The organism is Cupriavidus basilensis (genome assembly GCF_000832305.1).
GTDB lineage: Bacteria > Pseudomonadota > Gammaproteobacteria > Burkholderiales > Burkholderiaceae > Cupriavidus > Cupriavidus basilensis_F.
In genome coordinates this window covers 2382027-2843399 of the sequence record NZ_CP010536.1, presented here as the reverse complement: position 1 = coordinate 2843399, position 461373 = coordinate 2382027, and the positions used below count along the sequence as shown (strand labels likewise).

The 461373-nt window shown below is 65.2% G+C and carries 405 protein-coding genes, 4 tRNA genes, 3 rRNA genes and 14 pseudogenes (2 of these 426 running past the window's edge); 290 read left to right on the top strand and 136 right to left on the bottom strand.

From position 1 onward, the window contains the following. The 4 genes in view from RR42_RS13195 to RR42_RS13180 are tightly spaced (at most 8 nt apart) and all read left to right on the top strand, a layout consistent with a single transcriptional unit that may run on beyond the window. Positions 1-662, top strand: partial view of a protein-L-isoaspartate(D-aspartate) O-methyltransferase gene (locus RR42_RS13195; protein ID WP_043347478.1) — the 3' portion only. 235 nt of this gene lie to the left of the window's left edge; the window shows 662 of its 897 coding nt (coding positions 236-897); its start codon lies off the left edge, out of view; the stop codon is at positions 660-662. A gap of 8 nt (positions 663-670) precedes the next feature. Continuing rightward, the gene (locus RR42_RS13190; RefSeq protein WP_043347476.1) at positions 671-1525 is read left to right on the top strand and encodes a peptidoglycan DD-metalloendopeptidase family protein; all 855 of its coding nucleotides are present in this window, start codon (positions 671-673) and stop codon (positions 1523-1525) included. 6 nt (positions 1526-1531) lie between these two features. Continuing rightward, positions 1532-2710: an RNA polymerase sigma factor RpoS gene (gene rpoS / locus RR42_RS13185; RefSeq protein WP_043347474.1), complete on the top strand. Its 1179-nt coding sequence runs from the start codon at positions 1532-1534 to the stop codon at positions 2708-2710. Then, entirely contained in the window at positions 2707-3555 is an 849-nt protein-coding gene (locus RR42_RS13180) for a 3'-5' exonuclease (protein ID WP_043347472.1), read from the top strand. The genes rpoS and RR42_RS13180 overlap by 4 nt, the downstream gene beginning before the upstream one ends. Before the next feature lie 21 nt (positions 3556-3576). Here the strand turns inward: RR42_RS13180 and RR42_RS13175 are convergent, their stop codons facing one another. Continuing rightward, complete coding sequence (locus RR42_RS13175) at positions 3577-4446, bottom strand: endonuclease/exonuclease/phosphatase family protein (protein ID WP_043347470.1); 870 nt, start codon at positions 4444-4446, stop codon at positions 3577-3579. Positions 4447-4751: 305 nt separating this feature from the next. Here RR42_RS13175 and rlmD point away from each other — a divergent pair, with 305 nt between their 5' ends. Continuing rightward, a complete protein-coding gene (gene rlmD / locus RR42_RS13170) occupies positions 4752-6080 on the top strand; it encodes a 23S rRNA (uracil(1939)-C(5))-methyltransferase RlmD (protein ID WP_043352054.1) in 1329 nt (442 codons plus the stop codon). Between the two features lie 91 nt (positions 6081-6171). Here the strand turns inward: rlmD and RR42_RS13165 are convergent, their stop codons facing one another. Beyond that, a complete protein-coding gene (locus tag RR42_RS13165; RefSeq protein WP_006157746.1) occupies positions 6172-6873 on the bottom strand; it encodes a Bax inhibitor-1/YccA family protein in 702 nt (233 codons plus the stop codon). 339 nt (positions 6874-7212) lie between these two features. Between RR42_RS13165 and ndk the strand changes: the two genes are divergently transcribed. The 16 genes from ndk (at position 7213) to RR42_RS13085 (ending at position 24965) form a co-directional block, all read left to right on the top strand. Then, positions 7213-7638: a nucleoside-diphosphate kinase gene (ndk, locus tag RR42_RS13160; RefSeq protein ID WP_006157747.1), complete on the top strand. Its 426-nt coding sequence runs from the start codon at positions 7213-7215 to the stop codon at positions 7636-7638. Between the two features lie 53 nt (positions 7639-7691). Beyond that, entirely contained in the window at positions 7692-8846 is a 1155-nt protein-coding gene (rlmN, locus tag RR42_RS13155; protein ID WP_006157748.1) for a 23S rRNA (adenine(2503)-C(2))-methyltransferase RlmN, read from the top strand. Further along, a complete protein-coding gene (pilW, locus tag RR42_RS13150; RefSeq protein WP_043347467.1) occupies positions 8843-9622 on the top strand; it encodes a type IV pilus biogenesis/stability protein PilW in 780 nt (259 codons plus the stop codon). The genes rlmN and pilW overlap by 4 nt, the downstream gene beginning before the upstream one ends. Further along, complete coding sequence (locus tag RR42_RS13145; RefSeq protein ID WP_043347465.1) at positions 9615-10628, top strand: RodZ domain-containing protein; 1014 nt, start codon at positions 9615-9617, stop codon at positions 10626-10628. The genes pilW and RR42_RS13145 overlap by 8 nt, the downstream gene beginning before the upstream one ends. A 50-nt stretch (positions 10629-10678) precedes the next feature. Beyond that, positions 10679-11971 (top strand): flavodoxin-dependent (E)-4-hydroxy-3-methylbut-2-enyl-diphosphate synthase, encoded by a 1293-nt coding sequence (gene ispG, locus RR42_RS13140; RefSeq protein WP_043347462.1) that lies wholly within the window; start codon positions 10679-10681, stop codon positions 11969-11971. 147 nt (positions 11972-12118) lie between these two features. After that, complete coding sequence (gene hisS, locus RR42_RS13135) at positions 12119-13399, top strand: histidine--tRNA ligase (protein WP_236702048.1); 1281 nt, start codon at positions 12119-12121, stop codon at positions 13397-13399. An 85-nt stretch (positions 13400-13484) separates the two neighbouring features. Further along, on the top strand, positions 13485-14117 hold the full coding sequence (locus RR42_RS13130) for a YfgM family protein (protein ID WP_043347453.1): 633 nt from the start codon (positions 13485-13487) through the stop codon (positions 14115-14117). A gap of 106 nt (positions 14118-14223) precedes the next feature. Further along, a complete protein-coding gene (bamB, locus tag RR42_RS13125; protein ID WP_052494621.1) occupies positions 14224-15411 on the top strand; it encodes an outer membrane protein assembly factor BamB in 1188 nt (395 codons plus the stop codon). A 224-nt stretch (positions 15412-15635) separates the two neighbouring features. Beyond that, positions 15636-16979, top strand: coding sequence for a ribosome biogenesis GTPase Der (der, locus tag RR42_RS13120; protein WP_043347450.1), 1344 nt, complete (start codon positions 15636-15638; stop codon positions 16977-16979). Positions 16980-17187: 208 nt separating this feature from the next. Next, positions 17188-17427 (top strand): RNA chaperone Hfq, encoded by a 240-nt coding sequence (gene hfq / locus RR42_RS13115; RefSeq protein WP_006157757.1) that lies wholly within the window; start codon positions 17188-17190, stop codon positions 17425-17427. A gap of 294 nt (positions 17428-17721) precedes the next feature. Next, positions 17722-18969: a GTPase HflX gene (gene hflX, locus RR42_RS13110; RefSeq protein WP_043347447.1), complete on the top strand. Its 1248-nt coding sequence runs from the start codon at positions 17722-17724 to the stop codon at positions 18967-18969. Positions 18970-19073: 104 nt separating this feature from the next. Then, the gene (gene hflK, locus RR42_RS13105) at positions 19074-20480 is read left to right on the top strand and encodes an FtsH protease activity modulator HflK (protein ID WP_043347443.1); all 1407 of its coding nucleotides are present in this window, start codon (positions 19074-19076) and stop codon (positions 20478-20480) included. 11 nt (positions 20481-20491) lie between these two features. Further along, positions 20492-21400: a protease modulator HflC gene (gene hflC / locus RR42_RS13100; RefSeq protein WP_043347440.1), complete on the top strand. Its 909-nt coding sequence runs from the start codon at positions 20492-20494 to the stop codon at positions 21398-21400. Positions 21401-21635: 235 nt separating this feature from the next. Further along, the gene (locus tag RR42_RS13095; protein ID WP_043347438.1) at positions 21636-22799 is read left to right on the top strand and encodes an ATP phosphoribosyltransferase regulatory subunit; all 1164 of its coding nucleotides are present in this window, start codon (positions 21636-21638) and stop codon (positions 22797-22799) included. 114 nt (positions 22800-22913) lie between these two features. Beyond that, the gene (locus tag RR42_RS13090) at positions 22914-24254 is read left to right on the top strand and encodes an adenylosuccinate synthase (protein WP_043347433.1); all 1341 of its coding nucleotides are present in this window, start codon (positions 22914-22916) and stop codon (positions 24252-24254) included. A 150-nt stretch (positions 24255-24404) separates the two neighbouring features. Beyond that, complete coding sequence (locus RR42_RS13085) at positions 24405-24965, top strand: phosphoribosyltransferase (protein WP_043347431.1); 561 nt, start codon at positions 24405-24407, stop codon at positions 24963-24965. A 105-nt stretch (positions 24966-25070) separates the two neighbouring features. On the opposite strand, the gene RR42_RS13080 is transcribed toward RR42_RS13085, so the two are convergent. The 3 genes from RR42_RS13080 to RR42_RS13070 form a co-directional block, all read right to left on the bottom strand. Next, positions 25071-25682, bottom strand: a complete 612-nt coding sequence (locus tag RR42_RS13080; RefSeq protein ID WP_043347428.1) for an NAD(P)-dependent oxidoreductase — start codon at positions 25680-25682, stop codon at positions 25071-25073. A 71-nt stretch (positions 25683-25753) separates the two neighbouring features. Continuing rightward, a complete protein-coding gene (locus tag RR42_RS13075; RefSeq protein ID WP_043347423.1) occupies positions 25754-26188 on the bottom strand; it encodes an Rrf2 family transcriptional regulator in 435 nt (144 codons plus the stop codon). A gap of 458 nt (positions 26189-26646) precedes the next feature. Beyond that, positions 26647-26733, bottom strand: a tRNA-Leu gene (locus tag RR42_RS13070). Between the two features lie 69 nt (positions 26734-26802). Between RR42_RS13070 and rnr the strand changes: the two genes are divergently transcribed. From rnr to RR42_RS13055, 3 genes are all read left to right on the top strand, one after another. Beyond that, positions 26803-29394, top strand: coding sequence for a ribonuclease R (rnr, locus tag RR42_RS13065; protein ID WP_043347419.1), 2592 nt, complete (start codon positions 26803-26805; stop codon positions 29392-29394). Positions 29395-29482: 88 nt separating this feature from the next. Next, positions 29483-30226: a 23S rRNA (guanosine(2251)-2'-O)-methyltransferase RlmB gene (gene rlmB, locus RR42_RS13060; RefSeq protein ID WP_043352050.1), complete on the top strand. Its 744-nt coding sequence runs from the start codon at positions 29483-29485 to the stop codon at positions 30224-30226. An 86-nt stretch (positions 30227-30312) separates the two neighbouring features. Further along, entirely contained in the window at positions 30313-31002 is a 690-nt protein-coding gene (locus RR42_RS13055; RefSeq protein ID WP_236702047.1) for an SIR2 family NAD-dependent protein deacylase, read from the top strand. A 58-nt stretch (positions 31003-31060) separates the two neighbouring features. Here RR42_RS13055 and tal read toward each other — a convergent pair whose 3' ends face one another. Beyond that, positions 31061-31999, bottom strand: a complete 939-nt coding sequence (gene tal / locus RR42_RS13050) for a transaldolase (RefSeq protein ID WP_043347416.1) — start codon at positions 31997-31999, stop codon at positions 31061-31063. Between the two features lie 174 nt (positions 32000-32173). On the opposite strand from tal, the gene rpiA reads away from it, so the two are divergent. Continuing rightward, positions 32174-32860 carry a ribose-5-phosphate isomerase RpiA gene (rpiA, locus tag RR42_RS13045; protein ID WP_043347413.1) on the top strand — a complete coding sequence of 229 codons (687 nt, stop codon included), beginning with the start codon at positions 32174-32176 and terminating at the stop codon, positions 32858-32860. A 99-nt stretch (positions 32861-32959) separates the two neighbouring features. Here the strand turns inward: rpiA and RR42_RS13040 are convergent, their stop codons facing one another. Both RR42_RS13040 and argA read right to left on the bottom strand, forming a co-directional pair. Beyond that, complete coding sequence (locus RR42_RS13040; RefSeq protein ID WP_043347409.1) at positions 32960-33235, bottom strand: oxidative damage protection protein; 276 nt, start codon at positions 33233-33235, stop codon at positions 32960-32962. Positions 33236-33345: 110 nt separating this feature from the next. Then, positions 33346-34782, bottom strand: a complete 1437-nt coding sequence (gene argA, locus RR42_RS13035) for an amino-acid N-acetyltransferase (RefSeq protein ID WP_043347406.1) — start codon at positions 34780-34782, stop codon at positions 33346-33348. A 23-nt stretch (positions 34783-34805) separates the two neighbouring features. Between argA and hrpA the strand changes: the two genes are divergently transcribed. The 6 genes from hrpA to RR42_RS13005 all read left to right on the top strand — a co-directional run bounded on the left by hrpA (position 34806) and on the right by RR42_RS13005 (position 43873). Next, positions 34806-38909, top strand: coding sequence for an ATP-dependent RNA helicase HrpA (hrpA, locus tag RR42_RS13030; RefSeq protein WP_043347405.1), 4104 nt, complete (start codon positions 34806-34808; stop codon positions 38907-38909). Between the two features lie 197 nt (positions 38910-39106). Then, a complete protein-coding gene (locus RR42_RS13025) occupies positions 39107-40033 on the top strand; it encodes a cytochrome D1 domain-containing protein (protein ID WP_419188886.1) in 927 nt (308 codons plus the stop codon). A 98-nt stretch (positions 40034-40131) separates the two neighbouring features. Then, on the top strand, positions 40132-41013 hold the full coding sequence (locus RR42_RS13020; RefSeq protein ID WP_043347400.1) for a polysaccharide deacetylase family protein: 882 nt from the start codon (positions 40132-40134) through the stop codon (positions 41011-41013). After that, the gene (locus tag RR42_RS13015; protein WP_043347397.1) at positions 41013-41987 is read left to right on the top strand and encodes a sterol desaturase family protein; all 975 of its coding nucleotides are present in this window, start codon (positions 41013-41015) and stop codon (positions 41985-41987) included. Before RR42_RS13020 ends, RR42_RS13015 begins: the two co-directional genes overlap by 1 nt. A gap of 164 nt (positions 41988-42151) precedes the next feature. Further along, the gene (locus RR42_RS13010) at positions 42152-43027 is read left to right on the top strand and encodes an EI24 domain-containing protein (protein WP_043347396.1); all 876 of its coding nucleotides are present in this window, start codon (positions 42152-42154) and stop codon (positions 43025-43027) included. A 12-nt stretch (positions 43028-43039) separates the two neighbouring features. Next, positions 43040-43873, top strand: a complete 834-nt coding sequence (locus RR42_RS13005; protein ID WP_043347392.1) for a competence/damage-inducible protein A — start codon at positions 43040-43042, stop codon at positions 43871-43873. Positions 43874-43988: 115 nt separating this feature from the next. On the opposite strand, the gene RR42_RS13000 is transcribed toward RR42_RS13005, so the two are convergent. Then, entirely contained in the window at positions 43989-44453 is a 465-nt protein-coding gene (locus RR42_RS13000; protein WP_043347389.1) for a rhodanese-like domain-containing protein, read from the bottom strand. Positions 44454-45025: 572 nt separating this feature from the next. Here RR42_RS13000 and RR42_RS12995 point away from each other — a divergent pair. From RR42_RS12995 to ntrC, 4 genes are all read left to right on the top strand, one after another. Then, the gene (locus RR42_RS12995; protein ID WP_043347388.1) at positions 45026-46441 is read left to right on the top strand and encodes a 3-hydroxylaminophenol mutase; all 1416 of its coding nucleotides are present in this window, start codon (positions 45026-45028) and stop codon (positions 46439-46441) included. 133 nt (positions 46442-46574) lie between these two features. Further along, positions 46575-47138: a hypothetical protein gene (locus RR42_RS12990; RefSeq protein WP_043347387.1), complete on the top strand. Its 564-nt coding sequence runs from the start codon at positions 46575-46577 to the stop codon at positions 47136-47138. 4 nt (positions 47139-47142) lie between these two features. After that, positions 47143-48294 (top strand): nitrogen regulation protein NR(II), encoded by a 1152-nt coding sequence (glnL, locus tag RR42_RS12985; protein WP_043347386.1) that lies wholly within the window; start codon positions 47143-47145, stop codon positions 48292-48294. A gap of 115 nt (positions 48295-48409) precedes the next feature. Continuing rightward, positions 48410-49954: a nitrogen regulation protein NR(I) gene (ntrC, locus tag RR42_RS12980; protein ID WP_043347382.1), complete on the top strand. Its 1545-nt coding sequence runs from the start codon at positions 48410-48412 to the stop codon at positions 49952-49954. Between the two features lie 86 nt (positions 49955-50040). On the opposite strand, the gene RR42_RS12975 is transcribed toward ntrC, so the two are convergent. Beyond that, on the bottom strand, positions 50041-50832 hold the full coding sequence (locus RR42_RS12975) for an HAD-IIB family hydrolase (protein ID WP_043347380.1): 792 nt from the start codon (positions 50830-50832) through the stop codon (positions 50041-50043). A gap of 176 nt (positions 50833-51008) precedes the next feature. On the opposite strand from RR42_RS12975, the gene ugpB reads away from it, so the two are divergent. The 5 genes from ugpB to ugpQ all read left to right on the top strand — a co-directional run bounded on the left by ugpB (position 51009) and on the right by ugpQ (position 56112). Next, positions 51009-52325, top strand: a complete 1317-nt coding sequence (gene ugpB, locus RR42_RS12970) for a sn-glycerol-3-phosphate ABC transporter substrate-binding protein UgpB (RefSeq protein ID WP_043347376.1) — start codon at positions 51009-51011, stop codon at positions 52323-52325. Positions 52326-52449: 124 nt separating this feature from the next. After that, a complete protein-coding gene (gene ugpA, locus RR42_RS12965; RefSeq protein ID WP_043347372.1) occupies positions 52450-53331 on the top strand; it encodes a sn-glycerol-3-phosphate ABC transporter permease UgpA in 882 nt (293 codons plus the stop codon). A gap of 12 nt (positions 53332-53343) precedes the next feature. Beyond that, positions 53344-54192, top strand: a complete 849-nt coding sequence (gene ugpE, locus RR42_RS12960; protein WP_043347369.1) for a sn-glycerol-3-phosphate ABC transporter permease UgpE — start codon at positions 53344-53346, stop codon at positions 54190-54192. 68 nt (positions 54193-54260) lie between these two features. Continuing rightward, positions 54261-55364 (top strand): sn-glycerol-3-phosphate import ATP-binding protein UgpC, encoded by a 1104-nt coding sequence (locus tag RR42_RS12955; protein ID WP_043347366.1) that lies wholly within the window; start codon positions 54261-54263, stop codon positions 55362-55364. A gap of 1 nt (position 55365) precedes the next feature. Next, complete coding sequence (ugpQ, locus tag RR42_RS12950) at positions 55366-56112, top strand: glycerophosphodiester phosphodiesterase (RefSeq protein ID WP_043347365.1); 747 nt, start codon at positions 55366-55368, stop codon at positions 56110-56112. A 28-nt stretch (positions 56113-56140) separates the two neighbouring features. Here the strand turns inward: ugpQ and RR42_RS12945 are convergent, their stop codons facing one another. Beyond that, positions 56141-57802: a SulP family inorganic anion transporter gene (locus RR42_RS12945; protein ID WP_173430682.1), complete on the bottom strand. Its 1662-nt coding sequence runs from the start codon at positions 57800-57802 to the stop codon at positions 56141-56143. A 423-nt stretch (positions 57803-58225) separates the two neighbouring features. Here RR42_RS12945 and RR42_RS12940 point away from each other — a divergent pair, with 423 nt between their 5' ends. The 13 genes and pseudogenes from RR42_RS12940 (at position 58226) to RR42_RS12880 (ending at position 73667) form a co-directional block, all read left to right on the top strand. Next, positions 58226-61081 carry a 2-oxoglutarate dehydrogenase E1 component gene (locus tag RR42_RS12940; protein WP_043347362.1) on the top strand — a complete coding sequence of 952 codons (2856 nt, stop codon included), beginning with the start codon at positions 58226-58228 and terminating at the stop codon, positions 61079-61081. Positions 61082-61178: 97 nt separating this feature from the next. Further along, positions 61179-62426, top strand: a complete 1248-nt coding sequence (gene odhB, locus RR42_RS12935) for a 2-oxoglutarate dehydrogenase complex dihydrolipoyllysine-residue succinyltransferase (protein ID WP_043347359.1) — start codon at positions 61179-61181, stop codon at positions 62424-62426. Between the two features lie 143 nt (positions 62427-62569). Continuing rightward, positions 62570-64006, top strand: coding sequence for a dihydrolipoyl dehydrogenase (gene lpdA, locus RR42_RS12930; protein ID WP_043347355.1), 1437 nt, complete (start codon positions 62570-62572; stop codon positions 64004-64006). 149 nt (positions 64007-64155) lie between these two features. Continuing rightward, positions 64156-65253 (top strand): cell division protein ZapE, encoded by a 1098-nt coding sequence (zapE, locus tag RR42_RS12925; RefSeq protein WP_043347352.1) that lies wholly within the window; start codon positions 64156-64158, stop codon positions 65251-65253. 108 nt (positions 65254-65361) lie between these two features. Next, complete coding sequence (locus RR42_RS12920) at positions 65362-67932, top strand: heavy metal translocating P-type ATPase (RefSeq protein WP_043347349.1); 2571 nt, start codon at positions 65362-65364, stop codon at positions 67930-67932. Between the two features lie 4 nt (positions 67933-67936). Next, positions 67937-68083, top strand: coding sequence for a cbb3-type cytochrome oxidase assembly protein CcoS (gene ccoS, locus RR42_RS12915; protein WP_006162067.1), 147 nt, complete (start codon positions 67937-67939; stop codon positions 68081-68083). Between the two features lie 188 nt (positions 68084-68271). Further along, positions 68272-69720 carry a cytochrome-c oxidase, cbb3-type subunit I gene (gene ccoN / locus RR42_RS12910; protein WP_043347346.1) on the top strand — a complete coding sequence of 483 codons (1449 nt, stop codon included), beginning with the start codon at positions 68272-68274 and terminating at the stop codon, positions 69718-69720. Positions 69721-69739: 19 nt separating this feature from the next. Next, complete coding sequence (ccoO, locus tag RR42_RS12905) at positions 69740-70417, top strand: cytochrome-c oxidase, cbb3-type subunit II (protein WP_043347343.1); 678 nt, start codon at positions 69740-69742, stop codon at positions 70415-70417. Positions 70418-70420: 3 nt separating this feature from the next. Continuing rightward, positions 70421-70555 (top strand): annotated as a pseudogene (locus tag RR42_RS41745) (cbb3-type cytochrome oxidase subunit 3); the annotation flags it as partial. A gap of 96 nt (positions 70556-70651) precedes the next feature. Continuing rightward, positions 70652-71578: a cytochrome-c oxidase, cbb3-type subunit III gene (ccoP, locus tag RR42_RS12895; protein ID WP_043347338.1), complete on the top strand. Its 927-nt coding sequence runs from the start codon at positions 70652-70654 to the stop codon at positions 71576-71578. A 55-nt stretch (positions 71579-71633) separates the two neighbouring features. Then, on the top strand, positions 71634-73133 hold the full coding sequence (ccoG, locus tag RR42_RS12890) for a cytochrome c oxidase accessory protein CcoG (RefSeq protein ID WP_043347334.1): 1500 nt from the start codon (positions 71634-71636) through the stop codon (positions 73131-73133). Positions 73134-73200: 67 nt separating this feature from the next. Further along, positions 73201-73419, top strand: coding sequence for a membrane protein (locus RR42_RS12885; protein ID WP_043347331.1), 219 nt, complete (start codon positions 73201-73203; stop codon positions 73417-73419). A 2-nt stretch (positions 73420-73421) separates the two neighbouring features. Then, the gene (locus RR42_RS12880) at positions 73422-73667 is read left to right on the top strand and encodes a hypothetical protein (protein WP_043347328.1); all 246 of its coding nucleotides are present in this window, start codon (positions 73422-73424) and stop codon (positions 73665-73667) included. An 86-nt stretch (positions 73668-73753) separates the two neighbouring features. Here the strand turns inward: RR42_RS12880 and fnr are convergent, their stop codons facing one another. Further along, positions 73754-74479, bottom strand: a complete 726-nt coding sequence (fnr, locus tag RR42_RS12875) for a fumarate/nitrate reduction transcriptional regulator Fnr (protein ID WP_043347326.1) — start codon at positions 74477-74479, stop codon at positions 73754-73756. A gap of 298 nt (positions 74480-74777) precedes the next feature. On the opposite strand from fnr, the gene RR42_RS12870 reads away from it, so the two are divergent. Further along, a complete protein-coding gene (locus tag RR42_RS12870; RefSeq protein WP_043347324.1) occupies positions 74778-75542 on the top strand; it encodes a sulfite exporter TauE/SafE family protein in 765 nt (254 codons plus the stop codon). Between the two features lie 130 nt (positions 75543-75672). Here RR42_RS12870 and RR42_RS39670 read toward each other — a convergent pair whose 3' ends face one another. Then, positions 75673-76011: a hypothetical protein gene (locus tag RR42_RS39670; protein ID WP_144409821.1), complete on the bottom strand. Its 339-nt coding sequence runs from the start codon at positions 76009-76011 to the stop codon at positions 75673-75675. A 122-nt stretch (positions 76012-76133) separates the two neighbouring features. On the opposite strand from RR42_RS39670, the gene scpB reads away from it, so the two are divergent. The 7 genes from scpB to truB all read left to right on the top strand — a co-directional run bounded on the left by scpB (position 76134) and on the right by truB (position 85914). After that, the gene (gene scpB, locus RR42_RS12865) at positions 76134-77210 is read left to right on the top strand and encodes an SMC-Scp complex subunit ScpB (RefSeq protein ID WP_043347322.1); all 1077 of its coding nucleotides are present in this window, start codon (positions 76134-76136) and stop codon (positions 77208-77210) included. Positions 77211-77215: 5 nt separating this feature from the next. Continuing rightward, positions 77216-79132 (top strand): 23S rRNA pseudouridine(2605) synthase RluB, encoded by a 1917-nt coding sequence (rluB, locus tag RR42_RS12860; RefSeq protein WP_043347320.1) that lies wholly within the window; start codon positions 77216-77218, stop codon positions 79130-79132. Positions 79133-79462: 330 nt separating this feature from the next. Continuing rightward, on the top strand, positions 79463-79951 hold the full coding sequence (rimP, locus tag RR42_RS12855) for a ribosome maturation factor RimP (RefSeq protein WP_043347318.1): 489 nt from the start codon (positions 79463-79465) through the stop codon (positions 79949-79951). After that, the gene (gene nusA, locus RR42_RS12850; RefSeq protein WP_043347317.1) at positions 79948-81423 is read left to right on the top strand and encodes a transcription termination factor NusA; all 1476 of its coding nucleotides are present in this window, start codon (positions 79948-79950) and stop codon (positions 81421-81423) included. Before rimP ends, nusA begins: the two co-directional genes overlap by 4 nt. Positions 81424-81516: 93 nt before the next feature. Further along, a complete protein-coding gene (infB, locus tag RR42_RS12845; RefSeq protein ID WP_043347316.1) occupies positions 81517-84417 on the top strand; it encodes a translation initiation factor IF-2 in 2901 nt (966 codons plus the stop codon). Between the two features lie 63 nt (positions 84418-84480). After that, positions 84481-84849 carry a 30S ribosome-binding factor RbfA gene (rbfA, locus tag RR42_RS12840; RefSeq protein ID WP_006162086.1) on the top strand — a complete coding sequence of 123 codons (369 nt, stop codon included), beginning with the start codon at positions 84481-84483 and terminating at the stop codon, positions 84847-84849. A 117-nt stretch (positions 84850-84966) separates the two neighbouring features. Further along, on the top strand, positions 84967-85914 hold the full coding sequence (gene truB, locus RR42_RS12835; protein WP_043347314.1) for a tRNA pseudouridine(55) synthase TruB: 948 nt from the start codon (positions 84967-84969) through the stop codon (positions 85912-85914). Between the two features lie 149 nt (positions 85915-86063). Here truB and RR42_RS12830 read toward each other — a convergent pair whose 3' ends face one another. The 4 genes from RR42_RS12830 to RR42_RS12815 form a co-directional block, all read right to left on the bottom strand. Continuing rightward, positions 86064-87668 carry a DHA2 family efflux MFS transporter permease subunit gene (locus RR42_RS12830; RefSeq protein WP_043347313.1) on the bottom strand — a complete coding sequence of 535 codons (1605 nt, stop codon included), beginning with the start codon at positions 87666-87668 and terminating at the stop codon, positions 86064-86066. Positions 87669-87670: 2 nt separating this feature from the next. Beyond that, on the bottom strand, positions 87671-88924 hold the full coding sequence (locus tag RR42_RS12825) for an HlyD family efflux transporter periplasmic adaptor subunit (RefSeq protein ID WP_043347311.1): 1254 nt from the start codon (positions 88922-88924) through the stop codon (positions 87671-87673). Positions 88925-88996: 72 nt separating this feature from the next. After that, entirely contained in the window at positions 88997-90517 is a 1521-nt protein-coding gene (locus RR42_RS12820; protein ID WP_043347307.1) for an AdeC/AdeK/OprM family multidrug efflux complex outer membrane factor, read from the bottom strand. Between the two features lie 96 nt (positions 90518-90613). Next, on the bottom strand, positions 90614-91093 hold the full coding sequence (locus RR42_RS12815; protein WP_052494620.1) for a MarR family winged helix-turn-helix transcriptional regulator: 480 nt from the start codon (positions 91091-91093) through the stop codon (positions 90614-90616). Positions 91094-91316: 223 nt separating this feature from the next. Here RR42_RS12815 and typA point away from each other — a divergent pair, with 223 nt between their 5' ends. Continuing rightward, positions 91317-93137: a translational GTPase TypA gene (gene typA / locus RR42_RS12810; RefSeq protein ID WP_043347306.1), complete on the top strand. Its 1821-nt coding sequence runs from the start codon at positions 91317-91319 to the stop codon at positions 93135-93137. Positions 93138-93236: 99 nt separating this feature from the next. Here the strand turns inward: typA and RR42_RS12805 are convergent, their stop codons facing one another. Then, positions 93237-94133: a sterol desaturase family protein gene (locus tag RR42_RS12805; protein WP_043347305.1), complete on the bottom strand. Its 897-nt coding sequence runs from the start codon at positions 94131-94133 to the stop codon at positions 93237-93239. Between the two features lie 242 nt (positions 94134-94375). Here RR42_RS12805 and RR42_RS41630 point away from each other — a divergent pair, with 242 nt between their 5' ends. The 3 genes from RR42_RS41630 (at position 94376) to RR42_RS12790 (ending at position 97804) form a co-directional block, all read left to right on the top strand. Then, a complete protein-coding gene (locus RR42_RS41630; protein WP_043347304.1) occupies positions 94376-95938 on the top strand; it encodes a methyl-accepting chemotaxis protein in 1563 nt (520 codons plus the stop codon). An 86-nt stretch (positions 95939-96024) separates the two neighbouring features. Beyond that, positions 96025-97113 (top strand): enoyl-CoA hydratase/isomerase family protein, encoded by a 1089-nt coding sequence (locus RR42_RS12795; RefSeq protein WP_043347303.1) that lies wholly within the window; start codon positions 96025-96027, stop codon positions 97111-97113. Positions 97114-97243: 130 nt separating this feature from the next. After that, a complete protein-coding gene (locus RR42_RS12790; RefSeq protein ID WP_043352043.1) occupies positions 97244-97804 on the top strand; it encodes an NADPH-dependent FMN reductase in 561 nt (186 codons plus the stop codon). A gap of 130 nt (positions 97805-97934) precedes the next feature. Here the strand turns inward: RR42_RS12790 and RR42_RS12785 are convergent, their stop codons facing one another. From RR42_RS12785 to RR42_RS12770, 4 genes are all read right to left on the bottom strand, one after another. After that, positions 97935-98153 (bottom strand): hypothetical protein, encoded by a 219-nt coding sequence (locus RR42_RS12785; protein ID WP_043352041.1) that lies wholly within the window; start codon positions 98151-98153, stop codon positions 97935-97937. Between the two features lie 179 nt (positions 98154-98332). Further along, positions 98333-98596: a hypothetical protein gene (locus RR42_RS12780; RefSeq protein WP_043347301.1), complete on the bottom strand. Its 264-nt coding sequence runs from the start codon at positions 98594-98596 to the stop codon at positions 98333-98335. 100 nt (positions 98597-98696) lie between these two features. Beyond that, positions 98697-98954, bottom strand: coding sequence for a hypothetical protein (locus tag RR42_RS12775; RefSeq protein WP_043347300.1), 258 nt, complete (start codon positions 98952-98954; stop codon positions 98697-98699). A 58-nt stretch (positions 98955-99012) separates the two neighbouring features. After that, positions 99013-99270, bottom strand: a complete 258-nt coding sequence (locus tag RR42_RS12770; RefSeq protein ID WP_043347289.1) for a hypothetical protein — start codon at positions 99268-99270, stop codon at positions 99013-99015. A 433-nt stretch (positions 99271-99703) separates the two neighbouring features. Between RR42_RS12770 and RR42_RS12765 the strand changes: the two genes are divergently transcribed. Next, the gene (locus tag RR42_RS12765; protein WP_043347299.1) at positions 99704-101785 is read left to right on the top strand and encodes a serine/threonine-protein kinase; all 2082 of its coding nucleotides are present in this window, start codon (positions 99704-99706) and stop codon (positions 101783-101785) included. 18 nt (positions 101786-101803) lie between these two features. Here the strand turns inward: RR42_RS12765 and RR42_RS12760 are convergent, their stop codons facing one another. Then, complete coding sequence (locus RR42_RS12760; protein WP_052494619.1) at positions 101804-103804, bottom strand: SUMF1/EgtB/PvdO family nonheme iron enzyme; 2001 nt, start codon at positions 103802-103804, stop codon at positions 101804-101806. 422 nt (positions 103805-104226) lie between these two features. On the opposite strand from RR42_RS12760, the gene RR42_RS12755 reads away from it, so the two are divergent. From RR42_RS12755 to RR42_RS12705, 11 genes are all read left to right on the top strand, one after another. Continuing rightward, positions 104227-104652 (top strand): DUF4399 domain-containing protein, encoded by a 426-nt coding sequence (locus RR42_RS12755; protein ID WP_043347295.1) that lies wholly within the window; start codon positions 104227-104229, stop codon positions 104650-104652. A gap of 44 nt (positions 104653-104696) precedes the next feature. Next, positions 104697-105137 (top strand): DUF4399 domain-containing protein, encoded by a 441-nt coding sequence (locus tag RR42_RS12750; protein ID WP_043347291.1) that lies wholly within the window; start codon positions 104697-104699, stop codon positions 105135-105137. Positions 105138-105555: 418 nt separating this feature from the next. After that, positions 105556-105813 (top strand): hypothetical protein, encoded by a 258-nt coding sequence (locus tag RR42_RS12745; protein WP_043347289.1) that lies wholly within the window; start codon positions 105556-105558, stop codon positions 105811-105813. A gap of 58 nt (positions 105814-105871) precedes the next feature. Beyond that, positions 105872-106129, top strand: a complete 258-nt coding sequence (locus RR42_RS12740; RefSeq protein ID WP_043347286.1) for a hypothetical protein — start codon at positions 105872-105874, stop codon at positions 106127-106129. 58 nt (positions 106130-106187) lie between these two features. Next, complete coding sequence (locus tag RR42_RS12735; protein WP_043347283.1) at positions 106188-106448, top strand: hypothetical protein; 261 nt, start codon at positions 106188-106190, stop codon at positions 106446-106448. Positions 106449-106715: 267 nt separating this feature from the next. Beyond that, the gene (locus RR42_RS12730) at positions 106716-108155 is read left to right on the top strand and encodes an efflux transporter outer membrane subunit (protein WP_236702045.1); all 1440 of its coding nucleotides are present in this window, start codon (positions 106716-106718) and stop codon (positions 108153-108155) included. Between the two features lie 216 nt (positions 108156-108371). Beyond that, positions 108372-110969, top strand: coding sequence for an FHA domain-containing protein (locus tag RR42_RS12725; RefSeq protein WP_043347281.1), 2598 nt, complete (start codon positions 108372-108374; stop codon positions 110967-110969). Continuing rightward, complete coding sequence (locus RR42_RS12720; RefSeq protein WP_043347278.1) at positions 110938-112320, top strand: HlyD family efflux transporter periplasmic adaptor subunit; 1383 nt, start codon at positions 110938-110940, stop codon at positions 112318-112320. The genes RR42_RS12725 and RR42_RS12720 overlap by 32 nt, the downstream gene beginning before the upstream one ends. A gap of 109 nt (positions 112321-112429) precedes the next feature. After that, positions 112430-113182: a peptidylprolyl isomerase gene (locus tag RR42_RS12715; protein WP_043347277.1), complete on the top strand. Its 753-nt coding sequence runs from the start codon at positions 112430-112432 to the stop codon at positions 113180-113182. Positions 113183-113202: 20 nt separating this feature from the next. After that, positions 113203-116262: a peptidase domain-containing ABC transporter gene (locus tag RR42_RS12710; RefSeq protein WP_043347274.1), complete on the top strand. Its 3060-nt coding sequence runs from the start codon at positions 113203-113205 to the stop codon at positions 116260-116262. A gap of 94 nt (positions 116263-116356) precedes the next feature. Continuing rightward, positions 116357-117664 carry a sigma-54 interaction domain-containing protein gene (locus tag RR42_RS12705; protein WP_043352035.1) on the top strand — a complete coding sequence of 436 codons (1308 nt, stop codon included), beginning with the start codon at positions 116357-116359 and terminating at the stop codon, positions 117662-117664. Between the two features lie 28 nt (positions 117665-117692). Here RR42_RS12705 and RR42_RS12700 read toward each other — a convergent pair whose 3' ends face one another. Both RR42_RS12700 and RR42_RS12695 read right to left on the bottom strand, forming a co-directional pair. Beyond that, on the bottom strand, positions 117693-118463 hold the full coding sequence (locus RR42_RS12700; RefSeq protein WP_043352032.1) for a PP2C family protein-serine/threonine phosphatase: 771 nt from the start codon (positions 118461-118463) through the stop codon (positions 117693-117695). A 115-nt stretch (positions 118464-118578) separates the two neighbouring features. After that, the gene (locus RR42_RS12695) at positions 118579-118866 is read right to left on the bottom strand and encodes a hypothetical protein (RefSeq protein WP_043347272.1); all 288 of its coding nucleotides are present in this window, start codon (positions 118864-118866) and stop codon (positions 118579-118581) included. Positions 118867-119423: 557 nt separating this feature from the next. Between RR42_RS12695 and RR42_RS12690 the strand changes: the two genes are divergently transcribed. From RR42_RS12690 to RR42_RS12675, 4 genes are all read left to right on the top strand, one after another. Next, a complete protein-coding gene (locus tag RR42_RS12690) occupies positions 119424-119900 on the top strand; it encodes a lecithin retinol acyltransferase family protein (RefSeq protein WP_043347270.1) in 477 nt (158 codons plus the stop codon). Positions 119901-119945: 45 nt separating this feature from the next. Next, positions 119946-120176, top strand: coding sequence for a hypothetical protein (locus tag RR42_RS12685; RefSeq protein ID WP_043347268.1), 231 nt, complete (start codon positions 119946-119948; stop codon positions 120174-120176). Between the two features lie 98 nt (positions 120177-120274). Beyond that, a complete protein-coding gene (locus tag RR42_RS12680; protein ID WP_043347265.1) occupies positions 120275-120496 on the top strand; it encodes a hypothetical protein in 222 nt (73 codons plus the stop codon). A 143-nt stretch (positions 120497-120639) separates the two neighbouring features. After that, positions 120640-122088 (top strand): sensor histidine kinase, encoded by a 1449-nt coding sequence (locus tag RR42_RS12675; RefSeq protein ID WP_043347263.1) that lies wholly within the window; start codon positions 120640-120642, stop codon positions 122086-122088. On the opposite strand, the gene RR42_RS12670 is transcribed toward RR42_RS12675, so the two are convergent. After that, a complete protein-coding gene (locus RR42_RS12670; RefSeq protein ID WP_043347261.1) occupies positions 122085-122582 on the bottom strand; it encodes an acyl-CoA thioesterase in 498 nt (165 codons plus the stop codon). The two genes, RR42_RS12675 and RR42_RS12670, sit on opposite strands and share 4 nt — an antisense overlap. A gap of 349 nt (positions 122583-122931) precedes the next feature. Between RR42_RS12670 and dusA the strand changes: the two genes are divergently transcribed. After that, positions 122932-123945 carry a tRNA dihydrouridine(20/20a) synthase DusA gene (dusA, locus tag RR42_RS12665; RefSeq protein WP_043347258.1) on the top strand — a complete coding sequence of 338 codons (1014 nt, stop codon included), beginning with the start codon at positions 122932-122934 and terminating at the stop codon, positions 123943-123945. A gap of 887 nt (positions 123946-124832) precedes the next feature. Here dusA and RR42_RS12660 read toward each other — a convergent pair. After that, positions 124833-125132, bottom strand: a complete 300-nt coding sequence (locus RR42_RS12660; protein WP_043347255.1) for a hypothetical protein — start codon at positions 125130-125132, stop codon at positions 124833-124835. Positions 125133-125998: 866 nt separating this feature from the next. Here RR42_RS12660 and RR42_RS12655 point away from each other — a divergent pair. From RR42_RS12655 to RR42_RS12625, 7 genes are all read left to right on the top strand, one after another. Further along, positions 125999-126472, top strand: coding sequence for a VOC family protein (locus tag RR42_RS12655; protein WP_043347253.1), 474 nt, complete (start codon positions 125999-126001; stop codon positions 126470-126472). A gap of 481 nt (positions 126473-126953) precedes the next feature. Then, a 16S ribosomal RNA gene (locus RR42_RS12650) occupies positions 126954-128485 on the top strand. 61 nt (positions 128486-128546) lie between these two features. Next, positions 128547-128623, top strand: a tRNA-Ile gene (locus RR42_RS12645). Positions 128624-128671: 48 nt separating this feature from the next. Further along, positions 128672-128747, top strand: a tRNA-Ala gene (locus RR42_RS12640). Between the two features lie 304 nt (positions 128748-129051). Beyond that, positions 129052-131930: ribosomal RNA gene (locus RR42_RS12635) — 23S ribosomal RNA — on the top strand. A gap of 130 nt (positions 131931-132060) precedes the next feature. After that, a 5S ribosomal RNA gene (rrf, locus tag RR42_RS12630) occupies positions 132061-132173 on the top strand. The 16S, 23S and 5S rRNA genes sit together here with 2 tRNA genes alongside, the layout of an rRNA operon. A 224-nt stretch (positions 132174-132397) precedes the next feature. Next, positions 132398-132922, top strand: a complete 525-nt coding sequence (locus RR42_RS12625; RefSeq protein ID WP_043347252.1) for a hypothetical protein — start codon at positions 132398-132400, stop codon at positions 132920-132922. Positions 132923-133241: 319 nt separating this feature from the next. On the opposite strand, the gene RR42_RS12620 is transcribed toward RR42_RS12625, so the two are convergent. From RR42_RS12620 to lexA, 3 genes are all read right to left on the bottom strand, one after another. Further along, positions 133242-133317 (bottom strand) — tRNA-His (locus RR42_RS12620). 103 nt (positions 133318-133420) lie between these two features. Further along, positions 133421-133591, bottom strand: a complete 171-nt coding sequence (locus tag RR42_RS40720) for a hypothetical protein (protein WP_170301734.1) — start codon at positions 133589-133591, stop codon at positions 133421-133423. Between the two features lie 108 nt (positions 133592-133699). Next, a complete protein-coding gene (lexA, locus tag RR42_RS12615) occupies positions 133700-134356 on the bottom strand; it encodes a transcriptional repressor LexA (protein WP_043347250.1) in 657 nt (218 codons plus the stop codon). A 227-nt stretch (positions 134357-134583) separates the two neighbouring features. On the opposite strand from lexA, the gene RR42_RS12610 reads away from it, so the two are divergent. The 8 genes from RR42_RS12610 to RR42_RS12575 all read left to right on the top strand — a co-directional run bounded on the left by RR42_RS12610 (position 134584) and on the right by RR42_RS12575 (position 140708). Then, positions 134584-135582 carry an asparaginase gene (locus RR42_RS12610; protein ID WP_043347249.1) on the top strand — a complete coding sequence of 333 codons (999 nt, stop codon included), beginning with the start codon at positions 134584-134586 and terminating at the stop codon, positions 135580-135582. 101 nt (positions 135583-135683) lie between these two features. Next, positions 135684-136058, top strand: a complete 375-nt coding sequence (gene rpsF / locus RR42_RS12605; RefSeq protein ID WP_043347248.1) for a 30S ribosomal protein S6 — start codon at positions 135684-135686, stop codon at positions 136056-136058. Positions 136059-136132: 74 nt separating this feature from the next. Continuing rightward, positions 136133-136432 (top strand): primosomal replication protein N, encoded by a 300-nt coding sequence (gene priB, locus RR42_RS12600; protein ID WP_043352030.1) that lies wholly within the window; start codon positions 136133-136135, stop codon positions 136430-136432. Positions 136433-136435: 3 nt separating this feature from the next. Further along, positions 136436-136714 (top strand): 30S ribosomal protein S18, encoded by a 279-nt coding sequence (rpsR, locus tag RR42_RS12595; protein ID WP_006163606.1) that lies wholly within the window; start codon positions 136436-136438, stop codon positions 136712-136714. A gap of 31 nt (positions 136715-136745) precedes the next feature. Continuing rightward, entirely contained in the window at positions 136746-137198 is a 453-nt protein-coding gene (gene rplI / locus RR42_RS12590) for a 50S ribosomal protein L9 (RefSeq protein ID WP_043347244.1), read from the top strand. Positions 137199-137454: 256 nt separating this feature from the next. Next, complete coding sequence (locus RR42_RS12585) at positions 137455-138846, top strand: replicative DNA helicase (RefSeq protein WP_043347242.1); 1392 nt, start codon at positions 137455-137457, stop codon at positions 138844-138846. A gap of 211 nt (positions 138847-139057) precedes the next feature. Next, on the top strand, positions 139058-139684 hold the full coding sequence (locus tag RR42_RS12580) for a DUF47 domain-containing protein (protein WP_043347240.1): 627 nt from the start codon (positions 139058-139060) through the stop codon (positions 139682-139684). Between the two features lie 13 nt (positions 139685-139697). Further along, entirely contained in the window at positions 139698-140708 is a 1011-nt protein-coding gene (locus tag RR42_RS12575; protein WP_043347237.1) for an inorganic phosphate transporter, read from the top strand. Positions 140709-140805: 97 nt separating this feature from the next. On the opposite strand, the gene RR42_RS12570 is transcribed toward RR42_RS12575, so the two are convergent. From RR42_RS12570 to RR42_RS12550, 5 genes are all read right to left on the bottom strand, one after another. Continuing rightward, positions 140806-141483 carry a C40 family peptidase gene (locus RR42_RS12570; protein ID WP_043347234.1) on the bottom strand — a complete coding sequence of 226 codons (678 nt, stop codon included), beginning with the start codon at positions 141481-141483 and terminating at the stop codon, positions 140806-140808. A gap of 75 nt (positions 141484-141558) precedes the next feature. Then, the gene (locus RR42_RS12565; RefSeq protein WP_043347231.1) at positions 141559-141981 is read right to left on the bottom strand and encodes a hypothetical protein; all 423 of its coding nucleotides are present in this window, start codon (positions 141979-141981) and stop codon (positions 141559-141561) included. 209 nt (positions 141982-142190) lie between these two features. Further along, the gene (locus tag RR42_RS12560; protein WP_043347227.1) at positions 142191-143912 is read right to left on the bottom strand and encodes a PhoH family protein; all 1722 of its coding nucleotides are present in this window, start codon (positions 143910-143912) and stop codon (positions 142191-142193) included. A gap of 369 nt (positions 143913-144281) precedes the next feature. Next, positions 144282-144746, bottom strand: coding sequence for a peroxiredoxin (locus tag RR42_RS12555; RefSeq protein ID WP_043347224.1), 465 nt, complete (start codon positions 144744-144746; stop codon positions 144282-144284). Positions 144747-144891: 145 nt separating this feature from the next. Further along, positions 144892-145272, bottom strand: coding sequence for an Mth938-like domain-containing protein (locus RR42_RS12550; protein ID WP_043347222.1), 381 nt, complete (start codon positions 145270-145272; stop codon positions 144892-144894). A gap of 318 nt (positions 145273-145590) precedes the next feature. Between RR42_RS12550 and RR42_RS12545 the strand changes: the two genes are divergently transcribed. The 7 genes from RR42_RS12545 to crcB all read left to right on the top strand — a co-directional run bounded on the left by RR42_RS12545 (position 145591) and on the right by crcB (position 152275). After that, entirely contained in the window at positions 145591-146823 is a 1233-nt protein-coding gene (locus RR42_RS12545; protein ID WP_043352029.1) for a pyridoxal phosphate-dependent aminotransferase, read from the top strand. 54 nt (positions 146824-146877) lie between these two features. Continuing rightward, positions 146878-148188, top strand: coding sequence for a homoserine dehydrogenase (locus RR42_RS12540; protein ID WP_043347219.1), 1311 nt, complete (start codon positions 146878-146880; stop codon positions 148186-148188). 8 nt (positions 148189-148196) lie between these two features. Next, positions 148197-149645, top strand: a complete 1449-nt coding sequence (thrC, locus tag RR42_RS12535; protein WP_043347216.1) for a threonine synthase — start codon at positions 148197-148199, stop codon at positions 149643-149645. Positions 149646-149852: 207 nt separating this feature from the next. Further along, positions 149853-151094 carry a gephyrin-like molybdotransferase Glp gene (glp, locus tag RR42_RS12530; protein WP_043347214.1) on the top strand — a complete coding sequence of 414 codons (1242 nt, stop codon included), beginning with the start codon at positions 149853-149855 and terminating at the stop codon, positions 151092-151094. A gap of 14 nt (positions 151095-151108) precedes the next feature. Next, entirely contained in the window at positions 151109-151366 is a 258-nt protein-coding gene (gene moaD / locus RR42_RS12525) for a molybdopterin converting factor subunit 1 (RefSeq protein ID WP_043347211.1), read from the top strand. 1 nt (position 151367) lies between these two features. Next, positions 151368-151895: a molybdopterin synthase catalytic subunit MoaE gene (gene moaE, locus RR42_RS12520; RefSeq protein ID WP_052494618.1), complete on the top strand. Its 528-nt coding sequence runs from the start codon at positions 151368-151370 to the stop codon at positions 151893-151895. Continuing rightward, positions 151895-152275, top strand: coding sequence for a fluoride efflux transporter CrcB (crcB, locus tag RR42_RS12515; RefSeq protein WP_043347207.1), 381 nt, complete (start codon positions 151895-151897; stop codon positions 152273-152275). The genes moaE and crcB overlap by 1 nt, the downstream gene beginning before the upstream one ends. Here the strand turns inward: crcB and RR42_RS12510 are convergent. After that, positions 152257-153162, bottom strand: coding sequence for an alpha/beta fold hydrolase (locus RR42_RS12510; protein ID WP_052494617.1), 906 nt, complete (start codon positions 153160-153162; stop codon positions 152257-152259). The genes crcB and RR42_RS12510 overlap by 19 nt on opposite strands. Before the next feature lie 232 nt (positions 153163-153394). Here RR42_RS12510 and RR42_RS12505 point away from each other — a divergent pair, with 232 nt between their 5' ends. From RR42_RS12505 to clpB, 11 genes are all read left to right on the top strand, one after another. Further along, complete coding sequence (locus RR42_RS12505) at positions 153395-154000, top strand: TetR/AcrR family transcriptional regulator (RefSeq protein ID WP_006161576.1); 606 nt, start codon at positions 153395-153397, stop codon at positions 153998-154000. Continuing rightward, positions 153997-154776 (top strand): enoyl-CoA hydratase/isomerase family protein, encoded by a 780-nt coding sequence (locus RR42_RS12500; RefSeq protein WP_043347204.1) that lies wholly within the window; start codon positions 153997-153999, stop codon positions 154774-154776. Before RR42_RS12505 ends, RR42_RS12500 begins: the two co-directional genes overlap by 4 nt. 112 nt (positions 154777-154888) lie before the next feature. Continuing rightward, positions 154889-156073 (top strand): substrate-binding domain-containing protein, encoded by a 1185-nt coding sequence (locus RR42_RS12495; RefSeq protein ID WP_043347201.1) that lies wholly within the window; start codon positions 154889-154891, stop codon positions 156071-156073. Continuing rightward, entirely contained in the window at positions 156073-156918 is an 846-nt protein-coding gene (locus RR42_RS12490; RefSeq protein ID WP_082054893.1) for an ABC transporter ATP-binding protein, read from the top strand. Before RR42_RS12495 ends, RR42_RS12490 begins: the two co-directional genes overlap by 1 nt. Beyond that, positions 156911-157657 carry an ABC transporter ATP-binding protein gene (locus RR42_RS12485; RefSeq protein ID WP_043347198.1) on the top strand — a complete coding sequence of 249 codons (747 nt, stop codon included), beginning with the start codon at positions 156911-156913 and terminating at the stop codon, positions 157655-157657. Before RR42_RS12490 ends, RR42_RS12485 begins: the two co-directional genes overlap by 8 nt. 71 nt (positions 157658-157728) lie before the next feature. Then, positions 157729-158760: a branched-chain amino acid ABC transporter permease gene (locus RR42_RS12480; protein WP_043347195.1), complete on the top strand. Its 1032-nt coding sequence runs from the start codon at positions 157729-157731 to the stop codon at positions 158758-158760. A gap of 17 nt (positions 158761-158777) precedes the next feature. Next, positions 158778-159854: a branched-chain amino acid ABC transporter permease gene (locus RR42_RS12475; RefSeq protein ID WP_043347191.1), complete on the top strand. Its 1077-nt coding sequence runs from the start codon at positions 158778-158780 to the stop codon at positions 159852-159854. Positions 159855-159916: 62 nt separating this feature from the next. Next, positions 159917-161464 carry an acyl-CoA synthetase gene (locus tag RR42_RS12470; protein WP_043347189.1) on the top strand — a complete coding sequence of 516 codons (1548 nt, stop codon included), beginning with the start codon at positions 159917-159919 and terminating at the stop codon, positions 161462-161464. A gap of 130 nt (positions 161465-161594) precedes the next feature. Then, positions 161595-163760, top strand: a complete 2166-nt coding sequence (locus tag RR42_RS12465; RefSeq protein ID WP_144409819.1) for a 3-hydroxybutyrate oligomer hydrolase family protein — start codon at positions 161595-161597, stop codon at positions 163758-163760. Continuing rightward, positions 163760-164689: a MaoC/PaaZ C-terminal domain-containing protein gene (locus RR42_RS12460; RefSeq protein ID WP_043347185.1), complete on the top strand. Its 930-nt coding sequence runs from the start codon at positions 163760-163762 to the stop codon at positions 164687-164689. The genes RR42_RS12465 and RR42_RS12460 overlap by 1 nt, the downstream gene beginning before the upstream one ends. Before the next feature lie 196 nt (positions 164690-164885). Further along, positions 164886-167474 (top strand): ATP-dependent chaperone ClpB, encoded by a 2589-nt coding sequence (gene clpB, locus RR42_RS12455; protein WP_043347184.1) that lies wholly within the window; start codon positions 164886-164888, stop codon positions 167472-167474. A 209-nt stretch (positions 167475-167683) separates the two neighbouring features. Here clpB and RR42_RS12450 read toward each other — a convergent pair whose 3' ends face one another. Together RR42_RS12450 and RR42_RS12445 are read right to left on the bottom strand one after the other, a co-directional pair. Beyond that, positions 167684-168052, bottom strand: a complete 369-nt coding sequence (locus tag RR42_RS12450; RefSeq protein WP_043352021.1) for a hypothetical protein — start codon at positions 168050-168052, stop codon at positions 167684-167686. A gap of 109 nt (positions 168053-168161) precedes the next feature. Further along, positions 168162-168677 carry a hypothetical protein gene (locus RR42_RS12445; RefSeq protein ID WP_043347181.1) on the bottom strand — a complete coding sequence of 172 codons (516 nt, stop codon included), beginning with the start codon at positions 168675-168677 and terminating at the stop codon, positions 168162-168164. Between the two features lie 183 nt (positions 168678-168860). Here RR42_RS12445 and RR42_RS39665 point away from each other — a divergent pair, with 183 nt between their 5' ends. Beyond that, entirely contained in the window at positions 168861-169082 is a 222-nt protein-coding gene (locus RR42_RS39665) for a hypothetical protein (protein WP_144409818.1), read from the top strand. Between the two features lie 99 nt (positions 169083-169181). On the opposite strand, the gene RR42_RS12440 is transcribed toward RR42_RS39665, so the two are convergent. The 3 genes from RR42_RS12440 to RR42_RS12430 form a co-directional block, all read right to left on the bottom strand. Beyond that, on the bottom strand, positions 169182-170057 hold the full coding sequence (locus RR42_RS12440; RefSeq protein ID WP_043347179.1) for a cytochrome c: 876 nt from the start codon (positions 170055-170057) through the stop codon (positions 169182-169184). 124 nt (positions 170058-170181) lie between these two features. Next, complete coding sequence (locus RR42_RS12435; protein WP_043347178.1) at positions 170182-172911, bottom strand: UPF0182 family protein; 2730 nt, start codon at positions 172909-172911, stop codon at positions 170182-170184. Between the two features lie 381 nt (positions 172912-173292). Further along, a complete protein-coding gene (locus tag RR42_RS12430) occupies positions 173293-174195 on the bottom strand; it encodes a LysR family transcriptional regulator (RefSeq protein ID WP_043347175.1) in 903 nt (300 codons plus the stop codon). Positions 174196-174481: 286 nt separating this feature from the next. On the opposite strand from RR42_RS12430, the gene RR42_RS12425 reads away from it, so the two are divergent. The 4 genes from RR42_RS12425 (at position 174482) to RR42_RS12410 (ending at position 179174) form a co-directional block, all read left to right on the top strand. Then, on the top strand, positions 174482-175462 hold the full coding sequence (locus RR42_RS12425) for a hydroxymethylglutaryl-CoA lyase (RefSeq protein ID WP_043347172.1): 981 nt from the start codon (positions 174482-174484) through the stop codon (positions 175460-175462). Continuing rightward, positions 175452-176606, top strand: coding sequence for a CaiB/BaiF CoA transferase family protein (locus tag RR42_RS12420; RefSeq protein ID WP_043347170.1), 1155 nt, complete (start codon positions 175452-175454; stop codon positions 176604-176606). Before RR42_RS12425 ends, RR42_RS12420 begins: the two co-directional genes overlap by 11 nt. 69 nt (positions 176607-176675) lie before the next feature. Next, entirely contained in the window at positions 176676-177665 is a 990-nt protein-coding gene (locus tag RR42_RS12415; protein WP_043347167.1) for a Bug family tripartite tricarboxylate transporter substrate binding protein, read from the top strand. A 252-nt stretch (positions 177666-177917) separates the two neighbouring features. After that, positions 177918-179174 carry a serine hydrolase domain-containing protein gene (locus tag RR42_RS12410; protein ID WP_043347164.1) on the top strand — a complete coding sequence of 419 codons (1257 nt, stop codon included), beginning with the start codon at positions 177918-177920 and terminating at the stop codon, positions 179172-179174. Here the strand turns inward: RR42_RS12410 and RR42_RS12405 are convergent. Next, positions 179171-180460: an EAL domain-containing protein gene (locus RR42_RS12405; RefSeq protein ID WP_082054892.1), complete on the bottom strand. Its 1290-nt coding sequence runs from the start codon at positions 180458-180460 to the stop codon at positions 179171-179173. The two genes, RR42_RS12410 and RR42_RS12405, sit on opposite strands and share 4 nt — an antisense overlap. After that, on the bottom strand, positions 180457-183207 hold the full coding sequence (locus RR42_RS12400) for an ATP-binding protein (RefSeq protein WP_052494615.1): 2751 nt from the start codon (positions 183205-183207) through the stop codon (positions 180457-180459). The genes RR42_RS12405 and RR42_RS12400 overlap by 4 nt, the downstream gene beginning before the upstream one ends. A 208-nt stretch (positions 183208-183415) precedes the next feature. Between RR42_RS12400 and RR42_RS12395 the strand changes: the two genes are divergently transcribed. The 4 genes from RR42_RS12395 to RR42_RS12380 all read left to right on the top strand — a co-directional run bounded on the left by RR42_RS12395 (position 183416) and on the right by RR42_RS12380 (position 187327). Beyond that, positions 183416-184744, top strand: a complete 1329-nt coding sequence (locus RR42_RS12395; RefSeq protein ID WP_052494614.1) for a LuxR C-terminal-related transcriptional regulator — start codon at positions 183416-183418, stop codon at positions 184742-184744. A gap of 231 nt (positions 184745-184975) precedes the next feature. Then, positions 184976-185488, top strand: coding sequence for an AmiS/UreI family transporter (locus RR42_RS12390; RefSeq protein ID WP_043347161.1), 513 nt, complete (start codon positions 184976-184978; stop codon positions 185486-185488). A 164-nt stretch (positions 185489-185652) separates the two neighbouring features. Further along, complete coding sequence (gene fmdA / locus RR42_RS12385) at positions 185653-186885, top strand: formamidase (RefSeq protein ID WP_043347157.1); 1233 nt, start codon at positions 185653-185655, stop codon at positions 186883-186885. A gap of 118 nt (positions 186886-187003) precedes the next feature. Continuing rightward, positions 187004-187327 carry an FmdB family zinc ribbon protein gene (locus RR42_RS12380; RefSeq protein WP_043347153.1) on the top strand — a complete coding sequence of 108 codons (324 nt, stop codon included), beginning with the start codon at positions 187004-187006 and terminating at the stop codon, positions 187325-187327. Between the two features lie 36 nt (positions 187328-187363). Here RR42_RS12380 and RR42_RS12375 read toward each other — a convergent pair whose 3' ends face one another. Next, positions 187364-188296, bottom strand: a complete 933-nt coding sequence (locus tag RR42_RS12375; protein ID WP_043347150.1) for a LysR family transcriptional regulator — start codon at positions 188294-188296, stop codon at positions 187364-187366. Positions 188297-188400: 104 nt separating this feature from the next. On the opposite strand from RR42_RS12375, the gene RR42_RS40440 reads away from it, so the two are divergent. Beyond that, complete coding sequence (locus RR42_RS40440; RefSeq protein WP_158408284.1) at positions 188401-188574, top strand: hypothetical protein; 174 nt, start codon at positions 188401-188403, stop codon at positions 188572-188574. Continuing rightward, complete coding sequence (gene tam / locus RR42_RS12370) at positions 188571-189341, top strand: trans-aconitate 2-methyltransferase (RefSeq protein ID WP_043347147.1); 771 nt, start codon at positions 188571-188573, stop codon at positions 189339-189341. Before RR42_RS40440 ends, tam begins: the two co-directional genes overlap by 4 nt. Positions 189342-189361: 20 nt before the next feature. Here tam and RR42_RS12365 read toward each other — a convergent pair whose 3' ends face one another. Beyond that, complete coding sequence (locus RR42_RS12365; RefSeq protein WP_043347145.1) at positions 189362-190648, bottom strand: hypothetical protein; 1287 nt, start codon at positions 190646-190648, stop codon at positions 189362-189364. Between the two features lie 80 nt (positions 190649-190728). Then, positions 190729-191721: a Bug family tripartite tricarboxylate transporter substrate binding protein gene (locus tag RR42_RS12360; RefSeq protein ID WP_043347141.1), complete on the bottom strand. Its 993-nt coding sequence runs from the start codon at positions 191719-191721 to the stop codon at positions 190729-190731. A 170-nt stretch (positions 191722-191891) separates the two neighbouring features. Here RR42_RS12360 and RR42_RS12355 point away from each other — a divergent pair, with 170 nt between their 5' ends. Further along, positions 191892-192794 carry a LysR family transcriptional regulator gene (locus RR42_RS12355; protein ID WP_043352012.1) on the top strand — a complete coding sequence of 301 codons (903 nt, stop codon included), beginning with the start codon at positions 191892-191894 and terminating at the stop codon, positions 192792-192794. An 11-nt stretch (positions 192795-192805) separates the two neighbouring features. Here the strand turns inward: RR42_RS12355 and RR42_RS12350 are convergent, their stop codons facing one another. Together RR42_RS12350 and RR42_RS12345 are read right to left on the bottom strand one after the other, a co-directional pair. Beyond that, on the bottom strand, positions 192806-193147 hold the full coding sequence (locus tag RR42_RS12350) for a zinc ribbon domain-containing protein YjdM (RefSeq protein ID WP_043347137.1): 342 nt from the start codon (positions 193145-193147) through the stop codon (positions 192806-192808). Between the two features lie 146 nt (positions 193148-193293). Next, positions 193294-193869, bottom strand: a complete 576-nt coding sequence (locus tag RR42_RS12345; RefSeq protein WP_052494613.1) for a MarR family winged helix-turn-helix transcriptional regulator — start codon at positions 193867-193869, stop codon at positions 193294-193296. 368 nt (positions 193870-194237) lie between these two features. Here RR42_RS12345 and RR42_RS12340 point away from each other — a divergent pair, with 368 nt between their 5' ends. From RR42_RS12340 to RR42_RS38605, 5 genes and pseudogenes are all read left to right on the top strand, one after another. Continuing rightward, positions 194238-195215: a Bug family tripartite tricarboxylate transporter substrate binding protein gene (locus RR42_RS12340; RefSeq protein WP_043347136.1), complete on the top strand. Its 978-nt coding sequence runs from the start codon at positions 194238-194240 to the stop codon at positions 195213-195215. Then, on the top strand, positions 195212-196513 hold the full coding sequence (locus RR42_RS12335; protein WP_043347133.1) for a sulfatase: 1302 nt from the start codon (positions 195212-195214) through the stop codon (positions 196511-196513). Before RR42_RS12340 ends, RR42_RS12335 begins: the two co-directional genes overlap by 4 nt. Positions 196514-196598: 85 nt before the next feature. Then, entirely contained in the window at positions 196599-197228 is a 630-nt protein-coding gene (locus RR42_RS12330; RefSeq protein WP_043347130.1) for a glutathione S-transferase family protein, read from the top strand. Between the two features lie 31 nt (positions 197229-197259). Next, complete coding sequence (locus RR42_RS12325) at positions 197260-197895, top strand: glutathione S-transferase family protein (RefSeq protein ID WP_043347127.1); 636 nt, start codon at positions 197260-197262, stop codon at positions 197893-197895. 162 nt (positions 197896-198057) lie between these two features. Continuing rightward, positions 198058-198393 (top strand): annotated as a pseudogene (locus RR42_RS38605) (hypothetical protein); the annotation flags it as partial. A 4-nt stretch (positions 198394-198397) separates the two neighbouring features. Here RR42_RS38605 and RR42_RS12315 read toward each other — a convergent pair. Then, positions 198398-199291, bottom strand: a complete 894-nt coding sequence (locus tag RR42_RS12315; protein WP_043347121.1) for a LysR family transcriptional regulator — start codon at positions 199289-199291, stop codon at positions 198398-198400. A 162-nt stretch (positions 199292-199453) separates the two neighbouring features. On the opposite strand from RR42_RS12315, the gene RR42_RS12310 reads away from it, so the two are divergent. Continuing rightward, positions 199454-200125, top strand: a complete 672-nt coding sequence (locus tag RR42_RS12310; protein ID WP_043347119.1) for a peroxiredoxin-like family protein — start codon at positions 199454-199456, stop codon at positions 200123-200125. 62 nt (positions 200126-200187) lie between these two features. Here RR42_RS12310 and RR42_RS41115 read toward each other — a convergent pair. From RR42_RS41115 to RR42_RS12300, 3 genes and pseudogenes are all read right to left on the bottom strand, one after another. Continuing rightward, a pseudogene (locus RR42_RS41115) lies at positions 200188-200406 on the bottom strand (MaoC family dehydratase); the annotation flags it as partial. After that, complete coding sequence (locus RR42_RS41480; protein WP_269083339.1) at positions 200393-200524, bottom strand: hypothetical protein; 132 nt, start codon at positions 200522-200524, stop codon at positions 200393-200395. The pseudogene RR42_RS41115 and the gene RR42_RS41480, both read right to left, overlap by 14 nt. Positions 200525-200733: 209 nt before the next feature. Continuing rightward, entirely contained in the window at positions 200734-201108 is a 375-nt protein-coding gene (locus tag RR42_RS12300) for a cupin domain-containing protein (RefSeq protein ID WP_419188885.1), read from the bottom strand. 465 nt (positions 201109-201573) lie between these two features. On the opposite strand from RR42_RS12300, the gene RR42_RS12295 reads away from it, so the two are divergent. From RR42_RS12295 to RR42_RS12195, 21 genes are all read left to right on the top strand, one after another. Then, the gene (locus RR42_RS12295) at positions 201574-202581 is read left to right on the top strand and encodes a sulfate ABC transporter substrate-binding protein (protein WP_043347114.1); all 1008 of its coding nucleotides are present in this window, start codon (positions 201574-201576) and stop codon (positions 202579-202581) included. Between the two features lie 67 nt (positions 202582-202648). Further along, positions 202649-203812 carry an FMNH2-dependent alkanesulfonate monooxygenase gene (gene ssuD, locus RR42_RS12290; protein ID WP_043347112.1) on the top strand — a complete coding sequence of 388 codons (1164 nt, stop codon included), beginning with the start codon at positions 202649-202651 and terminating at the stop codon, positions 203810-203812. 9 nt (positions 203813-203821) lie between these two features. Further along, positions 203822-204631 carry an aliphatic sulfonate ABC transporter permease SsuC gene (gene ssuC, locus RR42_RS12285; RefSeq protein WP_043347110.1) on the top strand — a complete coding sequence of 270 codons (810 nt, stop codon included), beginning with the start codon at positions 203822-203824 and terminating at the stop codon, positions 204629-204631. 26 nt (positions 204632-204657) lie between these two features. Further along, complete coding sequence (locus RR42_RS12280; protein WP_043347107.1) at positions 204658-205533, top strand: ATP-binding cassette domain-containing protein; 876 nt, start codon at positions 204658-204660, stop codon at positions 205531-205533. Between the two features lie 223 nt (positions 205534-205756). Further along, positions 205757-205972, top strand: coding sequence for a TOBE domain-containing protein (locus tag RR42_RS12275; protein WP_017224957.1), 216 nt, complete (start codon positions 205757-205759; stop codon positions 205970-205972). A gap of 41 nt (positions 205973-206013) precedes the next feature. Beyond that, a complete protein-coding gene (locus tag RR42_RS12270; RefSeq protein ID WP_043347103.1) occupies positions 206014-206898 on the top strand; it encodes an EAL domain-containing protein in 885 nt (294 codons plus the stop codon). Positions 206899-206911: 13 nt separating this feature from the next. Beyond that, the gene (locus tag RR42_RS12265) at positions 206912-207622 is read left to right on the top strand and encodes an RBBP9/YdeN family alpha/beta hydrolase (protein ID WP_236701910.1); all 711 of its coding nucleotides are present in this window, start codon (positions 206912-206914) and stop codon (positions 207620-207622) included. A gap of 190 nt (positions 207623-207812) precedes the next feature. After that, a complete protein-coding gene (gene cysT / locus RR42_RS12260) occupies positions 207813-208757 on the top strand; it encodes a sulfate ABC transporter permease subunit CysT (protein ID WP_043347100.1) in 945 nt (314 codons plus the stop codon). Between the two features lies 1 nt (position 208758). Continuing rightward, positions 208759-209700 (top strand): sulfate ABC transporter permease subunit CysW, encoded by a 942-nt coding sequence (gene cysW, locus RR42_RS12255; RefSeq protein ID WP_043347097.1) that lies wholly within the window; start codon positions 208759-208761, stop codon positions 209698-209700. Next, positions 209697-210821, top strand: a complete 1125-nt coding sequence (locus RR42_RS12250) for a sulfate/molybdate ABC transporter ATP-binding protein (RefSeq protein ID WP_043347095.1) — start codon at positions 209697-209699, stop codon at positions 210819-210821. Before cysW ends, RR42_RS12250 begins: the two co-directional genes overlap by 4 nt. After that, entirely contained in the window at positions 210818-211765 is a 948-nt protein-coding gene (locus RR42_RS12245) for a CysB family HTH-type transcriptional regulator (protein WP_043347093.1), read from the top strand. Before RR42_RS12250 ends, RR42_RS12245 begins: the two co-directional genes overlap by 4 nt. A 215-nt stretch (positions 211766-211980) precedes the next feature. Then, positions 211981-212187, top strand: coding sequence for a LiaI-LiaF-like domain-containing protein (locus RR42_RS12240; protein WP_043347092.1), 207 nt, complete (start codon positions 211981-211983; stop codon positions 212185-212187). Then, a complete protein-coding gene (locus tag RR42_RS12235; protein WP_052494611.1) occupies positions 212184-212612 on the top strand; it encodes a hypothetical protein in 429 nt (142 codons plus the stop codon). The genes RR42_RS12240 and RR42_RS12235 overlap by 4 nt, the downstream gene beginning before the upstream one ends. Before the next feature lie 54 nt (positions 212613-212666). Next, complete coding sequence (locus tag RR42_RS12230) at positions 212667-213857, top strand: sensor histidine kinase (protein WP_043347089.1); 1191 nt, start codon at positions 212667-212669, stop codon at positions 213855-213857. Positions 213858-213936: 79 nt separating this feature from the next. Then, the gene (locus RR42_RS12225; RefSeq protein WP_043347088.1) at positions 213937-214767 is read left to right on the top strand and encodes a LytR/AlgR family response regulator transcription factor; all 831 of its coding nucleotides are present in this window, start codon (positions 213937-213939) and stop codon (positions 214765-214767) included. Positions 214768-214885: 118 nt separating this feature from the next. Next, complete coding sequence (locus RR42_RS12220) at positions 214886-216163, top strand: MFS transporter (RefSeq protein WP_043347087.1); 1278 nt, start codon at positions 214886-214888, stop codon at positions 216161-216163. 63 nt (positions 216164-216226) lie between these two features. Continuing rightward, positions 216227-216724, top strand: coding sequence for a ribonuclease E activity regulator RraA (gene rraA / locus RR42_RS12215; protein WP_043347086.1), 498 nt, complete (start codon positions 216227-216229; stop codon positions 216722-216724). Positions 216725-216726: 2 nt separating this feature from the next. After that, a complete protein-coding gene (locus RR42_RS12210; RefSeq protein WP_043347084.1) occupies positions 216727-217128 on the top strand; it encodes a gamma-glutamylcyclotransferase family protein in 402 nt (133 codons plus the stop codon). Positions 217129-217225: 97 nt separating this feature from the next. Continuing rightward, positions 217226-218173: an alpha/beta fold hydrolase gene (locus RR42_RS12205; RefSeq protein WP_236701909.1), complete on the top strand. Its 948-nt coding sequence runs from the start codon at positions 217226-217228 to the stop codon at positions 218171-218173. Between the two features lie 352 nt (positions 218174-218525). Next, positions 218526-219818: an isocitrate lyase gene (gene aceA, locus RR42_RS12200; RefSeq protein WP_043347080.1), complete on the top strand. Its 1293-nt coding sequence runs from the start codon at positions 218526-218528 to the stop codon at positions 219816-219818. A gap of 342 nt (positions 219819-220160) precedes the next feature. Further along, complete coding sequence (locus RR42_RS12195) at positions 220161-220910, top strand: M48 family metalloprotease (protein WP_082054888.1); 750 nt, start codon at positions 220161-220163, stop codon at positions 220908-220910. A gap of 100 nt (positions 220911-221010) precedes the next feature. Here the strand turns inward: RR42_RS12195 and RR42_RS12190 are convergent, their stop codons facing one another. Continuing rightward, entirely contained in the window at positions 221011-221445 is a 435-nt protein-coding gene (locus RR42_RS12190; RefSeq protein WP_006161942.1) for a universal stress protein, read from the bottom strand. Positions 221446-221568: 123 nt separating this feature from the next. Further along, positions 221569-222522 carry a LysR family transcriptional regulator gene (locus RR42_RS12185; RefSeq protein WP_043347077.1) on the bottom strand — a complete coding sequence of 318 codons (954 nt, stop codon included), beginning with the start codon at positions 222520-222522 and terminating at the stop codon, positions 221569-221571. 271 nt (positions 222523-222793) lie between these two features. Between RR42_RS12185 and RR42_RS12180 the strand changes: the two genes are divergently transcribed. The 6 genes from RR42_RS12180 (at position 222794) to RR42_RS12155 (ending at position 231208) form a co-directional block, all read left to right on the top strand. Then, a complete protein-coding gene (locus RR42_RS12180) occupies positions 222794-223495 on the top strand; it encodes a haloacid dehalogenase type II (protein ID WP_043347073.1) in 702 nt (233 codons plus the stop codon). Positions 223496-223538: 43 nt separating this feature from the next. Further along, a complete protein-coding gene (aceB, locus tag RR42_RS12175) occupies positions 223539-225125 on the top strand; it encodes a malate synthase A (protein ID WP_043347070.1) in 1587 nt (528 codons plus the stop codon). Positions 225126-225872: 747 nt separating this feature from the next. Then, positions 225873-226460 (top strand): fimbrial protein, encoded by a 588-nt coding sequence (locus RR42_RS12170; protein ID WP_043347068.1) that lies wholly within the window; start codon positions 225873-225875, stop codon positions 226458-226460. A gap of 30 nt (positions 226461-226490) precedes the next feature. Next, positions 226491-227258 (top strand): molecular chaperone, encoded by a 768-nt coding sequence (locus tag RR42_RS12165; protein ID WP_043347067.1) that lies wholly within the window; start codon positions 226491-226493, stop codon positions 227256-227258. Between the two features lie 204 nt (positions 227259-227462). Then, positions 227463-230321: a fimbria/pilus outer membrane usher protein gene (locus RR42_RS12160; protein WP_330218478.1), complete on the top strand. Its 2859-nt coding sequence runs from the start codon at positions 227463-227465 to the stop codon at positions 230319-230321. A gap of 176 nt (positions 230322-230497) precedes the next feature. Then, entirely contained in the window at positions 230498-231208 is a 711-nt protein-coding gene (locus RR42_RS12155) for a fimbria/pilus periplasmic chaperone (RefSeq protein ID WP_043347065.1), read from the top strand. On the opposite strand, the gene RR42_RS40660 is transcribed toward RR42_RS12155, so the two are convergent. Continuing rightward, positions 231198-231479 carry a hypothetical protein gene (locus tag RR42_RS40660; protein WP_162484920.1) on the bottom strand — a complete coding sequence of 94 codons (282 nt, stop codon included), beginning with the start codon at positions 231477-231479 and terminating at the stop codon, positions 231198-231200. The genes RR42_RS12155 and RR42_RS40660 overlap by 11 nt on opposite strands. A gap of 75 nt (positions 231480-231554) precedes the next feature. Between RR42_RS40660 and RR42_RS12150 the strand changes: the two genes are divergently transcribed. The 3 genes from RR42_RS12150 (at position 231555) to RR42_RS12140 (ending at position 237697) form a co-directional block, all read left to right on the top strand. Next, positions 231555-233141, top strand: coding sequence for a ShlB/FhaC/HecB family hemolysin secretion/activation protein (locus tag RR42_RS12150; protein ID WP_236701908.1), 1587 nt, complete (start codon positions 231555-231557; stop codon positions 233139-233141). A 79-nt stretch (positions 233142-233220) separates the two neighbouring features. Beyond that, positions 233221-236262, top strand: a complete 3042-nt coding sequence (locus RR42_RS12145) for a filamentous hemagglutinin N-terminal domain-containing protein (RefSeq protein ID WP_043347063.1) — start codon at positions 233221-233223, stop codon at positions 236260-236262. A gap of 193 nt (positions 236263-236455) precedes the next feature. Beyond that, positions 236456-237697 carry a fimbrial protein gene (locus RR42_RS12140; RefSeq protein ID WP_236701907.1) on the top strand — a complete coding sequence of 414 codons (1242 nt, stop codon included), beginning with the start codon at positions 236456-236458 and terminating at the stop codon, positions 237695-237697. Between the two features lie 68 nt (positions 237698-237765). On the opposite strand, the gene RR42_RS12135 is transcribed toward RR42_RS12140, so the two are convergent. From RR42_RS12135 to RR42_RS12120, 4 genes are all read right to left on the bottom strand, one after another. Further along, entirely contained in the window at positions 237766-240114 is a 2349-nt protein-coding gene (locus RR42_RS12135; protein ID WP_052494610.1) for an ATP-binding protein, read from the bottom strand. A gap of 185 nt (positions 240115-240299) precedes the next feature. Beyond that, positions 240300-240950, bottom strand: coding sequence for a response regulator transcription factor (locus RR42_RS12130; RefSeq protein ID WP_052494609.1), 651 nt, complete (start codon positions 240948-240950; stop codon positions 240300-240302). An 869-nt stretch (positions 240951-241819) separates the two neighbouring features. After that, the gene (locus RR42_RS12125; RefSeq protein WP_043347061.1) at positions 241820-242470 is read right to left on the bottom strand and encodes a response regulator transcription factor; all 651 of its coding nucleotides are present in this window, start codon (positions 242468-242470) and stop codon (positions 241820-241822) included. Between the two features lie 45 nt (positions 242471-242515). Next, positions 242516-245767, bottom strand: coding sequence for a hybrid sensor histidine kinase/response regulator (locus RR42_RS12120; protein WP_052494608.1), 3252 nt, complete (start codon positions 245765-245767; stop codon positions 242516-242518). A gap of 473 nt (positions 245768-246240) precedes the next feature. On the opposite strand from RR42_RS12120, the gene RR42_RS12115 reads away from it, so the two are divergent. Further along, positions 246241-246609 carry a hypothetical protein gene (locus RR42_RS12115; RefSeq protein WP_043347057.1) on the top strand — a complete coding sequence of 123 codons (369 nt, stop codon included), beginning with the start codon at positions 246241-246243 and terminating at the stop codon, positions 246607-246609. Between the two features lie 59 nt (positions 246610-246668). Here the strand turns inward: RR42_RS12115 and RR42_RS12110 are convergent, their stop codons facing one another. The 7 genes from RR42_RS12110 to RR42_RS12080 all read right to left on the bottom strand — a co-directional run bounded on the left by RR42_RS12110 (position 246669) and on the right by RR42_RS12080 (position 254815). Next, the gene (locus RR42_RS12110; protein WP_043347055.1) at positions 246669-248141 is read right to left on the bottom strand and encodes a SidA/IucD/PvdA family monooxygenase; all 1473 of its coding nucleotides are present in this window, start codon (positions 248139-248141) and stop codon (positions 246669-246671) included. Next, a complete protein-coding gene (locus tag RR42_RS12105; RefSeq protein WP_043347052.1) occupies positions 248138-249514 on the bottom strand; it encodes an LLM class flavin-dependent oxidoreductase in 1377 nt (458 codons plus the stop codon). The genes RR42_RS12110 and RR42_RS12105 overlap by 4 nt, the downstream gene beginning before the upstream one ends. Before the next feature lie 26 nt (positions 249515-249540). Further along, positions 249541-250893, bottom strand: coding sequence for an LLM class flavin-dependent oxidoreductase (locus RR42_RS12100; protein ID WP_043347050.1), 1353 nt, complete (start codon positions 250891-250893; stop codon positions 249541-249543). Then, entirely contained in the window at positions 250890-252137 is a 1248-nt protein-coding gene (locus RR42_RS12095; protein ID WP_043347047.1) for an acyl-CoA dehydrogenase family protein, read from the bottom strand. The genes RR42_RS12100 and RR42_RS12095 overlap by 4 nt, the downstream gene beginning before the upstream one ends. Positions 252138-252149: 12 nt before the next feature. Further along, positions 252150-253337: an acyl-CoA dehydrogenase family protein gene (locus RR42_RS12090; protein WP_043347044.1), complete on the bottom strand. Its 1188-nt coding sequence runs from the start codon at positions 253335-253337 to the stop codon at positions 252150-252152. A 165-nt stretch (positions 253338-253502) separates the two neighbouring features. After that, on the bottom strand, positions 253503-253946 hold the full coding sequence (locus RR42_RS12085) for a VOC family protein (protein ID WP_043347041.1): 444 nt from the start codon (positions 253944-253946) through the stop codon (positions 253503-253505). A 152-nt stretch (positions 253947-254098) separates the two neighbouring features. After that, positions 254099-254815, bottom strand: a complete 717-nt coding sequence (locus tag RR42_RS12080) for an SGNH/GDSL hydrolase family protein (RefSeq protein WP_043347039.1) — start codon at positions 254813-254815, stop codon at positions 254099-254101. Positions 254816-254896: 81 nt separating this feature from the next. On the opposite strand from RR42_RS12080, the gene RR42_RS12075 reads away from it, so the two are divergent. Both RR42_RS12075 and RR42_RS12070 read left to right on the top strand, forming a co-directional pair. After that, positions 254897-255367, top strand: coding sequence for an SRPBCC family protein (locus RR42_RS12075; protein WP_043347037.1), 471 nt, complete (start codon positions 254897-254899; stop codon positions 255365-255367). Beyond that, positions 255364-256833, top strand: coding sequence for a DHA2 family efflux MFS transporter permease subunit (locus tag RR42_RS12070; protein ID WP_043347032.1), 1470 nt, complete (start codon positions 255364-255366; stop codon positions 256831-256833). Before RR42_RS12075 ends, RR42_RS12070 begins: the two co-directional genes overlap by 4 nt. Positions 256834-256880: 47 nt before the next feature. On the opposite strand, the gene RR42_RS12065 is transcribed toward RR42_RS12070, so the two are convergent. Next, on the bottom strand, positions 256881-257150 hold the full coding sequence (locus RR42_RS12065; protein WP_043347030.1) for an acyl-CoA-binding protein: 270 nt from the start codon (positions 257148-257150) through the stop codon (positions 256881-256883). Between the two features lie 195 nt (positions 257151-257345). On the opposite strand from RR42_RS12065, the gene tsaB reads away from it, so the two are divergent. From tsaB to RR42_RS12045, 4 genes are all read left to right on the top strand, one after another. Continuing rightward, positions 257346-258113, top strand: a complete 768-nt coding sequence (gene tsaB, locus RR42_RS12060) for a tRNA (adenosine(37)-N6)-threonylcarbamoyltransferase complex dimerization subunit type 1 TsaB (RefSeq protein WP_043347026.1) — start codon at positions 257346-257348, stop codon at positions 258111-258113. Positions 258114-258214: 101 nt separating this feature from the next. Next, positions 258215-258700: a ribosomal protein S18-alanine N-acetyltransferase gene (gene rimI / locus RR42_RS12055; RefSeq protein ID WP_052494794.1), complete on the top strand. Its 486-nt coding sequence runs from the start codon at positions 258215-258217 to the stop codon at positions 258698-258700. After that, complete coding sequence (locus RR42_RS12050) at positions 258697-259650, top strand: uracil-DNA glycosylase (protein WP_043347022.1); 954 nt, start codon at positions 258697-258699, stop codon at positions 259648-259650. Before rimI ends, RR42_RS12050 begins: the two co-directional genes overlap by 4 nt. Beyond that, positions 259625-260791, top strand: coding sequence for a DUF1853 family protein (locus tag RR42_RS12045; protein WP_043347020.1), 1167 nt, complete (start codon positions 259625-259627; stop codon positions 260789-260791). Before RR42_RS12050 ends, RR42_RS12045 begins: the two co-directional genes overlap by 26 nt. 24 nt (positions 260792-260815) lie before the next feature. Here the strand turns inward: RR42_RS12045 and lplT are convergent, their stop codons facing one another. Further along, a complete protein-coding gene (gene lplT, locus RR42_RS12040; protein WP_043347018.1) occupies positions 260816-262135 on the bottom strand; it encodes a lysophospholipid transporter LplT in 1320 nt (439 codons plus the stop codon). Positions 262136-262609: 474 nt separating this feature from the next. On the opposite strand from lplT, the gene alr reads away from it, so the two are divergent. The 5 genes from alr to RR42_RS12015 all read left to right on the top strand — a co-directional run bounded on the left by alr (position 262610) and on the right by RR42_RS12015 (position 267076). Continuing rightward, on the top strand, positions 262610-263725 hold the full coding sequence (alr, locus tag RR42_RS12035) for an alanine racemase (protein ID WP_043347015.1): 1116 nt from the start codon (positions 262610-262612) through the stop codon (positions 263723-263725). A 107-nt stretch (positions 263726-263832) separates the two neighbouring features. Further along, the gene (gene radA, locus RR42_RS12030) at positions 263833-265194 is read left to right on the top strand and encodes a DNA repair protein RadA (RefSeq protein WP_006161974.1); all 1362 of its coding nucleotides are present in this window, start codon (positions 263833-263835) and stop codon (positions 265192-265194) included. A 76-nt stretch (positions 265195-265270) separates the two neighbouring features. Next, entirely contained in the window at positions 265271-265852 is a 582-nt protein-coding gene (locus tag RR42_RS12025) for a hypothetical protein (protein ID WP_063778414.1), read from the top strand. Positions 265853-265877: 25 nt separating this feature from the next. Continuing rightward, on the top strand, positions 265878-266531 hold the full coding sequence (locus RR42_RS12020; RefSeq protein WP_052494607.1) for a GNAT family N-acetyltransferase: 654 nt from the start codon (positions 265878-265880) through the stop codon (positions 266529-266531). A gap of 59 nt (positions 266532-266590) precedes the next feature. Further along, positions 266591-267076, top strand: a complete 486-nt coding sequence (locus tag RR42_RS12015; RefSeq protein ID WP_006161979.1) for a disulfide bond formation protein B — start codon at positions 266591-266593, stop codon at positions 267074-267076. A 74-nt stretch (positions 267077-267150) separates the two neighbouring features. On the opposite strand, the gene RR42_RS12010 is transcribed toward RR42_RS12015, so the two are convergent. After that, positions 267151-269091 (bottom strand): ATP-binding cassette domain-containing protein, encoded by a 1941-nt coding sequence (locus tag RR42_RS12010; RefSeq protein WP_043347007.1) that lies wholly within the window; start codon positions 269089-269091, stop codon positions 267151-267153. A 303-nt stretch (positions 269092-269394) separates the two neighbouring features. On the opposite strand from RR42_RS12010, the gene RR42_RS12005 reads away from it, so the two are divergent. The 10 genes from RR42_RS12005 (at position 269395) to RR42_RS11960 (ending at position 281006) form a co-directional block, all read left to right on the top strand. Continuing rightward, positions 269395-270417 carry a MurR/RpiR family transcriptional regulator gene (locus tag RR42_RS12005; protein ID WP_052494793.1) on the top strand — a complete coding sequence of 341 codons (1023 nt, stop codon included), beginning with the start codon at positions 269395-269397 and terminating at the stop codon, positions 270415-270417. Positions 270418-270422: 5 nt separating this feature from the next. Next, the gene (locus RR42_RS12000; protein WP_043347006.1) at positions 270423-271376 is read left to right on the top strand and encodes an isoaspartyl peptidase/L-asparaginase family protein; all 954 of its coding nucleotides are present in this window, start codon (positions 270423-270425) and stop codon (positions 271374-271376) included. Between the two features lie 105 nt (positions 271377-271481). Beyond that, entirely contained in the window at positions 271482-273371 is a 1890-nt protein-coding gene (locus tag RR42_RS11995; RefSeq protein ID WP_043347005.1) for a dipeptide ABC transporter ATP-binding protein, read from the top strand. 23 nt (positions 273372-273394) lie between these two features. After that, positions 273395-274942: a glutathione ABC transporter substrate-binding protein GsiB gene (gsiB, locus tag RR42_RS11990; protein WP_043347003.1), complete on the top strand. Its 1548-nt coding sequence runs from the start codon at positions 273395-273397 to the stop codon at positions 274940-274942. 155 nt (positions 274943-275097) lie between these two features. Then, a complete protein-coding gene (gene gsiC / locus RR42_RS11985) occupies positions 275098-276018 on the top strand; it encodes a glutathione ABC transporter permease GsiC (protein ID WP_043347001.1) in 921 nt (306 codons plus the stop codon). A gap of 11 nt (positions 276019-276029) precedes the next feature. Further along, positions 276030-276947, top strand: coding sequence for a glutathione ABC transporter permease GsiD (gsiD, locus tag RR42_RS11980; RefSeq protein WP_043346999.1), 918 nt, complete (start codon positions 276030-276032; stop codon positions 276945-276947). A 13-nt stretch (positions 276948-276960) separates the two neighbouring features. Beyond that, a complete protein-coding gene (locus RR42_RS11975) occupies positions 276961-278028 on the top strand; it encodes a P1 family peptidase (protein ID WP_144409817.1) in 1068 nt (355 codons plus the stop codon). A gap of 13 nt (positions 278029-278041) precedes the next feature. Continuing rightward, a complete protein-coding gene (locus RR42_RS11970) occupies positions 278042-278854 on the top strand; it encodes a M55 family metallopeptidase (RefSeq protein ID WP_043346995.1) in 813 nt (270 codons plus the stop codon). A 149-nt stretch (positions 278855-279003) separates the two neighbouring features. Continuing rightward, positions 279004-279831 (top strand): hypothetical protein, encoded by an 828-nt coding sequence (locus RR42_RS11965; protein ID WP_043346991.1) that lies wholly within the window; start codon positions 279004-279006, stop codon positions 279829-279831. Between the two features lie 95 nt (positions 279832-279926). Beyond that, positions 279927-281006 carry a M14 family metallopeptidase gene (locus tag RR42_RS11960; protein ID WP_043346989.1) on the top strand — a complete coding sequence of 360 codons (1080 nt, stop codon included), beginning with the start codon at positions 279927-279929 and terminating at the stop codon, positions 281004-281006. A 100-nt stretch (positions 281007-281106) separates the two neighbouring features. On the opposite strand, the gene prmB is transcribed toward RR42_RS11960, so the two are convergent. The 6 genes from prmB to dapC form a co-directional block, all read right to left on the bottom strand. Continuing rightward, positions 281107-282000: a 50S ribosomal protein L3 N(5)-glutamine methyltransferase gene (gene prmB, locus RR42_RS11955; RefSeq protein ID WP_043346987.1), complete on the bottom strand. Its 894-nt coding sequence runs from the start codon at positions 281998-282000 to the stop codon at positions 281107-281109. A 25-nt stretch (positions 282001-282025) separates the two neighbouring features. Beyond that, complete coding sequence (gene dapE, locus RR42_RS11950; protein WP_043346984.1) at positions 282026-283177, bottom strand: succinyl-diaminopimelate desuccinylase; 1152 nt, start codon at positions 283175-283177, stop codon at positions 282026-282028. 99 nt (positions 283178-283276) lie between these two features. Further along, positions 283277-283624: an ArsC family reductase gene (locus RR42_RS11945; RefSeq protein ID WP_043346981.1), complete on the bottom strand. Its 348-nt coding sequence runs from the start codon at positions 283622-283624 to the stop codon at positions 283277-283279. Positions 283625-283674: 50 nt separating this feature from the next. Next, on the bottom strand, positions 283675-284034 hold the full coding sequence (locus RR42_RS11940; protein ID WP_173430681.1) for a hypothetical protein: 360 nt from the start codon (positions 284032-284034) through the stop codon (positions 283675-283677). 190 nt (positions 284035-284224) lie between these two features. Continuing rightward, positions 284225-285052, bottom strand: a complete 828-nt coding sequence (dapD, locus tag RR42_RS11935; protein WP_043346976.1) for a 2,3,4,5-tetrahydropyridine-2,6-dicarboxylate N-succinyltransferase — start codon at positions 285050-285052, stop codon at positions 284225-284227. Between the two features lie 94 nt (positions 285053-285146). Further along, on the bottom strand, positions 285147-286364 hold the full coding sequence (gene dapC / locus RR42_RS11930; protein ID WP_043351981.1) for a succinyldiaminopimelate transaminase: 1218 nt from the start codon (positions 286362-286364) through the stop codon (positions 285147-285149). 210 nt (positions 286365-286574) lie between these two features. Here dapC and RR42_RS11925 point away from each other — a divergent pair, with 210 nt between their 5' ends. Next, complete coding sequence (locus RR42_RS11925; protein WP_043346972.1) at positions 286575-287555, top strand: DMT family transporter; 981 nt, start codon at positions 286575-286577, stop codon at positions 287553-287555. A 13-nt stretch (positions 287556-287568) separates the two neighbouring features. Here the strand turns inward: RR42_RS11925 and RR42_RS11920 are convergent, their stop codons facing one another. Further along, positions 287569-288444: a ferritin-like domain-containing protein gene (locus RR42_RS11920; protein WP_330218477.1), complete on the bottom strand. Its 876-nt coding sequence runs from the start codon at positions 288442-288444 to the stop codon at positions 287569-287571. A 450-nt stretch (positions 288445-288894) separates the two neighbouring features. On the opposite strand from RR42_RS11920, the gene smc reads away from it, so the two are divergent. The 5 genes from smc to RR42_RS11895 all read left to right on the top strand — a co-directional run bounded on the left by smc (position 288895) and on the right by RR42_RS11895 (position 297794). Next, complete coding sequence (gene smc, locus RR42_RS11915; RefSeq protein ID WP_043346970.1) at positions 288895-292410, top strand: chromosome segregation protein SMC; 3516 nt, start codon at positions 288895-288897, stop codon at positions 292408-292410. Next, a complete protein-coding gene (locus RR42_RS11910) occupies positions 292407-293792 on the top strand; it encodes a cell division protein ZipA C-terminal FtsZ-binding domain-containing protein (protein WP_043346966.1) in 1386 nt (461 codons plus the stop codon). The genes smc and RR42_RS11910 overlap by 4 nt, the downstream gene beginning before the upstream one ends. A 68-nt stretch (positions 293793-293860) precedes the next feature. Then, positions 293861-295987, top strand: a complete 2127-nt coding sequence (gene ligA / locus RR42_RS11905; RefSeq protein ID WP_043346964.1) for an NAD-dependent DNA ligase LigA — start codon at positions 293861-293863, stop codon at positions 295985-295987. Continuing rightward, entirely contained in the window at positions 295984-296517 is a 534-nt protein-coding gene (def, locus tag RR42_RS11900) for a peptide deformylase (RefSeq protein WP_043346961.1), read from the top strand. The genes ligA and def overlap by 4 nt, the downstream gene beginning before the upstream one ends. A gap of 122 nt (positions 296518-296639) precedes the next feature. Further along, on the top strand, positions 296640-297794 hold the full coding sequence (locus RR42_RS11895) for a hypothetical protein (protein WP_043346958.1): 1155 nt from the start codon (positions 296640-296642) through the stop codon (positions 297792-297794). 180 nt (positions 297795-297974) lie between these two features. Here the strand turns inward: RR42_RS11895 and RR42_RS11890 are convergent, their stop codons facing one another. The 3 genes and pseudogenes from RR42_RS11890 to map all read right to left on the bottom strand — a co-directional run. After that, on the bottom strand, positions 297975-299870 hold the full coding sequence (locus tag RR42_RS11890; RefSeq protein ID WP_043346955.1) for a pseudouridine synthase: 1896 nt from the start codon (positions 299868-299870) through the stop codon (positions 297975-297977). Between the two features lie 23 nt (positions 299871-299893). Then, on the bottom strand, positions 299894-302479 hold the full coding sequence (locus tag RR42_RS11885; RefSeq protein ID WP_043346954.1) for a [protein-PII] uridylyltransferase: 2586 nt from the start codon (positions 302477-302479) through the stop codon (positions 299894-299896). 67 nt (positions 302480-302546) lie between these two features. Further along, positions 302547-303368: pseudogene (gene map / locus RR42_RS11880) on the bottom strand (type I methionyl aminopeptidase); the annotation flags it as partial. Between the two features lie 385 nt (positions 303369-303753). On the opposite strand from map, the gene rpsB reads away from it, so the two are divergent. From rpsB to RR42_RS11800, 16 genes are all read left to right on the top strand, one after another. Beyond that, positions 303754-304497 (top strand): 30S ribosomal protein S2, encoded by a 744-nt coding sequence (gene rpsB / locus RR42_RS11875; RefSeq protein WP_043346950.1) that lies wholly within the window; start codon positions 303754-303756, stop codon positions 304495-304497. A gap of 265 nt (positions 304498-304762) precedes the next feature. Further along, positions 304763-305641, top strand: coding sequence for a translation elongation factor Ts (tsf, locus tag RR42_RS11870; RefSeq protein WP_043346949.1), 879 nt, complete (start codon positions 304763-304765; stop codon positions 305639-305641). 326 nt (positions 305642-305967) lie between these two features. Then, positions 305968-306678: a UMP kinase gene (gene pyrH / locus RR42_RS11865; RefSeq protein WP_043346948.1), complete on the top strand. Its 711-nt coding sequence runs from the start codon at positions 305968-305970 to the stop codon at positions 306676-306678. A gap of 120 nt (positions 306679-306798) precedes the next feature. Beyond that, positions 306799-307359 carry a ribosome recycling factor gene (frr, locus tag RR42_RS11860; protein ID WP_043346946.1) on the top strand — a complete coding sequence of 187 codons (561 nt, stop codon included), beginning with the start codon at positions 306799-306801 and terminating at the stop codon, positions 307357-307359. Between the two features lie 53 nt (positions 307360-307412). Next, positions 307413-308186, top strand: coding sequence for an isoprenyl transferase (locus RR42_RS11855; protein WP_043351978.1), 774 nt, complete (start codon positions 307413-307415; stop codon positions 308184-308186). A 37-nt stretch (positions 308187-308223) separates the two neighbouring features. Beyond that, on the top strand, positions 308224-309045 hold the full coding sequence (locus RR42_RS11850; protein WP_043346944.1) for a phosphatidate cytidylyltransferase: 822 nt from the start codon (positions 308224-308226) through the stop codon (positions 309043-309045). An 11-nt stretch (positions 309046-309056) separates the two neighbouring features. Next, positions 309057-310235 (top strand): 1-deoxy-D-xylulose-5-phosphate reductoisomerase, encoded by a 1179-nt coding sequence (gene ispC, locus RR42_RS11845; protein ID WP_043346942.1) that lies wholly within the window; start codon positions 309057-309059, stop codon positions 310233-310235. 138 nt (positions 310236-310373) lie between these two features. Further along, positions 310374-311765: an RIP metalloprotease RseP gene (gene rseP, locus RR42_RS11840; protein ID WP_043346941.1), complete on the top strand. Its 1392-nt coding sequence runs from the start codon at positions 310374-310376 to the stop codon at positions 311763-311765. A gap of 99 nt (positions 311766-311864) precedes the next feature. Next, a complete protein-coding gene (gene bamA / locus RR42_RS11835) occupies positions 311865-314198 on the top strand; it encodes an outer membrane protein assembly factor BamA (protein ID WP_419188857.1) in 2334 nt (777 codons plus the stop codon). A 36-nt stretch (positions 314199-314234) separates the two neighbouring features. After that, positions 314235-314762: an OmpH family outer membrane protein gene (locus tag RR42_RS11830; RefSeq protein WP_043346939.1), complete on the top strand. Its 528-nt coding sequence runs from the start codon at positions 314235-314237 to the stop codon at positions 314760-314762. Between the two features lie 34 nt (positions 314763-314796). Next, entirely contained in the window at positions 314797-315903 is a 1107-nt protein-coding gene (gene lpxD, locus RR42_RS11825; protein WP_043346936.1) for a UDP-3-O-(3-hydroxymyristoyl)glucosamine N-acyltransferase, read from the top strand. Then, positions 315900-316349: a 3-hydroxyacyl-ACP dehydratase FabZ gene (gene fabZ / locus RR42_RS11820; protein WP_043346934.1), complete on the top strand. Its 450-nt coding sequence runs from the start codon at positions 315900-315902 to the stop codon at positions 316347-316349. Before lpxD ends, fabZ begins: the two co-directional genes overlap by 4 nt. Before the next feature lie 101 nt (positions 316350-316450). Next, the gene (lpxA, locus tag RR42_RS11815; RefSeq protein ID WP_043346932.1) at positions 316451-317254 is read left to right on the top strand and encodes an acyl-ACP--UDP-N-acetylglucosamine O-acyltransferase; all 804 of its coding nucleotides are present in this window, start codon (positions 316451-316453) and stop codon (positions 317252-317254) included. Positions 317255-317268: 14 nt separating this feature from the next. Then, positions 317269-318474, top strand: a complete 1206-nt coding sequence (gene lpxB, locus RR42_RS11810; RefSeq protein ID WP_043346931.1) for a lipid-A-disaccharide synthase — start codon at positions 317269-317271, stop codon at positions 318472-318474. Next, on the top strand, positions 318474-319184 hold the full coding sequence (rnhB, locus tag RR42_RS11805; protein WP_043346928.1) for a ribonuclease HII: 711 nt from the start codon (positions 318474-318476) through the stop codon (positions 319182-319184). The genes lpxB and rnhB overlap by 1 nt, the downstream gene beginning before the upstream one ends. Next, positions 319181-319963: a TrmH family RNA methyltransferase gene (locus RR42_RS11800; protein ID WP_043346926.1), complete on the top strand. Its 783-nt coding sequence runs from the start codon at positions 319181-319183 to the stop codon at positions 319961-319963. Before rnhB ends, RR42_RS11800 begins: the two co-directional genes overlap by 4 nt. Before the next feature lie 85 nt (positions 319964-320048). On the opposite strand, the gene RR42_RS11795 is transcribed toward RR42_RS11800, so the two are convergent. Beyond that, positions 320049-320960 carry a pyruvate, water dikinase regulatory protein gene (locus RR42_RS11795; protein ID WP_419188856.1) on the bottom strand — a complete coding sequence of 304 codons (912 nt, stop codon included), beginning with the start codon at positions 320958-320960 and terminating at the stop codon, positions 320049-320051. Between the two features lie 268 nt (positions 320961-321228). On the opposite strand from RR42_RS11795, the gene ppsA reads away from it, so the two are divergent. From ppsA to RR42_RS11780, 3 genes are all read left to right on the top strand, one after another. Next, positions 321229-323613 (top strand): phosphoenolpyruvate synthase, encoded by a 2385-nt coding sequence (ppsA, locus tag RR42_RS11790; protein WP_043346923.1) that lies wholly within the window; start codon positions 321229-321231, stop codon positions 323611-323613. 154 nt (positions 323614-323767) lie between these two features. Then, positions 323768-324193 (top strand): NfeD family protein, encoded by a 426-nt coding sequence (locus RR42_RS11785; RefSeq protein ID WP_043346920.1) that lies wholly within the window; start codon positions 323768-323770, stop codon positions 324191-324193. 73 nt (positions 324194-324266) lie between these two features. Further along, positions 324267-325199, top strand: a complete 933-nt coding sequence (locus RR42_RS11780; protein ID WP_043346917.1) for an SPFH domain-containing protein — start codon at positions 324267-324269, stop codon at positions 325197-325199. 74 nt (positions 325200-325273) lie between these two features. Here the strand turns inward: RR42_RS11780 and smpB are convergent, their stop codons facing one another. Then, on the bottom strand, positions 325274-325726 hold the full coding sequence (smpB, locus tag RR42_RS11775) for an SsrA-binding protein SmpB (RefSeq protein ID WP_043346914.1): 453 nt from the start codon (positions 325724-325726) through the stop codon (positions 325274-325276). A gap of 238 nt (positions 325727-325964) precedes the next feature. On the opposite strand from smpB, the gene RR42_RS11770 reads away from it, so the two are divergent. Together RR42_RS11770 and RR42_RS11765 are read left to right on the top strand one after the other, a co-directional pair. Then, the gene (locus tag RR42_RS11770; RefSeq protein ID WP_043351973.1) at positions 325965-326402 is read left to right on the top strand and encodes a type II toxin-antitoxin system RatA family toxin; all 438 of its coding nucleotides are present in this window, start codon (positions 325965-325967) and stop codon (positions 326400-326402) included. Beyond that, on the top strand, positions 326395-326742 hold the full coding sequence (locus RR42_RS11765) for an RnfH family protein (RefSeq protein WP_043346912.1): 348 nt from the start codon (positions 326395-326397) through the stop codon (positions 326740-326742). The genes RR42_RS11770 and RR42_RS11765 overlap by 8 nt, the downstream gene beginning before the upstream one ends. Positions 326743-326771: 29 nt before the next feature. Here the strand turns inward: RR42_RS11765 and RR42_RS11760 are convergent, their stop codons facing one another. Both RR42_RS11760 and RR42_RS11755 read right to left on the bottom strand, forming a co-directional pair. Next, positions 326772-327353 (bottom strand): DUF4124 domain-containing protein, encoded by a 582-nt coding sequence (locus RR42_RS11760; RefSeq protein WP_043346910.1) that lies wholly within the window; start codon positions 327351-327353, stop codon positions 326772-326774. 118 nt (positions 327354-327471) lie between these two features. Continuing rightward, positions 327472-328440, bottom strand: coding sequence for a DMT family transporter (locus RR42_RS11755; RefSeq protein WP_043346909.1), 969 nt, complete (start codon positions 328438-328440; stop codon positions 327472-327474). Positions 328441-328563: 123 nt separating this feature from the next. Between RR42_RS11755 and guaB the strand changes: the two genes are divergently transcribed. Beyond that, complete coding sequence (guaB, locus tag RR42_RS11750) at positions 328564-330027, top strand: IMP dehydrogenase (RefSeq protein ID WP_043346907.1); 1464 nt, start codon at positions 328564-328566, stop codon at positions 330025-330027. On the opposite strand, the gene RR42_RS40435 is transcribed toward guaB, so the two are convergent. Then, complete coding sequence (locus RR42_RS40435) at positions 330015-330170, bottom strand: hypothetical protein (protein ID WP_158408283.1); 156 nt, start codon at positions 330168-330170, stop codon at positions 330015-330017. The two genes, guaB and RR42_RS40435, sit on opposite strands and share 13 nt — an antisense overlap. Between RR42_RS40435 and RR42_RS11745 the strand changes: the two genes are divergently transcribed. The 10 genes and pseudogenes from RR42_RS11745 to RR42_RS39660 form a co-directional block, all read left to right on the top strand. Beyond that, positions 330169-330771 carry a hypothetical protein gene (locus tag RR42_RS11745; protein ID WP_043346905.1) on the top strand — a complete coding sequence of 201 codons (603 nt, stop codon included), beginning with the start codon at positions 330169-330171 and terminating at the stop codon, positions 330769-330771. The genes RR42_RS40435 and RR42_RS11745 overlap by 2 nt on opposite strands. Beyond that, positions 330746-332365, top strand: a complete 1620-nt coding sequence (gene guaA, locus RR42_RS11740; protein ID WP_043346901.1) for a glutamine-hydrolyzing GMP synthase — start codon at positions 330746-330748, stop codon at positions 332363-332365. The genes RR42_RS11745 and guaA overlap by 26 nt, the downstream gene beginning before the upstream one ends. An 83-nt stretch (positions 332366-332448) precedes the next feature. Then, positions 332449-333074: pseudogene (locus RR42_RS11735) on the top strand (tyrosine-type recombinase/integrase); the annotation flags it as partial. Positions 333075-333157: 83 nt separating this feature from the next. Continuing rightward, positions 333158-333628: a helix-turn-helix domain-containing protein gene (locus RR42_RS11730; RefSeq protein ID WP_082055013.1), complete on the top strand. Its 471-nt coding sequence runs from the start codon at positions 333158-333160 to the stop codon at positions 333626-333628. Beyond that, entirely contained in the window at positions 333625-334200 is a 576-nt protein-coding gene (locus tag RR42_RS11725; RefSeq protein WP_043346896.1) for a PIN domain-containing protein, read from the top strand. Before RR42_RS11730 ends, RR42_RS11725 begins: the two co-directional genes overlap by 4 nt. An 88-nt stretch (positions 334201-334288) precedes the next feature. Next, positions 334289-334432 (top strand): hypothetical protein, encoded by a 144-nt coding sequence (locus tag RR42_RS40430; RefSeq protein WP_158408282.1) that lies wholly within the window; start codon positions 334289-334291, stop codon positions 334430-334432. A gap of 32 nt (positions 334433-334464) precedes the next feature. After that, positions 334465-335323 (top strand): annotated as a pseudogene (locus RR42_RS11720) (tyrosine-type recombinase/integrase); the annotation flags it as partial. A 61-nt stretch (positions 335324-335384) separates the two neighbouring features. After that, entirely contained in the window at positions 335385-335660 is a 276-nt protein-coding gene (locus RR42_RS41110; RefSeq protein WP_082054885.1) for a hypothetical protein, read from the top strand. 4 nt (positions 335661-335664) lie between these two features. After that, the gene (locus RR42_RS11715; RefSeq protein WP_043346893.1) at positions 335665-336186 is read left to right on the top strand and encodes a helix-turn-helix transcriptional regulator; all 522 of its coding nucleotides are present in this window, start codon (positions 335665-335667) and stop codon (positions 336184-336186) included. Between the two features lie 246 nt (positions 336187-336432). Then, positions 336433-336792 (top strand): annotated as a pseudogene (locus tag RR42_RS39660) (phage integrase central domain-containing protein); the annotation flags it as partial. A 179-nt stretch (positions 336793-336971) separates the two neighbouring features. Here RR42_RS39660 and RR42_RS38580 read toward each other — a convergent pair. Beyond that, positions 336972-337169 (bottom strand): annotated as a pseudogene (locus RR42_RS38580) (alcohol dehydrogenase catalytic domain-containing protein); the annotation flags it as partial. A gap of 430 nt (positions 337170-337599) precedes the next feature. Between RR42_RS38580 and RR42_RS41740 the strand changes: the two are divergent. Continuing rightward, a pseudogene (locus RR42_RS41740) lies at positions 337600-337767 on the top strand (universal stress protein); the annotation flags it as partial. 52 nt (positions 337768-337819) lie between these two features. Beyond that, positions 337820-338473, top strand: coding sequence for a BON domain-containing protein (locus RR42_RS11700; protein WP_043346888.1), 654 nt, complete (start codon positions 337820-337822; stop codon positions 338471-338473). A 107-nt stretch (positions 338474-338580) separates the two neighbouring features. On the opposite strand, the gene RR42_RS11695 is transcribed toward RR42_RS11700, so the two are convergent. Both RR42_RS11695 and RR42_RS11690 read right to left on the bottom strand, forming a co-directional pair. Then, positions 338581-339237 carry a SagB/ThcOx family dehydrogenase gene (locus tag RR42_RS11695; protein ID WP_043346885.1) on the bottom strand — a complete coding sequence of 219 codons (657 nt, stop codon included), beginning with the start codon at positions 339235-339237 and terminating at the stop codon, positions 338581-338583. Between the two features lie 292 nt (positions 339238-339529). Then, positions 339530-340846 carry an erythromycin esterase family protein gene (locus RR42_RS11690; protein WP_043346883.1) on the bottom strand — a complete coding sequence of 439 codons (1317 nt, stop codon included), beginning with the start codon at positions 340844-340846 and terminating at the stop codon, positions 339530-339532. Positions 340847-340961: 115 nt separating this feature from the next. On the opposite strand from RR42_RS11690, the gene RR42_RS41475 reads away from it, so the two are divergent. Beyond that, positions 340962-341096, top strand: coding sequence for a hypothetical protein (locus tag RR42_RS41475; protein WP_269083335.1), 135 nt, complete (start codon positions 340962-340964; stop codon positions 341094-341096). Positions 341097-341561: 465 nt separating this feature from the next. Here RR42_RS41475 and RR42_RS41735 read toward each other — a convergent pair. From RR42_RS41735 to RR42_RS11670, 5 genes and pseudogenes are all read right to left on the bottom strand, one after another. Continuing rightward, positions 341562-341657: pseudogene (locus tag RR42_RS41735) on the bottom strand (1-phosphofructokinase family hexose kinase); the annotation flags it as partial. Further along, positions 341650-341751 (bottom strand): annotated as a pseudogene (locus tag RR42_RS41730) (1-phosphofructokinase family hexose kinase); the annotation flags it as partial. The pseudogenes RR42_RS41730 and RR42_RS41735, both read right to left, overlap by 8 nt. 30 nt (positions 341752-341781) lie before the next feature. After that, positions 341782-342066: a DUF1488 domain-containing protein gene (locus tag RR42_RS11680; RefSeq protein WP_082054884.1), complete on the bottom strand. Its 285-nt coding sequence runs from the start codon at positions 342064-342066 to the stop codon at positions 341782-341784. A gap of 183 nt (positions 342067-342249) precedes the next feature. Beyond that, positions 342250-343146, bottom strand: a complete 897-nt coding sequence (locus RR42_RS11675; protein ID WP_043346876.1) for a ribose-phosphate pyrophosphokinase — start codon at positions 343144-343146, stop codon at positions 342250-342252. After that, positions 343143-344675 carry a thymidine phosphorylase family protein gene (locus RR42_RS11670; RefSeq protein WP_043346874.1) on the bottom strand — a complete coding sequence of 511 codons (1533 nt, stop codon included), beginning with the start codon at positions 344673-344675 and terminating at the stop codon, positions 343143-343145. The genes RR42_RS11675 and RR42_RS11670 overlap by 4 nt, the downstream gene beginning before the upstream one ends. Before the next feature lie 153 nt (positions 344676-344828). Here RR42_RS11670 and RR42_RS11665 point away from each other — a divergent pair, with 153 nt between their 5' ends. From RR42_RS11665 to RR42_RS11655, 3 genes are all read left to right on the top strand, one after another. After that, entirely contained in the window at positions 344829-345020 is a 192-nt protein-coding gene (locus RR42_RS11665; protein ID WP_043346871.1) for a hypothetical protein, read from the top strand. Between the two features lie 110 nt (positions 345021-345130). Continuing rightward, positions 345131-345313 carry a hypothetical protein gene (locus tag RR42_RS11660; protein ID WP_043346870.1) on the top strand — a complete coding sequence of 61 codons (183 nt, stop codon included), beginning with the start codon at positions 345131-345133 and terminating at the stop codon, positions 345311-345313. Positions 345314-345512: 199 nt separating this feature from the next. Beyond that, complete coding sequence (locus RR42_RS11655) at positions 345513-345935, top strand: Hsp20/alpha crystallin family protein (protein ID WP_043346868.1); 423 nt, start codon at positions 345513-345515, stop codon at positions 345933-345935. Positions 345936-346090: 155 nt separating this feature from the next. On the opposite strand, the gene RR42_RS11650 is transcribed toward RR42_RS11655, so the two are convergent. From RR42_RS11650 to RR42_RS11640, 4 genes and pseudogenes are all read right to left on the bottom strand, one after another. Next, positions 346091-347866 (bottom strand): PHA/PHB synthase family protein, encoded by a 1776-nt coding sequence (locus RR42_RS11650; protein ID WP_236701906.1) that lies wholly within the window; start codon positions 347864-347866, stop codon positions 346091-346093. Positions 347867-347874: 8 nt separating this feature from the next. Then, a pseudogene (locus RR42_RS38575) lies at positions 347875-348006 on the bottom strand (SDR family oxidoreductase); the annotation flags it as partial. Between the two features lie 48 nt (positions 348007-348054). Continuing rightward, positions 348055-348225, bottom strand: coding sequence for a YgaP family membrane protein (locus RR42_RS38570; RefSeq protein ID WP_043346861.1), 171 nt, complete (start codon positions 348223-348225; stop codon positions 348055-348057). A gap of 174 nt (positions 348226-348399) precedes the next feature. Next, a complete protein-coding gene (locus RR42_RS11640) occupies positions 348400-348894 on the bottom strand; it encodes a hypothetical protein (protein WP_144409816.1) in 495 nt (164 codons plus the stop codon). A gap of 367 nt (positions 348895-349261) precedes the next feature. On the opposite strand from RR42_RS11640, the gene RR42_RS11635 reads away from it, so the two are divergent. The 12 genes from RR42_RS11635 to RR42_RS11580 all read left to right on the top strand — a co-directional run bounded on the left by RR42_RS11635 (position 349262) and on the right by RR42_RS11580 (position 364153). Further along, positions 349262-349729: a CBS domain-containing protein gene (locus RR42_RS11635; RefSeq protein ID WP_330218476.1), complete on the top strand. Its 468-nt coding sequence runs from the start codon at positions 349262-349264 to the stop codon at positions 349727-349729. Positions 349730-349974: 245 nt separating this feature from the next. Next, on the top strand, positions 349975-352653 hold the full coding sequence (mgtA, locus tag RR42_RS11630; protein WP_419188884.1) for a magnesium-translocating P-type ATPase: 2679 nt from the start codon (positions 349975-349977) through the stop codon (positions 352651-352653). 133 nt (positions 352654-352786) lie between these two features. Further along, entirely contained in the window at positions 352787-354136 is a 1350-nt protein-coding gene (locus RR42_RS11625) for a phosphoribosyltransferase family protein (RefSeq protein WP_043346857.1), read from the top strand. Positions 354137-354372: 236 nt separating this feature from the next. Beyond that, positions 354373-355158, top strand: a complete 786-nt coding sequence (locus RR42_RS11620) for a polysaccharide deacetylase family protein (protein ID WP_236701904.1) — start codon at positions 354373-354375, stop codon at positions 355156-355158. Next, a complete protein-coding gene (locus RR42_RS11615; RefSeq protein WP_043346854.1) occupies positions 355155-356429 on the top strand; it encodes a putative glycoside hydrolase in 1275 nt (424 codons plus the stop codon). The genes RR42_RS11620 and RR42_RS11615 overlap by 4 nt, the downstream gene beginning before the upstream one ends. After that, positions 356426-358807 (top strand): exo-beta-N-acetylmuramidase NamZ domain-containing protein, encoded by a 2382-nt coding sequence (locus tag RR42_RS11610; protein WP_082054880.1) that lies wholly within the window; start codon positions 356426-356428, stop codon positions 358805-358807. The genes RR42_RS11615 and RR42_RS11610 overlap by 4 nt, the downstream gene beginning before the upstream one ends. 149 nt (positions 358808-358956) lie before the next feature. Next, the gene (locus tag RR42_RS11605; protein WP_043346852.1) at positions 358957-359601 is read left to right on the top strand and encodes a BON domain-containing protein; all 645 of its coding nucleotides are present in this window, start codon (positions 358957-358959) and stop codon (positions 359599-359601) included. Between the two features lie 171 nt (positions 359602-359772). Beyond that, positions 359773-360315, top strand: a complete 543-nt coding sequence (locus RR42_RS11600; protein ID WP_043346850.1) for a flavin reductase family protein — start codon at positions 359773-359775, stop codon at positions 360313-360315. Positions 360316-360940: 625 nt separating this feature from the next. After that, complete coding sequence (locus tag RR42_RS11595) at positions 360941-361243, top strand: hypothetical protein (RefSeq protein ID WP_236701903.1); 303 nt, start codon at positions 360941-360943, stop codon at positions 361241-361243. Between the two features lie 482 nt (positions 361244-361725). Beyond that, positions 361726-362331 (top strand): nitroreductase family protein, encoded by a 606-nt coding sequence (locus RR42_RS11590; RefSeq protein WP_052494605.1) that lies wholly within the window; start codon positions 361726-361728, stop codon positions 362329-362331. A 32-nt stretch (positions 362332-362363) separates the two neighbouring features. Continuing rightward, positions 362364-362990 (top strand): phosphoribosyltransferase, encoded by a 627-nt coding sequence (locus RR42_RS11585; protein WP_043346845.1) that lies wholly within the window; start codon positions 362364-362366, stop codon positions 362988-362990. A 323-nt stretch (positions 362991-363313) separates the two neighbouring features. Further along, positions 363314-364153, top strand: a complete 840-nt coding sequence (locus tag RR42_RS11580) for a universal stress protein (protein WP_043346843.1) — start codon at positions 363314-363316, stop codon at positions 364151-364153. Between the two features lie 197 nt (positions 364154-364350). On the opposite strand, the gene RR42_RS38565 is transcribed toward RR42_RS11580, so the two are convergent. Further along, entirely contained in the window at positions 364351-364734 is a 384-nt protein-coding gene (locus RR42_RS38565; RefSeq protein WP_082054879.1) for a winged helix-turn-helix transcriptional regulator, read from the bottom strand. A 53-nt stretch (positions 364735-364787) separates the two neighbouring features. Here RR42_RS38565 and RR42_RS11570 point away from each other — a divergent pair, with 53 nt between their 5' ends. The 3 genes from RR42_RS11570 (at position 364788) to RR42_RS11560 (ending at position 371043) form a co-directional block, all read left to right on the top strand. Beyond that, complete coding sequence (locus RR42_RS11570) at positions 364788-365087, top strand: hypothetical protein (RefSeq protein WP_236701902.1); 300 nt, start codon at positions 364788-364790, stop codon at positions 365085-365087. 601 nt (positions 365088-365688) lie between these two features. Further along, positions 365689-368262, top strand: coding sequence for an EAL domain-containing protein (locus tag RR42_RS11565; protein WP_082055011.1), 2574 nt, complete (start codon positions 365689-365691; stop codon positions 368260-368262). Positions 368263-368838: 576 nt separating this feature from the next. Beyond that, positions 368839-371043: an OsmC domain/YcaO domain-containing protein gene (locus RR42_RS11560; RefSeq protein WP_043346835.1), complete on the top strand. Its 2205-nt coding sequence runs from the start codon at positions 368839-368841 to the stop codon at positions 371041-371043. A 109-nt stretch (positions 371044-371152) separates the two neighbouring features. Here RR42_RS11560 and RR42_RS11555 read toward each other — a convergent pair whose 3' ends face one another. Then, complete coding sequence (locus RR42_RS11555) at positions 371153-372076, bottom strand: LysR family transcriptional regulator (protein ID WP_043346831.1); 924 nt, start codon at positions 372074-372076, stop codon at positions 371153-371155. A gap of 151 nt (positions 372077-372227) precedes the next feature. Between RR42_RS11555 and RR42_RS11550 the strand changes: the two genes are divergently transcribed. Beyond that, a complete protein-coding gene (locus RR42_RS11550) occupies positions 372228-372962 on the top strand; it encodes an SDR family NAD(P)-dependent oxidoreductase (protein ID WP_043346828.1) in 735 nt (244 codons plus the stop codon). An 89-nt stretch (positions 372963-373051) separates the two neighbouring features. Further along, the gene (locus tag RR42_RS11545; RefSeq protein WP_043351952.1) at positions 373052-373288 is read left to right on the top strand and encodes a tautomerase family protein; all 237 of its coding nucleotides are present in this window, start codon (positions 373052-373054) and stop codon (positions 373286-373288) included. A 194-nt stretch (positions 373289-373482) separates the two neighbouring features. Here RR42_RS11545 and RR42_RS11540 read toward each other — a convergent pair whose 3' ends face one another. Then, positions 373483-375924 carry a TonB-dependent receptor gene (locus tag RR42_RS11540; protein WP_082054878.1) on the bottom strand — a complete coding sequence of 814 codons (2442 nt, stop codon included), beginning with the start codon at positions 375922-375924 and terminating at the stop codon, positions 373483-373485. A 168-nt stretch (positions 375925-376092) separates the two neighbouring features. Between RR42_RS11540 and RR42_RS11535 the strand changes: the two genes are divergently transcribed. The 12 genes from RR42_RS11535 (at position 376093) to RR42_RS11480 (ending at position 387583) form a co-directional block, all read left to right on the top strand. Beyond that, positions 376093-377508, top strand: coding sequence for a histidine kinase (locus RR42_RS11535; RefSeq protein WP_052494604.1), 1416 nt, complete (start codon positions 376093-376095; stop codon positions 377506-377508). After that, positions 377505-378128 carry a response regulator transcription factor gene (locus RR42_RS11530; protein WP_043346826.1) on the top strand — a complete coding sequence of 208 codons (624 nt, stop codon included), beginning with the start codon at positions 377505-377507 and terminating at the stop codon, positions 378126-378128. The genes RR42_RS11535 and RR42_RS11530 overlap by 4 nt, the downstream gene beginning before the upstream one ends. A 228-nt stretch (positions 378129-378356) precedes the next feature. Further along, a complete protein-coding gene (locus RR42_RS11525; protein WP_043351945.1) occupies positions 378357-379352 on the top strand; it encodes a tripartite tricarboxylate transporter substrate binding protein in 996 nt (331 codons plus the stop codon). Next, positions 379352-380140: an ABC transporter ATP-binding protein gene (locus RR42_RS11520; protein ID WP_043346822.1), complete on the top strand. Its 789-nt coding sequence runs from the start codon at positions 379352-379354 to the stop codon at positions 380138-380140. The genes RR42_RS11525 and RR42_RS11520 overlap by 1 nt, the downstream gene beginning before the upstream one ends. Beyond that, complete coding sequence (locus RR42_RS11515; RefSeq protein WP_043346820.1) at positions 380137-381147, top strand: PQQ-dependent catabolism-associated beta-propeller protein; 1011 nt, start codon at positions 380137-380139, stop codon at positions 381145-381147. Before RR42_RS11520 ends, RR42_RS11515 begins: the two co-directional genes overlap by 4 nt. Continuing rightward, positions 381140-382321: an ABC transporter substrate-binding protein gene (locus tag RR42_RS11510; protein WP_043346818.1), complete on the top strand. Its 1182-nt coding sequence runs from the start codon at positions 381140-381142 to the stop codon at positions 382319-382321. Before RR42_RS11515 ends, RR42_RS11510 begins: the two co-directional genes overlap by 8 nt. An 18-nt stretch (positions 382322-382339) precedes the next feature. Continuing rightward, the gene (locus RR42_RS11505) at positions 382340-383164 is read left to right on the top strand and encodes an ABC transporter permease (RefSeq protein WP_043346817.1); all 825 of its coding nucleotides are present in this window, start codon (positions 382340-382342) and stop codon (positions 383162-383164) included. An 8-nt stretch (positions 383165-383172) separates the two neighbouring features. Continuing rightward, complete coding sequence (locus tag RR42_RS41725; RefSeq protein ID WP_043346814.1) at positions 383173-383481, top strand: hypothetical protein; 309 nt, start codon at positions 383173-383175, stop codon at positions 383479-383481. A gap of 8 nt (positions 383482-383489) precedes the next feature. After that, positions 383490-384242 carry a quinoprotein dehydrogenase-associated SoxYZ-like carrier gene (locus RR42_RS11495; RefSeq protein ID WP_236701900.1) on the top strand — a complete coding sequence of 251 codons (753 nt, stop codon included), beginning with the start codon at positions 383490-383492 and terminating at the stop codon, positions 384240-384242. Then, positions 384239-385180 (top strand): quinoprotein relay system zinc metallohydrolase 1, encoded by a 942-nt coding sequence (locus RR42_RS11490; RefSeq protein WP_043346809.1) that lies wholly within the window; start codon positions 384239-384241, stop codon positions 385178-385180. The genes RR42_RS11495 and RR42_RS11490 overlap by 4 nt, the downstream gene beginning before the upstream one ends. Before the next feature lie 214 nt (positions 385181-385394). Beyond that, a complete protein-coding gene (locus RR42_RS11485) occupies positions 385395-387137 on the top strand; it encodes a PQQ-dependent methanol/ethanol family dehydrogenase (protein ID WP_043346807.1) in 1743 nt (580 codons plus the stop codon). A gap of 161 nt (positions 387138-387298) precedes the next feature. Further along, entirely contained in the window at positions 387299-387583 is a 285-nt protein-coding gene (locus RR42_RS11480) for a c-type cytochrome (protein ID WP_144409892.1), read from the top strand. Positions 387584-387764: 181 nt separating this feature from the next. Here the strand turns inward: RR42_RS11480 and pqqE are convergent, their stop codons facing one another. From pqqE to pqqA, 5 genes are all read right to left on the bottom strand, one after another. Then, positions 387765-388961, bottom strand: a complete 1197-nt coding sequence (gene pqqE / locus RR42_RS11475; RefSeq protein ID WP_052494602.1) for a pyrroloquinoline quinone biosynthesis protein PqqE — start codon at positions 388959-388961, stop codon at positions 387765-387767. Next, positions 388933-389205, bottom strand: a complete 273-nt coding sequence (pqqD, locus tag RR42_RS11470; protein WP_035862268.1) for a pyrroloquinoline quinone biosynthesis peptide chaperone PqqD — start codon at positions 389203-389205, stop codon at positions 388933-388935. The genes pqqE and pqqD overlap by 29 nt, the downstream gene beginning before the upstream one ends. Continuing rightward, positions 389202-389894, bottom strand: coding sequence for a pyrroloquinoline-quinone synthase PqqC (gene pqqC, locus RR42_RS11465; protein ID WP_043346802.1), 693 nt, complete (start codon positions 389892-389894; stop codon positions 389202-389204). The genes pqqD and pqqC overlap by 4 nt, the downstream gene beginning before the upstream one ends. Beyond that, positions 389891-390808, bottom strand: coding sequence for a pyrroloquinoline quinone biosynthesis protein PqqB (pqqB, locus tag RR42_RS11460; RefSeq protein ID WP_043346801.1), 918 nt, complete (start codon positions 390806-390808; stop codon positions 389891-389893). Before pqqB ends, pqqC begins: the two co-directional genes overlap by 4 nt. Before the next feature lie 112 nt (positions 390809-390920). Then, positions 390921-390995, bottom strand: a complete 75-nt coding sequence (gene pqqA, locus RR42_RS38560) for a pyrroloquinoline quinone precursor peptide PqqA (protein WP_006161450.1) — start codon at positions 390993-390995, stop codon at positions 390921-390923. 85 nt (positions 390996-391080) lie between these two features. Here pqqA and RR42_RS11455 point away from each other — a divergent pair, with 85 nt between their 5' ends. Continuing rightward, positions 391081-392010 (top strand): alpha/beta fold hydrolase, encoded by a 930-nt coding sequence (locus tag RR42_RS11455; protein ID WP_043346799.1) that lies wholly within the window; start codon positions 391081-391083, stop codon positions 392008-392010. A gap of 23 nt (positions 392011-392033) precedes the next feature. Next, on the top strand, positions 392034-392969 hold the full coding sequence (locus RR42_RS11450) for an MBL fold metallo-hydrolase (RefSeq protein ID WP_052494601.1): 936 nt from the start codon (positions 392034-392036) through the stop codon (positions 392967-392969). Positions 392970-392997: 28 nt separating this feature from the next. Here the strand turns inward: RR42_RS11450 and RR42_RS11445 are convergent, their stop codons facing one another. Further along, on the bottom strand, positions 392998-395037 hold the full coding sequence (locus tag RR42_RS11445; RefSeq protein ID WP_043346796.1) for a sigma-54-dependent Fis family transcriptional regulator: 2040 nt from the start codon (positions 395035-395037) through the stop codon (positions 392998-393000). A gap of 261 nt (positions 395038-395298) precedes the next feature. Here RR42_RS11445 and pedF point away from each other — a divergent pair, with 261 nt between their 5' ends. Both pedF and RR42_RS11435 read left to right on the top strand, forming a co-directional pair. Beyond that, positions 395299-395778 carry a cytochrome c-550 PedF gene (pedF, locus tag RR42_RS11440; protein ID WP_043346793.1) on the top strand — a complete coding sequence of 160 codons (480 nt, stop codon included), beginning with the start codon at positions 395299-395301 and terminating at the stop codon, positions 395776-395778. An 89-nt stretch (positions 395779-395867) separates the two neighbouring features. After that, positions 395868-396761, top strand: a complete 894-nt coding sequence (locus RR42_RS11435; RefSeq protein ID WP_043346789.1) for a substrate-binding periplasmic protein — start codon at positions 395868-395870, stop codon at positions 396759-396761. A gap of 146 nt (positions 396762-396907) precedes the next feature. Here the strand turns inward: RR42_RS11435 and RR42_RS11430 are convergent, their stop codons facing one another. Continuing rightward, the gene (locus RR42_RS11430; protein ID WP_043346787.1) at positions 396908-397114 is read right to left on the bottom strand and encodes a DUF6494 family protein; all 207 of its coding nucleotides are present in this window, start codon (positions 397112-397114) and stop codon (positions 396908-396910) included. Positions 397115-397202: 88 nt separating this feature from the next. Here RR42_RS11430 and RR42_RS38555 point away from each other — a divergent pair. From RR42_RS38555 to RR42_RS11415, 4 genes and pseudogenes are all read left to right on the top strand, one after another. Next, a pseudogene (locus RR42_RS38555) lies at positions 397203-397417 on the top strand (c-type cytochrome); the annotation flags it as partial. A gap of 104 nt (positions 397418-397521) precedes the next feature. Beyond that, positions 397522-398004, top strand: a pseudogene (locus RR42_RS11425) (MFS transporter); the annotation flags it as partial. 450 nt (positions 398005-398454) lie between these two features. Beyond that, on the top strand, positions 398455-399465 hold the full coding sequence (locus RR42_RS11420) for a CBASS cGAMP-activated phospholipase (RefSeq protein WP_043346784.1): 1011 nt from the start codon (positions 398455-398457) through the stop codon (positions 399463-399465). Positions 399466-399743: 278 nt separating this feature from the next. Continuing rightward, positions 399744-399983 carry a hypothetical protein gene (locus tag RR42_RS11415; protein ID WP_043346781.1) on the top strand — a complete coding sequence of 80 codons (240 nt, stop codon included), beginning with the start codon at positions 399744-399746 and terminating at the stop codon, positions 399981-399983. 165 nt (positions 399984-400148) lie between these two features. Here the strand turns inward: RR42_RS11415 and RR42_RS11410 are convergent, their stop codons facing one another. Together RR42_RS11410 and RR42_RS40425 are read right to left on the bottom strand one after the other, a co-directional pair. Next, the gene (locus tag RR42_RS11410; protein WP_043346777.1) at positions 400149-400550 is read right to left on the bottom strand and encodes a hypothetical protein; all 402 of its coding nucleotides are present in this window, start codon (positions 400548-400550) and stop codon (positions 400149-400151) included. A gap of 44 nt (positions 400551-400594) precedes the next feature. Continuing rightward, the gene (locus RR42_RS40425; protein WP_158408281.1) at positions 400595-400762 is read right to left on the bottom strand and encodes a hypothetical protein; all 168 of its coding nucleotides are present in this window, start codon (positions 400760-400762) and stop codon (positions 400595-400597) included. Between RR42_RS40425 and RR42_RS11405 the strand changes: the two genes are divergently transcribed. Further along, positions 400761-401267: a DUF1993 domain-containing protein gene (locus RR42_RS11405; RefSeq protein ID WP_043346774.1), complete on the top strand. Its 507-nt coding sequence runs from the start codon at positions 400761-400763 to the stop codon at positions 401265-401267. The two genes, RR42_RS40425 and RR42_RS11405, sit on opposite strands and share 2 nt — an antisense overlap. A 94-nt stretch (positions 401268-401361) precedes the next feature. Here the strand turns inward: RR42_RS11405 and RR42_RS11400 are convergent, their stop codons facing one another. Then, positions 401362-402564, bottom strand: coding sequence for an MFS transporter (locus tag RR42_RS11400; RefSeq protein ID WP_043346771.1), 1203 nt, complete (start codon positions 402562-402564; stop codon positions 401362-401364). 214 nt (positions 402565-402778) lie between these two features. Between RR42_RS11400 and RR42_RS11395 the strand changes: the two genes are divergently transcribed. The 6 genes from RR42_RS11395 to RR42_RS11370 all read left to right on the top strand — a co-directional run bounded on the left by RR42_RS11395 (position 402779) and on the right by RR42_RS11370 (position 408655). After that, positions 402779-403684: a LysR substrate-binding domain-containing protein gene (locus RR42_RS11395; RefSeq protein ID WP_043346769.1), complete on the top strand. Its 906-nt coding sequence runs from the start codon at positions 402779-402781 to the stop codon at positions 403682-403684. A gap of 250 nt (positions 403685-403934) precedes the next feature. Then, positions 403935-404582: a 7-carboxy-7-deazaguanine synthase gene (queE, locus tag RR42_RS11390; RefSeq protein WP_043346766.1), complete on the top strand. Its 648-nt coding sequence runs from the start codon at positions 403935-403937 to the stop codon at positions 404580-404582. 67 nt (positions 404583-404649) lie between these two features. Further along, positions 404650-405126, top strand: a complete 477-nt coding sequence (gene queD, locus RR42_RS11385; protein ID WP_006159634.1) for a 6-carboxytetrahydropterin synthase QueD — start codon at positions 404650-404652, stop codon at positions 405124-405126. A 22-nt stretch (positions 405127-405148) separates the two neighbouring features. Next, positions 405149-405829 carry a tRNA adenosine(34) deaminase TadA gene (tadA, locus tag RR42_RS11380; RefSeq protein WP_082054877.1) on the top strand — a complete coding sequence of 227 codons (681 nt, stop codon included), beginning with the start codon at positions 405149-405151 and terminating at the stop codon, positions 405827-405829. Continuing rightward, the gene (ldcA, locus tag RR42_RS11375) at positions 405826-406800 is read left to right on the top strand and encodes a muramoyltetrapeptide carboxypeptidase (protein ID WP_043346760.1); all 975 of its coding nucleotides are present in this window, start codon (positions 405826-405828) and stop codon (positions 406798-406800) included. The genes tadA and ldcA overlap by 4 nt, the downstream gene beginning before the upstream one ends. Positions 406801-407044: 244 nt before the next feature. Further along, positions 407045-408655, top strand: a complete 1611-nt coding sequence (locus RR42_RS11370; protein WP_043346757.1) for an ABC-F family ATPase — start codon at positions 407045-407047, stop codon at positions 408653-408655. Positions 408656-408803: 148 nt separating this feature from the next. Here RR42_RS11370 and RR42_RS11365 read toward each other — a convergent pair whose 3' ends face one another. After that, entirely contained in the window at positions 408804-409724 is a 921-nt protein-coding gene (locus tag RR42_RS11365; protein WP_043346755.1) for a LysR family transcriptional regulator, read from the bottom strand. A 153-nt stretch (positions 409725-409877) separates the two neighbouring features. On the opposite strand from RR42_RS11365, the gene RR42_RS11360 reads away from it, so the two are divergent. From RR42_RS11360 to RR42_RS11340, 5 genes are all read left to right on the top strand, one after another. Further along, positions 409878-411302, top strand: a complete 1425-nt coding sequence (locus tag RR42_RS11360) for an aldehyde dehydrogenase family protein (RefSeq protein WP_043346750.1) — start codon at positions 409878-409880, stop codon at positions 411300-411302. A 121-nt stretch (positions 411303-411423) separates the two neighbouring features. Further along, complete coding sequence (locus RR42_RS11355; RefSeq protein ID WP_043346748.1) at positions 411424-412725, top strand: MFS transporter; 1302 nt, start codon at positions 411424-411426, stop codon at positions 412723-412725. A 113-nt stretch (positions 412726-412838) separates the two neighbouring features. Continuing rightward, entirely contained in the window at positions 412839-413762 is a 924-nt protein-coding gene (locus tag RR42_RS11350) for a TauD/TfdA dioxygenase family protein (RefSeq protein WP_082054876.1), read from the top strand. A gap of 165 nt (positions 413763-413927) precedes the next feature. After that, on the top strand, positions 413928-415064 hold the full coding sequence (locus RR42_RS11345; protein ID WP_043346746.1) for an acyl-CoA dehydrogenase family protein: 1137 nt from the start codon (positions 413928-413930) through the stop codon (positions 415062-415064). Positions 415065-415198: 134 nt separating this feature from the next. Then, the gene (locus tag RR42_RS11340; protein WP_043346744.1) at positions 415199-416842 is read left to right on the top strand and encodes a long-chain-fatty-acid--CoA ligase; all 1644 of its coding nucleotides are present in this window, start codon (positions 415199-415201) and stop codon (positions 416840-416842) included. A 182-nt stretch (positions 416843-417024) separates the two neighbouring features. Here RR42_RS11340 and RR42_RS11335 read toward each other — a convergent pair whose 3' ends face one another. Further along, complete coding sequence (locus RR42_RS11335; protein WP_043346741.1) at positions 417025-417639, bottom strand: hypothetical protein; 615 nt, start codon at positions 417637-417639, stop codon at positions 417025-417027. 205 nt (positions 417640-417844) lie between these two features. Here RR42_RS11335 and RR42_RS11330 point away from each other — a divergent pair, with 205 nt between their 5' ends. The 3 genes from RR42_RS11330 (at position 417845) to RR42_RS11320 (ending at position 422688) form a co-directional block, all read left to right on the top strand. Then, positions 417845-419278 carry an aldehyde dehydrogenase family protein gene (locus RR42_RS11330; RefSeq protein WP_043346739.1) on the top strand — a complete coding sequence of 478 codons (1434 nt, stop codon included), beginning with the start codon at positions 417845-417847 and terminating at the stop codon, positions 419276-419278. A gap of 237 nt (positions 419279-419515) precedes the next feature. Beyond that, entirely contained in the window at positions 419516-421978 is a 2463-nt protein-coding gene (locus RR42_RS11325; RefSeq protein ID WP_043346733.1) for a penicillin acylase family protein, read from the top strand. A 2-nt stretch (positions 421979-421980) separates the two neighbouring features. Then, on the top strand, positions 421981-422688 hold the full coding sequence (locus RR42_RS11320; RefSeq protein WP_082054875.1) for an MOSC domain-containing protein: 708 nt from the start codon (positions 421981-421983) through the stop codon (positions 422686-422688). Between the two features lie 46 nt (positions 422689-422734). Here RR42_RS11320 and RR42_RS11315 read toward each other — a convergent pair whose 3' ends face one another. From RR42_RS11315 to RR42_RS11300, 4 genes are all read right to left on the bottom strand, one after another. Next, on the bottom strand, positions 422735-422920 hold the full coding sequence (locus RR42_RS11315) for a DUF1289 domain-containing protein (RefSeq protein WP_043351928.1): 186 nt from the start codon (positions 422918-422920) through the stop codon (positions 422735-422737). A 200-nt stretch (positions 422921-423120) separates the two neighbouring features. After that, positions 423121-424209 carry a porin gene (locus RR42_RS11310; protein WP_043346725.1) on the bottom strand — a complete coding sequence of 363 codons (1089 nt, stop codon included), beginning with the start codon at positions 424207-424209 and terminating at the stop codon, positions 423121-423123. A 201-nt stretch (positions 424210-424410) separates the two neighbouring features. Beyond that, positions 424411-425709, bottom strand: coding sequence for an MFS transporter (locus RR42_RS11305; RefSeq protein WP_043346722.1), 1299 nt, complete (start codon positions 425707-425709; stop codon positions 424411-424413). A gap of 169 nt (positions 425710-425878) precedes the next feature. Next, complete coding sequence (locus RR42_RS11300) at positions 425879-426697, bottom strand: NAD-dependent epimerase/dehydratase family protein (RefSeq protein WP_043346720.1); 819 nt, start codon at positions 426695-426697, stop codon at positions 425879-425881. Positions 426698-427009: 312 nt separating this feature from the next. Between RR42_RS11300 and RR42_RS11295 the strand changes: the two genes are divergently transcribed. Further along, positions 427010-427768, top strand: coding sequence for a FadR/GntR family transcriptional regulator (locus RR42_RS11295; protein ID WP_330218475.1), 759 nt, complete (start codon positions 427010-427012; stop codon positions 427766-427768). Positions 427769-428036: 268 nt separating this feature from the next. Here the strand turns inward: RR42_RS11295 and RR42_RS11290 are convergent, their stop codons facing one another. Then, the gene (locus RR42_RS11290; protein WP_043346717.1) at positions 428037-428639 is read right to left on the bottom strand and encodes a TetR/AcrR family transcriptional regulator; all 603 of its coding nucleotides are present in this window, start codon (positions 428637-428639) and stop codon (positions 428037-428039) included. Positions 428640-428759: 120 nt separating this feature from the next. On the opposite strand from RR42_RS11290, the gene RR42_RS11285 reads away from it, so the two are divergent. After that, positions 428760-429197 (top strand): PaaI family thioesterase, encoded by a 438-nt coding sequence (locus tag RR42_RS11285; protein ID WP_043346715.1) that lies wholly within the window; start codon positions 428760-428762, stop codon positions 429195-429197. 37 nt (positions 429198-429234) lie between these two features. Beyond that, a complete protein-coding gene (locus tag RR42_RS11280) occupies positions 429235-429738 on the top strand; it encodes a PaaI family thioesterase (protein ID WP_082054873.1) in 504 nt (167 codons plus the stop codon). A gap of 382 nt (positions 429739-430120) precedes the next feature. On the opposite strand, the gene prpF is transcribed toward RR42_RS11280, so the two are convergent. The 4 genes from prpF to prpB form a co-directional block, all read right to left on the bottom strand. Continuing rightward, on the bottom strand, positions 430121-431311 hold the full coding sequence (gene prpF / locus RR42_RS11275) for a 2-methylaconitate cis-trans isomerase PrpF (RefSeq protein ID WP_043346713.1): 1191 nt from the start codon (positions 431309-431311) through the stop codon (positions 430121-430123). An 80-nt stretch (positions 431312-431391) separates the two neighbouring features. Then, complete coding sequence (gene acnD / locus RR42_RS11270; RefSeq protein ID WP_043346710.1) at positions 431392-433989, bottom strand: Fe/S-dependent 2-methylisocitrate dehydratase AcnD; 2598 nt, start codon at positions 433987-433989, stop codon at positions 431392-431394. A gap of 110 nt (positions 433990-434099) precedes the next feature. Then, the gene (gene prpC / locus RR42_RS11265) at positions 434100-435257 is read right to left on the bottom strand and encodes a bifunctional 2-methylcitrate synthase/citrate synthase (protein ID WP_043346707.1); all 1158 of its coding nucleotides are present in this window, start codon (positions 435255-435257) and stop codon (positions 434100-434102) included. 73 nt (positions 435258-435330) lie between these two features. Beyond that, on the bottom strand, positions 435331-436239 hold the full coding sequence (gene prpB, locus RR42_RS11260; RefSeq protein WP_043351920.1) for a methylisocitrate lyase: 909 nt from the start codon (positions 436237-436239) through the stop codon (positions 435331-435333). 287 nt (positions 436240-436526) lie between these two features. Between prpB and prpR the strand changes: the two genes are divergently transcribed. Continuing rightward, entirely contained in the window at positions 436527-438560 is a 2034-nt protein-coding gene (prpR, locus tag RR42_RS11255; RefSeq protein ID WP_173430680.1) for a propionate catabolism operon regulatory protein PrpR, read from the top strand. A 5-nt stretch (positions 438561-438565) separates the two neighbouring features. On the opposite strand, the gene RR42_RS11250 is transcribed toward prpR, so the two are convergent. The 10 genes from RR42_RS11250 to RR42_RS11205 all read right to left on the bottom strand — a co-directional run bounded on the left by RR42_RS11250 (position 438566) and on the right by RR42_RS11205 (position 450046). Next, positions 438566-439576 (bottom strand): cysteine synthase A, encoded by a 1011-nt coding sequence (locus tag RR42_RS11250; protein WP_043346704.1) that lies wholly within the window; start codon positions 439574-439576, stop codon positions 438566-438568. Positions 439577-439746: 170 nt separating this feature from the next. After that, on the bottom strand, positions 439747-440040 hold the full coding sequence (locus RR42_RS11245; RefSeq protein WP_006160712.1) for a putative quinol monooxygenase: 294 nt from the start codon (positions 440038-440040) through the stop codon (positions 439747-439749). A 170-nt stretch (positions 440041-440210) separates the two neighbouring features. Continuing rightward, positions 440211-441674: an N-acyl-D-amino-acid deacylase family protein gene (locus RR42_RS11240; protein ID WP_043346701.1), complete on the bottom strand. Its 1464-nt coding sequence runs from the start codon at positions 441672-441674 to the stop codon at positions 440211-440213. A gap of 56 nt (positions 441675-441730) precedes the next feature. Next, positions 441731-442723 (bottom strand): ABC transporter ATP-binding protein, encoded by a 993-nt coding sequence (locus RR42_RS11235; RefSeq protein ID WP_043346697.1) that lies wholly within the window; start codon positions 442721-442723, stop codon positions 441731-441733. Continuing rightward, positions 442720-443763: an ABC transporter ATP-binding protein gene (locus RR42_RS11230; protein WP_043346694.1), complete on the bottom strand. Its 1044-nt coding sequence runs from the start codon at positions 443761-443763 to the stop codon at positions 442720-442722. The genes RR42_RS11235 and RR42_RS11230 overlap by 4 nt, the downstream gene beginning before the upstream one ends. Positions 443764-443777: 14 nt before the next feature. Further along, positions 443778-444680, bottom strand: coding sequence for an ABC transporter permease (locus RR42_RS11225; RefSeq protein WP_043346691.1), 903 nt, complete (start codon positions 444678-444680; stop codon positions 443778-443780). A 41-nt stretch (positions 444681-444721) separates the two neighbouring features. After that, positions 444722-445657: an ABC transporter permease gene (locus RR42_RS11220; RefSeq protein WP_043346689.1), complete on the bottom strand. Its 936-nt coding sequence runs from the start codon at positions 445655-445657 to the stop codon at positions 444722-444724. A gap of 54 nt (positions 445658-445711) precedes the next feature. Continuing rightward, on the bottom strand, positions 445712-447295 hold the full coding sequence (locus RR42_RS11215; RefSeq protein WP_043351913.1) for an ABC transporter substrate-binding protein: 1584 nt from the start codon (positions 447293-447295) through the stop codon (positions 445712-445714). A gap of 67 nt (positions 447296-447362) precedes the next feature. After that, the gene (locus RR42_RS11210; RefSeq protein ID WP_043346687.1) at positions 447363-448817 is read right to left on the bottom strand and encodes a M81 family metallopeptidase; all 1455 of its coding nucleotides are present in this window, start codon (positions 448815-448817) and stop codon (positions 447363-447365) included. 62 nt (positions 448818-448879) lie between these two features. Next, a complete protein-coding gene (locus RR42_RS11205) occupies positions 448880-450046 on the bottom strand; it encodes an NAD(P)/FAD-dependent oxidoreductase (protein ID WP_043346684.1) in 1167 nt (388 codons plus the stop codon). 182 nt (positions 450047-450228) lie between these two features. Here RR42_RS11205 and RR42_RS11200 point away from each other — a divergent pair, with 182 nt between their 5' ends. Then, positions 450229-450930, top strand: a complete 702-nt coding sequence (locus tag RR42_RS11200) for a helix-turn-helix domain-containing protein (protein WP_043351910.1) — start codon at positions 450229-450231, stop codon at positions 450928-450930. 158 nt (positions 450931-451088) lie between these two features. Next, complete coding sequence (locus tag RR42_RS11195; RefSeq protein ID WP_043346682.1) at positions 451089-452300, top strand: HD-GYP domain-containing protein; 1212 nt, start codon at positions 451089-451091, stop codon at positions 452298-452300. A gap of 33 nt (positions 452301-452333) precedes the next feature. Here RR42_RS11195 and RR42_RS11190 read toward each other — a convergent pair whose 3' ends face one another. Beyond that, on the bottom strand, positions 452334-453992 hold the full coding sequence (locus tag RR42_RS11190; RefSeq protein ID WP_052494600.1) for an acyl-CoA dehydrogenase family protein: 1659 nt from the start codon (positions 453990-453992) through the stop codon (positions 452334-452336). 108 nt (positions 453993-454100) lie between these two features. Between RR42_RS11190 and RR42_RS11185 the strand changes: the two genes are divergently transcribed. Next, positions 454101-454748: a TetR/AcrR family transcriptional regulator gene (locus RR42_RS11185; RefSeq protein ID WP_043346680.1), complete on the top strand. Its 648-nt coding sequence runs from the start codon at positions 454101-454103 to the stop codon at positions 454746-454748. Between the two features lie 62 nt (positions 454749-454810). Here the strand turns inward: RR42_RS11185 and RR42_RS11180 are convergent, their stop codons facing one another. The 5 genes from RR42_RS11180 to RR42_RS11160 all read right to left on the bottom strand — a co-directional run bounded on the left by RR42_RS11180 (position 454811) and on the right by RR42_RS11160 (position 458843). Continuing rightward, positions 454811-455605: a peptidylprolyl isomerase gene (locus RR42_RS11180; RefSeq protein WP_043346678.1), complete on the bottom strand. Its 795-nt coding sequence runs from the start codon at positions 455603-455605 to the stop codon at positions 454811-454813. A gap of 4 nt (positions 455606-455609) precedes the next feature. Then, on the bottom strand, positions 455610-455924 hold the full coding sequence (locus RR42_RS11175; protein WP_043346676.1) for a BolA family protein: 315 nt from the start codon (positions 455922-455924) through the stop codon (positions 455610-455612). 84 nt (positions 455925-456008) lie between these two features. Further along, a complete protein-coding gene (locus RR42_RS11170) occupies positions 456009-456548 on the bottom strand; it encodes a septation protein A (protein ID WP_043346674.1) in 540 nt (179 codons plus the stop codon). 70 nt (positions 456549-456618) lie between these two features. After that, the gene (gene msrB, locus RR42_RS11165; RefSeq protein WP_043346672.1) at positions 456619-457065 is read right to left on the bottom strand and encodes a peptide-methionine (R)-S-oxide reductase MsrB; all 447 of its coding nucleotides are present in this window, start codon (positions 457063-457065) and stop codon (positions 456619-456621) included. A 137-nt stretch (positions 457066-457202) separates the two neighbouring features. Further along, positions 457203-458843 (bottom strand): protein adenylyltransferase SelO, encoded by a 1641-nt coding sequence (locus RR42_RS11160; RefSeq protein ID WP_082055007.1) that lies wholly within the window; start codon positions 458841-458843, stop codon positions 457203-457205. A gap of 316 nt (positions 458844-459159) precedes the next feature. On the opposite strand from RR42_RS11160, the gene RR42_RS11155 reads away from it, so the two are divergent. Together RR42_RS11155 and RR42_RS11150 are read left to right on the top strand one after the other, a co-directional pair. Continuing rightward, on the top strand, positions 459160-460785 hold the full coding sequence (locus RR42_RS11155; RefSeq protein WP_043346667.1) for a 3-(methylthio)propionyl-CoA ligase: 1626 nt from the start codon (positions 459160-459162) through the stop codon (positions 460783-460785). 148 nt (positions 460786-460933) lie between these two features. Further along, positions 460934-461373 carry the 5' end (the start) of a branched-chain amino acid ABC transporter substrate-binding protein gene (locus RR42_RS11150; protein ID WP_043346665.1) on the top strand. The gene runs 799 nt beyond the window's last position, so 440 of the gene's 1239 nt are visible here — the first part of the coding sequence; the start codon lies at positions 460934-460936; its stop codon lies beyond the right edge, outside the window.

Genomic DNA, 461373 nt, shown 5'->3' with positions numbered 1-461373 from the left:
GCGCGCGTGGCGCGCTGGCGGCGCGGCTGCGCGCGGCCGGCATCCGCGACGACCGCGTGCTCGACGCGATTGCCACCATCCCGCGCCACCTGTTTGTCGAGCCCGGCCTGTCGTCGCAGGCGTATGAAGATGCGGCGTTGCCGATCGGCCACCAGCAGACCATCTCCAAACCGTCGGTGGTGGCTCGCATGATCGAGCTGCTGCGCGATGGGCTCGGCGCGGATGAGCCGCTGGAGCGTGTGCTGGAAATCGGCACCGGCTGCGGCTATCAGGCGGCCGTGCTGAGCCTGGTGGCGCGGGAAGTGTTCTCCATCGAGCGGATTCGTCCGCTGCACGAACAAGCCAAGGCGAACTTGCGGCCGCTGCGGGTGCCAAACCTGCGCCTGCATTATGGCGATGGCATGCTGGGTTTACCCCAGGCTGCGCCGTTTTCGTCGATTATCCTGGCGGCAGCCGGCATGGAGGTGCCTCAGGCATTGCTGGAGCAGCTTGCCATCGGCGGGCGGCTGATCGCGCCAGTGGCGGTGCCTCCCTCCGCCGGCGGGCCAGGGCAGACCGTCACGCAGCAATTATTGTTGATCGAGCGGCGTAACCGGCATCGATTTCACCGGACCGCGCTTGAAGCCGTTTTCTTTGTGCCATTAAAATCGGGCACTATCTGAGTCGAACTATGCACAATATCGTGAACACGGAACGTTTCGCCCGCGCCGGGCAGTTCGCTACCGCCTCCTTGCTGCTGGCCTTGCTGGCCGCCTGCGCCTCCTCGCCCATGCCGGCGCCCGTGGTGGATCGCACCTCCGGAGCCGGCGTCGCCGGTGTCGTCCCGCTGGAGCCCGCGCCGCCTGGGTACTATCGCGTCAAGCGAGGCGATACGCTTTATCGAATCGCGCTCGAGAACGGCCAGTCCTATCGCGATGTCGCGGCCTGGAATTCGCTGGCCAACGCCAACCAGATCGAAGTGGGTCAATTGTTGCGTGTGGCGCCTCCTGGTGCCGACGTCAACGCGGGCACCGGCGTAGCCACCATGCCGGTGACGCCGGGCGGCGTGCAGGGTCAGCCGATCGACCAGGCGCGTCCTGTGCCCACGCCGGTTCCGCCGACAGCCACGGCTGGCGGGGCTTCCACGCCCGTGGCGGCGGCCTCCGCGCCGGCCGCCGACGGCTCGGTCAAGCTGGCTTGGCCGGTCACCGGCCAGTTGATCGGGCGTTTCGACGAAAAAGGCAACAAGGGCATCGATATTGCCGGCAAAAAGGGCGATCCGGTGCAAGCAGCCGACGATGGCCGCGTGATTCACGTTGGCCCCTTGCGCGGCTACGGGAATCTTGTCATCATCAAACACAACGATACATATCTCACTGCGTACGGCCACAACGACAAGGTGCTGGTGACGGAGCAGGCAACGGTCCGCAAGGGACAAAAGATTGCAGAGATGGGTAACAGTGACACCGATCGTGTGAAGCTGCATTTCGAGGTACGCAAGAACGGGAAACCAGTCGATCCGATGCGGTATCTGCCGCCACAGTGAGGGTTCATGCCACGCCAGAAAACTGTCTCCACCGGAAGCACCAGCCGCGCTCGGCATCCCAAGCAGCCGGAGTTGCCGCAGTCCACTGGCGTGGCGCAAGCCGATGCCGATGCAGATTCCGAGGCCTACGGCCAGGACCCGGCCGCCGATCTGGTGCCGCTTACCGATGAGCCCATCACCACGGGTACGGCGGTCGGCCTGCGCGAGGCCGACCTGATGGTCGAGGAAGTCGAGCGCCAGGCCCGCGACGAGGACGAAGAAGAGTCCGAGGACGAAGAAGAGGGCGAGGCCGCAGCCGAGCCCGCCGCGCCCGATCACGACGACTTCCGCACCGTGCTGCACACCGAACTGGCAGCCGACACCGTCCAGCACTACCTGAATCGCATCAGCATCAAGCCGCTGCTGTCCGCGCCGGAGGAACTGCATTTTTCCACCCTGGCCAAGGGCGGCGATTTCTCGGCGCGGCAGGTCATGATCGAGCGCAACCTGCGGCTGGTGGTCAGCATCGCCAAGGGCTATCTCAATCGCGGCGTGCCGCTGCTGGACCTGATCGAGGAAGGCAATCTCGGCCTGATGCACGCCATCGAGAAATTCGACCCCTCCCGCGGATTCCGTTTCTCGACCTACGCCACATGGTGGATCCGCCAGAGCATCGAGCGCGCCATCATGAACCAGGCGCGCACCGTGCGCCTGCCGGTCCACGTCATCCGCGAACTCAACCAGGTGCTGCGCGCCAAGCGTCATCTGGAGAAGGGCGGCACCGACGGCCGCGATGCCAGCCTGGAAGACATTGCCCACCTGCTGGGCAAGACCCCTGACGAAATACAAGACGTGCTCGCGCTCAACGAGCACACCACCTCGCTCGACACGCCATTCGATCTCGATCCCGGATCCAGCCTGCTTGATTTCCTCTCGGACGAGCACAACGCCGCGCCCGACCAGGAAGTCGCTCATCGCGAGCTGGAAAACCTGATGAAACAATGGTTGGCGCGTTTGTCCGAAAAGCACCGCTATGTTGTCGAGCGCCGCTTCGGGCTTAATCACATCGAGCCGGCCACGCTGGAAGAACTTGCCGAGGAAATGGGGCTGACGCGCGAGCGTGTGCGCCAGATCCAGCAAGAGGCGCTGGTCAAGCTCAAACGCCATTTTGCTTCGCAAGGCGTGCGCAAGGACGCTGTTCTATGACACCTGTGCTGGTATTCGACATCGAGACGATTCCCGATGTCGATGGTTTGCGTCGTCTGCACGACCATCCCGATTCCATGACCGATGCCGAGGTCGCCGAACATGCTTTCGCGGCCCGCCGCGAGAAAAACGGCACCGATTTCCTGCCACACTACCTGCAGCGCATCGCGGCCATTTCCTGCGTGCTGCGCCGCAACCAGCGCGACGGCACTCCGGTTTTTCACGTGGGCTCGCTTGGCACGCTGGAAGATGGCGAGGCGGTGCTGATCCAGAAGTTCTATGACCTGGTGGCGCGCTATTCGCCCCAGATGGTGTCGTGGAACGGTGGCGGCTTCGACCTGCCCGTGCTGCATTACCGCGGGCTGGTGCATGGCATCGTGGCGCCGCGCTACTGGGAAATGGGCGAGGGCAGCGAGTCCGACAGCCGCGAATTCAAGTGGAACAACTACATCAGTCGTTACCACATGCGGCACCTGGACCTGATGGACCTGCTGGCGATGTACCAGCCGCGTGCCAGTGCACCGCTGGACGATCTCGCCAAGCTGTGCGGCTTTCCCGGCAAGATGGGCATGGACGGCAGCAAGGTCTGGCGGGCCTACCAGGATGGCCAGCTGCCCGCGATCCGCGATTACTGCGAGACCGACGTCGTCAATACTTACCTGGTGTACTGCCGCTTTCAGTTGATGCGCGGCGGCCTGACGCCGAAGCAGTTCGATACCGAAATCGAATTCGTGCAGGAGTCGCTCGCCGAGTTGCCGGGCTCCCAGTGGATCCCGTACCTCCAGGCTTTCCGCGTCAAGCCGGTGTATGCCGGCGGCGATGACGACGAAGAACCGGAAATCTAAGCGCCCCTGCGTTACAGGCCCTTATTCGTCCGCCAGCGACAGGTAGATCGGCTGGTGGTCGGATGCCCGAGTTTCGCCATCCACCTCGCAGCACAGCACGCGCGGCAGCAGGTCCTCCGTCAGGAATGCGAAGTCACAGGCAAACGGCGCCTGCGGCCATTGCTCCCTGTCATACAAGGCGCAAGTTGGCGCGTGGGGCTTGCCGGGGTGGGTATGCGTCCAGGCGTCGTGCCAGCCGATGATGCCGGTTTCGTGGCAACCGTCGTATGGCGCCAACATGCGCAGGTAAGCAATATCGTCCGGCGCGCCGTTGAAATCGCCACACAGCACGGCGGAAGCGGGCCGCGCTTCGGGCGTGAAGGGGCCGGGGCCGCTCTCGCGCAGGCCGGGTTGGCTGGCGTGCTCGCATGCCTCGCGGTGCCAGGCGCGCAGCGCGTCGGTCTGGGCAGCGCGCTGATGCGTCGAGTAATACTCCAGGTGGGTGCAGATCACACGCAGGCGACGCTCTCCCGCCATTACCGTCGCTTCCAGCGCCACGCGCGGCATCGACGGGACGGTCGGATCGGCGGGCCAGGGCAGGGCGTGGCGAAACACTTCGAGCAAGGGCAGGCGGGTGGCCATGAGATTGCCGAACTGGCGTGGCGCGCCGTCCATGGTGAAACGGTCCACCGCTGGCGCGTAGAGGATCCGGTAGCCGGGCAACAGCGCCGTCAGCTCGGCCACCTGGTCGGACCCAGGCTCGCCTGCGAGCTCGGAGTAGCCGCGCGTTACCTCCTGCAGGCAGATGACATCGGCGTCGGCGATCGCGTGCAGCGTCCTGACGGTGCGGGCCAGGTCGACGCGCCCGTCGGCGCCACGACCCCACTGGATGTTCCAGGAAATCAGTTCCATGTCGCCCCCTGCTCGGTTGCCGCGGCGCGCGGTGCCGGTGTTCTGTGCCGGGAGTGCCACGCGCGTGCTGCACCCATGTTGCGCCTATCTCGCGCGCTTGTCCTGGTCTTCATGCCGCCGGACTTGCCACAGGGCCGCCCGGCTGTGCGTCTGGACTACAATCGCGCTTTTACAAAACAATACGTCAGGTTCCCCAGGTGTCTCAAGCCGTGACTCTTTCGCAAGCCCATTCTGCGCCGGAAGGTGGCGCTTTCGCCTCTCCGGGCGTACCCGCACCGGTCAAGCCTGTGCCCGTGCAGTTGCCCATCGTGCAGATCCACAGCCTCGATATGGAGGCGCGCGGCGTTGGCCGGCTGGTCAATGAGGACGGCAGCCCGGGCAAGGTGATTTTTGTCGAGGGCGCACTGCCGGGCGAGACCGTCAGTTACAGCAGCTTCAAGCGCAAGGCCAGCTTCGAGCAGGCCAACCTGGGCATGATCAAGAAGGCCTCGCCGATGCGTGTGAAGCCGGGTTGCGAGTATTTTGGCGTTTGCGGCGGTTGTTCGATGCAACACCTGGACGCACGCGCGCAGGTGGCCATCAAGCAACGCGTGCTGGAAGACGATCTCTGGCACTTGTCGAAGCTGCACCCGGATGTGGTGTTCCGCCCGATCGCCGGCCCTGACTGGGGCTACCGGTATCGGGCGCGCCTGACAGTGCGCTACGTGGCAAAGAAGGGTGTGGCGCTGGTCGGCTTCCATGAGCGCAAAAGCAGCTATGTGGCCGATATGACGAGCTGCAAAGTCCTGCCGCCGCACGTATCGGACCTGCTGGTGCCGCTGCGGGAATTGATCACGGGTTTGTCGATCCGCGACCGCCTGCCGCAGGTCGAGCTGGCGGTGGGGCAGGATGTGACGGTGCTGGTGCTGCGCATCCTGATGCCGCTGACCGAGCACGACGAGGCCTTGCTGCGCGCCTTTGCGGACCAGCACGGCGTGCAGTTCTGGCTTCAGCCCAAGGGCCCGGACACCGTGGTGCCGTTCTACCCGCTGGACCGCGAACTGGCCTACACGCTGCCGGAATTCAGTATCCGGATGCCGTTCAAGCCGACCGACTTTACCCAGGTCAACCACCAGATCAACCGCGCGCTGATCGGCCGGGCGCTGCGCCTGCTGGACGTCCAGCCGGATGACCGGCTGCTCGACCTGTTCTGCGGCATTGGCAATTTCACGCTGCCGCTGGCCACGCGCGGCCGCTCGGTGATGGGCATCGAAGGCAGCGAGGTCCTGACCACCCGGGCACTGGCCAATGCGGCCATCAACGGGTTGGACCACAAAACCGAATTCGCCTGCAGGAACCTCTTCGAGGTGGGGGCGCAAGACATCGCCGCGCTGGGCCGTTTCGACCGCTGGCTGATTGACCCGCCGCGCGAAGGTGCGCTGGCCGTCAGCAAGGCGCTCGGTGAACTGGCCCAGGCTGGCAGCGACGTGCTGCCCAAACGCATCGTCTACGTCTCGTGCAATCCGGCCACGCTGGCGCGCGACGCCGGCGTGCTGGTGCACGAGGCCGGCTACCGGCTTTCCGGTGCTGGCGTGGTCAACATGTTCCCGCACACCTCGCACGTGGAATCGATCGCGGTGTTCGACCGCGGTTGAGTGGCTGAGGAAGGCGGCCACGGCAAAAAAAAAGGCCAGCGCGGATGCGCTGGCCTTTTTAGTCCGGGGCAGGGCGGCCGCGCCGCCCGCCTTAGTCGCGGTTGCCGCCGAAAATGCCCAGCAGCGCCAGCAGGTTGGCGAAGACGTTGTACACGTCCAGGTAGATCGCCAGCGTTGCCGTGATGTAGTTGGTCTCGCCGCCGTTCAGCACGCGCTGCACGTCAAAGAGGATGTAAGCGGAGAAGATGCCGATGGCGATCACCGAAACCGTGATCATCAGCGACGGCAGTTGCAGCCAGATGTTGGCGACGCTGGCCAGGATCAGCAGGATCACGCCGACGAACAGGAATTTGCTCAGCCCGGAGAAATCGCGCTTGCTGACGGTAGCGATGGTGGCCATGGCGCCGAACACCGCCGCTGTGCCGCCAAAGGCATACATGATCAGTGCCGGGCCATTGGAAAACTGCAGCACCGACCCGATCAGGCGGGACAGCATCAGCCCCATGAAGAAGGTGAAGGCCAGCAGCAGGACCACGCCCATGCTGCTGTTCTTGGTTTTCTCGATGGCGTAGAAGAAGCCGAACGCGATGCCCAGGAACAGGATCATCGACAGGCCGGGGCTGCCTTTCATCAGGCTGAAGCCCGTGGTGACGCCGATCCACGCACCGATGACGGTGGGAATCATCGAAATGGCAAGCAACCAGTAGGTGTTGCGCATGACCCGATTGCGCACCACGACGTCGCTCGTCGCGGTGCCGCTGCCGAAACTGTATGTGTTCAGCTTGTTATCCATGGTGACTCCTGTCTCAAAACGGTGAGGCGCCGGGGTAACCCAGGCGGGCACAACGCCAATGTGGCATCGCAGTAACGGAATTGCAAGGGTTGGGGAAACGCATCAGCCACATTTTTGCAAAATCCGCGCTGCCAGCGATGATTGGATCGCAACCGGCCTCCTGCGTTCCCTGTATGTGGTGCGTCACTTTAAGTGATCTTTGGGTTGCTTCTTTGTGCGTGTCGTGCCTTGGCTGACTCCCGGGAACCTGCAGCCAGGGGCCTTCTCGAAACCATAACCGTCTCGTGCTAGAATTGCACGTTTACTTGAATTGTAACCCCTTCATTTTTTGGAGTTTTTATGGCGATCGAACGCACCCTGTCGATTATCAAGCCGGATGCCGTGGCAAAGAATGTCATCGGCCAGATTTACGCTCGTTTCGAGGCCGCAGGCCTGAAGATCGTGGCAGCCAAGATGGTTCACCTGTCGCGCGGTGAAGCCGAGCAATTCTACGCAGTGCACGCTGCGCGCCCGTTCTTCAAGGACCTGGTGGACTTCATGGTTTCCGGCCCGGTCATCATCCAGGCACTGGAAGGCGAAAACGCCATCGCCAAGCATCGCGACCTGATGGGCGCAACCGACCCGAAGAAGGCAGAAGCCGGCACGATCCGCGCTGACTTCGCTGACAGCATCGACGCCAACGCCGTTCACGGCTCGGACGCAGCGGAAACCGCTGCCGTCGAAATTGCTTTCTTCTTCCCCGGCATGAACGTTTACAGCCGCTGATTGTCTGGTCTATTCCACCAGACTAGACTGCCATAGAAGTTGATACTGTCGTCATGAACACTCTCGTCAACCTGCTCGATCTGGATGCGGACGCGCTTACCGCCTATTGCGGAGAGCTCGGCGAGAAGCCGTTTCGTGCGCGGCAGTTGCAGCGCTGGATTCACCAGTTCGGCGCCAGCCGTTTCGATGCCATGTCGGATCTCGCCAAGTCGCTGCGCGAAAAGCTCGCCACGCGCGCCGAGATCCGCTCGCCTGCCGTCATCACCGACAACCTGTCGGCCGACGGCACGCGCAAGTGGTTGCTGGACGTTGGCGCCGGCGATGCGGTGGAGACGGTGTACATCCCTGAGGAGACGCGCGGCACGCTGTGCGTGTCTTCGCAGGCGGGGTGCGCCGTCAATTGCCGGTTCTGCTCGACCGGCAAGCAAGGCTTCTCGCGCAACCTGTCCACTGGCGAGATCATCGGCCAGCTGTGGATGGCCGAGTTTGCCATGCGTGCCCAACTGGGCCGTGGTGCCAAGGACGACCGCGTCATCTCCAACGTGGTGATGATGGGCATGGGCGAGCCGCTGCTCAACTATGACCAGGTTGTGCCGGCCATGCGCCTGATGCTGGACGACCATGCCTACGGGCTGTCGCGCCGGCGCGTGACGCTGTCCACCTCCGGCGTGGTGCCGATGATGGACCGGCTGGCCAAGGATTTGCCCGTGGCGCTGGCGGTATCGCTGCACGCGTCCAACGATCCGTTGCGCGACATGCTGGTGCCGCTCAACAAGAAGTACCCGCTCGCCGAGCTGATGGCGGCTTGCCGCCGCTACCTGGAATTCGCCCCGCGCGATTTCATCACCTTCGAATACTGCATGCTGGATGGCGTCAATGACGGTGTCGAGCATGCCCGGGAACTGCTGAAGCTTGTGGCCGACGTGCCCTGCAAGTTCAACCTGATCCCGTTCAACCCGTTCCCAGAGTCGGGCCTCAAGCGCTCGAACAACGAGCAGATCCGCCGCTTCGCCCAGGTCCTGATGGATGCCGGCATCGTCACCACCATCCGCAAGACGCGCGGCGACGATATCGATGCGGCCTGCGGCCAGCTCGCGGGCGAGGTCAAGGACCGTACCCGCCTGGCCCAGCGCGGCAAGTTCGGCAAGATCACGCCGATCGTGGCGGCGCCCGCGGCCGGCCAGCCGCAAGAGGCCCGGCCTGCATGACCCGTCTGATAGTTGCGGTCCTGATGGGGCTGGCGCTGCTGTCCGCGTGCCAGTTGCCGCCGCCGGTCAAGCCCGAGTTGCAGACCGCATCCGACCAGACCGAGCTGAGCCGGCGTGCCACCATCCGTCTCCAGTTGGCTACCAGCTACCTTGAAGCCGGACAGTACACCGTCGCGCTGGACGAGGCCAAGCAGGCCATTGCCATCGACCCCACGCTGGTCGACGCGTACCATATCCGCGCGTTGATCTACATGAACATGAACGAGCGCGTGCTGGCGGAAGAGAGCTTCCGTAGCGCGCTTGCCATGCGCACCGATGATGGCGACGTGCTGAACAACTATGGCTGGTTCCTGTGCGTGAACGGGCGCTACGCCGAGGCCGTGCCTTACCTGGAGCGCGCGGTCAATGCGCCCTCGGCAAGCGGGCCCGGCAAGGCACTGACCAGCCTTGGCGCCTGCCAGCTGCGCAATGGCAACGGCGAGGCAGCCGAGAAGAGCTTGTTCGGCGCCTTGCGCTACGATCGCAACAACCCGGTAGCCAACAACAATCTGGCGCTGCTGTATTACCAGCGCGGGGACTACCAGCGTGCCCAGCAGTATGTCGGCCGCATCAACAGCAGCAATTTCGTCAGCGCGCAATCCCTCTGGCTGGGTGCGCGCATTGCCCGCCGTCAGGGAGATGTCGCGGCGCAGAATGCCCTGGTGGCACAGTTGCGCAGCCGTTTCCCCGATTCGCGTGAGTTGACCGCATACGAACAAGGAGTATGGGATGAGTGAGCACGAGCGCGCCGAAGGCCAGACTGCAGCGACGGGTCATGCGGGGGGTGCCCTTGCGGATGCCGGGCGCGAGGTGGTGGCGCGCGAGATTGGCGAGCGCCTGGCGCAAGCGCGCAATGATCAGCGTTTCTCGCTGGAGGATGTCAGCGCGCGGCTGAAGGTCGCCTCGCACAAGCTGGCCGCCATCGAGCAGGGCGACGTCGCGGCGCTGCCCGACGTGACCTTCGTCAAGGGCGTGATGCGCGCCTACGCGCGCATGCTCCAGATCGACATCGACGCCTTGCTGGCGCGTTTCCACGCGCAGGCTGTGCCGGTGGTGGAAATCGGCATGCGTCGCGAAGGTGGCCTGAACGAGAGCTTCGACGACCGCAATCGCTTTGGCTCCAGTGGCTCGGGCGGCCGGTGGATCTGGCTGGCCCTGGTGGTCGCCGTGATCGGTGGCGGGGTGCTGTTCGGGCTGGACCACTTCAAGCAATGGATCGAGGCGCGCAAGGAAACCCTCACGGCACCCCCGGCGGCGGAAGCCACGGTGCAAGGCAGCGAGCCCGGTACCGTCACGGCCGCACTGCCGCCTGTGATGGCCGCTTCCGATGCCCCCGCGCCGTCCGAGTCGCTGCCCGCTAGCGGCCCGGTGGCGGTGGCGGTGGCGCCTTCGGCAGCGCCCGCATCTTCGGCAGCACCCGCACCTTCGGCAGCGCCGGCTCCGGCCGCCGTGGCCGCGGTAGCGGCTTCAGCGGCAGTGCCTGCCCCCGCGGTGGCGGATGGCGCGGCCGAGCTGCGCATCCGTTTCGCATCGGATACCTGGTACGAGATCCGCGACCGTAGCGGCAAGGTCGTGCTCGGCGGTACTGCGCGCGCGGGCCAGGATCTCAGCGGCGGCGGTACGCCACCGTACAAAATCGTGATCGGCAACGTCAAGGGCGTCGAGTCGCTGACGCGCAACGGCACGCCGGTCGACCTGCAGGCGGCCAACCGCAATAACGTGGCGCGCCTGACGCTGCCCTGAACATCGTCTCTCCAGCCATGCGCAACGCCGCATCGCAAGGTGGTAATGCTATGAATCAACAGGCTTGTATGCCGGTGCTGCCCGGCCCGCTGCCCCGCCGCAAAACGCGCCAGGCGCGCGTGGTGTGGGGCGACAACGTGGTCACGATCGGTGGCGACGCTCCTGTGCGCGTGCAATCGATGACGAACACCGACACGGTGGACGCCATCGGCACCGCGATCCAGGTCAAGGAGCTGGCGCGTGCCGGTTCCGAAATCGTGCGCATCACGGTCAACACGCCGGAAGCCGCGGCTGCGGTGCCCGCCCTGCGCGAGCAACTGGACCGCATGGGCGTGAACGTGCCGCTGGTGGGCGACTTCCACTACAACGGCCACACGCTGCTGCGCGATTATCCCGACTGCGCCCAGGCGTTGTCGAAGTACCGCATCAACCCCGGCAACGTGGGGCAGGGCGCCAAGCGCGACACGCAATTCGCGCAGATGATCGAAATGGCCTGCCGCTACGACAAGCCGGTGCGCATCGGCGTGAACTGGGGTAGCCTGGACCAGTCGCTGCTGGCGCGCATCATGGACGAGAACGCCTTGCGCGCCGAGCCGTGGCCGGCGCAGAACGTGATGGTCGAAGCGTTGATCACCTCCGCGATCGAGTCGGCGAAGAAGGCCGAGGAAATCGGGCTTTCGGGTGACCAGATCATCCTGTCGTGCAAGGTCTCGCAAGTGCAGGAGCTGATCGCTGTGTATCGCGAGCTGACCAAGCGCTGCGACTACGCATTGCACCTCGGGCTGACCGAGGCGGGCATGGGCAGCAAGGGTATCGTGGCCTCCACCGCCGCGCTGTCGGTGCTGCTGCAGGAAGGCATCGGCGACACCATCCGCATTTCGCTGACACCGGAACCCGGCGCTGCGCGCGAGAAGGAAGTCTACGTGGGGCAGGAGATCCTGCAGACCATGGGCCTGCGCAACTTCACCCCGATGGTGATTGCCTGCCCGGGCTGTGGCCGTACCACCAGCACCACTTTCCAGGAACTGGCGTCCAGCATCCAGAGCTACCTGCGCGAGCAGATGCCGACCTGGAAGACCGCCTACCCTGGCGTGGAAGAAATGGATGTGGCCGTGATGGGCTGCATCGTGAACGGGCCGGGCGAAAGCAAGCATGCCAATATCGGCATCTCGCTGCCCGGCTCGGGCGAATCGCCGGCGGCGCCGGTGTTTGTCGACGGCGTGAAGGTTAAAACGCTGCGCGGCGATCGCATCGCCGAGGAATTCCAGGCGATCGTGGACGATTATGTGCGCACCCACTACGGCAACAAGGCCGGGAGCGCCGGCAATGAGGTGGCAGCCTGAGCCGTTGCGGCCAGGCGCTACAGGGAAAGACAAGACACAATGAACCAACCCGTGAATCCGGCGGCCGCCAGCGATGGCGCCAAGGCTGCTGACAGCAAGGCAGAGAGCAAGAGCAAGGCAGTGAAAGCACTGCAGGGCGTTAAGGGCATGAACGACATGCTGCCCGCCGACGCGCCGCTGTGGGAGCATTTCGAGAACGCCTCGCGTGCGATGCTGCGTGCCTACGGCTACCAGCAGGTCCGCACCCCCATCGTTGAGCACACGCAGCTGTTCGTGCGCGGCATCGGCGAGGTGACCGACATCGTCGAGAAGGAAATGTATTCCTTCACCGATGCGCTCAACGGCGAGCAACTGACGCTGCGCCCCGAGGGCACGGCAGCTGCGGTGCGGGCCACCATCGAGCACAACCTGCTGTACGACGGCCCAAAGCGCCTGTGGTACACCGGCCCGATGTTCCGCCACGAGCGTCCCCAGCGCGGGCGCTATCGCCAGTTTCACCAGCTCGGCGCAGAGGCCCTCGGCTTTGCCGGCCCGGATGTGGACGCCGAGATCATCATGATGTGCCAGCGCCTGTGGGATGACCTGGGCCTGGTCGGTGTGCGCCTCGAGCTCAATTCGCTGGGCCAGGCTGAAGAGCGCGCCGCGCACCGCGAAGAACTGATCAAGTACCTGGAAGGCTTCCAGGACATTCTTGACGAAGACAGCAAGCGCCGCCTGTACACCAACCCGCTGCGCGTACTGGATACCAAGAATCCCGCGCTGCAGGAAATGGCGAGCAACGCGCCCAAGCTGATCGATTTCCTGGGCGAGGAGTCGCTTGCCCACTTCGACGGCGTGCAGCGCCTGCTCAAGGCCAACAACATCCCGTTCAAGATCAATCCGCGCCTGGTGCGCGGGCTGGACTACTACAACCTGACGGTGTTCGAGTGGATCACCGACAAACTCGGCGCGCAGGGTACCATCGCCGGCGGCGGGCGCTACGATCCGCTGATCGCGCAGATGGGCGGCAAGGCGGCACCGGCTTGTGGCTGGGCGATGGGCATCGAGCGCATCATCGAACTGCTGCGCGAGGAAAAGCTCGTGCCGCAGGCGGAAGGCGCCGACGTGTACCTTGTCCACCAGGGCGAAGCGGCTGGACAGCAGGCCATGATCATCGCCGAGCGCCTGCGTGATGCCGGCCTCGACGTGCTGCTGCATGCCACGCCCGACGGCAAGAGCGGCAGCTTCAAGTCGCAGATGAAGCGCGCCGACGGTAGCGGTGCGGCCTATGCCGTTATCATTGGCGAGGATGAGGTGGTGGCGGGTACGGCACAGGTCAAGGACCTGCGCCAGGGCGCTCAGGCCGAAGGCGGCGGCGCGCAGGTGACGGTTGCGGCTGAAAAGCTGGTCGACCACATCATCGACGCCATGGTTGGCGCCAGCGAGTAAGCCTGCGGGTCAGCAGGCAGCATCGGAACCACGGATCGCAAGAGCGCGGTCCTTCATACAAACAAACGCGGGTGGATCCCTCGACATGGCTTACGATCTAGAAGAACAGGAACAGCTTGAGAGCCTCAAGGCCTGGTGGCGCCAGTACGGCAATACCGTGACCTGGGCCTTGATCGCCGGCTTGCTGGCCTTCGCTGCCTGGAGTGGCTGGAACTACTGGCAACGCAAGCAGGCCGGAGAAGCGGCGCTGCTGTATGAGCAGGTGGTCAAGGCTGCCGAGGGCCGCGATGTCGAGCGGATCAAGCGCGCCGCCGGCGACCTCGAGGAAAAGTTCGGCAAGACCGCCTATGGCCCCATGACCGCGCTGGTATCGGCCAAGGTGCTGTACGATGCAGGCGACCTGGCTGGTACGAAGGCCCAGTTGCAATGGGCGATCGACCACGGCGATGGCGAGTATGCTCACCTGGCGCGCGTGCGCCTGGCTGGCGTGTTGCTTGACGAGAAGGCCTACGACCAGGGCCTGGCACTGCTCAAGGACGAGCCGCCGGCACCGTTCGTTGCGCTTTATGCGGACCGCCGGGGCGATCTGCTGGCTGCCCAGGACAAGCGCCCGGAAGCCCGCTCGGCCTACCAGAAGGCGCTCGACAAGCTGAGCGCCAACGATGCTGCCATGCGCCAGATCATTCAGTTCAAGCTTGACGCGCTGGGCACCGCCTGAAGGCGGTTTTAGCCCGGCTCGCCGACAGGCCCGCGGGATTCGCATGCCACGCATGCCCCGCTTGCCCGCACCCTTGCGCCTCAACTTAAATCAGGATCGGAACCTCATGAAGTCATTGTTTTCCGGCACGGCCCAGAACCAGCAACACGGCAATTTTGTCCGCGGCCTGGTGGTGGCCGCCGCTTGTGCGGCCAGCGTCGCCAGCCTGGGCGGCTGCTCGCTGTTCAGCAAGGCTGACAAGCGCACGCCGGTCGAACTCAAGCCGATCACCCAGACGTTGTCGGTGCGCCAGGCATGGAAGGCCAGCGTCGGCAAGAGCGGCCCGTACTCGCTGCAACCCTCCGTCTCCGGCGGCACCGTCTATGCATCTTCCAATGGCGGCAAGGTGCTGGCGCTCGATGGCGTCACGGGACGCACCTTGTGGGAGGCCAAGACCGATATCGACCTGACCTCCGGCCCCGGCAGCGACGGCACCGTCACGGCGGTGGCGGGCGAGAAGGGCGCGGTCTTTGCCTTCGACGCCAGCGGCAAGCAGATCTGGAAGAAGCAGGTCAATGGGGAGGTTCTCTCCGCGCCGCTGGTCGGCAACGGCCTGGTGGTCGTGCGCACAACCGATACCCGGGTGCTTGGCCTGGATGCGCAGACCGGCGAGCGGCGCTGGATCTACCAGCGCTCGCAGACCCCGCTCAACCTGCGCGCCTCGATGGGCATGGTGTTTGCCGGCGACGGCATCGTGATGGGCTTCCCCGGCGGCAAGCTGGGTGTGCTGGCTCCGGGCAACGGCGTGCTGCGCTGGGAGAGCACGGTTTCCTATCCGAAGGGCGTGTCGGAAATTGAACGGCTCAACGACGTGACCGGCCAGCCCATGGTCAATGGCCGCCAGGTCTGCGCGACCACGTTCCAGGGCCGGATCGCCTGTCTTGAGCTGGCCAATGGCCAGCCGCAGTGGGGCAAGGATTTCTCTTCGCCGACCGGCCCCGCGCAGGATGACACTTCGCTGTACGCCGGCGACGAGCGCTCCGTGGTCCATGCATTTGACCGCCAGAACGGCACGGAACGCTGGAAGAACGATCAACTGCTATACCGCCGTCTCGGTACGCCGCTGGCGGTGGGGCGTTCGGTGGTGGCGGGCGATTACGAAGGCTATGTACACTTCCTGTCGCGCGAGGACGGCCAGTTCGTGGCACGCCTGAAGACCGACGGCAGCGAGATTACCGCTGCGCCGGTGGTGGCGGGCCCGTCGCTGGTGGTGCAGACACGCGACGGCAATCTCTATGGCTTCGTGCCGGACTGAGGCGGTCGACATTCATGGCGACTGTCCGTGCACCTGTCGGCACGGGCGGCGCCAATCCGGTAGCGCGGCCCTTCTGGCCGTGCACGTGAACGAGGTCGGGTTGCAATGCAAACCTGGCCACCCGACAGGAAAAGTGGCCAGGCGCGTGACGCCTGGCCGTCGGTCCCATATCACTCCGGAGTTCCTGGGGGCGGCATCTGCCGGCCCCCATTTCCGTTTATTGCATGAAACCAGTTATCGCTCTGGTCGGCCGTCCCAATGTGGGCAAGTCGACGCTATTCAACCGCATGACCCGTTCGCGCGACGCGCTTGTCGCCGATCTGCCTGGGCTCACGCGCGATCGCCACTATGGCGAAGGCCGCATCGGTGAACGTCCGTTCATCGCCATCGACACCGGCGGCTTCGAGCCGGTGGCCAAGGAAGGCATCGTTGCCGAAATGGCCAAGCAGACCCGCCAGGCGGTGGTCGAGGCCGACGTGGTGATCTTCCTCGTCGACGGCCGCCTCGGGCTGGCGCCCCAGGACCGCGTGATCGCCGATTACCTGCGCAAGACCGGGCGCCGCGTCATGCTGGCCGTGAACAAGGCCGAGGGCATGAAGTACACGACCGTGGTGTCGGAGTTCTACGAGCTTGGCATGGGCGACCCCTATGCCATTTCGTCGACCCACGGCGACGGCGTGCGCGAACTGGTCGACGAGGCGCTGGAACTGGCGGTGAAAGAGCGCCCGGAACTCGCCGAGGAAGACGAGGGCGCCCAGCGCGGCGTCAAGATCGCTATCGTGGGCCGGCCGAACGTGGGCAAGTCCACGCTGGTCAACACCCTGATCGGCGAAGAACGCGTGATCGCGTTCGACATGCCTGGCACCACGCGGGATGCCATCTATGTGGAGTTCGAGCGTGGCGGCAAGCCCTATACGCTGATCGACACAGCTGGCCTGCGCAAGCGCGGCAAGGTGTTCGAGGCCATCGAGAAGTTCTCGGTGGTCAAGACGCTGCAATCGATCGCAGATGCGAACGTCGTGGTGCTGCTGCTCGACGCGCAGCAGGACGTGTCGGAGCAGGATGCACACATCGCCGGTTTCATCGTGGAGTCCGGGCGGGCGCTGGTGGTTGGCGTCAATAAGTGGGACGGCCTCGACGGCCACAGCCGCGACCGCATCAAGCATGATCTGGAGCGCAAGCTGCAGTTCCTGGACTTCGCCAACTTCCACTTTGTGTCCGCGCAGCAGCGCACGGGCATCAGCGCGCTGCTGCGCTCGGTGGATGACGCGTATGCCGCGGCGATGGTCAAGCTGCCCACGCCGCAGCTCACGCGGATCCTGCAGGAGGCGGTCGAGTTTCAGCAGCCGCGGCGTGTCGGCGCAACCCGGCCCAAGCTGCGCTACGCTCACCAGGGCGGGTCCAATCCGCCCATTATCATCGTGCACGGCAATTCGCTTTCCGGCATCGCCGACACCTATCGGCGCTATCTCGAAAACCGTTTCCGCTCGGCTTTCAAACTGAAGGGCACACCGCTTCGCATCGAATTTAGAACGAACAAAAACCCATATGCCGACTCGAAGGATTGAGTCAGTCGACGGGAGTCCGGGCGGGCAAGTTTCGTTTGCGTTCGTTTGGAACTGAGGCTAAATTCACGGTAGCAGGGGGTTCCCTGCGAGGCGATGCTAGCTTGGTACCGTTTTGATCTTTTTTTTGGCGCGGTTTGCGCCGTTTGACTTGAATCGGGGATTACCGTCCCCATCATCTATCACTAAATCTATAAATTTGGAGTGTGCCATGAGCAACAAAGGGCAATTGCTACAAGACCCGTTCCTGAACGCGCTGCGCAAAGAGCACGTACCGGTTTCCATCTACCTCGTGAATGGCATCAAGCTGCAAGGCAATATCGAGTCGTTCGACCAGTACGTCGTCCTGTTGCGCAACACCGTGACGCAGATGGTCTACAAGCATGCGATTTCCACCGTCGTGCCGGCCCGCGCCGTGAATTTCCGCGTGGACGAAACGGCTGAAGGCTGATCATTCGCGGATAGCACCGCAGTTTTCCGGCGGGCCTGTCGTACCACGACACGGCCGCCAGTGCCGGTGTCGCGCAGGGGCCAGATGCTCCGGCGCGACACCAAAAGACGCCAGCCCATCCTGGCTGCAAAGTGGCCACGGGCACGGACATGCTTCACCCTGGTGCATTCCGCCACGGACAGCGCCCCCGCCTCAAGGTCTCCCCAGGCCAGGGCTCCTGCCTAACGGCGCCAGCCGCTGCCTCCCGGTAGCCCCCAACCCGTTTTCCTTTCTCGCGTTTCGCGATCCTCCCGTTTGCAATCTAGAGCCACTTCCAATTCCGAGTCTTCCCGCGCCATCCTCGTTGGTGTCGATTTCGGCAAGCATGATTTCCAGGAAAGCCTGAGCGAGCTGGCGTTGCTGACGTCGACCGCGGGTTCCACGCCGGTGCACACGCTGACCGGACGCAGGTCCCGTCCCGACCCGGCGTTGTTCATCGGTTCCGGCAAGGCGGAGGAACTGAAGGAGGCCGCCGATGCACTCGATGCCGACGTGGTGGTATTCAACCACTCGCTCAGCCCCGCCCAGCAACGCAATCTCGAGCGCTTTCTGCAGCGCCATGTCATCGACCGTACCGGGCTGATCCTGGACATCTTCGGCCAGCGGGCGCAGAGCCACGTCGGCAAGGTGCAGGTCGAACTCGCCCAGGTCCAGTACCAGGCCTCGCGGCTGGTCCGCGCCTGGAGCCACCTGGAGCGGCAGAAGGGGGGCATTGGCATGCGTGGAGGCCCGGGCGAGCGCCAGCTCGAGCTCGATCGCCGCCTGCTGGACGAGCGCGCCAAGCGGCTGAAAGCTGACCTGACGCGACTGCAGCGTCAGCACAGCACCCAGCGGCGCGCGCGCGCGCGCAACGACACCTTGAGCATCTCGCTGGTCGGCTATACCAATGCTGGCAAGTCGACGCTGTTCAACGCCCTCACCAAGGCTCGGGCCTACGCTGCCGACCAGTTGTTTGCCACGCTGGATACCACTTCGCGCCGGCTGTATCTGGAAGGCGTGGGCAACGTGGTGCTGTCGGATACCGTGGGCTTCATCCGCGACCTGCCGACCCAGCTGGTGGCCGCGTTCCGCGCCACGCTGGAGGAGACCGTGCACGCGGACCTGCTGCTACATGTGGTCGATGCTTCCAGCCCGGTACGCCATGAGCAGATCGAGCAGGTCAACCGTGTGCTGGCCGAAATCAATGCCGACGACATCCCGCAGATCGTGGTGATGAACAAGATCGACGCCTCGCCGGAACTGCTCGAGCAGGGCCCCCGCGTGGAGCGCAACGAGGAGGGTGTGCCGACCCGCGTGTTTGTCAGTGCGCGCGACGGCATTGGCCTGGATGCCTTGCGCGAGGCGCTGGTGGAAGTGGCGCGCTGGCTGGCCGAGCGCCCGCCGGAGCGCCCCCCGCTGGATCCGCGCCTTGCAGACGCGCAGCCTTACCCGGATGACGATCTCGACAACGATCTTGACGGCGATGACACCCGGGCGGATCCGGAAGAACCCGACACGCAGTGAGTCAGTTCGACGGAAATCGCAGCCAGATTGCCCCAAATGGGTAAAAGTGGCGTCGATGACTGTTAGAATCCCCTTGTTCCAACTATCCCGGACCCGTGCACTTCATGCCCCTGTTTCCCCGGAATTCTGAATCGAGCCATGCCTTTGGCAGCCGTGCAGGTGGCCGCAACGGCGGCCATGCACCGTCGCGAACGGCCTGGCAGCGTTTGCGCGCGATCCTGTCTTTGAACGATCCCCGTTGGGGCAGGGGCGGCCCGGATGACGAAGACAAAGACAAGGACAAGGATAGCCGCGACAACAATCGCCAGCAAAACCAACGTCCGCCTCAGGAAGGTCCGCCCGACCTCGACGAGCTCTGGCGCGATTTCAACCGTCGCCTGAACGGCCTGCTTGGCCGCAAGGAAAATGGCGGTGGCGGCAACCAGGGCTTTGGCGGCGGCGCGCGCACGCCGGGCAAAGGCTCGGGGATCGGCGCGGGCGTGGTGGTGATCGCCGCGGTCGGCATCTGGCTGGCCAGCGGTTTCTTCATGGTGCAGGAAGGCCAGACCGCCGTTATCCTCCAGTTCGGCAAGTTCAAGTACACGAAGGGCCCGGGTATCAACTGGCGCCTGCCGTACCCGATCCAGTCCGCCGAAATCGTCAACCTGTCGGGCGTGCGCTCGGTTGAAGTGGGCCGTTCCACCTCGATCAAGGACAGCAACCTGAAGGACGCGTCGATGCTGACGCAGGACGAGAACATCATCGACGTCCGCTTCACGGTGCAGTACGACATCCAGGACGCGAGCGAATTCCTGTTCTACAACAAGACCGACCGTGGTGGCGACGAAGAACTGGTGACCCAGGCTGCCGAGACCTCGGTGCGCGAGATCGTCGGGCGCAACAAGATGGACGCGGTGCTCTATGAGAACCGTGAACAGATTGCCCAGAACCTGGCCAAGTCGATCCAGTCGATCCTGACCGCGTACAAGACCGGCATCCGCGTGATTTCCGTCAACGTGCAGAGCGTGCAGCCGCCCGAGCAGGTCCAGGCAGCCTTTGACGATGTCAACAAGGCCAGCCAGGACCGCGAACGCGCCATCAGCGAAGGCCAGGCCTACGCCAATGACGTGATTCCACGCGCCAAGGGTACCGCCGCGCGCCTGAACGAAGAAGCCGAAGCCTACAAGGCGCGAGTGACCGCCCAGGCTGAAGGCGATGCCTCGCGTTTCCGCCAGGTCCAGGCCGAGTATGCCAAGGCTCCGCAGGTGACGCGTGATCGCATCTATATCGAGACCATGCAGCAGATCTATACCAATTCGACCAAGGTGCTGGTGGATTCACGCCAGGGCAACAATCTCCTCTACCTGCCGCTGGACAAGCTGATGTCGCAATCGGCGGTGGATGCGCGCGCGCCGGCTTCCGGCACCGCGCAGGCCCCCGCCGCGGGCAGCGGCACGTCTCCCGCGCCCGATGCCAGCGGCGATAACCGGTCGCGCGAGCTATTGCGCAACCGTGACCGCGATTCGCGCTGAGGAGACCCGACATGAACCGACTGATTTCCGTAGTAATCGGCCTCTTCGTCGTGCTGGCGATCGGCTCCTCGATGGTGTTCGTGGTGGACCAGCGTCAGTACGCCGTGGTGTTCGCCTTTGGCCAGATCAAGCAGGTAGTGAACGAGCCGGGCCTGCACTTCAAGTTGCCGCCGCCGCTGCAGAACGTGATTTTCATGGATCGACGCCTGCTGACGATCGACGTGGCCGCTTCGGAGCGCTTTCTCACGGCCGAGAAGAAGAGCATGGTGGTGGACTGGTTCGTCAAATGGCGCATCACTGATCCGCGCAAGTTCTACGTGGCCTTCAATGGCAACATCCGCGGCGCGCAGGACCGCATGACCCAGCGTATCGACTCCGTTGCCCGCGAGGAATTCGGCAAACGCACGGTGGCGGAGCTTGTGGCTGGCGAGCGCGAGAAGGTGATGCAGAATATCCGCTCCGCGATGGCTGACTACGCGCAGTCCGTTGGCGTCGAGATCATCGACGTGCGCCTCAAGCGTGTCGACCTGCTGCCCGCAATCAGCGAATCGGTGTATCGCCGCATGGAAGCCGAGCGCAAGCGCGTGGCCAACGAGCTGCGCTCCACCGGCGCGGCCGAGGGCGAGAAGATTCGCGCCGATGCCGATCGTCAGCGTGAAGTCGTGCTGGCGGAGGCTTACCGCGATGCGCAGAAGATCAAGGGCGAGGGCGATGCCCGCGCATCGCAGATCTATGCCGAATCGTTTGGCCGGGATCCCCAGTTTGCGCAGTTCTGGCGCAGCATGGAGGCTTACCGCAATACGTTCCGCGACAAGCGCGACGTGCTGGTGCTGGAGCCCAATTCCGACTTCTTCCGCTATATGCGGTCGTCGGGCGGCGCAGCGGCGCCGGCGGCAGCGCCACCGGCGAGCCGTCGCTAAGCTAGGCGGCTCCATCCGCCAGGCGCTTCGACAAAACCCCGGCTTGCCGGGGTTTTGTCCGGCTGGAGGGGCGGCAAGAGAGGCGCCTGAGGGGCGTCGCTGCCGTCTCATCCGCCATGCCAGGTGACTGGCTCCCCGCTTGCGGCTGGCGCTCCCGGCACAGCGCGCGGCGGGACCGAATTTCAACGGGTGGCTCAAGGCCCCCCGGCAACTGTGTGAAGTGAAGAGATTTACCATGTCCAATCACTGGCTCCTGCCTGAAAACATCGCCGACGTGCTGCCGTCGGAGGCCCGCAAGATCGAAGAACTGCGCCGCCGCATGCTGGACTTGTTCCGCACCTACGGCTACGAGCTGGTCATGCCGCCGATGCTGGAATACCTGGAATCGCTGCTCACCGGGACCGGGCACGACCTCGACCTGCGCACGCTCAAGCTGGTCGACCAGCTCTCCGGCCGCACCATGGGCCTGCGCGCCGACATTACCCCGCAAGTCGCCCGCATCGATGCCCACTTGCTGAACCGCTCCGGCGTGACCCGGCTGTGCTACGCCGGCAATGTCCTGCACGCTCGCCCGGCCGGCTTTCGCGCAACCCGCGAGCCGATCCAGGTTGGCGCGGAGATCTACGGCCATGCCGGCCTGGAAGCGGATGTGGAAATCCAGGCCTTGATGCTGGCCGCGCTGCAGGTTGCCGGCCTGACCGAGATCCGGCTCGATCTTTGCCACGCGGGCATCCTGGAGGCCTTGCTGGACGGCTTGCCGTCCAGCCGCAAGATCGAGGACGTGCTGTTTGCGGCCCTGGAAACCAAGGATGTGTCGGCGCTGCGCGAGCTGACTGAAGGCATGCCGCAGGCCGAGCGCGATGCGCTGCTGGCGCTGCCGACGTTGTACGGCGGCGTGGAGGTGATCGAGCGCGCCCGCGCGACGCTGCCGGCGAGCCCGGCGATTGGCCGTGCGCTGGACGAGCTGGCGGCACTGGCCGCGGAAGTGAGCGGGGCGAGCGTCAATATCGACTTGTCCGACCTGCGCGGATACCACTATCACAGCGGCGTGATGTTTACTGCCTATGTGGCGGGCTTGCCCAACTACGTGGCGCGCGGTGGCCGCTATGACAAGGTCGGCGAGGCCTTTGGCCGCGCGCGGCCGGCAACCGGTTTTTCGCTGGATTTGCGCGAAGTAGCCTCGCTTTCTCCGCTGGAAGTGCGCGCTTTTGCCATTTTCGCGCCGTGGGATGCGGATCCTGCCTTGCGTGCCGCGATCAACGCGCTGCGCGCTGCAGGCGAGATCGTCATCCAGTCGCTGCCGGGGCACACGCACCAGCTCGACGAGTTCAACTGCGACCGCCAACTGGTCCGTCAGGATGGCGGCTGGACGGTGATTCCGCGCAGCGCCGGGGCCTGAGCGCAAGCGCCAGGCCGCGGAATTCCCCCGCGTTGCAGGCCGATCTCCCCAAAATCGGGGAGTTGACCTGCAACGAGAGTAAAATACGTTTTTAACCCACTGACCAAAATCAACATGTCCGCTTCTGCAGTAAGCCAGGGACGCAATGTCGTCGTGATCGGCACCCAATGGGGTGACGAAGGCAAGGGAAAAATCGTCGATTGGCTTACCGATCATGCAAAGGGCGTGGTGCGGTTCCAGGGCGGCCACAATGCGGGCCACACGCTCATCATCGGCGGCAAGAAGACCATCCTGCGCCTGATCCCCTCGGGCATCATGCGTGAAGGCACGATCTGCTACATCGGCAACGGCGTCGTGCTGTCGCCTGAGGCGCTGTTCCGTGAGATCGAGGAACTGGAAACCGCCGGCCTGCAGGTGCAGAACCGCCTGCGCATTTCCGAAGCGACCACGCTGATCCTGCCGTACCACGTGGCCATCGACAAGGCCCGTGAAGTGCGCCGTGGCGCCGACAAGATCGGCACCACCGGCCGCGGCATCGGCCCTGCCTACGAAGACAAGGTGGCCCGCCGCGCGCTGCGCGTGCAGGACCTGTTCGATCCCAAGTGCTTCGCCGAGAAGCTGCGCGAGAACCTCGACCTGCATAACTTCATGCTGACCCAGTACCTGGGCGCGCAAGCGGTCGACTTCCAGCAGACCCTGGACGAAATGCTGGCCTACGCGCCGCGCCTGGCCCCGATGGTGGCCGATGTGTCGGCCGAGCTTTACGCAGTCAATGCTGCCGGCGGCAACCTGATGTTCGAAGGCGCGCAAGGCACGCTGCTCGACGTCGACCACGGCACCTATCCGTTCGTCACCTCCAGCAACTGCGTGGCCGGTGCGGCCGCCGCCGGCGCTGGTGTTGGCCCGGGCCGCCTGAACTACATCCTGGGCATCACCAAGGCCTACTGCACCCGCGTAGGCGCAGGCCCGTTCCCCAGCGAACTGTACGACAACGACAACCCCAAGCGCCAGGACCCGGTGGGCGTGCGGCTGGCCAACGTTGGCAAGGAATTCGGCTCGGTGACCGGGCGACCGCGTCGTACCGGCTGGCTCGATGCCGCCGCGCTCAAGCGCTCGGTGCAGATCAACGGCGTGTCGGGTCTTTGCATGACCAAGCTCGACGTGCTGGATGGCCTTGAAACCCTCAAGCTGTGCGTGGGCTATGAGCTGGATGGCAAGACCGTCGATATCCTACCGCGTGGCTCGGATGCCGTGGCGCGCTGCGTGCCGGTGTACGAGGAATTCCCTGGCTGGAACGAATCCACCTTCGGCGTGAAGGCCTGGGATGCGCTGCCGGAACAGGCTCGCACCTACCTGAAGCGCGTCGAGGAAGTGGTCGGCATCCCGATCGACATGATCTCGACCGGCCCGGACCGTGACGAAACCATCCTGCTGCGTCACCCGTACGTGGCCTGATGCTGTCTTGCCAGTAATGGCGCCGCGCGGCTGAACGAAGCTGCGCCGGCTAAAAGACGGCAGCTGCACAAGAGCAAATCGGCCCGCGCAAGCGGGCCGAAATTTTATCGGTCGACAGACCTTATGCCTAAAGCCGAAGAGCTAGAAATCATGACCCTGCCATCGAACGACGAAGAGAACCTGTGGATCTCGTGGGACGACTACCACAGCCTGATCGCGCGCCTGGCGCTTAACGTCCACGAGTCGGGCTGGAAGTTCGACAAGATCCTGTGCCTGGCCCGTGGCGGCCTGCGCGTTGGTGACCAGATGTCCCGTATCTTCGATGTGCCTCTCGCCATCCTCGCCACCAGCAGCTACCGCGAGGCAGCGGGCACGCAGCAGGGCGACCTCGATATCGCGCAGTACATCACGATGACCAAGGGCGACCTCTCCGGCAAGATCCTGCTGGTCGATGACCTGGTGGATTCCGGTGTCACGCTGGAGCGCGTGGGCCGCCATCTGCAGGAACGCTATCCCGCCGTGACGGAAGTGCGTTCGTCCGTGCTGTGGTACAAGGCCTGCTCCAAGGTCAAGCCGGACTACCACGTGACTTTCCTGCCGACGAATCCCTGGATTCACCAGCCGTTCGAAGAGTACGACACGCTGCGTCCTCACAACCTGGCGGCCTGGCTCAAGCGCGGCAAGCACGCCGCCGGCAGCTCGCAGGCCTGATTCCCGATGCGGTGACGCGGCTGTGCCAGCAGCCCCCTGCCGCACGGCTGAAGAACAGGCGAGGGCGGCTTGCCGCTACCCCCGCCGTTGCGGCGCGTTTCCTGCTCAGTAAGCAACCGTGTAGCGCTGGCGCGAGTGCGCCGGTTTTTCCACTTCGTCGATCATGGCGATGGCATAGTCCTCCATCGAGATCCAGCTCTTGCCGCTGGCGTCGGAGAGCAGCGTCTCCTCGCCAACGCGGAATTTGCCTGTGCGCGTGCCCGGCTCGAACAGGGCTGCGGGGGACAGGAAGGTCCAGTCGATCGCTGTCTCGTTGCGCAGGGCGTTGAGGAAGTCGCGTCCGGCCAGGGCCTCCGCCTTGTAGGCTTCCGGGAACTGCGGCATATCGACCAGTTGCGCGCCCGGTGCCACATAGAGGCTGCCCGCGCCGCCCACCACCAGCAGGCGGGGCACGCCGGCGGCCTTGACCGCGGCGGTGATCTGTTTCGCCGTGGTCTGCAGGAAACGTACTGTGCTGATTGCCACGTCGTGGCCGGCGATGGCGGCCGCCAGGGCCTCGGTGTCCGCGACATCTGCATTGATCGTGGCGAGGCCCGGCCGCGCGGCCAGCTTGTCAGCCTGGCGCGCGATGGCGGTGACCGTGTGGCCGCGGCTCAGGGCTTCGTCGATGAGGCGGGTGCCGACACGGCCGGTGGCGCCGATGATTGCGATCTTCATATTGACTCCTTTGTTGCGCTGTTGAATATCGATATGAAACTATTCCAGTTACATATCGGGATAAAAATTTTTTACGGCTTGCGTTGCCGCGCTGCACGCTCCACGTCGGCGAGCATGCCGGCAATCGTGATCTCGGCCAGCGCACCATCCATCGCGGCCTGGGCGCGGTCCGCGGCGTGCTTCAGCGCGCCGGTAATTTCCCGTCCCACCATGCACGCCGGATTGGGCACGCTGTGGTGCGGCGCGATCAGCGTGGCCGACTCCACCGCACGGAACACATCGAGCAACGTGATCGATGCCGCCGCGCGCGCCAGCGAGGCGCCGCCGTTGCTCCCCATCACCGTGCTCACCAGCCCCGCCTCGGCCAACTGGCTGACCAGGCGGCGGATCAGGACCGGGTTCGTGCCCACGCTGCCCGCGATCAGCGACGACGGCAAGGGCTCCGCGGCGCTGGCCAGCAAGGTGAGGATATGGACGGCGACGGCGAATCGGCTGCTGGTGGTCATGGTGGGTGAGGCGATATGAAACCATGTTAGTTACAGATGGCCATCGCTGTCAAGCGACTGGCGGGCCACGCAGGCATGCCGGTGTGGCATACGCCCGCAGCAATAGGGGGTTTGCGCCCGAAAACATCGGAAAACGCGACATTCCAGCGTGCGAATGGCGGAAGAATGCCGGGAGCGCCACTGAAACTGATACACTCACCCGCAGCGCAGCAGTCGACTGCTGCTCCGGCCGCGCCCTGGCAGTTCGTGTGAGCGCCAGGCCGTGTGGATGCCTCTGCCTCTATCGGCAAGAACGGATTCCACGCCCCGGAGCGGTCGTTGCTGCGACTGGTATTTAGTCAATTGTTAAGTCGCGCAGTCGCGCCAATATCGAATCGGGAGTGCCAAGTTGCAAGATCAGACGCCGGAAAACAAAAAACCCGCAGGGCTCGAAAGCGCTGCGGGTTTTCCGTTTGATCTGGTGCCCAGGAGAGGACTCGAACCTCCACAGTGTTGCCACCGCTAGGACCTGAACCTAGTGCGTCTACCAATTTCGCCACCTGGGCGGGCGTCGAAACAACCGAAGCGCTCATTATAGCGACCGCAAATTGTTTGTCAAATAATTCTAGAAAAAATTGAATCAGAATAACTATCCGATCCCTAGTCGGGAAGAAATCCTTGGTGTCCTGCGGACGTCGGGGTCGCCCTTGTCGGGCGGCGATATCGCCAAGGCGCTCGCTGTCACGCGCAAAGAACACGACGGCTTCCAGAAACGCCTCGCCGCCATGGAGCGCGACGGCCAGATCGAACTCAACCGCAAGGGCCGCTACGAGCTGGCCAACCAGCCTAACTTTGTGGTCGGCCGTGTGCAGGGCCACCGCGATGGCTTCGGCTTCCTGATCCGCGACGATGGCGATGACGACATCTTCCTGCCGGAGCGCGAGCTGCAGAAGGCCATGCACAACGACCGCGCCCAGGTGCGCGTGATCGGCTACGACCGGCGCGGCCGGCCCGAAGGCCAGATCGTCGAGATCCTCGAGCGCGCCAACCGCTACGTGATCGGCCGCCTGCTGAGCGAAGGCGGCGTGCTGGTGGTGGCGCCCGAAGACAAGCGCATCAGCCAGGACATCCTGATCCCGCCGAAATCGCAAGGCAAGGCGCAAGTCGGGCAGGTGGTCAGCGTCGAGATCATCGACTACCCGGATCGTTACGTGCAGCCCGTGGGCCGTGTGGTGGAAGTGCTGGGCGACTTCGACGATCCCGGCATGGAAATCGAAATCGCCGTGCGCAAGTACGGCGTGCCGCATGAATTCTCGGATGCCTGCGCCAAGGAAGCCGCCGGCCTGCCCGACGAGGTGCGCGAGTCCGACCTGGAGCACCGCATCGACCTGCGCGACGTGCCGCTGGTGACGATCGACGGCGAAGACGCGCGCGACTTCGACGACGCTGTCTACTGCGAACCGGTCAAGATCGGCCGCTCGAAGGGCTGGCGCCTGGTGGTGGCAATCGCCGATGTGTCGCACTACGTGCGCCCAGGCACGGCGCTCGACGCCGATGCGCTGGATCGTGCCACCTCGGTGTACTTCCCGCGCCGCGTCATCCCGATGCTGCCGGAAAAGCTCTCCAACGGCCTGTGCTCGCTGAACCCGCAAGTCGACCGCCTGTGCATGGTGTGCGATGCTGTGATCACCGCCAAGGGCGAGCTCAAGGGCTATCAGTTCTATCCCGCCGTGATGCATTCGGCGGCGCGCCTGACCTATAACGAGGTCTGGTCGGTGTTGTCCAACACCAAGGGCCCGGAGGCGCACAAGCGTGCCGACCTGGTGCCGCACCTGCAGAACCTGTACGAGTTGTTCCAGGTCCTGCTCAAGGCGCGGCGCGAGCGTGGCGCGATCGACTTCGATACCACCGAAACCTATATCGTCTGCAATGCGCAGGGCAAGATCGAGCAGATCCTGCCGCGCACCCGCAACGATGCCCACCGCCTGATCGAGGAATGCATGCTGGCCGCCAACGTGTGCGCCGCCGACTTTCTCGAACGCTTCAAGCATCCCACGCTGTACCGGATCCACGCCGGCCCGGGCGAGGAAAAGCTGAAGAACCTGCGCGAGTTCCTGCGCACCGTCGGGCTTTCGCTGGCTGGTGGCGACAAGCCGCAGGCGGGCGACTACGCGGACGTGATGGACAAGATCAAGAGCCGTCCCGACGCGCCTATGCTGCAGACCATGCTGCTGCGCTCGATGCAGCAGGCGGTCTACAGCCCGGACAACATCGGCCACTTCGGCTTGTCGTACGAGGCTTACGCCCACTTCACCAGCCCGATCCGCCGTTACCCGGACTTGCTCACGCACCGCGCGATCAAGGCCGTGCTGGCCCATACCAAGTACCGGCCCGCATTCGCCCCGGGCACCGCGCTGAACACCGCGATCGCGCCCAAGGCGCGCCGCATGCAGGCCAAGGATGCTGCCGAGAAGGCAGAGCGCAGCGCCGCGCGCGCCCAGCGCAACGAAGCCATCTGGGACGAGCTCGGCCTGCACTGCTCGGCCAACGAGCGTCGCGCCGATGAGGCCTCGCGCGATGTGGAAGCCTGGCTCAAGTGCTACTTCATGCGCGACAAGCTTGGCAGCGAGTATTCGGGCACCATCAGCTCGGTCACCTCGTTCGGCATCTTCGTGCAGCTCGACGAGCTCTACGTCGAAGGCCTGGTCCATGTCACCGAGCTGGGCAGCGATTACTTCCAGTACGACGAAGCGCGCAATGAGCTGCGCGGCGAGCGTACCGGCATCCGCTACCGTCTCACCGACCGCGTTCGCGTGCAGGTTTCGCGCGTGGACCTCGATGCGCGCAAGATCGACTTCCGCCTGGTGCAGGAGCCCTCAGCCAAGAACCTGCGTGGCCGTGCCCCGACCGTCGATGCCGCGCCGCGCGTGCCCGCCGCGCACGCCGTGCCCGCGCGCAAGAAGGGCCGTCAGCTGGCCGCGCTGCTGGGTGGCAGCTCGAAGCCGGAAGAGTCGTTCGACGAAACGCTGGACCGCGTGATCGAAGAGCAGCCGGTGTTCGAAGCTGTCATGACGCCGGTCAAGCCGCACGTGGGCCATGGCGCCAAGGCCGGCGGCAAGCCGGCCAAGCGCGCCGCCAAGCCCAAGCCGCAGCATCTGGGCTCGACGCACAAGGGCGGCGCCAAGCCGGCCGGCAAGAGCAGCCGCGCTTCGCGCAAGCGCACCTGACGGCCATGGCGCCGGCGCCGGCTTGCCCGGTTCTGGCGCCATGGCTGCGGACACGGGGCAAGCCCTGGCGGGAATGTACAATCTCGCCATGGCTAAACAAAAACTCCTGATCGGCTTTCACGCCGTCACCGCGCGCCTGCGCCAGGACGCCGCTGGCGTCACCGATGTCTATGTAGAATCCGCGCGGCGTGACCGCCGCATGCAGGACTTCATCCGCCTTGCCGAAAGCCTCAAAGTCCGCCTGCACCCGGTGGATGCCGAGCGCCTGCGCGGCATGGCCGGCACCGACCGCCACCAGGGCGTGGTCGCCCGCGCCGAAGATGTGGCGCTGGCACTCAATCTTGACGAACTGCTCGACGGCATTGAGGGCACGCCCTTGCTGCTGGTGCTCGATGGCGTCACCGATCCGCACAATCTGGGCGCTTGCCTGCGCGTGGCCGATGGCGCCGGCGCGCACGCCGTGATCGCTCCGAAGGACCGCAGCGTGGGTTTGAACACCACGGTGGCCAAGGTGGCCAGCGGCGCAGCGGAGACCGTCCCCTACATCACTGTCACCAACCTGGCGCGCACGTTGCGCGAGTTGCAGGAACGCGGCATCTGGGTGATCGGCACGGACGACGGCACGGAAAAGACGCTCTATGATGTCGATTTCAAGGGGCCGGTTGCCCTGGTGATGGGCGCCGAAGGCGAGGGCATGCGCCGCCTCACCCGCGAGACCTGCGACGAACTCGTCAGCATCCCGATGGCCGGCGGCGTGGAAAGCCTGAACGTTTCCGTGGCCAGCGGCGTGTGCCTGTATGAGGCGGTGCGCCAGCGCCGCCTGAAGCGCTGAGCGCTGGGACGGCATCCGTGACGGCGTACATCGACGCACAGGCGCTCGCGGCATCGCGCCGCCTGATCGGCGAAGCCACCAATATCATGGTGCTTACCGGCGCGGGCGTATCCGCCGAGTCCGGCGTGCCCACGTTCCGCGATGCCATGACCGGCTTGTGGTCGCGCTTCAATCCCGAGGAGCTGGCCCAGGAAGACGCCTACCGGCGCCAGCCCGCGCTGGTCTGGGAGTGGTACCTGCACCGGCGCGAGCTGGTGGCGGCCACCGATCCCAACCCGGCGCATATCGCCCTGGTGGCGCTCGCCGCGCAGAAGGCCGTGACCCTGGCCACGCAAAACGTCGATGGCCTGCATCAGCGCGCCGGCAGCCGCGACGTGATCGAGCTGCACGGCAACCTGTTCGCCAACAAGTGGCTTGACGGCTGCGGCCGTTGCGACCCGGCGGCCGCCGTGCCGGGCATGCCGCCGCGCTGCTCCCTTTGCAATGCCATGATGCGCCCCGGTGTGGTGTGGTTCGGCGAGGAACTGCCGCGCGTGGCCCGCTATCGCGCCGAGCATGCGGCCGAGCAGTGCGATCTGTGCATCGTGGTGGGCACGTCCGGCCTGGTCTATCCGGCAGCCGGCTTGCCCGGCGCAGCCAAGGACCATGGCGCGCATGTCATCGTGGTCAATCCTGAGCCATCGGCGCTGGATCAGACCGCCGACATCGTGTTGCGCGGCCCGGCCGGCGTGGTCTTGCCCTTGCTGTGGGACGGTGTGAGCGCGGCGTCAGCTTGAGCCGGCTCGCCGCCTGGATTCCCGGGCGGCTTCTGTTTTCGCCTTCTCAATTCCCCTCTCAAGCCGTAATCATCGCCTCCAGCTTGACCGCATCCGCCGCAAATGCGCGGATCCCCTCAGCCAGCTTTTCCGTCGCCATTGCGTCTTCATTGAGCTGCCAGCGGAAAGCCGCCTCACCGCACTCGATGCGCGCGATATTGCCAGCCTGTGCCTGGTCGACCGACAGCTTGCGCTCCACGGTGCTTTCGCTGGCGGCCAGCTTCTCCAGCAGGTCCGGGCTGATGGTGAGCAGGTCGCAGCCGGCCAGTGCCAGGATCTGCTCGGTGCTGCGGAAGCTGGCACCCATCACTTCGGTGGGGTGGCCGAACTTCTTGTAGTAGTCGTAGATCTGGCGCACGGAACGCACGCCGGGATCGTTGTCGCCCGCGTTGGCGGCGGCGTCCCATTTGTCGCCGGCTTGCCTCTTGTGCCAGTCCAGGATGCGGCCAACGAAGGGTGAGATCAGTTGCGCGCCGGCCTCGGCGCAGGCAACGGCCTGGGCCAGCGAGAACAGCAGCGTCATATTGCAGTTGATGCCTTCTCGCTGCAGCACCTCAGCTGCGCGGATGCCTTCCCAGGTCGAGGCGATCTTGATCAGCACGCGTTCGCGGGCCACGCCGCGCTGCTCATACAGCGAGATCAGGTGGCGGGCCTTGGCCAGTGTGGCTTCCGTGTTGAAGGACAGGCGGGCGTCGACTTCGGTCGACACACGGCCCGGCACGATGGCCAGGATCTCGCAGCCAAAGGCGATCAGCAGGGCGTCCATCACGGCGTCGGTGCCTTCATTGCCGCGCACGGCCTTTTCCAGCAGGGGACGGTACTCGGCCTTCTGGACGGCCTTCAGAATCAGGGAAGGATTGGTGGTGGCGTCCTGCGGCGTGTACTGTTTCATCACCTGGAAATCGCCGGTGTCCGCCACCACGGTGGTGAACTGCTTGAGCTGATCGAGCTGGTTCATGGTCAGTGAGTTGCTTTTAAGGGTTGGTGATGGCGCAGGACCAAAACGGCAGGCCCCGGGCGCCAAGCTGATGCATGCCTCGGGTCATTGTACCGTCGGCTCGCGCCCATGCCGGGGATGTCACGGCATTCCGGTACACTATGCGGTTTCCCCCAAAGCAGATGGGCTGTTGTCATGACACAGGATGAACTCAAGGCGCTGGTGGCGCAAGCCGCGGCCGACTATGTCAAAGAGGTAGTGCCGGCGGGTGCGGTGCTAGGCGTGGGCACGGGCTCCACGGCCAACCTCTTTATCGATGCGGTGGCGGCGTTCAAGGAACGCTTTTCCGGTGCGGTCTCCAGCTCGGAGGCGTCCACGCGCCGCCTGCAGCAGCACGGCTTCCAGGTCTTGGACCTGAATGAGGTCGACGAGATCCCCGTGTACGTCGACGGCGCGGACGAGATCGACGCCAGCGGCGCCATGATCAAGGGCGGCGGCGGCGCGCTGACGCGCGAGAAGATCGTGGCCTCGGTGGCCAAGCGCTTTGTCTGCATCGCCGACGGCAGCAAGCTGGTGGATGTGATGGGCGCGTTCCCCCTGCCGGTGGAAGTGATTCCGATGGCACGAGCCGCGGTGGCCCGCCAGCTGGCCGCATTCGGTGGCCAGCCGCGCCTGCGCATGACCAAGGAAGGCGGCATCTTCAAGACCGACAACGGCAATGTGATCCTGGATGTGGCCGGCCTGAAGATCAGCAATCCGAAGTCGATGGAAGAAGCCATCAATCACATGCCGGGCGTGGTCACGGTGGGGCTGTTTGCCCTGCGCGGCGCGGACGTACTGCTGCTGGGCACGCCGGAGGGCGTGAAGCGCAGCGACTATTGAATCTGCCGGTCCCGTTGGGGATCGTTGAATGAGAAAGGGTGCCGTAACAGGCACCCTTTTTGTTTTCCAGCGCGCGGCGCAAAGCCGCGCCCAGCCAGATCAGGCGGCCGGCGGCGGCACGTAGCCCTGTGCCTGGTCCGCGCCTTCGCCGAAGAAGTACTTCTCGGTCTGCTTGAGCAGGTACTGGCGAGCGCGGGCGTCGGCCATGTTCAGGCGGTTTTCGTTGATCAGCATGGTCTGGTGCTTGAGCCAGCCAGCCCAGGCTTCCTTCGACACGGTTTGCCAGATCTTCTTGCCAAGTTCGCCTGGCAGCGGCGGCAGGTCGAGCCCTTCGGCTTCTTTGTTGAGCTTGACGCATTGAACCATGCGGGCCATGGGGAACTCCTTGTTGTCGTGTGATGTAGCCGGCGCGGCGAGAGGCCGGCCGTTGCGGTGCCGCTATTGTAACGAAGCGGGGGCCGGCCTTCAGGCTACCCCCACCGCCGTCACAGCTTCTTCATCAGCACCATCGACTTGCGCTGCCAGTTGTAGAGCTTGCGCTTGTCTTCCGGCAGGTCGTCCACGTTGGCGTGGACAAAGCCGCGTTTCAGGAACCAGTGCTCCGTGCGGGTGGTGAGCACGAACAGGCGGTCAAGGCCGAGGCTGCGGGCGCGGCGCTCGATGCGCTTGAGCAGGCGCTCGCCGTCGCCGGTGCCCTGGGCTTCGGACGACACAGTCAGGCAGGCCATCTCGGCCATGCCTTCGCGCGGGTAGGCGTAGAGCGCGGCGCAGCCAAACAGCACGCCATCGTGCTCGATCACCGAGAAGTTGGCGATGTCGCGCTCGATCAGGTGGCGCCCGCGTGGCACCAGCGTGCCGTCCTGCTCCAGCGGGGCGATCAGCTGCAGGATGCCGCCGACATCGTCCAGCGTGGCTTCGCGCAGGCTTTCCAGGTCGGTGTCGGAGATCATGGTGCCGACGCCGTCGTGCAGGAACAGCTCCAGCAGCACCGAGCCGTCCAGCTGGAAGGGGATCAGGTGGGCGCGCGGCACGCCGCCCTTGAGCGCCTTGACCAGGTGTTCCAGGTAATAGGAGACATCGGGCGGCAGGTGGTTGTTCTGCAGCCGCTCGATGGCGGTGCGCAGCGACATTTCCGGCATCAGCTTGCCGACCGGGTCCTGCACGCCGGGGACTTCGGTGATGAAGACCAGCTTGTCGGCCTTCAGTGCGATGGCGGTGGCGCTGGCCACGTCTTCCATCGACAGGTTGAAGGCCTGGCCGGTGGGCGAGAAGCCAAGCGGCGAGAGCAGCACGATCTTGCCGTGCGACAGCGACATGCGAACCGACTCGCCGTCGATCTTGCGCACCAGCCCGGTGTGCTGGTAATCCACGCCGTCGACGATGCCGAGTGGGCGGGCGGTGACGAAGTTGCCGGAGATCACCGACAGCTGGGCGCCAGCCATGGGCGTGTTAGGCAAGCCCTGGCTGAAGGCGGCCTCGATATCCAGGCGCAGTTCGCCGGCGGCTTCCTTGGCGCACTCCAGCGCCGCGTTGTCGGTCACGCGCACGCCGTCGGCGAATTGCGACTCGACGTGGCGCAGCGCCAACTGCTCTTCCACCTGCGGGCGCGAGCCATGCACCAGCACGATCTGCATGCCCATGGCGTGCAGCAGGGCCACGTCATTGACCAGGGCGTCGAGGATGTTGGCCTTGACCAGCTCACCGCCGAAGGCGATCACGAAGGTCTTGCCGCGGAAGGCGTGGATATAGGGCGCAACCGCTCGCAGCCAGTCGACAAACTGCTGGTGGTCGGGGCCGCCACGCTCGACGGGGTCGGCGCCGGTGGCAGGCGCGGGCAGCGTGGAAGGGGCGGTGACGGGCAGGGGCTCGTCCATTTCGGACGGCGCGGGCGCGTCGGCTGGCGTGTCGGTTCTTGCATTCATGCCGCGGATTATAATCCCGGCCAATGTCAGCACAACGCCCCGCCAAACCTTTGTCGCCGGATCGGAAAACCGATGCCGGCCTCCCCGCGCCCAAGGCCGCCCCCTCGCCAGCCCAGCCCGCTGTCCAGCCTGTCGCCAGGCCGGCGCGTGCGCCGGCCGTGGCCGCCACGCCGGTCGCCGGCCCGCCGGTCGAACGCCAGCCCCGGCAGCCGGGCCAGGCCCGGCAAGCCAGGCCGCAGCCGGCAAACGGCACGCCCCGGCCGCCGCGCCCGGAGCGCACCGAGCGCACCGAGCGAGCGCCCCGTGAGGCCCGCCGCCCGGTGCGCCAGGCCAACCCGCTCCCGCCCATCACCTTCCCCGAGGCGTTGCCGGTATCCGGCCGCCGCGAGGAGATCGCGCAGGCGCTGCTGGCCAACCAGGTGGTGATCGTCTCCGGCGAGACCGGCTCCGGCAAAACCACTCAGTTGCCCAAGATCTGCCTGTCGATCGGGCGAGGCCCGGGTGCCGACGGCAGCGGCGGCCTGATCGGCCACACGCAGCCACGCCGGATTGCGGCCACCTCCACGGCCAAGCGCATCGCGCAGGAGATCGGCACGCCGCTCGGCGAGCACGTGGGCTACCAGGTGCGTTTCAACGACACCATGTCGGCGGGCGCGTCGGTCAAGCTGATGACCGACGGCATCTTGCTGGCCGAGACGCAGAACGACCCGCTGCTGCGCGCCTACGACACCATCATCATCGACGAGGCGCACGAACGCAGCCTAAATATCGATTTCCTGATCGGCTACCTGAAGGAGATCTTGCCCAAGCGGCCAGACCTCAAGCTGGTCATCACCTCGGCCACCATCGACGCCAGCCGCTTCGCCGAGCACTTTGCGCAGGGTGGCAAGCCTGCGCCGGTGATTGAGGTCAGCGGGCGTCTGTATCCCGTGGAGATCCGTTACCGGCCGATCGAGAAGGACAAGGTGGGGCCTGGCGAGGGCGCGCCCAAGTCCGCGCAATCGAAAGATCGCGACCTGTTCGACGGCATCGTCGAGGCCGTGGACGAATTGTGCCGGCTCGGCCCGGGCGATGTGCTGGTGTTCCTGCCCGGCGAGCGTGAAATTCGCGAGGCTGCCGAGGCGCTGCGCAAGCACCATCCGCCGCATACCGAGATCCTGCCCCTGTTCGCGCGCTTGTCGGTGCAGGAGCAGGAACGGGTGTTCCGGCCTTCCAACGCGCGGCGCATCGTGCTGGCCACCAACGTGGCCGAAACCTCGCTCACCGTGCCCGGCATCCGCTATGTGGTGGATACCGGGATGGCGCGGGTCAAGCGCTATTCCTATCGCAACAAGGTCGAGCAACTGCAGATCGAGGCGATCTCGCAGGCCGCCGCCAACCAGCGCGCCGGGCGTTGCGGCCGGGTGGCCGACGGCGTGTGCATCCGGTTGTACGAGGAGGCCGATTTCGTCAGCCGGGCGCGCTTTACCGATCCGGAGATCCTGCGCTCGTCGCTGGCTGCGGTGATCTTGCGCATGAAGGCGCTGAAGCTGACGGCGATCGAGGAATTCCCCTTTATCGAGCCGCCGCTGGGCCGCGCCATTGCCGACGGCTACCAGCTGTTGCAGGAGCTGGGCGCGGTGGAAAGCGTGGGTGATGACGCCAACGCGCTGACCCAGGTCGGCCGCCAGCTGGCCCGCCTGCCGCTGGACCCCCGCGTGGCCCGCATGACGCTGGCCGCGCGCGAGCACCATTGCTTGCGCGAGGTGCTGATCATCGCCAGCGCGCTGTCGGTGCAGGATCCGCGCGATCGTCCGCAGGAGGCGCAGGAAGCGGCCGACCAGGCCCACCGCAAGTTCATGGACGAGCGCTCCGAGTTCCTGGGCTGGGTCAAGATGTGGAAGTGGTTCGAGGACGCGGTGGCGCACAAGAAGACCAACCGCCAGCTGCAGGACCAGTGCCGCGCCAGTTTCCTGTCGCATGTGCGCCTGCGCGAATGGCGCGACGTGCATTCGCAGCTGCTGACTACCGTCACCGAGCAGGGCTGGAAGCTCAACGAGAGCGAGCCCACCTATGAGCAGGTGCACAAGGCGCTGCTCACGGGATTGCTCGGCAACGTAGGTTGCAGGATTGAAGACGCCGACGGCCGCGGGCGCGAGTACCTGGGCGCGCGCGGCATCAAGTTCCACCTGTGGCCGGGCTCGCTGATCGCGCGCAAGGTCGGCCGTTGGATCATCGGCGCCGAGCTGATCGAAACCAGCCGGTTGTTTGCACGCACGCTGGCCAAGATCGAGCCGGAATGGCTGGAGCAGGTCGGCCGCCATTTGCTCCGCATCAGCTGGAGCGATCCGCACTGGGAGAAGAAATCCGGCCAGGTGATGGCGATGGAGCGCGCCACGCTGTACGGGCTGGTGGTCTACCAGCACCGGCGCGTGCACTACGGGCCGATGAACCCGGCCGAGGCACGCGAGCTGTTTATCCGCCGCGGGCTGGTGGAAGGCGAGTTCGATACCAAGCTGCCGTTCTTCGCCCATAACCAGCGCCTGACGCGCGAGATCGAAAACCTGGAGCACAAGGCGCGCCGCCAGGACGTGCTGGTTGACGATGAGCTGATCTTCGCGTTCTACGATCGCCTGATCCCTGCCGAGATTCACCAGCAGGCCACCTTCGAGCAGTGGTACCAGGCTGAGAGCGCGCGCGAGCGCAAGCTGCTTTACCTGAATCGCGAGGAGCTGATGCGGCACGAGGCGGCTGGTATCACCACCGACCTGTTTCCCAAGCTGATGCCGGTGGCGGGCGTGGATATGTCGCTGACGTACCACTTCGAGCCCGGCAGCCATCGCGATGGCGTGACGCTGACGGTGCCGCTGTACGCGCTTAACCAGGTGCGCCAGGAGCGCGCGGACTGGCTGGTGCCGGGCATGGTCAAGGAGAAGGTGCACCTGCTGCTCAAGTCGCTGCCGCAGAAGCTGCGCCGCCATTGCGTGCCGCTGCCGGATTACGCGGCGGGCTTCGTCGATCGCAATGCCTTTGGCGAGGGCGAGTTGCTGGATGTGCTGATTGCCGACATCCGCGAGCAAACCGGCACCATGGTCAAGCGCGCCGACTTCAAGCTGGAGACCTTGCCCGCCCATCACGCCATGAACTTCAAGGTGGTGGACGAGCACGGCCGGCAATTAGACATGGGCCGCAACCTGGCGCAGTTGCGCGCCGAGTTTGGCGGGCAGGCGCAGCAGTCGTTCCAGAACATCGCCGCGCGCGATGTGCCGGCGGCCGAGGCGGGGCAATACGAGAACCTGACCAGCTGGTCCTTCGGCGAATTGCCCGAGCTGCTGGAGGTGCGCAAGGGCAACCAGACGCTGTACGGCTATCCTGCGCTGGTCGATCACGCCACGCATTGCGACGTGGAGGTGTTCGACGATCCGCAGGAAGCCGCGCGCATCCATCAAGCCGGGCTACGCCGCCTGTTTGCGCTGCAGTTGCGCGAGCAGGTGAAGTTCCTGGAGAAGAACATCCCCGGCATGCAGCAGATGGCGATGCAGTACATGACGCTGGGCACGCAGGAGATGTTGCGCGACCAGATCGTGATGCTGGCGCTGGAGCGGGCCTGCCTGCAGGCGCCGCTGCCGCGCAACGAGGCTGAGTTCGCCGCCCGCAAGGAAGAAGGGCGCTCGCGCCTGAGCCTGCTGGCGCAGGAGATCGCCCGGCTGGTGGGGGCAGTGCTGGCCGAGTATGCGACGCTGCCGCGCAAGCTGATCCAGGCCAAGCCGTTCGCCGCGGCGCATGCCGACATGCAGGCGCAGCTCACACGGCTGATGGGCAAGCATTTTGTGGTCGATACGCCTTACCTGCAGTTGGTGCATTTCCCGCGCTACCTGAAGGGCATCGCCATGCGCGTCGACAAGATCAAGGGCGACCCGGCGCGCGACACCCAGCGGCTGCAGGAAATCACGCCGCTGCTGCAGCAATGGCAGCGCGCCGAGACGCAGTTGCGGCAGCAGGGGCGGGGCGTGGAAGACGCGCGCCTGGATGAGTTCCGCTGGATGCTGGAAGAGCTCCGCGTGGCGCTGTTCGCGCAGGAGTTGCGCACGCCCGTGCCGATGTCGGTCAAGCGTCTGCAAAAGGTGTGGGAAGCCATGCAGCGCTGAAGCCAGGGTTGCCGGCCTTTCGCGCGAACGCTCCCCCGCGCGGAGATTGTGACCAAATGTTAGTTTGTTGCGCCAGGTCATCGGATCGCAGTCCGAAAACGTTAGAATGGTCGATTAAGTCATTGTTTAACAGTCTTATGCTCGCATTGCGTCGTGTAGTTTCCGGGTTTGCCGCCATCGGCACCCTGGCCCTGGGGATGGTAGCGGCGCCGGCGTTGGCGGAAGTGGTGGTGGTGCTCAATTCGGGTGATGCTACCGTCACCTTGATCGACAAGGACACCCAGAAGGTGCTGGAGACGTTCCCGATCGGGAAGGAGCCGCACCACCTGATCGCCACGCCCGACGACAAATCGCTGATCGTTGCCAATGCGGTCGGCAACGACCTCGTGTTCCTCGACCCGGTCACCGGCAAGGTCCAGCAGCGCCTGCCCAATATCGACGATCCCTACCAGATCGGCTTCTCGCCCGACCAGAAGTGGTTCCTGACCACGGGCAACCGCCTCGATCGCGTCGACGTGTATCGCTGGGACGGCAAGGCGCTCAAGATCGCCAAGCAACTGCCGCTGGCCAAGACACCGAGCCATATCGCCTTTACCGCCGACAGCCGTGTTGCCTTTGTCACGCTGCAGGACTCCAACGAGGTGGTCGCCATCGACCTGCCCACGCAGACCGTGATGTGGCGCATGAACGCCGGTTCGGCGCCGGCGGGCGTGTGGGTTACGCCGGACCAGAAATACCTGCTGGTGGGCATGACCGGTGCCGACTACGTCGCCGTGATCGACTGGCATACCCGCACCGTGGTCAAGCAGATCCAGACCGGCAAGGGCGCGCACAATTTCCGCGCGGTGGGCGACAAGCGCCATCTGTTCTTGTCCAACCGGGTCTCCGGCACCATCAGCATCATCGACCAGCAGACCCTGGCCAAGGTTGGCGACATCACCGGCCTGCCGGCTGGCCCCGATGACATGGAGCTGACCGCCGACGGCAAGACCTTGTGGGTGAGCTTCCGCTGGGCGCGTTCGGTGGGCCTGATCGACGTGGCCAGCCGCAAGCTGGTCAAGACCATTCGCGTGGGCCGCTCGCCGCACGGCATTTATTTCCGTACCCGCGCGCCGCTTTATTGAGAGAGGGCGCCCGTCCGGGAACGCCATGGCGGGCGCGGCATCGAACTAGTATGGCCGCCGCCACTCCAATGCAGTCACAGGAAATCAGGACAGGCATCATGAGCAAGCATTCGCAGCCCCGGTTGCCCCGCGCCTTGGTCCGCGCGGTGGCTGCCGGGCTTGCAGCCACCGGACTGGCGCTGGCCGCCGGGCCGGCCAGTTCGGCGGGTCCGGTGCCTGCCGCCGCGCCCCAGGCCTGCCGCGCCGGCACGCTCTACCTGACCTTCGATACCGGCAGCATGAGCCAGGCGGCGCTGATCGCCGATACGCTGCGCCGGCACCATATCAAGGCCACGTTCTTCCTCGCCAACGAACCCACCATCAACAAGGACAGCTCGCTCGACCCGGGCTGGGCCGCGTACTGGAAGACGCTGGCAGCCGATGGCCATGTTTTTGGCAGCCACACGTTCGATCACGTCTACCTGCGCGGCGTACGCGACGGCAAGGTCACCATGCGCGCGCAGTTCGGCGCGCATGCGGGGCAGGACGTGGCGATGGACCAGCAGAGCTTTTGTAGTGAGCTGAACCGCAGCGCGCAGGCGCTCAAGCGCCTCAGCGGCGCGACCATGTCGCCGCTGTGGCGGGCACCGGGCGGCCATACCGCGCCGCAGACGCTGCAATGGGCCGAGCAGTGCGGGTTCAAGCACGTGGCCTGGGCGCCGGCCGGCTTCCTGGGTGACGAGCTTTCGTCCGAGCGTTTCCCGAACAAGGCGCTGCTGGAGCGCGCGTTGCGCGACCTGCGCGATGGCGACATCGCCATGGCGCACCTCGGCATCTGGTCGCGCAAGGATCCCTGGGCGCCCGGCGTGCTCGAGCCGCTGATCAGCGGCCTGGAGCACAAGGGCTTCTGCTTTGCCACGCTGCGTGAGCATCCCGCCTATCGTGACTGGCTGCGCGGGCAGTCCGCCACGGTGGCCGGGCAAGCAGCCGGGAGCCGCTGATGCTCGACCTGCTCAACGGCTGGATCGGCCAGATTGAAGCCACGCTGTTCCAGGACGTGATCCTGCCGGTGGTCTACCAGCTTGGGCTGGGCGGCTATGCCGAGGACGCCTTCACCGGCACCGAATGGCTGCTGGTCGGGCTGGTGCAGATCGTGGTGATGGTGCTGATCCTCGGGCCGCTGGAAAAGCTGCGCCCGGTCGAAGCCGTGACCGACCGCGCCGCCATTCGCACCGACATCCTTTACACCGTCGTGCATCGCCTCGGCCTGTTCCGGCTGGCCATGTTCTTCCTGCTCGGTCCGCTGATGGACGGGCTGGAAGGGCATCTGCGCCTGCTCGGCTGGCAGCGGGTCAATGTGGAAGACTGGTGGCCGGCGGTAACGTCGAGCCCGCTGGTCAGCTTCTTTATCTACCTGCTGCTGTTCGACCTGCTCGACTACTGGTACCACCGCCTCTCGCATACCTACCGCTGGTGGTGGAGCCTGCATTCGCTGCATCACAGCCAGCGCCAGATGACGCTATGGAGCGATAACCGCAACCACCTGCTCGACGACATGCTGCGCGACGTGGTGTTTGCGGTGGCGGCGCTGGCGGTGGGCGTGGAGCCTTCCCAGTACGTGATGCTGGTGGCCCTGTCGCAACTGCTGCAGAGCTTGCAACATGCCAACCTGCGCCTGCACTTTGGCACGTGGGGCGAGCGGTTGCTGGTCTCGCCGCGCTTTCACCGCACCCATCATGCGGTTGGCGTTGGCCACGAAGCCATCGGCCGGCCCACCAAGCTGGGCGGATGCAACTATGGCGTGATCTTTCCCTGGTGGGACATGTTGTTCCGCACCGCCGTGTTCACCGACGCTTACTACCCCACCGGTGTGCGGGACCAGATGCCGCCACCGGCAGGCAAGGGGCGCGACTACGGCGCTGGGTTCCTGTCCCAGCAGTGGTACGGGATCAAGCGCCTGTTGCGGCTCGGCTGAAGCGGCGGGGCGCCTGCCGTGGCAGCCCCGCGAGCGCGCTTTCCCCCGCAAGGCGCGCGCGCCGCGCCCTGCCGTCTTGCGCGAGCGGTGCACGCGTCCCCCGCGGCACTTATGACGTGTGCTAGTCTAGTTGTCCCCGCCTTTGTGGAACCCCAATTCACTGCATGAACGATATTTTTCGCGCGCTAGGCCGTGCCCTGATCAGCCAGCTGCATCCGCGCATGCTGATGCTTACCGTCATTCCTTTCCTGCTCGCCACCGGGCTGTGGGGTGGCCTGCTGCTGTGGGGGTGGGAGCCGATCATGACGGCCGCGCGCGGCGTGCTTGAGACGTCGGTGCTGACCAGCTGGATCTACGGCGCGCTCGACTGGTTCGGCTTGCAGTCCCTGCGCACGGTGGTGGCGCCGTTGTTTGTGATCGCGTTGATGATCCCGCTGGTGATTGCTTCCATGCTGGTGTTTATCAGTTTGTTCTCGGTGCCAGCCGCGGTGCGGCACCTGGAGCGCAGCTATCCGGACCTGGTCAAGGCCAAGGGCGGCAGCATGGTGGGCAGCGTGTTCCAGGCGCTGGGCAGCACCTTGGTGTTCCTGTTGCTGGCGCTGGTGACGCTGCCGCTGTGGCTGATCCCGCCTTTCTTTGCCTTGATCCCACCCTTGCTGTGGGGCTGGCTGACCTATCGCGTGATGACCTACGACGCGCTCGCGCAGCATGCCACGCCAGAGGAGCGCAAGACGCTGATGAAGCGCCATCGCATGTCGTTGCTCTCCATTGGCGTGGCGGTGGGCCTGCTGGGCTCGGCGCCGACGCTGATCTGGGTGGCTTCGGCGGCGCTGATTTTCCTGTTTCCGTTCGTGCTCGCGGGCACGCTGTGGCTGTATGTGCTGATCTTTATTTTCTCGGCACTGTGGTTTGGCCATTTCTGCCTGCGCGCGCTGGAGCAATTGCGCGCCGAGCGCGCTGCCGCGGCCGCCGCGGCAGCGCCGGTGGTGGACGTTATCGACCTGGCGCCGTCCGATGTACGGCGCATTGAACAATCCTGAAGCGAGGGCATCATGGGTTTCGGCCTGATCGTCATTGGTGACGAGATTCTGTCGGGGCGGCGCGAAGACAAGCATATGCGCCGTGCCATCGAACTGCTGGCGGCGCGCGGGCTGGCGCTGGACTGGGCGGAGTACGTGGGCGATGAGCGCGCGCGCATCACCGCCACACTGCGCCGCACGTTCGCGGGCAACGATGTGGTGTTTTGCACCGGCGGCATTGGCGCCACACCCGATGACCACACCCGGCAGTGCGCCGCGGCGGCGCTCGGCGTGCCGCTGGAACTGCATCCGGATGCCCGCGAGCAGATCGCCTTGCGGATCGCGGAGACCGCGGCGGGCGATCCCGCCAAGGCCGACCTGAACGTGCCGGAGAACCAGCATCGCTTCAAGATGGGCGAATTCCCCGCTGGCGCGCGCATCATCCCGAACAGCTACAACCGCATCCCCGGTTTTTCCGTGGCCGACCATCATTTCATGCCTGGCTTCCCGGTCATGGCGTGGCCGATGATGGAGTGGGTGCTGGATACCTGCTATTCCCACCTGTTTCATCAGGCGGTGCAAGTGGAGCGGTCGTTCCTGGTGTTCGAGGCGCCGGAATCCACGCTGACGCCGCTGATGGAGCGGGTCGAGGCCGCCTTCGAAGGCGTCCGCGTGTTCAGCCTGCCGTCGGTGGGCGACGCGAAGCGCGGCGAGCTCTATGCGCGCCGCCACATCGACCTGGGTGTGAAGGGCCTGGCTGACCTGGTCGAACCTGCCTATGCCATGCTGCGCGAAGGCGTGCGGGCGATGGGCTTCGAGCTGGTGGAGGTTGCGGCGCGGCGCCCGGGAGATCCGGCAGGGGACTGAGCCCTTGGCGGCGGAGACGTGGTCGGTGCAATGAAAAAACGGGACAGCCATGCTGTCCCGTTTTGCTTTTTTTGCGCAATGTACGTGATTTGCGCGATTTACGCGCTTCCGAGCTTCAGGCGCCGTGCCAGGGCAGGCCGCGGAAGCACCAGCCTTCCACCGTCTTGCGGTGGTGCTGTTCATCGCGAGCGCCTTCGAAGCCTTCCAGCACGTCCATGGCGAACTGATAGCCGGCTTGCGTGGCGACGCTGGCAGCGTGCTTGGAGCGTGCCGCACTGCGGCACAGGAACAGCACGGGCACATCGGTGCGCACGCGGGCCTTGAGTTGCGCGATAAAGGCGGCGTTCTGCGCACCGCCCGGATAGCTGCTCCATTCCACATGTGCCGATTGGGCTTCCGGCAGGTCCGGCGCGCCGATCCAGTCGAGCTCAGCTTGCGTGCGCACGTCCACCATCACGGCGGTCGGATCGCCCTGCAGCAGTGCAAAAGCTTCCTGCGGGGAGAGGGCGCCGAAGTACGGCAGTTGGTTTTGCTGCTGGCGCTCGCGCGCCGCTTGGAGTAGGTCGTCTCGGGTGGTCATCTGGGTGACAAAATCGGTGGGTGAAATGGCATCTGGCGGAGGCTGCCGGCTATTCTAGCGTGCCGGACGTGCTCGCCGGCGGCTGTTGGCCGCGAACGGCGGCTAGCGGCATCGGTTACGCCAGCTTGGTCGCGCACCGCCGGCATGTTGGTAGCAGGATCTTGCACCGCAAGCAGGCAACGGCGCTCGGTTTGCACCAAATTGTTCCAATCTGGTGCTTAGGCACCAAAATAGAGCAATGTGACGCGCTCATGCACAAAGTTGGTGATTTTCGCGCAGGCCGGGGAGGGTTGCTGGCGTTCCCGGAATGAGGCGGATGCCGAACGGATTTATGCGTATGCCATATGCGGCACCCGAAACGCGCCTGGGCCCCCGTATCGCGTCGTCTGGCTGCACTTTTTTCGGGAACGCAGGGGTAACTAGGGGGTTGCCTTGGCATGCTTTCTGCTAACATTCCTCGTCCCTTTCGTGGCCGATCTTTGTATTGATGCAAACGTCTTTGATGCGTTGCACAGCGCAGATCGACGCAAGAATGGCTTTTCTAGATTCAGCCGAATTTCCAGGAGATAGGCATGGCCCACAGCGTTGCAGATGTGATGAAGCTGGTGAAGGAAAACGACGTCAAGTTCGTCGACTTCCGTTTCACCGATACCAAAGGCAAAGAGCAGCACGTGTCGGTACCCGTGTCGCACTTCGATGAAGACAAGTTTGAGAGCGGCCACGCTTTCGACGGCTCGTCGATCGCCGGCTGGAAGGGTATCGAGGCTTCGGACATGCTGCTGATGCCGGATCCGAATACCGCTAACGTCGATCCGTTTTACGAAGAACCGACCCTGATCCTGACCTGCGACGTGGTTGAGCCGTCGGATGGCAAGGGCTACGACCGCGATCCGCGTTCCATCGCCAAGCGCGCCGAGGCTTACCTGAAGAGCACCGGTCTGGGCGACACCGCCTTCTTCGGCCCGGAACCCGAGTTCTTCATCTTCGACGGCGTGACCTGGAACATTGACATGCAGGGTTGCTCCGTCAAGATCCACTCGGAAGAAGCACCGTGGTCGTCGGGCAAGGAGTTCGAACACGGCAACAGCGGCCACCGTCCGGGCAAGAAGGGCGGCTACTTCCCGGTTGCCCCGATCGACACCTTCCAGGACATCCGTTCGGAAATGTGCCTGATCCTGGAATCGCTGGGCATCCCCGTGGAAGTTCACCACCACGAAGTGGCTGGCCAGGGCCAGAACGAAATCGGCACCAAGTTCAGCACGCTGGTGCAGCGCGCCGACTGGACGCAGCTGCAAAAGTACGTGATCCAGAACGTTGCCCACACCTACGGCAAGACCGCTACCTTCATGCCGAAGCCGGTCGTTGGCGACAACGGTTCGGGCATGCACGTGCACCAGTCCGTGTGGAAGGATGGCCAGAACCTGTTCGCAGGCAACGGCTACGCTGGCCTGTCGGAATTCGCGCTGTACTACATCGGCGGCATCATCAAGCACGCTCGCGCGCTGAACGCCCTGACCAACCCGGGCACGAACTCGTACAAGCGTCTGGTGCCGGGCTTCGAAGCACCGGTCAAGCTGGCTTACTCGGCTCGCAACCGTTCGGCATCGATCCGTATTCCGTACGTTGCCAACCCGAAGGGCCGTCGTATCGAGACCCGCTTCCCGGATCCGCTGATGAACCCGTACCTGGGCTTCTCGGCGCTGCTGATGGCTGGCCTGGACGGCGTGCAAAACAAGATCCACCCGGGCGAAGCCGCCGACAAGAACCTGTACGACTTGCCGCCGGAAGAGGATGCAAAGATCCCGACCGTGTGCTCCAGCCTCGACCAGGCCCTGGAATACCTCGACAACGACCGCGAGTTCCTGACGCGCGGCGGCGTCTTCTCCAACTCCATGATCGATGCCTACATCGAGCTGAAGATGGAAGAAGTGACCCGCTTCCGCATGACCACGCACCCGATCGAGTTCGATATGTACTACTCGCTGTAAGGCGGGGCGTTGCCAGGTTGTGACCGGGCAACAGTTGCACCAGGAAGGGGCGGCCTCGGCTGTCCCTTTTTGTTTTGTTCGCCGGTTTGATCGCTAGAATGGGACTCCTTTCCCACCATCCCTGCTGATGTCAATGGACGCGCTCGAATTCCCGCTTTCCTCGCTTGGACCGATGCACCGGTTCGGTGCCCCCGTGCACGTATCGGCGGCTGCCTGCGCCATGCTGGCGCTTGTGCTGGTGTGCTGGAGCCGGCCGGCCCCGGCGCAGTCGGATATCTACGTCTGCGCTGGCCCCAACGGCGTGCCTGAATACCGCAATGGCAACGGCGGCAAGGGCTGCAAGCGGCTCAGCCTGCCGGAAGTCACGACGGTGCCGGGCGGGCGCGTGAGCACCCCTTCGGCAGGCAAGGGTGCCGGGCCCACGACTGCGCCCACCGCGTTTCCGCGCGTCGACAGTGCTACCCAGAAAAGCCGCGATGGCGAGCGCCGCGCGGTGCTTGAGCAGGAGCTGCAAAGCGAGGAGGCCAAGCTGGCCGCGCTGCGCGCCGAGTTCAACAACGGCCAGCCCGAGCGCCAGGGCAATGAACGTAACTACCAGAAGTACCTCGACCGCACCGCCACGTTGCGCGACGACATCGCGCGTGGCGAGGCCAATGCCGCTTCGCTGCGGCGCGAACTCTCCAATTTGAAGGACTAGCATTATGCGTCGCCTGATTCGCAGCGTCTCGCGCAAGGTGGCTTCGGCCGGGGCTGGCACGTCGGCCGAGGCTGAAGCCATGGTGCTGCCATTGGGCGATGTGTCCTACCACCAGGGGCTGGACGTGGTCGCCAACCCGGTGTTGCTGGTGCGCCAGCCCGGCCTGCGCATCGTCTACGCCAATCCCGCCGCCGAGGCCAGCTTCGCGGTGTCGCGCAAAGCCATGGTGGAGCTGTCGCTGGCAGACCTGTTCGGCGCTTCGGAAGAGCTCGGCAGCATGATCGAGACCGTGATTTCGCGGCAGTTCGACGCGCGCCGGCAGGATGTGGTACTGCATCCGCCCCTGCAGGAGCCGATGCACGCGCACGTGGTGATCGGCGCGCTGGATGCCACGGCCGACACGGTACTGGTGGAAGTGCTGCCCAACGAGCAAAAGGTCCGCAGCGATCGCGAGGAGCGCATCCTCGACCTGACCTCGGCCAACAAGGAGCTCATCCGCAATCTGGCGCATGAGATCAAGAACCCGCTGGGCGGCATCCGAGGCGCGGCGCAATTGCTCGAGTTCGAGTTGCCTGACCGTTCGCTGCGGGAGTACACCCAGGTCATCATCAAGGAGTCGGACCGCCTGCAGACGCTGGTGGACCGCCTGCTGGAGCCGCATCGCCATCCGCACATCGTGTCCGACCTCAATATCCACGAGGTGCTGGAGCGCGTGCGCTCGGTGGTGCTGGCCGAATTCCCCTCCGGGCTGGATATCGTGCGCGACTACGACGCGAGCCTGCCCGACCTGCGCGGCGACATGGAGCAGTTGATCCAGGCCGTGCTCAACATCGTCCACAACGCTGCCCAGGCACTCGCGGAGCGCGTCGCACGGGGCGATGCGCAGATCATCCTGCGCACCCGTGTGGCCCGCCAGGTAACCATAGCGAAGCGATTATTCAAGCTGGCATTGGACTTGCATGTCATTGATAACGGTCCGGGCATCCCCGAGGATATCCGCGAACGCATCTTCTACCCGCTGGTGTCGGGCAGGGATGGCGGTAGCGGCCTCGGTCTCACACTCGCTCAAACCTTCGTGCAGCAGCACGAGGGCTTGATCGAATGCGAGAGCCGGCCGGGCTGTACCGACTTCCGTATCCTGCTGCCCCTGCATTGATCGCATCGGCGACAGCAATTGGAACTGCCCCAATGATTGCTGCCGACCGGCTTGCCGGCAGTGTGCGGCCAGGTTCGCGGAAGACCAAATGACACCGAGCAGACAAGCGACGCACATGAAGCCGATCTGGATAGTCGACGACGATCAATCAATCCGCTGGGTTCTTGAGAAGGCCCTCGCCCGCGAAAGCCTGCTCTCACGCAGCTTCACCAACGTGCGTGACGTACTGGCCGCGCTGGAAGACGACGAACCACAGGTCCTGATCTCCGATATCCGCATGCCGGGTGGCTCGGGCCTGGACCTGCTGCAAGCGCTCAAGGCGCGGCATCCGGGGCTGCCAGTCATCGTGATGACGGCATACTCCGACCTGGATAGCGCGGTAGCGGCCTTCCAGGGTGGTGCCTTCGAGTACTTGGCCAAGCCCTTCGATGTGGATAAGGCGGTCGAACTGATTCGCCGCGCGCTGCAGGAAAGCCTGCGCGAGGAGGAGCTCGAAGACCGCCTGGTCGACGCGCCCGAAATCCTCGGCCAGGCGCCGGCCATGCAGGACGTGTTCCGCGCCATCGGCCGCCTGTCGCAATCGAACGTGACAGTGCTGATCACCGGCGAGTCCGGTACCGGCAAGGAACTGGTGGCGCAGGCGCTGCACAAGCATAGCCCGCGCGCCAACGGGCCCTTTATCGCTCTCAATACCGCAGCCATTCCGAAGGACCTGCTGGAGTCGGAACTGTTCGGCCATGAGCGCGGGGCGTTTACCGGCGCGCAGACCATGCGCCGCGGCCGCTTCGAGCAGGCCGAGGGCGGTACGCTGTTCCTCGACGAAATCGGCGACATGCCGTTCGACCTGCAAACGCGCCTGCTGCGTGTGCTGTCGGATGGCAACTTCTACCGCGTGGGTGGCCACAACCCGTTGCGCGCCAACGTGCGCGTGATTGCAGCCACCCACCAGAACCTGGAAACGCGTGTCAAGGAAGGGCTGTTCCGCGAGGACTTGTTCCACCGCCTCAACGTGATCCGCCTGCGCTTGCCGCCGCTGCGCGAACGGCCGGAAGACATCACGCTGCTGGCGCGTCATTTCCTGCAGAAGAGTGCCAAGGAACTGGGCGTGGAGCCCAAGCGCATGTCGGACGAGGCCCTGGCCTATGTCAGCACACTGCCGTTCCCTGGCAACGTGCGTCAGCTGGAGAACCTGTGTAACTGGCTGACCGTGATGGCGCCTGCGCAGACCATCGAGGTCAAGGACATGCCAGCCGAGATGATCGGCACCGGTACGGCGCCGGGCGGCGGTGCCGGTGCGGCGCGCCAGGCGGAGTTCCGGGCAGAGGGCAGGACGGACGAAGCCGACGGCCATGACGCCGTCGACTACGGCGCCGCGCCTACCACCCTGGGCGGGGAGCCCGATACCGCGCTGGCTTACGCTGGCCGCTCGGCTGCGGCCAGCGTGCTGGCGGGCTGGGAGCACCTGCTGGCGGGGGAAGCTCGCGCCATGCTGGAGTCCGGCCAGCCGGAAGTCATGGACGCACTGACGCGGCGTTTCGAGAAGGCGGTGCTGGAGGCTGCGCTGGGCGTTACCCGCGGGCGCCGCGTCGAGGCGGCCACGCGCCTGGGCATTGGCCGCAATACCATCACGCGCAAGCTGCAGGAGCTGGGCTTCGATTGAATCGGGTCATGGCCGTAATTGCAGCGCATAAAAAAACAGCCGGGCTTGCCCGGCTGTTTTTTTATGCGCTGCACGCCGTTGCCAGTTCAGCCGCGCGCGGCCAGCAGAAGTTCAGCCATTTCCGCAAAGCCCTCGCCGCAGGCCGCCTCGGTGATATAGGCCGGCTTGGCCGGCAGCTGCGGCAGGATGTCGCGGATGTTGGCGACCCCGACCGACAGCGGGAAATGCGCAAACATGCTGGCGTCGTTCGCTGAGTCGCCGATAAACAGCCATTCCTCCCGCTCGGCATCCAGGTCGGCGCCCAGTAATTCCGCGGCGCACAAACGGCTCATGCTGAGTTTGTCGTGATCACCGAACCAGCCATTGACGTGAATGGACGAGACCGTGGCGGTCATGCCGGCTTGCCGCATCAGCCCGGCGATGCGCTCGACCGCTGTGGGCGGCAGGGGGGCGACGTCCTCGGCGTGGTCGACGGCCAGGTCGGCGGCGTGCCAGGCCTGGTCCGAGGCCAGCGCGCAGCCTGGCACCTCTTGCACGATGCGTTTGCCAAGCGCGTGGATGCGAGCCAGGTTGTCGGCCCGGGTGGCAGCGTCGTCCAGGTAACGGGTCACCAGCTTGCCCGCGCGCAGGTGGGAGTAGAAGGCGCCGTTTTCGCCGATGATGGCGTCCACCGGCCATAGCCGCGTCAGGATCTCGGCCCAGGCGATGCAGCGTCCCGTGACCGGGATCACGTGCAGCCCGGCTGCCTTGAGGCGGTCGAGCGCCATGTAGGTGGCCGCCGGCAGCCTGCCGTCGGTGGTGATGGTGCCGTCGATATCGGTCAGTACGCCGCGAATCCGGCGCAGCGCCGGGGCGGGAAGGCTTTGAATGGCTTGCATGGCGCGAGATTCTACCCTGTCAAGCTGCCGATAAATCGTTGTCATATTATTGTAATTTAGTAGAAATGCCCGGTTTTCCAATCCAACAAGGCGGAGTAACATCCGCTTGTCACAAAAAGTGCATACAGTCGGACGATTTTTGTCCAATGCCACAAGATAGAACAGGAGAAATTTCCATGACCGTAAAACGTACCGCGTTGACCCTGGCCGCCTTCGCCATGCTGACCGGCGCAGGATCGGCCAATGCCGCCGTCGAGATCCAGTGGTGGCATTCGATGGAAGGTGCGCTCAACGAGAAGGTGAACGCCATCGCCACGCAGTTCAATGCCAGCCAGTCCGACTACAAGATCGTACCGATCTACAAGGGCCAGTACGACGAGTCGCTGGCCGCGGGCATCGCTGCCTTCCGCTCGGGCAACGCGCCGGCGATCCTGCAGGTATTCGAGGTGGGCACGGCTACCATGATGAGCGCCAAGGGTGCCATCAAGCCGGTGGCGACGGTCATGAAGGACGCTGGCGAGAAGTTCGACGCCAAGATGTACATCCCGGCGGTGGCTGGCTACTACACCTCGAACAAGGGTGAGATGCTGTCGTTCCCGTTCAATAGCTCCACCACGGTGATGTACTACAACAAGGACGCCTTCAAGAAGGCCGGCCTGGATCCGAACAAGCCGCCCGTGACCTGGCAAGAGGTGGCCACCGATTCCGCCAAGCTCAAGGCTGCCGGCATCTCTTGCGGTTACACCACCGACTGGCAGTCGTGGGTGCAGCTGGAGAGCTTCTCGGCCTGGCACAACGTCCTGTTCGCCACCGAGAACAATGGCTTCGGTGGCACGGGCGCGCGCCTGGTGTTCAATTCGCCGCTGCACGTCAAGCATATTGCCAACCTGCTCGACATGCAGCAGAAGGGCTACTTTGTCTATGGCGGCCGCAAGGACGAGCCGAAGGCGAAGTTTATTGCCGGCCAGTGCGCGATGCTGACCGGTTCCTCGGCGGCGCTGGCGAATATCCGCAAGAACGCCAAGTTCGACTTCACCGTGGCGCAGCTGCCCTACGAGCAAGGCGTGCCGGGCGCTCCGCAAAACACCATCATCGGCGGCGCTTCGTTGTGGGTGATGGGCGGCAAGAAGGCCGAGGAGTACAAGGGCGTAGCCAAGTTCTTCACCTACCTGTCACGCCCCGAGGTGCAGGCCGACTGGCACCAGTCGACCGGCTACCTGCCGGTGACGACGGCAGCCTACGAACTCACCAAGAAATCGGGCTTCTATGAGAAGAACCCCGGCGCGGACGTGGCGGTCAAGCAGATGATCGTCAAGACCACCGACAAGTCGCGAGGCATTCGCCTGGGCAACTTCCCGCAGATCCGTACGGTGATCGACGAAGAGCTCGAAGCGGTGTGGACCGGCAAGAAGCAGCCTAAGGAGGCACTGGATTCGGCGGTTGCGCGCGGCAATGAATTGCTGGAGCGTTTCCAGAAGACGGTCCGCGAATAAGCGCTGCGGCTTCTTGTGTGTTTGGGAGGCGGAGGCTTTGCCTCCGTCTTTGGTTTGTGCGGCAACTTCGCCGCACTAGCTATGATTGATGACGCGCCGCGCATAGCGGTGGCTTGGATGCGTGATGGAAAAACGGGTCGTATTCCGATCTTCATGGTTGCCTTATCTGCTGGTGCTACCGCAGATGGCGGTGACGCTGATCTTCTTTTTTTGGCCGGCCGGACAGGCGCTGTACCAGTCTGTGCTGCGGCAGGATGCCTTCGGTATTGATCTCCAGTTCGTCGGCCTGGAGAACTTTCGCGATCTGTTCAGTGATGCGCAGTACCTGAATGCGTTTCGCGTCACGGGCGTGTTCGCCGTCGGGGTGACGCTGGTCGGGCTGACGGTCTCGCTGATGCTTGCCTACTTCGCCGATCGCGTGGTGCGGGGCGCCAGTGGCTACAAGATGCTGCTGATCTGGCCGTATGCCGTGGCGCCGGCGGTGGCGGGCGTGCTGTGGATGTTCATGTTCAACCCGACGCTGGGCGTGGTGTCCTACGCGCTGCATCGGTTCGGTGTGGACTGGAACTTCTTGCTCAATAGCAACCAGGCCATGCTGCTCGTGGTGCTGATTGCCGCGTGGAAGCAGATCAGCTACAACTTCCTGTTCTTCCTGGCCGGCTTGCAGAGCATCCCTAAATCGCTGATCGAGGCCGCCGCCATCGATGGCGCGGGGCCTTGGCGCCGGTTCTGGTCGATCATATTCCCGTTACTGTCGCCGACCACGTTCTTCCTGATGGTGATCAATGTGGTGTACGCCTTCTTCGACACCTTTGCCATTATCGACGCGGTGACCCATGGCGGCCCCGTCAACGCGACCAATACGCTGGTCTACAAGGTCTACCAGGATGGCTTCCGGGGACTCGATATCGGCGGCTCGGCCGCGCAGTCGGTTGTGCTGATGGGGATCGTGATTGTTCTCACGGTGGTGCAGTTCCGCTACGTGGAACGCAAGGTGCAGTACTGAAGGATTGGCAAAATGGTAGAACGACGACCCTTTCTGGATTTTCTCTCGCACCTGATGCTGGTGCTGGGCGTAGTGGTAGTGGCTTTCCCTGTCTATGTCACGTTTGTTGCCTCGACGCTGACCGCCGACGAGGTGCTGCAGGCACCGATGACGCTGCTGCCGGGCAGCCATTTTCTTGAGAACTATCGCACCGTGCTGGTAGCCGGCGTGGGCAATGCCGCCTCGCCGGTCTCCACCATGATGTTGAACAGCTTGATCATGGCGCTGGGCATCGCGCTGGGCAAGATCACGATCTCGATCATCTCGGCCTTTGCGGTGGTGTACTTCAAGTTCCCGCTGCGCAAGACCTTCTTCTGGATGATCTTCATCACGCTGATGCTGCCGGTGGAAGTGCGGATCCTGCCGACCTACAAGGTGGTGTCCGATCTCGGCATGCTGGACAGCTACTTCGGCCTGACCATCCCGATCATCGCCTCGGCGACCGCGACCTTCCTGTTCCGCCAGTTCTTCCTGACCATTCCGGATGAGCTGGCCGAGGCCGCGCGCATCGACGGCGCCGGGCCGATGCGCTTTTTCAAGGACGTGGTGCTGCCGCTGTCCAAGACCAGCATCGCGGCACTCTTTGTGATCCAGTTCATCTACGGCTGGAACCAGTACCTGTGGCCGCTCCTGATCACCACGCAGAAGTCGATGACGCCGGTGGTGGTGGGGGTCACGCAGATGATCTCCCGCTCCGGGGATGCCGCGACCGACTGGAACCTGGTGATGGCCACCGTGATGCTGGCCATGGTGCCGCCCGCGATCGTGGTGGTGCTGATGCAGAAGTGGTTCGTCAAGGGCCTGGTCGAAACCGAAAAATAAGCGGGTGGGGCGGGGCGTGCCCATGTGATGGCGCGCCCGCCACGCTTGCCCAGCGAGAAAGAATAGCAATGGCAAAACTGTCGCTTCGCAACGTACAGAAGACTTACGCCGGCAACGTCAAGGTTGTGCACGGCATCGATATGGAAATCAACGATGGCGAGTTCATCGTCATCGTCGGCCCCTCGGGCTGCGGCAAATCCACGCTGCTGCGCATGGTGGCCGGGCTGGAAGCCATCAGCGGTGGCGAGGTGCATATTGGCGACAAGGTCGTCAATCACCTCGAGCCCGCCGAGCGGGACATCGCCATGGTGTTCCAGAACTACGCGCTCTACCCGCATATGAGCGTGTACGACAATATGGCCTACGGGCTGAAGATCCGCGGCATGGACAAGAGCGAGATCGAGCAGCGGGTCAAGCACGCCGCCGGCATCCTGGAGCTGGCGCCGCTGCTCGAGCGCAAGCCGCGCGCGTTGTCGGGCGGCCAGCGCCAGCGTGTGGCCATGGGCCGCGCGATCGTACGTGAGCCTGCCGTGTTCCTGTTTGACGAGCCGCTGTCCAACCTCGACGCCAAGCTGCGCGTGCAGATGCGCCTGGAGTTGAAGGAGTTGCACCGCCGCCTGCGTACCACCAGCATGTATGTGACCCACGATCAGGTCGAAGCCATGACGCTGGCGGACCGCATGATGGTGCTCAATGGCGGGAGCGTGGAGCAGATCGGCACGCCGCTGGAAGTCTATGCGCGTCCGGCCAGCACCTTCGTGGCCAGCTTTATCGGCTCGCCGCCGATGAATCTGGTTCCGGTGACGCGGACCAATGGCGGGCAGGGCGAAGCGCAGATGCGGGTGGAGCAGAAGCCGGGTGCGCAAGGTGCGCCCGCCACCCTCGGCCACCTGCCGATGGGCCTGCACCTGCCCGAGCGCGCGCTGCTTGGCCTGCGTCCGGAGCATATCGAGCCGTGCGCGGCACATGAGGCGATCGCCGAGATCGAGGTCCGCCTGGTCGAGGCGCTTGGCGCCGATTCCTATGCGTATGGCACGCTTGGCGGCCAGCCGGTGGTGGTGCGGCTGGACAGCAATATGCCTGTGAGCAGCGGCGATCGCCTGCCGATCACGGCTGCGGCCGAGCACCTGCATTTCTTCGACGCCGATTCCGGCAAGCGCATCGAGGCCTGACATGACCCTGGCCGCCTGGCCCTATCCGCGCCATGTCGCCCATCGTGGCGCGGGCAAGCTTGCACCCGAGAACACCCTGGCGGCGTTCCGCCACGGGGCATCGTTTGGCTATCGCATGTTCGAGTTCGACGTGAAGCTGTCGGGCGATGGACGCCCGGTGCTGCTGCACGACGCCACGCTGGACCGCACCACCAACGGGCAGGGGCGGGTCGATGCGCTGACGCTGGGCGAGATCGCCATGCTGGACGCTGGCAGCTGGCACAGCCCCGCCTATGCCGGCGAGCCGGTGCCCACGCTGGCGGCGATTGCTCGCTATACCCGTGCCAACGGCTTGTTCGTCAATATCGAGATCAAGCCCGTGCCCGGCGCGGAATGGCGCACCGGCGCAGCGGTAGCCCTCGACGCCCAGGCACTGTGGGCTGGCAGCGATGTGCTACCGCTACTGTCGTCATTCTCGGAAGAGTCGCTGGAGGCGGCCCGCAAGGCCGCGCCTGGCCTGCCGCGCGCGCTGTTGCTGGACGAGCTGCCGCCCGACTGGCTGGAGCGGCTGCGCCGGCTGGACTGCGTGGCGCTCGATGCCAACCATCCCGTGCTTACCGCCGAGGTCATCCGGGCGGCCCATGCGGCCGGTTTCCGGGTGGCCTGCTATACCGTCAATGACCCGGCGCGCGCGACGGAGCTGCTGAGCTGGGGGCTGGACACACTGATTACCGACGCGGTCGATCTGATCGCGCCGTGTCAAGGCTAGTCCACCCGGCGGTGTTGGCGCGGCCAGTTCATGCAGGCTGCGCCAACGCGTCACGCACCGCATCGTCCACGCTCCAGCCGCGCCATATCTCCTCGGGCAGGGCGGGGTTGCGCGCATGCGCCAGCAGGTCGCGCACCTCGTCCTTGACCCGCGCGAGCCGCAGCGGTATGCCGTGGGCCTTCGCGAACACTGCCAGTTCGCCCAGGGCTTCAATGACAGTGCCGTCGAGGTCCGATGATTCTTCCAGGCTGAGTATCAGGCCGTACTGGGGATGCTCGCGCGCCAGCGCCTGGCGCACGGTGCCCAGCACGCTATCGACGTTGCCGAAGAACAGCGGTACCTCCGGGCGCGCGATCAGCAGTCCCTTGGGCGCAGTGGCCTCGGGGTGGCGTGCCGTGTCTACGAAGTCGTGGCTATCGGCCCAACGCCCCAGCCAGCTGACCTGCGGGCGCGACAAGCGCTGCAGCAGCATCGCCAGGCTGACCCCGATCGCCAGCAGCAGCCCATGCAGCACGCCCAGCAACAGCACGCCGGCAAAGGCGGTCACCGCGACCAGGCGGTCGCGCCGCCAGTCGAAGTAAGGCTTGAGGCTGCCCGGGTTCAGGCTGTGCCCGACCGCGCGGATCACGATGGCCGCGAGTACCGGTTCTGGCGTGTGCGAGATCCAGGGGAGCAGGGTGCATACCGCGGCAAGGACCACGGCACCCGCAATCAAGCCGGCACGGCGGCTTTGCGCGCCGGCTGCTTCATTAGCCGAGGTGCCGGAAAAGCCCGCGCCCACCGGCATGCCCTGGAACAGCCCCGAAGCGAGGTTGGCCAGCCCCAGTGCCGCCAGGTCCCGGTTAGGCGAGACGATGTCGCCGTGGCGCATGGCAAAGGTGCGGATCGAGCCGTAGCTCTCGGCGTACAGGATCAGGGCCAGCGCGGCGGCCAGTTCGCTCACCCGCATCCAGTCGGCCGTGGTCAGGTCCGGCACCCGGGGCGCCGAGAACTGCAGGGCGATGTTGCCGACGGCTGCCACGCCGTGAGCCTGGGTCCAGCCGCTGAGGTCGAGCATGATGCCGGCGGCGATGACCAGCAGCGCGCCCGGCATGGCGCGCCAGCGGGCAAACACGTGCAGCAGCGCCAGCGCAACCAATGCCACCGCCGCGCCTGCCAGGTTCCAGTGGCGCCAGCTGGCCAGCAGTTCCCAAGCCAGGTGCAGGAAGTCGCCGTGTGCCGGATGCACGTCCAGGACCTTCGGGCATTGCTTGAGCACGATGGTCAGCGCCAGTCCCAGCGCGAAGCCGCGCAGCACGGGCTTGGCGATCAGGTTGGAGATCGCCCCCAGGTGCGCCAGCGACGCCAGCAGGAACAGCACCCCCGCGAGCAGGATCACGGCGGCGCCGAGCGCGATGCGCAGTCCGGCGTCGCCCTCGGCGGCGGCCGTGGTAGCGGCCAGCAGCACCGCGGCAGACGACGAGGTGGCTGAAACGATGGCAAAGCGGCTGCTGCCAAGCAGGCCGTAGACCAGCAGGCCCGCTAACAGCGCGATCACGCCGGCTTGCGGCGGTAGCCCGGCAATCCCGGAATAGGCCACGGCCTCGGGCAGCAGCAGTCCGGCGATGGCCAGGCCGGCCACCAGGTCTGCGCGCCATGTGGCGAAAGCGGCGCTCGGCGCGGAGGCGTCGGCGGTGGGGGCGGGCATCATTGGCGGGGCCGGGCGCTGGCCCGCGGCGGGTGTGGCAAGAGATGCACGGATCGCTCCTTTGGTTTACGGCTCCATGCTATCGAACGCATGGGTTTCGTCATCTCCCCCGGGAGGCGGTCTTGGCCGCTTCGCAACACTGCGAATCGGCCCGCGCGCGTTACGGCAAAATTCCCTCGGCTCACGCGGCAAACGTGCTATTCTTATGCGAGTGAAGACTTAGGTCCTTCCACGCACAACTGACCCTTTCAGGGCAACTGAACAGATCGGCACCCGTTGCGGTGCCGTTTGCATAATGATGCATTTAATGTGTTTCAGTTGCTGCCCAGAAAGAGTTGTTTGCAATCCGCTAACCGGTCAAGCCGTGTCGCGGAAGGTTGATGAACCCGCTTTATTCCGGCATTCCCGGATAATAGTGAGCGCCCCATGATGCAGCAGTATCAGAGCAATTCGTACCTCTTCGGCGGCAATGCCCCCTATGTAGAAGAGCTGTACGAGGCCTACCTCGAAAATCCCTCCTCGGTTCCCGATAACTGGCGCGCGTACTTCGACGCGATGCAGAACGTGCCGGCTGTCGATGGCTCCAACGCCCGCGATATTGCCCACGCTCCCATCGTCGCCTCGTTCGCTGAACGCGCCAAGTCGGGTCCGATCAAGACTATTGTTGCCTCGGCCGACTCCGATATGGGGCGCAAGCGCGTCGCTGCCACGCAGCTGATCGCCGCTTACCGCAACATCGGTTCGCACTGGGCAGACCTGGATCCGCTCAAGCGCCAGGAACGTCCGCCCCTGCCGGACCTCGACCCCGCGTTCTACGGCTTCTCCGAAAGCGATCTCGACATCGTCTTCAACGCCAGCAATACGTATTTCGGCAAGGAATCGATGAGCCTGCGCGAGCTGCTCAACAACCTGCGCGAAACATACTGCAGCAGCATTGGCGCCGAGTTCATGTACATCAGCGACCAGGCGCAAAAGCGCTGGTGGCAAGAGCGCCTGGAGACCACGCGTTCCAAGCCGGTGTTCACCCTCGAAAAGAAGAAGCACGTGCTCGACCGCCTGACCGCGGCCGAAGGCCTGGAGCGCTTCCTCCACACCAAGTACGTTGGCCAGAAGCGCTTCTCGCTGGAAGGCGGCGAAAGCTTCATCGCTGCCATGGACGAACTGATCCAGCACAGCGGCAGCAAGGGCGTGCAGGAAATCGTGATCGGCATGGCCCACCGCGGCCGCCTGAACGTGCTGGTCAATACGCTGGGCAAGATGCCGGCTGACCTGTTCGCCGAGTTCGAGGGCAAGCACGTCGATGACCTGCCGGCCGGCGACGTGAAGTACCACAAGGGCTTCTCCAGCGACGTCTCCACCGAAGGCGGCCCGGTCCACCTGTCGCTCGCCTTCAACCCGTCCCACCTGGAAATCGTCAACCCGGTCGTCGAAGGCTCGGTCAAGGCCCGCCAGGAACGCCGCGGCGAGCCCGCAGGCCATGCGGAAGTGCTGCCGGTGCAAGTGCACGGCGACGCGGCATTCGCAGGCCAGGGCGTAGTGATGGAAACGCTGAACCTGGCGCAGACCCGCGGCTACGGCACGGGCGGCACGATGCACATCGTGATCAACAACCAGATCGGCTTCACCACCTCGGATCCGCGCGACTCGCGTTCCACGCTGTATTGCACCGACGTCGTCAAGATGATCGAGGCACCGGTGCTGCACGTCAACGGCGACGATCCCGAAGCCGTGGTGTTCGCCATGCAGCTGGCCGTGGACTTCCGCATGGAGTTCAAGAAGGATGTCGTGGTCGACATCATCTGCTTCCGTAAGCTGGGCCACAACGAGCAGGACACGCCGGCCGTTACCCAGCCGCTGATGTACAAGAAGATCGCCCAGCACCCGGGCACGCGCAAGCTGTACGCTGACAAGCTGACCGCGCAGAACCTGGTGTCTGCCGACTTCGGCGACCAGCTGGTCAAGGAATACCGTGCCGCGATGGACGCAGGCAAGCACACGGTCGACCCCGTCCTGTCGAACTTCAAGAACAAGTTCGCCGTGGACTGGATGCCGTTTCTGAACCGCAAGTGGACCGACGCCGCCGACACCGCCGTGCCGGTGACCGAGCTCAAGCGCCTGGCCGAACGCATCACCACCATTCCCGAACACCTCAAGCTGCACCCGCTGGTCGAGAAGGTGGTGAAGGATCGCGCCAACATGGGTCGCGGCGACCAGCCGCTGGACTGGGGCATGGGCGAGCATCTGGCCTTCGCCTCGCTGGTGGCTTCGGGCTACCCGGTGCGCATCACCGGCCAGGACGCCGGCCGTGGCACTTTTACCCACCGCCACTCGGTGCTGCACGACCAGAACCGCGAGCGCTGGGATGCAGGCAGCTACGTGCCCCTGCAGAACGTGTCGGAAAACCAGGCACCGTTCACGGTGATCGACTCGGTGCTGTCGGAAGAGGCTGTGCTCGGCTTTGAGTACGGCTTCTCCACCGCTGAGCCGAACGCACTCGTGATCTGGGAAGCCCAGTTCGGCGACTTCGTCAACGGCGCCCAGGTGGTGATCGACCAGTTCATCTCCTCCGGCGAAGTGAAGTGGGGCCGCGCCTCGGGCCTGACCCTGATGCTGCCGCACGGCTACGAAGGCCAAGGCCCGGAACACAGCTCGGCGCGCATCGAGCGCTTCCTGCAGCTGTGCGCGGACCACAATATGCAAGTCTGCCAGCCGACCACTCCGGCCCAGATCTTCCACCTGCTGCGCCGCCAGATGATCCGTCTGTTCCGCAAGCCGCTGGTGATCATGACGCCGAAGTCGCTGCTGCGTAACAAGGAAGCGGTCTCGCCGCTGTCCGACCTGGCCAAGGGTCACTTCGAGACGGTCATCCCCGATCACGAAGAGCTGAACGCCAGCAAGGTCAAGCGCGTGATCATGTGCTCGGGCAAGGTCTACTACGACCTGGTCAACACCCGCAAGGAACGCGGCGCAACCGACACGGCCGTCATCCGCATGGAACAGCTGTATCCGTTCCCGCACAAGGCAGTGGCAGCCGAGCTGAAGAAGTACCCGAACGCCAACGAAATCGTGTGGTGCCAGGACGAGCCGCAGAACCAGGGTGCCTGGTTCTTCGTCCAGCACTTCATCATGGAAAACATGGCGGAAGGCCAGAAGCTCGGTTACGCAGGTCGTCCCGCCTCGGCATCGCCGGCGGTGGGCTACTACGCCAAGCACAACGAGCAACAGAAGGCGCTGCTGGATGCGGCGTTCTCCAAGCTCAAGGGCTTTGTCTTGACCAAATGATCGTGGCCAGCATGGCGGCGCGCGCGAAGAGCGCGCACCGCCATGTTTTTTGCCACCTGCCTTAAGCAAAAACGAATACATCAAGGAAATTCCAACCATGGCTATTGTTGACGTCAAGGTTCCGCAACTCTCTGAATCGGTTGCAGAAGCAACCATGCTGAACTGGAAGAAGAAGCCGGGCGAAGCTGTTGCCCAAGACGAAATCCTGATCGAAATCGAGACCGACAAAGTCGTGCTCGAAGTGCCCGCCCCGTCGGCTGGCGTGCTGTCGCAGATCATCCGCAACGACGGCGACACCGTGGTTGCCGACGAAGTGATCGCCAAGATCGACACCGAAGCCACCGCTGGCGCCGTCGCTCCCGCCGCTGCCGCACCGGCACCCGCTGCCCCGGCCGCAGCAGCCGCTCCGGCAGCAGCCGGCGCCGTGGCCATGCCTTCGGCAGCCAAGCTGATGGCCGAAGGCGGACTGTCCGCCGGCCAGGTTGCAGGCACGGGCAAGGATGGCCGCATCACCAAGGGTGACGTGCTGGCCGCGACCGCTGCTCCCGCTCCCGCACCGGCCGCCAAGGCAGCACCGGCTCCGGCCGCTGCCAAGCCGGCGCTGCAGCAGGTTGCCGCCCCGATGGACTTCGCCGCACTGGGCGACCGCCCGGAAGAACGCGTGCCGATGAGCCGCCTGCGTGCCCGTATCGCCGAGCGCCTGCTGCAATCGCAAAGCACCAACGCCATCCTCACCACGTTCAATGAAGTGAACATGAAGCCGGTGATGGACCTGCGTAACAAGTACAAGGACCGCTTCGAGAAGGAACACGGTGTGAAGCTGGGCTTCATGTCCTTCTTCGTCAAGGCCGCGGTTCACGCGCTGAAGAAATTCCCGCTGATCAACGCATCGATCGACGGCAACGACATCGTCTATCACGGCTACTTCGACATCGGTATCGCGGTGGGCTCGCCCCGTGGCCTGGTGGTGCCTATCCTGCGCAACGCCGACCAGATGAGCCTGGCCGACATCGAGAAGAAGATTGCTGAATTCGGCGCCAAGGCCCGCGACGGCAAGTTGTCGCTGGAAGAGCTGACCGGTGGCACGTTCTCGATCTCCAACGGTGGCACCTTCGGCTCGATGCTGTCGACGCCGATCATCAACCCGCCGCAATCCGCGATCCTGGGCGTGCACGCCACCAAGGACCGCCCGGTGGTGGAAGACGGCCAGATCGTGATTCGTCCGATGAACTACCTCGCCATGTCCTACGACCACCGCATCATCGACGGCCGCGAAGCCGTCCTGGGCCTGGTCGCCATGAAGGACGCGCTGGAAGATCCGGCACGCCTGCTGCTGGACCTGTAATCATCTGCAAAGCCTGAGGTCTTGCCCGCGTTTTTCCCGCCACGTCCCTCATCGGGCGCGGCGCTGGCGGGCATGACGGACCGAAGAGTTGAAAGCAGCCTGGCGGGCGACGTTGCCCCGCCGTGGCTGCAAAAGGAATCTCCATGAGCAAACAATTCGACGTGCTGGTGATCGGTGCCGGCCCCGGCGGCTACATCGCCGCTATTCGTGCCGGCCAGCTGGGCCTGAATGTGGCCTGCTGCGAAGGCAATGCCTACGACGATCCCAAGGACGAACCGCGCCTGGGTGGCACCTGCCTGAACGTGGGGTGCATCCCCTCCAAGGCACTGCTGGCATCCTCGGAAGAATTCGAGAACGTGCAGCATCACCTGGGCGACCACGGCATCACCGTTGGCGATGTCAAGGTCGACGTGGCCAAGATGCTCAAGCGCAAGGACGATATCGTCGGCAAGATGACCAAGGGTATCGAGTTCCTGTTCCGCAAGAACAAGGTCACGCTGCTCAAGGGCTACGGCAAGTTCGTCGGCAAGACCGCCGAGGGCTTCCAGGTCGAGATCGCCGGCAAGGCAGGTACCGAAGTCGTGACGGCCAAGCAGGTCATCGTCGCTACGGGCTCCAAGGCGCGTCACCTGCCGGGAATCGCGGTGGACAACGTGCTGGTCAGCGATAACGAAGGCGCGCTCAAGTTCGCTGGCGTGCCGAAGAAGCTGGGCGTGATCGGCGCTGGCGTGATCGGCCTCGAGCTGGGTTCCGTGTGGCGCCGCCTGGGCGCCGAAGTGACCGTGCTGGAAGCACTGCCGTCGTTCCTGGGCGCCGCCGACGAAGGCGTGGCCAAGGAAGCGCAGAAGCTGCTGACCAAGCAAGGCCTGAAGTTCAGCCTGGGCGTGAAGGTCAATGAAGTCAAGACCGGCAAGGACAACGTCACCGTCAGCTACACGGACAAGGACGGCGCAGCCCAGACCCTGGAAGTCGATCGCCTGATCGTGTCGGTTGGCCGCGTGCCCAACACCGACAACCTTGGCCTCGACGCCATCGGCCTGGCGGCCGACCAGCGCGGCTTCATCGAGGTGGACGACCACTGCGCGACCAGCGTGCCGGGCCTGTGGGCCATCGGCGACGTGGTGCGCGGCCCGATGCTGGCCCACAAGGCAGAGGACGAAGGCGTGGCTGTTGCCGAGCGCATCGCCGGCCAGAAGCCGCACATCGACTACAACTGCATTCCGTGGGTGATCTACACCTTCCCGGAAATCGCATGGGTGGGCAAGACCGAGCAGCAGCTCAAGGCCGAAGGCCGCGAGTACAAGTCCGGCCAGTTCCCGTTCATGGCCAACGGCCGTGCACTGGGCATGGGTCACTCGGAAGGCTTCGTCAAGATGCTGGCCGATGCCAAGACCGATGAGATCCTGGGCGTGCACGTGGTTGCCGCGAATGCGTCGGACCTGATCGCCGAAGCCGTGGTGGCGATGGAGTTCAAGGCCGCCAGCGAAGACATCGGCCGCACCTGCCATCCGCATCCGTCGATGTCGGAAGTCATGCGCGAAGCCGCACTCGCTGTCGACAAGCGCCAGCTCAATATGTAAGGCATAGGCCTTCGTATTGTTGAGTACCGGCGCGCCGCTCCAGCGGCGCGCCGTTTTCGCTTTCGGGCCGGCAGGGGCAGATTGCCCTGTCATGCGCCCCGATCCTCATCCAAGCCGGCGCCTCCCGGCATCCAGCGCAAGCAGTCAGCATGAACGTCCGTGAGTACTACGAGCAGGAACTGAAGCAACGCGGCTACACCACCGACCCTGCGCAGTTGCGCGCCGTCGAGCGCCTGCAGCAATGCTATGACGAGTGGGTGGCCTACAAGAGCCGGCGCAACAGCACGCTGAAAAAGCTGCTGGTGCACCCGGACGTGCCCAAGGGCGTGTACCTGTGGGGCGGGGTAGGGCGCGGCAAGTCCTTCCTGATGGACAGCTTCTATACCTGCGTGCCGGTGGTGCGCAAGACTCGGCTGCATTTCCACGAATTCATGCGCGAGGTGCATCGCCAGCTCGAAGAGCTGCGCGGGCGCCCGGATCCGCTGGACGAACTGGCCAAGCGCATCGCGCGGCGGTTCCGCCTGATCTGCTTCGATGAGTTCCATGTCAGCGACGTGGCCGATGCGATGATCCTGCACCGCCTGCTGCAGCAGATGTTCGAGAATGGCGTGCAGTTCGTGATGACGTCGAATTACCGGCCGGACCTGCTGTACCCGGACGGCTTGCACCGGGATCGCGTGCTGCCGGCCATCGCGCTGTTGCAGCACAAGCTTGACGTGCTCAATGTCGATGCTGGCATCGACTACCGCAAGCGCGCGCTGGAGCAGGTCGAGGCGTATCACACGCCGCTGGGACCCGAGGCCAGCTCGGCCCTGCGCCATGCCTTTACCGGCATTGCCGGCGTGGCCGACGAATCCCCCATCCTGCATATCGAGCACCGCGAACTGCGCGCGCTGCGCAAGGCGGGCGGGGTGGTCTGGTTCGATTTCAATACACTGTGCGGCGGCCCGCGCTCGCAGAACGACTACCTGGAGCTGGCCACCGAGTTCCATACGGTGATCCTGTCCGACGTGCCCAGGATGACGCCGCGCATGTCGTCGGAGGCACGCCGTTTCACCTGGCTGATCGACGTGTTCTACGACCACAAGGTCAAGCTGCTGATTTCGGCGGAAGTGCCGGCGGATGAACTCTACACCGAAGGCCAGATGGCCAACGAGTTCAGCCGCACGGTGTCGCGCATCATCGAGATGCAGTCGCGCGAATACCTGGAAGCGCCACGCCGCACGGTCGACACCTCGCTGACCTGACGTACTGCGCAAGCGGCGCGTCGTGTGCCGTCTGGCCACCCGCTTGATCTGTATCAAGGCGGCTTGCCACCGGGACTCTTACCATGCAGATGGTAAAAAAGAGTCCCGATGCCGACCTCCCCAGCCCCAGTTTTTTCCGCCCGGTCCCTGCCCAATCCGCCGCTTGCACGCGCAAGCAGCGCGTCGGCGGCCGCCGGGCGTGCGGGCTGCTTCCACTGCGGACAGCCGCTCGTGGCCGGCGAGCCGCCCTTGCATGCCAGCATCGACGGCGAGGAGCAGGCGTTTTGCTGCGGTGGTTGCCAAGCCCTGGCGCAAACACTGCACGCAGCCGGGTTCGGCCATCTCTATGGCGACCAGGCCCGCTTTGCCCGGCCGATCGACGACGCGGCGCGGCGCGAGGCCGAGCCCGTGTGGGCCGCCTACGACACCGAGGAGTTACGGGCCCAGTTCGTGCGTGCGCTGGACGAACGCCGGGCCGAGATCACGCTGGCGCCGGAGAATATCCGCTGCGCCGCCTGCGCCTGGCTGATCGAGCAGCACCTGGGCAGCCTGCCCGGCGTGGAATCGGTGATCGCCAACGTGGCCACGCGCCGCGTGGTGGTGCGCTGGCGCGCGGCCGAGCAGCCGGTCTCCGCCTTGCTCGCCGCGCTGGCGGGGATCGGCTACCTGGCGTGGCCGTTCGAGGTTTCGCGCTCGGACCGGCAGGACCGCCACGCGCGCCGTGGCCTGTTGATGCGCATGGCGGTGGCCATGCTCGGCATGATGCAGGTGATGATGTACGCATGGCCCATCTATACCCATGAAGCCACCATCGATCCCGGCCAGTTGCAGCTGATGCGCTGGGCCAGCCTGGTGCTGACCTTGCCTGTGGTGCTGTACTCGGCCTCGCCGATCTTCGCCGGGGCGTGGCGCGGGCTGCGGCAGCGCCACCTGGGCATGGATGTGCCGGTGGCGCTGGGCGTGGGCGCGGGCTTTGTCGCCAGCACCGTGGCGACGCTGCGCGGCACCGGCGAGGTGTACTTCGATTCCGTCACCATGTTTGTGGCGTTCTTGCTGCTGGCGCGCTACCTGGAGCTGCGCGTGCGCCAGGCATCGCGCAGTGGTGCCGAGATGCTGGCGCGGCAATTGCCCGCCACCTGCGAGCGCCTGCGTGCCGAGGGCGGAGCGGGCGAGCGGGTGCCGGTGGCACGCCTGCGCGCCGGCGACCTGATCCGCGTCAAGGCGGGCGAGGTGGTACCCGCCGATGCCACGGTGATCGCCGGCGCTAGCGAGCTCGATGAATCCATGCTGACCGGCGAGAGCCGGCCGGTGCCGCGCGGCATCGGGGATCCCGTGCTGGCAGGTTGCTTCAATACCGCGAGCCCGCTTGAGTTGCGCGTGGCCAAGGTAGGGGCGGGCACCCGGCTGGCGGAGATCGTCGCCGTGCTGGACCGCGCGCTGGCCGAGAAGCCGCGCCTGGCCACCGTGGCCGACCGCGTGGCGGGCTGGTTCGTCGCCATCCTGCTGGTGCTGGCGGCCGTCACCGGCGCCGTCTGGTGGGCCTGGATCGATCCCGCGCGCGCGTTGCTTGTGACGGTGGCGGTGCTGGTGGTGAGTTGCCCGTGCGCGCTCTCGCTGGCCACGCCGGCAGCGCTGGCCGCGGCCGGGGCCGCATTGTCGCGCCGCGGCTTGCTGCTCACGCGCGGCCACGCGCTGGAGACCCTGGCCAGTGTCACGGACGTGATGCTCGACAAAACCGGCACGCTCACGCAGGGGCGTTTCGCACTGGTGCGCACGCAGTCAAACGGCGATGCCGATGCCGATGCCGATGCCGCCACCTGCCTGCGCCTGGCCGCGGCCATGGAACGCTCCGGCGAGCACCCGATCGCGCGCGGCATCGTCGAAGCCGCACAGGCGCAAGGCCTTGGGCACGAGACGCTCGCCATCGACGCCATGCGTAATGTGCCGGGGCAGGGCCTCGAAGCCGATTTGGATGGGCGGCGTTACCGCCTTGGCCGGCGCGAGTTCGTAGAGGCGCTGTGCGAGCACGGCAGCGCCGCCAACTGGCATGCCGAACTCGCCGGCAGTGAGCGCCGCGGCGCCACGCTGGTATGGCTGGGCAGCGCCGCCGGCACGCTGGCGGTGTTTGAGCTGGCCGATGTCGCGCGCGAGCAATCCGCGCGCTTGCTCAGCGAGTTGCGCGCGCTCGGCGTGACCTGCCATCTCGTCTCGGGCGATACGCCGGCGACCGTCGGCTGGTGGGCCGATCATTTCCAGATTTCGCGCCGCGAGGGCGGTGTCACGCCCGAAGGCAAGCGCGAGTACGTGGCGCGCCTGCAGCGCGGCGGCGCCGTGGTGCTGGCGGTGGGCGACGGCATCAACGACGCGCCGGTGCTGGCGCAGGCGCAAGTTTCGATCGCCATCGGCAGCGGCGCGCCGCTGGCGCAGGCCGGCGCCGACGCGGTGCTGACCCATGGCCGCGTGGCGGAGATCGCGAACGCGCTCAAGATGGCCCGCCGTGCGCGCAGTGTGGTGCGCCAGAACCTCGCCTGGGCGTTTGCCTATAACGTGATCGCCATTCCGCTGGCGGCAACCGGCTATGTCACCGCCTGGATGGCGGGCATCGGCATGTCGGTGTCGTCGCTGCTGGTGGTGGCCAACGCCTGGCGCCTGCTGCGCGCCGGCAAGCCCGGAGACTGACGCCATGGACATGCTCTACCTGCTGGTGCCGATGAGCCTGGTGCTGGTCGCGGTCATCGCCGGCGCGCTCTGGTGGGCGCTGCACGCCGGGCAATACGACGACCTCGACCGGCCCGGCGAGGCCATTCTGCTCGACAACGACAAGCCCTGAGTGATCGCGGCAATGCGGCAATGCGGCCGTGCCCGCGCGCGGCTGCGTTGCCGTGTGTGCGGATGTGAGACGCCGTTGCACCTGAGTTCCCATGCTTTCCGGTGCGCTTGATACAGATCAAGACAGCTTGCGCGCGCTTTTCCTACAGTCACAACATCAATTCATGTTTATCCAATCTGGGGGTCTGAATGGCTGTCACCGCCGCGTATTCTCGCGCCGACACCTTCAATTACGGCGTTGTGCGGCAGTTTGCCGTCATGACGGTAGTCTGGGGGATTGTCGGTATGGCCGTAGGCGTTCTGCTCGCGGCACAGTTGATCTGGCCGGAGCTTAATTTCAACACGCCCTGGCTGTCGTTCGGGCGCTTGCGCCCGCTGCACACCAATGCGGTCATCTTCGCCTTCGGCGGCAGCGCGCTTTTCGCTACTTCGTACTACATCGTGCAGCGCACCTGTCAGGCGCGGCTGTTCTGCGGCCCGCTGGCGGCCTTCACGTTCTGGGGCTGGCAACTGGTGATCGTGGCCGCGGTCATCACGCTGCCGCTGGGCATCACCAGCTCGAAGGAATACGCCGAGCTCGAATGGCCGATCGACATCCTGATCACGCTGGTCTGGGTGGCTTATGCCATCGTGTTCTTCGGCACCATCATGAAGCGCAAGACCCGCCATATCTACGTGGCCAACTGGTTCTTCGGCGCTTACATCCTGACCATCGCCATCCTGCATCTCGTCAACAACGCGGAGATGCCGGTGGGCATGTGGAAGTCCTACTCGGCGTACGCCGGCGTGCAGGACGCCATGGTGCAGTGGTGGTACGGCCATAACGCGGTGGGCTTCTTCCTGACCACCAGCTTCCTGGGCATGATGTATTACTTCATCCCCAAGCAGGCCGGCCGCCCGATCTATTCCTATCGCCTGTCGATCGTTCACTTCTGGGCGCTCAACTTCACCTATATGTGGGCTGGTCCCCACCACTTGCAGTTCACCTCGCTGCCGGATTGGGCGCAATCGCTCGGCATGGTGTTCTCGCTGATCCTGCTGGCGCCTTCGTGGGGCGGCATGATCAACGGCATCATGACCTTGTCAGGTGCCTGGCACAAGCTGCGCACCGATCCCATCCTCAAGTTCCTGGTGGTGGCGCTGTCGTTCTACGGCATGGCGACCTTCGAGGGCTCGATGATGTCGATCAAGACCGTCAACGCGCTGTCGCACTACACGGACTGGACCATTGGCCACGTGCATTCCGGCGCGCTGGGCTGGGTCGCGATGATCTCGATCGGTTCGCTCTACTACCTGATCCCGCGGCTCTTTGGCGAGAAGGAGATGTACAGCGTGCGCCTGATCGAGTTGCATTTCTGGATCGCCACCATCGGCGTGGTGCTGTACATCGCCTCGATGTGGATCGCCGGTGTGATGGAGGGCCTGATGTGGCGCGCCACCCAGCCCGACGGCACGCTGACCTACGCTTTCGTGGAAGCGGTCAAGGCCAAGTACCCGTTCTACCTGATCCGCTTGCTGGGTGGCTTGTGCTTCCTCTCCGGCATGCTGCTGATGGCATACAACGTGGCCAGGACCATCATCGGCAAGCCTGCCGTGGATGCACTGATCCCGACCAGCGTTTCCGCCTCCGCCCATTGATCATTCCAGGATAGAAACGATGTCCGAAAAACGAAGCTTCTTTACGCACGAGACCCTGGAGAAGAATATCGGGTGGCTGATCATCTGCACCATCCTGGTGGTCAGCATCGCCGGGCTGGTCCAGATCGTGCCGCTGTTCTTCCAGCACTCCACCACCGAGCCCGACGCGGGCATCAAGCCGTACTCCGCGCTGCGCCTGATGGGCCGCGATATCTATATCCGCGAGGGCTGCGTGGGCTGCCATTCGCAGCAGGTACGCACTTTGCAGGGTGACGTCGAGCGCTATGGCCACTACTCCACGGCTGGCGAGTCGGTCTACGACCATCCCTTCCTGTGGGGTTCCAAGCGTACCGGTCCCGATCTGGCGCGCGTGGGCGGACGCTACTCCGATGACTGGCAGCGCATCCACTTGCGCAATCCGCGCGATGTGGTGCCCGAATCGGTGATGCCGTCCTACGCGTGGCTGGAGAAAACGCCGTTGCAGACCAACGATGTCCGCGACCGCATGCGTGCGCTGCGCCGTCTCGGCGTGCCGTACACCGACGCCGAGATTGAGCAGGCGCCTGCCACGCTGGCCGGTAAGACCGAGGAAGACGCGATGGTCGCCTACCTGCAGGAGCTTGGCATCGCCAAGCGCAATGTGCGGGTCGATACCGCGGCCGCCGCGCAGCCCGCGGCCACGCCGGCCAAGGAGTAAGCCATGGCAATGATCACCGCGTTTTCCACCGTGATCTCGATGGCTGCCTTCATCGCCATCTGCTGGTGGGCCTGGTCGTCCGGGCGCAAGGCCGCCAACCAGGAGTCGGCCATGCTGCCGTTCGCCTTGCCCGACGAGCCGCTGGCCGCACGCCAAGACGCCAGGCCCGACGCCGGCCGCCGTGTCGCGCGTCATGCCGGCGGCGCAAACAACACCACGCAGGAACACTGAGTCATGAGCGACTTCTTCACGGATTTCTGGAGCTACTACATTGCCGCCATCGCACTGGTCGGCATCGTCTGGTGCGTGTGGCTGCTGTTCTCCCAGCGCAAGGTCACCAAGGTTGTGGGCGCCCCTGAGGACACCGGCCACGTGTGGGACGGCGACCTGCGCGAGTTGAACAACCCGCTGCCACGCTGGTGGATGTGGATGTTCCTGCTGGCATGCATCTTTGGCCTGGGTTACCTGGTGCTGTACCCCGGCCTGGGTTCCTACGCCGGCGTGCTCAAGACCTCCAGCCGGGTTGAGCTGGAGGCGCACCGCCAGGCGGCCGAACAACTGCAGCGCGAGGTCTATGGCAAGTACATGCAGATGGACGTCAAGCAGGTGGCGGCCGAACCGGCGGCGCGCGAGATCGGGCAACGCCTGTTTCTCAACTACTGCGCGCAATGCCACGGCTCCGATGCGCGCGGCAGCCGCGGCTTTCCCAACCTGACCGACAACGACTGGCTGTACGGCGGGGATCCCGAGACCATCACGCAGACCATTACCAAGGGCCGCAATGGCGTGATGCCGTCGTTCGCCTCGACCATCGACGGCAAGCTCGCTGGTGACGTGGCGCAATACGTGCGTTCGCTGTCCGGCCTGTCTTCCGACCCGATCCGCGCCTCGCGCGGCGAGAGCACGTTCAAGTCCACCTGCGCGGCCTGCCATGGCTCCACCGGCAAGGGCAACCAGGCGCTTGGCGCGCCTAACCTGTCGGACCGCGTGTGGCTGTACGGCAGTTCGGAGGCGAACATCGTCGACGCCATCCTGAAGGGCCATAACAACCATATGCCGGCGCACGAGGAAATCCTCACGCCGGAGCGCATCCGCATGTTGACGGCCTATGTCTGGGGCCTGTCCAACATCGGCGGCGCAGGCGAAGGGGGGAAGCAATGAGCCGCTGCGCTTATGCTTGTCAGCCCGACCCGCACCGCGGCGGGGGCGTTCGCCCATGAACGCCCCCGGACCGGAGCCGCTTGAAAGGAACGGGGCCGCGTGGGCGCCGCTGCGAGCACCTACACCTGATTCGGCGGACGCGGAAACGTCGGACGAGACCCTGTATGAAGTCCGCCGCAAGATCTATCCGCGCTCGGTGTCGGGTGCGTTCTCGAGCTGGCGGGTCTGGATGGTGGTCCTGACCCAGCTGTTCTTCTATGGCATGCCCTGGCTGCAGTGGAACGGCCGCCAGGCCATGTTGTTCGATCTCGGCGCGCGCAAGTTCTATATTTTCGGCCTGGTGCTGTGGCCGCAGGATGTGATCTACCTTGCCGTGCTGCTGGTGATCTCCGCAGTGTCGCTGTTTCTCTTCACGGCGATCGCGGGGCGGCTGTTTTGCGGCTACGCGTGTCCGCAGACGGTGTACACCGAGATATTCATGTGGATTGAGCGGCATGTGGAAGGCGACCGCTTTGCCCGTATCCGCCTGGACGGCGATCCTTGGAGCGCGCGCAAACTGCGCCTGAAGGCCACCAAGCACACGCTCTGGATCGTGATCGCGCTATGGACCGGCTTTACCTTCGTCGGCTATTTCTCGCCCATCCGCACGCTCGGCGCGCAGGTGCTGAGCCTCTCGCTCGGTCCGTGGCAGACGTTCTGGATGCTGTTTTACTCGTTTGCCACCTGGGGCAACGCCGGCTTCATGCGCGAGCAGGTCTGCAAGTACATGTGCCCGTATGCGCGCTTCCAGAGCGTGATGGTGGATCGCGACACCTATGTAGTCACCTATGACGTGGGCCGCGGCGAGCCGCGCGGCAGCCGCTCGCGCAAGGCGGACCACAAGGCTGCCGGGCTGGGCTCGTGCGTGAATTGCAGCATCTGCGTGCAGGTCTGTCCTACTGGCATCGATATTCGCGATGGACTGCAGTACGACTGCATTGGCTGCGGCGCCTGTATTGACGCCTGCAACCAGGTCATGGACAAGATGGCTTACCCGCGCGGGCTGATTCGCTATACCTCTGAGAACGCCATGCGCAGCGCGCTCTCCGAGACCGTGGCGCGCAAGCGCCTGGTGCGGCCGCGCACGGTGATCTACTCGTTGATCTGGCTGGCGCTGGTCGCCGGCTTCATGGTCTCGCTGGCCATGCGCACGCCGCTCAAGGTCGATATCATCCGCGACCGCGGCGCGCTGGGGCGGGAAGTGGAAGGGCGCTGGATCGAAAACGTGTACCGGCTGCAGCTGATCAACACGACAGAGGCGCCGATGCGCGTCGCCGTCAGCGCGGGCAGCGATGAGCTCAAGGGCCTGGTCGTGGAATATGACCACGCTGCGGGCAACCTGGAGCCCACGTCCAATCGCCTGATTCCCGTGCGGGTGCGCGTGCCGATCGAGTCCGCGGCGCAGGGCACGCACAAGATCGAGGTCACAGTGACCGCGGTGCCCGACGAGGGCGCGGGGAGTCATGGCGCGGAGATTCGACAGAGCACCAGCTTTATCGTGCCGCGCAATCTATGAGGCGGCTGAGACGCTGGATGCACCAATCCGCACGCAACATACGCGATCTAGATCTAGAGGAGGCCAGATGACGCAGCAAAGCAATCCCTGGTGGAAGGAGCCATGGCCGTGGCTGCTGATGAGTGGGCCATTCGTGGCCATGGTGGCCTGCGGGGTCACGATCTGGCTGGCCATGACCCATCCGGATCCGCCCATTGAGGAGGGGGTGGCTCGCCACGGCCTGGTGGTCGAGAAGGCGGGCAGCGCGGCACGCCAGGCAGCGCCGGTCGCGGCGCAAGCGAGGTGATCATGAGACTACGCTGGCTGATGTGGGTGCTGTGGCCCGCTTTCCTGGTCGCCGGGCTGGCGACCGCGCTGGTATTCTCCATGGTCGATCCCGGCGACCTGCGCTTCTTCGGCCAGCCGGTCGAGGCATCGCGGGAGGCGGTCTACACCGTGGGCTTCCTGATCGCGTGGGTGCTGTGCTCGCTGTCGAGCGGCTTGACGCTGTACACCATGCCCACGCGGCTGGCGGACACGGACGAGCTGGAGTGAATGCGATGCGCGCCTTGCCGGTTCAGGCCAGCAGGCGCGGTATCGCGGCGAGCCGCCGCGGGCGAGGGTGGCCCGCGACGAGCACGTCAGCAGGACTTGTTGACGATCTGCTTGATCCCCGCCATGTCGACCAGCTTGACGTGGCGCTGGCGAATCTGGATCAGGCCGGCTTCCGCAAAGCGCGAGAACAGGCGGCTGACGGTTTCGAGCTTGAGTCCCAGGTAGCTGCCGATTTCCTCGCGGCTCATGCGCAGCACAAACTCGGAGGCCGAATAGCCGCGCGCGGACAAGCGCTCGGACAGGTTGATCAGGAAAGCGGCAAGCCGCTCCTCGGCACGCATCGATCCGAGCGTGATCAACATGACCTGGTCCTGCGAGATCTCCTTGCTCATCAGGCGCATGAACTGATGCTGCAGGGAAGGCAGGACGTTGGACAGCGTCTGGAGATCGCCAAAGCGCACCATGCAGACTTCGGTATCCTCCAGTGCGGTGGCGTCCGAAGCGTGCTGCATCTCGCCAAGGCCGTCGAGGCCGACGACTTCGCCGGGAAGGTGGAAGCCCGTGATCTGCGAGCGGCCGTCTTCCATTGTCAGGTGGGTCTTGAGCGTGCCGAAGCGGATCGCGTAGACGGCGGTGAGAGGATCTCCGAGGCGGTACAGGGTTTCGCCCTTGCGTACGCGCACCCGGTCCTGGACCAGCGTATCCATCTTTTCGAGGTCCTGCTGCGACATGCCGACGGGCAGGCAGAGCTGGCCGAGCGAGCAAGTGGAGCAGCGGGGCGACATCTCGGTAATGGGAATGGTGGTGAGCAATTGGGGCCTGTCGGTTTAGCGCAGTCAATCAAGCGCGATGTGGCAGGCGCATTGAGTTGAGAGCTTGACGTTGAGAGTCGTCGATTGGAAGCGCTATCCACATCGGCCTGGCGCGCGGGTCTTGCGGCAGTGCGCTATCTGTGCAGCGCGGCTTGCCGTGCCCGTCGTCATGTTGCGCGAGCGCACTGGTGTGCGCGGGCGCCAAGCTTCATGTTGATAGCGCCTCTTGGAACTGCGGGGGCGCGTTCGCCGCATTTTACCGCGTCGGACGTTGCGATTGTGTGATTGGGAGGAGAAGTTGACCATAGGCGTGCTTATCAGCGTATTTACCCTGGCTTTGCTGGGCGGCGTGCACTGCGCCGCCATGTGCGGCGGGATCGCGCTGGCGGCGGAGCAGGGCGGCGTTGCGCGCGTGCCCGCCACGGTGCTCCGGCGTCCCGGCCATTGGTTGCTGGAACTGCTTGTCATGCATGCCGGGCGGCTGAGCATGTATGCGGTGCTGGGGGCCTTGCTGGGCGCCCTTGGCGCTGGTGTCTGGAAGGCACAGTACCTGCCGCTGCAGCGTTGGCTGTTCGGGATCGGCAGCGTGATGTTGGTGCTGTCGGGCTTGTGGATGTTGCGCGGGCGCACCATGGGTACGGGTTGGCTGGAGCGGCTCGCCGCCCGTGGCGCGGGCGGTTTGCTGCGCGGCCTTGGCGCCGTCGGGGCGCGCTTGCCGGCTGTGGCCCGGGCGCAGGGGCAGGGCCGGTTGCTGCGGCGCTACGGCATGGGGCTAGCCTGGGGGCTGGTCCCGTGCGGCATGGTGTACGGCGCCCTTGCCATGGCGTTGCTGGCCGGCAATGCGCCGTCGGGCGCGCTGGTGATGGCCGTGTTTGGCCTTGGCACCCTGCCAAACCTGCTGGTGATCTCGGGCCTGTCCGGCTATCTCAGGCAACTTTCGCGGCGCCCGGCGTTGCGGGCTGGCGCTGGCCTTGCGGTGGTGGCCTTTGGCTTGGCCGGGGTGGCGCGTGCACTGCTTTTGCCAGAGACGCTTGCCGCGCATGGATTCTGCCTTGTCTTCTGAAGCGCCGTTTCGTGGTGTATTTGTCACTTCTGCGCTGAGCTAGCTGCGCGAATCGGTTGCAGGTTTGCCAGGGAATGCCATACAATCGCAAGAACAGCGATATCGCGCAGCGTGTTTCATCGTGGCATCGTCAGGTAGCATCCGCTGCATCAGGGATGCATGCCAGGAACACCCAGGCAGGCATCAGCGCCAGGGACCGTTCCCCATCCGCCGTCCGGTTAAAAAGATTCGGTTCAAAAGACCAGTCACGGCAGGGCGGGGTGAAATAGGTCAGCAGGCCCAATATCCGTATTTTCTTGCAACCGGTGCGTTCGACGATAAACGCCGTGCCGGACAGGTCCGCCACATCAGGGGGAAGGCGCGACGCAAGGGCTCCGTCGACCGGCAGATAAAGCCGGTGGCCGGGCGATCTCCTGCCGGTCAGGTCCGGCACCCGATGCAATAAAGAAGGCGCACGGCTGGCATGCATCGAGCATGCGGTTGGCTGCGCGGCCAGATGGCGGTGGCAATCCCTACCGCTGAACCCGCAATCTCCAGTGCGCCCGGGATCAACCGGGGCGCAGGTGCAAAGACAGGCTGCACGCAATCAACATGAATACCCAAGAGGCGAAGATCGTCCTCGAGACCGCGCTGATCTGCGCGCAGGAACCCTTGCGCGTCAATGACTTGCGCCGGCTGTTTGCCGACGACGTCGGTGCCGACACCATTCGCGTGCTGCTGGAAGAGCTGCGCCGCGACTGGGAGCAACGCGGCGTGGAACTCGTGGCACTGGCCAGTGGCTGGCGTTTCCAGAGCCGCCCTGTCATGCGTGAGTACCTGGATCGGCTGAATCCTGAAAAGCCGCCCAAGTACTCCCGCGCCGTGATGGAGACGCTGGCGATCATTGCCTACCGGCAACCCGTCACACGGGGCGATATCGAGGAAATCCGCGGTGTCGCGGTCAGCACCGAAGTCGTGAAGAAGCTCGAGGATCGCAGCTGGATCGAGGTGATCGGCCACCGTGACGTGCCCGGACGGCCTGCGCTCTATGCCACCACCAAGAATTTCCTTGATGACCTTGGCCTGCGCACGCTCGATGAATTGCCGCCGCTGGAAGACATCCAGGCCCAGGCGCAGGTCGCGCTGCTGAATCAGGAGCCGATTGATTTCGAGGCGCTGGGCACGGTGCCGGCGGATAGCGACGAAGAGGCATTCGCGGAACCTGGCCATGATCAGGCCAGCGCTGCCGCGCTGGTTGTGGCGGATGCCGGAGAGGGGGAGCCGATCCCTTCCGGCGTGGTTGCCCTCGATGGTCTTGCGGCCGGCGCCACAGACGGCATCGCCGATTTGGTGGATGCGTTTGAAAGGAAGGAGGCCTTGGCGCAAGTAGAGGTCGGGTTTACACCCACCACCGAAGCCGTGGTGAACGTGCCGGCGACGCCCGGGCCAGGCAGTGAGCCGGCGAGCGAGCCGGTGGCCGGCGAGTCCCCCGGTGCGCAATCCGGCGGCACAGCCGAGGAGCAAGCCGTCGAAGACGGTGAAACAAATGAGCAAACGGACACGCCCGCCAACGGTTACCACGTACAAGTGGCCTCCGGCGAGCAGGCGTCCGAAGTCCCGGGGGCGTCCACGACGAATCCGGCGCACCCCAGCGAGCACGACGAGCACGACCAGCGCGTGTCCAACTGAACACCATGCAACATCCGAATGTGAATACCTTGTCCGATTCTGATCAAGACGTCCGCCAGGCGGATACGCCGGCCGGTGATGCCGGCAATGGCACCGATGGCGCGCCGCGCCGCAAGGGCCTGCGCCGTGGCTTGCGCAATCTGGTGGCCACGCGCCGCCAGGCCGCGCAGGACCGCGATGGCGACCGTGTCGCGGACGGCGGGGCGGCAATCCCTGCGGGCAGCCCCGATGCGGGCGCCGCGCAAGACGCGCGTGGCGACAGCGCAAGGAAGGGACGCACGCGTGGCAAGCGCAAGCCCGCAGAAGGCGAGTCAGCGCAGGCCGGCGAGCAGCAGGGCGAGCGCCCGGCGCCGCGAGGCCGCCGCAACTTCGGCGGTGACGCTGCCGAAGGCGTAAGCGAAGCCGTGGGCGAGCGCCAGCGCGATGGCGCTCGCGCCAACCCGAACGGGAATGGCGCCCGCAAGCGCAAGCCGCAGCAAGGCCAGCAGCCGCAAGGCGCGGCCCGCCGCGGTAGCGCCGAAGGGCAGCAAGGCGGCCCGCGTCAGCAAGGCAAGGGCAACAAGGGCAAGGGCGGCATGCAGCGCCCGGGCGCTGGTGTGCCTGAGAAGGCGCCTGCCGCCGCTGCTGCGAGCGGTGAGGACCTGTTCCGCTTTGTCATTTCCGGTCAGTATGACCAGGAAGAGTCGAGCGGTCCGCAGGCCCGGGTCAAGCCGGTGCGCGAGCTGTCCGCAGACGACGATGCGCCCAAGCTGCACAAGGTGCTCGCTGAAGGTGGACTGGGCTCGCGCCGGGAAATGGAAGAGTTGATCCTTCAGGGCCGGGTTTCGGTCAATGGCCTGCCTGCCCACATCGGCCAGCGTATCCTGCCGGCCGACCAGGTCCGGGTCAACGGCAAGCTGATCCATCGCCGTGTGTCGTCCAAGCCGCCGCGCGTGCTGCTGTATCACAAGCCGTCTGGCGAGATCGTCAGCCAGTCGGATCCGGAAGGCCGCCCGACCGTGTTCGACAGCCTGCCGCGCATCAAGGCAGGGAAGTGGGTGGCCGTGGGCCGCCTCGACTTCAACACCGAGGGCTTGCTGATCTTTACCTCCTCCGGCGACATCGCCAACAAGTTCATGCATCCGCGCTACGGCGTGGAGCGCGAATATGCGGTGCGCACACTGGGCGAGCTGGCCGAGGCCGATCGCCAGCGCCTGCTGCATGGCATCAAGCTCGAGGATGGCGAGGCTAATTTTCTGCGCATCGCGGACGGTGGTGGCGAAGGCATCAACCACTGGTACCACGTGGCGCTGACCGAAGGCCGCAACCGCGAAGTGCGCCGCATGTTCGAGGCTGTCGGCCTGACCGTGTCACGCCTGATTCGTACCCGTTACGGCCAGTTCCTGCTGCCGCGCGGCCTGAAGCGCGGCCGCTGGCAGGAGCTCGCGGCGGATGACGTGCGCGCGCTGATGGCATCCATCGGCCTGAAGGCGCCGTCCAAGGGGGATAGCGGTCCCCGCGGAGGCAGCAAGGTGGGTGGCCGCCAGCAGCGCACGGAGGCAGCCATTGCCGGCATGCCGATGCCGACCGGCATGGACGGCCTGCCGCGCGTCAACCGCGGCAACGGCCCGCGCGGCAGCGGCGCTGGCCGCGGCCAGCCGGATCCGATGCAAACGTCGATGGGCTACATCGGTGGCCCGACCCTGCTGACGTCCCATACCACCAAGCTGGGCGGTGGCGCGGCGGGTTCCCCCCGCGGCCCGGGCCGTGGCGGCCGTGGCGCTGGCATGGGTGGCATGGGTGGCATGGGTGGCATGGGCGGCGGTCAGAATCGTTCCCAGCGCCGCGGCGGTGGCGAAGCCAACGGGAATGTGATGCCGCAGGCTGGCAAGCCCAATGGCAACCGCCGTCCTCGTGGTGGTGGTCGCGACGGCAATCGTTGAGCGATGCGAGGCAGGGCGCCTTGGGCGGGCCTGGCAGGGAAAAGAGCGGCACGGCCCGCATCCCTGTCGCGCCAAAGCCGGCTGCCTTTGCCTTTTGCACCGCGACAGCGTATAATCCAAGTCTATTCAAAAGTCATCCTGCAAAAGGGTGGGCGAATGATGGGCATTGCGCCCATTTTTTTTTGCTTCGCCCGTTTCGTGTGCTTGCCGTGTTTCGCGGCGCGCCGGTCGGGGTGACTGGCAGGCAAGCTGGCTGAGGCCGTCAACCAAGACGGCCGTGCCGATGGGCTGGGTCTGCCACGGTATTGATGGCCATTATTCGGGAATACAGTGCATCTGGCAGATTTGATCGAAACCACCCTGAACGGCATGGGGTACGAGCTGGTTGAGCTCGAGCGCGCTCCAGGCGGACTCATGCGCGTCTATATCGATCAGCCTGAAACCGGCATCGTCATTGAGGATTGCGAGAAGGTAAGCCGTCAGCTTACCCACGTGCTCACCGTCGAGAACATCGACTACGAGCGCCTCGAAGTGTCCTCGCCGGGGCTGGACCGGCCGCTCAAGAAACTGGCTGACTTCGTCCGCTTCGCGGGCCAGGAAGCCAGGGTTACCTTGCGCCTTCCGGTCAACGGGCAGAAGAACTTCGTCGGCATCCTGCAGACGCCCACCGGTGAGCCGGGGGCAGAGCAGATTGGCCTCGAGTTCGAAGGCCAGAACGGCACGGCGCTGCTGGAATTCACCATATCCGATGTTGATCGCGCACGCCTGGTGCCGGTGATCGACTTCAAAGGAAATCAGAAAAAAGGGAACAAGCAATGAGCCGCGAAGTTCTGTTGCTCGTCGATGCGCTTGCGCGTGAGAAGAACGTCGACAAGGATGTGGTATTCGGTGCGCTGGAAGCGGCACTCGCTTCGGCAACCAAGAAGCGTTTCGAGGAAGACGTGGATATTCGCGTCGCCATCGATCGTGAGTCCGGTGAGCACGAGACGTTCCGCCGCTGGCTTGTAGTCCCGGATGAACAGGGTCTGCAGGAGCCGGACAAGCAAATCCTCATGTTCGAGGCCCGTGAGCAGGATCCGGACATCCAGCTGGATGAATTTGTCGAAGAGCAGATCGAGTCGGTCGAGTTCGGTCGTATCGGTGCGCAAGCCGCCAAGCAGGTGATCCTGCAGAAGATCCGTGACGCCGAGCGCGAGCAGATCCTCAACGATTACCTGGATCGTGGCGAGAAGGTCATGACCGGCACGGTCAAGCGTGCCGACAAGAAGGGCTTGATCGTCGAGTCTGGCCGCGTGGAAGCGCTGCTGGCCCGCGACCAGATCATCCCCAAGGAAAACCTGCGCACCGGCGACCGTGTTCGTGCATATATCCTGAATGTGGATCGCACCGCACGCGGCCCGCAGATCGAGCTCTCGCGCACCGCGCCCGAGTTCCTGATCAAGCTGTTCGAGAACGAAGTGCCGGAGATGGAGCAGGGCCTGCTGGAAATCAAGGCAGCTGCCCGCGACCCCGGCGTACGCGCCAAGATTGCCGTTGTGGCGCATGACAAGCGTATCGATCCGATCGGTACCTGCGTCGGCGTGCGCGGCACGCGGGTGACCGCGGTCCGTAACGAGATTGGCGGCGAAGCGGTCGACATCGTGCTGTGGTCGGAAGACCCGGCGCAGTTCGTGATTGGCGCCCTGGCGCCGGCACAGGTACAGTCGATCGTGGTAGACGAGGAAAAGCACAGCATGGACGTGGTGGTCGACGAGGAAAACCTCGCCGTCGCCATCGGCCGCAGTGGTCAGAACGTGCGCCTGGCGTCCGAGCTGACCGGCTGGCAGATCAACATCATGACGCAGGAAGAATCGGCACAGAAGCAAGCCGAGGAAAGCGACGTGGTGCGCAAGTTGTTCATGGCCAAGCTGGACGTGGACGAAGAAGTGGCTGACATCTTGATCGACGAAGGTTTCTCCACGCTGGAAGAAGTGGCCTATGTGCCCATCAGCGAGATGTTGGAAATCGACGCCTTCGATGAAGATACCGTCAACGAGCTGCGCAACCGCGCCCGCGATGCGCTCTTGACGATGGAACTGGCCCGGGAAGAAAAGGTGGAAGAGGTGTCGCAGGATCTGCGCTCGCTCGACGGCCTGACCCCGGAACTGATCGGCAAGCTGGCCGAAGGCAATATCCACACGCGTGACGAACTGGCCGAATTGGCCGTCGACGAACTCGTCGACATGGTTGGTCTCGGCGAGGATGATGCCCGCGCGCTGATCATGAAAGCACGGGAACATTGGTTTAACTGAGGGACACGCCCACGTAGTGCTTTTCCAGGCTGCTTGAGCGCGCATTCCACACACAATTGTCCCGACGTATAACCAAGCATTGAAAGGGTTTGAATGGCAAGCACAACAGTTGCCCAACTGGCCGCAGAACTGAGCCGCAGCGCAGCTGCCCTGCTGGAACAATTGCAGGCAGCTGGGGTGGGCAAGGTGACGCCTGACGACATCATCACCGAATCCGACAAGACCAAGTTGCTGGATTACCTCAAGCGTTCCCATGGGGCGGCCGATGACAGCGCGCGCAAGAAGATCACGTTGACCAAGCGTGAGACCTCCGAGATCCGCCAGGCTGATTCCACCGGCAAGACTCGCACGGTGCAGGTCGAGGTGCGCAAGAAGCGCGTCCTGATCAAGCGCGATGAGGCTTCCGCCGATGGCGCCGATGGCCACGAAGTGGTCGAGCTGCCGGTCGATGCGGCCGAGCAGGCGCGCCAGGATGAGGAAGATCGTCAGCAGGCCGAGTTGCTGGCACGCCAGGAAGCCGAGTCGAAGGCACGCCAGGAGGCGGCCGAACGCGAGGAGGCCGAGCGTCGCGCCAAGCAGGAAGCGTTGGAGGCTGAAGAGCGCCGCCAGGCTGAACTCGCCGCCCGCAAGGCGGAAGAGGAAGCTGCCGCCCTGCGCGCCGCCGCTACGGCCAAGGCGCCGGAAGACGACGATTCGCGCAAGAAGGCCGAAGACGAAAAGGCTCGCCTGGCCGCCGAACGCGCTGCCGCGCAGAAGGCCGCCGACGACGCCAAGCAGGCCGCCGACAAGGCGCGTGCCGAACAGGACGCAGCGCGCAAGCGCCGCGAGGCCGCCGAAGCCGAAGCCCGCGCCATTCAGCAGATGCTGAATGCGCCGGCGCGCGTGCTCAAGGCGCCGTCGGAACGCAAGGCTGAAGAAAAGAAGGCCGAGCAGACCGGCACGCTGCACAAGCCGGTCAAGCCGCCTGGCACCGAAGTCAAGAAAGACGAGAAGAAGCCCGCAACGACCACGGCCACCGCTACCACCACCGTCGACAAGAAGACCGGCAAGGTAGTGAAGGCAGGGACTTCCTCGACCTGGCAGGACGAAGGCTCGAAGAAGAAGGGCAGCGGCCTGAAGACCCGCGGCGATTCGTCGGGTGGCGTTGGCGGCTGGCGCGGCGGTCCGCGCGGCCGTGGCAACCGTCACCAGCAAGACGATCGCGGCACGAATTTCCAGGCGCCGACGGAACCGGTGGTGCGCGAAGTGCACATCCCCGAGACCATTTCGGTGGCCGACCTGGCGCACAAGATGGCCGTCAAGGCTTCCGAGGTCATCAAGCAGATGATGAAGCTCGGCCAGATGGTGACCATCAACCAGGTGCTGGACCAGGAAACCGCCATGATCGTGGTGGAAGAAATGGGCCACAAGGCATTTGCCGCCAAGCTGGACGATCCGGAAGCGCTGCTGGTCGTGGGTGGTGAAGACCACACCGACGCCGAGCAGCTGCCGCGTCCGCCGGTGGTGACCGTGATGGGTCACGTCGACCACGGCAAGACCTCGCTGCTGGACTACATCCGTCGTGCCAAGGTTGCGGCGGGCGAAGCCGGTGGTATTACGCAGCACATCGGTGCCTACCATGTGGAAACCGAGCGCGGCGTGATCACCTTCCTGGACACCCCGGGTCACGAGGCCTTCACGGCCATGCGTGCTCGCGGTGCCAAGGCGACCGACATCGTGATCCTGGTGGTCGCGGCCGACGACGGCGTGATGCCGCAGACGAAGGAAGCCATTGCCCACGCCAAGGCGGCGGGTGTGCCCATCGTGGTCGCGATCAACAAGATCGACAAGCCCGAAGCGAACCCGGACCGCGTCAAGCAGGAACTGGTGGCCGAGCAGGTGCTGCCGGAAGAGTACGGCGGTGATTCGCCGTTCGTTCCGGTGTCCGCCAAGACCGGCGCCGGCATCGACGATCTGCTCGAGCAAGTGCTGCTGCAGGCTGAAGTGCTGGAACTGAAGGCACCGGTGGACGCCCCGGCCAAGGGCCTGGTGGTGGAGGCCCAGCTGGACAAGGGCAAGGGCCCGATCGCGACCATCCTGGTCACCAGCGGCACGCTCAAGCGTGGCGATGTGGTGCTGGCTGGCAGCGCTTATGGCCGCGTTCGCGCCATGCTGGACGAAACCGGCAAGCCGACCAAGGAAGCCGGTCCCTCGATTCCGGTCGAGATCCAGGGTCTGTCCGAAGTGCCTGCGGCTGGTGAAGAAGTGCTGGTGCTGCCGGACGAGCGCAAGGCGCGCGAAATTGCGCTGTTCCGTCAAGGCAAGTACCGTGACGTCAAGCTGGCCAAGCAGCAGGCGGCCAAGCTGGAAACGATGCTGGAACAGATGAGCGAAGGCGAAGTGCAGACGCTGCCGCTGATCGTCAAGGCCGACGTCCAGGGTTCGCAGGAAGCACTGGTGCAATCGCTGCAGAAGCTCTCCACCGAAGAAGTGCGCGTACAGATCGTGCACGGCGGCGTGGGCGGTATCTCGGAGTCGGACGTCAACCTGGCTACGGCTTCGAAGGCGGTCATCATCGGTTTCAACGTGCGTGCCGATGCTGGCGCGCGCAAGCTGGCCGAGAACAACGGCATCGATATTCGCTACTACAACATCATTTACGATGCGGTAGACGAGATCAAGGCGGCAATGTCGGGCATGCTGGCACCGGAAAAGCGCGAAGTCACGCTGGGTACGGTCGAAGTGCGCCAGGTCTTCCGCGTGCCGAAGATTGGCGCGGTGGCTGGTTGTATGGTCACCGACGGGCTGGTCAAGCGTACCGCCCTGGTGCGGGTGCTGCGCAACAACGTGGTCATCCATACCGGCGAGCTTGATTCGCTCAAGCGCTTCAAGGATGACGTCAAGGAAGTCAAGCAAGGCTTCGAGTGCGGTTTGTCGATCAAGAACTTCAACGACGTTCAGGAAGGCGACCAGCTCGAAGTGTATGAAATCACCGAGGTGGCGCGCACGCTGTAAGGCGTGTTGCGGGCGGCGGGCCAACTGGCCCGCCGCTGCCCTTCTCGACAGCAAGCGTATTGAATGGCCAAGAAAGGCAATATCTCCTCTCGTAATCTCCGGATTTCCGACCAGATCCAGCGCGACCTGGCCGAGATGATCCAGCGTGAGCTGCGCGATCCCCGCCTGGGGCTCGTCACACTGCAGTCGGTCACGCTGACCCCCGACTACGCGCACGCCAAGGTGTACTTCACCGTCCTGGCGGCTGATGCCGCGGAAGTGGAGGGCATCCTCAACGAAAAGTCCGGTTACCTGCATTCGCTGCTCTACAAGCGGTTGCATATCCATACCGTGCCGACGCTGCGCTTCTTCCACGATACCTCGGTGGAACAAGCGATCGAGATGTCCAAGCTGATCAAAGAAGCTAACTCCACACGCGCAAAAGAAGACTGAAAGACGGCCCGTAACCACGGGCCGTTTTCTTGTTCGCGCCGGTTGCTTCGCGTCTCCTTTGTCCCTGTCTGTCGCGCCCGGCCCTGAAGCTTTGCCGGCGTCACATAGCTCCCCGCCATGACTCATCCCAATACCAATCGCCCGCCCCGGCAGCCGCGCCGCGAGGTGCATGGCGTGCTGCTGCTCGACAAGCCGCTCGGCCTTTCGTCCAACGATGCGCTGGTGCGTGCCAAGCGCATGCTGCGCGCGCTAAAGGCCGGACACACCGGCACGCTCGATCCGCTTGCCACCGGCTTGCTGCCGCTGTGCTTTGGCGAGGCGACGAAGTTCTCGCAGGACCTGCTCGAGGCCGACAAGACATACGAAGCCACCGTGCGGCTGGGCCTCAAGACCGCGACCGGCGACGCCGAGGGCGAGGTGATCGCCGAGCGTCCGGTAACCTGCGATGTCGAAGCGCTGCGCGCCGCAATGCTGCGCTTCGCGGGCGAAATCGAGCAGGTGCCGCCGATGCATTCCGCACTGAAGAAGGACGGACGTCCGCTGTACGAATACGCACGTGCCGGCCAGACCGTGGAGCGCGCCGCGCGCCGCGTCACCATCCATGAAATCACGCTGCTCGATTGCGGGCTGCCGCAGGTACCCACCTTCAGCATGCGCGTGACCTGCAGCAAGGGCACTTATATCCGCACCCTGGCCGAGGACATTGGCGAGGCGCTCGGGTGCGGCGCGCACCTGACCGGCTTGCGCCGTACAGCGGTGGGTGACCTGAGCCTCGAAGGTGCGGTCACGCTGGAGCAGATCGAGCAGCGCTCCGACGAGGAGCGCCCCGGAATGCTTGCGCCGGTCGATGCGCTGTTGCAGCGCTGCGTAGCGGTAACGCTAGACGAGGCCGCGATGGCGCGCTTCCTGCAGGGCCAGCGCATCGCGCAGCGCGACCTGCCGGCGGGCGTGGCGCTGGCGGAAGATGAACTCGCCAGTGTCTATGGCGGCGAGCCGCGCCGCTTGCTTGGCGTGGCGCGCATGCGTGAAGGCGCCTTGCGGCCCGAGCGGCTGGTCAAGCTCTAACGCGGCCAATGCGGCCAATGCGGCTGCATCGGGCAGGAAATCCCGAAGGCTTGAGCCTGGGCGAGGGAAGGGGCCAGAAAGCACGAGGCCGATGCCTGTGACGGCATCGGCCTCGCGTGCGGCGCGTGTGCTCGGTGCAGCTACTGCAGCTAGTGCGCCCCGGCCGCGGAGGCGTCCAGATCCCCCCCTTTCTTAGGCTTGGTCAGCCAGACAAAGACGATCAGCACGAAGAACAGCACGCCCGAGATCCAGAAGATATCGTTGGCGCCCAGCATGGCCGCCTGCTGCGAAATGTTGCGCTCGATCTGGCCGTTGGCCTGGGCCTGGCTCATGCCCAGCTGCATCAGGTGGTTGAGCTGGTCGATATAGGTCGGGTTGTACGGATTGACCTGTTCCACCAGTTGCGCGTGATGCAGCGCCGTGCGGTTTTCCCAGATGGTGGTCGAGATCGACGCACCGATCGCACCGAACGTGATCCGCACGAAGTTGGATACCCCGGAGGCCGACGGGATCCTCTCCGGCGGCTGGCCCGACAGGATGATCGACGTCAGCGGGATGAAGAACATCGCCATCGCCGCACCCTGGATCAGCGTCGGGATCATCAGCGTGCGGGTATCGACCTGCAAGGTGAATCCCGAGCGCATCAGGCTGACCACGCCAAAGGTGACGAAGGCCAGGGTCGCGACCCAGCGCGCATCCATCTTGGGCAGGTTCTTGCCGATCAGCGGCGACAGCAGGATGGCGAAGATCCCGACCGGCGCCATCACGATGCCGGCATCCGTTGCGGTATAGCCGACGATGGTTTGCAGCCACAGCGGGAGGATCACCAGGTTGCCGAAGAACAGGCCGTAGGCCACCGAGATGGCCACCACTCCCGCGCTGAAGTTACGTCCCTTGAACAAGGTGATATCGACGATCGGATGCTTCTCGTAGCTCTCCCAGATCAGGAAAAACAGGAAACCCACAATGGCCACTACTGTCAACACGACGATCGAGGTCGAGTGGAACCAGTCGAGCTCCTTGCCCTTGTCGAGCATGAGCTGCATCGAGCCTACCCAGATCACCAGCAGCGCCAGCCCGATCCGGTCGATCGGCAGGATCTTGATCGGCGTCTCGCGGTCGCGGTAAATCGCCCAGGTTGCATAGGCGGCGCCCAGGCCCACCGGGATGTTGATGTAGAAGATCCACGGCCAGGTCATGTTGTCCGAGATCCAGCCGCCCAGCAGCGGCCCCATGATGGGCGCCACCAGCGTGGTCATGCCCCATAGGGCGAGCGCCATGGTGCTTTTCTGCGGCGGATAGCTCGACAGCAGTAGCGATTGCGACAGCGGAATCATCGGTCCTGCCACTGCGCCTTGCAGCACGCGCGCGGCCAGCAGCACTTCGAGGTTGGGCGCGACACCGCACAGCCACGACGAGATCACGAACAGCAGGATCGACGTGACGAACAGCCGCACCGCCCCGAAGCGCGTGGTCATCCATCCGGTCAGCGGCACCGAGATGGCATTGGCCACAGCGAACGAGGTGATGACCCACGTGCCTTGGTTGGGGGCCACGCCAAGGTCGCCCGAGATGGCCGGGATCGATACGTTGGCGATCGATGAGTCGAGCACGTTCATGAACGTGGCCAGCGACAGCGCGATCGTGCCGACGATCAGCTTTGCGCCCGACAACGGCACTGGCGCGGCGCGGCGCGCCGCTGGCGCCGCCGGGCCGGGCGAGGCGCCGTCGCGCGCGGGGAGGGAGGTAGCCATGTTCAGGTGTTGGCGGGCTTGGCGGCGGCCGGCGTCGACGACACCGGCGCTGCCATGGGCTCGGTCGCCTGGCGGCCGCCGTTGTTCAGCGAGATGATGCGGGCGATCAGTGCGTCGGCGTCCTGCGCGACCTTCTCATAGACGTCGGTCTGCATCGGGCGCGCAACCGTGGCGTTGGTCATGGCCGCGCCTTCTTCCTTGCGCACATCGACCGTCACGTTCATCGACAGGCCAACCCGCAGCGGGTGGTCCTTGAGCTGCTGCGGGTCCAGTGCGATGCGCACCGGCAGGCGTTGCACAACCTTGATCCAGTTGCCGGTGGCGTTCTGCGCCGGCAGCAGGGAGAAGGCCGAGCCGGTGCCGGCCGAGAAACCTTCCACCTTGCCGTTATAGGTCACCTTGGAGCCGTACAGGTCGGCCTCCAGCGTGACCGGTTGGCCCACGCGCATATGCGTGATCTGCACTTCCTTGAAGTTGGCGTCGATCCACACCTGGTCCAGCGGCACCACGGCCATCAGTGGCGCGCCGGGGGCTACGCGCTGGCCGACCTGCACCGAGCGCTTGGCCACGTAGCCGGTTACCGGCGCGGGCAGCGTCGAGCGTGCGAACGCGAGATAGGCGGCACGCAGGTTGGCGGCGGCGCGCTGCACGTTGGGGTGCTTCTCCACCGTGGTCTGGTCGGTCAGCACCTTGTTGGATGCCAGTTGCTCGCGCGTGGCCAACAGTGCCGATTGCGCGGCCGTGAGGGCGGTCTGCGCGTGGGAGATTTCTTCGCCCGAAACCGCGCCGGAGCCAGCGATGGCCTCGCGGCGCTTCAGGTCCTCACGCGCCTTGGCCACATCGGCTTCGCGCATGGTCACGTTGGCCGCCAGCGAGCCGTTGTTGACGTAGAGCGTGCGCACTTCACGCACGGCTTGCGCCAGTTGCGCCTCAGCCTGCTCCATGGCGACCTGCGAGTCGGCGCGGTCGAGCTGGATCAGGGGCTGGCCCGCAGTGACAAGCTGCGTATCGTCGGCCGAGATCGAAATCACGGTGCCGCCGACCAGTGGGGTGACCTGCACCACGTTGCCCGCAACATACGCGTCGTCGGTGCTCTCGAAGTGGCGCGCGTACATGCCCCAGTAGATGCCATAGGCCACGCCGGCCACCACTACCGCGGCGGTCAGCGAGAGCAGCAGGCGCTTGCGCTTGCCGTTGTTGTTGACGGGAGCCGCCGGGGAGGCGGGAGTCTGGGCCGCTTGCTTGTTATCGCTCATGATCGTCTTCTAAGAATGCTGTCGGTACTGCTCGTTGTTTTTCCGGCTGCTTGGCCGTAGCCACCTAACCGTTTAGCCACGTGCCTCGGCTGGCTTCTGCGCATCCGTCCCGGCGCCTTCGGCTTGTTCCTGGTAACCCCCGCCGAGCGCCTTTATCAGGCCCATCTGCAGGTCCAGGCGGCGCGCCTGCAGGTCGGTCGCAAGGCGGCGTTGCTGCAGCACGTTGCTTTCGGCATTGAGCACCGTGAGCTGGGTGCCTAGCCCGGCCTTGTAGCGGATGGTGGATAGTGAGTAGGCGCGCTCGGCGAGAGCCAGCGCCTCGCGCTGGGCCGTGATCTGCGTATCCACGCTGCGGATGCTGGCCACCGTGTCGGCGGTTTCGCGCAGCGCATCGACCAGCGTCTGGTTGTAGTTGGCCACGGCGAGGTCGTATTGCGCGTACTTGCCCTTCAGGTTGGCGCGCAGCTTGCCGCCCTCGAAGATCGGCAGGCGGATCGCCGGACCGATGCCAAAGGTCCGGCTGATGCCCATCAGCAGGTTGGATGGGTCCAGCGACGCCACGCCGGCAAAAGCGGACAACGTGACGGCCGGCAGGAATTGCGTGCGTGCCACCTCGATATCCTTGCTGGTGGCCTCCACGCGCCAGCGTGCGGCAACCAGGTCCGGGCGGCGGCCCAGCAGGTCAATGGTGAGGTTGTCCGGCAGCAGCGGCGTGCTTTGCGCCAGGATGGTCGGGCGCTGGATCGCCAGGCCGCGGTCCGGGCCCTTGCCCAGCAGCGCGGCGAGCTGGTTGCGCGCCAGCAGGATGTCTTCATCCACGCGAAGCAGGTCGGTCTGTGCCGATGCCACCGTGCCGCGCGCCTGCGTGGTTTCGACCTGCGTGTCCAGGCCGGCGTTGAGCCGGTCGCGTGACAGGTCGCTCAGGCCGCGGCGCTGGGCGATGGCGCGCTCGGCCACGTCGCGTTGCGCGTACAAGGCGGCCAGGCGGGCATAGGTGCGAGCGACCGACGTGGTCAGGATCAGGCGCGAAGCCTGGCTTTCGGCCTCGGCAGCGCGGTCGTCGGACAGAGCGGCTTCGAGCGCCTTGCGGTTCTTGCCCCAGAAGTCGAAATCATAGGAGAGCCCGGCTTGCAGGCGTGACTGGTTCTGCCACGAACCGGCCAGCGGCGTGCCTTCGAACAGGTCCGTTTGCGAGAAGCGCTGGCGTACCAGGCTGCCGTCAAAGTCGACGTGCGGGTACAGCGCGCTGCGCGTGGCGTCCGCCATCGCGCGGGAGGCTTCCACACGCGCGAAAGCGGCTTGCAGGTTGGGGCTGTCCTTTACCGCCTCGTCGACCAGGGCGCGCAGTTGCGGGTCCTTGAACTGGTCGACCCAGTCAAGCGAAGGCCACTGGCCATGCTGCGAGGGCAGGGCCTGGGCGCTGGCGAGCGAGGCCGGCGCGGTAACGGTCTGCGTGCTGTGCGAGTTGCCGAACGCGGCGCAGCCCGCCAGCACCGCGGCCGCCAGCGCGGTCAGCGCCAGCGTACCGGCGCGGCGGCACGCCGCGCGCGTACGCGGCGACAAAGCGGAAAAAGAAGAGAGAGCTTGGTTCATCTGGGTGCCCTGCGATAGAGCGTTAGTGTTTGTTCTTGTTTCTTGTATTTGAGAGATCGTGGCGCCGCTGGCGTCACTGGCCGCCATGCCTGGCCGCTACCCGCTGTTGTTGCCGATGATCCGGTGCAGCATCGAGCGGAAGGTCTGTAGTTCGGCTTCGGAGAAGCCGCGGAAATGCCGGTTCAGCACGCGGCAATAGATCTGGGGCAGCTGGTTCACGAGGATCTGGCCGGCGGGGGTGATCGACAGGTCGACCACGCGCCGGTCGGCATCGCTGCGCTGGCGCTCGATCAGGCCGCGCTTTTCCAGGCGGCTGAGCAGGCGCGTGACCGAGCCCATATCGCAATTGAGCTCCCGGCCAAGATCCGTCACCGTGCTGCCACGGCCGGCGGCCAGCATCATCAGGCAGGTGGCCTGGGCGTGCGTGATGTCCAGGCCATCGACCTCCTGCTCCACGCCGTGCGACAGCACGTTCTTGGCGCGTGCCATCAGATAGCCGATGCTCTCGCCCATGCGGTACTCGGCCGGGTCGAACGGAAAGGCTTCGTCGGAAATGGGCTGGCTCTGCTCGGACATCTCGGCTCGGTGCTTGTCGGTGCAATGTTTGCCGTGGCAACTATATGTTCACGTTCGCTGATCCGCAAGGACGTCAATTTGCTATTGCGGATATCGCAATAATCGGATTTGTGACGGGGTGACGGCTTAGGAAGCTCTCCAACGTCGTCCTCGGGTTTTGCGCCGCAGCATGCTATAATTTCGGGTTATCTTTTGATGCTCAGCCCCAAAGCGAGACGCTGCAATGACCCGCGCCATCCGCAATATCGCCATCATCGCTCACGTCGATCATGGCAAGACCACTCTGGTCGACCAACTCCTGCGCCAGGCAGGCACCTTCCGCGACAACCAGCAAATGGTCGAGCGCGTGATGGACTCGAACGACATTGAAAAGGAACGCGGGATCACCATCCTCGCGAAGAACTGTGCTGTTGAATACAACGGCACCCACATCAATATCGTCGATACCCCTGGCCACGCCGATTTCGGCGGTGAAGTGGAGCGCGTGCTGTCGATGGTTGACGGCGTGCTGCTGCTGGTTGACGCTGTCGAAGGCCCGATGCCGCAGACCCGTTTCGTCACGCGCAAGGCGCTGGCGCTGGGCCTGAAGCCGATCGTGGTGATCAACAAGGTCGACCGCCCGGGCGCGCGTCCGGAATGGGTGATCAACCAGACGTTCGACCTGTTCGACAAGCTGGGCGCCACCGATGAGCAGCTCGATTTCCCGGTGATCTACGCATCCGGCCTGAACGGCTATGCCGGGCTGACCGACGACGTGCGCGAAGGCGACATGAAGCCGCTGTTCGAGACCGTGCTGGCCAAGGTGCCGGTCCGTGACGACAACCCGGACGGTCCGCTGCAGCTGCAGATCATCTCGCTCGATTACAACAGCTATGTCGGCAAGATCGGCGTAGGCCGCATTTCGCGTGGCCGTGCCCGTTCGCTGCAAGACGTGGTGGTCAAGTTCGGCCCGGAAGGCAACCCCATCAAGGGTCGTATCAACCAGGTGCTGAAGTTCCAGGGCCTGGAGCGCGAAATCGTGGCGGAAGCCGAAGCCGGCGACATCGTGCTGATCAACGGCATCGAAGAGCTGGGCATCGGTTGCACCGTGTGCGCACCGGATGCGCAAGACGCGCTGCCGATGCTGAAGGTGGACGAGCCCACGCTGACCATGAACTTCTGTGTCAACACGTCGCCGCTGGCCGGCCGTGAAGGCAAGTTCGTGACCAGCCGCCAGCTGCGCGAACGCCTGGACCGCGAACTGAAGTCGAACGTGGCGCTGCGCGTGGCCGAGACCGGCGACGACACCATCTTCGAAGTGTCGGGCCGCGGCGAGCTGCACCTGACCATCCTGCTGGAAAACATGCGCCGCGAAGGCTACGAGCTGGCCGTGTCGCGCCCGCGCGTGGTGTTCAAGGAAATCGACGGCGTCAAGCACGAGCCGTACGAACTGCTGACCGTGGACGTTGAAGACGGCCACCAGGGCAGCGTGATGGAAGAGCTGGGCCGCCGCAAGGGCGAACTGCTCGACATGGCGTCCGACGGCAAGGGCCGCACCCGCCTCGAGTACCGCGTTCCGGCCCGTGGCCTGATCGGCTTCCAGGGCGAGTTCCTGACGCTGACCCGCGGCACCGGCCTGATCAGCCACATCTTCGACGACTACGCGCCTCTGCGCGAAGGCGGCCTGGGTGAGCGCCACAACGGCGTGCTGATCTCGCAGGACGACGGCGATGCCGTGGCCTACGCGCTGTGGAAGCTGCAGGATCGCGGCCGCATGTTCGTCAAGCCGGGCGATGCACTGTACGAAGGCATGATCATCGGCATCCACAGCCGCGACAACGACCTGGTTGTGAACCCGATCAAGGGCAAGCAGCTGACCAACGTGCGCGCCTCGGGTACCGACGAAGCAGTGCGCCTGGTCACGCCGATCCAGATGTCGCTGGAATACGCCGTGGAGTTCATCGCCGACGACGAACTGGTGGAAATCACGCCGAAGAGCATCCGCCTGCGCAAGCGTCACCTGAAGGAGCACGAGCGTAAGCGTGCTTCGCGCGAATCCGTGTAAGCGTTTTCGTCCCAGGCTACTTTGCCAGCAACAAAAAACCGCGCACGAGGCGCGGTTTTTTGTTGTCTGCTTTCCGTGGCGCCTTTGGCTATCCAGCCATCATGCATCCTGGCTGCGGTCCGTCCCAGATGCGGTGCCGGCCAGCGGCACGTCCCTGGCCGCCAGGTCGCGCGGATGACGCCACTCGGGCGGTTTCCAGAGGTGCCGCAGGTCGCGATGGCGCCACGCGTCGGCGAACATGTCGCCCCACTCATGGAAGGTGAGAGTGATCGGGTTATGGCTGGCGATGCGACGCGTAATGCCGTATTCGGGCGGCGCCTCTTCGGGCACGAAGGAGCCGAACATGCGGTCCCACGCGGTCAGCACGCCCGCATAGTTGCGGTCGATGTACTGCGGGTTACGCGCATGGTGTACGCGGTGTACTGAGGGCGTATTGAACAGCCATTCAAGCCGGTGCCAGCGGCCGCCCAGCCGGGTGTGCACGAAAAACTGGAAGGCCAGGTTCAACCCCACCGCCAGGATCACCCAGTCGGGCGTGAAGCCGATCAGCGCCAGCGGAATCCAGAACAACCACATGCCCGAAAGCGGATATGTCAGGCTCTGGCGGAACGCCGTCGAGAAATTCATGCCCTCCGAGGAATGATGGGTGACGTGTGAAGCCCACATCCAGCGCACCCGATGGCTGGCGCGATGAAACCAGTAGTAAAGGAAATCCTGCAGCAGCAGCAAGAGCAGGAACGACCAGACCGTCTGCGGCATCGCCTTCAGGCCATGCTGGTAGCTCCACGTGTAGACCGTGCGCACCATCAGCCACAGGAAGAACGCGTCCGACGCCTGGTGCATCAGCGCCAGCGCGGCGTTGGACGCGGTATCGCGCAGGCTGTAGATGGCGGGGTCGCGGCGCGCCCAGTACCAGGCCTCCGCGCCGATGGTCAGCAGGAAGACTGGTGCGAAAGCCAGCAGGATCAGGCCGGGATCGATTGTTGACGGTGTCATGCGCAAAGTGTTGCCCGATTCTGTCGGTTTTGCCTGGAGGCGATCCTCTATACGGTCGTGCGGTGTTGCCAAATGCGTACGCTAGCGCACTCAAAAATCCTTCCTGCGCACATTCGCATTCCTGACTATTTTGCACGACTGAATATCCGCATGCGCGGTGTCAAGGAGCGGTGAGGGGCGCCGTTATAGCGGGGCGGCCAAAAACGGAGCCGCATCAGCGCTAAAACCAACGGGGAGCCCTCATGTTTCGCAACACTACGATCGGTACTAGATTGTGGATTCTGACTATCGTCACCAATGCACTGTTGATGATTGTCGGTGCCGTAGGCTGGTTTGGCATGTCGCGCAGCAACGACGCCACGCGGCAGATCTACCAGCATCAGCTCTCCGCCGCGGTCAACCTGGCCGAGGCGCGTTCCAACCAGTTGCTCGTACGGGTCTTGCTCGACCAGGCCACCTTCGCCGCCGATCCCGCCGACGCCCGTGCGCGCGCCGATACAGCCGAGGGGTTTGCGCGCCAGTCCGATGCGGCCTGGCAGGCCTATCTGGCGCTGCCGCGTTCGGCGCAAGAAGCCCGCGCGGCTGCGGACGTTGCCGCCAAGCGTGAGGCGTTGTTCACGCAAGGTGTGTCGCCGATGATCGCCGCGCTCAAGCAAGGCGACCGCGAGGCGGTGATGCGCGCCGTGCTGGAGACCATTCCCAAGCTCGATATCGCTTTCACGGCCGTCAATACCGAGTTGGGCAAGCTGCAGCTCGCCGGCGCGCTGGAGGTCTATCACGGGTCGCAGGAGCGCTACACCACGCTGCGCTCGCTTTCGATCGGCGTGTTGGTATTTGGCTTGTGCTTCAGCACGGTGGTGGCCTGGCGCCTGCGGCGTTCCATCGTGGGTCCGCTCGATACGGCCATCGCCCGCTTCGAGCGCATCGCCGCCGGCGATCTTGGCGCGAAGGCGGATGGCGCCGGCTGCGGCGCCGAGGCGGGGCGCAGCGAGACTGGCCGCATGCTCGCCATGCTCGGGCGCATGCAAGAGAGCCTGGCCGCGATGGTGAGCGACGTGCGCGGCGGGGCCGATTCCATTGCCGCCGCCAGCAAGCAGATTGCCAGCGGCAACAGCGACTTGTCGCAACGCACGGAGCAGCAGGCCGCGTCGCTCGAGGAAACGGCGTCCAGCATGGAGGAGCTCACGGGCACGGTGCGCCAGAACGCGGATAGCGCGCGCGAGGCCAATGACCTCGCCAGCAGCGCCACTGGCCTGGCGGAGCGCGGCAGCGACGCGGTGGCGCGCGTAGCCAGCACCATGCAGGCGATCGACGCCAGTGCCAACAAGATCGTCGACATCATCGATGTCATCGAGAAGATCGCATTCCAGACCAATATCCTTGCCCTCAACGCGGCGGTGGAAGCCGCGCGGGCCGGCGAGCACGGACGAGGCTTCGCGGTGGTCGCGGGCGACGTGCGCGATCTCTCGCAGCGCTGCGCGGGCGCGTCAAAGGAGATCCGCACGCTGATCAGCGACTCTGTGTCGCGCGTGCGCGCCGGCGGCGAGATGGTCGAGCAAGCGGGGCAAGTGATGCAGGAAATGGTTGGTGCGGTGCGCCGCGTGAGCGGCATCATGAGCGGCATTAGTTCGGCATCCGACGAGCAGTCGCGCGGCATCGAGCAGGTCAACCAGGCGGTGGCGCAGATGGACGGCATGACCCAGCAGAACGCCGCGCTGGTCGAGCAGGCCGCTGCGGCAGCGGCTTCGCTGGAGGACCAGGCGCAGCGGCTTACCGGGCTGATGTCGGCATTTCGGGTGGCCTGAACGCGGTGTCTCGGACGCCGCTCAGGGGTGCGGCGCGCAGCTTGGCTGGTGTAAAGTTGCGGGTTGCATTCGCGGAGAAGAGAGACATGACTGACTTGGTCACAAGCGAGATACAGGGTCGCATCGAGGGTGGCATCGGCTACCTGACGCTGAACCGGCCCCAGGCGCTCAACGCACTGTCGCTCGAGATGATTCGCGCCATCACCCAGGCGCTCAACGCATGGGCGGTGGCGCCCGAAGTGGCGGCCGTAGTCATCGCCGGCGCGGGCGGCAAGGCTTTTTGCGCCGGAGGCGACATCCGCTTCTTCCACAAGGCCGCGCTCGCCGGCGATCCGGCGCTCGATCAGTTCTTCGTCGAGGAATACGCGCTCAATCACTTGATCCATACCTACGCCAAGCCTTACATCGCGCTGATGGACGGCGTGGTGATGGGCGGCGGCATGGGTATCTCGCAAGGCGCACGCCGCCGTCTGGTGACCGAGCGGACCAAGATGGCAATGCCGGAGACCAATATCGGCTTGTTCCCGGACGTGGGCGGCGGCTGGTTCCTGTCGCGCACGCCCGGTCGCCTGGGTGAATACCTGGGCCTGACCGGCGCCATGATTCATGCTGCTGACGCGCTGTACGCAGGCCTGGCGGATGCCTATCTGCCGGGCAATGCCATGGCGGAGCTGGTGGAGGTGCTGCGCGCACGTCAGTTTGCCGATGGCGACGCCGTGCTCGCTTGCGTCGACGAGGCCACCGCGGCGCACCGCGCCGCCTGCCCGCCGGGCGAAAGCCAGCTGGCCAAGCTGCAGGAAGAGATCGATGGCCTGTTTGCCGGCGCCTCGGTGACCGGGATCGTGGCAGCGGTGAGCGATGCCGGCTCCGACTGGGCCGCGCAGACGGCGGCCATGCTGCGCACGCGCTCGCCGCTGATGCTCAACGTCACGCTGGAGCAGATCCGCCGCGCCCGCACCATGGCGCTGAACGACGAGCTGCGTATGGAGCTGGACATGATGTACCACGTGTTCCGCCACGGCGACGGCGTCGAAGGCATTCGCGCGCTGGCGGTCGACAAGGACCACGCGCCGAAGTGGCAGCCCGCGCGTCTCGATGAGGTCACCCGCGAGCGCGTGCACGCGTTTTTCGACAGCCCCTGGGCGCACGGCGAGCATCCGCTGGCGGCGCTGTAGGCTGGCGACTGGCGGTTCCTTTCGCGCAAATGGATTAGAGTGACGCTTGGACCGGCCGCCGCTGCGCAGCAATGCGGCGCGCGAGCCGGCTCCGTCCACCCATGGTGCCGTGAACGAAAAAGGAATCGCGATGAGTACTCCACGTGATGTAGCCGTATTGGTAGGCAGCCTGCGCAAGGACTCCTTCAACCGCAAGCTGGCACTCGCGCTCGCCGCGATGGCGCCGGCCGGGCTCAAGCTCGACATCGTCGAAATCGGCCAGTTGCCGCTGTACAACCAGGACGAGGACGCCAGCCCGCCCGCGCCATGGGTCGCCTTTCGCGACCGCATCCGGTGCGCCGACGCGGTGCTCTTCGTGACACCCGAGTACAACCGCTCGGTGCCGGCCGCGCTCAAGAACGCCATCGACGTCGGCTCGCGCCCCTACGGCCAGAGCGCCTGGGACGGCAAGCCCGGCGGCGTCATCAGCGCCTCGCCCGGCGCCGTCGGCGGCTTCGGCGCCAATCACCACCTGCGTCAGTCGCTCGTCTTCCTCAATATCCCGGTCCTCCAGCAACCGGAAGCCTATATCAGCGGCGTTGACAAGCTCTTCGACGAGCAGGGCGGCATCGCCAACGAGTCCACCCGTGGATTCCTGGGCAAGTACCTGGCGACCTATGCCGCCTGGATCGAGCGCAACGCGGCTCGTTGATCGGCAATGCAACCGCCGAAGTAACCGCCAAAGTTCTCAAAACCCACCTCCCAAAAGCACTGACGCCCGTTGCCGACAGGGCAACGGGCGCGGAGGGCAGAGTATCGCTGCCTTGCGCTTCTGATTCGACTTACTTGCGCTTGATGTCCCCGGCCGGCCGCGACTGCGTGCCTGCCAGCGGTTGGCCTGGAAAGCCCTCCGGATAGCTGATGACGCGCAAGGCTCCCCCGAGCTTGCGCTGCGTCCATGCATGACCGGCGCGCGTTCTCGCGCCGCCTGTGATTGCCACCATGGCTTCTCTGTCGAGATCCACGCTGTCCGGCAAATCCTTGATGACGATGACGGCCATGACTTCCTCCTGCAGGGTGGCGAAGGCCGGCTCGGCCGGGGTTCGCCGGGTGGGTGCGCGCGATGCGGCAGGCCCGGCCAGATCAGTATAGGCCACGGGTTTTACCTCCGGGGCGGTGCCAGTTCGTGCGCAACAGCCGTGGAAACCCTTGGGTTTCCACGGAGCGGGGCGCATCTCGCTCAGACCGCGGCGTGGGTAGCGGCCCACTGCGACGGGTTGACGTCGATGCTCAGCGGGCCGAAGCCGGAGCCGATCACGCCGACGTTGTTGAGCGTGTTCACGTTGATGCTCTGCAACTGGGCGATGTTCTGGTTGACGTTGACATTGACGTTGGCCACCGGGCCCAGTCCTTGCAACCAGGAATTGCCGCCGCGCACCGCGGCCAGGGACTTGCTGTCGAGGTCTTGGGTCAGGGCGAGGTCGCGCACGATGATGGATGACATGATGGTTCTCCTAGACTTCACTTGACTTGATTGCTGGAAATGGCGGGTACTGGCTGGCAGCGGAGGCGGCGGGGCCGCCTCTTGCCGGTGCCGGGACCATTCAATAAATGTTGTTGGTGGCGTTCTGGGTCGACGTCACGTGGGACTTGATGTCGGCGGCAAAGGCCGTGTTGTTGCCGTTCATGTTCACGACGTTCTGGGTCTGGCCGATCAGCTGCGAAGCATTGAAGGTCGAGTCGATCTTGGTCAGGCTGAAGACAGGCATGAAGGGCACGAAGCCGCCGCGCACGGCGCGCATGGCGCGGGTGTCGAGTTCTTCGGTGACGGACAGGTCCTTGATGGCGAGGGTGGTAGTCATGGCAGTTCTCCGGGGTATTCAGTGGATTGCGAATTCGGCTTGGGGCGTGGCCCGCGGCTTAGTAGATGTTGTTGGTGGCGTTCTGGGTCGACGTCACGTGGGACTTGATGTCGGCCACGAAGGCGGCGTTGTTGCCGTTCATGTTCACGACGTTCTGGGTCTGGCCAATGAGCTGCGAGGCGTTGAAGGTCGAGTCGAGCTTGACCGAGCTGAAGACGGGCATGAAGGGCACGAAGCCGCCGCGCACGGCGCGCATGGCGCGGGTGTCGAGTTCTTCGGTGACCGGCAGGTCCTTGATGGCGAGGGTGGTAGTCATGGCAGTTCTCCTTGGGAGCGATTGGGACTTTGGTTCATTTGGGTTGAGCATCTGTGCTGCGCTCGGGAGGTACAAACGCATGGAGTGTGCCAAGGCGGGCCATGTCATCGCAGATTGCCCGCAAACGCAGGCTGGGCCTGGGGAGAGAATTTATCGGACCGGAAAAGACGTGCCAGCGGGCGGTTCGGGGTGGCCTGGATCTGATGGGTGGCGGCCAACACAACAACACAGGGTGTTCGCGCATGTGCGACAGGTAGTGGCTCTTGCGGCGCCATCGTGCCGCTGGCGTGGCTTGCCGGCGTTGATGCAAAGCACGAGGGGTTTGCGATTGGCGTGAGTGCGCACTAGTATCCATCGTGGGCAGGTACTCGCTGTAGACGGGCGAGTGGGCGCTCAATGCGCAACTTCGCGCAATCACGTCGTGGCTGCATCGATGCCTAGCATTCCAGACCTGATACGTACCTTCCAAAGCGGTGGTCTGTCGCACGACGAACTGTTGGCCCGCATCGACAGCACCTTGGCCGTGGACCAGGCAAGCGCCACGCAGCTAGCGGACATGCTCAGCGAGGAGAACACCCGCTTCCCGCTGCCGCCTGGCGTTTATGAAGAGGTGTTGCGGCGCATCGAGCGCCGCGGGGCAACCCAGTTCGAGGATGGCGGCGAGGAAACCCGCGTGCAGACTGGCCGCGCCGGCATGGCGTCCGCGCCTTCCTTGCCATCGCAAGCGCCCGCGAGCGATCAGGCGATTGGCGGGGCGGAGCAGACCAAAGGGGTGGGCGATACCTTGAATGGCCGCTTCGTGCTGGAGGAGTGCCTGGGCGTGGGCGGCATGGGGACGGTCTACAAGGCGCTCGACCTGCGCAAGCTCGAGGCCTCGGACCGCAAGCCGTACATCGCCATCAAGGTCCTCAATGTGCAGTTCCGCGGTCATCCGAAATCGCTGATCGCGCTGCAGCGCGAGGCGCGCAAGGCGCAGACGCTGGCGCACCGCAACATCGTGACGGTCTATGACTTCGACCGCGATGGCTCGGTGGTTTACCTGACCATGGAGTACCTGTCGGGCAAGTCGCTCAATCGTGTCTTGCGCGCGCCAGACTTCGCCGGCATGCCTTACGCCAAGGCGCTGCCGATCATCACCGGCATGGGCCGGGCCTTGTCCTATGCGCACGAGCGCGGCTTTGTCCACTGCGACTTCAAGCCCGCCAATGTCTTCCTCACCGATAGCGGCGAAGTGAAGGTGATCGATTTCGGCATCGCGCGCGTTTTCCAGCAACCGGCGGACGACGCGGACCCGACCGTGTTCGACCCCGGCACGCTCGGCGGCATGACCCCCGCCTATGCCAGCCCCGAGATGTTCGAGCATCGCGAGCCGGATCCGCGCGACGACATCTACGCGCTGGCCTGCGTGACCTATGAACTGCTGACTGGAAGGCACCCCTATGAGCGGCTGTCGGCCAACCAGGCGCGCGGCGCCGGCCTCAAGCCACAGCGCCCCAAGGTGCTCAGCCGCGGGCAGTGGCGCGCACTGCGCGCGGCGCTGTCTTTCGATCGCGCGACACGCACGCCTACCGTGGCGCGTTTCCTGGCCGACATGGGCACCGAGCGCCACGGTGGCATGCCAATGGCCAAGCTGGGCGCCGCGTCCGTGGCCGGCGTGCTGCTGGCCGGCGGGCTGGGTTACTACGTGTGGCGCGCGCGCACCACGCAGGAGGGGCAGCAGCCTGCGGCGCAATCCGCGTCAAGCGCGGTGGTATCGGCCCCCCCCCAAGCCGCAGTGACGCCATCCGCCACGCCGGGGGCGCCGCCGTCGGCGCAACCGAGCGAGGAAGCCCGGCGCGAGCGCGCGCTCTCCATGCAGGCCGTGACGCCGGTGCTGGCACGCGCGCCTTGCTCGCTGCTGTCGGCCACCGGGCAGGACCACGCACTTCAGGTGCGTGGCTACGTGGCGGAGCGCTTTGGCATCAAGCGCCTGAAAGAGGAGCTGAGCGCGGTGCCCGGCGTGCAGACGCTGAACCTGGACGTGCAGGCGCTGGGTGATGACAAGTGCGACGTGGTCAAGCTGATCTCGCCTTACTGGTCGGGGCGCCGCAGCGCAACCGCGCTGACCACGATCCGCACCCGGGCGCCCGGCGCGCAACTCACGGAGGGAACGCCACTGATCGTGGATATCACCACGCCGCCTTACGACACCTATGTCTACGTCGACTACTACATGGCCGATGGCAAGGTCGTGCATATGGTGCCAAGCCAGCGCGCCAAGGCCAACCAGGCACCCGCCAGCTACACCGCTGCCGTGGGCAGCCTCGGGGACTGGGTGATCTCGAAGCCGTTCGGCACGGAGCTGATCGTGCTGATCACTACGCCTGCGGCCCTGTTCGACGCGTTGCGCCCCGAGTCGGAGTCCAGGCAGGACTACCTGCGCGCGCTCGACAGGCAGCTGGGCCCGATGGCGGCGAAGCACGGAGAAAGCCACATCGGTGCCGACATGGTGCAGATATCCACCAACCCGCGCTAGCCAGGCAAGGCGCAGCGGCTACTTCAGGTCCCGCACGACGCGAAAGCCGTTTTGCGACTGGCGTACGCTCGCGCTGTACTTGAAGCGGGTGGAGGAGAGCATGTAGCTCGCGCCTTCACGCCATGAGCCGCCACGGATCACGCGCACGCCGCAGCCGGGCTCGTCCCAGGCGCGTCCGTCGGCAGGCGCGTTCTTGTAGGAGATGTGCCAGCAGTCGGCGACCCATTCCCACACGCTGCCGTTCATGTCGTGGAGGCCGTAGCCATTGGCGGCAAAGGAGCCGACGTTGGCGGGCGCGTCGGCATTCCACGGTTCGCCGCAGTCCTTGCAGTTGGCCGTGCCTTTGCGCATCTGGTCGCCCCACCAGTAGAGTGTCGCGGTGCCGCCCCGGGCGGCGTACTCCCACTCGGCTTCGGTTGGCAGGCGGTAGTGCTTGCCGCTGACCTTGCTCAGCCAGGCGACGTACTGCTGGGCATCGTCCCAGCTCACATCGCGCACGGGGGCGTTCCTCGGCGCGTTGGCGACGGTGGCGATGCGCTGGCATGCCCCCGCATCAGCGCAGGCCCCCCATTGTTCCACCGTGACTTCGTACTTGCCGATCGCGAAGGGCTGGCCGATGGTGACGTGATGCGGCGGCTTCTCGGTCGGGTCACCGCCGTTGCTGCCCATGATGAAGCTGCCCGCCGGCAGGCTGTGCAGCACGGGACAGCCCGGGCAGTCCTTGACCTCGACTGGCTTGATCTCGACTATCACGGCGCCGGCCGCGGCAGTTCGTTGCGTGGTGGGTACGCTCGCGGTCGGGGCGGGCGGCGCGGATGCGGCAGGCGCGGTTGGTGACGGCGCGGCGGGCGGCGCCTGCACCTTGCCGGACTGCGCGCGCGCGGGCGGCGGCGTGACGGCGCCTTGCGCGGTGGCTTGCCCGGCTGAGGCGCCTGGCGTGCGAGCACGCTCCGCAGGCGCCCCGGCCTGCGGCCCGGCCGCGCGCAGCCGCTCGATCCTGGCGCGCGCCAGCGGCGCGAAGCGGCCGTTCGGATAGGCCTTAAGGTAGGCCTCGTAGTCACTTGCGAAATTGCTGTTCTTGATGGAGTCCCAGAAGCTGAGCTCGTACTGCTCGTCGCTGTCCTTGGGAAGGATGCCGCGATGCTGCGCAAGGATCGGCGGATCGGCTTGACTTCGTGCGGGCGTGAAGGCTGCGTTGTCGTTGTCCTTTTCGCTGGAGGCCGCAGTGTTTGCCGCGAACCGGAGCGGGGCGGGTAAAGACGATGATATCCACGGTTGCTGCCGCCGCCCGGTATTCTGGCTCACGATTTCACCAGCCCGGAGCAGGGCGGCCTCGGCATCAAGGCCGGGCATGCGCATCGTACGCAGTAAGGCGGCGGTGAACGCACCGTGCCGCGCCCCCTCGGCCGCCACGGCGCCGGGGGCCGTGGCATAGGCGATCAGCGTGTTGGCGGGGGCGGAGGGTGGCTTGACGGCACTGCCGCGATAGGGGTTGTCCAGGCAGCTATCGAGGATTACCACGTTAAGCATGTCCGGCCTTGGCGCCGACATGCTGGCCAGTACGGCGTCAAGCGCGGTGCCCGCGGTGAGCAAGCGGCCAGGTGCACGGCTGCCGGCATCGACGGGAATCATCACCGGGGTGTCCGCGACCTCGATGCCGTGCCCCGCGAAATAGAACAACCCCGTGCCGCCCGCCTGCAGGCGCTGCTGGAATTCGGCAAGCGCGCGCGCCATGCCTTCCCGGTCCAGGTTCTCGCGGAGCGTGACGTCGAAGCCGAGCGCGGCCAAGGTGCGGCGCATTGCCCGGGCGTCATTGGCGGCGTTGGGCAGTGGCTCGTCCACATAGGCGCCGTTGCCGATGACCAGGGCGAGGCGCCTGCCCGGAGCGCTCGCGGGGGCGGCGGCCGGGTGCTTTGTTGCTTGGAGGGGGAGGGGGAGGGTTGGCGTGTCGATGCCGGCTTCGGCGCGCACGGCCGCAGCCAACCCGAGCAGGCACACGACAAGGAATTTTCGCCACATATGCAGGCCTTGTTCGTACGGCGCCGAAGTGCATCGGCGGTCCACGTGCCAACGGCGTGACGCGGCACGCGAGAGCGATGATGCCCGGCCATCACCTGGCCGGCCCGCCTTGTCCTTTGCGCTCACAGGATGCAGCGCTAGCGGCACTGGGCTGGCTCAATCAACCATAGCACAGCGATTGTGAATCCGGAGGTGCTTCGCAACACCGGGTGGCGTAGCAAGCTCACAGCCGCGCGGCGCCTACGCGGCGCAGGGTCTCGCCAAGTATCTTTTTGCCGTTTTCCGTTCTAAGCTGAATGACGAAATTGGATGACGAAATGCAGCGCGCCGGCCTGAAGCCAATCAACGAATCGGCCAAAAGCCGAGTACCAATAGCAAGAATTCACCGCGTTTCGAGACAAGCTGTTCGGGAGGGCTAACGTATGCACAGACGAACCGTGCTAGGCACATTGGCAGCGTCGCTGCTGGCTCCGTTGCCTTCGATCTCGTTGTCCACGACATCCCCACCCAATGCCGAGGTCTACATCATCTGGCCGCCCGACGGCGCCGTGATCGATGGCGGCAAATTCTGGGTGCGCATGGGCCTGCGCAATATGGGGATCGCCCCCAAGGGCGTCGACATGGCCAACGTCGGCCACCACCACCTGTTGATCGACACGGACCTGCCGCCCATGGACAAGGAGATTCCGAATGACCGGAACCACCTGCACTTCGGCGCTGGCGAGACCGAGGCGCGGATCGAGTTGCCGCCGGGCAAGCACACCTTGCAGTTGCTGCTCGGCGACAAGGATCACAAGCCCCACGATCCGCCGATCTACTCCAGGAAGATCACCATCACCGTTCGATAAGGCCCCGGGCCGCCTTGCCGGCGGCACGATACGGGAGACAGTCCATGCGTAAGCTCATTCCGGCTGCTGCGCTCGCCGCCAGCCTGCTTCTGATCGGTGGCATGCCGAGCAGCGCAATCGCGGACGCCACGCCCGCGCCCGCCCATGCCTACCTGTACATCGGCTTTCCCAACAACAACCAGGTCCTGCCGGCGGGCAAGCCGATCAAGGTGTGGTTCGGGCTGCGCGGCATGGGTGTCGCGCCGCGCGGCGTGAAATTTCCAAACAGCGGCCATCATCATCTGCTGATCGATACCGATCTGCCGCCCATGGACAAGGAAATCCCAAACGACCGCAACCATCTGCATTTCGGCGCCGGCGAGACGGAGACCACGATCGAGCTGCCGCCGGGCAAACATACCTTGCAACTGCTGATGGCCGACGACAAGCACATTCCGCACAACCCGCCGATCTACTCCAAGAAGATCACGATCTACGTGAAGTAACGCCGATCGTTCATTCAGGTTCGCGCTTTTTTCGCGGTGCCGCATCACGAGCGCCGTGCGCGCATCGCTGCTGATCTTATTGCGCGCACGGCCAGGCGGCGCTCGCTGCACAACTCCCCCGTGACTTCATTGCAGCGGCCGCGCGCGTCGCACGGGGCGATCGTTTGTCGTCAGCGAGCAAACACATGGTGTCTGTTGTGTTGGCCGCCACCCATCAGATCCAGGCCACCCCGAACCGCCCGCTGGCACGTCTTTTCCGGTCCGATAAATTCTCTCCCCAGGCCCAGCCTGCGTTTGCGGGCGATCTGCGATGACATGGCCCGCCTTGGCACACTCCATGCGTTTGTACCTCCCGAGCGCAGCACAGATGCTCAACCCAAATGAACCAAAGTCCCAATCGCTCCCAAGGAGAACTGCCATGACTACCACCCTCGCCATCAAGGACCTGCCGGTCACCGAAGAACTCGACACCCGCGCCATGCGCGCCGTGCGCGGCGGCTTCGTGCCCTTCATGCCCGTCTTCAGCTCGGTCAAGCTCGACTCGACCTTCAACGCCTCGCAGCTCATTGGCCAGACCCAGAACGTCGTGAACATGAACGGCAACAACGCCGCCTTCGTGGCCGACATCAAGTCCCACGTGACGTCGACCCAGAACGCCACCAACAACATCTACTAAGCCGCGGGCCACGCCCCAAGCCGAATTCGCAATCCACTGAATACCCCGGAGAACTGCCATGACTACCACCCTCGCCATCAAGGACCTGTCCGTCACCGAAGAACTCGACACCCGCGCCATGCGCGCCGTGCGCGGCGGCTTCGTGCCCTTCATGCCCGTCTTCAGCCTGACCAAGATCGACTCGACCTTCAATGCTTCGCAGCTGATCGGCCAGACCCAGAACGTCGTGAACATGAACGGCAACAACACGGCCTTTGCCGACGATATCAAGTCCCACGTGACGTCGACCCAGAACGCCACCAACAACATCTACTAAGCCGCGGGCCACGCCCCAAGCCGAATTCGCAATCCACTGAATACCCCGGAGAACTGCCATGACTACCACCCTCGCCATCAAGGACCTGTCCGTCAACGAAGAACTCGACACCCGCGCCATGCGCGCCGTGCGCGGCGGTTTCGTGCCCTTCATGCCCGTCTTCAGCGCGGTCAAGATCGACTCGACCTTCAATGCCCAGCAGCTGATCGGGCAGACGCAAAACGTCGTCAACATGAACGGCAACAACACGGCCTTTGCCGACGACATCAAGTCCCACGTGAGCTCAACGCAGAACGCAGAGAACAACATCTATCGTTGAAGCCACCGCCGCCCTCCCGGCGTGCCGGGCAGGGCGGCCCTTTTCTTGCCGCAGGGCCTCTATTTACAGGTTGGATCGCGCCGCTAGCGGATACACAATGCATGCATGGCGTGTTGATGGCGCGGCTCCTTTGCATCCGGGCCGTGACTGACCCGGCGCAACTGGCGCTGGCGATGTGGTTGACGGGGGCCGGTGCCCGCCGTGGCCTCTTCTCCCCGCCGGCGCTCGCAGGAGGCGATCGTGCCAGACCATTCCACCCCGTTCATCGTGCATGGTGCGCGCGCCGCGTTGCGGCGATGCCTGGTGGCAGGCGCCTGCCTGCTGGTACTGGCCGCTTGCGCCGACTTTCGTCCGCCGGTGTACCAGCGGCCCGAAACGCCGGCCAAGCCGGACTGGGCGCGCCAGGGATCGATCACGGTTTCGCCGGCGGAAACGATCGTGCCGAACTGGTGGCAGGCGTTCCGGGATCCGTACCTCGACGGACTGGTCGACAAGGCGATTGCGGGGAACTACGACATCAAGGTGCTGGCCGCACGCATCAAGGTAGCGGGCGCGCAGATTGCCGAGGTCAAGGCCGGCGCGCTGCCGGTCTTTGACGTGGGGGCAGGGGCAAGCTTCGAGAAGAGCACAGGCACGTCGCTCGTCAAGACCTACAACCTCGGCACCCAGGTCAACTGGGACATCGATATCTGGGGCAAGGTGGAGAAGGGTGTGCAGGCCCAGACCGCCGAGTTCAACGCGACCGAAGCGGATTGGCGTGCCGGCTACCTCACCCTGGTCTCGGATGTGTCCACCACCTACTTCCAGATACTGCAGTTCGACGAACAGATCGATCAGCAGAGCAAGACGCTAGCGAGGAACAAGCAGATCCTCGCCACCTACCAGGCCATGTTCCAGAACGGCCTGATTCCGAAAATCCGCGTGATGCAGCAGCAAGCCGAGATCAACAGGCTCACCAAGGACCTGCTGGAGCTTCGCCGCTCGCGCGATATTTCCGAGAATGCGCTGGCCACGCTGGTGGGTGTGCCGGCTGGCGTGTTCAAGGTGCCGGCCGGGCGACTGCAGGAGCGCGTTCAACTGCCGACGGTGCCGGCGGGGCTGCCGTCGCAATTGCTCTCGCGGCGCCCTGACATTGTGGCGGCGGAGTATCGCGTGCTTGAGTCCGTCAACCTGGTCGGCCAGGCGCGCCTGGCGCAGCTGCCCAGCGTCAGCCTGACGGGCCGCGGCGGCACTGCGAGTTTCGCGCTGAGCGACCTGCTGAAGTCCTTCACCTTCGGCTTCATGCCGAGCATCAATCTGCCCATGCTGGACCCGGGCGTTCGTGCCCGGGTGAAGACCAGCGAGGCCCAGACCAAGGTCGCCGAGAGCGAATACGGCCGCACCGTGATTACAGCATTCGAGGAAGTGGAGAACGCGCTGGTCAACGTCGACGCGCACAAGAAGCAGCGCGTGGAACTGCAGCAGCAGGTTGCGCAATTGCGCGTGGTGTCGGCGCAGATCGAGGCCCAGCTGAAGGAAGGCGTGGTGTCCCAGCTCGATGTATTCGAGACCGAGCGATCGCTGCTGAGCGCGCAACAGGAATTGTTGGCCAACCACCAACAGATCCTGGCCGACACTGTCACCCTCTACAAGGCACTTGGGGGCGGTTGGCCAAGCACCGAGGTGAGCAATGCACCGAAAGAGACGTCGCAGCAGGTCTCGAAGTAGGGGGCTGCAACCCGTTGCGCACGAGAAGCCGGGTACGCCCGGCAAGGCGCGAAGTACGCCACCGGCGGACGTTTGACTACGGGCAAGCGTGGCCTACTATGTCCTTAGTCAACACGTTCACGACGCAGCGGGCCGCACCGGCTCGCGCCGTCGCCATGAAACATGGCTTGCCGCTGGCGCACGCGTCGTGGCACGCGCTGTTGGTGGTATCGAAACATGGCTCCAGACGAAGCTCTGATTGTCGAGATGCGGGCGAAGGTGGGGCAGGCGTTCGATATCGTGCTCGAGCCCATCTCCGACCCTGAGCTCGGCGAGATCCGCATCGACGAGAGCCTGTTCGCCGTAGGCCGCGCGGAAGCGCCTTTCGCTGCATACCCGCCCGATACGGCCGCAGTGCTCTCGCGCCGTCATGCGCGCATCTTCTCCGAGCATGGCGCGGTCTATATCGCTGACCTGGGCAGCAAGAACGGCACCACCGTCAATGGCGCGGCCGTGGCACAGCAGCCGGCCAGGCTGCGCGATGGCGATGAACTGCGCTTCGGCACGGCGCTGTCCTACCTGGTGCGGCTACGCGCTCGCGCGCCGGTCCAGGCGGCAAGCCGGGCGCCGATAGTGCTGACGCTCGTGCCCGAGCGCGACGATCTTGGGCTGCAGCCGATTGAGGTGGCTGGCTTCCCCTTCCTGATCAGCAAGGCGGATGCGTCTTTCTCCCGTTACAAGGAGAAGTATCCGCACCAGGTCAACTATGTCTCGCGCCGCCATGCGCACATCTTCCTGAGAGGGAACGATCCATTTGTCGAAGACCTTGGCAGTACCAACGGGACCTTCGTCAACGGCAAGCGGGTAGATGAGCATGCGGTCGCACTCGGCGAGAGCGACCTTCTTGCGTTTGGTGGCAATCATTTTGTCTATCGGGTTGGCATATGCAACGGGGCCGCCGCCGAGGCAACCCTCACCAGCGCGATCCTGCCGCCGTGCGATGCCGCCGAATTGCCTGCCCGGGACCAGGCGGCTCCTCTCTCTGCCCCGTCGGCCCCGTCGGCTCCGGCACCCGCCGCAGCGCCAACACCCGGCACGCCGGCGCACGATCCCGATAAGACCACGTTTGTCGCCGCGGCTGGCTCCTTCCTGGATATTTTCTGCGTCGACTATGCCGCCCAGCAGGAGGATGAGGTCAATCAGGAGGCATTGCCCCAGCCGGAAGGCGACGGCGGCGCGACGGACAAGCCGCGCGCGCAGGGCAAGTTCGCGCTGGTCATGGGCAGGCTAGGCAGCAGCTTTGGCGCTTCGGAGCGCGCTGGCCTGAAGCGCGCGGCGCGCTGGGGCGGTGCCGTTGCCGTGGCGGTCGTGGCGTTGCTGCTCTTCCTGTACTTGCGCGGCGCGCCCGAGCGCGAGATGCGGTCCTTGATGGCCGGCGGCGACTATGCCCGCGCCGCTGCCGTGGCCGGCGCGTATCTGGAGCGCCACCCGGATCATGCGCAGTTCCGCGCGATGGGTACCGAGGCGCTGCTGCGCGACCAGGTGCCGGGATGGATCGGCAAGCTGCAGGCGCGCGACTTCAATGGCGCCGAAACGGCGCTTGCGCATATGAAGACGCTCGGTGCGCACAATGCCGACGCGCGCGGCGTGCTGGATGAACTCGACTGGATCGGCCGGCTGAACCGCTTCGTGGCCGGCCGGGGCGGCGTGGATGCGCCGATCCGCATCTTCACCGATGAAGCGGGCATGCGTGCGCTGCTCAAGCACTGGAATGACGACACGCCCGCGCACCAGCGCGCGCTGGACCGCATTGCCGCCTATGTGCCGCAATTCAGGGAGCCCTATGCCGATGCGCTCAGCTATGTGCGCAAGCTGCAGAGCGACGACTCGGTCTATCTGGCAGCCATCGACCGCTTGAATGCGTCGCTGGCCACCGGGTTGGCGAGCGAGCATCCTGAAGCGCTGCAGGCCGTGCTGGCGGACTACGCGGAGAAGTATCCAAGGCTCGCCGGCATGGATCGCATCAAGGAAGACCTGCAGCAGTACATTGCGCTGGACGGCGCGGCGCGCGCAGCCACGCTAGGCCCGCTGATGGCCCAGATGGCCAAGGTCAGCTTTTCCACGCCGCCCTTCCAGGCGCGCTTTCGCGAATTGGCAGCCAGCCGCTTGCCGACGCCGGAACTGGTGCGGCAGTACGCCGAGGTGGACAAGGCCTGGCGCGCAGGGGACAGCGCCAAGGCGTTCGCCGGGCTGCAAGCGATAAAGACGGGGCCGTGGGCCGAGGCCGCGGCCAAGGACCTTGCGCGCAAGCAGGCCGTCGCCGCGCAGTTTGCCGAGTTGCAGAAGGCGCACGGCGGCAAGGGCTATGAGGACGACTTGCTGTCGTTCTACGCCATGCTCGATCCCGTCGAGGATGTCTATTTCCTACATGCTGTCGAGCCTGATGTGGCGGCGATACACGATGCGGCGATCCGGCGTGCGCAGGAACTGATGAACGCCGCGCTTGCGTCGTGGCGCCAGTATCGCCGCGATGGCGCCATCGGCGGCGAGCAGCGGCTGGAGTCCGATATCTCCGCCAAGTTCCGCGCGCAGGCACGCCTGCTGTCCAACGCCAGCGCGCAGGCGCGCCAGGGCATGCGCATCTACGCGCAGTTGAAGGTAGGCGATACGGCGCAATGGAGCCAGGTCCGGGAGGATATCGATTCGGAGACGGAGCTGCAGCGGCGTTCCCTGCAGGAATTGCGCATGGTGCTGAGCCCTGCGCTGCTCAAGTCCAAGCTGGCATTGATTGGAGGGGAGGGTGATGAAGGACGACAGCCGAGACAATCGCCTTAAGCCGCTGTCCGAGGCGCTTGAGGACCACAGTGCTGAGGGCATCGCCATTCTCAGCGCGGAGCCCTGGAAACTGATGCAGATCTCCGTGCTGGTCATGGTGTCGCTGGTCGTCTGTGCACTGGTCTGGTCGTTCGTGGGCCATGCGGATGTGATCGTGTCCGCGGACGGCACCCTTGCCCCGGAGTCCGAAGTGCGGCGGTTCTATGCGCCGGTGGACGGGGAGCTGGCGGATCTCTATGTGGCCGAGGGCCAGCCGGTGAACAAGGACGACGTGCTGGCGCGCCTGAATGCGCGTGGTGCGATCGAGGCCGCCACCAATGCGCTGGAGGCGCAGCTCAAGCTGCAGGATTCCGAGCGGGAGTGGAAGCAGTTTCCCGACAAGAAGCTGTTGATGGAGCGCAAGGCGGCAGCGTTGAAGCAGCAGATCGATGTGGCGGAACGCCTGCACGAGAATCGCACGGCGGAGGGCACGACCCGGCTCGCGGAACAACAGCGGGCACAATTGCAGCAGGCGCGCAGCAACCTGGACAGCGCACGTCGGACGCGTGAATTCGCGCGCCAGGAGCAGGACCGCTATGCCCGCTTGTTTGCGCTGCCGGGCGGCGGCGGGGTCTCGCAGTCACAGGTGGAGGGCAAGCGGATTGCGGCTGTCGAGGCGGAGAACGCGCTGCAGATTGCCCAGTCGCGGCTGGCCGAACTGGATTCCAAGCTGAGCCAGGAATTCAACCAGGCTACCGTGCAGCTCGAAGGCAGCAGCCAGGAGTTGACCAACCTGCGCATCCAGTACGACGCCGCGCTGCGCGAGATGGCCAATACGGAAGACAAGCTGCGCCTGCAGGTGCAGACCGCGCGGCTGGTTGCCGAGGCGGCGGCGCGCATCCGTTTCGAGAATATCGACAAGGACAACTTCCTGCTGATCCTGGCGCCCGTGGCGGGCGTGATCACCGATGTCAGCTCCACGCAGCGCGGTGACAAGGTCCTGGCCAATGCGCCATTGGGCGGCATCGCGCCAAAGAATGCACGCCCCGTGCTCAAGATCGAGATTGCCGAGCGTGATCGCGCCTTCCTGCGCGAGGGCTTGCCCGTCAAGCTGAAATTCAACGCTTTTCCCTACCAGCGCTATGGCTTGATTGCCGGCACGCTCGAGTACATCTCGCCAGCGACCAAGCTGGCGGGGCCGAACAAGCAGCCGGTGTACGAGGGGCGCGTCCGGCTGGCGCAAGACTACTACACGGTGGCGGACAACAAATACCCGCTGCGCTACGGCATGACCGCGACGGCGGAAATCGTGGTGCGCGAGCGGCGCCTGATTGACCTGGGGCTGGATCCGTTCCGGCAGGTGGCGGGCTGAAGCCAGCGGATGGCGGCGACGCTTGGAAGGTAGTTGGAGACGCATCGGCGGCCCGCACCTGTGTGCGGGTGGATTTTGGCGAATGGGAAACAATCAAGGAGCTGACGAGATGACAGCGATTGTGCGGGTCGACGATGAAGTCATCGGGGTCGAGGAGTTCATCCGGGTCTTGAAGCTCACGGGCCAATTCGAAGGGCTGGTCGAGCAGATTGTCAGGGACAAGCTCACGGTGCACGCGGCGAAGAAGCATGGCATCACCGTGTCGCCCGAGGATATCCAGGAACGCGCCGATCAGTTCCGGCGCGTGCAGGGCTTGCACCGGGCGACGCAGATGAACCATTACCTCGATGTGCTCGGTGTGAGCCTGGACGAGTTCGAGTCGTTCGTAACCGATAGTCTCTACCAGGAAAAGATGCTTGCCGAGGTGGCCAGCGACAAGGCGGTCGAGGCCTACTTCAAGCTGCACTCGCCGAAGTTCGACAGCATCGAGGTGAGCCATATCGTGGTAGACGCCGAGGGCAAGGCAAAGGAGCTGATCTCCTACCTGCGGGACGATCCCGACAGCTTTGCCGAGATGGCGCGCGAGCACTCCATCGCGGACACGAAGGAGCAGGGCGGCGCGATCGGCAAGGTCTTGCGCGGCTCGCTGAAGACGGATATCGAAGCCAAGGTGTTCAACGCCGCCACCGGCGACCTGCTTGGTCCGTTCCCGTCCCAGGACCGCTCCTTCTTCGAGATCTTCATGGTGAGCGCCAAGCATCCCGCCACGCTCGATGCCGATGTGGCGGCGGAGGTGCGCCGGCTCCTGCGTGAAGACTGGCTGATGGCCAGGGCGCAGGAACACGTCATCGAAGCGCGCTAGCCGCTAGCGCCCAGACGCATATGCAAGCCAGTCCCGAACTGCATCCGCTCGCCGACTTCCTGGCTGGCGTGGAAATACTCTCGCCGTTCTCGCGCGAGGAAATGGAGCGGCTGGCGGAGCATGCGCAAGCGCTTTCGTACGGCTTTGGCGAGACTATCTGCAATGCGGGCGAGGCGGCAGACGGGCTCTTCATCATCAAGTCGGGGTCCGTGCGCATCTTCAACGAGGACAATGGCAAGGAAGTCAGCCTTGGCGTGCGCAAGGCGCGCGAGGTGTTTGCCGACATCGCCATGCTGCGCGAGTACCGGCATGAATCCTCGGTGCGTTCGTCCGCCAAGACTGAGCTGCTCTTTATTCCGCGCAGTGCGACCGAACCCATGATTGCGCAAAATCCGGCGGCGATGGCTTTTGTTGCCAGCTATGTGGCGATCGGGTCGGCCGGCGGCTTTGTCGCCCGCTTGTTCGACCTGCGTGGCAAGCTCGACAAGAGTGAGCTGGAGGAGGCCGTGCGCAGCGTGGGGGTAAAGCGCGTGTCCGCCGGCAAGGAAATCCTGAAGCAGGATGCACGGGAGGATCGCCGCCTGTACGTGGTGCGCCAGGGCGAAGTGCGCATTGTGCGCACCGAGGAGGGAGTCGAGTATCCGTTGGCGACCTTGCGCCAGGGCGATATCTTTGGCGAGCGCGCCTGCGTGATGCGACAGGAGCAGATTGCGTCGGCCATCGCCGGCACGGATGCGCGGCTGCTGGTGATTCCGGAGAAGACCGTGCAGCTGATCCTGGAGCGCAATCCCAAGCTGCGCGAGGTGCTGGAGGAGCGCATACGTTTTATCGACAGGGAACTGCATCGGCAAAAGCGGATGGCCGAGCGGCGCAAGCATCCGGTGATGCTCGATCTGCGCTCGAAGCCGGAGTTCGGCGAACGCGTTATCCGCCGCTTCGCTCTGGTCGAGCAGGCCGAGGAGATGGATTGCGGCGCTGCCTGCCTGGCGATGATCTGCCGCCATCACGGCATCTCCATGACGCTCGGCAAGCTGCGCGAGCTGGCCAACGTGACCACGCAGGGCGCCACGCTGGACAGCCTGGCGCGCGCCGGCGAGTCGCTCGGCTTTACCACGCGCGGCGTGCAGTGCACGCATGATTCCCTGCTGGGTTTCGAGCTGCCGTTCATCGTGCACTGGGAGGGCTACCACTACGTGGTGGTCTACGGTGTATCGAAGCGCTGGGTGTGGGTGGCCGACCCGGCCCTGGGCTTTCGCAAGATGGGCGTGGAGGAGTTCGAGCGCGGGTGGAGCGGCACCTGCCTGCTTTTCACCTCCGGCGAAAGCATGGCGCAACTGGCGGTGGCACGCTCGCCCTGGCTGCGCTTCATCGGCTACCTGGCACCGTACAAACGGATCCTTGCGCACCTGTTCATGGCGACCTTCGTGATCCAGGTGCTGGGCGTGGTGCCGCCCCTGATCATCCAGAACATCCTTGACGGGGTGGTCGTGCACCAGAACATGGGCCTGCTGAACCTGCTGATACTTGGGTTGATCGTTTCCAGTGTGTTTTCGCAACTGATGAGTTCGGTGCGGGCGTATCTCGCCAATTTCATGGTGCGCAATATGGACTTCGCCATGATGTCGCACTTCTTCAAGCACACCTTGTCGCTGCCATTTTCCTTCTTTGCCAAGCGCAAGACGGGCGACATCTTTGCGCGTTTCCAGGAGAACCAGACTATCCGCGCCTTCCTGACCGAGTCCACGGTGACGACGGCGCTCAACCTGCTGATGGTGTTTATCTACTTCACCATCATGTTCCTTTACAACGTCAAGATGACGCTGGTGCTGATCGCCTTCGTGATCCCGATCGCGATCCTGACGATCGTGGCAACGCCAAAGGTCAAGGCTTTCGCGCGCGAGGTGTTCACCACCACGACCGATGCGCGGTCCTACCTGATGGAGGCGCTGGGCGGGGTGGAAACGGTCAAGGGCATGGGAATCGAGCGTCCGGTGCGCCTGAAGTGGGAGAAGAAATACGCCAAGGCGCTGGAGGTCCAGTACCGGGCGCAGGCGTTCCATATCCTGGTTGGGCTGGCCAGCCAGTTGCTCAATGCCGCGACCACCATCGCGGTGCTATGGGTCGGTGCGAACCTGGTGCTGCAGCGCGAGCTGACCGTTGGCCAGCTCATTGCGTTCAACGCTTTCATGGGCAGCGTGCTAGCGCCTTTGATGGGGCTGGTGGCATTGTGGGGCCAGCTCAACGATGCCGGCGTGGCGATGGAGCGCCTGGGCGACGTGCTGGACCTCGATCCGGAGCAAAAGCCGCAGGATCTGGCATCGCGCGTGATGCTGCCGGACCTGCAAGGCGAGATCAACCTGGACGGCGTCTATTTCCGCTACGGCGGCGCCGAAACGCCCTACGTGCTGGAGAACATCAGCTTCAGCATCAAGCCCGGCGAATTGCTGGCCATCGTGGGACGCAGCGGATCGGGCAAGACCACGCTGGCCAAGATGCTGGTGGGGTTCTACGTGCCCACGGAGGGCAAGATCACCGTGGACGGCTACGACCTCGGCGTGATCGATAAGGAGTATTACCGCGCGCAGATCGGCTACGTGATGCAGAGCAACCTGCTGTTCTCGGGCACCATCGCCGAGAACATTGCCTGCGGCGACGACAGCCCGGATCGCCGCCATATCGAGGAAGTCGCCAAGATGGCCGACGCCCACGCGTTCATCAGCAAGCTGCCCCTGGGTTACGAGCAGGTGGTGGGCGAGCGCGGCGTGGGTTTGTCCGGCGGGCAGATCCAGCGCCTGTGCATTGCCCGCGCGCTTTATCACGATCCGCGCCTGCTGGTTTTCGATGAGGCAACCTCGGCGCTGGACACGCAATCGGAGAGCAATATCCTTGGCAACATGCAGGAGATCTTGCAGGGCCGCACGGCCGTGATCATCGCGCACCGCCTGAGCACCATCATGCGCGCGGACAAGATCCTGGTGCTGTACGAAGGGGCCATCGTCGAGCAAGGGCGGCATGAGGAGCTGCTGGAGCGCAAGGGCATGTACTACCAGCTGGTGCAGAAGCAGCTGAGCTCGGAGTGAGCGCTTTCGCACAGCCCGGGTGCCGCTGGGCGGCAACGGCGCATCTGGCGCTTCTGGCATATCTGCCGTATCGCGACGCATGGGGGAGCGCGACATGAAGCTGTTCAACCAGGGTGGCTCCGTCGGGTCGGCCATCTCCTATGCCGGGCTGATCGAGAAGATCGAAATCCTGCGCTCGACGTTGCGCTGGGCCTCCAAGCTCGAGCGCACGGAGATCGAGAAGCTGCTCAAGCAGGCCACTACGCTGCGCGACGAGGTGATGCAGCTATCGCACAAGGAGCGCTTTGTGCAGGCGGCCGTGGCGGAGCCTGTTCCGGCCGACCTGGCACCGCGCGAGCGCCGGCAGGCGTTGCTGGAACGCAGCTTTATTTTTGAGGGCACCTTCGGCGACAATCCCAAGCTGCTGGAGGCGCTGGAGATCGCCGAGAAAGCGGCGCCCACTGATCTGCCGGTGTTGATCGATGGCGAGAGCGGCACGGGCAAGGAGCTGATGGCCAAGGTGATCCATGCCAACGGCTCCAGGACGGACAAGCCCTATATCTCGGTGAACTGCGGGGCCATCCCTGAGAATCTGCTGGAGTCGGAGTTGTTCGGCCACAAGAAGGGCGCCTTCACGGGCGCCGCCAATGATCGCCGCGGCAAGTTCGAGAGCGCGCACACGGGCACCATCTTCCTTGATGAGATTGGCGAGTTGCCTCTCACCGGGCAGGTCAAGCTGCTGCGCGTGCTGGAGTCGCACGAGATCCAGCGGGTCGGCTCCGACGAGACGATTTCGGTCGACACGCGCATCGTGGCGGCCACCAACCGGGACCTGCGGCGCCTGAGTGAGGAGGGCAAGTTTCGCGAAGACTTGTTCTACCGCCTCAGCGTGATCCACGTCACGCTGCCGCCGCTGCGCGAGCGGCGCGACGAAATCGCCTTGCTGGTAGCGTACTTCGGCGACGAGGCGGCCGGCGCGCTAAAGCGCCGGCCCGTCAAGCTGACCCCGCGCCTGCGCGACTTCCTGATGAATTACGCCTACCCGGGCAATATCCGCGAATTGCGTAACCTGATGTACCGTACCTCGTGCCTGGCTGGCGATACGGCTGATCTCGAGCATCTTCCACAGGACCTGCGGCCCAAGCCATCAGCTCCGGCGCCAGTCACCAGCGGCGCCGCGGCACCGCTCGTGGTGGATGCGTCCACGGCCACCTCGCTCAGCGAAGCCAAGCGCGCCGCCAGCGATGAAGCCGAACGCGCTTTTCTCGAGCGGGGATTGCAGGAGGTCGGCGGCACGGTGGCGGAGCTGGCCAGGCGCTTCGACATGAATCGCTCGCACCTGCAGATGCTCCTGAAGAAACACGGCATCCATTCCAAGGATTTTCGCAATCAGGGCGCCGCGCAGGGCGGCAAGGCGCGGTAGGAGGGCAGGCGGTGAGCCGCACGCCAGGCTACAGCGCGGGATTCACCATGGTCTTGTCCGAGGCGTAGAGATCCTCCGCGCGCACCACCACCGCCGAGATGTTGTCGTGGCCGCCGCGGCCCAGCGCCGCGGTCACCAGCGCCTGCGCCGCCAGTTCGCAATCGCCGCAGGCCAGCACGCTGGCGATCTCCGGGTCCCGCAGTTCATTGCTCAGGCCGTCGCTGCAGAGCAGGAACATGTCGGCGTCCGCGACTTCCACCCAGGTCTGGTCCAGTTCCAGCGCCGTGTTCGCGCCGACCGCCCGGGTGATGGTGTTGTGCGCTGGGTGATGCACGGCTTCTTCCGCGGTGATCAGACCGCGCGCCTTGAGTTCTTCCACGCGGCTGTGGTCCCTCGTCAACTGGGTCAGGTGCGCATCCCGGTACAAGTAGATGCGGCTGTCGCCTGCCCACAGGCAGCCACAGAAGCGTTCGCAGGCCATCAGCACTACCACCGTGCTGCCAATGCGCCGGACCTGCCGGCGTGCCGCTTCCTCCAGCAGTTCGCGATTGACTTCCTGCAAGGCGATGCGGGCCCCGTCGAGCAAGCTATCGAGGCTGTGCGGCAAGGCCAGCCGGGACAGCGTCTCCACGACCATATTGCTGGCATAGTCGCCAACCGCGTGGCCGCCCATGCCATCCGCCACCACCCAGAGCCCTCGCTCCGGCTGGGCGAGGCAGGCATCCTCATTGCGCTCCCGTACCAGGCCGACATCGGTGCGAGCGGCTGAAGTCCAGCGGAATTGCGATGCACAGGTCACGATCATCTCCGGTGTTCGGGCAAGCTTGGACGCCGCAATGCCACGCCAGCGCCTGGGTGGCGTTGGCGTGGCGGGCGGCGCATGGCCGGGCCGTTCGGGCTGTGCGCGAACCGGGCTACATCCGGCCGTCGTTCCTTGCCCCTTGTCCCGCTTGCACATTGATGTTCGCGCCGGGCGCCGTATTGCGAACGTCGATGTTCTGGAACTGGTTAACCATCTGATCAGCATAGAAGCTGTTGTTGATCTCGTAAAAGTTGACGACGGGCCCAACGCTCTGCCGGGGCGGGGAATAGGGCTGGATCCAGCCGAATACCCAGGGCGCGCCGCCGCCGCGGATGGCCGCCATGGCCTGGCCGTCCAGCGTGCGGTTGGTGTAGAGGTCTTTGATGGTGAGCGCCGCCATGATGGTCTCCGGTGCGTGGGATGAGTAGGGGCTGTGTTGCGGTCCGTGGCTACTTGCCATGCTTCTATAGAGCAAAGCGCATGCCAGTGATGCGGCTGGCCCGATGCGGTGCCGTAAGTGCTTGAATTTTCTGTGTTTCCCCTCCTCGTTGGCGACGCCAGGCTGATCTCGGACTTCGCGGCGGGGCCGTGAGCGTTGGCGCAACGCCAACATCCTCTGCCGGCATGGTGGGGGAAACCCACCGATTTGACTCGGGCTCGCCGCCCGGCAGCTGTCTCGCGCGAAGTCGCGCCATAGAGCACTGCCGCGGCCATCGCATCCACTTCGCCATGGCTTCCACGGCATCGGGGCCTCTCTGATGGCATGGCACCAACACTATTGGCATCAGGCTGTTGGCTGGCCGCAGACGCTTATCCCCTGCCTGTCCGGTTGAAAGCTCCGCAATCCCCTGATCTGCCTGGGATGGCGCCGGGTGGCACGGTTGATGCGGACGGTATGGCAACCAGCAGGCAATGCCTGCAGCCAGCAAACAGATAGCAAACAGATCAGAGGCAGCCATGAACCACCAACACCAACAACAAGACAAGGCTATCGATGCCGACCTTCCCCTGGGCGCGCACCTGGTCACGGAACGCCGCGGCTATGCCCATCACGGCATTTACATTGGCGACGGCAAGGTCGTCCACTACGCCGGCTTTGCCGGCTCGCTCCATCGCGGCCCTGTGGAGGAAACCACGGTGGGCGCTTTCGCGGCAGGCCACACAGTCACCGTGAAGGCCAATCCTTGCGCCAGGTATGTCGGCCTGGAAGCCGTGGCGCGCGCCCGCTCCCGCCTCGGTGAGGACAACTACCGGCTCCTGACCAACAATTGCGAGCATTTCTGCACTTGGTGCCTGCTTGGCGAAGGCCGCAGCGAGCAAGTGGAAGCCTGCCTGCACCACCCCTCCATGGCTGTGCAGGCCGTCGCCAACCTGCTCAGGGCATTTCTCGAAACCGAGTTCAAGGGCGCGCACTTCGGTGCCCGTGCCGCCTAGCGCCTGACGTGGGGCGTATCAACAAGGCAAGTCCAGGAGACTGACATGCAAACCGCCAAGATATCCCTGCGTGGGCTGATCGACAAATGGCTTGGCGCCAACCTGGCGGCACCCGCGCGGATCACCCGCGTGCGCAGTTCGCGGGCTTGCCGCAGCGGCTGTATCCGAGTGGATGTGGCCCGCCCGTCGGGGCAGTTGTCGATGTTCTTCTTCCGCCATGCCGATGGGTGCTGGTGCGTATTCCCGCCAGCGCTCAGGGTGGGCTGGGGTGCTTGACCTGCGCCACGCCGCATGCGTGCTCGATGCCTTCTTCTGGCCACGCAGCGACGTGTCCATCTATCATGGCTTCATCCCCAGCGACGAGGAGCCGCACGATGGAACGACGATTCGAGTACGGCGGTTATGCCGTGGTGGCACGCGCGGCTGCGCTGGCTGGTGGCGGCTATATGGCGACGGTTGTCATTTCCGACGCCTTCGGCGACGCGCCGCAGCCTTCATTCGAGGAAGAGGCTGGCGTGGCTGGCACGGCGGAAGCCGCGATTGCCCTGGCGGAAGCCTCGGCCATGCGGACCATCGACGCCGGGCAGGTGAACTAGCCGGGCAGGCCCCGGCACTTCAATGTCGTGCAGGGCCGTCATTAGCCGGACTTTGCGCAGGTGCGCTTGCCGCGACTTAGAATGGCGGTTGCCGGTCAGCCTGACGCCCGTCCGGGCGCGCCGCCCGGCCCCTCCGGAACCCCATGTACGCCATCCTGCCAGCCTTCGTGTCCGCCATTTTTCTGGGATTCGGCTTGTACGTGCTGGTCACCAAGGGCGTCACGCGCATTTCCACGTCCTTCTTTCTGATGTGCGTGACCACCTTTGCCTGGCAGGGAACCTGGGCCTTCCTGTTCCAGGCTGAGCAGCCGGATGTGGCGCTGCTGCTCGCCAAGGTGGGCTATCTGTTCATCATCTTCCTGCCGACCTGTTTCTATCACTTCGTGACCGAGGTCACCGAGTGCCGCACCGAGCGCCCGCTGCTGCTGGTTTCCTACGGGCTGTCCCTGGTGCTGGCGGTGATGGTGTTGACTGGCGGTGAGGTGGTGTCCGGCTTCTATACCTATTTCTTCGGTGAGTACCCCAAGGCCGGGCGGCTGCATCCGCTGCATGTGGCGCAGACGGTGCTGCTGGCCTGCCGCAGCGGCTGGCTGCTACTGGGCGCGCGCCGCAGCGCCACGGGCGAGAAGCGCAAGCGTCTGGATCTGTGCCTGGTGAGCCTGTGCCTTTACTCGCTGGCGGCGGTCGACTACGCGGCCAATTACGGCTATGCCTTTTATCCGCCGGGCGTGATCTTTATCGGCATCAGCCTGGGCATTCTTGCGGTGACCATCGTGCGCTACGACTTGATGCACCCCTTCTCGCTGGCGGCTACCGTGGCGCACGAGGTGCGCACCCCCTTGACCACGATCCGCCTGCAGGCCGACGAAATCGGCCGAGCCTGGCCCGATCTGCTGGCCGGCTATCAACTGGCGGTGGAGCACGGTTTGTGCAAGGACAGCATGCGGCCCGGGCAACTGAACCGGGCCGCCGGCCTGGTCGCCTCCATTCAACGGGAGATTGATGGCACCCACACCGTGATCGACATGGCGCTTGCCTCCGTCACGCTGGAACGGCTGGACCGCCATAGCTTCACCGCACAATCCCTGCGGCACTGCGTGGTGTCCGCTCTCGAGCGCTATCCGTTCCTGGCGGGGGAGCGGGAAAGGGTGGCGGTAGGCCCGATTGATCCGGCCTGGTGCTTCCGGGGCTCCGACACGCTGCTGGTCTACGTGCTGTTCAACCTGCTCAAGAACGCACTGCAGGCCATGCGTGCGAGCGTCGACGGCCGCATCGAGATCGGAGTGGTGCAAGAACGCGGCTGCTGGCTGCTTCGCTTCAGCGATACCGGCCCCGGCATCGCGCGGGAAGTCCTCCCGCGGATCTTCGATCCCTTCTTTTCCACCAAGGCCCACGGCAGCGGCGCTGGCATGGGGCTGGCCTTCTGCCGGCGCGTGGTCGAGGCGTTCGATGGCCGCATCCAATGCGAATCCGTGCGTGGCGTCCATACCACCTTCACGCTGCGCCTGCCGGACGCGCACACCGGCAAAGGCCGTGTCATGCGTGCCCGCCCCGCCAGCCAAGTGCCGGCCAGCGGGGCGGGGCCCGTTTAGCTAGCGAAGGTAGGCAACTTCAACTCATACTCCTTGACGCGCTCCACGATCTCCTTCGGGAAGCGCATGATGCGCTTGTCCCTGCCGGCGAACACGATCTGCTGGTAGCCGAGCGACACGGGGCGGCCTCCAACGCAAAAGCGGAACAGCAGGTAAGCCGAGCACTGCTTCACCTGGAAGGTATTGAGGTAGCAGTCCACCTTCTGGAACGGGAAGGTCTCTTCCACGTACTCCTGATGCGCGCGCTTGGTCACGAACACGCCTCCGGCAGCCAGCAGGTTGTCGTGAATGCACTCGTGGAACCAGCGTTCCCGGCAGACACCCTGCCACTCGAAGTAGCGCGCAAAGTAAGTATTCATGAAGGCGTTGGAATCCTTGAGATAGATATCGATTGCATGATGGAACGTCTTTTGCGGGGGCGTCTCCTGTATGTCTCGCGTGAACATGTCGCTACCGCGGCTAAGCACATGGGGGATTGCGTCTCGCATCAACATTGAAAGCTCCTGGCTAGGAATGGCTGCTGGCGGCAGCCACGCACGCCCCCCCGAAAGGGCGGGGCACACCGCATTCTGTCTGCTTTGCCACGCCGGGTGACGTGAACGAGGGATGTTGTTGCGCGGGCTGGCGGCACGTCGGGGCGGCCGCCGGCGACCGAGGGCGGGGTGCCGTATACTCTCGTGCTTTCACGCGCAGCGTGAGCGTTTCCTTATCTTTGTTGATTTGCGACCAAAAGCTGGTGCAGGTCGAGGCAAATTGACAGGGAGTGCATTGGAATGGGTGCAAGGGCAGGGATCGAGACTGCTGCCGGGCGCCCGAAGAACTTAGCTTTGAAGCTGTAAGACCATGAATTCGACTCCTCGCCGTATTTCAGTTGCACCGATGATGGATTGGACTGATCGTCATTGTCGTATGTTTCACCGGCAACTGAGCCGCCATACCTGGCTGTACACTGAGATGGTGACCACTGGTGCGCTGCTTCATGGCGATGTGGCTCGTCATCTCGACTTTGACGCCGCTGAGCAACCCGTGGCCCTGCAACTCGGCGGCAGCGAGCCCGCTGACCTGGCCGCCGCGGCGAAACTGGGTGAGCGATGGGGCTACGTGGAGGTCAATCTGAACTGTGGCTGCCCTTCCGAGCGGGTTCAGCGCGGCGCATTCGGTGCTTGCCTGATGGCGGAACCGGAACTGGTGGCGGATTGCGTGAAGGCGATGCGCGACGCGGTATCGATTCCCGTGACCGTCAAGCATCGCATCGGCATTGACACGATCGAACATTACGACTTTGTTCGCGACTTCGTCGGCACCGTGGCTGATGCGGGGTGCGAGACCTTTATCGTGCATGCGCGCAATGCGATCCTGAAGGGATTGAGCCCGAAGGAAAATCGCGAGATCCCGCCGCTGCGCTACGAAGTGGCTTACCAACTCAAGCAGGAATTCCCGCATCTCGAGATCCTGATCAACGGCGGTATCGTCACGCACGACGAGATGGACGTGCACCTGGCGCATGTGGATGGCGTCATGATTGGACGCGAGGCCTATCACCAGCCCTACGTGCTGGCGGAAATGGACAGGCGTTTCTACACTGCGCAGACCCCGGTGCCGTCACGGCTGGACGTTGAACTGGCGATGCAGCGCTATATCGGGGATTTGGTCGAGAAGGGCGGCTATATGGGCGCGGTGACGCGCCATATGCTGGGCCTGCATCGCGGAATCCATGGCGGCCGCGGCTGGCGGCGGGTTTTGTCGGATGCGCGCCGCATGCACGCGGTGCGCACACGCGCAGCCGTCGACGCTATGTTTGAAGAGGCGCGGGCGCATCTGCTGCCGGGAGGCGCGCCATCCCTCGCGGCGGCTTGAGCAAGATCCGCTAGGGCTAGCGGCTGGAGTCCGGATTCTCTGGAGGTACTCTCGTATGCGGCCAGCAAGCAGTCCTGATTGCGAATAGATCGCATTTGTGCGCCCCGAGCATAATGGATGTTGAGCGCTTGTTGCGGTGTTGGCTGGAGTATTTCCTCTAACTTCGAATATCCTTTTTATGCTCGGGAGTCGCGGGGGGCTGTGATGCGCACTTGATCGTCGCGGCGGGCCGCTTTGCCGCCATGGCAAAGGGATTCCCCTAATTAGTCACGAAGCCGCAAGTTCTTACACTGTGCTTGCCCTCGAATACAGGGCTTTCTTCAACTGATTGTTCAGCCCGCCTAGTGCGGGCTTTTTTTTGTCGTGGGTACTGCGACCGCATGGTCGACTTCGGTTTACCCGGATAGTACGAATGGGAAATGACAGCTAGATTACCAAGGCCTTCAGGGCAATTGAGATCGCAAATTTAAGAACCCGCGTTGCGGGTTCTTTTTTTGCTTTTTTTGCCTGTTTTTGTCTGTTACCGCTCGCCATCAAGTGGCCGCCTTGGCAGGTACCGCGCGCTACTTTTCGCTGGTGCGTGAGATGCCCATGTCAACGGCGCCATATGCCGTGATGCTTGACGCCCGGCCATCGGCGCCTTGGCTGGCACATCCCATAAGGAGTGCCAGTAGCGCGCAGCCCGCCAGCCGTCCCCACAACGTTTGCTTCATGGTTCTTTCCCTGTGTTGCCGAGGAAACGGCATTCCCTATTGGGTATCTGGTACCGGGTTTGGTTCCCGTTTGGGGGCAACCCGCGCAACGAGCGGCGGCGAACTCCTGCGGGGAAATTAGGCGGAAAGAGGCGGGGGTAGGGGGGGCTACCTTGGGACCATCTGACGTCTGGCTTATCCGATGACAAAACGGTGCAGCAGCAACGTCGCAATGGCTGGGCAGGCGAGGACCAGTCCGCCCAGTGCGGGGAATCGCTGCGACCACATACCGATTAGGGCGGGGATCGCAGCAATCGGACCAAGGATATGCATCAGCAAGGAAAGCACGGTATTGGGGTGGCCGGCGTTCGCAGCCTGCGACACTTCGCTTCCGCCATGCGGGCCGAAGAGCCCGTACGCACTTCCGAGCAGGAGGACGACCAGGCAAAGCGTGGCGGCTAGCTTGAGGGTGAGTTTGGCGCTGAAGGACAGCATCGCTGTTTTTTCCACTTGGATTGTGAGCCCCTCCGTGGGCCGGGTAGGGCGCCTGGCGCATGCCAAGAATGCTTGTGAAAATAGCGCAAACTGCACCTAAACCAACTGAGACTTTTCTAAGTCAGAATTAAGTCGAATCGGGGTGGCGGACAGCGTACTTGATGGCGTGTGCCATTGTTTGCGGTTTTGCAGGGCGGGTCGGTACAAGCTTGTCGTTACCCTCTGCAGTTTCTTGGCCTAGATTCAACGCTAGGGCGCATCAGCGGCGGGATGGTGCACTGGCGTCCCTCTTGTGGCGAGGGCGTTATTGCGGAAGACGTCCTGAGCTGGATGCCGGGGCCGGCAGTGGCAAGCCGGCTGTCGCCCTTTGAGGAGGTGGAGACCGCCAAGACTCCATGCGCTGGCAAGCTGCACCTCGCGGCAGGTGACGGGTGGTGTGTGCTTTGTTCTCCCTTCGACTTGATCTAGCATGGAACCGTCAGATTTTCCTGGCGCAGGTTTGAGGAGATGGTTATGGGAAAGTGTGATCTGGATGGGGAGTGCTCCGCAGAGGGGGGGTGTGCTGCCAGGGGCTTAGCCATTGGCGTGCTTGTGCTGGGTGCCTTGCTGGCGTTCGGGTGCCTCTGCTGCGCGCGGCACAAGGCCCTCCGCAACCATGAATAGGCGACTTGAGCGAACTCGTGTGGGTCGCGCGACGAGGCTGTGTCACTGCCGGCGCGTGCGTTATCGGTCCGCAGGCGTTTTGCGTGCGCCGGAATTCATGTCCATGTTGATATCCTGACCTGTCGCTTGTCGTCGTCATTGACGCGTGCTGGCCGGCCGCGCATTGGCGCAACTAACGGATATGACCGATCAGAGGACACTTCATGCAGAAGATCACCCCCTTCCTGTGGTTCGACGGCCAGGCTGAAGAGGCCATGCATTTCTACACGTCCGTCTTCAAGAACTCGCGGCCCGGAAGGGTCATGCGCTACGGGGAAGCCGGCCCGGGAGTGAATGGCTCAGTCCTCTCGGCCTCGTTCGAGCTGGAGGGCCTCGAGTTCACGGCGCTCAACGGCGGACCGCATTTCACATTTACCCCGGCTATCTCATTGTTTGTGAGCTGTGAGTCGCAATCGGAAGTGGACGCCCTGTGGGGGCAATTGTCCGCTGGCGGGGAGGAAGGGCAGTGCGGTTGGCTCAGGGATAAGTTTGGCGTGTCCTGGCAGATCGTTCCATCGATCCTCGGCCGGCTGCTGCAGGACAAGGATGCGGGCAAGTCGGCTCGGGTCATGGAGGCAATGCTCAAGATGCGTAAGCTAGACATCGCTTTGCTAGCGCAGGCATACGAGCAAAATTGATCCGAAATGTTGATTATGCTCAACTTTAGTCCTCTCGAAAGATTCGCTCAAGAAAACGCTTGCCAAGGCCGAGGGGGTCCCCTATGATTCGCCCCCTCGCAACACGAAACGCCGCTGCAAAGCAGACGGGACAAGGGTTGCGGGGTTGGCGGGATGGTTGGCGGCGCAAACAGCGCAGCGAACCGAAGTAAAAAACCTGTTGACGAAACGATGATCACGCTTCATAATCTCGTTTCTCTGCTGCAGCAAACGCAGCGACGCGGTAAGCAAAGCGAACCGCGGCAAGTTCTTTAACAAACAAACAACCGATAAGTGTGGGCGCTTGATAGCGGATGCGGAAGACTTCGGTCTTTTAGCTTACAAGTTATAAAGTGCTCGCACAGTAAAACATGTTGGTTATGTCTTCGGATGTAACCAGTCAGTTTTCTGAGAGTGAGCGACCGCTCGAAAGAGCGAGGTTCTTCGGAACCACACAGGTATTAAACTGAAGAGTTTGATCCTGGCTCAGATTGAACGCTGGCGGCATGCCTTACACATGCAAGTCGAACGGCAGCACGGGAGCAATCCTGGTGGCGAGTGGCGAACGGGTGAGTAATACATCGGAACGTGCCCTGTCGTGGGGGATAACTAGTCGAAAGATTAGCTAATACCGCATACGACCTGAGGGTGAAAGCGGGGGACCGTAAGGCCTCGCGCGATAGGAGCGGCCGATGTCTGATTAGCTAGTTGGTGGGGTAAAGGCCCACCAAGGCGACGATCAGTAGCTGGTCTGAGAGGACGATCAGCCACACTGGGACTGAGACACGGCCCAGACTCCTACGGGAGGCAGCAGTGGGGAATTTTGGACAATGGGGGCAACCCTGATCCAGCAATGCCGCGTGTGTGAAGAAGGCCTTCGGGTTGTAAAGCACTTTTGTCCGGAAAGAAATCCCTTGCTCTAATACAGCGGGGGGATGACGGTACCGGAAGAATAAGCACCGGCTAACTACGTGCCAGCAGCCGCGGTAATACGTAGGGTGCGAGCGTTAATCGGAATTACTGGGCGTAAAGCGTGCGCAGGCGGTTTTGTAAGACAGGCGTGAAATCCCCGAGCTCAACTTGGGAATGGCGCTTGTGACTGCAAGGCTAGAGTATGTCAGAGGGGGGTAGAATTCCACGTGTAGCAGTGAAATGCGTAGAGATGTGGAGGAATACCGATGGCGAAGGCAGCCCCCTGGGACGTCACTGACGCTCATGCACGAAAGCGTGGGGAGCAAACAGGATTAGATACCCTGGTAGTCCACGCCCTAAACGATGTCAACTAGTTGTTGGGGATTCATTTCTTCAGTAACGTAGCTAACGCGTGAAGTTGACCGCCTGGGGAGTACGGTCGCAAGATTAAAACTCAAAGGAATTGACGGGGACCCGCACAAGCGGTGGATGATGTGGATTAATTCGATGCAACGCGAAAAACCTTACCTACCCTTGACATGCCACTAACGAAGCAGAGATGCATTAGGTGCTCGAAAGAGAAAGTGGACACAGGTGCTGCATGGCTGTCGTCAGCTCGTGTCGTGAGATGTTGGGTTAAGTCCCGCAACGAGCGCAACCCTTGTCTTTAGTTGCTACGCAAGAGCACTCTAGAGAGACTGCCGGTGACAAACCGGAGGAAGGTGGGGATGACGTCAAGTCCTCATGGCCCTTATGGGTAGGGCTTCACACGTCATACAATGGTGCGTACAGAGGGTTGCCAACCCGCGAGGGGGAGCTAATCCCAGAAAACGCATCGTAGTCCGGATCGTAGTCTGCAACTCGACTACGTGAAGCTGGAATCGCTAGTAATCGCGGATCAGCATGCCGCGGTGAATACGTTCCCGGGTCTTGTACACACCGCCCGTCACACCATGGGAGTGGGTTTTGCCAGAAGTAGTTAGCCTAACCGCAAGGGGGGCGATTACCACGGCAGGGTTCATGACTGGGGTGAAGTCGTAACAAGGTAGCCGTATCGGAAGGTGCGGCTGGATCACCTCCTTTCAAGAGCGTGCATCTTAAGTCGAGCGTTCACACTTATCGGTTTGTTTGCTGTTACAGCCAAGGGTCTGTAGCTCAGGTGGTTAGAGCACCGTCTTGATAAGGCGGGGGTCGTAGGTTCAAGTCCTACCAGACCCACCAAGTTATAGACGGTGGTTCGATGTTGAGCTTCCGGCGTCAGTAGTATTTGGGGGATTAGCTCAGCTGGGAGAGCACCTGCTTTGCAAGCAGGGGGTCGTCGGTTCGATCCCGTCATCCTCCACCAATTACCTGGTACCTTGGATTGGTCGTCAAAGGCAAGCGCTTAGGATTGAGCGTTTGCCTTTGGCCTTGGCCAAGACGTTGCGAGACGAAGTTTCGCACGGCTGTTCTTTAACAATATGGGATGTAGTAAAGGTGTCGTGAGCGTTGATGAGACGCTGCAGTAAAAAACACGATACCGGGTTGTGATTGTATCAACCGAAATGTATTTAAGTGATCGAAAGATGACTTGGAATACGGCACAAATGCGAGAACTCATCCTGTAGCGAGCACGGCTTGAACGCAAGTTTGAGACACACTCGTTATAGGGTCAAGCGAACAAGTGCATGTGGTGGATGCCTTGGCGATCACAGGCGATGAAGGACGCGGTAGCCTGCGAAAAGCTTCGGGGAGCTGGCAAACAAGCTTTGATCCGGAGATGTCCGAATGGGGAAACCCGGCCCTTATGGGTCATCCCTGACTGAATACATAGGTCAGGGAAGCGAACGCGGCGAACTGAAACATCTAAGTAGCTGCAGGAACAGAAATCAACCGAGATTCCCAGAGTAGTGGCGAACGAAATGGGAAGAGCCTTGTACTCTTTAGCAGCATTGTTAGCAGAACGGAATGGAAAGCCCGGCCATAGCAGGTGATAGCCCTGTATGCGAAAACAGCGTTGTGGAACTAGGTGTACGACAAGTAGGGCGGGACACGTGAAATCCTGTCTGAAGATGGGGGGACCATCCTCCAAGGCTAAATACTCGTGATCGACCGATAGTGAACCAGTACCGTGAGGGAAAGGCGAAAAGAACCCCGGGAGGGGAGTGAAATAGATCCTGAAACCGCATGCATACAAACAGTCGGAGCCTGGAAACGGGTGACGGCGTACCTTTTGTATAATGGGTCAGCGACTTACATCCAGTGGCAAGCTTAACCGATTAGGGAAGGCGTAGCGAAAGCGAGTCCGAATAGGGCGTTCAGTCGCTGGGTGTAGACCCGAAACCAGACGATCTATCCATGGCCAGGTTGAAGGTGCGGTAACACGTACTGGAGGACCGAACCCACTAACGTTGAAAAGTTAGGGGATGAGCTGTGGATAGGGGTGAAAGGCTAAACAAGTCTGGAAATAGCTGGTTCTCTCCGAAAACTATTTAGGTAGTGCCTCGTGTCTCACCTTCGGGGGTAGAGCACTGTCATGGTTGGGGGGTCTATTGCTGATTACCCCGCCATAGCAAACTCCGAATACCGAAGAGTGCAATCACGGGAGACAGACATCGGGTGCTAACGTCCGGTGTCAAGAGGGAAACAACCCAGACCGCCAGCTAAGGTCCCTAAGATTGGCTAAGTGGGAAACGAAGTGGGAAGGCTAAAACAGTCAGGAGGTTGGCTTAGAAGCAGCCATCCTTTAAAGAAAGCGTAATAGCTCACTGATCGAGTCGTCCTGCGCGGAAGATGTAACGGGGCTAAGCCAGTCACCGAAGCTGCGGATGCACGTAAGTGCATGGTAGGAGAGCGTTCTGTAAGCCTGTGAAGGTGTCTTGTAAAGGATGCTGGAGGTATCAGAAGTGCGAATGCTGACATGAGTAGCGATAAAGGGGGTGAAAAGCCCCCTCGCCGTAAGCCCAAGGTTTCCTACGCAACGTTCATCGGCGTAGGGTGAGTCGGCCCCTAAGGCGAGGCAGAGATGCGTAGCTGATGGGAAGCAGGTTAATATTCCTGCACCGTCGTATGATGCGATGGGGGGACGGATCGCGGAAGGTTGTCCGGGTGTTGGAAGTCCCGGTCCCTGCATTGGAGAAGGCGCTTAGGCAAATCCGGGCGCGGAATTCAAGGATGTGGGGCGAGCGGCCTAGTGCTGCGAAGCAATTGGAAGTGGTTCCAAGAAAAGCCTCTAAGCTTCAGTCATACGAGACCGTACCGCAAACCGACACAGGTGGGCGAGATGAGTATTCTAAGGCGCTTGAGAGAACTCGGGAGAAGGAACTCGGCAAATTGGTACCGTAACTTCGGGATAAGGTACGCCCTTGTAGCTTGACTGGCCTGCGCCAGGAGGGTGAAGGGGTTGCAATAAAATGGTGGCTGCGACTGTTTAATAAAAACACAGCACTCTGCAAACACGAAAGTGGACGTATAGGGTGTGACGCCTGCCCGGTGCCGGAAGATTAAATGATGGGGTGCAAGCTCTTGATTGAAGTCCCGGTAAACGGCGGCCGTAACTATAACGGTCCTAAGGTAGCGAAATTCCTTGTCGGGTAAGTTCCGACCTGCACGAATGGCGTAACGATGGCCACACTGTCTCCTCCCGAGACTCAGCGAAGTTGAAGTGTTTGTGATGATGCAATCTCCCCGCGGCTAGACGGAAAGACCCCATGAACCTTTACTGTAGCTTTGCATTGGACTTTGAACCGATCTGTGTAGGATAGGTGGGAGGCTTTGAAGCGTGGACGCTAGTCTGCGTGGAGCCGTCCTTGAAATACCACCCTGGTTTGTTTGAGGTTCTAACCTTGGTCCGTGAATCCGGATCGGGGACAGTGCATGGTAGGCAGTTTGACTGGGGCGGTCTCCTCCCAAAGTGTAACGGAGGAGTTCGAAGGTACGCTTGGTACGGTCGGACATCGTACCTAAAGTGCAATGGCAAAAGCGTGCTTAACTGCGAGACCGACAAGTCGAGCAGGTGCGAAAGCAGGACATAGTGATCCGGTGGTTCTGAATGGAAGGGCCATCGCTCAACGGATAAAAGGTACTCTGGGGATAACAGGCTGATACCGCCCAAGAGTTCATATCGACGGCGGTGTTTGGCACCTCGATGTCGGCTCATCTCATCCTGGGGCTGTAGCCGGTCCCAAGGGTATGGCTGTTCGCCATTTAAAGAGGTACGTGAGCTGGGTTTAAAACGTCGTGAGACAGTTTGGTCCCTATCTGCCGTGGGCGTTGGAATCTTGACGGGGGCTGCTCCTAGTACGAGAGGACCGGAGTGGACGTACCGCTGGTGTACCTGTTGTCTCGCCAGAGGCATCGCAGGGTAGCTATGTACGGAAGAGATAACCGCTGAAAGCATCTAAGCGGGAAACTCGCCTGAAGATGAGGATTCCCTGGAGCCTTGAGCTCCTTGAAGGGTCGTTCGAGACCAGGACGTTGATAGGCTGGGTGTGGAAGCGCAGTAATGCGTTAAGCTAACCAGTACTAATTGCCCGTAAGGCTTGATCCTATAACCAGTGTGTTTCTACCTGGTGTGAGTGTCGCGTGCCGCTGCGCAGCAGCTTGGCCGATACGCACAACCTACTTACTACATCCCTATTCGCTGCGTTGAGCAACCCTCAGCGCGGCCACCGTTTATGCCTGGTGACCATAGCGAGTTGGAACCACCCCTTCCCATCCCGAACAGGACCGTGAAACGACTCCACGCCGATGATAGTGCGGATACCCGTGTGAAAGTAGGTAATCGCCAGGCTCTCCCTTGAAACCCCCCAGTACGAAAGTACTGGGGGGTTTTGCTTTTGTGCGATCGAAATGCTGGATGTCTTTGGCTTCCCTCTTGCCGATTAGTTGGTTGTTCACTTTCGCCCATGCGACGATTCATCGTGATGGCGTCCACCGTCGAGTTCAGCGCGATGGCCCGGGAAGGCGGTTGGTTCCAGATCGGCTAAGCTGCCGGCATCTGCACCCGCTAACTCGTTGCTGGCGCGGGACTTCAAGGGCAGCGTGAGCGGCGACACGCTGCGCATCGCCTTCTACACCAACGCCAATTCGTTGATCGAGGCGGAGTTGCGTGTGGGCGAGCAGACCATCCTCTGCACTTTCGTCAACACCAAGGGCCGCAAGGCCGAGGTGCGGCTCACACGACTATCGGCTGATGAGATCAATGCGCTGCGCGCAGACGCGGCGCAGGCGGGTGGCCCGAGGAAGGGTTGTGTGGGTCGCTATCCTGTACAGAGTCGCCTGGTTGCCGGTCCAGGTTCGCGCATCGTGCTCGGCTATGTTGGCGCGGTCAACTGCCCCGCGTGCCCCGGCTATGAGGCTGAGTACTTCGGTCGCATGGGGAAGATGAAAGTCTCGCTGCCGGCGTTCGACCAGATCGACTACATCACTATCAAGCTAGGCGGCTTCCGCGGACTGGTCCGGCCGCAAGACCTGCGACCTTACCTGTCCTGTCCTGTCCTGGGCTGGCGCTGGCTGAACGCGGCATGGCGTAGAGCATGAATCCACGGCCCGGGCGTATCTGGCGGCATGCTTACTAGACGCGTGCGCGCGCAACGACGTTTTTACCGCCGGCCCGGCAAACTTGATCCGGTGATGCTGGCTATCATGCTCGAATGACAGGGAATTGGCGGTCCACACCATCTTCTCGATGTGGCGCGTCTCGATGCCTTGCGCGGTGATGGCGCTGGCTGTTAGGGGGGTAGGGATGAGGGTGCCGAGTATTCCCACCGTGGAAATATGATGGGAATAGAACATCGTTTTGCGAGGCACAAACAAAAACAGCGACTTGCCTAAGTCGCTGTTTTGTAAAGCAAATTCTTGGGGTGGCTGATGGGACTCGAACCCACGACGACAGGAATCACAATCCTGGACTCTACCAACTGAGCTACAGCCACCGTCGATGTCGTTTTGCTTGGTGCCGAACGACGAAGAAGAAGATCATACAATGCCAAGAGACGGATGGCTAGTACTCGGCACAAATTTTTTTGGTGCCTTCCATTAACCAGCCAGCTTGGACGATTCCTCCAACTCGAGCATTCGGCAGATAGCGGCCATGCTGCCAACCATGGTGCGTCGTTGTGCGCCCTGGTAGATGCGCACGCCTTTGGATTGGCGGAAGGGCACGGGCTTGACGGGGCGGCGGGCGGAGAGGCGGTTGGCTGGCAGCATGGCTACACCTGGTGACTTGCAACAACAGTTAGCGGTACCCGCTATGCGGGTGCGTTGGCACAATCGGGTGTCGGCTTGTTCGGGGTTCGCCCGCCTCAGCCGCACTCGTCAGAACGCGCTGGGTCGGATGAGGCCGACAGCGATGCCTTCTAGTGAGAACTCTTCGCGGCCGGCTTGCACGATGATGCTGGGGAAGTCGGGGTTCTCGGCTATCAGCTCGATGATGTCGCCGCGGCGGTTGAGGCGTTTGACGGTGACGTCGTCGCCCAGGCGCGCTACAACGATCTTGCCGTTGGCGGCTTCGCTGGCGCGCTTGACGGCGAGCAGGTCGCCATCGAGGATGCCGGCGTCGCGCATGCTGAGACCACGCACCCGGAGGAGGTAATCGGGCTGCACGTCGAACACCGAGGCGTCGACCTGGTATTGACGGTCGATGTGTTCGGCGGCGAGTATCGGGCTGCCGGCTGCGACGCGCCCGACCAGTGGCAGGGTTAGCTGCATGACGCCGGCCATAGGCAGGGAGAACTGGTCGGGCAGCTCCGAGTCGCTGCGGGAGACCTTGAGGCGGATGCCGCGGGAGGCGCCGGGGGTGAGCTCGATCACGCCTTTGCGGGCCAGGGCACGTAGGTGTTCCTCGGCTGCATTGGGTGAGGAGAAGCCGAACTTGGCGGCGATCTCGGCGCGCGTGGGCGGGAAGCCCGTGTGCTGGAGGCTGCTGCGGATCAAGTCGAAAATCTGCTGCTGTCGCGGTGTCAGGGTCGCCATGGTCGCCGGTGTTTGTGAGCACTGTATGTTTAAACAGTATGCTGTGATTTTATACAGTATCGAGTGAAGTGCAAGCGGAATTTTTGGGAGTTTGCGCATTGACAGGTGCGTCCCACGGGTCTTGGCGCGTGCCGTGACGGGCGTGCGGAGGGTTACAATCCGCGGCACCCGAAGCGTCTTGCGCTGCTTGCTGTTCAACTTTTCTGGCTCCCGGCCACTTTCCCGCCATGTCTCTCCTGCCTCGTGTCGTCGTGCTCGCTACTGGCGGCACCATTGCCGGTTCTTCTTCCAATCCAGCTAGCAGTGCGAAATACCAGGCGGCGACGGTGCCGGTGACGGCGCTGCTTGACGCGGTGCCGGCGCTGGGCGCGGTGGCGCGGATCGAAGCCGAGCAGCTCGCACAGGTAGATAGCAAGGACATGTCGTTCGCGCTCTGGTCAAGGCTGGTGGAGCGCGTGGCGTTCTGGTCCGCGCAGCCCGATGTGTCGGGCATTGTCATTACGCACGGCACCGATACCCTGGAAGAAACGGCCATGCTGCTGCACCTGGCTTGCGTGGGTACGGTGCCAGTTGTGCTGACGGCTGCGATGCGGCCGTCGACCTCGTTGTCGGCGGATGGCCCGTTGAACCTGCTGGATGCGGTGCGCGTGGCGGCGGATGCTGGCGCGACGGCGAAGGGCGTGCTGCTGGTGATCAATCAGGAGATCCACGCAGGGCGCGATGTGATGAAGGCGCACACATCGGCGGTGAATGCGTTTGTGTCTCCGGTATCCGGGCCGATTGGTTTTGTTCAGGACAACCTCGTGCGCTTTGTGCGCACCCCCAGCCGCTTGCCGGCCAAGGCCTGGCCGGTTCCTGGCGCATGGCCGCAGGTCGAGATCGTGGCTAGCTATGCGGAGCCGGGCCGGATCGTGGTGGATGCCTTGGCGCAGGCGGGCGTGTCGGGCTTGGTCGTGGCGGCGGCTGGCAACGGGTCGGTCCACCAGTCGCTGGTGGAGGCGCTGACTGATGCTGCTGGCGCGGGCGTGGCAGTGGTGCGCAGTTCGCGCACAGGAGCGGGGCATGTGGCGATTCCTGCGCCTCCCCGGCCTGCGGCGGGCGTTTTTGTTTCGGCCGGCGACCTCAATCCTTATAAGGCGCGCGTGCTCCTGGCGCTGGCTCTGGCTGCTGAGCCAGGGCTGGCAAAGGACCCGGCGGCGCTGCAGGCACTATTCACCGAAAACTGAGGCGTCTTGCTCCCGATAGCAAAAGCACGCTATACTTTAAGGCTATTCAACCTTGCTGCACCGGACATGGCGCTCGGGCAGCTTATCCAAAAGGAGCGTCAATGCGTCATTACGAAATCGTATTTATCGTCCATCCGGACCAGAGCGAACAAGTCCCGGCCATGATCGAGCGTTACAAGGCGCTGGTCACGTCCCAGGAAGGCCAGATCCACCGCGTGGAAGACTGGGGTCGCCGTCAGATGGCCTACATGATCCAGAAGCTGGCCAAGGCTCACTACGTTTGCCTGAACATCGAATGCGGCAAGGAAACCCTGGCTGAACTCGAACACGCGTTCAAGTTCAACGATGCAGTGCTGCGCCACCTCATCGTTCAGACCAAGAAGGCTGAAACCGCACCGTCCCCGATGATGAAGGAAGTGCAGCGCGAAGAAGCTCGCAAGGCCGCGCAACAGACCAGCGAAGTCCAGGCCGCCTAAGTGCGGACTGTTGTGGTTGCCGCCGGCGTTGATCGCCGCAGCGGCAAGTGCGGGCATCGGTGCGGGAGAGTGCGTTGAACCAGTTAAGGCTCTGCGCAACGCTCGCGGAACGCGATGCCTTGCGTTACACCCCGGCCGGGGTCCCCGTGGTCAACTGCATCTTGCAGTACGCGGGCGAGACGGTCGAGGCGCAAACGCCCAGGCAGGTGGAGTTCGCCATCGCCGCCATGGGAATCGGTCAGATCGGCCAGCGGCTTGAGCGTACCCCGCTCGGCGCGATGCTCGACTGCGAAGGATTCCTGGCCCGCAGGCACCGCAACAGCAAGGCTCTCGTCTTTCACATCACTGGATGTAAAGCATTCGAAAAGGATTGAATCATGGCATTCGTCAAACGTGACAACAAGAACAAGAAGCGCTTCCAACAGCAAAACCCGCTGTTCAAGCGCAAGCGCTTCTGCCGCTTCACCGTGGCTGGCGTGGAACAGATCGACTACAAGGATCTGGACACCCTGAAGGATTTCATCGGCGACAACGGCAAGATCACGCCGGCCCGCCTGACCGGCACCAAGGCGCACTATCAGCGTCAGCTCGACACGGCCATCAAGCGCGCGCGTTTCCTCGCGCTGATGCCCTACACCGACCTGCACAAGAACTGATCGGCCCTAGGTCCGTTAAGGAGAAAACACGATGCAAATTATTCTGCTTGAAAAAGTCATCAACCTGGGCAACCTGGGTGACATCGTTCGCGTGAAGGACGGCTACGCCCGTAACTTCCTGATCCCGAACAAGAAGGCCCGCCGCGCTACCCAGACCGCTATCAGCGAGTTCGAAGTCAAGCGCGCCGAACTGGAAAAGGCAGCCGCTGAAAAGCTGGCAGCTTCGCAAGCCGAAGGCGAAAAGCTGAACGGCCTGACCGTGCAAATCACCCAGAAGTCGGGTGTGGACGGCCGCCTGTTCGGTTCGGTGACCAACGCCGACATCGCTGAAGCCCTGGCTGGCCAAGGCTTCAAGGTCGAGAAGGCGCAAGTGCGCCTGCCGAATGGTCCGCTGAAGGTTGTTGGCGACCACCCGGTCAGCGTCTCGCTGCACACCGACGTGCTGGTCGACGTGACGGTTTCCGTCCTGGGCGAACACGTCTAAGCTTCGGTGTTGCTGCCGGTTCCTGCTTGTCCTTCGGGCAGGTGGGAGCCGGATGCCAGCGCCACTTGCTTGACCAAACAAAAAGGCAGGAGCATCGCGCTCCTGCCTTTTTGTTTGGCCGCACCCCTTGCTTGCCCGATTGCCCGATCGCTACAAGGCGGGGCCGGTTGTCCCGCCGTCACACGGCAGGATGCCCCAACGGCTGGCTGCGAATTCTCCGCCGGCGCGCTGGCGCCGACCGTTATAATCCCCCCCTATGAACGCGCCTGTCGCAGACCCCCAACTAGACAATCTCAAGGTACCGCCGCATTCCATCGAGGCCGAGCAATCGGTGCTGGGTGGCCTGCTGCTGGACAATGCCGCCTGGGACCGTATCGCCGACTTCCTGAACGAAGCCGATTTCTATCGCTTCGATCACCGGATGATCTTCCAGAGCATCTCCCGGTTGATCGCCGCGACCAAGCCCGCCGACGTCATCACCGTCTACGAGTCGCTGCAAGGCGCTGGCAAGGCGGAAGAGGTGGGCGGCCTGGCCTATTTGAATTCCCTGGCGCAGAACACGCCCAGCGCGGCCAATATCCGCCGCTATGCGGAGATCGTGCGCGAGCGCTCGGTGCTGCGCAAGCTGGTGACCGTGGCCGACGATATCGCTACCGCGGCCTTCGCCCCCAAAGGGCGCGAGGTGCGGGAGTTGCTCGACGAGGCGGAATCCAAGGTGTTCGCCATCGCCGAGGAGGGCTCGCGCGGGCAGAAGGGGTTCCAGGAAATCCAGCCGCTGCTGACCCAGGTGGTCGAGCGCATCGACGAGCTGTACCACCGGGACTCGAGCACCGACGTCACTGGCGTGCCTACCGGTTTTATCGACCTGGACCGCATGACCAGTGGCATGCAAGCGGGCGACCTGATCATCGTGGCGGGGCGCCCCTCCATGGGTAAGACCGCTTTCTCGCTGAATATCGGCGAGCACGTGGCGGTGGAGCAGGGCCTGCCGGTGGCCGTGTTCTCGATGGAAATGGCGGGTACGCAGCTGGCCATGCGTATGCTGGGCTCGGTCGGCCGGCTTGATCAGCACCGCTTGCGTACCGGCCGCCTGCTTGACGAAGACTGGCCGCGGCTCACGCATGCCATCCAGCGCATGAACGATGCGCAATTGTTCATCGACGAAACACCGGCACTGAGCTCGATGGAGCTGCGCGCCCGTTCGCGGCGGCTGGCACGACAATGCGGCCAGCTCGGACTGATCGTCATCGATTACCTGCAGCTGATGTCGGGCTCGGGCGGCGGGGAAAACCGCGCCACCGAAATCTCGGAAATCTCGCGCTCGCTCAAGGGCCTGGCCAAGGAACTCAACTGCCCGGTGATCGCACTGTCGCAGCTGAATCGAAGCCTGGAACAGCGCCCGAACAAGCGCCCGGTGATGTCCGACCTGCGTGAATCCGGCGCTATCGAGCAGGATGCCGACGTGATCCTGTTTATTTACCGCGACGAGGTCTACAACCCCGATTCGCAGGACAAGGGTACGTCCGAGATTATCATCGGCAAGCAGCGTAATGGCCCAATTGGCACCGTGCGGCTGACGTTCCTGGGGCAGTTCACCAAGTTCGACAACTTCAGCGGCGGCCCCGCCTTCTTCGACAACGACAACTGAAGCCAGTCGTGGCGCGGCTTGCCGGGCATCGTGGCTCGGTGGCCACAGTCGATCGTGCCTGCCGCGTGTCAAAGTCCCCCGGCATCGCGGCACAAACCTGTAAAATATTGCGTTTTGATGACAGCCGCCCTCGGGCGGCTGTCGTTTAATGCGTATCCGCCTGATTCAGTAACTACCCGCGGCGCCCCCGCGCTTCGACAAGGAACATTCCATGTTCGGCCGATTCATGCCCACTGAGGGCAAGTTCTTCGAATACTTCAACCAGCATGCTGATTGCGCGGTGACAGCCGCCCGCGAGCTGGAAGTGCTGGTCAACGACCTGCCCAATGCCGAGGCCCACGCCCGCCGCGTGCAGGCCACGGAAAAGAAAGCCGATCGCATCACGCATGACACGATCGACCTGCTGCACAAGACCTTCATCACGCCGCTGGACCGCGATGAGATCCACAAGCTCATCACCACGATGGACGACATCCTCGACCTGATGGAAGACGTGGCGGAGACCATTTCGCTGTACGACGTGACCAGCCTGACCGATGAGGCACGCAAGCTGGCCTCCATCTGCGTGCAGTGTTGCGACCAGGTCAAGATCGCGGTAGGCCTGCTCGAGGACATGAGCAATGCCGGCGCCATCCTGAAGACGGCGCAGCAGATCGACCAGCTCGAGTCCGAGGCTGATCGCGTGATGCGCGCCGCCATGTCCAAGCTGTTCCGCGACGAAACGGACGTCAAGCGCCTGATCAAGCTGAAGGCGATCTACGAGCAGCTCGAAACCATTACCGACAAGTGCGAGGACGTCGCCAACATTCTCGAAGGCATCGTCCTGGAAAACGCCTGAGGCACAAATCGGCATGCAAACAATACAAATGAGCCTGTGGGTCATTGGCCTGCTGGTGGCTCTCGCCCTGCTGTTCGATTTCATGAACGGCTTTCACGATGCCGCCAACTCGATTGCCACGGTGGTGTCGACGGGCGTGCTCAAGCCGCACCACGCGGTGGCCATGGCGGCCATGTGCAATGTGGTGGCGATTTTCATCTTCCACCTGAAGGTGGCGGCAACCGTCGGGACTGGCACGATCGATGTCAATATCGTCGATCACTACGTGATCTTCGGTGCCCTGATGGGTGCCATTGCCTGGAACCTGATCACCTGGTACTACGGCATACCCTCGTCGTCCTCGCACGCGCTGATCGGTGGCTTGGTTGGGGCCGCGGTGGCCAAGAGCGGCACCAGCGCACTGGTGGGCGGCGGTCTTCTCAAGACCGTGGCTTTTATCGTCATTTCGCCGCTGCTGGGCTTCCTGCTCGGTTCGCTGATGATGGTGATCGTGGCCTGGACATTCTTCCGTACGCCGCCGTCGCGGGTCGATCGCTGGTTCCGCAGGCTGCAGCTGGTCTCGGCATCGCTGTACAGCCTGGGCCATGGCGGCAATGACGCGCAGAAGACCATCGGCATCATCTGGATGCTGCTGATCGCTAGCGGCCACGTGGCGCAGGGCGGTGCGGAGCCGCCGATCTGGGTCATCGTTTCCTGCTACGTGGCGATCGGCATGGGCACCATGTTTGGTGGCTGGCGCATCGTGCGCACCATGGGCCAGAAGATCACCAAGCTCAAGCCGGTAGGCGGCTTCTGCGCGGAGACGGGCGGCGCCATCACGCTGTTCATCGCCTCGGCGCTGGGCGTGCCGGTGTCGACCACCCATACCATCACCGGCGCCATCGTCGGCGTGGGCTCGGTGCAGAAGATGTCGGCGGTGCGCTGGGGCGTGGCTGGCAACATCGTCTGGGCCTGGGTGCTGACAATTCCCGCATCTGCCTTCATGGCCGCCATCGCATGGTGGATTGGCCGGCATATCCTCTAAGCCTTCGGGTCATCGGATTCTCGCTCGACACAAGCAAACAAAAAGCCAGGCGCAATGCCTGGCTTTTTGTTTGTCGGGAAGGCCGGAGCCGAGATGGCTAACGATTGGCGAACGCGGCAATCGGATCGTCATCCACGGGGGCCGGGGGCGCAACGGAAGGCGGCGGCGATGCTGGTGCGGCCGGGGGCGCGGCCGATGCCGGTGCCTGGTTGATGCCCGATGCAACCCGCCGCGCGCCGTTGTACCGGGAGGCCCAGTACGACTTGGTCATGTCTTCGAGCCGAACCGTGCCGCCGGTGGATGGCGCGTGGACAAAGCGGTTCTGCCCGACATAGATGCCGACATGCGAATTGGCCCGGCCGGTGGTATTGAAGAAAACCAGGTCGCCCGAGGCCACTTGGCCGCGCTCCAGCGAGACGCCGCGCTCGCCCATGGCGTCGGTGGTGCGTGGCAGGTTGACGTTGGCGGCGCGCAGCACCACATAGCGGACCAGGCCGCTGCAGTCGAAGCCCGAGTCAGGCGTATTTCCGCCATAGCGATAGGGCGTGCCAACCAGCGACATCGCCTGGATGGAGACTTCTTCCAGCCCGGCGCTGGGATCCACCATGGGGGTGCCTGCCGGACGCGGCTGGGCGCTATAGCGCCCAGGCGGCGTCGAAGCGCAGGCGGCGAGCAGCAATGCCGCCGCGCAAAGCAGGGGCAGGCGGGCAGTGTGGAACACGTCGGCCTGGCTGGGCACACGTCTTCCGGCAGGGGCTATCTGGCGCAGAGGCATCCTTCTTGGTCCGATCCCGGGCCAGGAGCCGTGGCGTGAGGGGTACCGCCCGGTGAGGGTGCCTCCCCTGGCGCCTTACCAGCGCAATTGCGCGTTGTAGGTGCCCGTACTCACGTTGACCGACCTGGCCTGTCCCTTATAAGTCGCTTCGATATTGTAGCTGCCTTGCGGGGCCTTGATCAGGCACTTGGGTCCGGAAGCGGTAAAGCTGGCCACTTCGTGGCCTTCGCGCGTCATCTTGACGGCCACGTCCGCGAGGAATTCGCCGCGCTCACCCTGGGTAAACAGCAGGCCCATGTTGAAGTTCTTTTGCTGCGCGGCCAGTTGCTGTTGCTCGTCCGCGGCAATGCCGCCGCAGACATAGCTGACGGGGCCCATGGTGCGGATTACCATTTCGTCAGCGGCGAGCGCGGGACCCGCAAGCAACGAGGCCGCGGCAATCGCGGCGCTGCTGGCCAGCGCGAGCCGCAGCGGTGTGTGGTGCAGGTGGTTGTCCATCAATGTCTCCATCGATCCAACAAGCCGGGAGGGGCAAAAAAAGCGCCCGCCAGGCGCCGGCACGCGAAATGCCGAAATGGCGGGCGCTCCGGATGCTTTGATGCTAGGCCACGCCGGCAGGCAAATCTGCCGGTCGCGGTCCTACAAGGCATCCGATGGTGCCAGAAGTTGCGAAAGCTTAGTCTTCAGCGATGATGCACCCCCGCCCCTTAGAGGACATCCGCGGCATGGTCGGCCAGGCGCGAGCGTTCGCCGCGCGCCAGCGTCACATGGCCACTGTGGCTCCAGCCCTTGAACCGGTCGACCACGTAGGTAAGACCGGACGATCCTTCGGTCAGGTAAGGCGTGTCGATCTGCGCGATGTTGCCCAGGCAGATGATCTTGGTGCCGGGGCCGGCACGCGTTACCAGCGTCTTCATCTGCTTGGGCGTCAGGTTCTGGGCCTCGTCGATGATGACGAACTTGTTGACGAAGGTGCGTCCGCGCATGAAGTTCATGCTCTTGACCTTGATGCGCGAGCGGATCAGTTCCTGAGTCGCCGCGCGGCCCCACTCGCCGGCGCTGTCGTCGCTCTTTTGCAGCACTTCAAGGTTGTCGTCGAAGGCGCCCATCCAGGGCTGCATCTTTTCTTCCTCGGTGCCCGGCAGGAAGCCGATGTCCTCGCCGACCGGCACGGTGGCGCGGGTGACGATGATCTCGTTGTAGAGCTTCTGGTCGAGCACCTGCTCCAGGCCCGCCGCCAGCGCCAGCAGGGTCTTGCCGGTACCGGCCTGGCCCAGCAGGGTGACGAAGTCGATCTCCGGATGCATCAGAAGGTTGAGCGCGAAGTTCTGCTCGCGGTTGCGGGCGGTCACGCTCCACACATTGTTCTTGTGGTGCGTGTAGTCCTTGAGCGTTTGCAGCAGCGCAGTCTTGCCGTTGATTTCCTTGACCTGGGCGTACAGCGGCAGGCTACCGTCGCTGGGTTCCAGGAAGACAAACTGGTTGACCAGGAAAGAGGGCACCAGCGGCCCCGTCAGGCGATAGAACATCGCGCCGGACTTCGGATCCTGCCAGCTTTCCACCCCCTTGCCATGCTTCGCCCAGAAGTCGTTGGGCAGCAGCATCACGCCCGAGTACAGCAGGTCCTTGTCCTCGAGGACCTGGTCATTGAAGTAATCCTCGGCGGGCAGGCCGAGCGCGCGCGCCTTGATGCGCATGTTGATGTCTTTCGACACCAGCACGACCTGGCGCTCCGGGAACTGCTGTTGCAGGGCGCTGACCACGCCCAGGATCTGGTTGTCCGCCTTGCCCTGCGGCAGGCCGTCGGGCAGCTTGATCTCATTGAGCTTGGTTTGCAGGAACAGCTTGCCCTGCGCGTCGCGGTTGCCCAGCTTGGCGAGCGGCAAGCCGTCGTCGAGCACGCCGTCGGTGCCGCCCACCAGCGCGTCGAGCGTGCGGCTGACGGTGCGGGCGTTGCGCGCGACTTCGCTCATGCCCTTCTTGTGGTTGTCCAGTTCCTCGAGCGTCATCATCGGCAGATAGACGTCGTGCTCTTCGAAACGGAACAGCGAGGACGGGTCGTGCATCAGCACATTGGTGTCCAACACGAACAGCTTGCTGGGGCCGGTGTGTTTCTGCATGCGACGGTTGGTCGTGCCGGGGGCCTTGGCGGGAGCCTTGGGCACGGCGGCCAGCGATGGCACGGACTTCAGCGCGGACGGCGGCGCATCCTTGGTGCGCGCTCGCGTCGAACCGCTGGCGCTGGCCACCACGGCCGGCGCATTTTCCGCTTTGCTAGTTCCGGTTTCCAGCAAGGCCACACGCTCCAGCGCCGGCACAGGTTTCTTTCCCTGCGACGCTGATTTGGCCTTAGTCAGCTTGGTCACCGGGGCGAATTCGCTCGGGTCAAGCAATTGGGCAGGCTTGGCGGGCATGGTCGGCAGCGGCATGCTAGGCTTTCCTTTCAGGGGGAGAAGACGGCTGGAAAACGGCGCAGGACACTGGCGCGGCCGCATGGCGCCGCGTACTCGGGGATCGTGTCCTGCGTGCAAAACACACAAACAAAAAAGCCGCCAACCTGGGTGGCAGGTTTGGCGGCTTTCTTTCGGACCGGAGACACGGCAGGTCCGCTACCGGCCTGTGGCAGGGTGCGCCTGGGCCGGGACGATGAAGCAGCGTGGCATCCGGATCTTGAACTCATTAAAGGTCAATGTATCCGAAGGTTTTCTCTTTTGCAATCGCTTGCCGAGAGGACTTTTGAAGGTGTTGCTGCGCCGCATTAAAGCGCCGGGCCGAGCCATCGTGGATCAAGCCCCGGATCAGAGCCCGCGCACGATTTCCAGTACCTCGTCGACGTGGTTGGGCACCTTGATGCCGCGCAGCGCATGGCGCAGGATGCCCTTGCCGTCGATGATGAAGGTGCTGCGCTCGATGCCGCGCACTTCCTTGCCATACATTTTCTTCATCTTGATGACATCGAACAGATGGCACACAGCTTCATCGCCATCGGAGATCAACTCGAAGGGCAGTTCCAGCTTGGCCTTGAAGTTCTCGTGTGACTTCAGGCTGTCGCGCGAGATGCCGAAGACCACCGTGCCTGCCTTGACGAAGGCGTCATGCTGGTCGCGGAAGTTCATGGCTTCGGTGGTGCAGCCCGGGGTGTTGTCCTTGGGATAGAAATACAGGACGACGGTCTTGCCACGCTGGGCGGCAAGGCTGAACGTGCCGCCGGTGGCGGGCGCGCCGAAATCGGGTACGGGCTGGCTGAGACTGGCTGTTGTCATTCTTATGGCTCCTGGGAGGGACAGGAAGGGGGTGGCTGCGTGAGTGCGGCCACCATGGTGGCGGCAGATGGGGGCAGGGCGGCTAACTTCAAGCGTGGCGTGTGCCTAACTTGCGAGAACCGGCCTTCCGGGCCGCCGGGCGGGCTCAGGCAGGCTCCTCCAGCAGCAGGATGGCCGCCACTTTGCGGCCTTCAGCCATCAGGATGTTGTATGTGCGGCAGGCGGCTTGCAGATCCATGGCGTCCACCCCGACATGCAGGCGCGCCAGTGAGGCGGTCAGCCGGGGATGCGGGAAGCGCAGGCGGCTGCCGGTGCCCAGCAGCACCACCTCGGGCGAGTGCGCCAGCAGGCCCTCGAAATGCGCGGGTTCCAGGTCTTCGAAGCGTTGCACCGGCCAGGGCTGGATCTCGCCTTCGGGCATGACCAGCACGGATTGGGTGTGGCGCACCATATTGATTTCGATATAGCCCGGGCCGTACGACGTTACCGTATTGAGGGCATTGGGCTGGTCAGCGTGGAGTTTCAAGGGCGAACCTTATCTGGCGCTGCCCTGCGCGGCGCGCGCGGCGACTCGGCCGGGGCAGCGCAGGGCGGGTTGATAGCATTTTGGGGCAGGCGGGCCGGGCGGCTTTGCCGCGGCCCCGTGGTACCGGCGGCGTACGCTGCAATGCAAGAATCCCTGCCGAAGTCTGTCATAATCCGATAAATTATAGCTTTTGCCTCCCTGCCTGCCACGTTTTGCGTTGCAACGCAGCGCACAGGCTACCCGGGCCGCTCCATTTCCACCCAGATTCCCTAGATAGCCGCCGCTACCCGGTGGCGCTTGCCTCCTGCCAACATCGCCGTGAAACCGATCCAGAAATCCAACAAGCTCAACAATGTTTGCTATGACATCCGCGGCCCGGTGCTGGAGAAGGCCAAGCAGATGGAGGAGGAAGGCCACAAGATCATCAAGCTGAACATCGGCAACCTGGCCGTCTTCGGCTTCGATGCGCCGGAAGAGATCCAGCAGGACATGATGCGCAACCTGCCCAATTCGGCTGGCTATTCGGACTCCAAGGGCATCTTCGCCGCGCGCAAGGCGATCATGCACTACACGCAGCAGAAGAATATCGAGGGTGTGGGGCTGGACGACATCTACGTTGGCAACGGTGCCTCCGAGCTGATCGTGATGTCCATGAACGCGCTGCTCAACAGCGGCGACGAAGTGCTGGTCCCGGCGCCGGACTATCCGTTGTGGACCGCGGCGGTGAGCCTGTCGGGCGGCACCCCGGTGCACTATGTGTGCGACGAGGCCAATGAGTGGATGCCCGACCTGGACGATATCCGCGCCAAGATCACGCCGAATACCAAGGCCATCGTCGTCATCAACCCGAACAACCCCACAGGCGCGCTGTATTCGGACGCGTTGCTCAAGTCCATCGTGGCGATCGCGCGCGAACACGGCCTGATCATCTTTGCCGACGAGATCTACGACAAGGTGCTGTACGACGGCCATAGCCACACGTCCATCGCCGCGTTGTCGACCGATGTGCTGACCGTGACCTTCAACGGCCTGTCCAAGAACTACCGCTCGTGCGGCTACCGCGCCGGCTGGATGGTGGTGTCGGGCGACAAGCGGCCCGCGCTGGACTATATCGAGGGGCTGAACATGCTGTCCTCGATGCGCCTTTGCGCCAACGTGCCGGCCCAGTGGGCCATCCAGACCGCGCTGGGCGGCTACCAGAGCATCAACGACCTGGTGGGCGAAGGCGGGCGCCTGCGCCGCCAGCGCGATCTAGCCCATGAGCTGATCACGCAGATCCCGGGTGTGACCTGCGTCAAGCCCAAGGCGGCGCTGTACCTGTTCCCCAAGCTCGACCTGTCGATGTACCCGATCCAGGACGACCAGGAGTTCATTTATGAGCTGCTGCAGGAGTCCAAGGTGCTGCTGGTGCAGGGCACTGGCTTCAACTGGGGCAAGCCCGACCATTTCCGTATCGTGTTCCTGCCCCACGAGGAAGACCTGCGCGAGGCCATCAGCCGCGTCGGGCGCTTCCTCGAGACCTACCGCAAACGCCACGGCCGCGCGGCCTGAACCGGCACGCTTGCGGCGCAATCCATTTTTCAGCAACTCAGAGTCAGATCGTCCATGAATCCCATCAAAGTAGGCCTGCTTGGCATCGGTACCGTCGGTAGCGGCACGTTCAATGTGCTGCAACGTAACCAGGAAGAAATCCGCCGCCGCGCCGGGCGCGGCATCGAGATTGCCATGGTGGCCGACCTCAACACCGAACGCGCCCGCGAGCTGACCGGTGGGCAGGTCGAGGTGGTGGCCGATGCCAACGAGGTCGTCACCCGTCCCGAGATCGACATCGTGATCGAGCTGATCGGCGGATACGGCATCGCCCGCGAACTGGTGCTCAAGGCCATCGAGAATGGCAAGCACGTGGTCACCGCCAACAAGGCGCTGCTGGCCGTGCATGGCAACGAGATCTTCGAAGCCGCGCGCAAGAAGGGCGTGATCGTCGCCTTCGAAGCCGCGGTCGCCGGTGGCATCCCCATCATCAAGGCGCTGCGCGAAGGCCTGACCGCCAACCGCATCGAGTGGATCGCCGGCATCATCAACGGCACCACCAACTTCATCTTGTCGGAAATGCGCGACAAGGGCCTGGACTTCGGCACCGTGCTCAAGCAAGCGCAAGCGCTGGGCTATGCCGAGGCCGATCCCACCTTCGACATCGAAGGCATCGACGCGGCGCACAAGATCACGTTGATGAGCTCGATCGCCTTTGGCATGCCGGTGCAGTTCGACAAGGCCTACGTGGAAGGCATCACCAAGCTATCGGCCGTGGATATCCGCTACGCCGAAGAGCTGGGCTACCGCATCAAGCTGCTGGGTCTCACGCGTCGCCGCGAGAACGGCATCGAGCTGCGCGTGCACCCGACGCTGGTGCCGGCCAAGCGCCTGATCGCCAACGTGGAAGGCGCCATGAACGCCGTGCTGGTGCAAGGTGACGCCGTGGGCGCCACGCTGTACTACGGCAAGGGTGCCGGCGCCGAGCCGACCGCTTCGGCCGTGATCGCCGACCTGGTCGACGTGACCCGCCTCCACACTGCCGACCCCGAGCACCGCGTGCCGCACCTGGCCTTCCAGCCAGACGAACTGTCCAGCGTGCCGGTGCTGCCGATCGAAGAAGTCACCAGCTCGTACTACCTGCGCATGCGTGTGGCGGACGAGGCCGGCGTGCTGGCCGACATCACCCGTATCCTGGCTGACGCCGGCATCTCCATCGATGCCATGCTGCAGAAGGAGTCGCGTGAAGGCGAGCCGCAGACCGACATCATCATGCTCTCGCACCTCACCCTCGAGAAGCAGGTCAACGCCGCCATCGCCAAGATCGAGGCGCTGCCGACCGTGCTGTCGGCCGTCACGCGCCTGCGCATGGAAGAACTGAACTGAACGCACCGATGAAATACCAGTCGACGCGCGGCCATGAGATGCCGCAAACCTTCTCCGAGATCCTGCTGGGCGGCCTGGCGCCGGACGGCGGCCTGTACCTGCCCCGGGAGTACCCGCAGGTCACGGCCGACGAGCTGGAGGCCTGGCGCAAGCTGTCGTACGCCGATCTCGCCTTTGAAGTCCTGTCCCGCTTCTGCGACGACATCCCGGCCGAGGACCTGCGCGCCCTGACGCGCAAGACCTACACCGCCGAGGTGTACTGCAACGCCCGCCCCGGCGACAACACCGCCGACATCACCCCGTTGCGCACGCTGGGCGAAGAGGGCGGCACGCAGCTGCAGCTGCTGGGCCTGTCCAATGGCCCCACGCTGGCCTTCAAGGACATGGCCATGCAGCTGCTCGGCAACCTGTTCGAGTACGCGCTGGCGCGGGCCGGACAGGAGCTGAACATCCTGGGCGCTACCTCCGGGGATACCGGCAGCGCGGCGGAATACGCCATGCGCGGCAAGCGCGGCATCCGCGTGTTCATGCTCAGCCCGCACCGCAAGATGAGCGCGTTCCAGACCGCGCAGATGTTCAGCCTGCAGGACCCGAACATCTTCAACCTGGCGGTGGAAGGGGTGTTCGACGACTGCCAGGACATTGTCAAGGCGGTCTCGAACGACCTCGGCTACAAGGCTCGCCAGAAGATCGGCACGGTCAACTCGATCAACTGGGCGCGCGTGGTGGCCCAGGTGGTGTACTACTTCAAGGGCTGGCTGCTGGCTACCGACGGTCCGGGCCAGAAGGTCTCGTTCTGCGTGCCGTCGGGCAATTTCGGCAACGTCTGCGCGGGCCATATCGCGCGCATGATGGGCCTGCCGATCGACAAGCTGGTGGTTGCCACCAACGAGAACGACGTGCTCGATGAGTTCTTCCGCACCGGTACCTACCGCGTGCGTAAGTCGGCCGAGACGTATCACACCTCCAGCCCGAGCATGGACATCTCGAAGGCGTCGAACTTCGAGCGCTTTGTCTTCGACCTGCTGGGCCGCGATGGCGACAAGCTGGCCAAGATGTTCCGCGAAGACGTCGACACCAAGGGCGGCTTCGATCTGTCCGGCACACCGGAATTCGAGCGCATCCGCGCCTTCGGCTTCGTCTCGGGCCGCAGCACGCACGAAGATCGCCTCGCCACCATCCGCGACCTGTCCGAGCGCTACGGCATCACCATCGACACCCACACCGCCGATGGCATCAAGGTCGCGCGCGAGCATCTCACGCCCGGCGTGCCGATGCTGGTGCTGGAAACCGCGCTGCCGGCCAAGTTCGCCGACACCATCCGCGCGGCGCTTGGCCATGAGCCGGAGCGTCCGGCAGCCTTCGAAGGCATCGAAAACCTGCCGCAGCGCTTCGAGGTGATGCCGGCGGATGCCGACCGGATCAAGGCTTACATCGCCGGCCACACCGGCCTGTAGCCCCGGCCGCTGCCGGCGGTGTTCCTGCCGGCAGCGCGCCAACTCGCTACAATCAGACTTGCCGAGCAGAAATCGCACGGCCCTCGCATTGCTCCGGATGTATCGGGGGCGGTACGCGGGCCGTTTCCCATGGGCGCCGAATGGCCATGGGTTTGCGGTCTGACACTGCTTACGCTGACTACGCTGTCTCACTTACCCGTTTTCCTCATGACCCAAGCCGCCGCGCCCGCACGCCCCCCCATGTTGACCATGGCTCAGGCCCTCGAAGCCTTGCTGGCCGGCGCCCGCCCGCTCGCCGAGGCAGAGCGCATCGCCACGCTCGACGCCAATGGCCGCGTGCTGGCCGCGCCGGTGTCGAGCACGCTGGACGTGCCGCCGGCCGACAACACCTCGATGGATGGCTACGCGGTACGCAGCGCCGACCTGGCGGCGCCCGGCACGCGCCTGCGGGTGGCCCAGCGCATCCCCGCCGGCCATGTCGGCACGGCACTGGCGGCCGGCACGGCGGCGCGCATCTTTACCGGTGGGCTGATTCCGCCGGGGGCCGACGCAGTGGTCATGCAGGAGCAGTGCGTGGCGCAGGGTGAGGATGTGATCGTCAATCACACGCCGCAGCCGGGCGAGTGGATCCGCCGGGCCGGCGAGGACATCCGCGCCGGCAGCGTGATCCTGCCGGCCGGCACGCGCCTGACGCCGCAGGCGCTGGGCCTGGCGGCCTCGGTGGGGCAGGCGTCGCTGGACGTGGTGCGGCGCGTCAAGGTGGCCGTGTTCTTTACCGGCGACGAGCTCGCCATGCCGGGCGAGCCGCTCAAGCCGGGCGCCATCTACAACTCCAACCGATTCACGCTGCGCGGGCTGCTGGAAAACCTCGGCTGCGAGGTCAGCGATTTCGGCATCGTGCCTGACACCCTGGCCGCGACGCGCGACACCCTGCGCCGGGCAGCCGAGGGGCATGACCTGATCATCACGTCGGGTGGCGTCTCCGTGGGCGAGGAAGACCATATCAAGCCGGCAGTCGAGGCCGAAGGGCGGCTCAACCTGTGGCAGATCGCCATCAAGCCGGGCAAGCCGCTGGCGTTCGGCGAGGTGGCGCGCGCCGGGCAGGCGCCGGCATTTTTCCTGGGGCTGCCGGGTAATCCGGTCTCGAGCTTCGTTACCTTCCTGCTGTTTGTGCGGCCTTTCATCCTGCGGCTGCAAGGCGTGCAGGACGTGATGCCGCGCCGGCTGCCGCTGCGTGCCGATTTCGACCTGCCCAAGGGCGACCGCCGCAACGAGTTCCTGCGCGTGCGCCTCAACCAGGCCGGCGGGCTCGACCTGTTCCCCAACCAGAGCTCGGGTGTGCTCACTTCCACGGTGTGGGGCGAGGGCCTGGTCGACAACCCGCCCAACCAGCCGATCGCGCGGGGAGATACCGTGCAGTTCATCGGCTTCGACGGCCTGCTGGCATAAGGAGCGAGACCGCCATGAACATCGAACTCCGTTTTTTTGCCAGCGTGCGCGAGCAGTTGGGCCTGGGGCAGGAGCGCGTCGCGGTGCCGGCCGAGGTGGCTACCGTGGCGGACCTGCGCCATTGGCTTGGAGCCCGCGGCGGCGCCTGGGCCGAGGTGCTGGCCGAGGGCCGTGCCTTGCGCATGGCCGTGGACCATGAGGTGGCCAGTGCGGATAGTGTGTTGGCCGAGGGCTGCGAAGTGGCGTTTTTCCCCCCCGTGACCGGAGGCTGAAATGAGCGTCAGAGTACAGCGCGAGGATTTCGACCTGGGCGCCGAGGTGATGGTACTGCGCCGTGAGCAGCCAGGCGTGGGCGCGGTGGCCAGCTTTGTCGGCACGGTGCGCGACATGAACGACGGCAGCGCGGTCAGCGCGATGGAGCTGGAGCACTATCCCGGCATGACCGAAAAGGCGCTGGCCCGGATCGAAGCGGTGGCGCGGGAGCGCTGGGCGCTGCTTGGCGTCACCATCGTGCATCGCGTCGGCCCCTTGCTGCCGCTGGACCAGATCGTGCTGGTGGCGGTAGCCTCCGCCCATCGCGGCAACGCCTTTGCCGCTTGCGAATTCATCATGGATTACCTCAAGTCCGAGGCGCCGTTCTGGAAGAAGGAGCAGACGCCGCAGGGCGCGCGCTGGGTCGACGCGCGCGTGACCGATGCGTCCGCGCTGGCGCGCTGGGGCATTCGCTCGCTCAATGCCAGCCCGGAGGGCGAGGGCCAGGGCGAGGTGGAGCCGGCGGAACCCTTGGGTCTCAAGCGCTGATGGGCGCGCTCGGTTTTGTGGCGGTCGGGGTCGGGGCCGCGGTGGGAGCTTGGCTGCGCTGGGCGTTCTCAGTGTTGTGGAATGCCGCCAACCCGGCGTTGCCCTATGGGACACTGACGGCCAACCTGGTCGGCGGCTACCTGATCGGGCTGGCGGTGGGATTCTTCGGCGCGCATACGGAGTTGCCGCCCGAATGGCGCTTGCTGGCGGTGACCGGCTTCCTGGGCGGCCTGACCACGTTTTCCACGTTTTCCAGCGAGGTCGTGGGCAACCTGATTGCGGGCGACTATGGCTGGGCGGCGGTCCACCTGCTGGCACACCTTGGCGGTTCGCTGCTGCTGACCGCGCTGGGCCTGTGGACCTATCGGCTGCTGGCCTGAGCGTCCGTTGACGCCAATGAGCCTGACGACGCCAATGAATCCAGCCACGCAAGCATCTGCGCCAGCGCGGCGTTAAAGGCGGCCGGCCGTTCCATGTGCGGGGCATGGCCGGTGCCGCCGATGGTGACAAGCCGGGCAGCCGGCTGCAGCGCCAGCGTGGCCTGCCCCACTGCTGGCGCGTAGAGGCGGCTGCGCTCCCCGACCAGATGGAACAAAGGCAGGCGAGCATCGCGCAACGCCGCGCGGTAATCCTGGCGGGCCATGTCTTCCCACAACGCGGCAAGCGCATCCGGCGCGCACTGGCGCATGATGCCGGCGATCCGGTCCATCTCGAGCGCATCGGGTTTGCTGCCGGCGGCCCATAAGCCGGCGCGCACCGAGTCGATCAGGCGCGGCCAGTCCTGGCGCACATGCGCGGCCATGTGGGCCGCCTGCGCGGTGTCGTAGTGCGCATGCAGGCCATGCGGCCAGTCCGCCGCGCTGGCCAGCCGCGGTGTCATGTCGATGGCGCCGATTGCCGCCAAGGGCAGGGTGGGCTCACCGCGCATCAACTCCCAGGCCACCATGGCGCCCATCGACCACCCAATTACCACCACGTCCTGCAGTCCCAGGTACCCAATCAACCCGGCCACATCGGCGGCAAGTTGCGCAAGGCTGGCTTGTCCGGCGTGCGGCAGTGCAGCAGACAAGCCATGCCCGGCATGGTCCGGGGCGATCACACGATAGCCATCACGCGCCAGCGCGCGCTGGCCGTCGAACGCCTCGCCGGATAGCGACCAGCCGTGCAGCAACAGCAGTGCCCGGCCATCGCCGGCCTCCCGCCAGCCGGGCCGCGAGCCGGAAGCCGGGTGGCTATCAAAGGCGGGGACGGGCTCGGCGTTAGTCATGGCGTGTGAAGCATCCAATGGCGAACTTCCAGTCTGGGTGTCTGGCCTGGCCACCACGTGCGTGGCCAAAGCTCCGGGTAAGCCATGTATTGACATACGGATCGCTAACTTTATATCATGAAACATGAATCAGTTATCATGTTTTAAGGGTCGCCGGAGCAGGCGGTTTCCGCGGTGCAATGCCGCTGCCTGACTGCCGTTTTCCGGTCTGACCAGCCACTGCGGAGCCCCGATGTCCCTTACCGAATCCGGCGTCAGCCAGCCCAAGACCGCGCGCGGCCAGAAGACCCGCGAAGCGCTGCTGCGCGCCGCCGAGAAAGTGTTCGGCGAGAAGGGCTACTACGTGGCTTCGATCTCCGAGATCACGCAGGAGGCAGAGGTGGCCATGGGCACCTTTTATCTCTATTTCAAGGACAAGGAAGACATCTTCCGCGCGCTGGTGCAGCACATGCTGGAACTGGTGCGGGCCCATTTGCGCAAGCACGTTGGGCCGGCGCAGACACAGATCGAGGCCGAGCGGCTCGGGCTCAAGGCGTTCCTGTCCTTTGTGTCGCGCCACAAGAATCTGTATCGCATCGTGCTCGATTCCTATTCGGTTGACGAGACTATCTACAGCAGTTACTTCCAGGTGTTCGCCGACGTCTATAGCCGGCGCCTGGGCAAGGCCGAGGAGCAAGGCGAGATCTCGCCGGGCGACGCCGAAGTGCGGGCGTGGTGCCTGATCGGCATCAGCAATTTCCTGGGCATGCGTTATGCGCTGTGGAAGCGGCCGGCGTCGATGGACAAGGTGGTGGATACGGCCTTTGACATGATTTCGCACGGGCTGGCGGCGCGATGAGCGCGTTGGTGCTGGTCGAACGTGTTGGCAGCACGGCCGTGCTTCGGCTCAATCGCGCCGAGCGGCACAACAGCCTGGTGCCGGAACTGCTCGAAGCGCTGCTGGCCGCGCTGGAGCGCATGGAGGCGGACCCGGATGTGCGCGCCGTGGTGCTGAGCCATGCGGGGCGCTCGTTTTCCACGGGCGGCGATGTCGGTGCTTTTGCCGCCTTTGTGCCGCAAAGCGCGGAGTTGGCGCAGTATGCGCAGCGCCTGCTCGGCCTGCTCAACGCAGCCATCCTGCGCCTGGCGGCGCTGCGCTGCCCGGTGATCGCGGCGGTGGAGGGCTGGCTGACGGGGGGCTCACTGGGCTTGGTGCTGGCCTGCGACATGACGGTGCTGGGCGAGGGCACGCGCATTGCGCCTTACTACACCGTGGTGGGATTCAGCCCGGACGGTGGCTGGACGGCGATGCTGCCGCGACTGATCGGCGTCGCACGCTCGCGGGCGATCCAGCTTGAGAACGCCACGCTGACGGCCAGCCAGGCCGTGGCACTGGGCCTGGCGACGCATCTCGCGCCGGCCCGCGAGGCCGAGGCGATGGCGCTGTCCCTGGCGGCCGGCCTGAAGGACAAGGTACCCGGCAGCGTGGCGCATACGCGCGCGCTGCTGCGCTGGGATGCCGATGCGCTGGCCGCCGGGCTTGAGCGCGAGCGCGTGGCGTTCGTGGCGCAGGTGACGAGCGCCGAAGCGGCGGCAGGCATGCGCCGCTTCCTTGGCAATGGGCGCACAGGATAAGGCAGCAAACGGAAAGGCACGACAGCAGGAAAGAGCACAGCAAAGCGAAACAGCACCAAGCAGGCAGGATCCGCATTTGCAACGACAAGCGACACCCTCAGAGGAGACAAGAATGCAATTCAAGCACCGAGCCGCTGGCGCCATCGCACTGGCCAGCCTGCTGGCCGCCGGCGGCGCCCTTGCCAAGGACATCCGCATCGCCCACGTCTATGACAAGACCGGGGCGCTCGAGGCCTACGCCAAGCAGACCCAGACCGGGCTGATGATGGGGCTGGATTACGCCACCAACGGCACCATGATGGTCAACGGCAACAAGCTGGTGGTGATGGAGAAGGACACCCAGGGCAAGCCCGACGTGGCCAAGGCCCAGCTTGCCGCGGCGTATAGCGATGATCGCGCGGATATCGCCGTGGGGCCGACGTCCTCCGGCACGGCGCTGGCGATGCTGCCGGTGGCCGAGGAGTACAAGAAGATCCTGCTGGTCGAGCCCGCCGTGGCGGATTCCATCACCGGCGAGAAGTGGAACCGCTACATCTTCCGCACCGGCCGCAATTCGTCGCAGGACGCCATCTCCAACGCCGTGGCGCTGGACAAGCCCGGCGTGCAGATCGCCACCCTGGCGCAGGACTACGCCTTTGGCCGTGACGGCGTGAAGGCCTTCAAGGGCGCGCTCAAGAACGCCAGGATCGTGCACGAGGAATACCTGCCGACCAACACCACGGACTTTACCGCCGGGGCGCAGCGCTTGTTTGATTCGCTCAAGGACAAGCCGGGCCGCAAGATCATCTTCATCATCTGGGCGGGCGCCGGCAACCCGTTCAAGATTGCCGACCTCGATCCCAAGCGCTATGGCATCGAGATCGCCACCGGCGGCAATATCCTGCCCGCCATGAGCAACTACAAGAACTTCCCCGGCATGGAAGGCGCGACGTATTACTACTTCGGCATTCCCAAGAACAAGGCCAACGAGTGGCTGGTGTCCAACCATTACACCAAGTTCAAGTCGCCGCCCGATTTCTTCACCGCCGGCGGCATGACGGCTGGCATCGCGCTGGTCGAAGCGCTCAAGAAGACCAATGGCGACACCAACACCGAGAAGCTGATCGGTGCGATGGAGGGCATGTCGTTCGAGACGCCCAAGGGCAAGATGACCTTCCGCAAGGAAGACCACCAGGCGCTGCAGTCGATGTACCACTTCAAGATCAAGGTCGATCCCGCGTTCGCCTGGGGGGTGCCCGAGCTGGTCCGCGAGATCAAGCCGGAGGAAATGAACGTGCCGATCCGCAACAGGCGGTGATGACAGTGGGCGCCGCTTCCATCGATACAACGGCAGCGCTCTCGCGGGCGGTGGCAGGGCCGCCTGCGCTCGAGACGCGAGACCTCACCATCCGCTTTGGCGGGCACGTGGCGGTCAATGCGGTCTCCTGCGCGTTTCATCCCGGCGAGCTGACCTGCATCGTCGGCCCCAACGGGGCCGGCAAGACCACGTACTTCAACCTGATCTCGGGCCAGTTGCCGCCCAGCGCCGGGCAGATCCTGCTCGGCGGCGAGGACGTGACGCGCCTGCCGGTGCCGCACAAGGCGCTGCGCGGCATTGGCCGCGCCTTCCAGCTGACCAGCCTGTTTCCCAATCTATCGGTGTTCGAGAACGTGCGCCTGGCGGTGCAGTCGCGCCGGCGCATCGGGCTGGATCTGTGGAGCGTGTGGAGCGCAAACCGCGCGGTCCGCGAGCAGGCCGAGGACTGTCTGGAACGGGTGGCCCTGGCCGACAAGCGCCACCTGCCGGTAGCCTCTTTGCCGCACGGCGACCAGCGCAAGCTGGAGGTGGGCATCCTGCTGGCGCTGCAGCCGCGCATCTTCATGTTCGACGAGCCGACCGCCGGCATGAGCGTGGACGAGGTGCCGGTGATCCTTGGCCTGATCCAGGAGATCAAGCGCGACAAGAGCAAGACGGTGCTGCTGGTGGAACACAAGATGGATGTGGTGCGCTCGCTGGCCGACCGCATCATCGTGCTGCATAACGGTAACCTGATGGCCGACGGCGATCCGGCCGAGGTGATCGCCTCGCCGATCGTGCAGCAGGCGTACCTGGGCATCGCCGCCGGCGACGAGAGCGCGCAGCAGGAGGGCAGCCATGGCTGAAGCACCCGCAGCACCCGCAGCACCCATCCTGAGCCTGGATGGCGTGCAGACGCATATCGGGCCGTATCACATCCTGCACGGCGTGAGCTTTGCCGTGCCGCGCGGCGGCGTGACCATGCTGCTGGGGCGCAACGGCGCGGGCAAGACCACCACGCTGCGCACCATCATGAACCTGTGGCAGGCGAGCGAAGGGCGGATCGTGTTCGACGGGGCCGACATCACGCGCCGCGGCACGCCTGCCATCGCGCAGGCCGGCATCGCCTATGTGCCGGAGAACATGAGCGTGTTCTCCGAGCTGACGGTGGCCGAGAACATGCGGCTGGCCGCGCGCAGCGGCGCGATCGACGGGCAGCGGCTTGACTGGGTGTTCCGCATGTTCCCCGCGCTGAAGATCTTCTGGCACCAGCGTGCCGGCGTGCTGTCCGGCGGGCAGAAGCAGATGCTGTCGGTGGCGCGCGCCATCATCGAGCCGCGCAAGCTGCTGATCGTGGACGAGCCGACCAAGGGCCTGGCGCCGGCCATCATCCAGAACATGATCACGGTGTTCCGCGAGCTCAAGCAGACGGACGTATCGATCCTGCTGGTGGAGCAGAACTTCCACATGGCGAAGTCGGTGGGGGACGCCGTTGCCGTGATGGATGACGGGCGCGTGGTGCATACGGGAACGATGGCAGCGCTGGCGGGGGACGAGAGCCTGCAGCAGCGGCTGCTCGGTTTGTCGCTGGCGGCGCACCAGTAGCGCGTCACCAATTGCGGCCAGCAAGACAAGACAGGCAAGACACATAACAAGATATCGTCAGGACCGAGACAATGGCGAGTACAAGCTCCTTACCCACCACCCCGGCGACACCGGCCAATCTGCCCAAGGTCCGGCTCGACTGGACCCCGCTGGCGCTGGCGCCGCTGCTGATGCTGCTGGCCTATCCCTTGATCGGCAGCGGTTCGACCTGGCTTACGCTGACCATCGCCGGCCTTGCCATGGGCATGATCGTGTTCGTGGTGTCGTCGGGCCTGACGCTCGTGTTTGGGCTGATGGACGTGCTCAACTTTGGACACGGCGCGTTTATCGCGTTGGGAGCCTACGTGGCGGCATCCGTGCTGCTGCCGCTGGGCGCCTGGGTCGAGGCAGACAGCCTGTGGCTCAACCTGGCGGTGTTTGGCCTGGCCATCCTGGCGGCGATGGCGGCGGCGGGCGTCATCGGTTTCCTGTTCGAGCGCATCGTGGTGCGCCCGGTCTACGGCCAGCACCTCAAGCAGATCCTGATCACCATGGGCGGCATGATCGTGGCCGAGCAGCTGATCAAGGCGATCTGGGGGGCCGAGACCATCGCGCTGCAGGTGCCCACCACCTTCCGCGGCGCGGTGCTGCTGGGCGACGCGGCCATCGAGAAGTACCGGCTCATCGCCGTGGTGCTCGGGCTGGTGATTTTTATCTCCATGGTGCTGGTGCTCAACCGCACGCGCATCGGCCTGCTGATCCGGGCCGGCGTGGAGAACCGCGAGATGGTGGAGTCGCTCGGCTACCGCATCCGGCTCTTGTTCATCGGCGTGTTCGTGGTGGGGGCGGGGCTGGCCGGCATGGGCGGCGTGCTGTGGGGGCTGTACCAGCAGAACATTACCGCGTCCATCGGTGCCCAGGTCAATGTGCTGATCTTTATCGTGATCATCATCGGCGGGCTTGGCTCCACCACCGGCTGCTTTGTCGGCGCCTTGCTGGTCGGCCTGATGGCCAACTACACCGGCTTCCTGTTTCCCAAGGTGGCACTGTTCTCGAACATCCTGCTGATGGTGATGATCCTGCTGTGGCGTCCGCAGGGCCTTTACCCGGTAGCCAAGCGCTGAGCGCCCAGGAAAAAACCATGACCCGACTGCTTTCCGGCGACCTGCCACGAAGCCGCGTGCTGACCGTGATCCTGGTGGCCATGCTGCTGGCGCTGGCGTGCGCGCCTTTCCTGTTTCCCGGTGCGCGCGCGCTCAACATGGCGGCCAAGATCTGCATCTTCGTGGTGCTGGTGGCCAGCTACGACCTGTTGCTCGGCTATACCGGCATCGTCTCCTTTGCCCACACCATGTTTTTCGGCATCGGCGGCTATGGCGTGGCGATCGCCATGTCACGGCTGGAGCCGGGGTGGGGCGCGCTGGCGCTCGGCACGCTGGGCGCGCTGCTGGTGTCGATGCTGCTGGCTTTCCTGATCGGGCTGTTTTCGCTGCGGGTCAGGGCGATCTTCTTTGCCATGATCACGCTGGCGGTGGCCACCGCCTTTGCCACGCTGGTGTCGCAGCTCTCCGAGTGGACCGGCGGCGAGGATGGCATCAGCTTCAAGGTGCCGGAGGTGTTCACGCCGGGCTTTTCGCTGGGCGACGCCGAATGGCTTGGCGTGCCGCTCAACGGCAAGCTGTTTTCGTATTACTTCGTGTTCGCGAGCGCGCTGGTGTTGTTCCTGTTGCTGCTGCGCGTGGTGAACTCGCCGTTCGGCCGGGTGCTGCAGGCAATCCGCGAGAACGATTTCCGGGCCGAGGCCATTGGCTACCGCACCGTGGTGTACCGTACCGTGTCCACCGTGCTGTCGGCCGGGTTTGCCACGCTGGCCGGGGTGCTGATGGCGCTCTGGCTGCGCTACAACGGCCCGGATACCTCGTTGTCCTTCGAGATCATGGTCGACATCCTGCTGATCGTGGTGATCGGTGGCATGGGCACGCTGTACGGCGCGCTGATCGGCACCACGCTGTTCCTGGTGGCGCAGACCTACTTGCAGGACGTGATGAAGCTGGCGAGCGATGCCACCGCGGCGATTCCGCTGCTGTCGGGGCTGCTGCATCCGGACCGCTGGCTGCTGTGGCTCGGCCTGTTGTTTATCCTCAGCGTGTATTACTTCCCGCAAGGCATCGTCGGGCGGCTGCGCGGCGATCGCGCCGAGCACGAGGTGGCGTCGTAGATCTGCATGCAATAAAAGGCTAGCAAGATAACAAGAACATCCACGAGCGGAGATCCCGGACCATGTACGTAGTCGACTGGCTGCACAAGAATGCCCTGCATACGCCGGACAAAGTCGCCCTGGTCGACGTGGAGAGCGGCCGCACGGTGACCTACCGGCAGTTCGACGAGCGCGCCAGCCGCTTCGCGGAATACCTGGGCGAGCGCTTGGGGCTGGCGCCCGGGGCCCGCGTGGCCGTGCTGGCCCACAACAGCTCGGACTATTTCGAGATGCTCTATGGCTGCGCCAAGGCCGGCATGGTGATGGTCTGCCTGAACTGGCGGCTGGCGGCCGCGGAGCTGCTGCCGATCCTGCGCGACTGCTCGCCCGACGTGCTGGTAGCCGGTGACGGCTTTCTTGCCACCGCCGCCGCGCTTGCCGACACCTTGCCGCTGCGCGCGGTATTGCACCTGGCCGACGACGAGAGCGCGGACGTGCCGGGCGGCTGGACCGAGTACGAAGCGATGCTGGCGGGTAGCTCCGGGCGCGTCGTCGAGATGCCGTGCCGCGACGAGCACGAGGTTTGGCACCTGCTTTACACCTCGGGCACCACGGGACGCCCCAAGGGCGTGATCCAGACCTACGGCATGGTGTTCTTCAACGCCGTCAACGCCATGCTGGCCAACAAGATCACGCGCGACGACGTGTTCCTGAACGTGCTGCCGTTCTTCCATACCGGCGGGCTGAACCTGTACGCCAATCCCGTGCTGCATGCCGGCGGCACTGTGCACATCATGCGGCAGTTCGACGCCGAGGTGACGTTGCGCAAGCTTGATGCCAGCGCCGGGGAGGGCATCACCATGTTCTTCGCCGTGCCCGCGGTCTACCTGTTCCTGAGCCAGCATGCCGGCTTCGCGGCGGCGGATTTTTCCCGTGTGCGCAATATGTCCGCGGGCGGCTCCGCGGTGCCGCGGCCGCTGCTGGAGGCCTACCTGGCCAAGGGCGTGACGATCTGCTTCGGCTTTGGCATGACCGAGACCGGGCCAACCGTGTTCGTGTGCGACGAAGCCACGGCGCGCCGCAAGATCGGCACCATCGGCAAGCCGGTCGGCTCCATGCTGACGCGGGTGGTGGATCCGCAGGGCCGCGACGTGGCGCCGGGCGAGCGTGGCGAGCTGCTGATCAAGGGGCCGGGCGTCACGCCCGGCTACTGGAACCTGCCCCAGGCCACCGACGCCGCCATCCGTGGCGGCTGGCTGTACTCGGGCGATATCGCTTACATGGACGAGGAGGGCGACTACTACATTGTCGACCGCGCCAAGGACATGTTTATCTCAGGCGGAGAAAACGTCTACCCGGCCGAAGTGGAGAATGTGCTGTTTCAGCTTGCTGCCGTGTCCGAGGCCGCCGTCATCGGCGTGCCCGATGCGCGCTGGGGAGAGGTCGGCATGGCGCTGGTGGTGGCGAAGCCCGGCATGGCGCTCGATGCCGAAGGCGTGCTCGCGCATTGCCGCGCCGCGCTGGCAAGCTACAAGGTGCCGCGCCACGTGCGGATGATCGAGGCGCTGCCGCGCACGCCGTCGGGCAAGGTGGAAAAGCACAAGCTGCGCGCGCGCTTCCAGTCGCAGTGAGGGCGGCGCGCAGTGTGAAGTCATGCAGTGGTGGTCTCGTGAAATTCTCGTTTCTGTCGTTTCTGTCGTTTCTGTATTGCGTTCCGATCGATCCAGCATGCCGGGCCGGCATGCAACAAGGGGGCACAACATGTTGCGCGGACTTGCAGGGCATAGCGGTTTGACCAGATACGGGGCGCGCCTGGCGCTGGCCGGGGCGGCGGGCTTGTTGCTGGCGGCGTGCGGTTCGAGCGATAACAACACCAGTAGCGGCAACACCAATCCCAATACCAAGCCGGCCAATATCGGCACGGTCACGATCAAGACCTACGACGGCAACACGGACGACCTGCTCACCGCTGGCCTCGGCAAGGACGGCCTGGGCTCCGCTACCGCGCCGTTGCCGCTGAACCCGGCCGCGCCCACCGCGGCCGAGCTGCGCCGCTACGCCATCTACACCAACTACCGCGCGTTGGTGGACACCACGGCAGGCGGTGGCTATGGCTCGCTGTACGGCCCCAATGTGGACGCGCAAGGCAGCATCACGACGGGGCAGGGCAAGGTCGCGGGGCGCGAGTACCTGGCTTTCTCCGACGATGGCAGCGGCCAGCAGAACGTAACCATGCTGGTGCAGATCCCCGACAGCTTCAATGTGGCCAAGCCGTGCCTGATCACCGCCACATCGTCCGGCTCGCGCGGCGTCTATGGCGCGATCTCCACCGGCGAATGGGCACTCAAGCGCGGCTGCGCCGTCGCTTACACGGACAAAGGCACCGGCGCCGCGCCGCACGACCTGGACACCGACACCGTTGCGCTGATCGACGGCACTCGCACCAGCCGCGCCGCGGCCGGCGCCAACGCGCAGTTTGCCGCGCCGTTTCCCAACACCAGCCTGGCCGCGTTCAATGCGCTGGCGCCGCACCGGCTGGCGTTCAAGCACGCGCACTCGCAGCGCAACCCCGAGAAGGACTGGGGCACGTTCACGCTGCAGGCCGCCAGTTTCGCCATCTGGGCCATCAACGACCGCTTTGGCAACGTGGCCACCGATGGCACGCGCCAGCGCAGCCTGGGCCCGGACAAGGTCGTGGTGATCGCGTCCAGCGTGTCCAACGGCGGCGGCGCGGCGATTGCGGCGGCGGAACAGGACACCCAGGGCCTGATCGACGGCGTGGCGGTGGCCGAGCCGAACCTCAACCTGCCCAGCAACACGGGTGTCACCGTCACCCGCGGCGGCGTGCCGGTGAGCCTGTCCGGGCGCCCGCTGTATGACTACACCACCACGGCCAACCTGCTGCAGCTGTGCACCTCGCAGGCGACCGCGCTGGTGAATGCGCCGGGTGTGGCGCTCTACGCGCTGCCCACCGTCGGGCTGGCGCAGCCGGCGCTCAACCGTTGCCAGTCGCTGGCCAACGCGGGCCTGGTGACGGGGCCGGATGCCGCCAGCCAGGCCGCCAGCGCGCTGCAGGCGCTGCACGCCTTTGGCTGGGAAGCCGAATCCGATGCGCTCCATCCGTCGCTGGCCCTGTTCGAGGTGGCCAATGCGGTCTCGGTGACCTTTGCCAACGCGCTCGCGCGGGCCGGCGTGGCGGATCGCTTGTGCGGCTTGAGCTTTGCCGCGACCGGCACGGCGGTCCTGACGCCGGCGGCGATTGCGCCGGCTACGCTCAACGTGCTGTACGCGACTGGCAATGGCGTGCCGCCGGCGGCCGGCGTGCAGCTGATCAACGACAACAATCCCGGCGGCCCGCTGCGCGACATCTACTCCCAGTCGCCAAGCAACAATGTGGCCGACGCCAACCTCGACGGCGCGCGCTGCCTGCGCGGGCTGCTCACCGGCACCGGCGCGCAGGCCCAGGCGCTGCAAGCGGGCCTGGCCCAGACGCTGCGCTCGGGCAACCTGCACGGCAAGCCCGCCGTCATCGTGCATGGCCGCAGCGATGCGCTGCTGCCGGTCAACCACACGTCGCGGCCGTATCTCGGCTACAACCGGCTCCAGGAGGGCAGCGCCAGCAAGCTGTCCTACATGGAAGTCACCAATGGCCAGCATTTCGACAGTTTCATCGGCGCGGTAGCGGGCTACGACAACCGCTTCATCCCGCTCCACGTCTACCTGAACCGGGCGCTCGACGCGGTCTACGACAACCTCGCCAACGGCCGCGCGCTGCCACCCTCGCAGGTAGTGCGCACGGTTGCGCGCGGCGGCACCGCGTCGCCGGCACCCACCATCTTGCCCACCAATCTGCCGCCGTTCGCCGCAACGCCCGCTGATGCGGACCGGATCACGGTCAACGGCAGCACCGTAGAGGTACCTAACTGATGAAGGCATCCCGTCCACGCGTTTTGACGCAAGAAGATTTCGACCGCTTCGCCTCGCTCTCGCGCGATGACAATCCCATCCACTGCGATCCGGCGTTCGCCCGCACGACGCATTTTGGCGCCACGGTCGCGCATGGCATGTTCCTGTTCTCGCTGCTGTGCGCGCAGATGCAGCGCAGCAACCCCCGGCCGGTGCTGCCCATCGCGCAAACGCTGATGTTCCCGCGCCCCACCTTTGTCGGCGACGGTGTGGCCGCCGTGCTGGTGTTGAACGAAACGCCCGGGCGGGACCGGATCGCGCTGGACACTTCGGTGCGCTGCGTGCAGCGCGGCCGCAACCGCATGGCCGTCACGGATGAGCAGATTACGGCACAAGGCGACGCGGTGCTGCTGGTCGATGCCAGCGCGCAATCGCTGGCCGAGGCCCAGCGCCAGGATGCCGGCGAAGTTGCGCAATCGGCCGGGCACCTTGCGGGGCAGCCGGCCGGCGACCGTACGCTCTATCACCTGAGCGTGGGCCAGGAGGCTTCGGCGGTACGCAGCTTCAGCGCGGGCGATATCGATGAATACGTGTCGTTGACCGACGATGGCAATGCCTTCTATACCGACCCGGTGTTCGCCCACAGCCGTGGCTTCGAGGGCACCATCGTGCCGCTGCCGTTGCTGGCCGGTATGTTCTCGGATCTGCTGGGCACCCGCTTGCCGGGCCGTGGCACCGGCTGGATGAAGCAGTCGCTGCGACTGCGCTCGCCGGCGCGGCTGGGCGAGCTGCTGAGCGCATCGGTGCGCATCGTGCGCCTGCGCGCAGACAAGGACCTGGTCAACCTGGCGACGGTGGTCACCGGCGACGATGGCCGGGTGGTGCTGGCCGGGGAGGCGCTGGTGCTGGTGCGCAACCTGGAAGACAAGCGGCCGCTGGAGGCCGCCTGAGACCGCGGGGGGCAAAGCGCAACGTATTTCCTGCGCCACATCAAGGGCCGTGCAGTCAGGCCTTGAAATGCAGGCGCAAAGCCTTATCTTTCGATCAGACACCAGTGTCCGGCCCGCGTGGCGGGATCGGCAGGCCGGGGCGCAGGCGCCCCGCCTTCCGCATCAGGACACTCATCCGAAAAAAGAGGGCTCCTAAATGCGACTTGACAAACTGACCACCCGATTCCAGGAAGCGCTGGCCGATGCCCAGAGCCTGGCGATCGGCAACGACAACCAATACATCGACCCGCTGCACGTGCTGCGCGCCTTGCTGGCGCAGAATGACGGCGCCGCCCGCGCGCTGCTGGCGCGCGCCGGCGTCAACGTCGGCGGCCTGACCACCGCGCTGGATGCCGCCATCAAGCGCCTGCCTCAGGTGCAAGGCACCAGCGAGGTCCAGGTCGGGCGCGAACTCGGCGCGCTGTTCAACGCCACCGAGAAAGAGGCCATCAAGCGCGGCGACCAGTTCATTGCCAGCGAGCTGTTCCTGCTCGCGGTGGCCGATGACAAGGGTGAGGCCGGCCGCATCGCGCGTGAAAACGGCCTCTCGCGCAAATCGCTCGAGACCGCCATCGAAGCCGTGCGTGGCGGCGATTCGGTCAACAGCGCCGACGCCGAAACCCAGCGCGAAGCGCTGAAAAAGTACACCGTGGACCTCACTGAGCGCGCCCGTATCGGCAAGCTCGACCCCGTGATCGGCCGCGACGACGAAATCCGCCGCGCCATCCAGATCCTGCAGCGCCGCACCAAGAACAATCCCGTGCTGATTGGCGAGCCGGGCGTGGGCAAGACCGCCATCGTGGAAGGCCTGGCCCAGCGCATCGTCAATGGCGAAGTGCCGGAAAGCCTCAAGAGCAAGCGCGTGCTGGTGCTCGACATGGCAGGGCTGCTGGCCGGCGCCAAGTACCGCGGCGAGTTCGAGGAACGGCTCAAGGCCGTGCTGTCGGACATCGCCAAGGACGAAGGGCAGACCATCGTCTTTATCGATGAACTGCACACCATGGTCGGCGCCGGCAAGGCCGAGGGCGCGATCGACGCTGGCAACATGCTCAAGCCGGCTCTCGCGCGCGGTGAGCTGCATTGCATCGGCGCCACCACGCTGGACGAGTACCGCAAGTACATCGAGAAGGACGCCGCGCTGGAGCGCCGCTTCCAGAAGGTGCTGGTCGACGAACCCAGCGTGGAGGCCACCATCGCCATCCTGCGCGGCTTGCAAGAGAAGTACGAGCTGCACCACGGCGTGGAGATCACCGACCCGGCCATCGTCGCGGCGGCGGAGTTGTCGCATCGCTATATCACCGACCGCTTCCTGCCCGACAAGGCCATCGACCTGATCGACGAAGCCGGCGCGCGCATCAAGATGGAAATCGACTCCAAGCCGGAGGTGATGGACAAGCTCGAGCGCCGCACCATCCAGCTCAAGATCGAGCGTGAGGCCGTCAAGCGGGAAACCGATGAGGCTTCGAAGAAGCGGCTCGAACTGATCGAGCAGGAAATCGGCCGCCTGGAGAAGGAATACGCTGACCTCGAAGAGATCTGGAAGGCCGAGAAGGGTGCCGCCCAGGGCGCAGCCGCGCTCAAGGAAGAGATCGACAAGATCCGCCTGGAGATCACGCGCCTGCAGCGCGAAGGCAAGCTCGACAAGGTGGCGGAGCTGCAGTACGGCAAGCTGCCTGAACTGGAAGGCAAGCTCAAGGCCGCCACGGCCGCCGAAGCCAGCGAGCAGAAGCAGCCCAACAAGCTGCTGCGCACGCAGGTGGGCGCCGAGGAGATCGCCGAAGTGGTGAGCCGCGCGACCGGCATTCCGGTGTCCCGGATGATGCAGGGCGAGCGCGAGAAGCTGATCCAGATGGAGGACTACCTGCACCGCCGCGTGGTAGGCCAGGACGAGGCCGTGCGCCTGGTGTCGGACGCCATCCGCCGCTCGCGTGCCGGCTTGTCGGACGAGAACAAGCCCTACGGCTCGTTCCTGTTCCTCGGCCCCACCGGGGTGGGCAAGACCGAGCTGTGCAAGGCGCTGGCCGAGTTCCTGTTCGATTCGCAGGACCACCTGATCCGTATCGACATGAGCGAGTTCATGGAGAAGCACAGCGTGAGCCGGCTGATCGGCGCGCCGCCGGGATACGTGGGCTATGAAGAGGGCGGTTACCTGACCGAGGCCGTGCGCCGCAAGCCGTACAGCGTGATCCTGCTCGACGAAGTCGAGAAGGCCCACCCGGACGTCTTCAACGTGCTGCTGCAGGTGCTGGACGATGGCCGCCTGACCGATGGCCAGGGCCGCACGGTGGACTTCAAGAACACGGTGATCGTGATGACCTCGAACCTGGGATCGCACATCATCCAGGCAATGACCGGCGAGCCGCACGAAGCGGTCAAAGGCGCGGTATGGCAGGAAGTGAAGACGCATTTCCGGCCCGAGTTCCTGAACCGTATCGACGAGGTCGTGGTGTTCCATTCGCTCGACCAGCAGCATATCGAGTCGATCGCCCGCATCCAGCTGGAGCGGCTGACGGCGCGGCTGGCACGCATGGACATGACGCTGGCGGTGAGCGAAGCCGCGCTGGCCAAGATCGCCAGCGCTGGCTACGATCCGGTGTTCGGGGCGCGTCCGCTCAAGCGCGCGATCCAGCAGCAGATCGAGAACCCGGTGGCGCGTCTCATCCTCGAAGGCAAGTTCGCCGCCAAGGATGTGGTGGCGGTGGATTACCAGGACGGGGAGTACACCTTCGGCCCGAAGGGCCACTGAGGCACGGCATTACCACGGCAGTACGACGGCAGTACGCCAGAACGAAAAACCGCCCCTTTGCCGGGGCGGTTTTTCTTTGTAATCAACGTTAATCAAATGCGGTCCGGGCCGTTGCATCCGCGCCACTCCCGCGCTGCTCCCGGGTAATGCCTGCATCACATGTGCCACATGTGATGCAGGCTGATGCAGGCCTCCCGGAGATCCGATCGTTAGCGCCGGTACGGGTAAGCGTGATGGTAGGCATACCAGTCGCGGCGGCCCCACCAGCGCCGTCCATCCCAGTAGCGCTCGCCGTGCCACCCGATCACCACCGCCGGCGCCACCACCACCGGCGGCCCATACCCGACATACCCGGGAGGCGGCCCATAGACCGGAGCCGGCGCAGGATAGGCCACGGGCGGCGGGGGTGCGGGATAGGCGGGCGGCACCTGATACACGGGCGCGGGGTAGGCCGGCGCCACCACCACCGGCGCAGGCACGCCGATGTTCAGGTCCACATCAACGCGTGCCAATGCGGGCTGGGCGAGCGCCAGGACAAATGCGCCAAGCCCCAGCGCGTAGACGTTCCCTTGCTGCATGTCGATCCTCATCTCGCAGTCGCAATAAGCTGACTCTAGCCATGCCATCGCACTGCCGGGGATTTCAACTGTAACGATATTTCACGGCGCGCAGGGCGCCGGCGGGGGATCAGGCCGAGCGCTCGTTGGTGAGGCGATACAGGGGCATCAGTTCCCGGACGCAAGCGTCCGAGGCCGATTTGCTTTCCACCCTGATTGCACGGGTCACGGCATCCTTGACCCGGCGCAGCCCGCCCTGCTCAAGGAAGGCCTTCAACGCGGGGTTCTCCATGAAGCGGTTGAATTCGAGCCGGTCGGCACCCGTAATGCCGGCCTCGGCCAACTCCTTGCCCGACAGCGCCGCCTCCCTGGTCTTGCGCCCGACCGGCGAGCCCAGCAAGCGCGCCAGCTGCATCGCCAGCCCTGCATCCTGGATCTCGGGTGCTAGCGCGGGCCGCACGGCTGCTTCGACCACCTCGGGCGAGAGCTTCGCGCGGGTGCATTGCGTGTAGCGCGCTTTGGGGATGGGCCCGATTTTCGCCGGCAGCCTGGCAAAGGCCTGGTCCAGGCCAGCGGCAAGGATGGCGCCGACGTCAAACGCACGGATCAGCGCCGTGACCGCTTCATCGTAATTCGGGGGGAACAATTGGGGCGGCTCTGCCGGACGCTCTTCGATGCTTAGCGTGGGTTGCTCGGCCTGGGGCGCCGCCCAGCCGTCGCGGCTGTGGCCGAGCGCCAGTGTGGCTGCCAGAAGTATCGCCGGCAGGATCGGTGACTTCCCGATCGGCTTCCCAATCGGCTTCCCAATCGGTATTGGAGCCGCAATGCCATGGGTAACCTTGCCAAGGAAGGCGGCAAGCCCTGGGTGAGCGCATCGGGGACAGTCGTTCATGTTTTGCGCCGGCTCGTCTGGGTATCTCTTGCGGATTATGCCGGGATCGGGCCCGCACGGCCCGCCCGTGCCACGCTGCAAAGCGCCAATCGGGCGGCGGTTCCGGGCGCACGTCGTGTGGAAAAGTGGAAAACGAGCAACGCGCGATTTCGCAACTGAGTGAATTTATAGCTGGTGTCGCCGGTCGAGGCGCACTCGGTCACCTATCACATCGCCAATTGAACCGGATGCCGGACCGTGCCATCCGGCACGGGTGCATCAGGGCTGGGGGTCAGGAACCCGCGGCGGCGCCGCCACCTTGCGTCCAGCCATATGACGCAGATACGCCAGCAAGTCCTTCAGATCCGCGTCGGACAGCGTTTTCTCGTCGATCGCCGACATGCGCGCGTTGGGCCACCAGCGCAACGATTGCGGGTCGCGGATCAGCGTGGCCAGCTTGTCGTCGCCCAGGTAGTCGACCGCGCTGTGCGGCACATTCAGGTCGGGGCCAAGGTGCGCGTCGCCGACCCGGTTGAGGGAGTGGCACGAGAAGCAAACGCGCTGGAACGTCGCGAAGCCGCGCATGACCGCGCCGTCCGCCGGCAGGCCGGGGGCGGGCCGGATGGCCGCAAAGCGCTCCGCCGGCGGCGCGGTGATGTCGATGCGCACGATGCCGTACGTCCAGAGACTCTCGTTGACAAGGGAAGCAGCGCGGCCCGCCGGCACTGTCCAGATCAGGCGGAACGGCCCGATGTCCTGGCCCTTGAGCGTTGGCCACGGCGCGGCAGGATTTTCCACCGCCAGCCAGGCGCGCGGCTCGTCGGCGCTATCGGCCAGCAACAGGCGCGTCGGCAGGTGGGAGACATAGCCATCGCTGGCCGCGGTCGTCGCGCTCGCGTCGGCCGTCACCGGCATGCCGCGCAGCAAGGCGGCCAGGGGGATGGCCTTGAACGTCAGGCGGCGTTTCAGGTTGTCGTCGTCCACCGTCACGTCGGTCAGGCGGCGGTCTTTCAGCAGCGCATCCAGCGTCCAGTTGCGCTGTTGCGCACCAGCGGCAATGGTCAGCGTCGCCGTGTCCGCGGCGCAAGCCGGACCCGCCAGGAACGCCATGGCGCAGCCAAGCGCGCCAATGGCCATTGCGATCCAGGCTTTCATGGGTCTTCCTCCAGGGCGAGCGAACAATGTGCGGCGGTCGTTGGCGATCATTCTAGCCGTTGCAAGCGAGTGTCGGCTTTTTCGCCGGCTCGGCGATGGGCGGGGTCGCTCGCATGATCGTTCGTCATTTCTGCGCGTCGGCGCGCCCGGCGCCGAGCGCTTCGAGCAGCGGTCTGAGCGCATCGAGTTCCGCGCCAAAGCCGCCCCAGTCGCCCGCCTTCAATCGCTCCATGGCGCGGTCATAGTGGGCGAGTGCCTCGCGGGCGCGGCCGTCTGGTTGGCCACCGGGCGCGGTCGCCAGCGGGGCCGCTTCCTTGAAGAGCGCCGCCAGGGCCGCGCCCAAGGTTTCCTCCATCACCACATGGTCGCCATAGGCGGCGATCACCCGTTTCAGCTCGGGCAGCTGACCGGACTCCGCGCGCAAGTAGAGCGGCGAGACGTAGAGAATCGAGTTGTCGATGGGCACGACCTGGAGGTGGCCGCGGATGACGCGCGAGCCCATCTGGTTCCACAGCGAAATCTGCTGCGAGATCTCGGTGTTTTGCTGGATGCGCGCCTCGATCTGGAATGGCCCATAGACCAGCTTGTCCTTGGGAAAGGCATAGACGACAAGCTTGCCGTAGTCAGGCGGATCGCAACGCGCCGCCAGCCACGCGATCATGTTTTCGCGCTGGCTGGGCACCATCGGCAGCATCAGCACGAATTCGGCGCGCGGCTGCGCGGGTAGCCGCACGATCATGTAGTAGGGCGTCATGGGCGTGCCAGGGCCGGTGCCCGCGTCGATGTCGGCCTGCTTGCGCGGGAACTGCCAGAGATCCTCGCGGTTGTAGAAGACTTCCGGCGTTTCCATGTGATAGGCGCGGTAGACCTGCGCCTGGATCAGGAACAGGTCTTCGGGGTAGCGGATATGTTGCTGCAGGTCTTGCGGCATCGCGCCCAGCGGCTTGAACAGGCCCGGGAAAATGCGCTGGTACGTCCGCACGACGGGATCGGCGGGATCGCTGATGTAGAAGTCGGCAGTCCCGTTGTACGCATCGATCACCACCTTGACCGCGTTGCGGATGTAATTGTCGCCGTCACCGGTGCCCGGCTGGGAGTATGGGAACCAGCGGCTGGTGGTATAGGCATCCTGGATCCAGAAAAGCCGCCCGCCGCTCACGACGATGTAGGGGTCATGGTCGAGGCTGAGGAACGGGGCGATCGTGCGCACCCGGTCCTGGATATTGCGATGGAGCAGGATCCGGCTCGCGGGCGTGATGTAGCTGGTCACCAGGATGTTGGGATCGTCGAATTGCCAGGCGAAGAGGGCCTGCAGCGCCATGCTGCCGATGGCGACGCCGTCGCGCCCGTGGTAGGTCGCATAGACGTTCTCATCGCCCTTGGGGTAATCGAATTCGGGCGCGTTGCCGTTGACGATCACATAGCCCTTGCCGCCTTCACCAAAGTACAGGCGCGGTTCACCGATGGGCGGGCCGCCGCGGGAGACAGGCGGAATATCCTTCAGGTAAAGCGTAGGCAGGCCTTCCGCGGATTTCTCCGTGACCGGCGACATCACGACGCCATCGCCGTGGGTAAACAGGAGATGCAGGTTGACCCAGGTCTGGGCATTGGCGGGAAGCAGCGACGGCTCCAGCTCCCGCGCCGAGAGCATCACCTGCTGGTAACGGGCGTCGAACCGGTAGCGGTCGATGTCTGTCGCCAGGAATTTGTAGTAGGTCCTGATCTCCTGCAACTGCGCGTAGGTATCGCGCAACGGCTGCAGATCCCACAGGCGGATGTTGTCGATGGTCGGGCGATTGGCCTGCAGCGCGGCGAGATCGAGGTTCTGCTCGGCGGGAAACGGCTTTACCGCGATCTGCGCCAGGCCATAGGCGTCGCGCGTCAGCGCAATGTTGTGGGCGATATAGGGCGTCTCCAGCTGCAGTTCGTTCGGCTTGACATAGAAGCGCTGGAACAGCGCCGGGTAGATCAGCACCAGTACCAATGCGCTGCCGAACACGGCCAGCGCCGAGGCGGCAGGAATGCGATAGCCCCGCCAGCGCATATTGGCCCATGACGCGGCCGCGGCCGCGCCGGCCAGGCCGATCAGCGGCCACAGCGCCGGCAGCCCCACATGGATATCGGTATAGCTGGCACCCACCACCACGCCGTTGTCCCCATAGAGCAGCAGAAAGCGGTCGAGCCAGTAGGACCAGGCCTGCAGCAGGAAGAACAAGCCCAGCAGGGCCGAGCCGTGGGCGGCGGCCGCAGGTGAAAGCCCGCGCGGCGAGCGCATGCAGGCGATGTCGCCGCGCATCCCGTACACCGCGGCCGTCGCCGCCGCGCCGCAGCACAACAGCAGTAGCAGCCAGTTCCTCAGCGCAAGATAGGCGGGCAGCGAGAAGAGATAGAAGCCGATGTCCTTGCCGAAGATCGGATCGGCCTTGCCAAAGGGCACCTGGTTGAAGTAGCGAAGCACGAGCTCCCAGTCCGGGATTTCGCTGGTGGCGAGCAGCAGGCCCAGGAGGACGGCGGCACCGGCGATGGCGGCATGCCAGGGCAGGTGCGGCGCGACTTCGCCCACCAGCTCGCTCAAGACCTCCGCCTTCCAGGAGCCTGGCGGGCTCGCATAGCGGTGCGCCAGCAATCCCGATACCCAGATCGCGCCCGCCGACGCAGCGAAGACAGCGGCGAACAGAAGCGCCTTGGTGACAAGGACCGTCCAGAAGACGTTGACATAGCCAATGGAAGAAAACCACAGCCAGTCAACCAGCATGCCGGTGAGGCGGCCGATGACGATCAAGCCGATGATGCCAGCCGCAACCCTGGCGGCAATGCGCCTCAGGCGCGGGCCGGATATCCCTGGCGAGCGCATCGATCATGCTCCTTTGCCGGACCGTCATCCGTGGCCTGCGGCTGCCCGCAACAAGGCGAAGGTCCGAGCTGGCCCGGCCCGACAATTCATTGTAGGTGGGGAATCATGCGGCAGCAGATGGACATTTACGGGCTGTTTATGCCTGGGCGATAGCTTTCTACGCCATTTGCATGGGCGAGTTCTTAACCTGTGGGCTGTCCGATCCGGTGAGCAACATGATGCCGCACAGCCGCAATGCACTACGCACAGGCCAACCTCATCACGGTGGCGGGTACTACCTGAAACTGACCGGATGCCTGCTGGCCCTCGGTTTGTTGTACGCCTTGTCATCGTGAAACGGGTCTGCGCCGACTAGGCAAAGCTAGGCGCGCAGGCGTGCCTTCAGCCTGCCGCTTTTTGTTCCAGGTAGTCCACCAGCAGCCTTGCCGCCGGCGAAAGGCTTGCCTCGTCGCGCATGCAGATCGCAAAGCGGCGCTGCGCCCAGCTATCGGTGAGCGGGATCACCCGTACGCCAACGCTGGCGTAAATGGGCTCGACCACCTCGCGCGGCACGATGGCAAGACCCAGATGCGCGCGCACGCAGCGCAGGGACGCATCGAACGAGGAAACCACCACGCGGTACGCCATCGGCTTGCCGATGATGGCCGCGGCGCGCGCGAGCATGGTGTGCACAGCCGTCTGCCCGGGCAGCCCGATGTGGTCGAATTCCAGCGTTTGCTCAAACGTGCAATCCGGCTGGCTAGCGAGCGGATGCTCGGGATGCACGATGGCCGCCAGGGCATCGCTGCGATAGGGGCGGGTCTGGAATCCTTCCAGATCTGCGGCATCCCAGCAGATACCCAACGGTGCGGATCCCTCACGCAATGAGCGGACGAGGTCGCGGCTGAGGCTTTCCTCGACGGTGACGCGGATGTCCCGATGCTCAGCCACCTGCAGGAAGCTCGCGATATCGTCGGGCAGCGACTCGGCCATGCACGATACCGTGGCCAGCAAGCGGACTTGGCCCTTGATGCCGGTCCCGTAGTCGGCCATGTCGCGCTCCACGCGATCGGCCGCGGCCAGCATGGCGCGAGCGTGCTCCAGCAGGATCTCACCCGCCGCGGTCGGGATCACGCCGCGCCGGCGCCGCTCGAACAGCGTGACGCCCACCGTGTCTTCCAGCTGCGCCAGCCGCTTGCTGATGGCCGAAGCCACGATGTGCTGCTGCTCGCCGGCGCGCGCCATGTTGCGGGTCTCGCAAACCGCAGCAAACAGGCGCAGGGAGGTGAGGTCTAGATCACGCATCGAAAGCCTTCAACGGAGGATTTGAGGATTTCCAATCTGGAAATCAAGCGCGGTCATCTTAACGTTTTTTGTCACAACCGGAAATTCCTCGGGCTGGACGCAAGCGGCGGCACCGGGGGCGCCGCAGTCGGCGGGCCGCTGGCCTGGGGATGCATCGGCGTGATCCGCTTAGATGTTCCAATTCGGAATGTTAGTGCTTCTTGATTACCGCTTCTGGCGTGGGCCGGAACAACATAGAGTGCATAGGCCAGATCAAAGCACGAACCTCCGAGGAGACACTGATCCAATGACAACGCACATTCCATCGGCACCGCGCCAGGCCGTGATCCGCGAGGTCGGGCTGCGTGACGGGCTGCAAAGCATCGCCACCATCCTGCCGACTTCCGCCAAGCGCGAGTGGATCCAGGCGGCCTACGCGGCGGGCCAGCGGGAGATCGAAGTCGGCTCGTTCGTCCCGGCGAAGCTGCTGCCGCAACTTGCCGATACCGCGGAACTTGTGGACTTTGCCAGATCGCTGCCGGGGCTGTTCGTCTCGGTCCTGGTGCCGAACCTGCGGGGCGCGCAGAACGCCATCGCCAGCGGCGCGGACCTGATGCTGGTGCCGCTGTCCGCCAGCCATGCCCATAGCCTGGCCAACCTGCGCAAGACGCCCGACGAAGTCGTGGCCGAGGTCGCCAGGATCCGCGCCGAGCGTGACGCGGCCGGCTCCCGCACGCTGATCGAAGGTGGCGTGGGCACGGCCTTTGGCTGCACGATCCAGGGCCATGTGGATCCAGAGGAGGTGCTGCGGCTGATGCAGGCCCTGCTGGACGCGGGCGCCGATCGCGTGAGCCTGGCCGACACGGTGGGCTACGCCGATCCCGGCATGGTTCGCCGCCTGTTCGAACGCGCCACGGCACTGGCCGGCGACCGCTTCTGGTGCGGCCATTTCCACGACACGCGCGGGCTTGGCCTGGCCAACGTCCATGCCGCGCTGGAAGCCGGGGTGACCCGCTTCGATGCCTGTCTCGCCGGCATCGGCGGCTGCCCGCACGCGCCCGGCGCCAGCGGCAATGTCGCCACTGAAGACCTGGCCTACCTGCTGGGCAGCATGGGCTTCGATACCGGCATCGATATCGGCCGGCTGCTGGCGCTGCGCGAGCGCGTGGCCGGCTGGCTGACCAATGAAACCCTGCACGGCACGTTGTGGCGCGCCGGCCTGCCCAAGACATTTCCCGCGTCGGTTGCCGATGCGGCTTTCCGCCTGAGAGAGAACCATGGCCGCTGAACACGCCTGCCTGCCGCTCGCCGGCGTCCGCGTGGTGGAGTTCACCCATATGGTGATGGGCCCGACCTGCGGCATGATCCTCGCGGACCTGGGCGCCGAAGTCATCAAGGTCGAGCCGCCCGGTGGCGACAAGACCCGCAACCTGCCCGGCCTCGGCATTGGCTTCTTCCGCTCGTTCAACCGCAACAAGAAGAGCGTGGTCATCGATATCACCACCCCGCAAGGGCAGGCCACGGCAGCGGAGCTGGTTGGCCAGTGCGACGTGTTGCTGGAGAACTTCCGCCCGGGGCTGATGGCGAAATGCGGGCTGGATTACGCTACGCTGTCCGCCAGGTTTCCCGGACTGATCTACGTCTCGCACAAGGGCTTCCTGCCCGGTCCCTATGAAAACCGCCTGGCGCTCGACGAAGTCGTGCAGATGATGGGCGGCCTGTCCTACATGACCGGGCCCAAGGGCCGCCCGCTGCGCGCCGGCACCTCGGTCAACGACATCATGGGCGGCATGTTCGGCGCCATCGGCGTGATGGCGGCCTTGCGGGAGCGCGACCGCACCGGTAAGGGGCAGGAAGTGCAGAGCGCGCTGTTCGAGAATTGCGTGTTCCTGTCGTCCCAGCATATGCAGCAGTTCTCGATGACCCGCGAGCCGCCGCCGCCGATGCCGTCGCGCGTGTCCGCCTGGAGCGTCTACGACGTGTTCACGCTGGCCGAAGGCGAGCAGCTGTTCATCGGCGCCGTCAGCGACAAGCAGTTCAACACCTTGTGCGATGTGCTGCAACGTCCCGACCTGGCCGCCGACCCGGCGCTGGCCACTAACGCGATGCGGGTGGCGGTACGCCCGGCCTTGCTGGAGCGGCTTGGCGAGATTCTCAAGGACCATCGCGTGGAAGCGCTTGCGCCAAAGCTCGAAGCCGCGGGCATTCCTTACGCGCCCATCATGCGTCCGGAGCAACTGCTCGATGACCCGCACCTGAGAGCAAGCGGTGGCCTGGTGCCGATGCAGACCGAGGACGGCGGCACCACCGATGTGGTACTGCTGCCGCTGCTGATGGGTGGACGCCGGCCCGGCGTGCGCATGCCGCTGCCGGGCATCGGCGAGCACAACGACGAAATCCTGTCCGGCCTGGGCGTGCATGCCCCGGACTGACGCTTCCCGCATTGCCGCGTGGTTTCGGACGGCCACGCGGACCAGAAAGATAAACATACGGAGACAGACATGGCATTCCCCCTTTCGCGCCGGGCAGCACTCGGTATGGCCGCTTCGGCGATCGCACTTACGCTTGCCTTGCCGGCCGGCACCGCGCTGGCCCAGGGCTCGGGCCGGCCGGTGCGCCTGATCCTGCCGATCAGCGCAGGCTCGGGCGTGGACGCGATCGCACGCGCTGCCGGGCCTGCGCTGGGCAAGAGCCTGGGCCAGCCGGTGGTGATCGAGAATCTTCCCGGCGCCGGCGGCATCACTGGCGCTGCGGCGGTGGCCAAGGCGCCACCCGACGGCACCACGCTGGGCCTGTTCTCCAACAACCACGTGATCAACCCGAGCGTGTACAAGAAGATGCCGTTCGACGCGATCAAGGACTTCACGCCCATCAGCGTGATCGGCTCCACGCCGCTGGTCCTGGTGGTCAACCCCAAGGTTCCCGCAAAGAACGTGCAGGAACTCATTGCCTTGCTCAAGGCCAAGCCCAATTCGCTCAACTATGCCTCGTCGGGCAACGGCACCATCATCCAGCTCGCCGCCGAGATGTTCCTCGATGAGGCGCATGCCAAGGCTCGCCATGTGCCCTACAAAGGCACCGGACCGATGATGACCGACCTGATCGCGGGCCAGGTGGAGATGGGCGTGGTGGCGTTGAATGCCGTGGCGCCGCACCTGAGGAGCGGCACCCTGCGCGCGATCGGCCTGTGCGGCGCAACGCGCTCGCCGGCCGCACCGGATCTTCCCACCATCGCGGAACAAGGCTTGCCCAACTACGCCGTCGAGGGCTGGTTTGCGGTGGTAGGCCCGGCGGGGCTGCCGCCTGCCGAGGTCAAGCGCCTCAACATGTCGTTCGCCAAGGCATTCACCAGCCCGGACGTGCTGGAAGCGATGAAGAAGCAGGGCAATGTGATCAGTCCCAGCACGCCGGAGGCCGCCGCCAGGTTCTTCCAGAGCGAAGCGGCGCGCTATGCGGCCCTGGTCAAGAAGGCCAATGTGACCCTGGAGTAAGGGGGGGCGGCCGCTTAGCGTATCGCATCGCATCGCATCGCATCGTTCGGTGAGTCGATGCGACCCGTGCGGCAGACGCCGGCCCACGCCGTGGCATTCACCGCTTCTCCGGTTTCATTGCATGTTGCCGCTGCCCGCGCGGCCCGCTTGGCGTAGGGAGGCGCCGATGTCATGATGGCGAAGTGCGAGCGAGCGGCATTTCCAGCCAGCGAGCCGGCATTTCACCTACGGCATCAATGAGGAGACACGGATATGCAAGGCAGGCAAACGCAGGGGATGTCCCGCGAGCGGCTTGGGCGGGTCGAGCGGTTCATCGATGACGCCTATATCGCGACCGGCAAGTTGCCCGGCACCCTCACCCAGGTGTGGCGGCGCGGCGAGTTGGTGCTGAACTCTGTGCTGGGCCTGGCCGACCGCGAGCGACAGGTTCCGTTGGCCGAGGATTCGATCTTCCGCATCTACTCGATGAGCAAGCCCGTCACCTCGGTGGCGGTCATGATGCTGGTCGAGGAATGCAAGATTGCCCTGGACGATCCGGTCAGCAAGTACATCCCGGCATGGGAAAACCTGGGCGTCTACGCCGGGGGGTTCATGGAGAGCTTCCAGACGCGCCCGGCCGCGCGCCCGATGCTGGTGGTCGACCTGCTGCGCCACACGTCCGGCCTGACCTATGGTTTCCAGCAGAACACCAACGTCGACGCCGCTTACCGCAAGCAGATGCTGGGCGAGCTCGCCACCGGCGGCACGCTGGACGACATGATCGGGAAGCTGGCCAGGCTGCCGCTCGAGTTCTCGCCGGGCGAGGCCTGGAACTACTCGGTTGCCACCGACGTGCTGGGCTACCTTGTCGGCAAGATCAGCGGAATTCCTTTCGAGACCTTCCTGAAGGAACGCATATTCGATCCGCTGGGCATGGTTGACACCGCCTTCCACGTGCCGCAAGACAAGGCCTCGCGCTTTTGCGCCTGCTACGCCGTCGGCTCGCTCGGCTCTAAGGTGGTGTCCGCGCGCGCGCCGGTCCTGCAGGACGATCCCCTCACCAGCCCCTACCTGAAGCCGCCAAGCTTCATCTCCGGCGGTGGCGGCCTGGTGTCCACCGCGGCTGACTACATGCGCTTCGCACGCATGCTGTTGCAAGGCGGTGAGCTGGATGGGGTGCGCCTGCTGGGGCCGAAGACCCTGGCGCTGATGACCGCCAACCATTTGCCGGGCGGCGTGGACCTGCCGCGCATGTCGCGCTCCATGTTCAGCGAAGCCACCTATGATGGCGTCGGCTTCGGGCTCGGTTTCGCCACCACGGTGACGCCGGCGACCACGTTGATTCCCGGCAGCGCCGGCGACTTCTTCTGGGGCGGCGCGGCCAGCACCTTCTTCTGGGTCGATCCGCAGGAGGACCTGATCGGACTGTTCCTGACCCAGCTCCTGCCGTCGTCCGCCTACCCGGTGCGCCGCCAGCTGCGCACGCTGGTCTACAGCGCCATCACCGAGCCGGGTGCGGCGGCACGCTAGGCGCCTGGCGAGCCGCGACCCGTGGCCTCCCAGACGCCGCCCAGCACGTCCCCCTGCCCAATGTCGCAACCCTCCCATTTGAAGAACTGCAGTTCTTCCGAGCTGGCCAGGCCATTGGCCAGCGCCTGCATGCCGAGCGTGTGCGCCAGCGCGATCACGGCGCGCGCGATGGCGGCGCGCTTGGCATCGGTTGCCACGTTACGCACGTAGCCCTGGGGAATCTGCAGCCGGTCGGGCAGCAAACGCTGCAGGTTGGCCAGCGAGATGGGCGTGTCGCCAACGTCGGCCAGCGTGACGGACGCGCCTTGCTCCTGGATGCGGGCGCAGGCCAGGCGGGCGGCTTCCGTGGCGGTGCCCAGCAGGCTGCCTGGCAACTGCAGGTCGAGCACGTTGCCGGCCTGGGCGGTCTCGCGCAGGTATTGGCGCAGCAGTTCCGGCAATGCCAGCAGCTCGGACTCCTCGGCGCCGGCCATGAGCGGCAGCAGGATGGGCACGCTGACGCGGGCCGGGCTGGATAGGGCGGCTTGCGGATCCGTGTGCCAGGCTAGCGCGAGTTCACAGGCGCGGCGCAGCAGCGCGGCGTTGATCGCGCCAATGAGGCTTGGGCTGCGCACGTGGTTGGCGATCTCGGCATGCGGCATCCAGCCGGTGGGGCCCGGCCACGCCGGCAGCAGTGCGATGGCCGCGATGGCGGCGCAGCCCAGGTCGAACTGGGAGACGGCTTGCAGCCGGTACTGCCCGCTGTACAGCGCTTGTTCTATTGCAGCTTCGACCTGCGCGTCGCTACCTGCCTCGGAGGTGGGTAGCTCGGGCGCCCGCGGTACCGGCTGGGGCAGGCCATGGGATTGCTGCAAGGCCTTTACGTACTGGTAGGCACGCAGGCCGCCGATGACGACGGAGGTCAGCTTTTGCGCGGTCATCTCCGTCTTGAGGAAGTAGCCATTGATCTCGTAGCCGGTCACCACCTCGCGCTCCGGCGCCATGCCGGGATGCCCGGTGCGCAGCACGATCTGGAGGTCGGGGTTGCGCAGTTGCTCGCGGATATAGCGCACCGTGGCCAGGCCGGCATCGTCGGTTTCCATCACGACATCGAGCAGCACGAGCGCGGTATCGGGGTGAGCGGCGAGGTGGGCTCTGCAGGCTTGGCCGGAATATACGCTGTGGAACTGGATCTTGCGCCCGGAGAAGGTCAGGTCCGTCAGCACCAGGCGCGTGATCTCGTGCACGTCGGGGTCGTCGTCGACCAGCAGGACCTGCCACGCGGGCATGGACAAAGAGGGGTTCATGGCAAAGTCCTGGCGGATACGATCGGAATGGTGGCCTTCGCCGAGGGCGTGATGCGCGGCATGCGCAGGGTGAAGACGGTGCCGCCGCCATTGGCCTGCCCCGCATGGCCCACGGCGATGGTGCCGCCCAGGCGCTGTGTCACCAGGTTGTAGACCAGGTGCAGGCCCAGGCCGCTGCCACCCTTGCCGCGGCGCGAGGTAAAGAAGGGCTCGAAGATCTTCTCATGCAGGGCATCGGGAATGCCGCTGCCGTCGTCGGCGTAGCGGATCACGACTTCGTCACCGGCGGCGAGTCGGGCGGCGATGCGGATGGTGCCGCGCACAGGGCCAGTGTCGCCGCTGCCGAATGCGTGCACCAGCGAGTTCATGACCAGGTTGGTGAGGATCTGCGCGACTGCGCCGGGGTAGCCGTTCATGGCGATGCCCGCCGGGCAGTCGATCAGCAATTGCACGTGTGTGTCGCGCAGGCGCGGGTCGAGGCTGACCACGGTCTCGCGGATATAGTCGCCCAGGTCGAAGGTGCGCCGTTTTTCGCTGGTCTGGTCGACCGCCATCTGCTTGAAGCTCTGTACCAGCTCCGCCGCGCGGTTGGCGTTGGACAACAGCAAACGGGCGGATTGCGCGGCGTCCGACAGGTAGCGTTGCAGCGCCTCTGGTGCCAGCCCGTTGCTGGCCACCAGCGCCTGCGTGGCGCTGGTGCGGTCCTGCAGGTAGGAGGCGGCGCTCACGGCGATGCCCACGGGCGTGTTGATCTCGTGCGCCACGCCCGCGACCAGTCCGCCGAGAGAGGCCATCTTTTCCGCGTCCACCAGGTGCTTGCGCGCGGACTCGAGATGGCGCAGCGACTCCATCAGTTCCGCCTGTGCCAGCTCGCGGCTTTCGTGTGACAGCACGATCCACCACGCGCCGAAAGCCAGCAGCGGCAGGGTGGCCGAGTACACGCGCAGCAGCAGGCCGCCGATCCCGTCGGCGTGCGCGGCATGGCCTTCGCCGATCAGCCGGTAGGCGAGCAGGAACACGGCGCCCATGGCCGCCGCGGCAATCACGAACAGGCCCAGGAAACGCGCCAGCCGCCGCAGGAAATGCGGCGGCAGTATCCGCAGGAAACTGCCTTGCCACGGCGCCGCCTGCACCTGTGCGGCGGCGCCGGGCGCCTTGCAGGCATCGTGGCAATGGTTGTCCAGGCCGCAGCACAGCGAGCAGATCGGCCCCGCATAGAAGGGGCAGTGCGCCATGTCCGGTGCTTCGTAGTCGCGCTCGCAGATGCAGCAGCGGATCGGCTCGTCGGTGTGCTTGTCGAGGGGGGCCGGGTCTTCCCGCGCGATGTAGTACCGGCCGCGGGTCGCACAGGCGATCAGGATGGCGCTGGCGAACGAAGCGCCCAGCGCGATAAAGGCGCAATAGGCTTGCGCCAGCGCGCCAAAGAAGCCGGAATAAGCGCCGATGCCGGCGAGCGAGGCGATCAGCATGGCGCCGCAGCCCACCGGGTTGAACGCATGCAGGTAGGCCCGGCGGAACTCGATGCGGCGCGGGCTGATGCCCAGCGGCTTGAGCACGACAAGGTCGGCCACCAGGGCGCCGAGCCAGGCGATCACCAGGTTGGAATACACGCTCAGCACGGCCTCCAGCGTGCTGAAGATGCCCAGCAGGGTGAGCAACAGCGCGATCAGCACGTTGAACACCAGCCAGACCACGCGGCCCGGATGGTAGTGCGCCAGCCGCACGAACACATTGGACCAGGCCAGTGAGCCCGCATAGGCATTGGTCACGTTGATCTTGATCTGCGACACGAGCACGAACAGCATCGCCACCGCGAGCACCACCTCGGGCCGGTCGAATACCTGCCCGTATGCCCACACGTACATGTGGATCGGTTCCATCGCGTGACTGGCGGGCACGCCGGCTTGCAGCGCGAGCACCGCCAGCAGGCTGCCCGCCAGCACCTTCAGGCCGCCGATCACGATCCAGCCCGGGCCCGCCAGCAGCAGTGCGCTCCACCAGCTCCAGCGGTTGCGCGGCGTGCGGTCGGGCAGGAAGCGCAGGTAGTCCACCTGCTCGCCAATCTGGCCCATCAGCGAGAACAGCACGCCAGTGGCGGCGCCAAACGCGAGCACATTGAATGCAGGCGAGGCCGCGTCGCGCCCGGTGAATGCCGCCCATTGCGCCAGCACGCCGGGATCGTGGCGCAGGATGTAGGCAAAGGGCAGCACCAGCAGCACCGCCCACAGCGGCTGTGTCCACATCTGCAGCTTGTTGATCAGCGTGACGCCGAAGAACACCATCGGCACGATCACCAGCGAGCAGACCAGGTAGCCGACTGTCAGGTTCAGGCCGGTGGCAATGGCGAGCGCCTGGGCCAGGATGGCCGATTCCAGCGCGAAGAAGATAAAGGTGAAGGAGGCGTAGATCAGCGAGGTGATGGTGGACCCGGCATAGCCGAAGCCCGCGCCGCGCGTGAGCAGGTCGATGTCCACGTTGGCCATGCTGGCGTGGTATGCCACCGGCAGCCCGATCAGGAAGATCAGTGCGCACACCAGCAGGATGGCCGGGAACGCGTTCTGGAAGCCAAAGCTGAGCGTGACGCTGGCGCCGATGGCTTCCAGCGCCAGGAAGGACACGCCGCCGATAGCCGTGTTGGCCAGCGTGAACGGCGACCAGCGCCGGTAAGAGCGTGCCGCATAGCGCAGCGCGTAATCCTCCAGCGTTTCGTTCGCGACCCAGGATTGATATTCTCGTTTGATGCGCATGGCGTGGTGGCGTCGGGTGCGATGCGGCTCCGGGAGGGGTGTGTGCGATCCGGGTCGGGACGGATGGCTGGCAGCGGGCGCTCCGATTATTGTCTGAATCCGCCCCTCGCGCAATGACATGCGCGCTGCGCGGGAAGGGGCCGGAACGCGCTGCGGCATGCCGTACGGATGCTGCGCGGCAGCATGGCGCAGCGCCTTGACATTTAGGGTGCCAGCGCAAACACTGGCCGGCAGTCCTCATATCGAAGAGGCCGCGGGCAGCGCCGTATGGCGCTCGCCGTTGCCCGAATCCGCTGTGCCCGATGCCATGGAGAAAGCGCGGTTGCCCGCCCAGAATGCCGATAGCGCCTATAAGGCCGATAGCGTCGATAGCGCCGATCCCCAGGCCGGGGAGCTGATCTACCGTATCCACGCCGCGCGCGATGATGATGGCTGGCGCGGCGTGGTTGCGCTGGTGCGCGATCAGTTTGCCGCGGGCATGGCCGTGCTGGCGCGGCGGCACCTGGCCGGCGGCCAGGGCGCGGTGCTGCACGGCGCCCCGGACGACCCGGCGTTCTTTCGCACCTTCGCGCAGTACTCCGCGCGCAACCCGTGGTTCCTCTCCAGCACGGCCTACCAGCCCCTGCAGGTGATCAGCGGCGACGACATGCTGGGCAGCGGCGACCTGGTCCGCACGGACTACTACCAGGCGTTGCTGCGGCCCCATCGCTATCTGCATCGCTTGTGCGGGGTGGTGGCGCGCGAGGCGGATGTCGTCTACTACCTTGAGTTGTACCGGCGCGAAGACCAGCGGCGCTTTGCCAGCAAGGAGAAGGCGGAGTTCCGCGGCCTGCTGGCGCATATGGCGCTGTCGCTGGAAAACCGCTGGCACCGCCACAGCGCCGCGGACCTGAGCCAGGCGCTGATGCGCGTCATCGACGGCCATCCTAACGCCACCTTCCTGGTGGAGCGGGATGGCCGCATCGTCTACTGCAACCGCAGCGCGCAGGCGCTGTGCGGGCAGGGCAGCGGCCTGTACCAGGATGGCGACTATCTTGCCGCGGTGATGCCGACCGACCACCGCACCTTGCACGAGATGCTGGACACGCTGGCCGGGGCTTCCCAAGGACTTCCCTCCAAGGCCGGTGACACGCGCGACGCCCACCCGGGCCAGGCCACGCAGGCGCCCACGCAGGTGCTGGCGGTGTCCGCGCCCGGCTTTGCCTTGCCCACGACGCTCACGTTGCAGCCCGCCGGCGCATCCATGCGCAACGGGCTGGGCGAGGAGCGCGCGCTGGTGGTGGTCAGCGCGCGCCGGCAGGGTGCGGAGCATGCGCACCACGATTGCCTGTTCGCGCGCCAGTTCAAGCTGAGCGAGGCCCAGGCGCGGGTCAACGCGCTGGTCTTCGCCGGCCACTCCATCGCCAGCCTGGCGCAGGTACTGCACGTGTCCGAAAACACGGTGCGCAGCCACCTCAAGCAGATCTTCCAGAAGACCAACACTCATGGCCAGATGGAACTGGTGCGCCTGCACGCGCAGCATTGCCCGCCGGCCTGAACGTCCCTCGCCCGGCCATCGCGCCGCTGCCGTATCCACTGCCTTATCGGTTGCCTCATTCAATTGGGTGAGGCCGCCTCACCCAGCCACATGACGCGCGGAATCCTCGTCGTGAAGGATTCGCATCTTCGCGGGCCTGCTTATAGTTGACCCGTCGCCACGCGGCCGCCGCGAGTCAGCCGGCGCCAACAGAAAAAGAACAACCAGAATCCGTCACGGAGGAGATACGCCATGCTAGGCCTGACGTTGCTTTACGTAGGTGCCGTGCTGTGCCTGAACGGCTTGTGGCTGCTGGGCAAGATTGGCGACCGCGAGATCTGGGTCGTCAACATCTTTGCCGGCGGGGTGACGATGCTGGTGTCGCTGCGCCTGATCTTCGGCGGCGAGGCGGACAGCGCATCCATCAAGGCCGGCGCGCTGACGCTGTTGTTCACCTTCACCTACCTGTGGGTTGCGCTCAACCGCTTCAACGGCGCGGACGGGCGTGGCCTGGGCTGGTTCAGCCTGTTCGTGTCGATCACGGTGATTCCCGTCGCCATTGATGCGCTGCGCCATGCCAACTCCGTCTGGGATACCTGGTTCGCCTGGTGCTGGGTCGGCTGGGGCGTGCTGTGGTTCCTGTACTTCCTGTTGCTGGCGATGCAGCGTCCGATCCTGAAATTCACCGGCGTTGCCACTGTCCTGGCAGGTATCGCCACCGGCTGGCTGCCAGGCTATCTGCTGCTGAGCGAATCGTTCAGATAGACCGCAAGGACAGACCCCAAAGACAGACCGCAAAGGTCGACCCCGGCGCGGCGGCGGGCAGCCGCGCGCGACCAACACGGATCCAGGCATGCAGCCAGGACGGCTGCATTGTTTCACGGCCGCAATCCGGCGACTGACCGGACACACACCAAGGAGACAGGCACATGGCAGATACCCTGATCAAGGTCGATCTCGCGCAATCGGCGTACGAGAACGAACAGGTCCACAACCGCTGGCACCCGGACATTCCCATGGCCTGCTGGGTCAATCCCGGCGACGAGTTCATCCTGGAGACCTATGACTGGACCGGCGGCTTCATCAAGAACAACGAGTCGGCGGATGACGTGCGGGACATCGACCTGTCCATCGTCCACTTTCTCTCCGGGCCGGTGGGTGTACGCGGCGTCAAGCCGGGCGACCTGCTGGTGGTCGACCTGCTGGACGTAGGCGCCAAGCCCGAAAGCCAGTGGGGCTTCAACGGCTTCTTCTCGAAGCAGAACGGCGGCGGGTTCCTGACGGACCATTTCCCGCTGGCGCAGAAATCCATCTGGGACTTCCACGGTGTCTACACCACGTCGCGCCATGTGCCCGGCGTGGAGTTCGCCGGGCTGATCCATCCCGGGCTGATCGGCTGCCTGCCCGATCCCAAGCTGCTCCATACCTGGAACGAACGCGAGACAGGGCTGATCAAGACCGACCCCAATCGCGTGCCGCCGCTGGCCAACCCGCCGTTTGCCGCGACCGCCCATATGGGCAAGCTCGTCGGGGACGCCGGCAGGCGGGCGGCAGCCGAGGGCGCGCGTACCGTGCCGCCGCGCGAGCATGGCGGCAACTGCGACATCAAGGACCTGTCGCGTGGCTCCAAGGTGTACTTCCCGGTGTATGTGGATGGGGCGGGGCTGTCGGTCGGCGATCTGCACTTCAGCCAGGGCGATGGCGAGATTACCTTCTGCGGCGCCATCGAGATGGCGGGGTGGGTGCACATGCGGGTCAACGTGATCAAGGACGGCATGGCGAAGTACGGCATCAAGAACCCCATCTTCAAGCCCAGCCCGATCACGCCGACCTACAACGACTACCTGATCTTCGAAGGCATCTCGGTGGATGAACAAGGCAAGCAGCACTACCTGGATGTCAACGTCGCCTACCGGCAGGCCTGCCTGAACGCGATCGAATACCTGACCAAGTTCGGCTACTCGCGCGCGCAGGCCTACGCCATCCTGGGCACGGCGCCGGTGCAGGGGCATATCAGCGGCGTCGTGGACATCCCCAACTCCTGCGCCACGCTCTGGATACCGACGCAGATCTTCGACTTCGATATCCGGCCGCAGGCCAACGGACCCACCGTGCACATCAAGGGAGGTGCCGACGTCCTGCTTTCGCAGGATGTGGCCTGAATGCCAATCTGAGCGCCAGCCAGAGATGTGAAGTCCCGGCGAGCGCGGGCTCCCGCCTTCCTCCTCCTTCCCCAAGGGGGGCCGCGCTTGCCACCTTCCACCAAGCGGAGAGACCTGTATGCCCATGTATGAATACGCCTGCGAGGCGTGCGGCAGCTTCACCGCGGTGCGCCGCATCGACGAGCGCGACGCGCCGCAGCCATGCCCCGGCTGCGGCCACGCAGCCCGGCGCCAGGTCACCGCGACCATGCTGGCCCTGATGCCCTCGGCCCGCCGCGTCGCGCATGCGGGCAACGAGCGCAGCGCCCACGCGCCTTTGAGTTCCCAGGGACATCGCCATGGGCCAGGCTGTGGCTGTTCGGGCGGCAGCGCCGGCCTGGCCGGCAAGCCGGGTGCGGCCAAGTCCTTTCCCGGCACGCGGCCCTGGATGATCAGCCACTAGTCCCGAGGAAGCACGCACTGGCAACGATGCGTGCCTTCAATTGCCAATCGCGCGCGTTGGCGCGATTGGCGCAGCCGCCACCATCTCGCGCACCATGGCGCGAAAGCGCATCACGGCGGCCGGCAGCGCGCCTTGGCGCATCGCGAGGTGCAGGGGCGCGCTCAGCACCGGGCTATCGCCTAGCGGGCGATAGACGATGTCCTCGCCACCCAGGCGGTGCATGGACGCGGGCACCACGGACACGCCAAGGCCTGCTGCCACCAGGCTCAGCGTGGCCGGCAGGCGCGGCGCTTCCTGTGCCACCAGCGGGCTGAAGCCCGCGGCACGGCAAGCGGTCAGGATCGCGTCATACAAGCCGGGCCCGGCGGGGCGGCGATAGAGGATGAAAGGCTCGCGCGCCAGCGCCGACAGCGGCAGCGCGCCAGCCTGCGCCGCCAGCGGATGCCCGGCCGGCAACGCCGCCAGCATCGGCTCCTCCAGCACGGCATCGAGCACCAGCCCGGCGGTGCCGCCCACCGGCGAGCGCACGAACGCGGCGTCCAGCCGCTCGTGCAGGATCGCGTCCACCAGCTCGCTGGTGCCGGCTTCCTCCAGCGTCACGGCAACACCCGGCACGCTCTCGCGAAACCGGCGCAGCACGGCGGGCACAAACGGGTGCAGGGCGGCGGAGCTGGTAAAGCCCACCGCCAGCCGCCCTTGCTCCCCGGCCGCGGCGCGGCGGACCACGTCGGCCACGCCTTCGGCCCGGGCCAGCACGGCGCGGGCCTCTTCCAGCAATGCCAGGCCGGCCTCCGTCGGACGCACGCCGCGCGGCAGGCGGCGCATCAGCAAAACACCCAGCTCCTCCTCCAGCCCGCGCAACAGGCGCGTGAGCGGCGGCTGTTGCATGCCCAGGCGCTCGGCGGCACGGGTGACGTGGCCTTCCTCGGCCAGCACGACGAAGGCGCGCAGGCGGCGAAGCTCAATCATTGCCATACTCTCCGGGTATTGAAAACGTGCTCAATATGCATTGGAAATCATAGCAGTTCGGCTCTATCCTGACGGCATGCGTCGGGTATCCACGGAGCACGGCCATGCAAGAACAAGAACAAGAACTGGACATGGACGCCAATTTCCCGCCTCGCCGTAGCCGGGCAACCCGCTTGAGTTCCTGGCGTGGCTGGACACCACGCCAGATGCTCGAAATGCGCCAGAAACGCCCGATCTTTCGAGACACCAGAACCGAACCCGCAAAGGAGCCGCAATGACCTGGTCAGCCAAGCAATACGTGAAATTCGAGAACGAACGTACCCGCCCGGTGCGTGACCTGCTGGCAGCGGTGCCGGGGCGCGAGCCGCGCGTCGCGGTAGACATCGGCTGCGGCCCGGGCAATTCGACGGAAGTGCTGGCCGCCTGTTTTCCCGGCGCGAGCGTGACCGGGCTGGACAGCTCGGCCGACATGGTCGAAGCCGCGCGCAAGCGGCTGCCGGCGTTGAAATTCGAGGTGAGCCGCATCGAAACCTGGTACGACCCGGGCCCTTACGACGTGATCCTCGCCAATGCCGTGCTGCAATGGCTGCCCGACCACGGCCGCCTGCTGCCCGCGCTTGCCGCCAAGCTGGCGCCCGGCGGCAGCCTCGCGATCCAGGTGCCCGACACGCTGGACACGCCCGCGCACCGCCTGATGCGCGAAGTCGCCGCCGACGGCCCGTGGGCCGGCAAGCTGGCCGCCGCTTCTCAGGCGCGTACCGGGCTGCAGGGCGCTGGCTGGTACTACGAATTGCTGCGCGCGCATTGCGGCGCGGTCGATGTCTGGCACACCACCTACCACCACGCGCTGGCCGGTGGCCCCGCGGCGATTGTCGAGTGGTTCAAGGGCACTGGACTGCGCCCCTTCCTGGACCCGCTGGATGAAGCCGAGCGCGCGGCTTACCTGGAGCGCTACACCGCGCAAGTGGCGCGCGCCTATCGGCCAATGGAGGACGGCACGGTGCTGCTGCCGTTCCCGCGGTTCTTCATCGTGGCCACGCGCTGAGGGCGAAGCGGGGGCTTGTTTCAGGCGCTGGCTGTGAGCGCGCTGACGTCCATCACGTACATCTGCCGTTCGCCGTCGTGGATCGAGTCAATACAGGCGTGGCGGCCGTCGCGGCTCCAGCGTGGATGCAGGTCGCAGCGGTTCTCTTTCTTCAGACCCGGGTCTGTGTAGAAGCTGCCCAGGTCGTGGCGCAGGCCGGTGGCCGTGTTGTAGAGAAAGAGGACCCGCTCGTTGGTGACACTGTCTGGATAGGTGTCGCTCAGCAACCAGTTGCGCGCCACCGGGGAGAACGTCATGTGGCCGTTCTCGGTCAGCACACCCTCACCGATGACCTGCACCTCGCCGCCCACGCTGTCGTGATAGAGGTGGTAGTGGATGCTGCCGGCGTGCGGTCCCCACACGATGATGTGTTCGTCATCCCGCCACAGCGGATGCGAGATCTGGTGCTCGGACTTTTCGTAGTCGAACGTGCCGACAGCGTTAGGATCGAAATCCTTCGCGAGCTGCGGCAGCGGATGGTCGGAGCACTCCAGCAGGCGAAGGTCGGAGCCGTCTGGATTGACCGTGATGAGCCGGTGCAGGAAGCACATCTCGTCCTCGACACGCTCGGTCCAGCGATGCAGCAGCAGCACGCGCGACGAGCGCGGGTTGATCTCGATATGGCTGACCCAGTGGATGGCCGTGTCCATCGAGGCTTTCGGTTGGAAGTCGCGCAGGTCCTGGTAGCTCAGTACCAGGCGCGTCTCGCCAGTACGCAGGTCCATGTAGTGGATGCCGTCGTTCGCCGGCGCGTTGGGCAGAGGCGGTTGTGGCGTCGTGTCGCTGTAGCCGATGGTCTGGTGCGTAATGTACAGGCGGCGGTAGTTCACGCAAAGGCCGTACTCGCTGCTCGGTGCGACCACATACACGGGCATGGGCAGCGTCTTGTCTTCGCCCGTCTCCACGTTGTGCACCGTTGCGCCTAGATGCGGATAAATGGCCGACGGGTCGTCCGTCCGGCAGTTGTAGATGAGCTGCCTGCCGGGCGCGCCATCCAGCCACTGGAGTTGCGCCCCCATCTGCCAGTTCCAGGCGGTGGTCTGGCCTACGCGGTGGAAGCGGTCGCCGTCCTGCAGGTCGAAGAAGCCGATCTCAGCCACCAGGTCCGGCGTCAGTTCGGCGTCGGCCATCGGCACGCGCTGCGCCAGCACGTAGCGCTGGCTGCGGTCCCAGGTGCTCTTGTTGTAGTAGCCGAAGAAATGGTGGAGACCGTCCGCGCCCAGCCGCCGGTAGGGCAGAGGGCTGGCAATGATGTGTGAGGAATGCATGAGGCTGGGTTACCGTTGAGACTGGGTGTGCTGGTGCAAGGCGGGTTTGCCGCCTTGGTATTGCGCAGCTTGACTCCGTGTTATTCCGCGCTGATCTTGCCCTTGGCGATGACCTGGTCCCAGCGCGCTTTTTCCGTCGCAATAAAGCGCTGTGCAGCGTCACGGGTGTTGGCCACGGGGGTCATGCCTTGCTCCTGCAGACCCTGGCGGAACTCGTGCGTGGCGACGATCTGCCGGATATCGGCGTTGAGCTTGTCGGCGATCGCGTCCGGCACCTTGGCGCTGACGGCCACCGTGGTCCAGGACGTTGCCACGTAGGCGGGATAGCCGGACTCCGCCGCTGTCGGCACGTCGGGCAGCGCGGGCGAGCGCACCTTGCCGGTCACGGCCAACGCCTTGAGCTTGCCCGCGCGGATGTAGGACAGCGTGGTCGGCGGGTTCTCGAACATCATGTCGATCTGGCCGCCCAGCAGGTCGGTCATGGCCGCCGCGCTGCCTTTGTAAGGCACATGGACCAGCGGCGCGCCGGCGTTGAGCTTGAAGAGTTCGCCCATCATATGGACCGAGGACCCGACACCTGCCGAGCCGAATGTCATCGTGTCCGTGTGCTGGCGCGCGGCCGCTGCCAGCTGCTGGAGGTTGTTAGCGGGCACCTTCGGGTTTACCACGACTACGTGCGGCATCTCGGCCAGCACGGTGACGATCTTCAGGTCCGTGGCCGGGTTGTAGTTGAGCTTCTTGTAGGTGTTGTATGTGGCGTGCAGGCCAATGGAGCCAAGCAGCAGGGTGTAGCCATCGGCAGGCGCATCGACCACCGCCTTGCCGCCGATATGGCCCCCCGCGCCTGGGCGGTTTTCCACCACCACGGATTGCTTGTAGAGCCGGCCCAGGCGGTCCGCCAGCATGCGGCCCTGCATGTCGGAGCTGCCGCCAGCGCTGAACGGCACGATGATGCGAATGGTCCTGTCGGGGTATCCGTGCTGCGCGAACGCGCTGCCCGCGAAGGTGGTGCCTAGGACGGCCGCGGCCAAGCAGGATTTCCAGTCATTCTTCAACAGCAACTTCCGCTTCATCGGTGTGTTCTCCCTCGTTTTTGACCACCCGGCCCGGCTATCGGCGGCGGCGTTCGTCTTGATCGTGCGGCGAGTGTAGGGGGGCGACCTTATTCTGAATAATGCTTTATCAGGAGGGGGCTATGCAGCCGTGATATATCCTCCCGATCTGATCGATCGTGTTGTTTCCCATGCCGAGACCCCTGAATTTCCGTGAAATCGAAGCCTTCCGGGCGGTGATGCTCACCGGCACCACCACCGCCGCCGCGGTGATGCTGCACACTACCCAGCCGTCGGTGAGCCGGCTGCTGGCCCAGATGCAGGCCGCGGCGGAACTCAAGCTGTTTGATATACAGAAGGGGCGGCTACGCCCCACGCAGGAAGCGCGCCGCTTGTTCGAGACGGTGCAGCATCACTTCATGGGGCTGGCAAGGATCGAGCAGGACGTGGCGGTGCTGCGCAAGTCGGGGACTGGCGTACTGCGCATCGGCTGTACGCCGTCTCTCGGGCTGGGCGTGATGCCGCAAGTGGTCGGCGAGTTCTCGCGCCGCCACGCCGATGTGCATGTCAACCTGCAGACGGTAGGCGGGCACCACCTGCGCGAGGGCCTGCTCAATGGCCAGTATGACCTCGTGCTGTCCACCAGCCATCTCGACGATCCCCACTTCGACGTGCGGGTCATGCATCGCACTAACGCCGTTTGCGTCATGCATCCCAGTCACGCGCTGGCCGGGCGCGGCATGATTCACGTGCGCGACCTGCAGGGCCAGTTCCTGCTCACCCTGAACGCCGATGACGAACTACACGTGGCGTTCCTGCGCGGAATGCGGCAATGGCAGGTCGAGCCATCGGCCACCATCGAGACCACTTACTCCGGCACTATCTGCAGCATGGCGGCGGAGGGGGCCGGCATCGGCATCGTGAACCCGTATGTGGCCGAGGTATTCGCGCATGGCCTGCGCGTGCTGACGCTGCTGCCGGCTTGCCCGGTGGAAGTGCGCATGGCGCTGTCCAGCCAGTCGGCCAGCTCAGCGATTACCGAGGAATTCGCCGCGCTGCTGGAGACTCGCTTTGCAGCGCGCGAGGCGCGCTGATCCGGCCAGGCTCAGGCCTTGCGCAGGTAGCAGGCCTTGAGCATGAAGCTGCCGGCGTCCATCTTGCAATCGACCTCGTGGTCGCCGCCCACCAACCGGATGCTCTTGACCTTGGTGCCCATCTTCAGCGTGATGGACGAGCCCTTGACCTTCAGGTCCTTGATCAGCACCACCGCGTCGCCGTCGTTCAACACGGCGCCGTTGGCATCTTTCACCACAGCCTGGGCGCTGTCATCGTCCTGCGCGGCGGCCACCATGGCCCACTCGTGGCCGCAGTCGGCGCAGACATAGTTGTCACCGTCGGGGTAGGTGTTCTCCAGGGCGCATTGGGGGCAGGCGGGGATGGTGGGCATGACGGTTTCCGGTTGCTTGAGGTTTTTTGGGGGACCTGGAGTATAGCGGGCGGCGTTGCCATCCAAGGACACCTGGCGTTTCCCAGCGGTCACGCTACGCCGGCGTGCTGCGCGGCACGCGCGGGAAGTTCGTGCGCCAGGCCGGCCTAGTCGCCGTTGCTGGCTTCGTTCGCATCGTGCAATGCCAGCGCCTGGCGGTTGCGTGCGCTGCCGCCGCGCCGCCGGTCCGCTAGCGGCAGGCCGCCGCGCGCGGCCATCTGCCGGGAGCGCTGCTCCAGCCGCATCAGCATGGCATCCAGTTGCACCGCGTCCTTGTCCTCGAGCGCATCGAGCAGTTCAAGGTTGACCTGTTTCGTCAGCGGGAAGATCTCGCCGTACAGGGCCTCGCCCGCGGCGGTCAAGGCCAGCGTGACCTGCCGTGCATCACCAGGCCGCGCCACCCGGCTGATCAGCTTCTTGTCCACCATCGCCGTGATCGTGCGCGAAGCGCGGGGACGGTCCAGGTGGGCCAGCCGCGCCAGCTCGGACGAGCTCATCGCGCCGTGCGCGGCGAGTAGCGCCAGCAGGCGCCATTCCCTGCGGGTGACGCCGAATTGTCCTTCGCAATAGCGGATCACGATGCCGCCGGCATTCGCCAGCAGGCAGCTCAAGCGGTAGAGAAAAAGGTCCTCGATCGATTGCGGCTGGTTCAGGCGATCGGAGGCTGGATTGGAAGCTGGCATGGGGCGGCCCGGATGAATCGCATGGTTGGTTCGTGATCGCGCGGCCTGGCAAGGCGGCGCGCGAGAAGCTGCATTACAGGCCTGCGGCGCCACGGCGTCAAGAAATGCGATGAATGCTACACCGCATTTCTTGACGCCGTGGCGCGCAACAGGTGAGTCGATGGGGCAAGCCGTGGATGTCCCGATGACGCTGCTCAGGCGCAAGGAAGCGGGCGGTCCCGGCGTGGCTGGTTGGCCGCGATGGACTGGCGATGGGGACCGAAATGATTGATTAGAACAATCGACGGCATGCCAAGTAGAGTTGTCCGGCATTGCGGCGCCACGAGGCGCCGCAATGCCAGTGCATGCATAACAACGGAGACCACGCCATGTTCCATCGCCTTGCCGCCCCGCTGCGGGCCGCAACCCTTGCGCTCCTGCTCTGCGCGCCGGGACTCGCCGCGCACGCCCAGGAGCGCTATCCGGCCAAGCCGGTGCGCTTCGTCAACTCGTTCCCGCCGGGTGGCCCGTCCGACCTGCTGGCCCGTTCAGTGGCCGAGGTGCTGCAGGGCGAGCTCAAGCAGGCCTTCGTGGTCGAGAACAAGCCGGGGGCGGGCGGCAACCTGGGCGCGGGGGCGGTGGCCAAGAGCCCGGCCGATGGCTATGCGGTGCTGTTCGGCATCGATACCACTTTTACCGTCAATCCGCATATCTACGGCGCCATGCCGTTCCGGCCTGGCGAGCTCAAGCCCCTGATGATACTGGCCAGTTCGGGGTTGCTGGTAGGCACGTCCCCGTCGTCGGGCATCGCTTCGCTGCCGGACCTGGTCAAACAGGCCAAGGCGAAGCGCCTGAACTTCAGCTCGGGAGGTAGCGGCAGCCCGGGCCACCTGGCCATCGAGGAGTTCCAGCGCGCCACCGGCCTCAAGCTGAACCACGTGCCTTACAAGGGCAGCACGCCGGCGGTGACCGCAGTGGTGGGCAGCGAGGTGGATGGCGGCATCCTGGCCACGCCCAGCATGCTGCCCTTCGTCAAGGCGGGCAAGGTGACGGCGCTGGCGGTGACCAGCCACCAGCGCTCGCGGCTGGCGCCGGGCATTGCTACCGTGGCCGAGCTTGGCATGAAGGAGCTGGAGCATGAGGTACTGTATGTGGCGATGGTGCCGGCGGCCACGCCGGAGCCGGTGGTGCGCGTGCTCGAGCGCGCCATCGCCGACGCGCTCGCGCGGCCCGATGTGCAGGCTCGCATGCAGGCGCTGGACCTACAGCCCGAAGCCATCACCGGCGCGGCCGCCGCGCGGCGGTTGTCGGACCTGTCCGAGCGATATCGTCAACTCATCGTTGCCACCGGCATGAAAGTCGAATGAAACCGAACCTGATCTATATCGTAGCCGACGATCTCGGCTACGCGGACCTGGGCTGCTATGGCGGGCGCGAGCCGGTGTCTCCGGTGCTCGACAGCCTGGCCGCCAACGGCCTGATGCTGACGCAGGGCTATGCCAACTCGCCGGTGTGCTCTCCCACGCGCTTTGCACTGATGACGGCGCGCTACCAGTACCGGCTGCGCGGCGCGGCCGAGGAGCCGATCAACAGCAAAAGCCGTGGCAGCAGCGCGCTGGGCCTGCCGCCAGCGCATCCCACCTTGCCCTCGCTGCTGCGGGCGCAGGGCTATCGCACGGCATTGATCGGCAAATGGCACCTGGGCTTTGCGCCGGCATTCGGCCCGCTGCTGTCGGGCTATCAGGCGTTTTTTGGCCCCATGGCGGGCGGTGTCGATTACTTCACGCATTGCGATTCCAGCGGCCGTCACGATCTGTGGCACAACGACGCGGAACATCAGGAGCCCGGCTACCTGACCGATCTGCTGTCGCGGCGCGCGGTGGATTACGTGACGCGCATGAGCGGGGAGGGCGCGCCGTTTTTCCTGAGCCTGCATTACACCGCGCCGCACTGGCCGTGGGAAACCCGCGACGACGCCGCGCTGGCGCCGCAGGTCAGCAACAACCTGTTCCATCTCGATGGCGGCAACATCCACACCTACCGGCGCATGATCGGCCACATGGACGAGGGCATCGGCTGGCTGGTGCAGGCGCTGCGCCAGCTCGGCCAGCTCGACAACACCCTGATCGTCTTCACCAGCGACAACGGCGGTGAGCGCTTCTCGGACAACTGGCCGCTGGTGGGCGGCAAGATGGACCTGACCGAGGGCGGCATCCGTGTGCCATGGATCGCGCACTGGCCCGCGATGATCGCGCCGGGAGGCACCAGCGCGCAGCACTGCATGACGATGGACTGGTCGGCCACGATGCTGGATGCGGCGGGCGTGCAGGCCGATCCCGGCTACCCGCTGGACGGCGTGTCGCTGATGCCGTTGCTGCGCGATGCGGCGCACCGCTTCCACCGCCCGCTGCACTGGCGCATGAACCACCGCGACCAGCGCGCGCTGCGCGACGGCGACTGGAAGTATCTGCAGGTGGACGGACACGAGTACCTGTTCGATCTCAGCCGCGATGAGCGCGAGCGCGCCAACCTGGCGAAGCGCGAACCCCAGCGGCTGGCGGCGATGCGCGAGGCCTGGCTGGCGTGGAATGCGGGCATGCCGCCGATTCCGGAGGATGCCACGGTCAGCCTGGGGTATTCGGCGGCGGATATGCCGCAGCGGTAACGACCCGGCCGAGGCTCCGGTCCGCACCTTGGTGTATCGTTGAAGATTGCGCGAAACGCGGGACTCTCCAACGGGAATACATCGAATGCTGACGATCTGGGGCCGTGCGAATTCGGTCAATGTGCAAAAGGTACTGTGGGGTTGCGAAGAACTTGGCTTGCCGTTCCAGCGGATCGACGCCGGCATGCAGTTCGGCGGCAACAACGAGCCCCGCTATCTCGCCATGAATCCCAACGGGCGCGTCCCGACGATCATGGATGGCGATTTTGTGCTGTGGGAGTCGAACTCCATCCTGCGCTACCTCGCCATGGAGTATGGCAAGGCAGGTGCGCTGTACCCGGCCGGGCCAAAGGTGCGCGCCAGCGTGGACCGCTGGCTGGACTGGTCGCTGTCGACCTTGCAGCCGGCCGAACGGCCGGTCTTCTGGGGCTTTGTGCGTACGCCCGCCGCCGAACGCGATGTGGCTCGCCTGACGGCTGAGGCCGGCGTGGTGGCAGGGCTGTGGCGCATGCTCGATCAGCACCTGGAAGGCCGCGACTATATGGAGGGCGGCGTCTTCACGCTGGCCGACCTGGTGCTGGGCGCCTACGCACGCCGCTGGTTCGGCCTGGATGGCCAGATCGATCGTCCCGCGCTGCCCAATCTCGAACGCTGGTATGCGCAAGTGAGCGAGCGCGCCGGCTTCCGCCAATACGTTGCGGCGCCCTTGAGCTGAGCCTGGATCCCCTCATCACGAACCGATTCCCATGACTATCACCCTGCACACCTGGAATACGCCGAACGGACGCAAGATCAGCGTCGCGCTCGAGGAAATGGCGCTGCCGTATGCCGTCAAGACCGTCAATATCACCAAGGGCGAGCAACACCAACCGGATTTCCTGCGCATCAGCCCCAACAACCGGATCCCGGCCATCGTCGATGCGGATGGTCCCGATGGGCAGCCGATCAGCGTCTTCGAATCCGGCGCGATCCTGCTTTACCTGGCCGAGAAGACCGGCAAGTTCCTGCCCGCGAGCTTGCGTGACCGTGTGCCGGTGCTGGAGTGGCTGATGTGGCAGATGGGTGGCTTCGGGCCCATGCCGGGCCAGGTGCATCACTTCCGCACGGTCGAGGCGGAGGCCGACCGGCACTATGGGCTCAAGCGCTACTCGGAGGAAACGCGGCGCCTGTACGGCGTGCTGGACCGGCGCCTGGCGCAGGTGGAGTATGTGGCCGGCGACCTGTCGGTGGCAGATTTCGCGATCCTGGGCTGGGCCTGGCGCCACGAGCGCCATCAGGTCTCGCTGGCGCAGTTTCCCAATGTCAGGCGCTGGTACGACGCCCTGTTTGCGCGTCCCGGCGTGCAGCGCGGCTTTGCGGTCAAGCTGGATGACCTGGCTTGACGCCGGCAAATCCGTACAAGCTCCATACAAGCGCCGCACTGCCTTCGCACTACCTTTGCACCACCACAGCACAAACCAGACGGCCATTTGATGTGGGTCAAGGACCAGGATGGTGCCGCCCGCTAAGATGATTTCCGTCATGGAGATGCGGGGGCGCTCTTCATGACTTGTCTACCCGTTTCCAGAATACGGAAACTTGGCCCGCGCCACGCAAGTGGGGCGGGCTTTTTCTTGTCGCTTGTCCGCCCGGCGCTATCGGTTCCTAATGGTCCGGCTCGCCCGGTTGTGGGCCAGGTCGTCGCGGACTTCCGCGAGCAGGCGGCGCCGGCCAAGCTCGCCGACGTGCTCGGATTCCGCGCACTGTGGGTGCGCGACGTGCCGCTGAACAGCGCCGACTATCCGGACCCGGTTGGGCATCTCGGTCCCTGCGTGTTCCTTGGCGCGCTGGCTAGCCAGACCGAGCGCATCGTGCTGACGCTGCGGCATCCGTTTTTTCTCTTCGCTAAGCGATGTCGCGGCGCAGTGCCGCTTCCACGAACGCGACAAAAGCTCTCACCTTCGCGCTGGCCATGCGGCCGGTCGGAAATATCGCCCAGAGGTCGACCGGTGCCAGCGTCCATCCGGCGAGCACCTGCCTGACTTCGCCGCTGGCCAGTTCCGGCGCGAACATCCATTCGGAGCCGATCGCCACACCGATATCCGCGAGCACTGCGGCACGCACGCCCTCGGCGGCCGTGACCCACAAGCGGCCGGACACCTCGACGGATACCTCGGCGCCGTCGCGGCGAAACGCCCAGGCATCGCCGCCGCCCTCGCGGTCGTAGACGATGGCCTCATGCGCGAGCAAGTCGGCGGGCACCTTTGGCTCGCCGGCAGCGGTGAAGTAGCGCGGCGTGCCGACCACGACCCGCTGGCTTTGCGCGATCTTCCTGGCGGTCATGGCCGAATCTCGCAACGCGCCCATGCGCAGGGCGACATCCACTCCATGCTCGAGCAGGTCGATATTGCCATCCTCCAGCAGCACGTCCACCACCAGTTGCGGATGCTCGGCCAGGAAGGCTTTGAGGTGCGGCACGATATGCAGCCGCGCGAAGGTGACGGCCGCGGTCACGCGCAGGCGGCCGGAAAGACTGGCGCCCGAGCCCCTGGCCGCATGCTCCGCGGCATCCGCTTCCTCGATCGCGCGCTTGGCGTGCTCGTAGAAATTCTTTCCTGCTTCGGTCGGCGACAGGCCGCGGGTGGACCGCACGAGCAGCCGCACGCCGAGCTGTGCTTCCAGTTGTGCGACCGATTTCGATACGGACGGCTGCCCGACCTTCAGCAGCCGCGCGGCGCCCGAGAAAGAGCCTGCCTCGACGACGGCAACCAGTGTTTCCATGGCAGTCATCCTGTCCACGATGCGCTTCCTCTCATTGGATTGCCGCCGGGTTATGTCCGGAAAGAATGAATCATATTCCCGCGGCTCGCCTACCGGCGGGAAGCAGCTTGACCGAACATGATTCCAGCAACGTGCACCTTCGCATCGAGCAGCTTACTTGGATCAGATGGAGTAGTCAGCATGTCACTGCAGCAAAAACTCGACGCCATCAAGGCGGACTTCAAGGCCGGCAAGGCGCCGTATTTCGCACCGCCGGAAATCCATCCCATCATGGAACGGGCTACGGCTCAATTGATTGCCTCGGGACAAGCAGGCCGCGCGCTGAAGGCGGGGGACACGGCGCCCGTCTTCACGCTGACGGACCCGGAGGGCGCACCGGTTTCCTCGGAGGAGCTACTGGCGCAAGGGCCACTCATCGTCAGCTTCTACCGCGGGGTGTGGTGCCCGTATTGCAATATGGAACTGCAGGCGCTGGAAGAGGCCGTGCCGGTGTTCAGGGAAGCCGGCGCCAGCGTGGTGGCCATTTCGCCGCAGAACGCGGTCAATAGCCGCAAGTCCGTGCGCACCAACAAGCTCAGCTTCCCCATCCTCAGCGACACGCATAACGACGTGGCTGCCGCGTTTGGCTTGCGCTTCGCACTGCCGAACTATCTGGTGGATCTGTACAAGCAACTGAAGAACGACCTGCCGGCCTTCAACGGCGACGCGAGCTGGACGCTGCCGATGCCGGCGCGCTACGTGATCGGGCAGGATGGGACCATCCTGTATGCCGAGGTCAATCCTGACTACACGCACCGGCCGGAGCCTGCCGAGATGTTGCCGGCGCTGCGCCACGCCAAAGGCGGCAGGTAAGGGCGGCACAATCCCGTGTCGGTGTGATGGGTGAGCAAGACCAGCGGAATTGTATCGCCGGGTAGCCACGGCGGCTCAGGGCGCGCGCGGCAGTATTCCACGTCACAGTGCACGGGATGGCTATCGCCGCTGGCGAGCTGGAATACGGCAAACATGGCATCGGTCATGGTGCGGGATGGCAGTACGAAGCGCTCCCCAACGGCGAAATCCTCGAAATACCGCTGTGCGCGCATGCGGTGTCGGCTGGGGTCGAATGCGCTTGCAAAGTCAGGTCGGGTCATGCTTCATTGCATCCTCGATATCGGCCGCCCGCGCGACGATCTGCCATTTGGCGATCTCACTGCTCACGTGTGCGTCGCGTGCCTGCGGCGTTGAATCGGACTCGATAACCAGGCCCATCTCGAAGGCTCGCTTGCTCAGGTCGATCGCGGTCTCTGCGTTGCTGGATCTGCTGATGGAAACGGTTCGCGCGCTGATCGCCGATGGACAGTGGCCGGCCCGCGTCAACAGCGCAGGCCGCTGACGGCAATGTCCAGGTTGTGAGCCGGGGCGGCCAGCGTCGATACAGGTTAGTGTGCTGGCCGCCCTGGGATGCCGCTGCGGCGAACTCAGGGTGCCGGCGTGGCCAGCGGCTTGCCCTTCTCGACAACGTACACGCCAATCAGCCGGGTCGGTGTCGTGCCGGAATTGTGGGCGTCATGTACAACTCCTGCGGGCACCACGAACGACTCGCCCACCTTGACGAGGCGAGGTGGCTGCCCCTCGACCAGCAACTCGGCCTGCCCCTCGGCCACATAGCTGATCTCGTCTCCCGGGTGCGTATGCCGTCCGGCATGGATCCCTGGCGCCAGCTCCACGCGCGCCACGACCGCTTCGCGCCCCGGCACGGAAACATCTTCCTTGCCGACAATCGTGCGCGTGAGGCCGCTGTTCTGCGCCAGCACGGCGCCGGAGGCGATCGATAGGCCGACGCCCGCGAGCATCCCCAGAGTTCTGATGTTCATCATCTGTCTTCTCCCGTCATGGTCTTGTTTTGCTGCGTTGGACTACAGAAGGCATGTCCCCTGGAAAGCGAAACACGCCGGTGACGCGTGGAACCGGGCTCAAGCGGGCAGGGCGGCTGCATGCGGCATGCCGCTGAATGTCGGACATGCTAGCAGTTGGCTCGTGAGTTTGCCTCACCTGCATGACGTGTCATTTGATGCGCATTTCGTGGTGGCCGGTGCAAGCGCCTTGCCGCTGCGAGCCGCGCTACCACCCCCTCCGGCATGTTCATATTTCCGTCGAATCTTATGCGGAAAACGTGCAAGGATCGGCGAAACCATTCGTTCCTTTCAGATAGCCCCCTCGGTAGTCTTCATCCCTGACGCAAGCCTTCCCACACAAGGAAGGCCATGAAACGCGGCGCGAATGCGCCATTTCACGACGAGAATACGGGAGCAAGACACATGATTCGCAAGCTGGCCATCGGACTCGCGGCACTGGCCGTCATTGGTTCCACCCAGACCGCCTGGGCCAACACCGCCCTGCTGAACGTTTCGTACGATCCCACGCGGGAGCTGTATGTGGACGTGAATGCCGCCTTCGCCAAGGCCTGGAAGGCCAAGGGCGGCGATGCGCTGACCATCCGCCAGTCGCATGGCGGCTCGGGCAAGCAGGCGCGTTCGGTGATCGATGGGCTGGATGCGGATGTGGTCACGCTGGCGCTGGGCTATGACATCGACGCCATCGCCGAGAAGGGCTTGCTCAAGCCGGACTGGCAAAAGCGCCTGCCGCACAATGCGTCGCCCTATACCTCGACCATCGTGTTCCTGGTGCGCAAGGGCAATCCCAAGGGCATCAAGGACTGGAACGACCTGGTCAAGCCTGGCGTGCAGGTGATCACGCCTAACCCGAAGACCTCGGGTGGCGCGCGCTGGAATTACCTGGCGGCCTGGGGCTACGCGCTGCGCCAGCCGGGCGGCAACGAGCAAAAGGCCAAGGAGTTCGTCGGCCAGTTGCTGAAGAATGTGCCGGTGCTGGATTCCGGCGCCCGCGGCGCCACCACCACCTTTGTCGAGCGCGGCCTGGGCGATGTGCTGATTGCCTGGGAAAACGAGGCCATCCTGGCGATCAAGGAACTGGGCCCGGACAAGTTCGACATCGTCGCGCCGTCGATTTCCATCCTGGCCGAGCCGCCGGTGGCGGTGGTGGACAAGGTGGTGGACAAGAAGGGCACGCGCAAGGTGGCCGAAGCCTACCTGCAGTTCCTGTACACCGACGAGGGCCAGGAAATCGCGGCCAAGAATTACTACCGCCCGATCTCGGAGAAGATTGCCGCCAAGTATGCGAGCAACTTCCCCAAGGTCAAGCTGTTCACCATCGATGAGGCCTTTGGCGGCTGGCAGAAAGCGCAGAAGGCGCACTTCGCCGACGGCGGCTCGTTCGACCAGGTCTACCAGCCTGGCAAGAAGTAAGACGTAGCCGGCGGCAGGCGAGGGCCGGACGGCCACGATCCACAAACAGAGCTGAAGAGGCACGGACATGCAGGTCTTCTGGTTTATCCCCACGCACGGCGACAGCCGCTACCTCGGCACCTCCGAAGGGGCGCGCGAGGTCAATATCGATTACCTGAAGCAGATCGCTACCGCGGCCGACACGCTCGGCTACGAAGGCGTGCTGATTCCCACCGGCCGCTCCTGCGAGGATCCGTGGGTGGTGGCCTCCACGCTGGCAGCGGTCACCACCCGGCTGCGCTTCCTGGTGGCGGTGCGCCCGGGGCTGATGGCGCCCACGCTGGCCGCGCGCATGGCGGCGACTTTCGACCGCCTGTCGGGCGCACGCCTGCTGGTGAACCTGGTGACGGGCGGCGACGCGTCAGAGCTGGAGGGCGATGGCCTGTTCCTGGACCATGCCGAGCGCTACGAAGCCAGCGCCGAGTTCATCCGTATCTGGCGTGAAGTGTTGGCCGCCAGCCATGAAAGCGCCGAGCTCGACTATGAAGGCAAGCATCTCAAGGTCAAGGGCGCGAAGGTGTTGTTCCCGCCGCTGCAGCGCCCGCATCCGCCGGTGTACTTTGGTGGCTCCTCGGCTGCCGCGCATGAGCTCGCGGCCGAGCAGGTGGATACCTACCTGACCTGGGGCGAGCCGCCGGCGGAGGTCGCCAGGAAACTCGCCGACGTGCGCCAGCGCGCGGCGCGCCACGGGCGTAGCGTGAAGTTCGGCATCCGCCTGCACGTGATCGTGCGCGAGACCGAGGACGAGGCGTGGGCCGCGGCCGACCAGTTGATCAGCAAGCTCGACGATGCGACGGTGGCGCGCGCGCAGGCGGTGATCGGCAAGATGGATTCCGAAGGGCAGCGCCGCATGGCCGCGCTGCATGCCGGTGGCGGCGCACGCAGCCGCGCGGAGCTGGAGATCAGCCCCAACCTGTGGGCCGGCGTGGGCCTGGTGCGCAGCGGCGCGGGCACGGCACTGGTGGGCGACCCGCACATCGTGGCGGCGCGCATCAAGGAGTACGCGGCGCTGGGCATCGATACCTTCGTGCTGTCCGGCTACCCGCATCTGGAGGAAGCCTATCGCTTCGCCGAGCTGGTCTTTCCGCTGCTGCCGCGCTCGGTGCGCGACAAGCTGCAGGGCAAGGTGCTGTCCGGCCCTGTCGGCGAAGTCATGGCAACCGGCATCGTGCCGCGCGCGGCGCGCGGGTAGGAGGCAACCATGTCTGCTCCCTTGACCCTGCCCGCGCGCAACCCTGACTGGCTGCGCCATGCCGCTCGCTCGGCCGCGCCCTGGATCGTGCCGGTGCTGCTGGTGGCGGCGTGGCAGCTGGCCTCGCAGCTGGGCTGGCTGTCCAACCGCATCCTGCCGGCGCCGCTCGACGTGGTGAAGGCCGCCTGGGGCCTGTCCGTGACCGGCGAGCTGTGGCGCCACGTGTGGGTCAGTACCTGGCGCGCCGTGCTTGGCTTCACCATCGGCGGTGGCTTCGGGCTAGCGCTGGGCTTGCTGACGGGCACCTTCCGGCCGGCTGCGACCCTGCTCGACAGCACCTTGCAGATGGTGCGCAACATTCCGCCGCTGGCGCTGATCCCGCTGGTGATCCTGTGGTTCGGCATCGACGAGACCGCCAAGCTGTTCCTGGTTTCGCTGGGTGTGTTTTTCCCGATCTACCTGAACACGTACCACGGCATCCGCGCGGTCGACCCCGGGCTGATCGAGATGGCGAAGAGCTATGGACTGTCGGGCTGGCGCCTTTACCGCGAGGTGATCCTGCCGGGCGCCTTGCCCAACATCCTGGTCGGCGTGCGTTTCTCGCTCGGCCTGATGTGGGTGATCCTGATCGTGGCCGAGACCATCTCGGCGCAGTCGGGCATCGGCTACATGACCATGAATGCGCGCGAGTTCCTGCAGACCGATGTCGTGCTGGTGGGCATCCTGCTCTACGCGCTGCTGGGCAAGCTGGCGGATCTGCTGTCACGCGGGCTGGAGCGGTTCTGGCTGCGCTGGCACCCCGGCTACCAGGCGCACTGAGCGCCGCCGGCCAAGGAGAACCCGATATGCAAAGCAACCCGATCGAGCAAGCCGCGCTGGCCGATGTGCCTGCCAGCCAGGATGGCAAAGGCCTCGCGCTGCGCGTGCAGCAGGTGGTGAAGCGCTACGGCGGGCGCGAGGTGCTGCACGGCATCGACCTGCAGGCCGCGCCCGGCGAGTTCCTCGCCATCGTGGGCCGCAGCGGTTGCGGCAAGAGCACCTTGTTGCGGCTGGTGGGCGGCCTGGAAGACAGCGACGGCGGTGGCGTGACGCTGGACGGCGCGCCTGGCAACAAGCAGCGCGAGGCGCTCCGGGTGATGTTCCAGGACGCTCGCCTGCTGCCTTGGAAGACGGTGCTGGACAACGTGGCGCTGGGGCTGCCGCGCGCGCGGCTGGCCGATGCGGCCAGGGTGCTGGGCCAGGTCGGCCTGGCCGAACGCGCGGGCGAGTGGCCGGCGCGCCTGTCGGGCGGCCAGCGCCAGCGTGTGGCACTGGCGCGCGCGCTGGTGCATCACCCGCGCTTGCTGCTGCTGGACGAGCCGCTGGGCGCGCTGGATGCACTGACCCGCATCGAGATGCAGGGCTTGATCGAAGCCTTGTGGCAACGCCTGGGCTTCACCGCGTTGCTGGTCACCCACGATGTATCGGAAGCGGTAGCGCTGGCCGACCGCGTGGTGCTGATCGAAGACGGCCGCATCGCGCTGGACCAGAGGGTGGCGCTGCCGCGTCCGCGCCAGCGCGGCTCGGCGGCGTTCGCGCAACTGGAGGACGCGGTGCTGCGCCGGGTGATGCGGCTTGAGGGCACGCCGGCTGCCGATGAGAGCCGGCACGGGCAAGCATTGTTGCCCGCGGTGGACTGGTCGGTGGCGCGCACGTTCGATTCAGTGCGCTGGGCAATCTAGGGCGTCGGCCGCGGCGCAAGCACGCCAGGCAAGCACGCCAGGCAAGCAGCAAACAAGTATGAAACATAGGCCGCGCGGTCAGCCTCGAGCGAAGCCGGCGCAACCCGCGCAAGCGGTGGCAGCCATAGGTGAGAGTGCAACGTCACTCACCCGCGCGGGGTCCATCCGCTGAACCAGGGTTTTACGCATTTCTCATTTTCACTCACGCAAAGGAACTTCTATCATGAGCATTCAGGCGATCAACGTACGTAACCAGTTCCGCGGCAAGGTTGCCGCCATCATCGAAGGCCCTGTGGTCTCGGAGGTCGACGTCGAGACGCCGGCCGGCATCGTCACCTCGGTCATCACCACCCGCTCGGTCAAGGATCTCGGCCTTGCCATCGGCAGCGAAGTCGTTGCCCTGGTCAAGGCTACCGAGGTATCCCTGGCCAAGCTTTGATGCCTCGCCCGAGGCGCAAGCGCAACGCAAAGGAAATCGCAATGGCAAGCGCGAACGAAGCAGGCGCGGCACTGACGGCGCTCACCCACTACCTGGAAGGGCTGCCGCGCCGCCCCGAGAGCGATCGCCAGCTGTGGCGCGACGCGCGTGGGCAGGTGCAGGGCCAGTTCTATAACTGCTCGCTGACCAGCGCGTTCGAGCCGCTCATCACCCTGTCCAGCCGCGACGTGGTGGCGCACGAAGGCACGCTGCGCACCTACGCCGGCGACGGCGTCGGCCTGAGCGCATGGAAGCTGTTTGCGATGGCGGCGGACGATGCCTCGCTGGTCTCGCTCGACCGGCTCTCGCGCCTGGTGCATGCCATCAATTATTTCGCGGCCGATGGCGATCGCAAGCTGGTGCTCAACGTGCACAACCGGCTGCTGGCCGCCGTGGCCGACGATCACGGCGCGGCCTTCCGGCGCGCGCTGCAGTCGCTCGGCCTGCCGCTGGACCGGTTCGTGATCCAGGTGCCGGCCAGCGCCAACGATGATCTGCCGCTGTTGCTGCACGTGGTGGGCAACTACCGCCGCAACGGCTTTGCGGTGAGCCTGCAGGCATCGGACCCGGCGGAGGCCGGTGCGCTGATGGCGCACGCGCTGCCCGACTGGCTCAAGCTGGACATGCGCCGCAATTGGACCGACCGCCAGCTGGCGGGGCTGCAGGCCAGCGCCGACAGCGCCGGCGTGACGCTGATCGGGCGCCGGCTGGAGAATGCCGAGAACGCCGAGCGGCTGCAGGCAGCCGGCATCGTGCTGGGGCAGGGCAGCTTCACCGGCTCGGCGGTGAGCGCGCGCCAGCTGCATGCAGTGTCCGGCGAGGCGGGCAGTCAGGAGTTCAAGGGCGGGATGTCCCGGAGCGGATCCGGCGGCGTCCCATGGCGTTGACCAAGGAGCCGACATGACGCAGACGAAGAGGCCGGCCGCGCGGGAGCAGCGCGGCGGCCAGGCGGGCGCAAGCGCGCGACCCGCCGACGTACGGTTGAAGGTGCCCAAGGGCTTGCAGATCCTGACGGTGCCGGGGTTGCATGGCAGTGGCCCGGGCCACTGGCAAAGCCGTTGGGAGCAGCGCTTCCCGGACTGGCAGCGCGTGGAGCAGCACGACTGGTCGCGCCCGAGCCTGCCGCTGTGGGCCGAGCGCGTGTCGGAAAGCATCATGCGGGCGCAGCGCGTGGCCCCGCGCGGGGCCATCCTGGTGGCGCACAGTTTTGGCTGCCTGGCCACCTTGCGCCAGGCCGCGCTCGACCCCGAGGGCATCGCGGGCGCGGTGCTGGTGGCGCCGGCCGACCCCGACAAGTTTGGCGTGGCCGGGCTGTTGCCCGCGTACCGGCTGCCGTTTCCCACCATCCTGGTGGCCAGCCGCAACGATCCCTGGATGCAGCAGCGCACCGCGTTCAGCTGGGGCACGCTCTGGGGCAGCGAGCTTCATGATGCGGGCATGCTGGGTCACATTAACGCCGATTCCGGGCTTGGCCAGTGGCCCGAGGGGCTTGCCTTGCTCGATACCTTGATCCAGCGGATCGAGGCCGACGGCAGCGCCGGCCCGTCCGGCGACCGCGCCGGGCCTTGGGACGGCGGGCTGGAAGTGTCGTCCACGTTTCCTTATATCTAAAACGCCTAAGAACATACGTAAAGATTCGTTCTGTTTATAAGGCGGCATCTGCAGAATTTGTCTCGTAGGCCGGTGTGTTATGCGCCGGCGTCATAAAGAAGCCGCCCCCGCTGCTTCGGTTTCCGGCGAATCCCGCTCGGAAGCCATTCTCCGGGGGGCGGATACACACTGACGGCACAGACGAGACAACATGCCACCCTCGATTTCCCTGGCGGACAATCCGCCCCCGGCGAGACCGGATGCCCCACAAGCGCGCAAGAGCGCGCCGCCCAAGCCAGGCAAGCAGCGCTTTACCGTGCTGCCAGGCTTTGGCCTTTCGCTGGGCTTCACGCTGTTCTACCTGACGCTGATCGTCCTGATCCCGCTGTCGGCTACCTTCCTCAAGACCTTCACCATGACCTGGGAGGCCTTCTGGGCCGCGGTGAGCTCGCCCCGGGTGGTCGCCTCCCTGCAACTGAGCTTTGGTGCCTCGCTGATCGCCGCCATCGTGAACACGGTGTTCGGGCTGATCGTGGCCTGGGTGCTGGTGCGCTACCGCTTTCCCGGCAAGCGCCTGGTCGATGCGCTGGTCGATCTGCCCTTTGCCCTGCCCACCGCGGTGGCCGGCATCGCGCTGACCGCGCTGTTCGCCGGCAACGGCTGGATCGGCCGCTACCTGGAGCCGCTGGGCATCAAGGTGGCCTTCACCCCGCTGGGCGTGGTGGTGGCGCTGACCTTTATCGGGCTGCCGTTCGTGGTGCGCACGGTGCAGCCGGTGCTCGAAGACGCGGAGCAGGAGCTGGAAGAAGCCGCGGCCAGCCTGGGCGCCACGCGCTTGCAGACCTTTGTCCGCGTGATCCTGCCAACCATCCTGCCGGCGCTGCTGACCGGGTTTGCGCTGTCGTTCGCACGAGGCACCGGCGAGTACGGCTCGGTGGTATTCATCTCCGGCAACATGCCGATGGTCTCCGAGATCGCGCCGCTGATGATCTATTCCAAGCTGGAGCAATACGACTACGCGGGCGCCACCGCGGTGGCGGTGGTGATGCTGGTGATCTCCTTCGCGTTGTTGCTGCTGATCAACCTGCTGCAAGCGTGGACGCGCCGTCACCACCAGGCAGTGCGTGCGTCCGTCTCGCCGGACAAGGAGAGCTGAAATGGCCGGCGTCGTTACCAAGGGCCTGGGCGGCCGTGCCGCCCCCGCCGCCACGCAACTCCGGGATGCCACGGGTGAAGCGCCGTGGGTGCGCTACACCCTGATCGCGGTCGCGGTGCTGTTCCTCGCGCTGTTCCTGTTCATTCCGCTGGCTTCAGTGTTCTATGAAGCGCTGCGCAAAGGCGTGCAGACTTACTTCGATGCGCTGGTGGAGCCCGATGCCGTGGCCGCGATCCAGCTCACGCTGCTGGTGGCCGCCATCGCGGTGCCGCTCAATGTGGTGTTCGGCGTGGCGGCGGCGTGGGCCATCGCCAAGTTCGATTTCCGCGGCAAGAGCCTGCTGACCACGCTGATCGACCTGCCGTTCTCGGTGTCGCCAGTGATCTCCGGCCTGGTCTATGTGCTGCTGTTCGGCGCGCAGGGCTGGCTGGGGCCGTGGCTGGAGGCGCACGACATCAAGATCATGTTCGCGGTGCCGGGCATCGTGCTGGCCACCATCTTCGTCACCTTTCCCTTTGTGGCGCGCGAGTTGATCCCGCTGATGCAGGCGCAGGGCAGCGAGGAGGAGGAGGCCGCCATCGTGCTGGGCGCCTCGGGCTGGCAGACCTTTCGCCGCATCACGCTGCCCAATATCCGCTGGGGCCTGCTGTATGGCGTGATCCTGTGCAATGCGCGGGCGATGGGCGAGTTCGGCGCGGTCTCGGTGGTGTCGGGCCATATCCGCGGCCTGACCAACACCATGCCGCTGCACGTGGAGATTCTCTACAACGAATACAACTTCGCGGCCGCCTTTGCGGTGGCGTCGCTGCTCACACTGCTGGCCCTGGTCACGCTCGGCATCAAGACGCTGGTGGAGTACCGCGCCAGCCGCGAGCACAGGGAAGACGAGAACTTTGCGCCGGAGAACCCGAGCGCTGGCAAATTGCAAGGACAGGCATCATGAGCATCCAGGTCAAGAATGTGCAGAAGCATTTCGGCAATTTCGTCGCGCTCGACGACGTCACCCTCGATTTCGATGAAGGCCAGCTGACGGCGTTGCTGGGGCCCTCGGGCTGTGGCAAGACCACGCTGCTGCGCATCATCGCCGGCCTGGAACGCGCGGACGCCGGCCAGATCCTGCTGGAGGGGCGCGATGCCTCGCACCAGCACGTGCGCCAGCGCCAGGTCGGTTTTGTGTTTCAGCATTACGCGCTGTTCAAGCACATGACGGTGTTCGAGAATGTGGCCTTCGGCCTGCGCGTCAAGCCGCGCGCCGAGCGCCCCGGCGAGGCGCAGATCCGCGACAAGGTGCGCGCGCTGCTGGAACTGGTGCAGCTCGACTGGCTGGCCGACCGCTATCCGCCGCAGTTGTCCGGCGGGCAGCGCCAGCGTATCGCACTGGCCCGCGCGCTGGCGGTGGAGCCGCGCGTGCTGCTGCTCGACGAGCCGTTCGGCGCGCTCGACGCCAAGGTGCGCAAGGAACTGCGCCGCTGGCTGCGCCGCCTGCACGACGAGCTCCATGTCACCAGCGTGTTCGTCACCCACGACCAGGAAGAGGCGCTCGAAGTGGCCGACCAGGTGGTGCTGATGAATCGCGGCCATGTGGAGCAGGCGGGCACGCCGGAGGCGGTCTACAACCATCCGGCCACGCCGTTCGTGTTTGGCTTTCTCGGCAACGTCAACCTGTTCCACGGCCGGCTTGAGGTCGGGGAGCGGGGCGGCCTGCTGCATACGGGCGATTCGATCCTGCCGGTGATCGGCAGCGGCCATGAGACCGCTGGCGACGCCGTGGCCTATGTCCGCCCGCACGATCTCGACCTCGAGCGCTATTCGCCCGGCACCGACGGCATTGCCGTGACGCTGCGCCGCGCGCTCACCCTGGGCCCCGTGGCCCAGCTCGAACTGGAACGTGAAGACACCCAGGAAGTCATCGAAGTGGCGCTGCCGCTCGAGCGCTTCCGCCACCAGGGCTTCCGCGAGGGCGAGCTGCTCGCCGTGCGGCCGCGCCGGCTGCGTGTCTTCGTCCAACCCCATGCATCCGCCCCGGCTAGCGCCAGGGGCACGCCGGCAGGAGCCGCACAATGAACTTCCAGCAACTGCGTTCCATCCGCGAGGCGGTGCGCCGCCAATTCAACCTGACCGAGGTGGCCAATGCGCTCTATACCTCGCAGCCCGGCGTCTCGCGCCAGATCCGCGAGCTGGAGGAAGAGCTCGGCGTCGAGATCTTCGAGCGCTACGGCAAGCGCCTGACCGGCCTGACCGAGCCCGGGCGCGAAATCGTGCGCATCGTCGAGCGCCTGCTGCTCGAGGCCGAGAACCTGCGCCAGGCGGGCGACGAATTCGCCGGGCGCCATACCGGCCGCCTGACGGTGGCCACCACCCACACCCAGGCGCGCTATGCCTTGCCCAAAGTGGTGCAGAGCTTCCGCCGCACCTACCCCCATGTGACGCTGGCGCTGCAGGAGGCCTCGCCCGCGCATATCGTGGAACTGGTGCTTAGCGGCCAGGCCGATATCGGCATTGCAACCGAGGCGGTGGCCAGCGAGGCCGGGCTGACCTCGTTCGAGGCCTATACCTGGCGCCACGTGCTGGTGGTTTCGCCGGATCATCCGCTGACGCACCTGCCTGAGCCGACGCTGGAAGACATCGCCGCCTTCCCGATCATTACCTACGACGCCGGCTTCACCGGGCGCCGCAAGATCGACGACGCCTTTGCGGCCGCCGGCCTGCAGCCGGAGATCGTGCTGACCGCGATGGACGCGGACGTCATCAAGACCTACGCGGAGCTGGAGCTGGGCGTGGGCATCATCGCCTCGATGGCCTACGACGAACGCAAGGACGCCGGGCTGGTGCGGATCGCGGCCGACCATCTGTTCGAGCCCAACACCACCAGCGTGGCCGTGCGCCGCGGCGCCTACCTGCGCGGCTACGCGCACGCTTTCATCAACATGTTCGCGCCGCACCTCTCGCGCGACACGGTCAGCAGCGCGCTGTCCGAGCCGGCAGGCGGGCAGGTGGTCGAGGCTTGACGGCCCGGGCTTGCGGGGCCCGAGTGCGCCGGTGCCGATCGCGCCGCATCCTCGCGTTTCGCGCCATCCGCTCTCCATTCGTCGCACGCCACTTTCGTCCCGGCAGGTGTCCGCGTAAAGTCACAACTGTCCGTGGCGGAATACGCTGATACCGTCACATGGCTTGATGCACCGCAATATCGACGGTGCGCGGGTCGGCACGAGAGGAGAGCGAGATGAAGCAAGGCCGTGGCGGCAGGGGGCTGATCGCCCCGATCATCCTGATTGCATTGGGCGCGGTGTTCCTCGCGCAAAACGGCGGCCTGCTGCCGGCTTATCTGGTGCGGGATGGCTGGCCCGTGCTGCTGATCGCGCTGGGCGCCATCGTGCTTGTGCGCCGCCTGGCCTGGCGGCGCGTCGACCAGCGCGGCCCGAAGCCATGAGCGCGCGCCCGCAAGGGCTGCTGAGCTGGCAATGGCACGGCTACGCCCGCAATCACAATCACCCGCGCAGCCTGCTGCTGCACATTGTCGCGGTGCCGATGTTCATGGCCGGCAATGTGCTGTTGGCCTATGGCGTGCTGTCGCTATCCGTGCCCGCGGTAGGGCTTGGCGTGCTGTGCATGGCCTTGTCGATGATGCTGCAAGGGCGCGGGCACCGGCTCGAGGCGGTCAGGCCCGAGCCGTTCGCCGGCCCGCTCGACGTGGCGCAGCGCATCCTGGCCGAGCAATGGATCACGTTTCCGCGCTATGTCCTGTCCGGGCAGTGGTGGGCCGCGTTGCACGGCCACGGCGCCAATCCCGCGATGGATGACGCCAACGTGTCGCAGCGTATATGCGAGCCGGGCGACGGCTGCCGGCGCCAGTGACCGGCCTTTACAATAACGATCAGTCATCGATCAGTCATCCTCGACCTTGCCCCTATGAAAGCGCTGGATCGCTGTCCCGCCGCCATTCCCTCCAGGATCTCGATCCTCGCGCGCGACCTGGTGTTCGTGCTATGCGCGAACACCATCATCGCAGTCAGCCTGAACTACGGTTTCCGCACGGGCGGCTCGCTGTGGCACAACTTCGTCTACAGTCAACTTATCGGCCTGTCGATCTGGCTGCTGATCGACATCGCCCGCGTACTGATCTGGTGGAATGATCGTCCCAGGCGCTGGCCCTTCCTGTGCCTGACCGCCGTTGCCGTGCCGCTGGGCGTGATCATGGGCAGCTGGACCACGCGCGTGGTACTGAGCGAGCCGGCGAAGTCCTTCGAGGAAGCGACCGATATGCTGCGCATGTGCCTGGTAGTGGGCATGCTTGCATCGGCCAGCATGATTTACTTCTACTGGTCGCGCGAGAAGCTCGCCCATCTCGAGCGGCAGGCCGCGCTCGACGCGCTGCAGCGCGAAGAGGCCGAGAAGCAGCTGGTGCGCGCGCAGCTGATGGCCCTGCAGGCGCAGATCGAGCCGCATTTCCTGTTCAACTCCCTGGCCAACCTGGATTGCCTGATTGCCACCGACCAGCAGGCCGCAAGGCGCCTGCTGCAGCGGCTGATCGGCTTCCTGCGCATGTCGCTGTCCCACACGCGCGCCGAGCAATGCACGCTGCGCCAGGAGTTCGAGTTGCTGCGCAGCTACCTGGACATCCAGGCGCTGCGTTTCGGCACGCGCCTGGCCTATGAGATCGAGCTTCCGCCCGAACTGGCGGAGGTGGAGATCCCGCCCATGCTGATCCAGCCGCTGGTGGAGAACGCGGTCAGCCACGGCATCGAACCGTGCATGCATGGCGGCAGGATCGTGCTGTCGGCCCGGGCGCAGGGTGACAACGCGGTGCAGGTTGTCATCACCGACAGCGGGGTAGGCTTCGGACATGCCGTGACCAAGGGCTCCGGCCTCGGGCTGACCCATGTGCGCGAGCGGCTGGCGCGGATTTTCGGGGCGGCGGCCAGCATGCAGATGGAAGAAAACACGCCACGCGGCGTGATCGTCCGGCTGACGTTACCCGTTGTGCGCACGGCGGCGCCTGCCGCCGCCCACGCCTCCGTGCCGGTGCCCGCGGGCAAGGCTGCCGGCGCGCGCGCCATCCCCCCTGTGAGCGCTGCCACGCAAGGCATTTCCCATTCTTGACGCACCTCGCTGCTTAGCCGCTTCGACTTCTTCGACTGCTTAGACTGCATCGACCCATCCGCCCCTTACTACCGTTTCCATGGCCCCGACCCTGTTGATCGCCGACGACGAGCCGCTGCTCGCGCGCGCCTTGCATGCCGAATTGTCCAGCCTCTGGCCCGAGGCGCAGATCGTCAGCGTGGTCCATGACGGCGTGTCCGCGCTGGAGGCGGCCCGCCAGCACCAGCCCCAGGTCGCGTTTCTCGATATCCGCATGCCAGGCATGAGCGGCATGGACGTGGCGCGCGAGCTGATGGAGTTCGATCCGCCGCCGCTGGTGGTGTTCGTCACGGCATACGACCAGTTCGCGCTGGAAGCCTTCGAGCGCGAGGCGGTCGATTACGTGCTCAAGCCGGTGCAGCCCGAGCGGCTTGAGGCCACGGTGCACCGCCTCAAGGCGAGGCTGGCGGCCCAGGCGCAGGCCAGCGAGGAGGGCGGCGCCGCCCTCGATACCGATCGCCTGGCGCAGCTGCTGGCGCGCCTGGAGACCATGGAGCCAGGCGGCGGGCCCGGGCAGCATGCGCTGGCGGGCGCGCCGCAACATGGCTACCTGCGCTTTATCAAGGCGCTGGTCGGCCAGGAGATCCGCATCATTCCGGTGGATGAGGTGATCTACCTGGAGGCGACGGACAAGTACGTCAACGTGGTGTCCGCCAGCGGCGAGGCGTTGATCCGCACCAGCCTGCGCGAGCTGTCGCAGCAGCTGGACCCCGAGCGCTTCTGGCAGATCCATCGCGGCACGGTGGTCAATATCGACTGCGTGGCCAGTGCCGTGAACCAGTCGCTGGGGCGGCTCGCGCTCAAGCTGCGCAATCGCTCCGAGACCTTGCCGGTGGCGCGTCAGTACGCCTATCTGTTTAAACAGATGTAACGCGCAGGGCACCCCTGCCACGGGTGGTTTTACTCTATGATGCGGTATTCGCAGCGCGCCTCTTGAGCCTGGCAGCATGGCCGGCGCGCCATGCCAAGCCCAGCCAGATAGCCGCCCGATGACTGCCGCCACCCTCGATCCCGTTCGCAATCCGCTGCGCCACGACGCCCAGGTCATCGGCCTGGTCGGCCTGGCCCACGGCGTTTCCCACTTCTTTCACCTGCTGCTGGCGCCTCTGTTCCCGTGGATCAAGGCCGAGTTCGGCCTGAGCTATGCGGAGCTGGGCTTGCTGATGACGGTGTTCTTTGCCGTGTCGGCCGTGGTGCAGACCGCGTCGGGCTTCGTGGTGGACCGTTTTGGCGCGACGCCGGTGCTGTTCGGCGGCATCGGGCTGCTGGGCGCGGCGGCCTTGCTGCTGTCGATCAGCCCGAGCTATGCGATGCTGCTGCTTGGCGCGGGCGTGGCGGGGATTGGCAACGGCGTGTTCCATCCCGCCGATTTCACCTTGCTCAACAAGCATGTTTCCCAGCCGCGGCTGGGACATGCGTTCTCGGTGCATGGCATCTCGGGCAACCTCGGCTGGGCCGCGGCGCCGATTTTCCTGCTGACCATTGCCGAGCTCGGCAGCTGGCGCACCGCGCTCGCCAGCGCCTCGGCGGTGGCCTTTGGCGTGCTGGTTGTGCTGCTGGCCTTTCGGCATGTGCTGGATCCCCGCGCCGGCGCCGGTGCGGCGACCAGGGCGGGCGCACCGGCAGCCAAGGCGGGCGGCAGCATGCTGGCGTTCCTGAAGTTGCCGCAAGTGTGGATCTGCTGGGCCTTCTTCCTCGTCACCACCTTTTCGTTTTCCGGCATCCAGAGCTTCGCGCCGACCGCGCTGACCCAGCTCTACGGCATGCCGCTGACGCTCGCCACGGCGTCGTACACCGTCTATATGTTGTGCAGCGCGGGCGGCATGATCGTGGGTGGCTTTGCCGCGGCACGCACCAGCAACCACGACCGCCTGATCGCGATGAGCTTCACGCTGTCGGGCTTGGTCGCGATCGTGGTGGGGGTGGGCGTACTGCCGGCCGTGATGGTGCCGGTGCTGATGGGCGTGATCGGCTTTGGCGCGGGCACTGCCGGGCCTTCGCGCGACCTGCTGGTGCGTGCGGCAGCGCCTGCCGGCGCCACGGGCCGGGTTTATGGCGTGGTCTACTCCGGCCTCGATATCGGCCTGGCCAGCGGGCCTTTGTTCTTCGGCATGCTGATGGATGCGCACTGGCCGAGCTGGGTGTTCTTCATGATCGGCGCTTTCCAGATGCTGGCGATCTTCACCGCAGTCACGGTTGGCAATGGCAACCGTTCCCGCCGCGCGGTGGGGGCCAAGCCGGCGGCCAAGCGGGCGGCCGCCGGCTGACACGAACTGACGCACGCATTCGCACCGCATCCAATTTCCACTTTTCCGATTCGGGAGTCCTTCATGAGCTTTGCTACCACTGACCTGTGCGACGCCAATGAGGCGCGCCTGGCCGACGGCTCGCTGCGTGTGCTGTCGCCGGTATTCCAGCATTTTGGCAAGCGCGCCGCGTTCTCTGGCCCGGCGGCCACGCTCAAGGTGTTCGAGGACAACTCGCTGGTGCGCGAGACGGTCGAATCGCCGGGCAACGGCCGCGTGCTGGTGGTCGATGGCGGCGGCTCGCTGCGCTGCGCGCTGGTGGGCGGCAACCTCGGCGTGCTGGCCGAGAAGAACGGCTGGGTCGGCATCCTCGTCAATGGCTGCGTGCGTGACAGCGGCGAGCTTGCGGTGTGCGACATCGGCGTGCGCGCCCTGGCCCTGCATCCGCAAAAGAGCCAGAAGCGCAATGTGGGCGAGCGCGAGGTCACGGTGCAAATGCCCGGCGCCGTGGTGCGGCCCGGCAACTGGATCTATGCTGACGCCGATGGCGTGCTGGTGGCGGACACCAGGCTGGAGGGCTGAGCATGCCGGTGGTCTTTGTCTATGGCACGCTGCGCGCGGGCGAGGTCAACGATCTTAACGCGGCCGCGCGCAAGCACGGCATTGCCGCGCCGCGCCTGATCGGCTGCGCGACCGTGGCGGGGCGGCTCTATGACTTCGGCACGTATCCCGGGCTGGTGCTGGACGCCGCCGCGCCCGGCGTGGCCGGCGACTTGTACGAGGTCGATGCCGCGCTGGTACCTGTGCTCGACGAGATCGAGGAGGTCTATCCGGGGCAAGCCTCGTTGTTCGTGCGCGAGGAACGCATGGTGGCGGTTGGCGATCAAGCCGTCAGCTGCCTGCTTTACCCGGTGGGCGAGGACGCGGTCGCGGGCCTGCCGCGCATTGCATCCGGAGACTGGGTGGCCTACCGGCGCGCCCGCTAGCCCGCTCTCGTTTGAAACGCCATGCCGTGCGCTCGCCGCGCGGCCGGTCTTGGCGTAGCATCGGCAACCATTCCATCGTCCGATGTCATGGTCAAGCATGCACGCTCCCCATTCCCTTCCCAACCAGCGATTTGTCCAGTCCGGCGGTGTGCGGCTTGCCGTCAAGACCTGGGGCGATCCCGCGCACCCGGCCATGGTGCTGGTGCACGGCTATCCGGACAACAGCGCGGTCTGGCATGGCGTGGCGCCTCTGCTGGCCAACGACTATTACGTCGTGGCCTACGATGTGCGCGGTGCCGGCGGTTCTTCGGCGCCCAAGGGCGTGGCGGCCTATCGCCTGGAGCGGCTGACGGAAGATTTCAGCGCGGTGATCGACGCCGTTTCTCCCAATGCCCCAGTCCACCTGGTCGGCCATGACTGGGGCGCGATCCAGTGCTGGGAGTTTGTCACCGAGCCGCGCCTGCGTGGCCGCATCGCTTCTTATACGTCGTGCTCCGGGCCTTGCCTGGACCATGTCGGCCACTGGATGCGGGGAAACCGGCGCCTGTCGTTCACGGCGCTTTCGCGCTCGCTGCGGCAAATGGCCTCGTCCTGGTACATCTATATCTTCCACCTGCCGTGGCTGCCCGAGTTAAGCTGGCGGCTCTGGATGGGCCGCGCCTGGCCGCTTTACCTGAGGCAAACCGAGGGCATCGAGGCGGATCCCAATCCCACCCAGGCCGCGGATGGCCGTCACGGGTTGGCGCTGTACCGCGCCAATATGCTGCCGCGCCTGCTTTCACCGGGCGAGCGCCACGCGCACGCGCCGGTGCAGGTGATCGTGCCGCTGCTGGATCGCTACGTCAGGCCGGCGCTGTCCGAGGATCTGTCGCGCTGGGTGGGGCGCTGGTGGCGCCGGGAGGTCGGCGCGCGGCACTGGCTACCGCTGGCGGACCCAGCCGGCATGGCCGCGATGGTGCGTGACCTGGCCGGCCATATCGATGGTGGCCCGGAGCCGCTGGCATTGCGCCAGGCACGGATGGCGCCAAATTCCGAAATTCCATAATGCGGAAGGATGTTTTGCGCGGCAAAAAATGGTGATGCGTGGCACAACGGGCATTTCTCATGATGGAAGACTGCCTGCCACATCGTGGAAAATAACTTGTAAATATTTGATTATAAAAGATAAAAAAACTAATCAAGGACCGCATTCGGAGCTGTTGCGATGCGGTGTGTTTTTCTACACTCTTATATAAGACACATAACCTGAGCGGCAAAAAACAGGGGTGGCGAGGCCAGCAGGTCAGCGCCGCCGAAACACCCCCGAAAGCGCCCCTGCCGGCAAGTCGGCGCCACGGTCCGCCAAGCCTGTCGCAAGTATCCAGTGCCATCCCCGCTTTACACACCAGGAGAGTGAAATGTCCCGCGAAACCGAAGCAAGGAACCTGCAAAAAGAGTGGGATACCAATCCCCGCTGGAAGGGCGTCGCGCGTCACTACACCGCCGACGATGTCGTGCGCCTGCGCGGCTCCGTGCAAATCGAGCACACCTTGGCCCGCCGCGGCGCGGAGAAGCTGTGGCACCTGCTGAACACCGAGCCGTTCGTCAACACGCTGGGCGCGCTGACCGGCAACCAGGCCATGCAACAGGTCAAGGCTGGCCTCAAGGCCATCTACCTGTCGGGCTGGCAAGTCGCGGGCGACGCCAACCTGGCCGGCGAAATGTACCCCGACCAGTCGCTGTACCCGGCCAACTCGGTGCCGCAAGTGGTGCGCCGCATCAACAACACCTTCCAGCGCGCCGACCAGATCCAATGGAGCGAAGGCAAGGGCGATACCGATTTCTTCGCGCCGATCGTGGCTGACGCCGAAGCCGGTTTCGGCGGTGTGCTCAATGCCTTCGAACTGATGAAGTCGATGATCGACGCAGGCGCAGCCGGCGTTCACTTCGAAGACCAGCTGGCTTCGGTCAAGAAGTGCGGCCACATGGGAGGCAAGGTGCTGGTGCCGACGCGTGAAGCCGTTGCCAAGCTGACCGCCGCGCGTCTGGCCGCCGACGTGTCCGGCGTGCCGACCCTGGTGATCGCCCGTACCGACGCCGAAGCCGCCGATTTGCTGACCTCCGACGTGGACGAGCGCGATCGCCCGTTCTGCACCGGCGAGCGCACGGTGGAAGGCTTCTACCGCGTCAAGCCGGGCATCGAGCAATCGATCTCCCGTGCTCTGGCCTACGCCGAAGTGGCCGACCTGGTGTGGTGCGAAACCGGCAAGCCTGACCTGGAATTCGCCAAGAAATTTGCCGAAGCTGTTCACGCCAAGTTCCCGGGCAAGATGCTGGCCTACAACTGCTCGCCGTCGTTCAACTGGAAGAAGAACCTTGACGATGCCACCATCGCCAAGTTCCAGAAGGAACTGGGCGCCATGGGCTACAAGTTCCAGTTCATCACGCTGGCCGGCTTCCACTCGCTGAACTACTCGATGTTCAACCTGGCCTACGGCTATGCCCGCAACCATATGAGCGCATTCGTCGAACTGCAGGAAAATGAGTTCACGGCCGCCGAGAAGGGTTTCACCGCCGTCAAACACCAGCGCGAAGTCGGCACGGGTTACTTCGACGCCGTGACCCAGACCATCGAAGGCGGCCAGTCGTCCACGACCGCCCTCAAGGGTTCGACCGAAGACGAACAATTCTTCGACAAGAAGGTGGCCTGAGGCTTCAGATCGCGAGATCGAAAAGCGGAATGGCTGACCGGCCCGATAGCCGGTCATCTTGAAGGGCGTGCGACCATCACGCCCCTCAATTAGGCGCCGCGCCGTCTCCCTCTCAGGGACGGCGCGGTTTTTTGCTTTTTGGGGGCAGCCTGCAGAGAATGTTAAAAAATGTGTCTGTGGCAATTATGTCATTTAATGGTTGATTGAGATGTTTTAGGCGATATGATGCTGCCCGTGTGCAAGCAGAGCCACACCGCAGGTCGCCGGCCAGCCGCCGGCACATCTCCACTCAAGTCACTGGCGAGCAACCCGGTCGGTGTCGATCCCAAGAAGGCAACAAACATGAAGCACAAACTTTCCCTCGCCGCTATCCTTGCGCTCTGCGCTGCCTTGGCCGGCTGCGCCGGCACCAATGTCGACGGCATGATGGGCGCGGGCACCTCGCTGCTCAAGGCGGCCTCGTTGAGCGACGGCGACGTCAAGTCCATGTCCGACCAGTCTTGCGCCGAGCTCGACAAGGCCAACAAGATTGCGGCCCCTGGCAGCACTTACAACAAGCGCCTGACCAAGATCATGGCGGGCCTGCAGTCGAGCGGCCTGCCCAGCGTCAACGCCAAGGTCTACCTGACCAAGGATGTCAATGCCTGGGCCATGGCCAACGGCTGCGTGCGTGTGTACAGCGGCCTGATGGACATGATGACCGACGACGAAGTGCGCGGCGTGGTGGGGCACGAGCTTGGCCACGTGGCGCTTGGCCACACCAAGAACAAGATGCAGGTGGCGTATACCGCCATGGCGGCGCGCGGCGCGCTGGCCGCCGCCGGTGGCACGGTTGCCGCGCTGTCGGCCTCGCAGCTGGGCGAAATGGGCGAGCAACTGATCAACGCGCAATTCTCGCAAACGCAGGAAAGCGCCGCCGACGACTACTCGTTCGACGTGCTGACCAAGAACAAGGCCAATACCCGTGGCCTGGTCACGGCGTTCCAGAAGCTGGCCAAGCTCGATGGCGGCAAGTCCAGCATGTTCTCGTCGCACCCTGGCTCGGACGACCGCGCCAGGCACATCGAAGACCGCATCAAGAAGAGCAGCTGATCCGGGCCGGCCTTGCCCCATAGGCGGGCCGGTCAAGCAAAAAGGCTGGCTGCCCTGTTCGGGGTGGCCAGCCTTTTTGTCGTTTGTCGCCAGGGCGCGCTCAGCGATACACGATCACCGGGATGTCGGTGTGCGTCAGCACCTTCTGGGTTTCGCTGCCCAGCAGCAAGCCCGACAAGCCGCGCCTGCCGTGCGAGGCCATGAAGATCACGTCGCAGCCATGGCGCTCGGCCGCGTCGATGATGCCCAGGTAGGGCACCGCAAAGGTGGACATGTCGGCGTCAAAGCTGATGCCGTCGGCCCGGGCGGCGGTTTCCACTTCCTTCAGGTATAGCTTGGCCTGGCTTTCGATGCGGTCCCTGAAGGCCTGCGGCGCTTCCACCACGATCTCGCTGAACGGTGTGTAGGGATACTCTTCCAGGCAGACATAGGCGGTGACCCGCGCGTTGATTGTCTTTGCCAGCTCCAGCGCGCCGTCGATGGCCTTCTTGGACAGTTCCGAACCGTCGGTGGGTAGCAGGATGTGCTTGAACATGCTGGGCTCCTTTGGGGCGAATGGACCGGGTTTACCTTTGGGTGGAGGCAGGCCGCACGGCACCTGTCAGCTTTCATTGTAGGCAGGGGTGGCGCATGCGGCATTGCCTTAAATCAAATCGGACTATGAATTGACTGCCAGTTGCGGCTTGCCGGCGGCGGATGCCTGTTCCGCGCGGCGCCAGTAGGCCGGGTTCCCATAGGTGTTCTTCAGGTGGTCAATGAACAGTCGTACCCGCAGCGGCAGGTGCTTGCGCTGCGGAAAGACAGCGTGGATGCCGATTGGCGGCGCCTGGAACTCGTCGAGCACCGTGACCAGCCGGCCGCTAGCGATTTCCTGCCCGACTTCCCACCAGGAGCGCCATGCCAGCCCGTGGCCATGCAGGCACCACGCGTGCAGCACCGCGCCATCGGTGCACTCCATGGTGCCGCCCACCTTGACCGTGACCGCGCGGCCTTCCTGCTGGAAGGCCCAGCCGCGCTGCACGTTGGCGCTGGCGCCGAAGGCCAGGCAGTTGTGACGGGTGAGATCCTCGGGCAGGGCAGGCACGCCATGGCGCGCCAGGTAATCCGGGGACGCCACCACCACGCGCCGGTTCTCCGCCAGGCGGATCGACACCAGGCTGGAGTCAGGCAGGTCGCCCAGGCGGATGGCGCAGTCGAAGCCCTCGTTGACGAGATCCACCACGCGGTCCGACAGGTCCAGCGTGATGGTCACATCCGGGTGCGATTCGATGAACAACGGCACCAGCGGCGCCACGTGCTTGCGCCCGTAGCCCGCCGGCGCAGTCACGCGCAGATGGCCGCTGGCCTTGACGCCGCCCGCCGAGACGCTGGCCTCGGCGTTGTGCAGGTCGTTGAGGATGCGCTGGCAGTCCTCCAGGAAGGCCGAGCCTTCGAAGGTCAGGCTGATCTTGCGCGTGGTGCGCAGCAGCAGCTTGACGCCCAGCCGCTCTTCCAGCGCGTCGATGCGCCGGCCGATGATGGCCGGCGCCACGCCTTCAGCCGCCGCGGCCGCGGAAAGACTGCCCCGTGCGGCTACCGAGACCAATGTCTCCAATTGTTTGAAATGATCCACGAAGCTCGCCAGTTTTGTGCCTCATGCCGCCCAAAGCAGGGGGTGGGTGAGGCAATGGGGTGGATTTGGTGCCTTATCTTTACACCGTTAGCGAAGATTAGTGGGGTAAAAGTAAAAGATCAAGTGACCTCGACCGACTTTGCCGCACTGCAACGTCTCCCTACAATGCTATGCATTCATTGGTGTACAGGCCCACGCAGTAGCGCTGGCCTGCCGGGTATGCCGGGTATGCCGGGTATGCCGAGTTTGTCCAAAGGAACCGCTCCAGCTCATGCAAAAGATCCGCGCAGTCGTCTTCGATGCCTATGGCACGCTGTTCGACGTGTATTCCGTCACCGCGCGCGCGGAGCAATTGTTTCCGGGCAAGGGCGAGGCGCTGGCGCTGCTGTGGCGCGAGCGTCAGATCGACTACACCCGCATCCGCTCGATGGCCGCGCCCGACGGCGCATACTACAAGCCGTTCTGGGCGCTGACAGTGGATGCGCTGCGCTATGCGGCCGAGCGCCTGCAACTGCTGCTGGACCCGGCCCTGGAGGCGCAACTGCTCAAGGAGTACGCGTGCTTGTCGGCCTTCCCGGAAAACCTCGGCGCGCTCAAGCGTCTGCGGGCAGCCGGGCTGCCGCTGGGCATTCTTTCCAACGGCAATCCGCAGATGCTGGATATCTCGGTCAAGAGTGCCGGCATGCACGGGCTGTTCGACCATGTGCTGTCGGTCGACGCGGTGCGCATGTACAAGACGGCGCCCGAGGCCTACGCGCTGGGCCCCAAGGCGTTTGGCGTGCCGGCAGGGGAGATCCTCTTCGTCTCGTCCAATGGCTGGGACGCTTGCGGCGCCACCTGGTACGGCTACACCACGTTCTGGATCAATCGTGCCGGTCATCCGGCGGAGCGGCTCGATGTGAGTCCTTCCGGCACCGGGCACGACATGAATGACCTGCTCGAATTCGTCCGCACCCAAGGTGCGGCGGTTTGACGGCGGGCACCTTAAATCAACCATCGATCACAGGAGAACACTGATGGCCATCACGCTGCCTGCGGGCATGAAGATTACCGGCGAAATCCTGCCGGCCTACGAAGACATCCTCACGCCGGCGGCCCTGGCCCTGGTGGACAAACTGCATCGCGCCTTCGAGCCGCGCCGCCAGGAACTGCTGGCCGCCCGTGTCGAGCGCACCAAGCGCCTGGACGCCGGCGAGCTGCCCGACTTCCTGCCGCAGACCAAGAGCGTGCGCGAAGGCGACTGGAAGGTCGCGCCGGTGCCGCCGGCACTGCATTGCCGCCGCGTGGAAATCACCGGCCCGGTCGAAGCCAAGATGGTCATCAACGCGTTCAACTCCGGCGCGGACAGCTACATGACCGACTTCGAGGACTCCAACACCCCCAACTGGCACAACCAGTTGCAGGGCCAGGTCAACCTCAAGGCCGCCGTGCGCCGCACCCTCACGCTGGATTCCAACGGCAAGCACTACAAGCTGAACGGCAAGATCGCCACGCTGCAAGTGCGCCCGCGCGGCTGGCACCTGGACGAGAAGCACGTCACCATCGACGGCCAGCGCGTCTCCGGCGGCATTTTCGACTTCGCGCTGTTCCTGTTCCATAACGCCAAGGAACAGATCGCACGCGGCGCCGGCCCCTTCTTCTACCTGCCGAAGATGGAAAGCCACCTCGAAGCGCGCCTGTGGAACGACGTCTTCGTCATGGCCCAGAACGAAATCGGCCTGCCGCAAGGCACCGTCAAGGCAACCGTGCTGATCGAAACGATCCTGGCCGCCTTCGAGATGGAAGAAATCTTGTACGAACTGCGCGAGCACAGCGCCGGCCTGAACGCTGGCCGTTGGGACTACATCTTCTCGTGCATCAAGAAGTTCAAGGTCGACAAGAACTTCTGCCTGGCCGACCGCGCCAAGGTCACCATGACCGCGCCGTTCATGCGCTCGTACGCGCTGCTGCTGCTCAAGACCTGCCACAAGCGCGGCGCGCCCGCCATCGGCGGCATGAGCGCGCTGATCCCGATCAAGAACGATCCGGAGAAGAACGCCATCGCCATGCAAGGCATCATCAACGACAAGAAGCGCGACGCCACCGACGGCTACGACGGCGGCTGGGTGGCTCACCCGGGCCTGGTCGAGCCGGCCATGAAGGAATTCGTGGCCGTGCTGGGCGACAAGCCCAACCAGTTCGACAAGCAGCGCGACGACGTCAACGTGGCGGCCAAGGACCTGCTGGACTTCCAGCCGGAAACCCCGATCACCGAAGCCGGCCTGCGCATGAACATCAACGTCGGCATCCACTACCTCGGCTCCTGGCTGGCTGGCAACGGCTGCGTGCCCATTCACAACCTGATGGAAGACGCCGCCACCGCCGAAATCTCGCGCTCGCAAGTGTGGCAGTGGATCCGCTCGCCCAAGGGCAAGCTGGAAGACGGCCGCAAGGTGACCGCCGAGATGGTGCGCGCGCTGATCCCGGAAGAGCTGGCCAAGGTCAAGGCATTCGTCGGTGGCGACACCACGACGTATGACCGCGCCGGCGAGATCTTCGAGCAGATGTCCACGTCGGAGGACTTTGCCGAGTTCCTGACGCTGCCGCTGTACGAAGAGATCTGATCGGGCGGTAGCACTTGCCTGGCCGGGGCTTGCGCCCCGGTGTAAAAAAACCGCAGCCTGGTGCTGCGGTTTTTTTTTGTGGGAGCGCCCGGCAGGGCGCACCCACTTGGGGGTGAACACATCAGCCAGCCGGCCAGCTGGCCGAGTGCATTCGCACGCGTCATCAACGCCCCGATGTCATCCTCCCGATCCGTGTCCACCACCGGGAATCGGCCCGCACTGGCCACAGTGCGCCCCCAATGAGGCCGCCCACGTCTGTCCCCCCGATCTCCTCGTCGCCTGGAAACCGATAGGCAGTGATGGATGGTCTTCGAGCATCCATCGCGCGCTCTCCATTCGCTCTCCATTCGCGCGAGAAAAGATGCGGGCGCGAAGGCAAACCTGCGCGGGCTTACTGCTCGCTGTGCCCAGATTTCATTTGTTGATGGCGGCATGTCGTCGAGGCGTTGCTTCGCGTTGTGCATGACGAATGGCCAGAAGTTCCAAGTGTTGATTTCATTGTTTTTATCAAAAACAAGAATTTTCTTGGGTTTATTTCATTTGATGAGACTTATGATTTGGTCACCGTCGAGTGGCTTCAGTGCCACTTCGTATCGTTCCGTGACTGCAACTGGCGTTCAGTGCGTCAGGCAGGGTGCGGTTCGGTTCGGAAGCCGGTGCATCGGTTCCCTGTGGACCGTATTTAAATCGGGGTGCGTCTAATCGGCTGATTCATTGCCCCAACTATCAACGGAAGAAGGAAATCACATGAAGCGTACCATTCTCGGGAAGCGTACTATTCTCGGCTCTCTCGCAGCCGGCTGCGTGGTCATGGCAGCCATGGCTCCCTCGCTGTCGCATGCGTTCGACGGCCAGCTCGACTTCACCGGCTCCATCACGGACGTCACCTGTACCATCAACGGCAAACCGGCCGGGCCCAACAATCGCACCACCGTGGATCTGGGCCGCGTGGACCCTGTCATCTTCACCGCCGTTGGCACGAAATCCCCCGCAGTGCCGTTCAGCCTGGTACTGGGCGGCGGCACGGCCTGCAAGGATAAAACGAAGGCCTCCATCTCCTTTGATACGGGCTCCGCCAACATCGATCCCGTCACCGGCAACCTGATTCTGCAGGGCTCCTCCGCGGCGCAAGGCGTGCAGATCGAGGTCAGCGACAACGGCAACAGTGCCACCGGCAAGATCGCGCTGAACCAGGCACAGGCGGCCCCTCAGGTGGCCACGATCACCGGCAACACCGCAACGCTGACCTACAGCGCGGCCTATGTCCAGACGGCGCCCGCCGTCACGGCGGGTGCGGGTAACTCGTTCATCCGCTACACGATGGCCTACTACTAAATCGAGCCAGGTTTCATTGCCAGGAATGCCATGACGTCGGTCGCTCGCATCTCTTCACTTCTTGCCGCCGCCGGCGTTGTGGCGCTCGCCGCCTGCGCCAGCGTGGCGCAGGCTTCCATTGTCATACAGGGTACGCGGCTGGTGTTCCCATCCGATGCCCGCGAGGTCACCGTAAGGCTGAACAACACCGGCAGCGAGCCGGTTCTCGTGCAGAACTGGCTGGACGATGGCCAGGCGGACGTCCCGCCCGAGAAAGTCAAGGTTCCCTTCGTGCTCTCGCCGGCGGTCAGCCGGGTCGAGCCGAGCAAGGGCGCGGTGCTGCGCATCGTCTATACGCGGGAACCACTGCCGGACGACCGCGAGACGGTGTTCTGGCTCAACGTGCTGGAGGTACCCTCGAAGAAGGAGGCCGGCGAGAACGCGCTCCTGTTCGCCTTCCGGAGCCGTATCAAGGTCTTCTTCCGTCCAGTGCAACTGACGGACGTCGATGCCGCTCCCGGCAAGCTTGCCTGGAAGCTGGCCACCGTGGATGGCCAGGGGCCGGGTGGAAAGGCGGCGAAGCAGCTTGCCGTGGAGGTCAGCAACCCTACGCCCTACTACGTTTCCTTCGGCCGGGTCGACGCCAGGCTGGACGGCAAGTTTGTCTCCGCGGGTGGTGGCATGGTGGCCCCGCTTGGCAAGGAAACCTTCGTACTGCCTGAAGCAAAGCCCGGCAATCATCCCGGTGCCCTGGTCCGATACGAAGTCATCAACGACTACGGTGGCCGGTACACGGAAGAAAAGGCATTGGCAAATTAGCCACCAGGCGGCCGTTTCAACATGAAGCGACGCGGTGCTGGCCAGGCGCGCGGCCGCAGACAGTGCACGTGGATCGGCCAAGGCCGCGCAACGGCGCCAGAACCTTCTTGAAACGGCCTCCAGGCATTCCCGTCCCGATTCCTTTCGCCGTATCGGTTGTACAGCCGCCTCCAGCTTTCGCAGATAGGACAAATTCGTCGGTCTATGCAATCCTCAATTCGCCTTGTTCAATCCGCTTGCCCGGCTCGCGTCGGCAGTGTGGCTGCGCCGCCGGCCTCCAGGCTGGAGCGCCTTGCGCCTCGCCTGATCGGCGCCGTGGCTGCGATCGCGATGTCGCCGGTTGCCTGGGCGGCGGCGACCGTTGCGGGCGGGCAGGGTGCTGGGACGCGCCAGCCCATGGACTTCGGCGCGCCGATTGGCGAAAGCCTGGCGCGCGAAAGGAAGGAGCCGCAGGACGGCAACCCGGAGCGCGCGCGCGATGCCGTTAGCGATGGAAGCGCGCCCGAGCCGCAGCTGCTGTCCGCGCTGGATGGCAAAGCGGCGATATTCGACTCCTACATGCTGGCGCAGGGCATGGAGGGCATCACCATCGATACCAGCCGTTTCGAGCGGCCGGATATCGTCGCACCGGGCAAGTACCGCGTCGAACTGCAGGTCAATGGCCAATGGCGCGGCACCGAGGATATCGAGTTCCGCCAGGTTGCGGGCCGGGAAAGCGCGCAGGCATGCTATGACCGCGATCTGCTCACCCGCGCAGGTATCGATCTGAACAAGAGCGCGCGCGGCCAGGATCCGCAACGGCCGCCCAACCCCATGCCGGAAGGCCTGGTCTGTGCCGATATCGGCAACTATGTTCCCGGCGCGGAACTCAAGTTCGACCAGTCGGAGCAGACGATCTATCTCTCCGTGCCGCAATACTATCTGCGGCTGACCACATCGAAGAACTATGTCGATCCGCAGAGTTGGGACAGTGGCGTTCCGGCGCTGCTGCTCAACTACAGCACCAATATCTTCACCACGCAGAGCCAGGCGCACAACACCACCCAGGCCTACGCGGGCCTGAACCTGGGGGCAAACCTCGGGCCGCTGCGGCTGCGCCACAACGGCTCGGTCACCTGGGCGCCGCGCACCGGCACGCGCTATCAGCGTGGCTATATCTATGCGCAGACCGACCTGCCCGCGCTGCGCTCGCAACTGCTGGTTGGCGAGAGCTCGACCAGCGGCGAGCTGTTCGATCCGGTGTCTTTTCGCGGCGCGCAGATCTTCAGCGACGACCGCATGCTGCCCGAGACGCAGCGCTACTACGCGCCTGTGGTGCGCGGCACCGCCGGCTCGAACGCCAGGGTCTCGGTCCACCAGCGCGGCTTTCTGGTCTACGAGACCACCGTGGCGCCGGGGCCGTTCGAGATCAATGACCTGCAGGTTGCCAGCTACGGCGGCGACCTGCATGTGACCGTGACGGAGGCCAACGGGCAGGCGCGCACTTTCCTGGTGCCCTTCGCCACTACCGCGCAATTGCTGCGCCCTGGCGTCACGCGCTACAGCGTGACCGCGGGCAGGGCCAGCGATCTCTCCCTGCAAGGCAGTGGACAGTACATCGTCCAGGGCACGGTGCAGCACGGCATCAACAACATGGTCACCGGCTACGGTGGCGTGGCCTTCGCCAGCAACTATGCGTCCGGGCTGCTGGGCGGGGCGCTCAATACGCCTTTCGGCGGCTTTGGCGCCGACGTCACGTGGGCCAGGGCCACCGTGCCAAACGGCGATAGCCTGCGCGGTTCCAGCTTCCGTGTTTCGTACAGCAAGAACCTGCCGAACAGCGGCACCAACTTCTCTCTGCTGGCGTATCGCTATTCCACGCGCGGCTATCTTGGCCTGCGCGACGCGCTGATGCTGCACGATGCCGTCGAGCGCGGCGCGGCGCCCGATTCCTTCGCGCGCATGCGCAGCAGAGTGGATGCCAATATCAGCCAGCAGCTTGGCGCGCGCGGCGGCAGTGTCTACCTCAACGGCTCTTCGCTCCAGTACTGGAACCGGCGTGGCCAGGCGCTCAGTTTCACGCTGGGCTACAGCAACCAGTGGCGCGGCAACACCTATTCCGTGTCCGTGCAGCGCGTGCAGAACGCGGGGGGCGGCGGGGCGTTGTATGGGGGAGCTAGCAGCGGCAACAGCACGCTGGTCAGCCTCAACCTGTCGATTCCACTGGGAAAGTCCGCCCGCGGCGCGCCCGTCCTGAACACCTTCGTCACGCACGACGACCGTGCCGGTACGCAGGTTTCTTCCGGCGTTTCGGGGCTCGTCGACCAGCAGGGCAAGGGCTCGTACTCGCTCTCCGGCACCTATGACGACCGGAGCAATGCCACTTCGGGCAACGCCAGCATCAACTGGCGCTTGCCTGACGTCACGCTGGGCGCCAGCGTTGGCCAGGGTAAAGGTTACCGGCAGGCATCGGCCAGCGCGCAGGGCGGCCTGGTGGTTCATCCGGGTGGCGTTTCCATGGCACAGACCCTTGGCGAGACCATCGGCGTGGTCCATGCGGCGGATGCGCAGGGCGCCCGGGTCGGCTACGGCGGCGCCAGCGTGGACCGGCGCGGCTACGCGATCGTACCCAGCCTGATCCCTTATCAGTTGAACAGCATCGATGTCGATCCCAAGGGCATGCGCGAGGACGTCGAATTGAAGACGACCTCGCGCAGCGTCGCGCCGCGCGCTGGCTCGGTGGTGATGCTCACCTACGAAACCCGCAGGGCGCGCGCCGTGCTCATCAATAGCCGCATGCCCAATGGCGAGTTGCTGCCCTTCGCCGCGACCGCCATCGATGCCGAAGGCGGGACCGAGATTGGCGCCGTGGGCCAGGGCAGCCGCCTGGTGGTGCGCACCGAGAAGGACCGCGGCACGATCCGCGTCGAATGGGGCAAGAAGCCTGAAGAGCGCTGCGTGATCGACTACACCCTGCCCGCGCGCGTGGCGGGGAAAGGCAGGAGCTACGAGATGCTGGACCTGCCGTGCCTTCCAATGCCGGCCGGTGGCGTGGGCAGCAAAAAACTGGCCGCGCGTCCGTGAGGCCGAACCAACCCGGAGTCGGGGCCGGGCAAGCGAGTACCACCAGGACGGCAGCGCCGGGCAATCCGGCCGGCATGCGGAACCAGGAAAGGCCGAGCAGCATGAACAATCCGATCATCGCGGGCAGAAGCTGCCGCAGGCCCCAATGCAAGCGGCCGTGGCGAGGCGCCGGGGCCATGCTGGCCTTGCTGCTGTGCCTGGCGCCGGCCGGGGCGCTGGCGGCGTTGTCAATCATCGGCACCCGCTTCGTCTACCCCGCCGATCTGTCGGCGCTGAGCGTGAGGCTGCGCAATGCGGGCGACAGCCCGATCCTGGTCCAGGCGTGGCTGGACCAGGGAGAGATCAACGCCGATCCGGCCAGGCTAAGGGTGCCCTTCATCCTGTCGCCGCCGTTGCTAAGGCTGGACCCGGAGCGCAAGACGGTGCTCCGGCTGCGCTACACCGGTGAGCCGCTGCCGGAGGATCGCGAGTCGGTGTTCTGGATCAACTTTCTGGAGGTGCCACCGCTGGCCGAGGACAGCGCCACTCTGCTGCGCTTGTCTTACCGCACGCGCATGAAGCTGCTGTTCCGCCCGCCAGGATTGCCTGGCACTGCGGACGAGGCCATCGGGCAGGTGACATGGGCGTTCGTCACGGCCGGGAAGGCAGGCGGCGCGGTCCTGGAAGCGACCAACCCTACGCCTTACCACGTCTCGCTGGCGCGGATGGAGGTCGAGCGCGGGGGCGCATCGGTGGAACTGGATGGCCAGACCATCGCGCCGCTTGGCGTCACGCGGTTCACGCTGCCCGGCTTGAAGGGCGCCGCCGCGGACGAAGCGGTGGTGCGCTACGAAGCCGTCAAGGACAGCGGCGAACTGATCGCCGGGAATGCAAACGTCAAAAAGTAGCTTCGATGCAGGCCGATGGGTGGCTCGATGAGCAGGGCCAACGCCATCGGGCTGAGAGCGGCGCATGCACATCGAGTGGGCCGCTCATGAAATGAATGGGATTGCCATGGGAAAAAATCAAGTGAATGCTGGCCGTAAAAAATTTGTCGATGTCGATGTCGATGTCGATGTGAAAGCCTGCCGGGCGCGCGGTGGGCGGGCTGCGCGCCGCGCCTTCGGGTTGCGTGCCTGTGGTGTCGGCCTGATGCTGCTGCTGCCGGTCGCGGGGCATGCACAGGTGAATGCGCCTGCGCCCACTTCGCCCATTGCGCCGAATGTATCCGGCATACCCAGGGCCGGGCAGGCCATGCGCGATCTCGAGACCGCGCGTCCGGAACTGCCTGTGCCGTCCAGGGTGGAGCTGGATCTGCCCAAGGCGGAGGATGGCACCGCGCCGGCAGCGTCTGCGGCGCCTGCCGCGCCGGGGATGCGCCTGAAGGTGCAGGGCTTTCGCATCGACGGGAACAAGGTATTCGACTCGGCGCAGCTGCTGCCCTTGCTGGGCGACCTGAATGGCAGCGAGCAGGATCTCGCCGGCCTGCGCGCGGCGGCGGACCGCATTACCGCGTATTACCACGAGCATGGCTACCTGTTGGCGCGCGCCTTCCTGCCGCCGCAGGATATCGAGGATGGCATGGTCCGGCTCGAGGTGATGGAGGGCAGGTACGGGCGGATCGTGCTGCAGAACAAGTCGCGCGCGTTTGACGGCGTGCTGCGCCAGCCGCTGTCGAAGCTCCGCAGCGGCGAGGCGGTGCATAGCGCGGAACTGGAAAGCAGCCTGCTGCTGCTCAACGACATCCCCGGTGCCGAGGCCAAGGGTACCTTGCAGTCCGGCACCGATCCCGGTACCACCGACCTGCTGGTCGAGGCGCAGGCCGGACCGCTGGCCGGCGGCAGCCTGGAGGCGGACAACTATGGCGGCTACTACACCGGCGAATACCGCCTGGGCGGCAGCTTCTACCTGAACAACCCGTTGCGGCTGGGGGACCAGCTGAGCCTGCGCGTGCTTGGCAGCGACAAGCGGCAGCGCTACTACCGCGCCGGCTACCAATTGCCGGCCGGGCCCTGGTCCACGCGCGTGGGCGTGTCGTACTCGGATATGAGCTATCACCTCGGCAAGGTTTTCTCGGTGCTGGAAGCGCACGGCCGCGCCAGCATCCGCAGCGTGTTCGTCTCGCAGCCGCTGCTGCGCGGCCGCGCCTTCAACCTCAGCGCCCAGCTGCAGTACGACGACAAGCGGCTGCGCGACCAGATGGATGTCTTCGAGACCAACGTCGGCAAGCGCGTGGGGCTGTGGACCGCTGGCGTGAACGGCAACGGGCAGGACAACGTGTTCGGTGGCGGGCAGACCATGTTCTCGGTGAGCTACAGCACCGGACGGCTTCGCATCGACGATCCGCTCACCGAGTTCATTGACCAGATCAGCGCAAAGGCCGGCGGCAGCTTCAGCAAGATGAACCTGAGCGCGGCGCGCCTGCAGCGCCTGAGCCATCGCTTCCAGCTCTATGCCCAGGCCAATGCGCAATGGGCGGCCGGCAACCTGGACGGCTCGGAGAAGTTCGGCATGGGTGGGCCCTATGGCGTACGCGCCTACGCGCTCGGCGCCGGCAGCGGCGACCAGGGCTGGCAGGCCAGCCTGGAGCTGCGCTACGCGGTGGCCCCCGGCTGGCAGCTGAGCGCCTTCATGGACAAGAGCGTGGTGGACATCAACAAGCAGCCCTGGACCAGGGAGCGCAATACGCGCCGGTTGACGGGGGCGGGCATTGGGGGCGCCTGGGCCGGGCAGGGACATCAGATCAGCCTGGCGCTGGCCTGGCCGCTGGGCCAGCGCGACCTGAGCGGGGGGCCGGTGCGCAGCCCCAGGTTTTGGGTTCAGGGCGCGCAGTACTTCTGAGCGCGCCGTGGATCGTGTCGGAGCAGTACCCGTGCTGCAGGGATGGTTGCAGCTTTCTCAATAACAAGGAAAGGTCAATATGAACAATAACTATGCACTGGTCTGGAACCAGACGCAGGGATGCTGGAACGTTGCCAGCGAAGGGACTCGCCGCCGCGGCAAGTCTGGCGGCGCCAGGCGCGTGATTGCCGCCGCCGTGGCACTGCTGGGGCTGGGGGCGCTTGCGCCGGCGCACGCCTTGCCGACCGGCAATGTGATCGTGTCGGGCACCGGCAATGTCGCGTCCTTCAACAATGGCCGGGACATGTCGATCAACCAGTCGAGCGACAAGCTGATCATCAACTGGAACGGGTTCAGCGTTGGCGCGGGGGAGAAGGTCTTCTTCAACCAGCCCGACAGCAACGCGATCGCGCTCAACCGCGTAGTCACTGCGAACGCCAGCAATATCCAGGGCCAGATCGATGCCAATGGCCGCGTTTTCCTGGTCAACCCCAACGGCATCGTGTTCGGGCAGACCGCCCAGGTCAACGTGGGCGGCCTGGTGGCCTCGACGCAGGACATCAGCAACGCGGATTTCAACAGCGGGACCTACCGCTTTGCCGGCAGCCCGGGCGGGTCGGTAACCAATGCCGGCCGGATTACCGCCGCTGCGGGCGGCAGCGTGGCGCTGCTGGGCAGGACGGTGAACAACACGGGCCTTGTCCAGGCGCAGATGGGCCGGGTGGCGCTAGGCGCCGGCAATGACTTCACCGTGAGCTTCGACGCCGGCAACCTGCTCAACCTGAAGGTGAATGACGGCGTGGTGGGCTCGCTGGTGCAAAACGGCGGCCTGCTCAAGGCCGACGGCGGCCAGGTGCTGATGACGGCGCGCGCTGTTGGCAGCTTGCAGGAGGCGGTGGTGAACAATACGGGCATGATCGAGGCCAAGACCTTGCAGGGCAATGCCGGCAAGATCACGCTGGACGGCGGCAGCGCCGGCGTCGTGCGCGTGTCCGGCAGCCTGAACGCCAGCGCGATGGCCGGCCCGGGCAACGGCGGCACCATCGAGACCCGCGGTGCCGATGTGCAGGTGCAGTTGGCCACCCAGGTCAACACCCAGGCCAACAACGGGCAGACGGGCACCTGGAAGCTCAGCGCGATGGATGTCAACGTCGGCCAGACCGCCGCCAGTGGCGAAATCACCGCGTTTGGCGACACGCTCTCGCGCAACCTCGCCACCACCAATATCGAGCTGGCCAGCACCGTCGGCAATCTCTCGGTCAACGCGCCGATCAGCTGGAACAGCGGCAACAAGCTGACCCTGGCCTCGGCTGGCGATGTCAATGTGAACGCAGCGCTGAGCGCCACCGGCGTCAACGCCGGCATGGCCATGACTGCCGCCGGCGCCAACGATATCAACCTGAACAAAAATGTCACGCTCAGCGGGGCCGGCAACGGCCTGGAGTTGAACTATGGCCGTGCGCTGAACCTGAACAGCGGCGCGGTGGTCACCTTGTCCGGGACGGGGGCATCGTTCAAGTCGAACGGCTTTTCCTATAACGTGATCCAGAACCTCGCGCAGTTGCAGGGCATCAACGACAATCTGGGCGGCTACTACGTGCTGGGCAACAAGATCAGCGGCGGCTGGTTCAGCGGCAACTCGCTGAAGTCGATCGGCGGTGACTACGGCACGTTCTACGGTGTCCTCGACGGCTTGGGCAATACCTTGAGCAACCTCTCGGTGACCAGCACCGGGCCTTTGTCCGGCCTGTTCTCGGCTTCGTCCGGCCGCATCAGCAACCTCGGCCTGGCGGCGTTGACTGTCAACGCGACATCTGCCAATACCGGCGCCGCTGCCCTGGGCGCGCTGGTCGGTGAGAACTCCGGCACCATCTCCAACGTCACCGCCACCGGCGTGCGCCTCAATAGCTACACCGGGCGGGCCCATACAATGGGTGGCCTGGTGGGGAGGAACCTCGCCAGCGGCTCCATCGACCGTGCTTCGGTGAGCGCTTCCTCGCTCTCTGGCGGCAGCCTGACCCAGTCGATCGGCGGCCTGGTCGGTGAAAACGCGGGCAGCGTGACGCGCAGCACGTCGGATGTCTCCATCGGGGGGTTCATGCAGCGCACGGCGATGGGCGGCGTGGGTGGCCTGGTCGGGCTGAACGCCGGGCCCAACGCGTACATAGCCGATTCGTCCAGCCGGGGCACCGTCGGCACGGTCTACGGCGGCCTGAACGTGGGCGGCCTGGTGGGCTACAACAACGGTGGCGTCATCGAGCGCGCCTTCTCCGCCGGTAACACGGCCGCTTCCGGCAACGCCGTGATCGGTGGCCTGGTTGGCCTCAACGACGGCGGCGGCCGGATTGCCGATGCCTCTACCAGCGGCCGCGTAAACGGCAGCGGTGCCGCGGCCATCGGCGGCCTGGTGGGGCAGAACCGGAACGGTAGCCTGACCAACGTCAAGACCAGCAGCATCGTCACGGATTTCTGGGGCGTCGATATGGGTGGCCTGGCCGGCAGCAACGAGGGCGGCACCATCTTCAGCGCGGAAGCCACCGGCGCCGTGATCGGCGGCGCCAACAGCCGCGTGGGCGGCCTGGTCGGCAGCAACTACAGCGGCACCATCCAGAGTTCGGTGGCGCGAGGCAAGACCTCGGGCGGCAGCAACAGCCACACCGGCGGCCTGGTCGGCTACAACGGCGGCGACCTGCTGGCGGTGGAAGCGAGCGGCGACGTCTCTGCCGGTGCGAACAGCTTTGTCGGCGGCCTGGTCGGCACCAACGTCGCCACCAATGGCGCCGTGATCGCGTCGGGCGTGGCCAGCGGCAACGTCAGGGGTGAAAGCCGCAGCGTGGTGGGTGGCCTGGTTGGCCAGAACCACGGCATGGTCCGCGCTTCGTCGGCTTCCGGCACGGTGAGTGGTGGCAGCTATGTGACGATGGGCGGCCTGATTGGCGTGAATCAGGGCCAAGTCGATTACTCGACGGCGAGCGGCAAGGTCAGCTTCGTGCCGTACTACTCCCAGAACTATGGGGGCCTGGTCGGTGTGAACTTCGGTCGCATGCAAGGCAACCGGGTTTCCGGCAATGCTGCCCTGGTGCCGCTGGCCGGCATCAACTACGGCACCATCGTTGACTAAGGTGCTGAAGCCGTCCACCGAACTGCCTGCCTAGCAGGCCCCTTGCATGCCGTGCTCCGGCACGGCATGCAAGGGCATTTCAGTAACGCGCCATGGAACACAAGGACGGATATGCGTTGCCGGCCGCGCGCATCGTGGATTTTGATGCCGCCTCGAAAGACTCGGGGAGACAGGGGGGGAGATGGAGAGTTGCATGAATACCAATGTATTGCCTATCGCCGGGCAGCCGGGGGCGGCCGGGGGTGGCACGGGGGGGCGCCAATCGGTACGCCTGTTCCTTGCCGTGCCAATGCTAATGCTGGGGCTGGGGCTGGGGCTGGCGAGCGGCGGCGCCCAGGCGCAATTTCAAAACCGCACGGCCACCAACTGCACGAACCCCAATCCGCAGGAGATCCAGCCGTGGACGGTCACCAATCCCCTGACCAGCAGTACGGCCATCGGCACGATCCTGATGGAACGGCGGTTCGCATTGGAGACATCCTTCACCTTTGGTTCGATTCCGCTGGTGGACGCTCACGAGCTGGTCACGGGCGCGCACTGGACATTGGGGTTCGGGCCGCCCGTCGGAGCGGATGGCCTTGCGCCGACGAATATTGACGGCATCGGCTTCAAGTGGGAAGCGCTATCGTCGGACGGTGTCACCCGGACCTTGCGCAAGGAGCTCGACCCGCTTGCCGTCGAGAAGATGGACGTCTTGTACAATCCCAATCAGTCGACGTCGATCGGTGCCACCATCGCCAGCTACAAACAGTACCTGGTGCTGACCAAGGACCCGAATGCGCTCCCCGCGGGCGAGATCAAGGTGACCAGTGTTGCGGGTGGTCTCCAGGTGAAGATCTACGCAGCGGATTTTCTGAAGTCGGTGGGGGTGAGCCTGGGCAGCACGTTCCAGGTGCCCACCTTGGGCCTGGGATGCCGTCAGTCCATTACCTACGACAGCACCGGTATCGTCGGCATTGGCGGCGGCCCTCCGCCCCCGATACTGAACAGATGCGACGTGGTGGCCAACCAGATCATTCCGGTCGATCTGGGGAGTATTCCCATTGATCGGTTCAAGAGGCTCAACGACACATCCCCGCCGAAGCATTTCGAAATCGCCCTGAGCAATTGCGCGGCCAACGCCAGGCCCACGATCAGTTTCAGGGACAAGGCCATGCCCCCCAATGCGGACAAGACGGTCTTGCGGCTCAGCGCACCGGGCGGGCAGAGCCTGGCCCAGGGGTTCGGCATCATCATGACGCGCGAGGATGGCAGCCGGGAGCGCATCTCCTATGGCGATCCGGGCGCGGCCAGGAAGTACGAGATGACGCTCGACAAGCTGGGCAGGACCGCGAAGCTTCCGCTGTCGGCGCAGTACATCCGCACCGGTGGCGACGCCGAGGTGAAGGCCGGTTATGCGGGAGGCTCCGCCGAATTCACCTTCACTTTCCCCTGAGCATGGTGTCCAGAACCAGGCTGGCAACGCCGAGCTGACCATACGCGAGCCGTCGCGCGCGGGCGTGATCAGCGGCTTTCGCCAGCATCGTCCTGCGCCAACCGGACCGCGAGGCCGATCGCTCGTACTCGATATCCGTTCACCCGCCAGCCGTCCCCGGTCTTCTGCGGATGATCGGGTCCAAACGGTATCGCCACAATCCTGATCCCCGCCCAGGGGACATCACCGCGCGCGGATGGCAGCACATCGATCAGTATCTCGTCCCGATGCAAGCCACCCTGCGTTTCGGAGTACGGCTGTGCGACGGCACCCCAACGGCGTAGCCAGGCACACAGGTGCGTGGCGATCTCCCTCACGTCCGAGCGCACGTACACCACGCCAGGCCGTAGTTGAGGCATCACGATATCCGGTGCATCGATGGACGGCGAGAAGGATGGCAAGAAGGACGGTGAGAAGGGCAGCGTAGCCGAGAATAGGCTTCCGAGCCCAGGCTCGCTGACCACCTGGATAGCGCCGCCCATCAACCGGGCAAGCCGATGGCAGATCGACAGGCCGAGACCCGAACTGGCCGTCGCCTGCCGGTTACCGCTTGCCTGATAGTACGACTCGAAGATGCGCTCCTGGCTTTGCGCGGAGATGCCGACGCCGGTGTCCGCCACCTGCCACATCAGTTCGACGCCGTCCGGCCGGGTTGCCACCATCCGCGCGCGCAGCACCACCCGGCCCATCTGCGTGAACTTGATGGCGTTGCTCAGAAGGTTGTTCAGGATCTGGCGCACGCGAACCGCATCGCCATGCAGGCTCCCGGGAATGTCCGCATCGATGCAGGCGTAGATGAGCAGGCCCTTGCGCTCGGCGCGTGCGGCGTACGCGCAAAGCACGTCCTCCGTCAGGTCGAGCGGAGAGAAGGCCGCCGGTTCGAGCATCAGGCTCCCGGCTTCGATTCTCGAGATGTCCAGCGTGTTATCCACAACCTGCAACAGGGAATCCGAGGATCTTTCGATGGCCTTGATGTACTCCCGCTGCTGCCCTGACGGGCCGCTCAAGGCCAGGAGCTCAAGTGTTCCCAGAATGCCGTATAGCGGCGTACGAATCTCATGGCTCATGGTGGTAAGGAAAATGGTCTTGGCTTCATTGGCGGCTTCCGCCCGTTGCATGGCCAGCTGCGTTGCCGCTTCCAATTCCTTGCGGGCCGTGATGTCGCTGAACGCGCAGATCACCACGTCTTCGCCCTGGTAGCGCGCTGCCGCGAAAGACACATGGACGCTGCGGCCGTCATGCAGCACCAGTTCGCGGCCGCTGCCCGGATGGCGGTCCCTGGAAAGCGCGGCTTCGCGCCACGAGACGTCGGGATCCAGCCAGCTTCGCGCCAATCCGTTGGCAAGTGGCACGTTGCCGTCGCGGCGGCGAAGCACGCACAATGCCACCGGTGCCGCCTCGATCATGGCGCGGCTGAACGCTTCGCTTTCAATCAGGCTGTCAAACTGCCGCCGCGCCGGCAGCAACTGGTGCCGGTTGATATACACGATGCCGATGCCCATGCCGATGATCAGCAACAGAAAGCCCCCCAGCGCCAGCCGGACAGCCGGCATGCACGCCCTGAGCAGCGCGCTGGCGCGAATGAAATAGACAACACGCCAGCCGTCGTCGCCAACCGCCTTGCTGAGCGTGAGGTACTTCGGTATCGGACCCATGCCGTATCGAAGAAACGCATCCTCGCGCGTCATGCTTGCCAGATCGCGCCTTAATTCGGCATCTTCCGCGCTTTCGAGAACAACGTTGTCGTGACGGTCCAGCAGCATATAGCTCAGGCCAGGCTTGGACAGCAGGAGACCCGGCTCGACATTGTCCAACGCCAATCCGAGCCAGCCGGCCGTCTTCTCACCGGGATCGACCCGGCCAAACATGTACAGGCGGTGATGAATACGATCGCTGGCCCAGATGATCGACCCGGCGTCCGCCGATTGCGCGTGCCGCGCAACCAGCATGTTCGTCACCTCGGGCGAGAGCGTCTCGCGAATTCCACGGCGGGCGCTGGTCGGCCCCGCCTGGGTGGACCGGGTGGCGGTCCAGTAGACCAGATGGGCGCCTGAACGCGCGATGGCGTCCCTGTCCCGTTCGGTCACATACAAGGTCCAGCTCTTCCCGGCCTGCGGATCGATGGCGAGCGAAATCGCTTCGATGTGATGTGCCTCGCTTGTTGGCAACTGGACGGTCTTGCCGCTGCCTTCGGATATGGAGTCGATCAGGGAGGTCAGCAGCGAGCTACGTCGCGCCAGGAAAACCTGCGCGTTATACGCCGCGGCATTCATCTGGCGCCGATAGGCGGAAATTTCCCTCTCGAATCGAGCCTCCAGGTACAACACCGCAGCCATGCCCGCGCACAGCAGCAAGGCCGCGGCCAGAAGATATAGCATCACAACGGCGACGCGTGGCGGCGATATGTTGACGCTACCGCGCCCAGCACGAAGTCGATGGGAATGCATTGTCGAATGATGCCGCCGATCGGAAGGCTTTCCTATCGGACAATTCTCAATCTTCGATCCCAGCAGTGATCGGCGTTGACCACCCGCGACTTCGCTGGCGAGACCCCGGAGTGCCGTTATCCGCGCAGGGAGTTGACTGTCTTTGCAGCCGTATCCTCGTTGGCGGGGGCAAACCGAAATGCGAATGCGTACTCATACAGCTCGCGGTCGTTTGCAAGTCCGAGTTTTTTCATGCCCGCAATGCGCTGCGTGCTTACGGTCTTGATGCTGCGGCCCAGCGCCGTGGCGATCTCACCGATGGTCATGCCGCGCGTATAGCGGCGCAGCACTTCGGTCTCCCGCGCCGAGATGCAGTCGTTGGCAAAGACGTCGATCGGCGTCTCCGCCATGCGCGAGTGAGCCATCCGCCTGCGCACCGATTCGGCGATGTACATTCGCCCTCGCGCGACAGCGCGCAGGGCGCCCGCGATCTCCCTTGCCGGGTCGCTCCTCAGCAGCAGGCCATGGGCGCCCGAGACGATCATGGCGCGCAGGACCAACGGGCTGGCTGCCCTCGTGATGATCACGACCCGCAAGCGAGGGCAGGTGTCATGCAGAAGATCCAGCAATGCGATGTTGTCGTTGAATCGCCCGCCCGGACGAAAGAAGGCGCAGAGCAGGACATCGGCCTTGGTCCTGCCCCTGCTCAGCCACTGCATCAGTTCGGCGGAATCCACAGGCTCTCCGACGATCTCGACGTCACCCATCAGCGCCAGCACCTGGCGCATCTTTTTCTGCGATGTGGAACGGTCATCCGCAAGAAGCACTCTGACTGGCACAACTATGCCCTCCGATCAACGAATCTGTGCAAAACCGGTTCGCCGCCCAGCGGAGCGTGCCCGCCGGGCGGCAGACGATCTTCCGATGGCTTGGTTACGTGAGGTTACGTGAAAATGCATCGCGGCCTCCACGGCCCCGGTATGGATCGCGTGTCTCAGCAGATATTCGACAGAATTCCCCGGCAGCGGAACAGGATAGTTCTTGTTTTTGGAAAAAATAAATGAAGTGAGATTATCGCCGCGCTTAATGACGCGTGCACTGCTCGGGGGGCGGTGCAGGTGAGCCACGCATCGCAGTGAGGCGCGGACCGGTTCGCCCAACCTCTCCCGCGCCCGGCCCCGGCGGAGTTGCTGCCGGTTCACGCTATTCTTCTTAGGGCTTCGGGTCGCACGAAGTTTAAATTCGTCAATCGCGAATTGGTTCGTAACGAGAAAAGTTGGAAAACCGTGGCAACGATTAATTCTGATTGGCTATAGGGTTGACTGTCTGATTAGATGAGTTCGTGCAAGCCGACGACGATCTGGTGATGATCAGCCACCGCCGCCAGCCGGTCGCCCATTGGCTGTCAACGCCGACACGTTGCTGCAAAACCAGAATTGTCTGGTAGTAGAAGCGTGATGACTTCAGTATTCTTGACTTCGTCGGCATCAACGCTCCCTGGTGATGCCGAACCCCGATTCCGGCGAGGATTCCCTCCCTTTGTCCGGACTTCTACCCACCCAAGTGACCCTCGCGGGCCGCTTGGGTTTTTTTTGCGCGCGGCAGGGCGCCCCCGCCCTGCGCGATGTCGGTGCCTGGGCGTGCCCATGGCATCCTGCTACTGAAACAGGTCGGTAGCAATGCAGAAGGCAATGAGTTGCTGGTCGGTTGTGACACCGAGCTTTTGCATTGCTGACACCTTGTGGCCACTCACGGTCTTGACACTGCGGCTGAAGTGCCTGGCGATATCCTGAACCGAGTCCCCGCCAACGAAATGGCGAAGCACTTCGTATTCCCGGGGCGACAGCATCTTGATTCGCTCGCCAATGGAGTCCGCCCCCGAACTCGCGCGAAGCGTCTCCTGGAGGGAGGATGGAATGTATCTGCGGCCACTCCGGATCGCGAACAGGGCGGCGAGGATGTCGTTGAGAGAATCGCCCTTGAGCACCACACCGTGCGCGCCGGCATCGTACAGCGCTGATACGATGATCGGGTTGGTGAGCATTGTCAGAACCAGCAGCTTGACGCCGGGAAACGTCCTGGCCAGGTACTCGATGAGCCTCAGGCCATCTCCGAAGACCAAATCACCAGGCATGGCAAAGTCGGTGACGATGATATCCGGACGGGCAACGGGAATCTTGGCGATCAGGTCCGAGGGACCCGAGGCGGAATCAACCACCACGAAACGCAGGTCCCGTTCAATGACTTCGCGTATTCCCATGAGCACCAGGGGATGATCGTCCGCTAAGATGATTTTGGTTTTTTTCATGGAGTTCAAAAATCGGATAAAGAGAGGTCTCCGTCTGGTCGATTGTCAAAATTCGGCAAGAATGGCCTCGATCTGCGAGGTAACCAGTGTTATGCCGGCCTTCTGCTTTTTCTGGAGGCCTTCGCTGCGAATGTCTTCCTCCAGGGATTCGCAGTATTTCACGAGGCTGAACAATTTTACGGTAGCCAGCGCTCCGCGCATACGATGCAACGTATCCAGGGCGCTGCCGGCGGACGCATTCACCATGGCTCGATTGAGCGCCGCGATATCGTCTCGCATGGTCTCGGTGAATAAGTTGCGGAACCTGATCGGCACGAACCCGGCTTCATCTTGACTGGCCGGCGCCCGCGGGACAGTGTGCGCCGCATGCGGTATGACAGCAGGCGAGCGAATGAACTGGAGATGAGCCCGTAGCGCCCCGACGTCAAATGGCTTGGCCAGCCAGGACGTCATGCCTGCGTCCAGGCAGCGTTGTTCCTCTTCGCGCATCGCGTTGGCGGTGATCCCCACAATAGGACCCGGGTAGCCTTGTTGCCTCAACGCTTCGGCCAGCTCGTAGCCATTTGCCCTTGGCATGTTGATGTCCGTGATCACGACATCGAACAGGTCGGGGTGCCATCGGGCCAGCGCATCCACCCCATTGCGGACCAGGGCAACCAGGCAGCCGATCTGTTCGAGTTGCTCCTTGAGGATCATTCCATTGATAGCGTTGTCCTCGGCCACGAGCACTCGAAGCCGTGCGTCGGCGGCGAGAGGTTCCGCCGGCCTGTCGGCCGGTGCGGATGTAACCGGCCCCGCCAGCGCGATAGCGCTGCCGACCGCTTGCACACTGTGCGCACTCAGGTTGCCACGCCCCGCTGACAAAGCAGCGTGCGCGGCAGCGGGCGGGTTGCCTGCAAACAGGTAATTCCCGCTCCAGCCCTCGGGAACCGGGTAGGAGACGAGAAGGTCCAGCAGATGCGCAGGCCGCGCGGTATCGACAGGGGCATCGTCTGCGGTGTGGGTGGTGGCTCCCCAGCGCCTTAGCCATGCGCACACATTCTCGGTCAACTCCTTGCTCGGGGATCGCACGTAGACGGATTTTCCCGTCAGCACGGGCGCTTGCGATGGCATCTGCGCTGCAGCATGCGACAGGGGGAGCGTCAGCGAAAAGCTGCTTCCCAGGCCCGGATCGCTGACCACCCGGATGTCCCCATGCATCAACGTTGCCAGGCGCATGCAGATGGACAAGCCCAATCCGGCGCCGCTTACTGCATGCAGTTTGCTGTCGATCCGGTGGAACGGCGTGAAGAGTTCCGCTTGACATTCCTGCGGGATCCCGACCCCCGTGTCGACTACCTGGAAGCGCAGCGTCGCGCCATCGCGATCTGCCGAAACTTGCCGGACGCGGAGAATCACGTGACCGGATTCGGTGGATTTAATGGCATTGCACAGCAGGTTGTTCAGGATTTGCTGAATTCGGACTGAATCGCCACGCAGGCGTTCAGGCAGCTCGGGCGCCACGCAGGCGTACAGGAGCAGGCCCTTTTGCCCGGCACTGGCGGCATGGCGGCTGATGGTGGCCTCCACCAGCGATAGCAGGCAGAAGTCCTCGGCCTCGACTGACAGCTGCCGCGCCTCGATCCTGGCGATATCCAGGACGTCGCCGATAATCTGCATCAGTGCTTCCGACGCGTTGCGGATAGTCTGGACATACTGCCCCTGCACGTTGCCAAGGCTGGTGAGCTCCAGGAGTTCCAAGGCGCCCATTACGCCATACAACGGCGTGCGGATTTCGTGGCTCATCGAAGCCAGGAAGGTGGTCCTGGCCGCGCTTGCGCTGTCGGCATCCTGCCCTCCCTTGGCCAGGGCGCGTTCTGTTTCCTTGCGTGCGCTGATATCGGAAAACGCGCACAGCAGCACCGCTTGACCATGGTAGCGGGCCGGCGCGAAAGCCAGGGAAAGCGGCCTGCTGCCATCGCCCCGGATTTCCCCGATGGTGCCGGGCAGGGCGGCCGCAAGCACTTGCGTGGCCTGAGACGGATTGTCGAGAACGCACTGCAGGTCCGGGTGCGTATCCAGGCCCGGGTCCAGGTTCAGCCATTGCTTTGCCAGATGGTTGCCGAACAGCGCCGCGCCGTCCGCCCGGCTGTAAATGCACAGCGCCACGGGCGCGGTCTCGATAAGCGCGTGGCAGAATGCGTCGGCTTGCGCCAGCCGCTCGCGCGCCTGGCGGGCCGGCAACACCACGCGCCGGTTGTACCAGCGCACGAAGGACAAGGCGCCGCCCAGCCCGAGCAGCACCAGCAGTGCGAGGAGGACCGGCAGGCCCTTGTTGTGGCGGAAAAAGGTCGGATAGCTGATGCGGTATAGCGCGTGCCACGCGCCTTTCGGGTCTTTCAGCCGAAAGTACAGTCCATCGGTGGCAAAGGTGACGCCGTCCGCCTTCGATGCGGGCAACGGCGTCTTGCCCGCTAAGGTGGTGCGGGCCTTGTCTTCCAGCCAGAAATCGTCGTAGCCGGGTGTTTCCGGAGAACCCCGAATATTGCCAATCCTATCCAGGCTCAGCAGCGCGGCAGCGTAGAGCGTCTCGTTCCCGGATTCCGTCGCTCGCGGTCTGGCCGCCGCGGCGTCGAGCGGCAGGACGGCGAGCATCTTGCCTGCCCCCCCGGCCGCCGGATCGGCGCGCAGCCAGCTGACAGCCCCCGATGCAACGTCGCGCTCGCCTGCGTGCGTGCCGGCATGCTGCGCGACCATCGAGAGCACCGCGCCGTACTCCTGCGGCCTGTTCTCCGGCGTGAAGCGCAACGCCGGCATGCGGACACTGGCATCGGCATGCGCCGCGATCAGGAAGGCATCTGCCGCAGGCTGCTGGGATGCGGCCCAGTACGTGCTGTAGTAATCGGAAAAAAAGGAACCGAACCGGAGCACGGCGCTGTCTGTCGCAGGACAGTCTGCCGTGCTCGCGCAGGCAATGCTGAACATGACCGACGTGCTCGGCACCCGCGCCTCGAACAGCTTCACGCCGCCATGGGCGCTCGAATCGATGCGCCGCAGCTTCACATCACCCGTGTAATCCTCGGGATGCAAGCTCCGGACTCGCGTCCGCAGGCGTATCAGGAAGGCCTCCTGCTCCCGGATATAGCCAGTGAGTTCGGAAAAATGGATGTCGATCCGTTCTTGCTGATCCTCCACGACGCGGAATATGCCCCAGCAAAGCGTGCCGGCCAGCATCAGCGCCAACGGAATGACGACGAACGGCACGAGGCTCAGTTGCCTCTGCATGCGGGCAAGGCGGCGGATCGGACTGCGTTCCATTGGCGCGGCAGGTAGTGAAAGGCATCGTGTCTACGAAGGAGACCCGGGGGAAATTGGCAACCTCTACGGCGGTACCACGCTGCAGCCCGGTGTGGCCGGCATCGCGCACACGTCAAAGGACGGAGAATGGCCTGCTCTGCCCCGAGCAATACAGATGTGTCGCTGGACATGTCACTGAAAGTGGGGCAACTCGATGTGTACACCAGATCCGGCAATTGCTCAATAGCCCCGGATCATATCCCGGCATCCCGGAAGGGCCCGGCGGATTTGCGTGGCGTATCGGCAAGGCGGCGGCGGTGACTGCCGCGCTTGGGGCGGACCTGTCCTGAGCTTGCAGCTTTCTTTCTCTGCTTATCCTGGATGGAATGCCTGTCCAGGGGACTGCCTATCCACGGGGCCCCCCGCAAAATTCACGATAGGTCCTTGTCGTGCTAGATTTGCGCCTCGATGTCTTGCCATCACGGAGCCGACCCATGCGAACGCCAACAAGGCAGCAAGCCTATAACGAGGCGAAGCGATTTATCGAGACCATTGGCCTGCGAGATGCACAGGCGCTGCAGCACAAGTTTGGCATTTCCGGCGCAGTGGCCGAAGAGATATTCGAGTGCGTTGATGAATACTTCGATGAGGGGGCAATCTTATCCATTGCGCCACTGGAGGCGGCCTTTGATTCGCGTACGCAGAAATGGCCGTGCATTGATGTCTATGAAACCAACGGAAAGGCACTAGGAATGGAGTGTGTGCTCTTTGAAAATGGCAGGCCCGGTGAGGCTATTCTTCATATTGAAGTCTCAGAAAACAACGAGAAACTGGCTCTGTACTACAAGTACATCGGATCCTGATGAGATTTCTGGCTTGATCTGTTCAGGTTAAAAGGCCTTGCCAGTGGCCTCAAGCCACCTCAAGCCGCCGCGAGCGCAGCGCCCGCGGGCTTCCAGACCGCGCCAGCATAGAACTCCGCCCCAAAATCCGCCGGCACGTCCCCACGAATCCGCTGCTCATGCAGCGCCAGGTCCGCCAGCAGCAGATCCCGGCTGATGCGGGCGACCGAGCCCGGAATATCGCGCCGCATGCTGGGCACATCGCCTAGCGGCACGCCGACGCTGGCAAAACCTGCGGGGTTATGTACATGGAGATCGCGCAGCCACGGCGCGGCACCTGGTGTTTTTTCTAGATACTCAAGGCCGCTGCCCAGATAGGGCGACGCGGCGAGCTCGTCGTCGCGCGCATCGGCCGGGGGCTGGTAGCGGTCGCGCCAGCGCAGGATATGCGGCGCAATGCCGGCCAGTTCCGCACGCGCTGACGGATCCACCAGGTAGCCCGTGCCGGCAATCGCAAAGTCGAAGCGCAGGGTCTGCCCTTGCACCTCGGTGACGATGCGCCCGGACTCCACCTCGGCGGTGGACAGCGACGTGCTCAGGTGCAGATGGAACTGCGGGAATTTGAGCACCCGCTCCACCGAGTCGGCCGGTGGCGTGGAGCCGGCGCGCCGATAGCGGATGGCTTGCTCCCAGCGCGTGGCATCGGGCAGGGCGTGGTAATTGTCGTAAAGGCCGGGGTAGGCGCGCACGCGCGATACCGGCGTGGCGGCGATATGGTCGCGGCGCGCGAACAGGTGCACGGCGGCCGCGCCGGATTCCAGCGCCACGGCGGCGGCATCGAAGGCGGAGGCCGCCGCGCCGAGCACGGCGACCGTCTTGCCGCGCAGCGCGTCGAAGTCGATGGCATCGGCCGTATGCGCGGCCAGCCCGGCGGCCACGGCCTGCGATAACACAGCGGGCACGAACGCAGCCCCATTGCCGGCCACGCCATTGGCCAGGATGACCTTGCGTGCGGTCTCGATGCGCGCTTGCCCGTTTACTTCAAGATGCAGCCGGAAGCGCTGCGGCGCGGCGCCGCTTACGGGCTCGATGCGTACCACGCGCGTGGCGTAGCGCACCGGCACGCCGAGGAAGTTGCGGTACCAGTCCAGGTAATCGGCCCAGTCCAGGCGCGCAATGCGGTCGATGGCGGCATAGGCCTCGGCGCCGTGCCGTGCTTCATACCAGGCCTGGAAGCCCAGTGTCGGCAGGCCGAGCTCCGGCCCGACCAGGTTCTTGGGCGTGCGCAGCTTGCGCATGCGCGCGCGCGCGCGCCAGACGCCGGCCAGCGCACCGTCTGGCGCGGCGTCGAGCACCGTCACGCGGCCGATGCCCGCGCGGCGCAGCGCGAAGGCATAGGCGCTGCCGCTCTGGCCGCCACCGACGATGGCCACGTTGTGGTCGATGCCGGCGTGGTCCGGCACCCAGTTGTCGGGCGCGGGGCCGAGCAGGCGCAGCGTCTCGCGCGCGAGGAAATCGGGATCGGAGCCGGGGAAGGAAGAGGATGTCGTCATGCTGCAGCGGCAAGGGTTGAGGCGGCGGGCCTGGCGCAAGCCGCTGGATGGACGGGGCGCTTGAGCCCAAGGTGCTCGCGCAGCGTGCTGCCTTCGTACTCCGCGCGGAACAGGCCGCGGCGGCGCAGCTCAGGCAGCACCAGCGCGATGAAATCGGTGAGTCCGCCCGGCAGCACCGGCGACATGATGTTGTAGCCGTCGGCGCCGTATTGACGGAAGCGCTCTTCGAGCTGGTCGACGATCTGCTTGGGTGTGCCGATCACCTGCCAGTGGCCGCGCGCACCCGCAACGCGCTGGTAAAGCTGGCGGATGGTCAGGTTCTCGCGCCGCGCAAGCTCGATCATCAGGCGCTGGCGGCTCTTGCTGGCATTGGTCTCGGGCAACTCGGGAATCGGGCCGTCGAGCGGATAGCCTGACAGGTCGAAGCCGCCCGTCAGGCCAGACACCAGCGCCAGGCCGACCACCGGGTCGATCAGCGCTTGCAGTTGCTCGAATTTCTCTTTGGCTTCGCTTTCACTCTGGCCCACCACCGGGAATACGCCGGGCAGGATCTTCAGGTCATCCGGCTCGCGCCCGTAGCGGGCAAGCCGGCCCTTGACGTCGGCGTAGAACGCCACGGCATCTTCCACCGTCTGCTGCGCCGTGAACACGGCTTCGCCCGTGCGCGCGGCCAGTTCCTTGCCGGCTTCGGAGGAGCCGGCCTGCACCACGACCGGATGGCCCTGTGGCGTGCGCGACACGTTGAGTGGCCCCTGCACCGAGAAATGCTTCCCCTTGTGGCCCAGCACATGGCGCCTTGCAGGCTCATAGTAGCGGCCGCTGGCCTTGTCGCGCAGGAAGGCATCGTCCTCCCAGCTGTTCCACAGCCCGGTGACCACATCGGCGAACTCCGCCGCGCGCTCGTAGCGCTCGGCGTGGGCGAAATGGTGGTCGCGGTTGAAGTTGCGCGCTTCGTGCTCGTTGGATGAGGTGACCAGGTTCCAGCCGGCACGCCCGCCCGAGATATGGTCCAGGGAGGCGAACTTGCGCGCCACGTGATACGGCTCGTTGAAGCTCGTCGAGACGGTGCCGACCAGGCCGATGCGCTGCGTCACCGCGGCCAGCGCGGACAGCAGCGTGATGGGCTCGAACTGCGCCTGGTAGCTGTGCGCGGTACGGCTGAGGAACTCGACATCGTCGCCGCGCGTGCCTACGCCGTCGGCCAGGAAGACCAGGTCGAACTTCGCTGCCTCGGCGGCCTGGGCGAGCGCAATGTAATGCTTGAAGTCGATGCCCGCGTCGGCCTTGGCATCGGGATGGCGCCAGGCGGCGATATGGTGGCCGCTGGGGTAAAGAAAGGCGCCCAGGCTGAGGAAACCGCTACGTTGAGCCATGATTGCTTATCGGTTGTTGAGGGATATCAGGCGGCTATGCGTGTGCTTTGCCGGCCTTGCGGTCGTGCCAGCCCCAGGTGCTCGCGCAGCGTGCTGCCTTCGTACTGCGTGCGGAAAATGCCGCGCCGCTGCAGGATCGGCACCACGCCGTCGACAAAGTCCCGCAGCCCGTCGGGCAACGCATCCGGCATCAGGTTGAAGCCATCAGCCGCGCCGTGACGGAACCAGTGCTCGATGTCGTCAGCAATCTGCTCGGGTGTGCCCACGATCACGCGGTGGCCGCCGCCGCCTGCCAGTTCGCGGATCAGTTCGCGCACGGTGTAGCCATGACGCTGCGCCAGCGCCAGCGTGGCGTTGAAGAAGGTGTGGTTGCCGTTGCCGTTGGCGGGCAACGCGAGGTTGTGCGGCAGCCGTTCGTCCAGCTTCAGGCGGTCCGGCGTGATGCCGAGCGTGCCGGCCAGCCGCGCCAGGCTGTAGTCCCAGGGGATCAGGTCGATCAGCTCGTCGCGCCGCTGGCGGGCCTGGGTTTCGGTGGCGCCGATGATGGTGGTCAGGCCGGCCAGCACCTGCACGGCATCGGGCCCGCGCCCGAGCGCCTGTGCGCGCGCTTTGAGCTCGCGCCCGTAGGCCAGCGATTCCTCGAACGATTGCGATGCCGAGAACACGGCCTCGGCATGGCGTGCGGCCAGCTCGCGCCCGTCGGCGGAGCCGCCGGCCTGCACCACCACCGGATGGCCTTGCGCAGAGCGCGGCAGGTTAAGTGGCCCCTGGACGCTGAAATGCTCGCCATGGTGCGCGATCGGCTGCACCTTGGCGGTGTCGACGAAGCGGCCCGATGCCTTGTCGCCGATAAAGGCGTCGTCCTCCCAGCTGTCCCACAGGGCCTTGACGACGGACGTGAATTCGGCCGCCCGCGCATAGCGCTGCGCATGGTCCGGCGCCGCATCGCGCCCGAAATTGCGCGCCGACGGCACATCGGCCGTGGTGACCACGTTCCAGCCGGCGCGCCCCGCGCTGACATGGTCTAGCGTGGCGAAGCGCCGCGCGATGTTGTAGGGCTCGTTGTAGCTGGTGGACGCCGTGCCGATCAGGCCGATATGCGTGGTCGCCGCCGCGATGCTGGCCAGCAGCACCGTGGGTTCCAGCGCCGGGATCGGTCGGAAATGAATCTGGTCGACGATCGCGGCGTTGTCCGCCAGGAACACCGCGTCGAGCTTGCCGGCTTCAGCGATCTGCGCCACGCGGATGTAGTGGCGCACGTCGGTAAAGGCGGCGGGATCGCTGTCAGGCAGCCGCCAGGCCGAGGGCACAAAGCCCGAGTGCAGGATGTTGATGTTGAGGTGGAGCTGGCGCTGGCGCGCCCCGTTCGATGCACTCATTGGTAGGTCCCCGGTTCCGGATGGCCTTCGCCCAGCACCCAGCGGCCGACATTGCGGGTCTTGTACTCGGACGGGTTGTGCAAGGTATGGATGCGCACGTTGCGCCAGAAGCGGTCCAGGCCGGTCTTGCGCACCGCCGAGCGCGCGCCCGTGACCTCGAAGATCTCGCTGCAGACCTGCAGCGCGACCTCGCCGGCCAGCACGTTGGCCGCCGCAATGGCCACGGCCGCTTCGCCGCGCTCCTCGGCGCTGAGCGCTTCGCCGCGTGCGATCACGCTGTCGAGCGCAAGCAGCGCGCGGTCGGCCAGCGCGGTGGCTGCCTGGGTCTTGACCCAGAGCTCGCCGTATTGCCGGCGCACCCACGGGTCGTCCACATGGCGCTCCACGCCTGAGTGGATCCACGGGCGCGACTGATGCACCGTGTACTCACGCCCGGCGCGCAGCGCACCTTGGGCCGTGCCAATAAACACATTGAGCAGCACGCTTTGCTGCTGCAGCGGCGTGACCGTGCGGTAGGGCTCGGCCGGCGCGCCGGTGGGGTTCAACGGCACCGGCTGCCCGAGCACTTCGCTCTCGTGCACGCGCACGCCCTGATAGGTGACGCGGCCGCTGCCGGTCTGGCGCTGGCCGATGCCATCCCAGTCGTCCTCGATCACGATGCCTGCGCGGTCCGCGGGAATCGCGGCAAAGCGGCGTTCGCCGCCGTCTGCGTCTTCCCAGGCAATCGCCAGGAAGTCGGCCACGTGCGAGCCGGAGGTGAAGGGACGGTAGCCGTCCAGCACGAACCACTCGCCATCGCGCCGTCCAGACAGGCTCCTGGAAAAGCTGTTCGCCGTGTTGCCCCAGAACCAGTTGCCTTCGGCCGAGCGGCGCCAAAGGCTGGCGGCTTTCTGCGGCGCGTTGCGCAAGCGCGGGCTCAGCAGGCTGCTGTAGTGATAGCCGAACAGATGGCCGAGCGAGCCGTCCACCTGCGCGAACAGGCGCGTCATGCGCAGCACGGTCGACCAGGTTTCGCCCTGGCCGCCGACTTCGCGCGGCAGCAGCAGCGCAAGCAGGCCGTGTTCCTTGAGCAAGCGGATCTGCTCCGCGGGTTTCCCGCCGGCCTGGTCGCGGGCGATGGCGTCTTCGGCAAAGCGCTCGCGCAGCGAGACCGCGCGGGCGATGAAGGGGTTGCCGGTGTCCGGCTCGAACAGCGCGGGCGCTGGTTCGGCCTGCGCGTGAAGAAAGGCGACGTTGGCGGTCATGATGGGTCTGTCTCAGCGATAGATGGCAGGCGAGGGGAACTCGCCCGTAAGCAACCACGTGCCCACCGTGCGTTTCTTGTACTCGGCCGGGTTGTGCAGCGTGTGGGTGCGCACGTTGCGCCAGAAGCGGTCGAAGCCATTGGCGGTGGTGGCAGAACGCGCGCCCATCACCTCGAAGATCTCGTTCGATACGGCCAGGCCGGTTTCCCCGGCGTACAGGTTGGCGGTGGCCAGCGCGATGGCTACGGGCCCGCGCTGCTCCAGCGTCAGCGCCTGTCCGTAGCCATAGATGGCATCCAGGCTGCGCGCCGCCTGGTCGGCCAGCTCGGTTGCCGCCAAGGTGCGGATGGCGAGCTCGCCGTATTTGCGCTGGACCCACGGATCATCGACATGGCGCTCCACGCCCGAGTGGATCCATGGGCGCGATTGCGTGGCGGTATAGGCGCGGCCTTCGTCGAGCGCGCCCTGCGCCGTGCCCACAAACACGTTGAGCAGCACGCTTTGCTGCAGCAGCGTGGTCAGCGATGCGAAAGGGGTGAGCGGATCGTCGGGCTTGCCAAGCAGTTCATCGTCGCGCACCAGCACGCCGTTGAACGTTACGGTGCCGCTGCCGGTCTGGCGCTGGCCGATGCCATCCCAGTCATCCTCGATCACGATGCCCGCGCGATCGGCCGGCACCACGCCCATCAGGCGTTGGCCCAGCGCGTTCTCCCATGCCAGCTGGATCACGTCCGCCACATGGCTGCCGCTGGAGAAGGGCCGGAATCCGGTGACCACCCAGCCATTGTTGCCGGGGGCGCGCTGCGCACTGGACGTCTTCGACAGCGCATTGCCCGAGTTGCTCCACAGCCATTGCGCCCTGGCGGCGGCGCGCAGCCAGCGTTCCTGCTGTGCCGGCGTGCCGCGCGCCTGCACGGCGTGCACGGGCAGATGGTGGTAGCCGAAGAGGTGGGCCAGCGAGCCATCGGTACGCGCGAATTCACGCACGACCCGCAGCAGTGAAAGCCAAGATGCACCGCCCCCGCCGTACACCGCGGGAATGCCCGCTGAAAGCAGGCCGCTTTCCTTGAGCCAGCGGATTTGTTCGGTAGGCCGGCCGCCAGCCTTGTCGCGGGCGACGGCATCGGTATGGAAGGTCTCGCGCAGCACCACCGCGCGGGCGACGAAGGGATCGTTCAGGTCCGGGTCGAAGTTGGACATGCCGCGTTGTCTTCTCGAAGTTGCACCCGAGAGACGATAAAACAAGGTTGTCGCGCCACCAACGAAGCAAACCGCGCTTGCATATCCACTTTTGGGGATGGCCTCGCGCCGCCAGCCGGCGTACTTCCTTTGGCCCGGCCGCGCGGGCACGGCCGGGCTATGGCGCTATCGATCCTGCAGCGCCGGCTCCCTGGTTTCCTTTCCCGCTTCGGTGGCGCCATAACCTTCACCCTTCCACTCGGTAAAGCAGAGCCCATGGCCAAAAGGGTCGGACAGCTTCGCCTGCCGCCCCCAGGCAAAATCCTGCGGCCAGTCCTCCAGTTCGGCGCCGGCTTCCAGCGCACGTTCCACCGCGCTTTCCAGGTCCGCCACCACAAAATCGAGGTGCACCGGCGTCCGGTGCCGGCGATCGCCGCGGCGGCTGTCGGCGCGCGCGCTTGGCCTGGTGCCCGGCGCCTTGGCCAGCAGGTAGATCGGCGCGCCGCCGCCCAGCATTTCCGCCACGGAGCCGTCGAACAGCTTGCGCGCCAGGCGCAGGCCAAGGCCGTGCTGGTAGAAGCCGATGCCGTGCGCGAGGTCGTCGACGTCGATATTGATCAGCAATTGCATCGCAGTCCCCTGCTTGGAATGGGGGCGCGGCCCGTATGGAAGCACTCCGCCCGAAGGTCAGGATTGTGCGCCGGCACTCCTGACACGTACTGTCAGGAGTGTTCTACTCGGCGCCTGTGATGCGTAAGGCTGAAAGCGGTCCCCGGCGGGCCTCAGGCGCGCATTGGCGCCAGCAGTGCATTGACCATGGGTGCCAGCGCATCGCCCAGCGCGACGTGGTTGGCGGCGTCCAGGTGTACGCCGTCGACTTCGCTGCTATGGATTACCGTGCTGGTGTCGAACCAGGCGCAGCCGCGCGCGCGGCATATTTCCTGGAAGGCTTGCGCCAGCCCCACGCATTTGTGCTCGCCGCCGGCAAACTTCGGCGCCAGCGGCCCGCGCGGCGTGGTGATGGGCGGGGGCACCAGCACCAGCACCGGCGGCACGGGCATGCCGGGCTCAATGGGCGCGCCGCGGATGGTGTCGAGCAGGGCGCCGACGCCTTGCGCGGCGTGCCAGGCGTTATGCGGGTGCATGGACTGGAAATCGTTGCTGCCGAGCATCAGGATCACCAGCGCCAGTGGCGCGTGCATCTCCATGCGCTGTGCCAGGCCCTGGATGCCGTTGCGGCCCGGCTTGAAGGGATCGTCCCAGACCGTGCGGCGGCCGTTGAGGCAGTCTTCCAGTATCCGCACGGGGCGCTGCCTGCTGCCGATCCCGCCGTTCAGGGCGAGTTCCAGCCGGCCGGGCCAGCGCACCGGCCAGGGCAGGCGCTGCCGTGTGCCAGGCACGATGCCCCACGATAACGAGTCGGCGTAGACCAGTACCTGCAGCGGATCGATGGCGCAAAGGACATCGGTTCGGGTATCGGGAGACGGCAGGGCGCTCATGGGCGGGCTCCGGGAAGTTTTGCTGCGGACCTTGGCACAGACCTTCATAATATCGGCTAACCATAGATCGGGAGAGTTAAGTTGCGTTTCGAGCACTTGGTGGAGATCAACGATCCACAGAATATCCAGTTGGACACGCTCACGCCGGAGCAACTCTGGCAAGGGCTGGTGCTGCGCAGTGCCGAGCCCGAGCTGTTTGTCATTGGGCTGGACCGTGCGGAGATCGTGGAGCGGGGCGACGACTGGGTCGAGCGCAAGCTGCATTTCGGCAAGGCCACGATTCGCGACCGCGTTGTCTTCGAGCCGCGCCGTGTCGTGCGCTATGAGACCGCCCCCACCGACGAGCACGCCGGCGGCACCCTGACCATGGCGATCGAGACGCCGGGCCCGGGCGCCTTGCTGCTGCGCTTTGTCTACGAAACCACCATGCCTGCGGTGGACGACAGCGGCGATGACCGTTTCGCCGAAATCGTCAAATCGGCTTATCACGAGGCTGACCTCGACACCGTGCGCAAGATCCGCGAACTGGCCGCCCTCGGACGGCTGGGGTGAGCGAGCGGCCCTCGTCGCCTGCCGCCGGCAGGCAGCCGGGCGGCCCGACCCGGGAATCGCTGCGGGCACGCTACGGCAGCCAGCTGCGTTGGCTGGTGCTGCTGACGCTGATGCTGGGCACGGTCTCCTCGATCGTATCGTCGACCATCGTCAACGTGGCCATTCCCGACCTGAGCCGGCATTTCGTGCTGGGGCAGGACAGCGCGCAATGGGTGGCGGCCAGCTTCATGATTGCCATGACGCTGTCGATGCTGCTCACGCCGTGGCTGCTTAACCGCTACGGCTTGCGCCGCACGTTCATTGGCAGCTTGCTGCTGCTGGGCATGGGCGGGCTGGTCGGCGGATTCTCGCCCACCTATGGCGTGATGATCGCCATGCGGGTGGCCGAGGGCATTGCGGCGGGGATCCTGCAGCCGCTGCCCAATATCCTGATCCTGCGGGTGTTCGAGGAGCGCGAGCAGGGCAAGGCGGTCAGCATGTTCGGCTTTGGGGTGGTGCTGGCGCCGGCGCTCGGCCCCAGCGTGGGCGGCTTCCTGGTGGAGGCCTACGGCTGGCGCTCGATCTTCTTCGTGGTGGTACCGCTGACGCTGATCGGGCTGTGGATGGCGCGCCGCTTCATGGCGGTGGACTCGGCCATGATGGGCGAGCGCAAGCCGCTCGACTGGCAGGGCCTGGGCCTGGCCGGCATTGCCACCGTGAGCCTGCTCAACGGGCTGGTGCAGATGCGCGAGAGCGTGCCTGCCGGCACGGCGCTGGCAGCCTTTGGCGTGCTGATGCTGGTGGTGTTCGTGCTGTGGCAGTTGCGCGCGGAGAACCCGCTGATGAACATGCGCCTGTACAGCTACCGGCAGTTTTCGGCCGGGGCGGTGGTGGCTTTCATCTACGGCGCGGGGCTGTTCGGATCGACCTACCTGCTGCCTGTCTACATGCAGATGGCGCTGGCCTATACGCCGTCGCGCGCCGGGCTGGTGCTGCTGCCGGCCGGCATCGCGCTGGCCCTGACCATTGCCGCGGCGGGGCGGCTGACCCATCGCGTCTCGCCACACCTGCAGGTGTCGTTCGGGCTCGCGCTGCTGTCGGCTTCGTTCCTGCTGATGGCGATGGGGTCCCAGGCCACGCCTTACCTGCTGCTGGTGGGGTTTGCGGTGCTGGGGCGGATCGGGCTTGGCTGCATCCTGCCGTCGCTGACGCTGGGCTCGATGCGGGGCGTGGATTATTCGCTGATTGCGCAGGGTTCCAGTTGCATCAACTTCATCCGGCAGCTGGGGGGTGCGATCGGGGTAAGCCTGGCCGGCGTCGGCCTGCAATGGCGGCTGGCGGCGCAGGGCGCGGTGCTCGGTACCGACGGCGACCCGGCCGCGCGCATTCGCGCCTTCGACGAGACCTTCCTGGCGGTTGGCCTCGTCATTGCCACCGCCATCCTGGCGGCCTGGCGGATACGGCCAAGGCCGCTGGCCGAGGCCTGAAAGGGTTAGCCGGCCGCGAGCCGGCTAACCCAGCTGGCGATATGGCTTCAGGCGGTGGCGCCGCTGCGCAGGTCTTCCACCAGCGCGATGTATTTTTCCTGCGCGTCTTCCTGCGCGGTGCCCTTGAGCGTTTCCCAGGCTTCGAACTTGTAGCGGCCGACGAAGTCGGTCATGCCCGGCTTGTCGCCATGGGCGTCGCCCTCGCTGCCTTGCTTGAACAGCGCGTAGAGGCGCAGCAGGGTCATGTTGCTGGGGCGCTCGGTCAGTTGCTTGGCGTCGATCTGGGCTTGGGCAAAGCGTGCCTGCAGGTCGCTCATGGGGTTCTCCTGGCTGGATAGGGGGATGCGTTGCGGGTTCGGTGTTCGGGAAAAACCCGGTAGCCGCGATGATAGCGCCCGTCATCGCGCGTTTGAGCCGGAAGAAACCGAAGAACGCTTCAGTCCGGCGCACCCCGGGGCGGGCGCGCCGCGCGCCAGTTCAGCTTTTGAGGCTGCTCCGGATACAATCTCGCCATGTCCTGGATTCTTGCACTTGAAACCTCCACCGAGTGGTGTTCCGTCGCGCTCGGGCGCATTGCCGATGGCGGCGCCCTGGAGTGCCTGGTTCGTCATGAACACACCGGCCCGCGCTCGTCTTCCCGCGTGCTGCCGGCCGCCGGCGAGTTGCTGGCCGAAGCCGGCATTGCCCTGTCGGACTGCGCCGCCATCGCCTTTGGCGCCGGGCCGGGTTCCTTCACGGGCTTGCGCACCGCCTGCGGCGTGGCCCAGGGCCTGGCCTTTGGCGCCGATCTGCCCGTGATTCCCGTCAATTCGCTGATGGCTTGCGCCGAACGCGTGCGCCTGGGCGGGCAAGGGGTGCCGGCGCTGCCGCCCGACGTATCCGTGCTGGTAGCGCTGGACGCACGCATGGACGAAGCCTACGCAGGCGCGTTCCGCTGGGACGGCGCCGCGCAGTCGTGGCAGTCGGCGACCGACATGCAGGTGTGCCCGCCGGAGGCCGTCAGTCTGCCCAGCGGGCCGTTCTGGCTCGCGGGCAGTGCCGCTGCCGTGTTTGGCGAGCGCCTCACGGCCACGGCGCTGGCGCTGCGCAGCGTGCCCGAGGCCTTGCCCGCCGCGCCGGCCTTGGTGTCGATTGCCTTGCGCGCGCTGGCCCGCAATGAAACCGTTGCGCCGTGCGACGCCATGCCGATCTATCTACGCGACAAGGTGGCCCAGACCATCGCCGAGCGCCAGGCCGTGGCGGCGCAGCGCGCGGCGACAGCGGCGGGAGAGCAGCCGTGAGCGTGGAGCGCAACCCGCCACCGGACGCCGGCTCGGCCAATCCCGGCCAGGGCACGCATGCAGCGTGCGGCAACGGCTACGCATGGCCCGAGGTGCCGGTGATGCCAGGCGTGCCGGCGGGCTGGAGCTTAGGCCGCATGACGGCGCTGGATGTGGAAGCCGTGGCGCAGATCGAAGCCCGGGCCTACACCCACCCATGGACCCGTGCCAATTTCGAGAATTCCGTCAAGGCCGGGCACATCGGCCTGACCTTGCGGGATAACGGGGGCGTGCTGGTCGCCTACACGGTGCTGATGCCGGTTGTCGACGAGATGCACCTGCTCAATATCACCGTGGACCCGGCGCGCCAGCGCGGCGGCCTTGGCCGGCTGCTGCTGGCCGCCGCGATGGCTACCTCGCACGCGCTTCATCTGCACACCATGCTGCTCGAAGTGCGGCCCTCCAATGTGGGCGCCATCGAGCTGTACCGGGAGGCCGGCTTTGCCGAGATCGGCCGGCGCAAGGGCTATTACCCCGCAGCCGGCCAGACGCGCGAGGATGCGCTTGTGCTGCGCCGCGCGTGGGCACCCACGGAGGCCGTGCCATGAGCCGCCGCGCCAGGTTCCTCGAAGTGCTCGGCATTGCCGATGAATGGGTGCTGCGCCGCGCGCCAGCCTTGCCGGAGGCGGTCGAGCCATCCGCCATCGCGGCGCTCGCCGACCCGAGCGCGGAAGATCCCGCCGTCAATGACGACGCGGCCTCGCGCGAAGCGGCCCAGGCCGCCGTGACGCTCGCCGCCGTTGCCGACGCTGGCGCGGACGAAGCCCAGCCCGAAGCGCAGGCCGAAGCAGTGCCTCGCGCATGGTCGGCACAAGCCGATATGGAAGCGGGAGTGCCGGCCATGGCCGAAGCCGCCGTCGCGCGCATGCCGCTTGAGCCTGCGGTGGCGGTGGCGGTGGCAGATACCGGCACGCGCGAAGCCGTGATTGCGCGCCTGGACTGGGCCGCGCTTGCGCAGCGGGTCTCCGGCTGCACCGATTGCCAGTTGTGCGATGGCCGCACCCAGACCGTGTTCGGCGTGGGCGACCGCCAGGCCGAATGGATGCTGGTCGGCGAAGCCCCGGGAGAAAACGAGGACCTGCAAGGCGAGCCCTTCGTGGGCCAGGCCGGCAAGCTGCTCGACAATATGCTGGCGGCGGTCGGCCTGGCGCGCGGGCGCAACGTGTTCATCGCCAACGTGCTGAAGTGCCGCCCGCCCGGCAACCGCAATCCCGAGCCGGAGGAGGTCGCCCAGTGCGAGCCTTACCTGCGCCGGCAGATCGCGCTGATCCAGCCCAAGCTGATCGTGGTGCTGGGACGCTTTGCCGCCCAGTCCCTGCTGCGCACCACTACGCCGATCGGCAAGCTGCGTGGCACCGTCCATAGCTACGAAGGCATTCCGGTGGTGGTGACCTATCACCCGGCCTACCTGTTGCGCACCTTGTCCGACAAGGCGCGTGCCTGGGAGGACCTGTGCCTGGCCCGCGAGGTACATGCCCGTGCGGGAGCCAAGGCCTGAGTTCGCGCTGAGCCCCGGCGGCGCCATCGAGATGGCGCCGCTCTGGCGCCATGCCGTCTCGCAGCGCCTGCGCGAGCTCGCCTGGTGCTCGCTGTCGCCTCCGCTGCTGGCATTCCTGCCGACGGACGACGCAGGCAACGCCATCATCAATGGCAACGCCCCCAGGCATTCGCCAGCGGCGCTCGCGCGCTGGCCGGAAGGGGCGCTGGCCGCCTGGCAGCGTTGGCTGCCCGCTGCCGACCCCGCCGCGCTGCCCCCCACCATCGCCGAACTTGCCGCAGGCCTGGAGCAGCAGCGCGTGCGCGGCCCGTCGCCCGCGCCCAGCCTGCGGCTGGGCCGGCATGCGGAGCGCTTGCTGCAATTCACGCTGGAACACGCCGAGGGGCTGGAGCTGCTTGCGGCGAACCTGCCGGTGCGCCGTGCCGGCGCGCATGGCGTGCAAACGCTGGGCGAGCTCGATTTTGTCTGGCGCGACGTGGCCAGCGGCGCCACCGTGCACTGGGAGATGGCGGCCAAGTTCTACCTTCTGGTCGAGCCTGCGACGCACGGCGCACCGCGCGGCGGCGGGCCCGGCGCTGCCATGCTGGACCGCCATTGCTTCGTCGGCCCTAACCTGGTGGACCGCCTGGGCGACAAGCTGGATCATATCGTGCGCAGGCAACTGCCGCTGTCACGCACCCCCGAGGCCTTGGCGCTGCTGGGCCGTCCTGTCGACCGCAGCGAGGTCTACCTGCTCGGCTGGCTGTTCTACCGGGACGGCGTGGTGCCGCAGTCCATCGGCAGCCTGGGCATCGCGCCGGATCACCTGCACGGATGGTGGTCCACCTTGCCGGACTGGCTGGCCTGGGCTGGCAAGCGCGAAGGCTCGCGTTGGTATCGGCTGCCGCGCTCGGCGTGGATGGCCCCGGCCAGGGTGGCGCAAGCGCATACGGAAACCGCCGAGGCGATTCATGAGGCACTGGCGCTGCGTTTTGCGGAGACGCATCACGAGAAGAACTGGCGCCGGGAAGCACCGGTGATGTTGTGCGAGGTAGAGCCGGCGGGGCAGCCCGGCGTGTGGCGCGAACGTACCCGCGGGTTTGTGGTGCCGCCGGGATGGGAGGAGCGGGCGCGCGAGCGCATCGCCAGGCCGGTGGGCTGAACCGGCCCGTGGCGCAAGCGACGCTTAGTGGTGCTTGTCCTCGCCGATCATGGCGAGCGAATTGAAGTTGCGCACGTTGTAGCGGTGCTGGCGCATCACCAGCAGCATGGTGGCGCACACGAAGATGCCAAAGGCCACGATGACAATGCCGATCGGCACATTGAGCTTGATCAGCAGCGCGTACAGGCACAGCATCAGCAGCACCGAGACGTTCTCGTTGAAGTTCTGCACGGCAATCGAATGGCCGGCCGACAGCAGGACGTGCCCGCGGTGTTGCAGCAGCGCGTTCATCGGCACCACGAAGTAGCCGGACATGCCACCCACCAGCATCAGGAAGACGTAGGCGATCGCCATGTACAGCGGCATGTGCATGCCGAGCACATCCAGCGAAATCTCGGGCAGGCTGTGCTTGGTGTAGAAGGCCATCAGCATCACCACCACGCCCATCGCCACGCCAAACGGCAGCACCGACAGCGACTTGCGCAAAGGGATGCGCATGGCCGCCATGATCGCGCCTACCGCCACGCCCACCGCCACCACCGCTTGCAGCAGGGCGCCTTGCGACAGGTTCAGGCCGAGCGATTTTTCCGCCCATTTCAGCACGATGAACTGCAAGGTGGCGCCGGCACCCCAGAACAGCGTGGTCACGGCCAGCGAGATCTGGCCGAGCTTGTCGCGCCACAGGGCGGTAAAGCAATCAGCGAACTCGGCGATCAGCTTGATCGGGTTCTTTTCCTGCTGCGGGTAGCGGGCGCCCGTCTCGGGGATGAACAGGTTGAATACGGCTGCGATCACGTAGAACATCATGATCACCACCATGGCCGCCTCGGCCGGGGTGGTGATGCCTGTGTCGACGTAGGGCACGTCGATGCCGAGCAGAAGTTGCGAGATATGCACCGAGATCAGTGCCCCGCCCACCACCGTGCCCAGGATGATCGAGCACACCGTCAGGCCTTCGATCCAGCCATTGGCGGCGACCAGTCTCTCGGGCGGCAGCAGCTCGGTGAGAATACCGTACTTGGCGGGCGAGTACGCCGCTGCGCCGAACCCGACGATGCCGTAGGCCAGCAGCGGGTGCAACCCGAACATCATGATGGCGCACCCCGCTATCTTGATGGTGTTGGTGATGAACATCACCTTGCCCTTGGGCATCGAGTCGGCGAAGGCGCCCACGAAGGCAGCCAGCACGACGTAGGACAGTACGAAGAACAATTTGAGCAGCGGCGTCATCCACTGTGGAGAGTGCAGCTCGGTCAGAAGGGCGATAGCGGCGATGAGGAGCGCATTGTCGGCCAGCGATGAGAAGAACTGCGCGGCCATGATGGTATAAAAACCCTTCTTCATACTTTGGACTCTATCTCCATCGCTATCACCGTACATGCCAGGCAGCAGCGCGCCGCTGGGTGCTGTTGTTGCCTGTAGGGAACCTGGGCCCGCGTCGTTGTCCAAGTGATGCCCGGGCCAGCCGTGGGATCGCTGCGCAGCTTGCCTGACCGTGTTCGACATATTGCATCACTTTTAAAACATGGCCGGAACGTCCGGCTTTATAACACGAAAAGAAGGCGATTCCGAGCTTCCACGGGCCGCCGGTTGGACAGCGCAAGCGCGCAGCGATTCCCTAAATGTTTGCCCTGATGTGTTCAAATAACGTCTGTGCGAAGCGCTGCGCGTACCGGGTCTTCCCGGATATGGTGCATCCACGCGGCGGAAGTGATCCGGCCAGGCTGCCAGGATCCCCGTCGCCCGGCCGCGCCGCAAGCCACTGGAAGCACAAAAAGCCGCAGTAAAGCCGTAGTAAAAAGCACTAGAAGCGATCTCATGCCAAGACCCATTCACGCCGTCATTCATCAACCGGCCCTGGCCAACAACCTGGACGTAGTGCGCCGTTGCGCACCCCAGTCGCGCGTCTGGGCTGTGATCAAGGCCAACGCCTATGGCCACGGCATCCGCCGGGCATTCGCCGGCCTGCGCGCCGCGGACGGCTTTGGCCTGCTCGACCTGAACGAAGCCGTGCTGCTGCGCGAGTTGGGCTGGCAAGGCCCGATCCTGCTGCTAGAGGGTTTCTTCCAGCCGCAGGACGTGCCCTTGCTGGAGCAGTACCGCCTCACCACCGCGGTGCATTGCGAGGAGCAACTGCGCATGCTGGAAGTGGCGCGTCCCAAGGGGCCGCTGGGCATCCAGCTCAAGCTCAACACCGGCATGAACCGGCTGGGCTTCCGCCCGGAGCAGTACCGCACAGCCTGGGAGCGTGCGCGGACCCTGCCGTGCGTGGGAAGTATTGTGCACATGACCCATTTCTCGGATGCCGACAGCGCGCGCGGCATCGCGCACCAGCTGGAAGTCTTCGACGCCACCACCGCCAACCTGCCGGGCGAGGCCAGCTTGTCCAACTCGGCCGCCACGCTGTGGCATCCCCAGGCCCATCGCGCCTGGGTCCGTCCCGGGGTGGTGCTGTACGGTGCCTCGCCCACGGGCGTCGCGGCCGATGTGGCCAGCTTTGGGCTGCAGCCGGCCATGTCGCTGCACAGCGAGCTGATTTCGGTGCAGGACCTGCAGCCGGGCGATACCGTCGGCTATGGCTCTCTGTTCACGGCCGAGCGGCCGATGCGCATCGGCGTGGTGGCCTGCGGCTATGCCGACGGCTATCCGCGCCATGCGGCAGGCTGGGGCGACAAGCCCGCGCCGGTGCTGGTCGACGGCGTGCGCACCCGTCTGGTGGGCCGGGTCTCCATGGACATGATCTGTGTCGACCTGACGCCTTGCCCGAGGGCCAAGGTGGGCAGCGCCGTGACCCTGTGGGGCCAGGGCTTGCCGATCGACGACGTCGCCGTGGCCAGCGGCACCGTGGGCTACGAACTGATGTGCGCGCTGGCGCCCCGGGTGCCCGTCACTGTGGCGACCCTGACCACGCCAGAGCAGTCTGCGCTGGCCTGAGCGGCCATGCGGGCAGGGGCCGGGCCCTTCGTCCCGGCCCAGGCGACCGATCCCGGGCCCCCGCGCATTGCCTTGCGCATCCTCTTCAGCATCCCCTAGGACCTCAGTTGGCTAAGCCCAAGAACGTCTATACCTGCACCGAGTGCGGCGGCACCTCGCCACGCTGGCAAGGCCAGTGCCCGCAGTGCCAGCAATGGAACACGCTGGTGGAGAGCGTGGCGGAAACTCCTTCGACCAAGCGCTTCCAGCCGCTGGCGGCCTCGGCCATGGTGCAGCGCCTGTCCGAGATCGACGCTGCCGACGTGCCGCGCTTTTCCAGCGGCATCGAGGAGTTCGACCGCGTGCTCGGCGGCGGCCTGGTGTCGGGCGGGGTGGTGCTGATCGGCGGCGATCCCGGCATCGGCAAGTCCACCTTGCTGCTGCAAGCCCTGGCGAACCTGTCCGCGCAGCGCCGCGTGCTGTACGTCAGCGGCGAGGAGTCCGGCGCGCAAATCGCACTGCGCGCGCAGCGCCTGGGCGTGGACAGCCCGCACCTGGCGCTGCTGGCCGAGATCCAGCTCGAGAAGATCCAGGCCACGCTGGAGGTGGAAAAGCCCGAGGTCGCGGTAATCGATTCGATCCAGACCTTGTTCTCGGATGCGCTGACCTCGGCGCCAGGCTCGGTCGCCCAGGTGCGCGAGTGCGCGGCGCAGCTGACCCGGATCGCCAAGAGCACCGGCACCACCATCATCCTGGTCGGCCACGTGACCAAGGATGGCAGCCTGGCCGGCCCGCGGGTGCTGGAGCACATTGTCGATACCGTGCTGTATTTCGAGGGTGACACGCACTCCTCGCACCGCCTGATCCGGGCCTTCAAGAACCGTTTTGGCGCGGTCAACGAGCTGGGCGTGTTCGCCATGACCGAGCGCGGCCTGCGCGGGGTCAGCAACCCGTCCGCACTGTTCCTGTCGCAGCATGAGCAGGTGGTGCCCGGCTCCTGCGTGCTGGTGACGCAGGAGGGCACGCGCCCGCTGCTGGTGGAGGTGCAGGCGCTGGTCGATACCGCGAACGTGCCGAACCCGCGGCGCCTGGCGGTGGGCCTGGAGCAGAACCGCCTGGCCATGCTGCTGGCGGTGCTGCACCGCCATGCCGGCATTGCCTGTTTCGACCAGGACGTCTTCCTCAACGCCGTGGGCGGGGTCAAGATCACCGAGCCGGCGGCCGACCTGGCGGTGCTGCTGGCCATTCACTCCTCCATGCGCAACAAGCCGCTGCCACGCGGCCTGGTGGTGTTTGGCGAAATCGGCCTGGCCGGCGAGATCCGGCCCAGCCCGCGCGGGCAGGACCGCTTGCGCGAGGCGGCCAAGCTGGGCTTCTCGATCGCGGTGATCCCCAAGGCCAATGCGCCCAAGCAGAAGATCGAGGGCCTGGAAGTGATCGCGGTGGAGCGGCTGGAGCAGGCGATCGACCGGGTTCGGCATATGGAGTGAGGCTTTCAGCCCATTCCTGGCCTTTTTCCCGCAATTTTGGGTATATTCCGAAGCACTTTTTAGTCGGAGTTCATCCATGCGCATGTTCAACGTCCGCCGGCAAGCCGGCGCGCTAGCCGCGATCGGCTGCGCCGCCTCGCTGCTCTCGGTGTCCGGCGCCGCCGCCGCGGCCGATGCTGCCAAGGCGTTTTTTGACGCGGCGCTGTGCAAGCCGCCCTACACCACGAAATCCGCCACCGCGCTTTACGAGGCCGCCGAGAAACTCGCCAAGCCGGATCTGTCCAGGCTGGGCGCGGCCATCTACAAGCTGCCGCAGCCGATCGGGCAGGACGGTTTCCAAAGCGATGAAGTGGTATTCGCGGGTACGTCGGCGGGTGTGCTGGTGCAAGGCATGCAGGCCGAAGCGCTGGCCGCGCGCTACCAGCTCAAGCAGGAGCCTTCGACGTTGCTGGGCACCGCCACCAAGGGCTTTGCCCGCGCTCTGCCGGCCGCTCAGCAGCCCCTGCCCGATCTCGGCACCGTTTCCGTCGTGGCGCGTGAAAGCGCCGCGCTGCCTGGCAAGACGCTGCTGATCTGCGAGCTTGTCAGCCACGCGGATGCGAGGGCGCTCAAGGCCTACGAGCGCAGCCGGGCGGAGCAGGGCGCCGCTGCGCGCTGACGCTGGCCCAGGAGAACTTGCCACCATGACGAATCAACGCCCTTCGGCGCCAGGCGCGGCTGGCCATGAGCCGGTCGTGCTGGAAACCGCGCGGCTGCGCCTGCGCCAGTGGCGCGAGGCGGATTTCGCACCTTTTGCCGCGCTCAATGCCGATCCTGTGGTGATGGCGTGTTTCCCCGCTGCGCTGGAGCGCGCGGCCAGCGACGCCATGGCGCTGCGCTGCCAGGCGCTGATCGCGCAGCGGGGCTGGGGCTTTTGGGCGGTGGAGCGCAAGGCCGATGGCGCTTTCATCGGCTTTGTGGGCCTGCATGAGCCTGCCGCTGCGTTGCCGTTTTCGCCCTGCGTGGAGATCGGCTGGCGCCTGGCGCGAGCGCACTGGGGGCAGGGCTATGCCTCGGAGGCGGCGCAGGCCGCGCTGCGCTTCGGCTTCGAGCAACTGGCGCTGGCGGAAATCGTCTCCTTCACTGCGTTGCCCAACGCCCGTTCGCGGGCCGTGATGGAGCGCCTGGGCATGGTGGCGGATGGCACCTTCGAGCACCCGGGCGTCGCGCCGGACAGCCCGCTGCGCAAGCATTGGCTCTACCGCTTGCCGTCGGCGCGCTGGCATGCGTCAATCCGCCGCAAGCCGCGTCTTGCCCATCGCAACGGATTGGGCGGGCATGGTCCGCAAAATCGGTAATAATGTGCCTCGTATTGCGCGCCGGCGCATGTCGCCCGGCCTTTTTCCGCTAGTGAGCCATGCAAGCCAATTCCCGTAGTTTCTTTTTGCTGATCGCCGCGATTTCGTTCGGCCTGGTCGGCTATGCCCTCTACCTGCAGCATGTGGAGGGCTACCAGCCTTGCCCGCTTTGCGTGATGCAGCGCTTTGCCTTCGTCGGCATCGGCCTGTTCTCGCTGCTGGCCGCCATTGCGCAGAACACGCGCAGCCTGTGGCAGGGCCTGGGCATGTTGTCCGGCGTGGCCGGCATCGCGGTGGCGGGCTATCACGTGTCGCTGCTGCTCAACCCCAAGGCCAGCTGCGGCATCGATCCGCTGGAGAACTGGGTCAACCAGCTGCCCACGGCCAAGATCCTGCCGCAGGTGTTCTACTCGGATGGCATGTGCACCACGCCGCTGCCTCCGATCTTCGGCCTGTCGATCCCGGCGTGGTCGCTGATCTGGCTGTTCATCCTGTCCGCCACGCTGGCGGTCGGCATGATCCGGCGCGAGAAGAACTACCGCTGATCTGCCTGGCGCGCACTGGCGGCTGCCGGCGCGCGCATCCCGGGGGCTGCGGCCCCCGGGCACCCTTCCCACGATCAAACGATCAGCTCGATCTGCTCCTGCAGCTCCAGCCAGCGCTCTTCCAGCGTGTCCAGTTCGCCACCGACCTCGCCCTGGCGCTTGAGCATCTCCAGCAGCTTTGCCTTGTTGGCCTCCGCATAGCTGGTTTCGTCGGCCATGAAGGTGTCGATCTCGCTCTTGGCCTGCTGCAGCACGGCCATGCGCTTTTCCACCTTTTCCAGCTCCTTGGCCAGCGGCTTGCGCAATTGCGTCAGGCGCTGGCGCTCGTCGGCCTCGGCGCGGCGCTGGTCGCGGCGGTTGGCGGTGGCTGGCGCTTCGCCGTCTTCCTGCGCGTGCGCCGCGGTAGCCGCGTTGCGCTTGGCCGCGGCTTGCTTGAGCAACCAGTCGCGGTAATCGTCCAGGTCGCCGTCGAAGGGCTGGATGGTGCCGTCGGCCACCAGCAGGAACTGGTCGGTGGTGGCGCGCAGCAGGTGCCGGTCGTGGGAGACCACGATCAGCGTGCCTTCGAACTGCGCCAGCGCCATGGTGAGGGCCTCCCGGGTGTCGAGGTCCAGGTGGTTGGTCGGCTCATCCAGCAGCAACAGGTTGGGCTTTTGCCAGACGATCAGCGCCAGCGCCAGGCGCGCCTTCTCGCCGCCGGAGAACGGCTCGATCGACGCGGTGGCCATTTCGCCGCGGAAGTTGAAGCTGCCGAGGAAGTCGCGCAGTTCCTGCTCGCGGGTGTCCGGCGCGAGCCGGGCCAGGTGCTGCAGCGGCGACTCGTGATCGCGCAGCGTTTCCAGTTGGTGCTGGGCAAAGTAGCCGATCTGCAGGCCCTTGCCCTGGCGCAGCGTGCCGGACAGCGCTTGCTGCGTGCCGGCCAGCGTCTTGACCAGGGTTGACTTGCCCTGGCCGTTGGCGCCGAGCAGGCCGATGCGCTGGCCGGTCTGGATCGACAGCGTGAGGTTGTGCAGGATGGTCACGGGCGGCGCGTCTGGCGCGGGAGCGGGATAGCCGCAGTCCACGCCTTCGAGCACCATCATCGGGTTGGGCGCCGAATCCGGCTCGCGGAACTCGAACGCAAAGCCCGCGGCGATATGCACCGGCGCCAGCCGCTCCATCTTCTCCAGTGCCTTGACCCGGCTCTGCGCCTGGCGTGCCTTGGTGGCCTTGGCCTTGAAGCGGGTGATGAAGGATTCGAGGTGGGCTATTTCCTTTTGCTGGCGCGAGTAGGCGGACTGCTGCAAGGCCATCTGCTGCAGGCGCAGCGTCTCGAACTGGCTGTAGTTGCCGCCGTAGCGGCGCAACTGCTGGTTTTCGATGTGCACGGTGACATTGCAGATCGCATCGAGGAATTCGCGATCATGGGAAATCATCACCAGCGTGCCCGGATAGCGCGCCAGCCAGTCTTCCAGCCAGACGATGGCGTCCAGGTCCAGGTGGTTGGTGGGCTCATCGAGCAGCAGCAGGTCGGACGGGCACATCAGCGCCTGTGCCAGGTTCAGCCGCATGCGCCAGCCGCCGGAGAACGAGGCTACCGGCTGCGATACCTGCGCCAGCGTAAAGCCCAGCCCCAGCAGCAAGGCCTGCGCGCGTGCCGGCGCGGTGTAGCCGTCGGCATCGGCAAAGGCGCCGTGGGCATCGCCCTCGGCGCTGCCATCGCCGCTGGCCTGGGCCGCGGCGATGCGCGCTTCGATGTCGCGCAGCCGGGTATCGCCGTCGATCGTGTAATCCACCGCACTGCGCATTACGGCGGGGGTTTCCTGCGCCACGTGGGCAGTACGCCACTGCGGCGGGATGGCCACGTCGCCGCCGTCCGCCTGCAATTCGCCGCGCAGCATGGCGAACAGGGTCGACTTGCCGCTGCCGTTGGCACCGACGAGGCCGACGCGCTCGCCGGGGTTCAGCGTCACGCTGGTGTGGTCGAACAGCACCTTGGTGCCGCGCTGGAGGACTAGCTGGTCGATTCGGATCACGGGAGGGGAAAGGCTGAAGAAGGCTGCGGGTCTGGGGCGGTTGCCCTTGTAGCTCGAAATCTAACCGGCCCCGGCATGGCACGGGGCAAGCCGGCATTGTAGCTGCTTCGTATGGCGGCGCCCCCAGAACGCTCGGTGCATGGCCGGCTCCGTTTTCGATGTTCCTAGGTGAAAACCCTTGGCCTGGTAAAACTCTATTTTCATGGCATGGGGTTTGCGTGTAAATTTATTTACATAGATCCGCGCCGGATGAAAACGCTGTTTCCCGCCGCGCGGATCTCCGACCAACCCAATGCACGCGCCATGACCAACGGTAACGGTACTCACGGTTCTGCCGGAAAAAACGGCAGCAACGGCAGCGCTTCGATCGCGGAGCGCATCGCCCGCGCCTTGCCCACGCTCACGCCAGCGCACCAGCGCATGGCGGAGTACGTGCTGGGCAACCCGTTTCGCGCAGCCACCATGCGCATCGACGAATTCGCCGATGCCGTGGCGGTGTCGGTGGCCACCGCGAACCGCTTCGCACATGCGCTGGGCTTCGAAGGCTTCCCGCAGTTTCGCGCCGAATTGGTGCGCGGTTTCGAGGCAACGCTTGCACCAGTTGAGAAATTGCGCACCGAACTGGCGCGTCCCGCCACGGTGGCCGAAGTGTTTGCCGCGTCGCTGGAGGAGGATGTGCGCAACCTCGAAGCCTCGCGGCGCGCGCTCGATGCCGAGACCTGCGAGCGCGCGGTGGAGGCCATCCTGGCAGCGGAGCGCATCTTCGTGGTGGGCTTTGGCGCCAGCGGCTTCCTGGCAGGGCTGTTGCAGCATGGGCTGGATATGTCCTGCCGCACCGTGATCTCGGTATCGGGTGCGGGCGGCGCATCCACCGCGGCGCGCCAGTTGTTCAAGCTGCAGCCGCGCGACCTGCTGATCGTGATCGGCTTTCCGCGCTATGTGTATGACACCGTGGCCATCGCCAAGCGTGCACGCTCGCATGGCGCGCACATCCTGGCGCTGACCGACGGGCCCACTTCGCCGCTGGCGCCACTGGCCGATATCGCGCTGTACGCCCAGACCGGGCGCCAGCTTTCCGCCAATTCGGATGCGGCCGTGCTGGCCTTTATCGAGGCGCTGTGCGGCGCGGTGGCGTATCGCGCCGCGCATGCCGTCAAGGCCGCCGCCGAGATGACCGACTTCCTGCTGCCGTGGCTGCACGGCGCGCCTCCCGGACAAGGACGGGATGCGCACGAACCGCGCGAACCACGCCGCGACGCAGCAGCCGAAGGCCGCGCCAAGGCAGCCACGGCACGCCGCAAAAAGACTTCCCCGAACGCATCGTGAACCTCATGAACACCCCAGTCATTGCTATCCACGGCGGCGCCGGCACCATCACCCGTGCCGCCATGAGCCCCGCCAAGCAAGCCGAATACACCGCCGCGCTGAGCGCCGTGCTTGAAGCCGGCCAGCGCGTGCTGGCCGATGGCGGCAGCGCGCTCGACGCTGTCACCGAGGCCGTGCGCCTGCTGGAGGATTGCCCGTTGTTCAATGCCGGCCGCGGCTCGGTGCTGACCCACGCCGGCACCTATGAGCTGGACGCGGCGATCATGGACGGCGCCACGCTGGGCGCCGGCGCGGTGGCCTGCGTCAAGCACCTGCGCAACCCGGTGCTGGCCGCGCGCGCGGTGATGGAGAAGAGCCAGCACGTGCTGTTCGCCGGTGAGGGCGCCGAGGCCTTCGCGCAAGCGCAGGGCCTGGAACTGGTGACGCCGGACTATTACTTCACGCAGGCGCGCACCGATCAGTGGGAACGCGCCCGCGCAGGCAGCGGCACGACCCTGCTGGACCACGACGCCGCCACGCTGGCCGCGGAACCCATCGACCCGGACACCAAGTTCGGCACGGTTGGCGCGGTGGCGTTCGATGCGCAGGGGCGCCTGGCCGCCGCGACTTCCACCGGAGGCGTGACCAACAAGCAGGTCGGCCGCGTGGGCGATACGCCCATCGTCGGCGCCGGCTGCTTTGCCGACGATGTGGCGGCGGTGTCCGCCACCGGCACCGGCGAAATGTTCATCCGCACCGTGGCCGCGTACGACGTGGCGGCGCAGATGCGCTACGCAGGCGTGCCGCTGGAAGAAGCCGCACGCCGCGTGGTGATGGAAAAGCTGCCTGCCATCGAAGGGCGCGGCGGCCTCATCGCCGTGGACCGCGAAGGCAACGTCACGCTGCCGTTCAATACCGAAGGCATGTACCGCGGCTTCGCCCGGGTGGGCGAGCCGGTCAATGTGTGGATCTACGGCTGAGCGCGCGCGCGTACGGCAGCGGCATCCGCATGGCAAGCAAAGCATCAAGCACTGCACCAAGCAAAGCACCAACAAAGCATCAACCTAGGCACTAAAGGGGGCCCAGTGGCTGCATCCTCTTCCCAGTCGACCATCGTCCTGCCAGCGCAACGCGTGGTAGCCGTCAACGATCTCACCGTGCGCTTCTCCACCTCGGAGCGCACGGTGCAAGCCGTGCGCAACCTGTCTTTCCACGTCGATCGTGGCGAGACGCTGGCCGTGGTGGGCGAGTCGGGCTCGGGCAAGTCGGTGACCTCGCTCGCGCTGATGCGCCTGGTGGAACACGGCGGCGGCAAGATCGCCAGCGGCAGCATGGCGCTGCGACGGCGCAATGGCCAGGTGCTCGATCTCGCCACCGCCGATGGCGCCGCCATGCGCCGCGTGCGCGGCAGTGACGTGGCGATGATTTTCCAGGAGCCGATGACCTCGCTCAACCCGGTATTTCCGGTGGGCGAGCAGATTGCCGAATCGATTCGCCTGCACCAGGGCAAGAGCCGCGCCGAGGCGCGCGCCGAAGCCCTGCGCATGCTGGAGATCGTGCGCATTCCCGAGGCGCGCCGCGTGCTGGACCGCTTCCCGCACCAGCTCTCCGGCGGCATGCGCCAGCGCGTGATGATCGCCATGGCGCTGTCGTGCAAGCCGGCGCTGCTGATCGCCGACGAGCCCACCACGGCGCTCGACGTCACCATCCAGGCCGAGATCCTGCAACTGATCCGCAATCTGCAGTCCGAGATGGACATGGCCGTGGTCTTCATCACCCACGACATGGGCGTGGTGGCCGAGGTGGCCGACCGCGTGCTGGTGATGTACCGCGGCGAGAAGGTGGAGGAGGGCACCTCCGAGCAAGTCTTCGGCAAGCCCGCGCATCCCTACACCCGTGCGCTGCTGTCCGCGGTGCCCAAGCTGGGCGCCATGCGCGGCACCGACTGGCCGGCCAAGTTCCCGCTGGTGCAGCTGGACCAGGGCGAGCCGGTGGCGCCGGTGCCGCAGGATACGGTGGCGGTGGACGCCGCGCCGATCCTGCGCGTGCGCGACCTGGTGACCCGCTTCGATGTGCCGGGCGGCCTGCTGGGCCGCGTGGCGCGCCGCGTGCATGCGGTCGAGCGCGTGAGCTTTGACCTCTACCCCGGCGAGACCCTGGCGCTGGTGGGCGAGTCCGGCTGCGGCAAGTCCACCACCGGCCGCTCGCTGCTGCGCCTGGTCGACAGCCAGAGCGGCACCATCGAGTTCAACGGACAGGACATCAGCCAGATGCGCGGCGGCGCCTTGCAGACCCTGCGCCGCAATATCCAGTTCATCTTCCAGGACCCGTTCGCCTCGCTCGACCCGCGCGTGCCGGTGGGCTACTCCATCATGGAGCCGCTGCTGGTGCACAAGGTGGCCAGCGGCAAGGAGGCCGAGCAGCGCGTGGCCTGGCTGCTGGAAAAGGTGGGCCTGTCGGCCGCGCACGCCTCGCGCTACCCGCACGAGTTCTCGGGCGGCCAGCGCCAGCGCATCTGCATTGCGCGTGCGCTCGCCTTGAACCCGAAGGTGGTGGTCGCTGACGAATCGGTCTCCGCGCTCGACGTTTCCATCCAGGCGCAGATCGTCAACCTGATGCTGGACCTGCAGCGCGAGATGGGCATTGCGTTCCTCTTCATTTCGCACGATATGGCCGTGGTGGAGCGCGTGAGCCACCGCGTGGCGGTGATGTACCTGGGCCAGATCGTCGAGATCGGCCCGCGCCGCGCCATTTTTGAAAACCCGCAGCACCCGTACACCAGGAAGCTGATGTCGGCGGTGCCGATCGCCGATCCGGCGCGCCGCCACCTCAAGCGCGAGCCGCTCTCGGACGAAATGCCCAGCCCGATCCGCGCGCTCGGCGACGAGCCGGTGGTGCAGCCGCTCGTAGCCGTCGGCGGCAACGCCGCATCCCATCATTTTGTAGCCCGGCACGCCATCGGCGGTGCCTACTGAACTGACGAAACCAAGGAGAATCGATGATGACCCGTTTGGCCCCTTCCAAGTTGATCGCCGGTGGCCTGGCCCTGGCCGCGCTCGGCGCAGGTCCCGCCTTTGCCGCCAAGGACGCCGTGATGGCGGTGTACTCCACCTTCACCACGCTCGACCCGTACGACGCCAACGACACGCTGTCGCAAGCCGCCGCCAAGTCCTTCTACCAAGGCCTGTTCGGCTTTGACAAGGACATGAAGCTGATCAACGTGCTGGCCGAGAGCTATGAAGCCAGCAAGGATGGCCTGACGTACACCATCAAGCTGAAGAAGAACGTGAAGTTCCACGACGGCACCACCTTCGATGCCGCCGCCGTCAAAGCCAACTTCGACCGCGTCACCAATCCGGCCAACAAGCTCAAGCGCTACACGCTGTTCAACCGCGTGGCCAAGACCGAAGTGGTCGACGCCAACACCGTCAAGGTCACGCTCAAGGAGCCGTTCTCGCCGTTCATCAACGTGCTGGCCCACCCGTCCGCCGTGATGATCTCGCCCGCCGCGCTGCAGAAATACGGCAAGGACATCGCCTTCCATCCGGTCGGTACCGGCCCGTTCGAGTTCGTCGAGTGGAAGCAGCCCGATCACCTGAAGGGCAAGAAATTCGCCGGCTTCTGGAAGACCGGCTACCCCAGGATCGACACCATCACCTGGAAGCCGGTGGTGGACAACAACACGCGTGCCGCCATCATGCAGACCGGCGAAGCGGACTTTGCCTTCAGCATTCCGTTCGAACAGGCAGCGGTGCTCAAGGGCAGTGCCAAGGTGGACCTGATCGCCTCGCCCTCGATCATTCAGCGCTACCTGAGCATGAACACCATGGTCAAGCCGTTCAACGACCCCAAGGTGCGCCAGGCCATCAACTACGCCATCAACAAGGACGCGCTGGCCAAGGTCGCCTTCGCCGGTTACGCCACGCCGATGGACGGCGTGGTGCCCGCGGGCGTGGACTACGCCGAGAAGCTGGGTCCGTGGCAGTATGACCCGGCCAAGGCACGCGCGCTGCTCAAGGAAGCCGGCTACCCGAACGGCTTTGAGACCACGCTGTGGTCCGCGTACAACCACACCACCGCGCAGAAGGTGATCCAGTTCGTGCAGCAGCAGTTGCAGCAAGTTGGCATCAAGGCGACCGTGCAAGCGCTAGAAGCCGGCCAGCGCGTCGAGAAGGTGGAGAGCGTGCAGAAGCCGGAAGACGCCGGCGTGCGCATGTACTACGTAGGCTGGTCGTCGTCGACCGGCGAGTCCGACTGGGCGCTGCGTCCGCTGCTGGCCTCCGAATCGATGCCGCCCAAGCTGCTGAACACCGCGTACTACAAGAACGACCAGGTCGACGCCGACATCGCCGGCGCCCTGCGTACCACCGACCGTGGCGAGAAGGCCCGTCTGTACAAGGACGCGCAGGAACACATCTGGAAGGATGCGCCCTGGGCGTTCCTGGTGACCGAAAAGGTGCTGTATGCGCGCAGCAAGCGCCTGACGGGTGCCTACGTGATGCCTGACGGCTCGTTCAGCTTCGACGAGATCGACATCAAGCAGTAAGCGCATCGGCCTTGCGCCGTGGCGCGTCCCATCAGAGCGGCGCCACGCGCTCGGTCATCGCTTAGCGGTACAGCGCAGCAAGCCGTGCACGGCCGCCTGCCCACAGTCGCGGGGGCAGGGCGGGCGGCCCGCGGTCTTTAATCATCCGGTGCATCATGCTGAATTACTTTCTCAAACGATTCCTGGGCGTGATCCCCACATTGCTGATCGTGGCAGTGCTGGTGTTCCTGTTCGTCCACCTGTTGCCCGGCGATCCCGCCCGGCTCGCGGCTGGCCCCGAGGCCGACCAGGCCACGGTGGAACTGGTGCGCCGCGATCTCGGCCTGGACAAGCCGCTGCCCGAGCAGTTCGTGCAATTCTTCTCGAACGCCTTGCGCTGGGAGTTTGGCAATTCGCTGCGCACCAAGCGTGCCGTCAGCGAGGAAATCGGCGACCGCTTCATGCCGACCCTGTACCTGACGCTGGCCTCGATGGTGTGGGCGGTGATCTTCGGCATGGTGATCGGGATCAGCTCGGCCGTCTGGCGCAACCGCTGGCCCGACCGCTTCGGCATGACGCTAGCGGTGTCCGGCATTTCGTTTCCCGCCTTCGCGCTGGGCATGCTGCTGATGGAGGTGTTCTCGGTGCAGCTGGGCTGGCTGCCGTCGATCGGCGCCGATACCTGGAAGCACTACATCCTGCCGTCGATCACGCTGGGCGCCGCGGTGGCCGCCGTGATGGCACGGTTTACCCGCGCCTCCTTTGTCGAGGTGCTGAATGAAGATTTCGTGCGGACCGCGCGCGCCAAGGGCGTGGGCGAGTTCCTGGTGGTGGCCAAGCACTGCCTGCGCAACGCCATGATTCCCGTGGTGACCATGATGGGCCTGCAGTTCGGCTTCCTGCTGGGCGGCTCGATCGTGGTGGAAAAGGTGTTCAACTGGCCTGGCCTCGGACGCCTGCTGGTGGACGCGGTCGAGATGCGCGACTACCCGGTCATCCAGGCCGAGGTGCTGCTGTTCTCGCTTGAGTTCATCCTGATCAACCTGGTGGTCGACGTGCTGTACACCGTCATCAACCCCGCCATTCGTTATAAGTAAGTGAGGCCGGCATGACCCAGCTATCCACGCCCGCCAACGGCGAGTCCGCCGTCCCGGCCACAGCCGCCACGCAAGAAGCCGTGCGCACGCCCTGGACCGAGTTCTGGCGCAAATTCCGCAAGCAGCACCTCGCACTCGGCGCCGGTGTGTTCGTGCTGCTGCTGGTGGCGGTGGCGGTCCTCGCCCCGCACCTGGTGCCTTACGATCCGGAGAATTTCTTCGACTACGACGCGCTCAATGCGGGCCCCAGCGCCGCGCACTGGTTCGGCGTCGATTCGCTCGGACGCGACATCTTCAGCCGCATCCTGGCCGGTGCCCGCATCTCGCTGGCCGCGGGCTTCTTCTCGGTGATCATCGGCGCCATCGTGGGCACCGTGCTCGGCCTGCTGGCCGGCTACTACGAGGGCTGGTGGGACCGCATCGTGATGCGCATCTCCGATGTGCTGTTCGCCTTCCCCGGCATCCTGCTGGCGATCGGCATCGTGGCCATCCTCGGCAACGGCATGACCAACGTGATCTTCGCGGTGGCGGTGTTCAGCATCCCGGCGTTCGCCCGCCTGGTGCGCGGCAATACGCTGATGCTCAAGCGCCTGACGTATGTGGAAGCCGCGCGCAGCATTGGCGCGTCCGACTTCACCATCCTGATGCGCCACATCCTGCCGGGCACCATCTCGTCCATCGTGGTGTATTTCTCGATGCGCATCGGCACCTCGATCATCACCGCCGCCAGCCTGTCCTTCCTGGGCCTGGGCGCGCAGCCGCCCACGCCGGAGTGGGGCGCGATGCTTAACGAAGCCCGCGCCGACATGGTGACCGCGCCGCACGTGGCGATTTTCCCCAGCCTGGCCATCTTCCTGACCGTGCTGGCGTTCAACCTGCTGGGCGACGGCCTGCGCGACGCGCTGGATCCGAAGATCGACCGGCGCTAAGGAGCGCACGCGGATGTCCGTATCCATGCCGCATATCGGCGCGTTGCCAGCCGGCGCGCGCAACAGCATCACCGACGTGCCGGGCGTGGCGGTTGGCCAATGCACGCTGGCCGACGGCGCCTGCCAGACCGGCGTGACGGTGGTGTTGCCGCACGGCGGCAACCTGTTTACCGACAAGGTGCCGGCCGCCGCGACCGTGCTCAATGGCTTCGGCAAGAGCGTGGGCCTGGTGCAGGTGGAAGAGCTCGGCGTGCTGGAGACGCCCATCGCGCTGAGCAACACCTTTGCCGTGGGCGCGCTGTCGCAGGCGCAGATCCGGCAGGCCATTGCAGCCAATCCGGAGATCGGGCGCGCCTGGCCAACGGTCAACCCGCTGGTGTTCGAGTGCAATGACGGCTACCTGAACGACATACAGGCGATGGCCGTGCAGCAGGCGCATTATGCGCAAGCCTGCGCCGCGGCCAGCGTGGATTTCGCGCAGGGTGCGGTCGGGGCCGGGCGCGGCATGTCGTCGTTCGGACTGAAAGGCGGCATCGGCTCGGCCTCCCGCCACGTGGGCGGATACCATGTGGGCGTGCTGGTGCAGGCGAACTTCGGCACCTTGCCCAGCTTCACCGTGGCCGGCGCGCGCCTTGGCGGCTTGCTGGCCGAACGGCTCCGGGCGCATACGCAAGCGCCGGCGGAGTCAGGGCCGGAGAAGGGCTCGATCATCATGATCCTGGCTACCGACGCGCCGCTCGACGCACGACAGCTGCGCCGGCTGTCGCTACGCGCGGGGGCGGGCCTGGCGCGTACCGGCTCGGTATTCGGCCACGGCTCGGGCGACATCGCGCTCGCTTTTTCCACCGCCTACACTGTGCCGCAGCAAGCCGGCGCACCCATGCCGGCGCTGGCCATGCTGCACGAAACCCGGCTCGATACGCTGTTCCATGCCGCCGCCGACAGCGTTGAGCAGGCCATCCTGCATGCGCTGTGGCAGGCCGAAACCGTGCGCGGCCGCGATGGGCACCAGCGTGTCGCGCTGCGCGAGTTGATGCCCGAGCTGCCGCAATGGCTGCTGCGCACGGCACCGACGAACTGAATCTCCACAAGCCATGAAGATCCTGATTTCCACCGACATCGAAGGCGTAGCCGGGGTATTCCATCCCGAGCAGACCCGCGCCGGCAACGGCGAGTACGAACGCGCCCGCGCCTGGATGACGGCCGAAGCCAATGCCGCCGTGCAAGGCGCCTTCGCGGGCGGCGCGGCCGAAGTGCTGGTCAACGATTCCCACGGCGGCTTTCGCAACCTGCTGCCGGACCAGCTCGACCCGCGCGCGCGCCTGGTGCTAGGCAAGCCGCGCTACCTTGGCATGATGGCCGGGGTGCACGGCTGCGACGGCGTCTTCATGATCGGCTACCACGGCCGCGCGCAAAGCCGCGGTATCCTCGCCCACACCATCAACAGCAGCGCGTTCGCCCGCATCTGGCTCAACGGCCAGGAACTGGGCGAGGCCGGGATCTACGGCGCCCTGGCGGGCGAATTCGGCGTGCCGGTGCTGATGGCCAGTGGCGATGATGTCTTCGTGGACGAGACCCGAGCGCTGATGCCCTGGGTGCGCTATGTGCAGACCAAGCAAGCCGGCGGGCAAGGCAGCGGCACCTCGCTGTCGCTTGCCGCATCGCGCGACGCCATTGCCGCGCAAGCCGAGCAAGCCGTGCGCGAGCAGGCCGGGCAGCCCCTGAAGCTCAGTGGCCCGATCCACTGCCGCTTGCAAACCCAGGGCCCGGCCTATGCCGACCTGTTCTGCCAGTGGCCCGCGCTGGAGCGCATGGACGGCGTGACGCTGGCGTTCGATGCCGCTTCGGTGCAGGCGGCCGTGCGCATGCTGAACTGCCTGTCGGCGATGTCGTTCATGCTGAAGTAGGGCGCGGCGCGGCCTGTAGAGGCGGTCGTGGTGGTTGTGCCCGCTAGTGCCCGCCGCATGGTGGACAATGGCGGGTGGCAGGCGCCGGTGGCGCCCCGCAGGCAATCAGCCACTTCGCAGCACTCATCACGGCGGGCACAAGCAGATTCATGATCGCAGTCAACGACGGGAGCTGGACTCCCGTACGCAAGGATTTTGTCGAACCCGGCACACGCTGCCGGCAGCAGGTCGGCCGTGGGCGGCACCACGGCTTCGGCAACGGCCAGGCCTTTATCCTGCGCGACGGGCAAGGCCACGAGTACCCCTTTGGCGAGGCCTGCGCGCGGGCCGTGCTTGCTGAGCCAGACCTGTTGTACCTGGTGCCCGACTACACCGAGCGGGACGCCGGCCAGCCCGTGCCCGAAGCGACCGCGCCGGACAACGAGGAGTTCGAGGCCGCCGGCCCGGCCGCGCCGCGTGCCCGCGGCGCGGCGGGTGGCGCCCGCCAAGGCAAGGCCAGCGACGCCGCGCTGCGGCGTACGGCCGCCATCCGTTACCTCGTGCTGCGCATGGAAAAGGTGGCCGGCGTGCCGCGCGTGCAACCCACCGTGCGTTTTCCTGCGCTCGAAGCGGTGTATCAGTCCTACCTTGAAACCGGCGAACTGCCGGATGCCCAGGTCAAGCGCATTCTCGCCATCGAGCGCAGCGCCACCACGCCGCCCAAGCTCAAGACCATCAATCTGCTCGACGTCTACACCGCGCACGTCAAGCTGGAGCGCGTGATCCAGGAATCCAACCGCGTCGAGCAGCGCCGGTTCCTGCGCAGCATCCATGACTGGCTGGCGCGTCACCTGGTGCTGTCCGCCGCCCAGATCGCCGCGGCGGGCATCCAGATGCATCCGCATGCGTTCCGCTCCCTGTTGCTGCGTGAGGCGGTGCCGGCAGATGCGGCCAAGGGCGAGAAGGGCACCAAGAGCGCGAAGGGCGGCAAAGGCTAGCTGCCCGGCTTCGGGCGGCTTCGGATGGCAATGCCGGCCAAGTTGGCGTTTAATAGCGGCACCCCCACTCCTCGCCAAGCGCGAAATCTGCTGTCATGTCCTTGCACACCAGCTTTTCTCGCAGTTATGCCGAAGCCCGGCAGAAATTCCTTGAAGCGGCCCGGGCTGCCGGCGGCACCCTGACCGCGTTCCCCCATCCCACCAAGCGCGGCTGCGCCGGCGAGGAACTTGCCATGGATGTCGCCTGGGTGGGCGGTGCCGAGGCCAGGCGCGTGCTCATGGTGACTTCAGGGATGCACGGGGTGGAAGGCTTCTGCGGCTCCGGGGCGCAGGTCGCCATGCTGGGTGACGCGGATCTGCTGCAGGCGTGCGCTGGCGCGGGCGTGGCGCTGCTGCTGGTGCACGCGGTCAATCCCTACGGTTTCTCGCATATGCGCCGGGTCAACGAAGACAACGTTGACCTCAACCGCAATTTCATGGATTTCACCCAGCCGCTGCCCGACAACGCGCCGTACGCCGAGGTGGCGCCCATGCTGCTGCCCGAGCACTGGCCGCCCTCCGAGGCCGACCAGGCCGCGCTGATGAAGGCGGTAGCCGAGAAAGGCCTGCCCTGGTATCAGGCGGCGGTGAGCGGCGGCCAGTACCAGGCGCCGCACGGGCTGTTCTTCGGCGGCAACAAGGCGACCTGGAGCAATTACACGCTGCGCCGCATCCTGGCGCGCTTCGGCGCCGGGCGCGAGGCGCTGCGCTGGATCGACGTGCATACCGGCCTGGGCCCATGGGGCTACGGCGAGCCTATCTATATGGGTCCGGACCGCGAAGAGGAGATTGGCAGGGTGCGCGCCATCTGGGGCGGCAATGTCACTTCGATCTACGACGGCTCGTCGGCTTCGGCCAATCTCAACGGCATGGCCTGGGTGGCCGTGCCGGAGACTTTGCCCACGCTGGCATACAACGGCATCGCGCTTGAATTCGGCACCTTGCCTGTCACCGAGGTGCTGGAGGCACTACGTGGCGATCATTGGCTACACCTGCACCCGGAGGCGGATGAAGGCCAGCGGAATCTGATTCGGCAGGCGATGTGGCATGCCTTTTATGGGGATGCGGACGACTGGCGGGCGAGCGTGGTGGAGCAGGTCAGGGAGGCGGTGGTGAAGGGTCTGGCGGGATGGTGAGGGACCGAGCGGACTGAGCGGGCTATCCGGCCGTCGCGGGGGGTATCCATTGCGAAGAAAGACGGCCGCAGGAGCCTGCGGCCGTGTCTTGAGCAAGCCTTCAACCTGGCAGCGCTTCGTAAGTCAGCAGGAACACCTGCTCATCGCCGGCGCTGACCGGCAGCCAGACGATCTCCAGGTCGGGAAACGCGGCCTGCACATTGGCGTGCTCGTTGCCGATCTCCACCACCAGCGCGCCGCCCGGGTTCAGGTGCGCCTTGGCGCCGGCGATGATGCGGCGGACCACGTCCATGCCGTCGTCGCCGCCAGCCAGTGCGATGCGCGGCTCGGCTTGGTATTCGGCCGGCAGCGCTTGCATGGAGGTTTCGTTGACGTAGGGCGGGTTGGTGAGGATCACATCGTATTTGGCGCCCGCGGGCAGCGGTGCGTACAGGTCGCCCTCGTACAGGCTGATGCGGTCTTCCATCTTGTAGTCCGCCACATTGCGGCGAGCCACGGCCAGCGCATCCGGCGAGATGTCGACCGCATCGATGCGGGCCTTCGGCCAGACGTGCGCGGCGATGATGGGCAGGCAGCCGGAGCCGGTGCACAGCTCCAGCACCGGGCCGATTTCGGCGCTGTCGCCTACCCACGGTTCCAGCCCTTCATGCAGCAGTTCGCCAACGAAGCTGCGCGGCACGATCACGCGCGAGTCCACGTAGAAGCGCAGGCCGTGCATGAAGGCCTCGTTGGTGATATAGGCCGCGGGCACGCGCTCGGTCACGCGGCGCTCGATGACCTGCAGCACGGCGTCGACTTCTTCGGGCAGCAGGCGCGCGTCGAGGAACGGGTCGAGCGTGTCCAGCGGCAGGTGCAGCGTATGCAGCGTCAGGTACGCGGCCTCGTCATAGGCATTGGCGCTGCCGTGGCCAAAGGACAGCTTGGCCTGGGTAAAGCGCGATACCGCGAAGCGCAGCAGGTCGCGCACGGTGAGCAGGGGGGAGGAGGTTGCCATAGCGTCTTTTTCTGGTCCGCGGCGATCAGGCGATCAGGCGTTCCAGCACGCCACGGTAAATGTTCTTGAGGGGTTCGATAAATCGCACTTCCACGTGCTCGTCGATCTTGTGGATGCTGGCATTGGGCGGCCCGAACTCGATCACCTGCGGGCAGATCTTGGCGATAAAACGGCCATCCGAGGTGCCGCCGGTGGTGGACAGCTCGGTCTTGACGCCCGTTTCCGCCGCGATGGCGCCAGCCAGCGCTTCGGACAGATCGCCGCGCGCGGTCAGGAAGGGCTCGCCGCCCAGGGTCCAGTCCAGGTCGTAGTCCAGCTGGTGGCGCTCCAGGATGGCATGCACGCGCGCCTTCAGGCCATCGGGCGTGCTGGCGGTGGAGAAGCGGAAATTGAAATCCACGGTGACATGGCCGGGGATCACGTTGGTGGCGCCGGTGCCGCCGTGGATATTCGACATCTGCCAGCTAGTGGCGGGGAAGTACTCGTTGCCTTCGTCCCAGCGCTCGTTCACCAGGTCGGTCAATGCGGGCGCGGCCAGGTGGATGGGATTCCTGGCCAGGTGCGGGTAGGCGATATGGCCTTGCACGCCCTTGACGGTGAGCTTGCCCGAGAGCGAGCCGCGCCGGCCGTTCTTGACCATGTCGCCGAGCGTGTCGACCGATGTGGGCTCGCCGATCACGCAGTAATCGAGTCGCTCGCCGCGCGCCTTCAGCGCCTGGACCACCTTGACGGTGCCGTCGTGCGCGGGGCCTTCCTCGTCGCTGGTGATCAGGAAGGCGATGGAGCCGGCGTGGTCCGGGTGGGCCTGCACGAATTCTTCGACCGCTACCACGAAGCCAGCGATGGAGGTCTTCATGTCGGCGGCGCCGCGGCCGTACAGCTTGCCGTCGCGGTGGCTGGGCAGGAAGGGGTCTGAGCCCCATTGCTCCAGCGGGCCGGTGGGCACCACGTCGGTGTGGCCGGCAAAGGCCAGCAGCTTGCCGTCCTGGCCGCGCGTGCCGCGCTTGACGGCCCACAGGTTGGTCACGCGGAAGTCGTCCGGGCCGCTGACGATGGCTTCGCAGGCGAAGCCCAGCGCCTTCAGGCGGGTTTCCAGCACGGCCTGGCAGCCTTCATCGGCGGGCGTGACGGAGCGGCGGCGGATCAGGTCTTCGGTGAGGGCGAGGGTGGGGTTCATGGTGGCAGCGAGGAGGCACCTGGCGCCGGAGTCCGGCGGGGTGCATGGTTCGAGTCTTTGCTTCCTGGCAGCGCGCATGTCCTGGCGCCGCCATCGGGCTTAAAAAAGGCTGGCGTAATTTTCCGCTGAAAAACCTACGCTGACGCTGCCCTTGTGGGCCAGCACCGGCCGCTTGATCAGCGACGGGCTTTGCTGCATCAGCGCAATCGCGCCGGCTTCCTGTTCTGCAAGCGCCTTGTCCGCGTCGGACAGCGCGCGCCAGGTCGTGCCTTTGCGGTTGAGCAGGGTGGCGAGCGGCACATGCGCGAGCCAGCCGCGCAGCATGGCTTCGTCCACGCCTTGCTTCTTGAAGTCGTGGAAGGTGTAATCCACACCGTTGGATTCCAGCCAGGTGCGGGCTTTCTTGACGGTATCGCAGTTGGGAATGCCGTAGAGCAGGACAGTCATGGCGATAAGTGGAGGCGATGAGCGGAGAAATGCGGGGCCGGCCGGTCTGGCTAGCGCAGCAAAAGGTTGAGGGCGACCACCAGGCCGGCAAGCCCAAGCGCAAAGCCGGCCATGGCCACGCCGGTCATCAGGCGCAGGCGGCGATCCAGCCGTGCGGCTTCGCGGCGCAGGGCTTCGATGGTGATGGCGTGTTGCTCGGCCAGCAGCTTGACGGCCTCGGCCTGCTGCATGGCGGCGTTTTCCAGGTCCGCAATGCGCGCGGCAGGGTCGCGCGTGTCCGGGCCAGGCATGTCTGCGGTGCCATCGCGGCGCTTGCCCTTCTTGATCTTCTCGATGGTCTTGTTGGCCTGTTCGAGGATCGTGGGCAGCAGCGAGAGAACGGTGGTGACAGTGGTCGGGTCCAGGGCCATGAGTCGCTTGCGAAGGGCGGGCCAGCGGCGGCCGGCGGCGGTATCCATTGAGCGGGAACCGTTGGAGAGCGGGGAAAGGGCAAAGGGGTGAGGGGAGCGTTGGCGTTCCGATCCGGCATTCCGGTTCAGACCGGCCGTGCACGCGCACGGTTCCGGGCCAGGGGCGCTCCCCTCGATGCAGCGGGCGAGATCAGTCGCCGCGCAGCAGGTCGTTCAGGCTGGTCTTGGCGCGGGTCTGCGCGTCCACCTTCTTGACGATCACGGCGCAGTACAGGCTGTACTTGCCATCCTTGGAAGGCAGGTTGCCCGCCACCACCACCGAGCCAGCCGGCACGCGGCCGTAATGGATCTCGCCGGTTTCGCGATCATAGATCTTGGTCGACTGGCCGAGGTACACGCCCATCGAGATCACCGAGTTTTCTTCCACGATCACGCCTTCGACCACTTCCGAGCGCGCGCCGATGAAGCAATTGTCTTCGATGATGACCGGGTTGGCCTGCAGCGGCTCGAGCACGCCGCCGATGCCGACGCCGCCGGACAGGTGGACGTTCTTGCCGATCTGGGCGCACGAACCGACGGTGGCCCAGGTGTCGACCATGGTGCCTTCATCGACGTAGGCGCCGATGTTGACGTACGAAGGCATCAGCACGGCGTTTTTGGCGATGAACGAGCCACGGCGGGCGACCGCCGGGGGCACCACGCGGAAGCCGCCCTTGGCGAAGTCGTCGGCGGTCCAGTTGGCGAACTTGGTCGGCACCTTGTCGTAGAACTGGGCGAAGCCGCCAGCGGACATCGGCGCGTTGTCTTCCAGGCGGAACGACAGCAGCACGGCCTTCTTGATCCACTGGTTGACAATCCATTCCTTGCCTTGCTTCTCGGCCACGCGCAGGGCGCCGGTGTCGAGCTGGCCGATCACATTGGCCACGGCTTCGCGGATGTCGTTGGGGGCGGACTTGGGCGAGAGGCTTGCGCGGTCTTCCCATGCCTGGTCGATCAGGGCTTGCAGTGCTTGCGTCATATGCGTGTTTTCAGTGGTTGATCGTTGTCTACAACAAAATACGGTGTGTGTACGGTGTGTGCCGTGCGGCGCACTTCGCCCGCGTCCGCGGGTTTCAGCCCAGCGACTTGCAGAAGGCGACGATGCGGCGCGCGCCTTCCAGGCATTCCTCGGGCGTGGCCACCAGCGCCATGCGCACGCGGTTGGCGCCGGGGTTGATGCCATCGGCCTCGCGCGCCAGGTAGCTGCCCGGCAGCACAGTGACGTTCTGCTCGGCCAGCAGCCGCGCGGCAAACTCGGTGTCGGACAGGCCGGTGCGCGAGACATCCGCCCACAGGTAGAAGCCGGCATCGGGCAAGGCCACGTCCAGCACCTCGGCCAGCATCGGCGTGACCTCGGCAAACTTGCGCGCATAGGCGGCGCGGTTGTTGCGCACATGGGCCTCGTCGTTCCAGGCCGCCACGCTGGCGGTCTGCACCGCTGGGTTCATGGCGCCGCCGTGATAGGTACGGTATAGCAGGAATTTCTTCAGCAGGGCGGCATCGCCGGCCACGAAGCCCGAGCGCAGGCCCGGCACGTTGGAGCGCTTGGACAGGCTGGAAAACATCACCAGGCGCTCGAAGGGATGTGCGCCTTCGGCGCGGCCCAGCTTGTGCGCGGCTTCCAGCGCGCCCAGCGGCGGCTCGCCTTCCTTGAAGTAGATCTCGGAGTAGCACTCGTCCGAGGCGATCACGAAGCCATGGCGGTCGGACAGCGCGAACAGCTCGCGCCAGTCTTCCAGCGACAGCACGGCGCCGGTCGGGTTGCCCGGGGAGCACACAAAGACCAGTTGCACCTTGGCCCAGGTCTCGGCGCCAATGCGGTCGAACGCGGGCGCGAAGTTGCGCGCCGGATCGCTGTTGGCGAACACGGGCGTGGCGCCGGCCAGCAGCGCCGCGCCTTCATAGATCTGATAGAACGGGTTGGGGCACAGCACCAGCGCGCCGGGCTGGCTGGCGTCGACCACGGTCTGGGCGAAGGCGAACAAGGCCTCGCGCGAGCCGGTGACCGGCAGCACCTGGGTCGTGGCATTGACCGCCGGCAGATTGTAGCGGCGCTGGATCCACGCGGCCATGCACTGTCGTAGTGCATCGGATCCGGCCGTTGTGGGATAATTCGCCAGTCCTTGCAGCGCGTTCGACAGCGCCGTCTTGATGAATTCGGGCGTGGGGTGCTTGGGTTCGCCGATGCCGAAGCTGATCGCGGGCAGCGCGCCATTTGGTTTGACGTCAGCCAGCAGCACGCGCAGTTTCTCGAACGGATAGGGCTGGAGCAGGTCGAGGCGGGGATTCACGATCAGGTTCAGGCCGGTAGGGCCAAGCTCAAAGCCAGTCATTATAGAGGATTGCCGGACATTCCCGTGCGCCGGCAAGGCCCTGGCGGCGCGGCGCGGCGGCTTGTGGCTTGTCTGCGGCCGTGCGCGACCAGCCCCGGCTGTCCCGCAGTGATTTTCCGATACCGAATACCGACTGGCTGCCCAAGTGGCAGCCTTGACCGTTTTCCCATGAGCCATCTGCCCGCGACTTCCACTGCTTCGGCCCCGGCCGACCCGCATGCCTTCAAATCCACCTTGTCCATCCTGCTGGGCGCCTCGGTCTGGGGCATCGCCTGGTTTCCCTACCGGGTTCTTGCCGGCTGGGGTCTGGGCGGCATGACGGCAGCCGCGCTGGTGAGCGCCATGGCCGCGCTGATCGCCCTGGTGGCCTTCGCGCGCCACCTGGGTGGCCTGCGCTGGTCGTGGCTGTTCGTGGCGATCGGGCTGGCGGCAGGCGTGACCAACGCCGGCTTTGTATGGGGCAGCGTCAACGGCCATGTGATGCGGGTGTTGCTGCTGTTCTACCTGACGCCGGTATGGACGGCCTTGTTTGCCCGCGTCTTCCTGGGCGAGAAACTATCGGCATCCGGCTTGCTGCTGGTAGTGCTGGCGCTGTTTGGCGCGGGGCTGATGCTGTGGACGCCGGAAGTGGGGCTGCCGCTGCCCACGCGCGCAGCGGAATGGTCCGGCCTGATTGGCGGCATGGGGTTTGCCGTCAACAATGTGCTGTCGCGCCGGGCCGGGCAGCTTTACCCGGAGATGGATGCGCGCCTGCGCACCGTGATGGTCTACGTGGGCTGCACCGCGGTCGGCCTGCCGTGCGCGCTGTTGCTGGAGCCGGGCGGTGTGGCGCTGGCGCCGGTGATCGGCTGGGGTGGCGTGGCGCTGATGCTGGGCCTCGCCGCGACGCTGGTACTGAGCAATTCGGTGGTCCAGTATGGACTGCAGCGCCTGCCGGCCAACCGGGTATCGCTGCTGATGCTGTTCGAGATCGTGATCGCGGCGGTGTCGTCGTGGTGGCTGGCGACCGAGACGCTGAGCTGGAAGGAGGCCGCCGGCGGCCTGTGCATCGTGGCGGCTGGCGCCTTGTCGGGGCTGGTGCACCGCACCAAGGCGCGTCGCGCCGGCAACGCCGCCGGTGTGGCGGACCAGGCGCTGCAGCCGCAATAGGTGGCGCCGCGCCTCAATAGAGCATCGCCCGCGACACCACCGCCACCAGCGGCTTGCGGATGGCGCGCTCCACGCTGGCATGCAGGTGCAGCGGGCGGAGCAGCATCTTGACCGTCATCTCGATCGGCAGGTTGCGCCGGATCACCGCGCTCACCCGGGAGTTGAGCCGGCGCACGTCCCTTTGCGCGATATCCTCGGTGCCGCGCTCGATGCGCAGCACGTTGCGCAGCGCGATCTGCGCGTCTTCGTTCTTGATTTCCAGCAAGCGGCGCACCAAGGCGCCCAGTACACGCAGGCGGCCGAGCCGTTCCACGCCGTTGAAGGTGTTGAAGTAGCGGTAGAAGTGCTTGTAGTGGCGCACCTCGTCATCGGCGATGCGCCGCGTCAGGTCGCGTAGCACCGGCTCGTCGCTGGCTTGTTCCAGGGAGCGGTAAAGGGCCGCGGTGCCAGTCTCGACCACGCAGCGCGCGGCCATCTCAAGGGCTTTCGTGGACTCGAAGTTGTCGATCGAGCAGGTATGGCGGTATTCCTCGAAGAACCGCGCATAGCCGCGCTCCCAGTCGAACTCGGGCCAGACATGTTCCACATAGCGCCGCAGGGCCAGGCCGTGCTGCAGCTCCTCCGCCTCCCAGTGTTCGGACAACCAGCCGGAAGCCTCGGGATTGGCGGCGTAGTAATTGGCCAGGTTGCCGGCGTACGTGTCCGAGCCGCTTTCGACAAAGGAGGCCGACACCAGCAGGTAGAACAATTCCCGATCGGACCGGACAAGGGCGGTGTCGATGGCCTGGAAATCGATGTCGTCCAAGGACCAGGGTGGTGTTGTAGCCACATTCACGGCATCGTGGTCGGGCAAGCTGCTGTCTGATATCGCCGGTGAGAAGGCGGTCATGCTGGACACTCCCAGAAGGGGCGCGAAGCCGGGCTCCGCGTTGGCCGGTGGCAGCCATTGCGCCGGTGACGGGGCGGCAGGTGCAATGGGCCTCAAGGATCACGCTGACAATGAGAGACTAGCACTAACCCTTGGAAGTTTCCCGCCGGCGCCAAGAAGTGCGGCGACGTCAAGCGCAGGGTGGTGATCTTTCGCCGCATGGCAGCATCGCCGCAAGCGTGGGGCGTGAACCGCACGGGGTGTATCGGAAGCGGCCCAAACGCCCTGGGGAAATGGCTAGCGCTTAGCCCGGAAAGCGCCCGGACGCCGAAGGCGCGATGGTATGATTAGCGCCATCTATCGGGCACAAGAGAGAAGGCATGGGGCGCAACCGGCACGCGCCGGCCCCGCTTCTCGTTGGGGCCCGGCTCTCCTGAACGCTGCATTACGCTAGATACCCCACGACCAACCGTGCGACTGTCCTCGATCAAGCTGGCGGGCTTCAAGTCCTTCGTCGATCCCACCAATTTTCAAGTGCCTGGCCAACTGGTCGGCATCGTCGGTCCCAACGGCTGCGGCAAATCGAACATCATCGATGCGGTGCGCTGGGTGCTGGGCGAGTCGCGCGCCTCCGAGCTGCGCGGCGAGTCCATGCAGGACGTGATCTTCAATGGCTCCACCGCGCGCAAACAGGCTGGCCGCGCCAGCGTCGAACTGGTGTTCGACAACCCTGAGGGGCGCGCCGGCGGGCAATGGAGCCAATATGCGGAGATCGCCGTCAAGCGGGTGCTGACCCGCGACGGCACGTCCTCCTACTACATCAACAACCAGGCCGTGCGCCGCCGCGATATCCAGGACATCTTCCTGGGCACCGGCCTGGGGCCGCGCGCCTACGCCATCATCGGGCAGGGCATGATCTCGCGCATCATCGAGGCCAAGCCCGATGACATGCGGATCTTCCTGGAAGAAGCCGCAGGGGTGTCCAAGTACAAGGAACGCCGCCGCGAAACCGAGAACCGCCTGTCCGACACGCGCGAGAACCTGACCCGCGTGGAAGACATCCTGCGCGAGCTCGGCACCAACCTGGACAAGCTCGAAGGGCAGGCCGAAGTGGCCCAGCGCTTCAAGACCTTGCAGTCCGACGGCGAGGAAAAGCAGCACCTGCTGTGGCTGCTGCGCAAGCGCGAGGCCCAGGCCGAGCAGGAGCGCAACACGCGCGCCATCGAGCAGGCACAGATCGACCTGGAAGCGCAAACCGCGCAACTGCGCCACGTCGAGGCCGAGCTCGAGACCATGCGCGCCGCGCATTACGCCGCCTCGGACAATATGCACACCGCGCAGGGCGGCCTGTACGAAGCCAATGCCGAGGTCAGCAAGCTCGAGGCCGAGATCCGCTATGTGGTGGAGTCGCGCAACCGCGTGCAGGCACAGATCGCCGCACTGACGGCGCAGCGCGAGCAGTGGCAGGGCAAGGCCGAGCAGGCTACCGATGCCCTGGCGCAGGCTGAAGAAGAGCTGGCGGTGGCCGAAGGCCGCACCATCGAAGCCCAGGAGGCCGTCGCGCACAAGACCGATGAGCTGCCCACGCTGGAAGCCCAGTGGCGCGATGCCCAGGTGCTGTCCAACGAGCAGCGCGCCAGCATCATGCAGGCCGAGCAGGCGCTCAAGCTGGAGGCCGCGCAGCAGCGCAGCGCCGACCAGATGCTGCAGCAGCTCGAGCAGCGCCGCGAGCGCTTGTCCGGCGAAGAAAAGGGGCTGGACCGCCCCGATGAAACCCGCCTGGAAGAGCAACGCGCCGAGCTGGCCGAGCAGGAAGCCGTGCTGGAAGAAGCGCAGGCCATCCTGGCTGACTCCGCCGACAGCGTGCCGCGCCTGGACGGCGAGCGCCGCAGCGCGCAGGAACGCGTGCAGCGCGAGGCCGCCGCGATCGGATCGCTGGAAGCGCGCCTGGCCGCGCTCAAGCAGTTGCAGGAAAATGTGCAGACCGAAGGCAAGGTGCAGCCCTGGCTGGCCAAGCACGGCCTGGCCGAGCTGCCGCGCCTGTGGAAGAAGCTCCATATCGAGCCGGGCTGGGAAAGCGCGCTGGAATCCGTGCTGCGCGAAAAGCTCGGCGCGCTCGAAGTCTCCAACCTGGACTGGATCAAGTCCTTCCTGTCCGACGCGCCGCCCGCCAAGCTGGCCTTCTACTCGCCGCCGCCGGCCGCGCGCCCGCAGGAAACCCCCGCCGGCATGCGTGCGCTGATGGCGCTGGTGCAGATCACCGAGCCGGGCATCCGGGCCGTGATGCAGGACTGGCTGGCCGATATCTACACCGCCACCGATATGGCGTCGGCGCTGGCCCAGCGCGCCACGCTGCCGGAAGGCGCGTCGTTCGTCGTGGCCGAGGGCCACCTGGTGGGCCGTAGCTCGGTCCACCTCTATGCGGCCGATTCCGAGCAGGCCGGCATGCTGGCCCGCGAGCAGGAAATCGAAAACCTGCAGAAGCAGGCGCGCGCCCAGCTGCTGCTGTCCGACGAAGCCAAGAGCCAGGCGGTCCGCGCCGAAGCGGCCTACACCCAGGCCAGCGCCGCGCTCACCGAGGCCCGCGGACGCAGCGAGCAGGCCACACGCCGCGTGCACGCGCTGCAGATGGATGTGCTCAAGCTGTCGCAGGCCATGGAGCGCTACGCCGCGCGCAGCGGCCAGATCCGTGAGGAACTGGCCGAAATCGCCGCGCAGATCGAAGAGCAGCGCGCCATCCGCGCCGAGTCCGAAGCCAGCTTCGAGCAGCACGACGCCGCGCTGGCGCAGATGCAGTCCACGCACGAAGACCACCAGATGGCCTTCGAGGCGCTGGACAGCAAGCTGTCGTCGGCGCGGCACCAGCTGCGCGACTTCGAGCGCGCGGCGCAGGAAGCGCTGTTCGCTGAGCGCAACCTGGCTAACCGCATCGACGAGCTGCGCCGCAATATCCAGACCGCGGGCGACCAGTCGGAGCGTCTTGCCCAGTCGCTGGAAGATGCTCGCGTCGAGCTGGAAACCATCAATGAGCAGACCGCCCACACCGGCCTGCAGGATGCGCTGGAGCGCCGTGCCGAGAAGGAAGAAAAACTCCAGCTCGCCCGCACCGAGCTGGACGCGCTGTCGGCGCAGCTGCGCCAGTACGACGACCAGCGCCTGGCCGCCGAGCGCAGCCTGCAGCCGCTGCGCGACCGCATCACCGAGTACCAGTTGAAGGAACAGGCCGCGCGCCTGAACCAGGAGCAGTTCAGCGAGCAACTCACGACCGCCGAGGTGGACGAGGCCGCGCTGGCCGAGAAGCTCACGCCCGATCTCAAGCCCTCCTACCTGCAGGGCGAGGTCACCCGCCTGAACAACGCCATCAACGCGCTCGGGCCGGTGAACATGGCCGCGCTGGACGAACTGGCGGCGGCGCGCGAGCGCAAGACCTTCCTCGATGCGCAGTCGGCCGACCTGATCGACGCCATCACCACGCTGGAAGACGCGATCCACAAGATCGACCAGGAAACCCGCGCGATGCTGCAAGGGACCTTCGACCAGGTCAACCATCACTTCGGCGAGCTGTTCCCGTCGCTGTTCGGTGGCGGGCAAGCCAAGCTGATCATGACCGGCGACGAAATCCTCGACGCCGGCGTGCAGGTGATGGCGCAGCCGCCGGGCAAGAAGAACTCCACCATCCACCTGCTGTCGGGCGGTGAGAAGGCCCTGACGGCCATCGCGCTGGTGTTCGCCATGTTCCAGCTCAACCCGGCGCCGTTCTGCCTGCTCGACGAGGTGGACGCACCGCTGGACGATGCCAATACGGAGCGCTACGCCAATATGGTGGCGCGCATGTCGGACAAGACCCAGTTCGTCTTCATTTCCCACAATAAAATCGCAATGGAAATGGCACACCAGTTGATTGGCGTGACGATGCAAGAGCAAGGTGTATCGCGTATCGTCGCCGTGGATATGGACGCAGCGCTCTCGATGGCGGAGGCAGCATGACGCTCCAGACCGCCCTGATCGTTGCAGGCATTGTCCTGTTGCTGCTGGTAGTCGCCTACAACCAGTGGCAGATCCGCAAGGCGCGCCGCCCGCGCGCCCTGCAGCCCGAAGACGACCTGCCGCCGATGCGCGAGCCGGTGGTAAGCCCGGTGGTCAAGCCGGAAGTCAGCGCCAGGCTGCACGAGCCATTGCCCGAGCATCAGCTCGAGCGGCGCGAGCCCACGTTGTCGGCTTCGCCGCTGGACGCCGCCGCCGTGGCGGCTGGCATGGCCGCGAGCTCGGCCGACGCCGACGAAGCCCTGGCAGATGAAGTGGCCATCGCCGCGGCGCCGTCCTCGGCCCATGCGGCTGCCGGCAAGCCCGCGCATGCCGAGGAGGCTGGGTCTGCCGGGCTCGCCGAATCGTATGACGCCGCGGACCACGAAGAACATGCGGAAGATGCAGAACACGCGGAACAAGTGGAACGCACCGAACCGACAAAGCCCAGGCAAGATGCCGCGCCTGCCCAAGCGGCGCAGCCAGAGCCCGTTGCGCTCGATGGCCAGCCCACGCCGGCTGTCATCGATCCGCTGATCGACTGCATCGTGCCGCTGCGCCTGGAGCGCAAGAGCTCGGGCGATCGCATCCTGCCGCTCACCGGCCGCCTGCGCCGTGCGGGAACCAAGCAGGTGCACATCGAAGGTCTGCGCAGCGAAGCCAATGCCTGGGAGCCGGTCACCGCCGGCCATCAGTACGAGGACCTGCAGGTAGCGGTGCAGCTTGCCAACCGCGGCGGGGCGCTCAACGCGCTCGAGTTTTCGGAGTTCGTCAATGCGGTGGAAGCGCTGGCCGAAGCGCTAGACGCCTCGGCCGAACTGCCCGACATGACCGAGACGGTCGCCAACGGCCGCGAGCTCGATGCGTTTGCCGCCAGTTGCGATGTGCAGCTTGGCGTGAACGTGATCTCCGACGGCGCGCCGTGGTCCGCCGCCTATGTGCAGACGGTGGCGACCCAGGACGGGCTGGTCCTGTCGCGCGACGGCACTCGCTTCACGCGCTATCAGGCCAACGCCGAGGGCGTGCAGCGGGCGCTGTTCACGCTGCAGTTCGGCGATACCAACTTCCTGCGCGATGACCTCACGGCCAAGGCCGGCCGCCAGATCACGCTGCTGCTCGATGTGCCGTCCGCGGCGCAAGCGACCAAGCCGTTCAAGACCGTGTGCGAGTACGGCTACAGCCTGGCGCAACGCATGGGCGCGCAACTGGTCGACGACAATATGCGGCCGTTGAGCGAATCGTCCTTCGTCGCCATCTTCGGCCAGCTTCAAACACTCTACGACAAGCTGGAAGCCCGCGGCATGCCCGCGGGCTCGCCGGTGACGCTACGTTTGTTCAGTCTCTGACACGCCAGTACGCCAGTACGCCAGTTCGGCATCGACGATAACGACGACAACGGATTCAGTCCTTCAGCATGAGCACCAAACCAGAAGGCGCGGCGGCGCAAGCCACCGCGCCTGTCAGCGATTCTCCCGCCGCGCGCGCCGACTGGCTGCGCGCCGAGCTGGAGCGCCACAATTACCAGTACTACGTCCTTGATGCGCCGTCGGTGCCCGATGCCGAGTACGACGTGCTGTTCCGCGAATTGCAGGACATCGAGACCAGGCATCCCGAGTTGCTGACCCCTGAGTCGCCCACGCAGCGCGTGGGCGGCCAGCCGCTGTCGGCCTTCGACACGGTACGCCATGCCATCCCGATGCTGTCGCTCAACAACGGCTTCGAGGATGAGGATGTGCTGGCCTTCGACCGTCGTTGCGCGCAGGGGCTGGGGCGTGCCGCCCCCGCCGACGGCACGGCCGACCTGTTCAGCGCCGCCGAGGCAGTGGAGTACGCCTGCGAGCTGAAGTTCGATGGCCTGGCCATGTCCTTGCGCTACGAGGCCGGTCGGCTGGTGCAGGCCGCCACCCGCGGCGACGGCGAGACTGGCGAGGATGTGACCGTCAACGTGCGCACCATCAAGGCGATTCCGCTGCGCTTGCGCGGCGAGGCCGAGGCCTTGCCAGCGGTGCTGGAAGTGCGCGGGGAAGTCTTCATGTATCGCCGCGAATTCGACAAGCTCAATGCGCGGCAGGCCGAGGCCGGTGAAAAGACCTTCGTCAATCCGCGCAACGCCGCCGCCGGCAGCCTGCGCCAGCTGGATCCGCGCATCACCGCCAAGCGTCCGTTGTCGTTTTTCGCCTACGGGCTGGGCGAGCTGCAAGGCGCGCCGCGTCCCGAGACGCACAGCGCCATGCTCGACTGGTTCGCCGGGCTTGGCATGCCGGTCTGCGCGGAGCGCGAAGTCGTGCGAGGTGCGGACGGCTTGCTGAGCTTCTATCGCGGGGTGGGCGAGCGGCGCGCGGCGTTGCCGTACGACATCGACGGCGTGGTGTACAAGGTCAACGCGCTGGCCGAGCAGGAGCGCCTTGGCTTCGTGTCGCGTGCGCCGCGCTTCGCGCTGGCGCACAAGTTCCCGGCCCAGGAAATGACCACGGTGGTCGAGGATATCGAGGTGCAGGTCGGCCGCACCGGCGCCATCACGCCGGTGGCGCGGCTGGCGCCGGTGTTCGTTGGCGGCGTGACGGTGACCAATGCCACGCTGCACAACGAGGACGAGATCCGCCGCAAGGACGTGCATATCGGCGATACCGTGATCGTGCGGCGCGCCGGCGACGTGATTCCCGAAGTGGTGGCGGTGGTGCCGGAGCGCCGGCCCGCCGACGCACGCGCCTTCGTCATGCCCACCGCATGCCCGGTGTGCGGGTCTCACATCGAGAAGCTGGAAGGCGAGGTGATCGCGCGCTGCACCGGCGGGCTGATCTGCGCGGCCCAGCGCAAGCAGGCGCTGCTGCATTTCGCGCAGCGCCGCGCCATGGATATCGAAGGCCTCGGCGACAAGGTGGTCGAGCAACTGGTCGACATGGCCATCGTGCACACGCCGGCCGATCTCTACAAGCTTGGCGTCGCCAAGCTGGCCGCGCTGGACCGGATGGCCGACAAGTCGGCCACCAACCTGGTGGCCGCCATCGAGGCGTCGCGCGAGACCACGCTCAACCGCTTTATCTTCTCGCTAGGCATCCGCCATGTGGGCGAAGCGACGGCCAAGGACCTGGCCAAGCATTTCGGCAAGCTCGATGGGCTGCTGGCAGCCGACGAGGCCGCCTTGCTCGAGGTCAACGACGTGGGGCCGGTGGTGGCGCAGTCCATCGCCAACTTCCTGGCCGAGCCGCACAACGTGGAAGTCATCGAGCAACTGCGTGCCGCCGGCGTGCACTGGCCGGAAAGCGAGCCGGCGCAGCGTGCGGCGCCCGCGCCGCTGGCCGGCAAGACGTTCGTGCTGACAGGCACGCTGCCCACGCTGTCGCGCGAAGACGCCAAGGAAATGCTGGAGGCGGCCGGCGCCAAGGTGGCCGGCTCGGTGTCGAAGAAGACTGACTATGTGGTGGCTGGCGCGGAAGCCGGCAGCAAACTGGAAAAGGCCGAGGCGCTCGGCGTGCCCGTGCTGGACGAGGCCGCCTTGCTGGCTTTGCTGGCCGAGCTTAATACCGGAGATCAAGCATGATCCGTGACATTCTCAAGATGGGCGACCCGCGCCTGCTGCAGGTAGCGCGCCCTGTCACGCGCTTCAACACGCCCGAATTGCGCATCCTGATCGACGATATGTTCGACACCATGGATCACGCCAACGGTGCTGGCCTGGCCGCGCCGCAGATCGGCGTGGACCTGCAGGTGGTGATCTTCGGCTTCGACCGCAATCCGCGCTATCCCGACGCCCCCACCGTGCCCAAGACCGTACTGATCAATCCCGAGCTGACGCCGCTTGGCGAGGAGCAGGATGAAGCCTGGGAAGGCTGCCTGTCGGTGCCGGGGCTGCGCGGGGTGGTGCCGCGTTTCACGCGCCTGAAGTACACCGGCTTTGACGTGATGGGCGCGCGCATCGAGCGCGTTGCCGAGGATTTCCACGCGCGCGTGGTGCAGCATGAATGCGACCACCTGCAGGGCATCCTCTATCCCATGCGGGTGACGGACTTTACGCGCTTCGGCTTTACCGATGTGCTGTTCCCCGAGCTGCCTCCCAATAGCGACGACTGACCCGCGACGACTGGCCGGCGACGACTGATGCATGCGCTCGACTTGCGCACCCACGCGCAGGGTACGGCTTTACGAACGAAAACACGGGCGCGCGCGCCGCATCGAGCACCGGGAGACAGGATATGCAGACACTTCGCCTTGCGCGTTGCGCATCGATCGCACTGATTGCGCTAGCCGCGGCGGCCCAGTTTGGCTGCGCCGCCCCAGGCGCGGACAGTGCCGCGAGCGCGAAGCAGGCCGCACCGGCGCCCGGCACGGCGCCGCAAGCTGCCGCGCCCCAATGGCAGCGGGTCAGGCTTGGCACGGGTGCTGGGGCCTACGATTTTCCGGTCTACGCCAACCATCCGCTGGACGCAGACCTGCGCGGCATCCGCGAGGTGATCTTCGTCCAGCACGGGCTGCAGCGTAACGGCGACGACTACTTCGCGGCCGGCGCGGCGCTGCTCAAGCAAACCGGGCGCAATCCCGACGAGGTGCTGCTCATCGCGCCGAACTTCCCCGGCACGCCGGATGCGGCCAAGGGCAAGCATTTCGACGGCATGCCGATATGGAGCGTGCAGGGCTGGATGAGCGGGGAGGATGCGGTCAACCCACCGTTTTCGGTCAGCTCGCTGCAGGTGCTGGATGACCTCGTCGGCATGGTGACCAACAAGGCCCGTTTTCCCGCAGTGACCCGCGTGACGGTGGCCGGCCACTCGGGAGGCGCGCAGCTGGTGCATCGCTATGTGGTGCTGAACAACGTCGACGAGCGTATTCGCGCGGGCGGCATCGATCTGCGCTACGTGGTGGCGAATCCTTCGTCGTATCTGTATTTCACGCCGGAGCGCCCACGCGGCAAAGGCTTTGCGCCCTATGACACGGCCATTTGTGCGGACTATGATAAATACCGCTACGGTATGCGCGACATGGTCCCCTATGCGCGCGGCGCGACCGGCGATGTGCTGTTCCGCCGCTATCTCCAGCGCCAGGTGACCTACCTCGTGGGCTCGGAAGATAACGACCCCAACCACCGCGTGCTCGACAAGGCCTGCGGCGCCGAGGCCGAAGGGCCGACCCGGCTGGAGCGCGCGCGTGGCTACCTGCGCTACACGCAGTTTCTTGCTGCGCCGATGATGGGTAGCCAGCACCCGCCGGTGCGCCACCAGGCGTTCGAGGTGGTTGGCGTCGGGCACGACCAGCACCGGATGCTTGGCTCGCAATGCGGCGCCAAGGCAGTGTTCGGGCTGCCGGAGATGGTCAATGCGCACGGCGCGGCTTGCCGTGCACCACAGCTGTGAAGCGATTGGCGCAGGGCAGGGCGCCCGCTTGCGGCATGGATTGAGGCATTGGCCATGCGAGGCCGCTGGGTTTGTCCCGGCGGCCAGACCGTGCAAGCGGTGCCAGCGTGTCGAGTGCCGCGTGCCTGGCGATGGCGCGGCGCGTGGCGCCGGCCGCCAGCTTGCTTTTCGGCCCGGCGCTCAGAACTTCTCGAAGGCACCGAGGAAGCGCCACTGGCCCACCGGCAGGTCGCCCAGCACGATGCGGCCCATGCGCACGCGCTTCAGGCCCACGACCCGCAGGCCAACCTGCTCGCACATGCGGCGGATCTGACGCTTCTTGCCTTCGCGCAGGACGAAGCGCAATTGCTCCTCGTTCTGCCAGCTCACCTTGGCCGGCTTGAGCGCTTCGCCATCCAGCGACAGGCCGTGGCGCAGCTTCTCGATCAGTTCCACCGGGAACACGTGCGAGATGTCGCGCTCGACCAGGCCTTCCGGCGAATCCCAGCTTACCCGCACCAGGTATTCCTTCTCGACGGTCGAATCCTCGCCGATCAGGTGGCGCGCGACGCGGCCGTCCTGGGTCAGCACCAGCAGGCCGGTGGAGTCGATGTCGAGCCGGCCGGCAGGTGCCAGGCTCTTGCGCTGCCACGGGGCAAAACGCTTGCGGGTGGGGTCCAGCTCCCACTGGTTTTCCGGCGCGAACAGCACGGCGGCGGGCTCGTAGCCATCTTCGGCCTGGCCCGACACATAACCGACCGGTTTGTGCAGCAGCACGGTCACGCGTTCGCCTTGCTCGGAGCGTGCAGCCTGGTGGATCTCGATATTGGCGTCCGGGCTGATGCGCGAGCCCAGTTCGGTGACGGGCTGGCCGTCGACCAGTACCCAGCCGCGCGGAATCCATTCATCGGCTTCGCGGCGCGAGCACAGGCCGAGCTCCGACATCCGCTTGGACAGGCGCACCAGGCCATCGGAGCTGGGCTGGGGCGCGTTCTGTACGGGTGCGGCACGTTCCGTACGTTCCGTACGTTCTGCACGGGCGCCCTGGTAGTCACGCTGGCCGGCATCGCCGGCGCGGCGCGCACGGTCATTGTCGCCACCGTGAGCGGGACGGCGAGGGCGGTCGTCGCCCTCGCCAGCAAAACGGCGCGGACGGTCCTGGCCTTCACCCGGGGTGAAGCGGCGCGGACGATCGTTGCCGTCGCCTGGGCCGAAATTGCGCGGGCGATCATTGCCTTCACCGGCGAAGCGGCGGGGACGGTCCTGGCCTTCGCCTGGGCCGAAACGACGCGGACGGTCCTGGCCTTCGCCTGGGGCGAAACGACGCGGGCGGTCATTGCCTTCGCCAGCAAAGCGGCGGGGCCGATCCTGGCCTTCACCCGGGGTGAAACGGCGCGGACGGTCCTGGCCCTCACCGGCGCCGAAGTTGCGCGGCCGGTCGTTGCTGTCGCCGCCGAAGCGGCGGGGCCGATCCTGGCCTTCGCCCGGGGTGAAACGGCGCGGACGGTCCTGGCCCTCACCGGCGCCGAAGTTGCGCGGCCGGTCGTTGCTGTCGCCGCCGAAGCGGCGGGGCCGATCCTGGCCTTCGCCCGGGGTGAAGCGGCGCGGACGGTCCTGGCCTTCGCCGGAGCCGAAGTTGCGCGGGCGGTCGTTGCTGTCGCCGCCGAAGCGGCGGGGCCGATCCTGGCCTTCGCCCGGGGTGAAGCGGCGCGGACGGTCCTGGCCCTCGCCCGGGTTGAAGCGGCGCGGACGGTCCTGGCCTTCGCCGGCGCCGAAGTTGCGCGGGCGGTCGTTGCTGTCGCCGCCGAAGCGGCGGGGCCGATCCTGGCCTTCGCCCGGGGTGAAGCGGCGCGGACGGTCCTGGCCTTCACCCGGGCGCGGGCCGCGCGGCGGGCGCTGGCCAGCGTCTTCTGCCTTCTTGCGGCCGCCGGCGCGTTCCTGTGCCTGCTTGATGCCGTCGACCACGGCGCGCACGCGTCCGCGGTTCAGGTCGGACACCCGCACCGGCCGGGTGGCGGCGGGTTTGCGGGCATTGCCCTCGGGCGCGGCGGTCTTGATGCCCAGCGTCTTGCGCTTGGGCGAATTGCTATCGGTCATATCTTCTATGTGGGGCGTCCGGCCTAGATGGCCAGCGCCGCCAGCAGGTCCTGTTCAAGCTGTAACTGCAGTTTGTTATCCGAGGCGAGGCGGCTGCCATCGACCAGGAAAACGTCTTCCACCCGCTCGCCGAGCGTATTGATGCGGGCGGTATGCACCGAGGTGCGATGTTTGGCCAGTACGCGGGAGATCGCATACAGCAGGCCGGTGCGGTCGTTGGCCGACAAGGAAAGCAGGTAGTACTGGCCGCGTTCGTCGGGGCGCAGGTCCACGCGCGGCTTGATCGGGAAGCTGCGCGACTGGCGCGACAGCCGCCCCTGGGTGGGTTCCGCCAGCGCGCCTTGCTGCTGCAGGCGCTCGGCCAGCTCGTGCTCCACCAGCGCGATGATGTCGCGGTAGTTGCCGCTGGCGTCGCTGCTGATGCCCGGGTCGGTCACCTGGAACGTATCGAGCGCATAGCCGTGGCGCGTGGTGTGGATCTTGGCTTCCTGGATGGAGAAGCTCTTGCGCTCGAAATAGCCGCAGATGCGCGCGAACACGTCGGGCTGGTCTTTGATGTAGACCGCCACCTGCAAGCCTTCGCCCGCGGGCGACAGGCGCGCCTTGACCACCGGCACCGGGCTGTCCACCTTGTTGTACAGGTGCCGCGTGAGCCAGGCGATGTCGCGCGCGTCGTGGCGCAGGAAGAAGGCCACGTCGAGCTGGGACCACAAAGGCTTGCCCAGTTCCGGGTCGAACGCCTTGAGCCGCAGCTGCGCGATGGTGTCGTCGCGGCGCTGCGCCCACAGCGAGTGCGGGTCCACGCGCGCGCCGCCCAGCACGCGCAGCGTGATGCGGTAGAGGTCTTCCAGCAGCTTGCCCTTCCACGCGTTCCACACCTTGGGGCTGGTGCCGCGGATATCGGCCACGGTCAGCAGGTAGAGCGCGGTCATGTAGCGCTCGGTGCCGACCACGCGGGCGAAGGCATGGATCACGTCCGCATCGGTCAGGTCTTGCTTCTGCGCGACATGGCTCATGGTCAGGTGATGCTCGACCAGCCAGGCGATCAGGTCGGCATCTTCGCGCTCAATGCCGTGCTGCTTGCAGAAACGGCGCGCATCCGCCGTGCCGAGCTTGGAGTGATCGCCGCCGCGGCCCTTGGCGATGTCGTGGAACAGCGCCGCCACCCACAGCACCCAGGGGCGGTCGAAGGTGGCCATCAGCTGGCTGCAGAAGGGGAACTCGTGCGTGTGCTCGACGATGGCGAAGCGGCGCATGTTGCGCACCACCATCAGGATGTGCTGGTCCACCGTGTAGACGTGGAACAGGTCGTGCTGCATCTGCCCGACGATACGGCGGAAGTTGATCAGGTAGCGGCCCAGCACGCTGGTCTGGTTCATCAGGCGCAGCGCGTGGGTGATTCCCTGCGGCTCCTGCACGATGGCGAGGAACAGGCGGCGGTTCACCGGATCGTTGCGCCAGCTCGCGTCCATCACCGTGCGGGCGTTGTACAGGCCGCGCAGCGTGCGTGGCGACAAGCCCTTGACGCCCGGCGTGCGCTCGTACACCAGGAAGGTTTCCAGGATGGCGTGCGGCTCGCGCTCGTAGAGATCGTCGCTGGTGATCTCGAGCATGCCCTGGCGTTCCACGAAGCGCTCGTTGATGACGCGCGTCACCTTGGATTCGCTCGGGAACAACATGGCTTCGATATTGAGCAGCAGCACGATATTGAGCTGCGTGACCGCCTTGGCTGCCCAGTAGTAACGGCGCATCAGCTGCTCGCTGGCGCGCTTGTTATTGTTCTGGCGGTAGCCAAAGGCCTCGGCCAGCGCGGTCTGCAGGTCGAACACCAGCACGTCCTGGCGGCGCCCGGCCACCAGGTGCAGGCGCGCGCGGATGGTCTTGAGCAGGCGCTCGTTGCGGGCGAGTTCCTGCGCTTCGCGCTCGCTCAGCAGCCCGCGCTCGAACAGTTCCTTCCAGCTGTCGCCCAGCCCGGCGGCCTTGGTCATCCACAGGATCACCTGCAGGTCGCGCAGGCCGCCGGGGCTTTCCTTGCTGTTGGGTTCGAGCGAATAGGGCGTGTCCTGGTACTTGGCGTGGCGCTGCCGCATTTCCAGCAGCTTGGCCTGGAAGAAGGCGCGCGGGTCCAGGTCGGCCTGGTAGCGCGTCTGCAGCTCGGCAAACAGCTTGCGGTTGCCCGTCAGCAGGCGCGCTTCCAGCAAGGACGTCTGGATCGTCACGTCCTGGCGCGATTCGCGGATGCAGTCGTCCACGGTGCGCACGGCGGAGCCGATTTCAAGGCCCAGGTCCCAGCACAGGCCAATGAACTTCTCCAGCCTGGAGGTGGTGTCCTCGCCGGGTTCCGATGGCAGCAACAGCAGCACATCCACATCGGAAAACGGGAACAGCTCGCCGCGCCCGTAGCCGCCCACCGCCACCAGCGCGCTGTCGTCCGGCAGGCCCAGGCCGCGCCAGGCTTCGACCAGCGCGGCATCGACCGCGCGCCGCAGGCGCGTCAGCAGGTGCCCGACATGGCCGTGCGCGTTGAAATCCGCGAACACGGCCTGCTTGTCGGCTTTCAGCTGATCGCGAACACGGGTGGCGAGGATGATTTCCGGCGTGGCGTCCATGGCTAGGGCTTGGGGCATCGAAGGGACGGCTGAAACAAGAAGGGCGCCAACCTTGGCGCCCGTAGCGTCAGGCTGCAACAGAATCAGTGACGAACGACGGCGGTGCCTGCGTGCCCGCGGAGACGGTAAGCACGTCGTAGCCGGTCTCGGTCACCAGGATGGTGTGCTCCCACTGCGCGGACAGGCTGCGGTCACGCGTCTTGACGGTCCAGTGGTCGGGCATGGTGCGGATATCGCGCTTGCCGGCGTTGACCATCGGCTCGATCGTGAAGATCATGCCGGCCTGGATCTCCATGCCGGTGCCGGGCCGGCCGTAGTGCAGGATCTGCGGGTCCTCGTGGAAGTTCTTGCCGATGCCGTGGCCGCAGTACTCGCGCACCACGGTATAGCCGGCCGCTTCCGCGTGGACCTGGATCACATGGCCGATATCGCCGAGGCGGGCGCCGGGGCGCACCTGGGAGATGCCTTTCCACATGCATTCGAAGGTGATCTGCGCCAGGCGCTTGGCCAGGATCGAGCCCTCACCGGCAATGAACATGCGGCTGGTGTCGCCGTAGTAGCCTTCCTTGGTGATCACGGTGATGTCGAGGTTCACCGCGTCGCCGGACTTCAGCACGCGCTCGCCCGGGATGCCGTGGCAAATCACGTCGTTGACCGACGTGCAGATGGCGCCGGGGAAGGGCGGGTAGCCGGGCGGCGCATAATTCAGGGGTGCGGGTACCGTGCCCTGCACATCGCGCATATAGGCGTGGCACAGCCGGTCGAGTTCGCCGGTGGTGACCCCCGGCTTGACGAAGGGCGTGATGTAGTCGAGGACCTCGGAGGCCAGCCGGCAGGCTACCCGCATTTGGGCGATATCGTCGGCGTTCTTGATATGGATGCTCATGCTGCTCGCAAAAGTGGCGGCGAAGCCACGGGCTGCGCCTCAAATTGAATCTGAAAGTGGGATTATCGCACCATCGGGCATCAACCGCAGCCGAAAACGGGCTTCGCCGGCTGCGGGCGCCTGCTTTTCATGGTAAGTGGCCCCTTGAGCGAAGCCCCGTTTTGTTGCTACAATCGCTGGCTCGCCTACTTGCGGCTACCTGGCAGGTCGATGTGACTTGCGGGCAGCGGTTGGCGGGCCGGGCAGTCACTACTGTGCTGCGGTATTTGGCAGGCGCCTTGCGCTTATCAAATGCAAAGTTATTGAAATTGCGAGTCCGTCCATCCGGGGTGTTCCTTTTCAGGAATGTCGGGGCGGACTTCAGACCTAACCCTTTTGGAGATTTTTCATGTCCGTTACCATGCGCGAAATGCTGGAAGCCGGTTGCCACTTCGGCCACCAAACCCGCTTCTGGAACCCCAAGATGGCTCCGTACATCTTCGGCCATCGCAACAAGATCCATATTATCAACCTCGAAAAGACGTTGCCGATGTTCCAGGACGCGCTGAAGTACGTGCGTCAACTGGCAGCAAACCGCGGCACCGTGCTGTTCGTGGGCACCAAGCGTCAATCGCGCGAAATCCTGGCTGAAGAAGCAGGCCGCGCTGGCATGCCTTATGTCGATGCCCGTTGGCTCGGCGGCATGATGACCAACTTCAAGACCGTCAAGATCTCGATCAAGCGCCTGAAGGACATGGAAGCCGCCAAGGAAGCCGGCGCGCTGGAAACCATGAGCAAGAAGGAAGCCCTGATGTTCGAGCGCGAAATGGACAAGCTGCAAAAGTCCATCGGCGGCATCAAGGACATGGGCGGCGTGCCTGACGCCATCTTCGTGGTCGACGTCGGCTACCACAAGATTGCCGTGACCGAAGCCAAGAAGCTGGGCGTGCCCGTCATCGGCGTGGTCGATACCAACCACTCGCCGGAAGGCATCGACTACGTGATCCCGGGCAACGACGACTCGAGCAAGGCAGTTGCCCTGTACGTGCGCGGCGTGGCCGACGCGATCCTGGAAGGCCGTGCAAACGCCGTGCAGGACGTGGTTGAAGCCGCACGCGGCGGCGACGATTTCGTCGAAGTCGAAGAAGCCTAAAGGCTTGCTGCCGAGAGGACCCCGTACCGCGCGCATCGCAAGCTGACACATCATCGCTAGCCAACCGGCCCCTGGGCCGGGGTGCTGCGCGCAGCCGGGGGCTTTCCGGCAACCGAGGGGGCGAATCTTACGCCCCCTTTTTTCGAATTGTTGTCATCCGCCCCTGGCATGATCTGGCGCGGATGAAGTTGAACTTACCTCCGGTCCCGGATCGCGCCACATCGACGGCGGGGTAGGGCGGGGCGAACCATTCAAGGAGTGACAAATGGCGGCAATTACCGCAAGCATGGTGGCAGAACTGCGCGCGAAGACCGACGCGCCGATGATGGAATGCAAGAAGGCCCTGACCGAGGCTGAAGGCAACCTGGAAAAGGCTGAAGAGCTGCTGCGCGTCAAGCTGGGCAACAAGGCCAGCAAGGCCGCTTCGCGCGTGACCGCCGAAGGCGTGGTCGTGTCCTTCATCGAAGGGTCCACCGGCGCGCTGGTGGAACTGAACTGCGAAACCGACTTCGTGTCGAAGAACGACGACTTCATGGCGTTCTCGAACAAGGTCGCTGAGCTGGTCGCCAAGCAGAACCCGGCTGACGTGGCTGCGCTGTCGGCGCTGGAAATCGACGGCGTGACCGTGGAAGCCACCCGTACCGCCCTGATCGGCAAGATCGGCGAAAACCTGGCGATCCGCCGCTTTGCCCGCTACGCCAATGGCGGCAAGCTGGCTGCGTACCTGCACGGCACCCGCATCGGCGTGATGGTCGAGTTCGATGGCGACGAAACCGCCGCCAAGGACGTGGCCATGCACGTTGCCGCGATGAAGCCGGTGTCGCTGTCGTCCGCCGACGTGCCCGCCGACCTGATCGCCAAGGAGCGCAGCATCGCCGAGCAAAAGGCTGCCGAATCGGGCAAGCCGGCCGAAATCGTCGCCAAGATGGTCGACGGCTCGGTGCAGAAGTACCTGAAGGAAGTGTCGCTGTTTAACCAGACCTTCGTGAAGAACGACAAGCAGACGGTCGAACAGATGCTCAAGGCCGCCAACACCACGGTCAAGGGCTTCACCCTGTACGTGGTCGGTGAAGGCATCGAGAAGAAGCAGGACGACTTCGCCGCTGAAGTGGCCGCCCAGGTGGCCGCTGCCCAGAAGGCCTGAAGTCCTGGCGGCCAGGGTGCCCGGTAGGGTGCCCCACCGGTCGCCGTATAATGCCGAGGGGCACCGCAAGGTGCCCCTCGGCACAAATGACCGCGCCGCGCTTACCCGTGCGGCGCGGGCTTGGTAGCCCGTTTCCGCAGTCGTCTGACCTGCCGTGCCCCAGGGGCGCTTTGAACACGAGTTTTTCGTGTGTTATCGCGCTGTTGCCGTGCCGGAGCCAGGCCACCCCGAAAACCGGCTTTTATAGCGGCGGCACGCCGATCCGTGCCGCCTGCCTTCAAATATCCGGCTCAACAGAACGAGCCGAACCAGCTCCGGGGATCAATATGCCAGCCTATAAGCGCGTCCTACTGAAATTGTCCGGCGAGGCCCTGATGGGCGATGATGCCTTCGGCATCAACCGCTCCACCATCGAAAGCATGGTCAATGACATCGCCGAGATCGTGAGGCTGGGCGTCCAGGTCGCGGTGGTGATCGGTGGCGGCAATATTTTCCGCGGCGTGGCCGGCGGGGCAGCGGGCATGGACCGCGCGACCGCCGACTACATGGGCATGCTGGCCACCATGATGAATGCGCTGGCCCTGCAGGATGCCATGCGCCACGCCGACATCGTGGGCCGCGTGCAGTCGGCCCTGCGCATGGACCAGGTGGTCGAGCCTTACATCCGCCCGCGCGCCATCCGCCAGCTGGAGGAGGGCAAGGTGGTGATCTTCGCCGCCGGCACCGGCAACCCGTTCTTCACCACCGATACCGCGGCGGCCCTGCGTGGCGCGGAAATCGGCGCGGAGATCGTGCTCAAGGCGACCAAGGTGGACGGCGTCTACACCGCCGACCCCAAGAAGGATCCTAGCGCCACGCGTTACACCACCATCTCCTTTGATGAGGCGATCTCGCGCAACCTGCAGGTCATGGATGCCACGGCATTCGCCCTGTGCCGCGACCAGAAACTGCCGATCAAAGTGTTCTCCATCGTCAAGCCGGGCGCGCTCAAACGCGTCATCCTGGGCGAAGACGAAGGTACGCTGGTGCACGTATAAGTGCTGCACCAGGCGCTGGCGTGCTGCCACCGAAGGTGGCGCGCGTGCTGGCAAAGAGTAGAATGATTCATTTTCGATCCTGCGGTCCGGGATCATGATTACCCGTTTTCGGAGGTAAAGATGAGCGTCGCCGACACCAAGAAGAGCGTCGAGCAGAAAATGCAAAAGACCATTGAAGCGTTCAAGGCCGACCTGGCCAAGATTCGCACTGGTCGCGCGCATACAGGTCTGCTCGACCACGTGCAAGTGGATTACTACGGCTCCCCGGTGCCGATCAGCCAGGTGGCCAACGTCGGCCTGGCCGATTCGCGCACCATCAGCGTACAGCCTTGGGAAAAGAAGATGGTCAGCGCCATCGAGAAGGCCATCCGTGACGCGGACCTGGGCCTGAACCCGTCGACCATGGGCGAGACCATCCGCGTGCCCATGCCCATGCTGACCGAAGAGCGCCGCAAGGAACTCGCCAAGGTTGTCAAGGGCGAGGCCGAGGGCGCCAAGATCGCCGTGCGCAACCTGCGCCGCGATGCCAACGAGCAGTTCAAGAAGCTGGTCAAGGACAAAGCCATTTCCGAGGACGACGAGCGCCGCGGCCAGGACGATGTCCAGAAGCTCACCGACAAGTTCGTTGCCGAGATCGACAGGATGGTCGCCGAGAAGGACAAGGAGATCATGACGGTGTGACGCATGAAGCGGCGGCTTGCCAGCCGCCGCTGTGTCCGGTACCGTTTCCCATCATGCATCACATCAGTTCCACGCTCAGCGTCCCCGACTCCACCTATGTGCCCCGCCACGTCGCCATCATCATGGATGGCAACGGCCGCTGGGCGACCCAGCGGCACCTGCCACGCGTAGCCGGCCACAGCCGTGGCCTGGATGCCGTGCGGGCCGTGGTGGAGGCCTGCGCCGCGCGTGGCGTGCAGTACCTGACCCTGTTCGCGTTCAGTTCCGAGAACTGGCGCCGCCCGGTGGACGAAGTCTCGTTCCTGATGCGGCTGTTCATGACCGCGCTGCGCCGTGAGGTGGTCAAGATGCACGCCAACAACATCCGGGTGAGGGTGGTCGGCGACCTGAGCCGCTTCAGCCCGCGCATCCAGCAGCTGATCGCCGATGCCGAGGCGCGCACGGATGGCAACACCGGCCTGACGGTGACCATCGCCGCCAATTATGGTGGCCGCTGGGACCTGCTCCAGGCCATGCGCAAGATGCTGGCGCGCTCGCCCATGCTCGATCCGGAGTCCGTGGACGAATCCCTGCTCGCGCCGCACTTGGCCATGGCCTACGCGCCGGAGCCGGACCTGTTCATCCGCACTGGGGGCGAGCAGCGCATCAGCAACTTCCTGCTGTGGCAGCTGGCCTACTCCGAACTCTATTTCACCGACGTGTTCTGGCCGGATTTCAGCCCCGCCGAGCTCGACAAGGCGTTTGCCTCGTACCGGCAGCGCGAGCGCCGCTTCGGCCGTACCAGCGCGCAAGTGGTCGCACCACCCGGCCTTTCCGGCACCGCCTGAAGCCGTTTTCCATTTTTTCACCGGAATCCCGCAGCGCATGCTTCTTACCCGTGTCATCACCGCTGTATGCCTGTTGCTGCTGATCCTGCCGATCCTGTTCCTGGCACCTCCGTCGGCGCTGGCCGGCCTGGTGGCGGTGATCGTCGTGCTGGCGGGCTGGGAATTTGGCCGCCTGATCGGACTGCGCGGCTTCTGGCCCTATGTCTATGCGGTGGCCTGCCTGGTCGCCCTGATCGGCTGGCATGACGCCGCCGACCGCCAGGCGCTGACGCGCCTGTTGCAGATCGGCGTGGCCTGCTGGGGCGTCGCCGTGGTGCTGCTGGCGCGCGGCGTGCGCCAGGCGAGCCCGTCCTTTACCTTGCTGGGCGCTATTCTTGGCTTGTTCATGCTGCCGGCGTTTGGCCATGCCACCCTGATCCTGCGCGAGCTGGGCATCGGGGTGCTGCTGTCCGTAGCGGTGCTGGTCTGGGCTGCCGATATCGGTGCCTATTTCGTTGGCAAGGCTATCGGGCGGCGCAAGCTTGCCCCGACCATCAGCCCGGGCAAGTCCTGGGAAGGCGCCCTCGGCGGCTGGCTGCTGGTGCTGCTGATCGCGCTCGGGCTGGCCGCTACCCAAGCTTTTTCCCCGACCTGGTTCTCTCGCATGGCCGACCATAACGGCCTGGCTGTCGTGGCGCTGCTGTCGACCCTGCTGGTGGTCGCCAGCGTGGTCGGCGATCTCTTCGAGTCATTGCTCAAGCGCCAGGTTGGCATGAAGGACAGCAGCCGGCTGTTGCCCGGCCATGGCGGCGTGCTCGACCGGATCGATGCGCTGTTGCCTGTGTTTCCGCTGGCCGCCTTGCTGGCCATCTATCTTTGAGTTGATCTGATATGCGTCGTATTACCGTCCTGGGTGCCACTGGCTCGATCGGGGAAAGTACGCTTGATGTGGTCAAGCGCCACCCCGAGCGCTATGCCGTCCATGCGCTGACGGCGCACCGGCAGGTCGACAAGCTGGCGGCGCAGTGCCGCGAGTTCCGCCCGGCGCACGCCGTGGTCGGCACCGCCCAGGCCGCGAGCGAGCTGCAGGCGCTGTTGCGTGCCGACGGCATCAAAACCGAGGTGGGCTATGGCGAAGCGGCCCTGGAAGCAGTGGCGGTCGACCCCGCGGCCGATTCGGTGATGGCCGCCATCGTCGGCGCCGCCGGGCTGCGTCCCACGCTGGCCGCGGCGCGGGCGGGCAAGCGCGTGCTGCTGGCCAACAAGGAAGCGCTGGTGATGTCGGGCCGGCTCTTCATGGATGCCGTGCGCGAGCACGGCGCCACGCTGCTGCCGATCGACAGCGAGCACAATGCCATCTTCCAGTGCCTGCCGGCGGACGATCCACGCCTGAGCGCGGGCGTCTCCAGGATCCTGCTGACGGCTTCCGGCGGCCCGTTCCGGACCCGGGACCCGGCCACCTTGCACGATATTTCGCCGGACGAGGCCTGCGCCCACCCGAACTGGGTGATGGGCCGCAAGATCTCGGTCGACTCGGCCACCATGATGAACAAGGGGCTGGAGGTGATCGAGGCGCACTGGCTGTTTGCCGCGCCGGCGGACCGCATTGAGGTGCTGATCCACCCGCAGAGCATCGTGCATTCGATGGTGTCCTACGCGGACGGCTCGGTGCTGGCCCAACTCGGCAACCCCGACATGCGTACGCCGATCGCCTACGGGCTCGCCTATCCCGAGCGCATGCACGCGGGCGTTTCGCCGCTGGACCTTACCCGTGCCGGCGCGCTGACCTTCGAAATCCCGGATCTGGCGCGTTTTCCCTGCCTGGGCCTGGCGTTCGACGCCTTGCGGGCGGGCGGGGCGGCCCCGGCCATCCTGAACGCCGCCAACGAGGTTGCCGTCGAGGCGTTCCTGCAAGGCCGGATCCGTTTTACCGACATCGCACGCATCGTGGCGCAAGTCTTGGCACAGGCCTCGCCGGGGAGCGTCGAAACGCTGGAAGGCGTGATGGACATCGACCAGGATGCGCGCCGCCGCGCCGGCGTCCTGCTGGAAAGCGCGCGTTCGTGCTGACTCCGGTGGCGGCGCGGCCGGGATCGGCGACAATAGCGGCGCACCGGCCCATGCCGGTGCACCGGTTGCCGGGCCGCGTGCCCGGTGTCTACTTTGTGCCATCGGGGCGCTCCAGCCCCTGACGACAAGCTGCCTGCCATGCAAACCGTAATTGCTTTCGTCGCTGCCCTTTGCATCCTGATCTATTTCCATGAAATGGGTCACTACCTGGCCGCGCGCCTGTGCGGGGTCAAGGTGCTGCGCTTCTCGATCGGCTTCGGGCGGCCGCTGGTGCGCTGGGTGTCCAAGGGGCGGGACCGTACCGAGTGGACCATCGCCGCGATTCCGCTCGGCGGCTACGTCAAGATGCTCGATGAGCGGGAGAGCGATCCGGGCCATGATGCACCGGTCGATCCCGCGGATCTGCCACGCGCCTTCAACCGGCAACCGGTGGCCAAGCGCTTTGCGATCGTGGCAGCCGGGCCGCTGGCTAACTTTGCCCTGGCCATCGTGCTGTATTTCGTGCTGTTTGCCGGCGGCATGCGCGAGGCCGCGCCCATCGTCGCGGCGCCGCCTGCTGGCACCCCGGCGGCTGCGGCGGGCTTGCGCGAGGGCGACCGCGTGCTGGCGCTGCAGGCCAACGGCGAAACCGAGCAGGTGCGTTCCTGGAACGACTTGCGCATGGCCGTGTTCGCCCAGGGCTTTGGCGACGCCAGCGCGGTGCTGCACGTGCGCGCTGCCGATGGCGCCGAGCGCGATCTGAAGTTGCCGCGGCTGCCGAATACCGGAGGCAATCCCGAACAAGACCCGCTTGCCACGCTGGGGCTGGCCCTCAAGGGCGGGCCGGTGACGATCACCGAAGTCCTGCCGGACTCCGCCGCGCAACGCGCCGGCCTGCGCCAGGGCGATCGCGTGGTGGCCTGGCAAGGACGCCCGCTGACCCAGGCTGGCGAACTGATCCGCGGGGTCAGGGCGCAGCCCGGCGCCGAGGTCGCGCTTGCCATCGAGCGGGAGGGCCGCCGCCTGGAGGTGCCCGTGAAGCTCGATACGGTCCCCGCGGCGCAGGGCGCCAGCGGGGCAGCCGCCGCCACCGGCAAACTGGGCGCCGCGCTGAGCCAGGCGGTCGAGATGGAAACCGTGCGCTATCAGCCGGTCGAGGCGCTGAGCCGCGCGGTCGGGCAGGTCTGGAGCACCAGCGCGCTCTCACTCAAGCTGCTCGGAAAGATGCTGGTGGGGCAGGCTTCGCTGCAGAACCTGAGCGGCCCGCTGACCGTGGCGGACTACGCGGGGCGCGCCGCCCATCTCGGTTGGCAGCCCTTTGTCGGCTTCCTGGCGTTGGTCAGTGTTAGCCTCGGTGTGTTGAATTTGTTACCTATTCCGGTATTGGATGGGGGGCATTTGCTGTATTATTGCGTTGAATTTTTGACTGGCAGGCCCGTACCAGACCACTGGCAGGCTGTGCTGCAGAAGGTCGGCATCGCCTGCGTCTTGCTCCTGACTTCGCTCGCCTTGTTCAACGATGTCAGCCGGCTGTTTTTAGCGCGCGGCTAGACATGGGTTGCCGGCTGCGGCGCGCGGGTGTCACTGACACCTGCGCGCCGGATGCCGAGCCAAGGCGCAGCCCCGTGAAGCATCGGAGCCCAATCCTGCATGGAATCAAAGAGGGGATCAAGATTGATCAGACATAAGCGCATCTCGCTGGGCGTGCTGGCGAGTGCCATCATCGCGGCCTGGACCCCAGTGAGTTGGGCCGCGGAGCCATTCGTCGTCAAGGACATTCGTGTCGAGGGCCTGCAGCGGGTCGAGCCGGGTACGGTGTTCGGCTACCTGCCGGTCAAGGTCGGCGAAACCTTCAGCGACGACAAGGGCGCGGACGCCATTCGTGCCCTGTATAACACCGGGTTCTTCAAGGACGTCCAGATCCGTTCCGAGGACGGCGTGCTGGTCGTCCAGGTGGAAGAGCGTCCCGCCATCTCGCAGCTCGAGTTCGTCGGCATCAAGGAATTCGACAAGGACACCCTGCGCCGCTCGCTGCGCGCGGTGGGCGTGGCCGAGGCCCGGTATTACGACAAGGCCCTGATCGACAAGGCAGAGCAGGAGCTCAAGCGCCAGTACGTGGCGCGCGGCTACTATGCCGCCGACATCCAGACCACGATCACCCCGGTCGACCGCAACCGCGTGTCGGTGGTGTTCAATGTCGACGAAGGTCCGGTGGCCAAGATCCGCCAGATCAATATCGTCGGCAACAAGGCCTTCAAGGAAGGCACGCTGCGCGATGAAATGCAGCTGTCGACCCCGAACTGGCTGTCCTGGTACACCAAGAACGACCTGTATTCGAAGCAAAAGCTCACCGCCGACCTGGAAGCGCTGCGTTCGTATTATCTGAACCGCGGCTACCTCGAGTTCGCCATCGAATCGACGCAGGTGTCGATTACGCCGGACAAGAAGGACATCTTCCTGACGCTGAACATCAAGGAAGGCGACCAGTACAAGGTGTCGGACATCCGCCTGGCGGGCGAACTGCTCGGCAAGCAGGCCGAGATGGAAAAACTGCTCAAGCTGCAGAAGGGCGAGGTCTTTTCGTCCGAGAAGCTGACCCAGAGCACCAAGGCCATTACCGATCTGCTGGGCACCTACGGCTACGCGTTCACCACCATCAACCCGCAGCCGCAGATCGACAAGGAAAAGCGCGAAGTCGCGCTGACCCTGATGGTCGATCCGGGCCGTCGCGTCTATGTGCGCCGCGTCAACGTCGTGGGAAACAGCAAGACGCGCGACGAAGTGGTGCGCCGCGAAATGCGCCAGATGGAAAGCTCGTGGTTCGACAGCGAAAAGCTGACGCAATCGCAGTCCCGTATCAATCGTACCGGCTACTTCACCGACACCAACATCACCACCGAGGACGTGCCCGGCGCGCCCGACCAGGTCGATGTGAACGTCAACGTGACCGAGAAGCCGACCGGGCAGATCAGCCTGGGCCTGGGTTTCTCCTCCACGGACAAGCTGGTGCTGCAAGCCGGCCTGCGCCAGGATAACGTGTTCGGGTCGGGTACCAGCCTTGGCCTGGACGTGAACACCGCGAAGTCCTTCCGCACGATCTCGCTGACGCAATACGATCCGTATTTCACGGTGGACGGCATCAGCCGCTCGACGGATATCTACTATCGTACGTCGCGGCCGCTGTATTACACCGGCGACCAGGACTACAAGATCGTTTCGGAGGGCGGCAACGTCAAGTTCGGCGTGCCGTTCACGGAAACGGATACCGTGTTCTTCGGCATCGGCTACGAGCGTACCCAGGTGACCATCTCGCCGAACACGCCGCTCCAGTACGGCCAGTGGCTGACCAAGATCGGCAAGTCCAGCGGCGATCCGATCAACAACTTCCCGTTCACGATCGGCTGGGCGCGCGACCGCCGCGACAGTGCGCTGGTCCCCACCAAGGGACCCTACACGCAGGCAAACCTGGAAGTGGGCGTGCCCGGTGGCGATACGCAGTACTATCGCGCCAGTGTCCAGCAGCAGTACTTCTATCCGTTGTCGAAGGCCTTTACCCTGGCCTTCAACGGTGAAGTGGCTTACGGGCACGGCTACGGCAATACGCCGTTCCCGGTGTTCAAGAACTTCTACGCCGGTGGTATCGGCTCGGTTCGCGGCTACCAGACCAGCACGCTGGGCAAGAAGGACCAGAACGGCAACCCGATTGGCGGCGCTTCCAAGATGATCGGCAACGTCGAATTCATCTTCCCGCTGCCGGGTTCGGGTGTGGACCGGACGCTGCGCCTGTTCACCTTCTTCGACTTCGGTAACGTGTACGAAGAAGGCGCACCGCTGCTGTTCAGCCAGCTCAAGTATTCGACGGGCCTGGGCATGTCCTGGCTGTCGCCGATCGGTCCGCTCAAGATCAGCGTGGGCTTCCCGCTGAAGAAGGACGAGACCGACAAGGTACAGCGCTTCCAGTTCCAGATCGGTACTGCGTTCTGATCGGGCATAGAAGAAAGAAGATTGAGGAACGGATTCATGAAAACAACATTCCCACTGATCAAAAACCTGACGGCGGCTGCGCTGACGGTTGGCGCGCTGCTGGCAGCCGCGCCTGCCATGGCGCAGGAAGCGCGCATCGCCGCGGTCAATTCCGAACGCATCCTGCGTGATTCGGTGCCTGCCAAGCAGGCCCAGGTCAAGCTGGAGCAGGAGTTCTCCAAGCGCGACCGCGAGTTGCAGGACATGGCCCAGAAGATCAAGGGCATGGCCGACAAGCTCGACAAGGACACCGCCGTGCTGGCCGATGCCGACCGCCAGCGCCGTCAACGCGAAGTGGCCGATCTCGATCGCGAATTCCAGCGCAAGCAACGTGAATTCCGCGAGGACCTGAACCAGCGCCGCAACGAGGAACTGGCCCAGGTGCTCGAGCGTGCCAACCGCGTGATTCGCCAGCTTGCGGAGCAGCGCAAGTACGATCTGATCGTGCAAGAGGCCGTGTACGTCAATCCTCGCATCGACATTACCGACGATGTGATGAAAGCGTTGAACGCCGGCAGCAAGTAAGCTGCCAGTTTTCGCCGTCCAAGGAAGTACTGCCATGCAAACACCCACACTGGGTCAGCTCGCCACCGATACCGGCGCGCAGGTTGTGGGTGATCCCGACCTCGCCGTGCGCGGCCTCGCGCCTCTCGACCAGGCCGGCCCCGATCAGCTCTCGTTTCTCTCGAATCCCTTGTATCTGCCGCAGGCGCTGGCCTCCGGCGCCGGCGCCGTGATCGTGTCGGCGGCCGACCTGGAGCGCATTCGCGCCGAAGGGCAGGCCGACGGTCGCAACTGGCTGGTGGCACGCAATCCCTATGTGTGCTTTGCACGTATCGCGCAGGGGTTCGATCGCCGCGGCAATACCGATCACCGTACCGGCATCGACCCGCGCGCCAGCGTGGCGCCCGATGCCGTGGTCCCGGCGTCCTGCTTTATCGGCCCCAACGTGGTGATCGAGAGCGGGGCCCGGCTTGGCGAGCGGGTGCGCATCTTGGCCAACGGCTTTGTTGGCGCCGGGGCGCGGATTGGCGATGACACGCTGATCTACGCTAATGTCTCGATCTATCACCAGTGCGTGGTGGGTATGAGATGCATACTGCACAGTGGTGTGGTGCTGGGTGCGGATGGCTTCGGCTTTGCCCCGGACATTGGCCCGGCTGGCGTCGAGTACGTCAAGATTCCCCAGACCGGCCGCGCCGTGCTGGGCAATGATGTCGAGGTCGGCGCCAATACCGCCATCGACCGCGGTGCCATGGCCGACACGATCATCGAGGACGGCTGCAAGCTCGATAACCAGGTACAGATCGCGCATAACGTACGGGTGGGCGCGCATACTGTGATCGCGGGATGTGCGGCGATTGCCGGCAGTACCAAGGTCGGGCGCTTCTGCGTGATCGGGGGCTCGGCCAACTTTGCCGGCCACCTGAACATCGCCGACCGCACCACGGTATCCGGTGGCACATCGATCACTAAATCCATTTCCAAGCCCGGCGGGCATTTCACCAGCGTGTTCCCGGTCCAGCCGCATGGCGATTGGGAACGCACCGCAGCCACCTTGCGAGGCCTGAGCAAATTGCGCGATCGCGTGATCCAGCTCGAGAAGCGCTTGCAAGGGCAGGACGCCGGCATATCTATCCAGCATACCGAAGAGAAAAAATCATGAACGCAGTCGATATCGACATCCGCAAGATCCTCAAGCTGCTGCCGCATCGTTACCCGTTCCTGATGGTAGACCGCGTGCTTGAACTGGAGCCGCAAAAGCGTATCAAAACGCTGAAGAACGTCACCATGAACGAACCGTACTTCCAGGGCCATTTCCCGGGCCACCCCGTGATGCCGGGCGTGATGATCCTCGAAGCGCTGGCGCAGTCGGCCGGCTTGCTGACCTTTGGCGCCGACATGGAGCGCAAGGAAAACTCGCTGTACTACTTCGTCGGCATCGACGGCGCGCGCTTCAAGCAGGTCGTGACGCCGGGCGACCAGTTGCATATGACGGTATCTGTCGAGCGCTATATCCGCGGCATCTGGAAGTTCAAGGCATTTGCCACCGTCGACGACAAGGTGGCTTGTGAAGCTGAGTTGATGTGCACCGTCAAACAAGCCGACTAAGAAGCCTGCCTTCGGGGCTAGGCCCCGGGCAGGTCTTGGACGTATTTGGCTCACTGTGTTGACCGTTCAATCTTTTCATCTCAGACCATAGGACAGGACGCATGACGCAAATCCATCCCAGCGCACTGGTTGACCCGAAGGCCGAGCTTGCAGCCGACGTGACCGTCGGGCCGTTTTCCATCGTGGGTCCCCACGTGCGCCTTGGCAGTGGTACCCAGGTGGGCGCGCATACCACCATCGAGGGGCATACCACTGTTGGCGCGGATAACCGCATCGGGCCTTACGCTTCGGTGGGCGGCACGCCGCAGGACATGAAGTACCGCAACGAGCCGACCCGGCTGGTGATCGGTGATCGCAATACCATTCGCGAATTCACCACCATCCACACCGGCACGGTGCAGGACCAGGGCGTGACCAGCATCGGCGATGACAACTGGATCATGGCCTACGTGCACATCGCGCACGATTGCCAGGTGGGCAACCACACGGTGTTCTCCAGCAACGCGCAGATCGCCGGCCACGTGCAGGTGGGCGACTGGGCCATTCTTGGCGGGATGAGCGGGGTGCACCAGTTCGTGCGCATCGGCGCGCACGCCATGCTGGGCGGCGCCTCGGCCCTGGTGCAGGACCTGCCGCCATTCGTGATCGCCGCTGGCGACAAGGGCGGCAACAAGGCCACGCCGCACGGCATCAACGTGGAAGGCATGCGCCGCCGTGGCTTTGACGCCGCGCAGATCGCGGCCCTGCGCCAGGCTTACAAGGTGCTGTACAAGTCCGACCTGAGCTTTGAAGCCGCCCGCAACGAGATCGCGCAACTCATTGCGCAGGCCGAAGGCACCGCCACGGCTGCGTTGCAGGATTTCCTCGACTTCATTGCCGCCACGCAGCGCGGCATTGTGCGCTGAAGCCGGATACAACCATGGTCGACGGTGTCCTACCGGCCATGGAGGCCACGCCGGTTGCGGCGGGCGCGGGCAATCGCGGCACCATTGCCATGGTGGCTGGCGAGAACTCCGGCGACCTGCTTGCCTCCCTGCTGATGGGTGGACTCAAGGCTCGCCTCGGTGAGGTGAGCTACGCGGGCATTGGCGGCCCCCGCATGATGGCGCAAGGGTTCGAGTCGCAATGGCCGATGGACACCCTCTCGGTCAACGGCTACGTGGAGGTGCTGGGCTCGCTGCGCGAGATTCTCGCCACGCGCCGCGCCATCAAGGAAAAACTGCTGGCGCAGCCGCCGCTGTGCTTTATCGGCGTGGACGCGCCGGATTTCAACTTCGGGCTCGAAGTGCCGCTGCGCCGTGCCGGCATTCCGGTGGTGCACTTTGTCAGCCCGTCGATCTGGGCCTGGCGCGGCGGGCGCATCCGCACCATCGCGCGCGCGGTCGACCACATCCTGTGCCTGTTCCCGTTCGAGCCGGAGATCTACGCCCGCGCCGGGATTCCCGCCACCTATGTGGGCCATCCGCTGGCCGACGTGATTCCGATGGTGCCGGACACGCAGGGCGCCCGCGAGAAGCTTGGCCTGCCGGCCGGGCCGCGCGTGGTGGCCGTGCTGCCCGGTAGCCGGCAGTCCGAGGTGCGCAACCTGGGCGCGACGTTCTTCGCCGCCATGGCGCGCATGCACAGCATGGACGGCAATCTCGCCTTTGTGCTGCCGGTTGCCAGCGCGCCGCTGCGAGAGATCGTCGCGGGCCTGCACCAGCAGTATCCGCAGATCCCGCTGACCGTCATCGACGGGCAGTCTCACCTGGCCATGGAAGCCGCCGACGTGATCCTGCTGGCTAGCGGTACCGCCACGCTGGAGGCCGCGCTGTACAAGAAGCCCATGGTGATTTCGTACAAGGTGCCCTGGCTGACCGCGCAGATCATGAAGCGGCAGGGTTACCTGCCGTATGTGGGCCTGCCCAACATCCTGTCGGGGCGTTTTGTCGTGCCCGAATTGTTGCAGGATGACGCCACGCCCGAGGCGTTGGCGCGCGAGACGCTGCTGCAGCTGAACGACGAAGGCAATACCGCGTTCCTGCGGGATCATTTCACCCAGATGCACCAGACGCTTAAACGCAATACCGCCGAGATCGCTTCGGCAGTGGTCGCCGACCTGATCCGGCAGCGGAGGGGCGTGTAATGGCGCGCCGCCCCACAGCCACCGCCAAGGGCGATTCGGCCCAGCTCGGCTTTGACCTGGCCGGCACCGCCGCGCAAGTACGCCTTTTGTGCGGCGTGGACGAAGCGGGCAGGGGCCCGCTGGCCGGCCCGGTCTACGCCGCCGCCGTGGTGCTGGATCCGGCCCGCCCGATCCAGGGCCTGGCGGACTCCAAGGTGCTGACCGCGCGCCGCCGCGAGGCGCTGTTCGACGAGATTCGCGAGCGCGCCCTGGGCTGGCATATCGCCCAGGCCTCAGTGGAAGAAATCGACAGGATCAACATCCTGCATGCCACCATGCTGGCCATGCAGCGTGCCGTGCATGGCCTGGCCGATTCCGGCCTGGAGCCGGACCTCGTGCAGGTAGACGGCAACCGCTGCCCGCAGGTGCGCTTTGCGGTCGAAGCCATCGTTAAAGGCGATGCCAAGGTGCAGGCCATCTCGGCGGCTTCCATCCTGGCCAAGGTGGCGCGTGACCGCGCGTTGCTGGTGCTGCATGGCGCATACCCACAGTACGGCTTCGATGCCCACGCAGGTTACGGCACGCCGCAGCACCTGGCCGCGCTTGCCGAGTTCGGGGCCACGCCGCACCACCGGCGCTCGTTTGCGCCCGTGCGCCAAGCCATCGCGATGGGGCGGATCGCGCCCGTGGGCGCCATCCCGGCGCCAGCATTCCCGGAGCCGCTACTGTGAAACACGTCACATCGCGCGAAAACGCGCTGTTCAAGCACCTCAAGGCACTGACTGGTTCCACGCATGCACGCCGCAAGGCGGGGCAGTCGGTGCTGGATGGCGTGCACCTGGCGCAAGCCTACCTGGACGCGCTGGGCCAGCCGGTGCAGTGCGTGGTGTCGGAGCGGCACTACGATCATGCCGAGGTGGCGCAGCTGCTCAGGCAGATCGAGCCCGAGCGCGTGGTCCTGCTGGCGGATGCCTTGTTCGATCTGGTCGCCGGCGTGGTCAACGGCATCGACCTGATGCTGGTCATCGATACGCCCCGCGGCCACCTGCCGTCGCATATCGACACCGATTGCATCATCCTGGACGGCGTCCAGGATGCCGGCAATGTCGGCTCTATCCTGCGCAGCGCCGCGGCCGCAGGCATCCAGCACGCCTTTCTCGTCACGGGCAGCGCCTTCGCCTGGTCCACCAAGACCCTGCGCGCCGCCATGGGCGCCAATTTCCACCTGAACATTGTCGAGCACTGCACGCTCGACATGCTGGCGCCGCGCCTGGCGGTGCCGCTGCTGGCCACGTCGTCGCACGCGCAGGCAGCTGTGTTCGACACGGACCTGCGCGCACCGGTAGGCTGGGTGGTCGGCAATGAAGGCGCGGGTGTGAGCCCGGAATGGATGGCCAAGGTCAGCCGCACGGTGGGCATTCCCCAGCCGGGCGGGCTGGAGTCGTTGAACGTGGCGGCCGCGACCGCGATCTGCCTGTTCGAGGCGGTGCGGCAGCGCCGTCCTGGTTAAGCCTGCCGCCGCTTCGCAGCCTACTTCGCAGCCCACTTCGCCGCACTGACCGGCCTGCGCGCCCGCCGTGCGGCGTCAGCCTGACTCAATAGTTGCTGTCGCGGTCCACCTTGATCTCCTGCAGGATCGTGGTGGCGATCTCTTCGATCGACTTGTGGGTGGACGACAGCCACTTGATGCCCTCGCGGCGCATCATGGCCTCGGCCTCGTTGACCTCGTAGCGGCAGTTTTCCGGCGCGGCGTACTTGCTGCCCGGACGCCGCTCGTTGCGGATCTCGGCCAGGCGCTGCGGGTTGATCGACAACCCGAAGATCTTGCTCTTGAATGCGTAGAGCGCGGTGGGCAGCTTGCCGCGCTCGAAGTCGTCTGGAATCAGCGGGTAGTTGGCCGCCTTCAGCCCGTACTGCATGGCAAGGTAAAGGCTGGTCGGGGTCTTGCCGCTGCGCGACACGCCCACCAGGATGATATCGGCCTCGGCCAGGTTCTTGTGCGACTGGCCATCGTCATGCGCGAGCGAAAAATTGATCGCCTCGATGCGGTTCTGGTACGCCTCGGTGTCCGCATTCTGGTGAAAACGGCCGATAGCATGGGTGGACTTCAGGCCGAGTTCCTTCTCCAGCGGCTCGATGAAGGTCTGGAACATGTCCAGGATCATGGCCTTGGCGCGGCGAATCGCCTTGTTCGACTCCTGGTTGACCAGGGTGGTGAAGACGATGGGCTGCACGCCTTCCGCGTAGAAGGCCTCGTTGATCTTGCCCACTGCGATGTGCGCTTTCTCGGGCGTGTCGACGAACGGCATGCGCACCTTGCGGAAACGCATCTCGAACTGGGCCAGGATTGAGTGGCTGAAGGTTTCGGCGGTAATGCCGGTGCCATCGGAGACGATAAAGACCGTGCGGATGGCGGGGCGCTCCTCCTCCTTACGCGGTTCCTGGGGGTGCTGCGGCGCAAGTGGCGCGGCGGTAGCGTCGGGCTGGGGAGCGTCGGGGAGGGACATGTATGGACAATTATTTTTGAATCCGCGTTCCGCGAAAGTGCGGTGCGGCACGGTAGAATAGCGGCGATCTTTTCGCTAAGCAATTCCGCCAGCGCTGTTGGCACAACGATTCGGCCACGAATTGTCAACAATGTGCGCCGCAGCAATCACGATCGCACGCCGATTGTGAGCCGCTGGGGCTGTTTAGCCAAGCGATCCGTCCGGTAGCAGAACTCCAACAATATTCCGGGCGTCAGCAACAGGTTTCTTACTTTGTTTTGAGGCTTTTATGAACAACCCGGCAATTGACGGCGCATACCTGCTGCCGTTCGAGCAGTTGCGCAAGGAAGACGTGGAAACCGTGGGCGGCAAGAATTCGTCGCTCGGCGAGATGATCTCGCAGCTGGCCGAGGCTGGCGTGCGTGTGCCCGGCGGCTTTGCCACCACTTCGCTGGCTTTTCGCGACTTCCTCGCCCACAGCAACCTGACCCAACGCATTTCCGATCGCCTGAAGGCCCTCAACGTCGACGACGTCAAGGCCCTGGCCGAAGCCGGTGCCGAGATCCGCAACTGGGTCGTCGAAGCGCCGTTCCAGCCCCGCCTGGAAAAGGAAATCCGCGAGTTCTACGCGCGTGCCGAAGCGCGCGAAGGCGCCGAGGCCTCGTTCGCCGTGCGTTCGTCGGCGACCGCCGAAGACCTGCCGGATGCATCGTTCGCCGGTCAGCAGGAGTCGTACCTCAACGTCAGCGGCATTGACGATGTGCTGGACAAGATCCGCCACGTGTTCGCCTCGCTGTACAACGACCGCGCCATTTCCTATCGCGTGCACAAGGGCTTCGCGCACGACATCGTCGCGCTGTCCGCCGGCGTGCAGCGCATGGTGCGCTCGGATGTGGGCGCCGCGGGTGTGATGTTTACCATCGACACCGAATCCGGCTTCCCCGATGCCGTTTTCATTACCTCGAGCTACGGCCTGGGCGAAACGGTGGTGCAGGGCGCGGTCAACCCGGACGAGTTCTACGTCTTCAAGCCCACGCTGCAAGCGGGCAAGTACCCCATCATCCGCCGCTCGATCGGCTCCAAGCTGATCAAGATGGAATTCACCGCGCCGGGCGAAGCCGGCCGCGTCAAGACCGTCGATGTGCCCATCGAATTGCGCAACCGCTACTCCATCACCGACGCCGATGTGTCGGAGCTGGCCAAGTACGCGATGATCATCGAGAAGCACTACGGCCGCCCGATGGACATCGAGTGGGGCAAGGACGGCCGCGACGGCAAGATCTACATCCTGCAGGCCCGCCCGGAAACGGTGAAGAGCCAGTCCGCCGGCAAGGCGGAGCAGCGCTTCAAGCTCAAGGGCACCGCGCCCGTGCTCACCAGCGGCCGCGCCATTGGCCAGAAGATCGGCACCGGCCGCGTCCGTGTGATCAATGATCCGTCCGAGATGGAGCGCGTGCAGCCCGGCGACGTGCTGGTTGCCGACATGACCGATCCCAACTGGGAACCGGTGATGAAGCGCGCCGCCGCCATCGTGACCAACCGCGGTGGCCGTACCTGCCACGCGGCCATCATTGCGCGCGAGCTGGGCGTGCCCGCCGTGGTCGGCTGCGGTGACGCCACCGACCTGCTCAAGGACGGCACGCTGGTGACGGTGTCGTGCGCCGAGGGCGATGAAGGCCGCGTCTACGATGGTCTGCTGGAAACCGAGGTTACCGAAGTGCAGCGCGGCGAAATGCCGGACATCGACGTCAAGATCATGATGAACGTCGGCAACCCGCAACTGGCCTTCGACTTCTGCCAGATCCCGAACCAGGGTGTTGGCCTGGCCCGCCTCGAGTTCATCATCAACAACAACATCGGTGTCCACCCGAAGGCCATCCTCGACTACCCGCAAGTCGATGCCGACCTGAAGAAGGCCGTGGAAAGCGTGGCCCGCGGCCATGCCAGCCCGCGCGCGTTCTACGTGGACAAGCTGGCCGAAGGCATCGCCACCATCGGCGCGGCGTTCTACCCCAAGCCCGTCATCGTGCGCCTGTCGGATTTCAAGTCCAACGAGTACAAGAAGCTGATCGGCGGGTCGCGCTACGAGCCGGACGAAGAAAACCCCATGCTGGGTTTCCGTGGCGCCTCGCGCTACATCTCCGAAGACTTCGCCGAAGCCTTCGAGATGGAATGCAAGGCCATGAAGCGCGTGCGCGACGACATGGGCCTGACCAACGTCGAGATCATGGTGCCGTTCGTGCGCACGCTCGGCCAGGCCGAGAAGGTCATCGAGCTGCTGGCCAAGCACGGCCTGAAGCGCGGCGAGAACGGCCTGCGCGTCATCATGATGTGCGAAGTGCCGTCCAACGCCATCCTGGCTGAAGAGTTCCTGCAGTACTTCGATGGCTTCTCGATCGGCTCGAACGACCTGACCCAGCTCACGCTGGGCCTGGACCGCGACTCCGGCATGGAGCTGCTGGCCAAGGACTTCGACGAACGCGACCCGGCCGTCAAGTTCATGCTGTCGCGCGCTATCTCCACCGCGCTGCGCCTGGACAAGTACGTTGGCATTTGCGGCCAGGGCCCCTCGGACCACCCGGACTTTGCACTGTGGCTGGCCAAGGAAGGCATCAAGTCGATCTCGCTGAATCCGGATTCGGTGGTCGATACCTGGAAGCAACTGGCTTCCTGAGGCATTTGACGTCACAATAGCGGTACACCGGCCCTGCGCCAGGTGTTCCGAACCCCCGCAGGCGCCCTGGCGCTGCGGGGTTTTTTTTTGGCCGTGGCCAGGACAAACGCAGGTAAGCAGATACGCAGATACGCAGGTAAGCAAGGAGGCAAAGATGGCGCCGTACTACATCTGGTTTGCGCTGGCGGCGGTCCTGGTGATCGCGGAACTGGGGCTTGGCACCTTTTATCTGCTGATGGTAGCGCTGGGCGCGGCGGCGGGTGGCCTGGGTGCGCTGGCCGGGCTTGGCGCAGCCGCCCAGACCCTGCTGGCGGCGCTGGTGGCGCTGGCCGGCTTTGTCGCGCTGCGGCGCTCCCGCTATGGACGCGTGAGGCGCGAGGCGGCGGAGCGCGATCCCAACGTCAACCCGGACATCGGCCAGGAGCTTGAGGTGCCGGCCTGGGGCGACGCCGGGCGGGCACGCGTGCGTTACCGTGGCACCGACTGGGATGTGGAACTCCAGGCGGCCGGCCCAGCAGCGCCCGGGCGTTTTCGCATCGTCGCGGTGCGCGGCAACACGCTCTTCGTCAGCCCGCGATAGTGCAAGGCAGGGCGCGGCCTCGGTTTTCCCTGTTTTTTCAGTTCGTTTTTGTCAACCCCGTCACGGAGGTCCCATGTTCGAATTCTTCGGCAGCCTGCTGCCCCTGCTGATCCTGGTCGCCGTCATCGTGCTGGTGGCGCAAAGCTTCAAGATCGTGCCGCAGCAACATGCCTGGGTGCTGGAGCGGCTCGGCAAGTACCGCGCCACGCTGACGCCGGGGCTGACTGTCGTGCTGCCCTTCATCGATCGCGTGGCCTACAAGCATGTTCTGAAGGAAATCCCGCTCGATGTGCCGAGCCAGATCTGCATCACCAAGGACAACACGCAATTGCAGGTGGACGGCGTGCTGTATTTCCAGGTGACCGACCCGATGAAGGCATCCTACGGGTCCAGCAATTTTGTGGTGGCTATCACCCAGTTGTCGCAGACCACGCTGCGCTCGGTCATCGGCAAGCTGGAGCTGGACAAGACCTTCGAGGAGCGCGAGTACATCAACCATAGCGTGGTCAATGCGCTGGACGAGGCCGCCGCGAGTTGGGGCGTGAAGGTGCTGCGCTACGAGATCAAGGATCTCACGCCACCCAAGGAAATCCTGCATGCGATGCAGGCGCAGATTACCGCCGAGCGTGAAAAGCGCGCGCTGATCGCCGCGTCGGAAGGCAAGCGCCAGGAGCAGATCAACCTGGCCACGGGCGCGCGCGAGGCCGCCATCCAGAAGTCCGAAGGCGAGCGGCAGGCCGCCATCAACCGGGCGCAGGGCGAGGCCTCGGCGATCCTGGCGGTGGCGGAGGCCAACGCGCAAGCCATCGAGAAGATCGGGCATGCCATCCGCACGGACGGCGGCATGGAGGCGGTGAACCTGAAGGTGGCGGAGGAGTACGTGAGCGCCTTCGGCAATCTGGCCAAGCAAGGCAACACGCTGATCGTGCCGGGCAACCTTGGCGACATGAGCACCATGGTTGCGTCGGCGCTGCAGATCGTCAAAGGCCAGCAGAAGGGGGCTTGAAGCGAGGGAGCTTGAAGCGCAAGCCTTGCACAGAGGAGGCAGTCTGCGGCTTGCCGCCGCGCTGCCTCGGTCTTTTACTCCTTGCCCGCGCCCTTCATGATGCGCGCCTTCTCCCGCTGCCAGTCGCGGTCCTTCTCGGTCTCGCGCTTGTCGAACAGCTTCTTGCCCTTGGCCAGGCCGATCTCGCATTTGACGCGTCCGCGCGTGTAATGCAGGTTGAGCGGCACGATCGTGAAGCCGCGCTGCTCCACCTTGCCGATCAGGCGCTTGATCTCTTCTGCCTTGAGCAGCAGCTTGCGGGTGCGCACCGCGTCGGGCGAGACGTGGGTGGAGGCGCTGTGCAGGGGGCTGATATGGGCGCCGATCAGGAACAGCTCGGCGTCGCGAATGACCACGTAGCCTTCCTTGATCTGCACGCGTCCCGCACGGATCGCCTTGACTTCCCAGCCTTCGAGCACGATCCCCGCCTCATATCGCTCTTCGATGAAGTAGTCGAAAAAGGCTTTCTTGTTTTCTGCGATGGTCATGCGGTCCGGATAGTGGAAATGGAGATAAGTAAAACGAACACCAAAAAACGAAGGGGGAAGACGCTGCAGGGCCGTGCAAGCCCATCAAGCCGCGGTTTGGGCGCTATCGTGCGCGCCCTGGGTGCCGTCGGCGCGCGCGTGGGCTAAAATCGGGATTCTAGCAAACCGGCCCGCTCCGGTGGATTCCGCAGTGCGTCATGCGCTGGCGGCGCCTGCGCGGGCCATGATTCCCCACTACATGGCAGACGTCCATAAATCCGTGCTGCTCGGCCATTCCGCCGAGCAGATGTACAACCTGGTCACGCAAGTCGAGGACTATCCCAAGTTCCTCCCCTGGTGCGGGGGCGTGGAGGTGTTCGAGCAGACCGAGACGATGCTTGACGCCAAGATCTACATCCACTTCAACGGCATCAAGCAGTATTTCCACACCCGCAATACGCAGGAGCGGCCCACCAGGATCGATATGGTGTTCGAGGACGGCCCCTTCAAGACCTTCAGCGGTTCCTGGCGCTTCACGCCGCTGCGTGAGGATGCCTGCAAGATCGAATTCCACCTGCACTACGAGTTTTCCAGCTTCCTGCTGGAGAAAATCATCGGGCCGGTGTTCAGCATGATCGCCAACACGTTTGTCGATGCGTTCGTCAAGCGTGCCGAAATGGTCTACGGCAATGGCTGAGCACGACGCCGGCACCGCGGCCCCGGTGCGCATCACGGTTTGCTATGCCCGCCCTGGCGACGCCTTCCTGAAGGAGGTCGAGGTGCCCTGCGGCACCAGCATTGTCGCCGCGATCGCGGCCTCGGGCCTGCTGCAGGCTTGTCCGGAGGTGGATCCCGCCACCATGCGGGTCGGCATTTTCAGCAAGCTCAAGACGCCGGACACCCTGGTGCGGGCCGGCGACCGCGTCGAGGTCTATCGCCCGCTGGTGGCCGATCCCCAGTCGGCCCGCAACCGGCGCGTGCAAAAGACCCGCAAGGGCGGCACGCGCGAAGGGCTGAAATGGCTGCGTGGCGGCTGAGCGGCCCCGGTGCGGCGTTGCAAAGGCGCTCAGGTGCAGTTTTGCTCGAGCGTGGCGTTGACGCGCTGCAGTTCGGCCTGCCGCTCATCATCGTTCAGTTGCTGCGGCGAGCCGTCTGGCGCTGACACGGCAATGCGGCGGTTCTGCTGCAGGGACATCGCATAGTTGCGCGATTGCGCGCAGCGCACCTGGCGCTCCTGCGCAGCCAGGTCCTTGGCGGCCTGGTCCGCTTCGGCCTTCGCCTGCGCGGCGCGGCGTTTCTCGAAGGCTTCCTCGGCACTTGCCACCGACTCTTTTTTCGCGTTGCCATTGCCCTTTGCGCCCGGCGCCGGCGCAGCCTGGGTGGCGGCGGCAACGCCTGCAGGGCCGGCTGCCGCGGCTGGCGAGCCGCCCGGCGGCTCGACCGGGCGCAAGCTGCCGGCAAAGCGTCCGGGTGCCTTGATCACGCTGGCGGCAGGCACCGAGGGCGGCGGCGGCACGTCGCTGTAGACCATGCGGCCGCTGCCGTCGCGCCACTGCCATTGCGAATCCGCCTGGGCGGTGGTTGCCTGGCACAGGCAGGCGAGGGCGGCCAGCGTGGCGAGCTTGATGTGCGCGGTCGATCGTTTCATGGCTTAGCGTGTTGGGGCAGCCTGCGGTGAGAGTGAGTGCGGCGGCAGGGCGTGCAGGGCTGGAACCCCGCTGTGCGAGTGACTCGCGCGCCCTTGGCTGCCGGGATTGGCCGCTAGTTTAGGCAGACTTGTCGACCGCGTGCAAGCGAACCGACCAGGCCACGCCAATCATGAGCAGCGCGATGGCCGCGATCTCCAGCGGGCGCGGCAGGCGATGGTCGAAGACAAAGCCGTACGCCAGCGCGAACAGCGTCTCGAATACGATCATTTGCCCCGAGAGCGTAAGCGGCAGGCGGCGGCTGGAGATATTCCAGAGGTTGTTGCCGATCAGTGACGCGCCGAGCGCCACGGCCGCGTTGACCATCCAGAACCACTGCCAGTCACGGCCGCCGCTGGCCGCATCCAGGCTGTCGCCGGCCACCAGCCAGCCCAGCAGCGCCAGCAGCGCAAGCACCACCGACACCACGCCGGTGGAGATGCCATACAGCGCGGACCATTCATTGCCGCTGTACTGCGGGTTGCGCTGCAGGTAGCGTGCGTTGTCGACCGCGTAGAGTGTCCAGCACACCAGCGCGCCTGCCGCGCACATCACGCCGGCCAGCCGTTGCCAGACCGTGCGCACCGCCTCGCCCGCGGCAGCGCCGTGCGCATGTCCGCCGCCGGCGAACAGGTCGATATTGATGCAGGCGATGCCGGCGGCCACCACCAGCAGCGGCCAGATCAGGCGCGACAGCGGCACGGCGCCATGGTCACGCCGGCCCATGATGGTGACGGAGATGGGCAGGATGCCGATGATCAGCGAAGTGGGGCCCACGCCGGCCAGTTGCACGCCGAACGCCAGCAGCACGTAGTACAGCAGGTTGCCGGTGAAGGCCTGGCGCAGCAGCGCAAGGCAGTCCGCGCGCGTGAGCTTGCGTGCAATGCGCTTCATCAGCGGCAGCGCGGCGATGAAGGCGACCAGCCCATAGGCCAGGTAGCGGCCGATCGCGAGTTCCCAGGGCGAGAATAGGGGCAGTAGCTTGGGGGCGATAAACACCATGCCCCAGAAGGCGCCGGCCAGCAGGCCGCACAGTACGCCAATACCCATCGTGGCCTGCCTATCCCTGAAAAAAAGACAAAGAGCATAGCAGACTTGAACAAGGGCACTCGCAGGCGCGTCAAGAAACGTGCCATTCCTGTATAATTCGGTTTTGCGCCTAGAGGAATTGCTATGCGTCTTGTCCAGAAAGCACTCACATTCGATGACGTGCTCCTCGTGCCGGCCTATTCGTCGGTACTGCCCCGGGATGTTTCGCTCCGTACCCGCCTGACCCGTTCGATCGAACTGAACATTCCGCTGGTATCCGCCGCCATGGATACCGTCACGGAAGCCCGCCTGGCAATTGCCATGGCGCAGGCTGGTGGTATCGGCATTGTCCACAAGAACCTGAAGCCGGCCGACCAGGCGCGGGAAGTGGCGCGCGTGAAGCGCTACGAATCCGGCGTGCTGCGTGACCCAATCACCATTCCCCCCGACATGAAGATCCGCGATGTGATTGCACTATCACATCAATACGGCATCTCCGGTTTCCCGGTGGTGGAAGGCAAGACCGTGGTCGGCATCATCACCAACCGCGACCTGCGTTTCGAGGAAGAGCTGGACGCGCCCGCGCGCGCCAAGATGACGCCGCGCGAGAAGCTCGTCACGGTGGGCGAAGACGCATCGCTGGAAGACGCCAAGCGCCTGATGAACCGCCACCGCCTGGAGCGCGTGCTGGTCGTCAACAAGGACTTCGAGCTCAATGGCCTGATCACCGTCAAGGACATTCAGAAGGCGGTGGAACATCCGCTGGCCAGCAAGGATGACCGCGGCCAGTTGCGGGTCGGCGCCGCAGTCGGCGTGGGCCCTGACAACGACGAACGCGTGGACCTGCTGGTCAAGGCCGGCGTGGACGTGATCGTGGTCGATACCGCCCACGGCCACAGCCAGGGCGTGCTGGACCGTGTGCGCTGGGTCAAGCAGAACTACCCGCAAGTGCAGGTGATCGGCGGCAACATCGCCACCGGTGCTGCCGCGCGCGCGCTGGTCGATCATGGCGCCGACGGCGTCAAGGTCGGCATCGGCCCGGGCTCGATCTGCACCACCCGTATCGTCGCTGGCGTGGGCGTGCCGCAGATCACCGCGGTATCCAACGTGGCCGAAGCCCTCAAGGGCACCGGCGTGCCGCTGGTGGCCGACGGCGGCATCCGCTACTCGGGCGACATCGCCAAGGCACTGGCTGCCGGCGCGCATGTGGTGATGATGGGCGGCATGTTCTCCGGCACCGAAGAGTCGCCGGGTGAAGTCTTCCTGTACCAGGGTCGCTCCTTCAAGAGCTACCGCGGCATGGGTTCGGTCGGCGCGATGAAGGACGGCGCGGCGGATCGCTACTTCCAGGAAGACAACACCGCCAACGTCGACAAGCTGGTCCCCGAAGGCATTGAAGGCCGCGTGGCCTACAAGGGCTCGGTCACTGCCATCATCCACCAGATGTGCGGCGGCGTGCGTGCCTCCATGGGTTACTGCGGCAGCAGCTCGATCGCCGACTGGCACGAGACGTCCGAGTTCGTGCAGATCACCGCCGCGGGCATGCGCGAGTCGCATGTGCACGACGTGCAGATCACCAAGGAAGCGCCGAACTACTACATCGAGTAAGTCGATGCCAGTGAGTCGACCAGGCAGGTCTCAATGAACTGGCGGCTGTGCGGGACCTGGATGTCCCGCCAGCCGCGCGCCGGCTGCGCCGCCCGGCGCCGCCCGCAAGCCAGGCACTGCGCCTGGCCGGAAGGAGTTCTCATGAAAGTATTGCTGCGTGCCGTGCTGTTCCTGGACGCGTTGCTGAACCTGCTGCTCGGCATCGTCATGCTGCTGTCGCCTTTCACGACCCTTTATAGCGCGCTGCAATTGCCGCAGCCGCAGCCCGCGATGTACGGGCAGTTGCTCGGCGTGGCCCTGGTCGGCCTGGCCTTGCTGCTGTGGCAGGCAACCGTTAACGGGCAGCTTACGGTGGCGGTGGCGCGAACAGTCGGGCAGGTCAACCTCGCCAGCGCGGTGCTGATCGTGGCGTGGATGCTTATGTTCGACCTGCCGGTGCAGGGCGCCGGCAAGATCTGGCTGCCTGTGCTGGCCGCGATCCTGGCCTTCTTCGCCGCGGTGCAGATCCCGGCCGCCAAGCGCGTACGCGTGCGCGAACGCGAGCAGCGCGAGCTGCAAAAAGAGACGCAAAACAAGGATGCCGGCACCGCCCCCGTGGCACGCCGGCCGCAATCACCCGAATACCGGCGCGAGCCGGGTGTCACGCCGCCGCCCGGCTATGGTCCGGGCACCGAAGTGATGACCGAGCCCGTACCGGACGAAACGCCATCCGCCCATCATGCACGACAAAGTCCTCATCCTTGATTTCGGCTCGCAAGTCACGCAGCTGATCGCCCGCCGCGTGCGCGAAGCGCACGTCTACTGCGAAATCCACCCGAACGACGTCACGGACGAATTCGTGCGCGAGTTCGCGCCCAAGGGCATCATCCTGTCCGGCAGCCACGCCAGCACCTACGAAGACCACCAGCTGCGCGCGCCGCAGGCCGTATGGGACCTCGGCGTGCCGGTGCTGGGCATCTGCTACGGCATGCAGACCATGGCCGTGCAACTGGGCGGCAAGGTGGAGTGGAGCGACCATCGCGAGTTCGGCTACGCCGAGATGCGCGCGCATGGCCACACCGCGCTGCTCAAGGACCTGGAAGATTTCTCCACGCCCGAAGGCCACGGCATGCTCAAGGTCTGGATGAGCCATGGCGACAAGGTCGCCGAGCTGCCGCCGGGCTTCAAGCTGATGGCCTCCACGCCCAGCTGCCCGATCGCTGCCATGGCCGACGAAGCGCGCGGCTACTACGCCGTGCAGTTCCACCCGGAAGTCACGCATACCGCCAAGGGCCGCGACATCCTGGAGCGCTTCGTGCTGAAGATCGCGGGCGCCAAGCCTGACTGGGTCATGCATGACCACATCACCGAAGCCGTCGCCAAGATCCGCGAACAGGTCGGCGACGAAGAAGTGATCCTCGGCCTGTCCGGCGGCGTCGATTCCTCGGTGGCCGCTGCCCTGATCCACCGCGCCATCGGCGACCAGCTCACCTGCGTGTTCGTTGACCACGGCCTGCTGCGCCTGAACGAAGGCAAGATGGTGATGGATATGTTCGCCGGCCGCCTGCACGCCAAGGTCATCGCCATCGACGCGTCCGAGCAGTTCCTCGGCCACCTGGCCGGCGTGACCGATCCCGAGCAAAAGCGCAAGATCATCGGCCGCGAGTTCGTCGAAGTGTTCCAGGCCGAGGCCAAGAAGCTGACCAACGCGAAGTGGCTGGCACAAGGCACGATCTACCCCGACGTGGTGGAGTCCGGCGGCACCAAGACCAAGAAGGCCACCACCATCAAGAGCCACCACAATGTGGGCGGCCTGCCGGAAACACTGGGCCTGAAGCTGCTCGAGCCGCTGCGCGACCTGTTCAAGGACGAAGTTCGCGAACTCGGCGTGGCGCTCGGCCTGCCGCCCGAGATGGTCTACCGCCACCCGTTCCCCGGCCCGGGCCTGGGCGTGCGTATCCTGGGCGAAGTCAAGCGTGACTACGCCGAGCTGCTGCGCCGCGCCGACGCGATCTTCATCGAAGAGCTGCGTGGCACGGTCGCTACCGAGCAGGATGCCGCCGCCGGCATGTGCGAGCCTTCGCAAGTGGGCAAGAGCTGGTACGACCTGACCAGCCAGGCCTTTGCGGTGTTCCTGCCGGTCAAGTCGGTTGGCGTGATGGGCGACGGCCGCACCTATGACTACGTGGTCGCGCTGCGCGCGGTGCAGACCACCGACTTCATGACGGCGCACTGGGCGCATTTGCCGTACGCGCTGCTGGGCCGCTGTTCGAACCGCATCATCAATGAGGTGCGTGGCTTGAATCGCGTGGTGTATGACGTGTCGGGCAAGCCGCCGGCGACGATCGAGTGGGAGTGATTTCACATTAGCAAATAGCGATTGACGGCTATTGGCAATCCCCCGGAAACCCGCGATTCGTCGCGGGTTTCGTCTTTTAGAACCTGCTGACGCTGGTGCGCAAGAGCGAACTGATCGAAGCGACCTGGGATGAGGTCGACTTCGAGAACGCGACGTGGACGATCCCGAAGCGGCGGATGAAGGGGCGCAACTCGCATGTCGTCTATCTATCGCGCCAGGCGCTCGACATCTTCGTGGCGATGCACACCTGCGCGGCCGGCTCCAAGTTTGTCCTGCCGTCACGCTATGACGCTGACCCCTGCATGTCGAAAGCGACCCTGAACCGGGTGACGCAGATCGTGGCCGGGCGGGCCAAGACCGCCGGTTTGCCGCTTGAGCCGTTCACCGTCCACGACCTGCGCCGTACCGGTTCGACGCTGCTCAACGAGGTGGGCTTCAACCGCGACTGGATCGAAAAGTGCCTGGCGCACGAAGAGGGACGTTCCTCGCGCTCGGTCTACAACAAGGCCGAGTACGCTGAGCAACGGCGCACATGTTGCAAGAGTGGGCGGATATGGTGGATGCCTGGATCGACGAGCGGACCCATGTACCGAAGCTGCTCCAGGAAAATATGGTGGTTCACGCACATGTTGGAGGCGTTCATGGCTGGAGATCGTATTTTCAGGCAGCTGTCGAGGTGATCTTGCTAGGAAGCGAGTTTTCCCGGTAGGGGGCGGTGAGCGGCGTTTCGATTATTTCGTTTTTCGAATATTTCGAATAAAATGGTCTCGTAATCGCCTTTTCCCAGGAGGAATCATGACCGCCACTGCCCAATCCAAGATGAGCCTGCCCGCGGAGGGAGAGGTGAAGGCGGCCGTGCAGGGTCAGCGTGCCCTGGCGGCCTACTTGGCCACCCAATTTGAGACGCAGCACATCCAGATCTTCGATGACCAGAAGCAAGCGCACCAAGTGGAGCTTCCTACCTCGGCGCTGCGCTTGCTGGTGGATATTCTGGCCGAACTGGCCGATGGCAACGCCGTGAAGGTTGTGCCTGTCCATGCGGAACTGACGACCCAAGAGGCGGCGGATTTGCTCAACGTATCCCGCCCCCATTTTGTCAAACTGCTGGAAGATGGGGTGCTAGCGTTTCATCGGACCGGCAAACACCGTAGGGTGAGGTTTGCCGACCTGATGCAGTACAAGGAAGCGCGCGAGCAAGCCAGCGAGCAAGCGATGGCTGAACTCGCCCAGCAGTCGCAGGAGTTGGGAATGGGGTACGAATGAGACATTCCCCCTTCACAGCTGTCTACGATGCGTGCGTTCTTTATCCCGCGCCGCTGCGGGACTTCCTCATGTGGCTGGGCCTGTCAGGAAGATTTCGGGCGCGCTGGAGTCAGGCCATTCATGAGGAATGGAAGCGCAACCTGCTGATCAACCGTCCCGATCTCACCAGGGAGCAGGTCGACCGGACATCCGATCTAATGGATCGCGCTATTCCTGACGGCCTGGTGGAGGGGTATGAGGAACTCGTGGCCGGGCTGGTCTTGCCCGATCCAGACGACCGCCATGTGTTGGCGGCGGCGATTCGCTGCGGGGCAAGCGTGATCGTGACCTTCAACCAGAGGGATTTCCCGGCAGAGATGCTGGCCCCCTACGGCATCGAATCACAGCATCCCGATGAGTTCGTGGACAACCTATTGAACCTAGACGCGGCCGCGGTCGTGTCGGCCGCACAGCGCCAGCGAGCCCAACTGAGGAATCCGCCGATCGAGGTGGACCGCTACCTCGACATCTTGCTGCGCCAAGGTTTGGTTCAAACCACCAAGGTGCTGGCTACTTACCGCTCCATTCTCTGACCTTTCGAGAAACACGGATGACCAAGAATCCCTCGATCGATGCATCCCTGCCGGAAGGCATCCACCAAGCTGGAAGCTAGGGGGCAGCGTGACGATCAAAGCAATTTTCGTGGGCATCAACAAACACCTCGACGCGACAATCCCCGAGCTGGGTGGGGCCCGCCGCGATGCGACGGCGTTGTGGGCGCTGTTCACCGACACCGTCGAAGGCCTGGCTGGCCAATACCTATAAGGCTTTGCGGGCGATTATTCTCATGCCGTCGGCTGACGGTATCGCTTGCCGGTACCGTCACCTTTCGCTACGACTACCGTCTCAACGGCCGCCGCGAGACGCTGACCGCCGGCCGCTACGGGCCAACCGGCCCTGACCCGTGAAAAGCGGATCGACACCAAGAAGGCCGTCGCCCAGGGCAAGTCCCCCGCGCTGGAAAAGCAACGTGAGAACCGTCGGCTGACCGCCGCCAAGATCTTCGGGGAAATGACCGAGAAATGGCTGGCGGGTGCGCGCATGGCCGACAGCACGAAGGCGATGCGTCAGAGCATCGTCGATCGGGACATCTTGCTGGCCTTCGAGAACCGGCAACTCAACGAAATCACCGCAGATGACCTGCGTGCCTTGTGCAACAAGGTGAAGGCGCGCGGTGCCCCTGCCACTGCGGTACACGTCCGCGACATCGTGAAGCAGGTTTATGCGTTCGCCATCCTGCACGGGGAGAAGGTCGACAACCCGGTGGAGGGTGTGGGTGCCGCCTCGATTGCGACCTTCGTGCCGAACGATCGCGCCTTGTCGCCGTTGGAGATTCGTCTGATGGCGCGGCAGATGGAATCGGTGGCAACCTATCCGACCATCCGGCTTGCATTGCGCATGATTCTGCTGACGCTGGCGCGCAAGAGCGAGCTAATCCAAGCCACTTGGGATGAGGTGGATTTCGAGACTGCGACCTGGACGATCCCAAAGCGGCGGATGAAAGGGCGCAACCCCCACGTGGTCTACCTTTCGCGTCAGGCACTCGACATCTTCGTGGCGCTCCACACCTGCGCCGCTGGCTCCAAGTTCGTGCTGCCGTCACGCTATGACGCCGACCGCTGCATGTCGAACGCGACCCTGAACCGGGTGACGCAGAAACGGGTGTTTGGTTGTCACTTGACAACCAAGCCAATCATCCCAATACTGGAGATAACTGATGGCTCGTTCCCCTCATCCGAAGAAAGAGGTCGAGGAAGCTCTCAAGCACGCCGAAGAACAGGGCTGGCGCGTCGAAGTCGGCGGTAGCCACGCTTGGGGACGGATTTATTGTCCGTACAACGACGAGGAGTGCCGCTGCGGCGAGTTCTGTATCACGTCGATATGGAGCACGCCGAAGAACCCCGGCAACCACGCACGCGCCTTACGGCGCGTCGTGAACAACTGCACTACGCACCGCAAGCAACAGGATGCGGCCGACGGTGTCGAGGAGTAGCACGATGGAATACATCTTCACTTTGAAATACCAGCTCGCCGACGACGATCGTGATCCAGATGGGTTGGTCGAGCGTTTGGGCGAGGCCGGTTGCGATGATGCCCTGATCGGGATCGGTCAGCCCGGGCGGCTCGCGCTGGAATTTACCCGCGAGGCGGACAATGCGGACGCGGCCGTGCGCAGCGCGTTAGTTGACGTGCGGCGCGCCGTGCCGGCAGCCAGACTGATCGAAGTGGCGCCCGATTTGGTCGGCCTGACCGATGTGGCCGACATCATAGGCGTGTCACGGCAGAACATGCGCAAACTGATGCTTTCGCATCCGGGCAGTTTCCCTGCACCGGTGCACGAGGGTAGCGCGTCGATCTGGCATCTAGCGGACGTGCTGACCTGGTTACAGGCCAAGGGCAGCTATCCGTTAGGCAAAGGCGTGTTGGACGTGGCGCGAATAGCCTTGCAGGTGAATGTGGCAAAGGAAGGACGGCGCTTGCCGCGCTCGGCTTACAACGAGCTGGAAGCATTAGTTTAGGGGCGGTGGAGGTCTACGCTTGGCGCGGAAGTGCATGGCGACATTCGAACATTTTCTTCGCATGTATACGATGACGGAACTCGTATTTAAGAGGCAATGAATGGCTGAAAGAGAACAAGAAAGGGGTGACGCCATCAAAATTCATGCGCAAACTGCGTCCTGAATTTTACTCGGACACCAGCGATCGCACAGCCTACCGGCTCGATGTCAGTTCTCGTGCGACGGCATCGGGGAGCGCATCGGCCCTACGACTACCGTCTCAACGGCGCCGCGAGACGCTGACCGCCGGCCGCTACGGGCCAACCGGCCCCGACCCGTGAAAAGCGGATCGACACCAAGAAGGCCGTCGCCCAGGGCAAGTCCCCCGCGCTGGAAAAGCAACGTGAGAAGCGTCGGCTGACCGCCGCCAAGACCTTCGGGGAAATGACCGAGAAATGGCTGGCGGGTGCGCGCATGGCCGACAGCACGAAGACGATGCGTCAGAGCATCGTCGATCGGGACATCCTGCCGGTCTTCCTGAACCGGCTACTCAACGAAATCACCGCCGATGACCTACGCGCCCTCTGCAGCAAGGTGAAGGCGCGCGGTGCGCCTGCCACTGCACGAGCTGCGCCGCACCGGCACGACGCTGCTGAACGCTACGAGACGCCTGCTTGCGTGCCTCGATCCACGCTTGCACCTCGTCCAGGTCCCGGACGACGCAACGCGGCGTCTGGTTCGAGCGTGAGGGAGCTCGACGCGGCGCTCCAATTCATAGATCGTCGTTTCGGCCAGGGGAATGATCTGCCGACGACTTCGTGTCCGGGAATGAGCGCGGCTTTCCGGTGCGCGAGTTCGCCGTCGACAATGTGCAGGTCGGTGCGGCAGACACCGCAGGTGCTCACCGCGATACGCACTTCGCCTGGGCCGGGGCTTGGCACGGGGACGTGCGCCAGGCGCAGGGACTCGTCAGGCAATGCTGTCAGCCGGTTTTGCTGGGGCACGCGCCTTTGGCAGAAGAGCGTGCTGGCGCCAAGCCGGCGTAAGGCGGCGTACGCGTGGGTCATTGCCTTGACCTGAGTCAATAGCCGCTGCCGGGCGTTTCTTAGACTGGATGCAAGCGTTCAAACCGCACAGGAATGTCATGGACTACGCAAGCATCATGGTTCACATGGACACCAGCCTACGCGCGCAGGACCGCCTTGCGGCTGCAGCTTGCCTCGCCGCAGCCCGACATGCCCGGCGCGTGCCGTGGTGGCGTGGAACGGCGGGCGCGAAGCCACGCGCGCTTTGCATGAGGCCATGGGCGGCCATGCCAAGGTGTTTTGTGCGCAAGGCGCAGGTGCACGGCCGGATGCGGGCCTGCCGCGCCATGCCGTGGCGGCACTGGAAAGCCATGGCGTCCACGCGGACATCGAATACTGCCAGGAAGGATCGGACATTGCCATCGGCGAGACACTACTCTCGCGCGCGGCAGACTTCGGCGCCGATTTGGCGGTAATGGGCGCGTACGGCCAAGGCCGTCTGCGCGAGTTGGTACTGGGCGGTGTCACACAGACTTTGCTGGACACCATGACAGTGCCGGTGCTGATGTCACATTGATTGCCGGCACGTTGCCGGTGCGGTAACACGAATTGACGGACAGGAGAACGCCATGAAAAGCGATGCGCAGCTCAAGCAGGATGTTTGCGAAGAGTTGGAATGGGATCCCGAAATCCGCGCCGAGAGCATCGGCGTTCAGGTCAACGAGGGCGTGGTGACCTTGAGTGGTCAGCTTGACAGTTTCGCAGCAAAGCATGCGGTGGAAGAAGCGGTGCGGCGTGTTTTCGGCGTGGGGGCGGTGGTGGTCGAACTCGACGTGCGCCTGTCGCCCGACGAGCAGCGGCCGGATGCCGACATTGCGCGTGGGATCGAAAACGCGCTGATGTGGAATGCCGCCATACCCGCCGACACCATTAGGGTGATGGTAGAGCATGGCGCGGTGACGCTGACGGGCGAGGTGGACCACGGCTACCAGCGCGCGGCCGCCGCCGACATGGTGCGGCGGGTGCGGGGTGTTACTAGCATTGCCAACGGCGTCAGCGTGCGCCCGACGGTTGTCCCGACAGATCTCGCAAAGCGAATCACCAATGCGCTTTCGCGCCAGGCGATCGCCGATGCTTCGCACCTGAACATCGCCGTCGCCGGAGGTACCGTCACATTGTCTGGCACGCTGCGCAACTGGGCCGAAATCCGTGCTGCCCGAGAGACGGCATGGTCCGCTCCCGGCGTGACGCAGGTGGTGGACCGCATGACGGTGGGTCTATGAGACCTGAGATGTTCGCCCGGCGGCAAGGCGTCGGCGCTTGGCGCTTCGCATGCTTGTCGATTGCCGGGCGCGCGGCGCAGTCTGCGTTGTTTGGGCTGGCTACTGCGCTACTGTGTCACGGCAACGAGGGGAAAGCCCACGGTCTGCGCTAGCAGCGGCACCTCGTCCTCGTTCAGCGACATGGCTTCAGCGAGCGCCCGGTGGTTCAGCCATCCGCGTACTACCGTGCCCAGCCCCGCCGAGGCGCAATATAGATAGACATTCTGCGCAATCGCGCCCGCGCTGACTGCGGCGAATACCCCGCGCTGCTGTGGCACTAGCCCGGTCATCCGGCCATAGTTCGCGACAAAGATCAAGTCCAGCGGCGCGAGGCCGACAAAGTCCTGATATCCAGTCAGGTTGCGCATGTCACTCGCACGTTTGCGGATAAGGCGGTGATGGGCCGTGTCGTAGCAATACAGGCCTTGGGGCAGCGCCACGTAGATGTCGATCTCGTTCAAGCCATGAGGCGAAGGTGCGGTGCGCCCGCCGCCCTGCCGGTTGACCCCGTCGGCGGCCCACAGCAGGTCGCCGAGTTGCCGGGTGCTTAACGCTTCCTCTGTGAAAGACCGAGTACTCTTGCGTTGCCAAAGCGCTCCCATCAAGGGCAGCCCCCCGGACATATCAGGTTCGGGAAAGTCAATGTGCTTGTCAGCGCCGCCGCTTGCGGGGCGCGGCAGTAAGCCGGTGATCGGCTCGTATTGCAGCCTCTTTACTTCGCTCATGTTTCACCTCGTCCTGGAACTCGGGATTTGCGGGCCGGCCGGCGTCACGCACAGCCAGAATAATCCGAGCTTAGTTCCGGATCGATGGCACGCCTTGATCTGCGTCAGCCGATTGATTTCGCGCCGCCATTTCGCACTCCAGAAAGCGCTGACCTGCCACCAATCGAACAGTGGGTCGGCGCCGCACGGGGAGGGTTCGTTGGCACTGGGTGAATGAAGAGCGTGTTGTCGGGGGCGATGGCCTTGCTATGCTGGTAGCGCCAGATCCCCAACCCGCCCTTACCGCGCAATTTCAGGCTAGCGTTTGCGTCGCCTCGGGCTGGTGCCACCCAAGCGGCGGCGCCAGCGGCTCCACCGCACTGGTTTCGTCCACATGGAAGATGGCATCGAACTGATTCGCGACCGCAGCGGTGAAATAGTGGCTCGCGCGCTCCGATTCGGGCAAATAGAGCACGCCAATGGCGCGCTGTAGCATGGGCATGCGCAATTCCGCCGCGCTCGGGGTATCCAGAGGCAGGTAAAAGCGGTCCAGTCCGCTGGCGTGAAAGAGTGCCTCGCAACTGTCCCGCAGGGCAGGGCGGACCCATTTTTGTTCCGCCGCGGCGTCCCAGGCGGACGCCGCGCAGACATGGCCCGTGTAGGTGGTGAAGCCCACCAGCAAGGCATCCGCGCCGGCTTCCTGCCGCACCAACTGGCCGAGGTTCCACTCGCCGTGCGTGTGTGTCTCAGTGGCCCGTGCATCGCCGACATGCGAGTTGTGTGCCCACACCACTACGCGGCCGGCGCCGCCCTGGCGGAGGCGGTGCCTGGAAATGGCAAACAGGGTTTGCGCCATATGGGCATCGCGCAGGTTCCAGGTGTTGATGCGTCGCTCGAACATGGCGCGATAGTAATGTTCTGCATTGACGACGACCTGCGCATTCCGCTCGGCAAAAAAAAACGCATCCATGGCGGAAAGACCGTCTCGCGAGAGGTGCTCCGCCTCATCCTCGCGGAGTTTCAGCAGTTGCGCAATGGCGCCATCGCGCGCGCTGCGGCGTTGACCCGTGGCCGCCTCGTAGCCATAAGTCTGCGGCTCCCGGACATGATCCAAGGCCGCATAGTGAGCGCGCGCCAGTTCCGCCTGATCAGGGTCGATTTGTTCAAGATAGCGGATCACCGCGTCCGCCGACCGATACAGACTGTACAAGTCCAGGCCATAGATGCCGACGCGGGCGGCAACCGGCAGCGTGGTGTTGTGCGCGCGCAGCCAGGCAACGAATGCCAGCATCTCTCGATTGCGCCACATCCAGGCGGGGAAACGCTGGAAGTCATCCAGCGCGGATTCGGCGACGTCGCTGCCCTCGCCCAGGACAAAGCGATTCACGCGCCAGACATCGGGCCAGTCGCCCTCGATGGCGATGGCGCCCACTTCACCACGCATGATCAACAAGCGCGTGATGTCGGCGCGCATGCGATAGAACTCACGGGTGCCGTGCGTCGCCTCCCCCAGCAGGATAAAGTTCCGTCCCTCGGCCAGCGCTAGCACCTCCTCGTAGTCACTGTCATTGTCATTGAGCCGCCGCGCCAATAGGCGCACGGCCAGGAATGGGGTGAGCTGTGGGCACATGACTTTTTCCTCCTCATGGAGCCTTCCGCGCGTGACGACGAGGCACGCTGCGCGTTCTTCGTTTGCCTTGGCAGGATTCGCCGGTGGCAAATTCGGAGGGCTCAGGGGCTGCCACTTGGACCGGTTTACTTGGTGGCGTGTGCGTGCTGGCAAGCGCGAGGGCTATCCCGTCACGCGTGAGGTCGAGCGCGCGCTGCAGTTCCTCGACCAAGGCGAGCAAGCGCAGCAGGCGCGGTCGTGGCATGCCTAGCAGCGAGTCCGGTGTCGCGCCCAGCGCGCTGAACGCGAGCGAGGCTGTTTTTTGCCGCATCGGGTAGCGCGGCATGAGGATCCTGCCGCGCGGCGGTAGCATAGCCTCGTCGGCGCCCGCGGCCTTTGGATCTTCGCGGCGCCGATTGCTAGCGTTGTTCCGGGACTGACGCATAGGCAATCCATGCCGGTTAAGCCTGCTCCAGGGGCAGGATAGCGTTGCCGCTGCTGTGTACCACGTATTTAATCAGTATCGATGAAATGGCCGCGAATGACTTGATCCAGCGCAACCCCTGTCCCCGGCCGGTCAAAGGCGGGCGGCCAGTATGCCCACCCGCTCCCGTGCGCCGCGGGCGCGGCAGCAGGCCACCATCTTGCCGAGCCGCAGGCTGCCGATGCCCTGGCGCTTGCAATCGGCGGGCACCGGCACGGCAAATTCAGCGCAAGCCGATGGCCCGGGGCACAGCAGCGCCGCGGCGAGCGCGGGACCCGAGGTGTCCAGCACCGCGCGTGTGCCGCGTGCGCTGGCTGTGCGTGCGAGCCGGGCGTACATATCGGCAGGCGCTGCATCTCAATTTTCGCGTATCGAGCACCCGCTCGATGGAGGTCGCTACATCCACAGCGGGATCCAGCGTGACAGTGACGGTGTCTGGTATGACCCGCCGTCGCCTTCTGGAAACTGGACGCTATACCGCGAAGCGGAAATGACCGCTGTGCAGCACAATATTATGGGCGGCGGTCATTTCGAACAACTGCCGGGCCACGCGTTCGATGTCCTTGCGGTGTCCTTCGAAGGCCTGGATCAGGTCTTCAGCCCGGTGCGAGCGCGCGCCAAAGTGGTCTTCCAGTGCTTCGGCCGTGATCGCGTAGCTGGCCGTTGCGCCGTTCACGCTGACAGGGCATTCGAGAGACAGATCGGCGGGGCAAAATGAGGGGCTGGTCTTGGGAAAGATGATCTGTTTGATGGTCATGGCATCACCCCCCGGGGCGAGAAAAAAGCAGAGCAGGGAAAGGCGAGGAGAAGCACAGAAAACGTCAAGGCCACAATCACCTTGTCGGCTTTCTGCAGTCTAGACAGTACGATTGCCGCCGCAAGCCGAACCGCACGGTTTTCTGTCCAACGTCAAGCCGGTGCAAGAGATTGTCGGTTGCGCTTACCGCGACGCAATGCTGGTTACGGCGGATACCGCTTCAGCCAGCGGCGCGGCCAGCGCAATCCCATTCGACGAATGGGAGACCGTGTCGCAGGTGACGATCTCGGCGGCAACCGCGCGCAGTTCGGCAAAGGCATCGCCCGCGAATACCGCGTGCACCGCAACGCAGACAGGCGGTGCCAGTCCGGCCCGCCGCAACAGATTCGCCGCCGCCACCATGGTCGAGCCGGTGGCCACGATATCGTCCAGCAGGACTGGTGTGCATCCAGCCGCCGCGTTCAGGTCGGCTGCCTGGATTTCAACGCAGCGGTCTGCGTGCCGCGTCTTATGCAGCACTATGGCCGGTGCCTGGCACCGGCGTGCGACGTCGTTTACCCATTGACGGCTTTCTTCGTCCGGCCCGACCAGGAACGGTTGGTTCACTGTGGCCCGCAGCCATGACGCGATGGCTGGCGCGGCCTGAACGCATTGCGTGGGGATGGTGTAGATGTCGTCGAGGGTGGCAATGCGGTGCAGGTGCGGGTCCACCGTGACCAGCCAATCGAAGTGACGGGACAAGAGTGCGGCAAAATGCCGTGCCGCCACGATCTCGCCCGGATGAAAGACGGCGTCCTGCCGCATGTACGCGAGGTAGGGCGCCACCAAGCCGACGCGGCTTGCACCGCTTTCGCGCGCAGCGATGGCGGCCCACAGCAGGGGTACGATTTTCTCGTCGGGACGGTCGAGCGTGCAAAAGAGGATGGCCTGCCTGCCCTGCAGCGGTGACAGCAGGCGCACGCTGGATTCCCCATCTGCGAAATGCCGTATCGCGGCGCTGCCCCAGTCGGCTCCCAGCGCGCTCGCCAGTGCCCGCGCGGCCCGCTCATTGCCCGGCAAGGCGAACAAGGTTGGTTTCATCTTTGCTCCGTCGTGCCGATATTGATCGCGGGATGCGTCGTCAGGAAGTTCTGGCTGTAGGCCAGTTCGCCCTGTGCCAGCGCGTGAATGGTAAAGAGGGGCTGGCCTGCGCGCACGGCATCGTTGAGGCGGACGTGCATGTCGATACCCGCCGCCTTCCGGTTGGGGGCACCCGCCAGCTTGGCTGCGCGCGACAGCAGCCGATTGTCGATGCTGGTCACGATGCCATCGGCCGGTGCCAGGATTTCGCGCCGCAACGGGGCGCTGCCCGGCTGGCGCAGGCCGCCCTGTGCTTCGCAGATGGCCTGGAACTTGGCCCAGGCGGCGCCATCGGCGAGCAGGCGCGTTGCCAGTGCCAGGCCTTGCCCGGCAGGCACTGCGCCGCAGAATTCCATCAGGCTTGCGGACAGCAGCAGGGCGCGGCCCCGCAGGTCGGCCGGTGCTGATTCCGCGCCCTGCAACACGGCCAGCACATCGCGCGCTTCCAGCGCGGGACCGATTCCGCGCCCAACGGGCTGGCTGCCGTCGGTATGGACCACCAGAACATGCATGCCGAACGCGCGCGCCACCTCCTCAAGGAGCAGGCGCAGGCGCGCCAGGTCTGCATCCGTCCTGACTTTGGCGGTGGGTCCGAGCGGCACATCGATCAGCACATGGGTGGAGCCGGCCGCCAGTTTCTTCGACAGCACGGACGCTACCAGTTGGGCATCGCTGTCGATTTCCAGCGCGCGTTCCACGCGGATCAGTACATCGTCCGCGGGACTGAGCGTCAGGGAGCCGCCCCACACTAGCGCGGCGCCGACCCGCTCCACCACGCGGCGCATCTCCGCCGCGCTCAGCGTGACCCGGGTCAGTACTTCCATGGTGTCGGCGGTGCCGGCGGGAGAGGTGATGGCGCGCGAGGAGGTCTTGGGCAGCAGCAAGCCCGCTGCCGCGCAGATGGCTACCACGATCGGGCTGGTGCGATTGCCCGGGAGCCCGCCGACACAATGCTTGTCGGCGACCACGGGGCGGTCCCAATCGAGTCGGTCGCCGGTGTCGAGCATGGCGCAGGTCAGGTCGACGGTTTCCTGCGTGGTCATCCGGCCGCCCGCGCACGCGCTCAGGAAGGCAGCAATGTGCACGTCCGAGTACCGGCCGGCAGAGATATCGCCCATGATGGCGCAGAGCTGCGGCGCGTCGAGTGGATTGCCGTGGATCTTGCTGCGCACCGCGCGCAGGGATTCCAGGCCCGGCGCATGCGTGACGGCGATGATGTCGCCAGCCGCTACACCGAGTTGCTGGCTCGCACCGGAAGACAAGCCTACCTGGGAAGGCGCCAGTAGCGCGTCCCCCACCACATTGAGCGTGGCAATCAGGGATTGCGCGCCCGCGCCAGTACTCACTTGTACCCGAGTCTGAGCGGAGAAGCCTTCGGCATGGCACACCACGCAGTCCCGATGCATGTAGATCACATGCTCTTGGTAGGTGTCGATCTCCAGCGGCTTGAAGGTCAGGGTTTCGGCAGCGGCTTGCGTTTGCGTATGCATGGCTTGGTCCTTGGTCGGCGCAAGCGGGGGCGAAGTCGCGCCGCGGGATTTCGCGCCGGTTATTGCGCCACGTCAGATCGCGCGCCAATGGGTGCGCCATACTGAGCCGGAATACCTGCCGGCCGCTGATGGATGACGTGGATGGAGTGAAACATGCCCTGGGACGCGGACTACTATCCAGCTTCGATGAAACATCTGGCCCCTGACACACGGGAGAAGGCCATCGAGATTGCCAACGCCCTGCTGCGCGAAGGCATGGACGAGGGCATGGCCATCCGCATCGCCACGGCGAGGGCGCGGCAGTGGACCGCACAGCATGGCGGGATTGCCGGGCCGAGCGCATAGGCTCGTCGTTCTCGCAATGGCTGGCTGTGGGTACGCGGCTCATGAACCTTGCTCCGGCGGATGCCTGCTTCCTGATGCCAGCATTGTTTAGCTTGGATGCATAGGTCTTGATGCAGGACAAGGATGTTGTCGATCGGGTAGCAGAGGTAGTAAAGGACCAGGATTCGCAAAGTCTCTGCCATACGGCGCCGCGCTGCAAGCGCGGCAAGGTACGGCTGATGGCGGACGGGCCACTGCGGTCGGGCGTGTTTGCCGCCGCCTTGTGCGTCAGCGCCAAGACCGTGAGCACCTAAAAGATGCGGCTGATGGAAAAGCTGCGGTTGCCCAGCGAAGCTGGCACTGGTGCGCTATGCGATCCGGCATCGCCTGTGTGGCGAAGGCGAAATCTAGCTCCGCCGCGCTTGATCTGGGACAAGGTGCCATCAGCGCGCTATGCCACCATGAACCGGAGGTCCGCTCCTCTTGCGGGCCGTTCACCCCAAGGAGGCAACAATGCGCAATCTCAGGATTTATGATCCGCTGTCGGTCGAACCGGTCGGTGACATGTTGCAAGGCATGCTACGCGCCTTGCGTGGCACCAATGATGGCGGATTTGCGTTCAAGGTCGACGTGACGGAGACCGACAAGGCTTACAGCCTGGTCGCGGAGATTCCCGGCGCTAAGAAGGAGGATATCGAAGTCTGCGTCGATCGCGGCACGGTGATGATCTCAGCCAAGGTGGAAAAGTCCTCCGAGCAGAAGGAAGGTGAGCGCGTGATCCGGCGTGAGCGCTACAGCGGCGCGATGCAACGCGCCTTCACGCTTGACAGCGCCGTGGACGAAGGCAAGGTGGATGCCAGCTACGAGAACGGTGTCCTTCGGGTGGTACTGCCCAAGAAAGAAGCCTCGCCGCAACAGCGTGTGACGATCCGCTGACATGGTGTTTTCCGGGGCCGCCCACGGGCATCAGCGCAGCCAATGCACAGGGCACGTCATGGAATACCGGACAGTGCCGGTCAGGCCCGGCCTGACCGTCGGGCCATCGCGGTGGATGGCATCAATGCGCGCGGGCTCGCGTCGCAACGGTCTGCCTAACCCTCCAGCACGTAGCTCCCGGGTGCGTCGGCGAGCGCGCCGTGCGCCGCGTCGCGCGCGGGGACCCGGCCGGTGGAGTGTGACGCCAGCCAGGCCTGCCAGCAGGGCCACCAGGATCCCTCATGCCGTCGCGCGGTCGAGAGGTAGCGTTCGGGGCTGCCATAGGTTGCCTGCGCCGCGCGCGTTTCCACCCGGTATCGGCGGCCGGGATGCGAAGGGTCGGCCACGATGCCGGCATTGTGGCCGCCCGAGGTTAGCAGGAACGTCAACGGCGCCGACGTCAGCAGATGCAGCTTGTAGACCGAGCGCCAGGGCGAGACATGGTCATGCTCCGTGCCGACCGCGAAGATCGGCATGCCGATGTCTGACAGGGCGACGGGGCGGCCATCCACGCAATAGCGTCCTTCCGCCAGGTCGTTGTTGAGGAACAGCTTGTGCAGGCACTCCGAATGCATGCGAAAGGGCAGGCGGGTGACGTCCCGGTTCCATGACACCAGGTCGTTGGGGCGCAGCCGCTTGCCGAGCAGGTACTCGCTCATCATGCGGGACCAGACCAGGTCGCGCGAATGCAGCATCTGGAAAGCGGCTGCCATCTGGGGACCGTCCAGGTAACCTTGCTGGCGCATCATCGCGTCCAGCGTGGACAAGGCGCTGCTGTCGATGAACAGGCCGAGTTCTCCTGGCTCGGTAAAGTCCGTCTCGCTGGCGAACAAGGTCAGGCTTTGCAGGGGCAAGCCACTGTCGTCGCGGCTAAGCGCCGCCGCGCAGATCGACAGCAGCGTGCCGCCCAGGCAATAGCCGGCGGCGTGGATACGCGTATCGGGGCAGCGCTCCCGCACCGCGTGCAAGGCGGCCCGCACGCCGAGACGCAGGTAATCGTCAAGCCCGAGGTCGCGCGCATCGGCACCCGGGTTCTTCCACGAGATCATGAAGACCGTGTGGCCTTGCTCGACCAGGAAGCGCACCATCGAGTCCCGCGGCTGCAAGTCCAGGATGTAGTACTTCATGATCCAGGAAGGCACGATCAGCACTGGCTCCCGCCATACCTCGGCGCTGGCTGGCGCGTACTGGATCAGCTCGATCAGGGCATTGCGGAACACCACCTTGCCGGGCGTAACGGCGACATCCCGTCCTACCTTGAAGGTGGGCGGGCGACGCAACTTTGGTTCGCGTGACAGGTCCGCCACCACGTCCTGCATATCGTGCAGCCAGTGCTGGATCCCGTTGACGAAATTGCCGCCGGCGCTGGCAGCGGCGGCTTGCAGCACCACGGGATTCAGCCACCAGGCATTGCCGGGCGAGCAGGTATCGAACATCTGCCGCGCGCAGAACGACACGATCCGCTCATGGTGCGGCGATACGCCACGCAGCCCGTGCGTCAGCGACGCCCATAGCGCCTCGTTGTTGTGAAAGGCATCGCGCCAGAAGCGGAAAGGCCACTGCGACCAGGCGGGATCGGCGAAGCGCAGGTCGGACGGCGGCGCCGTTGCGCCGGGTGCTGGTTGCGCAGTGGCCGGACCGGGCAACATGCCGCCGGTCGCGGCAATCATTGCGCTCATCCACTCTCCCAGGGACGCGTCGACCTTGCCAGGGGAGACGGCCAGGTGCAACGCCCAGTCCAGTCCGGCCAGCCAGAACGAGGCAAGCGACATGCCCTGCGTCGCGCAGGCCAGCGTAGAGCGCACTTGCTCGTCGAACTGGTCCGGTGCGGCATCGATGGGAGCGCAGCCGCATTCCGCCTCGGGTGCGGCGGCAAGTTCACGGGTTGGCATAGGGGCGTTCATTGCATGTGCTGCCCGCCATTGATGGCGATATTGGCGCCGGTGACAAACGCTGCGTCATCGGAGCACGTGAGGGTAATCGGCGCCGCGACCTCTTCCGGGCGCCGAAGCCTGCCGGCGGGGGCCACGGGCGAAGGCAGGCCGGATCAGTCGGGCTTTCCGCCCGAGGCCGGGCAGGGTCAGACACCGAGCAGGCTGTAGAGTGGACAGATGCGGACGAGCCCTGTCAGGACCAGGATGACGCCAATCCATCCCCACACGCCGATCGTGCCGGTGACGGCAAGGCCGATCAGGGCCAGGCCGACAACGATCCTGAACGTGCGGTCAACCGTACCGATATTGGTTTGCACGGCGTCATCCCCTCGATAGCTCGTTAAATGCAGATGCGGCGTTGCCGGGGTCGTTTCGCGATCCCGACCGCAGGAACCCAATATAGCCAGATGGCTGCCGGTGGCTTTGATCTATGGCAACTTTGACACGTACTAGCGCCGAAGCGTACGCAATGCCGTCAAACGGCTCCGGTGTCACCGGCCGCGTCGGGGGCACTTCGAATCGCAATAGATCCAGTCGTCTTCCATCTCGTTGACGCGCAGGCGAAACAGGTAGCTGACCGGGGCATGCCCGGCAGTGAACCGGCGCGTCTGGCTGTCGCCTTGATACTCGGCACGCAAGGTATAAGCACCGGCCGGCAGTCGCATGTATAGCAAGGGACCGGACGAGACTACCCGCAGACGCCGCTTGCCGTTGCTATCCACCACGGATACCACGACGTCGGACAGCGCCTCGCCGCCCTTCGCATTGTAGAAGCCAAGCCGCACATTGAAGCGGCCCGCCATCGAGCGAATGGCTTTCACCTCATCGTCGCCGATACCGCCGGACACATAGGGGATCCCGTTCATCTCCTGTACCTGAAGCGGGGTATCGGCATACGGTCGCGCCCCATGGACGGGCAACGCTGGTTCGATGAGCCCGATCAACGCCGCTGCCGCGAGACAGGCGACGACACGCTTGCTAGCCATGATGGTTTTGGTCCGCATTAATTGCCGGCCTCAACAGGGCGGCGACAGTTACAGTATTGCCGGCGAAGCCACGCGTGGCTTGATCCAGCGCAATGCGACGCAAGGTGGACCGCGCAGCCGGCTATTTTCTTGCCCCGTTGTGAGGCCACTCTGGCAAGCAGGTTTCGCACATGGCCTGATACATCTCGTCCTCCTGCGCGTCCTCCTGCGCCGCGCTGCGGGCGCAATTGATCTGCGTCAATGGCTGCTGAGCGCCCGACATTAGACTGAATGCATGACACCGGCGTGCCTTGATCCCCCCTGAGCATCGCCGGCGAACGCTACGGGAATCTGAATCAGCACAAACCCAGGTCAAGCCAGGAGAAGCATGATGAGGATCGAAGAGATTTGCTCGCTGTCCGCCGTTCATATCCCGCGTACGTGCACGCTGCGCGACGCTGCGGTGCAGATGCGCGACCGCCACGTTGGCGCGCTGGTGGTGACGGAGCCCTTCGGAGGCGGCCAGCGCGCGATGGGCATCGTAACGGATCGCGACATCGTGCTGCAGAGCACCGCCGCAGGCACGGTGCCCGCGGAGGCGACTGTTGCGGACGTGATGACGCGCGGCGTGGTGGCGATCGGCAAGGATGCAGGCATCGACGACGCGTTGCAGACGATGCTGGCGCACGGCGTGCGCCGCCTCGCGGTAACGCATGCCGAAGCGGTGGTGGGCGTACTGTCGCTGGATGATATCGTTGATGCCCTTGGCGCTCAGTGGAACATGCTCGCCAGCGTGCTGCACAACGAGCGGGAACACGAACGTTCCGGCAGCGTGCAGACACCGCTGCATCTCTGAGTGGCGGGCGGGGCTTCTCCCGTGCCCAATGTCCGATGTCTGTCCCGGAACCCGCGGGACCGGACGGTGCGGTCCAGTGCAGCACACGGACAAGAGAGCAAGAACATGGGTTCCGGTATCCTCAAACTCGCCGGCAAGCTGCTGGTCAATGACCGGGCGAGGTTCACCGGCCTGCTTGCCAGGGCTGCGCTAGCACAGGCAAGGGCGCGTTCATGATTGGCCGGGCGATCCAGTACCTGGGCGGGATGGTGGGCCGGCTACGGCACTGGCCTGTCGCATCGGGGCGAGGCGCGGCAGGTACTGCGCCGACTGGCAGGCAGAAGCCGGCCTCGTCTGGCGGCATACCGGACGCGTTGCTACGGGCCGCCGGCTTGCCGCAAGCGACCCTGCTCCAGCAGCTGGATACCAGCCTGGAGGGGCTGACAGGCGCCGAGGCCACCCTGCGCCTGCAAAACCTCGGCCCCAACCTGGTGGAACATGAGCGTCCGCGCCCGGCGGTGCTCGACCTGCTGCGCCGTTTGCTCAATCCGCTCAATGTGATGCTGCTGACCCTGGCAGCGGTATCCTCAGCCATCCGAGACTACGACGCGGCCGCGGTGATCGCCCTGATGGTGATGCTCAGCGTTGGCCTGGCCACCGTGCAGGAGCGCCGCTCCGGACGTGCTGCCGCGGCGCTGCGCGCCATGGTGCATACCACCGCCGCCACGCAGCGCCGGTCGCAGCCGGGGGCATTACCCATCACCAGCGAACTGCCAATCGGCGCACTGGTGCCGGGCGACATCGTTCATCTGGCGGCGGGTGACCTTGTTCCCGCGGATGCCCGGCTGCTGGCTTCGAAAGATCTGTTCGTTAACCAGTCAGCGCTGACCGGCGAATCGCTGCCCGTGGAGAAGTTCGCGCTGGAGAGCGCCAGCGGCGACGAGCCCGGCACGCTGGAGAACATCGTGCTGATGGGCACGGCCGTGGCCAGTGGAAGCGCGACCGTGGTGGTGGTGCTGACCGGGCCGCGCGCCGTGTTTGGCGGCATCGCCCGCTCGTTGTCCGAGGAAACCTCCGGTACCGTGTTCGAGCAAGGCCTGCAGCGCTTCGCGCGCCTGATGATCGGCCTGATTGTGATCCTTGCGCCGCTGGTGTTCCTGATCAATGGGCTGACCAAGGGCGACTGGCTGGAGGCGCTGCTGTTCGCGGTGGCAGTCGCCGTGGGGCTGACCCCCGAGATGCTGCCGATGCTGGTAACGGTGAACCTGGCAAAAGGCGCGCTTGCCATGTCGCGCCGCAAGGTGATCGTGAAACACCTCAGCGCCATCCAGAACCTGGGCGCCATGGATATCCTGTGCACCGACAAGACCGGCACCTTGACGCAGGACCGCATCATCCTGAAGAAGCATGTGGACCTGGCGGGGCAGGAGACCGCGCGCGTGCTGGAATTCGCCTACCTGAACAGCTACCACCAGTCCGGCTTGCACAACCTGCTGGACAAGGCGGTGCTCCTGCATGACGAGGTCGGCGAAACGCTCCGGCTGGAGGGTGGCTACCGCAAGATCGACGAAGTGCCGTTCGATTTCGAGCGCCGTCGCATGTCGGTTGTGGTGGACGGGCCCCACGGCAGGCTCCTGGTCTGCAAGGGAGCGGTGGAGGAAGTGTATGCCGCATGCGCCAGCGCCGAGCTCGGCGGGCGGGCGATGGCGCTTGACGACTCGCACCGCCATTCGCTGATGTCGGTGTGCAATGCACTCAACGAAGACGGCTTCAGGGTGATCGCGATCGCCTACAAGCCTTTGCCGCCGGCGCCGGATACACAACCTTACTCGGTGGCGGACGAGTCCGCCCTGATCCTGCTTGGCTATATCGCCTTCATCGACCCGCCCAAGGATAGCGCGGCACCGGCGCTGGCCGCGCTGCGCGACAGCGGCATCGAAGTCAAGGTATTGACCGGCGACAGCCCGGTGATCGCGCGCAAGATATGCCGGGAAGTCGGCCTTGACGTGGGTCGGGCCGTACTCGGCGCGGAACTCGACGGACTCACGCCGCAAGCGCTGGGGGAGCTTGCCGAGCGCACGCAACTCTTCGCCAAGCTGGCACCGGCGCACAAGGCGGCCATCGTCAAGGCCCTGCGCGGGCGCGGACGGGTGGTGGGGGTGCTCGGCGATGGCATCAACGACGGGCCCGCGCTAAACGCGGCCGACGTGGGCATCTCGGTGGACAGCGGCGCGGATATCGCCAAGGAGTCCGCCAGCATCATCCTGCTGGAAAAGAGTCTGCTGGTCCTGCACGACGGCGTGATCGAAGGCCGTAAGGTCTTTGCCAACCTGCTCAAGTACCTGCGCATGGGTGCGAGTTCCAACTTCGGAAATATGTTCAGCGTACTCGGCGCGAGTGCCTGGCTGCCGTTCCTGCCGATGGCGCCGATCCAGGTGCTGACCAATAACCTGCTCTACGATTTTTCGCAGACGGCGCTGCCTACCGACAACGTGGACGACGATGCCGTCAGCCGCCCGCGCCGATGGGAGATCGGCAAGCTCGGCCGCTATATCCTGTGCATCGGCCCGATCAGCTCGTTGTTCGACTACGTCACCTTTGCGACGCTCTACTGGATACTGGGCGCTAGCACGCCGGCTCAGCAGCACCTGTTCCAGACCGGCTGGTTCCTGGAGTCGCTGCTGTCGCAGACCTTGATCGTTCATGTGATTCGCACAAGACACGTTCCCTTTGTGCAAAGCCGTGGCAGCACCGCGCTGATTGCCACCACATTGGCGATTTGCCTGATTGGCATCTGGCTGCCTTACTCGCCGCTCGCACAGCCGCTGGGCCTGCTGCCTCCGCCCGGCATGCTCTGGCTATTCCTGCCGCCGATCATCCTTGGCTATTGCTGCCTGACCTATGCCCTGCGCGGATGGCTGATCGGTCGGTTTTCGATCGATTGAGGCGCTATCGATGGGGTCGTGGCCCAATATTTGACATGGCACAAGAACTGGCTATGCCAACGGCTTAATCTGGGTGCAAGCCGGAACTAACTCGCAGCGCGCAGCCGCTGCCCGAAGGATGGGAGGCAAATCGATGAGTCCGCCACTTGCCCGTTTCGCGAGCCGGGAAGAGGCCGCGGCGCAGCTAGCCGAGGCGCTCTCCAAGTATCGGGGCCAGCATCCCTTGATTCTCGCCATTCCGAAGGGCGGCGTACCCATCGGGCGCGGCCTCGCCGATGCGCTGGAGGGGCAACTCGATGTGGTACTGGTCAGCAAGCTGATCGGCCCGGACGATGGCGTCGCCGCGGTTGGCGCCGTGACCGAGAATGGCTGGACCTACCGCGTGAAGAACCCGGCGGTCGGGCAGCCCGCTCCCACGCATTTTGCCCAGGAACGGCTGGCAAAGCTTGATCTGCTGAAGCAGCAATGCGCGATCTACACGTCGCAGCGTGCGCGGCTTGACCCGCATGGCCGCATCGTGATCCTGGTGGACGACGGACTCTGCACTGGCGCCACCATGATGGCGGCGATCCACGCGGTACGCAGGCGGCAGCCAGCCTGGCTGGTTTGCGCAGTCCCCGTGGGCGCGCCCCAAGGGCTGGCGGCGGTCCGTGCCAGCGTCGACGAGGTGGTATGCCTGAACGCCGACGGGCCGGATCACGATATCCGCCATGCCTACCAGTGCTTTCCGGAGGTGGAGGACGGAAAAGTCCGCGCATTGCTCTGGCGCGATATCGAACCGCGCAATGCCGAGGCCAGCGCAAGGAAGACCCTTGCGACCGCCGTGCCGGTTGGCATCTTGTGCGACGGCATCAGGCTGCATGGCGTGCTCGACGCCCCCGTCAGTCCTATAGGATTGGTGCTGATGGTACATGCCAATGGCATCGATGACCATGCCGTGCGCAACCAGTATGTGGCGAGGAAGCTGCGCGCCAGGGGGCTGGCCACGCTGCTGGTGGACCTGATCGGGCCAAGGGAGGCGATGCGCACGGAAAAGCGCCGGGACATTGCCATGCTGGCCGGCAGGCTGCGGATGGTAATGCAGGCGGTGCCCGGCTTCGTGCACTCGCGGCTGCGTTTGCCGGCGGTCCCGCTCGGCTGCTTTGGCACCGGCACCGCTGCGGCGGCTGCATTGAGCGTGGCGGCGGAGCAAGGGACGGATCTGCGCGCGCTGGTACTTGCCGCGGGACGCGTGGACTTGGCCGATGCGGACGCCGTGGGCAGCGTGACCATGCCTACGCTTCTCGTGGTGGGCGCCGGCGATCCGGAGGGCATTCGGAGAAACGACCTTGTGTTCGGCAGGCTTCGCTGTCCCCGGCAGCTGCGGCTGGTTGCAGGCGAGGGCAGGATATTCGAGGAACCCGCCGCGATAGAAGAACTGGCTGTGCTGACAGGAAGCTGGTTCTCGCAATTGCTTGCCGATGGGCAGGTCGCAGTCGTGTAGGCATGCCCGGGATATCGCTACTGCGCGTGCAGCGCGGCCTTGGTCCCGCGCTTGTCAAACAGGCTGGATCCGAACCCGGAGCCGGCAGGAGGCAGGCAACGGGAGAGGCCATGCATCGGAAGGGCCGACGGTATGGGCCTGCACTGTATCAAATGCTCTGCTGGGTGCTGCTATGCTTTTCGCTATCGGCTAGCCCGCTATCGGCTGGCGCGCAATCGGCTGGCGCGCAGCGACGGGTGCCCATCCTTGTCTATCATCGCTTCGGCCCTGTTGCCGCGGATGGCATGACAGTGCGAACGACGACGTTCGAAGCCCATCTGCGCATGCTTGCCGCGCAGGGCTACCACATCGTTGCCCTGGACGATGTCGTACGTTGGGTCGAAGGCGGTCCCGATTTTCTTCCCGCGAATGCCGTTGCGATTACGGCGGATGATGGCCATCGGTCGGTGTTCGACGTGATGATGCCAATAGTCCAGCGTGAGCAAATCCCTGTCACCTTGTTTATCTATCCCTCGGCCATTTCGAACGCATCCTACGCGCTGACTTGGGACCAGCTGCGCGCGCTCAAGAAAACTGGCTTGTTCTCGGTGCAATCGCACAGCTTCTGGCATCCGAACTTCAACACCGAACGCAGGCGCCTGGCGCCGGCGGCGTTTCGTGCATTGGCACATGACCAGTTGCGGCGCGCGCGCGAACGTCTGGAGCAGGAGCTTGGCGGGTCCGTAACGCGGTTAGCATGGCCGTTCGGCATCTACGATCGGGAGCTCATGGAGATTGCCGCGAGCGAAGGCGTCGAGGCGGCCTTTTCGCTCGATGGCCGCCCGGTCACAAGGGATTCGCCGCTGCTCGCGCTGCCCCGGTTCTTGATGGTCGACGCCTGCGACGAGCGGTGCCTTGGCCGGCTGCTGGACGATATCGCCACGCAGCACGCATCGTCCGGCCCGCGCAATCGGGGCGCCGAGGGCGCAACTAGGCATGGTCCCCATTCCCAACCGCAATCGCAATCCAAGGTCTCGCAATGAGCACGCGCACACGTCATGCCTTGTGGTTCGTGCTTGCGCTGGCGGCGTGGCAGGCCGTTGCCGCGGACGCGCTCACCGGCACTGTTGTCGATGCTCGCTCTGGCGCCCCCGTGCATGGGGCCACCGTGGTCGTACTGGATACATCCGCGGCCTCTTCCCTGACCAGTGCGGATGGGACTTTTGTGATCCGGGCGCCAGTGCAGGGCGCTATCACGATCGGGGCGCGAGCCGCTGGCTATGGCCGTGCGCTCGCGGAGGCCAGAGGCGGCAACCCACTGCGGGTGGCGCTCACGCCGTTGCGGCCCAAGGCGGTCTACCTCTCGGTATTCGGCATTTCGAGCTCGGCGTTGCGCGATGCCGCGCTCGCCTTGCCGCAATCCAGCGCCATTAACGCGCTCGTGATCGATGTCAAGGGGGACCGTGGGATGACGCCTTACCGCAGCGCGGCGCGTGATGCCATCGGGGCGAGCGGGCGGGTGGAGGCACCTGCGCCCATGGTGCACGATTTCCCGGCTCTGCTGGCGGCGCTGCACGGGCGCAACTTGTACCTGATCGCACGCATCGTTGTCTTCAAGGACGAGCCGCTTGCCGCGGCGCACCCGGAATGGGCTGTGCGGGATGGCCGGGGCGATGTCTGGCGTGACCGAGAGGGGCTCAGATGGATCGATCCGTTTTCGGGAGACGCACGGGAGCACAATCTGGACCTTGCGGAGGAGGCCGCGCGCATGGGCTTCGACGAAATCCAGTTTGACTACCTGCGCTTTCCGGACGCCGGCGGACTTCGCTTTGCTCAGACCAGCACGCGAGAAGCAAGGGTGGCTGCCATCACTGGCTTTCTCCGTGCGGCCCGCACACGGCTCGCCCGCTACAACGTGTACATCTCGGCGGACATCTTCGGCTACGTGTGCTGGAACCTCGACGACACGGCAATCGGCCAGCAGTTGGAACCCCTGGGTGCAGCGCTGGACTACATCTCGCCCATGCTCTACCCGTCCGGCTTCACCTGGGGCCTGCCGGGCTGCAACAAGCCCGTGGAGCATCCCGGGGAGATAGTGGCCCGCTCCCTGGCCGAGGCCAAGAGGCGGACCGGGTTGCCGGGCGTGCGCTTCCGTCCCTGGCTCCAGGCATTCCGCGACTATGCATTTGATCATCGCGAGTTCGATGCCGATGAGATCCGGGCGCAAACGCAAGCCGCGGACTCCGCAGATACGGACGGGTGGATGCTTTGGAATCCACGCAACCAGTATGATTCCACGCAATTGCCAAGATGAGCACGCGCGACACCTTGCTCGCCGTACTCGCGATGCTGATCCTGGCATGCGAGCCGCCATCGGCGGCATCTGCCTCAGAGGCGCCCATTGAGGCGACGAGCCTTGCGCGTACCGATGCAGGCACGCGTGAGCAACTGCGCATCATCGTCGCCGGCCAGATCGAGGCCGGCAACGTACCCGGCGCCGTGGTGCTGGCGGGCGACGCCGAGCATATCCACTATCGTGCCGCCGCCGGCCTGCGCGCCGTCCTCCCGGCGAGCGAGGCGATGCTCGCCAACACCGTGTTCGATCTCGCATCGGTCACCAAAGTCATCGCTACCACCACCGCCGTGCTGCAGTTGAACGAGCGCGGTTCGATTCTCCTGGATGCCCCGGTGGCGCAGTACTTACCCGAGTTCGGCGTCGCCGGCAAGGAGCGCGTCACGGTGCGCGAACTGCTGTCGCATACCTCTGGATTGCCTGCGGGCCTGCCGCCGGGCCGACGCTCGGGCGGGGTGAACGACATAGTGCGGGAAGCAATGCGCCAGGCCCCAATTGCGCCGCCGGGGTCGCGCGTGATCTATAGCGACATCAATTTCATCGTGCTTGGCGAGCTGGTCCGGCGTGTCAGTGGGCAATCCTTGGACGCGTGGTGCCGCGAACAGATCTTTACGCCCTTGCGCATGCAGGACACGGGCTTTCTTCCCGGCCCGGCGGCGGCGCGCAGGATCGCGCCTACGGCGTCAAGAGGGGGGGAGATGCTTCGCGGGCGTGTTCACGACCCCATCGCTGCACGCATGGGGGGCGTGGCCGGCCATGCCGGACTGTTTTCCACTGCCGAGGATCTGGCCCGGTTCGCGCAAATGATCCTCAACGATGGACGCAGCGGCGCGGCCACGGTGCTGAAACCCGAGAGCGTGGCGCTGCTGGCAGCGCCGGCGTCGCCGCTGGCCGCCAATGCCTGGCGTGGTTTGGGATGGGCACTGGCCGCGCCGCTCGTCGCCAACCGTGACCGGCTACCGGCGCTGGGAATGATCGAGCAGACCGGCTACACCGGCACCGGCGTGTGGATCGACCTGGTGACCAAGCGCTTCGCTGTCATCCTGAGCAGCCGGCTGCATCCATACGACAGGGGGGACGCTGCACCGCTGCGTCAGCAAGTGCTGGCCCTGCTGGCTAGCGAGGCCGCTCCGGTCGCCATGGCAGCGATCACCCACGCCGTGCCAGGCACGGAGGTTGCCTTGGCTCAGGCCATGCGGCTGCCGCCCGCCGCAGGGCCGGTGCGCAGCGGCATCGATGTACTGGAGGCGCAAGCGTTCGCACCATTGTCGGGCTTGCGCGTGGGGCTGGTCACGAATCGCAGCGGATTCGATAGCAGGGGCGTGCGAACAGCGGATGCGCTGGCCCATGCGCCCGGTGTCACGCTGGCGGCGCTGTTTGCTCCCGAGCATGGCTTGGCCAGCGATATCGATGCCCCACTGGGAGATTCGTCCGACCCGGCAACCGGCGTGCCCGTGCATAGCCTTTACGACGGAAACAAGCGCTTTGCGCCAGCGGCGCTGGAAGGCGTGGATGCGCTGGTGTTCGACGTGCAGGACGCCGGTGTGCGCTTCTTTACCTACATCACGACGCTCGGCTACACGCTCGAAGCCGCCGCTGCCCGCGGCATCCCTGTCTTTGTGCTGGACCGGCCGAACCCGCTGGGCGCCGATGTGTTCGGCGGCCCGCTGCAGGACCCCGGCACGCCGTCCTCATTTACCGGGTACTTTCCATTGCCGTTGGTGCATGGCATGACCGTAGGAGAGCTCGCCCGGATGTTCAATGCGCGCCTGCATATCGGCGCGGATCTCCGGGTCGTCGCCATGCAAGGCTACATCCGCCACATGCGCTTTTCCGACACTGGACTTGGCTGGGTCCCGATCTCGCCAAATCTGCGCAATACAGAGCAACTTGAGCTATATCCCGACCTCGGCATGATCGAAGGCGCGAATGTCAGTGTGGGGCGCGGCACGCCGACGCCATTCGAGCTGGTTGGCGCCCCATGGATTGCAGGGCGGGACCTGGCTGACTATCTCAAGAAGCTCGATACCAAGGCGAGGTTCGAAGTAACGAGCTTTGTGCCGACTGAAGGACGCTATCGCGGTCGGCTTTGCCATGGCGTGTCGATCAAGGCAGCGATAGGGAACACACCACCCGGGCGCCTGGGTCTTGCGCTGGCTATCGCGCTGCATGCGCTTTACCCGCGGCAATTCAACCTCCCTGCAATCCGCGCGTCGCTCGGTTCCGAGCGCGTCTGGCGCTTGATCGATGCGCACGCATCGCTGGCGGCGGTCGAAATGGCGGTGTCGACGCAAGGCGCGGACTTCGCGCAAGACCGGGCGCGATTTCTAATGTACTGAGTCGTGCCGCGTAGTAGCCCACGACTTGGCGCGGCATGCCGGCAGGCGCGGCCTTGATATGTGTCAATGGCAACGCGCGCCACGCTTCTAAGCTGGAATCACAGTCGCGCCAGACTGATCTGGTGCAGATGCTAGCAAGGGGAAGGCAGATGAAGACCGATATGCAGATCAAGCAGGACGTGAGCGACGAACTGGCCTGGGATCCCGCAGTGGACGCCGCCACGGTCGGCGTCGAAGTCAATGGTGGCGTAGTGACCTTGAGCGGCCATCTGCGCACCTATGTGGAAAAGCTGGCCGCCGAGCGCGCCGCCGAGCGCGTAGCCGGTGTCAAGGCCGTAGTCGTGGCGCTCGATTTGCGCATTCCCGGCGCGCACGACGACGAAGCGATCGCCCAGGCGGCAAGGGCATCGCTGCAATGGCATGCGGGCTTGCCTGCCGCCGGCATCAAGGTGCGCGTGGAGAAAGGCTGGGTGTCGCTAGCTGGCGAGGTGGACTGGGCTTATCAGCGTGAACTGGCTGAGCGCTCCGTCGAGCATCTGCGCGGCGTGGCCGGCGTGATCGACCAGATCACGATAAGGCCGCGCGTCGCGCCGCCTGACGTGGCCAAGCGGATCGATGCCGCATTGCGGCGGCATGCCCATCGGGAGGCGGCACATATCCAGGTCGAGGTGCTGGGGGGCGTGGTGACACTGAAAGGCAAGGTCGATTCGCCGCAGGAGCGGGAGGCTGCAATGGGCGCGGCCTGGTCGGCACCGGGCGTAACCAGGGTGATTGATCACCTCACGCTATTGTGACCGCTGCGAAAGTCAGGATGCCGGTTCGTCAGCGTCGTGATGCGTTGCTGGTTTGGCTGAGAGCGATGTCCGAATGCGCGGCTTCGAATGCCTTTAGTTCACGGAAAATCTCGTTGTACTCCGTGTCGCATGACTGCGTCATACGCTACCAAGCCATCACGAGGTGCACTGATGCGTCCGTTGAAACTGAGCAAGGTTTTTACCCTGATGGAATCGGGGCCTGTTGTTCTCGTCACAACTCACGATGGACAGAAAGACAACATCATGACCATCTCGTGGACCATGGTGATGGACTTCACTCCGTTATTCGCCATTACCACGGGTGCATGGAATCACTCTTTTGCGGCGTTGCGAAAAAATAAGGAGTGCGTCATCGCCATTCCCACTGTCGACATGCTGGATAAAGTGGTCGGTATAGGGACGTGCTCTGGGGCAGATACAGACAAGTTTGCCAAGTTTAAGCTCACGCCTGTACGTGGCAAATATGTGAAGTCACCCCTGATCAAGGAGTGCCTCGCCAACATAGAATGCAAAGTCATCGACATCGTTAAGAAACACAACGTTGTCGTATTACAGGCGGTCGCCGCACGAATTGATACCGCGCGCAAGGAGAAGCGCACGGTTCACGCCGTTGGCGATGGTACGTTCATTGTCGATGGGCGCAAGATTGACCGGAGGAAGCTGATGGCCTCCAAGCTTCCACCTGGCGTCTAGCTACTATTTGCGACGCCTGAAGAAGTCCTGGGAGCGAACACGAAAGCACATGTCCCCCAGAAATTTGTTCAAGTAAGCGGCCTTTGGAGGCCTGCCGCTCACTGTCGTAGTCAACAGTCAGCACTTCAGAGAAAAGTACGCCGAGGTTGACGAGGAACAGGGTGCGGGTTATGACGCCGCGAGTGGTCCGTGGCCATAGCTGCCATCGCACTCGAGACTCGCGGCCCCTTGATGCAAGGCAAAGTCGTGTCCGGACAATTGACTATGCTTCAGGCAACAAGGGGAGGTTAGCGGCGTTTCACTATTGACTTCAAGTGACTCAATTCGATCCTGCCGCCTAGATGGGAAATGGCCAAACCGCTGGCATGGCCTTTTAGGGTAGCCGAAGGGCGCTGTCGATCTGAGTTACGACTGCCGGAATACGTGTGCGGCAAAGCACCGGAGGTGCACCCTTGGCATTTTTTAGCCTTGCAGCGTGCCGCGTGTAGTTTATCTCTACCGGATAGGGGCTCACCGGGCACCACTCGCAAGCCTGTTGTTGTGAGATTAAGACCTTCCGCCGCGATTGGAACGACAATCAGCGCTTTATTCGCCACAGGAGCAAGAGATGTACAGGAAATTCATAATGACATTACTTGTTGCCGCCGCCGCGGCTTCTGTGTATGGCCAGAAGAATCCGGATCCGTACACCGACGGAACCAAGACCGGCAAGGTAAATCCATACACCGATGAAGCCAAGGCGGGCAAGGATGATCCGAACGCCAACGTAGCCAAGACCGGCAGACCCGATCCGCACGCCAACGGGCAGAGGACTGGCAAGACAGATCCCTACACCAACGGGGCGAAGGCTGGCAAGTTCGACCCGTACACCGACGGGGCACATACGGACACTCGCGATCCAGACAAGGAAGGTGCGCATTCGAAGTAAGGTCGGTCGCCATAGTCGCACGTACAGTTTACTTTGGGGCAGGCCACAGGCGCACGGTTGCATCGGCATCCAGCCGGCAGGAATTCGACCTGTATCTGGCGCTCGCCGACGGTTTCTATGCGCTGAAGCCATCTGCATGGCGCCCGATTGCTAAAGAGGATGCGTGCCGCCACGGCGCTTCGTGACTTCGGGTTACAGGCGCCGCTGGACTTGGCGGCTGTTGCTCGTTTGTCCAGAACGGATGAGCAGGCAAAACTGGGGAGTCAGGTCTGTATGGGACAAGGCAACGGCTTCCCACAGTTTCCACCAGAATCGCAAGTCCCCGATGGGTTGCCCAGCGCCTACCCCTTAGGTCCCATGGACTACTGCTCCACGATTGACAGGGCAAATGGCGTTCCTTTGATCCATCCCAAGTTGCAGGGCCAGTTAGCAGCCTACGGCAATCCCAAGGGCGTGCCGACCCCGACCATCTGGAGTTCGACGTGACACATCCCATCGCTTCATCCGAATCCGGCGTGGAATACTTGAAGCTGCCGGTACCGCAATCCGAGGGCGGCATGTCATTGCTGACAGCGCTGCGGCAGCGCTGCTCGACCAGACGCTTTGCCCCGCGTAGCCTGGACGACTCGCTATTGTCTTCCCTGCTGTGGGCCGCTTTCGGCATCAACCGCCCGGAAGCCGGCCTGCGCACAGCGCCCTCGGCCCGTAACTGGCAGGAAATCGACTTGTACCTTGCGCTGCGGGATGGCTTGTATGTGCTTGAAGCGGCAGACTGGCGCCTTCGGCTGGTCAGCGGCGAAGACCTGCGCGCGGCCACCGGCCTGCAGGACTATGTTGCGGAAGCGCCGTTGAACCTCGTCTATGTTAGCCGGCTGTCCATGCTCGACGAGACCGACAAATCAGTGCGCCAGTTCTATACAGCGCTGGACACGGGGTATATCAGCCAGAACGTCTATCTCTTCTGCGCCGCATCGGGCCTTGCCACGGTAGCGCGCGGCTTGCTGGATCGCCGCACATTGGCTGCGGCAATGCGGCTGGCGCCCGACCAGCGCGTAATCCTGGCCCAAAGCGTGGGCTATCCGGCCTAAGCGGCCATACGGCCAACCACAGGAGAGCAACCATGCCATTCATTGACAGGGCCGATGCCGCCGCACAACTGGCGCGTGCGCTCGCTGGCCATGCCGGAAAGCGGCCGCTGGTGCTGGCAGTGCCGCGCGGCGCGGTACCCATGGGCGCCATCATCGCCGATGCGCTGAGCGCGGATCTTGATGTCGTCCTCGTTCGCAAGCTCGGCGCGCCTGGCAATCCGGAGTTTGCCATCGGAGCGGTGGACGAGACCGGCTGGACTTACCTCACGCCCTATGCCACCGTGGCGGGCGCCGACAGTGCGTACATCGACCGTGAGCGGGCCGCCCAGCTCGATTTGCTACGGCAGCGCCGCGCCGCGTACACCCCGGGCCGGGATCCGCTCTGCGCCACCGGTCGGCAGGTTATCGTCGTGGACGACGGTCTGGCGACCGGAGCTTCAATGATCGCCGCCCTGCACGCTATCCGCGAGCAAAAGCCCGCGCGGATCATCTGCGCGGTACCGGTGGCGCCACCGCAAACGCTGGCGCTGTTGCAGCCCTATGCCGACGAGGTCGTGTGCCTGGAGTCGCCGGACCGTTTCCGGGCAGTTGGCGATTTCTACCGCGACTTCTCGCAGGTCAAGGATGCGGAAGTGGTAGCCTGTCTGGCAGGAAGATAGGGGCACCGAGGTGGCCGCTTCAGCATCATGCGGCGCGCGTCATGATGGAAGATGAGTGTTCTGGCAGGCATGGCGATCTCCGCGACGGCAATGCATTGGGCTAGCTGGTCCTATCGTAGTTGCCGTGTCCAACTGTGCGCTGATGCAGCGCAAACACCGGGGACGCTGCTGCTGCCCGGCCATTCAGACCGGAGCCTTGTGAGGCGTCTGGCGAATCTTAACCTGGAGCAAAGAGTGGACAAGCCGTCCTTGTGCTGCACGCGGGAATGTCTGCAGTGCTCTCAATGTCGGTCAAAAGCGCACTAACCAGCGGGAGTATCTTTATGTCCTTTGCTACCATTCTGGTCATACTCGACGCCAGCCGACGGTCCTACCACCGGCTCGATATCGCCGCACGACTGGCGGTCCAGCACAATGCCAAGCTGATTGGCATGTTTGCCTGTCGCCGCCCGGAGCCGACGTGGGCGTACCGCCTTGCCGACGGCGCGCGCTATCTCGAGGTCCTCCAAGCCCAATACGAGCAGGATCGCGAGGTCGTGCGGCATGGTTTCGAAGGTGCGACAGAAGAACTGCCCATCACTACCGAATGGAATGCCTTCGACGAACCTCCGCTGCGCATCGGGCAGCGGGAGGCGCGGCTGGCGGACCTCATCGTGGTCGGACAGGACGACCCGGCGAATCCGGCAGCCTTCGTGGCCGAGAACTTCGCCGAATCCATTGTGCTTGCCAGCGGCCGGCCAGTCCTGACGATACCGAGCGTGGGGTGGTTTGAGACGGTGGCCAGCCGCATCCTGGTCGCCTGGGACGGCGGGCGGGAGGCCGCGCGGGCCATCCGCGATGCGCTGCCGCTACTGCGCAAAGCCAGAGCGGTGACCATCACGACATGCACGCTGGCTGGCAAGGTCGGCGACCCATGGAGTGCGCCTGCCCAGTATGCGGCAACCTGGTTGGCGGCACATGGCGTGAGTGCCGCATTGCGCAACCTTCCTGTGGCAGCATCCGGCGATGCCGGCGAGCGCCTGCTGTCGGAGGCGTCGAATCTGGAGGCTGATCTCGTCGTAGCCGGCGCTTATGGACACACCAGGCTTCGCGAGGTAGTTCTGGGCGGGACGACACGGACGTTGCTGGAAGGCATGACGGTCCCCGTGCTCTTTTCCCACTGAATGACGAAGCCATTGCAAAAGCCGCCCGGGCGACGCATGCCATGGCATGCGAGCTTGCCCTCGACGGGTATCAAGGGACCTGTTGAGACGGGTTGGGTCACCCTGGCGCTGCATTTGGCCACGCGCCAGCAAACGATGAACGGCTGTTCCCCATTTGGGACATCGGCGGCCATGAGCCGGCCCTTTGCTGGATCTTGTCACGCGCCGAGTTCTTTTTTTCCGCGGAGGTCGAACGCCTGTCTCGCCTGTTCAATGGCTGGGAGATGCGCGATGGCCCATAGCCCGAGTGCTTCCACAGGTGTCCTTAGCGAGTGGCCGAGGCAGGTCAACGCGTAGTCAACGCGCGGTGGAATCGTGCCATATACGGTCCGCGTAACCAGTCCGTCTCGTTCCAGTCCCCGCAACGTCCGCGTCAGCATGCGCTGCGAGATGCCTGCGATCTTCCGCTTCAGTTCATTGAACCGCATAGGTCCGTCAGCAAGGAGTACGAGGACGCTCCACTTATCGCCGATGCGCGCGAGGACGGCCCCCGATCCCTGGCAGTCGCTGGGTAAATCTATCCCGTTACGTCTTTCCAGCATGCCGGGCAAGTGGCCGTTGTGCTCGACGACCAGCCGTGCTATGCGTGGGTTCGATGTCCCTGTTGCACCGGCTGGAGTCCAGGCTTCCGGGGCGCATGACGCTGGATGTGTCGCTGACTTTCCAGCCCGGAGAAGCCCCTGACCTCGATCTGCTGATCGACAGGGCGAAATCCCGCGGCTATCGCGTGCTGCACGACAGCCTGACCATCACGTTTGCCGACAACCAGGCCGTGTGGCGAATCAGCCTGGTCGCACCGGACAAGGCGCGCGCGCTAGCACCGGCGGGACTTGCGGCCGAGATGGCTGCAACCCAGGGTGTCTCCCGGTTCAGCATCGTGCCGGTACGCAATTGATTCGGGTAGGCGAACACATGGTTTAAAAACGTTCAAGCTGTTTGCCGGCAGAGCGTGGATATAGACGAGTTGAGTCAGGCGAAGTGAATACACCGCAATTTTGCCGACCCCGTGCAAACCTCAACCGGAATTCCGATTTGTCGCAGAACGCCCCGCTTCCTGCCCAATTCCGCCGCCAAGCCATGCCTTGGGGCGTCGTTGCATTCGGCCTCGGCATGCTGCTTTGGATCTTGCCTCAATCTTTTGACAAGCCTGTCGTTAACCGGAAGTGGCTACCTCGTTCCATTTGTTGCCACAGGTAAGTCAGCGCAATACAGGATCCTCGGATGTACCGCCGCATCGTTGGCGAAGCGAGCCTGGCGGGGCGGGCGACTCGAAGCAGCGCGGCCGAGGCACTTCTCGTCGTCGCCGGGAAGGGATGTGAACTCGAGCAAGACTTCCTGTTCGCAAGGTCAATGGAATACAGGCGATGGCGGCGAAGTGGCGCGGACGCGCTTGCGCGTTTCGCCGGAGGTGGCTCGCATCGGTTTGCGTCCTGCGCGACTACGCCGGTGGCCGGATAGATGTCCGCCCACGATGGTTCACAGGTATTGGTTTGACAATGTATCCCAACACTTACGATATCCCCATTGCACGCCTCATCGCGCGTCCGATGCTTTCTTGCACGAGCATCACGACGGTGCGGGAGGCCGCCAGGCGCATTTTTGCTGAGCGCTGCAGCTCAATCGTCGTGATGAATGGTACCGAGGCCGTCGGCATCTGGACCGAGCACGACGCGCTATCTGCCGGGGAAGATGCTCACTCTCTAGACCGTCCAATTGGGGATGTGATGAGCAGCCCAGTGTTCACTCTGGGAGCGAATACGTCACTGGGTGAGGCGGCGGTCAGCTTCAAGCAGTCTGGCGTTCGCCATTTCGTGGTCGTCAAGGACGGCCTGAGTATTGGCGTTTTGAGCCAGACTGACATCGTCCTGAACCAAGGGGCCGAATTTTACCTGCGCCTGAAGTCGATCGAATCGATTCGTATCCATTCTCCCGTCACGGTGCCTGACCATATGGCACTTCACGACGTCGTCGTACGGATGCGCGCGGAGAAAATCGATGCGGTTGTCGTCGAATATGCCGATGGTGAGCATGGCATCCTGACCGAGCGCGACGTCGTCCGGTTGATTGGGGAGGGCGGACTTGGGGGCTGCGTCGGCCACCATGCAAGCCGGCCGCTGCAGACGCTGTCCGCGACGCAGAGCCTGTATGCCGCCCAGCGGTATATGCTGCAGCAGCATATGCGCCATGTCGGCGTGCGCGACGGCGAGGGCCGTTTGACCGGGTTGCTTTGCTTTGCGGATATCCTGCAGAACATTGAGTACGAATACGTGAATGAATTGCAGAGCGCGCTGCGCGAACGTGACGAAGCACTCGGCCAGGCGCGCTTCAACTTGCGCATGGCGGATCGCGTGTTCGAGTCTGCTCTGGAAGGCATCATGGTGACCGACAAGTATGCCAAGATCGAGCGCGTGAATCAGGCATTCACGCGCCTGACCGGCTTTACGGAGGAAGAGGTGATCGGGCGCGACCCGAGCCTGCTGAGTTCGGGCCGTCAGACGCCGGAGTTCTACCGGGCGCTCTGGCATTCGCTCACGACCGATGGGCACTGGCAAGGCGAAATCTGGAACCGGCGGAAAAGCGGCGAGCTGTTCGTCGAATACCTCACGATTACGAGCATTCGCGACAACGACGGAAACATATCGCATTACGCGGGGATATTCTCTGATATCACCCAGCGGCGCCAGGCCGAAGAGCGGCTTGGCTACCTTGCGACACACGACGTTCTGACCGGTCTGGCGAACCGGGCGTTATTCGAAGAGCGGCTGGAGCGCGCGATCGTCCACGGCAAGCGGCGGGGTGGCAAAGTTGCCGTGTTGTATCTAGATCTCGACAGATTCAAGCTCGTCAACGACACGCTTGGGCACAACGCAGGTGACGAAGTACTGAAGGTGGTTGCCTCGCGGCTTGTCACAGGCTTGCGAGCCAGTGACACCGTCGCGCGGATGGGCGGAGACGAATTCGCGCTAGTGCTCGAGGAATTCGTCGACGTCCGCGACGTCGGCCAGGTTGCGCAAGGGCTGCTGGATGCTGTGGGCCAGGCGATAGATCTCGGCGGCCGCGAGATCTTCGTGACGCCGAGCATTGGCATCAGTATCTATCCGGACGACGGAGCGCAGGCCGAGCAACTGATGGTGCTGGCCGATCAGGCAATGTACGGGGCCAAGAGCAGGGGCAGGAATGTTTTTCAGTTCTTCGAAAGCAAGATGACGTCATCGGCGATGGCGCAGCTCGAAACGCTCGGGGAACTGCATCGCGCTCTCGAACAGGACGAGTTCTGTCTCTTCTATCAGCCACAATATGACCTGTCGAACGGCAACATTGTGGGCGTCGAGGCGTTGTTGCGTTGGCGCCACCCACGCAAGGGGCTAGTGCCGCCTGGCGTCTTTATTGGGCTGGCAGAGCAATCGGCACTGATCGTTCCAATCGGCCAGTGGGTCCTGCGTGAGGCCTGCCGGCAAGCACGCTGCTGGTTGGATGCAGGCTTCGAATTCGGTCGCATCGCGGTGAACGTGTCGGCCAGGCAGTGTTTTACCGACGGATTTCTGACCGATCTGACCACCATTCTCAGCGAGACTGCATTGCCGCCACATCGGCTGCAACTCGAACTCCTGGAAAGCATGGCGATGAATACGCGCGAGGAGATTGGCATTCTGCTTCGGGAGCTTGCGGCACGGGGGATCAGCCTCGCGATCGACGATTTCGGCACTGGCTACTCATCTCTCGCATATTTAAAGGATTTACCGGTCGACACACTAAAGATCGACCGATCGTTCCTTGCCACCAGCGACTCGCGCAACCCGGATGGTGCGATCATTCGAGCGATCGTTGCAATGGGGCATGCGCTTGGTATCGACGTCGTTATGGAAGGCGTGGAAACCGAGGAGCAGCTTGCGTTCCTGCGGGAGGTCGGCTGCCACCAGGTGCAAGGCTTTCTGCTGGCACGGCCCCAACCGGCGGACCGGCTGATCGAACTTTCTCTGCTTCGAGGCGAAGTGGCAATGGCGCAATCAGGCAGTCGCAACATGAAATGTACGGGCGGCGATCGCAGTTCACGGCAAAAAGCGTCGTAACAAGCATATTTACTGCGGCGTCCTTTCGCGGAAGGGCCTTTTTCTGTATCCTTGGACCCGATTGACCATGGGGTCGCCAGCGTCGTCGTCCCGCGAATCGCTCCATCTCCCGCGCGAGAAAATGCTCCGCGCGCTTGACGGTAAGGCTCCAGGTCGATCATGGCCAATCCCTTTAACCACGCGGGTTTGTGGCGGCCTGTTGATGATGGAGTGGGGGGTAGGATTCCCGTTGGGAAACATTATGCGCCAGTTGATTGACTATTAAAGCCCTGTTTTTACAGGGCTTTATATTTCGGATTATCGCCTGGTAGTTCCCGCATTCTGAATAATGTGGGGGAGCGCGTGGCGATTCAGTTTCGTACAACCGCACCTGGCGTTGCCGTGAATATTGCCTGGATATTGCCAGGGCGCATGGAAGCTCGCCGGTTCCAGCCATGTCCTGCGCCATGGCGTTCGCCTGTCAAATTATCCGTATGCGGCAGCGTTTGTGGAAAGCATCGATGCATTGCACGGCACCAGCGTGGCATCGGGTAGTCGTGGCCACATCATTTTGAGCACCATTTTCAGAATTCTCCCATGGAAATTAAAGTCAACTTCCTCGATAAGCTGCGTCTTGAAGCCAAGTTCGATGACTTCACGGTAGTGGCCGACCAGCCTGTCCGTTATAAGGGCGATGGCTCGGCGCCTGGACCCTTCGATTATTTTCTGGCCTCGTCGGCCTTGTGTGCCGCTTACTTCGTGAAGTTGTACTGCGTAACCCGCGATATTCCCACCGAGAATATCCGCCTGTCGCAAAATAATATTGTTGATCCGGAAAACCGTTACCAACAGATTTTCAAGATTCAGGTTGAGCTGCCGCCGGATATCTCGGAAAAGGATCGCCAGGGTATCTTGCGCTCCATCGAGCGTTGCACGGTGAAGAAAGTGGTGCAGGCCGGGCCCGAGTTTGTGATTGAAGAGGTGGAGAACCTGGATGCCGATGCTCAGTCGTTGCTGACGTTGAAGCCGGTTTCCGACGCCAGCACCTATATCGCGGGCAAGGATCTGCCGCTGGAGCAAACCATCGCCAATATGTCGGGCGTTTTGGCGGATCTGGGCATGAAGATCGAAATTGCTTCATGGCGCAATATCGTTCCCAATGTGTGGTCGCTGCATATCCGCGATGCGCACTCGCCGATGTGCTTTACCAATGGCAAGGGATCGACCAAGGAAAGCGCGCTGGCGTCGGCGTTGGGCGAGTTTATCGAACGCCTGAATTGCAACCATTTCTATGCCGGTACGTTTTGGGGTGAAGACCTCGCCGATGCGGCGTTTGTTCATTACCCGAACGAGCGCTGGTTCAAGCCTGGCCGGAAGGACGCGCTGCCGGCTGAAATCCTGGATGCGCACTGCCTGGAAATTTACAACCCCGATGGCGAATTGCGTGGCTCGCATCTGTACGACACCAACTCCGGCAATGTACAGCGCGGTATCTGTTCGCTGCCGTATGTGCGGCAGTCGGACGGCGAAGTGGTGTATTTCCCGTCCAACCTGATCGAAAACCTGTTCGTCAGCAATGGCATGAGTGCCGGCAACACGCTGGCTGAAGCGCAGGTGCAATGCCTGTCCGAAATTTTCGAGCGGGCGGTAAAGCGCGAAATTCTGGAAGGTGAAATCGCATTGCCGGATGTGCCGCACGCAGTGCTGGCGAAATACCCTGGCATTCTGGCCGGGATTCAGGGGTTGGAAGAGCAGGGTTTTCCGGTGCTGGTAAAGGACGCGTCGCTGGGTGGGACCTATCCGGTGATGTGCGTCACCTTGATGAACCCGAGGACAGGTGGTGTCTTTGCCTCGTTCGGCGCGCACCCGAGCTTCGAGGTGGCGCTGGAACGGAGCCTGACGGAATTGCTGCAGGGGCGCAGTTTTGAAGGCCTGAACGATTTGCCTCAGCCCACCTTCGTCAGTAATGCCGTGACTGAATCAAATAACTTTGTCGAGCACTTCATCGATTCCAGCGGTGTGGTGTCGTGGCGCTTTTTCAGCGCCAAGGCGGATTTCGACTTTGTTGAGTGGGATTTTTCTGGCCAGGGTGAAAACTCCAATGCCGAGGAAGCCGCCACGTTGTTCGGCATTCTCGAAGACATGGGCAAAGAGGTATACATGGCGGTGTATGAGCAGTTGGGCGCCGTGGCCTGCCGGATTCTGGTGCCCGGCTATTCGGAAGTCTACCCGGTAGAGGATTTGATCTGGGATAACACAAACAAGGCGCTGTTGTTCCGTGCCGATATTTTGAACTTGCATTGCCTGGACGATGCCAGCCTGGCAGCTCTGCTTGAGCGGTTGGATAACAGTGAGCTGGATGAGTACTCCGATATTGCCACGTTGATCGGCATCCAATTTGACGAAAATACGGACTGGGGGCAGCTAACGGTTCTCGAGTTGAAGCTGCTGATTCATCTCGCCTTGCAGCAATTCGAGGAGGCGCAAGAGCTGGTGGGCGCCTTCCTGCAGTACAACGACAACACGGTCGAGCGTGGATTGTTCTACCAGGCCTTGAATGTGGTGCTGGAGGTGATGCTCGATGACGACCTGGACCTGGACGACTACGCGGTCAACTTCCGTCGGATGTTTGGCGACGCTCGGATGGACGCGGTAATGGGGTCAGTGGACGGTAGCGTGCGCTTCTTCGGGTTGACGCCAACGACCATGAAACTGGAGGGGCTCGATAGGCACCACCGCCTGATCGACAGCTACAAAAAACTGCATAAGGCGCGGGCCAATGTGGTGGCTACAGCCAGCTAGGGTTACGAGTGACGGCCGGCACGGGATCGCTCTTCTTGCCGGTAGCCCGGCTTGCGCCGGCCTCTTCCCTATGGGGGCAATACGGCTGTCAACGTCGGCGAGCCCCGTTCTAAGCAGCAGCTGGCGGACGCGCCTGTTCCATCATGAACTCGACGAATGCACGCACGCGCGATGGCAGCAAACGGCCGTGCGGATACATCAGGCTGACGGGGCGCATGCGTCCGGCAAAAGCTTGCAGGACCTCGACCAGCTCGCCTTGCGCCAGGTCCCGCTCGACGACGAATTGGTAGGTCTGGAACAGCCCCGCGCCGGCTTTAGCCAGCGTCACGCCGGCCAGCACGTCTTCCGCGCACATGTAGTTGCCCGTCGTGAAAATCTCCTTCTCGTGCCCCCCTTCCTTGAACAGCCACGAGATCTGCCGCCCGCTGCTCGGTAGATCGAACTGGATGCACTCGTGCCGGTCCAGGTCCGACAGCGTTCCAGGTACCCCGGCGCGCTTCAGGTAGGCGGGGCTTGCGACCACCACCAGCGCCGCGTCTTCAAGGTGCCGGGAGACCATCATCGAGTCCGGCTGCGCGCGCAGGCGGATCGCCACGTCGAAGTTTTCCTCATGGAAGTCGACGTTGCGGTTGCTGATATGGGCTTCCACCTTGATCAGCGGGTACTTGGCGCGAAACGCGGGCAGGAGCGGTAACAGGCGATGGTGCCCGTAGGTGGTCGGGGCGCTGATGCGGATCGTGCCCGAGGGCTGCACCTGTTCGCCGGTGACCTTGCGCTCGGCTTCGACCAGCAAATTGAGCGCGGCGCGGCATTGCTCGAAGTATTCCTTGCCACCTTCAGTCAGCCGGATGCTGCGCGTGGAGCGCACGAACAGGCGCACGCCCAGGCGCTTTTCCAGGCGCGAGATCGAGCGGCTGACGGCGGCAGGCGTGACGCCTGCGGTATTGGCGGCCGCCGTGAAGCTGCCGGCTTCGGCGGCCAGGCAAAAGAGCTCGATGCTGCCGAGCAGGATGTCGTCGAATTGCCGGTGCATATTCTTTACGCCATGTAATAGGACAAGTGTAGCAAACCCCGTTTATTGCGCTCCACAGCAGCAATATAGTGCCTCCACACCGGTGACGGATTTGGCGTCCGGCACCGGACCCTGAACCTGAATCTGGATCTGGATGCATCGGAGGACCACCATGAGCAACACCGACAACACCGTCATCATCACCGGCGCCACCAGCGGCATCGGCCTGGGCTTGGCCGAAGCCTTCCTCAAAGCGGGCTACAACGTCGTCGGCACCGGCCGTTCCACCGAGCGCCTGCAAGCCACCGCTGAACGGCTGAATGCCGGCGAGCGTTTCCTGGGTGTCGCGGGCGACGTCGGTCAGCCCGAATCGGCGCGCCAGGTCTTCGCGCAGGCCATTGCCAGGTACGGCAAGGTCGACGTGCTGGTAAACAACGCGGGCATCTTCGCGGCCAAGCCCTTCGTGCAGTTCACGCCGGACGAAGTGGAGGAGCAGATCTCCACCAACCTGAAGGGCGTGCTGTATCCGTCGCAGGAAGCGGCCAGGCACATGAGCGAGCGCAAGCGCGGCAAGATCATCAACATCACCGCGTCTCTGGCGCTTCAGCCGCACGGTGGTGTGCCGGCGCTGCTGGCCGTGGCCCTCAAGGGTGGCATCAACCAGGCCACGCGCGCGCTTGCGCTGGAACTGGCACCCCACGGCGTAACGGTCAACGCGGTCGCCCCGGGCGTCGTGGACACCCCGATGCATGCCGCCGAAACGCATGCGGCACTCGGCAGCCTGCACCCGCTGGGCCGCATCGCCAGCATCGCCGAGATCAGCGATGCCGTGCTCTACCTGGCCAAGGCCGACTTTGTCTCCGGCACCGTGCTGCCGGTGGACGGCGGTTTCAGCGCAGGCCGCTGAAGCCGGCAACCGCGGCCGGACGTGCGTCCTGCCGCGGCCCGGAATCCATCGCGCTCATCTCGAAACGTCAATCCATGCAGGAGGCCGCCATGCCTTTCGTCAGCATTCGCATTACCCGCGAGGGAACCACCGCCGAGCAGAAGGCCCAGGTCATCAAGGAAGTGACCGAGACCCTGGAGCGCGTGCTGCACAAACCGCCCGAATGGACGCACATCGCAATCGAAGAGGTGGATACCGACAACTGGGGTTTCGGGGGGCGGACGACCACCGAGATTCGCAAGCAGTCGAATCCCGCTTCAGCCCCCGGTGCGCAGGACAGCCGATAAGCCGCATCGCGAGTTGATCAAGGTGCGTCGCCATCTTGATCAACGCGCGGCCGAGCTGTGCTGGGGTGAGGAGGTCATCGGCCTGCCACACCTCGGGCGGCACCGCGATCATCATGCCAGCGTAAGTTGCCCGGATTTCGCTGGCGGGAGCGCGGCCATTGTCGGATTGGATGCGTCGGATTGCATGCGTCGGATTACATGCGGAAAACCACGCCCACCCAGGCGCTGCGCGGCGCGCCGGGCGCGACGAACAGCGCGCTGGCGTTGTCTTGCGGCGTCACGTGCGGACGCAGCAGGTTGCCGTTGGGAAACAGGTCGTTAGAGATCTGGCCATAGGTCTCGTAACGGCGGTCGAACAGGTTGGCCACGCGCGCATAGATCTCGACATGCTTGTTGACGCGGTAAGACGCCCGCAGGTTCACCGTGGCGTACCCGGGCGTGCTCCAGTCCGCGTACTTGGGCGCCTTGCCGGGCTGCGGGTCGGCGCGCAGGCCGTCTTCGTTGCCGCTGGTCACGCTGCTTGACACGCCAACCAGGTCGGCGCCCAGGGTCAGTTCGGGCAGCGCCTGCCAGTCCACGCCCAGCTTGACGGTGTGGCGCGGCAGGCCGGCCATGCGCATGCCCGGCTTGACGCCGATGGTCCGTTCCCCCACCGCGAGCTGCCCGGTGGCCTGATAGGTGGCTTCGAGATAGCTGTAGCCGAGGCGCAGCGTGACATTGCCAAAACGCTGCCGGGCGGACAGGTCGAAGCCCTGGTTGCGGGTCCGGTCGAAGTTGGCGAAGTAGCCCTGCTGCGTGTTGGGGGCGCGCAAGAAGAGGATGTCATCGTGGTTATCAATGCGGTAGAACGAGCCGGATACCTCCGTGTCCTTCGAGGGCCGCCAGCGCGCGCCCACTTCATAGGAGTGCGAGACGACCTGCTTGAGGTAAGGGTCGGCCTGCAGGCCGGCGGGCAGGCGGCAGGGCTGGGCGGGATCGGCGCAACCCAGCTCCAGCACCGTCGGCACGCGGTTGTTCTGGGCATAGCCGCCAAATACCGAGACTCCGCCGCCCAGCTTCTGCGTCAGGCCCAGAGCGGGGTTGAGCCGGCGGTAGGTGAAGCTCTCGCTCGGCTGCTCGCTGCCGTCGCTGTTGCGCAGCGTATTGTTCACGGCCACGTGGTTCCAGCGGGCCGAACCCGTCACGAAGGTGCTGGGCGTCACGGTCCAGGTGTCTGACAAGTACAGGCCAATCGCGCGCGAGGTGCCGCTGACGCCGGAGAACAGCTCGTTCGGTGCATTCGGGTCCGCGATCACGCCGCGGTCGTCGGTAAAGGTGCCGAGCTGCTCATACTGCGAGTAAGTCAGGCGGCTGCGGTCGAACGTCAGCCCGGCGTTGAGCAGGTGCTTTTCCGTCTCCTTGGCGAAACTGAACGCCATGCCGACGGACTGCTGCCACATGTGCGTGGTGTTCAGCATCGCCGGATCCAGCGCCGCGCCTTCGCTCCGGGTGTAGCCGCAGCGGGACTTGCGCGGGCTGCCGTCGGCCTTGAAGCCATCTTCGCAGTCTTCCGCGTAGGCGTCGTAGACCGGGTTCACGTCCCCGTTGGTGGTATCGCGGCGGCTGGTGCGCACATAGGCGAGCACGGCGGCGCTGGTCTTGTCGTCGAACCAGTGGCGGCCGTTGAAGGCGGCCTGGGTGACCATGTTCTCGGTTTTGTCGGGATAGGTATAGACGGCGCCGCGATTGCTCTCGTAGAGCCCGGGCAGCATGGCATTGCCGCTCGCGCGGTAGCTCGGCACCAGGCCGTTGCCGATCAGGGTGCTGCGCCCGTGCAGCAGGGAGACGTCCCAGCTGTTTGCCTCGCTCTCGTGCCCGGCCTTGACGAACAGGTTGCCGAGCCGGCCTTCGGAATGATCGCGCCAGCCGTGTTCCTGGAACAGGGTGCCGGCGGCGAAGGCGTGCCAGCCGCTGTCGCTGCGGATGCCACCCGACAGGTCGGCGCGCTTGCGGTTGCCGCTGCCATAGGAGAAATCGGCGGTGAAGCCGGGGGAAGTGAGGCCAGAGCGGGTGGTCATGGCGAGCGCGCCGCCGAGTGTGTTGAGGCCGTAAGCGGGGTTGGCGCTGGAGACCAGCGAGACGCTTTCCAGGGCGGCTTCGGGAATCATGTCCCAGCTCACCACATCGCCGAAGGGCTCGTTGACGCGGATCCCGTCCAGGTAGATAGACAGCCCTTGCGGCACGCCCGGGATCGACGAGGCGCGAAAGCCGCGGTAGGTGACATCGGTCTGGAAGGGGCTGCCCTGGATGTCGTTGACGTTGACGCCGGTGAAGTGACGCGCCAGGTAGTCGGCGAGGGTGCCGGTGCGCGAACCGTTCAGGTCGTCGCCACTGACCGTCTGCACCGTGTACGGCACCAGGTCGCGGTCCACGCCAATGCCCGGCAGCGGTGCGGTGGCTACCACCATGACTTCGGGCAGCGTGGCACTGTCCCCGGATTGCACACCACTGTCCTGTTGTGCAACAGCGGGCAGGGCGGCCAGCCATGCCACGGCCAGTGCGATGGCGGTGGCCGCGCTGCGCCGTGGCGCGCCGCGGCGCAGGGCTGCGCGTCCCGGCGGGGCCCTGCGCCGGCTTGGAGGTAGGTTGGCTGGCATCTTGCATCTCCTCGGAATGATTGGCCGGGGCACCTGCGCTGGGTGCCGGCTTGGGGGAAACAACTTGAGGGACGGGGAGCAGGTTCCGTACCTCGGGCTTCGGGAAAACCTCCCGATCCGCAGGCCATCCCTACCGCCCACTGCAACCTCCCGGGGGGCGTCATAGCCATGACGATGTCTCGCTATCTGTTAAGCCGCGCCATCTGGATCTGCGCGGCCTGCCTGTGCTGCGCGCTGGTGGTCGCGCTATGGCTCGCGGCGCGCGCCATCGGCGACGAGCGGCGTGGTGCGCACGCCATGGCGCAGCTGATTCCGCGCCTGTCGGCCTTGCAGACGGCGGCGCCGGCCGAGCGCGAGGCGCACCTTGCCGCCCTGCGCACCATCAACGCATCGGCGCAAATGCGCCACCTGTGGCTGCATCTGGAGGATGCAACGGGCCAGGTGCTGGTGAGCGAGCCGCAGCCACGGGATAGCTTCCCCCTGGGCGGCCTGCTTGCCCTTCCGGGGTTCGGGGCAGATGCGGCGCGGCTGGAAAGCAGCTGGCAGATCCACACCCGCGACGGTGCCACCTACCGCGCCGCCTTGCGCTGGAATCCGCAGAGCGAAATCCGGGAAGCCAGCGGCGACATGGCCGGCAACCTCGCCGTGCTGGCGGTCTATGGCGCGCTGCTGCTGCTTGGCATCCATTGGGCCCTGGGACGGGCCCTCGCGCCCCTGCAACAGATCCTGGCGGCGATCCGGGTCTACGAAGACAAGGACTACAGTGCCCGCCTGCCGCCCATGCGCACGCGCGAGATGGACCAACTGCGCCGCGCGCTCAACCACCTGGCCGGTACGCTGGACGAAACCCAGGCAGAGCGCCGCGCCCTGAGCCGCAAGCTGCTGACTGCCCAGGAAAGCGAGCGCGCGCGCCTGGCGCGGGAACTGCACGACGAGTTCGGCCAGGTGCTCACCGCGATGCGCGCCGATGCCGCCTACCTGGTGCGCAAGAGCGTCCATGAGCCCGTGCTGCAACTCGTGGCCAACGACCTGGCCGGGCATTGCGCCAGGATCCAGCACGAGGTGCGCCATCTGCTGCACCGGCTGCGGCCGCACGGCGTGCAGCCCGATGGCCGGCTGGCTTCGGTGGAGCGCCTGCTGCAGGATCTGGTGCAAGCCTGGCGCGGCCAGCCGGGCCAGCAGGTGCAGGTGGACTATGCGGTGGCGCTTGGCGGCGTGGCGCCGGGCCCGGACCTGGTCCTGACGCTGTACCGCATGACGCAGGAAGCGCTGACCAACGCGATGCGCCATGCCGGCGCACGCCGCGTGGCGATCCGCATTGCTGCCACGGCCGCCGGGCAAGCGGTGTGCTGGAGCGTGGAGGACGACGGCCAGGGCATTGCCGACGTCGCCGCGGCCCTGCAGCGCAGTCATGGCCTGCGGGGCATGCAGGAGCGCGCATGGGCCCATCTCGGCACGCTGCACATCGAACCTGCCTGCACTGTGGCCAGCGCCGCGCCCGGCTGCCGCCTGAGCGCCAGCTTTCCGCTTGTGCCGCAGGCCTTCGCCGAGCCGGTTCAACCGCATGGGAGCCAGAGCGAATGAAAACGATCGAGGTAGTCCTTGCCGATGATCACGCGGTAGTGCGCACCGGATACCGGCGGCTGCTCGAACTCGAGCAAGGGGTGCGCGTCGTGGCCGAGTTCGGCGATAGCGATGCCGCCTACGCGTGGCTGACGCAGCATCGCGCCGACGTGCTGATCCTGGACTTGTCGATGCCCGGGCGCGGCGGCATGGAAGTGCTGCAGCGCCTCGGCGCGCGGGTGCCCGCATTGCGGATCCTGGTGTTCAGCATGCACGACAGCGCCGCCATCGTTAGCCAGGCTATGCGGGCCGGCGCCGCCGGCTACCTGACCAAGAGCAGCGCGCCGCAGGCCCTGGTGGATGCGGTGCGCAAGGTGGCCGACGGGCGGCAGGCGCTGTCCGACGATGTCGCGGGCCTGGTCGATGCCGGCAGCCAGCTGCCGCCCCACCTGGCCTTGTCGCCGCGCGAGTTCGACCTGTTCCGCCTGTTTGCGCGCGGCACGGCGATCGAGGAAGTGGCCGCGCAGCTCTACCTCAGCACCAAGACGGTGGCGAACTACCAGACGCTGATCCGCAAGAAGATGGGCCTGGCCAACCGGGTCGAAATGCATCGCTATGCGATGGAGCACGGCTTTGGCTGAGCCTCTGTGCCAAAACAGGACAGCGTTGCCCCGCGCGCGCAAGCCGTGTTCCGTGGCGGTACAACGCTCGCCAGCGCACTGCACAACGCGCGTCCCTGCTTGATTGGCAGGCGCCCTCCAGGACGATGCGGCAGAAGGCCTGGCGGCGCACAGCGCTCATGCTGCACCGCAGATGGTATCGGCCTTGCTCCTCTAACCGGCATGAACACTTCCACCGCCTGCCACGCCATGCTTCGTCGCCTTGCTTTCGCGCTGCTGCTCTGCCTGGGGCTGTCCCATGGGCTGGCCAGTGCGCTGGCCGCGCCGGCGCAGGACGCGCAACGCTTCCCGGTGCGCCCGATCACGTTGATCGTGCCATGGCCGGCGGGCGGTGCCACCGATATCTCGATGCGGGTGCTGGCGGAGCTGGCCGGGCGAGAGCTCGGCCAGCCCATCGTGGTGGAGAACAAGCCAGGCGCCGGCGGCACGCTGGTGGGCGGCGCGCTTGCCGCCGCGCGGCCGGATGGCTACACCATCGGCCAGTTGCCGCTCACGGTCTATCGCTTCCCGCATCAGCAGAAAACCGCGTGGCAGCCGCTGCGCGACATCCAGCCGGTGCTGATGATCTCCGGCTACACCTTCGGCATCGTGGTGCCCGCGGACAGCCCCTTCCATACGCTGGATGACCTGATTGCCTGGGGCCGTGCCCATCCCGGGGCGCTGACGGTGGGTTCCACCGGCATCGGCACCACCGCGCACCTCGCCATGGAGGATGTGCTCGGGCGCAGCGGCGTGCGCTACGTGCACGTGCCTTACCGCGGCACCGCGGACCAGATGCTGGCGGTGGCGAATGGCTCGCTGATGGCGGGCGTGAATTCGACCGGCTTCGCGCCCTTCGTGGACAGCGGGCGGATGCGCCTGCTGGCGGTGTTCAGCGCGCAGCGCTCGGCGCGCTGGCCCGAGGTGCCGACCGTCAGCGAGCTGGGCTTCGACCACGCGATCCACAATTCGCCCTATGGCATCGGCGTGCCGCGCGGCACCGACCCGCTGATCGTCAGCCGCCTGCACGACGCGTTCCGCAGCGCCATGTACCAGCCCCGCCACGTGGCCGAGCTTGCCAGGTACGACCAGGAACTGACCTACCTGAACACCGCCCGGTACGAAGCCTACCTGCAGCGCGCCTGGGACGTGGAGCGGCGCTTCGCCGAGCGGCTGGGCACGGCGCAGCCGAAGGAGCACCTGTGATGGCCCCGGAATCCCCACTGGCACTGCGCTGTGAGGCGGTGCGCAAGCGCTTTGGCAACCAGCATGCGCTGGACGGCGTTTCGCTCGACGTGCGGCGCGGCGAATTCGTGGCGCTGCTGGGCCCCAACGGCGCAGGCAAGACCACGCTGTTCCAGATCCTCAGCGGCTTGTTCGCGGCCGACGCGGGGCGGGTCACGGTCATGGGGGTGGATATGCGGCGCCACCCGGTGCGCGCGCTGGCCCGGCTCGGCATCGTGTTCCAGCAGCCTGCCATCGACCTGGACTTGTCGGTCTTGTCCAACCTGCATTTCCATGCCGGCCTGCACGGGCTGTCGCGCCGCGTTGCCGCCGGGCGGATTGCCCGGCTGCTGGAGGATTTCGGCCTGGCCGAACGGGCCGCGGCGGCCGTGCGCGAGCTCTCGGGCGGCAACCGGCGCAAGGTGGAGCTGGCGCGCGCGCTGTTGCACGAGCCTGCCGTGCTGCTGATGGACGAGCCCACGGTCGGGCTCGATCCGGCCTCGCGCGCGCAGCTCGTTGCCGATGCGCGCCGGCTTGCCGCGCAGGCGCAGGCCGGCGTGCTGTGGGCCACGCACCTGGTGCAGGAGGTGGAGCAGGCGGACCGCGTGATCGTGTTGCATCGCGGCGCGGTGCGCTTCGATGGCACCCCGGCCGCGCTGCGCGGCGCAACCGAGCGCGACAGCCTGGAGCAGGCCCTCCTGGCCCTGACTGCCTTCCCCGCATCGCCAATCCGTGCCGCCGAGCGAGCCACCGAGCGCGTCCCCGCATGAACAAGCCGCCCACCCTTGGCTTTATCGCCTGCGCCACCGTGGCCGCCATGCTGCTGCTGATTGCCGCCGGCGTGGCCGGTGCTGCCGAAAGCCGCAATGCCACCGGGCAGGTCTTCGTCTCCAGCGAGAAAGACGATGCCGTGGCCGCCTATAGCGCCGCCAGCAGGCAACTGATCGCCGTCTGGCGGCAATGCAAGCGCCCGCGCCACCTGCAGCTGTCGCCGGACCGGCGGCGCCTTTATGTGGCCTGCAGCGACGATAGCCGGGTGGACGTGGTCGACGTGGCGAGCCGCAAGACCGTGGCCTCGCTGCCGGTCGGCGACGATCCGGAACTGTTCGACCTCAGTCCCGACGGCCGCACGCTCTACGTCTCCAACGAGGAGGATGGACTGCTGTCGGCCTACGACATCGCGTCCGGCAAGAAGGTGTTTGCCATCAAGGTGGGCGAAGAGCCAGAGGGCGTGAAGGCCAGCCCGGACGGCAAGCGGGTGTACGTCACCTCGGAAGTGGCCAATCTGGTCCACGTGATCGACGTGGCGTCGCGCAAGCTGGTCAGGAATATCCAGGTCGGCAACCGCCCGCGCCGCCTGCTGCTCGCCATGGACGGCAAGGAGCTGTGGGTGACCAACGAACTGGCCGCCAGTGTGAGCGTGATCCGCACCGATACGCTGGAGGTGGTGCAGACCATCGCTTTCGCGCCCAAGGGCTTGCGTGCCGAGGACGTGACCCCGGTCGGGCTGGTCGCCAGCAGCGATGGCAAGCGCGCCTATATCGGGCTGGGCCGCGCCAATCACGTGGCCGTGGTCGATGTGGCGTCGCGCCGGGTGCTGGACTACGTGCTGGTGGGCCGCCGCGCATGGGGCCTGGCGCTGACGCGCGATAACGCCTTGCTCTACGTGGCCAACGGGCTCTCGGATGACGTCAGCGTGGTCGACACCGCAAGCAACAAGGCCGTGACCACGCTCAAGGCGGGCAGGGTGCCGCATTCGGTGGCGATCGATGACTAGCCCGGCGACCGGGCTGCGCTGGCTGGCCGTGTTCGCGTGGCTGGCGGCCACCGCGCACGCGGCTGAGGTACGGGTGGCCGTGGTTTCCATGGCCGGGGATGCGCGCTATGCGCCCAGGCGGATGGAGCAGCGTTATCCCGGCCAGCCGCAAGGCCGTCCGGTGGACGGCGCACGCGTGGCAGCGGCGGAATCGCGCTTTGCGCTGGAAGCCGCCGGGCAGGTCTTGCGGCTCGATGCGCAGGAGGCCAGCAGCGAAGCCGAGGTGGGCCCCATGGTGGCCGCGCTGGCGCGCCAGGGCACGCGCTTCATCCTGCTCGACCTGCCGGCTCCGGCGGTCAGGCTGGCGGCGCGCGCGGTCAAGCCCGGCGAAGCGCTGCTGTTCAACGTTTCCGCCGCCGACGATGAACTGCGCGGCGCTGGCTGCGCGCCGCACCTGCTCCACACGCTGCCCAGCCAGCGCATGCAGGCGGATGCGCTAATGCAATACCTGGCGCTGCGCAAATGGCGCCGTGCGCTGTTGCTGAGCGGGCCATCGCCGGAAGACGCGGCGCAGCGCGCCGTGCTCACGCAGGCCGCCCGCCGCTTCGGCATTGCGTGGTCGGCGCAGCGCGCGTTCAAGCTGTCGAACGATCCGCGCGAGCGCGAGCTGGGCAATCTCAGCCTGCTGACCACCGGCGTGGACTACGACGTGGTGGTGGTGGCCGATGCCGATGGGGAGTTCGCACGCGGCGTGCCCTATGCCACCCAGTTGCCGCGCCCGGTGGTGGGTGCCAGCGGGCTGAGCGCCCAGGCCTGGCACTGGGCATGGGAGCGCAACGGCGGGCCGCAGCTGAACCGGCGTTTTGTCAAGGCAGCGGGCCGCCCCATGACCGGCTACGACTGGGCCGCGTGGGTGGCCGTGAAGGCGATTGCCGAAAGCGTGGCGCGGCAGTCCAAGGGCGGCTTTGCCGGGCAGGCCGAGGCGCTGGTCACCGAAGCGGTCGTGGTGGATGGCTTCAAGGGGCCGCCGCTGTCCTTCCGGCGCTGGGACCGCCAGCTGCGCCAGCCGGTCCTGCTGGCGCATCCCGACGGCGTGGTCGGCGTGGCCCCGGTGGAGGGCGTGCTGCATCCGAAGAACAATCTCGACACGCTGGGTGCCGACGCCGCCGACACCGCGTGCCGGCCAGGCAAATAAGGAGGCGACGCCCGAGCCATGACTACCACCCTGATCCACGCCTGGCGCGCCTTGCGCGCGGTGGCCGGGCGCGAACTGCACAAGTTCTTCCGGCAGCCCGGGCGGTTGTTCTCGTCGCTGGTGCGGCCGCTGCTGTGGCTGCTGGTCTTCGCGGCCGGCTTCCAGAACGCGCTCGGCGTTGCCATCGTGCCGCCCTATGACACCTATGTCGAATACAAGGTCTTTGTCACGCCCGGCCTGCTCGGCATGATCGCGCTGTTCAACGGCATGCAGTCCTCGCTGGCGATGGTGTACGACCGTGAGATGGGCGTGATGCGCTTGCTGCTGACCGCGCCGCTGCCCAGGGCCTGGCTGCTGGCCTGCAAGCTGGCCGCCGGCACCTTGCTTTCCTTGCTGCAGATGCTCGCCTTCCTGCTTGTCGCCATGGCCTTCGACGTGACGTTCGCGCCGGCGTGCCTGCCCGGCGCGCTGGCCGTGATGGTGCTGGCCGCGCTGATGCTGGGGGCGTTGGGCTTGCTGCTGTCGGTGCATGTGCGGCAGCTGGAGAACTTCGCCGGCACCATGAACTTCGTGATCTTCCCGATGTTCTTCATCAGCTCGGCGCTGTATCCGCTCTGGAAGCTGGAGGAGTCCGGCGCCACCGTGGTCTACCAGCTCGCGCGCTTCAATCCCTTCACCCATGCCGTGGAAGCGATCCGCTTCGCCCTGTACGGGCAGGCCGCGCCAGTCAGCCTCGCGGTGGTGGCCGGTTGCACGGCAGTGTTTTTCGCCTTGGCGCTGCTCGGCTACGACCCGCAGCGCGGGGTGGCGCGCCGCGTGCGCCAGGCCGGGGGGGCGGCATGAGGCGCGCCATGCCGCTGGCAGCTTGCCTGGCGTTGGCCGCGGCGGGCGCGTGGGCATCTGAGAGCCGCGATCCGTTGCAGTCGCCGCAATGGCCGCTGGTGCGCAAGGAAGCGCTGCAGCAGGCGCCGTTCGCGCGCTTCAATCCCTTCACCCATGCCGTGGAAGCGATCCGCTTCGCCCTGTACGGGCAGGCCGCGCCAGTCAGCCTCGCGGTGGTGGCCGGTTGCACGGCAGTGTTTTTCGCCTTGGCGCTGCTCGGCTACGACCCGCAGCGCGGGGTGGCGCGCCGCGTGCGCCAGGCCGGGGGGGCGGCATGAGGCGCGCCATGCCGCTGGCAGCTTGCCTGGCGTTGGCCGCGGCGGGCGCGTGGGCATCTGAGAGCCGCGATCCGTTGCAGTCGCCGCAATGGCCGCTGGTGCGCAAGGAAGCGCTGCAGCAGGCGCCGTTCGTGTTCGACAGCCGCGTCAAGGTCACCGGGCCGGCCTTTGCCGAAGATCCGATGCGGGTGCCGATCGCCTTCGATGCATCGGCGCTCGGCGAGGTGGATCGCGTCGTGGTGATGGTGGACCGCAACCCGATCCGCAAGGTGCTGGAGTTCGAGCCGCTCAAGGTGCGTCCCTCGCTGTCGTTGCGCTTCAAGCTGGAGCAGGCCTCGCCGGTGCGCGTGGCAGCCCGCACGCCGGACGGCGTGTGGCATGTGGGCGGGGTGATGGTGGATGCCAGCGGCGGCGGCTGCACGGTGCCGGGCGCGACCCGCCGTGATGGCTCATGGAGCACCACGCTGAACCGGGTCGAGTCGCGCGTGTTTCCCGGCCTCGGCGGCGCGGGTGCCCGGGTGCGCCTACGCGTGATGCACCCGATGGACACCGGGCTGGTGGCCGGCATCCCCGCCTTCCATGTGGAGTCGCTGAACCTGCTCGACGCCACGCGGCAAGCGATGCTGCGGCTGACGCTATACGAACCGGTCGCTGAAAACCCGATCTTCTCCTTCGATCTGCGCGGGGCCATCGAGCGCGGCATGACGGTGACCGGACGCGATAACAACGGCAACCGGTTTGCGGCGCAGGTGACGCCATGAAGCGCGTGCTCGGCATCCTGCTATGGCTGGCAGCGCAGGCGGCGCTGGCGCAGGCAGGGGACGCAGGGGACTATCGCCTGGCGCCGCGCCAGGTGGCCGCCGACGTGTGGCTGCTGGAAGGGGCGAACGCGGATTTCGCGCCGGACAACGGCTGCAACATCATCAACACCGCCTTTATCGACACGGGTGATGGCGTGGTGGTGATCAATACCGGGCCATCGCGCCAATATGGCGAGCAGCAGCGCCGCGCCATTGCTTCGGTCACGGCGGCGCCGGTACGGCTGGTGTTCAATCTCAACCTGCATCCGGACTACTTCTTCGGCAACCAGGCCTATGCCGACGTGGGCGCCAGCGCGCTGGCCGGCACCATCGACGGCGCCCGGCGCGAAGGGCCTGCCTATGCCGACAACCTCTATCGCCTGTGCGGCAACTGGATGCGCGACACCGAACCGGCGCCGCCGCGCCACGTGCTGACCCCGGGCCGGCGCACGATCGGCAGGCACACCTTTGATCTGGTCCGGATGGACGGCCACACCGCCGACGACCTGGTGATCGTGGACCGCAGCGCCGGCATTGTGTTCGCGGGCGGTGTGGCGTTCCGCGAGCGCGTGCCGACCACGCCCCACGCGGATCTCAAGCGCTGGCTGGCCAGCCTGGACCAATTGCAGGCGCTGCTGCGCGACAGCGGCGCGCGGCTGCTGATCCCCAGCCACGGGCCGGCGCTCGGCAGCGCGGATGCCATCGCGCAGACACGCGGCTACCTGCAGTGGCTGGATGCCCGCATGACCCAGGCGGCATCCCAGGGGCGCGACCTGGCCGAGGTGATCGCCATGCCGGTGCCGCAGGCATATGCCCACTGGGGCGCCATGCCGGCGGAGTACTTGCGCAATGTGACGCACCTCTACCCGGCGTATGAGGACGCCGCGCTGGGACGCTGAGTCAGGGCAGGTGTGCTGTTCAATTCCGCAACAACGGCAACGGAGTGTTCCGCGCTGGTACGCCATCAAGGCATCCGTAGGCCGCGATGGGGCCGCTATCGGGCTGCTATGGGCCCGGATGCGGGTGTTTTCCCTTGGCATGGGAATTGCCAAGTGTCCGTCTGGTGTGCGTGGCACACCGGCGAAGATCGACAACAAGACAGAGGAGCAGACAATGAGGACGTTACGCGTGATGATGGTGCTCGCGGCGACAACCGCGAGCCTGGTGGCGCAGGCCGCGGTGACCGATGCCATGATCGAGAACGACGCGAAGTCGCCGGGCGACGTGCTGTCGTGGGGGATGGGCCCGCAAGGCCAGCGCTTTTCCACGCTGAACCGCATCAACACCAAGAACATCAGCCAGCTGGTGCCGGCGTGGTCGTTCTCTTTCGGCGGCGAGAAGCAGCGCGGGCAGGAAGCGCAGCCGTTGATCCACGACGGCAAGATGTTCGTGACCGCCTCCTATTCCCGCATCTACGCGCTCGACCTGAAGACAGGCACCAAGCTGTGGAAATATGAGCACCGCCTGCCCGAAGGCATCATGCCCTGCTGCGACGTGGTCAACCGTGGCGCGGCCCTGTACGACAACCTGGTGATCTTCGGCACGCTCGATGCGCAACTGGTGGCGCTGGACCAGAAGACCGGCAAGGTGGTGTGGAAGGAGAAGATCGAAGACTATGCTGCCGGATACTCTTACACGGCGGCCCCCCTGATCGTCAAAGGCATGGTGCTGACCGGCATCTCGGGCGGCGAGTTCGGCGTGGTGGGACGGGTCGAGGCACGCGACGCCAAGACCGGGCAGATGGTGTGGTCCAGGCCAGTGGTGGAAGGCCATATGGGCTACAAGTATGACAAGGACGGCAACAAGACCGAGAACGGTGTGACCGGCACCCAGAACGCCAGCTGGCCCGGCGAGACCTGGAAGACCGGCGGCGCGGCCACCTGGCTTGGCGGCACCTACGATCCGCAGACCGGCCTTGCCTACTTCGGCACCGGCAACCCGGGGCCGTGGAACAGCCACATGCGCAAGGGCGACAACCTGTATTCGGCCTCGACCGTGGCGCTCGACCCCGCCACCGGCAAGATCGTATGGCATTACCAGAACACGCCTAACGATGGCTGGGATTTCGACGGCGTCAATGAGTTCGTGACCTTCGACCAGGATGGGAAGCGCCTGGGCGGCAAGGCCGACCGCAATGGCTTCTTTTACGTCAACGACGCCACCAGCGGCAAGCTGGTGAACGCCTTTCCCTTCGTCAAGAAGATCACCTGGGCCAGCAGCATCGACCTCAAGACCGGACGACCCAACATGATCGCGGAAAGCCGGCCGGGCGACCCGGCGGCGGGCGGCGATCCGAAGAAGGGCCAGTCCGTGTTCGCCGCGCCGGGCTTCCTCGGCGGCAAGAACCAGCAGCCGATGGCCTACAGCCCGCAGACCGGCCTGTTCTATGTGCCGGCCAATGAATGGGGCATGGATATCTGGAACGAACCCGTGGGCTACAAGAAGGGCGCCGCGTTCCTCGGCGCCGGCTTCACCATCCATCCGCTCAACGAGGACTACATCGGCTCGCTGCGCGCGATCAACCCCAAGACCGGCAAGATCGAGTGGGAAGTCAAGAACTACGCGCCGCTGTGGGGCGGGGTGATGACCACCGCCGGCGGGCTGGTGTTCTGGGGCACGCCGGAGGGCTACCTGAAGGCCGCGGATGCCAAGACCGGCAAGGAACTGTGGAAGTTCCAGACGGGCAGCGGCGTGGTGGCGCCGCCGGTTACCTGGGAGGAGGGCGGCGAGCAGTATGTGGCGGTGGTGTCGGGCTGGGGCGGCGCCGTGCCGCTGTGGGGCGGGGAAGTGGCCAAGCGCGTGAATTTCCTGGAGCAGGGCGGATCGGTGTGGGTGTTCAAGCTGCACAAGAGCTGAATGTTGCCGGACACCATGTAGCGTAGCTGTCCTGCGCGTGCCGGCATCGCACACCGGCGCCGGCACGCGCGAGGGCGGGTCGATGATCAGAGCATTGGGACGTAGATATGCAGAAGGCGAAAGGATTCCTGCCGTTGACGGGCACCGTGGTGGTGGTGACGATGATGCTGTGTGCCGCCCGTGTCGAAGCGGCGCCCGATATGCAGGCGCTGGCTGACAAGAGCGGCTGCTTTTCTTGTCATGGCATGAAGACCAAGGTAGTCGGGCCAGGCTTTGTCGAGGTGGCGGGCAAGTACAAGGGCGACGGGGAAGCACCCGAGCGGCTCGCGAAAAAGATCCGTGAGGGCGGGAAAGGCGTTTGGGGACGGATTCCCATGCCGCCACACGACAATCTCAGCGAGACGGATGCCAGGAAGCTGGCAGAGTGGGTTCTGAGTATCGGGTGAGCATCGGGTGAGTATCGGATGAGCCTTGGAATAGACCGGTGTCAGGCCTGACGGTCGGATAAAAACCGGATACGAAGGACGGATTCGCAAGGACGTTTCACATCGGCCCGCATGGCTGCCCAGGCACGGTGTGAAACGTCTTTGATTTTTCTGTTTTCGAGTTTTCGAGTTTTCGAATTTTCTATTTGGCGCTTTTTCTGCCGGCGCAGCCAGCTTCGCTGCTCAGCCTGAGCGAATTCCCATCGCTGCGGAAGACCATCCCGTGCTCCCGTGTGCGCGCCTGCGCCTCGGCGAGCCTGCCCTGTAGCACGATCTCCATGACCTTCCCATGTTCTCCCGACCGATCGCAAACCGGATCCATGGCGGCGGCATCGCCGGTCAGCAGGAACGCCTGACAGCGGCACCCGCCATGGTCCTGCGCCTGCGAGTCGCAGGATCGGCAAGGCTGCGGCAGCCAGTGCGTGCCGCGAAAACGCTGGAAGGCGTCGCTGTCGCGCCATATTTCACGCAGCGATCGCGTGGTGACGTTCGGCAGGTCGAGCCCGGGCAGCATGCGGGCCGCGTGGCAGGGCAGCGCGACGCCGTCGGGCGCCACGCCAAGGAAGGTGGTGCCCCACCCGTTCATGCATTTCTTGGGCCGTTGCTCGAAGTAATCGGGCACCACGAACAGGATCTTGCACCGGTTGCCGATGCGTGCGCGGTAGGCATTCACGACCGCTTCGGCTTCGCGCAGTTGCTCATGCGTGGGCATCAGCGCCTGCCGGTTCTCCCAGGCCCATCCGTAGTATTGGGTGTTGGCCAGTTCCAGGTATTCGGCGCCCATCTCCAGCGCCATCTCGATGATGGCGCCGACGTGTGGCAGGTTATGCCGGTGCAGCACGCAGTTCATCACCATCGGATAGCCGTGCGCCTTGATCAGGCGGGCCACGCGCTGCTTCAGGTCGAAGGTGCGGGTGCTGGAGAGAAAATCGTTGAGTTCGCGCGTGGAGTCCTGGAACGATAGCTGGATATGGTCGAGCCCGGCAACGCGCAAGGCGGCCAGCCGCGCATCCGTGAGGCCGATGCCGGAGGTGATGAGGTTGGTGTAGAAGCCCAGCCCGTGGGCATGTCCGACCAGTGTTTCCAGGTCTTTTCGCAGCAGGGGTTCGCCGCCCGACAGGCCCAGTTGCACGGCGCCCAGTGCGCGCGCCTGGGTGAAGACGTCGCGCCACTGCGCGGTGTCGAGCTCGGCATCATGCCGGGCATAGTCCACCGGGTTTGAGCAGAAGGCGCAATGGAGCGGGCAGCGGTAGGTCAGTTCCGCCAGCAGCCATAGCGGCGGCCCGGGCGGCGCCATGGCTGCTGGCGGCTCAGACCAGCCAGCCGCGTTCGATGGCATGTTTGACAAAGGCGTGTACCTCCGGTGCGATGCCCTGCACGCCGAAGGCGGACTGCAGGTCGTCGATCAGCATGTCGAGAGTGTGGCTGCCGTCGCAGCGCTGCAGGATGGCAGCCGCGCTGTCGTTGAGCGTGACCATGCCTTCCGGATACAGCAGGATCCAGCTCTGCTGGGCGTCTTCCCACTGCAGGCGAAAGGTCCGGTGCAGCGTCGGCTTGGTCAGGTCGGCTTCGGTCGGGGTCATGGGTGGGCGAGTTGGATGGCGTCGAGCATCGACCACAGGATGTCGAGCTTGAATTGCAGGATGTCCAGCGCGCGCTGCTGCTGCTCCGGCGTGCGGAAGTAGCCGAGCGTCACGCGCAGGCCGTGATCGACGTCGCGCTGCGCAAGCGGAATGCGCGAGCGGAAATAATCCAGTCCCTGCGCTTCGATCCACGGATAGTGCCCCGGCCAGCCGGCCAGGCGCTCCTTGTGGATTTCCGGGGCGAACATCTCGGTCAGCGAGGAGCACACGGCCTCCTGCCAGGGCGCGCGCCGCGCGAAGTTCACATAGGCGTCGACGGCGAAGCGCACGCCGGGCAGCACGTGCCGGTGCGACCACAGCGCGTCCCGCGTGAGTCCCACCGCCAGGCCCAGCCGCAGCCAGGCTTCGATGCCGCCCTCCTGGGTGTCTGTGCCGTCATGGTCCAGGATGCGCACGACCCACTCGCGGCGCGTGGCGCGGTCGGGGCAGTTGGAGAGCACGGCAGCGTCCTTGAGCGGGATGCTGGTCTGGTAGTAGAAGCGGTTGGCCACCCAGGCGCGAATCTGCGCCGGCGTGCATTGCCCGGCCGCCATGCGCAGGTTGAACGGGTGGTGAATGTGATAGCCGGTCTCTTTCGCGCGCAGGCGCGCTTCGAATTCGGCGGGGCTCCAGGCCGTGGCTTGTGTCATAGCGTGATTTCCATGCCGTCGTAGGCCACCTCGATGCCGTGGTCCGCCAGCAGGCCGCGCTGCGGCGAGTCGTCCACCAGGATCGGGTTGGTGTTGTTGATGTGGATCAGGATCTTGCGTGCCGCGGGCAGGCGGTCGAGCGTCTCGATCATGCCGCCCGGGCCGGACAGCGCGAGATGCCCCATGTCCGCGGCGGTCTTGGCGGAGAAGCCAAGCTGCTGCATCTCATCGTCGCGCCAGCAGGTGCCGTCCACCAGCACTACGTCGGCGCGCTGCAGTTCGTCGAGCACGCGCGGCTCGATGCGGCCCAGCCCGGGCGCATAGAAGGCGCGCCGGCCGGTGGCGGCATCGACAATGCGCAGCCCGATATTGTCGCCACGCTGCGGCGCGTTGCGGTTGGGGGAATAGGGCGGCGCCTTGCTCTCCAGCGGCACCGCCGTCAGCATCACGCCATGGAGCGGCGGCACCGTGAAGGGCGCGTCGTCCAGGGCCAGCGTGTGCGTGTCCAGCCCGCAGTAGTGCGACAGCATGCGTGTCAGCGGGAATGCTGTGGCGAGATCCTGCAGGACCGCCGCGGTGGCGTAGACCGGCAGCGCCTGCCGATGCTCGCGCAACATCAAGAGGCCGGTCACGTGATCGATCTGCGCATCCATCAGCACCACCCCGGCAATGCCGGTGTCGCGCGGCTGGCGCGCCGGCTGCAGCGCTGGCGACTGGCGCAGTTGCTCGAGGATGTCGGGCGAGGCGTTGACCAGCACCCAGTCCTGTCCTGCGTCGCGCAAGGCGATCGATGACTGCGTGCGCGGCGTGGCGCGCAGCGTGCCGTTGCGTACGCCATCGCAATGGCGGCAGTTGCAGTTCCACTGGGGAAAGCCACCGCCTGCGGCCGATCCCAGGACCCGGAGTATTGTCATGACGCGTATCGATAGGGTTCGTGACAGAGTCGAAGAGCAAAAAGCCCGCCAGCGAGAAAAAAGGCCCGCGGGGAGCGGGCCTTGCCAGGTTGGCGCGTTCAGGCAAAGAGGCTCAGCGGTTGGCGATGTACATCGTGATTTCGAAACCCAGGCGTAGTTCTTTGTAGGCGGGGGTGGTCCAGTTCATGTCTCCTCCTCGGGGTGGCATAGTTAGTGAATGCAGCGTGTGGTCTTGCGGCGGACATCGCCGCGTTCTTTCCGAGGCAACATCCATGCCCGCAGCGCCGCCGCCGTCCCACTGTTCTTTCCTCCGCATGCGGGATGGCCACCGCATGCATGTGCGGCAGGCGGGGCCGGCCACGGGCGATCCATGGCTGGTGCTTCATGGCGGGCCGGGCAGCGGCTGCAGCCCGTCGATGGTGGCGTGGTTCGATCCGTTGCGGCACCGCGTGGTGATGCCCGACCAGCGTGGCGCGGGCCGTTCGCGGCCCGCCGGGACGCTGCGCCGGAATACGGCGGGCGTGCTGCTGGCAGACCTGGAGCAGCTGCGCCAGGCGCTTGGCGTCCAGCGCTGGGGCGTGGTGGGCGGATCCTGGGGAGCAGCGCTGGCGCTGGCCTATGCCGCGCGCTATCCCGATGCGGTGGCGGCCCTGGTCCTGCGGGGCGCTTTCCTGACTGGCCGCGACGATATCCATCGGCTCTTTTCCCCGCGCGGCGGCGCGATGCTGCGGCGCGTCATGGCAAGGGGCGTGCGGTCGTCCGATGCCCGGGCCCGCCTGCTCACTGTGTCGCAAGTGTTGCAAAGTGGTACGACTGTTCAAAAACTGGACACTGCCGGACAGTGGCAGCGCGCCGAACGGCGGATGCTGGGTCTTGGCCGGACGCGGCCGGTGCGCCAGCCGTGGCGCGAGCGCATGGCAGCGGTGAACAAATACCGGGTCCAGGCGCATTACCTGCGCCGCCGCGCCGGACTGGGCAAGCCGGCGCTGCTGAAGGCGGCGGCGCAGATCGGCGCGCGGGACGTGCCGGTGACCTTGCTGCATGGCCGTGCCGATGCGGTCTGCCGGCCGGCCAACGCTCTGCGTTTGCAGGCCGTCATGCCCCGGGCGCGGCTGGTCTGGGTGCCTGGCGGACACGTGCCCGCCGGTGCCATGGCCGAGGCCCTGCGTGCCGCCATCCGCGCGGCGGGCCGGCAGCGGTGACGGATCCCGCCCGGCGCGGATTCATGGGCGCCCTGCTGGCGATGGCGCTCGGCGGCGCCGGACCGGCCGCGGCATTGGGCCGCGTGGTGCTGGCGAGGTTGCAGCCTGGTGTGTATGTGGCCAGCGCAGCCAACGCCGAGGTGGCGCTGGCCAATGCCGGGGAGGTGGTGCCGACCCTGGTCCATGTGACCGGAGCCGGGGTGCTGGTGGTCGACCCGGGCCCGCATCTGGCCTGGGGGAACGGGCTGCTGGCGGCGATCCGGGCGGTGACGCCCGAGCCGGTGCGCTGGGTGGTCAACACCCATGCGCATCCCGAGAACGTGCTGGCCAACGCGGCGTTCGCTCGCTTGCGGCCGCGCCCCGCGTTCCTGGCCTCTGCCGCCACCGCTGGCCTGATGCGGCAGCGCTGCGAGGCGTGCCTGGCCCGGCTGTCCGCGCAACTGGGGCCAGCCGCGATGCGCGGCACGCGGATCGTGTTGCCTGAACCCGGCTTGCGCCATGGCGATCGCCTGCAGACCGGCGCCACCGCATGGGAAGTGCAGGTCCACGCGGGGGCGCATAGCGCTGCGGATACTGTGCTGTATGCGCCACGGCGGCGGCTGTTATGCGTGGGCGGCCTGGCCTACCGCGACCGCGTTCCGGAGATGCAGGAGGCTTCCCTGCAAGGCTGGCGGCGCGCGCTGCGCGCCGTGTCTGCGCTACCCGCCGATATCGTGGTGGGCACCGCGCCGGGCACGCCGGCGCAAACGCTGGCGCCCACGCTGGCCTACCTGGACGCGTTGGCCGGCGGTGTCGCCGCCGCACTGGAAGCAGGGGGCGATGCGGCGCGCGTGCTCAGCCCGGCCGCCGCCGGGCCGTACCGCCATTGGCGCTATTTCGCTTCGCGCCATCCCTTGAATGTGCAGCACGCCTGGCGCGAACTGGAAGACCTGTGGATGAACGGCGAGCCGCTGGCCTGAGCGCCAGCCGGCGCGCACGGCTGCCGTCTCAGCCATCCTGCTGCGGCAGCGCGTTGGCCTCGTCCAGCTTCCGGTACACCGTATTGCGCGAGATGCCGAGCGCCTTGGCCGCCGCGGAAATATTGCCGTGGTGCGCCTTGACCGCGGCGACGATGGCCAGCGCCTCGACGTCGGCCAGGCGGGTGGGCTGCGCGCGGGGCGCCGCCCCCGCGGCGCGCTCGCCGTCCGGTGCGGCGTCTGGTGCCACCGTGGCGCCGTGCGCGGGGTGGGTGGCCTGGCGCGCCAGCCGGTCTTCCAGGAAGTCGTCGGGCAGGTGGTCCTCGGTGATCTCCGCCTCGCCTTCGGCCATCAGCCGCGCGGTGCGCAGCAGGTTGCCGAGCTGGCGGATATTGCCCGGCCAGTGATAGCTGCGGAACATGGCCATGACCGAGTCCTTGATGCGCGGTCCCCCGCTGGCCTGGCCCTCGCGCAACAGCTTGTTGGCCACCACATCGAGGTCGCTGCGCTCGCGCAAGGCCGGCAGCCGCACCACGAGGCCGTTCAGGCGGTAGTAAAGATCCTCCCGGAACAAGCCATTGGCCACCTGTTCCCGCATATTGCGATTGGTGGCGCAGATCACGGACACGTCGACGTGGATCACCTTGCTGCTGCCCAGCGGCGTAACGGCGCGCTCCTGCAGCGCCCGCAGCATGCGCGCCTGCAGGTGCAAGGGCATATCGCCGATTTCATCGAGGAAGAGGGTGCCGCCGTTGGCCAGCAGCATCTTGCCGATACCGCCCTTCTTGCGGGCGCCGGTAAAGGCGCCTTCCTCGTAGCCGAACAGCTCGGATTCGATCAGCGTCTCCGGTATCGAGGCGCAGTTGACCGCGATGAAGGGCCCGGCATGGCGCGGGCTGTCGGCGTGGATGGCGCGGGCCAGCAATTCCTTGCCGGTGCCGGTTTCTCCCAGCACCATGACGGGAATATCCTTGCCGATCACCTTGCGCAGCTTGGTGATGACACCTTGGATCTGGGCGTCGCCGGTGTCCAGGTCGTCCAGCCCGGGCTGGGTCGGCTGCGTGGCCGCACGGTGGGGCAGGCAGGTGGCTTCAGGCCTGGACTGCGCCTGCGCGCTGCCACGGTCGATGGCCACCGCCGGAACGCTAGCGGCAGGCGCTTTCCACTCGATGCGTGCGCTGACCTTGACGCCGCTTGGCAGCGGCAAGTACACGACGCCGCCCGGGGCCTTGCGTTCGGCGTCGAACAACTGCGATAGCGACTGGCCGAACAGCGAGGAGAAGGTGTGCGCGTGCAAGGCGGCGACCGACATCCCAAGCTGGAACTGCGCGCTGCGGTTGGCCGACAGGAAGCGTCCGCCCGGCGTAAAGGAGGCGATGCCCTCGACCAGGGTGCCGATGAACTCCGCGCGCGAGTGGAACCGGACACACACCATGTCCTGGAAGGCATTGGCGAACAGCTGGTTCTCGATCATTTGCGCCGACATCCGCACCAGCGCCATGGTGTGCTTGTGGAACCCGCGCTGGTCACCCGTCACGTCGAGCGCGCCGACTGTCTTGCCGTAGGCATCGAGGATGGGCATGCACGAGCACGTGAGGAAGCGGTTGGCTTCCAGGAAATGCTCCGCGCCGTGGACCAGCGTGGCCTTGTTCTCGGCCAGCGCGGTGCCGATGGCGTTGGTGCCCCGGCTTTCCTCGGACCACAGCGCGCCGGGCTGCAAGGCCACCTTGCTGGCCTTGGCCAGGAAATCGTCGTCGCCCAGCGAGTGCAGGATCAGGCCGGCGGCGTCCGTCAGGATCACCATGCTCTGCGTGTTGACGATCTGGTCATAGAGTGTCTCCATGACCGGCAGCGCGTAGGTGAACAGCGACTGGCTGCGCTCTATCTGGGTTTTCAGCTCGTTTTGCAGCACCGGGCAGAAGTCCGGCGATTCATAGGGCCGCAAGCCATAGGATTCGGAGCGCTGGTGGGCCTGGGCGATCAGGTCAGGCCGGTCGCCCTCCGCCGGGTTGCCCGTTACCGCCGGCGAGACGCCGGGCACATGCGGGCCAGCGGCCGCTTGGAATGTCATTTTTCTGTCTCCTGTGGAAGTCGCCCGCGATCTGTGCGCGAGTCGCTCCGAGTCCTGGCGTGACCGACATGGCCCGGAAGTGTTGCGTCATGAAGCAAAACGCTTGCCAGGGTGTTGCATTCCAGGGCACTGGCATTGGCAGGCTGTGTCACACGCCAGCCATTTTCCGGGGGGCAGCCCGGTTTATCGCCCACTTTGCGCTTGGTATGGCTTTTGCGGAAGTCACCTTCAAAACGCGTTCAACAACTGGAGGTGACACTGATGAAAACACCACGCCGCACACTTGCCCTGATTGCCATCTGCACGCTCCTGGCCGGAGCGCTACCCCAAGCCGCATCGGCGCATGGCGACGTCACGCCGCAAGCCGTGGACACCAAGACACTACCGCAACTCGGCGAGGAATGGCGTCCGGATAATCCATACAGGACCGGCGATGCGCAGCAGGAAGCACTGCGTATCGGCTCCTCGGCCTACAACCAGAACTGCGCGCGCTGCCATGGGCTGGAAGCGGTGTCCGGCGGCATCGCGCCGGACCTGCGCAAGCTCGATGGCGATTGCACGGCGCTGGCCAACGCGAAGAAAAAGCAGGAATGCATGGGCGAGATCTCGCAATACTTCACCGCCACCGTGCGCAAGGGGCGTACGCGCGACGGCCGGGTCTACATGCCGCCGTTCGATGGCGTGCTGAGCCAGGAAGCCGTCTGGTCCATCAAGACTTACCTCGAGTCGCGCCACGAGTGAGGGGAGGAGGAGGGGGCAGCACACGCTTCCCCGGATTCCCGTACCCCCGGATTCACAACCACAAAGATCAAAAAAACAGGAGACCTCCCATGCGCGCCAGCTCTTTGCGCGGCCTTGCACCCTCCAAGCCAGTCCCGGCTGGCCCCCGTCGCCTGGCCAGCGCACTGCTGGCGGTGGCCGCGCTCGCCTGCGCCCAGCCGTCGCTGGCCGATATGGCCAAGATCCGCCAGAGCGGGACATTGAAGGTGGCCGTCTACAAAAGCCTGCCGCCATTCTCCACGGCAGCGGGCAACCCGTTGCCGGGTATCGACGTGGCGCTGGCGAAGGCCCTGAGCAAGCAGATGGGACTGGCGGTGTCGCTGCTGCCGTTCGACGGCGACGAGAACATGTCCGACGACCTGCGCAACATGGTCTGGCGTGGCCACTACCTGGGCTATGGCCCGGCGGATGTGATGCTGCATGTGCCGGTGGACCGTGCGTTCATGCGCGCGAACGACAAGGCGCTGATCTTTGCGCCCTATCACCGCGAGATGTTCGTGCTGGTACACGACCGCGAGCGTGTCTCCGAGGTCCGGCAGCTAGGGGATCTGGCCGGGCAGGCTACCGGCGCGGAAGCGGGCTCCGCCGGTGCCAATGCCCTGTTGTCCGGGGCGCAGGGCGCGCTGCGCGACAAGGTGAAGATCTATGCCGGGCCAGACGAAACGCTGCGCGCACTGTTTGCCGGCGAGATTGCCGCGGCAATGGTCACGCGCTCGCAATACGAAAGCGCGCTCAAGGCGGCCGGCCAGTCCGCCGCGCGTTTCGCCGCGGTGGACGTTGCCTCGCCGCTGCTGCCGGCGCGCGGCTGGGCCATAGGCATGGCGGTCAAGTCCGACGAGAGCGAACTCGCCGAGTCACTGCAGAACGCGCTGGACGCGATCCGCCGCAGCGGCGAGCTGCAGCAGATCTTTGCGCAGTACGGGGTGTCGCTGCAAACGCCGTAAGGTTCTGCAGCCGTAGTATCGGCATTGAGCGCGATCTGCATGGACGATCCCGGTTCGTTATGCTTCGCCCGCCGAGCGGGTTCATCCAGCTGATGGCGGCTCTTGGGCGCTCCCGCAACAGGGCGACAGTGCATTGGCAAGCGGCTTCACTCGAGCTGAATCTCGCCGTCGAACCGGACCTTGACCTGCAAGGCGGCCAGTTCCAGCGTGACCGCGACCGGGAAGCGTTCGGTTCCGCTGATGGTGCCTGCGGCAATCGCCCTGGACACCGCCAGCTCGATCTCCCGCTGGGAGCTCACGCCGACGACTTTGAGGAACTTGCGGATGCTGAGATTGAAGGTTTCTTCGTTCATTGCGCTCTCCTGGCTGCTGCCACAAGGAAAGACTAGGCGCTGGGCTGCATGTTTGCTGCCTGAAATGGATCCGGCCGGCGTGGCCAATCATGGCGTGCCGGGGGTGGACAAGGCGGCGAACTCCCCAATCTGGCTTACGTCGGGTCCGGCCTGATCGAGAACCTGGGCAAGATCGTGTTCAACGGTCCCTTCGTACCGCAGGGCATGCCGGATTTCACCGGCAAGCTGACCGAGCAGGACGTGGTGAAGATTCAGGCTTTCATCCAGGGTACGGCGGACGCAGTACGGCCAAAGAAGCCCTGAGCCGTATCGGGGCGCGAAAACACCAGGGAAGGCCGCCAGTTGCAAGGCTGGCGGCTGCCTCTGGGCTCAGCCGGCGCGCCGTCACAGCGGCTCAACCAGCCACCTATTTCACGACCTGGCTGCCGACGTGCCTGAAGACCGAGCGTCACCTGACGGTGATGGGGACGGGGGAATACCTGGCCTTGATCATCTTCGGCTCGTGGATCGGCTACCTCGTCAGTTCCTATCTGACCGACAGGCTTGGCCGCAAGCCGAACTTCATTCTCTTCGCGGTGGGTTCGATGACGGTTGCCTTTGGCTACACGATGCTGCCGCTGAGCAACGGCGCCATGTTCTGGCTCGGCTTTTTCGCTTTGGGCATTTTCAGCGGCATGGGCGCGTTCCTGACCGAACTGTTCCCGACGCGGGTGCGTGGCTCCGGCCAGGGTTTTTGCTACAACTTCGGCCGGGCTGTCGGCGCACTCTTTCCCTTCCTGATCGGCGCGCTGTCCAAGCAATATGGTCTCGGCGCCAGCATCGGCGCGGACGCCGCTCCGGATTGCACCAGGGCCGCTTTGGCAACGGGTGCATACGCGCTCGGAGTTTAAACAGGCGCAGGCGCCCGGCGCGCGCGCTTGGAGCGCAGATGGACACCGAATTCAGCTGCGATTTAGTCGCCCATCGATGTGCTTCGAATAGCAGGCATAGCGACGGCATCGCATACGCGGTTTTTGCGATGCGAAACGCGCACGGGCATTTTTCGCCTGCGAAGGACCGACGCGGCTACGCTTCGCTCTCAAGCGCTATCTGCTGCGCGCTTCGATCGCCACCGTCTGCTTGGCCGCCTCGGACAATGGCATCAGGGCTTGTTTGAGCTGTCGCGCGCCGCCGGCCTGGGCTTGCATGCCCTCGTTGACCATCTGCTCGCTCGGCGCCAGCGTCAGGCTGCATTTCGGAATGCTGACAACTGTGTCGAGAAATGATTATCATGCTTCCTGCTGCACGTTGACGCAACGGGATAAAGGCGTGTTACCGAGAACCCGGCGAGGAGGTCCCGAATGACAAATGCAGACTCCGGACGGTTTCAGATCCTGGCGCTGTCAGGCGGAGGCTTCCGAGGCCTTTATACGGCCAAATTGCTAGCTGACTTCGAAGACGAGATCGGCGCGCCAATCGCCACCCGGTTCGATCTTGTGACGGGCACATCGATTGGTGGCATCCTGGCATTGGCCATTGCGATGGAAATCCCTGCGCAGCGCATTGTTGAACTTCTCGCCAGTCATGGGGGATTGATCTTCAAGCGGCGCTGGTCTCTGGCGGGAATCTGGCGCGCACCATTTTCTTCCGCGCCTTTGCAGGCGCTGCTTCGCGACAAGATGATATTTGGCGATCAAGTCCTCGGAGCATGCAGGCATCCGGTCATCATACCGGTGATCAATTACTCGACGGGCAGGCCGCAGATTTTCAAGACGCCGCATCATCCGGATTTCAAGCGAGATCATAAGTGCCGGCTGGTGGATGTCGCTATGGCGACCAGCGCCGCGCCTGCATACTTCCCACGATATACGTTCAACAACAATCAATATGTTGACGGCGGTCTGTACGCCAATGCGCCGGGCATGCTCGCGGTCCATGAAGCGCAGTCGTCCATGGGGCAGCCGACAGATAGCATTCACGTGATGGCGGTCGGTACCATGTCATCGAAATTCACCGTCAACCCACGTCGAAACCGGGAGGGCGGGACATATGACTGGGGAGGCGTCAATCCGGCAAACATGCCGAAGAGAGTGTTTGGCTTGTCGATATCGGTACAGGAGGCACTGAGCGATTTCATGCTTTCGCATCTGCTCTCAAAGCGCTATTTCCTTGTCGATGACGATCTCACCGACCAGCGCGCACGCGCTGTCGCCCTTGACAGGGCCGACAGCGCGGCGAGGGAGGTATTGCTTGGCGCCGCGACGGAACGCTCCAAGATCTGCCTCGGAAACGAAGATTGCCGATCTTTTCTAACCCACGCAGCTCGCTCGGCAATGTTCTACTACGGCGAACACACCAATCAGAAGAACTAGTGTCGTGAGTCTGAAATTCGTTGAAGAAATAAGTTGTCCGAGAAGGCGTGCGAGCCTAGGAGCGAAGCGCAGCAAGGCTGGTGCCTTGCGAGCATTCGTGACGACGGATCGTGCGTCTTATCGGACGACTTACTCAACGAATTTGTGATTCAGGACACCAGACAGACAAAGCACATTCGCCGCGCAGGCAGGTCGCGGTGGCGCAGGAGCGGGCCAGCGCAATGTGGAAGAATGGAGGAATCCAATGATCCAATATTCTCAACCACGAACGGGTCCATATGAAGCTCACGATCACCCTTGAGTTCACCCCAGCCGCTCAAGCCGCGGCAAGAGACATCGACTTGGACCTGACACCCCACACCGGCGCGATAACACCCGTGATCGGCGACCTGATTCAGTTCCCGGGACAGCCGATCATCTTTGTGGTCATCGGTCGCGTTTGGCAGCCGCGCAATCCGGACAACGTCGAACTGCGTATCATGCTCGATCTGTCGCCTTCGCCCCTGTCTGTCGTCTGACGGCATTCCAGTCGCGCAAGGTGTTTGCGCGATTGTCATTCCATGCCGGCCGCCGGGGCGTCCTCCGCCCGGGCGGCCGCCGGCTCTCGTATCCCATGATGAACGAACCTTCTCCAGCGACAGGAAGATCGTGGCGGAATGAGGCGTGGAATGGGGGGAAAGGCCTCAGGCACCGCCCAGCAAGTCGTGTGCATTCAGGATCGCGTACGCTAGTTCCGGCTTTGTCTCAAGGCAACGGCGTATCGCCGCGGGAATCGCCTGCCTGGTCTTGCGGCACAACCCGGTTTGCTCTTCCACCTGGATGTTGATACCGCGCACCGTACGCACTTCGTGGATGCTGGGCGTGATCGTCAGCACGATGCCCAGTTGCGCATGCATGCGCTTTTCCATGTCCTTGAGCTCGGCAAGGCTCGACAGGCTTTCCAGGCGGGCGATCAGTCGCTTTTCCTCTTCCCGGGTCAGCCGCAGGATCCGCATGTCGGATTGCGGGTCGTCCAGCAGCGCTTCGCGACCGCATGTGCAGGCGCCTGGCGGACACTCCTTGCGAATCGGAAAGGGGGCGTTCATGTCATCGAGGCGATGTGCGCTTCATCCGGAGGGGAGGGGATATCTTAAATCAAGAGCCCCGCCGGGCGCTGGCCCTTGCCGCGATTGAACCGGCCGGCCGGCGAGAAACCGCCGGAAGGTTTATCCTCGCCGTGTCGTGCAACCGGCTGCGGCGCAATTCGCGCGCTGGCGGGATGCCGCGTCTGGCAATCACCATTCAAGGACACATCCATGTCGCTCTCGATGTATGAAGTATCAATCCCGGCCTTTATCCGGGCTTTCGGCAGCTTGTCGGCCATCCTGGACAAGGGCGCCGCATTCGCGCAGGCGCAGGGCATGGACCCGGCGGAGCTGATCCAGACCCGCCTGGTGGCGGACATGGACCCGCTGCCGGCACAGGTGCAGCGCGCCAGCGACAGCGCAAAGGGTTGCGCGGCGCGGCTGGCCGGCATCGAGATGCCGTCTTTTGCGGACACCGAAACCACCTTCCCCGAACTGCAGGAGCGCATCGCCAGGACGGTGGCCTTCCTGAACACCATCCAGCCCGCCCAGCTCGAGGGCAGCGAAACGCGCACCATCGAGCTCAAGCTGCGCCCCGAGCCCGTCACCTTCGATGGCAAGTCCTACCTGCTGGGCTTTGTGCTGCCGAACTTCTATTTTCATGTGACCACGGCCTACGACATCCTGCGCCACAAGGGCGTGCCGGTGGGCAAGCGCGACTATCTCGGCCTGTCCTGATCTGGCGGGGAATCGGGACATCAAGCCTTGCCTTGTCTGGGTCCGAAGCGGCGCGGCGGCGCATCCGTGCTGGAACAGGCGTGATGCGCAGGGGTCAAGCCCGGGTGGCGGCCAGCTTGCGCTCGCTCAATGGGTGTTGCTCCAGCCGGTCCAGCCGCCCGCTCAACACGGTCAGGCCAAGCGCCGCCAGTACCACCAGCGCGCCAATCCACGGCGTATGCATCAGGCCCATATGGGTCACGATCAGGCCGCCGGCCCAGGCCGCGCCGGCGATGCCCAGGTTGAACGCGGCGATATTGAGGCCCGATGCCACATCGACGGCACCCGGCGCATAGCGCTGCGCCTGCTTGACCACATAGACCTGCAGCGCCGGCACATTGCCGAAGGCGACGGCGCCCCAGGCCAGCACGGTCAGGACCACCAGCCAGCGGTGCGGCGCGGTGAAGGTCAGCGCGAACAGCACGATGGACAGCAGCAGGAACACGATCTTGAGCGCGGCGATGGGGCCGTGGCGGTCGGCCAGGCGGCCACCCCAGATGTTGCCCGCCGCGACCGATACGCCGTACACCAGCATCACCAGCCCGACCGCGCCGGCGCTGAAGCCCGATACGTCCTGCAGGATGGGGGCGAGGAAGGTGAAGGGGATGAACGAGCCGCCATAGCCGATCGCGGTCTTGGCGTAGACCAGCAGCAGGCGCGGTTCGGCCAGTACCTTGGCCTGTTGCAGCAACGAGGCGGGGGCGCCGTGGCGGATGTTGGCCGGGACAAACATCAGGCTGCCGACAAAGGCGACCAGGCCAAGCGCCGACACCGCGAGGAAGGTCTCGCGCCAGCCGAAATGCTGGCCGATAAAGGTGCCCAGCGGCACGCCGGTGACGAGCGCCACGGTCAGGCCGGTGAACATGATGGCGATGGCGCTCGCGGCCTTCTCCTTCGGCACCAGGCTGGTGGCGATGGTGGAGCCGATCGAGAAGAACACCCCGTGGGCGAGGCCGGTCAGGATACGCGCCAGGATCAGCGATTCATAGCCGGGCGCCTTCCACGCCAGCAGGTTGCCCAGCGTAAACAGGGCCATCAGCGACAGCAGCAGCGCCTTGCGCGGCAGGCGGCCGGTGAGGGCGGTCAGCAAGGGGGCGCCGATGGCCACGCCGAGCGCATAGAGGCTGACCAGCAGGCCGGCCGACGGCAGGGTAATGTGCAGATCGGCGGCGATGGTGGGGATCAGGCCGACGATGACGAATTCGGTGGTCCCGATGGCAAACGCACTGATGGTCAGCGCGAACAGGGCAATGGGCATGGTGGGCTCCAGGAGCGTCCGGAATTGGGATGGACGCAGTTTGCCGCTGTCTTTCTTGCTGATTAAGTGGGGTATCTGGATAAGATACTTGATAAATATTCAAGAGCGGCTCGCGGGACGGGTGGTTCGCGCCGGCAGGCCGCAAGTCGCCGGCTACGGCCTTTATTGCAGGGCCGGGCGAGATTTTCGTTGAATGTTTGCTTAATATTCAACAATGAAGATCACTCTTGAAGAACTGCAGGCTTTTGCCACCGTCGTGGACAGCGGCTCCATCACGGCTGCGGCCGAGCAACTGGGGCAGACCGTCTCCGGCATCAGCCGTGCGCTGAGCCGCCTGGAAGACAAGGTGGGCACCACCCTGCTGCACCGGACCACGCGCCGGCTGGCGCTGAGCGAGGAGGGCGAGGCACTGCTGGCCCACGCGCGCGCGATCCTGGCTTCGGTGGAACTGGCGGAGGAGCAGATGGCCGTGCGCCGCCAGCGGCCGGCGGGACGGCTGCGGGTCAACGCGGCATCCCCGTTCATGCTGCACGTGATCGTGCCGCTGATCGGGGAATTCCGCCGGGCGTATCCGGAAATCGAGCTGGAGCTCAATACCAACGACCAGATCATCGACCTGCTCGAACATCGTACCGACGTGGCGATCCGTATCGGCACGCTGCGGGACTCCACCCTGCATGCGCGTGCGCTGGCCAGCAGCCGTGTGCGCGTGCTGGCCAGCCCGGCCTATCTCAAGGCGCGGGGCCGCCCGGAAAGCGTGGCGGATCTTGCCGGCCACAGCCTGATCGGCTTTAACCAGCCCGAATCGCTCAATCGCTGGCCCTTGCGCGGCGCCGTGGGCGAGGAGGTGCAGATCACGCCGCATTTGTCGGCATCGAGCGGCGAAACCCTGCGCCAGCTGGCACTGGCGGGCGAGGGCCTGGTCTGCCTGTCGGATTTCATGACCGACGCGGACCGGCGCCGCGGCGACCTCGTGCAGGTGCTGATGGCGCACACCATTGACGAGCGTCAGTCGATCAACGCCGTCTACTACCTCAATACCCAGCTCTCGGCGCGCATCGCCAGCTTCCTGGATTTTGTGGGCGGCAGGCTGCGCGAGGCGGCGTGGGCGCAACTTTAGGCCGGCGCGGGCCAAGGCCAGCGCCTCGGCGTGGCCTTGGCAATAGGGGAAATCAAGGAGGCGGCTGGAGCGGATTGCGCTCCTGTGCGAAAATAGCGAGTTCGCCGCAGTTTCCTGGCCAATAGTCGCCACTCAGCCGCCACTCGTCGCCAGTTGCCAGCCCGGCATTCGCCGCGCGCCGTGCACCGGCTGCCTCACTGCACCACCCACAGCACCACCTATAAAAGCTACCAGAGCTTTACCAGCCAGCATGACTTACGCCGTCAAGGAAATCTTCTACACACTGCAGGGCGAAGGCGCCAACGCGGGCCGCGCAGCCGTGTTCTGCCGCTTCTCCGGATGCAATCTCTGGAGCGGGCGCGAGGAAGACCGTGCCAGCGCGGTCTGCCAGTTCTGCGACACGGACTTCGTTGGCACCGATGGCACCGAGGGCGGCAAGTACCGCACCGCCGAGGCGCTCGCCGACAAGATCGCGGCCCAGTGGCCGCAGGCCGTGGATGGCAACGCCGCCGGGCATGCGCTGGTGGTCTGCACGGGCGGCGAGCCGCTGCTGCAGCTGGATGCGCCGCTGATCGACGCGCTGCATGCACGCGGCTTCGAGATCGCCATCGAGACCAATGGCACATTGCCGGTGCCCGAGGGCATCGACTGGGTTTGCGTGAGCCCCAAGATGGGCGCCGAACTGGTGGTCAGGCGCGGCGACGAACTCAAGGTGGTGATCCCGCAGGATGGCCAGGATTTCGCCGCATACGAGCACCTTGATTTCCGCTATTTCCTGGTGCAGGCCATGGATGGCCCGCTGGCACGGCAAAATACCGCGCTGGCGGTGGAATTCTGCCAGCGCCGTCCGCTCTGGCGCCTTTCGCTGCAGACCCACAAGCTGCTCGGCATCCGGTAAGCAAATCGCGGAAATCGCGCAAATAGCGCCGGTACGCGCCGGCACACCTCGGCACCCATTGGCCCACATGAACAAGCAAGTTTCCATTACCCGCCGGCTGGAGTTCGACTCCGGCCACCGCATTCCCAACCATGGTGGCCAGTGCCGCAACATCCATGGCCACCGCTATCGCCTGGACCTGACGCTGTCAGGCGAGGTGCTGCATCGCGCCGGCGCCTCGGATGAGGGCATGATCCTGGACTTCAGCGATATCAAGGCGCTGGCCACGGAGCACCTGGTGTCCAAGTGGGACCACGCCTTCCTGATCCATCGCGGCGATACCGCGCTGCTGAACTTCCTGCAGACCATGGACGGGCACAAGACGGTGGTGCTCGATGCCATCCCGACCGTGGAGAACCTGGCCCAGATCGCCTTCGACATGCTTGCCCCGGTGTTCAAGGATTGCTTCGGGCACCAGTTGCAGCTCACCCGCCTGGTGCTGTTCGAGACCCCGAACTGCTGGGCCGAGGTCAGCGCTGCCTTCAGCCTGCCGGCGCAGGACTGACTCGCCGCATGATGCAGCCGCGATGACCGAGCCGACCCTGCCGCCCGAGGCCAGCCTGGCAAGCCCGGATCTGTCCATGGACCCCGCCCTGGAGCGCGACCGCCGCTATATGCAGGCCGCGCTCGACGAGGCGCGCCTGGCCGAAGCCGCCGGCGAAGTCCCGGTGGGCGCGGTCGTGGTGTGGAACGACACCATCATCGCGCGCGGCCACAACCTGCCGATCCGCTCGGTCGATCCTTCCGCGCACGCTGAAATGCAGGCGCTGCGCGCCGCTGCCCGCGTGATCGGCAACTACCGCATGCCGGAGTGCGAGCTGTACGTGACGCTGGAACCCTGCGTGATGTGCAGCGGCGCGATCCTGCATGCGCGGATTCGTCACGTGGTGTTTGGCGCCACCGATCCCAAGACCGGCGCCGCGGGCAGTGTGCTGAACCTGTTCGAGCAGGCGCAGCTCAATCACCAGACCACCATTGCCGGCGGCGTGATGGCCGACGCGTGCTCGCGCATGCTGAAGGATTTCTTCGGCGGCAGGCGCCGGGCGCAGAAGGCCGCGCAGAAAGCGGCGCAAGAAGCCGCGCAAGAGGCTGTACAAGAAGCCGTACAAGAAGCCGCGCAGGTTGCGCGGGCAAGCGATGCGCCTGCCTGCGCGCACTGCGCCGCTGCCGCCACCGACACCGATCCAAGCCAGAACCCCGACGCATGAGCCAGCCCACGCCTACGCCCACGCCAGCCACCGAAGTCCGCCTGATCGCGTCTTCCGGCTATCCGCACGACGTCGCCATCGCCGCGCGCGGCTGCGCCTGGCTCAAGGGGCAGGGCTTTCATGTCGGCAACCCGGATGTGCTGGCGCGCCGCTACCTGCGCTTTGGCGGCAGCGATGCCGAACGGCTGGCCGACCTGCATGCCATCGGCACCGGCGCGCCGCACGAGCTGACGCTGGCTGTGCGCGGCGGTTACGGAATTGCGCGGCTGCTGGAGCAGGTGGACTTTGCCCGCATCGCCGAGCAGGCGCGCGCCAGCCAGACGCCCATCGTCGGCCACAGCGATTTCACGGCCTTCCAGCTCGCGTACCTGGCGGCCACCGGTGGCGTCACCTTTGCCGGCCCGATGCTGCTGGCGGATTTTGGCGCGGACGTGGTCGACCCGTTCATGTGGCAGCACTTCAACGGCGTGCTGCGCGATCCGGCGTACTCCATCGACGTGGATGCGCCGCAGGCTGGCGGCCAGCCTTTCACGGGCGCCTTGTCGGGCACGCTGTGGGGCGGCAACATGGCGATGCTGTGCAGCTTGCTGGGCACGCCGTTCATGCCGGCGGTGCAGGGCGGCATCCTGTTCCTGGAAGACGTCAACGAGCCGCCTTACCGGGTCGAGCGCATGCTGCTGCAGCTGGACCAGGCTGGCGTGCTTGGCGCGCAGCGCGCGGTCCTGCTGGGCGACTTTTCCAATTACCGCGTGACGGATTACGACAACGGCTATGACCTGCCCGCCGTGGTGGCATACATGCAGGAGCGCCTGGCGGTGCCGGTCCTCACCGGCCTGCCGTTCGGCCACTGCCCGCGCAAGCTGACCCTGCCGGTAGGAGGGCAGGCGCAGTTGAGCGCACGTGCGGATGGATTTTCGCTGTCGCTGTCGGGTTACCCGGTGTTGAAAGCGGCGCCTTGCGCCCACATCTGAGGCTTATCGCTTCGTTCCTTTGCCCGCCAGTGGTAAAATCGCGGGTTGTTTCCCGAATTCCCTGCCCGGGCCTCGCGCCAACGCGCCACCAGGTTGCCATGCCTGGCTTTGCGCCGTCCACGCAGCGAAGCAAATCAAGCGATCAGCACTAAGCAATCCGCAATTTGCACAGCCATCAGCAGGGCGGCAGCCCGAGGCAAGCGCGGCAAGTCCCGCGCCTCATCATCCATACAAGGTCCCAGACGTGCTTTCTACCGCAAACATCACCATGCAGTTCGGCCCCAAGCCGTTGTTCGAGAATATCTCGGTCAAGTTCGGCGAGGGCAACCGCTACGGCTTGATCGGCGCGAACGGTTGCGGCAAGTCCACCTTCATGAAGATCCTCGGCGGAGACCTCGAACAGTCCGCCGGCACCGTCATGCTGGAGCCGGGCGTGCGCCTGGGCAAGCTGCGCCAGGACCAGTTCGCCTATGAAGACATGCGCGTGCTGGACGTGGTCATGATGGGCCACACCGAGATGTGGGCCGCCGCCGCCGAGCGCGACGCGATCTACGCCAACCCGGAAGCCACCGACGAAGACTACATGAAGGCCGCCGAGCTGGAGGCCAAGTATGCCGAGTACGACGGCTATACGGCCGAAGCGCGCGCCGGCGAGTTGCTGCTGGGCGTGGGCATCCCCACCGACCAGCACCAGGGCACCATGAGCAACGTGGCGCCGGGCTGGAAGCTGCGCGTGCTGCTGGCACAGGCCCTGTTCTCGAACCCGGACGTGCTGCTGCTCGACGAGCCGACCAATAACCTCGACATCAATACGATCCGCTGGCTGGAAGAAGTGCTCAACGAGCGCAATTCCACCATGATCATCATCTCCCACGATCGCCACTTCCTGAACTCCGTGTGCACGCACATGGCCGACATGGACTACGGCACGCTCAAGGTCTACCCGGGCAACTACGACGACTACATGGAAGCCTCCATGCAGGCTCGCGAGCGCCAGCTGGCGGCCAATACGCGCGCCAAGGAGCGCATCGGCGAGCTGCAGGACTTCGTGCGCCGCTTCTCGGCCAACAAGTCCAAGGCCCGCCAGGCGACCTCGCGCCTGAAGCAGATCGACAAGATCAAGGTCGAGGACATCAAGCCGTCGTCGCGCCAGAACCCGTTCATCCGCTTCGAGTTCGACAAGAAGCTGCACAACCTGGCCGTGGAAGCCGAGGGCGTGACCAAGACCTACGATCGCAAGGTCATCAACAACCTGTCGATCGCGATCCAGGCCGGCGAGCGCGTGGCCATCATTGGCGAAAACGGCGCCGGCAAGACCACCTTGCTGCGCAGCCTGCTGGGCAGCACCGTCAAGGGCGGCGTGGAAGTCGATCGCGGCACCATCAAGTGGGCCGAGAACGCCAATGTCGGCTACATGCCGCAGGACACCTTCGAGGAATTCCCGGTCGACCGCGACCTGATCGACTGGATGAGCCAGTGGACCCAGGCCGGCGACGACGACCAGTCGCTGCGCGGCACCATGGGCCGCCTGCTGTTCTCGGCCGACGACATCAAGAAGTCGGTCAAGGTGCTGTCCGGCGGCGAGAAGGGCCGCATGATCTGGGGCAAGCTGATGCTGGGCCGCCACAATGTGCTGGCGCTCGACGAGCCGACCAACCACATGGACATGGAATCCATCGAATCGCTGCAGATCGCGCTGGACAAGTTCACCGGCACGCTGGTCTTCGTCTCGCACGACCGCGTGTTCGTCAGCGGCCTGGCCACGCGCGTGATCGAAGTGCGCAACGATGGCACGCTGACCGACTACCTGGGTACGTACGACGAGTACCTGGAATCGCAGGGCATCGACGGCTAAGCAGTCATTTCTCTGCAAGCAAATGGGGCTGCCTTCGGGCGGCCCTTTTTGTTTCTTTTGCGCATCTCGCTGCGGAGGGCGAACGCGAGTTGTCCCATTCCTGATGTCATGCAGGGCGTGCAGCGTCAGGCGCGGTGTCGCCGTCGCGTCATGCCTGCCCGGCGGCGGATTCCGACGAGCCGCTCGCTACCCGTTCTATGCATTCCATGGCGCATCTGGCCATGGGCGAAGGTGTTCGTCCCGTCAGCGAAACGATCCCCGGGCGCACGATCAGCGTCGGCGCATCCGTCACCTCAAGCCTGACCAAGGCGTTGGCTTCGACGTCGGCCGCGACAAGTGCGTGAGGACTTGCCAGAACGGAATCCGTGCTGAGCGCCACGGTGCGCAGGATGCCGAAGTTGTCGCATTCCAGCGCTGGCACCGTGGCGCTTGAAGATAGTTGCAAGGCTGCCGCGAGCTCAGCCCTCATCGTGGCCGGGGGCGTAGCCGATGCCAGCCCGAATTGCCAGATCTCAGCAAAAGTGCATCGGCTGCCAGCCAACGGATGACCCGCGCGAGCGTAGAGCTCGATTTGCTGCGCAGGCAGGAGCCTGATAGTTAGCGCGGCTTCATCGGGAAGCACATTGGTGTCAGAGACAAAGAACTCGATACTTTCCGCGCGCAGCCGTTCCAGCAACTGCTCCCAGTTGCTTTCCTCCACCCGCAAGCGGACTTTGGGGTGGCGTTTTCGCAATTCAGACAAGACGCCCGGCATCAGTGTGACTGCCGGGAACGGTCCGACGCCGAAGGCCGTGTCGCCCAACTCCACGTCCCGATAAAGGCCGATGTCTCGCTGCAGGCAACGGGCGTCGAACAGGAGCTTGCGCGCACCTTCGATCACAAATTGCCCCGCTGGCGTCGGGCGGACGTCGGCGTCGCCGCGCTCGAACAAGCGCAGACCGAGTTCCGCTTCGATGGCCTGAATGCTGCGACTGAACGCCGGTTGGCTGAGGTGGACGCGCGCGGCAGCGCGCGCGAAATGCAACTCCTCAGCGAGGGCTACGACGTGGCTAAGGCGACGAAGATCCATACGGGGTCCGATGTGTCTAGCGCATTGAGTGGATGTAGATTATGCATTGGACGAATCAAGATGGGAATTCTACAGTGAGCGCATCAAGTTCCGGCGACGAACGGGACGCCTCGACAACCGTCAAGCGGCGAGACGAATAAATATGGAGACAACATGAAGGTGCTGGACAGGTTCTACATCAATGGCGAATGGGTGGCGCCGTCCGCGGGCGCAACGTACGTCGACATCATCGACCCTGCGACCGAGGCGGCGATCGGTAAGGTTGCCATGGGGAGCGCCGCGGACGCGGGGCTCGCGGTGCAGGCCGCGAAGGCGGCGCTGCCCGCGTGGTCGGAGACCACGCGCGAGGCCCGTATCGCGCTGCTGGAGCGCGTGATGGCCTGCTACCAGGCGCGCTTCGGCGAGCTGGCCGATGCGGTGCGGCAGGAGATGGGGGCCCCAGCAACCCTTTGCAACATGCTTCAGGTGCCTATCGGTCTTGGCCAGATCCAGGGAACCACGGAGGCGTTGCGTGGCTTCGAGTTCGAGGGCGAGCGCGGCCGCAGCCGGATCCGCCGCGAGGCGATCGGCGTGGCGGCGCTGATCACCCCATGGAACTGGCCACTGAACCAGATCGCTGCAAAGGTGGCGCCGGCGCTCGCCGCAGGCTGCACGATGGTGCTCAAGCCGTCAGAGATCGCTCCGCTGGATGCGGTGCTGTTCACCGAAATTCTGCATGCGGCCGGCGTGCCGGCGGGCGTGTTCAACATGGTGTTCGGCGATGGCATGGTGGTCGGGGCCGCGCTGTCGTCGCATCGCGACGTGGACATGATTTCCATTACCGGATCGACACGCGCCGGTGTGGAAGTGGCCCGCAACGCAGCCGCCACCGTCAAACGCGTCGCACAGGAATTGGGCGGCAAGTCCGCCTTAATCATCCTCGATGACGCCGATCTGCAGGCGGCAGTCGCGACCAGTGTGGCGCAAGGCATGTTGAACGCGGGCCAGACATGCATCGCGCCCACGCGCATCCTAGTGCCGCGCCAGCGTTATGAGGAGGCGGTGACCATGGCTGCTGCTGCAGCCAACGGCATTCGCGTGGGCGACCCCGCCGCTGCGCAGACCGACATGGGTCCAGTCTCGAACCGCGCCCAGTATGAGAAGGTGCAGCGCATGATCCGCGTTGGCCAGGCGGAAGGCGCACGGTTGGCCGCAGGCGGGCCCGGGCGGCCGGAGGGGCTAGAGCTTGGCTTCTATGCCAGGCCGACCATTTTCGCCGACGTCCACAATGACATGGCGATAGCGCGCGAGGAGATCTTCGGGCCAGTACTCGTGATGATCCCATACGACAGCGAGGAAGAGGCAATCGCCATTGCCAACGACACCGATTACGGCTTGGCGGCCTACGTTGCGGGCACGGACGCCGACCGCACGCGCCGCGTGGCAGCGCGTCTTCGCGCGGGCACCGTCCTCCTCAACGGTGCCATGCTGGACATCGCCGCGCCATTCGGCGGATGCAAGACCTCCGGCAACGGGAGGGAATGCGGGCCAGAAGGACTGGCCGAATTCCTCGAGATCAAGACCGTGACATCGCCCTGACACGGCGCCGCACGCAGTCCGGCGCGGCCTGCGCCGCATTCCACTCAGCCCACCTTCCGTTTTCCCCGGCGGCCGCTTGCGACGTGGCCCGCCCGGGTACTCGCACCCTGCTGGAGATTGCATGACGCCCTCCTATCAACCGGTCATGGCCTGGCGCACAGCCTTGCTGCTCGTCGTCTACATGGTCATCAATTTCGCAGACAAGATTGCGGTCGGCCTGCTAGCCGTGCCGATGATGACGGAGCTGAACCTGTCGCCCGCGCAGTTCGGGCTGATCGGCAGCAGCTTCTTCTGGCTCTTCGCTATTGGCGGCATCACTGGCGGCTTCATGGCGAACCGCCTGCCCACGACAGGCATCCTTCTTGTCATGGCACTTGCCTGGTCGGCGTTGCAGGTACCGATGGCCATGTCGTCCAGCCTGGCAGTGCTGGTGGCGGCACGTGTGCTGTTGGGCGCTGCCGAAGGTCCGGCGTGGCCGGTCGCGGTACATGCTTGCTACAAGTGGTTCCCCAATGAGAAGCGAGAGTTGCCGGTGGCCTGCCTGGCACAAGGGGGGGCCATCGGATTACTGCTGGCGGGCATGGCCATGCCGCTGGTCTCGGCACACTGGGGATGGCGCGCCAACTTCTACGCGCTGGCCGTGATTGGCTTCGCGTGGACGCTGCTCTGGGTCGCCTTTGGCAAGGAGGGCAGGGGCGCCGAAGCTGAGAATAGCGAGCAAAGGGAGACCATGCACGTGCCTTACCGCACGCTGCTGGCGGAACCAACGGTCGCGGCGTGCATCGCCATGAAGTTCGTCTCCTACTGGGGGCTGGCATTGACGCTGACCTGGCTGCCGGCCTATCTGCAGAAAGGCCTGGGGTATGGCGCCGTCGAATCCGGGCGGCTGTATGCAGGGCTCATCGCGACGAGCTTGCCGATCAGTGTCGCGGGATCGTGGCTGGTGCGCCAGCTCCTGGCGCGTGGCGTGTCGTCGAGGACTGCGCGTGGCCGCGTGGCCGCAACGGTCGTCGCCATCGGTGGCGTGGCATGCATGCTGGTGTGGCTGGGAGGATTGCCGCCGTTGTGGCGGGCAGCGCTGATCGGCCTCACGCTCGGCCTGACGCAAATCATGTATGCGGTGGGGCCCGCCATCCTGGCCGAAGTGGTGCCGGTCTCCCAGCGCGGCGGCATCCTGGCCATCGACAATTCCATCGCATCGTTTGCCGGTGTATTGGCGCCGCTGGTCACCGGCTTCCTGGTGCAAGGCATGACGGGGAGCCAGGGCTACGAGGCCGGCTTCGCCATCTGCGGGCTGTTGATGGTTGCCGGCGCTCTGGCGGGCGCTGTGGCCATCGATCCAGCCAGGGCCGCATTGTCGGTCCGCCGGCGTGCGACGGTTGGTTGCGCCTATGCCGGCCAGGCACCTGCCTCGAGTCACTGACAGGCAAAGCAAACAACGACACTGACCTTCAACCGATTTCATCAAACGAGAGCAGTCATTTCAATGAGCCGGTCCGGGTAGCGCCGTACCGCCTGCCTCAAAAGGAGAATGGAATGAGCGAACAACAAACGTGGGCGGCTGATCTGACGAGTCCAGCCATCATCCGGTCGGGTGTGCGGAAGACCTCCTTCACGGTGGACCCCATCGCGCCGTGCCTCGGCGCGGAGATCGGCAACATCGATCTGCGGATGCCGCTCGATGACGACCAGTATCTTGCATTGCGCGCGGCACTCCTGAAGCACAAGGTGCTCTTTTTTCGAGACCAGGACATCAGTGCCGCGCAGCAGGTCGCGCTGGCGAGCCGATTCGGTGAGCTGGAGGTGCATCCCGTGTTTCCCCATCATCCCGACCACCGGGAACTCGTGGTGTTGGGTGGCGATAGCGCCCAGGCGGCACGCGAGAACATCTTCCACACCGACGTGAGCTGGCGCAAGCTGCCTTCGATGGGGTCGATCCTGCGCTGCCTCGAATGTCCGGCGGTCGGAGGCGATACGCTCTGGGTGAATATGGTTGCGGTACACGCGGGCCTGCCTGCGGCGGTGCGTGACCGGATTGCCGGCCTCCATGCTGTCCACGATATCCTGCCGGCCTTCGGTTCGCGCATGAATGCCGAGCAGCGTGAAGCCCGTCGCCAGGAGTTTCCCGCGGCAACGCATCCCGTCGTTCGCATTCACCCCGAGACCGGCGAGAAGATCCTGTATGTGAACGAGGCCTTCACGACGCATCTGGCGGACTACCTGGAAAAGCATGAAGGACAATATCGATTCGGGTTCGATTTCCGGCTCGAGGAGATGGACCTCCTGCAATACCTGTTTCGCCAGGCGAACGCGCCGGAATACCAGGTTCGCCTGCGCTGGCGCCACAACACGATCGCCTTCTGGGACAACCGCTCCACCCAGCACTACGCGATCCAGGACTACTTCCCCGCGCGCCGCCGGATGCTGCGCGCAACCATCATCGGCGACGCGCCGTTCTGAGGCGCCGCACGCGCGCCAGGTCCTGAGCCATCCCTCGCAACTCGCAGGAGGCAGGCCGAATGCGCGCAAATCGCACTGAGGCGCTGCCCATGCCGGACAAAGGAGGCGTCATGACAGGCGTCACGACGCACCCTCTTTTTCTGTTGACAAGACTGGAGTGACCGCATGATAGCCCGCACCCTATTTACAGAAGAGCATGAGATGCTGCGCACCGCCGCGCGCCGCTTCATGGAAACGGAGGTGGCCCCGCACCACGAGCGCTGGGAGGAGCAGGGTTATGTCGACCGCGACGTCTGGCTGAAGGCCGGCGCGGCCGGCTTCCTGTGTGCCAGCATGCCCGAGCAGTACGGTGGCGCTGGCGGCGACAAGCTGTACAGCGTGGTGCTGATGGAAGAGCAGGCGCGCGCCGGCTGTACCGGCCTGGGCTTCGGCCTGCACTCGGAAATCGTTGCCCCGTACATCGAGCACTACGGCAGTGAATACTTGAAATCCGCGTACCTGCCAAAGATGGCCGCCGGCGAAATGATCGGCGCGATCGCGATGACCGAACCGGGTACCGGATCCGACCTGCAAGGCATCAAGGCGACGGCCGTGCGCCACGGCGACCATTACCTGCTGAACGGCTCCAAGACCTTCATTACCAACGGCTGGCATGCCGACCTCGTGATCGTCGTGGCCAAGACCGATCCGCAGGCCGGGGCGAAAGGCATCAGCCTGTTCGTGGTCGACACCTCGATGCCGGGATTTTCCAAGGGCAAGCGCCTGAAGAAGGCCGGCATGAAGGCACAGGACACGGCCGAGCTGTTCTTTGACAACGTGCGCGTGCCGGTCGCCAACCTGCTCGGCGATGAAGGCCAGGGCTTCGGCTACCTGATGCGGGAGCTGTCGTGGGAGCGCCTGCAGATCGCAATCACCGCGGTTGCGGCGGTCGAGGCCGGGCTCGAATGGACACTCGCCTACACGCGCGACCGCAAGGCGTTCAAGCGCCCGATCAGCGAATTCCAGACGGTGGCCCACGCGCTCGCGGACATCCGTACCGAGCTGGAGATGGGCCGCGTATTCGTGGACCGGTGCCTGCAACTGGTGCTGGAGGGCAAGCTCGATGCCGCCACTGCGTCAATGGCGAAGTACTGGACCACCGAGATGCAGTTCCGTGCGCTCGATCGCTGCGTGCAGCTGCACGGCGGCTACGGCTACATGTGGGAATACCCGATTACGCGCGCCTGGGCCGATGCCCGCGTGCAGCGCATCTACGGCGGCGCCAACGAGATCATGAAGGAACTGATCAGCCGCAACCTGTAAGGACTGCACGCGCGGCCGATCCCGGCCGTCGGCGAGCATACGAAACAGGTGTTGGCGCAAGTCGCGATCGCGACCAGATAGACCTTCATTCGATTCATCGAGGCAATTCGACCTCCGATAAGACAGGAGACAACATGCTAGGCCAGATGCAAGACAAGCCGCTGCTGATTTCATCGTTACTCGAGCACGCGGAACGCTTCCACCCAAACGTCGAGATCGTCACCAGGACGGCCGAAGGGCCCATCCATCGCTGCAATTGGCGCGAGCTCGGTCAACGTTCGCGCCGCCTGGCGCTTGCCTTGCAGAAAAAAGGGGTCAGGCAGGGCAGCATGGTCGCGACGCTGGCGACCAATACCTATCGCCATCTCGAACTGTATTTCGCGGTCATGGGCATCGGCGCCGTGCTGCACACGATCAACCCGCGCCTGTCGCCGGCGCACCTCGAATACATCGTCAACCACGCGGAAGACGAAATGCTGTTTTTCGACCTGGCTTTTGCGCCCTCGGTCGAAAAGCTGCAATCGCGCTTGCCGACCGTCAAGCGCTTCTACGCGCTGGGCGACCAGGAATCCGTAGAGGCGGTGGCACCCGCCATTCGCGATTTCGCTGGCTACGAAACCCTGTTTGCCGATACGCCCGCCGATCCTTCCTTCACCTGGCCGCAGTTTGACGAGCGCTTGGCATCGACGCTGTGTTACACCTCGGGAACGACTGGAAACCCCAAGGGCGTGCTGTACTCGCACCGCTCGACGGTGCTGCATAACCAGGTCATCAGCCTTTCCGACTCCCTTGGTTCATCGGCCGACGCCACCATCCTGCTGGTGGTGCCTCTGTTTCACGTCAATGCATGGGGGCTGCCGTATGCGGCGGCAATGACGGGCGCCAAGCTGGTGTTGCCGGGCCCGCACCTGGACGGCGAGAGCATCTACGCGCTGTTGCGTGACGAGCGGGTCACGCTGGCGGCCGGTGTCCCGACGATCTGGCAGATGCTGTTCCAGTATGTCGATGCCAACGGCCTGAAGCCACGCGAAGAGCTGTGTCTGAAAGACGCGGTGGTAGGCGGCTCGGCCGCGCCGCGCATGATGATCGAGCGCTTCGACCGGGACTTCGGCACGTTCCTGCTGCATGCCTGGGGCATGACCGAAATGAGCCCGCTTGGCGTGGTCTGCCGGCTGCTGCCCAAGCACGCCGGGTTGTCCGCGGAGCAGCGCTACGACATCCAGATGAAACAAGGCCGTGCGGTATACGGCGTGCAGCTCAAGATCGTCGGCGAGGAGGGCCAGCGGCTGCCGCATGACGGCAAGGCCAGCGGCCGGCTGATGGTCAGTGGCCCGTGGATCGTCGCTCGCTACTTCAAGGGCGACGGCGGCCTGCTGGACAGCGAAGGCTTCTTTGATACCGGCGACATCGCCACGATCGACGCGGACGGATACGTCATGCTGGTCGACCGGTCGAAGGACGTCATCAAGTCCGGCGGCGAATGGATTTCGTCGATCGACCTGGAGAACGCGGCGGTAGGCTGCCCCGGCATCGCGATGGCGGCCGTGATTGCGCTGCCGCATCCGAAGTGGCAGGAGCGCCCGCTGCTGATCTGCGTGAAGAAGCCCGGCGCCGAGGTAGACAAGGCAACGGTACTGGCCTACCTGGACGGAAAGATCGCCAAATGGTGGACGCCGGACGACGTGGTGTTCGTCGAATCCCTGCCGCTCACTGCGACCGGCAAGCTCTACAAGCTCGGGCTGCGCCAGGCATTCAAGGACTACCCGCTTCCGGGCTGATATGAGGCTCGTCTCGCACGACCGCGTGTTTACGTATGACGAGTACCTGGAGTCGCAGGGTATCGACGGCTAAGCCGCAGCGCCAGCCGAGCGAACAAGAAGGGCCGCCATGTGCGGCCCTTCTTGCTTTTGTGGTGCACCCTGCAGGGATCCATTGCGGCCACTCAGGCCACCCAGGCCACTCAGGCCGATGCATGCCCGTCGTCGCGCACCATCTTGTCGAGCTGGTCGATGATGGCGCCGGCGGTGATTTCCCCTTTGGCCTTGTGCAGGGCGCTGTATAGCGGGTCGCGCAGCGCCGCCAGTTCCGCCGGGCTGCCGGCCTTTTCCACCTTGACTTGCAGCAGGTAGCCGCGCAGGCCCAGGTGATGGCCGATGACATCCGTGTAGAAGTGATAAAGCTGCTGGTAAGTGCCGCCAGCGCGTTGCGGTGAGGCTGGCGCAGGCAAGGCGTCGTCCCATGACGCCACGTCGGCACCGCGCATGCCGTGCATAGGAAACAGGCTGTCGGCCTTGGCCTCGCCGTGGCGATCCACGCTGGTGCCCGGGTTTGCGGGGCTGGTCGCCGCTGCCGCAGGCTGTGGCGCATGCTCCGCGCGGATCAGGCCGGCGGCCAGCAGGGCGTCGATGCTTTCCGGCCCCACGCCCATGCCGCCGGTCTGTGCCAGCAGCTCGCTGCGTCGGCGCTCGCCATTGACGATCAGCAGCAAGGCGCGCAGCTTATGGTCCAGTTTGCGCGCGCGCGCGCGGATTTCGTCCTGGCCTTGCTCGGTCTTATGAAAAACCGGATCGGTCATGTCTCGCTCCATTGTGATAGGCCGCGCAGCGTAGTGTGGTATACCGCACTTTGCGTCATGCGGCGCGCCGGCCGATTATCGCCACGTTGTTTGTGGCTGCTGGCGCGCTGCAAAAAAACGAGTCGCCAAAGCGCACTACAATGTGATGCACCATAAAAGTAACAAAATTTGCACCCGCCTATTCACCCAACTGAAAACTGTGGCCATGCAACAACGAGACAAACTCTTTATCAACGGTAAGTGGGTTGCCCCGCACGGTACCGGCCTGATCAACGTTATCCACTCCACGACCGAAGCCGTCATGGGCCGCATCCCCGAAGGCCACGCGCGCGACGCCGAGGATGCTATCCAGGCAGCGCGAGCCGCCTTCGACAGCTGGTCGGCCACGCCGCCCAGCGTGCGCGCAGGCTATATCCGCAAGATTGCGGAGGGCCTGAAGGCGCGCAGCGAGGAACTGGCGCAACTGATCGCCGGCGAAGTCGGCATGCCGATCAAGATGGCGCGCGCCATTCAGGTGGGCGGCCCGGTCTACAACTGGGCACAGGCCGCCAAGCTGCTCGATACCTTCGCGTTCGAGGAAGAGGTCGGCAATTCCCTGGTGGTTCGGGAGCCGGTGGGGGTGGTCGCGGCCATTACGCCGTGGAACTACCCACTCAACCAGATCACGCTGAAAGTGGCGCCGGCGCTGGCCGCGGGCTGCACGGTGGTGCTCAAGCCATCCGAAGTGGCGCCGCTCAATGCCTTCGTGTTGGCGGAGGTGATCGAAGCCGCCGGGCTGCCGCCGGGGGTGTTCAACCTGGTCACCGGCTACGGTCCGGTGGTGGGCGAGGTCCTGGCCAGCCACCCGGAAGTCGACATGGTGTCGTTCACGGGTTCGACGCGCGCCGGCAAGCGGGTGTCGGAGCTGGGCGCGCAGAGCGTCAAGCGCGTGGCGCTGGAGCTGGGCGGCAAGTCCGCTTCGGTGATCCTGGACGACGCGGACCTGGCTGCCGCGGTCAAGGGTACCGTGGGCGCCTGTTTTCTCAACTCCGGGCAGACCTGCTCGGCGCATACCCGCATGCTGGTGCCCCGCGCGCGCTACGACGAGGTCAAGGCCATTGCCAGGAAGGTGGTCGAGGGCTATACCGTGGGCGACCCGTTGCTGGAATCCAGCCGCCTTGGCCCGCTGATTTCAGCCGCGCAGAAGGACCGCGTGACCGGCTATATCCAGCGCGGCATCAACGAGGGCGCCGAGCTGGTCGCAGGCGGCCCCGAGGCGCCCGAAGGGCTGGACAAGGGCTTTTTCGTCAAGCCGACGGTGCTGGGCAACGTCGATCCCAAGGCTACGGTGGCGCAGGAAGAGATCTTCGGCCCGGTGCTGTCGATCATCTGCTACGACACCGAGGAAGATGCCGTGCGCATCGCCAACGACAGCATCTACGGGCTGGGCGGCGGCGTGTGGTCGGGCGACGAGGCGCGCGCCATCCGCGTGGCGCGCCGGATCCGCACCGGCCAGGTTGACATCAACGGTGGCCCGTTCAACATGCAGGCGCCGTTTGGCGGCTACAAGCAGTCCGGCAACGGGCGCGAGGCCGGCAAGTACGGGCTCGAGGAATTCCTCGAGTACAAGTCGCTGCAGATGAAGAAGCCGGCTGCCTGAGGCCGGCGGTTGGCGAGGAACGATGCCCGGCTGGTCCGGGCATTTTTCATGGGTGGGTTCGCTGGCTCGATTCACGTTGGCTGCAGGCATGATTCGGCGATAATGCCGGAGTGCCATTGGCCGGCCAGCAGGATTGAACGCGGGACTGAACGCGGACCTGCGCACGGGGCAAGAGGCGTGGGACCAAAAACATAAATAAAGGCGCGGGCGCGACACGCCACGCGGGGAGAGGGATCGATGCGTTGGTTGAAACGGCTGACCTGGCTGGTATTGACGCTGGCGGTGCTGCTGCTGGTCTGCGCGTTTGGCGCTTATGTCTGGTATCGGCAGGCATCGCAGCCGCAGACCGCGGGCACGCTGAAGCTGCCCGGCTTGCGCGAAAGCGTATCGATCGTGCGGGACCGCCATGCCGTGCCGCATATCAAGGCGGCCAATGCACAGGATGCCTACTTTGCGCTAGGCTTCGTCCATGCGCAGGATCGGCTGTGGCAGTTGCAGATGAACAAGCGCATCGCGTCCGGCCGGCTGGCGGAAATCCTGGGGCCGAGCGCGCTGGATACCGACCGTTTCCTGCGTACCCTGGGCGTGCGGCGTAATGCCGAAGCCATCCTGGCCCAATCCTCCGCCGAGACCCGCGCCATGCTGCAGGCCTATGCCGATGGCGTGAATGCCTGTATCGATGGCCGCAAGGGGCCGTTGCCGCCGGAGTTCCTGATCTTGCGTACCCGGCCCGAGCACTGGGAGCCGGCCGATACGCTGGCCTGGCAGACCATGATGGCGTGGGACCTGGGCGGCAACTGGACCCAGGAGACGCTGCGCATGCGGCTGGCGCAGGTGCTGCCGGTGTCGCGCATCAACGAGCTGCTGGCGCCTTATCCTGGCGAGCGGCCGCTGCGTACCATGGATTACGGCAATCTCTACCGGCACCTGGCGCCGCTGGCCACGGCCATGGCGCGAGTCGAGCAGCAGGCGCCGGCGGGCTATGTGGAGGGCATGGGCTCGAACAACTGGGTGGTGTCGGGCGCCCATACCCGCTCGGGCAAGCCGCTGCTGGCCAATGATCCGCACCTCGGGCTGCAGGCGCCGGCGCTGTGGTACTTCGCCCAGATGCAGGCTCCCGGGCTGGATGTCACGGGCGCTACGCTGCCCGGCATGCCGGCGGTGGTGCTCGGGCATAACCAGCGCATCGCCTGGGGCTTCACCAATACCGCGCCGGATGTGCAGGATCTCTATATCGAGCGCTTGCAGCCTGGCAGCACGCAGCGTTACCAGACGCCGGACGGCTGGGCTGAGTTCGTCACGCGCACCGAGACCATCCACGTCAAGGGCGCACCCGACGTGACGCTGAACGTGCGTGAGACGCGCCATGGCCCGGTGATTTCGGATGCGGCCGAGCCGGTGGCGACGGCCGCGGCCCCGCTCGGGGCACAGTACGTGGTGGCCTTCCAGTGGACCGCGCTGCGTGCCGACGACCGGACCGTGCAGGCCGGGCTGGCGCTGAACCGCGCTACCGACTGGGCCAGCTTCCTGGCGGCGCTGCGCGATTTCCATTCGCCGCAGCAGAACATCGTCTACGCCGATGTCGACGGCAACATCGGCTTTATCGCGCCGGGCCGCGTGCCGCTGCGCCGCGCCGACAATGACCTGAAAGGGCTGGCGCCGGCCCCCGGCTGGGACGCGCGCTACGACTGGAGCGGCTTCATCCCCTTCGAGCAATTGCCGCGCAGCTTCAATCCGCCCGAGGGCGTGATCGCCACCGCCAACCAGAAGATCGTCGAGGACGACTACCCGTACTTCCTGACCAGCGAATGGACCGTGCCGTATCGCTACCAGCGCATCCGCACGCTGATCGACGCCACCGAGCGGCACACCTTGGACAGTTTTGGCGCGATCCAGAAAGACACGCTCTCGCTTGCCGTGCGCGATGCCTTGCCGCTGCTGCTGGCATCTCCCATTGCCAGCGACCCGGCGCTGCCGGAGCGCGAGCGCGCGCTGATCGCATCGCTGCGCAAATGGGATGGCGATATGCAGCCCGGGCTGTCCGAGCCGCTGGTCGCAACCGCATGGCTGCGCGAGCTGTCGCGCGTGCTGTTCGAGGACAAGGTCGGAGATACGCTGTTCAACCGCCTGTGGGAGCAGCGTAACGTGCAGCAGCCCATGCTCAACGTATTGCGCAATCCGCGGGGGCAAGGCACGTTCTGGTGCGACGACAGCACCACCCCGGCAACGGAGAGCTGCGACGATGCCGTGGCCAAAGCCTGGCGTCTCGCCATTGCCGACCTGGACCGGCGCTACGGCGACAAGCCTGAGCGCTGGCGCTGGGGCCAGGCGCACGCGGCCCGCTCCGAGCACAAGCCGTTCGGCAAGCAGCCTTACCTGTCGGGTTTGTTCAACGTCAAGGTGCCCAGTGGCGGCGACACCTACACGGTCAACGTGGGGCGCCACAACCTGCGTGACGAGGCGGCGCCGTTCGAGAGCGTGCACGCGGCCAGCCTGCGTGCCATCTACGACCTGTCGGACCTGGCCGAGTCGCGCTTCATGGATTCGACCGGGCAATCGGGCAACGTGACATCGACCCATTACCGCGACTGGACCGACAAGTGGGCCGCGGTGCAGTACATCACCATGGCGCCGGGCCGCCGCGCGCCGGGCAACGAGGCATTCGACACGCTGGTGCTGCAACCGGCCGGCAGGCGATGACGATGACCGGGGTGTCCATTCCAATTGGCTGCGTGTTGCTGGGCACCGTGCGCCCGTTTGGGCCCAAGGGCGTGCCTAGCGGCATCGACAAGCAGGCGGTGGACGGGGCGGTGCGCGTCACCGTGCTGGGGTTGGCTGGAGACGGGCAGGGCGACCCCAGGCACCATGGCGGCCCGGAAAAGGCCATTCACCACTACGCCTTCGATCACTATCCGGCCTGGCGCGAGGAACTCTCGCCGCTGTCCACGCAGGCGGCCGAGGTACTGGCACGGCCCGGCGCGTTTGGCGAGAACGTGAGCACCGCTGGCCTGACCGAGGCCGATGTCTGCATTGGCGATCGTTTTCGCCTGGGCGGGGCCTTGGTCGAGGTGTCGCAGGCGCGCCAGCCATGCTGGAAGCTGAACCATCGGTTCGGGCACGCCGGCATGGCGCGCGCGGTCCAGCAAAGCCTGCGCACGGGCTGGTACTACCGGGTGCTGGAAGAGGGCGGCCTGGAGCGGGGCGACAGCCTGGTGCTGGTCGAGCGGCCGTATCCGGACTGGAGCCTGCAGCGGCTGCTGCACGTGCTCTATGTGGATCGGCTGGATGCGGGCGCCCTGTGCGTCATGGCGACGCTGCCGGCACTGGCCGAGAACTGGCGCAAGCTTGCGCGCCAGCGGCTGGAGCGGCGCGAGGTGGAGGATATGGAGCCGCGGCTGGCAGGCGGCTGAAGCTACGCTTAAGCCGGCCACCGTGGGCGCAAGAGCCGGCCCTGGCTCAGCCCTGGCGGAAGCGCTTGCCTTTGCCCTCGCGCGTGATGCGTTCCCACACGGCCTGCTTTTCCTTGTCGTCCATGAAGACCCAGTTGCTGACTTCCATGGCGCTGCGCCCGCAACCCTGGCAGATCTCGTCGAACAAGGTCGAGCAGATGCCGATGCACGGGCTGTCCGGGCGGTCGAACAGGCTTTCGTCGCCGCGTGGTGAATTCGGCTGTGACCCCGGCTGCCCTTCGGTTGGCTGGGCGGATTGGCAGGAGTCTTGCGGGTTTGACGGCATGCGGCTGGGTGGCGGGGCGGATGGGCGCTCATTATAAACGGCTGGCCGCGCCGGCCTTGGCCGCCACCACGCCGGCATCGGTCAGGATGCCGGCGTCGCGCACCGGATCAGAACTTGTGGCGAATGCCGAGCGTTGCGCCAAACTGGTTCGCGCCAGCCTGAACGTACGCACTATCGGTCGGGCTGTTGTTGTTGAAGCCGTTCACGCTCAGGTTTGAGTTGCCCTTGTTCTTGACGTAAGACAGGGAAGCGTAAAGGTCGGTGCGCTTGGACAAGGCGTAATCCGCTGTCGCGACGAAGTCCCAAGGGTCGGCGCCGCTATTGCGGAAGTCCTGGTAGTACGCGGCGCCTGTCAGCGAGAATGCCGGGGTCAGCTGGTAGGCCAGGCCTGCCCAGTACAGGTTCGACCCGCCGTTGGTGAACTGGCCGCCGGGCAGCGAGGCGCCGTTGTAAGCCTTTGCCCAGCGGTAGCCCAGGAATGCCTTGGCAACGCCCAGCGTGTACGAGCCAGCCGCGGTGGCACGGCGAATCATCTGCGCACTGGCAGCCCCGGTGTTGTTCGCCTGGTCATAAGCCGCGCCCATCGCGAAGGGACCCGCCGCGTAGCTGGCCAGGAAGCTGTATTCGCGCCCGTTGGTGAAGGCTCCCGCCACCTCGTTGCCATTGTTGGTGAAGCTGTAGAGACCGGACACGGTCAGGCCGCCGAACGTGCCGGTGTACTTGCCGCTGTTGTCGGCACGCGAGCCAAATTCCGGCGCGGTCGAGGTAATGCCGTAGCGTGTCGAGATCGCCATCGGATCGTAGAGCAGGCCGAAGTCGAAGAACGGGGTCGTGTGGCGGCCCAGGGTGAACGTGCCGTACGGGCTTTGCAGGCCGACATAGGCTGCGCGCCCGAAGAGGCGGCCACCTTGCCCCGACGAGCCGGTGTCGAAGTTCACGCCGCTTTCCAGCACGAAGATGCCCTTCAGGCCGCCGCCGATATCCTCGACGCCGCGCATGCCCCAACGCGAGCCGGACTGATTGCCCGAGGTCAGCCGATAAGCGTTGCCGCCGGGAGCGCCAGCGGCTGTCGCGGAGGATTTGTTCGTGTATTCGAGGCCGGCATCCGCCACGCCATACAGCGTCACGCTCGACTGAGCATTTGCGCCGCCAGCGGCCAGGGCAGCCATTGTGGCGGCAAGCAATTTCATTCTCATTTCAACGATCTCCTCTAAGGTTCTTGGATTTTTCGAGCACGGCTGGTCCCGTGCCGATGTTCTTGCACAACCGCGAGCCGCTATCCGTGCGCCGTGCCGGTGGGCGTGCGTCCGCCAATCGTGGGCGGCACTTCGCCTGGGCCACGAACGCGTGTGCGTTCGGGCCCGGCAGGCTTGACGCGGCCTGTGTTTCGTCAGGTGTCAGGAGTGGAGTGCGGGGGAGCCGAGGTTGGCAGCCGCCGCGCCGGGCGCAGCGCGTTCACGCGCCATCAGGAAGACGATGGCGGCGGCGATCAGGTCGAACACTGCCAGCAGGACGAACAGCGGGCTGTAGCCGATATGCGTGACGGCGATGCCGAACAGCAGCGTGAACAGGGTCGCGCCCAGGTAGCCGCTCATGCCGGCCAGGCCGGTGGCTGTCGCCACTTCGTTCTTGCCGAACGCGTCTGACGTGATCGAGTAGAGCGCGCCCGACAAGGTCTGGTGGGCGAAGCCGCCGACGCACAACAGCGCGATGGCGCTGTACGGGCTGTCCACCAGGCCCACGCAGGCCGGACCGATCATCGCCAGGCAGCCGACCAGCATGACCAGCTTGCGCGAGGTAAACAGCGACACCTTGAGGTGCTTGTGGAACCACGGGCTGAGATAGCCCCCCAGCACGCAGCCGATGTCGGCGGCGAGGAAGGGCAGCCATGCAAACATCGCGATCTCCTTGATGTTCATATGGCGCTCGGTTGCCATGTAAAGCGGAATCCAGGCGTTGAAGGTCTGCCAGGCCGGCTCCGACAGGAAACGGGGAATCGCGATCGACCAGAAATTCCGGCTGCGCATGATCTCGAGCCAGCTTGCCTTGGCCATGTTGGCATCCTTGTGCTGCGCCTCCTGGCCGGCAAGGATGTACTCGCGTTCCTGGTCCGACAGGCGCTGCTGGTTCTTCGGATGCTTGTAGCAGAGCATCCAAAGCACGGTCCATGCCACGCCCAGCGCGCCGACGATGATGAAGGCCCGTTGCCAGCCGCCGTTCAGGATCGTCCACACGACCAGCGGCGGGGCGCACAGCGCGCCGATCGACGAGCCGATGTTGAACCAGCCGATGGCGATCGAGCGTTCCTTGGCGGGGAACCATTCCGTCGTCGCCTTTACGCCACCGGGGATGCCTGCGGCTTCGGCCAGGCCAAGCAGGCCGCGAAAGAACGCCAGGCCTTGCCAGCCTGAGGCCAATGCGGCGGCGGCGCATGCCAGCGACCACGCCAGCGCGAAGATGCCAAAGCCGATCTTGGTGCCGATGGCGTCCAGTACCAGGCCGGCGACCGGCTGCATCATGGCGTAGCAGACCTGCCAGGCCACGACCACATAGGAGTACTGCTGTGTCGTCATATGCAACTCCGACATCATTGTCGGTGCGGCAACGGATAGCGTATTGCGCGCCAGGTAGTTGACGATCAGGCCCATCGTGACCAGGCTGACCATCCACCAGCGCATGCCCTTTATGTGTTTCATCATGTCTCCTTGTATTTATGGGTTCGCGGCAAAGCCGTGTGACGCTTTGCGTCGTTCCCGATCCGGGTTGGCCCCAGGGCCAATCCACGCAGGTCAGCCGGCCAAAGCAAGCGGCCATTGATCCTCGGCGTGGGGCAGGGGCCGGAAATCAAGCTTCCTGGCTTACGCGTTACCTGTGCGCGCCGCCATGGCGCTGCGCCTCTGGCGTGAAATCGATGCTCGCGAAACTGCCGCCCTGGTACTGGCGGCCGATGGCATCGAGCGGGTTCGGGCCGGCGAGAATCTCTTCGGCGAAATCTTCGGCATTCTGCTTGGGCCGGTAGCGCAGGCGCGCCGCGCCGTCGTTGTTCCAGCAGCTGCGTGCATTGGCGGAGACGCCCCACACGACGAGGAAGCCAAGGTCAGGAACCGTGATGCCCTGCTCGATGAGATGCACGAGATCTTCGTGTCCCAGCCAAGTACTCAGATGCCGAAACTCTTGCGGCCTTTCCACGCAGCTGCCGATGCGCACGCAGACGCTCTCGATGCCGTGCTTGTCCCAGTACAGACGGGCAAGCCCTTCGCCCCACATCTTGCTCAAGCCGTAAAAGCCATCCGGGCGAAACTCGCAGTCGGTCGAGAGTTGCTGGTCCACCGGATACATGCCGATGGCGTGATTGGAGCTGGCGAACACGATGCGGCCGACTTTCTGGCGCCGCGCACCCTCATAGACCTCGACGAGCGCCCGCAGGTTGTTGTCGATGATCTCCGGCAGGGGGCGTTCGACACTCGTTCCAGCCATATGGATCAACACGTCGACACCGTCCAGCAGGCGGTCGACCACGGCCGGGTCGCACAAGTCGCCACGCATTACCTCTTCGCCCTCGGCGACTGGTGCGAGCGACTGCGAGTTGCCCGACGAGCGCAGGTCATAGCCTCGCGCCAGCAGGGCGGTCCGCAGCACGGTGCCCAACTGGCCACCGGCGCCGCTTAATGCAATCTTGGTCACGATATGAAATCTCCGTCTTGTTTGGTTTGGCCTGGCGTATGGAGCGCTCGCGCTCTGATCCCATGAAGAGTGCCAGCTGAACTGGCATCGCAATCATTCATGAGACGTCATACAACATGAGTTAAATTTATTTGTCCGACAAGTGCAAGTAAAGTAGGACAACTTTCTTAGGATTTCAAAGGCTTGTCAACGACAACAATGGGGAAATCGGGTTTACCCCCAACCGTAGATGGCGTAATGACCATATTTAAAAAGGAAATTGGCGTGCCGAACGGTTGATGGACCCCACATCCAGTATGTTAGTCTGACAGCTTGCGCAACAACCCATACGCCGGCCAGCCGGCGGAGCAGCAGGAGCAAGGTGTGGACGAATTGGTATTGACGGCAACCGACAGCGCCAGTCTTTCGGAGCAGGTTTGCAAGCTGATCATCGGAGCGATCCTGCGGGGAGAGTTTTCCGCAGACCAGAAGCTGCCGACGGAAGCCGATCTGGCCAGCCGTTACGCGGTATCCCGGACAACCGTGCGGGAGGCGCTGTCGCGCTTGCGATCCGAAGGCATCGTGGTCTCGCGGCGGGGATCCGGAAGCTATATCCAGCGCATGCCGGTACGCGGGCAGCCGGTCACGCCCCAGATCTCCAGCATCGCCGACATCGAGCACTACTATGCGTTCCGCCTTTGTGTGGAAGTCGGCGTGGCTGAGATTTCAGCGCAGATGCGCACCGATGCCGACATCGACGCCATTCGCGCCGCCTACGCCGCGCTGGACCGCACGCAGGAAAGCGAGACGTCGGGCGTGGAGGAGGATCTGCAGTTGCATCTGGCCATTGCGCGGGCATCTCACAATCCGTTCTTCGTGCCCACGGTCGAGCATGCGCTCGGCCCGATTCGCCAGTGCATGGAACTGGCCCGTAACCTGGGGCAGACGCGCAATCCCACGCGCTTCGAGCAGGTCCAGGCCGAGCATCTGGCGATCATCGAGGCGATTGCGCAGCGCTCGCCGACTCAAGCCTCGATCGCGATGCGCCGGCATATCGAGAATGCCAGGCGTCGAATCTTCGAGGGCGCCTGACTCATGGTCGTGAGCCGGCGCGCGTCCTGTCCAGGTGCGGCAGGGCCGTGCTGACCCATGTTGGGGCGCTCGCTCGCTCGATGTTGTATGGCAACTTTGCCTAAGTCCGGCAGCTCGGTCGTCTTTCGTAGGTGCCGTCACGAATCACGGTGCTTCGGCACCAATTTCAGATGGCAGGCTGGCACAAATGAGGTTCTCGATGCTCCCTATGTTGTAGGACATCATGTGTCTTGGGCTGAAGAGTGACGCGCCGATCGCGAAAGCCGCATCAGCCGGGCTGCCCCTGGGCGATGTTCCGCGGCTCGGCGTCGAGTTGTCGCGCCAGCTCATCCACCGCGCGCCGGATTGGCTGGCCGCTCCTGGCCACTTTGGCAAGCGTCAGTGCCCCTTGCCAGCCGCAGATCACCAGCCCCGCGAGCTCGGTGGCGCGTACCCGTGGGATCCCGCGCGCCGCGAAGGCATCGGCCAGCACGGCTTCCCATGCGGCAAAGGCCGCGTTGCCTGCCGATGCCACGCCCTCGGCCTCCGGGGCGATTTCCAGCAGGATGGTGGAGATCGGGCAGCCATCACGATAGTCGGACTGGGCCATCCAGCCGGCCATCAAGACGCCATAGGCCCGCACGATCGCCCCCGGCGAGTCGTGTTCCGCGCATAGCTGCGCGAGCGTCGCGCGCACCAGTTCACCGGCGTACACGATGACTTCCTCGGCGATCTGCTCCTTGCCTTTCGGGAAGTAGTGATAGAGCGAGCCCTTTGGCGCGCCGCTCAACGCAACGATGTCATTGGTGCCGCTGGCGGCGTAGCCATAGCGGCGAAAGAGCACGGCAGCGGCGCGGACGATCTTGTCCCGATGTTTGGCTTGAGCGGCCATGTGATGAAGTCCTCGGTCGTGGGAGGGGTTGATATCCTGCTGGAATTATATAGACTGGTCTACATTAAAAATAGTGGTTGAGCCATCACAGCCTCAACGATGCAACCAGGAGACACCACGATGACCAGCGCCACGGCCGAACGTGCCGACCTTCCCGCCGACCTTCCCGCGGGCTTCGTGCCACATTTTCGCCATAGTCCGCTGACCGACCCCTGGGAGCCGCTGTACTCGAGACGCACGGACCAGGCCATCGTGCTGGCGGTAAAGCTCGCCCGGGCTCACACCAACGCACGCGGCTTTGCCCATGGCGGACTGATCACGGCCCTGGCGGACAACGCCATGGGGCTGTCGTGCGGCATGCAATTCACCGAGCCGCGCAGCCTGGTCACCGTGAACCTGTCGATCGACTTCCTTAACGTCGCAAGGATCGGGCAGTGGCTGATGTTCGAAACGTCATTCACCAAGGTCGGCGGCACGCTGTGCTTTGCCCAGGCTTTCGTCACCGCCGACGGCGTGGCTTGCGCCAGGGCCAACGCGACGTTCCGGGCCATGCAGTGAGTTTTCTCCTTGAATCTTGATCAGGCAGGGTAATGCAATGACAGCAGATACGAGCAGCACCAGCGCGGCCACCGGCGCGGCCACCAGCGCGACCACCAACGGCGCCTATTCGCTGGACACGGTCAAGCGTGTCAACCAGAGCGCCGCCTTCAACCGGTGGCTGGGCTTCGAGGTGATCAGCGCGCAGGGCGGGGCGGCGGAGCTGCGCATGGCCTGGCACGACCAAGCCACGCAATACGCGGGATTCCTCCGTGCGGGCGTGATCGGCGCCCTGGTCGATACCGCCTGTGGATTCGCGGCCACCACGGTAGGGGGGCCGGTGATGGCTTCCCACTATTCGGTGAACTGCATGGCGCCGGCCGTGGGGCAGGCGTTCGTGGCGCGGGCCAGCGTGACCAAGGCCGGCAAGCGGCAGGTGTTTGCCAGGGCGGAAGTGTTCGCGGAGCAGGCCGGCGGCGCGCTTCGGCTGGTGGCCTCGGGCGAGGTCATCTTCGTGCCTGTCGAGCCGCAGACCGCCAAGCTGCCTGTGCCCCACGATTGAGATTCCTGGCTCGGCATCATTAGTGCAATTAACGGCCAGATATTTGCGCCCTACGACCCAACCGGTGCCGTCTCATGGGGTGCCGCAATTCGGGCCACGCGTGGCTTCGGCAGGCCAGGCGAGCCTGCAGGGCGAGCGGTAAGGCTTGAATGGAAAATGGCAGTCCGCTCGCTACGCGACCGGACTGCCATTCAAGCGGCGCGGACAGGGCGGGAGATGCTGGTCCACTCTGGCTCGTTGCAGATGGAGGTGGCTTCGAACAAGTCCCGGTGGCCGGCGCCGTGGCTGGAACTACGCAGCTACGCAACTACGCAGCCAAGGGCACGGCTCACCCGGTCAAGCGCAATCCAGCGTGAAACCCATGCCGCCACGTCAGCGTGCCTCAGAACGCGTCGCCGGGCACGCGCACCCATCCTTCCATCAGCACCCGGGCGCTGCGGCTCATGATGGCCTTGGTCACGGTCCATTCGCCATCGACCTGGCTGGCTTCGGCGCCCACCCGCAAGGTGCCCGAGGGATGGCCGAAGCGCACTGCGTTGCGCGCGCCGCCGCCGGCCGCCAGGTTCACCAGTGTGCCGGTGATGGCCGCCGCGGTGCCGATGGCGACCGCGGCCGTGCCCATCATGGCGTGATGCAGCTTGCCCATGGACAAGGCGCGCACGAGCAGGTCGACGTCGCCGGCGGCAACCTGTTTGCCGCTGGAGGCCACATAGTCGGCCGGCTTGGCGACAAAGGCGACCTTCGGCGTGTGCTGCCGGGTGGCGGCCTCATCGATATGTTTGATCAGGCCCATGCGCACCGCGCCGTGGGCGCGAATGGTCTCGAACATCGCCAGCGCCTTGGGGTCGCCGTTGATGGCGTCCTGCAGCTCGGTGCCTTTGTAGCCGATGGACTCCGCGTCCAGGAAGATGGTCGGAATGCCCGCATTGATCATGGTGGCCTTCAGCGTGCCAACGCCGGGAACCTCGAGATCGTCGATCAGGTTGCCGGTGGGGAACATGGCACCGCCGGCGCCGTCTTCCTCGGCCGCCGGATCCATGAACTCGAGCTGGACTTCGGCGGCGGGGAAGGTCACGCCGTCGAGTTCGAAGTCACCGGTTTCCTGCACGGCGCCATTGGTGATGGGTACGTGCCCGATGATGGTCTTGCCGATATTGGCCTGCCAGATGCGCACGATGGCCACGCCGTTGTGCGGGATGCGGCTGGGGTCGACCAGGCCGGCACTGATGGCGAAGGGGCCGACGGCGGCGGAGAGGTTGCCGCAGTTGCCGCTCCAGTCGACAAACGGCTGGTCGATGGAGACCTGGCCGAACAGGTAGTCGACGTCGTGATCGGGCTTGCTGCTTTTTGAGAGGATGACGGTCTTGCTGGTGCTGGAGGTGGCGGCACCCATGCCATCGATCTGCTTGCCGTAGGGATCGGGGCTGCCGATGACGCGCATCAGCAGCGCGTCGCGGGCGGCGCCCGGCACCTGCGCGGCTTCGGGCAGATCCTGCAGGCGGAAGAACACGCCTTTGCTGGTCCCGCCACGGATGTAGGTGGCGGGGATCTTGATCTGGGGTACGTGGGCCATGGAAAATTCGTCCTGATGAAAGCGGGCGGTACGTCGCCATACCGCCCGAACACGTTGCTGGTCGATGCGCCTGTGCGCGCTTACGCAGCGGCCTTCGACGATTCGAGGAAGTCCTGCGCGAAGCGCTGCAGCACGCCGCCGGCTTCGTAGATCGACACTTCTTCCGCGGTATCGAGGCGGCAGGTCACCGGCACTTCCACGCGCTCGCCGTTCTTGCGATGCATCACCAGGGTGAGATCGCAGCGCGGCGTGCGGTCGCCGATCACGTCGTAGGTCTCGGTGCCGTCGATGCCCAGCGTGGCGCGGTTGACACCAGGCTTGAACTCCAGCGGCAGCACGCCCATGCCGACCAGGTTGGTGCGGTGGATGCGCTCGAAGCCTTCGGCCACGATCGCCTCCACGCCGGCCAGGCGCACGCCCTTGGCGGCCCAGTCGCGCGAGGAACCCTGGCCGTAGTCGGCGCCGGCCACAACGATCAGCGGCTGCTTGCGGGCCATGTAGGTCTCGATGGCTTCCCACATGCGGGTGACCTTGCCCTCCGGCTCGATGCGGGCAAGCGAGCCCGGCTTGACCTTGCCGTCCACCACCACCATTTCGTTCTTCAGGGTGGGGTTGGCAAAGGTGGCGCGCTGCGCGGTCAGGTGGTCGCCGCGGTGGGTCGCGTAGGAGTTGAAGTCTTCTTCCGGCAGGCCCATTTTGGCCAGGTACTCGCCGGCGGCGCTATCGAGCATGATGGCGTTGGACGGCGACAGGTGGTCGGTGGTGATGTTGTCGCCCAGCACGGCCAGGGGCCGCATGCCGGTGAGCGCGCGTTCGCCAGCCAACGCGCCTTCCCAGTAGGGCGGGCGGCGGATGTAGGTGCTCATCTCGCGCCAGTCGTACAGCGGGCTGGCCTTTTCGCCGGTGTCGGCGGTCACGGCGAACATTGGCTCGTAGACCTTGCGGAACTGCGCTGGCTTCACGCTGGCGGCAACCACCGCGTCGATCTCTTCGTCGGACGGCCAGATGTCCTTCAACGTCACCGGCTTGCCATCGGCATCGGTGCCCAGCACATCCTTCTCGATATCGAAGCGGATGGTGCCGGCAATGGCGTAGGCCACCACCAGCGGCGGCGAGGCCAGGAAGGCCTGCTTGGCATACGGATGGATGCGGCCGTCGAAGTTGCGGTTGCCGGACAGCACGGCGGTGGCGTACAGGTCGCGGTCCACGACTTCCTTCTGGATCACCGGGTCCAGTGCGCCGGACATGCCGTTGCAGGAGGTGCAGGCATACGCCACCACCCCGAAGCCCAACTGCTCCAGTTCCGGCAGCAGGTTGGCTTCTTCCAGGTAGAGCGTCACCGCCTTGGAACCCGGCGCCAGCGAGCTCTTCACCCACGGCTTGCGGGTGAGGCCAAGCTTGTTGGCGTTGCGCGCCAGCAGCCCGGCGGCCACCATGTTGCGCGGGTTGTTGGTGTTGGTGCAGCTGGTGACGGCGGCGATGATCACCGCACCGTCCGGCATCAGGCCGGGCTCGTTCTCGACCTTGCCGCTGATGCCGCGCGCGGCCAGCTCGGAGGTGGGCACGCGCTTGTGCGGGTTGGATGGGCCGGCGATGTTGCGCACCACGGTGGACAGGTCGAACCTGAGCACGCGCGGGTACTCGGCGTTTTTCAGGCTGTCCGCCCAGAGGCCGGCTTCCTTGGCGTAGGTTTCCACCAGCTTGACCAGCGCATCGTCGCGGCCGGTGAGCTTGAGGTACTTGATGGTCTGCTCGTCGATGTAGAACATCGCGGCAGTGGAGCCAAACTCCGGCGCCATGTTGGAAATGGTGGCGCGGTCGCCCAGCGTCAGGTGGGTGGTGCCTTCGCCGAAGAATTCGAGGTAGGACGACACGACCTTTTCCTTGCGCAGGAATTCGGTCAGGGCCAGCACGGTGTCGGTCGCGGTGATGCCCGGCTGCGGCTTGCCGGTCAGCTCCACGCCGATGATGTCCGGCAGGCGCATCCAGGAAGCGCGGCCCAGCATCACGCTTTCGGCTTCCAGGCCGCCCACGCCGATGGCGATCACGCCCAGCGCGTCCACCATGGGGGTGTGGGAGTCGGTGCCGACCAGCGTGTCGGGGAAGGCCACGCCGTCTTTCACCTGCACCACCGGGCTCATGCGCTCGAGGTTGATCTGGTGCAGGATGCCGTTGCCCGGCGGAATCACGTCGACGTTCTTGAAGGCCTTCTTGGTCCAGTTGATGAAGTCGAAGCGGTCTTCGTTGCGGCGGTCTTCGATGGCGCGGTTCTTCGCGAACGCATCGGGATCGAAACCGCCGCACTCGACGGCCAGCGAGTGGTCCACCACCAGCTGGGTCGGCACGACCGGGTTGACCATGACCGGGTCGCCGCCCTGGGCGGCAATGGCGTCGCGCAGCCCGGCGAGGTCGACCAGCGCGGTCTGGCCCAGGATGTCATGGCAGACCACGCGCGCCGGGAACCAGGGAAAATCCAGTTCCTGCTTGCGTTCGATGATCTGCTTGAGGGAATCGGTCAGCGTAGCCGGGTCGCAGCGGCGCACGAGGTTCTCGGCCAGCACGCGCGACGTGTACGGCAGCTTGTCATAAGCGCCCGGCTGGATGGCGTCGACCGCGGCACGCGTGTCGAAGAAATCCAGCTGGGTGCCGGGCAGCGGTTTGCGGTTTGCAGTGTTCATTTTTTAGGGACGAAAGAGAGTCATGATCAGGGGGTAGTGGCCCAGCTTTGCGGCCAACTACCCCCTTCTCCCACGGGCGATGCAGGGGAGCAAACCGGCAGCCGGCTAGATTACTTGCGATCCTTGATCGGCACGAACTTCAGGTTTTCCGGGCCCGTGTAGTTGGCGCTGGGGCGGATGATCTTGTTGTCGATGCGTTGCTCGATGATATGCGCAGCCCAGCCCGAGGTGCGCGCGATCACGAACAGCGGGGTGAACATGGCGGTGGGCACGCCCATCATGTGATAGCTCACCGCGCTGAACCAGTCCAGGTTGGGGAACATCTTCTTGGCGTCCCACATGGTGGTTTCCAGGCGCTCGGCGATGTCGAACATCTTCATCGAGCCGGCATCCTTGGACAGGCGCCGCGCCACTTCCTTGATCACCTGGTTGCGCGGGTCGCCGGTGGTGTACACCGGGTGGCCGAAACCGATCACCACTTCCTTGTTCTCCACGCGGCGCGAGATGTCGATATGCGCCTCGTCCGGGCTGTCGTAGCGCTTCTGGATCTCGAACGCCACTTCGTTGGCGCCGCCGTGCTTGGGGCCGCGCAGCGCGCCGATGGCGCCGCAGATTGACGAGTACATGTCCGAGCCCGTGCCGGCGATCACGCGGCCGGCGAAGGTGGAGGCGTTGAACTCGTGCTCGGCGTACAGGTTGAGCGAGGTCTGCATGGCGCGCTCCCACAGCGCGGACGGCTTCTGGCCGTGCAGCAGGTGCAGGAAGTGCGCGCCGATGGTGTCGTCGTCGGTCTCGACTTCGATGCGCCGGCCATTATGGCTGTAGTGGTACCAGTACAGCAGCATGGAGCCCAGGCTGGCCATCAGGCGGTCGGCGATGTCGCGCGCACCTGGGGTGTTGTGGTCGTCCTTTTCCGGCAGCACGGTGCCGAGCACGGACACGCCGGTGCGCATCACGTCCATCGGGTGGGCGCTGGCGGGCACCCATTCGAGGGCGGCCTTGACGTTGGCGGGCAGGCCGCGCAGGGCCTTGAGCTTGGCCTTGTAGGCAGCCAGTTCGGCGCGGGTGGGGAGCTTGCCGTGCACCAGCAGGTGGGCGATTTCCTCGAATTCGCAGGTCTCGGCGATGTCGAGGATGTCGTAGCCGCGGTAGTGCAGGTCGTTGCCGGTACGGCCGACCGTGCACAGCGCGGTGTTGCCGGCGGTCACGCCCGACAGGGCGACGGATTTCTTCGGCTTCGGGGCGACTAGCGGTTGCGCTTCGGACATGGGGGAGTCTCCTTGGGGTTGCTGTGCTCGTGTGCTCGTGTGCACGTGTGCTGTTCGGGTGCTGCTGGTGGGCTTACTTGGCCTTGCCCTGGGCAAACAGGGCGTCCAGTTTTTGCTCATAGGCGTGATAGCCGATGCTTTCGTACAGCTCGGCGCGCGTCTGCATGGTATCGACCACGTTCTGCTGCGTGCCGTCGCGGCGGATTGCAGCGTACACGTTTTCGGCGGCCTTGTTCATGGCACGGAAGGCCGACAGCGGGTAGAGGACCATCGACACGCCGGCACCGCCCAGTTCCTCGGTGGTGAACAGCGGCGTAGCGCCAAATTCGGTGATGTTCGCCAGCACCGGCACCTTCACGGCGTCAACGAACTTGCGGTACATGGCCAGGTCGGTCATGGCCTCCGGGAAGATGGCGTCGGCGCCGGCTTCCACGCAGGCCACGGCCCGCTCGATGGCCTTGTCCAGGCCTTCCACGGCCAGTGCGTCGGTGCGGGCCATGATGACGAAGTTCTCGTCGGTACGGGCATCGACGGCCGCCTTGATGCGGTCGGCCATTTCTCCCTGCGAGACGATTTCCTTGCCCGGGCGGTGGCCGCAGCGCTTGGCGCCGACCTGGTCTTCGATATGCATTGCGCCCGCGCCGAACTTGATCAGCGACCTGGTGGTGCGCGCCACGTTGAAGGCGGAGGCGCCAAAGCCGGTGTCCACGTCGACCAGCAGCGGCACATCACACACGTCGGTGATGCGGCGCACGTCGGTCAGCACGTCGTCCAGGTTGGAGATGCCCAGGTCCGGCAGGCCGAGTGAGCCCGCGGCCACGCCGCCGCCAGACAGGTAGATGGCGCGGTAGCCCGCACGCTTGGCCAGCAGGGCATGGTTGGCATTGATCGTGCCGACGACCTGCAGGGGATGCTCATCGGCCAGGGCCTGGCGGAAACGGGCGCCGGCGGAGCGGGCGAGGTCGGAAGTGGAGAAGGTCATGATCATCGCTTTAGGAGTGGACGGCTGATAAGCGCAAGGGGTGTGCCAGCCTGTTTTTGGCTGCGCATCGCGCCTCACGCAGGAGCGCGGGCGTAGGGCGGCACCCTTGCCAGGCCTGGGCTGGCGGCGATTCCCGAGGCTTCGCGGCCGGCCCCTGCGTTGCGTCGCTGACGCGTGATGAATTTCAAAATTGAAAGAATTGCTTTTCAATATTGAAATGCAATCCGTGGGGGCGCACAATCTCAAGATTAGCGCCATCCGGCGTATCTGCAGCGTTTTCCATCTCCATGCAATCCGGCATCCTCTCGCCCATTCCCCCCACCGGCGGCACCACGCCGGCCCGCCCGCGGATCTGGGCGATCGGCATTAGCCGCCTGTCCCGGGCCTTTGCCGACCTGATCCCGGCCTACGCCGCGCAGGCCGAGTTCCGCATCTTGGGCAAAGGCTACGCGGCGGCTGCCAGCGCCGTCGCCCGCGAAGCGCGCGAGGGCAGGCTCGATGCCGTGGTGGCGGGCGGCTCCAATGGCGCCTACCTGCGCCAGCACGTCGATGTGCCAGTGGTGCTGGTCAAGGTGACCGGCTTCGATGTGATGAGCGCGCTGGCGACGGCGCGGCGCATCTCGCCGAAGGTGGCGCTGGTGACGCACGCCGCCACCTATCCGGAGGTGGATGAGTTCGTGCGGTCTTTTTCGCTGTCCATCCCAGCTTACACGTACCTGACCGAGGACGATGCCGCGGCCCGCGTGAAGGCCCTCAAGCAGGAGGGCGTCAAAGTGGTGGTGGGGCCGGGCATGGTGACCGACCTGGCGGACAAGATCGGCCTGATCGGCGTGTTCCTGTACTCAGGCAATTCGGTGCGGGGTGCGCTGGAGGATGTGATCGAAGCGGCTCGCTTGCGCCGCATCGAGTCCGGCCGGCGCGACTACGTCAACACCATCCTGGCTCACCTGAACGAAGGCGTGGCCGCAGTCGACGCGGACGGGCGCATCCAGACTTACAACCCGGCCATGGAGCGTTTTCTCGGCACGGCGCCGGCCGCTGCGCTGGGCCGCAAGCTGCAAGCGCTGGCCCCCGCGCTCTCGCTCGATGGCGTGATGCAGAGCGGCAGCAAGGAACTCGAAGCCATCCACAAGCTTGGCGACAAGATGGTGGTGGTCAACCGCATCCCCATCGTCACCGAGAGCGGCGCCACCGGCGCGGTGCTGACGCTGCAGGATGCCAATGCCATCCATCGGGTCGACCGCAACCTGCGCTCGCGCAGCCGCGCGAGGCCGGCTGGCGTGCGCTACAGCCTGGACGACCTCGCTGGTGCTTCCCCGGCCATGCATCACCTGCGCGAACTGGCGCGGCGCTATGCGGCGGTGGATTCCACCGTGCTGGTGGGCGGCGAAAGCGGCACCGGCAAGGAGGTGCTGGCCCAGGGCATGCACGACGCCAGCCCGCGCCGCGTATTCCCGTTCGTGGCGGTCAATTGCGCGGCGTTCCCCGAGACGCTGCTGGAAAGCGAGCTGTTCGGCTACGAAGAGGGCGCCTTTACCGGCGCACGCCGCGGCGGCAAGGCGGGCTTGTTCGAGTCCGCCCACAATGGCACGCTGTTCCTGGACGAGGTGGGCGATATGCCGCCCGCGCTGCAGACCCGCTTGCTGCGTGTGCTGCAGGAAAAACAGGTGCTGCCGATCGGCGGCCTGGATGCCGTGCCGGTCAATGTGCGGGTGATTGCCGCCACGCACCGCAACCTGGGCGAGCTGGTCCGGCAGGGCAGCTTCCGCCAGGATCTCTACTACCGCCTCAATATCCTGCGCATCGAGATGCCGCCGCTGCGCGAGCGCGCCGGCGACCTGCCCGAGCTGGCGGAACTGCTGTACCGCCGTGCCCAGGAACGCCTGGGGCAGCCGGCGCCACAGCCGCTGCCGCAAGCGGTGCGGGCGAGGCTGGCGGGCTATGCCTGGCCGGGCAATATCCGCGAGCTGGAAAACGTGACCGAACGCATTGCCGTGCTGGTGGCGGGGCGCAAGCTGGCGCCCCGGGATTTGCTCGATGAATTGCAGGCGGCGGCGCCGGAGTTGTTTGGCCCGGAGCCGCAGGGTGATCCTGCGCCGCTGGCTGGCGGCTTGCGCGGCGCGGTGGCCAAGGGTAGTGCGGGTGGTACGGGAGGTGACGATCCGACTGAGGCGGGCTCGCTCGCCGGCGTGGCACGCACCAGTCAGGCCGAGCATATCCGGCGCGTGCTGGCGCAATGCGGGGGCAACCGTGCCGCAGCCTGTCATCAGTTGGGCATCAGCGCCACGACCCTGTGGCGGCGCCTGAAAGAGGCGCCGTAGCCATGTCACGGCTGCGCCACGTGCCGTGACACGACGGGCTGCGGTGTCAGCCCCTTGGCCGCCAGCCAGTCCGCATTGAACAGGCGCCCGGCATACAGGTCGCCGCGGTCGCACAGCAGGGTGACGATGGTGTGGCCCGGCCCCATCTCACGGGCCAGCCAGGCCGCCGCCGCCACATTGATGCCGGACGAGCCGCCCACCCATAAGCCTTCCTCGCGCAGCAGCCGGTAAACCATGTCGACGCAAGCCTGGTCGTCGATCCGGACCGCATCGTCGATCGGGGTGTCCGCCAGGTTGGCGGTGACGCGGCTGGAGCCGATCCCCTCGGTGATGGAGTTGCCCTTGGCCTTGACCTCGTGGTGCTTGACGAAGTGGTACAGCCCGCTGCCGTGCGGATCGGCCAGCACGATGCGCACGGGTGGGTTGCGCTCCTTCTCCTTCAGGAAACGCGCGACGCCGGCCAGCGTGCCGCCGGTGCCGGTGGCACAGACAAAGGCATCGATCTTGCCGGCGGTGTCGTGCCAGATTTCCGGACCGGTGGTTTCGTAGTGCGCCTGCCGATTGGCCAGGTTGTCGAACTGGTTCGCCCAGATGGCGTTTTCCGTCTCCTGGGCCAGGCGCCCGGCCACCTTCTGGTAGTTGTTGGGGTCGGCGTAGGGCGCCGCTGGCACCGGGCGCACCTCGGCGCCGAGCAGCCGCAGGCGGTCCATCTTTTCCGGGGACTGGGTGTCGGGGATCACCACGATGCAGCGGTAGCCGCGCGCGGCGCACAGATGCGCCAGGCCGATGCCGGTATTGCCGGCGGTGCCTTCCACCACGGTCCCGCCGGGCTTGAGCGCGCCGCGCCGCTCGGCGTCGCGGATGATGTAGAGCGCCGCCCGGTCCTTGACCGAGCCGCCCGGATTCAGGAACTCAGCCTTGCCGAGGATTTCGCAACCGGTCTCCTCGCTCAGGCCTGCCAGCCGGATCAGCGGTGTATGGCCGATGGTGCCGACGAAACCATCCTTGACGTCCATGATGCACTCCGCGCGTTGCGCTCCGGATGGATCGGAGCGTCACTCAGAGTGATAGATCGGCGTTGGGGGAATGACAAGGCGTGCCGGGAAACCCGCATGGCGCACGGGTTCGGCTTGGGCTGGAAAAGCGGGTTTTGCGCGACGTTGGGATAGCGGCGCCAGGGTGGCCGTCAGGCAGCGTTCAGCCACCGGAAATTGATGTCGCCCTCAAGAAATTCCTGCCGGGTGGCGTGAAAGTCACGCACATACTCGCTGTTGAGGTGCGATTCCAGCGCATGCCTGGAATTCCACTCCATGTAGAGCACGAACACCTCGGCATCCTCGGCGTCTTCTCCCACGTGATAGCGCAGGCAGCCGGGCTCCATGGCGCCGCGCAGGCGCAGCGCGGCCAGCTTGGCAACCAGGACCTCACGGCGGTGAGCCTTGGCGCGCGCAATTCCGACAAGCGTGTACGTTGTGGACATGGTGTGAACGGCAAGCGTGTGGCGCGCCATTGTAGCCGTGCGGCGGGGCCCTGGGCTGAATGTCCGAGGGCATTGGCCGGATAATTTAGACGGGTTGACAAGTCCCCGCCCGGGCGATAGCGGTGCGGCCAGCGGTCCCGGCAGGGGCTGGCTGGCGATCCATCGCCCCGCTAGTCCTGCCGTGCCTGCCGTGTGATGACCTGCCCGTTGCGCGCCCCGCTATGCGCGCCGTACTGCCAGGTAATGGCGCCGTTGACGATCACGGCGCCGATGCCTTCGGCCGGGCGGGTGGGGGTTTCGTAGCTGGCGGCATCGCGCACGTTCTCGGCATTGAAGACGACGATATCGGCATGGTGGCCCACCTCCAGCGTGCCGCGTTGATGCAGGCCGAAGTTGCGCGCCGTCAGCCCGGTCATCTTCCAGACCGCCGTTTCGAGCGGGAACAGCCCGATCTCGCGGCAGTAGTGGCCGAGTACGCGTGGGAAGGTGCCCCACAGGCGCGGATGCGGGCTTGCGCCAACGGGAATGCCGTCGGAGCCGATCATGGTGTCGTCGAAGGCGAGGATGCGCTGGACGTCGTTTTCGTCCATCAGGAAGTAGACCGCGCTGCCGGGCTGCAGGCGGCGCGCCGCCTCGTCCTTGGCCACGCCCCATTCCCTGGCGATGTCGTCGAGGTCGCGGCCCGCGCATTCGGGGTGCGGCTGGCTGGCGGAGATCAGCACCCGGCCTTCGAGCATGCCGCGGTCGGTGCGGATCATGGTGGAGCCGGCCGTGTACGGGTAGCAGTCGAGCGAGACGCACTGGTGCTTCATGGTTTCACGGATGAAGGGCAGCGTGACCCGGCTCCTGCCGAAGTTCGCCGTGTTCTGCACCTTGTGGTGCGACACCACCACCGGCACGCCGAGCTCGCGGCCAATGCGGAAGGTTTCTTCCAGCGACTGCATGACATGGTCGGACTCGTCGCGCATATGCGTCACGTACAGCGCCTTGCGCGCGCTGAGTGGCCGGCAGACCTCGATGATTTCCTCGGTCGTCGCCTTGGCGGCGGGCGGGTAGAAGGTGCCGGTCGACAGGCCGATCGCGCCGGCTTGCATGGCTTGCTCGACCAGTGCCCGCATGGCGGCAATCTCTTCGGCATTGGCGGGCCGGTCGAGCGCCGGCATGGTGACCGCGCGCAAGGTCGAATGCCCGACCATCGCCGCCACGTTGACCGAGCTTGGCGTGGCGCGCAGCGCATCGAGGTAAGCCGCGAAGGTGGTGAAGCGGCCCTCGGCCGGCGAGTCGATCAGGCTTAGCGGCATGGGCAGGTCCATGTCCGCGCGCAACGGGGCGGCGCTGATGCCGCAGTTGCCGGCGATCACGGTCGTGACACCCTGTGAGACCTTGAAGGGCATGGTGGCCTGGGACAGCACGGCCTGGTCGTCATGCGTGTGCGCGTCGATGAAGCCCGGGGCGACGATCTGGCCCGACGCGTCCAGCGTCCGGTCGGCCGTGTGCCCGGTTAGATTGCCGATCGCCGCGATGCGGCCCCCGCGCACGCCGATATCGGCGCTGAAGCGGGGGGCCTTGCTGCCGTCGATCACGGTGCCGCCAGCGATCAGCAGGTCGTAGTGCGTGGAATCAGGATTGGACATCGGGTTCCTTTTTTGGGTCTGCAGCGAGTCGGTCAGCGGGTCAGCGAGTCGGCGGGTCAGCGGAAGTGGCAGGCGACCTGATGCCCGCCGCCGGCGGAGGGCCGTTCGGTGAGGGCGGGCGCCTGTTCCTTGCATATGGCTTGCGCCAGCGGGCAGCGTGTGTGAAAGCGGCAGCCCGGCGGCGGGTTGGCCGGGCTCGGCGGGTCGCCTTGCAGCAGCAGGCGCCGGGCCGGCGTGCGCGGATTGGGCACTGGCACCGCGGACAGCAGGATCTCCGTGTACGGGTGGCGCGGCGCGCTGAACAGCGTGTCGCGGTCGGCCAGCTCCACGATCTGGCCGAGGTACATCACAGCGACCCGGTGGCTGATATGGCGCACCACCGCCAGGTCGTGCGCAACGAACAGGTAGGCGATGCCGAGTTCGGCCTGCAGGTCCATCAGCAGGTTGACCACCTGCGCCTGCACCGAGACGTCGAGCGCCGACACCGGCTCGTCGCAGACGATCAGCTTGGGGTTGAGCGCGAGCGCGCGCGCGATGCCCAGCCGCTGCCGCTGGCCGCCCGAGAATTCGTGAGGGAATTTCCTGGCCGCCTCCGGGCGCAGCCCGACCTTGGCAAACAGCCACTGCACGCGTTCGCTGCGCTCGGTGCGCGAGCGCATGCCGAAATTGCGCAGCGGCTCGCTGACGATCTCGCCCGCCGTCAGGCGCGGGCTTAGCGAAGCGTAGGGGTCCTGGAAGATGATCTGCAGATCCCGCCGGCGCAGGCGCATGGCGTTTGCCGACAGGCCCAGCAGCTCCTCGCCATCGAGTTGCACCGAGCCGGAGGTGGGCTCGACCAGGCGCAGCACCGACTTGGCGGTGGTGGTCTTGCCGCAGCCGGATTCGCCAACCAGCGAGAGCGTCTCGCCGCGCTCGACGGTGAAGGACACGCCGTCCACCGCCTGGATGGGCGGCTTGCGCGGCGCCAGCCAGCGCTGCGGCGCGATGTAGTGCTTCTTGAGCCGGTCGACCTTGAGCAGGGGAGAGGGCGGGACAGTGGGGGTGCTCATGCGATGGCTTCCTGGGCTGGCTGGTTGCATTCGATGCGGCCTTCCTCGACCGCGAAGCAGGCCACCGCATGGTCTGCGCCGTGGCGCGTGAGTTGCGGGATTTCGCGCGCGCAGCGCGTGTCGGCATGCGGGCAGCGCGCCGCGAACGCGCAGCCGCGGCGCGCTTGCTGCGGCGATGGCACTAGCCCGGGGATTTCGGCCAGGCGCTGGCTGCTGGTGTTCATCGAAGGCATCGAGGCCATCAGCGCGCGGGTGTAGGGGTGCAGCGGGCGGTCGAACAGATCGATGACGCTGGCTTCCTCGACCTTGCGCCCGGCGTACATCACGATCACGCGGTCGCAGCACTCCGCCACCACGCCGAGGTCGTGCGTGATCATCACTACCCCCATGCCTAGTTCTTTCTGCAAGCGGCGGATCAGGTCCAGGATCTGGGCCTGGATGGTGACGTCGAGCGCGGTGGTGGGCTCGTCGGCGATCAGCACCTCCGGGTTGCAGGCCAGCGCCAGTGCGATCATCACGCGCTGGCGCATGCCGCCGGAGAGCTGGTGCGGGTATTCGTTGACGCGGCGCTCGGGCTCGGGGATCTGCACCAGCCGCAGCATTTCCGCTGCGCGCTTCAGCGCATCGGCACGGCTTGCGCCTTGGTGCAGCTGCACCGTCTCGGCAATCTGGCGGCCGATCGTGAGCACCGGGTTCAGCGAGGTCATCGGCTCCTGGAAGATCATCGAGACACGGTTGCCGCGGATACGGCGCATCTCGCGCTCGCTGAGTTGCAGCAGGTCGATGCCGCGCAGCCGCACGGCGCCGCGCATGCGTGCCGGCGGCGTGGGCAGTAGCCGCATGATCGACAGCGCGGTCACGCTCTTGCCGCAGCCGGACTCGCCGACCACGCCAAGCGTCTGGCCGGCGCGCACGGTGTACGAGACGCCGTTGACCGAGCGGGCCGGGCCGGTGAGCGTGTCGAAATGGGTGTGCAGGTCGTCCACCTCGAGCAACGGCTCCCCGGTGGGCAGGGCAACGCGGGACATTGTCGTCGTCATTGGTGAGCCCCCTTTCAGAGTTGCCGCGCCAGGCGCGGATCGAGCGCGTCTCGCAAGCCGTCGCCCAGCAGGTTGATCGCCAGCACCGTCGCGGCCAGCAGGATGCCGGGGTAAAGGATGATATGGAACGCCACCGCCACGAAGTTGCGGCCCTCGGCCATCATGTTGCCCCAGCTCGGTGTCTGCCCGGGCACGCCGACGCCGAGGAAGGACAGGGCCGCTTCCGTCAGCACGGCGGCGGCGGCCACGAAGGTGGCCTGCACGATCAGCGGCGCCACCATGTTGGGCACCACATGGCGCGCCAGGATCACCGGCAGGCGGGTGCCCACCGCATGCGCGGCTTCGACGTAGAGTTGCTCGCGCAGCGTGAGCGCCAGCGAGCGCACCAGCCGCACCACGCGCGGGACCTCGGGGATGGTGATGGCGACGATCACGGCCGTGAGGCTGGCCTGCGTGACCGCCATCAGCGCGATTGCCAGCAAGATGCCCGGGATGGCCATCAAGCCGTCCATCACGCGCATCACGAAGGAGTCGGCCCAGCGCACGAAGCCCGCGGCGAGGCCAAGCAGCACGCCGAAACCGGTTGCCAGCAGGCCGACCGAGCCGCCGACGACCATCGAGACGCGCCCGCCCCAGACCGCGCGGCTGAACACATCGCGGCCCAGCGCGTCGGTGCCGAACCAGTGCTCGGCCGAGGGCGGCTGCATGCGCGCCAGCGGATCGATATCCTGGGGATCGAAGGTGGCGATCCAGGGCGCGCCGATGGAGAGCGCGGCAATCGCGACCAGCAACAGCGCGCCGACGATCAGCGTGGGGTGCTTGCGCGCCCAGTGCCAGCGCGGCAGCACGAACGGGGTGTCCTGAGGCACCGCCGCGCTGGGGGCAGCGCCATCGGTCACAGGCAGGGAGGTGGACATGGTGACAGGTCTCGCGGCAAGGATGGGGTTGGTACCGGATGTCAGTACTTGATGCGCGGATCGAACAGGCGGTAGCTCAGGTCGATCATCAGGTTGATCAGCACGTAGACGCCGGCCGAGATCAACAGCACGCTCTGGATCACCGGGTAATCGTGGCGCTGCACCGAGTCGACCACCAGGCGGCCGACGCCGGGAATCGCGAACACGGTCTCGGTGACGACCACGCCGCCGATCAGCAGCGCGATGCCCATGCCGATGGTGGTGGCGATCGGGATTGCCGCGTTGCGCAGCGCATGGCCCAGCACCGGCAGCACGCCCAGGCCTTTGGCGCGCGCGGTGCGGATGTAGTCCTCGTGCAGCACCTCAAGCACGGTGGCGCGCGTCATGCGCGTCACCAGCGCGATATAGACCAGCGCCAGGTTGACGCAGGGCAGGACCAGGCTGCGCAGCCATTCGCCGATGCCGTCGGCCAGGCGCGCATAGCCCTGCACCGGAAACCACGGCAGCTGGATGGCGAAGGCATAGACCAGCAGGTAGCCCACCAGGAACACCGGCAGGGAAAACGCCAGCACCGCGAACAACATCACCAGCCGGTCGATCCAGCTGCCGGCGCGGTAGGCCGCAAGCGTGCCCAGCGGCACCGCGACCAGCAAGGTCAGCAGCATGGTCAGCGCGGCAATGCAGGCCGTGGGTTCCAGCCGCTGCGCCAGCAACCGGGCCACCGGCACCTGGGTGAAGATCGAGGTGCCGAGGTCGCCGGTGGCGAGCCGGCCGAGCCACAGCACGAACTGCCGCCACAGCGGCAGGTCCAGGCCCAGCGCGCCACGCAGTCTGGTGATGTCGTCGACCGTGGCAAGGTCGCCCGCGATCAGTGCGGCCGGGTCGCCCGGCGACAAGTGGATCAGCAGGAACACCACGATGGCGACCACCGCCATCACGGGTAGCGTCGCGGCCAGGCGTCGGAGCAGGTAGCCCATCGTCGTGTCTCCTCGGTGGGTCGTTCTTCGTTTTTTGTTCGTCGTTCGTCGTTTTTACTTGTCGAGCATCCAGACCGTGGGCATGCCAGCCCACAGCTTGTCGACGCCCTTGAGGCTGGCGCGTGCCGCGAAGGCCGCCGAGTACTGGCCGGCATTCACATAGGGCACGGCCTCATAGGCGCGCTTCTGGAAGGCATCGAGCAATTCCTTGCGCTTGGCCGGCACGGTCTCGCGGATCCAGGCGGTGCGTAGCGCATCGAGCGGCTTGTCGCAGGGCCAGCCGGGCAGGCTGTTGCCGCAGGCGGCGCTGAGGTAGGCGTTGGTGATCGGCGAATTCGAATCGAACTCGCCCGCCACGGTCACGTACATGCTCCAGCCACCGGCCTCGGGCGCTTCGCGCTTGGCGCGGCGCGCACCGATGGATGCCCAGTCCATGTTCTGCATGTCCACGTTCATGCCCATGCTGCGCATGGTCTGCGCCGCCATCAGGGCCTCGGCGTTGAGCTGGGGCACGTCGGTCGGCACCAGCACCACCACCTTCTCGCCCTTGTAGCCGGCCGCGCCGAGCAACTGCTTGGCGCGCGCCAGGTCGGCCTTGCGATACGGCTCGGCGCCGGCCGTCGTATCGTTGGGGCCGCCGCAGATGAAGTAGGTGGCGCAGTAGTTCATGCGCATATCGAGTGGATACCCCATGGCCGCGGTGAAGCGCTCCTGGCTTACCGCCTGCAGGAAGGCCTGGCGGACCTTCGGGTTATTGAAGGGCGGATGGAGCTGGTTCATCACCAGCACGCCCTGGTAGGCGCCGCCCGAGCCGATCTTGACGCTGGTGTCGGCACGCAGCGGGGCGATGTAGTCCGGCGGCACCTGCTCGACCAGGTCGACCTCGCCGCGCTTGAGCGCCGCGATGGCGCTGTTGGCATCCGGCAGGTAGAGCCATTCCACGCGGTCGAACTGGCTCTTCTTGCTGCCGGCGAGGCCGCTCGCCGGTTCGCTGCGCGCCACGTAGTTCGGGTTGCGCACGAAGACCGCCTTGTTGCCCGGTACCCATTCGTCGCGCTTGAAGATGAAGGGGCCGGAGCCCATCACCTCGGGCAGCGGCGCGGTGGCGGGCATCCTGGCCAGGCGCTCCGGCAGGATCACCGGCGGGAAGCCCGAAGGCTTGGCCAGCGCATCGAGCACCATGCCAAAGGGCTCCTTGAGCGTGAGCGTGAAACTGCGCGCGTCGAGCGCCTTCCATTCGGCGCCAGCGTCGCCCATGGCGCGGCCCAGGCTGTCGCGCGCGCTCCAGCGCTGCAGCGATGCGACGGCGTCGGCCGCGGTGACCGCGCTGCCATCCGAGAACTTGAGGCCGGGGCGCAGGGTGAAGCTCCACTGCTTGCCGTCCTTGGCACTGCTGTACTTTTCCACCATCTGCGGTTGCGGCTTGCCGCTCGCGTCCTGCGCGAACAGCGTGTCGTAGACCATGTAGCCGAAGTTGCGCGTGATGTAGGCGGTGGTGAAAGTCGGGTCGAGGATCTTCAGGTCGGCATGGGCTACGACCTTGAGGGTCTTGGTCTGCGCCAGCACGGGAAGGCTGGCGCTGGCCAGGGCGAGTGCGCTCGCCGCCAGAGCGGTGCGCAGGGTGGGATTCGGTTTCATGGGCGTGTCTCCTTTCTTGTTGTTGTCGTTGTTATCGTTGTTGCCGTTGCGAACCGGCGCGCGGTGCTCAGGCCGCCGCTGCGTCAAGCGGCCACTTGGGCCGGCGCACCTTGCGGTAGGGCAGGGTCGTGAGGTCGAGCGTCACGGCGCCGGGGGCGCCTACGTAGATCACGTGCCTGGCCACCGTCGAGAACGAGGCGTAAAAATGTTGCGAGGACTTGACCACGATGATCTTCTTGCGCGCGAGGTCGCAGCCCAGTTGCGTGAACAGATCCGTGCCCATCGCCTGGTTGCGCAGGGTAATCAGCACGATGTCGATGCCGTTGGCTTCCACCAGCGCGCAATCGCCCATCTGCATCGGCGTGTTCGACAGGCCCGTCATCACCATGTCGGGCAGCAAGGCCTTGATCGTGCAGTCCAGGTCCAGCGGATCACCCGAGAGCGGGCTGATCTTGCCGCCGATGCGCATCGCCAGGCGCGCGCCCACACCCGCATCAAAGGCGATGCGCACCGCGATCGGGTCCCACAGCGGGCCGACGGCGGCGTTGGCGATGCCGCGCTCGATCATGCGGCGCAGGATAAAGGTGGAGTCGCTTGCCGCGCCGCCCCCGGGATTGTCGGCGCCGTCTGCCAGCACCACCGGGCCGCCGTCGAAGGCCAGGGCCTCGTCGAGCGCGGTGTCGATGTCGGGATAGCGCACCGTGAGCGCCTCGCGCATGCCGATCAGCTCGTCGGCCAGCTGGCGGGCCAGCGCATCGGCCTGGGCCTGGTTGCCATCGGTGTAGACCAGCACCTTGGTGCCCATGCCGGGCACGTCTCCCCACGAGAAGCCGTGCGCGATCGAGACCGACAGCACGCCGTCGCGGCCTTCCAGCGACTGGATGCGGTCCACGAAGCCGCGCGCCGGCTCGCGCGAGGTATGAACGGTAACGATCATCTCGCAGTCGACCACGGCAGCCACGGGGCGGACCTTGCCCTGCACCTTGGCCGCGCACAGGTCGACCAGTTCCAGGGCGCGCTCCAGCACGTCGGTGTGCGGGTATTCCTTGAAGGCGATCAGCACGTCGGCATGCTCGACCATCTCCGGCGTCAGGTGGCTGTGCGGATCGAGTTCCGCGCCGATCACCACCTGCGGCCCGACGATGGCGCGCACGCGCTGCAGCAGGTCGCCTTCGCAGTCGTCGTAGCCATCGGCCACCATCGCGCCGTGCAGGCCTAGCAGCACCATGTCCACGGGCAGCGCCGCGCGCAGGTCGGCCAGCAGTTCCTCGCGCAGGGTTTCGTAGGCATGGCGCGTGGTGGTGCCGCTGGGCTGCGCGCCGGCTACCATGCCTTCGGACAACTGCCAGCCGCGCTCCTTGCCGCGCAGCCGGGCGGCCCACAGCGGGCCGGAGAAGAACGTCATCTGCTCTGGGTGCTGGCCGGCCGGGAAGTAGCCGCGGTCCCTGAAGGAGGCGAGGCCGGTCGGCATCGGCCCGAAGGTGTTGGTTTCGGTGGCGAGGGAGGCACTGAAGACACGCACGGTGGTGAACTCCTGGTCAATTTGGCGATTGGCGATCGGCGATTTGGGGGGGGCAACGCGATTCAGGTCGGGTCAGCCAGGCGGCGCAGCCGCGCGGGCCCCAGCATCTCGGCGGTCAGGCCGAACGATGCGGGATGCGCGGGCACGGGCAGGCCGCGCGCAAGCGCGGCGCAGGTTTCGCCCATGGCGGCCGAAGTCTGGATGCCGTAGCCGCCCTGGCCAGCCACCCAGAAGAAGCCGGGTGCCGCGTCGTCAAAGCCGCCGACCAGGTCGCCGTCGGCGACGAAGGAGCGCAGCCCGGCCCAGGTGCGGGTGGGGCGGCGGATTGCCAGCGAGGTGGCTTGCTCGATGCGGTGGATGGCGAGCGCGATATCCATTTCCTCGGGCTGGATGTCCTGTGGCTCGACCGGATCGGCATTGGCCGGCGAGCCCAGCAACATGCCGGCATCGGGCTTGAAGTACCAGTCCTCGCCGGCGCCGAAGACCATGGGCCAGCGGTCCGTGTCCATGTCCGCGGGCGGCGCGAAGATGAACGCGGAGCGGCGGCGGGGCTCGATTCCCAGCGGCTGCACGCCGGCCAGCCGCGCAATGGCGTCGACCCAGGCGCCGGCGGCGTTGAGCAGCACGGGCGCTTCATAGACCGCCCCGCCCGCCTCCACGCGCCAGTGGCCCTGCACGCGCGCAATGGCGCTGACTTCGGCATCGCACACCAGCTTGCCGCCGGCCTGGCGCATGCCGCGCAGATAGCCTTGGTGGATGGCATGCACATCCATGTCCGCCGCGTTGGGCTCATACACGGCGCCCAGCACCTGTTCTGGGCGCAGCGCCGGCACGCGCTCGCGTGCTTGCTCGGCGCTCAGGCGGCGCGCATCGGGGTCCATGGCGCGCAGCATCTCCCAGTGCGCTTCGAGCAGCGGCAATTGTCCGGGGCCGGCGATCATGAGCGCGCCGCGCGGGGTGAGCAGCGGATGCGAGGCAAAGCCCGGCGGCGGGTCCTGCAGGAAAGCGCGGCTTGCCATGGTCAGCGCGCGTACCTGCTGCGTGCCATAGCTCTCCATGAAGAGCGCCGCCGAGCGGCCGGTCGAGTGGTAGCCAGGCTGGGCCTCGCGCTCGAGCACGATGACGCGGCCATGCGGCGCGAGCCAGTGCGCGACGGACGCGCCGGCAATGCCACCCCCGATGACGAGGTAGTCGGCTGATATCGGCGAAGCGGCGTGAGTTGTGCGCATGATGGTGGTGGGACTGAGCGCGCTCGTGGGCGCTGGTGCTTTGGAATGCGAGTGAGTGTATTCAAGAATTTGCGAATATGCAAATTGCGAATACGCAAATTTTGCACTAAAGTGAGCAGCATGGGATGTACCCGGCTGTGCCGTCTGATAGCATCCGCTCCAACGGAAAAAAGGACGCAGGCTTGAAAACACACATCGCCCCGGGGCGCGGCAGCGACGATAGCGACGAGTCGCGCACGCTCGACCGCGAGACCTTTGGCAAGCGCCTGCGCAGTGCGCGCAAGGCCTTTGGCTGGACGCTGGCACATCTGGCCGAGCTGTCGGGCGTGTCGATCACCACCATCTCGCGCGCGGAGCGCGGGCAGCTGGCATTGGGCTACGAGAATTTTGCCGCGCTGGGCAAGGCGCTGCGGATGGACATGGGCTCGATGTTCGCGGGCGCCGGCGCCAAGCCAGCGCCATTCCAGGGGCCCGTCGTGACGCGGGCCGGCGAGGGCGTGACCTATCGGGGCGTGTCGTTTTCCTATGAGTTCCTCGGTACCGAGGCGGTGGGAAAGCAGATGATTCCGGTGGTCAGCACCGTGCACGCGCGCCGTATCGCGGGACCCGAGGATTTCGCGCGCCATCCCGGGGAGGAGTTCGTGTACGTACTCTCCGGGGAGATCGAGGTGCATTTCGACGGCGGCGAGCGGGTGCGCCTGGCGCGCGGCGATTCGCTGTACTTCGATGCCCGCATGGGCCACGCCTACATCAGCCTCAGCCGCCAGCTTGCGCGGATCGTCGGCGTGATGACCAGCGAAAGCAGCTTCATGAAGTCCGCCCAGGCCGGGGAGACGGAAGCCGCGCCGAAACCTGCCGCCAGGCGGCCGCGGGGTAAGGGTTGAAGCGTTGAAGCGTTGAAGGGCTGAAGTGCCATTTGCCTGCCCCATCCGTGCATGCGGGTGCCTGCCCGGGCCAAGGGAATGCCCGTCAGCCCTAAAGTATTTCGTCTCCTTGCCGTTAAGTGGCCACGCCTTATTCAATCTGTACGCGAGGAGCTGGCATGCTGAAACGGATCAAGACCCAACAGCTTCAAGTCGGAATGTTCGTGGCCAGGGTGGGGGGGGCATGGCTGGAGCATCCCTTCTGGCGCTCCCGCTTCCTGGTGAACAACCAGGAACAGATCGACCAGATGATCGCCTCCAAGGTCGAGGAGGTCTGGATCGATCTGCTCAAGGGCAAGGGTGTGCCGCCGCCCGTGCAACTGGCGGCGTCGGGGTCCTTGAGCGTGAAGCCCGTCGCGGACGAGCCGGCCGGCGCCGTGCCGCAGTCGGGGGTGCCGCTGGAGGTGGAGTTCGGGCTGGCCCGGGAGGTGATGAAGAACGGCAAGGCGGTGGTCGGGTCGATGTTCACGAATGCCCGCATGGGCCGGGCACTGGAGGTGGAGGGTGCCCTGATGCTGGTCGATTCCGTATCGAATTCGCTGACCCGCCATTCGCAGGCGCTGATCGCGCTGGCGCGGCTCAAGGTGCGGGACGACTACACCTATCTGCATTCCTTCGCGGTCTGCGCGCTGATGATCGCGCTCGGCCGCACCCTTGGCCTGGACAATGCTGCGGTGCAGCAGCTCGGGCTGGCGGGCCTGGTGCACGATATCGGCAAGATTTCCGTGCCCACGCACGTGCTGCACAAGCAGGGCGAAATGACCGCCGCCGAGGTAGCGATGGTGCAGCGTCATCCTTCGGTGGGTTACCGCGTCCTCAACGAGGCCAAGCTCTACAGCAATATTCCCCTCGATGTCTGCATGCACCACCACGAGCGCATCGACGGGCGCGGCTATCCGTTTGGCCTGCATGGCAACGAGATCAGCGTGCACGCCAAGATTGCCGCGGTGTGCGACGCCTATGACTCCCTGACCTCCAACCGGCCCGGGCACCAGGCGTGGACGCCCGCGCGGGCGCTGGAGTATATGGCGGTGCGGGTGGATACACTGTTCGATCGTACCGTGTTCCAGGCCTTCACCCGGTCCATTGGCATCTATCCGCTGGGCACGGTGCTGCGCTTGCGTTCCGGACGGCTGGCGGTGGTCTTCGCGCAGAACGACAACGAGCCGCTGCGCCCGCAGGTCAAGGTGTTCTACTCGGTGAGCGAGGCCGCCCGCCTCGGCCCCGAGACGCTCGATCTGCGCGAGACGGAGGATACCGTGGCGGGGTTCGAGGATCCGGCGCAATGGGGCTTTCGCGACGAGCAATTGCTGGAGCTCTGCGCGGCCTGAACCCTGCCACGGTGCGGTAAGGCTGTGCTGGCGTCAGGCGGCCCAGGCCATCTCCAGGATGCGCGCGGCATGGCTCTGGCCCGCGCTGATACCCATGACGGCGCCCCATTCGGGGTCGAAGCGGCTGGCAAGGAAGGCGTCGGCGGTGGCCGTATCGGCGTGCTGGAGCATCAGGCAGGCCTGGGCGGTCAGCACCAGCCGCGTGGTGGTGCGGCGTGCCTCGGCCTGCTGCTCTTCCTCGGGCAGGCGCAGCGCCGCGCGCAATGCCGCGACGCTGGCCTGGATGCGTGGCTCGTCCGCGCCGACCACGCTCATGTGTTCCAGCACCCGCAGGTAGTCGTGCGGGTTGCGGCCGATGGCGCGTAGCACGTCCAGGCACATCACGTTGCCGGAGCCCTCCCAGATCGAGTTGACCGGGGCTTCGCGGAACAGCCGGCCCATGGGCCCATCTTCCACATAGCCGTTGCCACCGAAGACTTCCATGGCCTCGCCGGTCATCTCTACCGCGCGCTTGCAGATCCAGAATTTGGAAGCCGGCGTGAGGATGCGGCGCCATGCCAGGCGGGCGGGGTCGTCGGTGGCTTCGAAGGCAGTGGCCAGGTCCATGGCCAGCAGCATGGCAGCCTCCGCCTCCAGCGCCATGTCGGCCAGCAGCCTGACCATCAGCGGCTGGCGGATCAGCGGCTTGCCGAAGGCACTGCGGTGGCGCGCGTAGTGCAGGGCCTGCACCAGCGCCTGGCGCAGGAAGCCGGCACTGGATAGCGAGCAGTTAAGCCGGCTATATGTGGCCATCTCCAGGATGGTGGGAATGCCGCGGCCTTCCTCGCCGACCATGATGCCCCAGGCATCGCGGAACTCGACCTCGCTGCTGGAGTTGGAGCGGTTGCCTACCTTGTCCTTCAGGCGCTGGATCTCGATGGGGTTCTTGCTGCCGTCGGGGCGCCAGCGCGGCACGAAGAAGCAGGAGGAGCCGGCCTCGGTGTTTGCCAGCACCAGGTGGGCATCCGACATCGGCGCGGAGAAGAACCACTTGTGGCCGGTGATCAGGTACTCGGCTCCACGCCCCTCGCCGCGGCCGGGTACGGCGCGCGTGGTGTTGGCACGCACGTCGGAGCCGCCTTGTTTCTCGGTCATGCCCATGCCCACGTTGATCGAGCGCTTGTGCGCGATGGGAAGGTCGCGCGGGTCGTAGGCCTGCGTCAGCAGTTTGTCGCCGAACTGCGCGAACAATCCCGGCTCCTTGCGCAGCACGGGGATGCAGGCCTGGGTCATATTGGTGGGGCACAGCGAGCCGGACTCGATCTGGCTATGCATATAGAGCGAGGCTGCGTAGGAAGCCCAGGCCGAGGGGCGCGTATCGGCGAAGGGCAGGTTGGCCAGCCCGCTGTGGCGCGCCATGGCCATCAGCTCATGCCAGGCTGGGTGAAAACGCACCTGGTCGATGCGCTCGCCGATGCGCGAATGTGTGTGCAGCTCGGGATGATGACGATTGGCGTCTTCGGCATGCTGGATCGTTTGCTCGGCGCCGAGCACCGCGCCCTGGCGTTCGAGTTCCCCCTCGTTCCATCCCGCGCCGGCGCGTGCAACCGCGCGGCGGATGCCAGGGTCGCTGGTGTAGAGGTTGTAGTCCTTGAGCTCGGGGACCTGGTTGGTGATGACGTGGGTGGTGTGGGTGGCGTGCGTGGCGTTCATGGCGGGCTGTCTCCTTGGGCCGGGCGGCCGGGCTTGCCGCCACCCGTTAGATTCGAAAGGTCATTCTAGATAGAATGGCCAGCCTGCATGTTCGGCTTTCGGAGCACCATGAACCCACAGCAAAAAGGCCCGGCAAAGCCGCGCCGCAGGCCGGTGCAGTCGCGCTCATGGCAGACCTCCCTGGCCATCCAGGAGGCCTTTGTTCGGCTTTTGGCCGGGCAGGACTATGGGCAGGTGACGATCCGCGCCATCGTGGACCTGGCCGGCGTGGGGCTGGGGACGTTCTACGAGTACTTCGGCAGCAAGGAAGAACTGGCGCAGGTATGCCTGCACCTGCGCGCCAAGCGGATCGTGCTGGCGATGGACGCCGGACTGGCGCGGTGCCGGGGCGAATCGATGGCGGCCATCGTGGACGCGCTGATCGCCGTCAACGTAGAGCACCACCGGGAGACGCCGGAGCGTTGGGGGCCGATCTACCTGCTGGAGCGGCATTACTCGGGGCGCGCGGCCTACCAGAAGATGTACGCGCGGTTTGTGAACGGGTGGAGCAGGGCGCTGCTAAGCGCGGCCGACGCGCCGCAGGCAGGGGTGGTCGAGGAGGCCTCGGTGACGCTGCAGGCCATCGTCTATGGCCTGATCTCGCATGCTTGCATCGATGAAGGGGAGGGGATCGATTTCCCGCGGCTAATGCGACAACTGCGGGGCGCGGCGCATGGATACCTGCGAACGCTTGGCGGGCAGGAGGGAACAGTCTGAGGCGCAAATGAAAACCGGCGCCATCGGCGCCGGTTTTCCCGTCACGGCAAGCCCGAGTCCACTTACTGGATCTTGGCCTTGTCCTTGAGCGACTTCATCATTGCCTGGAACTGCTCGCGCTGCCAGTTCTGGTCGCCCATCAGCATCTGCACCAGCTGCGGCTTGACTTCCTCGAACGTCGGGATCTTGGCGTCGCGGGTGTCGTCGAGCTGGATGATGTGCCAGCCGAACTGGGTCTTGACCGGGGTTTCGGTCATCTGGCCCTTCTTCAGCGCGGTCATGGCGGCCGAGAATTCCGGCACGTAGCTGCTGCTGTTGGCCCAGTCGAGGTCGCCGCCGTTGGCTGCGGAGCCCGGGTCCTTGGACGAGGCCTTGGCCATGTCTTCGAACTTGGCGCCGGCCTTGATCTTGGCGATGATGGCGCGCGCGTCGGCTTCCTTCTCGACCAGGATGTGGCGGGCGTGGTATTCCTTGCCGCTGCCGAACTGGGTCTTGATCTTGTCGTACTGCTTGCGCAGTTCGTCGTCGCTGGCGCCGTGGGTCTTGACGTAGTCCTCGAACACGGCACCGGCCAGCACGTTCAGCTTGGCTTGTTCCAGCTGTTCCTGCAGGTCGTCGCGCTGGGTCAGGCCGCGCTTGTTGGCTTCCTGCAGCAGCAGCTCACGGTCGATCAGCATGGTGCGGGCACGGTCGCGCAGTTCTGCGCTGGGAGGCTGTCCGGTGCCGGCTACGAGCTTGTCCAGCTTGGCCGAGGGGATCGCCTTGCCATTCACGACGGCGGCGTTCTGGGCGAGGGCGGGCAAGCTGCCAGCGGCAAGCACAGCCGCCAGGCTGAACGAGAGGACTGTGGTCTTCATGGAATCAGGTCTGAGAGTTGCTCGAGGAATCGCGGGAGGTTTCGCGGGATTCAAGTTCTTGGTCAGTCAGCGCGGTCACCGCCAGCGCGTGGATTTGCGCGGGGAATAGATCGCGCAGCGCATCATACACCATGCGATGGCGTGCCACCCGGGTGCTGCCGGCAAATTGCGCGCTGACGATGGTGACGTGGTAATGCCCGCCGCCGGAGGCGGCGCCGGCGTGGCCGGCGTGCAGCGCGCTGTCGTCGCGTACTTCGATGCTGGAGGGCGAAAGGGCTGCGCGCAGCAGGGCTTCGATTTGTGCGGGTTCTGCGGCCATCGGTGAATGCGTATCCTGGTGGGGCCCGGCCTGAGCCGGGAGATCAATCGAGGCAGGCGCGGCGGGCAGGGCCCGCCGCCACGCTTACTCGGGGGTGTTTTCCTGCATGTGGCGGGACAGCCAGACGCTTTGTGCCAGGATGAACACCAGCATCAGGCCCATGCTGCCGAACAGCTTGAAGTTGACCCAGGCGTCGGTGGAGAACTGGTAGGCCACATAGAGGTTGACCACGCCCATCACGGCGAAGAAAGCGGCCCAGGCGGCGTTGAGCCTGCCCCAGGCGGCTTCCGGCATGGTGACCTGCTTGCCCAGCATGGCGCGGATCAGGTTCTTGCGCCAGATCAGCGCCGACAGGGTCAGCGTGGCGGCGAACAGCCAGTACAGCACGGTGGGTTTCCACTTGATGAAGGTCTCGTTATGCAGCAGCAGCGTGGCGCCGCCGAACACCGAGATGATCGCCAGGCTGACCCACTGCATCGGCTCGACCTTGCGGTGGCGCAGCCAGACCCAGCCGATCTGCACCACGGTGGCGGCGATCGCCACGCCGGTGGCGGCGTAGATGCCGGCGAACTTGAAGGCGACGAAGAACAGGATGACCGGAAACAGGTCGAACAGGAATTTCATGCGAACAGGATTGAGCGACGCAGGGTCGAAGGCTTGGTTGGCGGCGAACCGCCGCGCGGGCGGTTCGGGCTTAGCGCGGCGTGTCGGGCGATGTCGGCGCGGCGTCACCCGCGTTGAGGTCGGCAGGGTCGCGCTGGTCGAATTTTAGCGCAGCCGAGTTGATGCAGTAGCGCAAACCGGTGGGCGCGGGGCCATCTTCGAAAACGTGGCCAAGGTGGCTGCCGCATTCCTTGCAGCGAACTTCCACCCGGACCATGCCGTGCGTGTGGTCGGTGTGCTCGTCGATCACCTCGCCGTTGATCGGGCGGAAGTAGCTCGGCCAGCCGCAACCGGCGTCGAACTTGGTGCTGGCTTCGAACAGCGGCGTGCCGCAGCCGACGCAACGGTAGGTGCCGCGCTCCCAGTGATCCCAGTAGCGGCCGGTGAAGGGCCGCTCCGTGGCGGCTTCGCGGGCAACGCGGTACTCGATGTCGGAGAGTTGCTCGCGCCACTCGGCTTCGGTCTTGTGCGTGGTCATAATCGGCTTTCCTTTCTCGTTGGCCGGGCGACTTGGCCGGCGCACAGCTTGTTGCGCCGCCCGCTTTTCGTCACCCAAGGCCAGTTGGTCGTTTCTTGCCTGTCAAACCTTACGGTGCTTGCAGTGGCGCCGCGCCTTCACGACGAGCAGCTCACTTCCAGCCCGGCTGCCCAGTCCGGCGGCAGCGCGGCGTAGCCTTCGGCCTCCGGCTGCTCGTCGAACGGGCGCGACAGCACGGCCAGCAGGCGATCCACCTCGCTGAAATCGTTCTCGCGCGCGCGCTGGATGGCGGTTTCGGCCAGGTGGTTGCGCAGCACGTACTTCGGGTTGACCGCCAGCATGGCCACGGCGCGCACGGCGTCAACGGAGTTCTCGGCACGCAGGCGGGCGCGGTAGGCCTCGGCCCAGGCATCCCACGCCGCGCGGTCCAGGAACAGGTCGCGCACCGGGGCATCCTGGCTGCCATCGGCACAGGAGATGCGGGCGAGGTTGCGCCAAAACAAGGTGTAGTCCACACGCTGGGCGTGCATCAGCTGGAACAGGTCAGTCAGCAGCGGCTCGTCGTCGGCATCGGGGCCGCCCGTCGGGCGCAGGCCAAGCTTGTCCCGGTATTGCTGGAAGAAGGCGGCGCCGTAGCGTTCGCGGAACGGATCCAGCGCGGCGCGCGCGGCTTCCACCGCGGCGTCGGTGGCCGCCTTGCCGGTTTCGGCGTCGGCCTTGCCATCGCCCTCTCGCCACAGCGGCATCAGGGCCTGGGCCAGGCAGTGCAGGTTCCAGAACGCAACCTGCGGCTGCTGGCTGTAGGCATAGCGGCCTTGCGAATCGGAATGGTTGCAGATGTGGTTGGCGTCGAACGCATCGAGGAAGCCAAAGGGGCCGTAGTCGATGGTCAGTCCGAGGATCGACATATTGTCGGTGTTCATCACGCCGTGGCAGAAGCCCACGGCCTGCCACCTGGCCATCAGGTCGGCGGTGCGCAGGGCGACTTCACGCAGCAGCGCCTGGTAGGGCTGCTTGTCGTCACGGCACTCGGGCATGAAGCGGTCGATCACGAAATCCGCCAGCTGGCGCAGCGAGCCGAGGTCCTCGCGGGCCGCGAAATGCTCGAAATGGCCAAAGCGGATAAAGGACGGCGCCAGGCGCGTCACCACGGAGGCGGTCTCGATGGTCTCGCGGCGCACCGGGGCGTCCGATCCGATGATGCACAGGGCGCGCGTGGTGGGCACCCCCAGTGCCTGCATCGCCTCGGAGCACAGGTATTCCCGGATCGAGGAGCGCAGCACGGCGCGGCCATCGGCCATGCGCGAGTAGGGCGTCATGCCGGCGCCCTTGAGCTGGATTTCCCAGGGGCCGGAGGCGGTGCGCGCCTCGGCCAGGCGTATCGCCCGGCCGTCGCCCAACTGTCCCGCCCAGACCCCGAACTGATGGCCGGAGTACACGCTGGCGAGGGGGTCGGCCCACTCGGGCACGTGATTTCCTGCAAAAGTTTCGATGAAGCTACGCTGCGTTGCGGCATCCGCATCCCAGCCCAGCAACCCGGCTGCGCTGGCCGACACGCTGACCAGCCTGGGCGAGGGGAGCGGCGTCGGCGCGAGCCGTGTAAAGAAGCGCGGGCCGAGCTGCGCAAAGCCAGGCACGCCAGCAAACGGCGGCCGCGGCTCGGCAGCATTCAATGGGGCGGGGCCTGCGGCGTCTGGCAAGGCTTGGGGGGCGTCGGTTGGCTCGGGAGAGTTCACTGGGGCATCACTATGGGTGGCTGGGCGGTGCAGCGCCGGCATGTCGGATTTCGCGCAAGTGCGCTTGCAGGCTAGGGAAAACGACATGTTGAGGTGCAACATGGCAGGCGTTATTGTACTTCCACGCCGTCATTCGCATCTCTGACCGTCGTTGTCACCACAATGTTTCCGGATATCCCTTGAATCCCGCCCCCGGCGCACCGCCATGGGGCCGGAGTGCAGCCCGCCGGCCTCCCGGATATGGCGCTGCACAACGGATTCCCGTTGACGTTTCATCAATGAATGGCAACAATCGGCCAAAAAATAGAACGGTTGTTCGTTTTTTTGACGGATTTCGAAATTTACAGGAGACTATTCCATGGCATTGATGGGTCAAATGATGAGCGAACCCCTGCTCATTTCCTCCATCATCAAGCACGCCGCACGCCACTATGGCGGCACGGAAATCGTCTCGCGACGGACCGAAGGCGATCTGCACCGTTATACCTACCGCGATTGCGAGCTGCGCTCGCGCAAGCTGGCCCAGGCCATCGCCGCGCTGGGCGTGCAGTCGGGCGACCGTGTTGGCACGCTGGCCTGGAATGGCTATCGTCACCTGGAGATCTACTACGGCGTATCGGGCTCGGGAGCGGTATGCCATACCGTCAACCCGCGCCTGTTCCCCGAGCAGGTCGCCTACATCATCAACCATGCCGAAGACCAGTACGTGTTCTTCGATGCCACCTTCCTGCCGCTGGTCGAAGGCGTGGCGGCGCACTGTCCGGGCGTGAAGGGCTGGGTGATGATGAGCGACCGCTCGCACATGCCGGCGCAAGCCAAGGTGCCGCTGCTGTGCTACGAGGACCTGATCGACGCGCAGGACGGCAACTACACGTGGCCGCAGTTCGATGAGAACACGGCCTCCAGCCTGTGCTACACCTCCGGCACCACCGGCAACCCCAAGGGCGCGCTATATTCGCATCGCTCCACCGTGCTGCACTCCTACGCATCGGCGCTGCCGGACGCGCTGGGCTGCTCGGCGCGTGACGTGATCCTGCCCGTGGTGCCGATGTTCCACGTCAACGCCTGGGGCCTGCCGTATTCGGTGCCGCTGGTGGGCGCCAAGCTGGTGCTGCCGGGCGCCAAGCTGGACGGCGCCTCGGTCTATGAGCTGTTCGAGAAGGAGAAGGTGACCTTCTCGGCCGGCGTGCCCACGGTATGGCTGGGCCTGCTGCAGCATGTACAGGCCAACAATCTCAAGTTCTCCACCTTCAACCGCACCGTGATCGGCGGCTCGGCGGCGCCGCCCGCCATGATCCGCGCGCTCAAGGCGCTCGGCGTGGAGACCATTCACGCCTGGGGCATGACGGAGATGTCCCCGCTGGGCACGTCCTGCAGGCTGCTGGCGCGCCACGAAGAGCTGCCGGAAGCTGAACAGCAGAAGATCCAGGAAAAGCAGGGCCGCGTGATCTACGGCGTGGACATGAAGATCGTCGACGGCGACGGCAACGAGCTGCCCTGGGATGGCAAGGCGTTCGGCGACCTGCACGTGCGCGGCCCCTGGGTGATCGAGCACTACTACCGCAACGACGCGTCGCCGCTGGTGGATGGCTGGTTCCCCACGGGCGACGTGGCCACCATCGACCCCGACGGCTACATGCAGATCACCGACCGCAGCAAGGACGTGATCAAGTCCGGCGGCGAGTGGATCTCCTCGATCGATATCGAGAACGTGGCGGCCGCCCACCCGGCGGTGCATATGGCGGCCTGCATTTCCTGCTATCACCCCAAGTGGGACGAGCGCCCGCTGCTGGTGGTGATGAAGAAGCCCGGCGCCGAGGTGACGCGCGAGGAATTGCTGAAGTACTTCGAAGGCAAGGTCGCCAAATGGTGGATCCCCGACGATGTCGCCTTTGTCACCGAGATTCCGCTCACCGCTACCGGCAAGATGCAGAAGCTCAAGCTGCGCGAGCAGTTCAAGGACTACCGCCTGCCGGCGGCCTGACCCCAAGGCGGCCAGAGAGCCGCCAATGCTTGCCGGGCGTTGATGCCGGCGATTGCAGGACAGGTTTGCGGCGCGCGCGGTCTTGGGAGAGAGCGCCACCGCGAATCGGGATCATCCACAGCCAACAATAAGACAGAAGGAGACAAGCATGATCAGATTGCGTCCGCTCGTGGCCGCCACGGCCATTTTCGCGGCAATGGGTTCCGGGGTTGCGGCTGCCGAAACGGTGAAGATCGCCTTTATCGACCCGCTGTCCGGCCTGATGGCGCCGGTGGGGCAGAACCAGCTGAAGAGCTGGCAGTTCGTCGCGGACATCGCCAACCAGAAGAACTGGGGCGGCGGGAACAAGTTCGAAGTGGTCGGCTTTGACAACAAGCTCTCGCCACAGGAAAGCCTGACCATCCTCAAGCAGGCGGTGGACCAGGGCATCCGCTACATCGTGCAGGGCAACGGCTCCTCCGTGGGCCTGGCGCTGGAAGACGCGGTGGCCAAGCACAATGAGCGCAATCCGGGCAAGGAGATCATCTACCTGAACTACGCCGCGGTGGACCCGGACATGACCAACGGCAAGTGCAACTACTGGCACTT

Excerpts from the sequence above, each read along its gene's own strand:
- RR42_RS13190 (WP_043347476.1), top strand. The coding sequence starts at position 671 with ATGCACAATATCGTGAACACGGAACGTTTCGCCCGCGCCGGGCAGTTC.
- rpoS (WP_043347474.1), top strand. The coding sequence starts at position 1,532 with ATGCCACGCCAGAAAACTGTCTCCACCGGAAGCACCAGCCGCGCTCGG.
- RR42_RS13180 (WP_043347472.1), top strand. The coding sequence starts at position 2,707 with ATGACACCTGTGCTGGTATTCGACATCGAGACGATTCCCGATGTCGAT.
- RR42_RS13175 (WP_043347470.1), bottom strand. The coding sequence starts at position 4,446 with ATGGAACTGATTTCCTGGAACATCCAGTGGGGTCGTGGCGCCGACGGG.
- RR42_RS13165 (WP_006157746.1), bottom strand. The coding sequence starts at position 6,873 with ATGGATAACAAGCTGAACACATACAGTTTCGGCAGCGGCACCGCGACG.
- ndk (WP_006157747.1), top strand. The coding sequence starts at position 7,213 with ATGGCGATCGAACGCACCCTGTCGATTATCAAGCCGGATGCCGTGGCA.
- rlmN (WP_006157748.1), top strand. The coding sequence starts at position 7,692 with ATGAACACTCTCGTCAACCTGCTCGATCTGGATGCGGACGCGCTTACC.
- pilW (WP_043347467.1), top strand. The coding sequence starts at position 8,843 with ATGACCCGTCTGATAGTTGCGGTCCTGATGGGGCTGGCGCTGCTGTCC.
- RR42_RS13145 (WP_043347465.1), top strand. The coding sequence starts at position 9,615 with ATGAGTGAGCACGAGCGCGCCGAAGGCCAGACTGCAGCGACGGGTCAT.
- ispG (WP_043347462.1), top strand. The coding sequence starts at position 10,679 with ATGAATCAACAGGCTTGTATGCCGGTGCTGCCCGGCCCGCTGCCCCGC.
- hisS (WP_236702048.1), top strand. The coding sequence starts at position 12,119 with ATGAACGACATGCTGCCCGCCGACGCGCCGCTGTGGGAGCATTTCGAG.
- RR42_RS13130 (WP_043347453.1), top strand. The coding sequence starts at position 13,485 with ATGGCTTACGATCTAGAAGAACAGGAACAGCTTGAGAGCCTCAAGGCC.
- bamB (WP_052494621.1), top strand. The coding sequence starts at position 14,224 with ATGAAGTCATTGTTTTCCGGCACGGCCCAGAACCAGCAACACGGCAAT.
- der (WP_043347450.1), top strand. The coding sequence starts at position 15,636 with ATGAAACCAGTTATCGCTCTGGTCGGCCGTCCCAATGTGGGCAAGTCG.
- hfq (WP_006157757.1), top strand. The coding sequence starts at position 17,188 with ATGAGCAACAAAGGGCAATTGCTACAAGACCCGTTCCTGAACGCGCTG.
- hflK (WP_043347443.1), top strand. The coding sequence starts at position 19,074 with ATGCCCCTGTTTCCCCGGAATTCTGAATCGAGCCATGCCTTTGGCAGC.
- hflC (WP_043347440.1), top strand. The coding sequence starts at position 20,492 with ATGAACCGACTGATTTCCGTAGTAATCGGCCTCTTCGTCGTGCTGGCG.
- RR42_RS13095 (WP_043347438.1), top strand. The coding sequence starts at position 21,636 with ATGTCCAATCACTGGCTCCTGCCTGAAAACATCGCCGACGTGCTGCCG.
- RR42_RS13090 (WP_043347433.1), top strand. The coding sequence starts at position 22,914 with ATGTCCGCTTCTGCAGTAAGCCAGGGACGCAATGTCGTCGTGATCGGC.
- RR42_RS13085 (WP_043347431.1), top strand. The coding sequence starts at position 24,405 with ATGACCCTGCCATCGAACGACGAAGAGAACCTGTGGATCTCGTGGGAC.
- RR42_RS13080 (WP_043347428.1), bottom strand. The coding sequence starts at position 25,682 with ATGAAGATCGCAATCATCGGCGCCACCGGCCGTGTCGGCACCCGCCTC.
- RR42_RS13075 (WP_043347423.1), bottom strand. The coding sequence starts at position 26,188 with ATGACCACCAGCAGCCGATTCGCCGTCGCCGTCCATATCCTCACCTTG.
- rlmB (WP_043352050.1), top strand. The coding sequence starts at position 29,483 with ATGGCTAAACAAAAACTCCTGATCGGCTTTCACGCCGTCACCGCGCGC.
- RR42_RS13055 (WP_236702047.1), top strand. The coding sequence starts at position 30,313 with ATGGTGCTTACCGGCGCGGGCGTATCCGCCGAGTCCGGCGTGCCCACG.
- tal (WP_043347416.1), bottom strand. The coding sequence starts at position 31,999 with ATGAACCAGCTCGATCAGCTCAAGCAGTTCACCACCGTGGTGGCGGAC.
- rpiA (WP_043347413.1), top strand. The coding sequence starts at position 32,174 with ATGACACAGGATGAACTCAAGGCGCTGGTGGCGCAAGCCGCGGCCGAC.
- RR42_RS13040 (WP_043347409.1), bottom strand. The coding sequence starts at position 33,235 with ATGGCCCGCATGGTTCAATGCGTCAAGCTCAACAAAGAAGCCGAAGGG.
- argA (WP_043347406.1), bottom strand. The coding sequence starts at position 34,782 with ATGAATGCAAGAACCGACACGCCAGCCGACGCGCCCGCGCCGTCCGAA.
- hrpA (WP_043347405.1), top strand. The coding sequence starts at position 34,806 with ATGTCAGCACAACGCCCCGCCAAACCTTTGTCGCCGGATCGGAAAACC.
- RR42_RS13025 (WP_419188886.1), top strand. The coding sequence starts at position 39,107 with ATGGTAGCGGCGCCGGCGTTGGCGGAAGTGGTGGTGGTGCTCAATTCG.
- RR42_RS13020 (WP_043347400.1), top strand. The coding sequence starts at position 40,132 with ATGAGCAAGCATTCGCAGCCCCGGTTGCCCCGCGCCTTGGTCCGCGCG.
- RR42_RS13015 (WP_043347397.1), top strand. The coding sequence starts at position 41,013 with ATGCTCGACCTGCTCAACGGCTGGATCGGCCAGATTGAAGCCACGCTG.
- RR42_RS13010 (WP_043347396.1), top strand. The coding sequence starts at position 42,152 with ATGAACGATATTTTTCGCGCGCTAGGCCGTGCCCTGATCAGCCAGCTG.
- RR42_RS13005 (WP_043347392.1), top strand. The coding sequence starts at position 43,040 with ATGGGTTTCGGCCTGATCGTCATTGGTGACGAGATTCTGTCGGGGCGG.
- RR42_RS13000 (WP_043347389.1), bottom strand. The coding sequence starts at position 44,453 with ATGACCACCCGAGACGACCTACTCCAAGCGGCGCGCGAGCGCCAGCAG.
- RR42_RS12995 (WP_043347388.1), top strand. The coding sequence starts at position 45,026 with ATGGCCCACAGCGTTGCAGATGTGATGAAGCTGGTGAAGGAAAACGAC.
- RR42_RS12990 (WP_043347387.1), top strand. The coding sequence starts at position 46,575 with ATGGACGCGCTCGAATTCCCGCTTTCCTCGCTTGGACCGATGCACCGG.
- glnL (WP_043347386.1), top strand. The coding sequence starts at position 47,143 with ATGCGTCGCCTGATTCGCAGCGTCTCGCGCAAGGTGGCTTCGGCCGGG.
- ntrC (WP_043347382.1), top strand. The coding sequence starts at position 48,410 with ATGAAGCCGATCTGGATAGTCGACGACGATCAATCAATCCGCTGGGTT.
- RR42_RS12975 (WP_043347380.1), bottom strand. The coding sequence starts at position 50,832 with ATGCAAGCCATTCAAAGCCTTCCCGCCCCGGCGCTGCGCCGGATTCGC.
- ugpB (WP_043347376.1), top strand. The coding sequence starts at position 51,009 with ATGACCGTAAAACGTACCGCGTTGACCCTGGCCGCCTTCGCCATGCTG.
- ugpA (WP_043347372.1), top strand. The coding sequence starts at position 52,450 with ATGGAAAAACGGGTCGTATTCCGATCTTCATGGTTGCCTTATCTGCTG.
- ugpE (WP_043347369.1), top strand. The coding sequence starts at position 53,344 with ATGGTAGAACGACGACCCTTTCTGGATTTTCTCTCGCACCTGATGCTG.
- RR42_RS12955 (WP_043347366.1), top strand. The coding sequence starts at position 54,261 with ATGGCAAAACTGTCGCTTCGCAACGTACAGAAGACTTACGCCGGCAAC.
- ugpQ (WP_043347365.1), top strand. The coding sequence starts at position 55,366 with ATGACCCTGGCCGCCTGGCCCTATCCGCGCCATGTCGCCCATCGTGGC.
- RR42_RS12945 (WP_173430682.1), bottom strand. The coding sequence starts at position 57,802 with ATGATGCCCGCCCCCACCGCCGACGCCTCCGCGCCGAGCGCCGCTTTC.
- RR42_RS12940 (WP_043347362.1), top strand. The coding sequence starts at position 58,226 with ATGATGCAGCAGTATCAGAGCAATTCGTACCTCTTCGGCGGCAATGCC.
- odhB (WP_043347359.1), top strand. The coding sequence starts at position 61,179 with ATGGCTATTGTTGACGTCAAGGTTCCGCAACTCTCTGAATCGGTTGCA.
- lpdA (WP_043347355.1), top strand. The coding sequence starts at position 62,570 with ATGAGCAAACAATTCGACGTGCTGGTGATCGGTGCCGGCCCCGGCGGC.
- zapE (WP_043347352.1), top strand. The coding sequence starts at position 64,156 with ATGAACGTCCGTGAGTACTACGAGCAGGAACTGAAGCAACGCGGCTAC.
- RR42_RS12920 (WP_043347349.1), top strand. The coding sequence starts at position 65,362 with ATGCCGACCTCCCCAGCCCCAGTTTTTTCCGCCCGGTCCCTGCCCAAT.
- ccoS (WP_006162067.1), top strand. The coding sequence starts at position 67,937 with ATGGACATGCTCTACCTGCTGGTGCCGATGAGCCTGGTGCTGGTCGCG.
- ccoN (WP_043347346.1), top strand. The coding sequence starts at position 68,272 with ATGGCTGTCACCGCCGCGTATTCTCGCGCCGACACCTTCAATTACGGC.
- ccoO (WP_043347343.1), top strand. The coding sequence starts at position 69,740 with ATGTCCGAAAAACGAAGCTTCTTTACGCACGAGACCCTGGAGAAGAAT.
- ccoP (WP_043347338.1), top strand. The coding sequence starts at position 70,652 with ATGAGCGACTTCTTCACGGATTTCTGGAGCTACTACATTGCCGCCATC.
- ccoG (WP_043347334.1), top strand. The coding sequence starts at position 71,634 with ATGAACGCCCCCGGACCGGAGCCGCTTGAAAGGAACGGGGCCGCGTGG.
- RR42_RS12885 (WP_043347331.1), top strand. The coding sequence starts at position 73,201 with ATGACGCAGCAAAGCAATCCCTGGTGGAAGGAGCCATGGCCGTGGCTG.
- RR42_RS12880 (WP_043347328.1), top strand. The coding sequence starts at position 73,422 with ATGAGACTACGCTGGCTGATGTGGGTGCTGTGGCCCGCTTTCCTGGTC.
- RR42_RS39670 (WP_144409821.1), bottom strand. The coding sequence starts at position 76,011 with ATGCATGCCAGCCGTGCGCCTTCTTTATTGCATCGGGTGCCGGACCTG.
- scpB (WP_043347322.1), top strand. The coding sequence starts at position 76,134 with ATGAATACCCAAGAGGCGAAGATCGTCCTCGAGACCGCGCTGATCTGC.
- rluB (WP_043347320.1), top strand. The coding sequence starts at position 77,216 with ATGCAACATCCGAATGTGAATACCTTGTCCGATTCTGATCAAGACGTC.
- nusA (WP_043347317.1), top strand. The coding sequence starts at position 79,948 with ATGAGCCGCGAAGTTCTGTTGCTCGTCGATGCGCTTGCGCGTGAGAAG.
- infB (WP_043347316.1), top strand. The coding sequence starts at position 81,517 with ATGGCAAGCACAACAGTTGCCCAACTGGCCGCAGAACTGAGCCGCAGC.
- rbfA (WP_006162086.1), top strand. The coding sequence starts at position 84,481 with ATGGCCAAGAAAGGCAATATCTCCTCTCGTAATCTCCGGATTTCCGAC.
- truB (WP_043347314.1), top strand. The coding sequence starts at position 84,967 with ATGACTCATCCCAATACCAATCGCCCGCCCCGGCAGCCGCGCCGCGAG.
- RR42_RS12830 (WP_043347313.1), bottom strand. The coding sequence starts at position 87,668 with ATGGCTACCTCCCTCCCCGCGCGCGACGGCGCCTCGCCCGGCCCGGCG.
- RR42_RS12825 (WP_043347311.1), bottom strand. The coding sequence starts at position 88,924 with ATGAGCGATAACAAGCAAGCGGCCCAGACTCCCGCCTCCCCGGCGGCT.
- RR42_RS12820 (WP_043347307.1), bottom strand. The coding sequence starts at position 90,517 with ATGAACCAAGCTCTCTCTTCTTTTTCCGCTTTGTCGCCGCGTACGCGC.
- RR42_RS12815 (WP_052494620.1), bottom strand. The coding sequence starts at position 91,093 with ATGTCCGAGCAGAGCCAGCCCATTTCCGACGAAGCCTTTCCGTTCGAC.
- typA (WP_043347306.1), top strand. The coding sequence starts at position 91,317 with ATGACCCGCGCCATCCGCAATATCGCCATCATCGCTCACGTCGATCAT.
- RR42_RS12805 (WP_043347305.1), bottom strand. The coding sequence starts at position 94,133 with ATGACACCGTCAACAATCGATCCCGGCCTGATCCTGCTGGCTTTCGCA.
- RR42_RS41630 (WP_043347304.1), top strand. The coding sequence starts at position 94,376 with ATGTTTCGCAACACTACGATCGGTACTAGATTGTGGATTCTGACTATC.
- RR42_RS12795 (WP_043347303.1), top strand. The coding sequence starts at position 96,025 with ATGACTGACTTGGTCACAAGCGAGATACAGGGTCGCATCGAGGGTGGC.
- RR42_RS12790 (WP_043352043.1), top strand. The coding sequence starts at position 97,244 with ATGAGTACTCCACGTGATGTAGCCGTATTGGTAGGCAGCCTGCGCAAG.
- RR42_RS12785 (WP_043352041.1), bottom strand. The coding sequence starts at position 98,153 with ATGGCCGTCATCGTCATCAAGGATTTGCCGGACAGCGTGGATCTCGAC.
- RR42_RS12780 (WP_043347301.1), bottom strand. The coding sequence starts at position 98,596 with ATGTCATCCATCATCGTGCGCGACCTCGCCCTGACCCAAGACCTCGAC.
- RR42_RS12775 (WP_043347300.1), bottom strand. The coding sequence starts at position 98,954 with ATGACTACCACCCTCGCCATCAAGGACCTGTCCGTCACCGAAGAACTC.
- RR42_RS12770 (WP_043347289.1), bottom strand. The coding sequence starts at position 99,270 with ATGACTACCACCCTCGCCATCAAGGACCTGCCGGTCACCGAAGAACTC.
- RR42_RS12765 (WP_043347299.1), top strand. The coding sequence starts at position 99,704 with ATGCCTAGCATTCCAGACCTGATACGTACCTTCCAAAGCGGTGGTCTG.
- RR42_RS12760 (WP_052494619.1), bottom strand. The coding sequence starts at position 103,804 with ATGTGGCGAAAATTCCTTGTCGTGTGCCTGCTCGGGTTGGCTGCGGCC.
- RR42_RS12755 (WP_043347295.1), top strand. The coding sequence starts at position 104,227 with ATGCACAGACGAACCGTGCTAGGCACATTGGCAGCGTCGCTGCTGGCT.
- RR42_RS12750 (WP_043347291.1), top strand. The coding sequence starts at position 104,697 with ATGCGTAAGCTCATTCCGGCTGCTGCGCTCGCCGCCAGCCTGCTTCTG.
- RR42_RS12745 (WP_043347289.1), top strand. The coding sequence starts at position 105,556 with ATGACTACCACCCTCGCCATCAAGGACCTGCCGGTCACCGAAGAACTC.
- RR42_RS12740 (WP_043347286.1), top strand. The coding sequence starts at position 105,872 with ATGACTACCACCCTCGCCATCAAGGACCTGTCCGTCACCGAAGAACTC.
- RR42_RS12735 (WP_043347283.1), top strand. The coding sequence starts at position 106,188 with ATGACTACCACCCTCGCCATCAAGGACCTGTCCGTCAACGAAGAACTC.
- RR42_RS12725 (WP_043347281.1), top strand. The coding sequence starts at position 108,372 with ATGGCTCCAGACGAAGCTCTGATTGTCGAGATGCGGGCGAAGGTGGGG.
- RR42_RS12720 (WP_043347278.1), top strand. The coding sequence starts at position 110,938 with ATGAAGGACGACAGCCGAGACAATCGCCTTAAGCCGCTGTCCGAGGCG.
- RR42_RS12715 (WP_043347277.1), top strand. The coding sequence starts at position 112,430 with ATGACAGCGATTGTGCGGGTCGACGATGAAGTCATCGGGGTCGAGGAG.
- RR42_RS12710 (WP_043347274.1), top strand. The coding sequence starts at position 113,203 with ATGCAAGCCAGTCCCGAACTGCATCCGCTCGCCGACTTCCTGGCTGGC.
- RR42_RS12705 (WP_043352035.1), top strand. The coding sequence starts at position 116,357 with ATGAAGCTGTTCAACCAGGGTGGCTCCGTCGGGTCGGCCATCTCCTAT.
- RR42_RS12695 (WP_043347272.1), bottom strand. The coding sequence starts at position 118,866 with ATGGCGGCGCTCACCATCAAAGACCTCTACACCAACCGCACGCTGGAC.
- RR42_RS12690 (WP_043347270.1), top strand. The coding sequence starts at position 119,424 with ATGAACCACCAACACCAACAACAAGACAAGGCTATCGATGCCGACCTT.
- RR42_RS12685 (WP_043347268.1), top strand. The coding sequence starts at position 119,946 with ATGCAAACCGCCAAGATATCCCTGCGTGGGCTGATCGACAAATGGCTT.
- RR42_RS12680 (WP_043347265.1), top strand. The coding sequence starts at position 120,275 with ATGGAACGACGATTCGAGTACGGCGGTTATGCCGTGGTGGCACGCGCG.
- RR42_RS12675 (WP_043347263.1), top strand. The coding sequence starts at position 120,640 with ATGTACGCCATCCTGCCAGCCTTCGTGTCCGCCATTTTTCTGGGATTC.
- RR42_RS12670 (WP_043347261.1), bottom strand. The coding sequence starts at position 122,582 with ATGTTGATGCGAGACGCAATCCCCCATGTGCTTAGCCGCGGTAGCGAC.
- dusA (WP_043347258.1), top strand. The coding sequence starts at position 122,932 with ATGAATTCGACTCCTCGCCGTATTTCAGTTGCACCGATGATGGATTGG.
- RR42_RS12660 (WP_043347255.1), bottom strand. The coding sequence starts at position 125,132 with ATGCTGTCCTTCAGCGCCAAACTCACCCTCAAGCTAGCCGCCACGCTT.
- RR42_RS12655 (WP_043347253.1), top strand. The coding sequence starts at position 125,999 with ATGCAGAAGATCACCCCCTTCCTGTGGTTCGACGGCCAGGCTGAAGAG.
- RR42_RS40720 (WP_170301734.1), bottom strand. The coding sequence starts at position 133,591 with ATGCTGCCAGCCAACCGCCTCTCCGCCCGCCGCCCCGTCAAGCCCGTG.
- lexA (WP_043347250.1), bottom strand. The coding sequence starts at position 134,356 with ATGGCGACCCTGACACCGCGACAGCAGCAGATTTTCGACTTGATCCGC.
- RR42_RS12610 (WP_043347249.1), top strand. The coding sequence starts at position 134,584 with ATGTCTCTCCTGCCTCGTGTCGTCGTGCTCGCTACTGGCGGCACCATT.
- rpsF (WP_043347248.1), top strand. The coding sequence starts at position 135,684 with ATGCGTCATTACGAAATCGTATTTATCGTCCATCCGGACCAGAGCGAA.
- rpsR (WP_006163606.1), top strand. The coding sequence starts at position 136,436 with ATGGCATTCGTCAAACGTGACAACAAGAACAAGAAGCGCTTCCAACAG.
- rplI (WP_043347244.1), top strand. The coding sequence starts at position 136,746 with ATGCAAATTATTCTGCTTGAAAAAGTCATCAACCTGGGCAACCTGGGT.
- RR42_RS12585 (WP_043347242.1), top strand. The coding sequence starts at position 137,455 with ATGAACGCGCCTGTCGCAGACCCCCAACTAGACAATCTCAAGGTACCG.
- RR42_RS12580 (WP_043347240.1), top strand. The coding sequence starts at position 139,058 with ATGTTCGGCCGATTCATGCCCACTGAGGGCAAGTTCTTCGAATACTTC.
- RR42_RS12575 (WP_043347237.1), top strand. The coding sequence starts at position 139,698 with ATGCAAACAATACAAATGAGCCTGTGGGTCATTGGCCTGCTGGTGGCT.
- RR42_RS12570 (WP_043347234.1), bottom strand. The coding sequence starts at position 141,483 with ATGCCTCTGCGCCAGATAGCCCCTGCCGGAAGACGTGTGCCCAGCCAG.
- RR42_RS12565 (WP_043347231.1), bottom strand. The coding sequence starts at position 141,981 with ATGGACAACCACCTGCACCACACACCGCTGCGGCTCGCGCTGGCCAGC.
- RR42_RS12560 (WP_043347227.1), bottom strand. The coding sequence starts at position 143,912 with ATGCCGCTGCCGACCATGCCCGCCAAGCCTGCCCAATTGCTTGACCCG.
- RR42_RS12555 (WP_043347224.1), bottom strand. The coding sequence starts at position 144,746 with ATGACAACAGCCAGTCTCAGCCAGCCCGTACCCGATTTCGGCGCGCCC.
- RR42_RS12540 (WP_043347219.1), top strand. The coding sequence starts at position 146,878 with ATGAATCCCATCAAAGTAGGCCTGCTTGGCATCGGTACCGTCGGTAGC.
- thrC (WP_043347216.1), top strand. The coding sequence starts at position 148,197 with ATGAAATACCAGTCGACGCGCGGCCATGAGATGCCGCAAACCTTCTCC.
- glp (WP_043347214.1), top strand. The coding sequence starts at position 149,853 with ATGACCCAAGCCGCCGCGCCCGCACGCCCCCCCATGTTGACCATGGCT.
- moaD (WP_043347211.1), top strand. The coding sequence starts at position 151,109 with ATGAACATCGAACTCCGTTTTTTTGCCAGCGTGCGCGAGCAGTTGGGC.
- moaE (WP_052494618.1), top strand. The coding sequence starts at position 151,368 with ATGAGCGTCAGAGTACAGCGCGAGGATTTCGACCTGGGCGCCGAGGTG.
- crcB (WP_043347207.1), top strand. The coding sequence starts at position 151,895 with ATGGGCGCGCTCGGTTTTGTGGCGGTCGGGGTCGGGGCCGCGGTGGGA.
- RR42_RS12510 (WP_052494617.1), bottom strand. The coding sequence starts at position 153,162 with ATGACTAACGCCGAGCCCGTCCCCGCCTTTGATAGCCACCCGGCTTCC.
- RR42_RS12505 (WP_006161576.1), top strand. The coding sequence starts at position 153,395 with ATGTCCCTTACCGAATCCGGCGTCAGCCAGCCCAAGACCGCGCGCGGC.
- RR42_RS12500 (WP_043347204.1), top strand. The coding sequence starts at position 153,997 with ATGAGCGCGTTGGTGCTGGTCGAACGTGTTGGCAGCACGGCCGTGCTT.
- RR42_RS12495 (WP_043347201.1), top strand. The coding sequence starts at position 154,889 with ATGCAATTCAAGCACCGAGCCGCTGGCGCCATCGCACTGGCCAGCCTG.
- RR42_RS12490 (WP_082054893.1), top strand. The coding sequence starts at position 156,073 with ATGACAGTGGGCGCCGCTTCCATCGATACAACGGCAGCGCTCTCGCGG.
- RR42_RS12485 (WP_043347198.1), top strand. The coding sequence starts at position 156,911 with ATGGCTGAAGCACCCGCAGCACCCGCAGCACCCATCCTGAGCCTGGAT.
- RR42_RS12480 (WP_043347195.1), top strand. The coding sequence starts at position 157,729 with ATGGCGAGTACAAGCTCCTTACCCACCACCCCGGCGACACCGGCCAAT.
- RR42_RS12475 (WP_043347191.1), top strand. The coding sequence starts at position 158,778 with ATGACCCGACTGCTTTCCGGCGACCTGCCACGAAGCCGCGTGCTGACC.
- RR42_RS12470 (WP_043347189.1), top strand. The coding sequence starts at position 159,917 with ATGTACGTAGTCGACTGGCTGCACAAGAATGCCCTGCATACGCCGGAC.
- RR42_RS12465 (WP_144409819.1), top strand. The coding sequence starts at position 161,595 with ATGTTGCGCGGACTTGCAGGGCATAGCGGTTTGACCAGATACGGGGCG.
- RR42_RS12460 (WP_043347185.1), top strand. The coding sequence starts at position 163,760 with ATGAAGGCATCCCGTCCACGCGTTTTGACGCAAGAAGATTTCGACCGC.
- clpB (WP_043347184.1), top strand. The coding sequence starts at position 164,886 with ATGCGACTTGACAAACTGACCACCCGATTCCAGGAAGCGCTGGCCGAT.
- RR42_RS12450 (WP_043352021.1), bottom strand. The coding sequence starts at position 168,052 with ATGCAGCAAGGGAACGTCTACGCGCTGGGGCTTGGCGCATTTGTCCTG.
- RR42_RS39665 (WP_144409818.1), top strand. The coding sequence starts at position 168,861 with ATGGGTAACCTTGCCAAGGAAGGCGGCAAGCCCTGGGTGAGCGCATCG.
- RR42_RS12440 (WP_043347179.1), bottom strand. The coding sequence starts at position 170,057 with ATGAAAGCCTGGATCGCAATGGCCATTGGCGCGCTTGGCTGCGCCATG.
- RR42_RS12435 (WP_043347178.1), bottom strand. The coding sequence starts at position 172,911 with ATGCGCTCGCCAGGGATATCCGGCCCGCGCCTGAGGCGCATTGCCGCC.
- RR42_RS12430 (WP_043347175.1), bottom strand. The coding sequence starts at position 174,195 with ATGCGTGATCTAGACCTCACCTCCCTGCGCCTGTTTGCTGCGGTTTGC.
- RR42_RS12425 (WP_043347172.1), top strand. The coding sequence starts at position 174,482 with ATGACAACGCACATTCCATCGGCACCGCGCCAGGCCGTGATCCGCGAG.
- RR42_RS12420 (WP_043347170.1), top strand. The coding sequence starts at position 175,452 with ATGGCCGCTGAACACGCCTGCCTGCCGCTCGCCGGCGTCCGCGTGGTG.
- RR42_RS12415 (WP_043347167.1), top strand. The coding sequence starts at position 176,676 with ATGGCATTCCCCCTTTCGCGCCGGGCAGCACTCGGTATGGCCGCTTCG.
- RR42_RS12410 (WP_043347164.1), top strand. The coding sequence starts at position 177,918 with ATGCAAGGCAGGCAAACGCAGGGGATGTCCCGCGAGCGGCTTGGGCGG.
- RR42_RS12405 (WP_082054892.1), bottom strand. The coding sequence starts at position 180,460 with ATGAACCCCTCTTTGTCCATGCCCGCGTGGCAGGTCCTGCTGGTCGAC.
- RR42_RS12400 (WP_052494615.1), bottom strand. The coding sequence starts at position 183,207 with ATGCGCATCAAACGAGAATATCAATCCTGGGTCGCGAACGAAACGCTG.
- RR42_RS12390 (WP_043347161.1), top strand. The coding sequence starts at position 184,976 with ATGCTAGGCCTGACGTTGCTTTACGTAGGTGCCGTGCTGTGCCTGAAC.
- fmdA (WP_043347157.1), top strand. The coding sequence starts at position 185,653 with ATGGCAGATACCCTGATCAAGGTCGATCTCGCGCAATCGGCGTACGAG.
- RR42_RS12380 (WP_043347153.1), top strand. The coding sequence starts at position 187,004 with ATGCCCATGTATGAATACGCCTGCGAGGCGTGCGGCAGCTTCACCGCG.
- RR42_RS12375 (WP_043347150.1), bottom strand. The coding sequence starts at position 188,296 with ATGATTGAGCTTCGCCGCCTGCGCGCCTTCGTCGTGCTGGCCGAGGAA.
- RR42_RS40440 (WP_158408284.1), top strand. The coding sequence starts at position 188,401 with ATGCAAGAACAAGAACAAGAACTGGACATGGACGCCAATTTCCCGCCT.
- tam (WP_043347147.1), top strand. The coding sequence starts at position 188,571 with ATGACCTGGTCAGCCAAGCAATACGTGAAATTCGAGAACGAACGTACC.
- RR42_RS12365 (WP_043347145.1), bottom strand. The coding sequence starts at position 190,648 with ATGCATTCCTCACACATCATTGCCAGCCCTCTGCCCTACCGGCGGCTG.
- RR42_RS12360 (WP_043347141.1), bottom strand. The coding sequence starts at position 191,721 with ATGAAGCGGAAGTTGCTGTTGAAGAATGACTGGAAATCCTGCTTGGCC.
- RR42_RS12355 (WP_043352012.1), top strand. The coding sequence starts at position 191,892 with ATGCCGAGACCCCTGAATTTCCGTGAAATCGAAGCCTTCCGGGCGGTG.
- RR42_RS12350 (WP_043347137.1), bottom strand. The coding sequence starts at position 193,147 with ATGCCCACCATCCCCGCCTGCCCCCAATGCGCCCTGGAGAACACCTAC.
- RR42_RS12345 (WP_052494613.1), bottom strand. The coding sequence starts at position 193,869 with ATGCCAGCTTCCAATCCAGCCTCCGATCGCCTGAACCAGCCGCAATCG.
- RR42_RS12340 (WP_043347136.1), top strand. The coding sequence starts at position 194,238 with ATGTTCCATCGCCTTGCCGCCCCGCTGCGGGCCGCAACCCTTGCGCTC.
- RR42_RS12335 (WP_043347133.1), top strand. The coding sequence starts at position 195,212 with ATGAAACCGAACCTGATCTATATCGTAGCCGACGATCTCGGCTACGCG.
- RR42_RS12330 (WP_043347130.1), top strand. The coding sequence starts at position 196,599 with ATGCTGACGATCTGGGGCCGTGCGAATTCGGTCAATGTGCAAAAGGTA.
- RR42_RS12325 (WP_043347127.1), top strand. The coding sequence starts at position 197,260 with ATGACTATCACCCTGCACACCTGGAATACGCCGAACGGACGCAAGATC.
- RR42_RS12310 (WP_043347119.1), top strand. The coding sequence starts at position 199,454 with ATGTCACTGCAGCAAAAACTCGACGCCATCAAGGCGGACTTCAAGGCC.
- RR42_RS41480 (WP_269083339.1), bottom strand. The coding sequence starts at position 200,524 with ATGGGCCTGGTTATCGAGTCCGATTCAACGCCGCAGGCACGCGACGCA.
- RR42_RS12300 (WP_419188885.1), bottom strand. The coding sequence starts at position 201,108 with ATGCTCGCGGGCGTCGGCCTATCGATCGCCTCCGGCGCCGTGCTGGCG.
- RR42_RS12295 (WP_043347114.1), top strand. The coding sequence starts at position 201,574 with ATGATTCGCAAGCTGGCCATCGGACTCGCGGCACTGGCCGTCATTGGT.
- ssuD (WP_043347112.1), top strand. The coding sequence starts at position 202,649 with ATGCAGGTCTTCTGGTTTATCCCCACGCACGGCGACAGCCGCTACCTC.
- ssuC (WP_043347110.1), top strand. The coding sequence starts at position 203,822 with ATGTCTGCTCCCTTGACCCTGCCCGCGCGCAACCCTGACTGGCTGCGC.
- RR42_RS12280 (WP_043347107.1), top strand. The coding sequence starts at position 204,658 with ATGCAAAGCAACCCGATCGAGCAAGCCGCGCTGGCCGATGTGCCTGCC.
- RR42_RS12275 (WP_017224957.1), top strand. The coding sequence starts at position 205,757 with ATGAGCATTCAGGCGATCAACGTACGTAACCAGTTCCGCGGCAAGGTT.
- RR42_RS12270 (WP_043347103.1), top strand. The coding sequence starts at position 206,014 with ATGGCAAGCGCGAACGAAGCAGGCGCGGCACTGACGGCGCTCACCCAC.
- RR42_RS12265 (WP_236701910.1), top strand. The coding sequence starts at position 206,912 with ATGACGCAGACGAAGAGGCCGGCCGCGCGGGAGCAGCGCGGCGGCCAG.
- cysT (WP_043347100.1), top strand. The coding sequence starts at position 207,813 with ATGCCACCCTCGATTTCCCTGGCGGACAATCCGCCCCCGGCGAGACCG.
- cysW (WP_043347097.1), top strand. The coding sequence starts at position 208,759 with ATGGCCGGCGTCGTTACCAAGGGCCTGGGCGGCCGTGCCGCCCCCGCC.
- RR42_RS12250 (WP_043347095.1), top strand. The coding sequence starts at position 209,697 with ATGAGCATCCAGGTCAAGAATGTGCAGAAGCATTTCGGCAATTTCGTC.
- RR42_RS12245 (WP_043347093.1), top strand. The coding sequence starts at position 210,818 with ATGAACTTCCAGCAACTGCGTTCCATCCGCGAGGCGGTGCGCCGCCAA.
- RR42_RS12240 (WP_043347092.1), top strand. The coding sequence starts at position 211,981 with ATGAAGCAAGGCCGTGGCGGCAGGGGGCTGATCGCCCCGATCATCCTG.
- RR42_RS12235 (WP_052494611.1), top strand. The coding sequence starts at position 212,184 with ATGAGCGCGCGCCCGCAAGGGCTGCTGAGCTGGCAATGGCACGGCTAC.
- RR42_RS12230 (WP_043347089.1), top strand. The coding sequence starts at position 212,667 with ATGAAAGCGCTGGATCGCTGTCCCGCCGCCATTCCCTCCAGGATCTCG.
- RR42_RS12225 (WP_043347088.1), top strand. The coding sequence starts at position 213,937 with ATGGCCCCGACCCTGTTGATCGCCGACGACGAGCCGCTGCTCGCGCGC.
- RR42_RS12220 (WP_043347087.1), top strand. The coding sequence starts at position 214,886 with ATGACTGCCGCCACCCTCGATCCCGTTCGCAATCCGCTGCGCCACGAC.
- rraA (WP_043347086.1), top strand. The coding sequence starts at position 216,227 with ATGAGCTTTGCTACCACTGACCTGTGCGACGCCAATGAGGCGCGCCTG.
- RR42_RS12210 (WP_043347084.1), top strand. The coding sequence starts at position 216,727 with ATGCCGGTGGTCTTTGTCTATGGCACGCTGCGCGCGGGCGAGGTCAAC.
- RR42_RS12205 (WP_236701909.1), top strand. The coding sequence starts at position 217,226 with ATGCACGCTCCCCATTCCCTTCCCAACCAGCGATTTGTCCAGTCCGGC.
- aceA (WP_043347080.1), top strand. The coding sequence starts at position 218,526 with ATGTCCCGCGAAACCGAAGCAAGGAACCTGCAAAAAGAGTGGGATACC.
- RR42_RS12195 (WP_082054888.1), top strand. The coding sequence starts at position 220,161 with ATGAAGCACAAACTTTCCCTCGCCGCTATCCTTGCGCTCTGCGCTGCC.
- RR42_RS12190 (WP_006161942.1), bottom strand. The coding sequence starts at position 221,445 with ATGTTCAAGCACATCCTGCTACCCACCGACGGTTCGGAACTGTCCAAG.
- RR42_RS12180 (WP_043347073.1), top strand. The coding sequence starts at position 222,794 with ATGCAAAAGATCCGCGCAGTCGTCTTCGATGCCTATGGCACGCTGTTC.
- aceB (WP_043347070.1), top strand. The coding sequence starts at position 223,539 with ATGGCCATCACGCTGCCTGCGGGCATGAAGATTACCGGCGAAATCCTG.
- RR42_RS12170 (WP_043347068.1), top strand. The coding sequence starts at position 225,873 with ATGAAGCGTACCATTCTCGGGAAGCGTACTATTCTCGGCTCTCTCGCA.
- RR42_RS12165 (WP_043347067.1), top strand. The coding sequence starts at position 226,491 with ATGACGTCGGTCGCTCGCATCTCTTCACTTCTTGCCGCCGCCGGCGTT.
- RR42_RS12160 (WP_330218478.1), top strand. The coding sequence starts at position 227,463 with ATGCAATCCTCAATTCGCCTTGTTCAATCCGCTTGCCCGGCTCGCGTC.
- RR42_RS12155 (WP_043347065.1), top strand. The coding sequence starts at position 230,498 with ATGCTGGCCTTGCTGCTGTGCCTGGCGCCGGCCGGGGCGCTGGCGGCG.
- RR42_RS40660 (WP_162484920.1), bottom strand. The coding sequence starts at position 231,479 with ATGCCCCGCGACCGGCAGCAGCAGCATCAGGCCGACACCACAGGCACG.
- RR42_RS12150 (WP_236701908.1), top strand. The coding sequence starts at position 231,555 with ATGCGCGATCTCGAGACCGCGCGTCCGGAACTGCCTGTGCCGTCCAGG.
- RR42_RS12145 (WP_043347063.1), top strand. The coding sequence starts at position 233,221 with ATGAACAATAACTATGCACTGGTCTGGAACCAGACGCAGGGATGCTGG.
- RR42_RS12140 (WP_236701907.1), top strand. The coding sequence starts at position 236,456 with ATGAATACCAATGTATTGCCTATCGCCGGGCAGCCGGGGGCGGCCGGG.
- RR42_RS12135 (WP_052494610.1), bottom strand. The coding sequence starts at position 240,114 with ATGCTATATCTTCTGGCCGCGGCCTTGCTGCTGTGCGCGGGCATGGCT.
- RR42_RS12130 (WP_052494609.1), bottom strand. The coding sequence starts at position 240,950 with ATGCGCCAGGTGCTGGCGCTGATGGGTGACGTCGAGATCGTCGGAGAG.
- RR42_RS12125 (WP_043347061.1), bottom strand. The coding sequence starts at position 242,470 with ATGAAAAAAACCAAAATCATCTTAGCGGACGATCATCCCCTGGTGCTC.
- RR42_RS12120 (WP_052494608.1), bottom strand. The coding sequence starts at position 245,767 with ATGGAACGCAGTCCGATCCGCCGCCTTGCCCGCATGCAGAGGCAACTG.
- RR42_RS12115 (WP_043347057.1), top strand. The coding sequence starts at position 246,241 with ATGCGAACGCCAACAAGGCAGCAAGCCTATAACGAGGCGAAGCGATTT.
- RR42_RS12110 (WP_043347055.1), bottom strand. The coding sequence starts at position 248,141 with ATGACGACATCCTCTTCCTTCCCCGGCTCCGATCCCGATTTCCTCGCG.
- RR42_RS12105 (WP_043347052.1), bottom strand. The coding sequence starts at position 249,514 with ATGGCTCAACGTAGCGGTTTCCTCAGCCTGGGCGCCTTTCTTTACCCC.
- RR42_RS12100 (WP_043347050.1), bottom strand. The coding sequence starts at position 250,893 with ATGAGTGCATCGAACGGGGCGCGCCAGCGCCAGCTCCACCTCAACATC.
- RR42_RS12095 (WP_043347047.1), bottom strand. The coding sequence starts at position 252,137 with ATGACCGCCAACGTCGCCTTTCTTCACGCGCAGGCCGAACCAGCGCCC.
- RR42_RS12090 (WP_043347044.1), bottom strand. The coding sequence starts at position 253,337 with ATGTCCAACTTCGACCCGGACCTGAACGATCCCTTCGTCGCCCGCGCG.
- RR42_RS12085 (WP_043347041.1), bottom strand. The coding sequence starts at position 253,946 with ATGCAATTGCTGATCAATATCGACGTCGACGACCTCGCGCACGGCATC.
- RR42_RS12080 (WP_043347039.1), bottom strand. The coding sequence starts at position 254,815 with ATGAGCGCCCTGCCGTCTCCCGATACCCGAACCGATGTCCTTTGCGCC.
- RR42_RS12065 (WP_043347030.1), bottom strand. The coding sequence starts at position 257,150 with ATGAGCGACCTGCAGGCACGCTTTGCCCAAGCCCAGATCGACGCCAAG.
- tsaB (WP_043347026.1), top strand. The coding sequence starts at position 257,346 with ATGTCCTGGATTCTTGCACTTGAAACCTCCACCGAGTGGTGTTCCGTC.
- rimI (WP_052494794.1), top strand. The coding sequence starts at position 258,215 with ATGCCAGGCGTGCCGGCGGGCTGGAGCTTAGGCCGCATGACGGCGCTG.
- RR42_RS12050 (WP_043347022.1), top strand. The coding sequence starts at position 258,697 with ATGAGCCGCCGCGCCAGGTTCCTCGAAGTGCTCGGCATTGCCGATGAA.
- RR42_RS12045 (WP_043347020.1), top strand. The coding sequence starts at position 259,625 with ATGCCCGTGCGGGAGCCAAGGCCTGAGTTCGCGCTGAGCCCCGGCGGC.
- lplT (WP_043347018.1), bottom strand. The coding sequence starts at position 262,135 with ATGAAGAAGGGTTTTTATACCATCATGGCCGCGCAGTTCTTCTCATCG.
- alr (WP_043347015.1), top strand. The coding sequence starts at position 262,610 with ATGCCAAGACCCATTCACGCCGTCATTCATCAACCGGCCCTGGCCAAC.
- RR42_RS12025 (WP_063778414.1), top strand. The coding sequence starts at position 265,271 with ATGCGCATGTTCAACGTCCGCCGGCAAGCCGGCGCGCTAGCCGCGATC.
- RR42_RS12020 (WP_052494607.1), top strand. The coding sequence starts at position 265,878 with ATGACGAATCAACGCCCTTCGGCGCCAGGCGCGGCTGGCCATGAGCCG.
- RR42_RS12015 (WP_006161979.1), top strand. The coding sequence starts at position 266,591 with ATGCAAGCCAATTCCCGTAGTTTCTTTTTGCTGATCGCCGCGATTTCG.
- RR42_RS12005 (WP_052494793.1), top strand. The coding sequence starts at position 269,395 with ATGACCAACGGTAACGGTACTCACGGTTCTGCCGGAAAAAACGGCAGC.
- RR42_RS12000 (WP_043347006.1), top strand. The coding sequence starts at position 270,423 with ATGAACACCCCAGTCATTGCTATCCACGGCGGCGCCGGCACCATCACC.
- gsiB (WP_043347003.1), top strand. The coding sequence starts at position 273,395 with ATGATGACCCGTTTGGCCCCTTCCAAGTTGATCGCCGGTGGCCTGGCC.
- gsiC (WP_043347001.1), top strand. The coding sequence starts at position 275,098 with ATGCTGAATTACTTTCTCAAACGATTCCTGGGCGTGATCCCCACATTG.
- gsiD (WP_043346999.1), top strand. The coding sequence starts at position 276,030 with ATGACCCAGCTATCCACGCCCGCCAACGGCGAGTCCGCCGTCCCGGCC.
- RR42_RS11975 (WP_144409817.1), top strand. The coding sequence starts at position 276,961 with ATGTCCGTATCCATGCCGCATATCGGCGCGTTGCCAGCCGGCGCGCGC.
- RR42_RS11970 (WP_043346995.1), top strand. The coding sequence starts at position 278,042 with ATGAAGATCCTGATTTCCACCGACATCGAAGGCGTAGCCGGGGTATTC.
- RR42_RS11965 (WP_043346991.1), top strand. The coding sequence starts at position 279,004 with ATGATCGCAGTCAACGACGGGAGCTGGACTCCCGTACGCAAGGATTTT.
- RR42_RS11960 (WP_043346989.1), top strand. The coding sequence starts at position 279,927 with ATGTCCTTGCACACCAGCTTTTCTCGCAGTTATGCCGAAGCCCGGCAG.
- prmB (WP_043346987.1), bottom strand. The coding sequence starts at position 282,000 with ATGGCAACCTCCTCCCCCCTGCTCACCGTGCGCGACCTGCTGCGCTTC.
- dapE (WP_043346984.1), bottom strand. The coding sequence starts at position 283,177 with ATGAACCCCACCCTCGCCCTCACCGAAGACCTGATCCGCCGCCGCTCC.
- RR42_RS11945 (WP_043346981.1), bottom strand. The coding sequence starts at position 283,624 with ATGACTGTCCTGCTCTACGGCATTCCCAACTGCGATACCGTCAAGAAA.
- RR42_RS11940 (WP_173430681.1), bottom strand. The coding sequence starts at position 284,034 with ATGGCCCTGGACCCGACCACTGTCACCACCGTTCTCTCGCTGCTGCCC.
- dapD (WP_043346976.1), bottom strand. The coding sequence starts at position 285,052 with ATGACGCAAGCACTGCAAGCCCTGATCGACCAGGCATGGGAAGACCGC.
- RR42_RS11925 (WP_043346972.1), top strand. The coding sequence starts at position 286,575 with ATGAGCCATCTGCCCGCGACTTCCACTGCTTCGGCCCCGGCCGACCCG.
- RR42_RS11920 (WP_330218477.1), bottom strand. The coding sequence starts at position 288,444 with ATGACCGCCTTCTCACCGGCGATATCAGACAGCAGCTTGCCCGACCAC.
- RR42_RS11910 (WP_043346966.1), top strand. The coding sequence starts at position 292,407 with ATGACGCTCCAGACCGCCCTGATCGTTGCAGGCATTGTCCTGTTGCTG.
- ligA (WP_043346964.1), top strand. The coding sequence starts at position 293,861 with ATGAGCACCAAACCAGAAGGCGCGGCGGCGCAAGCCACCGCGCCTGTC.
- def (WP_043346961.1), top strand. The coding sequence starts at position 295,984 with ATGATCCGTGACATTCTCAAGATGGGCGACCCGCGCCTGCTGCAGGTA.
- RR42_RS11895 (WP_043346958.1), top strand. The coding sequence starts at position 296,640 with ATGCAGACACTTCGCCTTGCGCGTTGCGCATCGATCGCACTGATTGCG.
- RR42_RS11890 (WP_043346955.1), bottom strand. The coding sequence starts at position 299,870 with ATGACCGATAGCAATTCGCCCAAGCGCAAGACGCTGGGCATCAAGACC.
- RR42_RS11885 (WP_043346954.1), bottom strand. The coding sequence starts at position 302,479 with ATGGACGCCACGCCGGAAATCATCCTCGCCACCCGTGTTCGCGATCAG.
- rpsB (WP_043346950.1), top strand. The coding sequence starts at position 303,754 with ATGTCCGTTACCATGCGCGAAATGCTGGAAGCCGGTTGCCACTTCGGC.
- tsf (WP_043346949.1), top strand. The coding sequence starts at position 304,763 with ATGGCGGCAATTACCGCAAGCATGGTGGCAGAACTGCGCGCGAAGACC.
- pyrH (WP_043346948.1), top strand. The coding sequence starts at position 305,968 with ATGCCAGCCTATAAGCGCGTCCTACTGAAATTGTCCGGCGAGGCCCTG.
- frr (WP_043346946.1), top strand. The coding sequence starts at position 306,799 with ATGAGCGTCGCCGACACCAAGAAGAGCGTCGAGCAGAAAATGCAAAAG.
- RR42_RS11855 (WP_043351978.1), top strand. The coding sequence starts at position 307,413 with ATGCATCACATCAGTTCCACGCTCAGCGTCCCCGACTCCACCTATGTG.
- RR42_RS11850 (WP_043346944.1), top strand. The coding sequence starts at position 308,224 with ATGCTTCTTACCCGTGTCATCACCGCTGTATGCCTGTTGCTGCTGATC.
- ispC (WP_043346942.1), top strand. The coding sequence starts at position 309,057 with ATGCGTCGTATTACCGTCCTGGGTGCCACTGGCTCGATCGGGGAAAGT.
- rseP (WP_043346941.1), top strand. The coding sequence starts at position 310,374 with ATGCAAACCGTAATTGCTTTCGTCGCTGCCCTTTGCATCCTGATCTAT.
- bamA (WP_419188857.1), top strand. The coding sequence starts at position 311,865 with ATGGAATCAAAGAGGGGATCAAGATTGATCAGACATAAGCGCATCTCG.
- RR42_RS11830 (WP_043346939.1), top strand. The coding sequence starts at position 314,235 with ATGAAAACAACATTCCCACTGATCAAAAACCTGACGGCGGCTGCGCTG.
- lpxD (WP_043346936.1), top strand. The coding sequence starts at position 314,797 with ATGCAAACACCCACACTGGGTCAGCTCGCCACCGATACCGGCGCGCAG.
- fabZ (WP_043346934.1), top strand. The coding sequence starts at position 315,900 with ATGAACGCAGTCGATATCGACATCCGCAAGATCCTCAAGCTGCTGCCG.
- lpxA (WP_043346932.1), top strand. The coding sequence starts at position 316,451 with ATGACGCAAATCCATCCCAGCGCACTGGTTGACCCGAAGGCCGAGCTT.
- lpxB (WP_043346931.1), top strand. The coding sequence starts at position 317,269 with ATGGTCGACGGTGTCCTACCGGCCATGGAGGCCACGCCGGTTGCGGCG.
- rnhB (WP_043346928.1), top strand. The coding sequence starts at position 318,474 with ATGGCGCGCCGCCCCACAGCCACCGCCAAGGGCGATTCGGCCCAGCTC.
- RR42_RS11795 (WP_419188856.1), bottom strand. The coding sequence starts at position 320,960 with ATGTCCCTCCCCGACGCTCCCCAGCCCGACGCTACCGCCGCGCCACTT.
- ppsA (WP_043346923.1), top strand. The coding sequence starts at position 321,229 with ATGAACAACCCGGCAATTGACGGCGCATACCTGCTGCCGTTCGAGCAG.
- RR42_RS11785 (WP_043346920.1), top strand. The coding sequence starts at position 323,768 with ATGGCGCCGTACTACATCTGGTTTGCGCTGGCGGCGGTCCTGGTGATC.
- RR42_RS11780 (WP_043346917.1), top strand. The coding sequence starts at position 324,267 with ATGTTCGAATTCTTCGGCAGCCTGCTGCCCCTGCTGATCCTGGTCGCC.
- smpB (WP_043346914.1), bottom strand. The coding sequence starts at position 325,726 with ATGACCATCGCAGAAAACAAGAAAGCCTTTTTCGACTACTTCATCGAA.
- RR42_RS11770 (WP_043351973.1), top strand. The coding sequence starts at position 325,965 with ATGGCAGACGTCCATAAATCCGTGCTGCTCGGCCATTCCGCCGAGCAG.
- RR42_RS11765 (WP_043346912.1), top strand. The coding sequence starts at position 326,395 with ATGGCTGAGCACGACGCCGGCACCGCGGCCCCGGTGCGCATCACGGTT.
- RR42_RS11760 (WP_043346910.1), bottom strand. The coding sequence starts at position 327,353 with ATGAAACGATCGACCGCGCACATCAAGCTCGCCACGCTGGCCGCCCTC.
- RR42_RS11755 (WP_043346909.1), bottom strand. The coding sequence starts at position 328,440 with ATGGGTATTGGCGTACTGTGCGGCCTGCTGGCCGGCGCCTTCTGGGGC.
- guaB (WP_043346907.1), top strand. The coding sequence starts at position 328,564 with ATGCGTCTTGTCCAGAAAGCACTCACATTCGATGACGTGCTCCTCGTG.
- RR42_RS11745 (WP_043346905.1), top strand. The coding sequence starts at position 330,169 with ATGAAAGTATTGCTGCGTGCCGTGCTGTTCCTGGACGCGTTGCTGAAC.
- RR42_RS40435 (WP_158408283.1), bottom strand. The coding sequence starts at position 330,170 with ATGAGAACTCCTTCCGGCCAGGCGCAGTGCCTGGCTTGCGGGCGGCGC.
- guaA (WP_043346901.1), top strand. The coding sequence starts at position 330,746 with ATGCACGACAAAGTCCTCATCCTTGATTTCGGCTCGCAAGTCACGCAG.
- RR42_RS11725 (WP_043346896.1), top strand. The coding sequence starts at position 333,625 with ATGAGACATTCCCCCTTCACAGCTGTCTACGATGCGTGCGTTCTTTAT.
- RR42_RS41110 (WP_082054885.1), top strand. The coding sequence starts at position 335,385 with ATGGCTCGTTCCCCTCATCCGAAGAAAGAGGTCGAGGAAGCTCTCAAG.
- RR42_RS11715 (WP_043346893.1), top strand. The coding sequence starts at position 335,665 with ATGGAATACATCTTCACTTTGAAATACCAGCTCGCCGACGACGATCGT.
- RR42_RS11700 (WP_043346888.1), top strand. The coding sequence starts at position 337,820 with ATGAAAAGCGATGCGCAGCTCAAGCAGGATGTTTGCGAAGAGTTGGAA.
- RR42_RS11695 (WP_043346885.1), bottom strand. The coding sequence starts at position 339,237 with ATGAGCGAAGTAAAGAGGCTGCAATACGAGCCGATCACCGGCTTACTG.
- RR42_RS11690 (WP_043346883.1), bottom strand. The coding sequence starts at position 340,846 with ATGTGCCCACAGCTCACCCCATTCCTGGCCGTGCGCCTATTGGCGCGG.
- RR42_RS11680 (WP_082054884.1), bottom strand. The coding sequence starts at position 342,066 with ATGACCATCAAACAGATCATCTTTCCCAAGACCAGCCCCTCATTTTGC.
- RR42_RS11675 (WP_043346876.1), bottom strand. The coding sequence starts at position 343,146 with ATGAAACCAACCTTGTTCGCCTTGCCGGGCAATGAGCGGGCCGCGCGG.
- RR42_RS11670 (WP_043346874.1), bottom strand. The coding sequence starts at position 344,675 with ATGCATACGCAAACGCAAGCCGCTGCCGAAACCCTGACCTTCAAGCCG.
- RR42_RS11665 (WP_043346871.1), top strand. The coding sequence starts at position 344,829 with ATGCCCTGGGACGCGGACTACTATCCAGCTTCGATGAAACATCTGGCC.
- RR42_RS11660 (WP_043346870.1), top strand. The coding sequence starts at position 345,131 with ATGCAGGACAAGGATGTTGTCGATCGGGTAGCAGAGGTAGTAAAGGAC.
- RR42_RS11655 (WP_043346868.1), top strand. The coding sequence starts at position 345,513 with ATGCGCAATCTCAGGATTTATGATCCGCTGTCGGTCGAACCGGTCGGT.
- RR42_RS11650 (WP_236701906.1), bottom strand. The coding sequence starts at position 347,866 with ATGCCAACCCGTGAACTTGCCGCCGCACCCGAGGCGGAATGCGGCTGC.
- RR42_RS11640 (WP_144409816.1), bottom strand. The coding sequence starts at position 348,894 with ATGGCTAGCAAGCGTGTCGTCGCCTGTCTCGCGGCAGCGGCGTTGATC.
- RR42_RS11635 (WP_330218476.1), top strand. The coding sequence starts at position 349,262 with ATGATGAGGATCGAAGAGATTTGCTCGCTGTCCGCCGTTCATATCCCG.
- mgtA (WP_419188884.1), top strand. The coding sequence starts at position 349,975 with ATGGTGGGCCGGCTACGGCACTGGCCTGTCGCATCGGGGCGAGGCGCG.
- RR42_RS11625 (WP_043346857.1), top strand. The coding sequence starts at position 352,787 with ATGAGTCCGCCACTTGCCCGTTTCGCGAGCCGGGAAGAGGCCGCGGCG.
- RR42_RS11615 (WP_043346854.1), top strand. The coding sequence starts at position 355,155 with ATGAGCACGCGCACACGTCATGCCTTGTGGTTCGTGCTTGCGCTGGCG.
- RR42_RS11610 (WP_082054880.1), top strand. The coding sequence starts at position 356,426 with ATGAGCACGCGCGACACCTTGCTCGCCGTACTCGCGATGCTGATCCTG.
- RR42_RS11605 (WP_043346852.1), top strand. The coding sequence starts at position 358,957 with ATGAAGACCGATATGCAGATCAAGCAGGACGTGAGCGACGAACTGGCC.
- RR42_RS11600 (WP_043346850.1), top strand. The coding sequence starts at position 359,773 with ATGCGTCCGTTGAAACTGAGCAAGGTTTTTACCCTGATGGAATCGGGG.
- RR42_RS11595 (WP_236701903.1), top strand. The coding sequence starts at position 360,941 with ATGACATTACTTGTTGCCGCCGCCGCGGCTTCTGTGTATGGCCAGAAG.
- RR42_RS11585 (WP_043346845.1), top strand. The coding sequence starts at position 362,364 with ATGCCATTCATTGACAGGGCCGATGCCGCCGCACAACTGGCGCGTGCG.
- RR42_RS11580 (WP_043346843.1), top strand. The coding sequence starts at position 363,314 with ATGTCCTTTGCTACCATTCTGGTCATACTCGACGCCAGCCGACGGTCC.
- RR42_RS38565 (WP_082054879.1), bottom strand. The coding sequence starts at position 364,734 with ATGCTGGAAAGACGTAACGGGATAGATTTACCCAGCGACTGCCAGGGA.
- RR42_RS11570 (WP_236701902.1), top strand. The coding sequence starts at position 364,788 with ATGTCCCTGTTGCACCGGCTGGAGTCCAGGCTTCCGGGGCGCATGACG.
- RR42_RS11565 (WP_082055011.1), top strand. The coding sequence starts at position 365,689 with ATGTATCCCAACACTTACGATATCCCCATTGCACGCCTCATCGCGCGT.
- RR42_RS11560 (WP_043346835.1), top strand. The coding sequence starts at position 368,839 with ATGGAAATTAAAGTCAACTTCCTCGATAAGCTGCGTCTTGAAGCCAAG.
- RR42_RS11555 (WP_043346831.1), bottom strand. The coding sequence starts at position 372,076 with ATGCACCGGCAATTCGACGACATCCTGCTCGGCAGCATCGAGCTCTTT.
- RR42_RS11550 (WP_043346828.1), top strand. The coding sequence starts at position 372,228 with ATGAGCAACACCGACAACACCGTCATCATCACCGGCGCCACCAGCGGC.
- RR42_RS11545 (WP_043351952.1), top strand. The coding sequence starts at position 373,052 with ATGCCTTTCGTCAGCATTCGCATTACCCGCGAGGGAACCACCGCCGAG.
- RR42_RS11540 (WP_082054878.1), bottom strand. The coding sequence starts at position 375,924 with ATGCCAGCCAACCTACCTCCAAGCCGGCGCAGGGCCCCGCCGGGACGC.
- RR42_RS11535 (WP_052494604.1), top strand. The coding sequence starts at position 376,093 with ATGACGATGTCTCGCTATCTGTTAAGCCGCGCCATCTGGATCTGCGCG.
- RR42_RS11530 (WP_043346826.1), top strand. The coding sequence starts at position 377,505 with ATGAAAACGATCGAGGTAGTCCTTGCCGATGATCACGCGGTAGTGCGC.
- RR42_RS11525 (WP_043351945.1), top strand. The coding sequence starts at position 378,357 with ATGCTTCGTCGCCTTGCTTTCGCGCTGCTGCTCTGCCTGGGGCTGTCC.
- RR42_RS11520 (WP_043346822.1), top strand. The coding sequence starts at position 379,352 with ATGGCCCCGGAATCCCCACTGGCACTGCGCTGTGAGGCGGTGCGCAAG.
- RR42_RS11515 (WP_043346820.1), top strand. The coding sequence starts at position 380,137 with ATGAACAAGCCGCCCACCCTTGGCTTTATCGCCTGCGCCACCGTGGCC.
- RR42_RS11510 (WP_043346818.1), top strand. The coding sequence starts at position 381,140 with ATGACTAGCCCGGCGACCGGGCTGCGCTGGCTGGCCGTGTTCGCGTGG.
- RR42_RS11505 (WP_043346817.1), top strand. The coding sequence starts at position 382,340 with ATGACTACCACCCTGATCCACGCCTGGCGCGCCTTGCGCGCGGTGGCC.
- RR42_RS41725 (WP_043346814.1), top strand. The coding sequence starts at position 383,173 with ATGCCGCTGGCAGCTTGCCTGGCGTTGGCCGCGGCGGGCGCGTGGGCA.
- RR42_RS11495 (WP_236701900.1), top strand. The coding sequence starts at position 383,490 with ATGCCGCTGGCAGCTTGCCTGGCGTTGGCCGCGGCGGGCGCGTGGGCA.
- RR42_RS11490 (WP_043346809.1), top strand. The coding sequence starts at position 384,239 with ATGAAGCGCGTGCTCGGCATCCTGCTATGGCTGGCAGCGCAGGCGGCG.
- RR42_RS11485 (WP_043346807.1), top strand. The coding sequence starts at position 385,395 with ATGAGGACGTTACGCGTGATGATGGTGCTCGCGGCGACAACCGCGAGC.
- RR42_RS11480 (WP_144409892.1), top strand. The coding sequence starts at position 387,299 with ATGATGCTGTGTGCCGCCCGTGTCGAAGCGGCGCCCGATATGCAGGCG.
- pqqE (WP_052494602.1), bottom strand. The coding sequence starts at position 388,961 with ATGCCATCGAACGCGGCTGGCTGGTCTGAGCCGCCAGCAGCCATGGCG.
- pqqD (WP_035862268.1), bottom strand. The coding sequence starts at position 389,205 with ATGACCCCGACCGAAGCCGACCTGACCAAGCCGACGCTGCACCGGACC.
- pqqC (WP_043346802.1), bottom strand. The coding sequence starts at position 389,894 with ATGACACAAGCCACGGCCTGGAGCCCCGCCGAATTCGAAGCGCGCCTG.
- pqqB (WP_043346801.1), bottom strand. The coding sequence starts at position 390,808 with ATGACAATACTCCGGGTCCTGGGATCGGCCGCAGGCGGTGGCTTTCCC.
- RR42_RS11455 (WP_043346799.1), top strand. The coding sequence starts at position 391,081 with ATGCCCGCAGCGCCGCCGCCGTCCCACTGTTCTTTCCTCCGCATGCGG.
- RR42_RS11450 (WP_052494601.1), top strand. The coding sequence starts at position 392,034 with ATGGGCGCCCTGCTGGCGATGGCGCTCGGCGGCGCCGGACCGGCCGCG.
- RR42_RS11445 (WP_043346796.1), bottom strand. The coding sequence starts at position 395,037 with ATGACATTCCAAGCGGCCGCTGGCCCGCATGTGCCCGGCGTCTCGCCG.
- pedF (WP_043346793.1), top strand. The coding sequence starts at position 395,299 with ATGAAAACACCACGCCGCACACTTGCCCTGATTGCCATCTGCACGCTC.
- RR42_RS11435 (WP_043346789.1), top strand. The coding sequence starts at position 395,868 with ATGCGCGCCAGCTCTTTGCGCGGCCTTGCACCCTCCAAGCCAGTCCCG.
- RR42_RS11430 (WP_043346787.1), bottom strand. The coding sequence starts at position 397,114 with ATGAACGAAGAAACCTTCAATCTCAGCATCCGCAAGTTCCTCAAAGTC.
- RR42_RS11420 (WP_043346784.1), top strand. The coding sequence starts at position 398,455 with ATGACAAATGCAGACTCCGGACGGTTTCAGATCCTGGCGCTGTCAGGC.
- RR42_RS11415 (WP_043346781.1), top strand. The coding sequence starts at position 399,744 with ATGAAGCTCACGATCACCCTTGAGTTCACCCCAGCCGCTCAAGCCGCG.
- RR42_RS11410 (WP_043346777.1), bottom strand. The coding sequence starts at position 400,550 with ATGAACGCCCCCTTTCCGATTCGCAAGGAGTGTCCGCCAGGCGCCTGC.
- RR42_RS11405 (WP_043346774.1), top strand. The coding sequence starts at position 400,761 with ATGTCGCTCTCGATGTATGAAGTATCAATCCCGGCCTTTATCCGGGCT.
- RR42_RS40425 (WP_158408281.1), bottom strand. The coding sequence starts at position 400,762 with ATGGATGTGTCCTTGAATGGTGATTGCCAGACGCGGCATCCCGCCAGC.
- RR42_RS11400 (WP_043346771.1), bottom strand. The coding sequence starts at position 402,564 with ATGCCCATTGCCCTGTTCGCGCTGACCATCAGTGCGTTTGCCATCGGG.
- RR42_RS11395 (WP_043346769.1), top strand. The coding sequence starts at position 402,779 with ATGAAGATCACTCTTGAAGAACTGCAGGCTTTTGCCACCGTCGTGGAC.
- queE (WP_043346766.1), top strand. The coding sequence starts at position 403,935 with ATGACTTACGCCGTCAAGGAAATCTTCTACACACTGCAGGGCGAAGGC.
- queD (WP_006159634.1), top strand. The coding sequence starts at position 404,650 with ATGAACAAGCAAGTTTCCATTACCCGCCGGCTGGAGTTCGACTCCGGC.
- tadA (WP_082054877.1), top strand. The coding sequence starts at position 405,149 with ATGACCGAGCCGACCCTGCCGCCCGAGGCCAGCCTGGCAAGCCCGGAT.
- ldcA (WP_043346760.1), top strand. The coding sequence starts at position 405,826 with ATGAGCCAGCCCACGCCTACGCCCACGCCAGCCACCGAAGTCCGCCTG.
- RR42_RS11365 (WP_043346755.1), bottom strand. The coding sequence starts at position 409,724 with ATGGATCTTCGTCGCCTTAGCCACGTCGTAGCCCTCGCTGAGGAGTTG.
- RR42_RS11360 (WP_043346750.1), top strand. The coding sequence starts at position 409,878 with ATGAAGGTGCTGGACAGGTTCTACATCAATGGCGAATGGGTGGCGCCG.
- RR42_RS11355 (WP_043346748.1), top strand. The coding sequence starts at position 411,424 with ATGACGCCCTCCTATCAACCGGTCATGGCCTGGCGCACAGCCTTGCTG.
- RR42_RS11350 (WP_082054876.1), top strand. The coding sequence starts at position 412,839 with ATGAGCGAACAACAAACGTGGGCGGCTGATCTGACGAGTCCAGCCATC.
- RR42_RS11345 (WP_043346746.1), top strand. The coding sequence starts at position 413,928 with ATGATAGCCCGCACCCTATTTACAGAAGAGCATGAGATGCTGCGCACC.
- RR42_RS11340 (WP_043346744.1), top strand. The coding sequence starts at position 415,199 with ATGCTAGGCCAGATGCAAGACAAGCCGCTGCTGATTTCATCGTTACTC.
- RR42_RS11335 (WP_043346741.1), bottom strand. The coding sequence starts at position 417,639 with ATGACCGATCCGGTTTTTCATAAGACCGAGCAAGGCCAGGACGAAATC.
- RR42_RS11330 (WP_043346739.1), top strand. The coding sequence starts at position 417,845 with ATGCAACAACGAGACAAACTCTTTATCAACGGTAAGTGGGTTGCCCCG.
- RR42_RS11325 (WP_043346733.1), top strand. The coding sequence starts at position 419,516 with ATGCGTTGGTTGAAACGGCTGACCTGGCTGGTATTGACGCTGGCGGTG.
- RR42_RS11320 (WP_082054875.1), top strand. The coding sequence starts at position 421,981 with ATGACCGGGGTGTCCATTCCAATTGGCTGCGTGTTGCTGGGCACCGTG.
- RR42_RS11310 (WP_043346725.1), bottom strand. The coding sequence starts at position 424,209 with ATGAGAATGAAATTGCTTGCCGCCACAATGGCTGCCCTGGCCGCTGGC.
- RR42_RS11305 (WP_043346722.1), bottom strand. The coding sequence starts at position 425,709 with ATGAAACACATAAAGGGCATGCGCTGGTGGATGGTCAGCCTGGTCACG.
- RR42_RS11290 (WP_043346717.1), bottom strand. The coding sequence starts at position 428,639 with ATGGCCGCTCAAGCCAAACATCGGGACAAGATCGTCCGCGCCGCTGCC.
- RR42_RS11285 (WP_043346715.1), top strand. The coding sequence starts at position 428,760 with ATGACCAGCGCCACGGCCGAACGTGCCGACCTTCCCGCCGACCTTCCC.
- RR42_RS11280 (WP_082054873.1), top strand. The coding sequence starts at position 429,235 with ATGACAGCAGATACGAGCAGCACCAGCGCGGCCACCGGCGCGGCCACC.
- prpF (WP_043346713.1), bottom strand. The coding sequence starts at position 431,311 with ATGGCCCACGTACCCCAGATCAAGATCCCCGCCACCTACATCCGTGGC.
- acnD (WP_043346710.1), bottom strand. The coding sequence starts at position 433,989 with ATGAACACTGCAAACCGCAAACCGCTGCCCGGCACCCAGCTGGATTTC.
- prpC (WP_043346707.1), bottom strand. The coding sequence starts at position 435,257 with ATGTCCGAAGCGCAACCGCTAGTCGCCCCGAAGCCGAAGAAATCCGTC.
- prpB (WP_043351920.1), bottom strand. The coding sequence starts at position 436,239 with ATGACCTTCTCCACTTCCGACCTCGCCCGCTCCGCCGGCGCCCGTTTC.
- prpR (WP_173430680.1), top strand. The coding sequence starts at position 436,527 with ATGCAATCCGGCATCCTCTCGCCCATTCCCCCCACCGGCGGCACCACG.
- RR42_RS11250 (WP_043346704.1), bottom strand. The coding sequence starts at position 439,576 with ATGGACGTCAAGGATGGTTTCGTCGGCACCATCGGCCATACACCGCTG.
- RR42_RS11245 (WP_006160712.1), bottom strand. The coding sequence starts at position 440,040 with ATGTCCACAACGTACACGCTTGTCGGAATTGCGCGCGCCAAGGCTCAC.
- RR42_RS11240 (WP_043346701.1), bottom strand. The coding sequence starts at position 441,674 with ATGTCCAATCCTGATTCCACGCACTACGACCTGCTGATCGCTGGCGGC.
- RR42_RS11235 (WP_043346697.1), bottom strand. The coding sequence starts at position 442,723 with ATGAGCACCCCCACTGTCCCGCCCTCTCCCCTGCTCAAGGTCGACCGG.
- RR42_RS11230 (WP_043346694.1), bottom strand. The coding sequence starts at position 443,763 with ATGACGACGACAATGTCCCGCGTTGCCCTGCCCACCGGGGAGCCGTTG.
- RR42_RS11225 (WP_043346691.1), bottom strand. The coding sequence starts at position 444,680 with ATGTCCACCTCCCTGCCTGTGACCGATGGCGCTGCCCCCAGCGCGGCG.
- RR42_RS11220 (WP_043346689.1), bottom strand. The coding sequence starts at position 445,657 with ATGGGCTACCTGCTCCGACGCCTGGCCGCGACGCTACCCGTGATGGCG.
- RR42_RS11215 (WP_043351913.1), bottom strand. The coding sequence starts at position 447,295 with ATGAAACCGAATCCCACCCTGCGCACCGCTCTGGCGGCGAGCGCACTC.
- RR42_RS11205 (WP_043346684.1), bottom strand. The coding sequence starts at position 450,046 with ATGCGCACAACTCACGCCGCTTCGCCGATATCAGCCGACTACCTCGTC.
- RR42_RS11195 (WP_043346682.1), top strand. The coding sequence starts at position 451,089 with ATGCTGAAACGGATCAAGACCCAACAGCTTCAAGTCGGAATGTTCGTG.
- RR42_RS11190 (WP_052494600.1), bottom strand. The coding sequence starts at position 453,992 with ATGAACGCCACGCACGCCACCCACACCACCCACGTCATCACCAACCAG.
- RR42_RS11185 (WP_043346680.1), top strand. The coding sequence starts at position 454,101 with ATGAACCCACAGCAAAAAGGCCCGGCAAAGCCGCGCCGCAGGCCGGTG.
- RR42_RS11180 (WP_043346678.1), bottom strand. The coding sequence starts at position 455,605 with ATGAAGACCACAGTCCTCTCGTTCAGCCTGGCGGCTGTGCTTGCCGCT.
- RR42_RS11175 (WP_043346676.1), bottom strand. The coding sequence starts at position 455,924 with ATGGCCGCAGAACCCGCACAAATCGAAGCCCTGCTGCGCGCAGCCCTT.
- RR42_RS11170 (WP_043346674.1), bottom strand. The coding sequence starts at position 456,548 with ATGAAATTCCTGTTCGACCTGTTTCCGGTCATCCTGTTCTTCGTCGCC.
- msrB (WP_043346672.1), bottom strand. The coding sequence starts at position 457,065 with ATGACCACGCACAAGACCGAAGCCGAGTGGCGCGAGCAACTCTCCGAC.
- RR42_RS11160 (WP_082055007.1), bottom strand. The coding sequence starts at position 458,843 with ATGCCGGCGCTGCACCGCCCAGCCACCCATAGTGATGCCCCAGTGAAC.
- RR42_RS11155 (WP_043346667.1), top strand. The coding sequence starts at position 459,160 with ATGGCATTGATGGGTCAAATGATGAGCGAACCCCTGCTCATTTCCTCC.